Annotated in this window: 389 protein-coding genes, 8 tRNA genes, 2 pseudogenes and 1 riboswitch (2 of these 400 cut by a window edge); of the genes and pseudogenes, 95 read left to right on the forward strand and 304 right to left on the reverse strand. The window is 59.8% G+C overall.

Going from position 1 to position 461,373, the window contains the following annotated elements; all coding sequences use genetic code 11:
• The 12 genes from CSV91_RS03330 to pyrR all read right to left on the reverse strand — a co-directional run.
• Positions 1–1,084: the start of a DNA internalization-related competence protein ComEC/Rec2 gene (locus CSV91_RS03330; protein WP_099431803.1), read on the reverse strand. It extends 1,220 nt beyond the left edge of the window; the window shows 1,084 of its 2,304 coding nt (coding positions 1–1,084); its start codon is at positions 1,082–1,084; its stop codon lies off the left edge, out of view.
• Positions 1,081–1,794 (reverse strand): ComEA family DNA-binding protein, encoded by a 714-nt coding sequence (locus CSV91_RS03335; RefSeq protein ID WP_099431804.1) that lies wholly within the window; start codon positions 1,792–1,794, stop codon positions 1,081–1,083. Before CSV91_RS03335 ends, CSV91_RS03330 begins: the two co-directional genes overlap by 4 nt.
• 213 nt (positions 1,795–2,007) lie before the next feature.
• Positions 2,008–3,252 (reverse strand): tRNA uracil 4-sulfurtransferase ThiI, encoded by a 1,245-nt coding sequence (gene thiI / locus CSV91_RS03340; protein WP_099431805.1) that lies wholly within the window; start codon positions 3,250–3,252, stop codon positions 2,008–2,010.
• On the reverse strand, positions 3,253–3,534 hold the full coding sequence (locus CSV91_RS03345) for a DNA-directed RNA polymerase subunit omega (protein ID WP_035138532.1): 282 nt from the start codon (positions 3,532–3,534) through the stop codon (positions 3,253–3,255).
• 5 nt (positions 3,535–3,539) lie between these two features.
• Positions 3,540–4,109, reverse strand: a complete 570-nt coding sequence (gene gmk / locus CSV91_RS03350) for a guanylate kinase (RefSeq protein WP_099431806.1) — start codon at positions 4,107–4,109, stop codon at positions 3,540–3,542.
• Positions 4,110–4,418, reverse strand: coding sequence for an integration host factor, actinobacterial type (gene mihF / locus CSV91_RS03355; protein ID WP_006236130.1), 309 nt, complete (start codon positions 4,416–4,418; stop codon positions 4,110–4,112).
• 239 nt (positions 4,419–4,657) lie between these two features.
• The gene (gene pyrF / locus CSV91_RS03360) at positions 4,658–5,374 is read right to left on the reverse strand and encodes an orotidine-5'-phosphate decarboxylase (protein ID WP_099431807.1); all 717 of its coding nucleotides are present in this window, start codon (positions 5,372–5,374) and stop codon (positions 4,658–4,660) included.
• Positions 5,368–6,276 (reverse strand): dihydroorotate dehydrogenase, encoded by a 909-nt coding sequence (locus tag CSV91_RS03365; protein WP_172622490.1) that lies wholly within the window; start codon positions 6,274–6,276, stop codon positions 5,368–5,370. Before CSV91_RS03365 ends, pyrF begins: the two co-directional genes overlap by 7 nt.
• 14 nt (positions 6,277–6,290) lie before the next feature.
• On the reverse strand, positions 6,291–7,058 hold the full coding sequence (locus tag CSV91_RS03370; protein ID WP_099431809.1) for a dihydroorotate dehydrogenase electron transfer subunit: 768 nt from the start codon (positions 7,056–7,058) through the stop codon (positions 6,291–6,293).
• A 116-nt stretch (positions 7,059–7,174) separates the two neighbouring features.
• Complete coding sequence (locus tag CSV91_RS03375) at positions 7,175–8,464, reverse strand: dihydroorotase (RefSeq protein ID WP_099431810.1); 1,290 nt, start codon at positions 8,462–8,464, stop codon at positions 7,175–7,177.
• Positions 8,448–9,392 carry an aspartate carbamoyltransferase catalytic subunit gene (locus CSV91_RS03380; RefSeq protein WP_035138537.1) on the reverse strand — a complete coding sequence of 315 codons (945 nt, stop codon included), beginning with the start codon at positions 9,390–9,392 and terminating at the stop codon, positions 8,448–8,450. The genes CSV91_RS03375 and CSV91_RS03380 overlap by 17 nt, the downstream gene beginning before the upstream one ends.
• Positions 9,393–9,396: 4 nt before the next feature.
• Positions 9,397–9,981, reverse strand: coding sequence for a bifunctional pyr operon transcriptional regulator/uracil phosphoribosyltransferase PyrR (gene pyrR / locus CSV91_RS03385; RefSeq protein WP_006236123.1), 585 nt, complete (start codon positions 9,979–9,981; stop codon positions 9,397–9,399).
• Positions 9,982–10,432: 451 nt separating this feature from the next.
• On the opposite strand from pyrR, the gene rpmB reads away from it, so the two are divergent.
• The gene (gene rpmB / locus CSV91_RS03390; protein ID WP_022094725.1) at positions 10,433–10,621 is read left to right on the forward strand and encodes a 50S ribosomal protein L28; all 189 of its coding nucleotides are present in this window, start codon (positions 10,433–10,435) and stop codon (positions 10,619–10,621) included.
• Positions 10,622–10,840: 219 nt separating this feature from the next.
• On the opposite strand, the gene CSV91_RS03395 is transcribed toward rpmB, so the two are convergent.
• Positions 10,841–11,617 carry a transposase gene (locus CSV91_RS03395; protein WP_099431811.1) on the reverse strand — a complete coding sequence of 259 codons (777 nt, stop codon included), beginning with the start codon at positions 11,615–11,617 and terminating at the stop codon, positions 10,841–10,843.
• A 331-nt stretch (positions 11,618–11,948) separates the two neighbouring features.
• Between CSV91_RS03395 and adhE the strand changes: the two genes are divergently transcribed.
• Together adhE and CSV91_RS03405 are read left to right on the forward strand one after the other, a co-directional pair.
• Complete coding sequence (gene adhE, locus CSV91_RS03400; RefSeq protein WP_055250041.1) at positions 11,949–14,597, forward strand: bifunctional acetaldehyde-CoA/alcohol dehydrogenase; 2,649 nt, start codon at positions 11,949–11,951, stop codon at positions 14,595–14,597.
• Positions 14,598–14,685: 88 nt separating this feature from the next.
• Positions 14,686–15,450: an aminoglycoside phosphotransferase family protein gene (locus CSV91_RS03405; RefSeq protein ID WP_006236119.1), complete on the forward strand. Its 765-nt coding sequence runs from the start codon at positions 14,686–14,688 to the stop codon at positions 15,448–15,450.
• A 177-nt stretch (positions 15,451–15,627) separates the two neighbouring features.
• Here the strand turns inward: CSV91_RS03405 and CSV91_RS03410 are convergent, their stop codons facing one another.
• The 26 genes from CSV91_RS03410 to rpsP all read right to left on the reverse strand — a co-directional run bounded on the left by CSV91_RS03410 (position 15,628) and on the right by rpsP (position 42,347).
• Entirely contained in the window at positions 15,628–17,349 is a 1,722-nt protein-coding gene (locus CSV91_RS03410; protein WP_232049551.1) for a proline--tRNA ligase, read from the reverse strand.
• Positions 17,350–18,432, reverse strand: coding sequence for a flavodoxin-dependent (E)-4-hydroxy-3-methylbut-2-enyl-diphosphate synthase (ispG, locus tag CSV91_RS03415; RefSeq protein ID WP_099431812.1), 1,083 nt, complete (start codon positions 18,430–18,432; stop codon positions 17,350–17,352).
• A gap of 13 nt (positions 18,433–18,445) precedes the next feature.
• A complete protein-coding gene (locus CSV91_RS03420) occupies positions 18,446–19,807 on the reverse strand; it encodes a M50 family metallopeptidase (RefSeq protein ID WP_099431813.1) in 1,362 nt (453 codons plus the stop codon).
• A gap of 25 nt (positions 19,808–19,832) precedes the next feature.
• Entirely contained in the window at positions 19,833–21,020 is a 1,188-nt protein-coding gene (dxr, locus tag CSV91_RS03425) for a 1-deoxy-D-xylulose-5-phosphate reductoisomerase (RefSeq protein ID WP_099431814.1), read from the reverse strand.
• A complete protein-coding gene (locus tag CSV91_RS03430; RefSeq protein ID WP_232049552.1) occupies positions 21,020–21,919 on the reverse strand; it encodes a phosphatidate cytidylyltransferase in 900 nt (299 codons plus the stop codon). Before CSV91_RS03430 ends, dxr begins: the two co-directional genes overlap by 1 nt.
• Before the next feature lie 2 nt (positions 21,920–21,921).
• Positions 21,922–22,716 (reverse strand): isoprenyl transferase, encoded by a 795-nt coding sequence (locus CSV91_RS03435; protein WP_099431815.1) that lies wholly within the window; start codon positions 22,714–22,716, stop codon positions 21,922–21,924.
• 1 nt (position 22,717) lies between these two features.
• Positions 22,718–23,254: a ribosome recycling factor gene (gene frr / locus CSV91_RS03440; RefSeq protein WP_006236112.1), complete on the reverse strand. Its 537-nt coding sequence runs from the start codon at positions 23,252–23,254 to the stop codon at positions 22,718–22,720.
• 2 nt (positions 23,255–23,256) lie between these two features.
• Positions 23,257–23,979 (reverse strand): UMP kinase, encoded by a 723-nt coding sequence (pyrH, locus tag CSV91_RS03445; RefSeq protein WP_035138557.1) that lies wholly within the window; start codon positions 23,977–23,979, stop codon positions 23,257–23,259.
• A 117-nt stretch (positions 23,980–24,096) separates the two neighbouring features.
• The gene (gene tsf / locus CSV91_RS03450; protein WP_022094736.1) at positions 24,097–24,966 is read right to left on the reverse strand and encodes a translation elongation factor Ts; all 870 of its coding nucleotides are present in this window, start codon (positions 24,964–24,966) and stop codon (positions 24,097–24,099) included.
• Positions 24,967–25,011: 45 nt separating this feature from the next.
• Complete coding sequence (rpsB, locus tag CSV91_RS03455; protein ID WP_006236109.1) at positions 25,012–25,740, reverse strand: 30S ribosomal protein S2; 729 nt, start codon at positions 25,738–25,740, stop codon at positions 25,012–25,014.
• A 219-nt stretch (positions 25,741–25,959) separates the two neighbouring features.
• Complete coding sequence (locus CSV91_RS03460; protein ID WP_099431816.1) at positions 25,960–26,880, reverse strand: tyrosine recombinase; 921 nt, start codon at positions 26,878–26,880, stop codon at positions 25,960–25,962.
• Positions 26,877–28,214, reverse strand: coding sequence for a methylenetetrahydrofolate--tRNA-(uracil(54)-C(5))-methyltransferase (FADH(2)-oxidizing) TrmFO (gene trmFO, locus CSV91_RS03465; RefSeq protein ID WP_099431817.1), 1,338 nt, complete (start codon positions 28,212–28,214; stop codon positions 26,877–26,879). The genes CSV91_RS03460 and trmFO overlap by 4 nt, the downstream gene beginning before the upstream one ends.
• Positions 28,215–28,228: 14 nt before the next feature.
• Positions 28,229–29,164 (reverse strand): DNA-processing protein DprA, encoded by a 936-nt coding sequence (locus CSV91_RS03470; RefSeq protein WP_331219332.1) that lies wholly within the window; start codon positions 29,162–29,164, stop codon positions 28,229–28,231.
• Complete coding sequence (locus CSV91_RS03475; RefSeq protein WP_099431818.1) at positions 29,161–30,684, reverse strand: YifB family Mg chelatase-like AAA ATPase; 1,524 nt, start codon at positions 30,682–30,684, stop codon at positions 29,161–29,163. Before CSV91_RS03475 ends, CSV91_RS03470 begins: the two co-directional genes overlap by 4 nt.
• Positions 30,684–31,169, reverse strand: coding sequence for a YraN family protein (locus CSV91_RS03480; protein WP_099431819.1), 486 nt, complete (start codon positions 31,167–31,169; stop codon positions 30,684–30,686). Before CSV91_RS03480 ends, CSV91_RS03475 begins: the two co-directional genes overlap by 1 nt.
• A gap of 189 nt (positions 31,170–31,358) precedes the next feature.
• Positions 31,359–32,147, reverse strand: a complete 789-nt coding sequence (locus CSV91_RS03485; RefSeq protein WP_055250018.1) for a ribonuclease HII — start codon at positions 32,145–32,147, stop codon at positions 31,359–31,361.
• A 93-nt stretch (positions 32,148–32,240) separates the two neighbouring features.
• Positions 32,241–32,582, reverse strand: a complete 342-nt coding sequence (gene rplS, locus CSV91_RS03490) for a 50S ribosomal protein L19 (RefSeq protein WP_006236098.1) — start codon at positions 32,580–32,582, stop codon at positions 32,241–32,243.
• Between the two features lie 213 nt (positions 32,583–32,795).
• Positions 32,796–35,546 carry a pyruvate, phosphate dikinase gene (gene ppdK / locus CSV91_RS03495; protein WP_099431820.1) on the reverse strand — a complete coding sequence of 917 codons (2,751 nt, stop codon included), beginning with the start codon at positions 35,544–35,546 and terminating at the stop codon, positions 32,796–32,798.
• Between the two features lie 297 nt (positions 35,547–35,843).
• Entirely contained in the window at positions 35,844–36,719 is an 876-nt protein-coding gene (locus CSV91_RS03500) for a pyruvate, water dikinase regulatory protein (RefSeq protein ID WP_099431821.1), read from the reverse strand.
• A 34-nt stretch (positions 36,720–36,753) separates the two neighbouring features.
• Positions 36,754–38,850 carry a glycine--tRNA ligase subunit beta gene (gene glyS / locus CSV91_RS03505; protein ID WP_099431822.1) on the reverse strand — a complete coding sequence of 699 codons (2,097 nt, stop codon included), beginning with the start codon at positions 38,848–38,850 and terminating at the stop codon, positions 36,754–36,756.
• 3 nt (positions 38,851–38,853) lie between these two features.
• Positions 38,854–39,765: a glycine--tRNA ligase subunit alpha gene (locus CSV91_RS03510; RefSeq protein ID WP_006236091.1), complete on the reverse strand. Its 912-nt coding sequence runs from the start codon at positions 39,763–39,765 to the stop codon at positions 38,854–38,856.
• A 59-nt stretch (positions 39,766–39,824) separates the two neighbouring features.
• Positions 39,825–40,433 (reverse strand): signal peptidase I, encoded by a 609-nt coding sequence (lepB, locus tag CSV91_RS03515; protein WP_232049554.1) that lies wholly within the window; start codon positions 40,431–40,433, stop codon positions 39,825–39,827.
• 1 nt (position 40,434) lies between these two features.
• Complete coding sequence (gene trmD / locus CSV91_RS03520; protein WP_099431823.1) at positions 40,435–41,181, reverse strand: tRNA (guanosine(37)-N1)-methyltransferase TrmD; 747 nt, start codon at positions 41,179–41,181, stop codon at positions 40,435–40,437.
• Between the two features lie 10 nt (positions 41,182–41,191).
• Positions 41,192–41,713, reverse strand: a complete 522-nt coding sequence (gene rimM, locus CSV91_RS03525; protein ID WP_099431824.1) for a ribosome maturation factor RimM — start codon at positions 41,711–41,713, stop codon at positions 41,192–41,194.
• Between the two features lie 4 nt (positions 41,714–41,717).
• The gene (locus tag CSV91_RS03530; protein WP_171021534.1) at positions 41,718–41,963 is read right to left on the reverse strand and encodes a KH domain-containing protein; all 246 of its coding nucleotides are present in this window, start codon (positions 41,961–41,963) and stop codon (positions 41,718–41,720) included.
• A gap of 42 nt (positions 41,964–42,005) precedes the next feature.
• Positions 42,006–42,347, reverse strand: coding sequence for a 30S ribosomal protein S16 (rpsP, locus tag CSV91_RS03535; RefSeq protein ID WP_022094749.1), 342 nt, complete (start codon positions 42,345–42,347; stop codon positions 42,006–42,008).
• A 201-nt stretch (positions 42,348–42,548) separates the two neighbouring features.
• Here rpsP and dinB point away from each other — a divergent pair, with 201 nt between their 5' ends.
• The gene (dinB, locus tag CSV91_RS03540; RefSeq protein ID WP_099431825.1) at positions 42,549–43,802 is read left to right on the forward strand and encodes a DNA polymerase IV; all 1,254 of its coding nucleotides are present in this window, start codon (positions 42,549–42,551) and stop codon (positions 43,800–43,802) included.
• Positions 43,803–43,900: 98 nt separating this feature from the next.
• Here dinB and rsfS read toward each other — a convergent pair whose 3' ends face one another.
• From rsfS to CSV91_RS03635, 19 genes are all read right to left on the reverse strand, one after another.
• Positions 43,901–44,356: a ribosome silencing factor gene (gene rsfS, locus CSV91_RS03545; RefSeq protein WP_006236081.1), complete on the reverse strand. Its 456-nt coding sequence runs from the start codon at positions 44,354–44,356 to the stop codon at positions 43,901–43,903.
• 28 nt (positions 44,357–44,384) lie between these two features.
• A complete protein-coding gene (gene yqeK, locus CSV91_RS03550; RefSeq protein ID WP_197736885.1) occupies positions 44,385–44,918 on the reverse strand; it encodes a bis(5'-nucleosyl)-tetraphosphatase (symmetrical) YqeK in 534 nt (177 codons plus the stop codon).
• An 86-nt stretch (positions 44,919–45,004) separates the two neighbouring features.
• Positions 45,005–45,682 carry a nicotinate-nucleotide adenylyltransferase gene (nadD, locus tag CSV91_RS03555; protein WP_055249998.1) on the reverse strand — a complete coding sequence of 226 codons (678 nt, stop codon included), beginning with the start codon at positions 45,680–45,682 and terminating at the stop codon, positions 45,005–45,007.
• A 3-nt stretch (positions 45,683–45,685) separates the two neighbouring features.
• Entirely contained in the window at positions 45,686–47,152 is a 1,467-nt protein-coding gene (gene obgE / locus CSV91_RS03560) for a GTPase ObgE (protein ID WP_172622440.1), read from the reverse strand.
• Positions 47,153–47,236: 84 nt separating this feature from the next.
• Positions 47,237–47,494: a 50S ribosomal protein L27 gene (gene rpmA / locus CSV91_RS03565; RefSeq protein WP_006236075.1), complete on the reverse strand. Its 258-nt coding sequence runs from the start codon at positions 47,492–47,494 to the stop codon at positions 47,237–47,239.
• Positions 47,495–47,527: 33 nt separating this feature from the next.
• Positions 47,528–47,902 carry a 50S ribosomal protein L21 gene (gene rplU / locus CSV91_RS03570; RefSeq protein ID WP_035138585.1) on the reverse strand — a complete coding sequence of 125 codons (375 nt, stop codon included), beginning with the start codon at positions 47,900–47,902 and terminating at the stop codon, positions 47,528–47,530.
• Positions 47,903–47,969: 67 nt separating this feature from the next.
• Positions 47,970–48,782: a TIGR03936 family radical SAM-associated protein gene (locus CSV91_RS03575; RefSeq protein WP_099431827.1), complete on the reverse strand. Its 813-nt coding sequence runs from the start codon at positions 48,780–48,782 to the stop codon at positions 47,970–47,972.
• Positions 48,779–50,656, reverse strand: a complete 1,878-nt coding sequence (locus tag CSV91_RS03580) for a TIGR03960 family B12-binding radical SAM protein (protein ID WP_099431828.1) — start codon at positions 50,654–50,656, stop codon at positions 48,779–48,781. Before CSV91_RS03580 ends, CSV91_RS03575 begins: the two co-directional genes overlap by 4 nt.
• A 9-nt stretch (positions 50,657–50,665) precedes the next feature.
• A complete protein-coding gene (locus CSV91_RS03585; RefSeq protein ID WP_099431829.1) occupies positions 50,666–51,595 on the reverse strand; it encodes a YcjF family protein in 930 nt (309 codons plus the stop codon).
• Between the two features lie 18 nt (positions 51,596–51,613).
• Complete coding sequence (locus CSV91_RS03590; RefSeq protein ID WP_099431830.1) at positions 51,614–52,840, reverse strand: FtsW/RodA/SpoVE family cell cycle protein; 1,227 nt, start codon at positions 52,838–52,840, stop codon at positions 51,614–51,616.
• Between the two features lie 9 nt (positions 52,841–52,849).
• A complete protein-coding gene (mrdA, locus tag CSV91_RS03595; protein WP_099431831.1) occupies positions 52,850–54,919 on the reverse strand; it encodes a penicillin-binding protein 2 in 2,070 nt (689 codons plus the stop codon).
• A gap of 13 nt (positions 54,920–54,932) precedes the next feature.
• Positions 54,933–55,499, reverse strand: coding sequence for a rod shape-determining protein MreD (locus CSV91_RS03600; RefSeq protein ID WP_099431832.1), 567 nt, complete (start codon positions 55,497–55,499; stop codon positions 54,933–54,935).
• Between the two features lie 11 nt (positions 55,500–55,510).
• Positions 55,511–56,452, reverse strand: coding sequence for a rod shape-determining protein MreC (gene mreC, locus CSV91_RS03605; RefSeq protein WP_099431833.1), 942 nt, complete (start codon positions 56,450–56,452; stop codon positions 55,511–55,513).
• Positions 56,453–56,530: 78 nt separating this feature from the next.
• Positions 56,531–57,562, reverse strand: coding sequence for a rod shape-determining protein (gene mreB, locus CSV91_RS03610; RefSeq protein ID WP_006236061.1), 1,032 nt, complete (start codon positions 57,560–57,562; stop codon positions 56,531–56,533).
• 127 nt (positions 57,563–57,689) lie between these two features.
• The gene (locus tag CSV91_RS03615) at positions 57,690–58,994 is read right to left on the reverse strand and encodes a tetratricopeptide repeat protein (RefSeq protein ID WP_055309859.1); all 1,305 of its coding nucleotides are present in this window, start codon (positions 58,992–58,994) and stop codon (positions 57,690–57,692) included.
• Positions 58,995–59,005: 11 nt separating this feature from the next.
• Positions 59,006–59,548, reverse strand: a complete 543-nt coding sequence (locus CSV91_RS03620; RefSeq protein WP_055249980.1) for a peptidylprolyl isomerase — start codon at positions 59,546–59,548, stop codon at positions 59,006–59,008.
• 107 nt (positions 59,549–59,655) lie between these two features.
• Positions 59,656–60,798 carry a zinc ribbon domain-containing protein gene (locus tag CSV91_RS03625; RefSeq protein ID WP_157757980.1) on the reverse strand — a complete coding sequence of 381 codons (1,143 nt, stop codon included), beginning with the start codon at positions 60,796–60,798 and terminating at the stop codon, positions 59,656–59,658.
• Positions 60,799–60,901: 103 nt separating this feature from the next.
• Positions 60,902–63,625 (reverse strand): HAD-IC family P-type ATPase, encoded by a 2,724-nt coding sequence (locus CSV91_RS03630; protein WP_099431835.1) that lies wholly within the window; start codon positions 63,623–63,625, stop codon positions 60,902–60,904.
• A 76-nt stretch (positions 63,626–63,701) separates the two neighbouring features.
• Positions 63,702–63,778: transfer RNA gene (locus CSV91_RS03635), tRNA-Arg, on the reverse strand.
• Positions 63,779–63,982: 204 nt separating this feature from the next.
• Here CSV91_RS03635 and aroF point away from each other — a divergent pair.
• The 8 genes from aroF (at position 63,983) to aroQ (ending at position 72,421) form a co-directional block, all read left to right on the forward strand.
• On the forward strand, positions 63,983–65,005 hold the full coding sequence (gene aroF, locus CSV91_RS03640) for a 3-deoxy-7-phosphoheptulonate synthase (protein WP_035138595.1): 1,023 nt from the start codon (positions 63,983–63,985) through the stop codon (positions 65,003–65,005).
• A 3-nt stretch (positions 65,006–65,008) separates the two neighbouring features.
• Positions 65,009–65,923 (forward strand): prephenate dehydrogenase, encoded by a 915-nt coding sequence (locus tag CSV91_RS03645; protein WP_099431836.1) that lies wholly within the window; start codon positions 65,009–65,011, stop codon positions 65,921–65,923.
• A gap of 37 nt (positions 65,924–65,960) precedes the next feature.
• On the forward strand, positions 65,961–67,067 hold the full coding sequence (aroB, locus tag CSV91_RS03650; protein WP_099431837.1) for a 3-dehydroquinate synthase: 1,107 nt from the start codon (positions 65,961–65,963) through the stop codon (positions 67,065–67,067).
• On the forward strand, positions 67,061–68,380 hold the full coding sequence (gene aroA / locus CSV91_RS03655) for a 3-phosphoshikimate 1-carboxyvinyltransferase (RefSeq protein WP_099431838.1): 1,320 nt from the start codon (positions 67,061–67,063) through the stop codon (positions 68,378–68,380). Before aroB ends, aroA begins: the two co-directional genes overlap by 7 nt.
• 1 nt (position 68,381) lies before the next feature.
• Positions 68,382–69,479 (forward strand): chorismate synthase, encoded by a 1,098-nt coding sequence (aroC, locus tag CSV91_RS03660; protein ID WP_099431839.1) that lies wholly within the window; start codon positions 68,382–68,384, stop codon positions 69,477–69,479.
• Between the two features lie 43 nt (positions 69,480–69,522).
• The gene (pheA, locus tag CSV91_RS03665) at positions 69,523–70,668 is read left to right on the forward strand and encodes a prephenate dehydratase (RefSeq protein WP_099431840.1); all 1,146 of its coding nucleotides are present in this window, start codon (positions 69,523–69,525) and stop codon (positions 70,666–70,668) included.
• The gene (locus CSV91_RS03670) at positions 70,669–71,919 is read left to right on the forward strand and encodes a shikimate kinase (protein WP_172622441.1); all 1,251 of its coding nucleotides are present in this window, start codon (positions 70,669–70,671) and stop codon (positions 71,917–71,919) included.
• Between the two features lie 64 nt (positions 71,920–71,983).
• On the forward strand, positions 71,984–72,421 hold the full coding sequence (gene aroQ, locus CSV91_RS03675) for a type II 3-dehydroquinate dehydratase (protein ID WP_099431841.1): 438 nt from the start codon (positions 71,984–71,986) through the stop codon (positions 72,419–72,421).
• Between the two features lie 104 nt (positions 72,422–72,525).
• Here the strand turns inward: aroQ and CSV91_RS03680 are convergent.
• From CSV91_RS03680 to CSV91_RS03690, 3 genes are all read right to left on the reverse strand, one after another.
• Positions 72,526–72,602: transfer RNA gene (locus tag CSV91_RS03680), tRNA-Arg, on the reverse strand.
• Between the two features lie 54 nt (positions 72,603–72,656).
• Positions 72,657–73,424 carry an ABC transporter ATP-binding protein gene (locus CSV91_RS03685; protein ID WP_006236046.1) on the reverse strand — a complete coding sequence of 256 codons (768 nt, stop codon included), beginning with the start codon at positions 73,422–73,424 and terminating at the stop codon, positions 72,657–72,659.
• Between the two features lie 11 nt (positions 73,425–73,435).
• A complete protein-coding gene (locus CSV91_RS03690; protein WP_022094778.1) occupies positions 73,436–74,281 on the reverse strand; it encodes an ABC transporter permease in 846 nt (281 codons plus the stop codon).
• 160 nt (positions 74,282–74,441) lie between these two features.
• Between CSV91_RS03690 and CSV91_RS03695 the strand changes: the two genes are divergently transcribed.
• From CSV91_RS03695 to CSV91_RS03705, 3 genes are read left to right on the forward strand one after another with little or no spacing between them, the layout of a single operon-like run.
• A complete protein-coding gene (locus CSV91_RS03695) occupies positions 74,442–75,413 on the forward strand; it encodes a glycosyltransferase family 2 protein (protein WP_099431842.1) in 972 nt (323 codons plus the stop codon).
• A gap of 6 nt (positions 75,414–75,419) precedes the next feature.
• Entirely contained in the window at positions 75,420–76,388 is a 969-nt protein-coding gene (locus tag CSV91_RS03700) for a glycosyltransferase family 2 protein (protein ID WP_099431843.1), read from the forward strand.
• A gap of 16 nt (positions 76,389–76,404) precedes the next feature.
• Complete coding sequence (locus CSV91_RS03705; protein WP_172622442.1) at positions 76,405–78,783, forward strand: YfhO family protein; 2,379 nt, start codon at positions 76,405–76,407, stop codon at positions 78,781–78,783.
• A 37-nt stretch (positions 78,784–78,820) separates the two neighbouring features.
• On the opposite strand, the gene CSV91_RS03710 is transcribed toward CSV91_RS03705, so the two are convergent.
• The 5 genes from CSV91_RS03710 to rfbA all read right to left on the reverse strand — a co-directional run bounded on the left by CSV91_RS03710 (position 78,821) and on the right by rfbA (position 83,909).
• Positions 78,821–80,275, reverse strand: a complete 1,455-nt coding sequence (locus CSV91_RS03710; RefSeq protein ID WP_099431845.1) for a sugar nucleotide-binding protein — start codon at positions 80,273–80,275, stop codon at positions 78,821–78,823.
• 122 nt (positions 80,276–80,397) lie between these two features.
• Positions 80,398–81,417 carry a dTDP-glucose 4,6-dehydratase gene (rfbB, locus tag CSV91_RS03715; RefSeq protein WP_099431846.1) on the reverse strand — a complete coding sequence of 340 codons (1,020 nt, stop codon included), beginning with the start codon at positions 81,415–81,417 and terminating at the stop codon, positions 80,398–80,400.
• 75 nt (positions 81,418–81,492) lie between these two features.
• Entirely contained in the window at positions 81,493–82,467 is a 975-nt protein-coding gene (locus tag CSV91_RS03720; protein WP_099431847.1) for a hypothetical protein, read from the reverse strand.
• Between the two features lie 9 nt (positions 82,468–82,476).
• Complete coding sequence (locus tag CSV91_RS03725) at positions 82,477–82,914, reverse strand: DUF4869 domain-containing protein (RefSeq protein WP_099432785.1); 438 nt, start codon at positions 82,912–82,914, stop codon at positions 82,477–82,479.
• A 95-nt stretch (positions 82,915–83,009) separates the two neighbouring features.
• Entirely contained in the window at positions 83,010–83,909 is a 900-nt protein-coding gene (gene rfbA / locus CSV91_RS03730; protein WP_099431848.1) for a glucose-1-phosphate thymidylyltransferase RfbA, read from the reverse strand.
• A 156-nt stretch (positions 83,910–84,065) separates the two neighbouring features.
• On the opposite strand from rfbA, the gene CSV91_RS03735 reads away from it, so the two are divergent.
• A complete protein-coding gene (locus CSV91_RS03735; protein WP_099431849.1) occupies positions 84,066–86,537 on the forward strand; it encodes a glycosyltransferase family 2 protein in 2,472 nt (823 codons plus the stop codon).
• Between the two features lie 132 nt (positions 86,538–86,669).
• Here the strand turns inward: CSV91_RS03735 and CSV91_RS03740 are convergent, their stop codons facing one another.
• From CSV91_RS03740 to CSV91_RS03760, 5 genes are all read right to left on the reverse strand, one after another.
• Positions 86,670–88,499, reverse strand: coding sequence for a hypothetical protein (locus tag CSV91_RS03740; protein WP_172622443.1), 1,830 nt, complete (start codon positions 88,497–88,499; stop codon positions 86,670–86,672).
• 130 nt (positions 88,500–88,629) lie between these two features.
• The gene (locus CSV91_RS03745) at positions 88,630–90,171 is read right to left on the reverse strand and encodes a DUF2142 domain-containing protein (protein WP_099431851.1); all 1,542 of its coding nucleotides are present in this window, start codon (positions 90,169–90,171) and stop codon (positions 88,630–88,632) included.
• Between the two features lie 213 nt (positions 90,172–90,384).
• Positions 90,385–91,179 (reverse strand): glycosyltransferase family 2 protein, encoded by a 795-nt coding sequence (locus tag CSV91_RS03750; RefSeq protein WP_099431852.1) that lies wholly within the window; start codon positions 91,177–91,179, stop codon positions 90,385–90,387.
• Positions 91,180–91,183: 4 nt separating this feature from the next.
• Positions 91,184–91,537, reverse strand: a complete 354-nt coding sequence (locus tag CSV91_RS03755; protein ID WP_099431853.1) for a DUF2304 domain-containing protein — start codon at positions 91,535–91,537, stop codon at positions 91,184–91,186.
• A gap of 1 nt (position 91,538) precedes the next feature.
• Entirely contained in the window at positions 91,539–92,243 is a 705-nt protein-coding gene (locus CSV91_RS03760) for a glycosyltransferase family 2 protein (RefSeq protein WP_099431854.1), read from the reverse strand.
• Positions 92,244–92,425: 182 nt separating this feature from the next.
• Here CSV91_RS03760 and CSV91_RS03765 point away from each other — a divergent pair, with 182 nt between their 5' ends.
• Together CSV91_RS03765 and CSV91_RS03770 are read left to right on the forward strand one after the other, a co-directional pair.
• Positions 92,426–93,481, forward strand: a complete 1,056-nt coding sequence (locus CSV91_RS03765; protein WP_172622444.1) for an acyltransferase family protein — start codon at positions 92,426–92,428, stop codon at positions 93,479–93,481.
• A gap of 43 nt (positions 93,482–93,524) precedes the next feature.
• The gene (locus CSV91_RS03770) at positions 93,525–94,457 is read left to right on the forward strand and encodes a capsular polysaccharide synthesis protein (RefSeq protein WP_099431856.1); all 933 of its coding nucleotides are present in this window, start codon (positions 93,525–93,527) and stop codon (positions 94,455–94,457) included.
• A 73-nt stretch (positions 94,458–94,530) separates the two neighbouring features.
• Here CSV91_RS03770 and CSV91_RS10015 read toward each other — a convergent pair whose 3' ends face one another.
• The 3 genes from CSV91_RS10015 to CSV91_RS03780 are packed head-to-tail and all read right to left on the reverse strand — an operon-like array spanning position 94,531 to position 98,832.
• Positions 94,531–95,763 carry a lipopolysaccharide biosynthesis protein gene (locus CSV91_RS10015; RefSeq protein ID WP_147579375.1) on the reverse strand — a complete coding sequence of 411 codons (1,233 nt, stop codon included), beginning with the start codon at positions 95,761–95,763 and terminating at the stop codon, positions 94,531–94,533.
• Positions 95,763–96,617, reverse strand: coding sequence for a LicD family protein (locus tag CSV91_RS03775; protein WP_099431857.1), 855 nt, complete (start codon positions 96,615–96,617; stop codon positions 95,763–95,765). Before CSV91_RS03775 ends, CSV91_RS10015 begins: the two co-directional genes overlap by 1 nt.
• A 43-nt stretch (positions 96,618–96,660) precedes the next feature.
• On the reverse strand, positions 96,661–98,832 hold the full coding sequence (locus CSV91_RS03780; RefSeq protein WP_099431858.1) for an NlpC/P60 family protein: 2,172 nt from the start codon (positions 98,830–98,832) through the stop codon (positions 96,661–96,663).
• A gap of 165 nt (positions 98,833–98,997) precedes the next feature.
• Here CSV91_RS03780 and CSV91_RS03785 point away from each other — a divergent pair, with 165 nt between their 5' ends.
• Together CSV91_RS03785 and CSV91_RS03790 are read left to right on the forward strand one after the other, a co-directional pair.
• Positions 98,998–100,770 carry a phosphotransferase gene (locus CSV91_RS03785; protein ID WP_197736844.1) on the forward strand — a complete coding sequence of 591 codons (1,773 nt, stop codon included), beginning with the start codon at positions 98,998–99,000 and terminating at the stop codon, positions 100,768–100,770.
• A 2-nt stretch (positions 100,771–100,772) separates the two neighbouring features.
• On the forward strand, positions 100,773–101,714 hold the full coding sequence (locus CSV91_RS03790) for a DMT family transporter (protein ID WP_035138637.1): 942 nt from the start codon (positions 100,773–100,775) through the stop codon (positions 101,712–101,714).
• A gap of 64 nt (positions 101,715–101,778) precedes the next feature.
• Here CSV91_RS03790 and CSV91_RS03795 read toward each other — a convergent pair whose 3' ends face one another.
• From CSV91_RS03795 to CSV91_RS03850, 12 genes are all read right to left on the reverse strand, one after another.
• The gene (locus CSV91_RS03795; RefSeq protein ID WP_099431859.1) at positions 101,779–103,926 is read right to left on the reverse strand and encodes a C39 family peptidase; all 2,148 of its coding nucleotides are present in this window, start codon (positions 103,924–103,926) and stop codon (positions 101,779–101,781) included.
• Positions 103,927–104,026: 100 nt separating this feature from the next.
• A complete protein-coding gene (locus tag CSV91_RS03800) occupies positions 104,027–105,766 on the reverse strand; it encodes a GH25 family lysozyme (protein ID WP_099431860.1) in 1,740 nt (579 codons plus the stop codon).
• A 263-nt stretch (positions 105,767–106,029) separates the two neighbouring features.
• Entirely contained in the window at positions 106,030–108,261 is a 2,232-nt protein-coding gene (locus tag CSV91_RS03805; RefSeq protein ID WP_099431861.1) for an N-acetylmuramoyl-L-alanine amidase family protein, read from the reverse strand.
• Between the two features lie 59 nt (positions 108,262–108,320).
• Positions 108,321–109,796 (reverse strand): hypothetical protein, encoded by a 1,476-nt coding sequence (locus CSV91_RS03810; protein WP_099431862.1) that lies wholly within the window; start codon positions 109,794–109,796, stop codon positions 108,321–108,323.
• Positions 109,797–110,109: 313 nt separating this feature from the next.
• Entirely contained in the window at positions 110,110–110,298 is a 189-nt protein-coding gene (locus CSV91_RS03815; RefSeq protein ID WP_099431863.1) for a hypothetical protein, read from the reverse strand.
• A gap of 242 nt (positions 110,299–110,540) precedes the next feature.
• A complete protein-coding gene (locus tag CSV91_RS03820) occupies positions 110,541–111,554 on the reverse strand; it encodes an Abi family protein (protein ID WP_099431864.1) in 1,014 nt (337 codons plus the stop codon).
• 334 nt (positions 111,555–111,888) lie between these two features.
• Positions 111,889–112,362 carry a hypothetical protein gene (locus CSV91_RS03825; RefSeq protein ID WP_197736845.1) on the reverse strand — a complete coding sequence of 158 codons (474 nt, stop codon included), beginning with the start codon at positions 112,360–112,362 and terminating at the stop codon, positions 111,889–111,891.
• Between the two features lie 226 nt (positions 112,363–112,588).
• Complete coding sequence (locus CSV91_RS03830) at positions 112,589–115,075, reverse strand: glycosyltransferase family 2 protein (protein WP_099431865.1); 2,487 nt, start codon at positions 115,073–115,075, stop codon at positions 112,589–112,591.
• A complete protein-coding gene (locus CSV91_RS03835) occupies positions 115,076–116,143 on the reverse strand; it encodes a glycosyltransferase family 2 protein (RefSeq protein WP_099431866.1) in 1,068 nt (355 codons plus the stop codon). It lies immediately after the preceding gene.
• Positions 116,144–116,155: 12 nt separating this feature from the next.
• Entirely contained in the window at positions 116,156–117,274 is a 1,119-nt protein-coding gene (locus CSV91_RS03840) for a glycosyltransferase family 2 protein (protein ID WP_157757982.1), read from the reverse strand.
• Positions 117,275–117,348: 74 nt separating this feature from the next.
• The gene (locus CSV91_RS03845) at positions 117,349–118,389 is read right to left on the reverse strand and encodes a glycosyltransferase family 2 protein (protein WP_099431868.1); all 1,041 of its coding nucleotides are present in this window, start codon (positions 118,387–118,389) and stop codon (positions 117,349–117,351) included.
• A 6-nt stretch (positions 118,390–118,395) separates the two neighbouring features.
• Positions 118,396–119,499 (reverse strand): glycosyltransferase family 2 protein, encoded by a 1,104-nt coding sequence (locus CSV91_RS03850; protein ID WP_099431869.1) that lies wholly within the window; start codon positions 119,497–119,499, stop codon positions 118,396–118,398.
• Between the two features lie 101 nt (positions 119,500–119,600).
• Between CSV91_RS03850 and CSV91_RS03855 the strand changes: the two genes are divergently transcribed.
• Positions 119,601–120,731, forward strand: coding sequence for an acyltransferase family protein (locus CSV91_RS03855; protein ID WP_157757983.1), 1,131 nt, complete (start codon positions 119,601–119,603; stop codon positions 120,729–120,731).
• A 170-nt stretch (positions 120,732–120,901) separates the two neighbouring features.
• Positions 120,902–121,924: a glycosyltransferase gene (locus tag CSV91_RS03860; protein WP_099431871.1), complete on the forward strand. Its 1,023-nt coding sequence runs from the start codon at positions 120,902–120,904 to the stop codon at positions 121,922–121,924.
• A gap of 18 nt (positions 121,925–121,942) precedes the next feature.
• On the opposite strand, the gene CSV91_RS03865 is transcribed toward CSV91_RS03860, so the two are convergent.
• From CSV91_RS03865 to CSV91_RS03875, 3 genes are all read right to left on the reverse strand, one after another.
• A complete protein-coding gene (locus CSV91_RS03865) occupies positions 121,943–123,856 on the reverse strand; it encodes an AAA family ATPase (RefSeq protein WP_099431872.1) in 1,914 nt (637 codons plus the stop codon).
• 85 nt (positions 123,857–123,941) lie between these two features.
• Complete coding sequence (locus CSV91_RS10020; protein ID WP_157757985.1) at positions 123,942–125,756, reverse strand: VgrG-related protein; 1,815 nt, start codon at positions 125,754–125,756, stop codon at positions 123,942–123,944.
• A 139-nt stretch (positions 125,757–125,895) separates the two neighbouring features.
• Positions 125,896–126,327 (reverse strand): RrF2 family transcriptional regulator, encoded by a 432-nt coding sequence (locus CSV91_RS03875; protein ID WP_099431873.1) that lies wholly within the window; start codon positions 126,325–126,327, stop codon positions 125,896–125,898.
• A 224-nt stretch (positions 126,328–126,551) separates the two neighbouring features.
• On the opposite strand from CSV91_RS03875, the gene sufC reads away from it, so the two are divergent.
• Genes sufC through sufU form a run of 5 tightly spaced genes read left to right on the forward strand, consistent with a single transcriptional unit; the run spans position 126,552 to position 131,797 of the window.
• Positions 126,552–127,352, forward strand: a complete 801-nt coding sequence (gene sufC / locus CSV91_RS03880; RefSeq protein WP_099431874.1) for a Fe-S cluster assembly ATPase SufC — start codon at positions 126,552–126,554, stop codon at positions 127,350–127,352.
• Between the two features lie 12 nt (positions 127,353–127,364).
• Complete coding sequence (gene sufB / locus CSV91_RS03885) at positions 127,365–128,777, forward strand: Fe-S cluster assembly protein SufB (RefSeq protein ID WP_055252286.1); 1,413 nt, start codon at positions 127,365–127,367, stop codon at positions 128,775–128,777.
• Positions 128,777–130,048 carry a SufB/SufD family protein gene (locus tag CSV91_RS03890; protein ID WP_099431875.1) on the forward strand — a complete coding sequence of 424 codons (1,272 nt, stop codon included), beginning with the start codon at positions 128,777–128,779 and terminating at the stop codon, positions 130,046–130,048. The genes sufB and CSV91_RS03890 overlap by 1 nt, the downstream gene beginning before the upstream one ends.
• Entirely contained in the window at positions 130,045–131,370 is a 1,326-nt protein-coding gene (locus CSV91_RS03895) for an aminotransferase class V-fold PLP-dependent enzyme (RefSeq protein ID WP_197736846.1), read from the forward strand. Before CSV91_RS03890 ends, CSV91_RS03895 begins: the two co-directional genes overlap by 4 nt.
• Positions 131,363–131,797: a Fe-S cluster assembly sulfur transfer protein SufU gene (gene sufU / locus CSV91_RS03900; RefSeq protein ID WP_099431876.1), complete on the forward strand. Its 435-nt coding sequence runs from the start codon at positions 131,363–131,365 to the stop codon at positions 131,795–131,797. Before CSV91_RS03895 ends, sufU begins: the two co-directional genes overlap by 8 nt.
• 65 nt (positions 131,798–131,862) lie before the next feature.
• On the opposite strand, the gene CSV91_RS03905 is transcribed toward sufU, so the two are convergent.
• A complete protein-coding gene (locus CSV91_RS03905; RefSeq protein ID WP_099431877.1) occupies positions 131,863–132,663 on the reverse strand; it encodes a transposase in 801 nt (266 codons plus the stop codon).
• Positions 132,664–133,066: 403 nt separating this feature from the next.
• Here CSV91_RS03905 and CSV91_RS03910 point away from each other — a divergent pair, with 403 nt between their 5' ends.
• The 3 genes from CSV91_RS03910 (at position 133,067) to CSV91_RS03920 (ending at position 136,607) form a co-directional block, all read left to right on the forward strand.
• Complete coding sequence (locus CSV91_RS03910) at positions 133,067–133,801, forward strand: iron-sulfur cluster assembly scaffold protein (RefSeq protein WP_006235554.1); 735 nt, start codon at positions 133,067–133,069, stop codon at positions 133,799–133,801.
• A gap of 18 nt (positions 133,802–133,819) precedes the next feature.
• The gene (locus CSV91_RS03915) at positions 133,820–134,824 is read left to right on the forward strand and encodes a GGGtGRT protein (protein WP_055252290.1); all 1,005 of its coding nucleotides are present in this window, start codon (positions 133,820–133,822) and stop codon (positions 134,822–134,824) included.
• 256 nt (positions 134,825–135,080) lie between these two features.
• Positions 135,081–136,607, forward strand: coding sequence for an FAD-dependent oxidoreductase (locus tag CSV91_RS03920; protein WP_099431878.1), 1,527 nt, complete (start codon positions 135,081–135,083; stop codon positions 136,605–136,607).
• Positions 136,608–137,004: 397 nt separating this feature from the next.
• On the opposite strand, the gene CSV91_RS03925 is transcribed toward CSV91_RS03920, so the two are convergent.
• From CSV91_RS03925 to CSV91_RS03935, 3 genes are all read right to left on the reverse strand, one after another.
• A tRNA-Lys gene (locus CSV91_RS03925) sits at positions 137,005–137,077 on the reverse strand.
• Between the two features lie 43 nt (positions 137,078–137,120).
• A tRNA-Lys gene (locus CSV91_RS03930) sits at positions 137,121–137,196 on the reverse strand.
• 22 nt (positions 137,197–137,218) lie between these two features.
• Positions 137,219–137,295 (reverse strand) — tRNA-His (locus tag CSV91_RS03935).
• Between the two features lie 166 nt (positions 137,296–137,461).
• Between CSV91_RS03935 and CSV91_RS03940 the strand changes: the two genes are divergently transcribed.
• The gene (locus CSV91_RS03940) at positions 137,462–138,643 is read left to right on the forward strand and encodes a pyridoxal phosphate-dependent aminotransferase (protein ID WP_099431879.1); all 1,182 of its coding nucleotides are present in this window, start codon (positions 137,462–137,464) and stop codon (positions 138,641–138,643) included.
• 141 nt (positions 138,644–138,784) lie between these two features.
• Positions 138,785–139,675 (forward strand): ROK family protein, encoded by an 891-nt coding sequence (locus CSV91_RS03945; RefSeq protein ID WP_099431880.1) that lies wholly within the window; start codon positions 138,785–138,787, stop codon positions 139,673–139,675.
• Positions 139,676–139,789: 114 nt separating this feature from the next.
• Here the strand turns inward: CSV91_RS03945 and CSV91_RS03950 are convergent, their stop codons facing one another.
• From CSV91_RS03950 to argS, 4 genes are all read right to left on the reverse strand, one after another.
• A complete protein-coding gene (locus CSV91_RS03950; protein WP_099431881.1) occupies positions 139,790–140,239 on the reverse strand; it encodes a VanZ family protein in 450 nt (149 codons plus the stop codon).
• Positions 140,240–140,246: 7 nt separating this feature from the next.
• On the reverse strand, positions 140,247–141,647 hold the full coding sequence (locus CSV91_RS03955; RefSeq protein ID WP_147579376.1) for a hypothetical protein: 1,401 nt from the start codon (positions 141,645–141,647) through the stop codon (positions 140,247–140,249).
• A 313-nt stretch (positions 141,648–141,960) separates the two neighbouring features.
• Positions 141,961–144,516: a transcription termination factor Rho gene (rho, locus tag CSV91_RS03960; RefSeq protein ID WP_099431883.1), complete on the reverse strand. Its 2,556-nt coding sequence runs from the start codon at positions 144,514–144,516 to the stop codon at positions 141,961–141,963.
• A 529-nt stretch (positions 144,517–145,045) separates the two neighbouring features.
• Positions 145,046–146,899, reverse strand: a complete 1,854-nt coding sequence (gene argS, locus CSV91_RS03965) for an arginine--tRNA ligase (protein ID WP_099431884.1) — start codon at positions 146,897–146,899, stop codon at positions 145,046–145,048.
• 342 nt (positions 146,900–147,241) lie between these two features.
• Here argS and CSV91_RS03970 point away from each other — a divergent pair, with 342 nt between their 5' ends.
• Together CSV91_RS03970 and CSV91_RS03975 are read left to right on the forward strand one after the other, a co-directional pair.
• Positions 147,242–147,727 carry a CarD family transcriptional regulator gene (locus CSV91_RS03970; protein ID WP_022094807.1) on the forward strand — a complete coding sequence of 162 codons (486 nt, stop codon included), beginning with the start codon at positions 147,242–147,244 and terminating at the stop codon, positions 147,725–147,727.
• A gap of 117 nt (positions 147,728–147,844) precedes the next feature.
• Positions 147,845–148,444, forward strand: coding sequence for an HD domain-containing protein (locus CSV91_RS03975; RefSeq protein ID WP_099431885.1), 600 nt, complete (start codon positions 147,845–147,847; stop codon positions 148,442–148,444).
• Between the two features lie 59 nt (positions 148,445–148,503).
• Here CSV91_RS03975 and CSV91_RS03980 read toward each other — a convergent pair whose 3' ends face one another.
• A complete protein-coding gene (locus CSV91_RS03980) occupies positions 148,504–149,790 on the reverse strand; it encodes a glutamate-5-semialdehyde dehydrogenase (RefSeq protein WP_099431886.1) in 1,287 nt (428 codons plus the stop codon).
• A 112-nt stretch (positions 149,791–149,902) separates the two neighbouring features.
• Between CSV91_RS03980 and CSV91_RS03985 the strand changes: the two genes are divergently transcribed.
• Positions 149,903–151,321 carry an alpha/beta fold hydrolase gene (locus tag CSV91_RS03985; RefSeq protein WP_099431887.1) on the forward strand — a complete coding sequence of 473 codons (1,419 nt, stop codon included), beginning with the start codon at positions 149,903–149,905 and terminating at the stop codon, positions 151,319–151,321.
• 74 nt (positions 151,322–151,395) lie between these two features.
• Here the strand turns inward: CSV91_RS03985 and proB are convergent, their stop codons facing one another.
• The 5 genes from proB to CSV91_RS04010 all read right to left on the reverse strand — a co-directional run bounded on the left by proB (position 151,396) and on the right by CSV91_RS04010 (position 155,894).
• The gene (gene proB, locus CSV91_RS03990) at positions 151,396–152,523 is read right to left on the reverse strand and encodes a glutamate 5-kinase (protein ID WP_099431888.1); all 1,128 of its coding nucleotides are present in this window, start codon (positions 152,521–152,523) and stop codon (positions 151,396–151,398) included.
• A gap of 79 nt (positions 152,524–152,602) precedes the next feature.
• On the reverse strand, positions 152,603–154,108 hold the full coding sequence (locus CSV91_RS03995; protein ID WP_099431889.1) for a nicotinate phosphoribosyltransferase: 1,506 nt from the start codon (positions 154,106–154,108) through the stop codon (positions 152,603–152,605).
• 84 nt (positions 154,109–154,192) lie between these two features.
• A complete protein-coding gene (locus tag CSV91_RS04000) occupies positions 154,193–154,633 on the reverse strand; it encodes a hypothetical protein (protein ID WP_099431890.1) in 441 nt (146 codons plus the stop codon).
• A 64-nt stretch (positions 154,634–154,697) separates the two neighbouring features.
• Positions 154,698–154,770: transfer RNA gene (locus tag CSV91_RS04005), tRNA-Ala, on the reverse strand.
• Between the two features lie 179 nt (positions 154,771–154,949).
• Positions 154,950–155,894, reverse strand: a complete 945-nt coding sequence (locus CSV91_RS04010) for a radical SAM protein (RefSeq protein ID WP_099431891.1) — start codon at positions 155,892–155,894, stop codon at positions 154,950–154,952.
• A 523-nt stretch (positions 155,895–156,417) separates the two neighbouring features.
• Here CSV91_RS04010 and CSV91_RS04015 point away from each other — a divergent pair.
• Positions 156,418–157,617, forward strand: a complete 1,200-nt coding sequence (locus tag CSV91_RS04015; RefSeq protein ID WP_099431892.1) for an MraY family glycosyltransferase — start codon at positions 156,418–156,420, stop codon at positions 157,615–157,617.
• Positions 157,618–157,778: 161 nt separating this feature from the next.
• Positions 157,779–158,828, forward strand: coding sequence for a tryptophan--tRNA ligase (gene trpS / locus CSV91_RS04020; RefSeq protein WP_099431893.1), 1,050 nt, complete (start codon positions 157,779–157,781; stop codon positions 158,826–158,828).
• A 383-nt stretch (positions 158,829–159,211) separates the two neighbouring features.
• On the opposite strand, the gene CSV91_RS04025 is transcribed toward trpS, so the two are convergent.
• The 5 genes from CSV91_RS04025 to pckA form a co-directional block, all read right to left on the reverse strand.
• Entirely contained in the window at positions 159,212–159,532 is a 321-nt protein-coding gene (locus CSV91_RS04025) for an MGMT family protein (protein WP_099431894.1), read from the reverse strand.
• 79 nt (positions 159,533–159,611) lie between these two features.
• A complete protein-coding gene (locus tag CSV91_RS04030; RefSeq protein ID WP_099431895.1) occupies positions 159,612–160,466 on the reverse strand; it encodes a DegV family protein in 855 nt (284 codons plus the stop codon).
• A gap of 119 nt (positions 160,467–160,585) precedes the next feature.
• Positions 160,586–161,035 (reverse strand): MarR family winged helix-turn-helix transcriptional regulator, encoded by a 450-nt coding sequence (locus tag CSV91_RS04035; protein ID WP_022093866.1) that lies wholly within the window; start codon positions 161,033–161,035, stop codon positions 160,586–160,588.
• Between the two features lie 172 nt (positions 161,036–161,207).
• Positions 161,208–161,927, reverse strand: a complete 720-nt coding sequence (locus CSV91_RS04040; protein WP_099431896.1) for a B3/B4 domain-containing protein — start codon at positions 161,925–161,927, stop codon at positions 161,208–161,210.
• Between the two features lie 227 nt (positions 161,928–162,154).
• On the reverse strand, positions 162,155–163,825 hold the full coding sequence (gene pckA, locus CSV91_RS04045; protein ID WP_172622446.1) for a phosphoenolpyruvate carboxykinase (ATP): 1,671 nt from the start codon (positions 163,823–163,825) through the stop codon (positions 162,155–162,157).
• A 325-nt stretch (positions 163,826–164,150) separates the two neighbouring features.
• On the opposite strand from pckA, the gene CSV91_RS04050 reads away from it, so the two are divergent.
• Entirely contained in the window at positions 164,151–165,731 is a 1,581-nt protein-coding gene (locus tag CSV91_RS04050) for a lipopolysaccharide biosynthesis protein (RefSeq protein WP_232049555.1), read from the forward strand.
• A gap of 195 nt (positions 165,732–165,926) precedes the next feature.
• Here CSV91_RS04050 and CSV91_RS04055 read toward each other — a convergent pair whose 3' ends face one another.
• Positions 165,927–166,766 carry a metallophosphoesterase gene (locus CSV91_RS04055; protein ID WP_099431897.1) on the reverse strand — a complete coding sequence of 280 codons (840 nt, stop codon included), beginning with the start codon at positions 166,764–166,766 and terminating at the stop codon, positions 165,927–165,929.
• Positions 166,767–167,086: 320 nt separating this feature from the next.
• Between CSV91_RS04055 and CSV91_RS04060 the strand changes: the two genes are divergently transcribed.
• Positions 167,087–168,688, forward strand: coding sequence for a potassium/proton antiporter (locus tag CSV91_RS04060; RefSeq protein ID WP_099431898.1), 1,602 nt, complete (start codon positions 167,087–167,089; stop codon positions 168,686–168,688).
• Positions 168,689–168,803: 115 nt separating this feature from the next.
• Here CSV91_RS04060 and CSV91_RS04065 read toward each other — a convergent pair whose 3' ends face one another.
• The 10 genes from CSV91_RS04065 to CSV91_RS04110 all read right to left on the reverse strand — a co-directional run bounded on the left by CSV91_RS04065 (position 168,804) and on the right by CSV91_RS04110 (position 185,034).
• On the reverse strand, positions 168,804–169,025 hold the full coding sequence (locus tag CSV91_RS04065; RefSeq protein WP_099431899.1) for a hypothetical protein: 222 nt from the start codon (positions 169,023–169,025) through the stop codon (positions 168,804–168,806).
• Positions 169,026–169,052: 27 nt separating this feature from the next.
• On the reverse strand, positions 169,053–170,417 hold the full coding sequence (locus CSV91_RS04070; protein WP_099431900.1) for a hypothetical protein: 1,365 nt from the start codon (positions 170,415–170,417) through the stop codon (positions 169,053–169,055).
• 74 nt (positions 170,418–170,491) lie between these two features.
• Complete coding sequence (gene brxL, locus CSV91_RS04075; RefSeq protein ID WP_172622447.1) at positions 170,492–172,843, reverse strand: protease Lon-related BREX system protein BrxL; 2,352 nt, start codon at positions 172,841–172,843, stop codon at positions 170,492–170,494.
• Between the two features lie 11 nt (positions 172,844–172,854).
• The gene (pglZ, locus tag CSV91_RS04080; protein ID WP_099431901.1) at positions 172,855–175,563 is read right to left on the reverse strand and encodes a BREX-1 system phosphatase PglZ type A; all 2,709 of its coding nucleotides are present in this window, start codon (positions 175,561–175,563) and stop codon (positions 172,855–172,857) included.
• Positions 175,564–175,586: 23 nt separating this feature from the next.
• A complete protein-coding gene (locus CSV91_RS04085; protein WP_099431902.1) occupies positions 175,587–176,555 on the reverse strand; it encodes a BREX-1 system adenine-specific DNA-methyltransferase PglX in 969 nt (322 codons plus the stop codon).
• Positions 176,556–176,816: 261 nt separating this feature from the next.
• Entirely contained in the window at positions 176,817–177,416 is a 600-nt protein-coding gene (locus tag CSV91_RS04090) for a hypothetical protein (protein WP_147579377.1), read from the reverse strand.
• A gap of 9 nt (positions 177,417–177,425) precedes the next feature.
• Entirely contained in the window at positions 177,426–179,885 is a 2,460-nt protein-coding gene (pglX, locus tag CSV91_RS04095; protein WP_099431904.1) for a BREX-1 system adenine-specific DNA-methyltransferase PglX, read from the reverse strand.
• A 66-nt stretch (positions 179,886–179,951) separates the two neighbouring features.
• Positions 179,952–183,611 carry a BREX system P-loop protein BrxC gene (gene brxC, locus CSV91_RS04100; RefSeq protein ID WP_099431905.1) on the reverse strand — a complete coding sequence of 1,220 codons (3,660 nt, stop codon included), beginning with the start codon at positions 183,609–183,611 and terminating at the stop codon, positions 179,952–179,954.
• Positions 183,612–183,689: 78 nt separating this feature from the next.
• Entirely contained in the window at positions 183,690–184,382 is a 693-nt protein-coding gene (locus CSV91_RS04105; protein WP_099431906.1) for a DUF1788 domain-containing protein, read from the reverse strand.
• A gap of 1 nt (position 184,383) precedes the next feature.
• Entirely contained in the window at positions 184,384–185,034 is a 651-nt protein-coding gene (locus CSV91_RS04110) for a DUF1819 family protein (RefSeq protein WP_147579378.1), read from the reverse strand.
• A gap of 340 nt (positions 185,035–185,374) precedes the next feature.
• Here CSV91_RS04110 and CSV91_RS04115 point away from each other — a divergent pair, with 340 nt between their 5' ends.
• The 3 genes from CSV91_RS04115 to CSV91_RS04125 all read left to right on the forward strand — a co-directional run bounded on the left by CSV91_RS04115 (position 185,375) and on the right by CSV91_RS04125 (position 188,178).
• Complete coding sequence (locus CSV91_RS04115; protein WP_157757986.1) at positions 185,375–185,656, forward strand: type II toxin-antitoxin system prevent-host-death family antitoxin; 282 nt, start codon at positions 185,375–185,377, stop codon at positions 185,654–185,656.
• 164 nt (positions 185,657–185,820) lie between these two features.
• On the forward strand, positions 185,821–186,945 hold the full coding sequence (gene serC / locus CSV91_RS04120) for a 3-phosphoserine/phosphohydroxythreonine transaminase (RefSeq protein ID WP_099431908.1): 1,125 nt from the start codon (positions 185,821–185,823) through the stop codon (positions 186,943–186,945).
• Between the two features lie 69 nt (positions 186,946–187,014).
• Positions 187,015–188,178, forward strand: coding sequence for a phosphoglycerate dehydrogenase (locus tag CSV91_RS04125; protein WP_099431909.1), 1,164 nt, complete (start codon positions 187,015–187,017; stop codon positions 188,176–188,178).
• A 349-nt stretch (positions 188,179–188,527) separates the two neighbouring features.
• On the opposite strand, the gene CSV91_RS04130 is transcribed toward CSV91_RS04125, so the two are convergent.
• On the reverse strand, positions 188,528–189,508 hold the full coding sequence (locus CSV91_RS04130; RefSeq protein ID WP_147579379.1) for a hypothetical protein: 981 nt from the start codon (positions 189,506–189,508) through the stop codon (positions 188,528–188,530).
• A 211-nt stretch (positions 189,509–189,719) separates the two neighbouring features.
• Here CSV91_RS04130 and CSV91_RS04135 point away from each other — a divergent pair, with 211 nt between their 5' ends.
• Positions 189,720–190,952 (forward strand): M20 family metallopeptidase, encoded by a 1,233-nt coding sequence (locus CSV91_RS04135; RefSeq protein ID WP_232049556.1) that lies wholly within the window; start codon positions 189,720–189,722, stop codon positions 190,950–190,952.
• A 39-nt stretch (positions 190,953–190,991) separates the two neighbouring features.
• Positions 190,992–191,675, forward strand: a complete 684-nt coding sequence (locus CSV91_RS04140; protein WP_099431912.1) for a DUF1015 family protein — start codon at positions 190,992–190,994, stop codon at positions 191,673–191,675.
• Between the two features lie 129 nt (positions 191,676–191,804).
• On the opposite strand, the gene CSV91_RS04145 is transcribed toward CSV91_RS04140, so the two are convergent.
• The 3 genes from CSV91_RS04145 to CSV91_RS04155 form a co-directional block, all read right to left on the reverse strand.
• Entirely contained in the window at positions 191,805–192,440 is a 636-nt protein-coding gene (locus CSV91_RS04145) for a histidine phosphatase family protein (protein ID WP_099431913.1), read from the reverse strand.
• Positions 192,441–192,457: 17 nt separating this feature from the next.
• Positions 192,458–193,000 (reverse strand): histidine phosphatase family protein, encoded by a 543-nt coding sequence (locus tag CSV91_RS04150; RefSeq protein ID WP_055252053.1) that lies wholly within the window; start codon positions 192,998–193,000, stop codon positions 192,458–192,460.
• Between the two features lie 83 nt (positions 193,001–193,083).
• On the reverse strand, positions 193,084–193,755 hold the full coding sequence (locus tag CSV91_RS04155) for a nitroreductase family protein (RefSeq protein ID WP_157757988.1): 672 nt from the start codon (positions 193,753–193,755) through the stop codon (positions 193,084–193,086).
• 235 nt (positions 193,756–193,990) lie between these two features.
• On the opposite strand from CSV91_RS04155, the gene CSV91_RS04160 reads away from it, so the two are divergent.
• Both CSV91_RS04160 and CSV91_RS04165 read left to right on the forward strand, forming a co-directional pair.
• A complete protein-coding gene (locus CSV91_RS04160) occupies positions 193,991–194,593 on the forward strand; it encodes an HdeD family acid-resistance protein (protein ID WP_099431915.1) in 603 nt (200 codons plus the stop codon).
• Entirely contained in the window at positions 194,594–195,076 is a 483-nt protein-coding gene (locus tag CSV91_RS04165) for a YaiI/YqxD family protein (RefSeq protein WP_099431916.1), read from the forward strand.
• A gap of 133 nt (positions 195,077–195,209) precedes the next feature.
• Here CSV91_RS04165 and CSV91_RS04170 read toward each other — a convergent pair whose 3' ends face one another.
• Positions 195,210–196,304 (reverse strand): putative manganese transporter, encoded by a 1,095-nt coding sequence (locus tag CSV91_RS04170; RefSeq protein WP_099431917.1) that lies wholly within the window; start codon positions 196,302–196,304, stop codon positions 195,210–195,212.
• Between the two features lie 171 nt (positions 196,305–196,475).
• Between CSV91_RS04170 and CSV91_RS04175 the strand changes: the two genes are divergently transcribed.
• The 5 genes from CSV91_RS04175 to CSV91_RS04195 all read left to right on the forward strand — a co-directional run bounded on the left by CSV91_RS04175 (position 196,476) and on the right by CSV91_RS04195 (position 202,294).
• Positions 196,476–197,444: a 3'-5' exonuclease gene (locus CSV91_RS04175; protein ID WP_099431918.1), complete on the forward strand. Its 969-nt coding sequence runs from the start codon at positions 196,476–196,478 to the stop codon at positions 197,442–197,444.
• Positions 197,445–198,083: 639 nt separating this feature from the next.
• Positions 198,084–199,205, forward strand: a complete 1,122-nt coding sequence (locus CSV91_RS04180) for a hypothetical protein (RefSeq protein ID WP_099431919.1) — start codon at positions 198,084–198,086, stop codon at positions 199,203–199,205.
• Positions 199,206–199,594: 389 nt separating this feature from the next.
• Positions 199,595–199,960, forward strand: coding sequence for an ArsR/SmtB family transcription factor (locus CSV91_RS04185; RefSeq protein ID WP_055252065.1), 366 nt, complete (start codon positions 199,595–199,597; stop codon positions 199,958–199,960).
• A gap of 63 nt (positions 199,961–200,023) precedes the next feature.
• Complete coding sequence (locus CSV91_RS04190) at positions 200,024–200,242, forward strand: cation transporter (RefSeq protein WP_089572082.1); 219 nt, start codon at positions 200,024–200,026, stop codon at positions 200,240–200,242.
• A 99-nt stretch (positions 200,243–200,341) separates the two neighbouring features.
• The gene (locus CSV91_RS04195) at positions 200,342–202,294 is read left to right on the forward strand and encodes a heavy metal translocating P-type ATPase (protein ID WP_172622448.1); all 1,953 of its coding nucleotides are present in this window, start codon (positions 200,342–200,344) and stop codon (positions 202,292–202,294) included.
• Between the two features lie 283 nt (positions 202,295–202,577).
• Here the strand turns inward: CSV91_RS04195 and CSV91_RS04200 are convergent, their stop codons facing one another.
• The 9 genes from CSV91_RS04200 to CSV91_RS04240 form a co-directional block, all read right to left on the reverse strand.
• A complete protein-coding gene (locus CSV91_RS04200) occupies positions 202,578–202,967 on the reverse strand; it encodes a metal-dependent transcriptional regulator (RefSeq protein ID WP_099431920.1) in 390 nt (129 codons plus the stop codon).
• Positions 202,968–203,179: 212 nt separating this feature from the next.
• Positions 203,180–203,950 carry a Cof-type HAD-IIB family hydrolase gene (locus CSV91_RS04205; protein ID WP_099431921.1) on the reverse strand — a complete coding sequence of 257 codons (771 nt, stop codon included), beginning with the start codon at positions 203,948–203,950 and terminating at the stop codon, positions 203,180–203,182.
• A 6-nt stretch (positions 203,951–203,956) separates the two neighbouring features.
• Complete coding sequence (locus tag CSV91_RS04210; protein ID WP_099431922.1) at positions 203,957–205,816, reverse strand: ABC-F family ATP-binding cassette domain-containing protein; 1,860 nt, start codon at positions 205,814–205,816, stop codon at positions 203,957–203,959.
• Between the two features lie 205 nt (positions 205,817–206,021).
• Positions 206,022–206,894 carry a phosphate ABC transporter ATP-binding protein PstB gene (gene pstB, locus CSV91_RS04215; RefSeq protein ID WP_172622449.1) on the reverse strand — a complete coding sequence of 291 codons (873 nt, stop codon included), beginning with the start codon at positions 206,892–206,894 and terminating at the stop codon, positions 206,022–206,024.
• Complete coding sequence (gene pstA, locus CSV91_RS04220; RefSeq protein ID WP_099431923.1) at positions 206,891–207,817, reverse strand: phosphate ABC transporter permease PstA; 927 nt, start codon at positions 207,815–207,817, stop codon at positions 206,891–206,893. Before pstA ends, pstB begins: the two co-directional genes overlap by 4 nt.
• Positions 207,810–208,718, reverse strand: a complete 909-nt coding sequence (gene pstC / locus CSV91_RS04225; RefSeq protein WP_099431924.1) for a phosphate ABC transporter permease subunit PstC — start codon at positions 208,716–208,718, stop codon at positions 207,810–207,812. The genes pstA and pstC overlap by 8 nt, the downstream gene beginning before the upstream one ends.
• A 25-nt stretch (positions 208,719–208,743) precedes the next feature.
• On the reverse strand, positions 208,744–209,682 hold the full coding sequence (locus CSV91_RS04230; protein ID WP_099431925.1) for a phosphate ABC transporter substrate-binding protein: 939 nt from the start codon (positions 209,680–209,682) through the stop codon (positions 208,744–208,746).
• A gap of 297 nt (positions 209,683–209,979) precedes the next feature.
• On the reverse strand, positions 209,980–211,416 hold the full coding sequence (locus CSV91_RS04235; protein WP_099431926.1) for a M20 family metallopeptidase: 1,437 nt from the start codon (positions 211,414–211,416) through the stop codon (positions 209,980–209,982).
• A gap of 54 nt (positions 211,417–211,470) precedes the next feature.
• Positions 211,471–212,133: an HAD hydrolase-like protein gene (locus CSV91_RS04240; protein ID WP_099431927.1), complete on the reverse strand. Its 663-nt coding sequence runs from the start codon at positions 212,131–212,133 to the stop codon at positions 211,471–211,473.
• A gap of 156 nt (positions 212,134–212,289) precedes the next feature.
• On the opposite strand from CSV91_RS04240, the gene CSV91_RS04245 reads away from it, so the two are divergent.
• Positions 212,290–213,150, forward strand: a complete 861-nt coding sequence (locus CSV91_RS04245) for a DegV family protein (protein WP_099431928.1) — start codon at positions 212,290–212,292, stop codon at positions 213,148–213,150.
• Positions 213,151–213,318: 168 nt separating this feature from the next.
• Here the strand turns inward: CSV91_RS04245 and CSV91_RS04250 are convergent, their stop codons facing one another.
• The 3 genes from CSV91_RS04250 to CSV91_RS04260 all read right to left on the reverse strand — a co-directional run bounded on the left by CSV91_RS04250 (position 213,319) and on the right by CSV91_RS04260 (position 216,588).
• The gene (locus tag CSV91_RS04250) at positions 213,319–214,077 is read right to left on the reverse strand and encodes an LOG family protein (protein WP_099431929.1); all 759 of its coding nucleotides are present in this window, start codon (positions 214,075–214,077) and stop codon (positions 213,319–213,321) included.
• A gap of 207 nt (positions 214,078–214,284) precedes the next feature.
• Positions 214,285–215,424 carry a tRNA guanosine(34) transglycosylase Tgt gene (tgt, locus tag CSV91_RS04255; RefSeq protein WP_055250876.1) on the reverse strand — a complete coding sequence of 380 codons (1,140 nt, stop codon included), beginning with the start codon at positions 215,422–215,424 and terminating at the stop codon, positions 214,285–214,287.
• Between the two features lie 363 nt (positions 215,425–215,787).
• Entirely contained in the window at positions 215,788–216,588 is an 801-nt protein-coding gene (locus CSV91_RS04260; protein WP_099431930.1) for an SDR family NAD(P)-dependent oxidoreductase, read from the reverse strand.
• A 294-nt stretch (positions 216,589–216,882) separates the two neighbouring features.
• Here CSV91_RS04260 and CSV91_RS04265 point away from each other — a divergent pair, with 294 nt between their 5' ends.
• Complete coding sequence (locus tag CSV91_RS04265) at positions 216,883–218,646, forward strand: coiled-coil domain-containing protein (protein ID WP_099431931.1); 1,764 nt, start codon at positions 216,883–216,885, stop codon at positions 218,644–218,646.
• Positions 218,647–218,998: 352 nt separating this feature from the next.
• Here CSV91_RS04265 and queA read toward each other — a convergent pair whose 3' ends face one another.
• The 3 genes from queA to CSV91_RS04280 form a co-directional block, all read right to left on the reverse strand.
• Positions 218,999–220,210, reverse strand: coding sequence for a tRNA preQ1(34) S-adenosylmethionine ribosyltransferase-isomerase QueA (queA, locus tag CSV91_RS04270; RefSeq protein ID WP_099431932.1), 1,212 nt, complete (start codon positions 220,208–220,210; stop codon positions 218,999–219,001).
• Between the two features lie 70 nt (positions 220,211–220,280).
• Positions 220,281–220,856 carry an epoxyqueuosine reductase QueH gene (locus CSV91_RS04275; protein WP_099431933.1) on the reverse strand — a complete coding sequence of 192 codons (576 nt, stop codon included), beginning with the start codon at positions 220,854–220,856 and terminating at the stop codon, positions 220,281–220,283.
• A 10-nt stretch (positions 220,857–220,866) separates the two neighbouring features.
• Complete coding sequence (locus CSV91_RS04280; RefSeq protein ID WP_099431934.1) at positions 220,867–221,433, reverse strand: DUF3267 domain-containing protein; 567 nt, start codon at positions 221,431–221,433, stop codon at positions 220,867–220,869.
• 132 nt (positions 221,434–221,565) lie between these two features.
• Between CSV91_RS04280 and CSV91_RS04285 the strand changes: the two genes are divergently transcribed.
• Both CSV91_RS04285 and CSV91_RS04290 read left to right on the forward strand, forming a co-directional pair.
• Positions 221,566–223,716 carry a methionine--tRNA ligase gene (locus CSV91_RS04285; protein ID WP_099431935.1) on the forward strand — a complete coding sequence of 717 codons (2,151 nt, stop codon included), beginning with the start codon at positions 221,566–221,568 and terminating at the stop codon, positions 223,714–223,716.
• A gap of 36 nt (positions 223,717–223,752) precedes the next feature.
• Positions 223,753–224,856 carry an RsmB/NOP family class I SAM-dependent RNA methyltransferase gene (locus CSV91_RS04290; RefSeq protein WP_099431936.1) on the forward strand — a complete coding sequence of 368 codons (1,104 nt, stop codon included), beginning with the start codon at positions 223,753–223,755 and terminating at the stop codon, positions 224,854–224,856.
• 24 nt (positions 224,857–224,880) lie between these two features.
• Here CSV91_RS04290 and CSV91_RS10025 read toward each other — a convergent pair whose 3' ends face one another.
• The gene (locus tag CSV91_RS10025) at positions 224,881–225,051 is read right to left on the reverse strand and encodes a hypothetical protein (protein WP_157757989.1); all 171 of its coding nucleotides are present in this window, start codon (positions 225,049–225,051) and stop codon (positions 224,881–224,883) included.
• A 191-nt stretch (positions 225,052–225,242) separates the two neighbouring features.
• Between CSV91_RS10025 and CSV91_RS04295 the strand changes: the two genes are divergently transcribed.
• A complete protein-coding gene (locus CSV91_RS04295) occupies positions 225,243–226,334 on the forward strand; it encodes a beta/alpha barrel domain-containing protein (RefSeq protein ID WP_099431937.1) in 1,092 nt (363 codons plus the stop codon).
• 81 nt (positions 226,335–226,415) lie between these two features.
• On the opposite strand, the gene CSV91_RS04300 is transcribed toward CSV91_RS04295, so the two are convergent.
• Positions 226,416–227,306, reverse strand: coding sequence for a DegV family protein (locus CSV91_RS04300; RefSeq protein WP_099431938.1), 891 nt, complete (start codon positions 227,304–227,306; stop codon positions 226,416–226,418).
• A gap of 320 nt (positions 227,307–227,626) precedes the next feature.
• Here CSV91_RS04300 and CSV91_RS04305 point away from each other — a divergent pair, with 320 nt between their 5' ends.
• The 3 genes from CSV91_RS04305 to CSV91_RS04315 all read left to right on the forward strand — a co-directional run bounded on the left by CSV91_RS04305 (position 227,627) and on the right by CSV91_RS04315 (position 230,643).
• Positions 227,627–229,543 carry a fructose-1,6-bisphosphatase gene (locus tag CSV91_RS04305; protein ID WP_099431939.1) on the forward strand — a complete coding sequence of 639 codons (1,917 nt, stop codon included), beginning with the start codon at positions 227,627–227,629 and terminating at the stop codon, positions 229,541–229,543.
• 78 nt (positions 229,544–229,621) lie between these two features.
• A complete protein-coding gene (locus tag CSV91_RS04310; protein WP_006235398.1) occupies positions 229,622–230,017 on the forward strand; it encodes a GtrA family protein in 396 nt (131 codons plus the stop codon).
• 218 nt (positions 230,018–230,235) lie between these two features.
• Entirely contained in the window at positions 230,236–230,643 is a 408-nt protein-coding gene (locus tag CSV91_RS04315; RefSeq protein WP_022095123.1) for a GtrA family protein, read from the forward strand.
• A 159-nt stretch (positions 230,644–230,802) separates the two neighbouring features.
• Here CSV91_RS04315 and CSV91_RS04320 read toward each other — a convergent pair whose 3' ends face one another.
• From CSV91_RS04320 to CSV91_RS04350, 7 genes are all read right to left on the reverse strand, one after another.
• Positions 230,803–231,711 carry a DUF4430 domain-containing protein gene (locus CSV91_RS04320; RefSeq protein WP_232049557.1) on the reverse strand — a complete coding sequence of 303 codons (909 nt, stop codon included), beginning with the start codon at positions 231,709–231,711 and terminating at the stop codon, positions 230,803–230,805.
• A gap of 9 nt (positions 231,712–231,720) precedes the next feature.
• The gene (locus CSV91_RS04325; RefSeq protein WP_172622450.1) at positions 231,721–235,515 is read right to left on the reverse strand and encodes a DUF4430 domain-containing protein; all 3,795 of its coding nucleotides are present in this window, start codon (positions 235,513–235,515) and stop codon (positions 231,721–231,723) included.
• Positions 235,516–235,946: 431 nt separating this feature from the next.
• Positions 235,947–237,710 (reverse strand): ABC1 kinase family protein, encoded by a 1,764-nt coding sequence (locus tag CSV91_RS04330; RefSeq protein ID WP_099431941.1) that lies wholly within the window; start codon positions 237,708–237,710, stop codon positions 235,947–235,949.
• Between the two features lie 8 nt (positions 237,711–237,718).
• The gene (locus CSV91_RS04335) at positions 237,719–238,135 is read right to left on the reverse strand and encodes a hypothetical protein (protein ID WP_099431942.1); all 417 of its coding nucleotides are present in this window, start codon (positions 238,133–238,135) and stop codon (positions 237,719–237,721) included.
• A 99-nt stretch (positions 238,136–238,234) separates the two neighbouring features.
• A complete protein-coding gene (locus CSV91_RS04340; RefSeq protein WP_099431943.1) occupies positions 238,235–239,758 on the reverse strand; it encodes a C69 family dipeptidase in 1,524 nt (507 codons plus the stop codon).
• Between the two features lie 99 nt (positions 239,759–239,857).
• The gene (locus CSV91_RS04345; protein WP_099431944.1) at positions 239,858–240,712 is read right to left on the reverse strand and encodes a bifunctional 5,10-methylenetetrahydrofolate dehydrogenase/5,10-methenyltetrahydrofolate cyclohydrolase; all 855 of its coding nucleotides are present in this window, start codon (positions 240,710–240,712) and stop codon (positions 239,858–239,860) included.
• 2 nt (positions 240,713–240,714) lie between these two features.
• Complete coding sequence (locus CSV91_RS04350; protein ID WP_157757990.1) at positions 240,715–241,347, reverse strand: cyclodeaminase/cyclohydrolase family protein; 633 nt, start codon at positions 241,345–241,347, stop codon at positions 240,715–240,717.
• Between the two features lie 377 nt (positions 241,348–241,724).
• Between CSV91_RS04350 and CSV91_RS04355 the strand changes: the two genes are divergently transcribed.
• From CSV91_RS04355 to CSV91_RS04365, 3 genes are all read left to right on the forward strand, one after another.
• On the forward strand, positions 241,725–242,324 hold the full coding sequence (locus tag CSV91_RS04355) for a hypothetical protein (RefSeq protein ID WP_147579380.1): 600 nt from the start codon (positions 241,725–241,727) through the stop codon (positions 242,322–242,324).
• 242 nt (positions 242,325–242,566) lie between these two features.
• On the forward strand, positions 242,567–243,160 hold the full coding sequence (locus CSV91_RS04360; protein WP_099431947.1) for a hypothetical protein: 594 nt from the start codon (positions 242,567–242,569) through the stop codon (positions 243,158–243,160).
• A gap of 305 nt (positions 243,161–243,465) precedes the next feature.
• Positions 243,466–245,940, forward strand: a complete 2,475-nt coding sequence (locus tag CSV91_RS04365) for a phosphatidylinositol-specific phospholipase C (protein WP_099431948.1) — start codon at positions 243,466–243,468, stop codon at positions 245,938–245,940.
• Between the two features lie 179 nt (positions 245,941–246,119).
• On the opposite strand, the gene CSV91_RS04370 is transcribed toward CSV91_RS04365, so the two are convergent.
• The 3 genes from CSV91_RS04370 to CSV91_RS04380 all read right to left on the reverse strand — a co-directional run bounded on the left by CSV91_RS04370 (position 246,120) and on the right by CSV91_RS04380 (position 247,871).
• Complete coding sequence (locus tag CSV91_RS04370; protein WP_099431949.1) at positions 246,120–246,305, reverse strand: hypothetical protein; 186 nt, start codon at positions 246,303–246,305, stop codon at positions 246,120–246,122.
• Positions 246,306–246,533: 228 nt separating this feature from the next.
• Positions 246,534–247,004, reverse strand: coding sequence for a hypothetical protein (locus CSV91_RS04375; protein ID WP_099431950.1), 471 nt, complete (start codon positions 247,002–247,004; stop codon positions 246,534–246,536).
• Complete coding sequence (locus CSV91_RS04380) at positions 247,005–247,871, reverse strand: TFIIB-type zinc ribbon-containing protein (RefSeq protein WP_099431951.1); 867 nt, start codon at positions 247,869–247,871, stop codon at positions 247,005–247,007.
• A gap of 217 nt (positions 247,872–248,088) precedes the next feature.
• On the opposite strand from CSV91_RS04380, the gene CSV91_RS04385 reads away from it, so the two are divergent.
• Positions 248,089–249,270: a cation diffusion facilitator family transporter gene (locus tag CSV91_RS04385; RefSeq protein WP_099431952.1), complete on the forward strand. Its 1,182-nt coding sequence runs from the start codon at positions 248,089–248,091 to the stop codon at positions 249,268–249,270.
• A gap of 18 nt (positions 249,271–249,288) precedes the next feature.
• On the opposite strand, the gene CSV91_RS04390 is transcribed toward CSV91_RS04385, so the two are convergent.
• Positions 249,289–250,290, reverse strand: coding sequence for a hypothetical protein (locus tag CSV91_RS04390; RefSeq protein WP_099431953.1), 1,002 nt, complete (start codon positions 250,288–250,290; stop codon positions 249,289–249,291).
• A gap of 137 nt (positions 250,291–250,427) precedes the next feature.
• Here CSV91_RS04390 and CSV91_RS04395 point away from each other — a divergent pair, with 137 nt between their 5' ends.
• Positions 250,428–250,664, forward strand: a complete 237-nt coding sequence (locus CSV91_RS04395) for a hypothetical protein (protein ID WP_035137347.1) — start codon at positions 250,428–250,430, stop codon at positions 250,662–250,664.
• A 66-nt stretch (positions 250,665–250,730) separates the two neighbouring features.
• On the opposite strand, the gene CSV91_RS04400 is transcribed toward CSV91_RS04395, so the two are convergent.
• From CSV91_RS04400 to CSV91_RS04460, 13 genes are all read right to left on the reverse strand, one after another.
• A complete protein-coding gene (locus CSV91_RS04400) occupies positions 250,731–252,398 on the reverse strand; it encodes a formate--tetrahydrofolate ligase (protein WP_099431954.1) in 1,668 nt (555 codons plus the stop codon).
• 144 nt (positions 252,399–252,542) lie between these two features.
• Entirely contained in the window at positions 252,543–253,610 is a 1,068-nt protein-coding gene (gene ruvB / locus CSV91_RS04405) for a Holliday junction branch migration DNA helicase RuvB (protein ID WP_022095140.1), read from the reverse strand.
• On the reverse strand, positions 253,610–254,230 hold the full coding sequence (gene ruvA / locus CSV91_RS04410) for a Holliday junction branch migration protein RuvA (RefSeq protein WP_099431955.1): 621 nt from the start codon (positions 254,228–254,230) through the stop codon (positions 253,610–253,612). Before ruvA ends, ruvB begins: the two co-directional genes overlap by 1 nt.
• Positions 254,230–254,751, reverse strand: a complete 522-nt coding sequence (gene ruvC / locus CSV91_RS04415) for a crossover junction endodeoxyribonuclease RuvC (RefSeq protein WP_035137351.1) — start codon at positions 254,749–254,751, stop codon at positions 254,230–254,232. Before ruvC ends, ruvA begins: the two co-directional genes overlap by 1 nt.
• Positions 254,752–254,915: 164 nt before the next feature.
• A complete protein-coding gene (locus tag CSV91_RS04420) occupies positions 254,916–256,901 on the reverse strand; it encodes an NAD(+) synthetase (RefSeq protein ID WP_099431956.1) in 1,986 nt (661 codons plus the stop codon).
• A 117-nt stretch (positions 256,902–257,018) separates the two neighbouring features.
• Complete coding sequence (locus tag CSV91_RS04425; protein ID WP_099431957.1) at positions 257,019–257,381, reverse strand: desulfoferrodoxin family protein; 363 nt, start codon at positions 257,379–257,381, stop codon at positions 257,019–257,021.
• A gap of 150 nt (positions 257,382–257,531) precedes the next feature.
• Complete coding sequence (locus tag CSV91_RS04430) at positions 257,532–260,996, reverse strand: DEAD/DEAH box helicase (RefSeq protein ID WP_099431958.1); 3,465 nt, start codon at positions 260,994–260,996, stop codon at positions 257,532–257,534.
• 38 nt (positions 260,997–261,034) lie between these two features.
• Positions 261,035–264,838, reverse strand: a complete 3,804-nt coding sequence (gene dnaE, locus CSV91_RS04435; RefSeq protein ID WP_099431959.1) for a DNA polymerase III subunit alpha — start codon at positions 264,836–264,838, stop codon at positions 261,035–261,037.
• 240 nt (positions 264,839–265,078) lie between these two features.
• A complete protein-coding gene (locus CSV91_RS04440; RefSeq protein WP_099431960.1) occupies positions 265,079–266,278 on the reverse strand; it encodes an MFS transporter in 1,200 nt (399 codons plus the stop codon).
• A gap of 104 nt (positions 266,279–266,382) precedes the next feature.
• Positions 266,383–266,892, reverse strand: a complete 510-nt coding sequence (locus CSV91_RS04445; protein ID WP_099431961.1) for a DUF3284 domain-containing protein — start codon at positions 266,890–266,892, stop codon at positions 266,383–266,385.
• Positions 266,893–267,028: 136 nt separating this feature from the next.
• Complete coding sequence (locus CSV91_RS04450; protein WP_099431962.1) at positions 267,029–270,661, reverse strand: UvrD-helicase domain-containing protein; 3,633 nt, start codon at positions 270,659–270,661, stop codon at positions 267,029–267,031.
• A 3-nt stretch (positions 270,662–270,664) separates the two neighbouring features.
• Positions 270,665–273,853, reverse strand: coding sequence for a PD-(D/E)XK nuclease family protein (locus tag CSV91_RS04455; RefSeq protein ID WP_099431963.1), 3,189 nt, complete (start codon positions 273,851–273,853; stop codon positions 270,665–270,667).
• Positions 273,854–274,010: 157 nt separating this feature from the next.
• Positions 274,011–274,310 (reverse strand): YerC/YecD family TrpR-related protein, encoded by a 300-nt coding sequence (locus CSV91_RS04460; RefSeq protein WP_022094855.1) that lies wholly within the window; start codon positions 274,308–274,310, stop codon positions 274,011–274,013.
• A gap of 322 nt (positions 274,311–274,632) precedes the next feature.
• Here CSV91_RS04460 and CSV91_RS04465 point away from each other — a divergent pair, with 322 nt between their 5' ends.
• Positions 274,633–274,998, forward strand: coding sequence for a phage holin family protein (locus tag CSV91_RS04465; RefSeq protein ID WP_055250947.1), 366 nt, complete (start codon positions 274,633–274,635; stop codon positions 274,996–274,998).
• A gap of 143 nt (positions 274,999–275,141) precedes the next feature.
• Here the strand turns inward: CSV91_RS04465 and CSV91_RS04470 are convergent, their stop codons facing one another.
• Entirely contained in the window at positions 275,142–275,570 is a 429-nt protein-coding gene (locus CSV91_RS04470) for an RrF2 family transcriptional regulator (RefSeq protein ID WP_055250949.1), read from the reverse strand.
• 253 nt (positions 275,571–275,823) lie between these two features.
• Between CSV91_RS04470 and cysK the strand changes: the two genes are divergently transcribed.
• A complete protein-coding gene (gene cysK / locus CSV91_RS04475) occupies positions 275,824–276,762 on the forward strand; it encodes a cysteine synthase A (protein WP_055250951.1) in 939 nt (312 codons plus the stop codon).
• A gap of 58 nt (positions 276,763–276,820) precedes the next feature.
• Complete coding sequence (gene mnmA, locus CSV91_RS04480) at positions 276,821–278,044, forward strand: tRNA 2-thiouridine(34) synthase MnmA (RefSeq protein ID WP_269148501.1); 1,224 nt, start codon at positions 276,821–276,823, stop codon at positions 278,042–278,044.
• An 8-nt stretch (positions 278,045–278,052) separates the two neighbouring features.
• On the opposite strand, the gene CSV91_RS04485 is transcribed toward mnmA, so the two are convergent.
• The 4 genes from CSV91_RS04485 to CSV91_RS04500 all read right to left on the reverse strand — a co-directional run bounded on the left by CSV91_RS04485 (position 278,053) and on the right by CSV91_RS04500 (position 283,269).
• Positions 278,053–279,426, reverse strand: a complete 1,374-nt coding sequence (locus tag CSV91_RS04485; protein WP_099431964.1) for an excisionase — start codon at positions 279,424–279,426, stop codon at positions 278,053–278,055.
• A 140-nt stretch (positions 279,427–279,566) separates the two neighbouring features.
• Complete coding sequence (locus CSV91_RS04490; RefSeq protein ID WP_099431965.1) at positions 279,567–280,610, reverse strand: M42 family metallopeptidase; 1,044 nt, start codon at positions 280,608–280,610, stop codon at positions 279,567–279,569.
• A 610-nt stretch (positions 280,611–281,220) separates the two neighbouring features.
• Positions 281,221–282,387: a lactaldehyde reductase gene (fucO, locus tag CSV91_RS04495; RefSeq protein ID WP_022094861.1), complete on the reverse strand. Its 1,167-nt coding sequence runs from the start codon at positions 282,385–282,387 to the stop codon at positions 281,221–281,223.
• Between the two features lie 165 nt (positions 282,388–282,552).
• The gene (locus CSV91_RS04500; RefSeq protein ID WP_089572184.1) at positions 282,553–283,269 is read right to left on the reverse strand and encodes a YoaK family protein; all 717 of its coding nucleotides are present in this window, start codon (positions 283,267–283,269) and stop codon (positions 282,553–282,555) included.
• Positions 283,270–283,522: 253 nt separating this feature from the next.
• On the opposite strand from CSV91_RS04500, the gene CSV91_RS04505 reads away from it, so the two are divergent.
• Positions 283,523–285,658, forward strand: coding sequence for a YgiQ family radical SAM protein (locus CSV91_RS04505; RefSeq protein ID WP_232049558.1), 2,136 nt, complete (start codon positions 283,523–283,525; stop codon positions 285,656–285,658).
• On the opposite strand, the gene CSV91_RS04510 is transcribed toward CSV91_RS04505, so the two are convergent.
• The 13 genes from CSV91_RS04510 to CSV91_RS04570 all read right to left on the reverse strand — a co-directional run bounded on the left by CSV91_RS04510 (position 285,655) and on the right by CSV91_RS04570 (position 302,759).
• Positions 285,655–286,566 carry a CPBP family intramembrane glutamic endopeptidase gene (locus CSV91_RS04510; RefSeq protein WP_099431967.1) on the reverse strand — a complete coding sequence of 304 codons (912 nt, stop codon included), beginning with the start codon at positions 286,564–286,566 and terminating at the stop codon, positions 285,655–285,657. The genes CSV91_RS04505 and CSV91_RS04510 overlap by 4 nt on opposite strands.
• Before the next feature lie 34 nt (positions 286,567–286,600).
• On the reverse strand, positions 286,601–286,804 hold the full coding sequence (locus CSV91_RS04515) for a type II toxin-antitoxin system RelB/DinJ family antitoxin (protein ID WP_099431968.1): 204 nt from the start codon (positions 286,802–286,804) through the stop codon (positions 286,601–286,603).
• Between the two features lie 214 nt (positions 286,805–287,018).
• Positions 287,019–288,395 carry an ATP-binding cassette domain-containing protein gene (locus tag CSV91_RS04520; protein ID WP_147579382.1) on the reverse strand — a complete coding sequence of 459 codons (1,377 nt, stop codon included), beginning with the start codon at positions 288,393–288,395 and terminating at the stop codon, positions 287,019–287,021.
• Between the two features lie 3 nt (positions 288,396–288,398).
• Complete coding sequence (locus tag CSV91_RS04525) at positions 288,399–289,454, reverse strand: ABC transporter substrate-binding protein (protein ID WP_099431970.1); 1,056 nt, start codon at positions 289,452–289,454, stop codon at positions 288,399–288,401.
• Between the two features lie 2 nt (positions 289,455–289,456).
• Complete coding sequence (locus CSV91_RS04530; protein ID WP_232049559.1) at positions 289,457–291,268, reverse strand: [FeFe] hydrogenase, group A; 1,812 nt, start codon at positions 291,266–291,268, stop codon at positions 289,457–289,459.
• Positions 291,262–293,094 (reverse strand): NAD(P)-binding protein, encoded by a 1,833-nt coding sequence (locus CSV91_RS04535; protein WP_099431971.1) that lies wholly within the window; start codon positions 293,092–293,094, stop codon positions 291,262–291,264. Before CSV91_RS04535 ends, CSV91_RS04530 begins: the two co-directional genes overlap by 7 nt.
• A gap of 257 nt (positions 293,095–293,351) precedes the next feature.
• Complete coding sequence (locus tag CSV91_RS04540; protein WP_099431972.1) at positions 293,352–294,734, reverse strand: 6-phospho-alpha-glucosidase; 1,383 nt, start codon at positions 294,732–294,734, stop codon at positions 293,352–293,354.
• 3 nt (positions 294,735–294,737) lie between these two features.
• Entirely contained in the window at positions 294,738–296,354 is a 1,617-nt protein-coding gene (locus CSV91_RS04545) for a PTS transporter subunit EIIC (RefSeq protein WP_099431973.1), read from the reverse strand.
• A gap of 99 nt (positions 296,355–296,453) precedes the next feature.
• Entirely contained in the window at positions 296,454–297,308 is an 855-nt protein-coding gene (locus CSV91_RS04550) for a PRD domain-containing protein (RefSeq protein ID WP_232049560.1), read from the reverse strand.
• Positions 297,309–297,326: 18 nt separating this feature from the next.
• Positions 297,327–297,839, reverse strand: a complete 513-nt coding sequence (locus CSV91_RS04555) for a PTS sugar transporter subunit IIA (RefSeq protein ID WP_157757991.1) — start codon at positions 297,837–297,839, stop codon at positions 297,327–297,329.
• Positions 297,840–298,119: 280 nt separating this feature from the next.
• The gene (locus tag CSV91_RS04560; RefSeq protein ID WP_099431975.1) at positions 298,120–298,881 is read right to left on the reverse strand and encodes an EFR1 family ferrodoxin; all 762 of its coding nucleotides are present in this window, start codon (positions 298,879–298,881) and stop codon (positions 298,120–298,122) included.
• A 621-nt stretch (positions 298,882–299,502) separates the two neighbouring features.
• A complete protein-coding gene (locus CSV91_RS04565) occupies positions 299,503–301,752 on the reverse strand; it encodes a DEAD/DEAH box helicase (RefSeq protein ID WP_099431976.1) in 2,250 nt (749 codons plus the stop codon).
• Between the two features lie 440 nt (positions 301,753–302,192).
• On the reverse strand, positions 302,193–302,759 hold the full coding sequence (locus tag CSV91_RS04570) for a GNAT family N-acetyltransferase (protein WP_147579383.1): 567 nt from the start codon (positions 302,757–302,759) through the stop codon (positions 302,193–302,195).
• 221 nt (positions 302,760–302,980) lie between these two features.
• Between CSV91_RS04570 and CSV91_RS04575 the strand changes: the two genes are divergently transcribed.
• On the forward strand, positions 302,981–303,688 hold the full coding sequence (locus tag CSV91_RS04575) for a hypothetical protein (protein ID WP_099431978.1): 708 nt from the start codon (positions 302,981–302,983) through the stop codon (positions 303,686–303,688).
• Positions 303,689–303,789: 101 nt separating this feature from the next.
• On the opposite strand, the gene CSV91_RS04580 is transcribed toward CSV91_RS04575, so the two are convergent.
• The 3 genes from CSV91_RS04580 to CSV91_RS04590 form a co-directional block, all read right to left on the reverse strand.
• The gene (locus tag CSV91_RS04580) at positions 303,790–305,739 is read right to left on the reverse strand and encodes a zinc ribbon domain-containing protein (protein ID WP_099431979.1); all 1,950 of its coding nucleotides are present in this window, start codon (positions 305,737–305,739) and stop codon (positions 303,790–303,792) included.
• 104 nt (positions 305,740–305,843) lie between these two features.
• The gene (locus tag CSV91_RS04585) at positions 305,844–306,824 is read right to left on the reverse strand and encodes an FHA domain-containing protein (protein ID WP_099431980.1); all 981 of its coding nucleotides are present in this window, start codon (positions 306,822–306,824) and stop codon (positions 305,844–305,846) included.
• A complete protein-coding gene (locus tag CSV91_RS04590; RefSeq protein WP_099431981.1) occupies positions 306,812–308,689 on the reverse strand; it encodes a serine/threonine protein kinase in 1,878 nt (625 codons plus the stop codon). The genes CSV91_RS04585 and CSV91_RS04590 overlap by 13 nt, the downstream gene beginning before the upstream one ends.
• 143 nt (positions 308,690–308,832) lie before the next feature.
• On the opposite strand from CSV91_RS04590, the gene CSV91_RS04595 reads away from it, so the two are divergent.
• A complete protein-coding gene (locus tag CSV91_RS04595) occupies positions 308,833–309,258 on the forward strand; it encodes a hypothetical protein (RefSeq protein WP_099431982.1) in 426 nt (141 codons plus the stop codon).
• A 188-nt stretch (positions 309,259–309,446) separates the two neighbouring features.
• On the opposite strand, the gene CSV91_RS04600 is transcribed toward CSV91_RS04595, so the two are convergent.
• The 13 genes from CSV91_RS04600 to CSV91_RS04660 form a co-directional block, all read right to left on the reverse strand.
• Positions 309,447–310,271 (reverse strand): zinc ribbon domain-containing protein, encoded by an 825-nt coding sequence (locus tag CSV91_RS04600; RefSeq protein WP_099431983.1) that lies wholly within the window; start codon positions 310,269–310,271, stop codon positions 309,447–309,449.
• A gap of 58 nt (positions 310,272–310,329) precedes the next feature.
• The gene (locus CSV91_RS04605; RefSeq protein ID WP_099431984.1) at positions 310,330–310,527 is read right to left on the reverse strand and encodes a hypothetical protein; all 198 of its coding nucleotides are present in this window, start codon (positions 310,525–310,527) and stop codon (positions 310,330–310,332) included.
• 126 nt (positions 310,528–310,653) lie between these two features.
• Positions 310,654–311,055 (reverse strand): hypothetical protein, encoded by a 402-nt coding sequence (locus CSV91_RS04610; RefSeq protein WP_147579384.1) that lies wholly within the window; start codon positions 311,053–311,055, stop codon positions 310,654–310,656.
• Between the two features lie 27 nt (positions 311,056–311,082).
• Positions 311,083–313,725, reverse strand: coding sequence for a hypothetical protein (locus CSV91_RS04615; RefSeq protein ID WP_099431986.1), 2,643 nt, complete (start codon positions 313,723–313,725; stop codon positions 311,083–311,085).
• A gap of 3 nt (positions 313,726–313,728) precedes the next feature.
• The gene (locus CSV91_RS04620) at positions 313,729–315,024 is read right to left on the reverse strand and encodes a TRAFAC clade GTPase domain-containing protein (RefSeq protein ID WP_099431987.1); all 1,296 of its coding nucleotides are present in this window, start codon (positions 315,022–315,024) and stop codon (positions 313,729–313,731) included.
• Positions 315,025–315,036: 12 nt separating this feature from the next.
• Positions 315,037–318,060 carry a zinc ribbon domain-containing protein gene (locus tag CSV91_RS04625; protein WP_099431988.1) on the reverse strand — a complete coding sequence of 1,008 codons (3,024 nt, stop codon included), beginning with the start codon at positions 318,058–318,060 and terminating at the stop codon, positions 315,037–315,039.
• Between the two features lie 11 nt (positions 318,061–318,071).
• Positions 318,072–320,288, reverse strand: coding sequence for an Hsp70 family protein (locus CSV91_RS04630; RefSeq protein WP_099431989.1), 2,217 nt, complete (start codon positions 320,286–320,288; stop codon positions 318,072–318,074).
• Positions 320,289–320,323: 35 nt separating this feature from the next.
• Complete coding sequence (locus CSV91_RS04635; protein WP_099431990.1) at positions 320,324–322,015, reverse strand: Hsp70 family protein; 1,692 nt, start codon at positions 322,013–322,015, stop codon at positions 320,324–320,326.
• A gap of 56 nt (positions 322,016–322,071) precedes the next feature.
• Complete coding sequence (gene grpE, locus CSV91_RS04640) at positions 322,072–322,860, reverse strand: nucleotide exchange factor GrpE (protein ID WP_099431991.1); 789 nt, start codon at positions 322,858–322,860, stop codon at positions 322,072–322,074.
• Positions 322,861–322,866: 6 nt separating this feature from the next.
• Positions 322,867–324,405, reverse strand: coding sequence for a TRAFAC clade GTPase domain-containing protein (locus CSV91_RS04645; protein ID WP_099431992.1), 1,539 nt, complete (start codon positions 324,403–324,405; stop codon positions 322,867–322,869).
• Between the two features lie 5 nt (positions 324,406–324,410).
• Positions 324,411–324,605: a hypothetical protein gene (locus CSV91_RS04650; RefSeq protein ID WP_099431993.1), complete on the reverse strand. Its 195-nt coding sequence runs from the start codon at positions 324,603–324,605 to the stop codon at positions 324,411–324,413.
• 12 nt (positions 324,606–324,617) lie between these two features.
• On the reverse strand, positions 324,618–325,052 hold the full coding sequence (locus CSV91_RS10260; protein ID WP_099431994.1) for a zinc ribbon domain-containing protein: 435 nt from the start codon (positions 325,050–325,052) through the stop codon (positions 324,618–324,620).
• 23 nt (positions 325,053–325,075) lie between these two features.
• Positions 325,076–325,699, reverse strand: a complete 624-nt coding sequence (locus tag CSV91_RS04660; protein ID WP_099431995.1) for a hypothetical protein — start codon at positions 325,697–325,699, stop codon at positions 325,076–325,078.
• Between the two features lie 280 nt (positions 325,700–325,979).
• On the opposite strand from CSV91_RS04660, the gene CSV91_RS04665 reads away from it, so the two are divergent.
• The 7 genes from CSV91_RS04665 (at position 325,980) to CSV91_RS04695 (ending at position 333,147) form a co-directional block, all read left to right on the forward strand.
• Positions 325,980–326,561 (forward strand): hypothetical protein, encoded by a 582-nt coding sequence (locus CSV91_RS04665; protein WP_147579385.1) that lies wholly within the window; start codon positions 325,980–325,982, stop codon positions 326,559–326,561.
• 77 nt (positions 326,562–326,638) lie between these two features.
• Complete coding sequence (locus CSV91_RS10265; protein WP_414436975.1) at positions 326,639–326,917, forward strand: FHA domain-containing protein; 279 nt, start codon at positions 326,639–326,641, stop codon at positions 326,915–326,917.
• A 95-nt stretch (positions 326,918–327,012) separates the two neighbouring features.
• Positions 327,013–329,088: a protein kinase domain-containing protein gene (locus tag CSV91_RS04675; protein WP_099431998.1), complete on the forward strand. Its 2,076-nt coding sequence runs from the start codon at positions 327,013–327,015 to the stop codon at positions 329,086–329,088.
• 411 nt (positions 329,089–329,499) lie between these two features.
• Entirely contained in the window at positions 329,500–331,842 is a 2,343-nt protein-coding gene (locus CSV91_RS04680; protein WP_099431999.1) for a heavy metal translocating P-type ATPase, read from the forward strand.
• 152 nt (positions 331,843–331,994) lie between these two features.
• A complete protein-coding gene (locus tag CSV91_RS04685) occupies positions 331,995–332,216 on the forward strand; it encodes a heavy-metal-associated domain-containing protein (RefSeq protein WP_099432000.1) in 222 nt (73 codons plus the stop codon).
• Positions 332,217–332,254: 38 nt separating this feature from the next.
• A complete protein-coding gene (locus tag CSV91_RS04690) occupies positions 332,255–332,527 on the forward strand; it encodes a metal-sensing transcriptional repressor (protein WP_006235337.1) in 273 nt (90 codons plus the stop codon).
• A 146-nt stretch (positions 332,528–332,673) separates the two neighbouring features.
• Positions 332,674–333,147, forward strand: coding sequence for a hypothetical protein (locus CSV91_RS04695; protein WP_099432001.1), 474 nt, complete (start codon positions 332,674–332,676; stop codon positions 333,145–333,147).
• A 133-nt stretch (positions 333,148–333,280) separates the two neighbouring features.
• Here CSV91_RS04695 and CSV91_RS04700 read toward each other — a convergent pair whose 3' ends face one another.
• From CSV91_RS04700 to gltB, 5 genes are all read right to left on the reverse strand, one after another.
• A complete protein-coding gene (locus CSV91_RS04700) occupies positions 333,281–334,651 on the reverse strand; it encodes an amidohydrolase family protein (protein ID WP_232049562.1) in 1,371 nt (456 codons plus the stop codon).
• Positions 334,652–334,866: 215 nt separating this feature from the next.
• A complete protein-coding gene (locus CSV91_RS04705; protein ID WP_147579386.1) occupies positions 334,867–335,943 on the reverse strand; it encodes a hypothetical protein in 1,077 nt (358 codons plus the stop codon).
• A 354-nt stretch (positions 335,944–336,297) separates the two neighbouring features.
• The gene (locus CSV91_RS04710; RefSeq protein WP_099432004.1) at positions 336,298–337,005 is read right to left on the reverse strand and encodes a hypothetical protein; all 708 of its coding nucleotides are present in this window, start codon (positions 337,003–337,005) and stop codon (positions 336,298–336,300) included.
• A 370-nt stretch (positions 337,006–337,375) separates the two neighbouring features.
• On the reverse strand, positions 337,376–338,857 hold the full coding sequence (locus CSV91_RS04715) for a glutamate synthase subunit beta (RefSeq protein WP_099432005.1): 1,482 nt from the start codon (positions 338,855–338,857) through the stop codon (positions 337,376–337,378).
• 5 nt (positions 338,858–338,862) lie between these two features.
• Positions 338,863–343,560, reverse strand: a complete 4,698-nt coding sequence (gltB, locus tag CSV91_RS04720) for a glutamate synthase large subunit (RefSeq protein ID WP_099432006.1) — start codon at positions 343,558–343,560, stop codon at positions 338,863–338,865.
• Positions 343,561–344,085: 525 nt separating this feature from the next.
• Here gltB and CSV91_RS04725 point away from each other — a divergent pair.
• Complete coding sequence (locus tag CSV91_RS04725) at positions 344,086–345,342, forward strand: Nramp family divalent metal transporter (protein WP_099432799.1); 1,257 nt, start codon at positions 344,086–344,088, stop codon at positions 345,340–345,342.
• 153 nt (positions 345,343–345,495) lie between these two features.
• Here CSV91_RS04725 and CSV91_RS04730 read toward each other — a convergent pair whose 3' ends face one another.
• From CSV91_RS04730 to CSV91_RS04755, 6 genes are all read right to left on the reverse strand, one after another.
• Complete coding sequence (locus CSV91_RS04730; RefSeq protein WP_035137395.1) at positions 345,496–345,639, reverse strand: rubredoxin-like domain-containing protein; 144 nt, start codon at positions 345,637–345,639, stop codon at positions 345,496–345,498.
• Between the two features lie 88 nt (positions 345,640–345,727).
• Positions 345,728–346,231, reverse strand: a complete 504-nt coding sequence (locus CSV91_RS04735; protein ID WP_099432007.1) for a flavin reductase family protein — start codon at positions 346,229–346,231, stop codon at positions 345,728–345,730.
• A 206-nt stretch (positions 346,232–346,437) separates the two neighbouring features.
• Positions 346,438–346,908 carry an SsrA-binding protein SmpB gene (gene smpB, locus CSV91_RS04740; RefSeq protein WP_006235325.1) on the reverse strand — a complete coding sequence of 157 codons (471 nt, stop codon included), beginning with the start codon at positions 346,906–346,908 and terminating at the stop codon, positions 346,438–346,440.
• Positions 346,898–347,815 carry a tetratricopeptide repeat protein gene (locus tag CSV91_RS04745; protein WP_099432008.1) on the reverse strand — a complete coding sequence of 306 codons (918 nt, stop codon included), beginning with the start codon at positions 347,813–347,815 and terminating at the stop codon, positions 346,898–346,900. The genes smpB and CSV91_RS04745 overlap by 11 nt, the downstream gene beginning before the upstream one ends.
• Positions 347,816–347,909: 94 nt before the next feature.
• A tRNA-Glu gene (locus CSV91_RS04750) sits at positions 347,910–347,986 on the reverse strand.
• 17 nt (positions 347,987–348,003) lie between these two features.
• Positions 348,004–348,077, reverse strand: a tRNA-Gln gene (locus CSV91_RS04755).
• Positions 348,078–348,353: 276 nt separating this feature from the next.
• Here CSV91_RS04755 and CSV91_RS04760 point away from each other — a divergent pair.
• On the forward strand, positions 348,354–348,764 hold the full coding sequence (locus tag CSV91_RS04760) for a hypothetical protein (protein ID WP_099432009.1): 411 nt from the start codon (positions 348,354–348,356) through the stop codon (positions 348,762–348,764).
• A 72-nt stretch (positions 348,765–348,836) separates the two neighbouring features.
• On the opposite strand, the gene CSV91_RS04765 is transcribed toward CSV91_RS04760, so the two are convergent.
• From CSV91_RS04765 to CSV91_RS04860, 20 genes are all read right to left on the reverse strand, one after another.
• Positions 348,837–349,196, reverse strand: a complete 360-nt coding sequence (locus CSV91_RS04765) for an arsenate reductase family protein (protein WP_099432010.1) — start codon at positions 349,194–349,196, stop codon at positions 348,837–348,839.
• A 92-nt stretch (positions 349,197–349,288) separates the two neighbouring features.
• A complete protein-coding gene (locus tag CSV91_RS04770; RefSeq protein WP_099432011.1) occupies positions 349,289–350,341 on the reverse strand; it encodes a MupG family TIM beta-alpha barrel fold protein in 1,053 nt (350 codons plus the stop codon).
• Positions 350,342–350,458: 117 nt separating this feature from the next.
• Positions 350,459–351,889 (reverse strand): PTS transporter subunit EIIC, encoded by a 1,431-nt coding sequence (locus CSV91_RS04775; RefSeq protein WP_099432012.1) that lies wholly within the window; start codon positions 351,887–351,889, stop codon positions 350,459–350,461.
• 57 nt (positions 351,890–351,946) lie between these two features.
• Positions 351,947–352,870, reverse strand: a complete 924-nt coding sequence (gene murQ / locus CSV91_RS04780; protein ID WP_099432013.1) for an N-acetylmuramic acid 6-phosphate etherase — start codon at positions 352,868–352,870, stop codon at positions 351,947–351,949.
• A gap of 10 nt (positions 352,871–352,880) precedes the next feature.
• Positions 352,881–353,732 (reverse strand): MurR/RpiR family transcriptional regulator, encoded by an 852-nt coding sequence (locus CSV91_RS04785; RefSeq protein WP_099432014.1) that lies wholly within the window; start codon positions 353,730–353,732, stop codon positions 352,881–352,883.
• Positions 353,733–353,936: 204 nt separating this feature from the next.
• On the reverse strand, positions 353,937–354,518 hold the full coding sequence (locus CSV91_RS04790) for a VanZ family protein (RefSeq protein ID WP_157757992.1): 582 nt from the start codon (positions 354,516–354,518) through the stop codon (positions 353,937–353,939).
• A gap of 104 nt (positions 354,519–354,622) precedes the next feature.
• Positions 354,623–355,228, reverse strand: coding sequence for a recombinase family protein (locus tag CSV91_RS04795; RefSeq protein ID WP_099432016.1), 606 nt, complete (start codon positions 355,226–355,228; stop codon positions 354,623–354,625).
• Positions 355,229–355,405: 177 nt separating this feature from the next.
• The gene (locus CSV91_RS04800) at positions 355,406–357,541 is read right to left on the reverse strand and encodes a ribonuclease R family protein (RefSeq protein WP_099432017.1); all 2,136 of its coding nucleotides are present in this window, start codon (positions 357,539–357,541) and stop codon (positions 355,406–355,408) included.
• A gap of 135 nt (positions 357,542–357,676) precedes the next feature.
• A complete protein-coding gene (gene ftsX, locus CSV91_RS04805) occupies positions 357,677–358,597 on the reverse strand; it encodes a permease-like cell division protein FtsX (RefSeq protein WP_099432018.1) in 921 nt (306 codons plus the stop codon).
• The gene (gene ftsE, locus CSV91_RS04810) at positions 358,584–359,804 is read right to left on the reverse strand and encodes a cell division ATP-binding protein FtsE (protein WP_099432019.1); all 1,221 of its coding nucleotides are present in this window, start codon (positions 359,802–359,804) and stop codon (positions 358,584–358,586) included. The genes ftsX and ftsE overlap by 14 nt, the downstream gene beginning before the upstream one ends.
• 450 nt (positions 359,805–360,254) lie before the next feature.
• Positions 360,255–361,196 carry a transketolase family protein gene (locus CSV91_RS04815; RefSeq protein WP_089572234.1) on the reverse strand — a complete coding sequence of 314 codons (942 nt, stop codon included), beginning with the start codon at positions 361,194–361,196 and terminating at the stop codon, positions 360,255–360,257.
• Position 361,197: 1 nt separating this feature from the next.
• Positions 361,198–362,028 carry a transketolase gene (locus tag CSV91_RS04820; RefSeq protein ID WP_099432020.1) on the reverse strand — a complete coding sequence of 277 codons (831 nt, stop codon included), beginning with the start codon at positions 362,026–362,028 and terminating at the stop codon, positions 361,198–361,200.
• Between the two features lie 207 nt (positions 362,029–362,235).
• On the reverse strand, positions 362,236–363,126 hold the full coding sequence (locus CSV91_RS04825; RefSeq protein ID WP_172622451.1) for a YitT family protein: 891 nt from the start codon (positions 363,124–363,126) through the stop codon (positions 362,236–362,238).
• Between the two features lie 164 nt (positions 363,127–363,290).
• Entirely contained in the window at positions 363,291–364,439 is a 1,149-nt protein-coding gene (gene prfB, locus CSV91_RS04830; RefSeq protein ID WP_099432021.1) for a peptide chain release factor 2, read from the reverse strand.
• Positions 364,439–367,246, reverse strand: coding sequence for a preprotein translocase subunit SecA (secA, locus tag CSV91_RS04835; protein ID WP_099432022.1), 2,808 nt, complete (start codon positions 367,244–367,246; stop codon positions 364,439–364,441). Before secA ends, prfB begins: the two co-directional genes overlap by 1 nt.
• Before the next feature lie 341 nt (positions 367,247–367,587).
• Positions 367,588–368,013 (reverse strand): 50S ribosomal protein L31, encoded by a 426-nt coding sequence (gene rpmE / locus CSV91_RS04840; protein ID WP_006235303.1) that lies wholly within the window; start codon positions 368,011–368,013, stop codon positions 367,588–367,590.
• A 367-nt stretch (positions 368,014–368,380) separates the two neighbouring features.
• Positions 368,381–368,725, reverse strand: coding sequence for a hypothetical protein (locus CSV91_RS04845; protein WP_006235302.1), 345 nt, complete (start codon positions 368,723–368,725; stop codon positions 368,381–368,383).
• Position 368,726: 1 nt separating this feature from the next.
• Positions 368,727–370,415: an ABC transporter ATP-binding protein gene (locus CSV91_RS04850; RefSeq protein WP_157757993.1), complete on the reverse strand. Its 1,689-nt coding sequence runs from the start codon at positions 370,413–370,415 to the stop codon at positions 368,727–368,729.
• Positions 370,416–370,694: 279 nt separating this feature from the next.
• Positions 370,695–371,435: an ABC transporter ATP-binding protein gene (locus CSV91_RS04855; protein WP_157757994.1), complete on the reverse strand. Its 741-nt coding sequence runs from the start codon at positions 371,433–371,435 to the stop codon at positions 370,695–370,697.
• A gap of 5 nt (positions 371,436–371,440) precedes the next feature.
• The gene (locus CSV91_RS04860) at positions 371,441–373,333 is read right to left on the reverse strand and encodes a hypothetical protein (RefSeq protein WP_157757995.1); all 1,893 of its coding nucleotides are present in this window, start codon (positions 373,331–373,333) and stop codon (positions 371,441–371,443) included.
• 883 nt (positions 373,334–374,216) lie between these two features.
• Between CSV91_RS04860 and CSV91_RS10030 the strand changes: the two genes are divergently transcribed.
• From CSV91_RS10030 to CSV91_RS04910, 7 genes and pseudogenes are all read left to right on the forward strand, one after another.
• On the forward strand, positions 374,217–374,729 hold the full coding sequence (locus tag CSV91_RS10030) for a DUF2975 domain-containing protein (RefSeq protein ID WP_147579387.1): 513 nt from the start codon (positions 374,217–374,219) through the stop codon (positions 374,727–374,729).
• Between the two features lie 9 nt (positions 374,730–374,738).
• The gene (locus tag CSV91_RS04885; protein WP_006235292.1) at positions 374,739–374,990 is read left to right on the forward strand and encodes a helix-turn-helix domain-containing protein; all 252 of its coding nucleotides are present in this window, start codon (positions 374,739–374,741) and stop codon (positions 374,988–374,990) included.
• Between the two features lie 30 nt (positions 374,991–375,020).
• Positions 375,021–375,107 (forward strand): annotated as a pseudogene (locus CSV91_RS10270) (hypothetical protein); the annotation flags it as partial.
• Between the two features lie 40 nt (positions 375,108–375,147).
• Positions 375,148–375,717: a tyrosine-type recombinase/integrase gene (locus CSV91_RS04895; RefSeq protein WP_099432029.1), complete on the forward strand. Its 570-nt coding sequence runs from the start codon at positions 375,148–375,150 to the stop codon at positions 375,715–375,717.
• A gap of 396 nt (positions 375,718–376,113) precedes the next feature.
• Entirely contained in the window at positions 376,114–376,401 is a 288-nt protein-coding gene (locus tag CSV91_RS04900; protein ID WP_006235289.1) for an ACT domain-containing protein, read from the forward strand.
• 75 nt (positions 376,402–376,476) lie between these two features.
• Entirely contained in the window at positions 376,477–377,895 is a 1,419-nt protein-coding gene (locus CSV91_RS04905; protein WP_099432030.1) for a citrate synthase, read from the forward strand.
• Between the two features lie 87 nt (positions 377,896–377,982).
• Positions 377,983–378,825 (forward strand): Cof-type HAD-IIB family hydrolase, encoded by an 843-nt coding sequence (locus CSV91_RS04910; protein WP_099432031.1) that lies wholly within the window; start codon positions 377,983–377,985, stop codon positions 378,823–378,825.
• A gap of 118 nt (positions 378,826–378,943) precedes the next feature.
• On the opposite strand, the gene CSV91_RS04915 is transcribed toward CSV91_RS04910, so the two are convergent.
• The 4 genes from CSV91_RS04915 to CSV91_RS04930 all read right to left on the reverse strand — a co-directional run bounded on the left by CSV91_RS04915 (position 378,944) and on the right by CSV91_RS04930 (position 385,405).
• Positions 378,944–379,738, reverse strand: coding sequence for a Cof-type HAD-IIB family hydrolase (locus CSV91_RS04915; protein ID WP_099432032.1), 795 nt, complete (start codon positions 379,736–379,738; stop codon positions 378,944–378,946).
• 206 nt (positions 379,739–379,944) lie between these two features.
• The gene (locus CSV91_RS04920; protein ID WP_099432033.1) at positions 379,945–381,765 is read right to left on the reverse strand and encodes an adenine deaminase; all 1,821 of its coding nucleotides are present in this window, start codon (positions 381,763–381,765) and stop codon (positions 379,945–379,947) included.
• Positions 381,766–382,120: 355 nt separating this feature from the next.
• A complete protein-coding gene (gene tyrS, locus CSV91_RS04925) occupies positions 382,121–383,332 on the reverse strand; it encodes a tyrosine--tRNA ligase (RefSeq protein WP_035137437.1) in 1,212 nt (403 codons plus the stop codon).
• 96 nt (positions 383,333–383,428) lie between these two features.
• The gene (locus CSV91_RS04930) at positions 383,429–385,405 is read right to left on the reverse strand and encodes a peptidase U32 family protein (RefSeq protein ID WP_157757996.1); all 1,977 of its coding nucleotides are present in this window, start codon (positions 385,403–385,405) and stop codon (positions 383,429–383,431) included.
• A gap of 162 nt (positions 385,406–385,567) precedes the next feature.
• Between CSV91_RS04930 and CSV91_RS04935 the strand changes: the two genes are divergently transcribed.
• Entirely contained in the window at positions 385,568–387,772 is a 2,205-nt protein-coding gene (locus tag CSV91_RS04935; RefSeq protein ID WP_099432035.1) for a transglycosylase domain-containing protein, read from the forward strand.
• 184 nt (positions 387,773–387,956) lie between these two features.
• On the opposite strand, the gene CSV91_RS04940 is transcribed toward CSV91_RS04935, so the two are convergent.
• From CSV91_RS04940 to yqeB, 23 genes are all read right to left on the reverse strand, one after another.
• The gene (locus CSV91_RS04940; RefSeq protein ID WP_006235280.1) at positions 387,957–388,394 is read right to left on the reverse strand and encodes an arginine repressor; all 438 of its coding nucleotides are present in this window, start codon (positions 388,392–388,394) and stop codon (positions 387,957–387,959) included.
• Between the two features lie 132 nt (positions 388,395–388,526).
• On the reverse strand, positions 388,527–389,525 hold the full coding sequence (locus tag CSV91_RS04945; RefSeq protein ID WP_147579388.1) for a glycosyltransferase family 2 protein: 999 nt from the start codon (positions 389,523–389,525) through the stop codon (positions 388,527–388,529).
• Positions 389,526–389,728: 203 nt separating this feature from the next.
• Complete coding sequence (gene truA / locus CSV91_RS04950; protein ID WP_099432037.1) at positions 389,729–390,553, reverse strand: tRNA pseudouridine(38-40) synthase TruA; 825 nt, start codon at positions 390,551–390,553, stop codon at positions 389,729–389,731.
• Positions 390,554–390,645: 92 nt separating this feature from the next.
• Complete coding sequence (gene rplQ / locus CSV91_RS04955; RefSeq protein ID WP_099432038.1) at positions 390,646–391,113, reverse strand: 50S ribosomal protein L17; 468 nt, start codon at positions 391,111–391,113, stop codon at positions 390,646–390,648.
• A 30-nt stretch (positions 391,114–391,143) separates the two neighbouring features.
• A complete protein-coding gene (locus tag CSV91_RS04960; RefSeq protein WP_006235276.1) occupies positions 391,144–392,085 on the reverse strand; it encodes a DNA-directed RNA polymerase subunit alpha in 942 nt (313 codons plus the stop codon).
• 32 nt (positions 392,086–392,117) lie between these two features.
• Positions 392,118–392,714: a 30S ribosomal protein S4 gene (gene rpsD / locus CSV91_RS04965; protein WP_006235275.1), complete on the reverse strand. Its 597-nt coding sequence runs from the start codon at positions 392,712–392,714 to the stop codon at positions 392,118–392,120.
• Between the two features lie 19 nt (positions 392,715–392,733).
• Positions 392,734–393,138, reverse strand: a complete 405-nt coding sequence (gene rpsK / locus CSV91_RS04970; protein ID WP_006235274.1) for a 30S ribosomal protein S11 — start codon at positions 393,136–393,138, stop codon at positions 392,734–392,736.
• Positions 393,139–393,152: 14 nt separating this feature from the next.
• Positions 393,153–393,527, reverse strand: coding sequence for a 30S ribosomal protein S13 (gene rpsM / locus CSV91_RS04975; protein WP_022094275.1), 375 nt, complete (start codon positions 393,525–393,527; stop codon positions 393,153–393,155).
• 14 nt (positions 393,528–393,541) lie between these two features.
• Positions 393,542–393,655: a 50S ribosomal protein L36 gene (rpmJ, locus tag CSV91_RS04980; RefSeq protein WP_006363204.1), complete on the reverse strand. Its 114-nt coding sequence runs from the start codon at positions 393,653–393,655 to the stop codon at positions 393,542–393,544.
• 150 nt (positions 393,656–393,805) lie between these two features.
• On the reverse strand, positions 393,806–394,024 hold the full coding sequence (infA, locus tag CSV91_RS04985) for a translation initiation factor IF-1 (RefSeq protein ID WP_035137443.1): 219 nt from the start codon (positions 394,022–394,024) through the stop codon (positions 393,806–393,808).
• A 143-nt stretch (positions 394,025–394,167) separates the two neighbouring features.
• Positions 394,168–394,956 carry a type I methionyl aminopeptidase gene (map, locus tag CSV91_RS04990; protein ID WP_006235270.1) on the reverse strand — a complete coding sequence of 263 codons (789 nt, stop codon included), beginning with the start codon at positions 394,954–394,956 and terminating at the stop codon, positions 394,168–394,170.
• A complete protein-coding gene (locus tag CSV91_RS04995) occupies positions 394,953–395,579 on the reverse strand; it encodes an adenylate kinase (RefSeq protein WP_099432039.1) in 627 nt (208 codons plus the stop codon). Before CSV91_RS04995 ends, map begins: the two co-directional genes overlap by 4 nt.
• 18 nt (positions 395,580–395,597) lie before the next feature.
• Positions 395,598–396,884 (reverse strand): preprotein translocase subunit SecY, encoded by a 1,287-nt coding sequence (gene secY / locus CSV91_RS05000; protein WP_035137447.1) that lies wholly within the window; start codon positions 396,882–396,884, stop codon positions 395,598–395,600.
• Entirely contained in the window at positions 396,878–397,327 is a 450-nt protein-coding gene (gene rplO, locus CSV91_RS05005) for a 50S ribosomal protein L15 (RefSeq protein ID WP_006235267.1), read from the reverse strand. Before rplO ends, secY begins: the two co-directional genes overlap by 7 nt.
• Before the next feature lie 3 nt (positions 397,328–397,330).
• Positions 397,331–397,513 (reverse strand): 50S ribosomal protein L30, encoded by a 183-nt coding sequence (rpmD, locus tag CSV91_RS05010; protein ID WP_006235266.1) that lies wholly within the window; start codon positions 397,511–397,513, stop codon positions 397,331–397,333.
• A gap of 2 nt (positions 397,514–397,515) precedes the next feature.
• Positions 397,516–398,040 carry a 30S ribosomal protein S5 gene (rpsE, locus tag CSV91_RS05015; RefSeq protein WP_022094279.1) on the reverse strand — a complete coding sequence of 175 codons (525 nt, stop codon included), beginning with the start codon at positions 398,038–398,040 and terminating at the stop codon, positions 397,516–397,518.
• 14 nt (positions 398,041–398,054) lie between these two features.
• Complete coding sequence (rplR, locus tag CSV91_RS05020) at positions 398,055–398,423, reverse strand: 50S ribosomal protein L18 (RefSeq protein ID WP_055252235.1); 369 nt, start codon at positions 398,421–398,423, stop codon at positions 398,055–398,057.
• Positions 398,424–398,498: 75 nt separating this feature from the next.
• The gene (rplF, locus tag CSV91_RS05025) at positions 398,499–399,035 is read right to left on the reverse strand and encodes a 50S ribosomal protein L6 (RefSeq protein ID WP_099432040.1); all 537 of its coding nucleotides are present in this window, start codon (positions 399,033–399,035) and stop codon (positions 398,499–398,501) included.
• Positions 399,036–399,068: 33 nt separating this feature from the next.
• Positions 399,069–399,467: a 30S ribosomal protein S8 gene (gene rpsH / locus CSV91_RS05030; protein WP_006235262.1), complete on the reverse strand. Its 399-nt coding sequence runs from the start codon at positions 399,465–399,467 to the stop codon at positions 399,069–399,071.
• 119 nt (positions 399,468–399,586) lie between these two features.
• Complete coding sequence (locus tag CSV91_RS05035) at positions 399,587–399,772, reverse strand: type Z 30S ribosomal protein S14 (RefSeq protein WP_022094280.1); 186 nt, start codon at positions 399,770–399,772, stop codon at positions 399,587–399,589.
• A 79-nt stretch (positions 399,773–399,851) separates the two neighbouring features.
• On the reverse strand, positions 399,852–400,409 hold the full coding sequence (gene rplE, locus CSV91_RS05040) for a 50S ribosomal protein L5 (RefSeq protein WP_006235260.1): 558 nt from the start codon (positions 400,407–400,409) through the stop codon (positions 399,852–399,854).
• A gap of 311 nt (positions 400,410–400,720) precedes the next feature.
• Positions 400,721–401,764 (reverse strand): XdhC family protein, encoded by a 1,044-nt coding sequence (locus CSV91_RS05045; protein WP_099432041.1) that lies wholly within the window; start codon positions 401,762–401,764, stop codon positions 400,721–400,723.
• 9 nt (positions 401,765–401,773) lie between these two features.
• Entirely contained in the window at positions 401,774–402,568 is a 795-nt protein-coding gene (gene yqeB / locus CSV91_RS05050) for a selenium-dependent molybdenum cofactor biosynthesis protein YqeB (RefSeq protein ID WP_099432042.1), read from the reverse strand.
• A gap of 102 nt (positions 402,569–402,670) precedes the next feature.
• Between yqeB and yqeC the strand changes: the two genes are divergently transcribed.
• The gene (gene yqeC / locus CSV91_RS05055) at positions 402,671–403,408 is read left to right on the forward strand and encodes a selenium cofactor biosynthesis protein YqeC (protein WP_099432043.1); all 738 of its coding nucleotides are present in this window, start codon (positions 402,671–402,673) and stop codon (positions 403,406–403,408) included.
• A gap of 45 nt (positions 403,409–403,453) precedes the next feature.
• Here yqeC and hydA read toward each other — a convergent pair whose 3' ends face one another.
• The 5 genes from hydA to dpaL form a co-directional block, all read right to left on the reverse strand.
• A complete protein-coding gene (hydA, locus tag CSV91_RS05060) occupies positions 403,454–404,821 on the reverse strand; it encodes a dihydropyrimidinase (protein WP_099432044.1) in 1,368 nt (455 codons plus the stop codon).
• 9 nt (positions 404,822–404,830) lie between these two features.
• Positions 404,831–405,445 (reverse strand): nucleotidyltransferase family protein, encoded by a 615-nt coding sequence (locus CSV91_RS05065; protein ID WP_099432045.1) that lies wholly within the window; start codon positions 405,443–405,445, stop codon positions 404,831–404,833.
• Between the two features lie 150 nt (positions 405,446–405,595).
• Positions 405,596–406,798, reverse strand: a complete 1,203-nt coding sequence (gene ygeW, locus CSV91_RS05070) for a knotted carbamoyltransferase YgeW (RefSeq protein WP_055252229.1) — start codon at positions 406,796–406,798, stop codon at positions 405,596–405,598.
• 201 nt (positions 406,799–406,999) lie between these two features.
• Entirely contained in the window at positions 407,000–408,385 is a 1,386-nt protein-coding gene (locus CSV91_RS05075; RefSeq protein ID WP_099432046.1) for a YgeY family selenium metabolism-linked hydrolase, read from the reverse strand.
• 237 nt (positions 408,386–408,622) lie between these two features.
• Positions 408,623–409,837: a diaminopropionate ammonia-lyase gene (gene dpaL / locus CSV91_RS05080; RefSeq protein ID WP_055252227.1), complete on the reverse strand. Its 1,215-nt coding sequence runs from the start codon at positions 409,835–409,837 to the stop codon at positions 408,623–408,625.
• Positions 409,838–410,114: 277 nt separating this feature from the next.
• On the opposite strand from dpaL, the gene CSV91_RS05085 reads away from it, so the two are divergent.
• The 3 genes from CSV91_RS05085 to CSV91_RS05100 all read left to right on the forward strand — a co-directional run bounded on the left by CSV91_RS05085 (position 410,115) and on the right by CSV91_RS05100 (position 412,669).
• Complete coding sequence (locus CSV91_RS05085) at positions 410,115–410,768, forward strand: helix-turn-helix transcriptional regulator (protein ID WP_172622452.1); 654 nt, start codon at positions 410,115–410,117, stop codon at positions 410,766–410,768.
• Between the two features lie 123 nt (positions 410,769–410,891).
• A complete protein-coding gene (locus CSV91_RS10040) occupies positions 410,892–411,881 on the forward strand; it encodes a hypothetical protein (protein WP_157757997.1) in 990 nt (329 codons plus the stop codon).
• Between the two features lie 266 nt (positions 411,882–412,147).
• Positions 412,148–412,238: riboswitch (SAM riboswitch) on the forward strand.
• Positions 412,239–412,246: 8 nt separating this feature from the next.
• The gene (locus tag CSV91_RS05100; protein ID WP_099432050.1) at positions 412,247–412,669 is read left to right on the forward strand and encodes a hypothetical protein; all 423 of its coding nucleotides are present in this window, start codon (positions 412,247–412,249) and stop codon (positions 412,667–412,669) included.
• Here the strand turns inward: CSV91_RS05100 and CSV91_RS05105 are convergent.
• From CSV91_RS05105 to CSV91_RS05135, 7 genes are all read right to left on the reverse strand, one after another.
• Positions 412,666–412,995 carry a DUF4143 domain-containing protein gene (locus tag CSV91_RS05105; protein WP_232049563.1) on the reverse strand — a complete coding sequence of 110 codons (330 nt, stop codon included), beginning with the start codon at positions 412,993–412,995 and terminating at the stop codon, positions 412,666–412,668. The two genes, CSV91_RS05100 and CSV91_RS05105, sit on opposite strands and share 4 nt — an antisense overlap.
• 308 nt (positions 412,996–413,303) lie before the next feature.
• Complete coding sequence (locus tag CSV91_RS05110) at positions 413,304–414,695, reverse strand: AAA family ATPase (protein WP_099432051.1); 1,392 nt, start codon at positions 414,693–414,695, stop codon at positions 413,304–413,306.
• 343 nt (positions 414,696–415,038) lie between these two features.
• Positions 415,039–417,816 carry a selenium-dependent xanthine dehydrogenase gene (gene xdh / locus CSV91_RS05115; RefSeq protein ID WP_099432052.1) on the reverse strand — a complete coding sequence of 926 codons (2,778 nt, stop codon included), beginning with the start codon at positions 417,814–417,816 and terminating at the stop codon, positions 415,039–415,041.
• Between the two features lie 12 nt (positions 417,817–417,828).
• Positions 417,829–418,308 carry a 4Fe-4S binding protein gene (locus tag CSV91_RS05120; RefSeq protein WP_099432053.1) on the reverse strand — a complete coding sequence of 160 codons (480 nt, stop codon included), beginning with the start codon at positions 418,306–418,308 and terminating at the stop codon, positions 417,829–417,831.
• Positions 418,309–418,319: 11 nt separating this feature from the next.
• Positions 418,320–421,319, reverse strand: coding sequence for a putative selenate reductase subunit YgfK (ygfK, locus tag CSV91_RS05125; protein WP_099432054.1), 3,000 nt, complete (start codon positions 421,317–421,319; stop codon positions 418,320–418,322).
• Between the two features lie 148 nt (positions 421,320–421,467).
• Positions 421,468–422,823 carry a putative aminohydrolase SsnA gene (gene ssnA / locus CSV91_RS05130; protein WP_099432055.1) on the reverse strand — a complete coding sequence of 452 codons (1,356 nt, stop codon included), beginning with the start codon at positions 422,821–422,823 and terminating at the stop codon, positions 421,468–421,470.
• A gap of 195 nt (positions 422,824–423,018) precedes the next feature.
• A complete protein-coding gene (locus CSV91_RS05135) occupies positions 423,019–424,413 on the reverse strand; it encodes a uracil-xanthine permease family protein (RefSeq protein ID WP_089572468.1) in 1,395 nt (464 codons plus the stop codon).
• A 352-nt stretch (positions 424,414–424,765) separates the two neighbouring features.
• On the opposite strand from CSV91_RS05135, the gene CSV91_RS05140 reads away from it, so the two are divergent.
• Positions 424,766–425,422, forward strand: a complete 657-nt coding sequence (locus tag CSV91_RS05140; RefSeq protein ID WP_232049564.1) for a helix-turn-helix transcriptional regulator — start codon at positions 424,766–424,768, stop codon at positions 425,420–425,422.
• Between the two features lie 124 nt (positions 425,423–425,546).
• Here the strand turns inward: CSV91_RS05140 and CSV91_RS05145 are convergent, their stop codons facing one another.
• Positions 425,547–425,924, reverse strand: coding sequence for a RidA family protein (locus CSV91_RS05145; protein ID WP_035137477.1), 378 nt, complete (start codon positions 425,922–425,924; stop codon positions 425,547–425,549).
• A 300-nt stretch (positions 425,925–426,224) separates the two neighbouring features.
• Here CSV91_RS05145 and CSV91_RS05150 point away from each other — a divergent pair, with 300 nt between their 5' ends.
• Positions 426,225–428,720, forward strand: coding sequence for a U32 family peptidase (locus CSV91_RS05150; RefSeq protein ID WP_099432056.1), 2,496 nt, complete (start codon positions 426,225–426,227; stop codon positions 428,718–428,720).
• Between the two features lie 15 nt (positions 428,721–428,735).
• The gene (locus CSV91_RS05155) at positions 428,736–429,395 is read left to right on the forward strand and encodes an RluA family pseudouridine synthase (RefSeq protein ID WP_232049565.1); all 660 of its coding nucleotides are present in this window, start codon (positions 428,736–428,738) and stop codon (positions 429,393–429,395) included.
• A gap of 116 nt (positions 429,396–429,511) precedes the next feature.
• On the opposite strand, the gene CSV91_RS05160 is transcribed toward CSV91_RS05155, so the two are convergent.
• The 26 genes and pseudogenes from CSV91_RS05160 to CSV91_RS05285 all read right to left on the reverse strand — a co-directional run bounded on the left by CSV91_RS05160 (position 429,512) and on the right by CSV91_RS05285 (position 449,283).
• On the reverse strand, positions 429,512–430,258 hold the full coding sequence (locus CSV91_RS05160) for a DeoR/GlpR family DNA-binding transcription regulator (RefSeq protein WP_099432057.1): 747 nt from the start codon (positions 430,256–430,258) through the stop codon (positions 429,512–429,514).
• Between the two features lie 3 nt (positions 430,259–430,261).
• Entirely contained in the window at positions 430,262–431,341 is a 1,080-nt protein-coding gene (locus tag CSV91_RS05165) for a Gfo/Idh/MocA family protein (RefSeq protein ID WP_099432058.1), read from the reverse strand.
• Positions 431,342–431,901: 560 nt separating this feature from the next.
• The gene (gene rplX, locus CSV91_RS05170; protein ID WP_099432059.1) at positions 431,902–432,207 is read right to left on the reverse strand and encodes a 50S ribosomal protein L24; all 306 of its coding nucleotides are present in this window, start codon (positions 432,205–432,207) and stop codon (positions 431,902–431,904) included.
• A gap of 13 nt (positions 432,208–432,220) precedes the next feature.
• The gene (gene rplN / locus CSV91_RS05175; RefSeq protein ID WP_006235041.1) at positions 432,221–432,589 is read right to left on the reverse strand and encodes a 50S ribosomal protein L14; all 369 of its coding nucleotides are present in this window, start codon (positions 432,587–432,589) and stop codon (positions 432,221–432,223) included.
• A 118-nt stretch (positions 432,590–432,707) separates the two neighbouring features.
• The gene (gene rpsQ / locus CSV91_RS05180) at positions 432,708–432,968 is read right to left on the reverse strand and encodes a 30S ribosomal protein S17 (protein ID WP_006235040.1); all 261 of its coding nucleotides are present in this window, start codon (positions 432,966–432,968) and stop codon (positions 432,708–432,710) included.
• Between the two features lie 16 nt (positions 432,969–432,984).
• Positions 432,985–433,200: a 50S ribosomal protein L29 gene (rpmC, locus tag CSV91_RS05185; RefSeq protein WP_006235039.1), complete on the reverse strand. Its 216-nt coding sequence runs from the start codon at positions 433,198–433,200 to the stop codon at positions 432,985–432,987.
• An 86-nt stretch (positions 433,201–433,286) separates the two neighbouring features.
• Positions 433,287–433,703 (reverse strand): annotated as a pseudogene (gene rplP, locus CSV91_RS05190) (50S ribosomal protein L16); the annotation flags it as partial.
• Complete coding sequence (gene rpsC / locus CSV91_RS05195; RefSeq protein WP_006235037.1) at positions 433,703–434,413, reverse strand: 30S ribosomal protein S3; 711 nt, start codon at positions 434,411–434,413, stop codon at positions 433,703–433,705. The pseudogene rplP and the gene rpsC, both read right to left, overlap by 1 nt.
• Before the next feature lie 6 nt (positions 434,414–434,419).
• Positions 434,420–434,791, reverse strand: a complete 372-nt coding sequence (gene rplV / locus CSV91_RS05200) for a 50S ribosomal protein L22 (protein WP_006235036.1) — start codon at positions 434,789–434,791, stop codon at positions 434,420–434,422.
• Positions 434,792–434,805: 14 nt separating this feature from the next.
• Positions 434,806–435,066 carry a 30S ribosomal protein S19 gene (gene rpsS / locus CSV91_RS05205; protein ID WP_006235035.1) on the reverse strand — a complete coding sequence of 87 codons (261 nt, stop codon included), beginning with the start codon at positions 435,064–435,066 and terminating at the stop codon, positions 434,806–434,808.
• A 32-nt stretch (positions 435,067–435,098) separates the two neighbouring features.
• Positions 435,099–435,929, reverse strand: a complete 831-nt coding sequence (gene rplB, locus CSV91_RS05210; protein WP_055250219.1) for a 50S ribosomal protein L2 — start codon at positions 435,927–435,929, stop codon at positions 435,099–435,101.
• Positions 435,930–436,108: 179 nt separating this feature from the next.
• Entirely contained in the window at positions 436,109–436,396 is a 288-nt protein-coding gene (rplW, locus tag CSV91_RS05215; protein WP_006235033.1) for a 50S ribosomal protein L23, read from the reverse strand.
• A complete protein-coding gene (rplD, locus tag CSV91_RS05220) occupies positions 436,397–437,023 on the reverse strand; it encodes a 50S ribosomal protein L4 (protein WP_006235032.1) in 627 nt (208 codons plus the stop codon).
• Positions 437,024–437,069: 46 nt separating this feature from the next.
• Positions 437,070–437,690: a 50S ribosomal protein L3 gene (gene rplC, locus CSV91_RS05225; RefSeq protein ID WP_035137484.1), complete on the reverse strand. Its 621-nt coding sequence runs from the start codon at positions 437,688–437,690 to the stop codon at positions 437,070–437,072.
• A 459-nt stretch (positions 437,691–438,149) separates the two neighbouring features.
• Positions 438,150–438,770, reverse strand: coding sequence for a histidine phosphatase family protein (locus CSV91_RS05230; RefSeq protein ID WP_099432060.1), 621 nt, complete (start codon positions 438,768–438,770; stop codon positions 438,150–438,152).
• Between the two features lie 39 nt (positions 438,771–438,809).
• On the reverse strand, positions 438,810–439,964 hold the full coding sequence (locus tag CSV91_RS05235; RefSeq protein ID WP_232049566.1) for a cation diffusion facilitator family transporter: 1,155 nt from the start codon (positions 439,962–439,964) through the stop codon (positions 438,810–438,812).
• A 141-nt stretch (positions 439,965–440,105) separates the two neighbouring features.
• The gene (gene accD / locus CSV91_RS05240; protein ID WP_099432062.1) at positions 440,106–441,830 is read right to left on the reverse strand and encodes an acetyl-CoA carboxylase, carboxyltransferase subunit beta; all 1,725 of its coding nucleotides are present in this window, start codon (positions 441,828–441,830) and stop codon (positions 440,106–440,108) included.
• Positions 441,817–443,160, reverse strand: coding sequence for an acetyl-CoA carboxylase biotin carboxylase subunit (locus CSV91_RS05245; RefSeq protein WP_099432063.1), 1,344 nt, complete (start codon positions 443,158–443,160; stop codon positions 441,817–441,819). The genes accD and CSV91_RS05245 overlap by 14 nt, the downstream gene beginning before the upstream one ends.
• Positions 443,161–443,170: 10 nt before the next feature.
• The gene (gene fabZ, locus CSV91_RS05250) at positions 443,171–443,593 is read right to left on the reverse strand and encodes a 3-hydroxyacyl-ACP dehydratase FabZ (protein WP_099432064.1); all 423 of its coding nucleotides are present in this window, start codon (positions 443,591–443,593) and stop codon (positions 443,171–443,173) included.
• A 9-nt stretch (positions 443,594–443,602) separates the two neighbouring features.
• The gene (gene accB / locus CSV91_RS05255; protein ID WP_099432065.1) at positions 443,603–444,079 is read right to left on the reverse strand and encodes an acetyl-CoA carboxylase biotin carboxyl carrier protein; all 477 of its coding nucleotides are present in this window, start codon (positions 444,077–444,079) and stop codon (positions 443,603–443,605) included.
• A 3-nt stretch (positions 444,080–444,082) separates the two neighbouring features.
• A complete protein-coding gene (gene fabF / locus CSV91_RS05260) occupies positions 444,083–445,330 on the reverse strand; it encodes a beta-ketoacyl-ACP synthase II (protein ID WP_099432066.1) in 1,248 nt (415 codons plus the stop codon).
• Positions 445,331–445,369: 39 nt separating this feature from the next.
• Complete coding sequence (gene fabG, locus CSV91_RS05265; RefSeq protein WP_099432067.1) at positions 445,370–446,143, reverse strand: 3-oxoacyl-[acyl-carrier-protein] reductase; 774 nt, start codon at positions 446,141–446,143, stop codon at positions 445,370–445,372.
• Positions 446,144–446,173: 30 nt separating this feature from the next.
• Positions 446,174–447,100 carry an ACP S-malonyltransferase gene (locus CSV91_RS05270; RefSeq protein ID WP_099432068.1) on the reverse strand — a complete coding sequence of 309 codons (927 nt, stop codon included), beginning with the start codon at positions 447,098–447,100 and terminating at the stop codon, positions 446,174–446,176.
• The gene (fabK, locus tag CSV91_RS05275) at positions 447,088–448,032 is read right to left on the reverse strand and encodes an enoyl-[acyl-carrier-protein] reductase FabK (RefSeq protein ID WP_099432069.1); all 945 of its coding nucleotides are present in this window, start codon (positions 448,030–448,032) and stop codon (positions 447,088–447,090) included. Before fabK ends, CSV91_RS05270 begins: the two co-directional genes overlap by 13 nt.
• Positions 448,033–448,034: 2 nt before the next feature.
• Positions 448,035–448,271: an acyl carrier protein gene (locus tag CSV91_RS05280; RefSeq protein ID WP_006235019.1), complete on the reverse strand. Its 237-nt coding sequence runs from the start codon at positions 448,269–448,271 to the stop codon at positions 448,035–448,037.
• A gap of 52 nt (positions 448,272–448,323) precedes the next feature.
• Complete coding sequence (locus tag CSV91_RS05285; protein WP_099432070.1) at positions 448,324–449,283, reverse strand: 3-oxoacyl-ACP synthase III family protein; 960 nt, start codon at positions 449,281–449,283, stop codon at positions 448,324–448,326.
• Positions 449,284–449,459: 176 nt separating this feature from the next.
• Between CSV91_RS05285 and CSV91_RS05290 the strand changes: the two genes are divergently transcribed.
• On the forward strand, positions 449,460–450,236 hold the full coding sequence (locus tag CSV91_RS05290) for a biotin--[acetyl-CoA-carboxylase] ligase (protein WP_157757998.1): 777 nt from the start codon (positions 449,460–449,462) through the stop codon (positions 450,234–450,236).
• A 115-nt stretch (positions 450,237–450,351) separates the two neighbouring features.
• Here the strand turns inward: CSV91_RS05290 and rpsJ are convergent, their stop codons facing one another.
• The 8 genes from rpsJ to rpoB form a co-directional block, all read right to left on the reverse strand.
• Positions 450,352–450,660, reverse strand: coding sequence for a 30S ribosomal protein S10 (rpsJ, locus tag CSV91_RS05295; RefSeq protein WP_022094184.1), 309 nt, complete (start codon positions 450,658–450,660; stop codon positions 450,352–450,354).
• 60 nt (positions 450,661–450,720) lie between these two features.
• A complete protein-coding gene (fusA, locus tag CSV91_RS05300) occupies positions 450,721–452,820 on the reverse strand; it encodes an elongation factor G (protein WP_099432072.1) in 2,100 nt (699 codons plus the stop codon).
• A gap of 19 nt (positions 452,821–452,839) precedes the next feature.
• Positions 452,840–453,313 carry a 30S ribosomal protein S7 gene (gene rpsG / locus CSV91_RS05305; protein ID WP_006235013.1) on the reverse strand — a complete coding sequence of 158 codons (474 nt, stop codon included), beginning with the start codon at positions 453,311–453,313 and terminating at the stop codon, positions 452,840–452,842.
• A 73-nt stretch (positions 453,314–453,386) separates the two neighbouring features.
• Positions 453,387–453,764 carry a 30S ribosomal protein S12 gene (rpsL, locus tag CSV91_RS05310; RefSeq protein WP_006235012.1) on the reverse strand — a complete coding sequence of 126 codons (378 nt, stop codon included), beginning with the start codon at positions 453,762–453,764 and terminating at the stop codon, positions 453,387–453,389.
• 686 nt (positions 453,765–454,450) lie between these two features.
• Positions 454,451–455,527: a DUF4179 domain-containing protein gene (locus CSV91_RS05315; protein ID WP_099432073.1), complete on the reverse strand. Its 1,077-nt coding sequence runs from the start codon at positions 455,525–455,527 to the stop codon at positions 454,451–454,453.
• Positions 455,478–455,996 (reverse strand): RNA polymerase sigma factor, encoded by a 519-nt coding sequence (locus CSV91_RS05320; RefSeq protein WP_099432074.1) that lies wholly within the window; start codon positions 455,994–455,996, stop codon positions 455,478–455,480. Before CSV91_RS05320 ends, CSV91_RS05315 begins: the two co-directional genes overlap by 50 nt.
• Positions 455,997–456,307: 311 nt before the next feature.
• Positions 456,308–460,786 (reverse strand): DNA-directed RNA polymerase subunit beta', encoded by a 4,479-nt coding sequence (locus CSV91_RS05330; protein WP_172622453.1) that lies wholly within the window; start codon positions 460,784–460,786, stop codon positions 456,308–456,310.
• Positions 460,787–460,792: 6 nt separating this feature from the next.
• On the reverse strand, positions 460,793–461,373 hold the 3' end of the coding sequence (rpoB, locus tag CSV91_RS05335) for a DNA-directed RNA polymerase subunit beta (RefSeq protein ID WP_199411333.1). Its footprint extends 2,911 nt past the window's final position; the window shows 581 of its 3,492 coding nt (coding positions 2,912–3,492); the start codon falls outside the window, past its right edge; it ends in the stop codon at positions 460,793–460,795.

Below are 461,373 nucleotides of genomic sequence, written 5' to 3' on the forward strand. Positions count from 1 at the left end.
AGCACAGGATGGCAAAGACACTGGCGCATGAAAGCTGAAAGCCCATCTCGAACAGCACCGTCGGCCGCAGTAGCACAAAGATGGACATGGTTACGAAGAGTGCCGAAAGGCCGTGCCGACGACGCCCCGCGCCGTTTACGACAAGCGTCGCGAACACCATGCAGCAGGCACGCACGGCCGAGGGAGACGCGCCCGTAAAGGCAGCATAGCCCACAAGCGTTATCGCCAATATCGCCCGCTGAAGACCACGTGAGCACCGAGTCTTTTGCAATACACCCTCGATTACAAACCCCACGATAGCCAAATGGCTGCCCGAGACGGCGATAAGATGCGCCGTTCCCGTCACCGAAAACCAGTCGCCCGCCGGCTGGGCGCGCAGCTCGGCCGAACGACCGCAGACGACACCGGCTATGAGCGCACGCGCCGGGTCGGTCGCAGGCGCGATGGACGCAAGCAGCCCATTTCTCAGCCGAAGCAGCGGCACCGGAGAGCCCTCATCGACCGACACGACTCGAACGGCTTTAACCTTGCGCACCTCGCCTCGGAGCACACGCGATCGTCCATATGCATCGTTCTCAAAACGTGAAACGCGACCGATAACACGCACGTGTGCCCCGACCTTGAGCTCACGATCACACGATAGGCGAATCGTTGCCAAGTACTTGCCGCCCGCGCGTGCCTCGCAGGTATAGAAATACATGTCGTCGTTTATGGATGGGTCACCCTGCACGACAAACTCGAGACTGCTTGCCGCTCGACCGTCGAGCGTCTTCGCGGCACTGAGCACACCCACGGCCCACCACGCCGAGACGACCGCACCCGCTACGAGGCCGACGGACGCGGCATACAGCCACCGCTTCAAAGGGACAAGCCGCGCACAAGATTGAGCCAGCACAACGAATACCGCCGCCGCAACGGGAATGGCCCATAGCGGCCAGACCGCCGTCGCCCGCTCCGTCAGCAGCGCATCAGCGGCCATGTTGAGCACCAAGGCGCAGCTCATGCACAGGCCGGCACACAGGGCCATCGTCCACGGAATCAGGGGTCGCGGAGGCATCACGTGCTCGCGCTCGGTCGCACTCATACGCAGATGCAATCTTTGATTTTGGCAAGCTTCTTCTCGCCGATTCCCGACACACGCATCAGATCGTCAACCGAGGCAAAAGCACCGTTCTTTGTCCGCTCATCGATAATCGACTGTGCCATGGAGGGGCCGATGCCCGAGAGCGTCTGCAGCTCTGCCGCGCTTGCCGTATTGATGTTTACTAGGCCTGTGGCGCCACTCACGCCCGATGATGCGGAAGCCCCACCATCAACACCGGCTTCCGCAATGGACGCCTGCTGCTCCCCTACCGTTGGAACGTGAATTTTTTGTCCATCAGCGACCTTGGATGCACGATTAAGCCCCGTAACGTCTGCTTCGGGCGCCAGCCCGCCGGCAGCATCAATCGCCTGAGCCACTCGCGCGCCGTCCTTGAGACGATATACACCGGGCGACACAACGGCGCCATCAACATCGACATAGACCTCTGCCGCGGCAGACGCCTTAGGCGAAGAGCCTTCGGATGTCTTTCCGCTCGAAGCATCGCCGGATCCCGGCTCCACTAACGCGCCCGAACCATCAGTGCGCTCAAACGACACACCGCCGGCACCGCCGCCAAGGTTCGCCATCGCCAGCCCACTCGCCATCGCAATGACGACCAGTATCGCCATCACCACTGCCTTATGACCGAGCAGTTTGCCCGCCCAGCGGTCCATCTTTTTGACTCGTTCGTGTTGTTCGCGCTGCGCCATAGCAAAACCTCCCAACAACATCGTGTCAGGAAAAGAGCCGTCCGACTGCCAAGCCCCAAAACCGGTTTTTGCGGTCAAACCAAAAGCTGACCAAAACCTTGCGAAATAATGTCCAAATATTCAGGCACACGTCAGCAAATGAACACTTAGTCGCAAAATGCCCAGATAGCAAAAGACCGACGATGCAGGCGCATCGTCGGTCTATGCACAAATTTATTCGTGATCTTGGTAAATCTCACGCGGAGCAAGCTCCGAATGTTTGCGTTTTAAGGTCTTGGGGGCCTTGTACGTGTTGCTCTCGAAGTCGATGTACTCGGTCTGCTTGAGCAAGCGCTCGATCATCTCCTCGTGATCGAACAACTCCCAGGCCTCATGCACGGCATCGAGTTTAGCGTGCGTCTCGGGACGGCGCGGCATAAACAGCGTGCAGCAGTCGGGAGCGGCCTCAGTCGAGATATCGAACGTACCGATCTCCTGAGCGCGCGCAATGATCTCCTGCTTGTCCGAACCGATGAGAGGACGGAACACGGGGATCTTCACGGCCTCGTTAACGGCCATGATGTTCTCAAGCGTTTGGGAGGCAACCTGCCCAAGCGATTCGCCCGTAACGATGGCCTTGGCACCCTCGATGTGTGCAATGCGCTCGGCAACCGAATACATAATGCGGCGGTACATGATCACGCGCAGGTTGCTGGGGCAGGTAACCGAAATCTCACGCTGGCAGTCGCCAAACGGCACCACGTACAGACGACCGATCTGGACACCCGGCGCAAGCGCACGGATGATGTCCTGCACCAAATACTCGCTCGTATCGGGCGTCTGCGGACGACCGGAGAAATGCACCGGCACGCACACCGCGCCGCGACGCGCGAGCATCCAGGTCGCCACCGGAGAATCGATACCCGACGACAGCAGCGTCACGACCTTGCCGGCAGAACCCACCGGCAGACCGCCCACGCCGCGCTCAGAGCGCGCGTACACATAAACGCTGCCCTGGACCACCAGTACGTGCACCATCGCATCGGGGTCGTGCATTTGGACCTTTTTATCGGGGAAGGCCTCACACAGCACCTCGCCCACCTGACGATTGATATCGATCGAGGTGAGCTCATAGTCAGTATTGGAGCGCTTGGCGTGCACCTTAAACGAATCGAAGGAACCAAACTCGCGCAGCGCCTTCACGGCGGCGGCGCAGTACTCCTGCGGGTCGCGATTGGTGTGATACGCCAAAGACACACGGGCAACGCCGGGAACGGTGCGAATGACACGCGCCGCCTCGTCGGCCTGATGCTCGTTAAAGGTCACGAGGATATAACCGGAAATTCGAGACACGGCATTCACGGAAAAGGCGGCCAAGGCCGCCTTGATGTTATCCATGAGGATATGCTCAAAATGTGCGCGGTTCTTGCCCTTCAGCCCAACCTCGTGATAGTGGACCAGGCAGACGCGAGCCGCCATTTAGGCTTCAGCAACCTTGTGGCCGAGCGCCTTCTCGTAACGGGCCTCGTCGTAAGAGATGTCGCCGTCGACAATCTCGTCCATAGCCATCGAGATGGTATCGGCACCGGAAAGCCCGATGGTGATGTCATCGACATCCTGGACGGCAAGCACGCGGTTGTGCTGGCCACGCAGCATGCTATTGATGTCGCAGGCGCGCTTGGAGGCAAGCGAAGCGAGCAGGAAGCGGTTGTGATCGGTCTTCTCCAGAAGATCGTCAATGCAAGGCTTTACAACGGACACGGACCTCAGATCCTTTCATGCATATCGAGAACGCGAACGAGCTCATCGGTCGCGCGGTCGAGATCGTCATTCACCACGACGTCGTCGTAGCGGTCGGCAAGGGCAAGCTCATCGGCGGCGTTTGCCATACGCAGCTCAATCGTCTCGGGCGTCTCGGTACCGCGACCGACTAGACGCTCGCGAAGCACCTCAAGCGAAGGCGGCTTGATAAAGATCAGCACGGCCTCGGGGAAACGCTCCTTCACCTGCAGGGCGCCCTGGACATCGATCTCCAAAATCAGAGACGAGCCCGAGGCGAGCTTGGATGTGACCTCGCTCACCAACGTGCCGTAGCAGTTACCGTGGACCTCGGCCCACTCAACAAACTCACCGTTTGCCACGCGGCGGTCGAACTCCTCGCGCGTCAGAAAAAAGTAGTTGACGCCGTCGACCTCACCTTTGCGTGGTGCTCGCGTGGTAGCCGAAACCGTCAGACCCAGGTTCGAGCGGCGCTCGCGCACACGAGTGACGAGCGTACCCTTGCCTGCGCCTGACGGTCCAGAAATCACAAAGAGCTTGGAATCCTGAGCGCTCACTTATTTGGTCAGCTGCTCGAGGAGCTGCTCGCGCTGACGGACACCGAGGCCCTGGACGCGACGGGTAGCGGAGATACCGAGCTCCTCCATGATCTTGGCGGCCTTGGCCTTGCCGTAACCAGGGAGAGACTCGATGAGGGTGGAAACCTTCATGCGGGAAGCGATGGGGTCATCGGAGTTGAGCACGGACTCGAGGGACTTCTCGCCCTTCTTGATCTGCTCGCGAAGCTCAGCGCGGGCGTGACGTGCGGCAGCAGCCTTCTCAAGAGCCTGCTTGCGCTGCTCGTCGGTAAGCTGAGGGAGTGCCATTCGTACCTCCAAATAGTTGGGTTATATCTGATTCAATAATTGGCATTTTAGCACGTAGAACGTACAAAATGCCCAATCGCGGCTCCATAGGTTAGACGATACCCGCAAAAAGTGCAATATACTGCGCCCAAAGTTAAGCCCCTGACCTGCGATTCCACATAAAGGATGGGAAAGTTTACGCAGGCACAGGGGCTATTTTGTGCTAATGAGACCCAAAAGTGGTGACTTAGGGGAATCTTTTACGCGACGTTTTCGACCAGCTCGGCGACGATGGCGTCAAAGGCGGCAACCGGATCGTCGGCACCGGTGATGGGACGGCCCACCACAATGTGGCTTGCGCCACGCTCGATAGCCTGGGAAGGCGTCGCCACGCGGGACTGGTCACCAAGGGCGGCACCCACCGGACGCACACCCGGAGTCACGATCAGGGCATCGGGGCCCAGCAGCTCACGCATGTCATGAGCCTCCATCGGCGAACACACGATGCCATCGATGCCGTTGGCCTGAGCAAGCTTTGCCAAGCGGGCGGCCTCCTCGGCCACGGGCGACTCGACGCCGATCTCGCTCAAGGCATCCTGATTCATGCTCGTGAGCACGGTGATGGCGACGAGCTTGGCGCGGTCCTCACGCGCCTCCTCGGCACCCTCGCGGCAGGCAGCGAGCATAGCACCCGAGCCCAGGCCGTGGACCGAAAGCAGGTCGGCACCGGCAAGCGAGGCCGAGCGGGCAGCGCCGCGCACCTGATGCGGAATGTCATGGAACTTAAGGTCGAGGAAGACCTTAAAGCCAAGGTCCTTAAAGGTCTTGACGATCTGGGGACCCTCAGCGTAATAGAGCGTCATGCCGACCTTGAGCCAGGCGGCATGGCCCGAAAGCTGGTGGGCGAGCTCGAGCGCGCGCTCACGGTCGCAGTCGAGGGCGACGATAACACGGTCGCGGGCATCGGTCTCTAGCATTCGAAAGCACCTACCAGTTCGTTGATGTCATTCACGCCCTGGGACTCGGCCCAGGCCTCGAGCTCATGCGCGATTTTAAGCGAAGCACACGGATCGACGAAGTTGGCCATGCCGACCGACACGCAGGTGGCACCGGCCAAGATAAACTCAGCCGCATCCTCGCCGGTCATGACACCGCCGACACCGTTGATGGGGATATCGACGGCCTGGGCAACCTCCCAGACCATGCGCACGGCGATATGGTGGCACAGCGGGCCCGAAAGGCCGCCCTTGGGCTTGGCCACGCGGGACTTGCGGGTATGGACGTCGATGGCCATGCCCTGGATGGAGTTGATGACCGAAAGGCCGTCGGCACCGGCAGCCTCGAGGGCCTTGGCGATCTCGGCAACGTTGACCGGAGCCATCTTTACGAACAGCGGCTTATCGGTCACCTTGCGGCAGGCAGCCATAACGGAAGAGGCGCCCTCGGGCGTTGATCCCATGGCGGCACCGCCGGCGGCAATATTAGGGCAGCTCACGTTGATCTCGTAGCCGGCAGCCCAGGGGCACAGCTCGACATACATCTCGAGTGCGCGGACAAACTCGTCAACGGAGTGGCCGGCAACCTGACAGATGACCTGGCAGCCGTCCTTGGACAGCTGTTCGAGCCACGGACCGGACTCGCGGGCAAAGGCGGCCACGCCGGGGTTCTGAAGGCCCACGGAGTTGATCATACCGCCGGGAATCTCGGCCATGCGGGGTGCGGGATTGCCGGGCCAGGGCTCGGCAGCACAACCCTTGGTGGTGATGGCGCCCAGCTGGGAAACATCAAAGAAGTTCTGGAACTGCCAACCGTAGCCAAAGGTACCGGCTGCGGTGTTGATGGGGTTCTGCATCTTGACGCCGCCGAAATCGACGGCCATGTTCACGGTACCCACTAGAAGACCACCACCTTGGAAGCATCGAACACGGGGCCGCACATGCAGGCACCCTTCATACCGTCGACCGTCTCGACATTGCAGGTGTTGCAGGCGCCAAAACCGCAGCTCATCATGCGCTCGAGCGACACCTCGCAGTACGCACCGGCCTCGGCGGCAGCGGCGGCAACTTTCTTCATCATGACAGCGGGGCCGCAGCTGGCCACATAGTCGTAGCCGCCCTCTCCAAGCAGCTCGGCTGCCGGGTCGGTGCAAAAACCGTGCGTGCCGAGCGAGCCGTCGTCGGTGCACACGTTGACCGTGGCGCCCAGCGCGCGGAACTCATCGACGCCCACGGCCTTGGACGCGGTGCCAAAGCCCAGGCACACGTCGACGGCCACACCCTGCTCGACGAGCATGCCGGCAAGGCACAGCACGGGCGGAACACCGATGCCGCCCGCAACGAGCAGCGCCTTCCTGGTGCCCTCGGGCACAAGCCAGCCGCGGCCGCCAGGGCCCAGCAGATTAGAGGTGGAACCGGGGGCCATCTGCGACAGACGACGGGTGTCGTCGCCCACGACGGCGTACCACAGCTCGACGGTGCCGGCCTGGGCGTCGGCGCGATAGAAGCTCAGGGGCACGCGAAGCAGCGAGGACGCATCGCCGGGCACGGCAATGTTCACAAACTGACCGGGCTTGAGCGCACTTGCAAGCTTGGGGGCCGAGATAACGAGCGAGAAGATGCCGTCGGCGATCTCCTGGTTCGAGACGACCTCGAAGTCGTGCATGCGTGCAGTGGAAGGTGTGGGCATAGACGCTCCAATCCCCCATGCGGTTGCATGGTTCAGGCGAACAGAAAGCGCGGCACCGCAAGGGCGCCGCGCACAAAAGCGATAAGGCTATGCTAGCAGATGCAGCCGTCGGCAAGCGTCTGTTTACCGCCGACAAACACATCGGTGGCACGACCGGTGAGCGTGCGGCCGGCAAAACCGGAGTTCTCGGCACGCGACTCGTAGCCGTCCTCGCCGACCGTCCAGGTGGCGGACGCGTCGAAGACGGTCAGGTCGGCAACGGAGCCCGCCTTGACCTGAACCTGGTCGAGGCCCAGGATCTCACGCGGCTTGATGGCCATGAGCTCGACCATGCGGCCCATGCTCATCTTGCCCGTGTTGACCAGCTCGGTGAGTACGAGCGACAGCGAGGTCTCGAGGCCGATCATGCCGAAGGGCGCAAGCTCGAACTCACGGGCCTTCTCCCACGGGGTGTGGGGAGCGTGATCGGTGACGATAGCGTCGACGGTGCCGTCGATAACGCCCTGGCGGATGGCCTCGGCATCCTCCTCGGTACGCAGCGGCGGATTGACCTTGAGCGAGGTGTTGTAGGTCTCGTCCAGATCGTTCTCGGTCAGGAACATGTGGTGCGGGGTGGCCTCGCAGGTAACCTGAACGCCAGCGGCCTTACCGGCACGCACGATCTCCAGGCCATGGGCGGTGGAGATGTGCTGGATGTGCAGCTTGGCACCGGTCAGCTTGGCGATCTCGATGTCGCGGGCGATCTGGAGCTCCTCGCCGGCAGCCGGCCAGCCCTCGAGAGCCAGACGGGTCGAGACCTTGCCCTCGTTGATCTGGCCGTGACCGACCAGGTCCTCGTCCTGGCAGTGGCTCATAAAGACCTTGCCGAACATCTTGCCGTAGTCCATGCAGCGACGGAGCATGCCCGCGCCCTGCACGCCGCGACCGTCGTCAGTGAAGGCGACGGCGCCGTGGGCGACCATATCGCCCATCTCGGACATGGCCTCGCCCTTAAGACCGCGGGTCATGGCGCCCGACGGATAGACGCGGCAGTGACCGACCTCGGCAGCGCGGGACTTGACGAACTCCACGACGGTGCCGTTATCGGTGACGGGATCGGTGTTGGGCATGGCGCACACACCGGTGAAGCCGCCCTTGGCAGCAGCGCGGGTACCACTCTCGATGTCCTCTTTGACCTCGTAGCCGGGCTCGCGCAGATGCACGTGCATATCCACCAGGCCGGGGACGAGGTACTTGCCGGAAAGGTCGCGGACCTCGGCTCCCTCGGCGGCGAGGTTCTCACCGACCTCGGCGATCTTGTCGCCGTCGATAAGGACGTCAACGACACCGTCAAGCTCGACGGACGGGTCGACGACGTGGGCATTCTTAAGAAGCAAGGCCATTATCGGCACCTCCAAGCAGCAGATACAGGATAGCCATACGCACGCAGATACCGGCGTAGACCTGCTCCAGGATGACGGAGCGTTGCGGGTGGTCGGCCATATAGGAGTCGAACTCAACGCCGCGGTTGATGGGGCCCGGGTGGCAAATGATCGCGTCGGGCTTCATGAGCTTCTCGCGGTCCTTGGTCAGGCCGAAGAGCTTGTGGTACTCACGAATGGTCGGGAACGGAGCGCCCTCGAGGCGCTCCTGCTGCACGCGCAGCATGTAGACGACGTCCAGCTCGGGCAGGACGGAATCGAGGTCGCTCGTCACGTGGTCGCAGCCCAGGACCTCGGGCGCCGGCGGCAGCAGCGTGCCGGGGGCGACGGCGTAGGTCTCGCAGCCCATGATCTTAAGGGCGGGGATCAGCGAGCCGCAGACACGGGAGTGCGCAATATCGCCGACGACGGCGACCTTCAGACCGTGGAAGTCGCCCTTGTGCTCCCAGATGGTGTACAGGTCGAGCAGGGCCTGCGTGGGGTGGTTGTGCTTGCCGTCGCCGGCGCAGATGACGCTCGCGGGCGAGTTCTGCGTGACGATGTAGGGCGCGCCGGCGTGCTTGTCGCGCACGACGATGCAGTCGATCTTATAGGCGTTGAGGGTCTCGACGGTATCGACGAGGCTCTCGCCCTTGACCGTGGAGGTCGAGGAGCCGCCAAAGTTGAGGCTGTCGGCCGAAAGACGCTTCTCGGCAAGCTCGAAGGAGCTGCGCGTGCGCGTCGAGGGCTCGTTAAACATGTTGACGATGGTCTTGCCCTTGAGCGTGGGGACCTTTTTGATCGCACGCTCGTTGACCTCGGAGAACGCCTTGGCGGTCTCGAGGATGAGCTTGATGTCCTCTTCGGAGTACTCGGTAATGTCGATCAGGTGCTTATGGTTGAACGCCACGGTACTACTCACCTCCCAGCGGCGCGGAGCCCACATGGGAACCCGGCGCGACGTCGTTAATCTCGACAGCGGTGTGGCCGTCGACTTCCTTCATATATAGGTGCACGTTCTCCTCATGCGACGAGGGAACGTTCTTGCCGACAAAGTCCGGCGAGATGGGGAGCTCACGGTGGCCGCGGTCAACGAGGACCGCCAGCTCGATGCGGCTCGGACGGCCCAGGTCCATGACGGCGTCCAGAGCGGCGCGAATGGTACGACCCGTATACAGGATGTCGTCCACCAGCACGACGCGCTTGCCGTCGACGCTGAAGGGAATGTTGGTGGCGTGGATCGCGGGAGCGAAATTGGTCGCATAGTCATCGCGATAGAAGCTGATGTCGAGGCTGCCGAGCGGAACGTCGACGCCCTCGATCTCCTTGATCTCCTCGGCGAGCTTCTTTGCCAGAAGGTCGCCGCGCGTGACGATGCCGACCAGAGCGAGGTCTTCACAGCCCTCGTTGCGCTCGAGAATCTCGTGCGCGATGCGGGTCATCGCTCGATTGACGGCGGTCTCGTCCATGATGACCGCCTTGGGGGAAGTCGTGCCCATCGATCTCCTTCCTCACATGTCTTGACTGCTGACACAGTCAAAAAAATAGATGCCCGACCGCTCAAAGCGGACCAGACACCCACAGGAAGGGCTGCTCTTTGGCAGCTATGTAATTCCATGTGGGTATCTCGTACCCCTTTAATGGTCAAGGGATAGTGTAGCCAACCTTGAGCTTAATTGCGAGCATAAATACAGAGCAATCCGTAAACGGAGCCCTACGCTCAATAAACCTATATATATTTGTGGGACGAGCTTGAAAACGCACGCACGAGCTGGCATAATCCCCTCTGCTGCACGCAAATCGGATCTACGTCCAGGGCCGTGGCGTGAGCACTATCGCCAAAAGAGGAATATCTCTGTGTAGATTACGCACAGGGAGCTGCTTCTGTGCTATAGTTCAGGCTTGTTTGTTAACGCGACATGTTCGTTTGTCGCCCAAGGAGGGTCAGTTATGTCCAAAGTTTGCGAAGTTTGCGGTAAGCACCCCGTTGCCGGTCGCTCCATCAGCCACTCTCACCGCGTCACCAACCGTAAGTTCCGCCCCAACATCCAGCGCGTCTACGTCGTCGTCGATGGTCACCGTCGCAAGATGAACGTTTGCTCCACCTGCCTCAAGTCCGGCAAGGTTGCGCGCTCCTAAATAAGGTCTTACCAACAAGTACCTCGGACTCTCCGGGTCAAAGACCTCGCGTTCACATAGAACTTACCAAACGCGCCCTCCCCTACGGAGGGCGCGTTTTTTGCACTCATTGGGCACTCATTGGGGACAGACTAACATGAGTGCTTTCACGCATTGGGGACAGACTTAGATGAGTGCTTTCCTAAGCTAACAGTGCATCGAACGGTCCCAATCCATACCTCAGGCAGCCTCGTTCCAGCCAGTGGTGGCCTTGGTCACGCTTGTAGCGCCGATACCGGTGATGCGGGCAATTTGCTTGACCGTGAGATGCGCCCGCCTAAGCCTCAGCAGACAGGCATCGCGTTCGGGGCGTGGCAGGGCCTTGAGCAGCGCAGGATCTATGCTCGGCAGGACTTCGCGCGCAACGGAAAGGGCCTCCTCATCGGGGATCCGCCGGCGTGGAAGAACCTCCACTGACCAGATCCGCCCGGCAACTTCCTTAAGGTGCTCGCAATAGCGACGGGAACCCCCGACAATATCGAGCATGGGGGCCGCATCACAGATGTCAAAGGGATCGTAGCCCAGCTGGTATGCCCTGAAGCTTGACCAGCGGTAGGCATCGAGCGAGTCGAGCGCGCCTTTTACGGGATTGAGATGGATATAATCGAGCAGCTGCACTGCCTGCGTGTCTGACTCAACCGCAACCCGCGAATAGCGATTGTCAAACAGATGACCCGTTCTCCCCGTTTTCCCATTGAAATACTTAGCATATGCCGTCAGTGCGCACTGCATTGCCTTTGAAAGGTTGTCATACGGGTCATCAACCATCAAATGGAAGTGGTTGTCCATAAGGCACCAGGCCAAAACCGCCACGTCATGGCAGGCAAACCTGTCCGAGATGTCCGATAGAAAACGATAACGGTCGGAATCATCTTCAAAAATGATCTGTTTGGAGTTGCCGCGGTCAAAGACGTGATAATAGCCGGTGAGCGAAATTTCGCGGGCGCATCGGGGCATGATCTCTCCTTTCAAAACTGATCAGGCAACACCTAAAAGGAGAGAAGCAACGCAAAATGCTGAGCCTGTGACCTATTTATATACAATGAACGACAAAAACATGCCCAAAACGACAAAATGACAAATCGATGTCTGTCCCAAATGCGTGAAAGCACTCATGTAAGTCTGTCCCCAATGAGCGGGGCGATGCACTGGCAGATAGTTTTAGTTAAAACGCTTCAGTTTATTGAAGCGTTTTAGTGTGCCTTTTAGAGGAATCTGACCGTTCGCCGAATAATTTCTTGCTATCATGCAAGGCGTAGGGTAAATCTCCGATCGCAAGGAGACACAAATGGTGAAAAAGTCACCGGAAAACACTACTCCCGCAATTGTGGACAACGTAGAGGCGCTTGAGGCTAAGCTCGCTCAGATGCGAGAGGCCCAGGCGCTTTTTGCTACGTACACGCAGGAGCAGGTCGACAAGATCTTCTATGAGGCCGCCATGGCCGCCAACAAGGCTCGTATCCCGTTGGCGAAGATGGCCATCGAGGAGACCGGCCGCGGCGTTCTTGAGGACAAGGTCATCAAGAACCACTACGCCGCAGAGTACATCTACAACGCTTACAAGAACACCAAGACCTGTGGTGTCCTGGAGCGCGACGAGGCCTACGGCATCACCAAGATCGCCGAGCCCATCGGTATCGTGGGCGCCGTCATCCCGACGACCAACCCCACCTCCACCGCGATCTTCAAGACGCTGATCAGCCTGAAGACCCGCAACGCCATCATCATCTCCCCGCACCCGGCAGCCGCCAAGTGCACCATCGCCGCTGCCAAGCTCGTGCTTGACGCCGCCGTCAAGGCCGGCGCCCCCGAGGGCATCATCGGCTGGGTCGATGTCCCCTCCATCGAGCTGACCAACATGGTCATGCGCGACGTCGACATCATCCTCGCCACCGGTGGCCCGGGCATGGTCAAGGCCGCTTACTCCTCGGGCAAGCCCGCCCTGGGCGTTGGCGCCGGTAACACCCCGGTCGTCATCGACGACACCGCCGACGTGCTGCTCGCCGTCAACTCCATCATCCACTCCAAGACCTTCGACAACGGCATGATCTGCGCTTCCGAGCAGTCCGTGACCGTCATCGACACCATCTATGACCAGGTTAAGGCCGAGTTCCAGAAGCGCGGCTGCTACTTCGTCAAGCAGGGTGCCGAGATGGAGGCCCTGCGCGCCGCCATGTTCAAGAACGGCGCTCTCGATCACCGCATCCCCGGCATGGCTGCCGCCAAGATCGCCGAGCTCGCCGGCATCGAGGTTCCCGCCAAGACCAAGATCCTGATCGCCGAGGTCACCTCCACCGACCCCGCCAAGGAGGAGTTCTCCCACGAGAAGCTCTCCCCGGTCCTGGCCATGTACCACGCCAAGGACTTCCAGGAGGCCGTCGACAAGGCCGAGCACCTGGTGCTCGCCGGTGGCCCGGGCCACACCGCCTCTCTGTACGTGCACCCCGCCCAGGCCGAGAAGATCAGCCTGTTCGAGCACGTCATGAAGGCCTGCCGTATCGTCATCAACACCCCGTCTTCGCACGGCGGCATCGGTGACCTGTACAACTTTGGCATGAAGCCGTCTCTGACCCTGGGCTGCGGCTCCTGGGGCGGCAACTCCGTCTCCGAGAACGTTGGGGTGAAGCACTTGATCAACGTTAAGACTGTGGCCGAGCGCCGTGAGAACATGCTGTGGTTCCGCGCTCCCGAGAAGGTCTACTTCAAGAAGGGTTCCACGCCCGTCGCTCTCGACGAGCTCGGTACCGTCATGGGCAAGAAGCGCGCCTTCATCGTCACCGACCAGTTCCTCTTCAAGAATGGCAACACCCGCGCCATCGAGGCCAAGCTCGACGAGATGGGCATCGCCCACGACTGCTTCTACGACGTCGAGCCCGATCCGTCGCTGCAGTGCGCACGTCGCGGCGCCAAGCAGATGGCTCTCTTTGAGCCGGACGTCATCATCGCCGTCGGCGGTGGCTCCGCTATGGACGCCGGCAAGATCATGTGGATGATGTACGAGCACCCCGAGTGCAAGTTTGAGGACATGGCCATGGACTTCATGGACATCCGCAAGCGTATCTTCACCTTCCCCGAGATGGGCAAGAAGGCCTACTTCGTCGCCGTCCCGACCTCTTCGGGTACCGGCTCCGAGTGCACTCCGTTCGCCATCATCACCGACAAGGAGACCGGCATCAAGTGGCCGCTCGCCGACTACGCGCTGCTCCCCAACATGGCTATCGTCGACGCCGACAACTGCATGACCGCCCCGCGCGGCCTGACCGCTGCCTCCGGCATCGACGTCATGACCCACGCCATCGAGTCCTACGTCTCCATCATGGCTTCCGACTATACCAAGGGCCTCTCCGAGCGCGCTGCTAAGCTCGTCTTCGAGAACCTGCCCTCCAGCTTCACGAACGGCGCCAAGGACCCGCATGCCCGCGAGGAGATGCACAACGCCTCTTGCATGGCCGGTATGGCCTTCGCCAACGCCTTCCTGGGCCTCAACCACTCCATGGCCCACAAGCTCGGCGCCTTCCATCACCTGCCCCACGGCCTCGCCAACGCCGTCATCCTGACCCGCGTTATGCGCTACAACGCCGCCGAGGCTCCCGTCAAGATGGGTACCTTCTCCCAGTATCCTTACCCCAACGCGCTGCACAACTACGCCGAGATGGCCAAGTACTGCGGCATCGAGGGCAAGGACGACAAGGAGGTCTTCGAGAACTTCATCACGAAGCTCGAGGAGCTCAAGGACTTCATCGGCGTCAAGAAGACCATCGCCGACTACGGTGTTGACGAGCAGTACTTCCTCGACACCCTCGACGAGATGACCGAGCAGGCATTCAACGACCAGTGCACCGGCGCCAACCCGCGCTACCCGCTCATGAGCGAGATCAAGGAGCTCTACCTGGACGCCTACTACGGCCGCGAGCCTCAGGACTACGCCGTCTGCTAGTTTTAGCACGGTTTTTAACGGCGGGGGTGCACGGGTGTTTCACACACCCCCGCCGTCGCTTCTATCGCATCGTTGAAAGGATGCAACCATGCTGCTACCCGATTCCAAGACCGAGCTCGTCCGCCGTGGCAACAAGGTCGTTTACGACCTGGGCGACAAGATCGTCAAGGTCTTTAACGAGACCAAGCCTGTCTCCGACGTGTTCAACGAGGCTTTGAATCTTGCCCGCATCAATGAGTGCGGCATCCGCAGCCCCAAGGCTCTCGAGGTTTCCCAGCTCGAGAACGCCAACGGCTGGGCGCTCGTGACCGAGAAGGTTCCGGGCACCACCCTTGCCGAGAAGATGACTGCCGAGCCCCAGCGCTTTGGTGAGTATCTCGAGATGTTCGTCGACCTCCAGATCGAGATCCACGGCTACACCTCCCCGCTGCTCAACCGTCAGCGCGACAAGTTCGCCCGCATGATCGACAGCCTTGATCAGCTCAATGCCACCACGCGCTACAACCTACAGGAGCGTCTGGACGGCATGACCAAGGAGTTCAAGGTCTGCCACGGCGACTTCAACCCCTCCAACGTCATCGTCGGCGACGACGGCCAGCTCTATGTGTGCGACTGGGCACACGCCACCCAGGGCTCCCCTGCTGCCGACGTTGCCACCACCTACCTGCTCTTCGCCCTCAACAGCAAGGACCAGGCTGAGGCCTACCTGGAGCTCTACTGCGACCGCGCCGACATGCCCATGCAGGTCGTGCGTCAGTGGACGAGCATCGTCGCCGCTTCCGAGCTCGCTCGTAAGCGCAACGTGAACGATGAGTTCCTGAAGAACTGGATCGACGTCGTCGATTATCAGTAATATCTGAGCGATTTATTTCGCATCGGAGGCACAAGAAAACCCCGCAGCTCGAATGGGCTGTGGGGTTTTCCTTTTAGATATCGAGGATGCCATAAGATAAAAGGACGGCCCCACATCTCCCCGATCTGGAGAAATGCGAGGCCGTCCCGTATATCGAACTACAAGCGAAATCGTCGATTAACGGCGGGCCGCCTTAACAAGCTCGGCAACCTTGGCGACGACCTCGTCAATCGCCACGTCCTCGCGCTCGCCCGTGGCACGATCCTTGAGCTCAACGGTGCCATTCTTAAGGCCACGCTTGCCAAGCACCACCTGATACGGGAATCCCATAAGGTCGTTATCGGCAAACTTAAAGCCGGGACGCTCGTCACGGTCGTCGACGACGACCTCGATACCCTCGGCGCACAGGCCCTCGACGATTTGGTCGCAGACGGTTGCGCACTCCTCCTTCTTGGGATCGAGCGGAATCACCGCGACCTCGTACGGGGCAACGGAAACCGGCCAGACGATACCGTGCTCGTCGTTGTGCTGCTCCACGACGGCAGCAAGCGAGCGGGACACGCCCACGCCGTAGCAACCCATGATAAGCGGCTTCTCCTTGCCGTCCTCATCCATAAAGGTGGCACCCATGGCCTCGGAGTACTTGGTGCCCAGCTGGAAGACCTGGGAAACCTCGATGCCGCGAGCAGCAGAGAGCGGCTTGCCGCAGTGCGGACAGGGATCACCGGCGACGACGGTAACCAGATCGGCCCACTCGTCGACGGTAAAGTCACGCTCGGGGCAGGCACCGGTAAAGTGATAGTCGACCTCGTTGGCGCCACAGGCCCACTGCTTGGACTCGCGCAGGCTCTCGTCGCAGACCAGACGAATGCCCTCGGGCAGGTTGACCGGTCCGATAAAGCCCTTGTGCAGACCGTTCGCCTGAAGCTCCTCGTCGGTCATCATGCGATAGCCCTTGCCAAAGACATGCTCGGCCTTGCAGTCATTGAGCTCGTGGTCGCCCGGGACAATGGCCACGACTGGCTTGCCCTCGGCATCGATCAACGCCAGCGACTTGCGCGTACCGTTCTCGGGGAAGCCAAAGAACTTGGCAACGGCCTCGATGGTGCCCATGCCCGGAGTCTCGACCTTGGTGAGCGTACCGTCGCCGGGGCCCTCGGTCACGACGACCTTGGTGCTTGCCGCCTCGTCATCAGCAGCGAAGCCGCAATCGTCGCAGTAGACGAGCGAAGCCTCGCCAGCGTCGGCCAAAGCCATGTACTCGACGGAGGTATCGCCACCGATCTCGCCGGAGTCGGCGACAACGGGCAGAGCCTTGATGCAGCAGCGCTCGCAAATGTTGGCATAGGCCTGCTTCATCTTGTCGTACTCCTCCTGCAGGCTCTCCTGCGTAGCAGAGAAGCTGTAGGCGTCCTTCATGATGAACTCGCGACCGCGCATCAGGCCAAAGCGGGGACGGAACTCGTCGCGGAACTTGTCCTGAATGTGGTACAGGTTGACGGGCAGTTGCTTATAGGAGCGCAGCTCGTTGCGCACCAGGGCCGTGACGGTCTCCTCATGCGTGGGGCCTAACACAAACTCGCGACCATGACGGTCATCAAAGCGCACGAGCTCCTTGCCATAGGCATCGATACGGCCGGATTCACGCCACAGCTCGGCGTCGACCATAATGGGCATCATGAGCTCCTGGGCGCCCGCAGCGTCCATCTCGTCGCGGACGATGTTCTCGATCTTGCGGATCGAGCGCCAAGCAAGCGGCAGATAGGAATACAGACCGGCAGCCTCCTTGCGGATCATGCCGGCACGGAGCAGCAGGCGGTGGCTGGCGAGCTCAGCGTCCGCCGGATCCTCTTTAAGCGTCGGCGCATAGAGCTTAGACATATACATTGCTCGAGTCATTTACTTCTCCTCAATAAGTTTGTCGACCTCGGCCATCAGCGCGTCGACAATTTGATCCTCAGCTACTTTACCAATGATCTGGCCATGCGAAAAGAGCAGGCCCTGACCACGCCCGCAGGCAACACCCAGGTCGGCGTCAGATGCCTCTCCGGGGCCGTTGACCGCACATCCCATCACGGCGATCGAAAGCGGCGCGGAATAGTTCTTAAGCCGCTCGGTGACCTCCTCGGCGATGGGAATGAGGTTAACCTGGCAGCGGGCGCACGTGGGGCACGAGACAATCTCGGGACCACGGCGACGCAGGCCCAGCGACTGTAGAATTCCCCAGGCGACCGGCGGCTCCTCAACCGGATCGGCCGTGAGCGACACACGCATGGTGTCGCCGATGCCTTCGGAAAGCAAGATACCCAAGCCTACAGAGCTCTTGATGGTGCCCTGAAGCTTGGTCCCCGCCTCCGTCACGCCCAGGTGGAGCGGAACATGCGGTATCTCGCGCGACAGGGCTCGATAGGTATCAAGCGTCGTCTGTACGCTATGGGCCTTGGCGGATAGCACGATGTTGGTAAACCCACGGTCCTCAAAGTGCCGCACAAAGCGCTCGCTCGACATCACGAGCTTCTCGGGCTGCGTAAGCTCGTCGCGCTCGGCGATATCCTGCTCGAGCGAGCCGGCATTAACGCCGATGCGAATCGCACAGCCCGCAGCGCCGGCAGCGTCGATGACGGCATCGACCTTAGCCCAATCGCCGATATTACCGGGATTGATGCGCAGTTTGGCGGCACCAGCCTCGACGGCGCCGATGGCGAGCTTATGGTTAAAGTGAATATCGGCGACAATCGGCACCGGGGACTCAGCACAGATGGTACGGAAGCCCTCGAGAGCGGCCTCGGTGGGCACGCTCACGCGCACGATATCGCAGCCCGCGCGCGCCAACGCGCGAACCTGCCCAAGCGTTGCCTGAGCATCGGCGGTATCGGTGCAAGTCATGGACTGAACCACGACCGGCGCGCCGCCGCCGATCTGCACGCCGCCCACATGCACGGGGCGCGTCAGCTCGCGCGGCAAAGAATGGGATAGAGACAATCCAAACACTCCCCTACAGAATAAATCGAAGGATGTCGGAACGAAGCATATAGACAAACAGCAGTGCGAAGAGTGCGATGCCCACATAGCTCACAATCGTCTGGACCTTGAGAGGCAGCTCGCGGCCAGTAATCTTTTGAATGATCTCGATGACCAACTTGCCGCCGTCGAGCGGCGGGATAGGCAGCAAGTTCATAAAGCCCAGCGAGAACGAGATGAGCGCGGCAAACGACAAGAACGTGATGGGGCCGGCAGCAGCTGCCTGCGAAGACATGACGCTAATACCCACAATCGAGGAGGACTGATCGAGGATCTCCATCGTATGCTGCGGCTGGAGCAGGCGTAGCACGCCCTCCGCCGTCTGCGCAACATAGGAGAAGGAGAGGCGCGCCGAGGTGATGGGGTCCAAACGAACCACCTGCGTAGAGGCATAAACGCCCAGGCGTTCGTTCTCTTTGAGTGCGACCGAGGTCGAGCACTGCTTGCCATCGCGCTCATACTCAATAGCAATATCGTCCTTACCGGCGGCCTTGCCGATGGCGTCGTAGACATCCATCCAAGTGGAACATGAGACACCGTCAACCGAAAGGATCGCATCACCGGCCTCGATACCCGCTTTGGCGGCAATAGACCCCTCGTCAACCTGACCGATCACGTTGGTATCCATCGGCACGGTGACACCCGCAATGGAATAGATGCTCATAAGGAGCAAAAAGCCCGTCAAGATATTGACGATAATGCCCGCGAGCAGCATAAAGGCGCGCTTGAGAAAGCCTTGGCCAAGATAGGTGTGCGAGCGCTCTTGCGCAAGGAACTCGGCCTCGCCGCACGGCAGCTCCCACACATCGCCCTCGGCAGTCGCATGTTCGCGATCGAAACGGCGACCATCAAAGGTGGTATAGCCTGCCGTGTCTCGCGGCAACGTCTGATATTTGGTGGGATAGTAGCTCGGCGAGGGCTTCTCCCCTTCCTCATACCAGGGTGCGATGGAACCCCAGCCCAGCAAAAGGGCGCATGCCTCGAGCACATCCTCCTCGGAAAGCTCGAGCTCGACAGCAAGGCCGGCCACGGTCACGCGACCATGACGATAAATAGCCGCGAGCACGCGATCGGCGCACGAGACATCGGTCGGATCCATACCGCAGATGGCAGCGTAGCCACCCAGCAGCAGCGGGGTCACGCCAAACTTGGTTCCAATGCGACGCGACGTGTAATGGATGTCAAAGCGGCACGGCAGACCCAAAAAGAACTCGGTCACACGGACGCCGCAGGCACGCGCCGCCAAAAAGTGGCCGCCCTCGTGCAAAAACACGAGGACGGAAAGCATCAGCAGGCCCCAAAAGACCGATGAGAGAACGCTCAGAACAGTATCCATAAAACGAAAAAGCAATCCTTATGGGTTAGGAACGGGTTGCGGCGAGCACCTGCGCAGCTTTTTCACGCGCCCACGAATCGATGTCGCGAAGCTGCTCAAACGAATCGACCGCCTGCATATCGTGGGCGTCCATGCAGGATTCCACAATGCGATCGATATCGGTAAAGCTGCAGCCATCGTGCAGGAAGGCATCGACGGCGACCTCGTTGGCGGCATTGAGCACGCACGGCATGGTGCCACCCGTCTTGCCGGCACGCTCGGCCAGTGCCAGACAGCGGAAGGTATCCATGTCGGCAGCATCAAACGTGAGCTGCCCCAGCTCGCGGAAATCGATACGAGGCGCCGGGGTATCCCAACGCTCGGGATACGAGAACGCGAACTGGATGGGAATACGCATGTCGGATGCACCGAGATGCGCCATCACGGAGCCGTCGGCGAACTCGACCATAGAGTGAATCTTGGACTGACGCTGCACGACCACGTTAATGAAATCGAGGTCGCAGTTAAACAGATGCATGGCCTCAATGCGCTCCAGACCCTTGTTCATGAGGGTGGCAGAGTCAATGGTGATCTTGGCACCCATGGCCCACGTGGGATGCGCGAGGGCATCGGCACGCGTCACGCGATCGAGCTCGTCGCGCGTGCGGCCAAAGAACGGACCGCCCGAGCAGGTGAGCCAAATGCAGTGGGCCTCGCGCGGGTTCTCCCCCAGATAGCACTGGTAGATGGCGGAATGCTCAGAGTCGACCGGAATAAGCTGGCCCGGTTGCGCCAACGGCATAAGCAAGTCGCCACCGACGACGAGGGACTCCTTGTTGGCAAGGGCAAGGCGCTTATTCGAGGTCAAGGCCGCATGGCTCGCCTCGAGACCGGCGGCGCCCACAATAGCGACAAGCACGCAGTCGACATCGTCGCGACACGCGAGCTCGCAAACCGCCTGCGCGCCAACGCCGAGCTTCGTTCCCTCGGGCAACTCCTGCAGCACGGCGTCATCGCCATGATCGACATCGGCCACGGCAACCGCCGGAACCGAGAACTCGCGGGCAGCGGCAACGAGCTCGGAGGTACTGGAGTTAACGGACAGCGCCGTCACCTGCAGGCGATCGGCATGCTGGCGGCACACATCGAGCGCCTGTGTGCCGATAGAGCCCGTACAACCCAGGATGGCAACGCGAAGGCGTCCATCGGGGCCATACGTCGTCTGGAAGGACATTACAGCACGCCTCCGATCATCAGCAACAGCTGCGCGGTGATGCAGCCGAAGATAAGCGAGTCGCTACGATCGAGCATGCCGCCGTGGCCCGGGATAAGGTTGCCGGAATCCTTGACGCCCACACCGCGCTTGATGCGCGACTCGATAAGGTCGCCGATAACGCCCAGAATGGACACGACCACGCCGCACAGCAACGCATAGGGCAGGCTGAGCTTGTAGAAGTGCGTCGCCCACAGGATGAGCCAAATCAAAACCGAGCCCAGGATGCCGCCGGCAAACCCCTCCCAGCTCTTTTTGGGAGAGATCTTGGGAACCATCTTGTGCTTGCCGATACGGCTGCCCACGATGTAGGCAAACGAATCGGAGACCCAAAGGGACGCGCAAACGCCCACTGAAAGCAGGGCACCGGCAAAACCGGGCACGGCATCGCGCAGGAGCACGATAGCCGACAGCATAAAGCCAGTGTAGATGGGGCCCATGAGCGTCACGGCCACATCAGAGATACGGGTACGCGGCGACCAGACATACCAAATGCCCACAGCGAGCATCAAGGCAAAAAGCAGGGCATTCAGCAACATCGAATCGCCCAACGCCGACAGCGGAAAGAGTACGGCGGCAGCGATACCCATGCGCTCGTTAGCCATCTTGCCATCGAGCCTTGTCATACGGAAAAACTCAAAGCAGCACAGGCCGCTCATGACAGAAACAAAGATGGCAGTGGGCACGATACCCAAAACCAGGCACAGGATAAAGACAACGGCATAAACGATACCGGCGGCGGCACGGGTAATAAAGCCCGCAAGCCACGAACCGGTGCCATTCTTCGCTGCGGGCGCTCCCGCAGCGACAGCCTTGCGCTCAGATGTCTTGGGAGCAGTTGCCTTGGGACGATCGGACACGATTAAGCCTCCTCGGTCTTGCTCAGACCACCAAACCTACGGTCACGGCCCTGATAGGCCAAAATGGCGTCGACAAGGCCCCAACGATCAAAGTCGGGCCAATAGGTATCGGTGACATAGAACTCGGAATAAGCCACCTGCCACAGCAGATAGTTCGAAAGGCGCAGCTCACCAGAGGTGCGAATCACAAGCTCAGGATCGGGAAGGCCGGCGGTATAGAGGTGGGAAGCCACCATGTCGTCATCAATTGCGACAGGATCGATCTTACCGGCGGCAGCGTCGAGTGCAATCTGACGGACAGCGCGGGTAATCTCGGCACGCGCGCCGTAGTTGACGGCAAGCGCCAGCGTCATACCGGTGTGATCGGCGCACTCGGCAAGACCGCGTTCAAAAACGTCGCGGGTCTTCTTGGGCAGCGCGGAAATGTCACCCAAAAAGACAACACGCACGTTTTCGCGCTTCAGAAGCGGCAGCTCGTCGATAAACGTCTTGGCAAACAGATGCATCAAGACGTTGACCTCATGCTGCGGACGGTTCCAGTTTTCGGTAGAAAATGCATAGGCAGAAAGCACGTCGACGCCCAGGCGCACGCAGGCGGTAATGATCTCGCGCAGCGAGACGATACCTGCCTTATGACCCTCGGTGCGTGCAAGACCGCGCGACGTGGCCCAACGACCGTTGCCGTCCATGATGCACGAGATATGGTGCGGAATGTTATTGAGGTCAAGGTCGGAAAAACCGACGCCCGCAGGGGCGTCGGCAAAGTACTCGACCAGTTTATGCTCGTCGTATTGCACCTTAGATCTCCATGACCTCGGCTTCTTTTTCCTTCAGAAGCTCCTCGACCTTGGCGACATACTCATCGGTGTGCTTCTGGACCTTGGCCTGCTCGCGACGGACATCGTCCTCGGTGAGCTCCTCATCGCGCTCGAGCTTATTGTTGAAGTCGCGACGGATGTTACGGATAGACACCTTGGCCTGCTCGGCGTACTCGCGGCACTCCTTGACGAGCTCGCGACGGCGCTCCTCAGTGGGGGCCGGGAACGGCAGACGAACGACGGTGCCATCGGAGTTGGGGGTAATGCCCAGATCGGAAGCGCCGATGGCCTTGACGATAGCGTTGATGAGCGCCTTGTCCCACGGCTCGATGAGCAGCATGTGAGCCTCGGGGGTCTTGACGGCGGCAACCTGCGTGACCGGCGTGGGGACACCGTAATAATCAACGGTGATGTCGGACAGAATGTTGGCGTTGGCGCGGCCGGTACGAACCTTGGAGAAGTTATGCTTGAGGGACTCGAGCGACTTGTCCATATGGGCGGTGATGTTCTCTGCCATGCTTAATCCTCCTGATAGACGAGCGTGCCGACGGGCTCACCCGAAAGCGCGCGCTTGACGGTGTCCTCGCCATCGATGTTGAGGACCAAAATCGGCATACGGTTATCCTGACACAGTGCCGTAGCCGTGGAATCCATAACCTGCAGACCGCGGACGAGAACCTCGTGATAGGTAATCTTGTCAAAACGGACGGCATCGGCGCACTTGACGGGATCTTTGTCGTAGATGCCGTCAACCTTGGTGGCTTTAATCAGAATCTCGGCGCCAATCTCGCACGCACGAAGAGCCGCGGCGGTGTCGGTCGTAAAGTACGGATTGCCCGAACCGGCAGCGAAGATGACGACGTTGCCCTTGGACAGATGGTTGATAGCGCGGCGACGAATATAGGGCTCGCAGATCTCGTTCATCTGGATAGCGCTCATCACGCGGCAGGGAACATCGTTGTGCTCGAAGGCATCCTGCAGGGCGAGCGCGTTCATAACGGTTGCCAGCATGCCCATGTAGTCGGCCTGAGCACGCTCCATGCCACCGGCAGCGCCTGCCATGCCGCGGAAAATATTGCCACCGCCGACAACGACGCCGACCTCATGGCCAACGGCGAGCAGCTCCTTGACCTGCTTGGCAAGATGGTCGGTAACCTTGGGGTCGATGCCATATTGGCCGTCGCCCATCAGTGCTTCGCCGGAAAGCTTAAGAAGCACGCGTTTATATCGGATGTCGGACAAAGCGATCCTCCTTTAATTAGACTCTCAATATGATATCAAAGGCTCTGATAAGAGCCATGAAAAAGCAGGCTGTGAGTAAAACCCACAGCCTGCTCATTACCAGCTACAAGAGCTTATTTACTCGCCACGGACCAGACGGTCAAAGGCAACGACGGTAATGGTGTCGCCGAGCTCCTTGGAGACCTGCTCAGCGTACTTCTTGATGGTGAGGGAGCTGTCCTTGATGAACTCCTGCTCGGTGAGCACGGACTGCTTGTAGAACTTCTCCAGACGGCCAACAGCCATCTTCTCCTGGATAGCCTCGGGCTTGCCGGACTCGGCAGCCTGGGCCATGTAGATCTGCTTCTCGTGCTCGACGGTCTCGGCCGGAACCTGATCGCGGGTAGCGCAGATCGGTGCGACGGCGGCAACCTGAAGGGCAACGTCGTGAGCGAAGGTCTTGAAGGACTCAGCCTGAGCGGTCTCGGCCTTCTCGAAGGCGAACTCGACGAGGACGCCGATCTTACCACCCATGTGGATGTAAGAAGCGAGCGCGCCATTCTCGGCCTTGCGGGCAGCGAAGCGGGAGATCTTCATGTTCTCGCCCATGATGTGAATCATCTCGGTGAGCTCGGAGGAAACGGTCTCCTCGCCCATCGGCTTCTCGAGCAGAGCGTCGACGTCAGCAGGCTCGGTGGTAGCGACAACCTCAGCGACCTTAGAAGCAAAGCCGGTGAACTTGGCGTTGGAGCCAACGAAGTCGGTCTCGCAGGAGAGCTCGAGCAGAGCGCCGGTCTTGCCATCCTCGGAGACGAACGCGGCGACAGCGCCCTCGTTGGTCTCACGGCCAGCCTTCTTGGCAGCCTTGGCGAGGCCGTTCTTGCGCAGAACGTCGACAGCGGCGTCCATGTCGCCGTCAGCCTCGACGAGAGCCTTCTTGCACTCCATCATCGGGGAGTCGGTCATCTCGCGGAGCTGCTTGACCATAGCGGCGGTAATCTGGGCCATTGTGGTTCCTTTCAAAGAGATGAAAAAGAATTAACTAAGACTGATTTACTCGGCCTTGGGCTCAGCGGCCATCTCGGCCTCGGAGACCTGCTCCTTACCGGAGCCAGCGAGGCAGGCATCAGCCATGAGCTCGCACATAAGGGTGACAGCGGAGATAGCGTCATCGTTGCAGGGGATGCCGTACTCGACCTCGTCGGGATCGGAGTTGGTGTCAATCAGAGCGACGACGGGGATGTTCAGGCGCTGGGCCTCCTTGATGGCGTTCTCCTCGCGCTTGGTGTCGATGACGAAGAGAGCCTGGGGCAGACCCTTCATGTCGCGGGCGCCACCGAGGTTGGTCTGGAGCTTGGTGAGCTCCTTGCCGAGAACAGCCTGCTCCTTCTTGGGCAGAACAGCCATGCGGCCGTCCTCGACCATGGCCTCGAGCTCCTCCATGCGGTTGATGCGGGAGCGGATGGTGACGAAGTTGGTCAGCATACCGCCGAGCCAACGCTGGTTGATGTAAGGCATGTTGGCGCGCTCAGCAGCGTTCTTGACGGCCTCCTGAGCCTGCTTCTTGGTGCCGACGAACAGCACGTTGCCGCCCTTGGCGACGTTCTTGACGAAGGTGTAGGCCTGGTCGGCGTCGAGGATGGTCTGCTTGAGGTCGAGGATGTAGATGCCGTTGCGCTCACCGAAGATGAACGGCTTCATCTTGGGGTTCCAGCGACGGGTCTGGTGACCGAAGTGGCAGCCGGCCTCGAGCAGGGTGCGGATATTAATCTTGGTAGCCATGTTAAACCTCCTGTGGTTTGCCTCCGCGCGGGGTCATCCTCCAAAACCAACCCGGACATGTGCTACCAAAGCCCGGGCACCACGGTATGAAGTAGCCGCGCGTGCGTGATAAAAACATGTTGCCGTGAAGCAACCCGATGAATGATAGCAGGAATGCTTCTTCCTGCCAACCCGCAATCAAAACCACACACCTGAGTGCGGCGCGGGACGTCCCAGCCACTATTCGCCGCGGGGATGGGCTTGAGCCACAGCACGCTTAAGCCGATCGGGTGTGAGATGCGTGTAGATCTGCGTCGTGGACAGGCTCGCATGACCCAGCAGCTCTTGAACCGAGCGCAGGTCCGCGCCGCCCTCGAGCAAGTCGGTCGCAAAGGTATGGCGCATCGCATGCGGGGCGATGTCGGCCGGAATGCCGGCGAGCGTCGCCAGCATATGAAACCGCCGCCTGAGCATGGCGGCACTCATGCGATTACCGCGCGCCGATATAAGCAGCGGATGCGGCCCGGTAGCGAGGTCACGGCGCTTTGCCTGAGCGAGCAACTCCGGCCTTCCCTCCTCGATATAGAGGCGCGTCACCTCGAGCGCACGACGATACAGGGGGACGATACGTTCCTTGCCCCCCTTGCCCCACAGGCGCAACGTGCGTTCGGACCAAGCGATGGACTCCACATTGAGTGCTGCGAGCTCAGAGATACGGGCGCCAGATGCATAGAGCAGCTCGAGCATCGCCGCATCGCGCAGTCCCGCAGGCGTCGATGTATCAGGCGTCTTGAGCAGCGCCTCGACCTGCAGGGTCGTAAGGACGCCCGGCAGGTCACGCGGCAGCTTGGGCGATGCGATCGCCGAGACCGCATCGCCCTCGACAATCCCCTCGGCAGCCATCCAGCGATAGAGCGATCGGATAGCCGACAGGTGCGCCGCAAGCGTTCGGGGAGCCACCTGCTCACGCGAAAGCTCGGCAAGATAGCGACGAATGGTGCGCACGTCGGCAGCGAAGGCATCGATATCCTCGCGCTCGCACCAGGCAGCGAAGCGTTCCAGCCTCGAGCCATAGGCCGTCACCGTGTTGGGAGAAAGTCCCTCGACGCGTGCGATATAGGCGATAAACGAGTCGACGGTGTCGTACAGGTCAAAGGCTATGACCGGTCGCCTCCAAACAGATCGGGGCGAGTGGCCAGATAGGCATCAAGGGCCTCGAGCGCACGGTCCGCATAGGCCTGGTAGCGGTCGCGCTTGCTGCGGCGCTTACCATCCTCGAGTGGAGGCACCAGGCCAAAGTTGACATGCATGGGCTGATAGCCCACGGTGGCAGGATCGGTCGCATAACCCACGAGCGCACCCAGGGCGCCCACAGGCGGCAACTCGACGCCCGCGGCACCGATAGCCTCGGCATAGGTGTTGAGCGCCGCGAGCAGACCTGTCGCCACGGCTTCCATGTACCCCTCGGTGCCGGTGATCTGGCCGGCCAGGCGCACGCCGGTACCGGGCACGGCAAAGGTGCCATCGAGCACGTGCGGGGCATCGACAAAGGTATTGCGGTGCATGACACCGTAGCGGAAGAACTCAGCGTTCTCCAGGCCCGGCACCATATGGAAGACGCGCTTCTGCTCGCCAAAGGTCAGGTTGGTCTGGAAGCCCACCAGGTTATAGGCGGTCTTCTCCTTGTTCTCGGCACGCAGCTGAATCGCCGCCCAGGGGCGACGTCCGGTACGCGGGTCGGTGAGGCCGACGGGCTTCATGGCACCAAAGCGGATGGCATCCTTGCCCGTGCGCGCGACCTCCTCGGCGGGCTGGCAGGCCTGGAACAGATCGCCGCCCTCAAAGTCTTTGAGCACCACGCGGTCGGCCGTGGTAAGCGCCTCGATAAAGGCCTCGTACTCCTCCTTGTTGAGCGGAGCGTTGAGATAGTCGCCGCTCCCCTGCTCCTCGTAGCGCGACTGCGAGAACAGCACGTCCATATCGAGCGTGGAGGCATCGACGATCGGCGCCGCGGCATCGAAGAACGCAAGGGCGTCGCCACCGACGAGCTTCATGACCTCTTCGCTCAGCGCCGGCGAGCACAGGGGGCCCGCGGCAATGACCACGTGGCCCTCGGGAATCTGCGTGACCTCGCCGTGCACGACCTCGATATTGGGACGAGCGGCAACTTCGGCCTCGACAAGCTCGGAAAACTTGACGCGATCGACCGCTAAGGCGCCACCGGCGGGAACAGCCGCGCGATGGGCGCAATCGAGCAGAACTGAACCCATGCGCTCAAGCTCGGCCTTCAGCAAACCAGCCGCGGAATCCGGACGGGTCGACTTAAACGAATTGGAGCAGACGAGCTCTGCCAGGTGATCGGTATGGTGGGCCGGGGAGCTCACCTGGGGGCGCATCTCGCACAGCTTTACGGCAAACCCGCGATCTGCCAGCTGGATCGCGCACTCCGAACCCGCCAGACCGCCACCGATAACTGTCACCTGATCGAACTGCATCTGCAAACACCTTTCTAATTGACACGTTTTCCATTGTGACCGAAGGGTGTCTGGGCGTGAAGGGCAAACTTGGAGGGCGCATACCTTCCATCCATCATGCGCTCGATAAGACCCTCGAACTCAAGCGAGCCCAGGAGCTTAAGTACGCCGACGGCATCGAGCGAGACGAGCGCCGCGATGTCGTCGACCTTGAGCGGAGAGGCGATGAGCGCATGCATCACGGTCTGCTGCGTTTGATCCAGGTCGGCAATGCCGGGAGCATCGGGGCGCGAGTAGCGCAGGGTGCCGTAGATGCGTGAGATAGCCATCTCGATAGATTCCTCGTCGATGATGCAGCAGGCACCGTTCGCAATGAGGTAATTCGTGCCACGCGACTCGGGCGATAGGATCGACCCCGGCACGGCAAGAAGTTCACGCCCCAAATCCATAGCAGCCTCGGCTGTAGAAAACGTCCCGGAAGGCATACCCGCCTCGGATACAAAGAGGGCTTGCGACAGGGCCGCGATCACGCGATTGCGGCGCGGAAAGGCAAACTTGCGAGGACCCATGCCCCACGGGGAGATCGACACGACCGCGCCACCCGTATCGAGCGTGCGCGTAATAAGCCCCGCGCTCGAGCGCGGATAGACCACGTCGGCGCCCGTCCCCAGCACCACGACGTGTTTGCCGCCAGCGTTGACCGCAGCCCAACCCGAGGCTTGGTCGCAACCGACCGCGCCGCCCGAAACCACCGTCACTCCCGCCTCGACCGCCACCTTTGCCGCAAGCTCTGCCACGGCAAGACCATACGGCGAGGCCTTGCGCGCGCCGATGATGGAGAGCGCGGGCGTCGAAAGCACCTCGGGGTTGCCGCGCACATAGAGCGTCTGGGGAACATCAGAAAGCTCCAAAACAGTCTCGGGATACAACGCATCACCTGGATGCAGCTCAAAGGTCCCCTCGGCCATCATTGGTCCCTCCTTCCCTGATACATCGCCGCCTCGAGCACGTGGTCCTGCGTCACTTGCTCGCTCTCGGCGACATCTGCGATCGTACGCGCAATGCGAACCAGGCGCACGATGCCGCGGCCCGTGAGATGCGTGCGCTTCGACAGGCCGAGCACACACTTCTCCGCCGCATCATCGAGCTCAAAGGTCGAAACGACGCCGTCAATGGACCGCGTCTCATCATCCTCGGCCTCGGCATCCGCATCGTCCATACGGGATTCGCGCCAAGCGCGAAAAGCGCGACCGCGCACAACGTAGTCACGCAACTCGGCAGACGACATACCCTCCGCACCCTCGATAATCACTTGGGGGTCGGGACGGGTCACATCGATCATCATGTCGATACGGTCGGCCAAAGGACCGCGCAGTTTAGACCGATAACGCTCGACCATCGCCGCCGAGCAGCGACACGGCACCTCACGATCGCCCAAAAAGCCGCAGGGGCAGGGATTGCTCGCAGCCAGCAGCTGAAAGCGCGACGGGAAGGTAAAGGCCCCGTCGACGCGTACGATCCTCACATAACCGCGTTCGATAGGCTGACGCAGCGTCTGCAGCACACCCGTGGGAAACTCGGCAAGCTCGTCCAAAAAGAGCACGCCGCCATGAGCAAGGCTGATCTCACCCGGGTGCACCGGGCGCCCGCCGCCGATAAGGCCTGCGGTCGAAATACTGTGGTGGGGACTGCGGAAGGGCCGATGACCTGCCAATAAGCCATCGATGTTCTCGCCCAAGACCGAATGGATGCACAGCGCCTCCTGTTGATCCTCAACGGAAAGCTCGGGCAGGATGCCGGTCATACGACGGGCGAGCATCGTCTTGCCCGATCCCGGGGACCCGATCATTAGCAAACCGAGCTCACCTGCCGCCGCAAGCGCCATGCCGCGTTTAGCGACTTCCTGCCCTAGTACGTCGGCATAGTCGAGCTCGGGCTCAAAGGTCGCCTCGAGCACTTCAGAATCCAAGTAGTGCCGCGCGGCATCGCCCATACCATGAGCAAGCTGAGACAAATGATCGATGAATCCACAATCAACGCCCGCAAGCGGCACATGCTGATCGGACCTGCCGGCGATAAAGGACAGCCCCATGTCGCGAGCCAGCAGCTGAAACGCCACCTCGCCCTTGACAGGAAGCACCGTACCGTCCAAGCCAAGCTCACCAGCAATAAGACAACGATCGAGGTTGTCGCGGGGAATCTGACCATCGGCCGCCAATACCGCGATGGCGATGGGCAGATCAAAGCCGCTACCGGTCTTGCGAATATCGCCGGGCGCCAGATTGACCGTAATGCCCGAGCGCGGAATCTCGAACCCGGCGGAGCGCATCGCACAGCGAATACGACCGCGTGACTCCATCACCTCCATACTCGGAATGCCGAGCATCTGGATGCCCGGAACGCCACCGGCAAGCGAGACCTCGACCGTGACGGGAATCGCCTCGACGCCACGGATGCAGGCCGCGTGAACGGCAAACGTCTCGAACGCCATCACGACACCTGCCAATCGAACGCGTTGTACTGATGCTCGATCTCGGCGATATGCCCGCCGCGAATGGTGACACCCACGGCATCGAAGCGAATCGCCTTGAGCGGATAATGTTCCATGAGATAGCAACTTGCGATGCGGCGGTAGCGGCGTTGCTTTTGGGCGTCCACGGCCTCCTCGGGAAAGACCCGCGTGTTGCAATCCAGTGCGACGCGTCTGGTCTTGACCTCGGCCATCACCACGACATCGTCGAGCTCATCGAGCAGCACCAGATCGGCCTCGCCCTCGGTGCAACGATAACCCTGCTCCAGCAAGGTGTAGCCGCGCTCGTTAAAGTAGTCGATGGTGATCAGCTCGCCCAGCATGCCCAGCTCGCGGGGACTGAGTCCCTTGATAAACTCGGGCGTCATCACCCCGCAGTCGAGCTCGCCGTTTTCCCAACGCTCCTTGAGCTGCTGCGTCTTGCTCTTTTTGCTTGCGGCACTCATGGGGTCTCCTTTCCCGCACACTGCAGTGCCCCGATGATGAGGGCACCTTTCATGCGGGTAAGTACCGGAAGCAAACCAAAAGCTAACCAAATGCCGTCAAAAAACGGGCCGTACGCAGCAATGGTGTTGCATACGACCCGCTACCAGCAGGTTTATAAAACCCCAGAGGTCCCTGTCTCCACAATTGACCTAGAAAAGGCGCTCAGTCTGCAGAAAGTTTCCGCAAAAGCTCACGCGGTGCAGTGGGCAAAGTCCATGTTTGCGAATGGCCTCGATATGCTCGGGGCTTGCATAGCCCTTCGACTCGGCCAGATGGTACTCGGGATACTCGGCGTCGTACTCGACCATCATCTCGTCACGCGTGACCTTGGCCATGATAGACGCCGCGGCGATGCAGGCGATTTTGGCATCGCCCTTCACCACATCGCGCTCGTTAGGAACGGCGCCCAAGGGATTGCCATCCATGAGGACGCAGTCGGGCTCGAGTCCTGTATCGGCCACGGCGCCCGCGACGGCGGTACGGATAGCACGGGCCATGCCCATCTCATCGATATCCTTCGGCGCGATATGGCAAAAACCGATCGCCGTCGCCACCTCGGCAATCTTCACTGAGAGCAACTCGCGGCGCGCGGGCGTGAGCTTTTTGGAATCATTGATGCCCCAGACGCGCGGCTCCATAGGAAGACAGACGGCGCATACCGTCAAAGGGCCGGCCACCGATCCGCGACCCACCTCGTCGACACCAACGACCACCCCATCGCCGCCGAGCTCATGCATAAGCTCGTACATGTCATTGACGCGCTCGCGCTCGGCAAGCTCCTTGGCATGACGCTTAAGGGCACGCTCGCAAGCCTTGATCACCTGCTGGCGCGGATCCTCGCGATAATGCTCCACGAGGGCGGGAATCTCCTCAAACGTAGCGCTCGCCAACTCACCGGCAACCTGCGATGCCGAAACCGAGCTCGTCATGTTGGCCATACCAGGCCCTCCTTGCATGCAAATCAGATAAAAAGAAGGGCCACCCGAAGGTGACCCTTGTGTCCAAACGAGTGGACAGACGCTGCGATCTTCTTAGCGCTTCTCGGGGATGCGAGCAGCCTTGCCCACCTTGTCGCGGAGGTAGTACAGCTTGGCGCGACGGACGCGACCATGACGAACGACCTCGAGCTTGGCGATCTTGGGGCTGTGAAGCGGGAAGGTACGCTCAACACCGACACCGAAGGACATCTTGCGGACGGTGAAGGTCTCGCGGGCACCGGCGCCGGCCATGCGGATGACGTCGCCCTGGAAGACCTGGATGCGCTCGCGGTCGCCTTCCTTAATGCGGTAGTGAACCTTGACGTTGTCGGCGACGCGAACCTGAGGAATGTCCTCGCGGATCTGCTGACGCTCGATTGCGCGGATGTAATCCATGTGCAATTCCTTACTCTTCTAGAGGTGCCGTACCACCTTGGCCGGCACGTAGTTGAACAAACGTATTCGAGTATACACGCGCGGGTTTCTGCTGCAAGAACAATTTTTTACGCAGACAAAAAGACAAAACCCGCACATGATAACCGCCCGCCTCACGAATGAGACGGGCGGTATGAAGGGGGGGGGCTACGCTAGGCGTCTAAACGCTAAACGCTAGGCGGAACGCTTGGCCTCGAGCTTGGCCTGGGCGGCAGCCAGGCGCGCGAGGGGCACGCGATAGGGCGAGCAGGACACGTAGTCCACGTCGGCCACGTTAAACAGGCCCTTGATCGACTTGGGGTCGCCGCCGTGCTCGCCGCACACGCCAAAGTGCATGCCGGGGTTGGTGGCACGACCCTTTTCGACGGCCATGCGCACGAGCTCCAGCACCGCCGAGTCGACGGTCTCGAAGGGATTCTCCTTTAAGATCTTCTTGTGCAGGTACAGCGGAATGAACTTGGCCTCGGCATCGTCGCGCGAGAAGCCAAAGGTCGTCTGGGTGAGGTCGTTGGTGCCAAAGCAGAAGAAATCGGCGTGACGGGCGATCTCGTCGGCGACCATGCAGGCGCGCGGCAGCTCGAGCATCGTGCCCACGGGAATGTTGAGCTCGACACCTTCCTCGGAGGAAACCTCGGCGATGACACGCTCAATGACCTCGCGGGTCTGGACATGCTCTGCCGTGATGGAAACGAGCGGAACCATGATCTCGGGGCGTGGGTCGACGCCCTCCTTGATAAGGCGAGCAGCAGCCGTGGCGACGGCGCGAACCTGCATGAGCGGCAGATCGCTAAAGACGACGGAAAGGCGCACACCACGCAGGCCGAGCATCGGGTTGGACTCGACCATGCCGTCGATACGACGCAGGCGGGCACGCAGGGCGGCAAGCTCTTCCTCGCTGGCGCCAGCGGCTTCCTTCTTGGTGATGGCGACCTCGAGCTCGCGAGGATCATCCAGGAACTCATGCAGCGGCGGATCGAGCAGGCGAACGACCACATCGCGACCGGACATGGTCTTGAACATGGCCAGGAAGTCCTCGGTCTGAACCTTGAGCAGATCGGCCAGGGCCTGCTGCTTCACGGCCTCTTCGTCAGACAGGATAAAGCTCTGGATGATGTTCTTGCGATCGCCCAGGAACATGTGCTCGGTGCGGCACAGGCCGATGGCCTCGGCGCCAAACTCGAGCGCGAGCGCGGCATCCTCGGGGTTGTCGGCGTTGACGCGCACGTGGTTGGCGTGACCGTCGCTCTCGTCCAGACGGATCTCGTCGGCCCAGGACAGGATGGTGTCCAGATCGCCGGTGAGCTCGGCCGAAACCAGATCGACGGCGCCGTCGACGACGATACCCTGGGTGCCGTCGATGGAGATGACATCGCCCTCATGCAGCACGCGGTCACTGCCCTCGATGTGCACGACCTTCTCGGCGGCGTCGATATGGAAGCGCTCAACGCCGCAAACGCAGGGCGTACCCATGCCGCGGGCGATAACGGCGGCATGGCTCGTCTTGCCACCGTGGCTGGTCAGGATGCCCTCGGCGGCGACCATGCCCTTCAGGTCGTCGGGGTTGGTCTCCCAACGAACCAAAATGACTTTATGCCCCTCGACGGAACGTGCAACGGCGTCATCACTCGAGAACACGACCTCGCCCACGGCGGCACCAGGGCTGGCGTTAAGGCCGCTGGCCAGGGCCTCGTACTTCTTGGAGGCATCGAACTGCGGGTGCAGGAGCTGGTCGAGCTGTGCGGGGTCGATGCGGCTCACGGCCTCCTCGCGGGTGATGAGGCCCTCCTCGACCATCTCGATGGCGATGCGCAGGGCGGCGGTGGCGGTGCGCTTGCCCACTCGGGTCTGGAGCATCCAGAGCTTGCCCTGCTCGATGGTGAACTCGATATCGCACATATCGCGATAGTGATCCTCGAGCGTCAGGAACACGCGCTCGAGCTCCTCGCCTGCGGACTCGAGGCCCGGGGTGGTCTTGAGGTCGGCGATGGGCTCGGTGTTGCGGATACCGGCGACGACGTCCTCGCCCTGGGCGTTCACCAAGAAGTCGCCGTAGAACTCCTTGGTGCCATCGGCCGGGTTGCGCGTAAAGGCGACGCCGGTCGCGGAGGTCTCGCCCTTGTTACCAAAAGCCATAGCCTGAACGTTGACGGCGGTACCGAGCTCGTCGGAGATAGCATGCTGCTTGCGATAGATGCACGCACGCTCGTTCATCCAGCTGCCAAAGACGGCTTGGATGGCAAGGCGCAACTGGAGCTCCGGGTCGTGAGGGAAGACAGGCTTGCCATCGACAACCTCGAGCTCGGGGTACAGGGCGGCCTCGACGTTCTCGGAGAAGAGGCCCTTGAAGGTCTCGACGAGCTCCTGCAGGTCCTCGGCCGAAAGCTCGGAATCGACGCGAACGCCGGCGACCAGGCGTGCCTGGATCAGAGCGTTCTCGAACAGGTCGGCGTCGACGCCCATAACGACGTTGGAGAACATCTGGATAAAGCGGCGGTAGCTATCCCAGGCAAAACGCGGGTTTTGCGTCTGGGCAATGAGACCCTGAACGGAATCATCGTTGAGACCCAGGTTGAGAACCGTGTCCATCATGCCGGGCATGGAGAACGGAGCGCCCGAGCGAACCGATACGAGCAGCGGATCGGAGGCATCGCCGAGCTTTTTGCCGTAGCGGGCCTCGAGGTCGGCCTCGGCGGCAACGATCTCATCGAGTGCGCCTTCGGGCCAGACGTTGCCGGCACCGGAGTACTCGACACAGGTCTGGCAGGTAATGGTAAAGCCACCAGGAACCGGCAGACCGATGCGGCTCATCTCGGCAAGGTTTGCGCCTTTGCCGCCAAGCGCGAAGTTCATGGATTTGTCGCCCTCAGTGACACAGGTGCCCTGGGCGTCGGTTCCAAAACGGTAAACCCTCTTGCAATCGCTCACGATACTTCCCCTTCCATGCGCTTACGCGCACGACCGTGGTAACGAATCGACCCGCCGGATGCGGGCCGTGAGGGAACTATACGGCGGGTTTTGGACAGGCTTGAGCAGAGGGTGCGCGGTTTGGTAAACGTGCTAAAACCGGCGGTAAACGGTAGGTAAAGGTGGTTACCTTATGAAGATACCACTACAAGGAAAATGCAGGTAGGATGCGATGTTTTTGCTAAATCGCTTTACCAATATCGTGCATTATTTTTAGGTAGTCTTTTAGAGACGGGCATTTTTAGCTACCCCAATAAGCTAGCTTTGCTGGGCTCGGCGGGCGGCACGGCGGGCCCTGGCTTCCTGGATCTCCTCGAGGTGGGCAATGATCTCGGCAGCGCTTTCCTCGATGGCTTTACCGTCGGTGCGCACCACAAAGCAGCCCAGGCGCTTCATGAGGGCACGGGCCTCCTCGAGCTCGCTGCGTACGCTCTCGGGCTCAGCATAGGAGCCGGCAACGGCACGGGCGTAATCATCCCCCAAGCGGCTATCACGGATCTCAGAAATCACGTCAACGGTCGAAATCAGGCCGAACAGACGCATGGGGTCGACCTCGTAAATCGACTTCGGCGGCTCCATACCATGTGCCAACGGGACATTGGCAACCTTGTAACCCTGATAGGCCAAATACATCGAAAGGGGTGTCTTGGACGTGCGCGATACGCCCAGCAGCACGATATCGGCGCCCGACAGATCGTCGCAACCGCGCCCGTCATCGTGCTCAACGAAATACTCCATGGCATCGATGCGGTGGAAATAGCGGTCGTCGGTCTTATGAATCACGCCCGCAACGCCCTTGGGCGGCACACCGAGGAGCGACGACAGCACGGCAAGCGTCGGGCCGATCAGGTCGACCGAACGGATATGCAGCATGCCCAGGTAGTCGAGGACGCGGGCACGCAGCGCCGGGTCGACGATGGTGTGGAACACAGCGATATCGCGATGATCCGTATCGACGCGCGACCCCACAAACGACTTAACCTGCTCCACCGAGGTCACCTTAGGCAGGCGCAAAACACGAAAAGCCCCTTCATCAAATTGCCCGGACGCCGCAAGCACCACCTCACAAGCGGTATCACCGAGCGAGTCGGAGATAACGATAACGGTGGGACGAGCGGTGACCGGGCAATCCATGCGGGGCTCCTTTTGCGCTTATGCGCAGGCTGGCTTACTTTTTGCGGGCAAGCTCACCGATGTTGGCGATGCCGGAGAAAACGGCCTCGAAGCGGTTGAGCAGCTTAAGGCGATTATCGCGAAGCTGCTCGTCCTTGTCCATGACCATGACCTCATCGAAGAAACGGTCGATGGGCGCGCGCAGGGCGGCGAGGGCGGCAAATGCGGCCGGGTAGTCCTCGGCAGCAAGGGCGGCATCGACAGCGGTCTGAGCAGCCTCGGAGGCGTCGGCGAGCGCGAGCTCGACCTCGCCCATCAGGCTGCGGTCGTACTCCTCACCCAGCTCGGGCTTGGAGATATGCGCGGCGCGGGCATAGGCGGTCGCCAGGTTGTCGAACGTCTCAGCGTCGTTCTTGCGGGCCTCGTCGAGGGCGGCGCAGCGGGCGAAGAAGACGGACGGAGCGATGATGTGCACCGCGGAGACGGCGGCAACGGTATCGGCCGGGATCTTTTCGTCGCGGGCCATGCTCACCAGGCGGCCATGGAAGAAGTCACGAACCTGCTGGGCGACCTCGGCGGCGTCGAACTCAATGCCCTGCTCGCTATAGAGCTCGAGCGCAAAGTCGATGAGCGACGTGGGATCGATCGGCAGACGGTCGCGCAGGATGTTGATGATACCGATAGCGGCACGACGCAGCGCGTAGGGATCGGAGGAGCCAGTCGGGGGCTCGCCGATGGCAAAGATACCGGCGATGGTATCAAGCTTGTCGGCGCAGGCCACGATGCAGCCAGCGGTGCCCTCGGGCAGCTCGTCACCGGCAAAACGGGGACGATAGTGATCGCGAATGGCGTGGGCGACCTCGTCGTTCTCCCCCATCGCGGTGGCGTAGTAACCGCCCATCACGCCCTGCTGACTCGTGAATTCGACGACGGCGTTGGATACCAGGTCGGCCTTGCACAGGTGCGCGGCACGAGCAGCGTCGGCGGCAAGATGGGCGCCCAAATGAGCCTCGCGGGCAATAGCGAGCGCGAGCTGCTCAATACGCTCGGACTTGGCGAGCACGCTGCCGAGCTTCTCCTGGAAGGCAACCTTGGACAGACGCTCACGGAACTCGTCGAGGGAGATCTTCAGGTCCTCCTCGTAGAAGAACTTAGCGTCGTCCAGACGGGCGCGCACGACGCGCTCGTTGCCGTCGATCACGCGCTCGGCATTCTCGGGTTTGCTGTTGGAAACGACCACGAACTCACGCGTGAGCTTGCCCTCGCCGTCATAGATCGGGAAGTAGCGCTGGTTGGTGAGCATGGACTCGCAGATAATCTCGTGCGGGACCTTGAGGAACTCCTCGTCGAAAGTACCGACGAGCACCGTCGGCCACTCGCAGAGGTTGATAACCTCCTCAAAGACCTTCTTGGGCGTATCGACATGGCAGCCAGGACGGGCAGCCTCGACCTCGGCGATACCGGCAAGGATGGCCTCACGACGGCGCTCGGCAGAAAGCACGCCGGCGTCCTCGAGCACCTGCTCGTAGACGGCGGGGCTGGCAACCACATGGTCACCAGGGCCAAGTACGCGATGACCACGCGTGGTGTTGCCACTCGTCACGTCGGCAAACGACACGGGCACAACGTCCTCGCCCAGAAGGCAGCAGATCCAACGGACCGGGCGAACAAAGGTCGCATGCTCATGACCCCAGCGCTGACTACGGTAGTTGGGCCACTGCAGGCCGGCGATGGTCTTCTCGCACAGGGCCGTCAGGATCGGAGTAGCCGGAGCGGAAGGAATGTTCTTCTCGGCGAACACATACTCGCGACCGTCAGTGTCCTCGCGGCGGACCAGGTCCTCGGCAGCCACACCGCATTTGCGGGCAAAGCCCTGGGCGGCCTTGGTGGCGTTACCGTCGGCATCGAAGGCAATGTTGGCCGCGGGGCCACGCTTGACCTCGTGAACCTCATCGGTCGCGGTGGCGACGTCGGCCACGAGCGCAGCCAGACGACGCGGGCTCGAGATCACGCGGACCTCGCCATGGGCCAGACCGGCCTCGTCGAGGCCCTTGGCGATCATGGTGCCAAGCTGCTTGACGGCATTGTTCAACGGTGCGGAGGGCATTTCCTCCGTACCAATCTCAAACAGGAAATCCTTAGCGTCTGCCATGGCTTACGCCACCTCGCCTTCCTGGTCGGCATTCTCGTTGACTCCGGCGACTTCGGCCATATAGGCCTCGCAGCACGCCTTGGCGACGGCGCGGACGCGCAGGATGTAGTTGGCACGCTCGACCGCGGACAGGGCACCTCGGGCATCGAGCAGGTTGAAAGCGTGGCTGCACTTCATGACACAGTCATACGCTGGCAGCGGCAGCTTGCGCTCCAGGCAGGAATGGCACTCGGCCTCGTAGTCGTCAAACTTCTGACGCATCATCTCGACGTTGGCGACCTCAAAGTTATAGGCACTGAACTCGCGCTCGTTCTCGAGGAACACGTCGCCATAGGTCATGGGCGTGCCGTCGGGCAGATAGCTCCACACCAGGTCGTAGACGGAGTTGACGCCCTGGGCGTACATGGCGATACGCTCCAGGCCATAGGTGATCTCGACGGGCACGGGGTCGACCTCGATGCCGCCCACCTGCTGGAAGTACGTAAACTGCGTGACCTCCATGCCGTTGAGCCAGACCTCCCAGCCAAGGCCCCAGGCGCCCAGCGTCGGGCTCTCCCAGTCGTCCTCGACAAAGCGGACGTCATGGTCGTTGGGGTCCAGGCCAATGGCGGCCAGCGAACCCAGGTAGAGCTCCTGGGCGTTGACCGGCGAGGGCTTGATGAGCACCTGGAACTGATAGTAGTGCTGCATGCGGTTAGGGTTCTCGCCGTAGCGGCCATCGGCGGGACGGCGGCAGGGCTGCGCATAGCAGGTGCGCCATTCGGCGGGACCGAGCGAGCGCAGCGTGGTCGCGGTATGGAAGGTACCGGCACCGACCTCGGAGTCATAGGGCTGCATAATGACGCAGCCCTGCTCGCCCCAGTACTGCTGGAGGCGCAGGATGATGTCTTGGAAGGAAAGCGATGAAGCGTTCATGCCTCTAATATCCCCTCGTCGAAACGATTACACGGTTAGGTACTGTACTATAGCTGTTTTTAGTCGATAGCGCCGATGCGGTTGAGCGGCCAGTAACGCACAAGCGCCACAGCGATCAAATCAGAGCGATCGACGGGACCAAAGTAGCGTGAGTCGGCAGAGTTCTCTCGATTGTCGCCCATCACCCACACACAGTCATCGGGGACGGTGTAGGGATAGCTCACCTGGGCGGCGGGCGCCTGGACCGAAAGCGGCCAGCTCATGCCGGTCGTATAGTCCTCATCGAGCGCCTGGCCGTCAACGACCACGCGACCGTCCTGCAAATCGACCGTCTGGCCGGCCGTGGCGATAACGCGCTTGACAAGAACGTCGTGCTCGGAGGTGCCATCGGGGTTGTGAAACACCACGATATCGCCCTGTTTGACAGGCCGCCCGAGCTCCAGGCTCACCTTTTGCGCCAGGATCTGGTCGCCAATCTCGATCGTGTCCTCCATGGAGCCGGTGGGCACCACAAAGGGCTCGACCACAAAGGTGCGGATCAAGAAGGTGGCGGCGAGCGCGATAAGAATGACTAAAACCCACTCCAGAGCACCACGTAAAGTGAAAACGGACCTTTCGCCAAAATCATGTTCGAGGTGAACCCGCTGACGCCCTTTATCATCCACCATTCTATTCACCCCTTCCGGAAAGCAAATCTTGCGCGTATGCGCGCTCCTGGGGCGTAAGCCGCGCCGTCTCGATCAGGTCGGGACGCCAGCGGCAGGTGCGCTCGATGGCATTCTTACGGCGCCAGGCGTCAACCTTGGCATGGTCACCGCTCACGAGCACCGGCGGCACGCCCTCGCCGTTGAATTCGGCAGGGCGGGTGTACTGCGCATACTCGAGCAGGCCTCCGTCCTCAGCGGTCGAAAACGACTCGTCGACGTTGCTCATCTCGTCACCAAGGGCGCCGGGGATCAGGCGTACGACGGCATCGGCAACGACCATAGCGGGAAGTTCGCCGCCCGTGAGCACGTAATCGCCGATCGACAGGCGCTCGTCGGCATACGCATAGGCACGCTCGTCGACACCTTCGTAACGGCTGCACACAAACAGCAGGCGCTCGCTTTTGAGCAAGCGCTCGGCCACATGCTGCGTAAAGGGCTCGCCGCACGGGGTGAAGAACACCACCGTCGGCTTGGGGCCCTCCGCGCTAATGGCCTCGATGGCCTCGGCGATAGGCTCGACCTTCATGAGCATGCCCTGCCCGCCGCCGTACGGCTCGTCATCGACGGTACGATGGCGGTCGTGCGTCCAGTCGCGCAGGTTATACGCCTTAAAATCAAAAAGGCCGGCCTTGCGGGCGCGGCCCAAAATCGATGTGGACATGACGGGCTCAAACATCTCGGGAAAGACCGAAAGGGTCTCAATCAGCATGTTGTCCTCCCTACTTGTCCATATCGATCAGGCCGTCCATAACGTGGACGGAAATTGTTCCTGTGTCGGGAAGATCGAGCACAACCTGCTCGATCACGGGAATCAGTACCTCGCCGTACCGATCACCCTCGACAACCCAAACATCGTTAGCGGGCGTCGACATGATCTCGGCGATCGTGCCGAGTGAACCGAAGCGCTCGTCGACCACCTCGCGACCAATCAGGTCGGTATAGGCGGCGTCGAGTGAATCGAGCTCAAAATCGTCACGATTTGCCAACACATAGCATCCCGTGATGCCCTCGGCGGCCGTCAAGTCGTCAATGCCCTCAAACGAGACCAGATCGCCATCGCCCGTATCGGTGACGGACACGACCGTGCAAAAGCGGTCGCGCTTGAGCGCCGGCGGCGTCAGGGCGACGCGCATACCCGGCTCTAATACAGAAGGAAGCCCCCGCAGCGGCTGCGCGAGGACCTCCCCCTTCCTTCCGTGCGGCTTGACCACACGGGCGATGTTTTTGTACTGGGACCTCAAGGTCCTAGCCCAGAACCTCTACCTCGACAGCAGTGTCGAGGCGAGCGGCCAGCGCACGGGCGAGCGTGCGAATGGCCTTGATGGTACGGCCACGACGGCCGATGACCTTAGCGACGTCATCCTCGGCGACCGAAACCTCAATCGTAGAGGCGTCGTCACCATCGATGACCTCAAGGCTCACGGAATCCGGGTCGTCGACGATCTGAACAACGAGATATTCGACGAGATCGGCGATGCGATCTGAGAGCATTGCCTCACCCTCGAGCTGTGCAGCGTCAACCTCAGGCACGATTTACTCCTCGGCGCCCTCAGCGGCCTCAGCGGCAGCCTTAGCGGCCTCGGCCTCTTTGGCGAGCTGCTTCTTGGACTTCTTGACGACGGTCTCGGTCTTCTCGCCCTCGTTGGCGGCCTTGACCAGAGCGGCGACGGCGTCGGTGAGCTGAGCGCCCTTGGACTGCCAGTCGGCGATCTTCTCGAGGTCGAGGTTGATGGTCTTGGGGGCGGTCATCGGGTTGTAGCGGCCAACCTCCTCGATGATACGACCGTCACGCGGGGCGCGGGAATCGGCGACGACGACACGGTAGTACGGACGCTTCTTAGCGCCGTGACGAGCAAGGCGAATCTTGACTGCCAAAGGAAACTCCTCCAACCAAGCAGCTTTAGGCTGCAACTACAAACAAACAGTTGAACATAATACGCCATCGACGCGGGCAGGTGAAGTCCGTGAGACCAACTTCTTCGGTGTAGTCGAGGGCAAATCCATATCTTAGACAAGAATTCGGGATTTGCAAGCACATACACGCACCCCACATGAGCTGCGCGGTATACTCATGACATGGAAAGACGCGAACATACATACGGTTATGAGGATGCCATAGGCGTCACACCGCCTCCCTGGACGGGTCCGGCGGTGGGCCTGATGGACCTCGATGCGTTTTTTGCGAGCGTGGAGATGCTCGATCATCCCGAATGGCGCGGAAAGCCGCTCATCGTGGGCGGAGACGCCGATTCGCGTGGCGTCGTGTCCACGTGCTCGTATGAGGCGCGTCGCTTTGGCGTGCACTCTGCCATGGCCTCGGCCGAGGCGCGGCGCTTGTGCCCGCAAGCCATTTGGACGCACGGGCACTTTGATCGCTACCGCGAGGTGAGCGCGCAGGTCATGGCGATTCTCGCCGACGAGACCCCGCGCGTTGAGCGCGTATCCATCGACGAAGCCTTTATCGATATCACACCGGGTCGCTTTGCGCCCGAAGACCCGCTGCTAGTTGCGCGGCGTATAAGCGACCGCGTGGCAGCGCTGGGAGTGACGTGCTCCATTGGTATGGGCTGCAACAAGACGGTCGCAAAGATCGCAAGCGAGCGGGATAAGCCGTTTGGGTTGACCATCGTGCGCCCCGGAACCGAGCAGCGCTTTTTGGCCGCGCTGCCGGTATCTGCCATGAGCGGCATCGGGCGCTCGGCCGAGGAGCGACTGCGCCGCATGCGCATCTACACCCTCGGCGAGCTATCACGTGCACCGGAATCCACCTTGGCCTCTATTTTTGGCGTCAACGGCGAACGCATGCGCCAGCGTGCGCTGGGACTCGAAATATCCGAAGTCACGAGTCTCGATGAAGAGCGCGAGGTCAAGTCGGTGAGCAATGAACGCACCTTTGCGAAAGATTTGACTGAGCGCGGGGACATCGAAGCGGCGATTGCGCTGCTGGGCGAGTCAGTGGGACGCCGCCTGCGCCGTCAGGGACTAACGGGCGCCACGGTGACGCTCAAGCTCAAGTATTCGTATGGAAGCGGGCGAACGGCGCAGCGGCGGCTTCCCCACCCCACCGATGACGAGAACATCTTTGTTGCCGTGGCGCTCGAACTGCTCGACAACATCTGGCAGGAAGGCATGCATGTTCGCTTAGCAGGCATCGGCATGAGCGACTTTGACCATCAGGGCGGCATCCAGACCGACTTGTTCTGCGAAGTCGACGACCGCGGAGCCCAGTCGAGCGACCGACGCGACCTCTCGGTTGCTATCGACGCCGTCCGAGACAAGTTCGGCGACACCGCCCTATCCTTCGGCCGCCAATCCCGCTTCAACGATTAACCGCCTTTGGGCAAAAAGAAAGCCAGGCAGGTACGGAAAACCGCAACTGCCCGGCAAAATGCGCGAGGCTAACTAAAAGCCCCGTATCAAATGAGCCACTAGAGGAGGTCGAGGGGGAGCTGGGGGGCGTCACCCCAGAGCTTTTCTAGACGGTAGAAGTCGCGGGCTTCGGGAGTGAAGACGTGAACAACGACCGAACCGTAGTCCATGAGCATCCAGGTCTTCTGCTCGCGGCCCTCGATGGAGAACGGATGCTCGCCGCAAGCCTCGGCGACCTTCTCCTCAATCTCGTCGACGATAGAATCGACCTGGCGGTTGTTGGTACCGGTGGCAAGCACAAAGTAGTCGCACACGTCGGAAAGCTCGGTCAGGTCGAGCACCTGCACGTCCTCGCCCTTCTTGTCGTAGGCGGCCTGCGCGGCGGCGCGGGCGACATCCTCGGCGGCGACACCGCTCGCGGACAGCGAGGCGGCAGTGCGGTCGGACGTGGCAACGAAACTCTTGTGCTCCACACCTTCAAGAATCTGCTCGTCGGTCATGGTCTCGTCGGCCATGGAATACCTCTTTCTAGACACACCCGAGCTAGCGCAGCTGGGCGTAATGGTTGTAAATCGTAATAGCCGTGGGATAAAGATAGCGCCCGGACTGGATCACATAGACCAGACCCTGCGCAAAACAGGAGAAGAACAACTCATCGAGCGAGGACTTCCCCACCATCTTGCGCAGCGCATGGGCATAGTCGCCGTGACGGTTGGGCTCGATGGCATCGGCCACAAAGACCACCATATCGAGCGGCGTCATGTCGCAGGCACCCACGGTATGACGGTCGACAGCCTGGAAAACGGCCGGCGACAGCTCGGGGAAAAGTTGCGGAAGCTCATAGGCGGCAACAGGACCATGCAAAAGCGGCGTCGCGGCAGACGGAGAGCCGGCAACCTTGATGCCATAGTGAAGCGCGCGGGCCACGAGCTCGTCATCGGAAAGAACCTTGTCCCAGTCGTGAATTAAGCCGGCGGCAGCGGCATCAAAGCGGTCAACGCCGTAGACCTCGGCCAGATGAAGTGCGGTCTCGGCAACACCCAGCGAATGCACATAGCGCTTGCGCTTATCTTTCATGCGAACATCGAGCAGCTCTTGAATGCGCTTGAGCAGCGCGCGCTCATCGCCCTCAAACTGATCCTCTACCGACAACGTAGCCCCCATCACTCAAAATCTTCTTGACCCAGATCGACATACAAACTGCGCTTGCGAATGTAGCCGAGCACAGACTCGCTCGTAAGATAGCGTACGCTCATGCCGCGGGCAACTCGCTTACGAATGTTCGTCGAGCTGATCGCCAGCGCCGGAATCTGAATATAGCGCACGTCGAACGGCAGCCCCGATTCTTTGATTCGGGCACGCGCCGTATCGATATCAAAGCCCGGTCGCGTCGCCGCAATAAAGGTAGCAAGCTCAGCGATTCGTTCGGCATCATGCCAGGTCACAATATCGATAATCGCGTCCGCGCCCGTAATAAAGTAGAGCTTTACCTGTGGCGGGTAAAAGTCGCGAAGGGCATGAAGCGTATCGGCAGTATAGGTTACGCCCGGACGGTCAATCTCGAACCGGCTCGCCAAAAAGGCCGGGTTCGCAGCGGTGGCGAGGACCGTCATGGCATAACGGTCCTCAGCAGGCGTCACCGGCTTGTCAAGCTTAAAGGCGGGAGAGCCCGCCGGCATAAAGAGCACAGCGTCCAAGTCGAGCGACTCGCGCGCCTGCTCGGCAGTCACCAGGTGCCCGTAATGAATCGGGTCGAATGTGCCGCCCATAATGCCAAGCCGAAACTCTTTACCCTCTTTTATGGGCAGCTCGGGCAAACCGATTCCACCGCGCAGCGACATGGCTTACTCGCCCTCCGAGGTCTCGGCATCGTCCGCGGCATCCGCCGCATCGACAACCTCGACGCCCTCATCCGCAGCATCGGCCACGTCAATGGCCTCAACGGCAACGTCCTCGCCAGCGTCCTCGAGCTCCTCGTACTCCGAGAAGTCCTCAGCGCCCTCAAAGTCAAAGGCGCGCTGGCAAATGCGGACCTCGTCGCCCGCACGGCAACCGGCCTTCTCGAGCGCGTCGTCAACACCCATACGCGCAAACTTATGCTGCAGGTAGATGACAGCTTCCTCGTTTTCCCAGTCGGTCTGGATGACCATGCGCTCAATCGCGCGACCAACCACACGGAAGGCACCGGGCTCTTCCTGGACAATGCGGAACCGCTTCTCACGCTGCAGGCGACGGCGCTCCCACTCATCGTCGCGCAGATCGACCGGCTCATCGGAGACAGCCAACTCGGCGCGCAGCTTAGCCACCTGCTCGCCCACGGCAAGCATCAGCGTGTTGAGGCCGGCGCCCGTAACAGCAGACACGGCAAAGAACATATGTCCGTCGTCGAGCGCGGCGCGCTTGAGATCGGCAATCTTGTCGGCCGTGCCCGGCGCGTCGCACTTGTTGGCGACGACGATCTGCGGACGCTCCGAAAGCTCGGCGCCATACTGCTCGAGCTCACGGTTGATGATGCGGTAATCCTCAACCGGGTCGCGATCCTCAAAACCGCCCGTCATGTCGACGACATGCATGATGAGCGCCGTACGCTCAATGTGGCGCAGGAACTGGTGGCCCAGGCCCTTGCCCTCGCTCGCGCCCTCGATCAAACCAGGAACGTCGGCAACGACGTAAGAATACTCACCGGCACGCACCATGCCCAGATTGGGCACGAGCGTTGTAAACGGGTAGTCAGCGATCTTGGGGCGGGCGGCACTCATGCGCGCAATGAGCGATGACTTACCCACCGAGGGAAAGCCCACGAGTGCGGCATCAGCCATAAGCTTCATCTCGAGCTCGATCCAGTGCTCCTCGGCCGGTTCGCCCAGCTGTGCGAACGCGGGAGCGCGGCGCACCGACGTCACAAAGTGCGTGTTGCCCAGGCCACCGGCACCGCCGGGCGCCACGACAACGCGCTCGCCATCGTGCACCAGATCGGCAATCTCGAACATCGGGGTCTGCGTCTCGGGGTCGAGCTCGCGCACCACGGTGCCCATGGGAACCTTCAGGATCAGGTCCTCGCCGCTCTTACCGTTACGACGGGCACCCTGCCCGTGCGTGCCGCGCTCGGCGCGGAAGTGATGCTTAAAGCGGTAATCGATCAGCGAAGACAGCTGAGCATCGGCCTGGATGACGACGTTGCCGCCACGACCGCCGTCGCCGCCATCGGGGCCGCCCTTGGGGACAAATGCCTCGCGCCTAAACGACATGCATCCGGCTCCGCCGTCGCCGCCGCACACGTTAATGCGGCTGATATCGGTGAACTGTGACAACAGAATCGCCTCCTACAAAAAGAGGGAGACCCTTGAATCCTAAAACTCAAGTGCCTCCCACATATGTGCTCTATGAAGGGTGAATTACGCGTTCGCGAGCGGGCGTACGCTGACCCTGTGCTTGATACCCTTGTGGAACTCAACGGTACCGTCGACCAGCGCGAACAGCGTGTCGTCCTTGCCACGGCCAACGTTCTCACCCGGGTGGATGTGAGTGCCGTGCTGACGGACGAGAATCGTGCCCGTGGTTACCGTCTGGCCGGCATAGCGCTTCGTGCCAAGGCGCTGACCGCGGGAGTCACGGCCATTACGGGAGGAACCGAGTCCTTTTTTGTGTGCCATTGTGTATACCTACTCTTTCGTTACGAGTGTAATCTACTCGGCGACGGGAGCCTCGGCAACAGCCTCGGCCTCTGCCTTGACAGCCTTCTTGGCGCGGGACGTAGCCTGGACCTTCACGATCTTCAGCTTGGTGAGCTGCTGACGGTGACCCTTCAGACGACGATAGCGCTTACGCTTGTGGAACTTGAAGACCAGCTGCTTCTCGCCCTTGAACTGCTCAACGATCTGAGCGGTAACCTTGGCCTTGGCCAGCTTGTCGGGATCGGTGACGATCTTCTTACCATCGTTGAGGAAGATGACCGGCAGGGTGACCTTGTCGCCCTCATTGCCCTCGATCTTCTCGACGGTGATGACATCGTCGGTGGCGACCTTGTACTGCTTGCCGCCCGTGTTAACGATTGCGTACATGTTTACTTGCCCTTCATGCATCAGTTAGTGCAACAGCCGAATATAGTAGCAGGCGAAAATACCCCCGTCAACGAGTATGTGGAGCAAATCCACAAGTTCGCACAGGTATGGGGCTGACGAGTCGGCCCTCGTCGTCCTCGCATGCTTGATTCTGACGCTCGACATCGTAGGAGCAGATGGTCACGAGGTCTTGCATACCGGTGGAAACAATAGGTGCATCCACGCCCGGGGTCAAGCCCTGCAACAAAACATCAGCAGCGGAAAGCAAAATTTCCGGACGCATGGAGCCCTCGTTATCGGCATGGGTGTCGAGCATGAGCACTAAATGGTCCGGGCGCTCCCCCGCCGTGAGCTCATAGCCCACGAGCGTGTGATCCAAATCCAAGCGCTTGCTCTTTTTTCCGCGCGCGTAGTCGATGCCATGGTCCGCGCGCAGCGTGTCGATCGCACGACGCACCTCGTCGGCGCTTACGGGCGCCTCGGGATCCAAGTGCAAATCGATGCGATACGACAAGCGCGTGAGCTGCGCCGTCAACGCCGGCGTGCGCACGTCGATGTACGCCGCCTCGATGGGTGCCAGATCGGCCGGAGAGGCCGCAGCCAGGCGCCCAAACGCCTCGTCGAGCGCCACGAACTCGGTCATAAACAGGTCATACCACTCGCAGGTCGACGACGTACCCACCGGTAGCGCCGAAGAGAAGCCCACGCGCATGTGAGGAGAGAAACCCTGCGTGACGGCATAGGGAAGTCCCGCACGGCGCACGATGCGCTCAATGGTATGGATTACTTCGAGATGGCCCAGGTACTTAAGGCGATCGCGCTTGCCATAGCGAACACGAAGCCTAAAGAGCGTGGGGTTGTCGGTCAGGCGCTCACTCATGCGCGATCACCCATCAATACATTCTTGGCGTGGAGCGTGGGGCAGATTCCGCAGCCGGTGCACGACGTGCGGGTGCAGTCGGGAGTCGTGACACCCTCGAGCGAGCGACGGTACTCGCGCTCGAGGAAGCCGCGCGTGCAGCCGGGGCCCACGTGCTCCCACGGCAGACGCCAGTCCAACTCGTAGGGCAGGTGCACGAGCTCATTGAGGTCGATGCCGTTTTTGGCAGCAGCCTCCTTCCAGTTATCGAGCGAGAAATGCTCTACCCAGGCGTCAAAGCGAGAGCCCGCGCGCCAAGCATCGATGATGACGGGCGTCATGTCACGACCGGCGCGGGAAAGCGCGGCCTCGATGAGCGAGGTCTCGGCATCGTGGTAATGCACGCGGACGGCACGGTTGCGCACACTCGTGACAAGCAACTTCTGGCGACGTTTGACGTCGTCGTAGTCGAGCTGCGGGCACCACTGGAACGGCGTGGCAGCCTTGGGGATAAAGACCGAAACCGAGATAGACACCGAGATCGAGCCGCGACGAGCCTTGGGCACCACGGAACGACCGAGCTCCAGCACATGATCGGCCAGATTGGCGATGGCCACGATGTCCTCGTCGCGCTCGCCGGGAAGGCCCATCATAAAGTAGAGCTTCATGCGGTTCCAGCCGGCCTCGAAGGCCGCCTTGGCCGCACGGTCCAGGTCCTCCTCGGTCACGTTCTTGTTAATAATGTCGCGCATGCGCTGGCTGCCGGCCTCGGGCGCGAACGTCAGGCCGCCTTTCTTTTCGCCGGCGACCGACTCGGCCATATCCACGCCAAACGAATCCAGGCGCTGCGACGGAATAGACACTCGAATACCCGTATCCTCCAGGCGACGGTTGAGCCTGCCGAGCACGTCGCGAATGCAGGAGTGGTCGGTCGTGGAGAGCGAGGTCAGCGACACCTCGTCATAGCCAGTCTTTTCCAGACCCTGAATCACCGACGAGACGATCTGGTCGGCCGAGCGCTCGCGCACCGGGCGATACGTCATGCCGGCCTGACAAAAACGACAGCCGCGGGCGCAGCCGCGCAGGATCTCGATAGACAGGCGGTCGTGAACCAGCTGCGCATAAGGCACGCACGACTGCGACAGCGGATTCGTGGCGCCGAAATCCTCGACAACGCGCTTGTAGACCACGGTCGGCGCATCCTTGCCCTCACGCGGCACGGTGTAGCCATGCGGCGAGCAGGGCTCGTCGTGACGAACCTCATAGAGTGACGGCACGTAGTTGCCGGCAATGGATGCAAGCTGCTCAACAATCTGCGCGCGCGGGACTCCTTCGTCGCGCAGGCGCCGATGCAGCTGGCAGGTTTCGAGCAGCGATTCCTCACCCTCGCCGATGAGGATGACATCGAAGAAGGCCGCATACGGCTCGGGGTTGTACACCGAAGGACCACCGGCGATGATGATGGGGTCGTCTTCGCCTCGGTCGGCCGCTAACAGTGGAATGCCAGCGAGGTCGAGAGCCTCGAGGAAGTTCGTCACCGCCATCTCGTGCGGCACATGCAGACCGACGATATCAAACGATGCGACGGGGGCAGCACCTTCGAGCGACAGAAGCGGAATACCCGCCTCGCGCATGGCGTCACCCATATCGGGCCACGGCACATAGCCACGCTCGCAGGAGATGCCCTCGGCCTGGTTAAGGATGTTGTAGAGGATGGCGATACCCTGGTTGGGCAGACCGACCTCGTATACATCCGGATAAATCAGGCAGCAACGATAATCGGCATCGGCCTTGGAAAGCGTGCCCCACTCGTGATCGATATAGCGACTCGGCTTCTCGACCTTGGCGAGCAGCGGCTCAATTAAATGAAAACAGTCTTGGTACGGAACGCGCAAAAGAAACCCCTAAGCAGCGAGATCGGATGCATCCTCGAAAGGACTCATAGGACGGGTGGCAACGGCGACCGTGGTCACCAGGTCACGAACGCGCGAGAACGTGGCAGCAGCGACCTCGTTGGCACGGCTGTAGTCCACATCGCGCTCGTAGAGCGACACGAGCGCGCGGCCCATGCCATAGGTACCCGCGGCGGCGGTAAGTGCCTTAACGGCAAACCCAATATGCGGCGTCTGCTTGACGAGCGCACGGGTGACCGCGCGGATCACAAGGCCGCCAGCAAGCACGCCCGCGACCTCGTAGCCGCGCTCAGGCTTAATGCCGCGTCCAAAGACGGCAGCGAGCTCAAAGAGCATGCCCACCTGCGCCAACGCCATAACGGGATAATCGGCGCCCGGCAAAAACACCAGCGCACCGGTCGCCATATTGGTGAGCGCGCACGAGGTGATGATACGATTGGCCGCCGCGATGCGCATGAAGGTAAAGTTCGCCGCAAAAGCAGTTTCCTTGTCGGTGCGATCGAGAATCCAGCGGGCAAGCGTCTCGAGCAGATACGTTTTATCTGTTGCCGCTACCACGCCGAGCATGGGCGTGGACTCCTCGATAAACGGCACCTCCACAGCAGACTCAGCAAGCACGCACACGGGCGCGCCGGCGATCACGAGCTCCTGCACGGCACTCTCCAAGCGGTCGGAACCACACGAAAGTACCAGTACCACATCGGTATCGGTCTTTGGAGCAATTCGCTCCTCCCCCAGACGCTCGACGCGCACAATGCCCGAGGTCGTCTGCGGCACAAAGGCGTCACGCACCGTCTCGGCGAGAAAGCGCGAGGCGGACGAATCCAGATAGACCGAGACGCGCACCGGCGTATCGGAATCCTTCTTAACGGACGCGCCCATCTTAAAAGCGCGGGTCAGCTTATCTACGGGAATTTTCATAGCAAACCCCTCCAGCGGTTACGCGGCGCCCGAACGATGCCGCCATATGGATTGTACGATACCGACCGTCAGCAGCTGAATCATCATCGAAGACGAACCGAAGCTAATAAACGGTAGCGGAATACCGGTAATCGGCATCATGCCGATGCACATGCCGATGTTTTCGAAGGTCTGGAACGCCCACATGCCAACGATGCCCACACACGATAGGCGCAAGAACAGCGACTCGCACTTAAAGGCGACGCGAATCGTCGAAAAGATCAGCAGCACGTAGAGGCACAGGAGCAAAAAGGAACCGCAAAAGCCAAAGGTCTCGGACAGGAAGGCGAAGACGAAGTCGGTGTGGAACTCAGGCAGAAAGCCGCCGGCCGACTGCGTCGCATGGCCCAAGCCCTTACCAAAGAAGCCGCCCGAGCCAACGGCGATAAGCGACTGCTGCAGGTTGTAGGCATCGTCCGAATCGGCATTATCGGGGTCGATAAAGACCGTCAGACGGTTCATCTGATACTGCTTGATGAGCACATCGTGGCCGAGCAACGAATCAAAGACCGAATCGAGCGCCAGGACGAGGGCCACCAGGCCCACGAGCAGGGCCAAGGTCGACAGCACCCATTCGCGGCGTGCACCGCTCATGCAGATGACGATGGCACCCGAGACCAGCACGACCAGGCCCGAGCCCAGGTCACCCATGGCAACGACGGCCAAAAACGGAATGGACAGCATGCCGCAGAGCTTGACGTAGTCGCGAACGGTATCGATGCGACCGTTATACTGCGAGCCAAGCGTGGCAATAAAGAAGATGGTGATGAGCTTGGCAAGCTCAACCGGCTGGAATGTCAAGCCGATACCGGGAATCTTGATCCAGCCCGTCATGCCCAGACCGCCCGTATAGGACAGACCCGGAATCTTGGGCGAGAAGATCACGATCAGGTCGATGACGAGCAACGCCGTCGAGAAATTGGAAATACCGCGCAGGTCGGTACGCCAGACCAGCACCGCCAGCAACGCCCCGATACCAATTCCCAGCAGATGGCGTGAGAACGAAGCATCGGCCTTAAACTGCGAAGCCGACCAGATAATGATGGCACCGTAGGCGACGAGCGCCACTGTGGCCACGAGCACACCGATATGCACCTTTTGGCGAAACGTGCCGCGCGAGGCCGAAAGTTGCTTGTTGACGCGGTCCAGGCTGCTGCGAGAGCCGGTCTTGGTTGAACGGAACAGATCCGCCGGAGAAAAATCCATCGCAACCTCCTATCGAACCGAAGAATCGCCCGAGGCCGAAGAGGTATCGGGCTCGTCATAAATCACGCCGAGCACGTCGCGCACGACATGCATCGCGGTATCTGAGCCACCGCCGCCCTGCTCCAGGACAGTAGCGATGACATACTTGGGATCATCGGCCGGTGCATAGGCGCAGAACCACGCGTATTCGTCCTCGCCGCTTTTCTCGCCCGTGCCCGACTTGCCGTATACCTGCGGCGTCAGGGTGCCAAAGTGAGCCGCCAGGGACGTCGATGCCGTGTAAATCACGTCGTGCATGCCGTTGCGAACAAGAGTCAAATCCGAATCGCTGTTGATCTTGGCCTCCAGGCGCTTCTTCTTGCCCTTGCCGTTGTATTTATAGGCATCGCCGTCGCCATCGCGCGACACGGCAGACAAAAACACGTGAGGCACGTACTGTTTGCCGCCGTTGGCAAGACCCATATAGGCGCACGCCATCTGCAGGGGCGTCACCAAAATGTCGCCTTGGCCGATAGCGATGTTAGTCATATCGCCGGCGTTCCATTTGCGGTCCTCGGCAGAGGCGTCGGTAAAGTACGACTCTTTCCACTCGGCATCGGGAATACGGCCCGCGCCCTCACTCGGCAGATCGATACCGCAGGTCTTGCCTAGGCCCCAGCGACGAAAGACCTCCTGCAGCCCCTCGGAATGTTGCTCGTCATAAAAGAACGCCTTGCCCATGTCGTAGAAGACGGGGTCGCACGAGTTGGCGATACCCGACTGCAGCGTCATGGTGCCGTGGCCAGACGTCAACCAGCAGCGCTTGCCCCAAGCCTTGCCCAAGCCCGTCCAATAGCCCGTGCAGTTGGTTGTCTGTGTTGAAGTGTAGGTTCCAAACTCAAGACCGGCCAGTGCCGAAAGCGGCTTGATGGTCGAGGCCGACATGTACTGTCCGCTAATGGCGCGGTTGAGCAGCGGGTGCGAACCCTTGTCATCATTGAGCTCGGTCCACACGTCATTTGAGACGCCGCCGATAAAGACGGACGGATCGAACTTGGGCTCGCTCGCCATGCCCAGGATCTCGCCATTGTTGGGATCGAGGCACACCACAGCGCCGTTGCCGGCATTGCTGTAGCCAGTGGTCTTGGCAAGCTCGATGGCGCTCGCCAGCGCCGTCTCACAGGCCTGTTGGATCTTAAGGTCGAGCGTGAGCTTAATGTCGGAGCCGGCCTTGGCGGGAACGGCGCCGGCCTGACCGGTCACATTGCCCGAGGCATCGACCTTGACGGTCTGCTCGCCACGAATACCCTGCAGCAGGTTTTCGTAGTAGCTCTCAACACCCGCCTGGCCCACGATATCGCCCGACTGGTACGTAATCCGGCCAGCAGAAGCATCATCATCGCCAGAGGTTTTCTTATTCTGGGCCTCGAGCTGCTCGGAGGTAATGGTGCCGGTATAGCCCAAAATGTGGCATGCCGTCTCGCCGTACGGGTACTGGCGCTCGGTACGCTCGGCAATCTTGACGCCCGGGAACTCGCCGGCGTGCTCCTGAATATAGGCAACCGTGGAGCGACGGACGTCCGTCGCGATGGTATGCAGGCTCTGGGCGCCCTCAGAATTGTCCTGGATATTGCGCAGAACCGCCACGTAGGGCATGCCGAGCACGTTGGCAAGATGGCGAACCAGAACCTCATCCTCGGCAAGGTCGCGGTAGGCCACGACAGCAAGTGAGGGACGGTTCTGGACAAGTGCCACGCCATTGCGGTCGAGGATGCGGCCGCGCACAGCGGGTGTGGTAACGGTGCGCGTCTGATTGCTATTAGCCTGCTTTTCGTAATAGTCCGACGAGACCATCTGCATGCCCCACAGCTTGACGGCAAGCGCCGCAAACATCGCGCCTACGCCCGTGGTGAGGATGGAAAAACGGCCCTTAAAGGCAGTCGCCGCGGTATTGCCCTCGCCCTCGGTGGCGCGCGGGGCCGTTCCATGCTGCGTATCGTAGGTAAAACGGGAATCGCCGCGACGCATGATGACCAGCGCGACCACGATGGCCACAACCAGCACGATACCGGCAATAATAACCGTCAACTGGGAAGACATCTACGGGCCTCCCCTATTTGAGCTTGCGGGTCTTGGGCTTAAAGCGCATACCCGTCTGGCGTCCGCCACGCGCGGAGAATCCATAGCCGGACTGCGGCACGACGCCGGACATCAAAAACGGAATGGCAACCAGACCCGTCAGGATCGAAGACGGCAGCGCATGGCCGAAGATCGCCACGACAAAGCTCGTCTCCAAACCCATAAACAGCAAGATGATGCTGTAGATCACATTAATGACGAACGCGAAGGCGCCCACAGTGATGCCGCGCGCACTCGAGGTACCGCCCGTCTGACCGGCAGCGCTATGCACCAGGGCAAAAGAACCCACGGTCAGCAGGAGCGACATAACGCCCACCGGCACGGCAGCGGAAAGGTCATAGAACAAGCCGCTGCAAAAACCGCACACGACGGCACGGGTCGGGTCGCCCGAGAACACGCTTAGGCACACCAGGATAATCATAAAGTTGACGCGACCGCCCGCAATGGAGATCTGCGGTGCCAGGCCTGCCTGCAGCAGCACGCACACAATGGCGGCGATTACAAACGTGCGGGAGCTCATCCCCTGCTCGTGTAGATCCATGGACATGCCCCCTATTCGCTCGAGCCGGAATCGGTCGTCTCGGACGTGTCGGAACTGTCATCCGGGCTCTCGTCCTTCGTCTTGGTCGCAGCATCGCGCGACGTTCCCTGCGGCGTGCTGTTGGCCATGTTCACGTCCTCATCCGAGGCCGACTGTTCGTCGGTCAGCGAGGTAATGACCAGCACTTCCTCGTTGTTCTCGGCCGTGGTCTGAGCGCGCACCACAATGGTGTAGTACACGTCGTTTGCCGATTTCTCAACCGACGAGACGGTGCCGAGCGGAAGGCCCTTGGGGAACACACCGCCAATGCCCGAGGTCACGATGATGTCGCCAACCTTAACGTCGGAGTCGACGCTCACGTACTCAAGACGCAGCGTGCCGTCAGCCTGACCCTGCAGCATGCCCTGGGCGCGCGTGTCCTGCACCATAGCGGACACGCCCGAGTTCTCGTCGCCAATCAGGCGCACGGTGGACGTCTTGGCCGAGACCTCGATAATCTGGCCTATGACACCGGCAGAACTCGTCACAGGCATGTTGATGGTAAGACCGTCGGCAGAACCCTTATCGATGGTAACGGTCGAGGTCCAGGCATCGCCGGAGGCACCAACGATACGAGCAGCGGTCGATTTGAGGTTATAGGTCGACTGCAGGCCGACCAGACCCTCCAGTCGCTCGGCGGTCTTTTGAGCCTCGGAGAGCTCGGCGACCTTAGAGGTCAGTTCCTCGTTTTGCTTCTTAAGCTCGTCAAGCGTGTCCTGTGACGCCGTAAGGTTAGAGAACACGTTACCGATCGCATTGAAGGGAGCCGCCACAGCCGAGCCCAGAAAACGCACCGGCGAGGTAATCGTCGTCACGCCCGAACGAACGGCATGAATCGGCCCCGTCTCGCCCTCACGAATATAAAACGTGAGCAGCAACACCGAAATCAGGCTGAAAACAATCAACGGGCGCATACCCGTTGATTGTCGCTTGGTATTCAGATTTGTGGAGAAACCCGAAGATCGTGCCAAATGGAATCCACCTTTTGGAAATTAAGCATTGGTCTGGACGAAGCCGCCATCAAACGCATTGGCCTCGAGCACGCGGGCACAGCCGTTAACAACGTTATCGAGCGCCGTGGGGCTGACGTTGACCGAAACGCCGGTCTCATCGCGCAGGCGCACGTCGAGACCGCGCAGCAGCGCGCCGCCACCAGTCAGCAAAATGCCGTAGTACATAAGGTCCGAGGCAAGATCGGGAGGCGTAGCGTCGAGTGCGTCCTTGACGGCCTTGGCCATCTCGTCGAGCGGCTTGTTGAGCGCGCGACGAATCTCCTCGCTCTCGATGCGCACGGTCTTGGGCAGACCGGTGATCACGTCGCGGCCGTTGACCTCGACGTCGAGCTCGTCCTTGAGCGGCACGGCGGAGCCGACCTTGATCTTGATGTCCTCTGCCGTACGCTCGCCGATGGCCAGGTTGTAGGCATCACGAACGTGCGTAAGGATGGCCTGATCGAACTCGTCGCCGGCAATACGAATGGACTGCGAGACGACGATGCCGCCCATAGCGATAACGGCAACCTCGGTGGTACCGCCACCGATGTCGATGACCATGGAACCGGTGGGTTCCTCAACGGGCAGGTCGGCGCCGATAGCGGCGGCCATAGGCTCTTCGATCAGATAGGCCTGGCGGGCACCGGCCTGGATCGTGGCCTCAAAGACAGCGCGCTTCTCGACCGACGTGACACCGGAGGGAACGCAGACGACAACACGCGGACGCGGAGTCCACGGATAGCGCTTCTCGGACGCCTTGTCGATAAAGTAGCGAAGCATGGCCTCGGTAACATCGAAGTCGGCGATGACGCCGTCCTTCAGGGGACGAACGGCCACGATGTTGCCGGGCGTACGGCCGAGCATGCGCTTTGCCTCGATACCGACCGCCAGGATGCGCTCGTCGTTCTTGTCGATGGCGACAACGGAGGGCTCGCGAATGACGATGCCCTTGCCGCGCACGGAGACAAGCGTATTTGCGGTACCGAGGTCGATGGCAAGATCGCCCGCATAGCTACCGAAGAACATATCCATCAAAGAAAACAACGCAACTCCTGATGTGTTGGATGATTGCTGGAAAACTACTAGCTCATCATACTAGCGCAAGCCCGGCACCTCACTTGCGGTGAAGCGCCGGGCAAAGCTAAATCCCATAAGGTCACTACTGGTTGTCAGCAGCCGAGAAATCCATATCGAGCGAAGAAACGGCCCAGCCGATATGGTTGTCGGAGCGCACGAATTTGACGGTGTACTCCTGCTCGCCGCCCTTGGACAGCGATGCCTTCACCTTGGCGGTCGTCTCGGTCATGGACTGATCCATGCCCTCGACGGACACGGTGGCACCCTGCGGAATCGAGGAGATGATCATCGACTTAGCGTCCTCGGACAGGCTCGAGGCCAGGCAAGACTCGGCCTTTGCGGTGTCACCGTCGCCGGCAGCCTGGAACAGATCGGTAACAACAGACTCCTGAGACGGGAAGCCAAAGCCGCGCGTGTAGGCAAAGCCCAGACCGCCCGCGGCGATCAAAATAAGCAGAAGCAGCACGATGAAGACTTTGAGACCCGTGTGGCGATGGCGACGACGGACCTTGGCCTGCTTACGATCCTGACGGTCCTGCTGGACCATCTCGGACTCGGACAGCGTAAAGAAGCCGGTGTCCGAGGGATCGGGCATAAACTGACCGGTCGCGCCCGTAGGATCGAGAGGATCGACGGCAGGAGCGTCCATCGCGGGCGCCGGAGCCGTGGCCATAGCCGTCTGGGCAGACAGCGCGGCAAGCGAATCGTGCACGCGGGCAAGCTCATCGGCTTGCTCGGAGGTGAGCTGGTAGATGCCATCGGCAGTAGCGGCGTTAAAGGCGTCGAGTGCGTCGGAGGGACGGCCGGCGGCAGAAAGCGCCTGACCCATGCCGGCGTTGAGCGCACGCGTGTCGTCGCGGGGGCCGGCAAAGTCGATAGCCGTGCGGTAGGTCTCCACGGCATCCGCCGGGCGGCCGAGCTTAATGAAGCAACGACCGAGCTCGCCGAGTGCGGCGGCAGGAGCCGGATTGGCGCCGTCGATGGCAGCCTGACGGAAGGCGGTTCCTGCGTTGGCATAGTCGCCCGACTGGAACAGCGCATTGCCCAGGCCCAGATAGGCCTTGAACGGCGTGGCATAGGAAGCATCCTGCGTAGCAGCAGAGAACGCCTGAGCGGCCGTCGTGTAGTCGCCCACGGCGGCAAGCGCCTTGCCGCGGTTGGTGAGCAGCGCGCCGCGCTTGCCGTAGGTGCCGTCGTTGAGGGCGGCGGCATAGGCCTCGGCGGCCTCGGCATACATGCCCAGGTGCATCAAGGCGTTGCCGCGAAGGTGATCTGCCTCGCCCATAATCTCATCGGGAGTCTTTGCCGCCCCAAGCATCTGGGCTGCAGCGGAAAAATCACCCGCGCGGTAAGCGGCGCGGCCCTGTTGGATCAGCTGGCTATTCAAGGAAGTCCCCTTTACTCGTGAACGATCTCGACATGGACGATCTCGTCGCCGGCACGCAGCTGCGAAATCACATCGAGACCCTCGACCGTGGTACCAAAGACGGTGTAACCGGAATCGAGGTTATGCTGGGCGCCCAGGCAGAAGTAGAACTGCGAACCCGCGGAATCGGGGTCCATGGAGCGCGCCATGGCAAGGGCGCCATCGACATGGCTGTTGCGCGGATTGGTGGCGAACTCGCCCTTGATGCAGTAGCCGGGGCCACCGGTACCGGGCATGCCGTCGGGGCCCTCAAGACCGGCGGCGACGTCGGCGCCGGACATGTCGCGGGTATTGGGGTCCCCGCCCTGAATGACAAAACCGGGCACATAGCGATGGAACTTAAGGCCATCATAGAAGCCCATCGTGGAAAGCTCGCAGAAGTTCGCGACATGAATGGGAGCGCCCTCGCCGTCAAACTTGACCTTGATGGTACCCTTCGACGTCTCGATTACGGCGCACTCGTCGCCGACAAGCTGATACTCGGGCGTGTAGAGCTCTTTCTTAAAACCAAACATGTGGTTCCTTCCTCGTGCGTTTAAAGCATATTTGTACGAATTGTAGCAATAAGCACGGGCTTACATCAATTGCGCACGTAGGTTATGCCGACTATGGCGAACTAATTTTAGAAACGCTGCTGCGGCTTCCAGGAACCCACATTGGCGTCGTACTGGTTCAGCGCGCTGTTGCCACCCTGCGCGATGGGCGCCAGGATCTCGCTTTGGTGGGAACTCATCGACTCGCCATCGGGAATGGCCAGCGAGATGTCCCAGCTCTGGCAGATCACGTCGACGCGCTCATACATCCACTCGGCAAGCTGCTTTAAGTGGGCGATGTCGTCCGCATAGACCGTATCGTCCTGTACTTTCAGGTTGTTGAGCTCATCTTGCGTCTTTTTAATCTGGTCGCGCAGGGCGTAGGCACTCTGCGACAGCTCCTGACGGGTGGACAGCGGCGTTCGGAGATAGCCGTTGTTAAAGGAATCGATGACCTCGCCGATCTGGTCCTCGTCAGCGTAGGACACGATGGACTGATACAGACCGTCGAGCCTGGTATAGAGTTGATCATCGGTGAGCACGGTTTCTTCCTGGACCACCTCGGCGGAATCGTCCTGCTTGGTATCGTCCTCAGTGGCCTCGCCCTTTTGGCGCGTGGGGAAGGTCGTCTGCGCGGCCTGGCCAAACTGGTCGTAGAAGCCAGGCATGACACCCATGGGATCGGCCGTCACGAACCAATAGGCACCGCCGCAAACGACGGCAAGGACCGCGATGATAATGAGCGGCTTGGGGATATGACGCTTGTGCTTGTGATAGGCGTCCTCGTCGGGATGCACCTTGCGCTTGGGTTTTTGAGCATCGTCATGCAGGGAAACGGGCGTGGGAATATCGACCTTGGGGATACCGAAATCCTTATCGAAAGCTGGCAGCACGCAGGTCTCATTGGGGTCGGCGGCGTCCGAAAGCACCGCAGCGGCAGAGGCCGGCGCATGCGGCACCTCGGTATCGATCTGCTCTTGCGTTAGGCGCGGAAAGCCCGCCGTGCGGCCCGCTGCCAGATCGGATGCGGCCGCGTCCTCGGAGAGGATACCCGGAGCCGGGCGTCCGCATTTGGGGCACGTACGATCATGCGGAGAAAGACGGGCACCGCAGCCCTCACAGAACACGAACTCGGTGTGCTCGGGACCATCGCCCGGACCCACATAGGCGTTGCAGTAGGGGCAGAACGAGGCGCCGTCCTCGATAGTCTTAAGGCAATGCGGGCAGATCACGGCATCCTCTTTTCGAAGCAATTCAAATAATCGAGGTTAGAGCATAACATCGCCACGGCCCCACAGGAGCAAGGCACCAATTCAACATCGCCAGGGCGCGTAGTTACTTCTTCTTTTTGCTCGGCATCGAGACTTTGATGCCTTGGGCGGACTTGGTTACGCGAGAGCGCTTGGCTCCGCTACCCTTCTTTTTCTTGGGCTGGGCCTGGGCCACGCCCTCGAGTGCGCGGACCTCGGCCTCGCGAACGGTGCGAGCTTCGCGGCGCTGTGCCATGTCGGCGGCGACGCGCTTGGCAAAACGCTCGGCCGTCGAACCCGTCGAGCTCACCTTACCGCCACCGCGACCCAAGCGGACGCGCACACCGCGGCCAAAACCAGTTGCGGCATGACGACGACGCGGCTTAACCGAATCCATCATCGTGGCGAGCTTAAAGAACACCGAGCAGGTAAAGGCCACGATGACAGCCAAGATAACCATCTGGCCCATCGTCAGGTTGGCAATAGACAGCAACTTCGGGAATCCGATAACGCCCGTCAGGATGCCGGCGACTACAAACACAAAGAGCACCACACGTAGGGGCGTAAGAGGCTGCGAGATGCGCCAGATCAGGCTGACGCTCGCCGCGCACGACGTAAGCAGGCACATCGTAGACAGCGTGAGCTGGCTAAAGCCAAACACGCGCGCCACAAAGATATCGAGCGCCGCGGCCAAAATGACCGCAATCGACGCCGGCAGTGCCCGCTTGAGCACGTTCGTCAGGAACGACCCCTTCACGCGAGCATTGTTGGGCTCCAGGCCCAACACAAAGCCCGGCGCGCCGATACAGAAGAAGTTAATGAGCGTCATCTGAATCGGCTCGAAAGGGTACGGCGGCAACGCGATGCACAGCGCCGCCAGGCCCATCGAGAACAGCGTCTTGGTCAGGAACAGCGAGGCCGAACGCTGCAGGTTGTTGATGGAGCGACGGCCCTCGGCAACCACAGCAGGCATCGAGGCAAAGTCGTTGTCGACCAGCACAATTTCGGCCACGTTACGCGCGGCATCGGAGCCGGCCGCCATGGCCACGGAGCAGTCGGCCTCCTTGAGCGCCAGCACGTCGTTGACGCCGTCGCCCGTCATGGCCACGGTGTGCTCGCGGCGCTTGAGCGCCTGCACGAGCTCGCGCTTCTGCTGCGGGGTCACACGACCAAAGACATGGTAGCGGTCCACTGCGGCATCGAGCTTGGCCGGCGTATCGAGCGTCGTGGCGTCCACATAAGCGTCCGCCCCCGGCACGCCCACCACGCGAGCGATTGACGACACCGTACGCGGGTCGTCGCCACTGATCACGTTGAGGGTCACGCCCTGCTCGTTAAAGTAGCCGATGGTCTCGGCCGCCGAGGTACGAATCTCGTCGCGGATGGTCACAAAGCCCACGGGCTCGGCCTCGCCCGCCATATCGCCATCGGGCGTAAAGCCGTCCACGCGCGCCACCACGAGCACGCGGCAGGTATCGGCAAGCTCGGCGACACGGTTCTCGACCTGGGCAAACGCACGATCAGAGAGCACAAACTGCGCCGCACCCATCACATAGGAGCCCTGCGCAAACGACGCGCCGCTCCACTTTTTGGAGGACGAGAACGGAATGACCGACAGCGGCTCAGACACCTCGACCTGTCGATCGGCGTAATAGTTGAGCAGCGCCTGGCAGGTCTCGTTGGCATCGGCCGAAGTCGCACGCGCGACGTTAGCCAGCGCAAAATCGAGCACCGTGGAATCGACGGGAACAGCCGCCTCGTCCGAGCCGGCGCCTAGGCTCACGCCCTCAACCGGCAGCGGATACGTGCCCTCGACCTCCATGCGGCCCGATGTGATGGTGCCCGTCTTGTCCAGGCACAGTACATCGACGCGAGCGAGCGTCTCGATGCAGTAGAGCTGCTGCGCCAGCACCTTGCGGCGGGCCAGGCGCACCGTGGCGATGGCGAGCACCGACGAGGTCAGCAGCACCAGGCCTTGCGGGATCATGCCCAGCAGGGCGCCCACCGTGGACAGCAGCGCCGACGAAGGCACATGACCAGCCAACAGCTCGGAGAAGCACCATGAAAGCGCACTATCGCCCGGGGTTCCCGCGGCATCCCACAGCTCGCTCACACTCGAGGCAAACAACGCCAAACCGAGCGGGATCATGATGATGCTCGCAAAGCGCACGATGGCGTTAAGCGCGTTCATGATCTCGGAATTGACCTTTTTGACGTACTTGGCCTCGTTATTAATTTTGGCCACGTAGTTGTCGGCGCCGACATGGATCACGCGAGCGCGCAGCAGGCCCGAGTCGATAAAGCTGCCGCTCATGAGCTCGGAACCGGGCTGTTTCTTAATAAGGTCGCTCTCGCCCGTCAGCAAGCTCTCGTTCACGAGCGCCTCGCCCGAAACCACCACGGCATCAGCGGGAATCTGGTCGCCGCGCCCCAGGCGGATGATGTCGTCGAGCACGATCTGGTCCAGGTCGAGCTCCACCTCGGCGCCGTCGCGCACCGCGATGGCCTTCTTGGAGGTCAGCAGCGTGAGCTTATCGACCATCTTCTTGGAACGCATGGACTGGATGACGCCGATGGCGGTATTGAGGAACACCACGAACAGGAACGTCAGATTCTTAAACGAACCGGTCAAAATGACCAGGAACGCCAAGATCACGTTGATCAAATTGAACAGCGTGCAGAGGTTCTCGATGATGAGCTCTTTGACCGACTTGGTCTTAAGCTCCATGTTGCGGTTGATTTTACCGGCGGCGATGCGCTCCTCGACCTCGGCGGTCGAGAGTCCGCGCTCGATATCCGTTGCTGCCATACCACGTCCCATCACGTCGCGTCGGTATAAGAAAAACCGCCCGGACCATGCGAGGTTCGGACGGTCTTACGTTCGATGGTGCCCCATGTTGGATTCGAACCAACGGCCTTCTGCTCCGGAGGCAGACGCTCTAATCCCCTGAGCTAATAGGGCCAACGTTTGGCATTATACCCAAGTGCACCACGGGCTATCAAAATAAAAGAAAAAGCTTTGCAATTCCGAGGAAGACGCAACGCAACGGCCCACTTTAGAAGGCAAAAGCGAGTCAGATAGTATAAACTCTCATGCACCATATATACACGGCTCGCGATGCGGGCCGTTTTTGCAAGGGTTATCCATCGAGGTGAGAGGCACACCATGATTGCTATTTTAAAGCAGAGCGCCAGCGACGAGGCCGTCGGCCATATCGTCAGCTGGATTGAGAAAAAGGGCCTGAAGACCGACGTATCGCGCGGCGAGAATGAGACCATCATCGGCCTGGTGGGCGATACGACCAAGATCGACCCGTTCCTGCTCGAGTCCATGGATGTCGTCGAGCGCGTGCAGCGCGTCTCCGAGCCGTTCAAGCGCGCCAACCGCAAGTTCCACCCCGAGGACTCCGTCATCGACTGCGGCCACGGCGTCAAGATCGGCGGCGATCAGTTCCAGGTCATCGCCGGCCCGTGCTCCGTCGAGGGCGAGAACCTCATCCGCATCGCACGCCGCGTGAAGGCCGCCGGTGCCACGATGCTGCGCGGCGGTGCCTACAAGCCCCGCACCTCCCCCTACGCCTATCAGGGTATGGGCCCCGCCGGCCTCGACCTGCTGTGCGAGGCGTCTGCCGAGCTCGACATGCCGATCGTCACCGAGATCATGGACCCGCGCGACGTGCAGGTCTTCCTGGACAAGAAGATTGACGTCATGCAGATCGGCGCCCGCAACGCCCAGAACTTCCCCCTGCTCAAGGAGGTCGGCAAGACCCAGACACCGATTCTGCTCAAGCGCGGCATGTCCGGCACGATCGACGAGCTGCTTATGGCAGCCGAGTACATCATGAGCGAGGGTAACGACAACGTCATCCTGTGTGAGCGCGGCATCCGCACCTTCGAGACCCGCACCCGCAACACATTCGACCTCAACGCCGTGCCGGTGCTGCACCACCTGTCGCACCTGCCCGTCGTCGCCGACCCCAGCCACGCCACCGGCTACACCCGCTACGTTGAGCCCATGGCGCTCGCCGCGACCGCCTGCGGTGCCAACGGCCTGGAGATCGAGGTCCACGACGAGCCGAGCCGCGCCTGGTCCGACGGCGCCCAGGCCCTCACCCCCGATCAGTTCGACGACACCATGCGCCGCATCCGAGCCATCCGCGAGGTTGTCTGCCAAGAGACCATGGAGTAGCCCATGGGTACGGTGAGAAACGCGCGCGTTAACCAAGGCGGCCCTAAGTGCGCCGGCATCGTCGGCCTTGGCCTCATCGGCGGCAGCTTTGCCCGCGGCTATGCGCAGGCGGGCGTCCGCGTGCTGGCCTGGGACCCCGATGACGATGTCATGACGGCCGCCAGCATGGGCACTGTCGCCGGAGAGCTCAACGACAAGACACTCGGCGAATGCGACATCATCGTCCTGGCTTGCTACCCCGAGGCCTGCATCGAGTGGCTCGAGGCGCATGCTCAGGCACTCGCCGACGCCACGGACACCGAGGCCATCATGGGCCCCGTTGTGATCGACACGGTGGGCGTCAAGGGCATCGTGTGCGAGCGCGCCTTTGAGCTTGCCCGCGAGCACGGCTTTTACTTTGTAGGCGCGCACCCCATGGCGGGCACGCAGTACTCGGGCTATGCGCACTCCCGCGCCGACATGTTCCAGGGCGCGCCACTCGTGCTCGTGCCGCCCGCGGTGGACGATGCGCTCAAGCTCGAGCTTTTGGGCCAGGTGCGCGAGATGGTGCGCCCCTTGGGCTTTGGCAAGTTCAGCGTGACCAGCGCCGCCGAGCACGACCGCGTCATCGCCTTCACGAGCCAGCTTGCGCACGTGGTATCCAACGCCTACGTCAAAAGCCCCACTGCCCAGGTCCACCACGGCTTTTCGGCCGGTAGCTACCGCGATCTCACCCGCGTGGCGCACCTCAACCCGCAAATGTGGTCCGAGCTCATGATCGACGACGCCGACGCGCTCGCCTTCGAGATCGATCATCTGATCGAGTCGCTTGGCGCCTACAGCCGTGCGCTCAAAGACCGCGACCAGCGCTATCTGGAGAATCTCCTTGCCGAAGGTGACCGCATTAAGCGCGCACTCGACGACGAGGCCTCCCACTAGACCAACCTATCACGCCAGGTCGAAAGGACCGAAGCTTATGGCGATTACCATCGATATCGACACTGCACGCCCCTACCAGGTGCATGTTGGCACGTTTTTGCTGGAGCAGGCGGGACCGCTCGTGCGCGCCACTGCTGGCGGCACCAAGGCCGTCATCGTGACGGACACCAACGTGGGCCCGCTCTACCAGATGCCCGTTAAGCAGAGCCTGGAGGCGTCAGGCTACGAGGTGAGCGTCTGCACCTTCGAAGCAGGCGAGGCCCATAAGCGCGCCGAAACCTATGTTGCCATTTTGGAGTTTGTGGCCGAGCACGAGCTTTCGCGCTCCGACGTGATCGTGGCACTCGGCGGCGGCGTCGTGGGCGACGTGGCGGGCTTTGTGGCCGCCACCTACATGCGCGGCTGCAAGTTTGTGCAGATTCCGACGAGCCTGCTCGCCATGGTGGATTCGTCGGTGGGCGGCAAGACCGCCATCGACCTGGCTGCAGGCAAGAACTTGGCCGGCGCCTTTTGGCAGCCGAGCGTGGTTATCGCCGACGTGGGGTGCCTGGCCACCCTCACGCCCGAGCAGTTCGCCGACGGCTGCGGCGAGGTCGTCAAGCACGCCGTGATCGCCGACCCGGAGCTTTTCGCCGAGCTGGAGAAGACCCCGCTCACGCTGGAGCTGCTCAACCGCGATGTGGCCCGCGTAGCGCTCATCATCGCCCGCAACATCGACATCAAGCGCGCCGTGGTCGTCGCCGACGAGCGCGAGACCAACCAGCGCAAGCTCCTCAACTTTGGACACAGCGCCGGACACGCCGTCGAGGCCTGCGAGCACTTTGAGCTCGGACACGGCAACTGCGTGTCGATCGGCATGGGCATCATCACGCGCGCCGCGGCCCTGCACGGCGTCTGCGATGCTGCACTGCCGGGGCGCATCGAAGAGCTCTGTGCACGTCACGGTCTCAAGACCCGCTGCGACCTCGATGTCGATGCCGTCTTTGCCGAGGCGCTCCACGACAAGAAGCGCGCGGGCGACACCATCGACCTGGTGATTCCGCACGGCATTGGCCGCTGCAGCATCGACCGCACGCCGCTTTCCACTTTCCACGAACTCATTGCCGAAGGCCTCGGCCAGAAGGGAGACGCATCCGCATGCTAGCCCGCATCACCCCGTCCCCACTTAAGGGCACCGTTCCCGCCATCGCGTCCAAGTCGATGGCGCATCGCCTGATCATCTGCGCCGCGCTTGCCAACGGCGAGACGCACGTTACCTGCAACACTACCTGCGCCGATATCGAGGCCACGGTGCGTTGTCTCACGGCGCTCGGCGCCCGCATCGAGACCGTCGAGGACGGCTTTCAGGTCCACCCCACCATGAAGAGTGTTGAGTTTGGCCTGCTCAAGGCCCTTGCCGGCGGCACGCTCGACTGCGGCGAAAGCGGCTCCACGCTCCGCTTTATGTTGCCCGTCGCCTGCGCGCTGGGCGCAGAGGCCACGTTTGTGGGTCAGGGACGCTTGGGCGCCCGTCCGCTGTCCCCGCTCTCGGACGAGATCATCGCCGCCGGCTGCGACCTACAGGGTCTGGGCGGTTTTCCGCTCAAGACGAGCGGACGCATGCGCCCGGGCACCTTTGTGCTGCCGGGCAACGTGAGCTCGCAGTACATCTCGGGCCTGCTGCTGGCAGCCCCGCTGCTGGCCCAGCCCTCCTGCGTGCAGGTGACCGGCCTCATTGAGAGCCGCCCCTACATCAACCTGACGATCCAGGCCATGAAGGCCTTTGGCGTCGAGGTCAACGTCGAGCGTATTCCCGCCCGGGACGGCCAGCCCGAGGTCACGAACTTCCGCGTGAGCAGTGGCTCGTATCGCACGCCCGGCAGCGTGGCCGTCGAAGGTGACTGGTCCAACGCTGCCTTTTGGCTGTGTGCCGGCGCTATCGGCACCGACCCCATCACCGTCGAGGGTGTGTCCCTGAGCTCCGCACAGGGCGACCGCAACGTGCTTGCCGCGCTTTCGCGCTTTGGCGCCCGCATCGTGCGCTCCACCAACGCCGCCACCGTGCAGTCCGACAAGCTCGCTGGCTTTGAGATGAGTGCCCACGACATTCCAGACCTGGTGCCCGTCATCTCGGCCGTGGCATCGCTGGCTCAGGGCCGCACGTTCATCCGTGACTGCGCACGCCTGCGCATCAAGGAATCTGACCGTCTGGTCACCACCACCCGCGAGCTCACCGCGCTGGGAGCGCAGGTGCGCATTGCCGGTGACGACCTCATCATCAAGGGCGTCGATGCCTTCACCGGCGGCGAGGTCGATTCGCACAACGACCACCGCATCGCCATGATGGCCGCCATCGCCGCGAGCCGCGCCACCGGCGAGGTCGTGATCCACGGCGCCGAGGCCGTCAACAAGTCCTATCCCGATTTCTTCGACCACTACCGCCTACTGGGCGGCAAGGTCACGCTCGAGGAGGAATAGCATGTCCTCGACCTTTGGCAACGTCTTGCACTTAAGCATCTTCGGCCAGTCGCACTCTCCCGCTATCGGCTGCTCGCTCGATGGCATCCCGGCGGGCATCGCCGTGGACCAGGAGAAGCTGCAGGCCTTCCTCGACCGTCGCGCCCCCGGTCGCGACGAGACCGCGACCAAACGTCGCGAGGCCGACGCCGCGCACATCATCGCTGGTGTTGTCGATGGACATACCACCGGCGCGCCCATTGCCGCAATTATCGAGAACACCAACACACGCTCCAATGATTACTCCGAGCTGCGCCGCAAGCCCCGTCCCGGACATGCGGACTTCCCTGCGCGTTTGAAGTACCACAACATGCACGACGTCGCGGGCGGTGGGCACTTCTCCGGCCGCCTAACGGCACCCTTGTGCATCGCCGGCGGCATTGCGCTGCAGGCACTTGAGGCCCGCGGCATTCAGGTCATGGCGCACGTCGCGCAGATCGGCGGCATCTCCGACCTGCCCATGGACGACATGGTCTATCGCGAGGCCGACCGTAAGGCGATCCTTACCAACGATCTGCCCTGCATTGACGCCGCTGCTGCCGTTCGCATGCGCGAGGAGATCCTGGCCGCGCGCGACGAGCTCGACAGCATTGGCGGCATCGTGGAGTGCGGCATCTACGGCCTGCCCGCGGGCATCGGCGACCCCATGTTCGACGGTATCGAGAACCGCATCGCGCGAATCGCCTTTGGTATTCCCGCCGTAAAGGGCGTGGAGTTTGGCATGGGCTTTGCTGTGGCCGCCATGCGCGGCAGCGAGAACAACGACCCGTATCGCATCGATGCCGAGAACGGCAAAATTGAAGTCGAGTCCAATAACGCCGGCGGTATCTTGGGCGGCATCTCAACCGGCGCGCCTGTCATGTGGCGCATGGCCGTAAAGCCGACACCTTCCATCGGCCGCGAACAGCAGACCGTAGACATGGACACCATGGAAAATGCCGAGCTCTCGGTCCACGGCCGCCACGACCCCTGCATCGTCCCACGAGCCGTCCCCGTAGCCGAAGCAGCCGCGGCACTCGCCATCTGGGACGCCCTCCTCGAGGACGCCGGCCAGCGCTAACTACCCACCCCTCAACATCCCCCGACTCGTGAAAGGGGTCTCCATGGACCTTGCCGATATTCGTCAGGCCATCGACGGCATCGATACCACGCTCCTCAATAGCTTTGTCGAGCGCATGGATATTGCCACCGAGGTCGCCAAGTCAAAAATCGAGATGGGCAAGGCCGTCTTCGACCCCGCCCGCGAGCGCTCCAAGCTCAACAACCTTGCCGGCCGCGCGCCCGAGCGCTACGAGGCGCAGACCATCACCCTGTTCCGTCTTCTCATGAGCATGAGCAAGGCCGAGCAGCAGCGCTACATCAACGAGCTCATGGGCATCACAGTGTCGCAAAAGGCCCACGCCACGGCCGCAGCCTTTGACACGCCCTTCCCCCAAACGGCCACCGTCGCCTGCCAGGGCGTGGAAGGCGCCTACAGCCAGATAGCCGCGTGCAAGCTCTTCGACGTACCCGACATCGCGTTCTTCGAGACCTTCGAGGGCGTCATGCGCGCCGTGCGCGACGGCTTCTGCGAGTTTGGCGTGCTGCCCATCGAAAACTCCACCGCCGGCTCGGTCAACGCCGTCTACGACTTGCTCGCCCAGTTCGACTTCCACATCGTGCGTTCGCTGCGCCTTAAGATCGACCACAACCTGCTCGTCAAGCCCGGCACCAAGCTCGCGGACATACGCGAGGTCTACAGCCATGGCCAAGCCATTGCCCAGTGCGCCGGCTATATCGAGGCCCACGGCCTGCACGCCACCAAGTACCCCAACACGGCCATGTCGGCCGAGATGGTCGCCAGCTCCGAGCGCACCGATGTCGCCGCCATCGCCTCGCGCAGCTGTGCGGCGCTCTACGGCCTGGAGGTGCTGGAGCCCAACATCCAGGACTCGGACAACAACTACACGCGCTTTGTCGTCATCAGCCGCGAGCCGCGCGTCTACCCCGGCGCCAACCGCACCTCGCTCATGATCACCACGGCCAACGAGCCGGGCGCCCTCTACCGCGTGCTCGAGCGCTTCTATGCGTTCAACATCAACCTCATCAAGCTCGAGAGCCGTCCCATCCCCGGGCACGACTTTGAGTTTATGTTCTACTTTGACCTGGACTGCCCCTTTGGCAGCAAGGCCCTCGACGACCTGCTCGATTCCATCGACGACGTGTGCGAGAACTTCACCTACTTTGGCAGCTACACGGAGGTACTCTAGATGATCGATTCCGCTGCAACCCGTCCCTACGGCGTGCTGGGCCGCGTGCTGGGCCACAGCTACACCCCGACCATCTACAAAGAGCTCGCGGGGCTCGAGTACGTGCGCTTTGAGCGCGAGCCCGAGGACCTCCAGGCCTTTATGACCGGCGACGAATGGGAGGGCACCAACGTGACCATCCCCTACAAGCGCGCCGTCATGGAATACCTGGACGAGCTGAGTCCGCTGGCCGAGCGCATGGGCAACGTCAACACGATCACGCGTCTGCCCGATGGCCGTCTGCGCGGCGACAACACTGACTACTTTGGCTTCCAATGCCTGGTCGAAGAGCTGGGCGTAAAGGTTGCCGGTAAGAAGGTCCTCGTGCTCGGTGCCACCGGCGGCGCCGGCACCACGGCAAGTATGGTGCTGGGAGACATGGGCGCCATCGTCGTACCCGTGGGTCGCACGAGCGAGGTCAACTACGACAATATCGCGCAGCAGTCCGACGCCTCCCTACTCGTCAACTGCACGCCCGCCGGCATGTTCCCCCATTGCCCCGACGCGCCTTGCACGCTCGAAGGCCTCGATGCGCTCGAGGGCGTCATCGACATTGTCTACAACCCCGCCCGCACGGGCCTGATGCTCGAGGCCGAGCGCCGCGGCATCCCCTGCATCGGCGGCCTGCTTATGCTTGTTGCCCAGGCGGCACAAGCTGTCGAGCGCTATACCGGCAAAGCCACCCCGCGCGAGAGGATCCTGGACGTAACGGAGCGCCTGTCGCGCCATGAGCAGAACATCGCCCTGATCGGCATGCCGGGCTCGGGCAAGACCCGCGTGGGCGAGCAGATCGCTCAGCTCACGGGCCGCGAGCACATCGACCTCGATCGCGCCCTCGAGGAGCGCCTGGGCATGCCCTGCGCCGACTTTATCATCAAGTGCGGCGAGGCGGCCTTCCGCGAGCAGGAGACGGCAGCGCTGGCCGACATCTCCAAGCGCAGCGGCTTGGTGCTCTCCACCGGCGGCGGCGTGGTTACGCGCGACGAGAACTACCCTCTGCTGCACCAAAACAGCCAAATCGTGATGCTCAACCGCAAGCTCGACGAGCTCGCCCACAAGGGCCGCCCCATCACCGCGCGCGACGGCATCGACAAGCTGGCCGAGCAGCGTATGCCGCGCTACCGCGCCTGGGCCGACTACATCATCGACTCACGCGACTGCGCCGCCAACACCGCCCATGCCCTCCTCGACACCCTCCCACCCGCTCTCTAACCAAAACCACCACAAAGGGGGCAGGCACCTTTGTGGTGGTTTTTCAACTGCAAAGGAAGCAACCATGAAAGCACTCGTCATTAACGGCCCCAACCTCAACATGCTCGGCATTCGCGAGCCAGGCATCTACGGCAGCGACAACTACGATCGCTTAGTGCAGATCTGCCAGGAAGCGGGTGCCGCACAGGGCTTCGACGAGGTCGAGGTCTTCCAGTCTAACCACGAGGGCAGCATCGTCGACAAGATCCAGGAGGCTTACGGAAAGGTCGACGGCATCGTCATCAACCCGGCCGCCTACACGCACACAAGCGTGGCCATCCTGGACGCGCTCAAAGCCGTCGCCATCCCGGCTGTGGAGGTCCACATTAGCGCAGTCGAGACCCGCGAAGACTTCCGCCAGGTGAGCTACGCCCGTCTGGCCTGCTTCGCCACCATCACCGGAGAGGGCCTGAAGGGCTACGCCCACGCGTTGGAGCTGCTGAAAGAGCATCTCGAAAAGTAAAATGCCAACCCCAACAAACAGCAGCGGCTTGCTCGCGCTCGGCTCCAGCAACACACAAGATGAAAAAAGCCCAGACCACCAAGCGGTCTGGGCTTAATAAACGATGGTGCTCCATGGCGGATTCGAACCGTCGACCTTGGGATTAGAAGTCCCCTGCTCTATCCAACTGAGCTAATGGAGCAAATAACCGCACGCCCAAGCAAGCACAAGCCTGTCAGGCGCAAGTAATTATAACCTAGTTGAACTGCTCGCGGTACGCCTTGCAGACCTCATCGACCGGGCCGTCCATGCGAAGGTCACCCTTCTCAATCCAAACGGCACGCTGGCAGATGCGCTCAACCTGCTCCATAGAGTGCGAAACGAACAGAACCGTCACGTCGCCGCTCTGGATAAAGTGCTGGATGCGGGCCTCACACTTTTGCTGGAAGAACACATCACCGACGGACAGCGTCTCGTCAACGATCAGAATATCGGGCTCGGTAATCGTCGCGATTGCAAAGGCGATACGCGCCACCATGCCCGAAGAGAAGTTCTTAAGCGGCATATCGACAAAGTTCTGCAGCTCAGCGAACTCGATAATGCCGTCAAAGTTGGCGTCGATGAACTCCTTGGTATAGCCGAGCAGGGCGCCGTTCAGATAGATGTTCTCGCGGGCGGTCAGCTCGGGGTCAAAGCCGGCGCCAAGCTCAATCAGCGGCGCGATGTTACCGTGCACCTTAACGCTGCCCTCGCTAGGCTCAAGAACGCCAGCGATAATCTTGAGCATCGTAGACTTGCCGGAGCCATTGGTGCCGACCAGACCCACAACCTCGCCGCGATGAATATCAAACGAGATGTGCTTAAGCGCCCTAAACTCCTCAAAGAACAGCTCGTGCTTGGCAAGCTTAATGAAGTACTCCTTGAGGTTGGTCAGCGACTCGGACGCCATGTTAAAGATCATGGTGACGTCGTCGACCTCGACAGCCAGAGGCTGCTCGCTGTAATCAACAACAGATTCAGTCATCACAGCACTCCTTAGATGTAGAGGATAAATTTGCGCTCGGACTTATGGAACACGGTATAGCCAATAATAAGCGCAAGAACCGCCCAAGCGACGCACATACCAAACGTCATAAGCGAGGGCGTAGTCTGGAACAGGAAGATATCGCGCATAAACTGCAGGTAGTTGAACATGGGGTTCGCATACATCAAGATACGCACGAGATGCGGCATTTGCGCAATATAGTCAGTCGTCCAGAAGATGGGCGTAATGTAAGTCCACGCCGTAATGACGACGCTCCACAGATGCATAACGTCGCGGAAGAAGACCGTAAGGGCAGAGAGCATCATGCCCAGGCCCATGCAGAAGCACATAAGCAGCAGCAGGCAAACCGGCAACAGAATCAGGTGCCAAGAAGGCATAACGCGGAACCACAGCATGACGATGGCGACGGCGACCAGCGAGAAGGCAAAGTTGACCAGCGAGAAGAGCACCTTCTGCACCGGGAAAACCCAGCGGTGCACCTTAACCTTCTTGAGCAGAGGGGCAGCGCCCACGATCGACGTCAGGGCCTGGTTAGTAGACTCAGACATGACGGCAAAGGTGATGTTACCCACGATCAAGTACAGCGGGTACATCTCGGGCGTCATTGAGCCATTGCGGCCCTGGCCAAAAATCGTCGAGAACACAATGGCCATGACGATCATCATCAGCAGCGGGTTGAGCACCGACCATGCGACGCCCAGAACGCTACGGCGATACTTGATCTTAAAATCCTTGGTAACCAGCTGACGAAGGATAAACGCGTCCTTCTCAAATTCGTTCTTAGCAAACGTCGCAGGCAGACTGCGAGTTTCTTGTTGCTTTGTCTGATCCGACACGGATGCAACTCCTTTACTCGTAATCGTTGACAAACGAACAGTATAGACCCGACGGCCATGCAAACGATTCGCGCAACAAAACTGGAGAACTAACCCACATCTTAGGATGCCAGGCCCAAACGGCTATACTTTCTAGGATTGAATGTATAAGGAGCATTAAGTGAATTCTGAATCCATCGCCGTCATCATCCCTTGCTACAACGAAGCGCTCACGATCGGCAAAGTCATCGACGACTTTCACCGCGAGCTTCCGCAGGCGACGGTCTATGTCTATGACAACAACTCGTCGGACGATACCTCACGCATTGCCACCGAGCACGGCGCCACAGTCCGCTTTGAGCCCCGTCAGGGAAAGGGCAACGTGTGCCGCCAGATGTTTCGCGATATCGACGCCGATTGCTACCTGATGGTCGACGGAGACGACACCTACCCCGCCGAGGCGGCCAAGGCCCTCTGCGAGCCCATCCTTAACGGCACGGCCGACATGACCGTAGGCGATCGCCTTTCCAACGGCACCTACGCCGAGGAGAACAAGCGTGCCTTCCACGGCTTTGGCAATAATCTGGTCCGCGCCATGATCAAGTGGATCTATGGCTACAGCTTCGATGACGTCATGACAGGCTACCGCGCCATGAGCCGCCCGTTCGTTAAAACCTTCCCAGTGCTTTCCGAGGGCTTTCAGATCGAAACCGAGCTCTCGATCCACGCCGTCGACCACCGCTGGCGCATCAAAGATGTGCCCATCGAGTACCGCGACCGTCCCGAGGGTTCCGAGTCCAAACTCAACACCGTGAGCGACGGCATTAAAGTCGTTACGATGATCGGCACGCTGTTCAAGGACTACCGCCCGCTGAAGTTCTTCAGCCTCGTCGCGCTTCTGTTTGCGGTGATCGGCCTCGTCCTGGGCATGCCCATCGTTGTCGAGTATTTCCACACCGGCCTTGTTCCGCGCTTTCCCACCGCCATGCTCGCCGCGTCGTTTATGTTCCTGTGCGGTCTGAGCCTTGCAACCGGATTCATCCTTGATTCCGTGGCAAAGGTCGAAAAAAAGCAGTGGGAGGTCAACGTGTACAGCAAGTACGCCTACGATGATCAGCCTGGCCACCCCGCTTCCAAGCCAAACGAGAGGTAAACCACCATGCCGCTCATCTCCATCGTCGTGCCGTGTTACAACGAGCAGGAATCACTTCCGATCTTTCTCAAAGAGCTCGATGACGTCGTTCGCATCATGACCCAGCAAGACCCCGGCATCTCCTTTGAGGCAGTCCTCATCGACGATGGCTCGGCAGACAAAACGCTCGCCGTCATGAAGGCAGAAGCCGCGGCGGCGCATCCATACGCCATCCGCTGGCACTCTTTCTCGCGCAACTTTGGCAAGGAGGCGGCACTACTCGCCGGACTCCAGCACGCAAAGGGCGACTATGTCGCCACCATGGATGCCGACATGCAGGACCCGCCCTCGCTCCTGCCGCAGATGTACGAGATCTTGCAGACCGAAGACTACGACAACGTCGCCACGCGTAGGACCACCCGCGAAGGCGAGCCTCCCATCAGGTCGTTCTGTGCCCGTATGTTCTACAAGATCATCAACCGCATTTCCAAGGCCGACATCGTCGACGGAGCACGCGATTTTAGGCTCATGAAGCGGCCTATGGTCAACGCCATCATCTCCATGGGCGAATACAACCGATTCTCCAAGGGCATTTACGGCTGGGTCGGCTTCAAGACCAAATGGCTCCCCTACGTAAACGTCAACCGCGTGGCCGGCGAGACCAAATGGAGCTTTTGGTCGCTGCTCCTCTATTCCATCGACGGCATCGTCGCGTTTTCCACGGCGCCGCTCTCCCTCGCCGCCCTCACAGGCATCGTCTTCTGTCTCATCGCCATCCTAGGATTTATCGTCATCCTGGTCAAAACGCTTGTCTGGGGCGACCCCGTCGGCGGATGGCCGTCGCTCGCCTGCCTCATAACGCTGTTTGGCGGCATGCAGCTTCTGTGCTTAGGAATCATAGGTGAATACTTGGCAAAAGCCTACTTGGAAACCAAGCGACGTCCCATCTATATCATTCGAGAATCCAACGAGGAATCTGATGACACGGCCCAATAACAGCACGCTCAAGAATGTGGCGTTCTACGCCGCCTGCTTCGCATTTTCCGTCGCACTCTTTGTCGCACTTGCAGCGGCAGGGCATGTCTACCCCTTTGGCGACAACTCGTTTCTCACCAACGATCTCAAATACCAATACATCGACTTCTTTGCTTGGTTCCGGCGCGTCCTTTTAGGTGAGGCAAACCTTCGCTATTCCTTCTCGCAAGGACTCGGCATGAACACATGGGGGCTCTATAGCTACTACCTCGCCAGCCCCTTCAACCTGCTCTGCGCGCTGTTTCCCGCAGACAAGCTGACGCTCTTCGTGTTTGTTATCTCCGCGCTCAAACTGGGCTGCATCCACATCAGCAGCGCTTGGTATGTGCAAAAGCGCTTTGACCTGTCTAAGCCCGCCATATTCCTGCTTTCCCTCTCGTTCACGTTTTGCAGCTGGACCATCAGCAACCTACGCAACCCGCTCTGGATCGATTGCCTCATCCTGCTGCCCATCTGCGCCTACGGATGCTACGAGCTCATCCGCAAGCAGCGCATGATCTGCCTCGTCATCGCAACGGCGCTCAATGTCATGTTCTGCTGGTATACGGCCTACATCAGCATCCTGTTCCTCTGCATCTTCGTATTGGTTGAGTTTGTCGATTACGTCGCTGCAGAAGGATTTAGCTGGATGCTCACGCTCGACCGGGCCCTACGATTTGCAGGGGCTATGATGCTTGGGCTGCTCCTGTCCGCCTGGACCTTTTTGCCGACCATCCTTGCCATGGCAAAAGGCGGCCCCGTGCTGGCACTTGGCCCCTTGCTTAAAACAGGCTTCAAATCGCTCATCAGGGGCTTCATCCCCGGCATGTGGGTGAATAACGGGAACACGCCGCAGTTCTATTGCGGCGTAATCATGATGTTACTTGCAATAAGCCTACTGTTTAACCGCAAGGTTTCGGCCAAGATACGCATCGCAACGTTCGTCGTCACAGCCGTCCTGATCGCTAGCTCCGTTTTGAGCCCGCTCGAGTACATCTGGTGCGGCATGCGCGTTCCCAACGGGTTCTATTCGCGCACAGCCTTTTTGCTGGGCTTCTTTACGATGTGGGCCGCAGGCTATTCGTTGCAGGTATTCGAGGGCCAGCCCAAATTTCGTCATGTCTATCGACCCGCCGTCGTATTACCAATCCTGACAATCACCGCAATTGAGTTGTTTATCAACGCCCATGTGATGTGGAACCAACTGTACGCAGGCTATTCCGAAGATGCCAACTGTACCTATGTGACTACCGCAACCAACACGATCACAGCCATTCAAGACCAGGATTCTGCGTCATTCTACCGCATCGATCGAACGACCACGCGCACCGATAGCGCCGCCCTCAACGAGGGCTTAGCGCTTGGGTACAACCAGCTGTCGTCCTACTCATCCGCAAATAACCCGCAGGCAATTGCATTGCTCAACTCCCTTGGATACAGCAGCGCCGGCGAGTTTTCGACCCGTTATGCCGAACCCATTCTTGCCGTCGATGCCCTGCTGGGAGTTAAGTACGCCATTGCCGAACACAGCCCCGCAGGATACGTTACGGCAAAGGCAAATCAAACCGACTCCGCAAGCACGGTCTACGAGAATCCCAATGCGCTCAGCGCTGGCATCGTAGCTTCGAGCGGCGTTCAAAACAGCACGTTAGAGGGCAAGAACCCCTTCGAAAAGCAAAATGACCTATACAGCAAAATCCTGGGCCGCGAGGTAGAGCTCTATACCAAAATCGAGGCTACGAACACGGAAAATGGTGAGAACCAAAAGCAATGGAGCGTTACCGTTCCGGCGGAGTCCATCGGATACCTCTACATTAACAAAGATGCGACCGCCGGCAGTTATTGGCCAGTCACCCTTACCATCGACCAGCGAACGATCACAAACGAGGCCTGGAGATTCGACAATAATATCCGCCAGATTGCGGATGCATCGGACGCCCCGAGCCAGCATACGGTGTCAATCGGAGTCGCAGAGGGTTATACGGACATGCCCCAAGACAATGAGCCGGTCTTTTACGCCCTCAATCTGGACGTTTTCGAGCAGATTATTAACGAGCTTAAGACGAACGAATTTGTTCCGACGGTTTTTAAGGACGGAAGGATCGAAGGCGAGTATACCGCCAAGTATGACGGCAACCTGCTGCTGAGCGTTCCGTACGATGAGGGCTGGAACATAACGGTAAACGGAACCGCCGCAGAACTAACGCCCGCCGCCGATAAGGGCCTGTCGTCCCTGAACGTGCAGAAAGGCGCGAATAGGATCGTGATGACCTACAAGACTCCGGGTGCCCTTGCGGGGCTTGCAGTGAGTCTGGCGACCACCGTCGCCCTTGTTGCAGCGGGGCTATACGCCAGGCATAAGAAAAGCCGCCGTTAACAAGCGGCGGCTTTTACTCTCGAAAAGTTAATAGCGGCTAGAGCGTCTTGAGGTACTCCCCCAGCTCTTCCTCCCAGTCGGGCATGTTGAACCCGACCGACTCGAGCCTGGAAAGGTCGAGCGCGGAGTGGACCGGGCGCGGGGCGACGGGACCGGCGGCGCTCGCGTAGTAGTCGGCGGTCGATACCGGCAAGACCTTGTCCCCGTTGCCGTTGGCGGCCTCAAAGACGGCACGGGCGATGTCGGCCCAGCTCTTCACGGCGCCGGAGCCGGTGCAATCGTAGGTGCCGTAGGGGGCCTTCGCGTCCAGCACATGGAAGATGGCCTGCGCCATGTCGCGCGTGAAGGTCAGGCGTCCCAGCTGGTCGTCCACGACGGTGACCTGCGCGAGCCCGTCCTCCGGGTCGGCGACGCGGTCGGACAGCCCCTTCATGGTCTTGACGAAGTTGTGGCCCTCGCCGATGACCCAGGAGCTGCGCATGATGTAGTGGCGCGGGCACCCCGCCACGGCGATGTCGCCGGCGGCCTTGGTCTGGCCGTAGACGGACAGCGGGCTGAGGGGCTCCTCCTCGTCATGCACCTCCGCGGTGCCGTCGAAGACGTAGTCGGAGGAGACGTGGACCAGGGTGATGCCGTGCCCGGCGCAGGTGCGTGCGAGAAGCGCCGGCCCGGTCGCGTTGGCCTTCCAGGCGGTCACGCGGCCCTCGGGGGTCTCCGCTTTATCCACGGCCGTGTAGGCGCCGCAGTTGATCACGGTGCCGTAGAGCGACCAGTCGTACTTGGAGTAGGCGTCCGGGTCTGACATGTCGAAGGTGTCGATGTCGCAGAAGTCGAAGTCCTTGGCCACGCCGCGCTCCTCCGCCAGCGCGCGGACCGCATGGCCCAGCTGGCCGTTGCAGCCGGTGACGAGGGTGCGCCTGGGAGCCATGGGGACGACGTCCTTCAGCATCGGGTGGTTGAGGTCGGCCTCGGAGACGGTGGCCTCGGCCAGCGGGATCGGCCACTCGATGGCGAGCTCGGGGTCGGCGAGGTTCACGAAGGTGTAGGTCCTCTTCAACTCGAGGGACCAGTGGGCGTCGACCAGGTAGGTGTAGGCGGTGCCGTCCTCCAGGGCCTGGAAGGAGTTGCCCACGCCGCGCGGGACGTAGATGGCCTTGGACGGGTCGAGCGTGCAGGTGTAGACCTTGCCGAAGGTCTCGCTGCCCTCGCGCAGGTCCACCCAGGCGCCGAAGACCGAGCCGCGGGCCACGGAGATGAACTTGTCCCAGGGCTCCGCGTGGATGCCGCGGGTGACGCCGCGGCTGTCGTTATAGGAGATGTTGTTCTGGACGACCCTGAGATCGGGAATGCCCAGGGCGGTCATCTTGGCGCGCTGCCAGTTCTCCTTGAACCAGCCGCGCGAGTCGCCGTGGACGGCCAGGTCGACGACCTTGAGGCCCTCGATGCCGGTCTCGGCGACGGAGAGGTCCTTCTCGAATGCGATATCTGCCATGTGGAAAAAGCTCCTATCGAAGAGGTTGGATAACCGGGGGTGCCCGCGCGGGGACGCAGGATCATCCCCATGCCCTGCGGCCCCGCGCGGGCGCCCCGCGGTGCGCTTCGCCGGGGTGTGGCCTACTGGCCCTGTGCGCGGTAACGGGCCTCGGTGGCCTCCTTGGCCGGGCGCCACCAGGACTCGTTCTCGACGTACCAGTCGATCGTCTGCTTGAGCCCCTCCGCGAAGTCGGTGTGCGCCGGCCTCCAGCCCAGCTCGCGCTGGAGCTTGGTCGAGTCGATGGCGTAGCGGCGGTCGTGGCCGGGGCGGTCGGCGACCCAGTCGAAGTCCTCGGGGTCGCGGCCCATGGCCTCCAGGATCATGCGGAGCACGGTGATGTTGTTCTTCTCGCCATTTGCGCCGATGAGGTAGGTCTCCCCCATGCGGCCCTTCGTGAGGATGTCCCAGACGGCCGAGGAGTGGTCCTCGGTGTGGATCCAGTCGCGGACGTTCTCGCCCTTCCCGTAGAGCTTGGGGCGCACGCCGTCGATGATGTTCGTGATTTGCCTGGGGATGAACTTCTCCACGTGCTGGTAGGGGCCGTAGTTGTTGGAGCAGTTGGAGATCGTGGTGCGAAGCCCGTAGGTGCGGGTCCATGCGCGCACGAGCATGTCGGAGCTGGCCTTGGTCGAGCTGTACGGCGAGGACGGGTGGTAAGGCGTCTCCTCGGTGAACTTCGCCGGGTCGTCGAGAGCCAGGTCGCCGTAGACCTCGTCGGTGGAGACGTGGTGGTAGCGGACGCCGTGCTTGCGGACGGCCTCCAGCAGGCGGAAGGTTCCCTCGACGTTGGTGCGCAGGAACGGCTCGGGGTCGGCGATGGAGTTGTCGTTGTGGCTCTCGGCGGCGTAGTGCACGATGGCGTCGTGGCCCGGGACGATCCTATCGAGCAGCTCCGCGTCGCAGATGTCGCCCACGACGAGCTCAACGCGGTCCGCTGGCAGCCCGGCGATGTTCTCGGGGTTGCCGGCGTAGGTCAGCTTGTCCAGGACGGTGACGTGCACCCCGGGGTGGTTGTTGACCACGTAGTGCACGAAGTTGCTGCCGATGAAGCCGCAGCCGCCCGTGACGATGATGTTCTTGGGTTCGAAGATCTCAGACATGAAAATCCAATCTGAAGCATGTACAGCTTCTTTAGTATGCCGCAGGAAGTGACGACGCGACACTATTCAACAAAACTATCGGACATTTCGGCATGCGATAAGAGCCATAACCTTCGCAGAATTACCTCCCGTACAAAACGCCTCCGGAATGCAGTCTTTGTCGTAGTGAAAAACCGAATCCCCAGTTATTTCACGTAAGTACTTATAGAAGAAATCCTCCCAGCTTTTAAACTTCTCACTGTTTACAAAGGCTTCTGGGGTTTCCAAAACCGTCTTAACATCTAGCCCTGAAATTACGCCGGAGCTCAGCAGAAGCCATTCGAACGACTCGGGAAGACAAACCGTAACAGTATCGCGGTGAATGTCTTGCAGCTTAAGGACGCGGTCCGCATAGCACCCAAATGCCGCTCCGTCCGCAACAACAAACACGCGATCGTCGAGATGCTGATCCAACCAGCGCAAAATCGCGCTGTTCGTCATGGCCGAAGTACAGGTAAGCTCACTGTCAGCGAAATGCCGTTCAAAGAACTGGAAACCAGACTTACTGTCCTCGCATAGAAGGATAGAAAAGTCCTGTTTTGGCGCCGACCGGGAAATAGCATAACGATGATTCCCGCGATCTTGATAAACAGGGACGAAAGAATGGTATTTTCCGCTCGTCTTAATCTTGTAAATCTCATCCACACTATACGGAAGATTGGGGAAATCAGCCCTTGAGATCAGCACGAAATAATTCGAGGAATACAGCACATGATGGGCAAACTCATCAGAATGGATCTCTTTTAAGCCCTCATCGACAAATACAATCGAGTCATGAACGGACGAAAGCTGGTTTCGCCAATCATAATCGGTCAAGGCGACACAGGGACAATCACATTGCAAGGAAACACCCGACTGCTCGCCCGTTCGCATGTAGTCTGCGACCATGTCAAACAGTGTCGTCTTACCCGTGCCGCTATCGCCACGCACAATAGTGATGTTCCGCTTGATGGTAAATGTGTACTTAGTTCCCCTGCGGCGGGAAATCTTAACGAGATGCGAACCGTTCATAAGCAGTACCTACAGATACGGAATCGACTCGTGAATCAATTCGGCCATGTTGTGAACGATTCGGCCGCTATTCACGACTTTAATTTTAAAATCCTCGCGACCAAAGTCCATCACATGATAGAGATTCACAACGAGTTTGCGGTCTTTCGCCATGTCGAGAATCCACTTGGCACAGTTGTCACCACAGGTAGAGGCGTTAAAAATATGCTTACGATCAAATCTCATAAGCAGCAGCGTTTTCACGCCGCCAGAAAGCTGGAGTGGGGAGATGGATCCAAGCACAGGGCTTTCGATAACGTTTTCGGAGACAACTTCCGATCGATCGACATCTTTAATTATCGAGACTGCATAGGGATCCGTAATCCAAGAAGACCGGTAAGAGTTTTTGAAATATGTCGCTGTGTTGTAAATCGCTTCCGGCATATCGCCAAAGTAGACGCTTAACACATCCACTCCCAATCATATTGTCTTTATGGTCAACGTAATCATAACGAAAGGGGCCACCAGATAAACGGTGACCCCTAAAAGAAAACAAGCTGGCGCTAGTACTCGCGCGGGCTGTTGACGATCTCGCCGGCGGCGACCTTCTTCAGGTGCTGGCCGTAGACCGACTTGCCGTAGGCCTCGGCGGCCTCCTTGAGCCCCTCGGTGGTGATCCAGCCGTTCTCCCAGGCGATCTCCTCGGGCACGGACACGGGCAGGTCCTGGGAGTGCTCCACGGCGCGGACGAACTCCGCGGCCTCGTGTAGGCTCTCCATGGTGCCGGTGTCGAGCCACGCGTAGCCGCGGCCCAGGGTCACGACGGACAGCGTTCCCTCCTCCAGGTACATCTGGTTGAGCGTGGTGATCTCGAGCTCGCCGCGCGCGGAGGGCCTCACCTCGTGGGCCTTGGCTGCCACGTCGCCCGGGTAGAAGTACAGGCCGGTGACGGCGTAGGAGCTCTTGGGGCACTCGGGCTTCTCCTCGATGGAGACGGCACGGCCCTCGCCGTCGAACTCGACGACGCCGAAGCGCTCGGGGTCGTCGACGTGGTAGCCGAAGACCGTGGCCCTCCCCGACTCAGCGTTATGGACGGCGCGCGTCAGATGACGGCTGAGGCCGTTGCCGTAGAAGATGTTGTCGCCCAGCACCAGCGCGCACGGCTCGCCGTCGATGAACTCCTCGCCGATGGTGAATGCCTGCGCCAGGCCGTCGGGGCTCGGCTGCTCGGCGTAGGACAGGTTCACGCCGTAGCGCGAGCCGTCCCCGAGCAGGCGCTCGAAGTTGGGCAGGTCCGTCGGCGTGGAGATGACCAGGATGTCCCGGATGCCCGCAAGCATGAGGGTGGACAGCGGGTAGTAGATCATGGGCTTGTCGTAGACCGGCAGCAGCTGCTTGGAGGTCACGAGCGTGAGCGGGTACAGGCGCGTGCCGGACCCGCCGGCGAGGATGATGCCTTTCATAAAAATCCTCTCGATTGACAATCGTTGAGCAAAAGCCGCTGATTACAGATGCATAGTTAATTAAATTATACGCACCGGCAGCAACCTCCCCGTCTTCTTATTTAAATCGGACAGCAGAAACACGCAACTCTTTCTGCATTTCTAGCGAGGCAACAAATGAAAAAGTACAATGAGCAGTGTCCAACAAACGAAAGGCAAACAATGCGAGTCGAAACAACCGGAGTATGCAGAGGAAACTGGAAAATCTACCAGCAGCTTAAGATTGAAGGCATCCATAAAGGCTCCAGCGTAACAGCCCAGGCGGCTACAGACGATAACCGCTGCTTGCCTTTATCCCTCCTAAAATTCCGGGACAATAGCTGTGATTCGAACTCATATGTCCTTGTAATCCCCGATCCCGATGCTCGCGCCATCAAAATTGAGTTTAGCGAAATCGGCCAAGACGGTCGCACCCTGAGCAGCGACTCCCTTTCGCTAAATTGCAAGAACATCAAATGGGAGTCGCGCCTTAACTACAAAATTAAACCTGACATGTGCAGCAAACTCCGAAACTACGATGACGTTTCAGAGTTTGACATGGCAACGATTGATTTTTGGCAGTGCATCGAAGATTCAAGCGACTATATCCTTAGGTGCACGGTGAGAACTCCTTATCGTAGCGACTCCCAAATCAAACTTCGCTGCCTCGATCGAGCCCTCAATGAAGTTAATTTGAGCATCGTCAATTTCGGTTCGAATGTAACAAGCGTTGGATTTACGTCCGAGAAAAAGCAACTTGAAACGCAGCTCTCAATTCGCATGCCAAAGGCGTTCGATCGTTACTACTTTATTATTGACGATCAAAATCACCCATCATTCAGTGCATTTGACTGCTTAACGCCCGATAAATTAGGCTTGCTTCTTGAGGAGACCAACTTCCTCTTTACCCATGCGCAGTTCGATCCTGAATACCCCGAATGGTTCACGGAGCATAAGGCAACCATCGGCGCTCTGGAAAAGCAGAGAAAAATTGTCTTCAACAGCGCCCCGAAGTTCAGTATCATTGTCCCTCTTTACAACACGCCCATTCCGTTTTTTAACGATATGGCCGAATCCGTAAAAAACCAGTCTTATGCAAACTGGGAGCTCATCCTAGTTAATGCAAGTCCTGACAATCAGGAATTAAAGGCTCGCGTTGAGCAGGAGACAGCCCACGACAACAGAATTAAATCAATTAACCTTACCGAGAATAAGGGTATTTCCGAAAACACAAACGCTGGCACAGCCGTCGCTTTGGGTAATTTCGTCTGTTTCTTTGACCATGACGACATTCTTGAACCGGACTTGCTGTTCTCATATGCCGAGGCAATTGAAAACAATAGTGGCATCGATCTTCTTTATTGTGATGAAGATAAACTCATGCCCGACGGAAAACTGGCACAGCCGTTCTTTAAGCCGGATTTCAATATCGATCTGCTCAGAAACAATAACTATATCTGCCATATGCTTACCATCCGTAAGTCTCTGCTTGACACTCTAGAACCGAACACGAAAGAGTTCGATGGAGCACAGGATCATAATCTGACTCTCCGCGCCGTGGAAAAGGCAAGGAAAGTTCATCATGTTGCAAAGGTTCTATATCACTGGCGCCTAAGCGAGACCTCCACCGCAGCAAATGCCGATAGCAAGCCGTATGCCACTATCGCAGGTATCAAAGCGGTCCAGAGTCATTTGGACAGGCTTGGGCTCAATGCGAAGGTCGAACAAGCGCGTCGTCCCTTTACATATAAAGTAACCTACGCTGTGCCAGATTCCCATCCACTCGTGTCGATTATCATTCCGACTAAAGACCACACCGACATTCTGGACAACTGTATTAAGTCAATTGTTGAGAAATCAACGTACGACAATTACGAGCTTGTCATAATCGAAAACAACAGCACAGAAAAGGCGACGTTCGATTATTACGATAAGTTGCAAGCAAAATATCCCGACATCGTTCGTCTTGTAACTTGGGAACACGAATTCAATTTCTCCAAGCTCATGAACTTTGGCGTTGCTCACGCCAAGGGCGACTATCTCTTGCTGTTGAATAACGATACTGAGGTAATTACGCCCAATTGGATTGAGATAATGCTTGGCATCTGCGCACGTGAGGATGTTGGCGCAGTTGGCGCAAAACTCTACTATCCCGACAACACCATTCAGCACGCGGGCCTATGCGTCACTGGTGGCGTGGCAGGACATCTTTGCCAAAGCATGCCAAAGGATAACTGGGGCTACTTTGCACTCAACGATGCGCAACAAGACTTCAGCGCCGTCACTGCAGCTTGCATAATGACCAAGCGTAGCGAATATGAGAAAGTCGGAGGTTTCACGGAAGAGCTTCAAGTTGCATTTAATGATGTTGACTTTTGCTTAAAGCTTCGCGAGATCAATGACCTGATCGTATACACACCCGAAGTCGAGCTCTATCACTACGAGTCGATTTCTAGAGGCGTTGAAAACAATACGGAGAAGCAGATTCGCTTCCACAAAGAGGTCGCGTACATGAATTATCGCTGGGCTAAGCATTACGTCGAAGGCGATCCCTATATGAATCCAAACTTTACCGTTGGGGAACCTGCGAATCGTTATTATCATTTATAAGAAGTTGACGTTTCTTCTCTTATACAATCACGGCAAATTAGCGTGTGTCTAAGCTAGATAGGGGAATCGAGGATTAACCCTCGATTCCCCTATTGTGATAAGTTGTCCTCTACCCGACAGTCAGAAAGCATCTTATTCTAATGGCGTATTTAAAACCCAGCCCCACTGAGGCGTAGCGGTAGTGTGGTAGTAGTTCAGCCACCAGGCCAGTGACGTCGTCCTAATGTAGCCGATGTTATCCATAACCATACCGTTACCGACGTAAATAGCAATGTGTCCCCAGCGAGCCCCCGCATTAGTATGCGTATGAGTAGGGACCGCAACTATCATTCCAACCTTAAGCTGCGATATATCTCGGCTATGACACCAATTCCAAAACATGTCGCATGCGTCACCGTTGGGATAAGACCCCAGCACGGGATAAAAAACCTCGCTAACCCACTCCGAGCACAATCCCACTCCAGGAGAAGGAACGTTGTAGCAGCGACTAACAATTTGAGACTGAAAGGAAGTACGGGCAGAACGCTCGGGCTCTACCCAAGCACCAGCAGCATTAAAGAAATACTCGCCATTCTCGATACTGTTCCAGCCAGTTGCCATTTGACCTGACGACATAAGGTAATACCATAGCCCGTCATCATCGCGGAACCAGCCTGTATTCATAACGCCAGATTCGTTATCGAGGTGATACCACTTCCCGCCAATTAATTGCCAACCGCGCTGTAGCACCCCGTCTGGATCCGTGTAAAACCACGTCTGAGCAGCGGAGGACCAATACCAGCCTACCATGGGCTTTCCTTCGGCGTCGTTGAGCTTAATTGCGCCCACGTTGTCCTTGACACCCTTTAACGCAATTGCACCACTGCTGCACGCATAATATGCGTTTCCATCTTGCGAGAAGACCCAGGCGTTGCACTCTAATGCGCCGCCACTATCCGAATCCAAATAGTACCAATTACCATTTATAGACTGAAATCCTTCGAGCATGGCGCCATTATTATTGGAATCAAGCAAATACCAGCTAGAATCAAAGTAATACCATCCTGTGCGAATCGCTCCAGAGCCATTGGCGCAATACCATGTCCCATCGTCAACAAACCAACCAGTGTTCATGGATCCAGATTGAGAAAAATGATACAAACTGCCGTTTACAAGTTTAAAGCCCGTAGCCATTGATCCGGAAGGCTCAAGCCAATACCAAGTATTGCCAAGGAGCAGCCAGCCAGTATGCATAGCACCCGAACCGTCCAAATAGTACCAGTTATGATTGTCTAAAACCCAACCGGTCTTCATTGAACCTGATGTTTCGTCAAGGAAGAACCAATGACCGCCGATGGCAGCCCATCCCTTCAAATGCGCACAGGATTCAGAGAATAAGTGCCATCCATCACTCAGGTATCTCCAGCCAGTAGCTGCGTAGCCTTCGGAATCAAAATAATATTCGGCTCCCCCAATAATCAGAAAACAGTTTGACGGCCAACCACCGGCCTCATATCTCCACCACCATTTACCGTTTTCGCAGACCCAAGAACCAGGAAGGGCGATTTTGTTATCAGAAGAGCGAACAATCTGGAACGACAACCGGGTGGTAGCGCCAGCGTAGTCCCCTAGCCCATTTACAGCTATATCAGCACAACCAGGTGCAACATTATTCGCATAAAAGACTTCATAATCGGTCCCACATGTAAGCTTTAAACCGCTATCAGCAAAAACCGACACACTCGGAGTAATCGCATCACCAGTGTATTCATATGTCGACAAATCGATAGACGCTGTGAAGTTAACCGAATCAGAAGGTAACCGATCACCATCCGATGGCCCAACTGGGCCCTGTACCGATTGATCTGTAGAATCATCAGCGCCTAGAACCGCACAATCTTCGGGTAATGAAAAAGCAATCGTGGGGCATAAAAGAGGCGTGAAACAAATTGATGCAAGGCAGACCACACCGATAAAACTCAAATAACAATTTCTCATCATTACACTTTTCCCATTAAATCAATTTAGCCTTTGATAGACCAGGCCTGCTCAACCCCGAGACGAAGTCCCCCAACTACAAGAAATTACCAAAGCAACTGCACGCGAGATGAATCTACAAACAGGAGGCGACGCTAATAAAGCGAATAAGATATAGGCAGTTCATAGCACAGACGCCAAGAGTAACAACGGAAATGGAAGAAGAGTTGAACCTAAATAATCGAGTTCTTAGTCCAAACAACAAAGCTGGTAAAGCCGGAAGAAAATAGCGCCCCTGAACACCCTGTATTACATTTTCATAGTTGAAAGTCCATGCCAACCACATCGATGCAATGGAACCGAGTGCAGCCAAAAGGAAAGCAAAAATGAAAAGAAAGGATACTGGAGCAGCAAGAAACGAAGGCTCATCACTAGAGTCAAGGCAGCAAATAAACCCGAAAAACAAATAAGGAATCATATAGAATGCAGGGAAACGCAAGTTCTCTTGAAGCCATCCAAGAGAATAGCCCAAGGTCGTTTCCCAATAGAAATCACCTAGGGAGTCGAAAGTTCTACATAAAACAAGGAAACTATTCTTTGGATGCAGCAGAATATCGCCGAGCGAATATAACTGCCCCGCTTCGTGGCCCCGAGAGGAATCTGAAGGCTGAGAAACCAAGCTGCTCATCGACGCCAAACGTAAGGCCAATACAGAAACAACAACGCAAAAGATCAACAAGAACTTGCTAAAACGCCCGGTCTTCTCATCAAGGAACTGAGAAAGAGGGACGAACAATCCAAGTAAAATCAACCCTGAATAGATAACCTTGCACGGAGCCAAAAGAACCGAAATGATTAAATAAATAATGATTTCTCTATTGCCTATCGACCGCTGTTCGCCAAAATAACCGCGCATCAAACATGCGAATAACAAAAGTGAATAAGCAATGATTCCAGAATCATAGGAATATGAGGCGGCCAAATGAAGCGTCATGGGCAACAATGAAACGAATACAATGACCGATTTGCCTTTAGGTGCAATTCGATAGGCTTGGAAAGCGCAGAAGCAAAAAAAGAGAGCCGAACCAATTCGACCCATATAGAACGCGGGGTAAGCTCCAAGCCCAAAGAACAACCCTATCTGCAAGCCAATAATAGAGCCTAGTTTTGCAGTAACATTCTCGCTGCCGACACTAAAAGAAAATTCACTAAAAGGAATCAGCTGTCCATTTCCAAATAGTGAAAAACCATCAATAGCAGAATCAAATGAAGCTGAATTAATTGCATCGCCCGGTTGGCGGCTATTGTACAGCGCGTAATCAATATCTCGCACCAGAAAAGCACCGTCTTTAGTCACATGAGCATTAAATGGAAGGCTATCAACCAACCAATAAGTCGAAAAATAATGATGACCCTCATCGGGCGCGGTGAACGGAGGGAAAATTAAGCAAAAAATGATTAAGAATGATATAAGCAGTGCCAAGAATACCCACTCATTTTTAAGGCAATCCTTTTCACTGGCAAATACGCTGCCGAGTGCGAGAATTATAATTAACGAAATCGCAATTGTAAGCAGAACAAGCAATCTGGGATTATTTAAGTACCAGAATACTGAATAGACTGCAAATAAACCGGCAAAAGCAAGAAAAGCAGGTTTACATCTTACAAAACTCATCATGCTGGAATCCTTAAATTTCAAAACTCACATGAGCGCAACTAAATGTAATGGTCGTTAGTATATCAACAAGCTAATTAATATCTCAGAGGCTAAGTCGATAATATCAGTGCAAGCATAGCGCCGTAGAATCCGACTTCAAAGACTAATAGCCGAATTCAGTCATGCACGATGCGCTCGTCAATTGACTCAGAGGAAACGTTCAACACAGAAACGTTAAAGAGTGTTGCTATTCATGCTGACTGAATATAGTCGATGAATTACTTTCGCAACCTTTTTAGGCCAAAATTTTTCAAGCATAGCAAGGTCTTCGGAGCTCCGTGTATTATCTTGGATCAAGGAAGTCGTCTCAGATTCTTCGTGAATTCGATGATGCATGAGAATCTCGGGAGAATAAACAAAAGAACCATCAAGTCGCGAAAATCTCTCCCACGCTTCCCAGTCCAAGTCACACTTCATCTCACCCGAAAACAAAGGTGTCTCGAGATTAGGCATAACATACGTGACCGAAGGGCAACAAATCGCAGATCCAAACCGCAAAGCCCGACGCTTATCTTTGACTATAGATGAATTACCGACTCGAGCGAATTTTCTTAGGAGCATTCTTTTCACTTTAAGGATCGAGATGTCATCGGCATACTCCCCATTACGAATCTCCCCATAATTAGAAAAAAAGATCAAGGGATGTTTGGAGGCGTTCACAGAGCGAAGCATTTCAATAGAATAATTAGGTGAATACAGGTCATCTTGATGAGCAATGGTGACCAATGGAGTTTGCGCATGGGAAATTGCACAATTCCAGTCATGACCAATCCCTGGCATCCCATTGTTAATAAATACAGGCAAGTTATAGCTAGAAGCAATCTGCTCAATATGCTTATTCGGAGTAGAAGTAGAGATAAGAATCCTACTGGCTTGTTTCTGGTTCATTAAAGACGATATACAGTCGCTCAAATACGGTGATTGGCCATAGGCGCAAACTACGAATGTATGATCATTACACGTAAACATAGAACTATTTATCCCTCAGAATGCTCTCAATATCCTTTTCAAGCAATGCAACTCGTTGAGTTAAGTTCTTAATCGCATTAGCCTGTTTGCTGGCAATTAAACTAAGCGAAAGCATAATTAAGATTACAAAGACAAACCCCAAAACAAATATAAAGTTCGAAGGAGTTGCAAAACCCATCGCCGACGATAAGAAGCAAAGAGGCTGTGGAAACAATGCAGACAAGAGCAGCACCAGCACCAACGCCAGCCACAGAAGAGAGTATTTAAGTTGAAGCCTACCGCTCACGATAAGTCTAACTACGTATGCAACGAGTAAAATGCATGCAGCTGCAACGGAAACTCGAAGAGTTAGTGGCACTTTAACACCTCGTTTTTGAACAGGCAGAAATAATAATTGCAAGAGTAACCTTAATCATATAATAGGCACTCGAAAAGCCCGAAATTGATGAAGCGCCTCCCTGACGCTCTTTCATGACAACGGGAACCTCAGACACAGACATGCCCTGAGTAAGCACTGAAACAATCGAATCAGGCTCGGGGTAATCAACCGGATAGTTCTTGCAGAAATAATCGATGGCCTTCGGCCCACAGGCTCTAAACCCAGATGTTGGGTCAGCTATGTACTTCCCCGTACATATTTTAATCACCTTGGTAAGCCACGTAATGCCCACTCGACGCATAAAAGTAGATTGAAATCCGCCGGTCCGTTCGAGAAACCTAGAGCCGATCACCAAGTCATAGCCAGCGTCAATCTGTTCAACCATTTGAGAAATATAAGATGGGTCATGCTGCCCATCGCCATCGACCTGGACATCAATGTCGTACCCATATTTTTTTGCGTACTTATGACCGGCTTGAACAGCTCCACCGATACCAAGATTCTGAGGAAGATCAAGTACATTGAGGTGGTTGACGCGACAAACCTCAAGCGTGTTATCGGTTGAACCATCATTGACCACGACATAATCATATCCTGCATCGATTACAGCTTCAACTGATGCCCGAATAGATTCTGCCTCATTATATGCAGGTACAATAACTAGTACCCTATTGGGATTATTCATGAACCACCTTTCAATGATAGCCCGGTGTCCTTAGCTAAAACTAAAAATAGCACCAACAAGATGAGCTACACATTAGGCAGATAACCAACACCAGAGGCAACACAGTATCCACAACGGTTTTCAGAACCATATAAACAGTAGTACCATTATTATTCAATTCATCAGAGATGCTTAGGACAATAATGCAAAAAGGGTTAACGTCAGCTCCATTATCAACCATAGCCGTCGGGCATGAGAATAATCTAGCGCTTATCCGACTCATCTGTGCTTTTGGAGTCATTGTGAGTCATTCCTATGCCTTGATTGGGGGCATCAATCATAGCGAGAAGGATTTATTAAGTACCATAACGTCGGATAGCTTAGGCTACGGCGCATTCGCTGTTGGAGTTTTCTTTTTATTTGGTGGCTACCTCATTGCAGGAAGTGCCGAAAGAAGCAAGACTTTTACGTCATTTATAAAGAAGCGTATTTTGCGAATCATTCCTGAGCTTACTTTCCTAGTTCTGATGCTTGCATTTGTGATTGGACCGTTGGCTTCTTCCCTGCCACCCGCACAGTATTTCACAAACCCATCCTTACCAGTTTTTTTATTAAATATCGCATTAATTCCCGTACACTGTCTTCCTGGACTATTTAATTCCAACCCTTATCCCAATGTTGTTGACGGATCTCTATGGACCCTTCCAGTGGAATTCTCTTGCTATTTGCTTGTGTTCTTATCCTTTAAATTAACCCACTTTGATAGAAACAAATACCTCAAACTGAGTGCGCCGATTGCATTACTTGTCTTAATCTATTTCATTATTTTATATCCGTATCAGATTAGCGTGGTTAGACCGGTGCTTTTGTACTGGATAGGCACGACCGCTTATGTTTTTAAGGATTCCATTCACATACCGAAACCGCTCGCGTTGGGCTCATTTTTCGTCTTTTGCATTTCGCTGCCAATAGGATGGTCTGATGCGACAATGCTAGCCTGTTTCCCAATCTTTATGGCATGGCTCGCTTTTTCAGTGAAAGCATCAAAAGCCTCCCTACTGCTAAACAAACTCGAATTGTCTTATGGCGTATATCTCTGGGGCTGGCCAGTAGGGCAATTAGCAGTGCTCTTACATCCAAACATCAGCGTTGAAGTTCTTGCATTAACTACAATAATCTTTTCATTAATCATGGGATTCATGGGACAAATACTGGCGAGCAACCTTGTTAATACAATTCAAAGAAAGCAAGCCAACTAATCGCCCGTTTGAATGCCAGTCAATCAACACTGGAAGAGGACAGATGAAAGCCATTGCCGATGCTGAAAAACAGCGACTTATAAAGCAAATCATTCGCGAAGGTTTGCTGCCCAACATCGCCCTTTCCCTCATAGCAACGGGACTGAGCGATAAAGGATTGGAGATCGCCCAGCTAACCCTCTACAACCGAATGATTCATAAATTTCGGAGACAAATTTCGCCTAACATTGAACAAGTTAAAGCAAACGTGGAGAAACGTTTTGCAATGTCTACCGTTAAACAGTCAGATACGATATGGGTTTTGTGGTTCCAAGGAATTGAAAATGCGCCTGAAGTCGTAAAAAAATGTTACGAATCTCTATTGAAATATTGCCCCCAGAAAAAGATTGTTCTCTTATCTGAAGAAAATCTAAATAATTACATTTCATTGCCAAAATACGTAGAAGATAAATATCAACAGGGCATTATCTCAAGGACGCACTATTCGGATATTGTTCGCACAAATCTCCTTACAACCCATGGCGGAACGTGGATTGATTCGACCGTATTACTTACTGCACAACCAGATTCATTTTATTTTGATTCAGACCTCTTTTTGTTTCAGACACTGTCGCCGGGAAGCAGCGGGCAAGCAATTCCTTTTTCAAGCTGGTTTATTACGGCACAAAAACCCAACCGTATTCTTTTAATGACAGAGGAGCTTCTCTATCAATACTGGAAAAACAATAACCGACTCATGGACTACTTCACTTATCACTATTTTTTGAAAATCGCATCCGAATACTACCCTGACGAGTATTCATTGATTCCACCGGTATCCAACGAGACACCGCAATTGCTCCTTAATAGGCTTGAAACTCCTTATTCGAAACCGCAATGGGAGTTCATTAAATCCCAATCCCCTATCCATAAGGTGACTTATAAAAACACTTCGCAAAATAAAGGCACCTATTATCAAGCCATTTTTAAGAACTAAACAGTGCCAGATAATTAGTTCACGGCATGCCCAGTTTGAATGGACATGCCGTGAACTTCAGACTCGGAGCAACCTAATTTGATTTATTACTAAAAAGGGAATAACAAAGTAATAGACACAGGAAGGCCATTGTAAGCAAGTAGGACATTCCAGCACCCAAAACACCTAATGCGGAGACAATCGGAACAGAAACTAGCAGGGCAAGTAGACCGGCAGCAACATAAGAGATCAGAATAGCCCTTTGGCACCTCATAGTTACAAGTCCATAATACAAAACAGTGCAGACAACGTTAAACGCACCAGCAATCAGCAAAACAATCAGGGAGTCGAGATACGGACTCAGGTCAACGAGATAAATAGCTGACAATATAGGCAGTCCTATAAAACCAGCAACAATTACTATCGGAACTGATACTAATGCTGACCCAACAACACCTTTCTTTATTAATGATATAAAACCATTCCATCCTTGCTCGGCAAAGGTATCAGCGAGTGTTGATAACATCGGCTGGAATACAAAACCACCAATTAAATTAATGACCATTGAAGGCATTACGAGAATCGAATAAATCGTAAGTGCTTCCATAGAAAGCGCCCGTTCAACGGCAAACTTTGAAGCATTTGCCAAATAACTCGACAAGAATGCAGAAATGAACAGCGGAAAACAAATGGAAAACAGCTTAAGAATTTGTTGTTTTGAAAAGCGCAGCTCAACATTGAATACCGATTTTGAGATAGGGATGTTTAACAGCAGCACTGAAACGAACGTGATTGCACTAGTAACTATCGCCGTTAGCAACAGATTGCCGGTTCCCGCAAACACCACACAGAATACGACTGTGGTAATGCAGACACGAATGCAATACGAACGTGCCCCCAAATCAAGTCTGCCCAAACGCTGAAGCTGCCCCTGGTATACATCCTCATATGCATCAGCCAGTCGTAATCCAGCAATTAGAAATAAAGCCAAAGTATCACCGGAAAGGCCAGAAGAGCCCACGCATTGAATTAGTATTGCCACGACCATTGCAAGACAGGTAATTAAGCGGGCTGAATGATATGTTTGAAATGAAAACTGCCCTTTAGTGTCGGTTACCTGAAATACTCGCGTTTCGAAAGCCCCTAGTGGGCGGTACTGCTGCCCTATCGCGTAGGCAAGCGAAAAGAGACCACCAACATAGGCATTTGATAAGCGTGTAATTATCGCAAGTAATAAAACCCCCTGAAGTGCGTTAATGATGCTTCCGAGCGTATTCCAAAAAAAACCGCTCAAGATTAAGCTGCGTTCTTCCTTATTGACCTGCATTAATATGATCCAAAATCTAACGCTACAGGGTAGTGATTCTTTCTTTGTTCCATAGGAGGCAGCTCCATATACGCACCGTATTGACGCGTAAGCAAGCCATCCCAATCATGAGGAATCTTGACGGTAAAGTCATCAAAGGGAGATTCCAATAACGGATAGATCTCATCGGAAGTGGCTGACCACTTCATAGGATGCCTATCGGAAAAATCTGTGACGAGCTGACAGTCTTCATTTTTTGCCAACATTGCACAGCGCTCCCAATTCTTCTGAATCCATCGTGGTGAAACGTGAAATAACTTGAGTCCCTTATGTGCTACACCGCATACAAAATAGATAGCATCCTTCTTAAGTCCATCAAAAGGCAAATATGGTTTTGGAGTTGCCGAAAGAAACCCTAAACGGCCCCAAAACCAAGTTCCAACCAGCTGATGCATCCTTCGAATTGGATTATTGGAAACTTTATCCAACGGGAAAATATCAATACCTATAGAACGAGTCCATTTACAGTGCTCAAAGAAATCAGGCACATTCACTGTGCCCACAAGGGCAAGGTATGAAAACGGCGAAGGGTAGAATTCCTGAGTTCGCGCGTTATCGATTCTGTACTTATCTCCTAGAATCGAAAGACCTTTAGATAGGAACTTCTCGTAATCATCGCGCGGCATAGCAACATCCACGTCGTCGTCCCATGGAATAAAGCCCTGATGGCGTACGGCGCCGATGCAAGTACCGCCGTACGCATAATAATCAAGATCGAGTTCGTCACATGCATGGATAAAATCCTTCAGAACATGCTCGATAGTTCGTTGAAGCCGCTTGAGCTCATTTATATCTTCATATTCCCTAAATGCCATAAAGCACTTTACCTTTCCTGTTACAAATCTTGCAACGAAGTAATTACACAAATGGACGGGCTGCGCCGATCACATTACCCCTTGCGCTAATGGGATGAATTCCGACGCCCTGATGAGGCCAGGAGTCAATCATCATACCGCCGCCAAGTGCAATTGCGATATGCCCGCGATAATAAATCACATCGCCACGCTGAATTGAGTTCGTACTCACGGGCATAAAGATATTACTTCGATACCAATTCATGGAATTGTAGGTTTGGCTTGGATCCCAGCGATGGTTATAAGGGTTGTAAACACCCATATCCATGCCAGTAGCATAAAGGCACTGCAAGACAAAACCAGAGCAATCAACAGCTCCACCGGGAGCGGTAGACCAAGGCTCAATATATTGCGTACCGATATACTCATAGGCGCGCTGGATAAAGGCGTTCACGCAATCTTCCCGCGTTGCTTCGACAGAAATGCGAGAAGGGGTCACATAGGTAAAGTATCCGGTGCAATAGCTAGGCAGCTGAACAGTCCAAGAGCTGACCTGAGGATACTGCGGAGGATTTTGCCAGCCAACTTTGTCACACTGGCCATCGCTCCAGAAAATTCGGCGAACGCCATCGATGGTCCTTGCGCCCGTTGCCATAGCGCCGCTGCCGTCTAACCAATACCACTTACCCGAATCTTTAAGCCAGCCAACATGCATGCTTCCATTGGACTCAAGGTAATACCATGTTCCATTCAGGCATTTCCAACCAGTTGCCATTTTTCCGTCGGCGTTTAGGTAATACCATGCACCGCCAGTAAAAACCCATCCGGTCTTCATCACGCCAGAATCGGCATCAAGCCAATACCAATCGCCGTCAATCTTCAGCCATCCAAGATGAATGGCACCCGTTCCGGGCTCAGCGTAAAACCTAAGATTTGCGACATTAACCCAGCCGGACGCAACTTGCCAACCATCAGCTCCAGCGATTTTTAGGATAGTGCCGTTTTCGCGAATCACATCCTTGCAAAGATATCCATTATCATCGGCGTATCTTTGAACGCCGTCATTAACGGTAACCCAGCTTGAAACCACAAGCCTACCGCTCTGGTTTGCAAAACAATCGTTGCCGCTCACCTCAAATAAGCCCGTTTTCATGAGATGGCTAACAGGGTCCAGGTAATACCAGCTCGCACCTTCTTTATACCAGCCAGAAATAAGTGCACCAGATTGGGAGGCGAAATACCAGCCGTCCTCGACCTGGGCCCAACCAACAGCCATGGCCCCATTAGACCTTAAATAATAAGTTGCATTGCCAAGATCTAAATACCCAACGAACATTTTACCGTCGGAAGCTGGGTCGAGATAATACCAAGCGCCGTTAACGAGTTTCCAGCCAGTAGCCGCAATACCGTTAGAGCAATAATACCAATCTGATCCATCCTTGTACCATCCATTTGCAAGGCCATAGTCACCAAAAATGTAGGTACATCCATTGATCTTTTGACGACCCTTGAACATGATGAACGTCTGTGAGTCAAAATAATAGCGAGCCCCACCTATCGTCTGCCATGACGAAGCAAGGGCACCCGATGAATAAGCCCAGTACCAATTCCCGTCAACGAGAATCCAGCCGGTTTTCATAGCACCAGAGGCATCTAAATAGTATTTCCCGCTCCCGAGGTCGACAAAACCAACCTGCATTACATGGGTGGCAGGATCCAGGTAATACCATGTGCCGTTTTGGTAAAACCAACCAGCAGCTAAATCGCCTCCAGCATTGGCATAAAAACATTTTCCATCTGAGTTGCGTAGCCAGCAGTTCTGATATAGCGCGCCAAAAGGCGTTGCGGCATTACCGTCGTTCGCATAAAACGAAGTAGTTGATCCGCCAGCATCGGTCACATTGAAATAACCTGTCTGCATTGCACCATCATTGGCTGGATCAAGCCAATACCAATAGCCCCCGCTTTGCAGCCAGCCGGTTTGGTGTTTACCGTTTTTTCCGTAATACCAAACTCCAGACGACTCGTCTCGTTGCCAGCCATCTTTTATGACGGAAGAAATCTCAGGTTGCAAATCATCGGAAACCACAGAAGAAAAATCCGCTTTTGACTCAATACTCTGAGCCTCAACGGAATCCTGTGCAAACGCGACATTCGCACTCAGGGGCAAGCAGCAAGCAGTGATTAATGACGCGGCAGCACAAACAAGCGCGGCCTTCTTTTCGAATCGATACATAAGCGACCCTCCCAGATATCTCGTTTATCTATTTTAATCCACATTCCAAAATTGATTTTCGTTACTGTCTGTTCAGTCTGTGTAGATAAATATATTAAATTGAACAAATCGTTCAATCATTCTATTCTCTTCCTAAGTAATGAACATCTTAATTGGAGGCCTGTAGTGGAACTGACCAAGCGTAACTTTACAGTTCTGTACGAATACCTAAAGAACCCATATGCCAGCCAGCGAGAAGTTGCCGAGCGGACTGGCCTTTCACTTGGATCAGTAAACGCAGCAAATAAAGAGCTCACGAATGAGGGCCTTCTCGAATCGGACAGCCTAACCGACAGCGGTTACGAAGCGCTTCATCCCTATAAGGTTGAAAACGCAGTGATATTGGCTGCGGGGCTTTCGAGCCGCTTTGCTCCCATTTCGTATGAAAAGCCCAAAGGCCTTTTAAAAGTACGTGGTGAGATTCTCATTGAGCGTCAGATTAGGCAGCTGCAAGACGCGGGTATCAGCAATATCACCGTCGTTGTCGGCTATAAAAAAGAGTATTTCTTCTATCTTGAAAGCAAGTTCGGCGTTTCGATTGTCGTCAACAACGAATACGCATCCAAAAATAACCACGCATCGCTTATGTGCGTAAAAGAGCGGCTTGGCAACACCTACATTTGCTCAAGCGATGATTACCTTCTAAACAATCCGTTTGAAGCATATGTTTGGAAAGCATTTTATTCTGCTCAATATGCTGAAGGCGCCACCAAAGAATGGTGCATTCAAACGGGAGCAATGGATAGAATCACCAATGTTACGATTGGCGGTTCCGATGCATGGTATATGCTCGGACATGTTTACTTTGATAAAGCGTTCTCGCTTGCGTTTAAGCAGATTCTTGAAACGGAATATAACAAGCCCGAAACAACGGACAAGCTTTGGGAAGATCTGTATATCGAGCACATCAAGGAGCTCGATATGGCGATCAAGAAGTATCCTGAGGGCGAGATCAACGAATTCGATTCTCTTGATGAGCTGCGTGCCTTTGATCCGCATTTTATCGAAAACGTTGACTCCGATATTTTCAATAACATCGAGCAAGTGCTCGGCTGTTCCAAATCAGAGATTCACGACGTTTATCCCCTTAAACAAGGCCTTACGAACCTGTCGTGCCACTTTAGAACCAATGATGGAGAGTACGTTTACCGCCATCCGGGAGTCGGAACCGAACTGCTTATTAACAGAAATGGAGAAGTAGCCGCACTTAAAAAGGCCAAGGAACTCGGCCTTGACGATACGTTTATTCATGAGGACCCAAAGCGCGGTTGGAAAATTTCGAAGTTTGTACCCAACGCAAAGCAGCCTGATCCACATGATGCTGCCCAAATGAATCGAATGATGCAGATGTGTCGTTCGCTTCACGAGAGCGGTGCAAATGTCGAAACCGAATTTGACTTCTACCTCGAAGCGAAGCGCTACGAATCACTTCTTCTGGAAAAAGGCCCCATCGACATTCCAGGCTACAGGGAAATGGCCGCCGAAATCGATGAATTGGAGCACTTTGTTCAGGCCGACAATGCACCAAAATGCCTTTGTCACAATGACTTCTTCTACCTCAATTTTCTTATCGATGAAAACGACAAGTACTATCTCATTGACTGGGAATATGCTGGCATGAGCGATTACGCGAACGATTTTGGAACGTGCAGTGTCTGCTGCGAGCTTTCCGAAGATGAAGTCGACCGCGCGCTTGATGCATATTTTGGGCGCAAGGCAACTAACAACGAAGTTGCGCATAACTATGCGCATATTGCCCTTGCAGGATGGTGCTGGTACCTCTGGTCTCTTCTGAAAGAAGCCGAAGGTGACTTCGTGGGCGAGTGGCTCTATATCTACTTTAATTACGGTGCCAAATACCTCAAAAAAGCACTGGAGATCTATCGGAAAGGTGAGTAACGATGCAATTCGGCTTTTTTAGCGGCCTTCTTTGGGGCCTTGATACAGTAATTCTTGGAATCGGCTTGGCACTCGCGCCCTATATTGGATCGGCGGAAGCGCTTGCATGCGCCTCCATTGCGGGATCTTTTCTCCATGATGCCTTCTGTGCAATCTGGCTCTTTGGATACATGGGAGTTCGAGGCAGATTAAAAGACACGCTCGCTGCACTTAAAACTCGTTCTGGCAAGGTCGTCATCGCCGGCGCGCTGCTCGGTGGACCCATCGGAATGACCGGATACGTATTGGCGATTAATAATATCGGAGCAGCCTACACGGCAATTATCTCCGCCTTCTATCCCGCAGTCGGAGCATTCCTTTCATTCGTGCTGCTGAAGGAGAAAATGGGCAAAGGTCAGATTCTTTCCCTTCTTGTTGCCCTTTGCGGCGTAATGACGATGGGCTATCTATCGGCCGGATCGAGCGAGATTGCAAATGCCCCTCTCGGCTTACTCGGCGCGGTGCTTGCCGTTATTGGATGGGGATCCGAAGCGGTGCTGTGCGCATGGGGAATGAAAGATGATGCCGTTGATGACGAAACGGCTTTGCAAATCCGCGAAACTACAAGTGCGCTTGTTTATGGAGTGCTTGTACTTCCCCTCTTCGGAGCATGGCATTTCACGCTGGGCGCAATCCCGAGCATGCCCACATTGATTATTGCACTCGCCGGGCTCGCAGGAACTGCATCCTATCTGTTCTATTACAAGGGCATTGCGGCAATCGGAGCAGCGCGTGCGATGGCTCTGAATATCTCCTATTCGGCATGGTCGGTGGTCTTTGGCCTGATCTTGCTTGGAACAATTCCCGACGTGGCATCCGTAATCTGCTGCGTTGTAATTGTGTGCGGAACAGTTTTGGCAGCTAGTAACTGGGACGAACTATTTGGACGTAATAGGACAGCGTAGCTTGATTAAAAATGTAGTAAAAAGGGGAGAGCTCGTCGAGCTCTCCCCTTTTTTAACATCATGGCTATTCAATTACCACGGCCTGGCTATCCATCTGTTGCCACGTACCGAAGAACACCTGGGCATTTCGCGTAACATTGCCGTTAATCGAATCCGAAAGATAGACAATTCCCTGCTCATCATCATAGCCTTTAAGGACTACGGCATGATTACCGCCCCACAGGCCATAGGAATGCCCGTTATACCAGCGCGCAGCATAACGGCCTCCTGGCCAACTTCCCCACTCGGTATTCCACATCTCAACAGGTTGGCCACAGGTCAGTCTGTTCTTAATGGAAGAAATTGACGAGAAAGAGACGTCTTTTGCCTGCTTGCCACTTCCAGCAGCACGCAGAAAGTTATTACCAGCAATAGTAATCGCAGGGGCAACGCATCCCATGAGACCCCCGCTACTACGCCTTGGGTTGCCATCAAAGGCGGTAACAAAGTTGCCGTTGCTTCCCTTGGGCAAGTAATAATCCGCAACAATCGTCTTACCTAAACCGAAACCATAGTAGTTAAGCAAGTTTGTAAGGGCAACCGACTCACAGCCAGTAGGAAGTTCCGGGTACTGCGAATAGCACGGGACATCGACCCAAGCGCCAACCATTGCGCCGGATGGACTGAACTTGTAGTCAGTAGAGCCGATCCAATACCAACCGTTGCTCAACATTACTCCCCCACGTGCGGCATCAAGGTAATACCATGTGCCCCCAAGGGAAAGCCATCCCGTTTTCATTGTGCCAGAAGAGAAATCTAGCCAGAACCAGTTACCGCCATCGTTAAGCCAGCCGGTCGCCATTCGACCATCCGAGTTAAAGTAGTACCAAGACCCAGCTATTTGCTGCCATCCAGTCAGAATTACCCCATTAGCAGAACAATAATATCGAGAACCCTGACTCTCAATCCAGCCCGTTCTAACATTCCCGCCATCGTCAATCAGCTGAATTCCTGAATCGGTCATGATGCCTTTAAGGTCAATTGCACCGCTGGATGAAGAATGATACATCCAGGACCCATCACCGTTTGACCAGCAATTAGCCATCATCTTGCCGGAACTGTTAAATATGTATTCACATGATCCAATAGTTTGGACACCCGTAGCCATGACGTACGTCGAGGGATCGAGCCAGTACCACGTACCGTTTAGGTTGAGCCAGCCGGAGGCGAGGGCGCCGGAGCCAGTCGCGTAGTACCAGGTCCCGCCATCGAGCACCCAGCCGGTCGCCATGGCGCCGGAGGCGTTGAACCAGTACGCTGCGCCGTTACACACATGGAGGCCCGTCGCCATGGCGCCGCCCGCTTCGGGATCGAGCCAATACCAGGAACCGCCGGTGCGAATCCAGCCGGTCGAGGCGATACCGTCAGCGAACCAGTACCAAGAGCCGTCGACGAGGCCCCAGCCGTTAAGGGGGCCGCAGCTGCCGAAGTAGCGGCGGACGCCCTGCGCGTCCGTCTGGTAGCCCGTCAGCATGGCCCCGGTCTCAATGTCGAAGCAATAGGGCACGCCACCAACAGAAATAGGACCGCGTGCGAGCGCGCCGCCCTCCCCGGCGTAGTACCAGCTGCCGCCGTCGCGGACCCAGCCGAGCGCCATGGCGCCGCCGTTTGATGGGTCGAGCCAGAAGGCGTTGTCGCCCAGCCCGAGCATGCCAGTGGCCATGGCGTGGGTCTCAGGGTCGAGCCAGAACCAGTTCGAGCCGAGGTGGAGCCAGCCCGACGCGAGCGCGCCGCCCTCCCCGGCGTAGTACCAGCTGCCGCCGTCGCGGACCCAGCCGGTCGCCATGGCGCCGGAGGAGTTGAACCAGTATGCGGAGCCGTTGAACTCGTGGAGCCCGGTGGCCATGGCATGCGTCGAGGGGTCGAGCCAGTACCAGGTCCCACTGGTATAGAGCCAGCCAGAATGCAGCGAGACCGGATTAACTGAATCCACATAGAACCAGTTGCCGTCAAACGAATTCCAACCCAGATTCCATTCAACGGATTCTTGAGCAGGACCATCATCGATTGAATCGGAAGAAGAAAGAGTCGAGGGGACGGATTGCCGCTCAATATCAGTAGGGATAGAGGAGCTTATGGGTTCTGCATTCGCGATATCAACCGCACCGGGCCCAGCGAGCAGTAGAGTAGAAAAAATGATTAGGATTAATGTTATTCGCTTTTTCCTTGCCATGTGCAGCCCCCAGTAGTAACCAATTTTTACATAAACATAGTCTACAAATGGATAGCTAAGAGCAATATGTAATTAGAAAAAAGCAATTAAAGAAGAGTTGCTAGCCAAGCCAAGCGCCATTACTAGCAAAAGAGTATTGCACCCCATCGATTTCTTGAACACCCGTAATCATTGCGTGCGTCGACGGATCGAGCCAGTACCAAACGCCGCCGAGGTAGGCCCAGCCGGAGGCGAGGGCGCCGGAGCCCGTCGCGTAGTACCAGGTGCCGCCGTCGCGGACCCAGTCGGTCGCCATCGCGCCGCCGTTTGAGGGGTCGAGCCAGAAGGCGTTGTCGCCCAGCCTGAGCATGCCGGTCGCCATGGCGCGGGTCTCCGGGTCGAGCCAGAACCAGTTCGAGCCGAGGTGGAGCCAGCCCGACGCGAGTGCACCGCCCTCCCCGGCGTAGTACCAGCTGCCGCCGTCGAGCACCCAACCGGTCGCCATCGCGCCGGAGCCGTTGAACCAGTACATGGAGCCGTTGCACTCGTGGAGCCCGGTGGCCATTGCACCGCCCGCGTCGGGGTCGAGCCAGTACCAGGAACCGCCGGTGCGAATCCAGCCGGTCGAGGCGATACCGTCAGCGAACCAGTACCAGGAGCCGTCGACGAGGCCCCAGCCGTTAAGGGGGCCGCAGCTGCCGAAGTAGCGGCGGACGCCCTGCGCGTCCGTCTGGTAGCCCGTCAGCATGGCCCCCGTCCGGGCGTCGAAGCAGTAGAGCACGCCGCCGACGGAAACGGGGCCGCGCGCCAGCGCGCCGGAGCCCGTCGCGTAGTACCAGGTGCCGCCGTCGAGGACCCATCCGGTCGCCATCGCGCCGGAGGCGTTGAACCAGTACGCAGAGCCGTTGCACTCGTGGAGCCCGGTGGCCATGGCGCCGCCCGCGTCGGGCTCGAGCCAGTACCACGTGCCGCCCTGACGCAACCATCCGGTATACGCTTTGCCGTCAGAGGTTGCGTAATACCAAGTGCCCTCTTTTAACTGCCAGTAATAAAGAGAGACATCAACATACGCGTAATTCATATCAACGTTTCCGCTAATACCAGAAACTTTTCCGCGGCTTGTATACTGCCAAAAGCTGTAACTGCCGGTATAGTGACATTGGGAGTTGTATTGAGCAATCCAATGATCCCAAGAACCGCTCTTAAATACAGGGTCGGTCAATATATTGTTAAACCAATTTAGGTTTGCATAAATGCCTGGCTTATATCCAGCACTAGAAATCTTATTACAGAATGTCTGAGCTCTAGATGCAATTCCGGATTGACGACCATCTGCAATAATTGTCTTGTCCTCAAGATCGTAATACACCGGTAGCCTAGGATTGTGCCCCGATAGGCAGTCAATCACCATGGACGCCTCATCGGCTGCCTGTTGATTATCAAAAGCATATGAATAGATATAGACGCCGTAGGGAATTCCGAGTCGCTCGCACTCAGAAATATTTCGATTAAATTGATAGTCAACTCGACCGCCGAAAGACGGAGCGCCAAACCCAACGCGCAGAATAGCGAAATCGATGCCAGAAGCTTTAACTGCGTCCCAATCAATACGCCCTTGGTGCTCGCTGACGTCAATGCCCTGAGCTGTAACCCCATCGGGAAGAGCGTCCATAGACAATAAAGCTATTCCGTTTTCTTCGGAAGAAGCATCATCTGAAACTAATTGTCCACCCTCATAACGCCAAGAATTCTCAACCAGAGTCTGAGCAGCCCCTGCATCCGCAGGGCATACAAACACAGAAATGGGCGCAAGGACCATCAGCACCAACAATGCCGAAAATAACTTAAGATGTTTGCTCATGTAAACCTCGTCATTCGTTCTTGTTTGCGTTTAGCTTACAGCATGGCTGTGAAAGATTTCCGAACATCCAGCTGGACAAGATGCCATCTAGGACGACAAATAACTGCACGCAATACCGCAATGTAAACAAGAACTTCCCAGCAGGGTGAAACCAAGGACTCCTAGTCCCTACTCTTAGCCCCAAAGAATGCCGACATCAGTTAGCTTTCAAACCAGATGTCAAAAAGGTAGGGGGCCCAGAGAGTCCCCTACAACTCGGAATTCTAACGAATCAATATTACTTTCGATGGACTCAAAGCAGTCAAACCAGAAATACGGTTTCCATAACCGTCACTATGCCAAAACAAGTTTTCACTAGGCGTATTGCCCCAGAAAAAGCCAATGTGGCTATCGTCCGCATATGGGTTGTAAGGATTGAAGAACACAATGTCCCCCTTACGAGCCAAACCACTACGTAACAACTCATCAATAGAGTTGAAATAAGTCACGTTCGCGCACGTATCGATAGCGTAGCCGTACCAACGATACGCGTTTACGCAGCCGCCCCTTCCGGGACCTCCACTCCAAGGGGAATGGCTCTGCTCGGCGGCAATGGGAGCTAAATTACCGCCCGCTCTCATATACGCATGCGAAACAAATCCACCACAATTCATGCCCGTATAACCGTCCCAACGCGGATCGCCCTTTGGATACATGCACGTTTCCTGGCTGAGATGTGTGTCGTAGCGTGTTCCACGGTAATAGCCATCGTTTTCGTGGCTCATAAGCCAATTGACCAGGCTGGACCTATTGACCCCCAAAACAGAACCAGACGTATTCAACCATGCACCGCTTGCATTGAAGTAGTAGTCGACGCCATCGATTTTCAGCCACCCGTTAGCAAACATAGCGCCCGAAGGCTGAAGCCAGTACCACGTGCCGCGGTCATTGAGCCATCCGGTCTTCATCTTGTACGTGGAAGGATCCATCCAATACCACGCACCGTTAACATATTGCCAACCAGACTTAAGGACACCATTGGAAGATGCGTAATACCAAGTATTGCCGCTTTCGTCAGAAGCGTCTTTCGACATAATCCAACCAGATGCTACATTGACGGCGCCGTTTGCATCCGCATAGAAAACCGCGTCTCCAATATGAATTGTACCTGGCAATGAAGACAAGTCGGCACGATCAACGATTACGGGAGATCCATCAGATGAAGTAGGCAACGGCTCGCTCAGTGCTCCAGACGAATTCGCCCATGAAATACCGTCGCTCAAGTTGATCCAGCACGACGATGCCATCGCACCGGAATCATAAGAATAATAGCGCGTGTCGCCTACCGTATATTCACCAGTACGCATTGCGCCGGATACATCATCAAGGTAATACCAGGCGCTTCCGGACTTTATCCATCGCCCTCGTTGAATAGCTCCGTTTGATGCGGCGTAGTACCAAGTATCATCAGCAAGTGCCCAGCCTGTTGCCATGGCACCTGAACTCGTAAGGAAATAGGAGGATGTACCCACTTGCACAAAGCCCGTGAGCATAATATGGCTTCCTGGATCCAGGTAATACCAAGAATTCCCTAGAAGTAACCAGCCTCCATGCAGCAAGCCGTTGGAGTCAGCGTAATACCAGTTGTTGTCAATAAGCGCCCACTGGGAGGAGAGCATGGCCCCCGATCCGTTAAAGATATAAGGGGTTCCATTGCATGCATTCAACCCGGTGGCCATAGAACCGTCCGCAGGATCAAGCCAATACCAACGGCCCCCATCCGAGAGCCAGCCCTTTACCAGGGCGCCAGAGCCGGAGAAATAATGCCAGACGGAAGCATCAAGATGCCATCCGATAAGCATTGCGCCAGAAGTGGAGAATCCATACGTGGCTCCCCCGATCTGCAGCATCGAGTCGTGGACCATCTTGCCTTCATCATCCAGCCAATACCAGTTGTTGCCGTCTGAAAGCCAGCCTTTTACCATGGCGCCAGAACTGGAGAAATAACGCCAAGCAGAAGTGGAACCCGTAGAATCTAGGTACCAGCCGACACGCATTGCGCCCGAAGAGGAGAAGGCATACGTCGCACCCCCGACTTGGACCAATCCATCCTGAGCCATTCGACCTTCGTCGTCGAACCAGTACCAGCTACCGTTTATATGTCTCCAAGAAGAAACAGCGATCGTTCCGTCGGACAAGCCCCAACGCCAAAAACCAGCCCCTTCTTCGGGTGATATCCACCCCTGATGCCAAACAATTTGATTCGAAACCTCAGAAGGGGTCTCATTATCCACCTGAGAGCTCTGCTCGACAGCGAAGGTCGAATCGCGCTGAGCATCAATGGCTGACTCACCAGAAGCAATAGCAACGTTAGATGCGGAACCTTCGTCAGTGTTATTCGAATCAAGGGCGTATAACATCGAGGGCGAACTCAAAAGGAGCCCCAAAGAAACAAGGCCGGCAAAGACCAGCACCCCGAATGAGCATTTCTTCATAGCAGCACGGTATCCAATCACGCAGCGACCCCGTCACCTCAGGGCAACGGGGTCTCAATCAAAACTAACTCAGTAATGTGCTAGCCAATTTGCTGGCAGTTTTTGCACTCTCGTGAAGCACCACGCCTCTGGGCCTCCTGAATAGAGATCTGCGAATAGCCCTTTGCGTCCTTACCAACGGTACGACACTTATGCGTATGGTAAACATTGCTACCGTTCTTATACCAAACTAGGCCGTAGCCCGGAATCCACTTACCGTCCTCGCCGACATAATAGGAGCCGATCCAGGTATTCGTAGCCATGGCACCGGAAGACTGGAGGTAGTAGTCGCCGACCCAGGAGTCGTGGGCCATAGCGCCGGAACCGCTAAAGTAGTACCAGGCGCCGTCAATCTGACGCCAGCCGGTGGCCATGGCACCGGCGTTGTCGAACCAGTACCAGACTCCGCGAATGTTGACCCAAGAGTTAGAGGCCATAGCGCCAGAACCTCCGAGCCAATACCACGTGCCGCCATTGCTGAGCCAGCCGGTTGCCATGGCGCCCGAACCACTCGCATAGTACCAAGAGCCACCTGCCAAGAACCAGCCGGTAGCCATCGCGCCGGAATCGCCGAACCAGTACCAGGAGCCGCCCAAGCTGCGCCAGCCGTTAGCAACCATGGCGCCTGAGCCATCGAGGTAGAACCAAGTACCGCCGATATTGAGCCAGCCAGTGACCATCGCACCGGAAGCGTTGGCGTAGTACCACGTCCCCGAAACGTTGATCCAGCCGGTCAGCATGACACCATACTCGTCGAAATAATACCAAGTTCCACCGATATTATGCCAACCGGTCAGCAGTTCGCCACTGGAGGTCGCATAGAACCACTTTCCATAGATGGAGTCATAGAGCCAGCCGCTATGCTGCATGCGGCCATCGGCGTTGGCACCAGGGGTGTTCAGGAAGTAGTTCTTGCCGTCAATCTGAACTCGGCCGTATGCCATATCATGGCTTTCGGGGTAGAAGTAATACTTGTCCCCACCGATAGACTGCCAGCCCGACACCGCGATCCCGTCAGCGCCAAAATAATACCAGACAGCTTCGTATTCGTTATGCCACTGGTTCGTGACCATGGCGCCAGTTTCGGGATCGAAATAGCGAAGGTTGCCGTCCTCGCACCAGACGAGTCCGGTCTTCATGAAACCATCTTTGTTGAAATAGTATGTACCTGCGGGACGTGACGTAACTACAGAAGAATCGGTCCTCGAGGCGCTCTGATCAATTGAGTTTAAGCCTACTAGAAAATCCCTGTGAGCAGTCCCCCCAGCATTGCACTCAACGCTATACCGCGTAAGAGGGTCAGACGTCTGTTCATTTTGAGTGCCGTTCCAACCGTCATAGCCCCAGTAAGAAATCGGACGACCGTCGGAACACCATTCCGTAATCGGTCCACCGCCTCCGCCACCGCCAGCAATATCAGCAAATGAGGGCGCCGGGGCAACCGTCATGCAGGCAGCAGCAAATGCAACAACCCCCAGCACTGTTAGTCCGTGCCATCTTTCTCGAAGGTTTTTCATACGACATCCTTTCTCCGAGATTTAAGGCTCTCTAAAGTTATTTTTAAACTATCAATTCAGTTTTTCAACAGGAAATCGATAAAACGTATCTTTACAGCTGCAATTTAAATATGAGTCACCACACCTCAACCGTTACGCCAAATAGCCTCTGAGTCAAACCGAGCACATAAGCGGACCAATTTAATACAACCACCTGTAAAAATCCTGACGCACGTTTTCGATATGACAAGAGCCACTTGGACGAGGAGTACTTGAACCCCACCGCTCTTGCAGCCCTTGAGGATACTTTGCCGGAACTTGGCATTACTTCGCACTAAAGCGAGAAGTACTCGCTCTCGGAAGATAGGTTTGGTCCGAGCCACGAATCGCCCGTCACGAAGAACTCCGGCCAGCGCTGCATGAACAGGGCTTGCTCGCGCTTCCAGCGGCGCAGCTTTTCCTCGTTGGCCTCTTCCCTGCCGCGCGAGGTGAACTCGTAGTGGTACAGCTCGGCATAGGGCATTTGTCCTCCTCCAACAAAACACTGTCACTAACTTAGCCCACCAACCTCGCCATTTGTTAAGCAACAAGTGCGAGCGGTAGGTATTGATCTACAACCGTTGGGGATTGAAAAAAATGCAGTAGCCGAAAACGTAATTTCTTCCGATTTGCGCGGCATAAAAATAGAGGGCGTCCCATAAAGAGAAGCCCCCTTGCAAAACGGCCGAACCGCTTTTCGAAGTGAAAATATTTTGCACCAGATGCCTAGGAATCGCAAGAAGGCATATCTTCAGCGTCACACAAATACCATGCGCCGATCACTTTCGACAAAAACGAGAAGGAGGAAGTTATGACCTCCGCACCTTTATAGTAGTTGATGTTGCGATTTGCCCTAGAAATAAACTTTGAAAGCGATTGTGCTTTGTGCTTAATAACGCCTTTAGACGACACCTCTTTGTGCAGATATAGCGTTGTGACAATCTGGCGTATTCGCTCATTGCTCATCCTTGCCTTACGCTGATAAGAGCCAACCCTATCTATTTTGCTCAATGCCTTCATAACACCGTTATTTGCCCTTCGGGCATTCTCACCCGAAGCAAGACCGTTAAGAATGCAACTATTGTGAGCACACGCGTTGCGGAGATCTTTTGCCGCGCGAAGCAAATAAAACCTATCGCGAAGCTCATCATCGTCAAACCGTTTGGCGCAAAACAAAATGAATGAATTAAAGGCGCCAAAGGTAATAACTTCCAGAAAGGCCCAGACAGGCATATTAAAACCACTGTATTTTGCAAGAATGCCTGCAGAATAGGCACTCGACTCACAACGTGAAATCTCTTTTTTAACCCAGTTGGTCACATTCCCCTTGCTATCAAATGTATCCTGCTCGCTTAAATAGTCTTGAACGATTTCGTAACCGTCCTCGGCATGCTGTTCTATCCTGCCCAGCAAGTCAACTTTGCAGAAGTGCTCAATATCAAGAGTGAGCGAAATCATCTCGTTTCGAAGCAACATATCAATAATCGAAAGGTCAACAAGCATCTTGAAATCTAAGTTGACATATTCACCCTTGCGTTTTCCATCAGAAACCTTTGGAAATCCGGTGCGGTACGAGCGCAAGCGAAAGTAATTGTTGTTCTTCGTCAGATACTCGACCGCCTCTGCCTCGCTCATATAGCGGAAACGGACACCCTTGCTCTTAAGATGGGAGACTTGTTCCCAAGGAGTAAGCCAAGGCTTTTGATCGCACATATCTTGTTGACGAATAGGACTATTCATTGCGCTCTCCAGCGTATTTGATGAAATAACAAATCTAATTTTATCCTAACTGTAAATACCTATTAAACAGCCGGACGCTCATGCAAATACATCATGGCACGCCGCCGCCCATCTCGCCTTGAGCTCGTGACAGCGATAGCCCTTGCGCTTTGCGAATGGTATCTTTGTTGCTACAAATTAAAACACGCAATGCTATAGATAGACGAAATCTGATTAGCGGGCGACGAAGAGTGCCACATCTCTATTATCACGGGGATTGACGGCCCAGAAAAACCCGATATGGCAATCGACGCTGAGAGCAGTCTTAAAGAATATGACGTCGCCCTCACTCGATTTAGAACCGTTCGGGAATCTCCTCGGCGTTCTCTCGCAGATAGATATCTAGGTCCGGCACGGCAAACTGCACGTAGCCCCTCTGTGGTGCCTGAATAACCTCTCTTTGTAGCAATTTTGCCCTAATAGAGCTGACCTCATTGGTCTTTTTACCCATGCGCCTAGCAATCTCGGATGATTTGGACTGCTGCTTGTCCTCGCACATCGCCAAAAGGTATTTGATTTCGTTAAGTCCCAGTCCAGAAATCGCGAGCTCGTGAACAACATCGTGAAAACGAGCCTCTGCCAGCGCAATGCCTTCGGTGACGTCGCGCTCGCTCACAATGGCACTTTTGTCACGATGCAAGTTGGCGCGCTGCCAAATGGAATAACCGACCAGTTGCACCAGATAGGCATAGCCCTTAGTAGCCTTAGCGGCTCTCGACAGAAGGTTGTCCTCTATGGTCAAACCAGTCGCGACAAAACCATCGCCCATAGAGAGCGACGCCTCTACTTGTTTACCTTTCTAGGGAATCGATTAACAGTCAATCATCGTTAAAATAATTATCGCAGACTATATCGAATAATATCGAGCTGTATAAGCTTGTATAAACTTATCGCGAAAGTATCGAGTTTTCGTAATTTATCTTAGTAAGTTGTCTACGTTGCTTTCTTCCAAGCTCATAGCGAAAGAAAGTTTAGGACTTCCTAAAACCATTGCCTTAATACGAGAAGTACTCACTTTCAGCGGATAAGTTCGGCCCCAACCACGGGTCGCCATCGAGGAAGAACTCCGGCCAGCGTTGCATGAACAGTGCCTGTTCGCGCTTCCAGCGACGCAGTTTTTCCTCGTTGGCCTCTTCCCTGCCGCGCGAGGTGAACTCGTAGTGATACAGCTCGGCATAGGGCGTAAAGATGGTGCGGTAGCCCGCCTCCCACACGCGAAGGCAAAAGTCTGCGTCGTTAAAACCGACGGCGAATTCCTCGTTATAGCCTCCGATCTGCTCAAATACGTCGCGTCGCACCATCTGGCAGGCACCCGTCACGGCGCTAAAGTTGCCCGGGCGCACGGCACGGGCAAGATAGCCCTCGCGCTTTGCCGAGAAGTCCTGGTTGGCATGGGCAAGTGCGCCGCGCACGCCAACCACAATGCCAGCGTGCTGCACCAGATGATCGGCAAAGTAGAGTTTGGCACCCACCACGCCCGCATCGGGACGCTGCAGATAGCCCATCATCTCTTCGATAAAGTCCGGGCTTATGACCTCGGTATCGTTGTTGAGCAGCAGCAGGTAGTCGCCCTTGGCGTGCTCAACGCCAAAGTTGATGATCTGGGAGTAATTGAACTCACCCGGCCAGCACACAACGCGCGCGATGCCCTTGCCTTCGGATGCTGCAGCCACGCGCTCTGGCAGGGTTTCGTAATACGCAAACGTCTCCGGAGCTTCGCTGTTGTTCTCCACCAAGACGATCTCGTAGTTGGCATACGTTGCCTTCTGGGCGATCGACATCACACAGGCGTCGAGCGTCTCAATGTGATCCTTGGTGGGAATCACAATGCTTACCAGCGGCGCAGGCTCCGGCAGCGCATAGCGCATGCGGTAGACAAACGGCGTCTCGGTCTCCTCGACCGTTCCGCAAATGCCCAGCGCGTTAAAGTGGCGCTGAAGCGCAAGGCGCCCGGCTTCAATGGCATACGGTTTGCTATCTGCAGAGCCATCGGCGGTGGAACCGGGATGCACACGCCAGTGATACAGCACATGCGCAACATGCTCAAACCGCGCGCCCGCCGCAAGGCAGCGGAGCGTCAGGTCGTAGTCCTGGGCACCCGCAACGTCTTCTGGGGACGTGCCAATGTGATCGATGAGCGCCTTCTCCACCATCAGAAAATGCGTCACGCAGTTATGGCTATAGAGCAGGTCGACGTTGAGCCGCGTCTTAAAGACCGGCTGGCCCCACTCCCCCGTTTTCTGGAACATGTCCTCGTCGCAGAACAGGACCTGGGGACGCTCGCCCTCGGCCGCCTTATTCAGCGCGGCAACATAGTGGAATAACGCGTCCGGTTCCAGAATGTCGTCATGGTCCAAGAACGCGATGTAGTCGCCCGTCGTTTGCTCGATACCCGCGTTGGTGTTGACCACAATGCCGCCGTTGCCGGGAAGCTCGATGCGACGGATGCGCTCGTCGTTGGCACCTGCCGCAAGGGCGGCCACCGCATCCCATTCAGGCGAGGCATCCATAAGGAGCAGTTCCCAGTTGTCATAGCTCTGGGCTAGCACCGAGTCCAGCAGCTCGCGCAGGTATTCCCGATCAGTCTTGTAGCACGGCACCACAATACTCACGAGCGGCCTATAGGCAAAGGCCGCCGAAGCGACACGCTGGCACACCAAATCGCCCGGCTTTGCACGATGCTGTTCAAACCAACGTCGATAAGCTGCGTCGTCTGCACGCGCGTCCTTCATGCGGTTCCAACTGTCATCGACCATGCCGTTGTACAGGCGACCATCCATGGCGCAAAACCCGCTCTGGATCTGCTCCGTGGGATCGCTCACAATCGCGACAAAATCTCGTATATCCTGAGGCATCTCAACGCTCAGATACGTTTTATTGACGCGGCAACCGTTGCGCTGCGGCACATCGACCTGCGACTCAAACACATGCACGGTAGCATCGATGGCATTCATATGCGTATCGAAGATCTGGAGCTCAGGTGCGCACTGGGGTTCTCCCGCCCAGGTAACCTCATAGCGCCACACCGCGCCGGCGTCTGCCGGTAAATAGCGAATGGCATCGATCTCGTAGCGACCGCAGCATTCGCCACGCTGCGCATCGCGGATAAGCGCGCACAGCGCAGGCTTTGCTTTGTAGTTAATCTTGGATTCCAGCTTGGCCACGCGGCTATCGAGGCGAATGGAGCCCAACCTTTGGCCACCGGATGCAAATGTGACGTCAATCGTAGAGCCGTCCAAAAAGGGAAGCACCAAGACGGCGAGCTCGCGCTCGTAATCGGAAACGGAAGGGCAAAGCGCCAGCACGCGGCCGTGATCGACCGGGAGCACCAGTGACAGCACACAAGAGCCGCTCGTCGTCGCATGGGCAAACGCTTGAGAACCCTCCCGCTCAATAAGCGCGGCGACATCCTGACCGGCAAAACGAAGCAGCACAAACAGACGGCCCTGGCTGCGGCAAAGTGCCAAACGCTTGATACTCATCTACACTTCTCGCTTTCCCAGGGCGTTCGCTGCCATACGCTTGCAGGCACCCAGGCGCCCAAACCTCAAGACGTCGTAATCGAACATGAGCTTTTTACATGCACGGGCATTGGGGGCCTTGCTGGTAAGCGCCGCACGCACCATAGCAGCAACAGAAGGAGCGCATTGTGCGAGCGCAGCAACGCTGCCCACGGCAGAACCGGAAAGCGCCGTGGCAACGGCAGCAAACACCTTGCCACAGTCCGAACCCAGTAACCTGAGCGCATCGTACAGCACCAGATCGCAGAGGAAGTACGCCAGATCATCGGCATGCTGGGCATCGAGACCGTCGCGCTGCCAATCAGCCAGCACCGCGGAATAAATCTTCACGTGCTCCAGCAGACGCGTCTCGTCGTCATAGCGCATGGTATCCATGAGCGAGCCTTTGCGCGCCACGCGGTAGTCATACAGCTTGTTCGAGATAAGCGCGGTCTTGTGCGAACGACCGTACACGGCAAAATCGAAGACCTGGTCCTCGCCATACTTAACGGTTTCGTCGAACACGATCCCGTTGCCCAGCAAAAACTCACGCCCGCAGGCGGTGCGCCAGGCAAAGGGGCGAGATGCTTCCTTAAACAGCAGGTCGGAGCTATAGCCTTCAAACGACACATCGCGCGGGCTCAGCACATAGTTAAGCCACGGATACCCCGCCTCGAGCGGATACGGATTCGCGCCAAAGGTCAAAACGTCGCAGTCCTCGCGCTCAAAGGCATCGACGATCACGCGGCATGCATCGGGCGTAAATCGGTCGTCGGAATCCAAAAACGCGACGATAGGCGCCGTGGACGCAGCGATGCCTGCATTACGTGCACTCGACAGGCCACCGTTCTCCTTATCGACCAGCGTAAAGCGCGCATCCTTTTCGCAATAGGCAGCCGCAATATCGCGCGAACCGTCCGGCGAGCCATCGTTGACCAGCACGCCTTCCCAATCGGGCATGTCCTGCGCAAGCAGGGAGTCCAGGCACCAGGCCAGGCACTCCTCCACTTTATAGATGGGAACAACAACGGAAATCTTGGGGGTAGCCATAGTCACTCGCTCCTACTGTGCGGTCGGAACGTCATCAGGGTGCGGGTTGTCGCCGTAGGTGCGCTGATACGTCAGCACACGCCAGACCAGCGGCAGGCCGCCAATCTTAAAGTAATGCTTAAACGTATTGAGCTTGCCCGGCTTCTTAAAGTCAAAGCGCGAATCGATATAGGCGCGGGGCGACTTGACCATCAGGCGCAAGTCGGTCTCGCCACGCGGATCAAACAGCGACAGGTCAAAGCGACCGGCATCCCAATCGGCCTTGAGCTCAGACGAGGCTTTCTTCCAAAACTGCTCACGCAGCTCATCGACCAGACGCTCATCATTCCAACGGTACGTATCGACCTTCATGCGCATTAAAATGCCCTGGAGCTGAGCCTTAAGCTCGGGACGCTCGTCCAAAAAACGTTGCATCTCGGCATATTCATCGCACACGCAAAACACCTTGTTTGGCGAATTAACGGAGCTCTTCTCGTTATCTTGGCGATAGCACAAAATGGGGTCCGCAATAAACGCGGCACGCTCGGCGCAAGCCCAAACCTTAAAGTTAAAGCCTGCGTCCTGATACGAGGCACCCGGCGTGGGAAGGAACCGAATCTGATTGTCGTTGAGGAACTCGCGCCGATAGATAGCCGACCAAATGGATGGTTTGCGGTAGAAGATGCCCGGGCGATCGACGGGGCGATACGCGGCGCCCGTCATATGCTCGTCGATAATCCCAAACAGTTCACGGCGTTCGCTGGGCGTGGACCAATACAGGTAAAAGTCGCCCTTTACCACATCGGCATGCTCGGCATCGGCCTTGGCGACCAGCTTTTGGAGCGAATCCTCAAACATAAAGTCGTCGGACTCAAGGATGCCCACGTACTCGCCGCGCGCCATCTCCAGGCCGCGGTTCATCGAGTCGCCGTAGCCGCTGTTGGCCTTGTCGATCATCTTTACACGGGGGTCGCGCTCCATGTACTCGCGGATGATATCTGGCGAGCTATCGGTGGAGCCGTCGTTAATGCAGATGATCTCGATGTCCTTGAGCGTCTGAGCCACGGCGGAATCGAGGCACTCGCGTAAGTAGCGTTCGACATTGCAAATGGGGACAAGCAGCGAAACTTTAGGGGTATCAGAGTTCTGCAAGAGAACCTCCTGTTGAGTAGCGTGTAACAGGGTTATTTTAGCAGCCGCGTTAAGGCGGGCGGCAGCGCTTGGAATTAGATAAAGCGCTCCAGGCAGGCTTTGAGACCGCGAGTCGAAAGATAGAACAGCGTGGCGTCTGCCATCGAAACGCCCGAGGTCGCCGCAACGAGCTTGTGGGCAACACGGCGAACGGCGCCCTTGGCAGGCATATCCGCCCACTCCGTTCCCAAAAACGTCGTGAGGTCTATGTTGACGCGAGCCGCCACGCGATGGAAGTCATCGGCATCCAAGCGCGCCAGGTCGAACACAATAAGGTCCAAAAACCAAGTTATCAGCTCGCCGGAACACAGGTCCAAAAGATCGTAGGCCGCCCAGTCCTCCAAGATCTCCTCGAGCATCCTCATGTGGGCGTCAAGCTTTTTGGCGCGAGCCACGGCACTGTTGAACTCGTGCGTCGCCGATTCGCTCTCCATCACGTAGTGGTAGAACTTGTCCGGCATGACGACGGTCTTGCGGGCAAGCGCATAAGCCGCAAATTGGAAGACGACGTCCTCGCCCAAAGCCAAACCGGGGGCGAAACGAATGCCTTCGCGATTAAGCAGCTCGCGCGAAAAAGCAGCACGGCAGGCATAGGGCTGCGCATTCGAACGGAACAGCAGTTGGGGATCACGGGCGCCGAAGGTACCAGCTTTGGGGCTCATGAGTTGCTGGACACGTTTGGGGGCAGCATTGGCAGGTTCACAGACGCCGCCAAAAACGGCGGCCTCGGCATCCGCAGACTCCATGGCATGCAGCACGCGCTCGACCGTCTGGGCATCGATGTAATCGTCGGCGTCCACAAAAAAGACGGTCTCGCCCTCGGCGACATCGATACCGGCATTTCGAGCACACGAGACACCCGCGTTTTCCTGGTCAATCACCAGTACGCGATTGTCGGCCTGCGCGATCTGGCGCAACACGTTCAGCGAATCATCAGTCGAACCGTCGTTGACGCAGACAACCTGAATCGAACACTCAGACTGGACCAACAGCGAATCGAGGCATCGCTGAATGGAGCGCGACGAATTGTAGACGGGAACGACAATGGTCGCTTTGGGGGTCAAAGTCTCTCCCATGTCGACCTACCCCCTCAGCGATTCGATGAGGAAGGCAGCAACCACACCTGGGCCTCCAACCGAGGCGTAATACTTAGCACGCCCCAAGGCACCATCCGTCGCAAAACTCGGATGCTCGTCAACCCAGCCCTCAGGATCTTTGAGGATGGCAGCGAGATTTGCGCGCTTCCACGGCTTGAGGTCGTCAAGCGAAAAGTCCCCGGCGTCCAAGGCCGCTTGGAACTCCTTGGCCATCTGAACCAGGAACTCCTTATAGAACTTAGGCGCCAGGCGCACGTAGTTCCACATGTACGAATCGTACTTAATGAGCTGATTGAACTTGAGCATGCGCGCGACATCGCCGTTTGCGTGGTCGCGGGCATAATCCTCTCGAATCCAACGCTCAATCTCGGCATACTCGGTATTGACGCAAAAGACCTTAGCCGAAGAATTGACCGAGGAATTCTCGTTGTCCTGACGATACGACAACACGGCATCATGCAGGTAAACAGCCTTATCGGCGCACGCGATCACCTTAAAGGCGAATGACGTGTCCTGAAAGGACGCCCCCGGAGTCGGCAGGAACGTAATGCCGTTGCGCTCAAGAAAATCGCGACGGTACACGGCCGACCAAATCGACGGCTTTTGCTTAAAGAACTGTGTCGTATCGCTCGGGTGCACCGGCTTGCCACAGTCCTTGGCTTTAAACATCTCGTGCAGTGAACGGCGCTCCTCGGGCTTAGACCAGTAGAAATCAAAGTTCGCCTTCGCAAAGTCGGCATTATTGGTATCGGCGGCCGAGACAAGTTTTTCGAGTGCGTCGGGCGCCATAAAGTCATCGGACTCCAAGATGCCAACGTACTTGCCACGCGCCATCTCCAGACCGTGGTTCATCGAGTCGCCGTAGCCGCTGTTGGCCTTGTCGATCATCTTAACGCGCCCATCGCGCTCCATATACTCGCGGATAATCGCGGGCGAGTTGTCGGTCGACCCGTCGTTAATGCAGATGATCTCAATATCCTTGAGCGTCTGCGCCAGGGCGGAATCGAGACACTCGCGCAGGTAGCGCTGAACATTGTAAATGGGAATAAGCAGCGACAGAACAGGGCTGCCAGAGGCGTTAGTAGACAAATGTGCTCCTTAGGAAATACCTGTCGTTTCATGGTATCAAAGGGTCAGCGCGCCAGCGGGCGTTTATATAATCTATGGAGCCCAACCTACGAAAGGACGCCATGCAGCCCAAAGCCGCACGCAACATATCCATTGAGGCCTTGCGCTTGGTCGCAGTCGCCGGTATCGCGGTGTTCCACACGTTTCAGTGGACCTTCCAAGCGACCTGCGCCGGCTTGCCGGAATACGCGCCGCTCGCCGCCTTCCCCTATTCCGGCGTGCTCGGTTTTATCAACTTGCTGGGCTGCTGGGCCAACGAGGTCTTCTTTATGATCTCGGGCTATTTTCTCATCGCTTCTGCCGCGCGTGCTTGGGACGGTGGAGCAACATGGAAGTCGCAAATGCAACGGACGGCGCAGCGCCTGGGCAAGGTCGTTATGCCCACTGCGTTTTATTGCCTCGTGGCGCTCGCGTGGTCCACGGTCGTCTCCCCCATTCCCGATGTAGCCCTCGACACGCACTACTGGTACACGCTAGGCCTTGAGTTTATCTGGGTCTATGCCGCCACGGTCTTCATGGCGCCATGGTTTGGGCTGGCTAAGAGTCGACTCCCCCAAAAGAGCTACACGACGACGGTCATCGCCGTTGGCATCCTCGCATTTGTTGTTAACGGGTATTTAGCCGCCATGAGCGCGACAAGCGGCGGTGAGTTTTCTTGGCTGCAGAAGCTCATGAGCGCTGCCACGTACGTAGTCGCATTTTTGATAGGCGGGCTGCTCCGCGACGTAACCGGCGCCATGGATTCGGAAAAGGCGGGCGCCTTAGGCACGCGGTCGCTCGCAGCGGTTTTGGCGATCGCCACCATCCTGGAAGGAGCACTCTCCTTCACCGACAACCTCACGGCCATGACAACCCTCTCCTACAAATCGACCTCGTTGATCTCGTTTGCCCTCGCTGCCGCCTTCTTGCTCTTTGCGGCAACCCGACGCAGCGTCTCAGGCAATCCGCGGACTGCAGGTGTCATCGTCACCTTATCGACCGCCACGCTCGGTTTCTATGTGATGCAGTCGCTCACCAGTAGCCTGTGGCGTCCCGTCTTCAATACGTTGCTCGCAAACATACTGGTCAGCCAAAACAGCCCGGCAGCTATATGTATCATCACGGGTACCGTCATTAGCATCGTCTTTGCTCTGTCGCTCCTCATCATCGATGCAGCTAGAAGCCTTATCGCTCGCAAGCTCAAGCGGCAATAGACACGCTGCCGTCAGACGCTAAAGCCGCTGCAGCCGTGGCAGGTTCCTGCGTTTTATTCAAAGCTTGCCGACAAGGTGCGCCGAGCCTTTACAATAGGACAGTCCCAAGGACGTATTCGATAGCTTCCGTGCAGCGCTCGCGCGCCGCGCGTGAAAGGATATATTGCCCCATGCCTTCAACCCTTCCCGCTCCCATCGATAAGCTCGCCATCGTCGTCGTTACGTACAAGCGCCAGGAACTCCTGGCCAACTTGTTCGACTCCATGACCGAGCTCACGGCAACGCCCTGGCGCATCGTGATTGTCGATAACGAGAATTCGCGCGAGACCGAGGCCATGTGCACTGCATTCAACGAGCGCCTGGCCAACCTGTGGGGCATCGACACCGAGCAGCCCGACGCGCAGGGCGGCACCGACCGTGTCATCTACGCCCCGCAGCTCGAAAACGGCGGCGGTGCGGGCGGCTTCTCCGCTGGCACTAAATGCGCATACGATCTGGGGGCCCAGTGGTTCTGGGTGATGGACGACGACGTGCTTGTCATCCCCGAAGGCATCGAGCGCCTGGCCAAGTGGACCGACCGCTACGATGTTATCCAGGGTTCGCGCCTGGACTTTGACGGCGGCGCTTTCTTTTGGCAGTACCAGCTTATCCTTTCGCTCGGCATCCCTAACCCCATCGCCAAGTGGGATCTGGGTCCCGAGGGCTATCGCGCCATGAACCAGCTGTGCTTTGAGGGCGGCATGTTCTCGCGCCGCGTGGTCGACAAGATCGGCCTGCCCGACGCGCGCTTCTTTATCTACGGCGACGATGCCTGTTATGGCTACGTAGCCAGCCAGCACTTCCCCGCCGCCGTTGTTGCCGACGTGGTGCTCAAGCGAGCCCGCGCCGTCTCTAACTGGGATATCGCCGGCAAGCGCCAGCTCAACTCCACGAGCGACACCAACCGTTACTACATCATGCGCAACCGAGGCTTCCTCGCTCGCTATATGCAGATCTACGGTGACTACCACCCCATGCTGTTCCGCTTGGGCAACGCCGCGACCTTCTGCAAGGAGTTCATTCGCCTGGCCGCCGTTGACAAGTGCTTTAAGACCGGTATTCCGGCGCTGCGCCGTGGCATGAAGGACGCCCGCAAGATCGTTAAGGATCCCAACTGGAAGCCCATGCCTCCCATGAAGGGCGCCGAGCAGTAAAAGGGCTTTCGCCCGCCGCTACAGTCGTTGGCACACCACGGATACACGCTGACCGTCAAAACCAAAGCCCCAACGCATGCGCCCGACGGCGGGGCGCGGCACGCGGATACCATCGATGCCGTCGCGCTCTATGTCGAGCAGTGCCTGAACCGCCAACAGTTCCAGGCCCAGGGCATCGACGCCAGGGTCGTACATCATGTTGATCGTTATCAGCGGTCGCTCATCGAGCATGCCGAGCGTGTCGGCCACGTCAAACACCCGACCGGTGGGAATCACCTGGATATCCCAGCGATCCGAGACGCCACTTCGCTTGGAGCTGGGATTGCAATAGCCGGGCAGTCCAAAGCAGAGCCCCTGAAGCGCCAGATGATAGGCTGTCGGCACATCTGACTGGCCCACATCGATGCCCAGATCGCCGATAGCACAGCTCAAAGCTTGCTTTACAGTGTCCTCGTCTCCTCGACACAGCCCGTCATGGAACGAGTCGATAACTCCAACGTCCTCAACGGCGCACTCAAACCATTCCAGAATTACAAGACGGAGCGCCTGACGCACTTCGTTGTTAGGCAGACGCAGGGAACGAAGGCACGCGCCGTCCCCCGAATGCCCCGTCATGTCCGTCGTAAGAAATCCAGACAGATACAGCGCAGTCCAGATATCATCGGACTTGGCGGCATCGGCCTCCTCGGCATGCACATGCACTGGCGCCTCAATAAACCCATGCGCCTCAAGTAAATCGAACAATGCGGACAGGCGCATGAGATTCCAGTCGCCGACGCATGCGCTCAGACGGTCGGCGTAACCATACAGATCTGCCCGAACAGGCGCGACGCAACCGCGATGTGCGTAGTCCACCACGCGCTCCGGGCTCGAGCAATAAAAACCACCAAGCAGATAGCCCTCGAGCCACTCGCGCGCGTCATCCAGACAGTCGTTGCGCCCGATGCGATCCAGCAGCACCCGGACTTCGTCGTCCGAAAAACCGAACCATCGATCACACCAACTCGACAGCGGTGTCGCCGACCGATAGGAAACCCCACGTTGGGACAACGCAAACTCGGCAGGACCGGGGCGCTCGCCCATAAGACACGTCAATCGCAACGAGTCGCCGGCATCGGCAATGGTGTCAAACAACGTTCGGCTGAGCGACTCTAGGGAATCCACGCTACCGTCGTCCTTAGCGTCCAAACGCTTTGGACATACCGCGTCGTAGTCGTCTATCAGAAGAACAACCCGAACATCGAAAGCTGTCTGGAGCAGTTTAATGAGCACGCCAAGTGCCGCATCGATCTCCTTATCGCTGGCCACCCCACGCGCCGCCCTCTCGATAAGACGAACCTCACGTCTTGACAGATCGGGCGCAGCAAGCAGCGGCAGCAATCGGGCGCACTCGTGCGCGACAGCGCTGCGAATAGCCGCCGCAGCATCGGCGTCGCGCCTCACAGTGGCAGTTGAAAAGTCGAGTGTGATGACCGGATAACACGCGTACTCATCACGATAGCGACCACCGCCCGCCTGCCAAATCTGGGTGCCGGCGAACGGGCTTCGATCCGGCCGCCGGTGATCAGGTCGTTCCAAATAGCATTTGAGCATCGATAGATTCATGCTCTTGCCAAAACCCTTGGGCCGACAACAAAGCGCAACAGGTGCTTCGCTGTCCAATATATCGGCAATAAACATAGTCTTATCGACGAGTAAACACCGATTGATTGCATCGGAAAAGTCATGTACATCAACCGGTAGAGCTGCGTTATCCGCATAACTGAGCAACCGTGCGCCAAACGCATGAGCAACACAATAATTCGCCTGTTCAGACACCGTAAACTCTCCTTCTAACGCAGCACGATGCCCATTGTAGCGAGCGGGTAGAGCGCAACAATATCGACATGCAAACGTTTCGGGCAACGGTAGCAACAGACCCCCGAGGGGCATAACAAATCGTTGCACAACAAAAACGGGGCCCGATGCCGCCGCACCGGACCCCGTCCCAAACTCTTATAGAAAACGATCTGGAAGATTACTCCTCCGAGCCGTCCTCCCCAGAAGCCTTCTTCTGCTGATCGAGCTTATGCTTACCACTTACGATAGACGTAGCGCCCAGCGTAGCCAAGCTTGCACTAGCAAGGCTCGCCATCACAATCAGATCGCCCGTCTTGGGCATGTTGCCGCCCGAGGACTTAGTCGTTGTAGTCGTCGTGGTCGTGGTGGTCACCGTCTTGGGGTCATTTTGCTCTTGGACCTGGTTGTCAGCACCGCTCTTGTCGTCGTCTTGGGACTGTTTCTTTTCGCCCTCGGCCTTGCTCTTGTCCTTCTCCTCAGATTCAGACTTCTTATACTCGTCCTTCTTCTGTTCGGACTTGTCGCTCTTCTCCTCAGAGCTAGAACCCTTATCGGATTCGGTCTTCTCGGAAGCCTTGTCCTTGGAGTCGCCCTTTGCGGCTTCGATCTTTTCCGTGGAAACCTGATCAGAGTTGCCCTTGTTCTGGGTCGAGCCGTTATTGACGCCAGCCATCAGCGAAGAGCCCAGCGTAGAACCAAGCTGCTCGGAGAAAGAAGGCTTCTTGTCCGGCGAAGCAACGGGAGCGTCCGGCGCCTTATTCGAGTCATCCTTGGAAGCATCGGAACCAGGGGTTACGTCAGAGCCGGAGCCGTTGTTAGAGCCGGTGCCAACGGACGAATCGCTCGAGCCGGTGGATGAGTTAGAGGTGCCAGCGCCGGTCGAACCAGAAGCGTCGCTGTCCGTATTGCCGGCAGAGCTTGAAGACGAATCGCCCGCAGCAGAGCCGTTTGAATCGGAGCCGTTCGAGGTAGAGCCGTTGTTGGTAGTGCCACCAGCAGAGCCATCACCGTCAGCATCGGTCGAGGGCGCATCCATCCTGTCATCGTTGGCATCGTCGCTCGAGTCGTCATTCGAATCAGGCGTCGGCGTGGGCGCCGGCGTGGGCTCGGGCTGCACGGGCGTCGCAGCGGCAGCGGCCTCGTCCTCGGCGATATAAATCAAGCAGTCCTTCAGCTCGTTGCGGTAGCGGTTCTTCCAGCCCTCATGATACTGGGGCTGGCTCGAATACTTGGTCGCCACGTTATTGACCACACTGTTGGAAAGCGCCGTCACAAACTCGCGGTCGGACATATCGTTGGAGAGATTCGCCCAACGGAAGAAGTCCCTGCAGCCACCGGTGCCGCACATGTTGGTGATGCTCCACACCATGCCCTTAACGCAATCGGCACGGCCCGAAATATCAATACCCAAGCCGCTCTTGAGCCACGCCTCGGTCACCGCATAGTACGAGTTGTACGCATACGCATCCTGCAGAGCCGAAAACTCAGCAGGGTCGGTGTTATAAGCGCCCTGGAAGGCCTCCTGCGCAATACGGCCCAACTCGGTGAGCTGGCCATTCTCGTACATGGCATTGCTCGTGTTGGAAATCTCGCTGCCGCGATCAATCGCATCCTTGAGCATGCTGTATTTTTCGGGGTTGTAGTTGTAGGCCTGCTTCATAAACGGAATGAGCGACCATCGACGGTCGAACTGGTAATAACCCAGCGCGTTATAGCCGTCGCCATACGAAAAGCCCTGGTTATAGTTGCCATGGCTCTCGTACTTGGTAAAGTACTTCATCTCGGGGGTCACGTTAACAAACGAAACGCCCTGGACCGACCTCAGCACGCCCGAGAAGGACTGCTGGGTGTAAAGGCCCTTATCGATATCGGTCGCATCCGAGGCAACGCCCGGTGTGGGCTCCTCGGCGGCAGCGGGTGCGGGTGCGGTAACGGCGCCAAACGAAAGCGCCAGCGTCAGGCCCGCGACAATCGCAGAATGCTTGGGCTGCATAAGATCCTCCCTGCATTGGTGTAGTTAAAGTGCAGTTTGCAAAGATAGAAATAAGTATTGCAGCTCGCCCGTTGTTGCACAACAACCCCTCGGTAAACGGCAACAACCCTCCGCGAAATCTTAAGGAATTGCGTTCAACCTACAGCTTAATGTCAAAGTTAATCTCGGGGACGGCAGCAAGGTCGGCTAACGTCACGCCGTCGACGTACTTTTCGATCACGTCGTCCAGACCGCGCCAGAATTTGACGGTCGAGCAGAGATCGCTGCGGGCGCAGCTGTTGTCGATACCATCGCACGCCACCGGAGCCGTGCTGCCCTCGACGGCGCGCAGGATGTCGCCGGCACGCACCTCGGCCGGGTCCTTGGCCATCATGTAGCCGCCGCCCTTGCCGCGCACGCTCTTAAGTAGGCCCGCCTTCATAAGCGGACGAACCAGCTGCTCCAGATACTTTTGCGAGATACGCTCGCGGTCGGCGACCTCGCGCAGGGCGATCTTGCCCTCGGCGTCACCAAGCGCCGCGATATAGATCATCAGTCGGAGGGCATAGCGGCCCTTGGAAGAAATGAGCATACCTACCCTCCCATCGCATCTGGGACAACATAACCAGGTTTGTTTGTCCCAAATCTTAAGTAAGTGGGACAAACACAACAGGTTATTTTGTCCCAGAATTTGAAAAGTCGAGTGGATTAGTCGGGTTTTCCCTTGACTAAAGCCGAACCCATAGTAACTTTATTCCGAGAAGATTCCTAGGGTTTCGCACACCCATGAGTACACCATATACAGAGAGGGACAGCATGAGCGCAAATCCGCTGCTTTCCATCGAAGGTCTGACCGCCTCCGTGGACGAGAAGACCATCCTCCACAACGTCAACCTCAACGTCGCCGCCGGCGAGACCCACGTGCTGATGGGACCCAACGGCGCCGGCAAGTCCACCCTTGGCCACCTGGTCATGGGCGATCCCGTCTACACGGTCAACGACGGCCACATCGTCTTTGACGGTCAGGACATCACCGAGCTCACCACCGACAAGCGCTCGCGCGCCGGCCTGTTCCTGAGCTTCCAGGCCCCGGTCGAGATCCCGGGCGTGCCGCTGTCGAGCTTTTTGCGCGCCAGCATCGCCGGCCGCCCCGGCCTGGAGATGAAGGGCAAGGAGTTCCGCCGTCGCGTCAAGGAGCTCGCGGCCGAGCTTAACATGGATACCGCCTATCTCAACCGCGAGCTGGGCGTAGGCTTCTCGGGCGGCGAGAAGAAGAAGGTCGAGATGCTCCAGCTCCTGCTGCTGCAACCCAAGCTCGCCATCCTCGACGAGACCGACTCAGGCTTGGACGTCGATGCGCTTTCCACCGTCAGCCACGGCATGGACGCGTACCGCAAGAGCTGCGACGGCTCCATGCTCATCATCACGCACAACACGCGCATCCTGGAGCACCTGGATGTCGACCGTGTCCACGTTATGGTCAAGGGTCACATCGTGCGCGAGGACGACGCCTCGCTCATTCCCTGGATCGACAAGAACGGCTTTGAGACCTTCGAGCGCGAGGCCGCCGAGCAGCGCGCCCAGGCCGAGGCCGACGCTGCCGAGCAGCAGGCGTAAAGGGGCGACGTAATGACCAAGAACCGCACCGAGGTCGCGGACATCGACCGCAGCCTCTACGACTTCACCTATGGCGAGGAGGGATTCGAGCGCCTCGACGCCGGCATCACGCCCGACATCGTGCGCGAGATCAGCGCCAAGAAGGACGAGCCGCAGTGGATGCTCGATCTGCGCCTTAAGTCCCTCGAGATTTTCAACCGCTTCCCCGACCCGACATGGGGTCCCTCCATCGAGGGCCTGGACATGGACAACATCGTCACCTACGTCAAGCCCAACACCGACCAAAAGCACGACTGGGAGTCGGTGCCCGACGACATCAAGAACACCTTTGAGCGCTTGGGCATCCCCGACGCCGAGCGCAGCTACCTGGCAGGCGTCGGCGCGCAGTACGACTCCGAGCTCGTCTACCACAACATGCAGGACACGGCGTCCAAGATGGGCATCGTCTACTCCGGTATTGAAGAAGCCCTGCACGATCCACAGTGGGAACCGCTCATCCACGAGAAGTTTATGACGCTCATCCCGCCCACCGACCACAAGTTTGCGGCCTTGCACGGCGCCGTATGGTCGGGCGGCTCGTTTGTCTACGTGCCCAAGGGCACCAAGTTGGACTTCCCGCTGCAGAGCTACTTCCGCCTTAACGCCAAGGGCGCCGGCCAGTTTGAGCACACGCTCATCATTGTCGAGGACGACGCCGACCTGCACTTCATCGAGGGTTGCTCCGCGCCCAAGTACAACGTGGCCAACCTCCACGCCGGCGCCGTCGAGCTCTTTGTGGGCAAGCGTGCGCACCTGCGCTATTCGACCATCGAGAACTGGTCCAAGAACATGTACAACCTCAACACCAAGCGTGCGCGCGTGGACGAGGATGGCGACATCGAGTGGATCAGTGGCTCCTTCGGCAGTCACGTGGGCTACCTCTACCCCATGAGCGTGCTCAACGGCCGCCGCGCCCGCTCGAGCTTTACCGGCATCACCTTTGCCGGTGCCGGCCAGAACCTCGACACCGGCTGCAAGGTCGTGCTCAACGCCCCCGAGACCTCGGCAACCGTCGAGACCAAGGGCATCTCCAAGAGCGGCGGCATTCAGACCTTCCGCAGCTCCATCGTGGCCACACCCAAGGCCGAGGGCTCCAAGGCAACCGTGAGCTGCCAGTCGCTCATGCTCGACGACCAGAGCCGCTCCGACACTATTCCGGCCATGGACATCCGCGCCAAGAATGTCGACATCGGCCACGAGGCCACCATCGGCCGCATCGGCGATGACAAGGTGTTCTACCTGATGAGCCGCGGTATCTCGGAGGAAGAGGCCCGTACCATGATCGTCAACGGCTTTGCCAACCCGGTCTCCAAGGAGTTGCCGCTGGAGTACGCCGTCGAAATGAACAACCTGATCAAGCTCGAGATGGAAGGAGCGATCGGATAATGAAACAGACCACGAACACCGCTGCTACCACGCTCGAGCAGGTTAATGCGATGCCTGCTGCCACTTGGGGTTGGCTCAAGATGAACCAGACCAAGCTTGAGCTTTCGGACGAGCTTGCCGTCGCTCCTGCCGAGGCCGTCGAGGTCGAGGGCTTGGACGAGCAGTTTATTGGCGTGACAGACGCGTTCGACGCCGCCATGGACGCCATGACTGAGCGCTTCCCCGAGCGCCGCGCCTCCGCCCCCGGTGATGCCGCCGACCGCGCCCGCATCACGCCCGAGACCGAGCTCGACGTGCCCTCCACATCCGTCTACCAGGCCGGCGCCATCAAGCTCGAGGAGGAGCTCTCCCCTGCTGAAGCCTTCGAAACCGGCATGGGCGAGGCTGCCTACGCCTACTTGGCCGAGCACGCTACCAAGCGCATCGTCATCGATGTGCCCGCATACAAGCATGCCACGGTTACCGTGCGCGTGAGCGGTGTCGATGCCGCCGCGGCCATCGCCGCCATCGACGTCGTTGCCCGTCCTCAGTCGACGCTCGATCTGCTTATTGCCCTAGACTCCCCCGTTACCGGCGAGGGTGTCGTGGGCTCCGTGCTACGCGTGTGTGCCCACGAGTACGCCACCGTCAACGTGGCCTGCACGCAGACGCTCGACGATAGCTGGATCGCACTCGACGACACCGGCCTGTTCCTGGACGAGGGCGCGCGCGTCAACGTGCAGCACACCGTCCTGGGTGCCGGCGCCAGCGCCACCGGCCTTGCCGGCGACCTGCTGGGCGATACCGCCAAGGTCACCATCGATACTGACTACCTTGGCGCCCGCGAGCAGGTGCGCGACTTTAACTACGAGCTGCGCCACCGCGGTCGCAAGACCGAGTGCGAGATCGACGCCAACGGCGTGCTGACCGGCACGTCCAAGAAGGTCTACCGTGGCACCATCGACCTCGTGCACGGCTGCAAGGGTGCAACCGGCACCGAGCGCGAGACGGTGCTTTTGGCCAACAAGGGCGTCGACAACAAGACCGTTCCCGTCATTCTCTGCGACGAGGACGACGTCGCCGGCAACCACGGCGCCACCATCGGTCACGTCCGCGACGAGCAGCTGTTCTACCTCGCCTGCCGCGGCCTTGACCAAAACGCCGCCGAGGACCTGTTCATCCGCGCCAAGTTGGAGGACGCCGCGCTTTCCGCCACCGACGAGCGCACCCGCGCAGCCGTCGTCCGCCTGGGCAACAACCTGATCGACAACTTTGAAGAGGAGCTCGCATGATCGACACCGAGCACGTTAAATGCGACACCTGTACCGCCCCCGAGCCCATGGAGCTCGACGCCAGCGACGAGGCCTCGCGCGGCTGGCCTACCGTAGACATCGAGACCAACCCCTACAAGGCACAGTTCCCGCTGTTCCAGCAGCATCCCGAGATCGCCTTCCTCGATAGCGCCGCCACCGCGCAGCGCCCTGCCTGCGTGCTCGACGCCGAGCGCGATTTCTACCAGCGCATGAACGCCAACCCCCTGCGCGGCCTGTACTCGCTGTCCGTCGAGGCCACCGAGGCCATCGCGAAGGTGCGCCAGCAGATCGCCGATGTCATCGGCGCCCCCCAGGCCAACGAAGTCGTCTTCACCCGCAACACGAGCGAGTCGCTCAACCTGGTCGCCAAGAGCTTTGCACCCACGGTACTCGAGCCCGGTGACGAGGTCGTCATCACCATCATGGAGCACCACTCCAACCTGATCCCGTGGCAGCAGGTCTGCCGCGAGACCGGCGCCAAGCTCGTCTACCTCTACCCCACCAAGACCGGCCAGCTCACCACCGAGGAGGTTCTGTCCAAGGTGGGCCCCAAGACCAAGATCTTGGCCGTGGGTCAGGTCTCTAACGTTCTGGGCGTTGAGAACCCGGTCAAGAATCTCGGCAAGCTCGTGCACAAGTACGGCGGCTATCTGGTCGTCGACGGCGCGCAGTCGCTGCCGCACATGCCCGTAAACGTGGCCGACCTGGGCGCCGACTTCTTCGCCTTTAGCGCACACAAGGCCATGGGCCCCATGGGCATCGGCGTGCTGTGGGGCAAGATGGACCTGCTCAACGCCATGCCGCCCATGCTTACCGGCGGCGAGATGATCGATTCGGTCACCGAGCAGGACGCCGTCTGGGCGCCCGTCCCCGAGAAGTTCGAGGCCGGCACGCAGGACGCCGCCGGCATCTTCGCCACGGGCGCCGCACTCGATTACTTGGTCAACACGGTGGGTTACGAGAACATCCAGGTACGCGAGCAGGCACTCGTCCATTATCTGATGGGCGAGCTCATGCAGCTCGACTTTGTCCAGATCATCGGCTCGATCTACTGGGACAACCACCACGGCGTCGTGAGCTTTAACGTCAAGGGCATCCACCCGCACGACGTCGCGAGCATCATGGACATGGACGACGTCTGCATCCGCGCCGGTCACCACTGCGCGCAGCCGCTGCTCACCTGGCTGGGCGTCGAGAACCTTGCCTGCTGCCGCGCCAGCGTAGCCTTCTACAACGACAAGGCCGACATCGACAAGTTCATCGCCGGCCTGCATCACGTTTGGAGCACGTTCAATGGGTAATCTGTACACCTCCACCACATTTATGGAGCACAACTCGCACCCCGACTATAAGTACGAGATGGATACTCCCACGCACGAGCACGACGGCATCAACCCCAGCTGCGGCGACGAACTCACCTTGCAGCTACGTGTCGAGAACAACGTGATCGAGGAGGCCTCCTTTACTGGCCACGGCTGCGCCATCAGCCAGGCAAGCGCCGACATCATGGCCGACCTCATCACCGGTGAGACGGTCGAGGAAGCTCGCCGCCTGGCGGAGCTCTTCCTCGCCATGATCCGCGGCGAGCAGCTCTCCGAGGAAGACCTGGAAGACCTAGACGAAGCCGCCCAGCTCCAGGACATCTCGCACATGCCCGCCCGCGTCAAATGCGCCGAACTCGCCTGGCGCACCCTCGACGGCATGCTCACGGGACAAAATAATCAGTAGTATTTGTCCCAAATCTTAAGAATTTTGTTGGCCGAATCGCTTGACAAGAGTGGTTCGGCCATTTTCTATTCCGAGCCCTCAGCCTGAGCCTTCACCCGCGCATAAGCGCGCACGATACGAGAGACGGTACTCTTGCTGATTCCCGTATACCGTTCAATCTCGCGCACCGTGTAGCCGCCATCGTGCAGGGCGAAAATGATTCCGTCTCGCCGCGAGGGCGCTACGGTCTTGAGTTCGTTGAGCGGCACGCCTAGGCGCTTCGCCAGCTTTTCGGCAAACGCACGCCGCTCCCATTCCGTCTCTTCCATGTCGTGAATCACCGGATCTGAACCATCGGGTGTCTTAAGTGAGTAGTCGATAAAGCCCTCTGCCGATCCAAAAAGTTCGAGCACCGTAGACGGATCCGAAAAATTCTTCTTCGCAACGCCGTCATACATCCGCAGATACTCGGCAAAGCTGCTCCACGGATAACGCTCGATCAGGGCGATACCCGCCTCCTGCGGATTAGCGTGAACATAGCGAATAGCAGCCATTAGATAACGGTCGGTATCGAGCGAGCGCCGGTCAAAACGGTTCTGGAACAGATGGCCTGTGCGCCCCGTGCGTTTATTGAACCGCCGCGCGTACGTCAAAAGCAGCCGGTGCATGGCTGCGCTCATCGCGTCCTCGTAATCTGCAAGCACCAGATGCACGTGATTGCCCATAAGGCACCAGGCGATAACCGTCACGCCCGCCTCGCGACAGCACTCGCGCATCAGCTCCAAAAACTCCCACCGGTCTTCATCGCCCTCAAAGATGAGCTGCTTGCCCGTACCGCGGGCACAGACATGGTAAAAGCCGGTAACCGTTCTCCAAACGCGCTGCATGGCGCTCCCTTCGCCGGGATCTGCTTGCCATCCAATACAGCACGATTGAAGCGCGCCATCAAATCATTCACGCAAAACAATACTCTCGAGCGGCCAAAGGCAGTAAACAAGCGGCGAACGGCACCGTTGCAACAGGTCAGCCCCCGCAACGCATACAAGAGCTGACCAAAAGCTTGCCCAAGACGAACCCCCTCTACGGAAGTTCGCGACCACAGAACATACAGTTAAACCGTTTCAATTAAAACTTCCGGACTTCCCGCTACGAAAACTGAGCCGTTCGCCGAATATTCCGTGCATTTCGCGGTATTATAGGGGCTGCATGTCATGTCCCTTTCGAAGGGTCGCCCGGCAATCGCCAGCCACGACCCCCAGACGGGACGCCAACACGATAGAGAGGAGAGGCATGCAGTACTCACAGGAAGTGGAGAACATGTGCCCCGTTGCCAAGGGTGCATACCACGGCCCCGCACCCATCCCCGAGGAGGGCAAGTGGGTCCAGGCTAAGGAGATTTCCGACATCTCCGGTCTTACGCACGGTGTGGGTTGGTGCGCACCTCAGCAGGGCGCCTGCAAGCTCACGCTGAACGTCAAGGATGGCATCATCGAGGAGGCCCTCGTTGAGACCATCGGCTGCTCGGGCATGACCCACTCTGCCGCCATGGCTTCCGAGATCCTTCCCGGTAAGACCATCCTCGAGGCCCTCAACACCGACCTCGTCTGCGACGCCATCAACGTTGCTATGCGCGAGATCTTCCTGCAGATCGTTTACGGCCGCAGCCAGACCGCGTTCTCCGAGGGCGGCCTGCCCGTGGGCGCCTCCCTCGACGACCTCGGCAAGGGCCTTCGCTCTCAGGTCGGCACCATGTTCGGCACCAAGGCCAAGGGCGCTCGTTACCTCGAGCTCGCTCAGGGCTACGTCACCCGCATGGCTCTCAACGACAAGAACGAGATCATCGCGTTCGAGTTCCTGAACCTCGGCAAGTTCACCGACGCCGTCAAGGCCGGCAAGACCCCCGAGGAGGCCATCGCTGGCGCTATGGGCCACTATGGTCAGTGGGAGAACGCTGCCAAGTACATCGACCCGCGCACCGACGAGGAGACTCACTCCGTCGCCAGCGTGTTCCCGGTTCACGAGTAGAAAGGGAGGGAAATAACTATGACTGTTACGTTCGAAGGTTACGAGCGCCGCGCTGACAAGATCAACAAGTGCCTCGCCGACAACGGCATCGCCTCCCTCGAGGAAGCTCTGCAGATCTGCACCGACAAGGGCTTCAACCCGCGTGAGATCGTCAACAACACCCAGTCCATCGCCTTCCAGAACGCCGAGTGGGCCTACACCCTCGGTTGCGCTCTCGCTGTCAAGCGTGGCGCCAAGACCGCTTCTGAGGCTGCCGCCATCATCGGCGAGGGCATCCAGGCCTTCACCGTTCCCGGCTCCGTCGCCGAGGACCGCAAGGTCGGTCTGGGCCACGGCAACCTGGGCGCCATGCTGCTCTCCGACGACACCGAGTGCTTCGCCTTCCTGGCCGGCCACGAGTCCTTCGCTGCCGCCGAGGGCGCTATCGGCCTGGCTCTGAACGCCAACAAGGCTCGCAAGAAGCCGCTGCGCGTTATCCTGAACGGTCTGGGCAAGGACGCCGCCCAGATCATCGCCCGCATCAACGGCTTCACCTATGTGAAGACCCAGTTCGACTACTACACGGGCGAGCTCAAGGTCGTCGAGACCATCCCCTACTCCGATGGTCCCCGCGCTGCCGTTAACTGCTACGGCTCCGACGACGTCCGCGAGGGCGTTGCCATCATGTGGCACGAGAACGTCGATATCTCGATCACCGGTAACTCCACCAACCCCACGCGCTTCCAGCATCCCGTCGCTGGCACCTACAAGAAGGAGCGCCTCGAGGCTGGCAAGAAGTACTTCTCCGTCGCTTCTGGTGGCGGCACTGGTCGTACCCTGCACCCGGACAACATGGGCGCCGGCCCTGCCTCTTACGGCATGACCGACACCATGGGCCGTATGCACTCCGACGCCCAGTTCGCCGGTTCTTCCTCCGTGCCTGCGCACGTTGACATGATGGGTCTCATCGGCATGGGCAACAACCCCATGGTCGGTGCCACCGTCGCCTGCGCTGTCGCCGTCGAGGAGGCCCTCAAGGCCTAATCGCGCCTGCGCGATGCTCAAATAGTTGAGCTTTGGAGCCGCTACCTTTCGGGGTAGCGGCTCTTTTTGTTTGCGCTGTCGCAGGGTAGCTAATGCCAATATATCAGTTGGGGCGAAATACGAGATGTGATGAGACAAAGCGTCAGAACGTCCATGACGCCCACCTGCCATATGTGCCCTTTACCGATTTGCCGAGTCTTTGCGGCCCCATTGCCGATCACCCGTGCGACAATGCGCCGAACGAGAAAGGAATCCGATGGAATCGACTGATGTACTGGTAATTGGATCTGGCATTGCGGGCCTTTGCGCCGCCATCGAAGCGGCACGCACGGGTGCAACCGTCACTGTGGCAAGCGCCGGCAAGACTATGAGTGGATCGAGCTTCTTCCCCGGAACCTGGGGCCTGGGGCTTATCGGACCCGTTAACGAAGACGACGAACAAGACCTCATCGACACTATTCAGACCGTTGGTGGCGGCGTCGCCGACCCCGAGCTTGTCCAGACGTTTGTCCACAGCATTCCCCAGGCAATTGAATGGCTTGAGCAAGACCTGGGCGTTGAGCTCCAGCGTCCGCAAAGCGCTGAGAGCGCTCAGCAAAAGCAATTTATCCCCTGCTTTGACCACAAGACGCGCATGTGGCGCGGCCTCACCCGCAAGCCCCTTGAGGACGCTCTGGCGACCCGGATCGAGTCACTCGGCATTCGCCTGCTCCCCCGCCATGAGCTTATCGACCTTGTTGAGGACACGGACGGAAAGATTGTCGGTGCCACGCTCTACGACCGGACAAACGCGCGTCTCGTGCCTATGGCCCCTAAGGCCACGATCATCGCAGCCGGTGGCACAGGCGGCCTGTTCGAGCGCAGCCTCACTTCCACCGACGTGCTCAGCTCATCACAGGCCATCGCGCTGGCGCACGGTGCGTCCCTTACTAATATAGAGTTCATGCAGATGATGCCCGGCTTTATCGAGCCCAAGCGAAACCTTGTCTTTAACGAAAAGACCTGGCGCTACGTACATGTAGACCAGCCGGCAGATATTGCCGACGATAAGCTCGACGATCTGCTCGAGCAACGCTCCGGATATGGTCCTTTCACCTCGCGCTTGGCCTCCCGCGCCATCGACCTCGTCATCGATCAGGCAGGTGCCGAAGGCTTGGCGCTCCACTACGACTTCCCCCGCGAGGACATCCCCGAGTTTGTGCAGACCTTTGCCACCTGGCTACAAGACGAGCACGGCATCGCGCCGACCGACGAGATGCGCGTGGCGATGTATGCCCACGCCGCCAACGGCGGTATCAAAATCGACAAGACCGCGTACACGGGCGTTGAGGGCCTCTACGCCTGCGGTGAGGCAACAGGCGGCATGCACGGCGCCGACCGCATCGGCGGCTTGTCGAGTGCCAATGGCATCGTATTCGGTCGCATCGCAGGCGCATCGGCAGCCCAGGCAGCACAGAATGCACCTGAGGTGGCCCCGAAGGCCGATATCGCCCTCCCCCAGTACGGCATTGCCACAACAGATGCCGAACGCCTGATACGCAGCCTTAAGCACACGATGAGTACCTATTGCATGATCAACAGGACCGAAGCAGGTCTATCCAAGGCTCTGCAACAGCTTGAAAGCCTGCAAGACGAGGCAACGGCGCTGAGCAAGCCACACGCCAATGACAGCGAAGTCGCAGCCCTCACCCGCCTGCAATCGCAGATTCAACTAGCACAGGAAATGGTCAAAGCCATGCGCAAACGAACCGAAAGTCTCGGATCGCACTATCGAGCGGACTAATTCGATTCTCACTTAGAGTTTGATCACAATTTCTCAACATGCATCGAGCCCCGTAAGCATGATTCCCCCAAGGAGAACACGCTTACGGGGCTTTAGCCGTGTTTTCCCTAAGGGAATCACGGTGCAGATAGCTCAGCTCCGCGCCCTTTCGGGTTCGACCCCATGAAAGGTCAACAAAAAAGACGGCCAACTTTCGCTGACCGTCTTAATAATCTTTGGTGGGCCGTCAGGGGGTCAGCCTGCTGTGCAGGCAGTCGCTGCGGCGCCAAGGCGCCTTGCGCGCTGCGCTGGTAAATGCTTACGCATTTCCTCAGCTCCGCGCCCTTTCGGGTTCGACCCCATGCGAGGTCAACAAAAAAGCGACCAGCCTAAGCTAGCCGCTTTAACATGCTTTGGGTGGGCCGTCAGGGGGTCGAACCCTGGACCTTGGGATTAAGAGTCCCCTGCTCTACCAACTGAGCTAACGACCCAAAGCTAAAGTCCGTTGTGGCGGACTTTAGAGGAGATATCGTGTGGTGGGCCGTCAGGGGGTCGAACCCTGGACCTTGGGATTAAGAGTCCCCTGCTCTACCAACTGAGCTAACGACCCGATATCAACACGAAGCAAGAACTGGGGTGGGTAAAGGGACTCGAACCCTCGACCTACGGGACCACAACCCGTCGCTCTAGCCAACTGAGCTACACCCACCGTGTCCTGTGCGCTTCGCGCTCGACTATTATTGCAAGGAACGCCACACGATGCAAGCCCCAATTTTCAAGAATTTTGAAAAGAGTTTTTCGAGCCCGTTTTGAGCATTTCCCACCGGTTTCATAGGAGTAAACTTGCCCCACTGCAAATGCTCGAAAGGACCGGCATGAAAGAACTCTCCAACCGCACGGCAACATTTACCGATTCCGTCATCCGCCGCATGACGCGCATCTCCGACAAGTATGGCGCCGTCAACCTGTCACAGGGCTTCCCCGACTTTGATCCCCCGGCGCAGCTGCTCAATAGCCTCAGCACCATCGCCACCGACCCCAAGCCGCTTTACCACCAGTACTCCATCACTTGGGGCTCCCAAGCCATGCGCGAGGCGCTTGCCGCCAAGCAGGAGCACTTTATGGGCATGCCGATCAACCCCAACGAGAACATCGTAGTCACCTGCGGCTCCACCGAGGCCATGATGGCCGCCATGATGACGGTTACGAACCCCGGAGACAAGGTCGTCATCTTCTCGCCGTTCTACGAGAACTACGGCGCCGACACGATCCTTTCGGGTGCCGAGCCCATCTACGTGCCGCTCAACCCGCCCACGTTCGACTTCGATCGCGAGGTCCTCGAGGCGGCCTTCCGCGACAACGACCCCAAGGCCATCGTCCTGTGCAACCCTTCCAACCCCTGCGGCAAGGTCTTTACGCGCGAGGAGCTCACCTTTATCGCCGACCTCTGCAAAAAGTACGACGCGTACTGCATCACCGACGAAGTTTACGAGCACATCGTCTATGCGCCCCACGAGCATGTCTATATGGCCACGCTGCCCGGCATGTTCGAGCGCACCATCAGCTGCAGTTCGCTGTCCAAGACCTACTCCATCACCGGTTGGCGCCTGGGCTACACCATCGCCCCGGCCGAGATTACCGAGCGCATCAAGAAGGTCCACGACTTCCTCACGGTGGGCGCCGCCGCTCCCCTGCAGGAGGCCGTCGTCACCGCCCTCAACTTCGACGACAGCTATTACGATGAGGTCCTCGACCTCTACACAGCTAAGCGCGACCTGTTCTGCCAGGGGCTCGATAGCATCGGTCTTAAGCATAACGTGCCGCAGGGCGCCTACTACGTCATGATGGACATCTCTGAGTTTGGCTACGACAGCGACCTCGACTTCTGCGAGGATCTCGCCTCCAAGGTTGGCGTGGGCGCCGTTCCGGGCTCGAGCTTCTTCCGCGAGCCCGTCAACCACCTGATCCGTTTCCACTTTGCCAAGCGTGACGAGACGCTCAACGCCGCACTCGAAAACCTCAAGTCCCTGCGAGATAAAATCAAGCCGCGCGGGTAAGGACGGCCCAACAACTAAAAGTACCAAAGAAACCTCGCACCGCCCGCCGCGTTGCGAGGCCTCTTTTTATAGCGCTTTCTTAAATGGTTTAGAGCGCTATACTTTAGTCACGGAACAACTCATCCCTGAGAGAGGAACACTATGGCAGAGCAGCAGCTTATCGGAGCGCTCGAGGCCGGCGGCACCAAGATGGTCTGCGCCACGGGCTATGCAGACGGCACGGTCCTGGAACGCGAGCAGATTGCGACCACGATCCCGCAGGAGACCGTTGAGGCCGTCAACGCATGGTTTGCCGACAAGGGCATCGCCGCGCTGGGCATCGGCGCCTTTGGCCCCACCGCAGTCAACCCTGCCTCGCCCCAATACGGCAAGATCCTGGAGACGCCCAAAACGGCATGGCGCTACTTTGACCTGCTGGGCACCATCCAAAACGAGCTCAATATTCCCTGCGGCTACGACACCGACGTCAACGTCGCTTGCCTGGGCGAGGTCACCTTTGGTTGCGCCCAGGGCCTCACTGACGTGGTGTATCTGACCATCGGTACCGGCGTGGGCGCCGGCGTGCTCTCGGGCGGTAAGCTCGTGCACGGCATGATGCATCCCGAGGCCGGCCACATCCTGGTCACGCGCGACCCGCGCGACACCATCGGCGAGCACAGCGGCTGCCCCTTCCACGACAACTGCCTCGAGGGCCTCATCGCCGGCCCCGGCGTCAAAAAGCGCTGGGGTGGCAAGAGCGCCGGAGAGATGGCCGATGACCCGGAGGCCATGGACCTGCTCGCCGGCTATCTGGCGCAGGCGCTCATGACCTACATCCTGTGCTACGCACCGCAGAAGATCGTCATCGGTGGCGGCGTGGCCGATCACACCCCCATCGTGCCGCTCGCGCGCAAGAAGTGCGCCGAGATGCTCAACGGCTACATCGTCACGTCCGAGATGGCCGACATCGATAGCTATATCGTCAACAACAGCCTCGAGGGCAAACAGGGCATTATGGGCTGCCTGGCCCTGGGCGCACAGGCACTTCAGTAACAGACGCACCCGCAGGGCGTGGCGCGCGCGGCAAATCCGACCTACGGAACAACGCCATCACGCCTCATATAAGCCCTCAAATAAAAAAGGCCGCCTAGGACCAAACAATACGTCCTAGGCGGCTTTTTTGGCGCACATCAGCGACCGTAAGAGATATCGGAGCACAACGCCCGTTGCCGCTCCACAACAGTCGATCATCACATCGGTGATCATGCCGGCACGTCCCGGCACAAAGAGCTGAATCGTCTCGTCGATGGAGGGAACGAGCAGCAGGAACACCGCCGTGGGCAGCAGCACGTCAAAGGTGCGCCGCCCCTCATAATCAAAGGCATGCGTTGCCAGGATGCCGAGCACCATATACTCGGTAAAATGCGCGCACTTGCGAACAACAAAGTTGGTCACCCATGCATATGGAAGTCCCACGCCGTGCAGGAAGCCGCGGATAGCTTCCATGACCGTTAGGCTCAGCGAGCCCGACCCCGAGCCGGGAACCAGCGAATTGCCCCAGATCAAGAGCGCCATCAGGCAGGTCACAACCGCCCATTTTCGATTGATCTTAACCATGCAGAAGTTATGCCTCCGCGCGGAGCGGGGCGAAGCTGGCGGTACCGCCCTCGATAACGCTCAGATAGGCACGGCCCGTACGCTTGGCGGTAGAGGACTGCAGGCGCTCGATCTCTTCCTCGAGGATCTGATTGACGCGCTCGTGACGACGATTTTCCATAATGCCGGCGGCAATAGCCTCGGCCCGCTCGATGCCCTCGCGCGAGATACGGGCGGTATCCTCGGGGAACACAGCGCTGTGACGGCCGACATAGGCGGGGGCAGCAGGCTGAGGGGCAGTGACGGGAGCGGGGGCTGCAACAGGAGCAGGCCCGTCAATCTCATCCAGAATCGCGGTGGCGGCGGCCCACATGTCCTCGTGGCCCGAGTAATCGGCCATGGGGACATCAACCTCGAGCGAAGCGTCCGGAAGGTCGCCGGTGTCGATGCGATCTTGGGCATCAATCGATGCGGTGATGGCTGCAGGCTCATCGAGGTCATCGAGATCGATGTCCGCGACACCGGAGATGATAGGCATGCTGGCGAGGTTTGCGTTGTACGGCGCAGCCTCAGCCGCCTGCTGCTGGGCAGGAGCGCCCCAAAGCGAGCTTTCGGCGGCGCGGCGGGCGGCAACGGCCTCCTCGTCCGCGGTCATGGCTTCATCAACGTACGAATTATCGGCAGAAGCGTTCGCGTCCGCCGAGGTAGCGCTGCAGGCGTTATTGGCTGCCGCGTTGGCAACGAGTGCCACGAAAGCCGCCGTGCTGCCCGCAGGGGCGGCCTGGGAGCCCGACACGGCGCGTGCCGCAGCGGCGATGTCATCGCGATTGAAGGAGCCGGTCTGCCCGCCGTTGGTGAGCTCGTCGATGGCGACTTGATAGACGTCGCGCGAGTGTGCAGGGTCGCAGCTCACCGGCGAATCGTCGTCGAGCATACTGTCGATCATGGACCAAGCCTCGTCCTCGTCCATAGCATCTGTGGCTCGAGCGATGGTAGGGACACCATCATCGGCATGACGGCGCTGGAACGCACCAGTCAGGCCGGAAAGGAATGCCGAGGTAGACTGCTCCAACTGAGCCTGAGAAGCAGAAGTCGCAGCGTAAGGAGTCGCATCCTGCTGCTGAGCTGGAATCGAGGCGGTCTTGAACTCGCTTTGATGCTGATTGAGATTGGCGGCACCGCCCATGGCATCGGGCTGGAACAGACGCTCTTCACGCTGCGCACGATACTCGGAGATGCCCAGCGAGGCGGCATAGATACCCACGCCCGCCACCGCGCCCACGGCGAAGGGAACCGCACCCGCCACGACCGTCTCGTTCACCGACGAAAACGGCAGCGTCGCGGCATACATAACCACGGGAGCGGCAAGGCCGATCCCGCACGAAAGTCCGGCAAGGACTGCTCGTTGTGTTGCATCAGAAGAAGCCATGAGCTCTCCCCATCTTCCAGCACCCAAATCGCATCATTCAGTTGGCTGCGCGAGAGAAGATGAAGCGGGGCTATGCCCCAAAGCAACGGTATATGGTTCGTTTCATCTGCGTTTTCCGTCGCGAAGCTTAAAAGCTATTATGCGAAACCGCCCTGCCGATTGCAAGCGACGATGTCGGATTGAAACGGGAAACCTGCTGCTCGTCGGTCTTACGGTCAAAAATAAGCGCGGAGCGGCGCTATGGAAAAGGGCCGAGGCTCAAAGCCCCGACCCTTTATCGCATTGATGACTATCGCTGCGCGTGGATGACAACCTAGAACGTCTGCTCGTAATCACTGTGTTTTTTGGCCGAACGCACCAGGAACTCCTGGTTGGTGTTGGTGCCCTTAAGACCCTTGATAAACGATGCGGCTGCGCGCTCGGTGTTGTTCATGCCGGCAAGAATGCGACGCAGACCAAAGACAAACGGGCGCATCTGCTCGTCGACCAACAGGTCCTCGTTACGTGTACCGGAGGCAACGGGGTCGATAGCCGGGAAGATGCGGCGGTCGGCCAGGTCGCGGTCGAGCTTAAGCTCCATGTTGCCGGTGCCCTTGAACTCCTCAAAAATGACCTCGTCCATCTTGGAACCGGTGTCGATGAGGGCAGAGGCCAGGATGGTGAGCGAGCCACCGTTCTCGATATTGCGGGCTGCACCCAGGAAGCGCTTGGGCGGATACAGTGCCGCCGAATCGACGCCGCCCGAAAGGATGCGGCCCGAGGCGGGCGCCGCCAAGTTGTAGGCGCGGGCGAGGCGCGTGATGGAGTCGAGCACCACCACGACGTCGCCACCCAGCTCTACGATGCGCTTGGCGCGCTCGATGACGAGCTCTGCCACGCGGGTGTGGTTGTCGGCAGGCATATCGAAGGTCGACGCCACAACCTCGCCCTTGATGGAACGCTGCATATCGGTGACCTCTTCGGGGCGCTCGTCGACGAGCAGGCAGATGAGGTGCACCTCGGGGTTGTTAATCGAGATAGACTGGCAGATCTTCTTGAGGATCGTGGTCTTGCCGGCCTTGGGCGGGGACACGATCAGGCCGCGCTGGCCCTTGCCGATCGGTGAAACGATGTCGATGGCGCGACCGGTAATAGAGTCCTTGCCGTGCTCCATGCGCAGCGGCTCGTTGGGATAGACCGGGGTGAGGTCGCCGAACTTGGGGCGGTTGCGAATCTGCTCGGGGTCCAGACCGTTGACGGTCGTGATTTTGGCGAGGCCGGCGCGCTTGTCGCCACCGCGCGAAGGACGCAGCGAGCCCTCGATGACGTCACCCGTGCGCAGGCGCGCGGAGCGGATGAGGTAGGCGGGCACGAAGGCGTCGTCGTTGGACTTCATGTAGCCATGGGCATGGATGATGCCGGAGCTGTCCGGGCGAATCTGCAGAATGCCCTTGATATCGCGGAAGCCCTCGGCTTTCGCGGCGGTGACGTAGATCTCCTCGACGAGCTCGGCTTTCTTCTTGCCGGTCGTCTCGATCTCGAACTCCTTGGCCTTCTCGCGAAGTTCGGCGACCTTCATGGCAGCGAGCTCCTCGCGCGAAAGCGTGGGCTCGGTGGGAGCGGCATTACGCTCCTTGTTGCGTTGCTTGCGATCGCGCTGGCGGTTGCGACGGTCGTTGTTGCGCTCGTCCTTGCGCTCGTTGCGCTCCTCGTTGCGCTTGTGCTGGCGACGGTTGGGGCGAGCGCCGTCTTCGCCCTCGGCGTGGGCGGCACCATCGGTTGCGGCGGTGTCAACATTGGCCGCAGCGGCGTCATTGGCCTCGGCGCCAGAATCAACCTGCGCTTCGACATCAGCCTGCTGCTCGGCGGCCTTGGCCTTAACGGACTTCTTGCGACCGCGCTTGGGCTTCTCGGATGCAGGCTGTTCGACGTCCTGGGGCTCGGCGGCATCAGTCGATGCATCGGCGTTCGTCTCGGCGGAATCCTCGGACACACCCTTCTTGGCAGCCTTAGCCTTGGACGTGCGCTTAGCAGCAGTGCGACGGCTGCGACTGGGACGGACGTCGGCGGGCTCGACATCGGCGGGAGCGGCCTCGGAAGTCGTAGCATCCTGGACGGGCGCGTCGGCGGCGGTTGCAGACTCGGCGGTCGCCGCAGCATCCCGAGCGGCTGCAGCTGCGGCTGCGGCCTTCTCTGCCTCGACGAAGGCCTTGGGCTTGCGACCGCGACGATGCGGGCGCAAAGCCGGATCGACAACGGGAACTTCGCTGGCCTCGACAGGCGCAGCGGGCTCAACAGGCGATGTGCCCTCCCCTGCCGCGGAACGGACCGAAGCCTCAGTGAGCTCGGGGGCTACCTGTTCCGCAACCTGCTCGGCCTTAGCAGCCGTGCGGCGGCGTGTGCGCGGTGCCGGCTTCTCGGTCGGCAGGTCGGCGGCAGGGGTCTCGATGGCGGCAGGCGTCTCGGGCACAGACGGAGCTGCAAGCTCGGTCAGAGCCGCGGCCTCGCGCTCGGCAGCACGACGGCGGGCGCGCACCACCTGAGCCTCGCTAATCTGCGCCAACGCACGTGCCTGCGCGACCTCATCGGAAATCGGCGCCGAGGAGTCAGCTGCAACGGTGCGCTTGGCGCGCGTCGTGCGCGTGGTACGGCGCTTGGGCTTGGTGACCTCCTCGCCGTCAGCAGCAGGCTTGGCCGTGCGGCGCGTACGCTTGGGCTTTGCCGGAGCAGCCTCCTCAACAGTTGCAGGCACGGCCTTCTCAGCCGTTGCAGCCTTAGGCGTCTCAGGAGTCGAGGTTTGCGCGGGCGCCGCGACCTGGTCCGACACAACCGGTGCAGCGGGAGCGGCTTGCGTCGTCGTTATTTCGTTTTCTTGCTGTTGATCAGACACAGTGTTTGCTCAACTTTCTTTTCAAGCCCTGTGATCACATGCTCCCTGCATAAACCTTCAGGGCGGCTAAACAGTCTAGTTCCGTTCAAAACGACGGACATCATTGATCTGTATCGAGATGATTGCGTCAACTACGCAGCGTTAGTTTAACACAACCGCCGTCACCTGCAACTTAGTCATCGGGGACGTTCATAAACGACTAGTCAAAAGGGACACTCTTTGGTTTACCACTCACAAATCTGACTGCCTCCGCCAAAACTATGGCGGTTTACTACGATGAATCGCTCAACCGCGACCACTCCGAAACTTGTTGAACTAAAACCGCAGGTAGATGCCTTGCACTTTTTAGCGAAAAGCCGGCGTGGTTGGAATTCCTCAATTCATCGTAGTAAACCGGCATAGTTTCGTATTTCCAGCAGTTCAAAATTTGTCAATACGTCGGCATATGCGAAAAAAGCCCGACCTCCGTGGGAGATCGGGCTTATAGGGCTCAGTTAAACCAAGTCTGTACGGTCAAATGACCCGCAGATTACATCTGCTCGGGCGCGGAAACGCCAACGAGGGTGAGCACCAGGGCGAGCGTCACGCGGACAGCGTCGCAAGCGGCCAGACGGGCACGCGAAAGCTCGGGGTCGACGGGACGACCCTCACTCGGCAGCACCTGGCAGGCAGCGTAGAAGCTGTGGAAGTCACCGGCGAGTTCCTCGGCAAAGTGGGTCAGACGGAACGGAGCGCGATCGCGAGCGCAGCTGGCGATCAGGTCGGTGAGCTCGTTGAGCTTGCGCGAAAGGGCGAGCTCGGTCGGGTCGGTCAGCAGCGAGTAATCGACGTTCTCACCGATGGCCTTGGCGGCAACGGCCTTCATGCCCATCTCGTCGGCCTGCTCAGGCGTTACGTCGGCGGCACGGCGCAGGATGGAGCACACGCGGGCGTGAGCATACTGCACGTAATAGACCGGGTTGGAGTTGTCGCGCTTCTTAACGGCCTCGATGTCGAAGTCGACCATCTGGTTGGAGCTCTTGGAGATGAGCGTGTAGCGAGCGGCATCGGAGCCGACCTCGTCGACGAGCTCCTGCAGGGTCACCATGGTGCCCTTGCGCTTGGACATACGAACGGGCTTGCCATTACGCAGCAGGTTGACGAGCTGGCCCAGCAGAACCTCAAACTTGCCGGGATAGCCGAGAGCGTCGCAGACGCAGCGGACGCGCTCGATGTAGCCGTGGTGGTCGGCACCCCAAATGTCGATGACGTGGTCGACGCGCTGGAACTTGTCCCAATGATAGGCAACGTCGGAGGCGAAGTAGGTGTACTCGCCATCGGACTTGATCAGGACGCGGTCCTTGTCGTCGCCTAGGTCGGTGGAGCGGAACCACAGGGCGCCGTCCTTGGTGTAGAGGTAGCCCATCTTGTCGAGCTTCTCAAAAGCGCGGTCGACGGCGGAGGTGCCGGCGGTCTCGCCCTCGGTGTCCTTCACGTACAGCGAACGCTCGGAGTACCAACGATCGAAGTCGCAATTGACGGCGTGGCAGAGGTCGCGCATGTTGTCGACCATCTTCACATAGCCGCGCTCGCGGAAGCTCTCCATGCGCTCCTGCGGATCGGCGTCGACCCACTTGTCGCCGTCGGTGCGCCAGAACTCGGCGGCCTCGTCGATGATGTAATCGCCGCCGTAGGAGTCCTTACCCAGGGTCTCGGCAAAGTTGTCCTGGTACGGATGGGTCTCGGGATGCTCGTCGTTCTCATCGGCAACGAAGGCATCGCGGTCGGCGATCAGCAGCTTGTGAGCCTCGTCGATATCCACGCCCTGCTTGGCAATGATGTCGGCAAGCTGCATATAGCGCGTGCTGATGGAGTTGCCGAAGGTGTTCATCTGAGAGCCGTGGTCGTTGATGTAGAACTCACGCTGGATGTCGTAACCGGCGTGGTCCATAACACGGCAGAGGGAGTCGCCCAGAGCTGCCCAGCGGCCGTGGCCAATGTGCATGGGGCCGACGGGGTTGGCGGAGACGAACTCGACCTGGGTCTTCAGGCCGCCGCCGACGTTGGACTTAGCGAAGTCCATGCCCTTCTCGCGGGCCTCGCCAAAGATGGCGTTCTTGACGGCGACGGAGAGGTAGAAGTTGATGAAGCCAGGGCCGGCGATCTCGACCTTCTCGATCGCGGGGTCCTCGGGCATATGGGCAACGACGGCCTCGGCGATCTTGCGCGGGGCGCAGTGAGCCAGCTTGGCGGACTTCAGGGCCATGGTGGAGGTCCACTCGCCATGAGAAGTGTCAGCCGGTCGCTCGATAGCGCAATCGTCAAGTTCAAATGCGGAAAGGTCGCCGGCCTCCTGGGCCGCAGCAAGCGCAGCGCGTACCAGCTCTTCAATCTTCTCGGGCATAGATCCTCCTTGTGTTAAAGCCCCCGAGCTCTTGGTCACTCGTAGGGCAAAAGCCAGAGTTTGTAGCACTCTATCACAAGCGACGGGCACTATCGCAGGGTAAAGCCAATCGAAATTGCATATGCACAAAATTGACTACAGCTTGTATGGAGTCACTCAAAGATGCCGGTCTGCCTGCAGATTATGCACGCGTTGAAAATGCATAAAGGCGTGAATGAGCTGTGTCTTTTATCGAATACTCTTACCTATCAGAGTTGTGTGCTTTTCCTGCATAAAGTAAGGATTTGCGCACGTCAGCGTGGTATTTTAGACATACGCAAATTCGTATAAGTTGGAGGTAGCATGTTCTCAATCGGTCAACACGTCATTCATCCGGGTCAGGGAGTCTGCACCGTCGTCGGTTTTAGGGACGACACGCCGCAGCCCATGCTGTTGCTCGAGACCAAGCAGGGACATGCGCAGACGATCCTCATGTACCCCGTGGCGCAGGCCGATCGTTTGCATGCCGCCATCTCCCAGCAAGATGCCGAGCACCTGCTGAGCCACTACGACGAGCTGGAGTGCGACACCTTTACCGAGCGCAACAGCTCGCTTGAGGAGACGCACTTTAAGCAGCAGCTCAAGCTGGGCGCGCCCGAGACGGTCCGCGTGGCAAAAACCATGATGCACCGTATCCGCCAGGCCGAGGAAGCAGATAAAAAGCCCAGCTCCTACTACATGCGCGTACTCAAGGAGGCCAAGCGCCGCTCCATCGAGGAATTCGCTGTGGCCCTGGGCGTCACCGAAGAGGACGCCGAAGCCCGCCTAGCCCAAGCTGCCCTCAACTAACCCATCCGCGCCAAAAACCACCACAAAGGGGACAGGCACCTTTGTGGTGGTTTTTTCGTTCTAGTCGTTCTAGTAGTATTCATTCTTAGCGATACCTACGAGCACAAGGAGTCTCTTATGGCAGAGCCACTTACCGCCGGAATCACCCGCGACCGCGCATTCGAACTGCTCAACGAGCACAACAAGGACCCGTTCCACATCACCCATGGCGAGACGGTCGAGGGCACCATGCGCTACTTTGCGCGCGATTTCGACCCCGAGAACGAGGAGTTCTGGGGCATCGTCGGCCTGCTGCACGACCTGGATTGGGAGGAGCATGAGAACGATCCCATGAACCACACCATCTATGCGGCCGAGATCCTCGAGGGCGAGGGCGCATCGCCCGAGCTCATTCGCGCCATCCAGACGCACACGTCCGATTTCAACACCTCTCTGCCCAAGCCCGAGCTGCAGATGGAAAAGATACTGTTTGCCTGCGACGAGCTCACCGGCTTGATCGGCGCTGCCGTCATCATGCGTCCGAGTAAGAGCGTCATGGACTTTACGACCAAGTCGCTCAAGAAAAAGTTCAAGGACAAGCGCTTTGCCGCCGGCTGCTCGCGCGACGTGATTGCGCAGGGTGCCGAGATGCTGGGCTGGGAGCTCCCCGAGCTCTTCGACCGTACCATCGCGGCCATGCAATCCTTCGCCCCCGACCGCGACACCTTCCAGGCTTAATTCCAAAACCACCACAAAGGGGACAGGCACCTTTGTGGTGGTTTTTGTTTGCGCAGGCGTTAGGGGCGGACCTGGCCAGTGCCTCGAAGCTTGTATTTGTAGGTGGTGAGAGCCTCGGCGGCAAAGGGGCCACGGGCGTGGAGCTTTTGGGTCGAGATGCCGATCTCGGCGCCCAGGCCAAACTCGCCGCCATCGGTAAAGCGCGTGCTGGCGTTAGCGTACACGGCCGAGGCATCGACCGCATCGAGGAAGCGCTCGCAAGCATCCGTGTCCTCGGCAACGATGGCCTCGGAGTGCATCGTGCCGTAACGATTGATGTGCGCAATGGCCTCGTCCTCGTTTGCCACGACCTTCACGCTCATCTCGAGCGCCAGATACTCGCGACCCCAGTCCTCCTCAGTCGCGGCAACGTAGTCATCACCCTCCACAAAGCCGGCGTCGGCGCATGCGGCGCACGTGGCCTCGTCGCCGTGAATGAGTACGCCGTGGTCATGCAGCACGGCCACGACCGCGGGCAAAAACGCATCGGACACGGCACGGTCGACCAGCAGCGACTCGGCGGCATTGCACACGCCCACGCGCTGCGTCTTAGCGTTGACGATAATATTGAGCGCTTTATCGAAGTCGGCGGATTCATGCACGTAGATGTGGCAGTTACCCGTGCCCGTCTCGATCACCGGAACGAGTGACTCGCGCACGCAGCGCTGGATCAGGCCCGCACCGCCACGCGGAATGAGCACATCGACGACGCCGCGGAGCTTCATGAGCTCGCCGGTGGCCTCGCGGTCGGTAGACTCGATCATCGACACGGCCTCGCGCGGGAAGCCCTTGGTCTCGAGCGCATCGGCCAGCAGCTCAGAAATCATGGCGCACGAGTGATAGGCTAGCGAGCCGCCGCGCAGAATGCAGGCGTTGCCGGTACGGATGCAGATGCCTGCGGCGTCGGCCGTCACGTTGGGGCGCGCCTCGTAGACCATAGCGACCAGGCCCAGCGGCACACTCACACGGGTCAGGTCCACGCCACTTGCAAGCACGCGGTGGTCGAGCACGCGGCCCACGGGATCGGGCAGCTCGGCGAGCTTTTCCAGGCCGGCGGCCATGCCCTCGACGCGCTCGGGCGTCAGCAGCAGACGATCGAGCAGTCCGGCCGAGGTACCCGCATCGCGCGCGGCGGACATATCGAGCTCGTTGGCGGCAACGATGGAGTCGATACCGTTGCGCAGCGCTGCAGCCATGGCGCGCACGGCCTCCTGGCGCTGTTCATCGCTCGCCGTGGCAAGCGAGGCCGACGCCGCCTTGGCGACAACGGCAAGATCGTGGGCATACGTGGCTATATCGACCGACATGGGCGGCCCTTTCTCCTAGAAGTTTGCAACCATGGTAGCCGATTTGCGCATGGCCTCGCCCACGGCGGTAGAATTGGTCAACCCGAAACACCGCAACGAACGGAAGACTCACATGGCCCTCATCACTTCGTACCACGTCCCCGGCCTTTACGTCGAGGACCACAGCATCGACGTCCCCCTTGACTGGCGCGGCCTGGAGCCGATGCTCCTGGCCGTCGGCAGCACCATGCGCCGCGGCGCTATACCGACACCCATCGCCGGCGCGCCCGAGAGCATCAAGCTCTTCTACCGCGTGGTTTGCGCACCCGACCGCATCAACGACGACCTGCCGCTCCTTCTCTTTTTGCAGGGTGGCCCCGGTGGCGAGAGCCCGCGTCCGCTGTCGCCCACAAGCGATGGCTGGATCGAAGAGGCCGTCAAGCACTTCCGCGTGGTCCTTCCCGACCAGCGCGGCACCGGACGCAGCAGCTGTGTTGACGGACGCACGATCGCGGCCTTGGGCGAGCGCGCCGAGGCGGCAGGCTCCGATGCGGCCCGCTCGCAGGCGGACTTCCTCAAGCGTCACCTCGCCAGCTCCATCGTGCGCGATTTTGAGTACCTGCGCCTGGTGGGCTTTGGCGGCAAGCCCTGGGTCACGCTCGGACAGAGCTACGGCGGTTTTTTGACGCTGAGCTATCTGTCGCTCTTCCCCGAGGGCGCGGCGGCGAGCTTTACCTGCGGCGGAATCCCCCACGTGCCGGCGAGCGCAAGCGAGGTCTACGCGCACACCTTCCCGCGCATGGTCGCCAAGACGCAGCAGTATTATGACCGCTACCCCGCTGACGTCGAGCGCGTGGCAGCCCTGGCCGATGCACTCGAGGCTCAGAAGCCCGTGCTGCCCGACGGCTCGCCGATGACGGTCGAGCGCCTACAGCTCATGGGCAGCGACTTTGGCATGAAGCCGAGCTTTGAGCGCATGCATTGGATTATCGATCATGCTTTTGTTGACGGCGACGGCACGCTGGCCTGCGGCGCCTCGGTATCTGACAGCTTTTTGATGCGCGCCTTCGAGCGCACCAACACGCGCACGAATCCGCTGTACTGGACGCTTCAGGAGTTCATCTACGCCGACGGCGACACCATGCCCATTCGCTGGGCCGCGGCAGAAGAGAAGGCCCATCGTGCCGAGTTCGACACGCTCACGCGACCGCTCATGTTTACCGGCGAGGCCATGTTCCCGTGGATGTTTGAGCAGATGCCCGAACTTAAGCCCTTCAAGCCGGCGATGGATCTGCTTATGGAAGACACAAGCTGGGACAAGATCTACGACCCGCAGCGCCTGGCGTGCAACGAGGTGCCCCTGCAGGCCGCAGTGTATTTCGATGACATGTACGTGGACTCGGGCATGCAGCTCGATACGCTCAGCCGCGTGGGCAACTCGCATGCCTGGGTGACGAACGAGTTCGAGCACGACGGCTTGCACGGCAGCGTGGTGTTCAAGCACCTCTTCGACGAAGCCCTCAACCGCGGAGACCTGCGCCAGATCTTCTAGCAAAGGAGTGTCCCCAAGTGCCGGAAAAGGAGAGGCAGCACTGCTGGCAAAACGAGCCGCAGCGCTGCCTCTCTTTATGCAAACACTATCAAGTTGTCCCTATGGATCGCGGGCTTCTCGACCAGGTCTGCGAGCAGGCGGTTGCTGGCAATCTGGTCCTGGCGGCGGCCGGCTGCAAGCTCCAGCACGTCCGAATCGGCCTCGGCGATACCACGGGCGACAACCATGCCGCTCGGGTCGCACACGTCGAGCACATCGCCCTCGGCAAACTGGCCATCGACCTCGCGAATACCCACCGCGAGCAGCGACGATCCGCGGCTGACCAGCGCCTTCGCGGCGCCATCATCGACCGTCACCGAGCCATGCGCCTTGTCACCCAGTGCGATCCACAACTTGCGCGGCGCAATGTCCAGGCGCTCCGCCGGCGGATCGAACAGCGTACCCACGCTCTCGCCGCGGGCCAGACGCACGAGCGCATCGGGCTCCTCGCCCGAGCAAATCACGCTTTGAATGCCCGCCGTCATGAGAATGCGGCTCGCGCGAATCTTGGTGATCATGCCGCCCGTACCCACCGATGTGGAAGAATCGCCCGCCGAGGCGATAATCTTGGCATCGATCTTATGCACGACCGGGATAAACTCGGCCGTCGGATCCTCATGCGGATTGGCGGTGTAGAGGCCATCGATGTCCGAGAGCGTCACGCACAGATCGGCAGAAACCAGGCAGCTCACAAGCGCCGCCAGCGTGTCGTTGTCGCCGAACTTGATCTCATCGACGGTAACGGTGTCGTTCTCGTTGACGACCGGCACCACGCCAAGCTCCACAAGGCGAAGCAGGGCGTCGCGCGCGTGCAGGTAGGACGTGCGGCGCGCCGTGTCGTGACGCGTGAGCAGCACGAGCGAGGTGAGCAGGTCGCGCGCATGGAACTCCTCGTCGTAGGCCGACGAGATGATGCACTGACCGGCCGAGGCGCAGGCCTGCAGGCTCGGCAGGTCGCCGACCGGCTTACGGTCGAAGCCCAGCACGGGATAGCCGCAGGCAATGGCACCCGAGCTCACCACGACCAGGCGCCAGCCAAGCTCGCGCAGCGCTGCGGCCTGGTCGGCAAGCCCGCCGATAAAGGCGCGGTTGACCTTGCCGTCGGCGCCCACCACCGTGGACGAACCGATCTTTACCACCATCGTTTTATAAGAAGTCGTCATACGTCAAACCAATCAACTGTTCAGCGAACGGCCGAGCCGGCGGCCAGGGAAGCGTGACTCGCCCCTACCGCCCAAGGAATTAGTGAGCCCAGGGAAAGGCAGAGGCCGCGGCCATGTTCTTGCGCACGAGCTCGTCGCGCACCTGAGCCAGGCCCTGCTCCATACCCACCACATAGGTCTGCGGGTACAGGAAGCGCTTGAAAGCTGCGTCCAGATGGTCGAGCGCCCAAGCACAGCGCTCGCGCGCGTCCTGGATGCTCTCACGCGGAGCCACCGCACTGCCATCGCGCACGATCGGCACCAGCAGCTCGCGATACTCAAGTTCGGACACGTCGGTCACCAGGGCGGCATCGTTCACGGCCACAAGGGTATTGCCGCGCGCGGCGCCCTCCCCTGCCAGATGGTCCTCGTCATAAATCATGTCGCAAACCGGGCCGCCAAAGCCGTCGTAATAGCGTCGTACGCGCTGCACGCCGGGGATCGTGCGCTTGTAGGGCTGCTCGGAAAGCTTCACCACCGGCGTCCACGGCTCCGCGTCGCTCGCACGACGGGCCGAAAGCTTGTACACGCCGCCCAGCGCAGGCTGATCGTAGCAGGTCGCGAGTTTGGTGCCCACGCCAAAGCTGTCGATGGGCGCGCCCTGGTCGAGCAGGGACTGAATCGTGTACTCATCCAAATCGTTAGAAACCGAGATCCCCACATAGGGCAGGCCCTCGGCATCAAAACGGCCGCGCACATACTTTGAGAGCTTGGCGAGGTCGCCGGAGTCGATGCGAATGGCCGACAGGCGCTCGCCCACCGCTTCCATCTCCTTGGCAACCGTAATGGCATGTTCGCAGCCCTCGCGCACGTCATAGGTGTCGATGAGCAGCGTACAGTTCTTGGGGCTCGACTTGGCAAAGGCGCGGAAGGCCTCGAGCTCGGAGTCGAAGCTCATGACCCAGCTGTGCGCATGCGTGCCAAAGACGGGAATACCGTAGCGGCGGCCGGCGAGCACATTGGACGTAGAGGAGCAGCCGGCAACGTAGCTCGCGCGCGCGACGGCCAGCCCGCCATCGGGGCCCTGGGCGCGGCGCAGGCCAAACTCGGCAACGGGACGGCCGTCCGCCGCCAGCACCACGCGCGCCGTCTTGGTGGCGACAAGCGTCTGGAAGCCGACGATGTTGAGCAGCGCCGTTTCGAGCAGCTGGCACTCCAGCGCGGGACCGGTGACGCGAACCATGGGTTCGCGCGGAAAGACGAGCTCGCCCTCGGGGACGGCGTCGATGTTTACATGTGCACGAAAATCGCGCAGGTAGTCGAGGAATGCAGGCTTGAACATCGCGCCGCCGGCCGGGGCCTGGAGCGAGGCGAGGTAGTCGATGTCCTCGGGCGTAAAGCGCAGATTCTCGACCAGCTCGGGCAGTTCGGCGGTGCCGCACATGACGGCATAGGCGCTGCCAAAAGGATGGTCGCGGTAAAACGCGGTAAAACAACCCTGCTCATTGGCCTTGCCGCTCTCCCACAGGCCCTGGGCCATAGTGAGCTCGTACAGATCGGTGAGCATTGCAATGTCGGTGGGATGCGAGATGTCGGTCAAAGCCATGGGGCGACCTTTCGGATGCGTTGTGCAGAGGTTGAGGGTTGGAAAAGGGCAGAGTGTTCGGGCATGGCACCCAGCGCGAATGGGCTAGAGCAGGCCCATGCTGGTCAGGATCGTGTAGCCCATAAAGATGACAAACGCGATGAGGGCAAGGACAATGATGATTTTTTGAGCCGGCGCCATGCCAGGGATCTCGTTCTCGCCCGTAGGCTCCTTGGAGGTAACCATGCGCTGGGCAAAGGTCATCTCGTCACGGCTCGGCTTGGGCTCGACGGACTTGGAACGAGCGACCTTTTTAGGCTGAGGTTTAGGTGCGGTGGGCGCGGGCTTCGCGGCGGCGGGCTTGGGCGCGGGGGCGACGTTCGCGGCGGCCTCCTCGGCCTTCTCGCGCTCGGCACGCAGGGCGGCCAGCTCCTCACGCTCGCGGCGTGCCTCTTCCTGGGCCTCGCGACGAGCTTTCTCGGCGCGGAGCTCTTCCAACTCGGCGCGTTCCTCGGCAGACAGTGGTTGGGACTCAAGCTTGGCCATGGTACAGCCCTTTCTTTTAAAAAAAGCCGCCGACACAATGTCAGCGGCTTATCAAATCCAAGGGTGGAGACGAAGGGAGTCGAACCCTCGGCCTCTGCCATGCGACGGCAGCGCTCTCCCAACTGAGCTACGTCCCCAGGACAAGTTGATATTTTACCTACGGCTCGCCAACTGTCAACGCCCAATACCCAGTCTTTTTGGGACGCGGCTGTTTTAGCTACCCCGACAGACAACGCGAACGGTTTGGTCGAACAGCGGCAGGGGTAGCTAAAACAGCCCCGTCCCAAAAAGACTACTCAAAGAGCCTCGTCCCAGATTAGCTGGTTTGAGCACTAGTAAGAACACCGGTGGTGTCGAACGCCGGGGTGAAGCTCTCGTCTACCGCTCCGCCTTCTTGCCAAAACATCGTCGTAAAGCCCAGGTCGTCGGCATGGTCGAGCACCTGCTCGTACTCCTCGCGCGTCACGGCGCGCGCCAGGTCGCCGCCTTGTTCGCGCATGAGGGCATTGGGCGTGTACTGGTTCATGACCGAGATCGGCACGTCGCCCACCGTCTGCCACACCAGGTCCAACACGCGGCACGAATCGTCCGCATGCCCCGGCAGCACCAGATGACGCACGATTATGCCGCGCTTCATGAGCCCGTCCCCGTCTACCAGCTCTCCCCCGCGGCGCTCAATTTCGCGCGCCATCTGGGCCAGACCCGACACAGCCACGCGCGGGTAGTCCTTAATATGAGAGAGTGACTGCGCAAGCGCCGCATTGGCATACTTAAAGTCGGTAAGCCACACGTCGACCAAATCACCGAGCGCCGCCACGGCACTCGCACGCTCATAACCGCTCGTGTTGTAGACGATTGGAATGACCAGTCCGCGCTCCCGAGCTGCGGCAATCGCGGCCGGCAGCAGGTGAGCATAATGCGTCGCCGTCACCAGATTGATGTTATTGGCACCTTGGTCCTGCAGCTCCAGCATAATCTCGACCAGGCGCTCGGGCGAAATCTCAAGCCCGAAATTGCCCGTCGAGATCTCGTGGTTCTGGCAATAGATACATTTGAGCGAGCAGCCGCTAAAGAAGATCGTGCCCGAACCGGCCTCGCCCGAGATAGGCGGCTCCTCCCACATATGAAGCGCTGCGCGGGCCACCTTGAGCGTGTCATCGGCACCGCATACGCCGTGCGCACCCTCGTCGCGCACCGCACCGCAACGGCGCGGACACAAATGGCAGGCGGGCGAAAAAAGTTCGGTCAACGGCGTCGGCATAAAAACATGCTCCAAAACAACGATTCAGCAGCTCAAACGTAAAGGGACCAACCGCACAGACGGCTCGAGCCCAAGGCGCCGTAATCGTCCGACACGATTTTTGTAATGTCAAGACTGGAATCGATAAAGTGCCGCTTTATGATGTAGGTATTCCGCCCCCCGCGGAGCAACTGGGTGAACCGTCGCGTTTATTTAGGGAGCCCACACAGTCGTACCTAGTACAGGTATCCTTCGTTGTTAAGGACGCTGGAACAGTCGATGAGGGCACCCACCTGTTTTAGGTGGGTTCATTTTCGTAACGTGGGGGGTGGTTTTCTTTTGCCGAAAATCGCCATTACAGTCCATATGGATCCCCACCGGCATCCCAACAGTCCATCGACAACATCCCAATATCTGGTAAGCGCGTGATTATCGCTGCGTGCAATTCCATGCACCCCCCTTGGTCGAGTATCATGGTTCGGCTATGCCCTTTGCGCTTAGCAACCTTTGACCTTTTCCTTCGACGCTTGGCGGTTTTTGATTCATGGCTTCATCCCCGAGCTACATACCGTATCTATGCGTGGCAGCGGCGGCCTTTATCACGACCTTCCTCACGGTGCCCCTGGTCAAGCGCCTGGCAATTAAGCTCGACGCCGTCGACTATCCTTCTAAGCGCCGCATCAACACCAAGCCCATCCCGCGTTTGGGCGGAACGGCGGTGTTTTTGGGCCTGGTCGTTGCCTGTATTGTGCAAATCCTAGGCACCTGGTACCTGGGTTGGCCGCCCGTTTTGGTGCCCCACCCCCGTCTGCACATCAGCTACCCCATACTTGCGCTTTCTTTTACCGTCATCTTTGCGACCGGCGCTATCGACGACGTCTTCCAGCTCAAGCCCAAGCAAAAGCTGGCCGGACAGGTCCTCGCTGCGCTCATCGCCTGCGTGGGCGGCCTGCGCATCGGCGTCATCGTCAACCCGTTTGCCCCCGGCGAGATCATGCTCGGATGGCTCGCCTACCCCATCACCGTGATCTATCTGGTGGCATTCACCAACATCATTAACCTCATCGACGGCCTCGACGGCTTGGCCACGGGCATCTGCGGCATCGCGTCGTTCACCATGTTTTCGATGGCCGTTCTCTCGGGCCGCATCGACGCCGCCGCGCTCTCCATTGCGCTCTTTGGCGCCTGTCTGGCCTTTTTGCGCTACAACTTCAACCCCGCAAGCATCTTCTTGGGCGACTCGGGGTCGCTGCTTCTGGGCTTTGCGCTGGGCTCCATCTCGCTACTCAACGTGAGCCGTACCGCCGCGCTCACCTCGCTTATCATCCCGCTCATCGTTGCCGGCGTGCCCATCATCGACACGTTTAGCGCCATCGTGCGCCGCAAGCGCGCCCACATTAGCATCGGGCAGGCCGACAAGGGCCACATCCACCACCGCCTGATCCAAGAGGGCTACAACCAAAAGCAGGCAGTGCTCCTCATCTACGCCTGGTGCATCATGCTTTCGGCCGGCGCCGCCGCGATTAACCAGGTCGAGGTTCCCATGCGCGTGCTCATCTTTACCGTGCTCGCCATTGGCTCGGCGGCCTTTGCCAAGCACCTGCACCTGTTTGAGCCCGTGCTGCGCCACCATTACAACAAGCGCACGCACGAGGACGAGCTCGTCACCCCCGACGATCCCGCCTTTAAGCAGGAGGAGCAGGCGGCAGAAGAACGCAAGGAGGAGCGCCACCACAGGCGCTAGGGTAAGCTGCCGAGGATGCGCCCAGGCGCCGCCGGCCAAACGCGCAGCTACGCCGCGCCCATCGCACATGCCGCCGCTCTCCCGCCCCTCGCCTACTTACGACCCGCCCCTCCAATAAACGCGTTATCATCTTGACCCATGAACATACGTTAGGAGCAATCATGCCAAACGAGAACAGCTACGAAGTCGCGCTGCAAAAGAGCAACGCCATTCGCGAGGGCCTGGCCAAAACGCCCGAGAAGTTCACCATGCTCACCGGCGACCGCCCCACCGGCCGTCTGCACCTGGGCCACTACTTTGGCACTCTCAAGGGCCGTGTTGAGCTGCAGAACATGGGCGCCAAGACCAACGTGCTCATCGCCGACTACCAGGTCATCACCGACCGCGACACGACCGAGCACATCCAGGACAACGTGTACAACATGGTCATGGACTACCTCGCCTGCGGCATCGACCCCGACAAGACCATGATCTACGCGCACTCCGCCGTGCCCGCCGCCAACCAGCTCATGCTGCCGTTCCTGTCGCTAGTCTCCGAGGCCGAGCTGGCGCGCAACCCCACGGTAAAGGCCGAGATGGAGGCCTCGGGCCACGAGCTCACCGGCCTTCTGCTCACCTACCCGGTGCATCAGGCCTGCGACATCCTGTTCTGCAAGGGCAATGTGGTGCCCGTCGGTCGCGACCAGCTGCCGCACATAGAGCTCACCCGCACCATCGCCCGCCGCTTTAACAACCGCTACGGCAAGGTGTTCCCCGAGGTCGACGCACTGCTGTCCGAGACCCCGCTGCTGCCGGGCCTGGACGGTCGCAAGATGAGCAAGAGCTACGGTAACGCCATCAACATCTCGATGACCGCCGAGGAGACGGCCAAGCGCATCAAGAAGAGCCAGACCGACTCCGAGCGCATGATCACGTTCGATCCCGAGAACCGCCCCGGCGTGTCCGGTCTGCTTTCGACGGCCGCCATCTGCACCGGCCGTTCCGAAGTCGAGATTGCCGAGGAGATTGGCATGGGCGGCTCCGGCCAGCTCAAGAAGTACGTGACCGAGGCCGTCAACGAGTACTTCGCGCCGATCCGTGAGCGTCGCCAGCGCTACGAGAACGACCTGGATTACGTAAAGGACGTCCTGCACGAGGGCAACCGTCGCGCCAATGAGATCGCCGAGCAGACCCTGGGCGAGGTTCAGGACGCCATGGGCATGGTGTACTAGATCGATCTGCTGGCTAGAACTTTCGATTGCTTTAGGGCGGGCGCTACGGCGTCCGCCTTTTTGGTGCCCGACTGGTTCGGCTCTGCCCATTGCGCTCCCCCGACAAACAGGAACAGGCCCGCTGGCAGTTAGTTGCCAGCGGGCCTGTTCCCGAAGTACACCGTTGAATCGCACAGAGGGGAGGAATGCGAATCAAACTCAACAGGGCAGGCTTTTTCATCGCCTATGGCCTGCTCCGTTGCTGAATACAATATAGTTCACCGTGGTTTACTTTCTGATGGCAAAGTACGCCATCACACCTTCTCCATAAGTTAGCTCAGGTAAACTAGAACTACCACAAAGGGGACAGGCACCTTTGTGGTAGTTTTGGCGCGAGCAAGCCGTTAAAGCCCGGCCGGCCAACGACAGGCGCCTAAGTCGACGTGCATGGAATCGGCAAATGTCACGCCCTCCCCCAGCAGAAGTTCGCGTTGAGCATCGGGGCCACCAAAGGCGAAGCCCTCGCAAATGCGGCCATCGGCAAACACCACGCGATGACAGGGAATCTGACCAGGGCGCGGATTGTCGTGAAGCGCGTAGCCCACGTACCGCGCACTCCGCGGACGACCGGCGAGCAGCGCCACCTGACCGTAGGTGGCGACCATCCCCTCGGGAATCTGCTCGACCACCTCGTACACCCGTTCAAAAAAGCCCTCAGACGCCATTGCTCGCTCCCTTCCATCCGGAATAGCATAAACCACCACAAAGGTGCCCGTCCCCTTTGTGGTGGTTTTGGCAGGTGAGCTAGTTGACGGGCTGGAAGAAGGCTACGGCTACGGCGCCGGGGCCTACATGGGTGCCGATGGTGGCGCCGATGGTGTGAACGGGCAGTTCGCTCTCGGCATGGCCGGCCCACAGCGCGGCGCTGTCCTCGATATACTTCTTGAGCACGGCGTCCGAAAGGCCCGTATAGCCCAGCGCCAGCGGCATGGAAAAGTCGATGCCGCCTGCCTTTTCGACCTTCTGATTGAGCAGGTTACGTCCGTTCTTGGAACCGCGCGCCTTGCCCAGCTGCACGATCAGACCGTCCTCGGCAGCTACAACGGGCTTTACGTTGAGCAGCGTGCCCACGGCGCCGGCAGCAGCAGACAGGCGACCGCCGCGCACCAGGTACTCCAGCGTCTCGAGCAGACCAATAACCACCACGCGGTCACGGACGGCCTCGACAGCCGCCGCGATCTGGGCCGCGCCCTGGCCCTCGTCCACTAGGCGCAGGGCATACTCGACCAGCACGCGCTCACCCAGGGTAACGTTATTGCTATCAACCACATACACGTCGCCGCCCGGCGCCTCGGCAAGTGCGGTACGGGCGCTCTGATTGGTCCCCGAAAGTTTGGCACCCACGGTAATAATCACCGCCTCGTCGCCGGCCTCACGCGCCTCGGCAATCGCCTGCGAAAACGCGTACGGGTTGACTTGGCCGGTCTTGGGCAGCTCATCGCGCTCCACGAGCATCTCGTAAAAGCGCTGGTGATCGATGTCGACGCCATCCATATACACATCGGTGCCAAAGGTAACGGACAGCGGCAAGACGGACAGCGCCGGGTGCTCAGCCGGCGACATATCGCTTGCGGAATCGGTAATAATGCGGACGGACATAGCGAATCCTTTCTTGCGCAGGTCTCGCGCAGGGAATTTTGACAACAATGTCCCGGCACGGCGTACGCGCTCAAACGGGACGATGCAGTTGTTGGCTGAAAGCTAGCGCCAGCGCGGCTCTAGATCTCGCGCAGGGTGTTGAGAATCGTGCGCAGCGACGCATACATCTGCTCGCGCTGCTCCACACCCATAGCCTTACCGGTGGTATCGAGCACCTCGCGAATGATGCGGTCCGCCTCGCTCATGCTCTCGCCGCCTAGAGCGGTCAGGCGCACCGGAGCACGATACTTAACGGCGGCATCGCCCGAATCATCGACCTCGACGTAGCCGCCCTCCTCCAGATGCGCGAGCGTGCGCGAGACGGCGGCACGGGTCACGCCTGCCATGCGAGCCAGGTCAGCACCAGTCAGGCCGTCCTTGCTGCGCTCAAGATAGTACAGGCACATGACATCGGAGCCCTTGAGGCCCAGCCTTGCGCCCTCGGATGTCTTAATGCGCTGGATCTCCTTGTAGAGCCCGCTGATCAGTCCGACAAAGTCCTCGAAACGTGTCTCGTCGTTCTGCTGCATGGGAGACGACCGCCTTTCGCTTGCGCATGATGCTAACGGGTAAACATCTTAGCCGCACAAGGCAACACCCATACCCAAATATCCCATTTGTTAACCCATCAACATAAAAACCACCACAAAGGGGACAGGCACCTTTGTGGTGGTTTGGGGCATCAATAGGTTCTAGGCGTCGCTACAGCTCCGCGCAAGGATTGTCGCGGGTCACAAGCGTCTTAACGACAACCGTCGCTCCCAGATAGCGCTCGAGCAGCTCGGCTAAGCGATCGATCGCGGCCTGGCAATCCCCCATCCGCTCGGGCTCCACGCACTCAATCGCCAGGAACGCATCGGCCGAATCATCGGACAGGGCCGTTCGAACGCCGTCGCGCCAGTTCCAGCAGCGGCATACGGCGCCCGCATCATCGATGTAGGCGAGCTCGCCGGGCAGCGTCGGGTCATCCGCCTCCTCGCCAAGCGGCAGAAACGCATCGCCACCGTCGGTCACCGCTAACCGCAGATCGCCCTCGATAGCATGTAGGTCCTCGCCGCCAACGGGCAGCGCGTAGGTCAGCGACACCGTGTTGTAGATGTCCACCGCGGGCGTAATGTGGCCCACCGGTTTGCCCTTGAGCACGCGCTTGAGCAAGTTCTCGATCGAGCAGCGGGCGCCCTTTTTGGTCTTGAACAGCCGATAAGCCTCGCGCCATGCCTTGACCGGTGCGTTCTCGCTGATAGTATCGCTGGTCAGATGACGCTCCGCGTCGATATTGGCGCGGTCGAGCAACGCCGCAATCGCATCCACGTCCTCTTGAGGAATCTGAGCCGCGGGCTTCATGCCCTTTACGACCACAACACCGACAGCCGCCTGCGGAAATAGCTCCCAAAACGAATCCTCGGCAACGAAACTCTTCATGTGCTCTCCCTTCATAGCATGCGCCCGAGCCCGGGTGCCTAAACAAAAAGCGCCCTTACGACGGCCACCTTCAAAGTCCTACGGTGCCGCCACAAGAGCGCTTACGCTGCCCCCATCCGGAGAAGGGAGCGATATGTCAGGCGTATTGTAACCCGAGTCATCCGCGCGAGTAAAACCACCACAAAGGCGCCTGTCCCCTTTATGGTGGTTTTGGGTCTGAAGCAACGTTAGTGTCGGAGTCCCAACAAGCCGCGGCCGCGATGGCGGGCGTCAGCGTGCACCTGAGCGTGCGGACCGGCGGCCTTGACGGACTCGGGCAGGTGCGAGTACTTCTTCTCGAAGTTCTCCTCGAACATGACGGCCAGGTTGTGCGCGGCCTCGTCGTAGCGAGCGGTGCTCTGCCAGTACTGGCGCGGCACCAGGATGCCGTCGGGCACACCGTGGCACGTGGTGGGAATGTCGACGTTAAAGATATCGTCGTGGACGAACTCGCTGTCCTCGATGGTGCCGTCGAGGGCGCGCGCGACCAGGGCGCGCGTGTAGGCCAGCTCAATGCGATGGCCCACGCCGTAGCCGCCGCCGATCCAGCCGGTGTTGACCAGATAGACGCGGGTGCGACCGTCGGCGATGCGCTCGCCGAGCATCTTAGCGTAGACCATGGGGTCGAGCGGCATAAACGGCTCGCCAAACAGCGAAGAGAACGTGGGCGTGGGCTCGGTGACGCCGACCTCGGTGCCGGGGATCTTGGCCGTAAAGCCCGTCACAAAGTGATACATGGCGGCGTCGGCCGTCAGGCGTGAGATGGGCGGCAGCACGCCAAAGGCATCGCAGGTCAGGAAGAGCACGACGCTTGGGGTGGTGCCCATGCCCTTGGTCCACGCGTTGGGAATGTGCTCCACAGGGTATGCCACGCGCGTGTTGTGCGTGATCGAGATGTCGTCGTAGTTGGGCTTGCGGTTCTCGTCGAGCACCACGTTTTCGCATATGGCACCAAAGCGGACGGCGTTGAAGATTTCGGGCTCGTGGAACGCGTCCAGGCCCTCGCATTTGGCGTAGCAGCCACCCTCGATGTTGAAGATGCCCATGTCGGACCAACCGTGCTCGTCGTCGCCGATCAGTAGGCGCGTGGGGTTGGCCGAAAGCGTGGTCTTGCCGGTGCCGGACAGGCCAAAGAACACGGCGGTCTCGTGCGTGACAGGATCCATGCTGGCCGAGCAGTGCATGGGCAGCACGTCGTCCTCGACGGGCAGCAGGTAGTTCATGACGCTGAAGATCGACTTTTTGATCTCACCGGAGTAGCCGGTGCCGGCGACCAGAATCACGCGTTCCTGGAAGTTGATGACCACGGCGGCGCTGGAGTTGAGGCCCTTAATGGCGGGATCGCACTGGTAGCCGGGAGCGGCGAGCACGCAAAAGTCCGGCTCGCCGGTGCGCGCGATTTCGCGGGCGAGCGGGCGGGCGAGCATCTGCTTAATGAAGAGCGCCTGGCTGGCACGCTCGCAGGCGACGAGCAGGCGACGCGTGTGGTTGCGGTCAGCGCCCGCCATGCCGCGCGTGACGAACACGTCGCGCTCGTTGAGGTAGTCGACGATACCGGCCTTGATGGCTTCGTAGCTCTCGGTCGAAAGCGGGCGGTTGACGGCGCCCCAGGCAATCTTATCGTGAACATCGGGGGTGTCAACGATAAAGCGGTCGTTGGGAGAACGGCCGGTGCGCTCCCCCGTCTCGATTACCAACGCGCCGTTGGAGGCCATGCGGCCTTCTTCGCGGCGGATGGCGTGCTCGACGAGCTCCGCGGCGGGTAGATCGACCAGCAGACGGGGCTGATTCTCGGCGGGATCTTCGACCAGCGTAATACCAAAGTTGGACAGAACTTCTGCAGGGGTAACACCAGGCATAGGGCCTCCTTTAAAAACGCGACACGTGGACGCGGCGCGCACTTTACTCACGTAAAGCCCGTTGTACCCGATATGCAAAAACGTTTTTGCGGCAACGGCGAAGCGCCCGCCCAACGGTCAAAAATCGCAGGCAAGCGGCCTAGTCATTGGGGACACTCTTGAACAGGCAACAACCAAGGAGTGTCCCCGGATGCCAGCACATAAGGAACGTCCCTAAGTGACGACTACTGAATAGCGCCGCCGAAAATATTGAACAACTTGTTCAAAAACACGGGCAAACGCCGTCGCGTCTATACTAGAGCGCAGCAATAGAAAGGACTCCGCTTTGAGCATCACGCCCCTCGATAGCATCCGCCGCGCCATCGCCCGCCGCAATGGCGTCGCCGGCCCCGCCGTGTCGAGAGACGGCACCGCGAAGTCCCAGGGCGGACGCATCGAAAACGGTCTCTTCCCCGCCTCCCACACCGCCGAGGAGCTCGCACGTATCCAGGAGTTGAGTCAGCGCAACGCCGGCGGGCCCGATAGCGGCCAAGCCACGCGCCGTCACCGCGAGCGCGATCGCGAGCCCGGCCCCATCCGCCGCATGGTGAACGCCTGGTGGAACCGCCTGCTCGGCGCTGTCTACGGCGGCGGCTTCTCCACGCAGGAAGCCGAATACGAGGAGCACGCCACCCGGCGCGACTATCTTTGGAACACCCTCGGCACCGCCGTGTGGGGCATGGCGTTTCCGCTGCTCACCATCGTGTCAACGCAGCTTGTGGGCGCCGAGGAAGCCGGTAAGTTCTCCATCGCCTTTGTCACCGGCACGCTCATCATGATCGCGTGCAACTACGGCGTGCGCAATTTCCAGGTCTCGGACATCGACGAAACGACGTCATTCGCCTCCTACCAGCTCAATCGCTGGCTTTGCGGAGCACTCGCCCTGGGCTGCGGCCTCATGTACAGCAGCGCCCGCGGCTATGACGCGCAAATGGCGACGATTGGCCTGGGCGTCTACCTGTATAAGGCGATCGACGGTGTGGCGGACGTGTACGAGGGCCGCCTGCAGCAGGCCGATAAACTCTACCTGGCCGGCATGAGCCAAACGCTGCGCTCCGCCGGCGTCATCGCGGTCTTTAGCGTGGCGCTGTTCCTTACGCGCAGCATGCCCATCGCGGCCATGGCCATGGGTGTCACCGCCATCGCCTCGCTCGTGCTGGTCACCGCGCCGCTCGCCCTGCTCGAGACCGAAAAATCGCACCGCGTGAGCCTGCGCGAGGTCGGCCACCTGTTTGTCCAGTGCGCTCCGCTCTTTGGTGCACTATTCCTGTTCAACCTCATCGAGAGCATGCCCAAGTTTGTGATGGAAGGCATGCTGGCCTACAAATATCAGCTGTACTTTAATGCCCTGTTCTTTCCGGCGCAGGCTATTTTACTGAGCATTGGATTTGTCTATAAACCGCAGCTTTTGCGTCTGTCGAGCATTTGGGCGAACCCGCGTCAACGTAGGCGCTTTGACCTTATTATTGTCGCCGTTATGGCACTGATCGTGGCCATCACCGGCGTGTGTGCCGCATTTATGGCAGGCCCCGGCATTCCCCTCATGAGCTTTATGTACGGCCTCAATTTTGAGCGCTACCGCACATTGGCGCTGCTGATGGTTGTCGCCGGCGGTGTAACCGCAGCCATCGACTTCATCTACGCCATCATCACGGTGTTGCGCCACGCTGGAGACGTCACCAAGATCTACCTGATCTGCTTCGCCGTGAGCGTGGTGCTCCCGGTGATCCTGATCAACCTGCTTGGCCTGATGGGCGCCGTGGTGAGCTACCTGGCCATCATGGCCCTATTGCTGGTGCTGCTGATTATCGAGTACGCCCACATCCGCCAGCGCATAGAACGAGCCCGCAACCCGTACGGGGCCTAATTCGAATCAATTTGAAGAAAAGAAACGTCGATGTTTTGGCACCGACAGCGAGCAGTCTCGAAGTGCCCCAGGTTGGCGCGAAAGAGGAGCGACGCGTACTTCCATACGCGAGCGACGGTTTGAGCGACAAGATGGGGTGCTTCGGGGCTGCACAGCGTCAACGTGGCCGCCGTTCGGTAGAACGGCGGAACAAGGTTATTCGCCCGGGTTGATGTTCGCGTAGAACTCCGCCCCGTCATCCAAGCGCAGGATACCCACGCGGCCGAACTCGGAGCCGGTGGCGGCGGCGCAGTCGATATCGATGCGATCGGGCACGCCGGCGGTATCCTCGCCACCCAGGAGCACCATCTGCCCGCGGCCCGACTCCTCATCAAGTCCCGCCAGGCCGCCAACCTCGCAATAGCGCCCCAGCGATACCGTGGGCGTGTGGCCGCTCACCACGACCGGGCCCTTGCCCTCGGCAGAAAGCAGCCCCGTCGGAGCATCCCAATAGCCGTGACGAATCCAGAGCAAGTCATCGGACGACTGCACGGCGAGCATTTGCTGCAGCAACTCGCGATCGGCATCGACCGCTCCCCTGCCGTCGCCGCAATCGACACCATGCTCAAGCAAAAACGCACGCGCCGCCTCGGCCTGAATACCGGCGTGCACCAGCAGGTACGGCCGCTCGGCAGTCTCGACCACCGCATAGAGCGGCAGGGCGGCAGCCCATCGCACAAGCTCCTCGTACGCCTCAAATTCCATGTCGTTAAGCTGCTCGCGCGTCGTCCAGCCACCGTTGATATCCCAAGTCTCGGCATCGAGCGGGTCCTGCCCAATAATCGCGTCGAGCATAATCTGCTCGTGGTTGCCCTTAAGCACGCGAGTGTTGGGCAGCGACCGCACCAAGTTGATGACGCCGACCGGATCGGGGCCGCGGTCGATCATGTCGCCCAGCACATACAGCGTGTCGTCGGACGTCAGCGAGATCTTGGAAAGGGCCTCGTCCAGCGCGCGCACGTGCCCGTGAGCATCAGATGTCACATAGATCGCCATGGAACGCCTTTCCCTGCATTACGGCCGAAGCCCGATGTCACGACTAAAACTTCAAGTTGAACTTAAACGTTACCCATTGTACTCCGATGCAATAACGCTGGAAAGTGCCGCCGCAGCCAACGGTCACAAGCAGCCGCCCGCACGCCCCGGAAACACCACGCCGCCAGCATCAACGCCCCAGCCGGCGCCGCCCGCGCCCCAGCCTCGTGTCGATAATGCGAACGCCCGCGGCCCAACCCCATAAACCCACCATCTTTGGGTACAAATAACCGCAGACAACTGACCGTGCCACGCAAACCACCCAGGAGCGGACACTATTCATGAATCAGATCCTTCTCTTTATCGGCTTCGTCATCATTTTGTGCCTGACCATCAAACCCGTCGGCAAAAAGCTCCCCTTCCCCACCCTGCTCATCTTTATCGCGCTCGGCATGCTGCTGGGCGTCAACGGCCCGGCGCACATCGACTTTAGCGACTACGCGCTCACCGAAACCGTCTGCAGCACGGCGCTGCTGTTCATCATGTTCTACGGCGGCTTTAACACCAACATCGACCGTGCCAAGCCCGTCGCCGCGCCGGCGGTGCTGCTGAGCACGCTCGGCGTTGTCATCACCGCTGGCATCACCGGCGCGTTTGCGCACTTCGCGCTGGGCTTCGACTGGATCGGCGGCCTGCTGCTGGGCTCGGTCGTGGCATCGACCGACGCGGCGAGCGTCTTTAGCGTGCTGCGCGAGCACAACCTGTCGCTGAGGAGCGGCACCGACTCGCTGCTCGAGGTCGAATCGGGCTCCAACGACCCCGTCGCCTACATGCTCACCGCGGTGCTCGCGACCCTTGCGGCGGGCGGCAATATCGACATTCCCGTGCTGCTGGCCAAGCAGATCATCCTGGGCGTGGGGCTGGGCCTTGTCATCGGCTGGACATCCAGCCGCCTGATTGAACGCGCACACGCAACGGCCGAGGGCGCGCAGACTATCTTTTTGTTCGCCGTGGCGATCGTCGCCTACGCGCTGCCAAGCTACCTGGGCGGCAACGGCTTTTTGGCTGTATACCTGGCGGGCATCGTGCTGGGTGCGAGCGACATCACCGGCAAGGTCGAGATGGCGCACTTCTTCGATACCCTCACCGAGATGGCCGAGATGACCATCTTCTTCTTGCTGGGCCTGCTTGTCACACCCGCACGTCTGCCGCAAATGCTGCTACCGGGCCTGGCACTCATGGCGTTTATGCTCTTTGTGAGCCGCCCCATCGCCGTCGGCATGTTGTTGGCGCCCTTTAAGACGAACCCTCGCCAGGTCGCGCTCGTAAGCTGGGCGGGCCTGCGCGGCGCGGCTTCGGTCGTGTTTAGCCTCTTTGCCGTGGTGGTCGGTGTTCCCGGTGGGCACGACCTGTTTGACCTGGTGTTTGTGATCGCCGTGTCGAGCATTGTGGTGCAGGGCTCGCTGCTACCGGCGGTGGCGAAAAAGCTCGATATGATCGATGCAGAAGGCGACGTGCGCCGCACGTTTAACGACTACCGCGACGAGGACGGCATGTCGTTTGTCAAACTCAAGGTAGGCGCCGGACATCCGTTTGTGGGGCGCTCACTCGCAGATATTGGCAGCGCCACGGACATGCTGGTGGTCTTGGTGCTGCGCGACGGTGCGCACCCGGTGCTGCCCAACGGCGATACCGTCATCGAGGAAGGCGACCTTCTGGTTATGGCCGCGCCAACGTTTGAAGAGCGTGCCGAGGTTACGCTGCGCGAGGTCACCGTGACGCCCCACGGTCGCTTGGCAGGACAGCGCCTGCGCGATGTGCCGCAAGGCAAGCACCCGTTTATCGTGGTGATGCTCAAACGCGACGGCCAAACGATCATCCCCGACGGCAACACCCTCATATACGCCGGCGACGAAGCCGTCATTGCCACGCTGGCGTCGTAGCCATCCCCACCCATAAGTTGCGGTGAAATAGGGACTGAATAGGCCTTCTAGCAGTCTAAACAGTCCCTATTTCACCGCCACTTATTGAAGGAAAGGGGTTGAAGTTCAATCGCGGCTACCAGTCCTCGTCCGTATCATAGCCGTCGCCCTCATCGTCGACGGCAAAGTCGCGGAGGTCGAGGCCTTCGCGTTCGGCTCGGGCCAGGAGCTCTTGGGGCGACTCATCCTCGATATCCACTGCGTCGAGCATGGCAGCGGGAAAGCCCACGCCGGCTGCGCTCCCAGCGCGATCGAGCAGGCTCTCGCGTAGCTGGTCTACATCAACGTCGATCTTCATGGTGAAGCCTCCTACCAGACCAGGGCCCTACTCAGCAGCGCCAAGCACATCCACAGTAGCAACAAAAGCCGCCGCCTGTTTGTCGTCCATCTGCGTGGCCAAACGGCCCACGGGCTCATCGTAGGCGAACTGCACCTTATCGATAAAGCAATCCCAAGCACGCTCATCCACACGCACGGCGGCCTCGCAATACTGGCTGAGCTTTTTGAGTCCATACCAAAACGCATTCACATGGCGCGCAGGATCCTCATCCAGCACACCATCGTAGCGACGCCCGTTAAACTCACGCATGCGCGCTACAGCAACCTCGAGCGAGTCGCCGCCCTCGGCCGAAGCCTCATCCACCAGCTCGGGAATCGCAACCTCACGCCGAACAGTATGCCTGGTTGCACCATCGTACTCGCCCACCAGCACGTCTTCGTCAAGCCGAGAATCGTAGTCGAAATAGCTCGAGCCCGTGCAAATCCCATGCGGCGAGCCCGTGCCAAACGCACAGAACAACCCGCCGTCGGCAACAACACGACGGTAGGTCTCAAATGACTTCGCAACCTGAGCGAGCAACTCGGAAAGCTCCCCGGCATCGCACGTCGTCTCGCACGCAACGCAAGCAGGCTCGGGCAACGATACCGGCTCCACCGTGCTTCCCGCAACGCGGGCGGCGCGCTCGGCCCGATACGCCTGCGCCGCCAAGCGCGCTCGCTGCGCTGCGCCGCGCACGTTCGTAAGCTCGCGCTCCAACGCCACGTCACCAGCTACATCGCCAGCCAAATCGCCCGTAAACCCGTCAGCGCGCTGCGGGCCTGTCGCACTCAGCTCAGACTCAAACGTCGCTGTGATCATGCCCGCAAGGTCCGTCGCATCGGCGGCACAACGCAACTGCTCCAGCTGCGTACATAGCAGATCGGCATCCAGGGGCACAGCATCCACTACGCGCACGTCACTCAAGCGCGCCACGCCCTGCAACACCATAGCCCCCGCGGCATCGTACGCCGCACGAACCCTGGTCGCTGTATTCGCGCGCAGCTTTACCTCGACAAACGCAAGCGTCTGCTCCAAACGGGCCAGCAGCTCGGCCTTGTCCTCCATGCGCAAAAAAGCAGCATAGCGACGCTCCATCCGCAGTGGACCAACAATGCCCGCCTGCTTGCGAGCGCGCGCAAGTGCAGCATCCTCAACACGGCGAACATACCCGTCAACTGCCCGAACGGCAGACTCGCGCGCAGTGTGCTCGGCAGCCTCGACGCCTCTAAGCACACCTAACAGCTCGCGGGAGCGCGCCTTGCGCACCAGCTCCCCGCGATCGTACTGCTCAAGCGCCGTCTGACGCTTGGCTACCGATTCAAAGCCAAACAGCTCGTCGAGCAGCTCGCCAACGCAACGCTCGTCCGCCATGGCAAGGCCTCCTTACCCGAACACGCCAACACGCCCGAGGGCCCACGTGCACGCAAGCCCGCTCGCCTGCACCCCTACAGATCTAGCGCCTTCTTCGCGGCGTCAACCGGGTCGCCATCCATATAGAACACCGGGCTCAGGCCCGAGATAATCTCGGACGAAACGCTCTGCAGGCCCGCAATGGCACTCAGCGGCAAAATCACGCGCTTGGCGCCGGCGTTTTTGGCTACGCGCATAATGTCCTCGAGCCCGCGGATCTCGTCCATAGAGCCCGACATGCGCAAGATTCCCGGAATCGCCAGCGCGGGCATCACCGGGCGGTTGCATGCCGCAGAGCAAAGTCCCACAAACTCGGCGAGCGAAACTTCCTCGGACAGGCCCTTGCTCTGCAGGTCGTTGTAGAACAGCAGATAATCCTTGGAGCCAATGTGCATGCCCGGCGCCACGCGGTTCGCCAGGTTTACAAAGTTGTCAAACGCCGCTTCCAACGTATCGCGCACCGGCTTGTTAAATGCCACGCCCTCGTGCTTAAACTTGCACTCGCCGGCAACCGCCTTGTTCTCCAGCTTGTACACGGCAACCTCGCCGCCCTGCGACCTGCCCACGCCAAACACGTGGCCGGACAGCAGCGGCCCGTCGGGAATCAGCGTGTCCTCGGACTGCTCGGGCACGCGCACCACGTGCACGTCCTGCGGGTTGTCGGCATCCATATAGCCCAGGTTGACGTCGATAAACTCGACGCCCGCCATAATCTTGAGCTGCTCCTTTACGCGGCGACGGCCCTCGATGGCGTAATCCAACAGCCAGCGCACGTCGTCCTTGTCCATGGCCTCGTCGGGGAACAGCAGCTTGGCCAGGCCGCTAAAGGTCTTGCGCACGGCGATCTCATCGCGCTTGTTAAAGTCGCTGTTAAAGCGGAAGTAGCGGTCGATATGGTGTGTAAAGTCCTTGCGGCGCATCTCCTTGCAAAACTCCGACAGGCAGTCGGTGATCAGGCCATAATGCCCGGTCAGCAGGCTCGAACGCATCTTGGGAATTTCCCAGCCCGGCAGGTAATAGTGGATACGGTCGAAGAAGGCCGAATCGTTGTTAAACTCCGGCGGGAACGGGTCAAACAGGTGCGTGGTCTTAAGGACATTTTGCACGGTGTCGTTGATGTTGCCCTCAAAGACCATGGAGGCATCGGCGTTGATCTGGTCGCGGCCGCGCGCGTAGCTGCCACTCGCCATGTAGTCCTTCATGATCTGCACGGCATTGGTGTCCTTAAAGCGCATGCCGGCGACCTCGTCGAACGTCACGCAATCCCAATGGCCCACCAAGCCCACGCGATCGGCGCGCATGGAGTTCATGCGGCCGAACAGGTTGGCCGTGGTGGTCTGGCCGCCCGAAAGCAAGATGGCGTATGGCGAGACCTCTTTGTAGATATGGCTCTTGCCGGTGCCGCGGGGACCCAACTCGCACAGGTTGTAGTTGCGCTCGATGAGCGGCACCATACGCTCGATAAAGTGCAGGCGCTCTTTCTCCGAAAGCTCGCTGGACTCATAGCCGGCAGAGCGCAGCAGCATATTGAGCCACTCGTCGCGCGTAAAGTACTGGCGCTCGTCAATCATGGCATCCAGGTCCAGATTGGGCATCTGAATGGGCGTGAGCGACGCCACGCTAAACGGAGAGTCCTCGGGTCCACGCTTTTTGCGCTTGGCCTTGGAGCGGCGCGGCGCATCGTCGCCAAAGACCTCCATGCCAAACTCGTCTTCCTCATCCACGGGATGACGATACTCGATGCTCATAATGCACCAAATGCCACCCTGCAGAATCTTAGAATAGTCGCGCACGTACTCGGCCGGCATCACAAACGGCTCGATGGTCAGGTTGGCAAACGACGCCACGTAGATATCTTTGTACTCGTCGAGCTTGGCCGTCACCTTGTCGATGATGGTAAAACGACCCAACTCGCGGATCTTGGACTTAATGCGCTCGGACTCGTCGGGACGCACGTAGTTATCAGTGAGGATCCTGCGAATGCGGTCCAAACCCTCTGCCACGGCATCCTCGTCGTCGGTTGAGCAGTACATGCCCAGCAGGTACTCCAGCACAAAGGTGGGCACGTTGGCGCCGCGCTTCATAAGGGCCGTCAGGTCCTTACGCACGATCTTGCCAGCAAAGTGCTCAAGCAGCTTGCCGTCAAGGCCATCCATGTCGTAGCCGTCGTCCTCGGGGGCCTCGGCCGCGGCCTGGTCATAGCCATCGGTCGAGGATTCGTCCTTGGTGGTCGCCGCAGACTCAACGGGCACAGCACCAAACGGCTCCGGGGCAGGCACGGCCTCCTCCGCAGGCACGGCTTCCTCCACGGGCACGGCCTCCTCCACAGGCACATCCACATCAATCGAGGGAACTTCCCACAGATCGTCATCATGGCTATCAAACATAGGGCACACTCCTAAAAACCAAAGTCAGCAACAGGGGCAAACGAAACAGCAATGGTGTACGTCTCGCGCCAAACGATCTTGCCCGTTTCGCGCTCGCGGCAGACCAGATAGTACGGACCCTTGGCCGAGAATCCATCCGCTGCACGCAGCGCAAACTTGGCATGCACCACGCGCTCCTGCGAGTTAGCAGAAGTCTTGTTGGCATGCGCCTTGACTGTATCGCTCACCTCGTTGCCGCTTGCGTCGGTAAACACCAGCTCATACTCGCACGGCAAGACCTTGCCTTGGGCGGGTTCTTCCTGGATCAAGTTGACCGAGAAGAGCGAGTTGGTCACTCGGCGTCCCTCGCTTAGCACGCGCAGCGTCGCCACGCGCGTATCGACAAAGCCCTTGGAACCCGAGCGCGCACGCCAAAATCCGATAACGGGCACGCAGAGCTCCTGCAGGCTCATGCCGCCGTGGACGTAGTTGTTAGTGCCGCCGGGACGCTTGAAGTGCACGTTCTCGCGCGGGGCAAATCCCTCAAAACCGGCACCTAAACGTCCCATGCCAACATTAACAAACACCCCGCATGCTTCTTCCGAAAGCTTGGCCACGGCCTCGTTGGGCACCACCAGATGACGCTTGCCGTGCATGACAGGAGCGTCAAGGAAGGGAAGGTCTGGCTTGCCGAGCATCTGGCACTCGTTGAGCTCACGACGCGTGTAGATGAAGCCATGATCCGCCGTCATAACAACACGCGCGCCCGGGGCGTCGGTGCACACGCGGCGCGCCAACGCGGCAAGTTCCTCCACGGTGTCCACGCAGGCATCGAAAACGTCATCCTGCGTAGCTGCCTTCTCGCCCGTGGCATCGATCTTGTTGTGGTAGAGATAAACGAGCCTGGAGTCTTTGAGCAGCGCTTTGCGCTCGGTTCCCGCCATGTTGAGGTATGCGCTCGAGCGCAAAGCGCGGGCCGTGGGCTCAACGTGGGTAAGTACGGCCTCGCGCTGCGGAGTCGTCGCAGTGGGCATGCCGTCAGCCAACACAAACGCGCCATCCTCTGCAAGCTCAAGCACCTGGTGCGGCAGCAGCGCAGGCATGCCCACCTCGGTAATGGAGGGAAAGACCGCCTGCATGCTAGAGACCTTGACGTTGCCGCCGCGTTCGCGCTCGAGCAGCGCCGCAACGTCGCGGGCAACCTCATAACGCAGCGCATCGCTCACGATAACGACCGTTGTTTTGGCAGAACCCACAAAGGCGGGCAGCACATGCCAGTAAAACTCATCCTGCCGTGCGGGACCATCGATGTAGCCGCAATCGGCCCACTCCCCTTGCGCAGCAGCCGCCCAGCAGGCATTGGCATCCGCCAAGAACCAGTTGCTGTAGAGATTCTCCGCCCAGTCCGCCACGGCGCGGGCAGGTTCCTCGAGCGCATCGCACTCGACGGAGCGTGCCCGCAGATACGCGGTGCACATATGGCGATAGGCAGCGTCCATGGCATACCAATCGGACGTATAGGCATCCCACACCTGCTGGGACTGCGCCAGATGGAACCCACCCGCGTGCGTCTGCCTAAACGCGCACATATCGGCCACAGCGACAAGCAGGTCAAAGTAGCTCTCGACACGACGGTACCAGCTTAGGTCGCAACGGCGCGCAGCAAAGGCACGCGCATCCTCAACACGGTCTGCACCTTGCGCAAACGAGCAGAACAGCTGCGAGAGCACAGCCTCGTTGACGCACGGGAACACATCAAGCGAAGCCAGCGCATCGATCGGCAGGGTCTCGAACCGTGCAAAGAGCCCGCGGGCATCCTCAACTAAACGACAAATCTCAAATAGGTCCTCGCTCGATGCCCGGGCATCGGCGGCCTGGTCCCACGTACGTACCGCCTCAAGGCAATAGGGGCCGTAGGCGGGAGCCATATAGTTTTCGAGCCCCTTGAGCGCTCCCTCGGGAAGTGCGGTGGATGCCGCCGTAAGAAGCACATGGGATGCAAGCATAAGAAGTGAATCACGCTCGTGCAGCGGTCCATCAAACCCATAACAGCGCAGCATAAAGGCAGCGAGAACATCGCGCACACAGTACTTATCCACCAGCGCGGCCAGCGCCTCGGGACCCTCGTGCAGCAGCGTGGCCATGCAGCCGCGCAATACAAACGCGGGCCGCGCGTCGCCCGGCTCCTTGCCGCCAAAGATCACCGTAAGGATTCCGCGCTCGATATCGGATGCACTCGCGGCATGCGGAACGCATGCGACAAACTTAGCGCAGCGGGACTTGGCGATAAAGAACGCCTTGTGCGCTCGCAAGCTCTCGCGCACGGCATCGATATTCTCGATACCCAGCTGATCGGCCAAAAGCGAAAGATAATCAGCTTGAAACCGGTCAGCATACAGCTCAACATCGGCAAGCCAATCGCCCTCAAGCCTGCCGCGCGGGCAACGGCGATACAGCAAGATATCGCTCACAAGGTCATCGCGGTTGACGAGCTTCTTGACGGCAAACATGCGGCCCTCGCAGGCTTCAACAAACCGCACTGGGCGCTCAAAGTTACCGTGAGCGGGCATAACGCCGTCATCAGTCCCCGCACCGTCGAAGCCCTCGGCGGCCAAACGTTCAAACTCAGGAGCAAACTCGCCGTCTGCATCGTGCCAAACCACCACACGGCGGGGCATGTATGCGGGCAACGGTTGCAAAAACCGCAGCTTGAGCTGTTCTTCTACATCGATCTTGGGCATGAATATCCTTACCGTATCTGCAGTTACTTAATCTTCGCCAGCACATCCTGAAACTTGGCGTAGTTGACCTTGACGCCGTCATCCAGGTCGATCTTAATCATCTGGTCTGCCAAGTGGTGCAGTTTCTCCTCGTAGGCAATGGTCTCTTTGAGCTGGTCGTTGAGCTTTTTGATGCGCTTATCCAAGCGCACGCGCTCGCCGCGCTCGGCACTGACAAGGGCATCGTTGGCATACCCGATCTGGGCACGATAGCGCTCCTGCTGCTCATGCACATAGTCGGTGCGGATGCGAGCCAACAGGTCAGGCTGGTAGCGATGCATGTAAACAAGGCACTTGAAGCCGTTCTTCTTGCCGCTGTCGAACAGCCAGTAGATGGGGCGCTTCTTATAGGTCTGGCAGTGGTCCTTAAAGAAGTCCTTCAAAAAGTAGGTGCGGATTACCTCGCGCGAGGTACCCTTGCCGCCGAGCGCCTCGGCAATAAAGGCCAGGTTCTGCTCGAGCGTTTCCTCGCCGTACGCGGTGCGCACAAAGTCGATAAAGTAACGCACGATGTCGTCGTCAAAGTACTCATCGTCGGTAATGGGCAGCACGTTGTCGCCATCGGGCATAAAGGTCACGTTCTCGGGATCGGGCATCTTGGCCAGATAGTCAGAGACCGTGGCACCCTGGTCGGCCAGAACCAGACCGTCCACGTCCAGCGAATAGCGGCCGAACATGCAGCCCACGGCATAGCTTATGAGCGAGGTGATCTCGTCGCGCTTGGTACGCACGTATTTGTTGCCCTTATAGCTCTCGGGAATCTCGTCGGCGGTATCGAAGATGCGAGCCACCGAAACGTACTTATCCTCGACCTCTATGGGCACCTCACCCTCCATGTTGTAGATCTTGGCAAAGATTCGGTTGAGCTCTTCCTCGTTAGCGCGAAGCTGCTCAAAGCGAGCATTAACCTCGGCCTTGCGAGCCTCGTATTTATCTTGAAGTAAAGTGGCCATGAGGCCATCCTTTCATTGTTGATGAGTTGTCAAGAGGCTTAAACTAAGGGACCGAAATCTCCAAAAATACCCCGACCTTACCGATCGACTTCTGGAAAAGCTATTCACCGCATCGGGCATTTGCAAAAACGCACTAGTGACTCATGAAGTCGCAAGCCAAACCCTGCGAACTGCATCAAGCGTAAAGGAAAGACAACTTGATATCATTTCTCAGCTCACTAGTTAAAGCCAACTAAATACCCGGACACGAGCTGAAACCCATTAACGAATATCAGGCCCAGCCTTTATCAGCTTCATCCATTTACATAGAGTCGAATTCTTGATTAGAATTCTTGCAGTGAGTCTTTTGATGTCACCTGCCGGGTCATCCTTTCGTTTTCCCGCAACATCCTCGATAGCGAACCATATATCGCCCTTTGACTTAAATGCACAGAATCTGCCGTGAGCAAATCCATTTCGTAAGTGATAAAACAAACTGATCGTTTGATTGCTTTTGGCATCATAAAAGACAGCAGACTCGAAGGGCTTTGACTCGATGCCAGCGCAATCAAACAAATCAGCATTACGCAAAGCCTGTTCCATATCACCAACAGCCGCGGCAGACCAATATAAAGACTTATTTGAGCTTGCTGCCTTTAGCTTTTTATTCAAATATTGAGGCTTTCTCCAAGGAGCATCCCATCCGTATTCAGAGACCGAAACGCTTCTGTTGGACAATCCCGGAGCGGGAGTTTCGACAACAAAGAACCTTAGAAGCGGCGAAAGTATAGGGCCCAAAGACTTGCACGTCATACCGTTTTTGACCCATGCAGGATTCGTCTCAACAAAGACAACTTCATTTGCTGAAATATATTCAAACATGAACCCCACCTAAACCAAAGGGTTACGTTTGAAATCCCAAGAGGTTTCAAACGAGTCCCAATCATTTTTTGAAATGGACACATTGCTATCGACCAGACTATTAATTGCCGGTTTATACTCAGCGGAAATAAGCATGGGAAGTGCTTTGATGTCTCTCGCCTGCATGTTAAGAGTAGGGTTAAGCATGCTGAGGGCATCGGCGGCAATAGAGCAATTAAGGAAACCTAGGGTCCAGTTCTCGCTTGAGCCCAGGCCACAAATGCATGGGCCGGCCATGTCAAATCCGCCCGTCGGCGGCAACAGCCTGAAACTCGGCTTGCCTGATGTCAGCATTGTGTAACAAACGCCTTCACTGAACCAATATTTTGACGCCAGTAAATTGGAGGTCGGATTACTCTGGTAAAACTCAATTGCGTCCTTTTTGATCGAAACCAACCAATGAAGATTGCCAAACCATCGACGAAAGTCGCCGCCCTTTGAGTAAGTAGCCCATGAGCCTTTTCGCCCAACCGAACGCGCGCCGACCTCCCAAAACAAGCGCAAATATAAATTGTTGTCGCCTGTTTTATTTTGAGACCCTGTATAGTCCGAATAATCGCCAACGGAGTGGCCCAAAGAGAAAGCAGAGAGTAACCCGTCACTGGCCCAGTAGGCTATGGGGGTGCCGGGGATTTGCTTGAAGGTATCGGCATCGCGGCGGTAGAACCAGCCGCAGTCGGGGTTTTGGATTGCCTCGAGGGCCTTGGGGGCCTGGGCAGCAGCTCCAACGAAGTCAGAAAGGCGAACATAGCCGCCCTTGTAGCCCTTAATGAATGAGTTGTGGAACGTATAGGTACAGATGGGCACAGTAGCGCCAGCAAAGCCCGAGTACTCAAGCTGGATGAGAGAAGTCAGCGTTCTGTCGTTGATAATCTCGTTGCGGAGCTTCTCGTAACTTCCGATAAACATCCAGACGAAAGGCGACATTACGCCGCACTCACCATGATCTTTAGCAAATTTGAACATGCGAACGACAAAACTGGAGAACAGGTCGCTCTTCACGTCGGGGTAGTTCTTCTTGATCCACTTGCTCATGAATGGATTAAAGCTGCTGCTGCCCATATACGGAGGATTCGCAACGGTGCAGGTAAAACGACGGGACAGCTTCTCGCAGATGGCGGCAGCGCTTTCGAGCTTAGTTTTGGCCGTAGCGGCAAAAAGGTCATCGGAACAACTCGCGGCGGCAGCCTTGAGCTCGTCGATCTCGTCCTCTGAAGGATTGAGCAGCGAACCAATCTCGCCCAAATGACTCAGCTCCTCGGCGAGCTTCTTGTTACCCGGCAGCTCGTCCTCCCCTAGCGGGATGCTCGAGAGCACGGTAACGTCGGCGCGAACGCCACGCCTAAAGAAGCGACGGTCGTGCTCGCGGGCGCACATGGCAAGCGCCAGCTCCGCGATCTGTGCCGCGCGGGAATCGATTTCCATGCCTGCGAGGTTTTTAGTAAGAATGAGCTCGGGAATCTCGCGCTCACGATAGCCGCGCTCCTCGTACATATGGAAGAGCAGCTCAAACGCATAGACCAAGATATGGCCCGAGCCGCATGCGGGGTCGCAGAGGGTTATCTCCTCGGGACTCGAAATGCGAATGAAGTCCTCGTGCTCAGCATCGGGCTCGATGTAATACTCCATGCGCTCGCGTAGCGAACTCCCCGGATTGTTGAGCATCCACAGACGGCCGAGCGAGTTCTCGACCATATAGCGCACGATCCACTCGGGGGTGAAGAGCTGCGTGGCGGGCGCGATGTCCGCCGCCGCTGCCTTGCGCTTGGACTTGAAGAACTCGTCTTTAACGTCGGCGTTGTAGTACTGATACATCCAGCCCAGAACGGTTACGCCCTCGCGCCAGTCCTCGTCAGTGAGGACGGCATTGAGTTTGCCCACCACACTGTCAGCCATCATGAGGCCCTGGGGCAACAGCAGCTCCATGGCTCCGCCCACGCGTTCAAAGACGCCCGGCAGGCAATCGGCAAGCTCCTCGCACTGAGCAACAAACAGGTAGCGCCACAACGGTTCATCCAAGCCCGCCATCTTGAGCTCGGCTATGCGATCAGTATCGGCCGTCGTTATTTCCACGTCCAGTGCGTTCTCCACGGCCTCGCTGCCATGGCTGCCGTCCGCGCGACTTAGCATGCGCATACGGCTGGGAAGCCATCCGCATGCATCCATGAAGCGAATGGCCACGATGCGGTTGAACCAGGTGTAGGCCGCACGGTCGCGCAGCGCCTCGTGACCCACCTCTGCCTGCATGCGCAGCAGTTCGTCGCGTTGCTCAATCTCAGCCGGACTTAGGGGTAGGCAGTTGACGGTCTCGGACCCAACGGGCGCGGGTGCAGGTTCGGTGATGCCGTAACGCACCATCTGCGCCTCCACGCCTTTGATGAGCTCCGTACGGGCCCAGGTGCAGAAGCTCTTAAGAGCAGAATCGTTCATGGTTGATGAGCCTTTCTAAACGCCATAAGCCACCGGTGCGCGCTTTGGCACCGGTGGCTCCGCGGGTTAGTTGATACGGATCTCGTCGTTTGCAGCGAGCGCCTGCATAAGGCGGGAGCGCAGGTCGTCCACGTAGCGCTCCACGTCCTCTGCGGACAAGAGACGACTCGGCTTGGCCAGATCGGCGCGGCGCACAGTCTTGATCTTGCGCTGGGGCTTGGGCGCGGGCACGGGAGCAGACGATGCGGCGCCCTTGTTGGAGACCTTCTTGACCACCTCGCCCGTACTCATGACCTCGGTGGTGCGGCGCTCGTTGTTCATACGCACGCGGGCCTCATCCACAGCGTCGTACATCTCGTTGGCCGCCGCACTGAGCCAGTCGCCCCAGTTAGTTGCAACAACGCTCAGTTCGTTGAGACTTTGAGCGCTGTGGACACGGTTTTTGAACGACTCGTATTTGGTGCCGGCGTCTGCTATGGCATCCTTGGCCTGATTGACAAAGCCCTTTTGACTCTCGGCCTGCGCCCGCAGGTCTTGCAGATCGCTCTCGATGCGACACAAAAACTCATTGCGGCGGATGCCCAACAGCTTTTTCATGTCATCCTCGACGGGGTCCATAAGCGGCTGCAGGTCTTTAATACGGCCGTAGGGCTTGGGATCTTTGAGGATCTCACGAACCGTTGCCACGTTCTCCACCGCACCGGGAATGTCATCGGAGGCATACTCGATACCCTCGGTGCGGTTCAAGAAATCCCTGGCGTGGTCAAACGCTGTTCGTTGATTGGACTCGAAGAACTCAACCACCTTGTCAAAGTCTTCCTTGGCATCGAGCAAACGCTCCTCATGCTTGGTGAACGTGGTCAAGAACGCCTCGGCCTCGTTCTGGTCCTTAAGGACGTCGGCCACCTCCGAGCGCATCTTCTCGCACTCGTCCTCACCGGGATACGGGTAGGCCGGTTTGATGCCCGTGTAGTAGTCGCGTGCCATGGCGAGGCACGCCTCGCGCAAGCCCTCAAGGCGCTCTTTGAGCTCGGCCACGAGCTTATCCTCGTTGGAGGGCACGGTCTTGAGATCAAACAGGTCACACATGAGTTCGCCCGTGGCGCGTAGCAACCGGTCGCTCATGCGCATGCGCAAGCGCACCTGGGCCTTATCGGCATCCTTGCGCAGGAGCGCCACCATGCGGCTGTCGTCAGCTTGAACCGTCTGACCGCCAAACAGCACCTGCGCGCGCTGCTCCACCACAAGCTGCGCCACCACATTTGCGATATTGATCTCGCGCCAGCCATAGGGCTTTTGCTGGTACTTGCGCTGAATATCGCCCATAGCGGTATCCAAGTGACGCTGATGCTGAACTCGGAGGTAATCTTCAACCTCCTTAAGGGCGCGCGCATTCCCAGCGTCCATGCCATCGAGCCCAGTTTGAATGTTGCCCGCCAGCGTGGAGCGGATATCGGAATCGTCCTTGACCGGCGCGCCGATATAGCCAGCCTTACTAAAGATTACGTCGCACAGCTGCGCCAGCACCTGCTCAAAGACCTGGGCGGGCTTGGCCGCGCGGACCTCAACCATGCGGCCATCGACCGCACAACGTGCATGGAGCACGGCCTCGCTCAAAAGGATGTCAGCCTCTTTCTCGTTAAAGTCCTTCTCGCGCATTTTGGCCTCGACAATCTGGCGGGTACTCGGCGGTAGCTCCTGCAGGTTGCGCGTCTGGGCGTACATGCAAATCTTAGCGGCGTTGACGAGTGGGGCCCAATAATCCACCTCGTCGCTCAAGGCCACGATGGCCTTATCCACGGATTTCAATGCCAGCTCGGCATCGTCCGCACGGCCCAGATCGCTGGCCATAGTCACCACGGATAGTTCCATGCCGCCCATGTTGGATCCATGAATCGAGCCATCCACGTAGCGGTCAAAGGGGAAGTCGTTGGTCCCGCGATTGAGCTTGCGCGCAGTGTAGATGCTATCGAACAGGCGCTTCTTGATAGACTCGATCACCTTAGCGTTGTCAATCGGAGTCTGCGCAATCTCCTGCGCAATTTCCTGCTCCTCGTCGGTAAGGAAGCTGTAGGTATCACCCTGGCGCGCAACGTAGTTTTCGCGCTCCAAGCGGGCGAGAGATTCCTTGACGCGGTCCTTGAGGGCGCGCTTGTCCACGTCCAGGCTATCAATCATGAAGATGGAGATGTTCTCGACCGAGGCCTTAACGTAGCCGATGTAGCGGATCAAGTACAGGAGCTTAAGCACCCGGACATCGTAGCTCTCAAGACCTTCTGCGTTTTCAGACGCGCGCTCCGCACAGACAACGACCTGAATGATGCCGTGCTCCAGATCCTTGGAGATTGTGTCGAAGAAACGCCAGAACGGCACGAGCGCGCCGGTCTGCTCATGCTGGATAGCCTGAGCACTCTCCTGGAAAGCGCTCAGCATGGAACGCTCGCCCGTGGACATGTGCTTGGCCTTGACACCGTGCTTGCGCACCTCGGTCATGACGTCGGGCAGGAGCTTAAACTGATAGCCCACAAACGGGTAGCTGGCGACAAACTCCTTGGCGTTGGCATAGCCCGCAAGATCGGCGCGCGACTCTTCAAAGGTGAAGTTATTTTTGAGGACGGCGGAGTCCTGCTTATAGAGTTGGGCAAGTGTATCGGCCGCCGGTGCGGTCTTCTCGAGCACACGGCGCTGGATAACCTCGTCCACGCTGGAGCTGGAGAGCGAAAGGCGGGTATTGAAGCGGCCTTGGATCTTTGAAAAGTCGTTGCCCACGGGCAGACTCAGGTTGTCGATGGCCTCCTGGCTCGTGACCATCACCCACACGCGGCCACCGCAGGCGGCACCCAGCTCCTCGACGATGGTCTGAAGACTCAACATAAGGCTTGGATCCCGGTCGTTTGTAATAAACTGACCCACCTCGTCGACCATAAAGAGCAAACGGTAGTTGCCGCCGTGGGCCGCTGCCTGAGCGTCTACGTAGTCCTTGACCTTTTTGGCAAAGACATCGGGAGCCAAAACCTCGTCCTCAGAACCCTCAAGCCAGTTCCATGCGGCCTTTTCGCTCATGCCGAGCACGCTCTGCAGCACCTCGACGACGTCGTCCTCAAAGTAGCTGTAGGTGTCGCGGGTCTGGAGCCAGGACTCGCCGTTGACGCGCTCAAAGGCCTCGCGGAACTCCTGGGTCTTGCCCAGGGAATCGATGTGTTCCTCGAGCTTTGCAAGCTTTAGGTCCTCGCCGTAGAAGCCGCGCGCCTCGTAGAACATGCGCTCAAAGCCGCGAAGCAGCGCCGTGGGAGCCGTATCGCCCTGCTTCCACTGGCCCGCCTTGCTATCGATGTTAAAGAGGATGGCCTGCGTGGACACCGAGCAGGCGCGCTCCATGGCAGCCTCGACCATGGGGTCGACGATCTTGCCGTCAAAGTAGCGGATGGCGCTCTTGCCGCCGATCTGGCGATTCTCGAGCAGGTAGCTAAGCATCTTGAGGAAGTGCGATTTACCGGAACCGAAGAAACCACTGATCCACACACCGATCTTGTCGGTGGGCACATCGATGGCATCGCCGTAGGCCTTGAAGAACGTGGCAAAGTGCCTCTGCAACTCGCGCGTCACCACGTACTCGTCAAGCTCCTGGCGGATGGACCCATCTTTTGAATCCTGGACCTTGACCACGCCGTTGATGGAGCGGTTGATGTCTTTAGCAAAGAGGTCGCGAATGATCGTGTTGTCCATGGGTGCTCCTTTGGGTTTGGGAACGTTATGGCAAAGGGTTGTTACCGGCGGCAGGGACTTGCCTGCGAGGAGCCGTGCTTACGAGATATCGATGGCGCGGTAGTAGTTGTCGGCCGGCAGACGGTTAAAGAGCTGGAAAGAAGAGCCGTTGAAACTGCCCGGATAGGCGGCGACCACAGGCACCTCATCAAAATCCGCAAGCATGCAGTGGAGAAGCGTGTGTATGCGAAAGAACGGGAAAACCTCGCCCGCGCCGGTGAGGAGAACGACGTCTCCAGGCGCGTGCGGCTCGGTCTGCTCAAGGATGTACGCGGCGACTTTCTCGGGCGAGGCGAACTTGGCCACGTCCTCGAGCACGCGCTGGGTACCGCGGCGCTCCTCTTGGTGCGGGATAGCCTTGAGGACACGGCGCTTTTCGAGAATGGCCAGCACGGCGTCGTAAAGGTTCACGACCTTGAGCGTGCACGGAAGCTTGTCGGCCTCGGCATCGCGTGAAAGGGTGTCAAATAATGCACGCGCCTCAAACTCCAGCGCGGGGTCATAGCAAAAAGTGTGGAAGCCGATCTCATTGCCTATGCCCTTGTTGGCCAAAAAGTCCTCGCTGCACAGGCACTCGCGCAGAAGCTGCGCACGGCGCTCAAATTCCTGACAGGCGTGCTCGGAGCGGGCATGCGCCGCCACGACGCTCTTGCGGGAATGGATGCCGATATTGGTAGTGAGATCGGTCGCCGGGGTGATAACAGGGCCGACGGCACTTTCGACGGGAGCCACGCTACATCACTGCCCTGCCGGTAAGGGCCGCGATAAGCGACTGCTCGCCCAGCTGAACCAAGGCTCGCTCGACATCGGAATCGAGGAAGAGTGGTGACAGGCGCTCGGACTCCGGGCCCTGGCCCTCGCCGATAAGGCCGGCATGGCGGAGCGTCTGGCGGAGCGAGCCCTTAATGCGCTTGACCGTGGCCTCAGTCCAGCGGGCCGCGTCCGGATACTCCGTGGTAAAGCGTGTCATAAAGGCGTTGAGGTCAACCGCCGTAAAGGCACAATCGAAGTTTTGTAGGCGCTCCCCTACCTCGACGAGCACGAGCTCGCGCACGATATCGTAGCGGCAGATCATGCTGTAGAAGATGGCCTGGTCCGCCTGCGTGGGAGTGCCGGATGCCATGAGCCTGGTTAGGGATGACGCAGCCTCGACGGCGGTTTTGGGGTCGATGCCGCGCGCGGCGCATACGGCGTCCGTGGGCACCATGGTGTCAAGGCGGCGAAGGCACACGGTTGCGCGGTTGGCGACCATGCGCTCCGTGGGATATTGAAAGAGGTTCTCGCTCTTTACGCGTACAATGACCTGCTCGTCGCTTGCGCCCTGCATACGAAGGGCAGCGACGATGCGCATCTCATGCGGGAGGAATTGCTCGCGGGTGAGCACCCCCCCCCGAACGCTTTTTGTGGTTACATCCACAGTACACGCTCCAAGGGTGTCAAAGGCTGTCACAAGTGCGCCGCAACCCGGCAGGCAGGCGCGGCGCACATGACAATAATCATACCTGTTGGTAAAAAAGTTACCACGCCCAGAGTTTCAAATGTTGAGCAACAAAATTTAATCCGGTTAACGGTCATTTTCGCAGCTTAGAAACTTTAACGAGGTCGCCCCAAATCACACTTGCCAGACAACCGCGCTTACGAATGCAGGCACGCACACGCCCAACGCCACCCTCCGCTATATTCAACATAGAGTTCTACATATGATTCTATGTAAGGAGTTTCGTATGCCTGTCGTAAAGCCTATTTCCGATCTGCAGCGCAACTCTGGCGCTATTGCAGAGAGCTGCCGCAAGACCAAAGAGCCCGTCTGCCTAACCAAAAACGGGTCGGCGTCGCTTGTCGTCATGGATGCCGAGGCCTATGGCGATCAGACGCGCGCACTAACCACCATTCAGGAACGCGAAGATCACATTCAACGTACCATCGCTCGTGGTTACGACGACCTCACCAACGGTCGTGTGCGCCCCTGGAAACAAGCAAAAGCTGAGGCAGATCGCAAAAGCTGAGGCAGATCGGATGCGAGCCATCAGGTAAGGTCGCCCCTCCCCCATGTAACCATCCTGTAAATCATAGCGGCACACTCGAGTTTTACCGTGATGCGGTCGCGCCCGGCGCTCCACTGTGCTAAAGTATCCCGAACGTTCAAACGACTACGAGGGGGAACTAGAAGATGGCACGTGTGCACAACTTCTCAGCTGGCCCGGCCGCGCTGCCTACAAGCGTGCTCGCCGAGATCGCCGACGAGATGATGGACTACCGCGGTTGCGGCATGTCCGTGCTCGAGATGAGCCATCGATCTAGCATGTACCAGCAGATCATCGACGACGCCGAGGCAACCCTGCGCCGTCTGCTGAGCATCCCCGACAACTACCGTGTCCTGTTTTTGCAGGGCGGTGCCACGCTACAGTTTGCGGGCATCCCCATGAACCTCATGCGCCGCGGCCGCGCCGGCTACGTCGTGACCGGCAACTTCGCCAACAAGGCGTACAAAGAGGCTGCCAAGTACGGCGAGGCCGTGCTGCTCGCGAGCTCAGAGGACACCAATTTCGACCGCATTCCCACCATGGCCAATATCAACGCGCGCATTGCCGCCGAGGCCGAGGGCGATGGGCTCGACTACGTCTACATCTGCCAGAACAACACCATCTTTGGCACCATGTACCACGAGCTGCCCAGCTGCGGCGATGTGCCGCTGGTCGCCGATGTCTCGAGCTGCTTTCTGTCGCAGCCGCTCGACGTCGAGCGCTACGGGCTCATTTACGCCGGCGCGCAGAAAAACGCCGGCGCCGCGGGCGTGACCGTGGTCATCGTGCGCGACGACCTCATCGCAGATGGCCCCGCCTTTGCGCAGACGCCGCAGTACCTGGACCTCAAGACCCAGGCCGCCAAGGGATCCATGCTCAATACGCCTAACACCTTTGGTATCTACGTATGCGGCAAGGTGTTCCATTGGGTGGAGCAGACCGGTGGACTTGTCGCCATGGCCGAGCGCAACTGGGCCAAAGCCAACCTGCTCTACGACCTGCTCGAGCACAGCGAGCTGTTCCATGGCACCACACAGGCCGACAGCCGCTCCATCGCCAACGTCACCTTCCGCACCGGCGACGCCGAGCTCGATGCGGCCTTTGTTGCAGGCGCCGCCGAGCACCAGATTCAAAACGTCAAGGGCCATCGCCTGGTGGGCGGCATGCGCGCCAGCGTCTACAACGCCGTAACCATGGAAGACGTGCAGGCACTGGCCTCGTACATGAAGAACTTCGAAGCGCAGCATAGTTTGAGTCCGCGATCTAACTAGCCCGCAACGCGCGGGCCGACCAGCCACTTCAAACCACTTGTTTTAAACAAACCTGCTAAGGAGTTTTCCATGCGCAAAATTAAAACCATCGACGACATCACCAAGGACGGCAAGGTCGAGTTTGGCGAGGGCTACGAGTTTGTGGGCACCGCCGAGGAGGCAGACGCCATCCTGATGCGCTCCACCGACCTGCACGGCTACGAGCTGCCCGAAGGCACCCGCGCCATCGCCCGCTGCGGCGCCGGCGTCAACAACATCCCCGTCGAGGAGTATGCCAAGAAGGGCGTCGTCGTCTTTAACTCCCCCGGCGCCAACAGCAACGCCGTCAAGGAGCTCGTCCTGGGCATGCTGGTGCTTTCGAGCCGTGGCGTGGTGCAGTCGATGAACTGGGTGCGCGACAACGCCGACGACCCCGAGATCCAGGTCGACGCCGAAAAGGCCAAGAAGGCCTTTGTGGGCCGCGAGCTCAAGGGCAAGCGCATCGGTGTCATCGGTCTGGGCAACGTAGGCTCCAAGGTCGCCAACGCCTGCGTCGACCTGGGCATGGACGTATACGGCTACGATCCGTTCATTTCCGTCGAGCATGCGTGGGTGCTGAGCCGCGAGGTGCAGCGCGTGGGTACGCTCGAGGACCTCTGCCGCGGCTGCGACTACCTCACCGTGCACGTACCCAGCAAGGCCGACACCATCGGCATGATCAGCACCGAGCAGATTAACCTGCTGGCACCCGACGCTGTGCTCATCAACTACGCACGCGAGACCATCATTGACGAGGACGCCGTTGACGCCGCTCTGCGCGAGGGCAAGCTCAGCTGGTTTAGCTGCGACTTCGCCACGCCCAAGACCGTCAGGATGCCCAATACGTTTATCACCACGCACTCGGGCGCCGGCACCGGCGAGGCCGAGGCCAACTGTGCCGACATGGCCATCAGCGAGCTCAAGGATTACCTGGAGAACGGTAACATCGCGCACAGCGTCAACTACCCCGCCTGCAGCATGGGCAAGGCGCGCGCTGCGAGCCGCATCGCCTGCCTGCACGCCAACGTGCCCAACATGATCGGCCAGATCACGGCAATCCTGGCCAAGGACAATGCCAACGTGCAGCGAATGACCAACGAGTCCGCCGGCGAGAACGCCTACACCATGTTCGACACGGACGAGCACCTGGACGGCAGCACCATCGAGGCTCTCAAGCAGATTCCGTCGATGTATCGCGTGCGTGTGATCAAATAGCGCCGGTGCCAAGCCTGCCAGGCAGGCCATGAAGCCCATTCGGCCCCCGTTTTCACGAAACGGGGGCCGATTTTGTTGCTCCGGCTGGTTTTGAAAATGCTATCCATAATAAGTTTTTTCGGATAATCGACAGTCCCACCCAAATCACTGAGCACACCTGCTTTGATAAACAGCTTTATCAGGGGCTTTAGTAGGTAAAAATCGATCTCTATATATCACATTCAAGTTGACTGTCGATTTTCCGAAACAACTTGTTTTGGATAGTATTTTTAAAGCCCTTCCAAGGCGAAACTGAAGCCTTTTTCGCGCCCAAAACTCTAGTTCACGCGACCGTTTTCCACCCGCGCGACTACATTTCCGCCCAATTGATAAAAATCTCCTCACGAAGCCGCCGTTCGAGCTCCTGCTGCCGCGGTGTCTTGTCTTTCAGCGGCACATCGAGATAGGACATGATGAGCTCCATCACCACGCGGAAGGCATCGGAGTCGGCCAGCTGACCATAGGTCATCAAAACGACGGGATATCCCATGGCTTGCAGCGCCGTCGTTCGATCGGAGTCCGAGATCTTGGATTCTATGGATCCGTGAATGGCTTTACCTTGGCATTCAACCAGGCACTCTCGGCTGCCGTCCTTATTTGCCAGCAGAATATCCGCATAGCGCCTATCAAGCCCCGAAATCAGGCGAGCACTGCGCGTCATGCGAATCTCAACGTTATTGGTAAGGCGCAGCCCTTCGCCGCCGCGCAACCTCGTAAGGCCAAACAGCATCGAAGCCTGGACCTCGAGCGGCGATGCCGCCACCCCCGTAATGCATTTCGCGGCACGCGTGAACGATTTAGCGCCGCAGAGCCCCCGGATCTTATTGACGTACTCTGCAAGCTCAGAGAGCTCAATCAAGGGAGGTCGTTTCCACAAGTCCGTTGGATTCCCCGAGGCATCCTTTACGTTTTCCCAGCCCAACCGTGCGTCACCCCACCGGCCCCCATATGCCTGCACAAGTGCCGACTTTACCTGAGGCGCAATCTTGCACACGGCAAAGGTGCCGCACATCTCATACATGCACATAATCAGACGCTCGTTTGAGACCGAGGAAGCCAGGGACAGCAGGGTAAAGAGTGGGGACGCGACATCGAGGCCAAACTCTGTCTGCCGCACGGAATCAAACGGCCTCTCCCCGTTCCAAACATGCCTGACAATGCGATCGCCCTTACGCCCGCAGCCGCCCTGCGCCAACACGTGTAACGGGGTGCCCAGGAAATGCTTGACGAGCGGGTGCTCACAAAGATGCTCCCTGCGCGGATCGTCTACAGAATCGGGCAGGTCCGGCATTATCGCCAAGACCTGTGGAGGTATCCGGTGATACCGAAAGGCAGATATGTCGCACAGCATGTCATCCATAAAGGCTACGTACCCACCGCGCCGTTTGTGAACCCGCTCGGACGGCAAACGCGCTGGCTCGGCCTGCGAACGGTAAATACTGCTGCGCGCACGTCACGAATCTCTCGGGAGGCTTACAATCGGTTTGGAAAGCAGACTGATTGTGAGGTTGCATATGGTTGATGAGGACTTTGCCTGGCGGCTTGCGCAGGAGCTTGTGCGGATTGACAGCTCAGACCCGGGCGCGTATGAGGATGAAATTGAGCGGTATATCAAAGCGCTGGTTGAGGAACGGCTGGCACGGTTGAACCACCCGACACTCGATGCCATACGGGTTGAGGAGCTTGAGGTGCTCCCCGGACGCCGCAACCTTATGATCACCGTGCCCGGTTTGAGCGACGAGCCACGGCTCGTCTACATCTGCCACATGGATACCGTTACCTTGGGCAATGGCTGGGACGCGGACATCGCACCGCTTGGGGCGGTTGTGCGCAACGACAAACTCTATGGCCGCGGTGCCTGCGACATGAAGGGCGGCCTGGCTTGCGCCATTACCGCGCTTGCCCACACACTCGAGCGCGTGGCGGCGGATGGCGCGCTGCCACGCCGCGGCTTTTCGCTCATCTGCTCGGTCGACGAGGAAGACTTCATGCGCGGCTCAGAAGCCGCGATCGATGCTGGCTGGGTCGGCTCGCGCGAATGGGTGCTGGACACCGAACCCACCGACGGACAGATCCAGGTGGCGCACAAGGGGCGTACGTGGTTCGAGATTGAAATGGCCGGCATCACGGCTCATGCAAGCCAGCCTTGGAAGGGCGCAGACGCCGTCGCCGCCATGGCCGAGGTCGTGTGTTCGCTCCGTCGCGCGTTTGCGGCGCTGCCCGCGCACGATAAGCTGGGGCCATCGACCATCACGTTTGGCCAAATCGAGGGCGGATATCGCCCCTATGTCGTGCCCGACCGCGCCAAAGTCTGGGTCGACATGCGTCTGACCCCGCCGACCGATACGGCCGCCGCGACGCGCATGGTAGAGCAGGCCATCGCCGTCGCCGAAGCCGCCGTTCCCGGTTGCCATGGCAGCTACACCGTGACGGGCGACCGCCCCGCCATCGAGCGCGACCCGAGCTCTCCCCTTCTAGCAGCGCTCAAGCGTGCCGCCGATGGCGTGACGGACGCGGACACGACCGTCGGCTTCTTTACCGGCTACACCGATACCGCCGTCATTGCCGGCAAGACAGGCAACCGCAATTGTATGAGCTACGGCCCCGGCTCGTTGGCGCTCGCACACAAGCCCGACGAGTATGTGCCCCATGCCGATATCGTTCGCTGCCAAAACGTGCTCATCGCGCTCGCCGATAACGTGCTCTGGGACGCGAATGGACAAGTTGGGGCATAATAAGCCGCGAACAAACCGACTCGCGCGTTAGGACCGCCCATGAAAGCACTTCCGTTTCCCTGCATCCGCCCGGCTCAGGACCGTGTGCTCGAGGCGCTGCCTGCGATGGGCGGTATCCTGAGCGGCAACGACGCCCTGCGCGGAGCCCTTGCCGATGGCCTGATGCTCAAGGACCCGGGTGCGGCGTATTACGTGTACGAATGCTCGGGCGAGCCGGGACGCGTGACGGGTGTCGTGGCGATCTGCCCGACGAGTGTACTTGCGGGCGACAAGGGCGATGTCAGCGCTGACGTGGCCGCCGCTGCGCTCGCGATCGCCGAGCTCAAGGTGCAGCCGCGCCCCGTGTCGCTCGCCTACGAGGCCTCGCCCGTCATGGATATCATCCTGGGCGCCGCCAAAGAGGGCGCGTCGCTCTACGCCGTCACCGACCCCGCGGGCATTACGCACCGCGCGTGGGAGGTCAAGCGCGAGGACGCCGTCGGGGCCATCCGCGCTATGCTCGACCAAGCACCGGAGCCGGCACTGGCCGACGACCCCGCCTACGCCGCCGCTCTGACCGGGGCGTCGCAGCTGCTGGCCGATGAGGCCCGTGCTGCCGGAACGTACACCGGCAAGGAGCCGTTCAACTTTACCGTTGCCGTGCTCTTCCCCGCCGCGCAGGTCAGCGGCGCCGCGCCGCAGGTTCCGACGGGTCTGCTCACGCACCAGGTCGCACGGTTCTAGCAAGACTAAAGCGCCCGGCACAAAAATCGGCAGCTCAACAAACAGGGGGCGGAGATGCAGCAGGTACATGCATCTCCGCCCCTTTTGCGTCGAGAAGTTATGCCGGCGACCCGTGCCGCCACGCTCGCGTTATCCCCGCTGCGGGCCTGCTGCCGCCACAAGTGGTTCAAGCCCCAGCTCGCGCGCGTAATCCTCCTGCGTAAAGACTTCGACCAGCTCAAACGTGTCGGATTCGTCGTCAAACGCAAAGTGCAGCACCGAGCAGTTGCCCGGCACGCGCTCGTGCTCGTCGGCCGCCGCTCCCCTCACGTGATCCAAAAACTCCTTGATGGCCGATCCGTGGCTCACCGCAAGGACGCACTCGTGGTCCGGGCGCCGCATGAGTTCGGTCAGCGTCGCCACCATGCGCTCGCGCACCTGGATCTGGCCCTCGCCGCCAAATTGACGATAGAAATCGCGCCACGGGCGCTCGGGCATAAGCATCACGCGCTCGGCCTCAAAGTCGCCAAAGAACCACTCGCGCAGACCGTCCAGGCGCTCGTACGCCAAGCCCGGCCACAAGTTGGCGATAGTCTGCTCGGTGCGATGAAGCGTGGAGGTGTAGGCATGATCGGGCTCAATGCCGCGCGCACGTAAAAACATGCCGGCGCGCGCCGCCTGGTCGCAACCCAACTGCGTAAGCGGCGAGTCACTCCAGCCCTGAATAATGCGCTTAAGGTTGAATATCGTCTGTCCATGACGGACCAGATACAGATCTTTATTCATAGGGGTCCTTTCGTTCGTTACCAACCCAAGAGCGAAAACGCCCCGTCGCAATAGCCAAAATGAAGCACGGCACCGTTGTCGGGTAGCTCTCCCCCGCCAGTCACATACTCAAGAAACTCCTGGCAGGCTGAGCCGTGGGAAACCGCCAGCACGCAGTCGTGCTGCGGCCTGGCCATGATGCGGGACAGCGCCGCGACCATGCGCGACTGAAGCTGCACTTCCGACTCACCGCCAAAGGCCACCGGATAATCGCCCCAGGGCTGCGGCGGCATCTCGCGATTTGATGTGCCCTCCAGCGAGCCAAAATGCCACTCACGCAGGTCATCGACCAGCTCAATGGAACGGCCCTCGCCAACGATAAGCTCGGCCGTATGCCGCGCCCGGCCCAACGGCGAGGAATACACATGATCAAAGGCCACGCCACGCGCCGCAAACGCCGTACGCGCCGTCAGCGCCTGCTCGCGCCCGCGCGCCGTAAGCGGCGAATCGTGCCAGCCCTGCAAAATGCTCTGCACATTGAGCTCAGTCTGCCCATGCCGCACCAAATACAGATCCGCCACACGCCCTCCCCTCGTACCACCACAAAGGGGACAGGAGCCTTTGTGGTGATTTTGCCGCCGGATTGCACCGCAACGACGCACAACTACAGCAGCACGTCGGCAAGCGGACGCTTGGGTACGTGGTGCACCCGCGCCTCGTCGCGCCAATAATTGATGGAGCCGTCGGGGTTGGAATCGATCGCATCGATCACCTGCGTCTCGGCCGGAACGCCAAACGCCATGATCAGCTTGAGCTCATACTTGTCGTTATCGAGCCCCATGGCATCGATCGCGTGGGGCGTAAAGGCCTTGAACATGCAGGCTGCCACCTCGGGCGTGGCGCTGCGGGCGGCGAGCATCATCGTCTGTGCGGCAATGCCCGTGTCGACCTCGGTAATGGGAGCGGCGGGCTTGCCCGGAACGGCGCGCTCGGCAAGAATCGCGATGTAGCCGGTCGGGCGCTCACCCTCGGCAGGACCCGGCCAGTCCTTAAGTGCGCCGGCCCATGCGAGCTCGTCAAATACACGCGCGCAATCCTCGGCACCGCTCACCACATGAAAACGAAGACGCTGAGCATTGGCACCACACGGGGTCAGGCGCGCCAGCTCCGCCAGCTCAAGCAAAAACTCGCGTGGCACGCGCATGGACTCGTCAAAGCGACGGCACGTGCGGGAGCGGCGAACCAACGCATCAAACGCGTCCAAGCCGAGCTTTTCGCAACCCTGCTTTGCCATCGACTCGGCGCTTACCGGCGCCGCGGGAACTGTTTCGTTCATAGGGACCCCCAATTTCGGGCAATTGTTCTTAGGAGAATCTAACCTAAAACGTAGGCAATAACGAACAGGGCTGCAATGTTCTACACCTGTTGAATAGAAAATCGCGACGTGGGGAACAACGGAAACAATTCGGGGCCTTTGGGTTACGTTTCGCCCTCCCCGACCCATACGCCAGCGCCTTTAGGCGATACTAGTTGTAACGATCAAGGCTTACGCCGCACGGAAAGGAGACATTATGGGCATCTTTAAGAACGATGACCAAAAATCGAGCCAGTTTGGATTTGACGAGAAAAGCATGGCGGGCAAAGCCGTCAAGGCCGTACGCTGGATCTACGCCATCACGGGCGTCCTAGCGCTCATTGCTGGTATCGCGCTGCTTTTTGCACCCGCCAAGTCCCTCGTCTTTTTGACGACCGTCCTGGGCTTCTACTTTGTGATTACGGCAGCCATCAGGCTGTTCACTGCCATTTTTGAGCCGCTGCTGCCCACCGGCTGGCGCGTGACGAGCATCATCTCCAACCTACTCATTATCTTGGGCGGCGTCATAATCCTGCGCAACCAGGCCTTCTCGACCGCGACGCTTACCACGATGGTGGTTATCGTGGCCGGCTTTGGCTGGATTGTCGAAGGTGTCATGTCCATTCTGGAGTCCGAGCTTTCGTCCAACCGTGCCCTCGCCATCCTGAGCGGCGTACTCTCCATCATCGCCGGCATGTTCGTGTTTATCTATCCGCTGTGGTCGGCCAAGATGCTCGTCATCTTTAGCGGCGCCGCGCTGCTGGTGTTTGGCGTAACGCTGATTGTTCGCGCTATTCAATTTGGCAAACTGGTGCACTAGATGCCGCGAACGCTCTTTATTGATGCCGACGCCTGCCCGGTCACGCGCGAGTCGATTGACTGCGCGCGGCGGGCGGGCGTCGCCGTTGTTATCGCCGGCAACAGCACGCAAAACCTGGAACGACGCATTCGCCGCGACGACCCGCGCGATGCCGAGCACGCGCGACGCGGCTTTTGGGTTACGACGCTCGACGTGAGTGTGGGCGCCGATAGCGCCGACTTTGCCATTGTCGAACGCCTGCAGGCGGGCGACGTGGTCGTGACGCAGGACATTGGCTTGGCGAGCATGGTGCTCGGGCGCGATGCCGCCGCCATCGGTGTGCGCGGGCGCGTCTACGACAAAGCGACCATCGACATGCAGCTGTTTATTCGCCACGAGGAAAAGAAGGTGCGCCGCGCCGGCGGACGCACTTGCGGACCGGCGCCATTTACCAGCGAAGACCGCATCCGCTTTAAACGCAACCTCACCGAGCTGCTACGCTAACCAAGGTAGATTTTTGGGACATGCCTAAAAATCTACCTTTTTGTTTTGGCGATTGACGCGCATCCAATGCCCAAGTCATGGCGGTAGATTTTACGGCATGCCCCAGTTTTTACGGCATATCCCAATAATCTACTTAGAGACCAACGGCGGAAAGGATGAGACCCCAGCCCGCGCCGATAACGTACATCATAATCAGGAACACGACGTTTTCGCGGGCGCTGCGGTTGGTGCGGAACAGGACCAGGTAGCCCACCCCGGCGGAAATGAGCGTGCCGGCGAGCATCGGCGCCAGCTGTAGCACGCCCTCCAGGTACAGCTGCGTAATGACCACGCTCGCCGAGCAGTTGGGGATCAGGCCGACAAGCGCCGAGCCCAGGACCGCAAGCGTCTCGTTGCCGCGCAGGAACTGCTCGATTGCGGACTCGCCGAACGTCTCGAGCACGGCGACCAGGACCAGCGTCACCAGGAAAATAAAAACCGAAACCTGCACAGTGTGCGAGATCGCACTGCGGATAATCGACAGAACGGGCGCGCCCTCGTGGGAGTGGTCGTGGCTGTGGCCGTGGTGGTGCTCATGCTCGCCCGTGTGACCGTGATCATGGCTGTGTCCGTGGTCGCGCTCATGTTCATCTTCATCATCATCGCAACCGCAATGGTCGCGCTCGCATAACTCGTGGATGTGGTCGGCGCTCACGCCCGCCTCGGCCACCTCGTCGATGATGTCACCGCCAGTGTGGTCGTCGTGCGCGCAGTTCACGTGGGCCGGGTTGGCCGCGGTTCCCAGCACGGTACGGCGAATCGCCGCATGCGCGCGGGCGTTACGACGCAGGCCGCGAATGGCGGCGTCCACGATAAAGCCCGTAACCAACGCAATCAGTGCCTTCGAAGCCAAAAGCATCACCATGGTTTGCACGGGCACCTGCTCGGCGAGCAACAGCGGCAGCATCTCGTCGGAGGTCGAAAGGAACACCGCAACCAGCGTGCCCAGCGTCACGACGCGGCCGGCGTACAGCGTTGCTGCCATGGCCGAAAAGCCGCACTGCGGCACCATGCCCAGCAACGAGCCAACCACGGGGCCCGCGGCACCGGCGCGCTTGATGGCGCCGTTAACGCTGTCGCCCGCGACGTGCTCCAGGGTCTCGAGGGCCAGATACGTCACCAACAAAAACGGCACCAGTGACAGCGTGTCCTTGCCGGCGTCGAGCAGAATATCAATCAACAAATCCATGACGGATGGAACCTTTCGTGTCTTTCGGCAGCATTGTAAAAGTCCTAGCGGTCAACTAGGGTATTGTAGTTGTCCCGGGCGCGGTGCCAATAGTTGCCCATGGTAAACTATCATCTCGCCACAACTCAGTAACCCCGAGCCGCGCGACGCGGCCCGTCCAAGGAGCAGCCTATGAACGTTTCGCAAGCACTCGAATACGAACGCCAACCGTTTATCCCCATGTTTATCTATGGCGATCACGGTGCCATGGAGTCCGAGCGCCAGAAGGGCGAAGAGGCCCTCAAGGTGCTCGAGACCGAGTATTTTACTGCCGAGGACGACCCCGGCTTCGACTTTGCCACCGTGCGCGACCTGGCCGACCGCAACCGCGACCTTTGCGACCAGATTGGCGAGGCACGCCTGCGCAACGTGACGCCCGCGACGCTCTCGCGCGGCCTGTCCGACGCCGACACCTGCGCCGCCATCGGCAAAATGCAAAAGCGCACCGCCGCGTCCGTTATGCGCGAGATCCGCGGTGACCGCGACGCGCTCGGCGTGGCCTACGCCCGCAAGCCCATCCAGGGCACCGTGCTCGGTATCGACATCGAGACCACCGGCCGTGCACCCGAACGCGGTTATATCATCAACGTCGGCTGGGAGATCATGGAACTCACCAGCGACGCCATCCCGCACGACGCCGAGGCGCACTACTGTGGCCTGCCCGACATCTACCGCGGCGAAGATGTGCCGCTGTCGAATATCCACCACATTACCTGGGACGACATCGACGGCAAAACGCCCTTCCGCGAGAACAAGGAGCTGCAAAAGCAGCTGCTCAAGCTTATGAAGAAGTACCCGTACATGGCGCATAACGCCGCCTTTGAGGACAGCTGGTTCAAGATTCACCTGGACGGTTACGCCGAGGCACGCCGCGCGGGTAAGATCATCGTCATCGACTCGCGCCAGATCTGCCGCAGCCTGGATGCCGACGTCCGCTCGCTCCCCCGCGAGTCCGCCCCCGCCGCACTCGAGAACTGGGCACGCCGTCGCGGCACCCTCGCGCCCGACGCCAACGAGCAGCATCTGGGTCTGGACGACACCGACCTCATGCTCCGCACGGTACAGGCCGAGTTCAACCTCAAGAACCTATTCGCGAAATAACCGATCCATCTGCGGGAGCGCCTGCCAGGCACAGTGCAATCCGTCTGGACGCACCGGCACGCAGTAAACTAGGGCGCAGTCTTATGGCTGCACCCTAGTTTTCATCAAAACGAGCAAATACGCGTGCTTCACATAGTCGGCAGGTTGGCCCACCTACTTTTTTCGAGTTGTTCGGCCAGCTAAACCACTAGTCGAGGCCCCTTGAACCGCAATCGAGCGCTATAGTCGCCCCAATTTCGCAACCAAGCCCCATAAATCTACCTGAATCAATTCGAATAGGACGTTGCGATCGCACCATTCGTATAGGATAAGGCCGAATAACTCAAATTATGTTGGTGAGGCATCTGAGCGGTCGGCAAAAACGCTTAGAAGCTACGAATCCGCAACTAAAGTTCACCAAAATGGGGCAGCCGACAGAAACCTCCCCAGCCGAAGCTGCCCCCCTCAATACGACAGCTCAAAAACCCACCGTTCGCAGAAGATAAGCCGCGCCCCAATACCGTTGCCCGAAGTTTCGGGCGTATATGGCGTCCGCTATGCCATCATGCGCGTATGGGAATCGTTCTGTCACATACCACGGCACGCGCTGTATACCAAACAGTCAACTCGCTCGCAAGCTACGCGACCGATCCCATACCTATGGAAAAGATCAAGGTGTCTGCGCCAACCACGTCCGACCTGGAAGCGGCGCGAGCATGGCTCAACAGAAAGAATGTCGATTCTGAAAGCATCCATGTGCTGACGTTTTCCAATAATGCCAAAAGGCACCGCAAGGGCTGCATCTGCCACTGCACGCGCTATACGTTTGATGCAGAAAGCTACCTAGAACTCGAGCCGAACGTCTACATCGTCGATATCAAGCTGTGCGCGTTAGAAGCAGCAGCCGACCTCAACCTTTCGGAGCTCGTTGAGTATTACTTTGAAATCTGCGGCTCCTACGCGCTTGGAACGTCCGACGAAACTCAATATCGCGAGCGCCCAGCCCTAACCAGCGTTGAAGAGCTCAGAGCCTTCTTTTCAGAGGCATCGGGGTATCGTGGATCTAATAAAGCACTTAAGGCACTTTCTTATGTACGCGAAGGCTGTCGCTCCCCACTCGAAACGGCGTTTGTCATGATGCTGACAATGCCCAAGTCAATGGGTGGCTTAGCCATACGCGCTATCAAAACGGACTATCCGATCCCAGTCCCCAAAAGATACGCCGCCCTAACGCGACGGACGGTTTTCTACCTCGACGCGCTGCTCGAAAATTCGATGACCGATATCGAATACAACGGCTTTTACCACGACGAGCCCGAACAGCAATCAATTGACGAGGAACGCCGAAACACGCTGCGAAACATGGGATATGCCGTTATCACAGTTAGTCGTCATTCATTTTTCAAGCAGTCCGCTTTTAGGCGGGTCATGGAAGCGATTCGCATTCGCGAGAAGATATGGCCCGGTCGACTCCCGGATAACTTCGCCATCCTGCAAGAAACTCTTCGTCAATTTGTCTTGCGGCGCTACTTCGAATACGGTCGCCGCGTCCTGGAGGCACTCAAAGAAGAAGAGGCCGCCAAGCGCGAAATTGCAAGCCAATATCCGCAAGCTGATGACCCGAGCATCAACGATGTGCCAGAACCCGACGACATGCAACACGTCGGGGCCCTTGCTGAGGAAATCAATGGGCCTTGGGAATGCGACATGTTCGCAAAAATCGATGAAAACCGCACGGAAGACGACACGATTATTGATCTAATTGAGAATTCGCTCTTCTAAAGGCGATCTCTGCGGATGTCCACCTACATTTTTCGACTTATTCGGCCACCGATGTGCCAGATTGGCTGCAGCAATGCTCAATATAACTTTAGATAAAACTGATTCTGCAGGAACTCCCGTAGAGGAAGAACTGATTCTCGCGGTATTTAACACGATAAAGTACAAATATGAACAGTTCTAATGCTTCTCAAGGTGGCTTTCTTAGCATGCTGGCCGAACATCTCGAAATATGTTGGCGAGCATTGCGTCGATGTCTCCCAACCCGCAGAAAATCGCAGAGGCGGCAAGCAGTCATCGAAATTATCGCAAATTGTATTGACATATGAACATGCGCTCATATAATCGGAAGTAAGTTATATGAGCGCATGTTCATATGAAAGGATATTGCAATGAGCAGCCACGCTGATGAAACAAAGACTGGCATCGAGGCCACCGAGCCGATCGTCCCCACCACCTGCTCGCCCGAGGACCTTCCCGACGAGGAGCTTCTCTACGACCTTGCCGACCTGTTCAAGGTCTTCAGCGACACCACGCGCATCAAGATTCTCTATGCCCTCATGGGTCGCGAGCTCTGCGTGGCTGACATCGCCGAAGCGACCGCGACCTCGCAGTCTGCGGTGTCGCACCAGCTGCGCACGCTTAAGCAGTCGCACCTGGTCAAGTTCCGCCGCGACGGCCGCAACATTCTCTACTCGCTCGCCGACGATCATGTCTATACCATGCTCAACCAGGGCATGAGCCATATCTGCGAATAGTAATCACCCACGGTATCAGCGCGGCCGGCACCCAGACCGCTAGCACAGGGAAAGGAACCCACCATGAAAAAGCAGTTTAAGCTCGACGAGATCGATTGCGCCAACTGCGCGCGTGAACTTCAGGACGAGCTGGCTAAGCTCGAGGGCGTCAAGTCCGTTTCGGTCAACTTTATGACCCAGAAGCTGACGCTCGAGGCCGACGACGCCAAGTTCGACGAGGTCCTGGACCGCGTCGTTGAGTTCACCGCCGACGCCGAGCCGGACTGCGAGATCATTCTCTAACCCGCGCATACGTTGACCTGCGAGGCCGCGCTTGCCGCGGCCTTTGCTCGCGAAATTATATGAGCGAGTGTTCATACACTCAAATGAGAGGTTTGAATCATGACAGCCGCCGATCCCAAAAAGAAAAAGAAGAAGCGCAAGAAGAAAGAGTCCCTTGAGCATAAGCGCAACCGCATCTTGGTAGCACTGGGCATTTTTGCCGTGGTGTACGCCCTCGATGAGCTCGGCACCCTCACCGCCGCATTCGGCACCCCGGGCGACATCTACGCCAGCTTTGTGCTGTTCCTCGTGCCGTTTTTGATTGCCGGCTACGACGTACTGCAAAAGGCATTCAATAACATCCGCCGCGGCAAGGCCTTCGACGAGAGCTTCCTCATGGCCGTCGCGACCATCGGCGCGTTTGCCATGGTGCTCTTCCCCGATACCGACCCGCACATGGCCGAAGGCGCCGCCGTCATGCTGTTCTACCAGGTCGGCGAGCTGTTCCAGACATACGCCGTGGGCAAGAGCCGCAAGTCGATCAGTGCCATGATGGACATCGCGCCCGACTACGCTAACGTCGAGCAGCCCGACGGCACGCTCGAGCAAGTCTTCCCCGATGACATCGCCGTCGGCACCGTCATCGTCGTCAAGCCCGGCGAGCGCGTGCCTATCGACGGCGTCATCGTCGAGGGCGAAACCCAGCTCGACACCGCCGCGCTCACGGGCGAGTCAGTTCCCCGCCCCGCCAAGTCCGGCGACGATATCATCAGCGGCTGCATCAACATGACGGGCCTCATCCACGTGCGCACCACCAAGCCCTTTGGCGAGTCCACCGTCGCGCGCGTCCTGGAACTCGTGGAGAATGCCAGCGAGAAGAAGGCGCGCACCGAGAACTTCATCACGCGCTTTGCCCGCGTCTACACGCCCGCCGTCACCGGCGCGGCCGCGGTGCTCGCACTTGGCGGCGGCCTGATCACCGGTGCCTGGTCCGACTGGATTCTGCGCGGTCTGACCTTCCTGGTCGTCAGCTGCCCGTGCGCCCTCGTGATCAGCGTACCGTTGAGCTTCTTTGGCGGCATCGGCGGCGCGTCCAAGCTGGGCGTTCTCATCAAGGGTTCCAACTACCTCGAGACGCTCGCCGATGTGGACACCGTCGTCTTCGACAAGACGGGCACCCTCACCAACGGCATGTTCTCGGTCGTCGCGGTGCACCCCGAGGCAGGCTATACCGAGCAGTCGCTGCTCGAGGTCGCGGCCCTTGCGGAGTCGTTCTCCGACCATCCCATCGCGCAGTCCGTGCGTTTCGCCTACCAGGGCGAGGTCGACTCCAAGCGCGTTAGCGACTCCGCCAACGACGCGGGCCACGGCGTGACGGCAACCATCGACGGTAAGCACGTCGCCGTTGGCAATGCAAAGATGCTCGCCGCGGCCGGAGCCAAAGCGCCCGATTGCGAGATCGTCGGAACGATTCTGCATGTGCTCGTTGACGGCACCTATGCCGGCCACATCGTAATTGCCGACACCGTCAAGGTCGATGCGGAGCAAACGATTCGCGACCTGCACGCCGCCGGCGTCAAGTGCACCGTCATGCTCACGGGCGACCGCGAGGAGGTTGCGGCGTCTGTGGCCAAGCAACTCGGTCTCGACGAGTTCCACGCGCAGCTCCTGCCGGGCGACAAGGTCGAGCGCGTTGAGGCGCTGCTCGCGGCCGAAAGTGGCAAGGGCAAGCTCGCCTTTGTCGGCGACGGTATCAACGACGCACCCGTGCTTACCCGCGCAGACGTTGGCATCGCCATGGGCGCTATGGGCTCGGACGCCGCAATCGAGGCGGCGGACGTCGTGCTGATGGACGACAAGCCGTCCAACATCTCCCGCGCGATCCGCGTGGCGCGCAAGACCATGTCGATTGTTTGGCAGAACATCATCTTTGCGCTGGGCATTAAGTTGCTGATTCTGGTGCTTGCGGCACTGGGCATCGCCAACATGTGGCTTGCCGTGTTCGGCGACGTAGGCGTGGCGATCATCGCCATCCTGAACGCCATGCGCGCGATGGGTGTCAAGAACCTGTAGCGCCTGTGGTCCCTCCGGCCGGGGCCGGGCTTGGTTTTGAAAACGTCCTCGACCAATGAAGCGCCCCCGTTCTGCTCCTTCGGAGCTACGAACGGGGGCGCTTCTGGTCTGCGGAATGTTTTCAAAACCAAGCCCGGCCCCGGCCTGCGGTAACGTTGCTGGTGGTTCTTGGGCATCGCTTGCTGGCGGGGTTCCTTATCTGAGTTGGGCTTAGCTGATGGGACCACTAGTCCCAATCGCTGTCCCGCGCCTTTGGCGCGGGAGGCGCGCCGCTGCGGAAGTGCTAGTCGGTCATTGTTGGCGCCGAAGCACCATCCCGTCCCAACATCGACCTTAGCTTCTCAAAGCTTTCCTCGCTCAGGCAATGCTCCATGTGGCAGCCCTCTTGCGACGCGACCTCAGCCGAAACACCCGCATCCTCCAGCAGCCCCACGAAAAAGCAGTGACGCTCCCACATTTGACGAGCGACCTCCAGACCACGCTCCGTCAGATGAACGTCGCGCTTGCCCATTTCGACATAGCCGTTGCTCTCCAAGGTCGCCATGGCCTTGGAAACGCTCGCCTTGGTTACGCCGAGGTACTCCGCAACGTCGATCGAGCGCACGATGCCCTGACGTTCCGATAGGACGTAGATCGATTCGAGATAGTCTTCTCCGGATTCACGTAGGGCCATGGGCCGCCTTTCGCGATGATTGCTAGTTAGCCTTTGGATACTTTCCACGGCTTACTTTACCGCAAAAGTTGCCCATGTCTTACTGCATTGACCAAAAAGTTAGCCGCGTTTCACAAAACACGCGGGGCAAGCAAGGCGACACGGCACGCAGCGCGCAAGGAGTGTCCCTAGCTGCCGGCAGATAAGGAACGTCCCCAAGTGCCGGGTCGTAGCTACACGAGGCCAAAGTGCTTCGCGGCGTTGTAGATGCCATCGTCGTCCACGGCTGTCGTCACATAGGTCGCTGCAGCTTTCACCGTGTCCTGCGCATTACCCATGGCCACGCTTGTGCCCACGGCAGAAAACATTGACAGGTCGTTCTCACCGTCGCCAAAGGCGATCGCCTCGCTCGCGTCGATGCCCAGCCGCTCCAGCGTCGCCGCCACGCCCAGGTCCTTGCCGCCGTTGGCAGGGATAATGTCACAGAACAAATCACACCAGCGCGTGGTGAGTGAATGCGACACCGCATCGGTCACGATATGCTCGTCGGCCGGGTCCACAAAGGCGCAGAACTGGTAGACCGGCGCGTCAAAGGCGTGCTCAAACGGCTCCTCGTGGTAGACAATCCCCGCGTTGCTCCCGGCCGTCACCACGCGCTCGGACAGGCGGTTCACAAACGAGTTCTCGCCCTGCATACACAGCGAGTCATAGCGCCCCTGCGCCACCTGGTCCACAATCGCCGCGACGTCGTCCGAATCGATCGGGCAGCTGCGGTAAACGCCCTTGGCATCAAAACAGTGCTGACCCGAAAGCGTGATGTACGCATCCCAACCAAGATCGAACAGCCAATCGGGCATCTGATAGGTCGGACGGCCCGTGGCGATCACGCACGCGATCCCCTGCTCGCGAAAACTGTCGAGCACCTGCTGCGCCGACGCCGGAATCCGATGGGTCTTAAAGCTCAGCAACGTGCCGTCGATATCGAAAAACGCGGCCTTGATCATCCTCGCCTACTCCTCGCCCTCGAGCTTCTCGCTCGCCTCGAGCCACGCCATCTCCAACTCGTCCATGGCGGCGTGGGCCTCGTCGATCTTTGCCTGCTGCTCGCCCAGCGCCGTGTAGTTGGTGGGGTCGACCTGAGCCATCGCGGCCTCGGCCTCCTCCACGCGGGCGCGCTGCGTCTCCATTTTGCGCTCGAGCGAGCTCACCTCGCGGCGAAGCTTCTGGCGTTCGGCGTTGGAAAGGCCATTGGGCTGGCCGCTCGACTTGGGCTTTTCGGCCGCAGCCGCCGCGGCACCGGTGTCAAACGTGCCGGTCTTGGCGCTCGGCGCACCCACGGGCTCGCCCTCGGCGGTAGCGTTGCACAGGCGCAGGTACTGGTCCACACCGCCGGGCATATGCGTCAGATGGCCATCGAGCAGTGCCCACTGCTGGTCGGTCACGCGCTCCATGAGGAAACGGTCGTGCGTCACCAGGATCAGCGTGCCCGGCCAGCCGTCGAGCAGGTCCTCGACAATCGCCAGCATGTCGGTATCCAGGTCGTTGCCGGGCTCGTCCAGGATGAGCACGTTGGGCTCGTCCAGGATCGTCAGCAGCAGCGACAGGCGACGGCGCTGGCCGCCCGAAAGATCGCCGATGCGACTCCAGAGCTGCTGCGTCGTAAAGCCCAGACGCTCGCAGAGCTTCTCGGGCGAAGTCTCCTTGCCGTCGATGACGTAGTACTTCTTATAGTGGCTGAGCACCTCGCGGATCGTGTCGCCCATGTAGGGCTCGAGCTCCTCGAGCTGCTGCGACAGCACGCCAAAGCGCACCGTCTGGCCGATCTTCACGCGACCGCGCAGGGGCGCGATCTTGCCCTGGATCACGTCGAGCAGTGTGGACTTGCCGGCGCCGTTCTCGCCCAAAAGACCATAGCGATCGCCCGCACCAATGAGCCAGGTCACATCGGTGAGCACCTGTTTGGACGCGCCATCGGCATCCGCATAGCCGGCGTCCACGTCGACCACATCGATAACCTGCTTGCCCAGGCGGCTCACGGCCAGGCGCTTGAGCTCCAGCTCGTCGCGCACGGGCGGCACGTCGGCGATCAGCTCGCGAGCGGCATCCACGCGAAACTTGGGCTTAGTGGAACGGGCCTGGGCGCCGCGGCTCAGCCACGCGAGCTCCTTGCGCGCCATGTTGCGGCGGCGCTCCTCGGTGACGGCGGCCATGCGGTCGCGCTCCACGCGCTGCAGGATGTATGCCGAGTAGCCGCCCTCGAAGGGATCGACCTGGCCGTCGTGGACCTCCCACATGCTGGTGCAGACCTCGTCCAAGAACCAGCGGTCGTGCGTGACCACGAGCATGGCGCCCTGACCGCGCTGCCAACGAGCCTTAAGATGGCGTGCAAGCCAGTTGATGGTACGCATGTCCAGGTGGTTGGTAGGCTCGTCGAGCATGAGCACGTCGTAGTCGCCGATCAGCAGGCGCGCGAGGTCCACGCGACGGCGCTGGCCACCCGAAAGCTCGCCCACTGTGCCTTCCCAGGGCACATCGCTGATGAGGCCGGCCAGGATCTGTCGCGTACGCGGGCTCGAGGCCCACTCGTATTCGGGCGTGTCACCCACGACGGCATGGTGCACGGTGTCGGTGTCGACAAGCTGGTCCTTTTGGCCGAGCAGGCCGATCGTGGTGCCGCGGCGATGCGTCACGCGGCCGTCATCGGGCTCCAGCGTGCCGGCGAGCACGCTCAGCAGCGTCGACTTGCCGTCGCCGTTTTTACCGACAATACCAATGCGGTCACCCTCGCCCACGCCGAGCGTCACGCTATCGAAAATATGCTTGGTGGGAAACTCTAGGCTGATGGAATCGCATCCCAAAAGAATCGCCATATGCCCTGCTCCTTCGTAGAAATTCAACGTTGTCCATGATAGCAGCGAGCCCCACCCCAAACCACCACGAAGGTGCCTGTCCCCTTTGTGGTGGTCGTTTCGGTCACAGAGCAAAAAGGCGGACCATCCCCCGCAAGAGATGACCCGCCTCTCCAATCAGTCCCGCGGCAACCGTGGCCGCCGCAGGCCTCAAGCATGTCCCGGACTAGGAGAACATGCCGGTGAGGTAATCGTTCAGCCGCTTATCCTTGGGCCGTTGGAAAATCTCGTCGGTCTCGTCGTACTCGACCATATCGCCCATGTAGAAGAACGCCGTGCGGTTGGATACGCGCGACGCCTGCTCCATGTTGTGCGTCACGATGACGATGGCGCGCTCGGCAACGATCGACGACATCAGGTCCTCGATCGCCAGCGTCGAGATGGGGTCGAGCGCCGAGCAGGGCTCGTCGAACAGAATCACGTCGGGGTTGAGCGCGAGCGTGCGCGCGATGCACAAACGCTGCTGCTGGCCGCCCGAAAGCGCGTAGGCGCTCTTGTCCAGCTTGTCCTTGACCTCGTCCCACAGCGCGGCACCACGCAAGCTCTCCTCGACCATGCGGTCGAGCTCGTCGCGGTCGGTGATGCCGTGACGCTTGGGCGCAAACGTGATGTTGTCGCGAATGGACTTGCGAAACGGATTGGGCTGCTGGAACACCATGCCAATGGAACGACGCAGCTCGTAGGTGTTCTCGGTCTTGGTGTTCACGTTGCGGCCGCGGTAGTTGATCTCGCCCTCCACGCGGCAGCCGCGAATCTCGCGATTCATCAGGTTGAGGCTACGCAAGAAGGTCGACTTGCCGCAGCCCGAAGGCCCGATGAGCGCCGTGATCTCACCCTTGTGGAAGTCGAGCGACGTGTTGTGCAGCGCATGGTGGTCGCCATAGTACACGTTGACGTCCTTGGTGGAGAGCACGACCTCGTCGCTCACGGCCTTGCCGCTCACGCGCACGCGCCTCTCGCTCTCCCCCACGCTCGACAAAAAGTCCTGGGTGTCGGACGTGGCCGCCTCGGTTGCGGGCGTTGCATTCATATCGCTCATTCGGCCGTCATCTTCCTTGCCAGTTGCTTGCCCACGATACGGGCGACTACGTTAAACAGCAGCACGCAGGTCATCAGCAGTGCGGCGGTGCCCCAAACGATCTGCTGGGCCTCGGGGCTGCCCTCGCCATAGATCTTGTAGATGTGCACGGCGAGCGACTCACCGGGACGGAACACGTTCCAGGCGCAAGTGGGGCTCGACAGGTTAAAGCTCAAGAAGTTCAGACGCACCGGCGAGCTCATGCCCGAGGTAAAGAGTAGCGCCGCGGCCTCGCCAAACACGCGGCCGGCCGAAAGCACGATGCCGGTCACGATGGCGGGCATGGCCTCGGGGATTAGGATGTGCAGCGTGGCCTCCCAGCGGGTGAGGCCCATGGCTAGGCACGCATCGCGCTGGGCCTGCGGCACGTCCTCGAGCGCCTGCTGAATCACGCGCACCAGGATGGGGATGTTGAACATGGTGAGCGCGACGGCGCCGGAGATGATGGAGTACTTCCAGCCCAGCTGCACCGAGAACACCAGAAAGCCGAACATGCCGACGACGATGGAAGGCAGCGAGGACAGCGTCTCGATGGCGGTGGAGGCGATGTCGCGGATGGGACCGTCGGGTGCGTACTCAACCAAAAAGACCGCGCCGCCCAGACTGATGGGCACCGAGATGATCAAGGTGATCAGCAGCAGATAGAACGAGTCGAACAGCTGGTAGAGCACGCCGCCCTGCGTTCCGTTGGCGCGTGCGGGTTGCGTGAGAAAGCCCGGCTGGAACAGCGTCGAGATGCCCTCGAACAGGATGTAGGCCACCATGGAGACGACGATGAGCATGACGATGGCGACAATCACCGTCAGCACGCCTGTGGCGATGCGGTCCTGCTTTTGGACACGCCCGAGTCTCGCCTCGTCAATATGGATGCGCGTGCTAGCCACGAGCCTTCGCCCCCTTGCGGCCGATAAGGTGGATGATCAGGATGAAGATGAGGCTCATGCCCATCAGCAGCAGACCGAGCGCCCACAGGACGTCGTCTTGAGCCGAGCCCTCGGCATAGACCGCCATAGATGTGGTGAGCGTAGTGGTGATGGTGGACGCCGGCGACAGCAGCGACGTCGGCATGGCCTCGATACCGCCGATAACCATGCGCACGGCGAGCGTCTCGCCAAAGGCGCGGGTCATGCCAAGGATGACCGCGGTCATGAGCGAGGGCATGGCGGACTTCAGCACCACGTGCCAGATGGTCTGCCAGCGGGTGTAGCCCAGCGCGAGCGAACCCTGACGGTAGCTGTCGGGCACGGCGCGCAGACCATCGACCGAAAGCGTGGTCATCGTCGGCAGAATCATGACGGCCAGCACGATGGCGCCGGGCAAGATGCCCAGACCCGTGCTCGCATGGAAAACGCTCTTCATAAGGCCGACGACTACGTGAAAGCCAATCAGGCCAAAAACGACCGAGGGAATACCGGTCAAAAGCTCAATGAGCGGCTGAAAGACCTTGGAGCCAAACTTAGGCTGGATCTCAACCGCAAAGATGGCAGAGCCGATGGCGATGGGCAGCGCGATGAGCGTGGAGAGCACCATGACCGCAAACGAGGTGACGATCAGGGGCAGGGCGCCAGTGTAGGGCAGGCCGTTTTCGGCCGTGTTGGCCAGGTCCCACTTGGTACCGGTAAAAAACTCGACGATCGAGACGCCGTCCTTGAGAAAAGCCGAGAGGCCCTTTTGGGCGACCATAAAGATGAGCGCGGCAACGACAAGCGTCACGAGCGCTACGCACGCACCCGTGACGCCCAGGCCCACGTTCTCAAGCTCGCGCTTTGGCAGCTGTTTTGCCATTGCAAACCTTTCCGGGGGCGATTACTTATTTAGCGGAGACCTTGCCACTGGCGTCCTTGACGACCTTCATGGCAGAGACGGGAATAAAGCCCTGCTCCTCGACGAGCTTGCCCTGGACGTCGTCGGAAAGCATGAACTCCAGGAAGGCCTTGGTGGCCTCGTCGGCGTCCTTAGCGCAGTACATGTGCTCGGTCGCCCAGATCTTGAAGGAGTCGTCAGTGACGTTTGCGCTCTTGGGCTCCACGCCCTCGACCTTGATGGCATTGAACTTGGAGTTGTCGAAGTGCGAGAAGTCGAGGTAGGAGATGGCGTTGTCGGTGCTGCCCATCTGAGTCTGGACATCGCCGGACTTGTCGAGCTCGGCGTCGCCCTTAAAGTCGACGGCCTCGTCGCCAAAGACGGCGGCCTCGAAGGTGGCGCGGGTGCCGGAGCCGGCCTTGCGGTTGAGGACAACGATCTTGGCGTCGTCGCCGCCGACCTCCTTCCAGTTGGTGATCTGGCCGGAGAAGATGCCCTTGAGCTGCTCGAGGGACAGGTCGTCGACCGTCACGTTCTTGGAGACGACGGGACCCATGCCCACGACGGCGACCTCGTGGTCGACGAGGTTCTTGACCTGATCGGCCTCGAGCTTGGTCTCGGCGAAGACGTCGGAGTTGCCGATGGTGACGGTGCCGGCGGCGACAGCGGTCAGGCCCTTGCCCGAACCGTTACCCGAACCAGAGACGGAGACGTCCGGGTTGGCATCCATGAACTTCTCGGCAGCGGCCTCGACGAGAGCCTGGAACGAGGAGGCGCCGTCGTAGGTCACCTCACCGGAGACGGACTCGGCAGCAGCAGCGCTACCCTTGTCGGCGGCGTCGGATGCGCCGGAGCCGCCGCAACCAACGAGACCGAGACCGACGATGCTGGCAAGACCGCCAGCGAGGCCGAGGAACTGACGACGAGAATAAGTCTGATCGAGCATGATCTTCCTTTCATACATGCGACTCGCGGGCACCCTGCCCGCTTTGCTGTTTGGAAAGATACGGCCCCGACCGGGCTGCGCCCGCGCCAACTGCGGTTTCTTACGGGCTATTGATAGACCCTTACCGCAAGCTCTGCCCAGCCTTTACAAACGGATAACAATCCAGCGCCGAACATGGCCAGCCTTTTACACCAGAGGAACGTCCCCATGGACTGCCCCACCGCAACAGAAAAAGCCCGGGCAAAAGCACCGGGCTCGTAATGCAAGTTTGTATCCAAGCAGGATATAGGGGAAGCCCTACAGCTCCAACTCGTTGAGCTTTAAGATTGCCACGATGTAAATCTTGAGCGCTTGCTTGAGCTGCTCTTCGTTTGCGCACTCGTTGGGACCGTGCATCTGGCCGCCCCATGCGGGCAGCTCCAGGCCGGTCTCCTCGGGGCCAAACGAGACGGCGCGGGCAAAGTTGCGCGCATACGTGCCGCCACCCATGGCAAAAGGCTCGGCATGCTTGTCCGTAAACTCGTTATAGGTATCGACAAGCGCCTTCACGGCAGGATCGTCGGCAGACACCGAGAACGGCACCTTTGCACGACCCACACGGCACGTCACGCCAAAGCGGCCCACGAGCGGCTCGAGCTGCTCGCGGATGGTATCGGCACTGGTGCTATCGGGGAAGCGCACGTCGATGACCTGCTCAATATGGCCATCCGCCACACGGATGACGCCGGGGTTGCAGGTGAGCGGACCAAACGCCGGGCTCGTCGCATCGATACCCAGGCCGCGGCCATAGGCGTCCGCATGCACAAAGGCCAAAAACTTGACAAACTCGTGCTCGGCAGGCGTCAGCAGGCGCTCGTCACGGGCACCAAACGCGTCCTCGGCCTCGCGCAGATACGCCACGATCAGGCCGACGGCGTTGATGGTGCCCTCAGGCATCGAAGCGTGGCCGCCAATACCGTGGGCGAAAATCTGCACATGGCCATTGTCGAGCGCCGTAATCTCCAGGCGGTCGGCGTTCTCGACCGGCGCCGGCAGCTCATCGGCGGCAATCGCGAGCTCGCAGATGGACTGCGACGGAATGGCATTGCTCGCCTCGGCGCCGCTCCACGACACGATGCGCCCGCCGTCGATCTTAGGGCTCACGAACGTCGCCCCAAACTGGCCCTTCTCGGCATTGCAGACCGGGAACTCGGCATCGGGCGTAAACAGAAAGTCGGGGTCTGCGTAGTTCTCCAGATAATGGTGAACGTCGGACATACCTACTTCCTCATCGCAGCCCAGCAGCGCGCGGAAGGTGTAGCGCGGGGTGATACCGTGCTTGAGCAGATAGGCGCCGGCGTAGAGCGACAGCACGGCAGGACCCTTGTCGTCGATAACGCCGCGGCCGAGCAGCCAGCCCTCGCGACGCTCCATCGCAAACGGGTCGGTGTTCCAGCCAGGGCCGGCGGGCACCACGTCCACATGGCAAATGGTCGCGAGCTGCTTGTCGCCGCGGCCCGGGATATCAGCAATGCCCACATAGCCCTCGTCGTCGCTCGTCTGGTAGCCGAGCTTTTGCGCAATGCCGAGCGCGCAATCGAGCGCGTCACGGACCGGGCGGCCAAACGGCGCGTCGGGCTCCGCATCGGCAGCAACGGCCACGGACGGATAACTCACCAGCTGCTCGATATCGGCGACGACATCTTCCCAGACCTCGTCGACATACTCAGCGACGCTCTGCTCCACCTGATTCATGGACGACCTCCTTACCAATGAGCGGCGAGCGTGCCCGCCCCTCACATTACGTCATTAGATAGCGAAAAGTTTAGCAAGCTCGGCCACCGAGTGCACCACCGCATCGGCACCCGCGGCCTCGTGCTCCCCCGGCGCCGCCACGCCCGAATAGATGCCGATGCACGGCACGCCCATCGCGTGCGCGCCCTCGACGTCGTTAAAGCGGTCGCCGATCATCACGGCATCGTCGGCCGTCGCGCCGAGCGCCGCCAGGGCATCGCGGACCGAATCGGCCTTGGTCTCGCGTCCCTGCGGCGGATTCATGCCAATCACCGCCTCAAACTGAGAGAGCCCGAGCTCATGCACCATGTCGATGCACTTGGCCTCCATGCGCGACGTCGCCACGGCCATACGTTTGCCTTGGGCGACCAACCCATCCAGCAGCTCGGGGACCCCATTGAACACGGGATACTCCTCCGGTCCCAGTTCATCAAAAAAGGCGCGGTACTCATCGGCCACCTCAAGCGACTCCTCGCGGGAAAAGCCGTAAAAGTCGTGAAAGCTCTTCCACAGGGGCGGCCCGATCATGCGGCGCAGATCACCCATCTGCGTCTCCGAAAACCCGCGCGCAGCCAGCGTCTTGCGCGTCGAGGTCATCACTGCCCGACCCGTATCGGCCACCGTGCCGTCAAAATCGAACAGCACAACCGGCCGCTCGCAAAGTTGCAATGCCGCCATCGGCACCCTTCTTCCCCAGTTGATGATTTCCACACCACCGCTTCAAACTGTTGACTATTCAACAATTGAACCTAGCAATGTAGAGCAACTCCACTATACTTGTCGCACTTTGCTTTCAGAAGGCGGCGCTGCCGCGCCCCAACGAAAGGTGCAATTATGTCTTTTGCCATCATAACCGACTCCACGTCGGACATCTCCCCCGCCCGTGCTCAAGAGCTTGGCATTTACGTGATTCCGCTGCATGTGATTATCGAGGGCGAGGACCTGCTCGACCAGGTGCAGATTACTGCCGAGGAATACGTCGCGCGCATGGCCGGCTCCGAGCAGCTGCCGCACACCTCGCAGCCGAGCGCCGGCGAGTTCAAGGCGCTGTTTGACCGCGTGCGCGCCGATGGCCACGACAGCGCGATCTTTATCTCGCTGTGCAGCGAGTGGTCCGCCTGCTATTCCAACGCATGCCTGGTCGCCGAGACCCACGAGCTCGACGTGCGCTGCATCGATTCGCGCACCGGCTCGGGTGCCGAGGGTCTGCTGGTGGAGTACGCGCTTGCCATGCGCGAGGACGGCCGCAGCTTGGACGAGACCGAGGCGCAGATCCGCGCGACGTTGCCCGACGCCCACCTGCTGCTGATTCCCCGAACGCTCGAGAACCTGGTCAAAAACGGCCGCGCCCCCAAGCTCGCCGGCCAGCTGACGCAGATGCTCAACATTCGCCTGGCCGTTTCGCCGGAGTGGCAGTCGGGCGAGATCAAGGCTATCAAAAAGGGCCGCGGCGCCAAGCGCATCGTCGCCAACACCATGGCAGACTGCCTCGCGTTTTTGGACGAGCACCCGGGCTCAAGCGTGCGCGTGCTCACGACCGGCGCCGCCGAGGAGCAGGAACTTGTCAACGAGGCGCTCGCGGGCCAGGACTACGTAGACGCCGGCGCCGGCACCATCGGCTGCACCATCGCCACCCATGTAGGCGTCGACGCCATCGCCATCAGCTACTGCCCCCGCTACCAGCCAACTCGCTAGGGACGCCCACATCAGTTGCGGTGAAATAGGGACTGTTTTTGGCTTATTAGCCGCCAATCAATCCCTATTCCACCGCAACTTAGAAGCAGTTCATTTGGGACGGGGCTAAAAAGACTGGCATGTAACGTTACGCACCGGTCTTTTTAGCCCCGTCCCATTTTAGCTACTCTACATCAGCCCGCTCAGGGCAATGTCGACGGCCTCGTTGAGGTCGTCGGTGATGTACACCAGCTCCGGATCGAGCGGGCTAATCATACCGGCGTCCATCACCGGGCCGTTGAGCCAGTCGAACAGGCCCTGCCAGTACTCGGTGCCCACCAGCACGAGCGGCATGCGCTTGACCTTGTGCGTCTGCACCAGCGTGAGAACCTCGAACATCTCGTCGAGCGTACCAAAGCCGCCGGGAAATACGATGGCGCCCGAGCTGTACTTAACGAACATGGTTTTACGCACAAAGAAGTAGCGGAAGTCCATGCCGAGGTTCACGTATTTGTTGAGCCCCTGCTCGTGCGGCAATTCAATGCCTAGGCCAACTGACTTGCCGTTGACACTCGCCGCTCCCCTGTTGGCCGCTTCCATGATGCCGGGGCCGCCACCGGTGATGACCGCCACGCCACGTTGCGCGATCTTGCGCCCGACGGTACGCGCCGCCTTGTAGAGTGGATCGGTCTTGGGCGTGCGGGCGCTACCAAAGATGGTCACCGCAGGTCCAAGCTCGGCAAGTGCGCCAAAGCCATCGACAAACTCTGCCTGAATTCGCAGCACGCGCCAGGGGTCGGCGTGCAGCCAGTCAGTCGACTCCTCGGGCGCCAGCAGGTTGGCGTAGGTGTTGTCCTTAGGAATCATGGGGCCGCGCATGACCACGGGGCCGCGGCGGTACGTCTCGTCGTAGGCGGGCTCGCCCTCGACATTCTCATTCTTAATCATGGGTACTCCTATCGAGAAAAACGGGCAGGGTCGACGCTATGCGTCAAACACCCGCCCGAGCATCAACTATTCGGTATGGTACCCACGATGCATCAAGCACTTGCAAGCTATCGGTCAGCGGTCGCGCAGCCGGTGTCAACGAATGTGACGACCGGCTGGCGCCCGACCATTGCCGTTGCCCACGCTCTGCAAGCGTGTCTGTCGCCCTTAGTAATCCACCGCGGCAGGACTATTCATCCAGTCGCTCACGAATGCGCCGTAGCGGCCCTCGATAATGGCCTGGCGGGCACGCTGCATAAGGTTGAGCAGGTAGTAGATATTGTGCATCGAAAGCAAAATGCCGCCGAGCATCTCCTTCTGCGTGACCATGTGGCGAATGAGCGCGCGGCTGTAGCCGCCCGTGCACACCGGGCAGGTGCAGGTGGGGTCGATGGGGCCGTCGTCGTGCGCAAAGCGCGCGTTACGGAAGTTAAGGCGACCTTCACTGGAGAACGCCGTACCCATGCGACCGGTGCGCGTCGGCAGCACACAGTCGAACATGTCGATGCCCACGCCCACGCCGCGTACGAGCGTGGTGGGGTTGCCGACACCCATCAGGTAGCGCGGCTTATGCTTGGGCATGTACTCGCTCACGAGCGGCGCCAGGGTCTCGAACATGGTCTCGTGATCCTCGCCCACCGAATAGCCACCGATACCATAGCCCGGGAAGTCGCCGCACTCCTCCAGATGGCGCAGCGAACGCAGGCGCAGATCCAGGTGCATGCCGCCCTGAACGATGCCAAAGAGCGCCTGGTCATCGCGGGTATGCGCCTTATAGCAGCGCTCGGCCCACATGCTCGACAGCTCAACGGCGCGCTCAACGTAGGCGCGCGTGGCGGGATAGCCCGGGCACTGGTCGAGCTGCATGCAGATATCGGAGCCGAGTTTCATGGCGATTTCCATGTTGTCCTCGGGCGTCCAAAACACGTGGCGGCCGTCGTAATCGTTGACAATAAAGCGCACGCCCTCATCGGTGAGCTTGACGGCATCGTTGTGGCTGAAGACCTGGAAACCGCCCGAGTCGGTGAGGATGGGGCCGTGCCAGTTCATGAACTTGTGCAGGCCGCCCAGCTCGGCGATGGTATCCTCGCCGGGACGCATGGACAGATGATAGGTATTGGCGAGCACGATCTGGGCGCCGAGCTTCTTGACAGTCTCGGTGGGAATACCCTTGACGTTTGCCTTGGTGCCCACGGGCATAAAGATCGGCGTCTCGATGTCGCCGTGCGGGGTATGCAGCACGCCGGCGCGCGCGTGCGTGGTCGGGTCCTCGGCGATCAGGTCGAATTTAAAAAGGTTCTGGTCCATAAACTGGAACTCCTTGGTTGCGGTTCATACGCAAACCATTATACGGGCAACCCGCAAGAAGCACCGACTCGACAGAAACTGGTGCATTAAACGACTAGCCATGAGAGGCCTTCTGCCAGCAACGCAAACGCCGATGTTATGGCACCGACAGCGAAAACCTGCCAGAACGAGCAAGGTGCCTTCAAACAAAATGGCGCCGCAGGTTGAGCATAAGTCAGCGAGCGGGCCGCATTTGAGACAAGGTGACGTGAAACGAAAGGGCGCTGACCTTTCGGTCGCGCCCTTGAAGTTGAACGTCAGATTGTCCAAATGCGGCCCGCGCAGCGTCGGCCCGTTACGGCGTTTGGTAAAACGCCGTAACCCCTAAGGACGCTGGCCCATGCCACCCTCGAGGGTGACGGTCTCGCCGTTCATATACTTAAAGTCGGGACCGCAGAGCTGAACGACAACGCGGCCAATTTCCTTCTCGACGTCGCCGTAGTGGCCTGCCGGCGGCATGTGGACGTTGGCCTTGAACGCCTCGGGATAGGCATCCTGGAAGTTCTCGAGCGCAGCGGTCCAAGCAAGCGGGCAAACGATATTGACGTTGATGCCGTCCTTGCCCCACTCGTTGGCAGCGACGCGGGTCAGACCGCGGATGCCTTCCTTGGCGGCGGCATAGCTGCACTGGCCGTAGTTGCCAAACAGGCCGGCGCCCGAAGCAAAGTTGACCACGGAGCCCTTGGTCTCCTTCAGGTGCGGATAGGCCTTCTGCATGTACAGATAGGTGGCATACAGACCGGAATAAATGGCCAGGTTAAACTGATCCATGGTGTGGTCGGCGATGGTCACACCCGAGGCGCTGGCCTGAGCATTGTTGACGACGGCGTCGATGCGGCCGAACTCCTCAATGGCCTTGTCGATGACGTTCTGGACGACAGCTTCGTTGTCCTGACCAGCCGAAACATCGGCCTGAACGGGCAGAACCTTGACGCCGTACTCGGCCTCGAGAGAGTCCTTGGCGGCCTCGAGCTTGGCAACGTTGCGGCCGGTAATGACGAGGTTTGCGCCCTCCTTGGCAAAAGCGATATCGATGCCGTAGCCGATGGAGCCAGCGGAGCCGTCCTTAAGCGTGGCCTTGCCGCCGCCGGTGACGATCACGGTCTTACCAGTGAAAAGTCCCATATAAAGTCCTTTCAAATCGCGGCGGGCGCACCCGCCGACTGCGCGCATCCAAATAAACGCGCCAAAAGCTGAAATGCAACTTTAACGGGTTCAAGTGAAAAATAAAGCCCATGGCAGGCGAACGGCGCAACGTCTTTCGGCGAAGGGAATGTCAAGTACAAACTGGATAAAGTGGCCGAGTTTTTGCTATCGACGCGAGCCATCGAACACGTTTTGAAACTTTGCTGCAGCGCGCGGGATGTCGGCGCGAGACTTTATCATAGGGTGACAAACAACGATGAGGAGCACATGCCTATGACAGACGAGCTGGACCCCCAGACTCAACAGCATATTGATGATTCCGCAGACGTCACTGCAGATGCCGACGCTGTGACCTGCGATGATATTGACCTCGACGACCCCATCTTAGACGAAAGCGCTACGGCGGAAACCCCCGGCGCCGAAGATGCAGGCGAGCAAAACGACGATGCGCCCGCTCAGGACGACGACCCCGTACAGGATGCCGCTCCGCAAGCTGCGGGCCCCATCGAGGTTTCTTCGGAAGAAGAGCTCGACGCCGTCATGGACTCCATGATGGATGCCGTCAAAGCGATGAAAGACGCCGTGGCCGACGCTGACGTTGACGCCGAGGAAGAGGAGGCCGCCGAGGCAGCCTCGACCTTCGTACCCGGCGAGACTCCGGTTGCCGACCAGGGCAGCACCATGCCCTCGTTTCTGCAGCTCGAGCATCCCACGATTGGCGCCGATGCGGTCGACCCGCACGCAGCAGGCTTTTCTGTGATCGAAGGCGGTACCGGCAATATCGCCGTGCCGCAGGCTGCCGATGCGGACACTGCCGACACCGCTCGCCCGACTGCCCCGCACTCCCCCGCCGCGAGCCGCGATCTGGGGACCGCTGTCTCGAACACTGCGAACGCCGTGGGCACCTTTATCGCCCAGGGCGCCTCGGCCATGCGCGAGATGAACGCCGCGAAAAAGGCACTTGCCGATGCCCGCGCCCACCTGGCCGAACTTGAGCAGCGCATTGCTGACCAGACCGAGGAACTCGAGACGCGCCAGGATATCGCAGGCCGCTACGACCAGATCGTCGCCGACCAGCGCCAAGCGATTGCCACGGCCCAAAAGACTGCAGCGGCCGCCGAGATTGACCGTGATGCCCACGCCTCCAAAGCGACAGAGCTCAAGGGTCAGCTCGAACAAATGAAGACAGAGGATGACGCGGCTGAGCTCCGTCTGAAGGCCGCGCTCGATGCCGTGGAGGCCCGCGAGACGAGCTCGCGCGAGACCGGCAACCGCCTCGTTCGGCGTCTTGAGGATTCCAAGCGCATCCGCGACAAGGTGAAGGCAGAGCGAGACGCCGGCATTGCCGCCGCACAACAAACCGTCGACGCCACGCGCGCCCAGCTCGAGACGCTGCGTCATGAGTATGCCGAGCTGCAACGCAATCCCTCGGCAAATCCCGCCAACTATACGGTGCGCACCAGCGAGCTCTCGATGCTGATTTCCGACACGGCAGATGCCCTGCGTAAAGCCGAAGAAGATGTCCCGCGCATCACCGCCGACCTTGAGCATTCACTTGCCGCAGCCGAGCAGGCCGTCGAGCAGGCTCAAGCCCCTATCGCCGACGCAAAACGCGCGCACCAAGCCGTGACGACCGAAGCCGATGCCGCGCGCGACGAGTTGCAGACGGCGAAGACTGCCGCCGCGACTCGTCAGCGCGAACTGCGCGAGAAGATCGCCGCGGAGGACAAGGCACGCCGCGAGCAGGAGCAGACCATCGCCAACGCCCAAGCAGATGCCGCGCATGCGCAGTCGATTATCGAACAGGCGACCGAGGTGCACGACCACCCAGAGATCACTGAGTCGCTTGCAGGATCCTTGGCCCGAGACAAAGCCGAACACGCCGAGACCGAGCGAGAAGTCGCCCAGCTCGAGGCCACCGAGGACGCGGTGCGCGAGCGTACCCGCGACTCACGCATCAAATTCACCGGCGCCATCGTCTGCATCGTCGCCGCAATCCTGGTGATCATCCTAGTCTGGCTGTTCGCAAGCAAGTAAACCAGCCGCCAAGCAAGTAGTCATTGGGGACGTTCTTAAACGACTAATCAAACAAGAACGTCCCCAAAGACTAGTCCAATGACGAGAGTGGATAATCTCCCACTTTGAGCCCCCAAGCAGGCCAAAAACGGGAGATTATCCACTCTCATTCTGCAGGCACTCATTTAAGTACGTCCCCAATGAGTACCTGCCGATGCATTGGCGAAGTCAGCGAAAACGCCCCTAAGCGAGCAAGGTGACGTGAAAGAGGAGGGCATTGACCTTCTGGTCATGCCCGACGATTGAACGTCAGATTGTCCAAATGCGGCCCGCGCAGCGTCGGCCGGTTACGGCGTTTGTAAAACGCCGTAACCTACAAAATGAGCATCGCGTCGCCGAAGCTGAAGAAGCGGTAGCGCTCCTCGATGGCGGCGGCATAGGCATCCATGATCTGGTCGCGGGTGGCAAGCGCGCTTACGAGCATCATGAGCGTGGAGCGCGGCACGTGGAAGTTCGTGATCAGCGCGTCGACCACGTGATAGGTCGAGCCGGGCATGAGGTAGAGCTGCGTCGTGGCGTTCTCGCGCACCACGATGTCACCGCGGCCGAGCGTATCGGCCCCGTCCTCGCGGCCTTCAAAATAGCGCGCTGTCACGGCCGGATCGGACACCGGCGCCTCAGCGTCAAACGCGCTTTCGAGCGAGCGTACTGCGGTAGTGCCGACGGCGATCACGCGGTGCCCCTCGGCCTTCGCCTTATGCACGGCGTCGACAACCTCCTGCGACACGTGGTAACGCTCGGTGTGCATAACGTGCTGCGTGGGGTCGTCCTCCTCCACCAGACGGAAGGTATCAATACCCACCTCGAGCTCGACGGCGGCAAACTTCGCGCCCTTGGCCTCGATAGCGGCCATGAGCTCGGGAGTAAAGTGCAGACCCGCCGTAGGAGCGGCAGCCGAGTGCTCCTCCTTCATGGCGTAGACGGTCTGGTACTTCTCGGGATCGCCCTCGTAATCGGTAATGTAGGGCGGCAGCGGCACGTGGCCGGCGGCGTGAATGGCCTCGTCGAGCGTGCGCGGCTCTCCAGCGGCATTGCAACCGGCCGGCTCAAAGCGCACCAGTCGGCCACCGCGGCTATCGGTGACAAAGTCGACGACCTCGGCCGTCAGCACCACGGGAGCCCCCTCGGGCGCATGGGCGCCACCGGCGCGATACTCAATCTGGGCACCGGGCTTCAGGCGCTTGCCCGGCTTGACCAAGCACTCCCAAACATGGCCCAGCGGGTCAACATCCTCGCGGCGCTTGAGCAGCAGCGTCTCGACCACGCCACCCGAGCCCGATTTGCGACCGATCAGGCGGGCCGGCATCACGCGCGTCTTGTTGATGACGAGCACGTCGCCCGGCTCGATATAGTCGATGATGTCGCGGAAGATGCGGTGCTCAACGGTGCCGCCATGCTCCAGCGGCGTTCCCGCCTGGGAGCCCTTGCGATCCACCACCAGCAGGCGGCAGGAGTCGCGCGGCTCGGCGGGAGCCTGGGCGATCAGTTCCTCGGGAAGGTTGTAGTCAAAATCATCGGTACGCATAGACACGTCGGATTCTCCTTATATAGCTAAAGTCCGCCCTACATCCTAGCAGGCTGACGTCCCAAATGAACTACTTTTTGGCAGCCTTGCGCTCGTCGCGAATGCGAGCGCGGTCCATGGCCGCCTCGACGGCAGAAAAGCGGCAGCCGCAGTAGTTCTGTCGATACATGCCCAGTTCGCGCGAACGGCGCGTAGCCTCGGGATAATACGGGCGAAAATCGCGGATCACCGGGGTGAGCCCACGTGCCGCCGCCAGGCGCTCGAGTACGTCATTGCAGGTGTCGAACAGCTGGTACGGCGAGACGGCGAGCGTCGTACCCACATATTCAAACCTGCGCTCCTGGGCAACGCGGCATGCCTCGGCCAAGCGCAAGGCATAGCACACGCGACAGCGACGGGGACGATCGGCACCCAACGGGGCCACGCCGGTCTCCCAGCGTTCGCGGTCCTCCCCGGCCTCGATGAGCTCGATGTCGCCGTCGGCACACCACCGGCGCAGCTCGTCCAAACGGCGCCGCCATTCATCGCGCGGTTGAATATTGGGGTTGGTCCAGCAGATTGTGGGTTCAAACCCTTCCTCGCGCAGCAGGCGGACCGGCTCAAGCGAGCACGGCGCACAGCAGGCGTGCAACAACAACGGCTTCATCGACATCTCCTCACCCAAAAAAGCGCACGCCAAAGGACGTGTCCTCGCAGGCGACGATACGGCGATCGCGCAGAATGGTTCGCACGTAGTACCAGTCGCCCACGCACCCCGACAAATGCAAGCCGGCCGCTAGGTAGCACAGCAGCGGATAGCCCGAAAACGCAAACCCCAGGGCAAACGCTGCCGTCAAAAAGACCGTGGGCGCCAGGCAAATGGTCATGTAACGCCGATGCGAATACACAACGCCCTCGGCGCAGGCATAAATCATCGCAGTCTCGCGATTCGCCCCAAAGGTCACACGCACGCCCGCAGGCGCCAGCAGCTTAAAAAACACCGCATGCACCAGCTCGTGTACGGCAAACGACGCCGCACAAACAACAGCCACGCCGACTATCCAGCCCACGACCGCCGTCCAGCCGCCTACCTCAGCCGCATCCAAGTCCGCAGGCCTGCCCAGCAGCATAAGCACCGGCACCAGGCACACGGCAAACACGCCGACTACGACCATCCCCCACACAAAGCAGGCGTGCAGAAAATCCTCGTCCTCAAACGCATGTATGTTGGAAATCTCATTCATAACATCTTAGGATAGCGCCCCTGCCACGCACCCGCCCGCATGTGCGATAATGTCGAACGATATGCACGAATTGACCACCGCGCCGCCGAGCCCCGCGCCCGGCTGCGCCCTCACCATATGCGAAGGAGTCCCATGGCATCCAAATACTCCATGAACGACCGTCCCAGCTGGCCGCGCCGCGCCATCGTTACCGCCGGCGAGCCCTACGGCAACAAGGGCCTGCACTTTGGCCACGTCGGCGGCGTCTTTGTCCCGGCCGACTTCTTCGCCCGCTTCCTGCGCGACCGCCTGGGCCGCGAAAACGTCATCTTCACCTCGGGCACCGACTGCTACGGTTCGCCCATCATGGAGAGCTACCGCAAGCTCAAGGAGAACGAGGGCTACGACAAGTCCATCGGCGAGTATGTCGAGTCCAATCACTCCCGCCAGGCCGCGACCCTCAACAACTACAACATCAGCTGCGACATCTACGGCGGCTCGGGCCTTGAGCCGGCTGCGCAGATTCACAACGAGGTAACCGCCGAGATTATCAAGCGCCTGCACGAGCAGGGCACCATCTCCAAGCGCTCCACGCTGCAGTTCTACGATGCCAAGGCCGGCACGTTCCTCAACGGCCGTCAGGTCATCGGCCGCTGCCCCATCCAGGGCTGCAAGTCCGAGAAGGCTTATGCCGACGAGTGCGATCTGGGCCACCAGTTTGAGCCCGAGGAGCTCATCGCGCCCAAGAGCCAGCTCACCGGCGAGGTGCCCGAGTTGCGTCCGGTCGACAACCTCTACTTCGACCTGCCGGCCTACCTCGACTTCATGAAAACCTACACCGCCAAGCTCGCCCAGAACCCGCAGGTTCGCTCCGTGGTCTCCAAGACTATGGAGGAGTGGCTGCTGCCGGCCCAGCTCTACATCCAGAACAAGTTCCGCGAGGCCTTCGATGCCGTCGAGGATCAGCTGCCCGAGCACACCGTGCTGGAGCCCGAGGGCAACAAGAGCAGCTTTACCGTCACCTTCCCCAGCTGGAAGGAGCGCGACGATGCCCACGCAGTGCTCGCCAACGGTGGCGTGCGCTTCCGCAGCGGCAAGGCGCTCGTGCCCTTCCGCATCACCGGCAACATCGACTGGGGCGTTCCGGTGCCCGAGGTCGATGGCGTCTCCGACGTCACCTGCTGGTGCTGGCCCGAGAGCCTGTGGGCGCCCATCAGCTATACGCGCACCGTGCTCGCGCGCGATGCCAAGGCCGCCGGCGTGACCGAGGGCGTCGCCGCCCAGGATGCCGCCCTCATGGGCGAGCCCGCCGCCGACTCCACGCAGGTGCCCGCACCCACCTACCAGCACAGCTCGCTCGACTGGCGCGACTGGTGGTGCTCTGACGACGCACAGATCTACCAGTTCATCGGTCAGGACAACATCTATTTCTACTGTATCGCGCAGACCGCCATGTGGGAGGCCCTGGGCTGGGACCTCACGCAGAGCACCGTCAGCGCCTGCTACCACCTGCTCTACATGGGCAAAAAGGCCAGCTCGTCCTCGCAGACGCCTCCCCCGCCGGCAGACGACCTGCTCAACCACTACACCTGCGAGCAGATGCGCGCGCACTGGCTGTCGCTCGGCCTGTCCGAGAAGCCGGTAAGCTTTAGCCCTAAGGCATACGACACGCGGGTGACCGGCAAGGACAAGGACGGCAACGAGGTGCGCGCCTGCGACGACAAGCGCGTCATCGATCCGGCCCTTAAGGAGAGCGCCCTTTTGACCGGCGTGTTCAACCGCCTGGCCCGCAGCTGCTTCTACGGCGTCGCCGTCAAGGAGGGCGACGAGAGCCCCTACCGCAACGGCTGCATCCCCGCCGGCGCAGCTTCTGACACCGTGGTCGAGGCCGCCGAGCAGGCTGCCCTTGCCTTTGAGCAGGCCATGTACAAGTTCGAGACGCACCGCGCGCTCGCCGTGTGCGACGACTACCTGCGTGCCGCCAACAAGCGCTGGAGCGATGCCTCCAAGGCCGCTAACAAGCTCGAGGGCGAGCCGGCCAATGCCGCAATGACGCAGGCCCTCGTCGACGCCTTTACCGAGCTGCGCGTGGCGACCGTGCTCATGCACGGCATCGTCCCTGCCGGCTGCGAGCTCATCTGCGAGTACTTCGACGTCGATCCGGTCGCCTTCTTTAGCTGGGATAACATCTTCGCCTCCACGGATGAGTTTGTGGAGAGCTTGGGCGAGAAGCCCGGCGAGCACCGCGTAAAGCCGCTGCCCCCGCGCTTCGACTTCTTCAGCAAGCACGAGAGCCAGTACTAAACACTCGACATGTAATGGAATGGGAAGGAAAGACGGATGTCCAAGCCGCGTCGTCGTAAGCAGAAAAAGCAGGTTAAGCCCGAGCTCAACCTCAGGCAGTTTGCCGCTACCGAGCTTTCCGACCAGCTTGCCGCCCAACACTCCGCCGCCGACCTGCCGCGCTTTATGGTCGACACGGTCGCCGGCGCCTATGCGCCCGCCGATGCCGAGCTCATGATCGAGGGTTTCGGCGCCGCGGCCACACGCCCGGTCACGCTGCGCGCCAACACGCTCAAGGCAACCGCCGAGGACATCGCTGCGGCGCTCGATGCCGCCGGCATCGCCCACAACCCCGTCACCTGGTACCCAGACGCCTTCATCCTGCCCGAGGCCCAGGTTTCCGATCTGTGGGATCTCGACATCTACCGCGACGGCAAGATCTACCTGCAGAGCCTGTCGTCCATGATGCCGCCGCTGGTCCTGGGCACTCAGGCAGGCGAGGACATCCTGGACATGTGCGCAGCCCCTGGCGGCAAGACGACGCAGATCGCCGCCCTCTCGCAGGGGCAGGCGCACCTTACCGCCTGCGAGATGAGCATTCCCCGCGCCGAGAAACTCGAAGCCAACCTCCACCGCCAAGGTGCCAAAAACGTGCCCGTCATGCGCACCGACGCACGCGAGCTCGACGAGTTCTTCCGCTTTGACCGCATCCTGCTCGACGCTCCCTGCACCGGCACGGGCACCGTCATCAGCGGCAACGAGAAAAGCCTGCGCGGCCTGACCGAGCAGCTGCTCGTCAAATGCGCCCGCTCGCAGCGTGCGCTTCTGGACCGCGCCATGGGAGCCCTAAAACCGGGTGGCACGCTCGTCTATTCGACTTGTTCGATCTTGCCGCAGGAAAACGAGGACGCCCTGCAAGAGGCCCTCGACAAGCATATGGACTGCGAGCTCATCCCCCTCGACGGCACGCCAAGCGAAAGTGAGGCACGCCGCGCCCAGGAAGCTGGCGAGGAGCCGCGCATCGAGTCCAACGCCCTGACCGAGGCCATTGCCACGGGTCAGGTATCGGCCATCGCCAACGGCCTGCCCGGCACGCTCACCATTCCGCCCAGCCGCGAATTTGAGGGCTTCTACATTGCCCTGATCCGAAAACGCAGCTAGCGCACGGATCCAAAACTCAACAAGCTATCTCCGTGCGCGTTTGCCCTGCTGGTCGCGATGCTGTTTAAGCATCGCGCGCTCCTTGCGTTCGGCCCTTTTGCCCTTAATGGCCGTGACCACAAAGTAGATGACCGCGGCGGCAACGATTGCGCCCACACACAGGCCAATCGAGCCAAACATTGCTGTCAATTCCATACCGCGTCACCTCTCTTTTAAACGGGACATTCAAGATAGCACCTCAATACCCGCCACCACAGCTCCTTCACGTTCGCCGGCCCTTCGGTCTAACGGATGGCGCGGCGGGGAAAAATCAACTCGTCAAACGATTTAGCATTCGCAATTCCGGCTGCATCGCGCCGGCCGTCATCACATAGAATCGAGCTTCCATGGATACCCTCAACGATCTAAATGAGCGCGTCGACGCCTTCGTCGGCACCAGCTCCTTCGACACGCCTGCCGCGGCAAACGACCAAGCCCCCATCGATGTGCCCGCCGAGGTTCACGAGGACATCGTCGCCTCGGTCGATTTCTCCGAGGTCGAGCTCGCAGACGAGTTCACCGAACCCCAGGTAGCCGTGACCCCCAACGGACTGCTTCCCATGGAGCCGCTGCCCATCGACGGGCGCCTGCGCAAGGCGGCCCTTCGCATGCCTGACGAGATTGAGGAGGCCAGCGGCTTCACGCTCTTCGGCCGTCGTATCAAATCGCTCATCTACACCACCGACGTCGCGGTCATCCGCAACTCCAACGCCGATGCCGTCTTTGCCGTTTACCCCTTCACGCCGCAGCCCGCCATTACGCAGGCGCTGCTGACCGTCGCCGAGTGCCCGGTCTTCGTAGGCGTGGGCGGTGGCACCACCACCGGCAAGCGCTCCGTTCAGATGGCAGCCGTCTCCGAGATGCAGGGCGCGGCGGGCTGTGTGGTCAACTCCCCCGCCACCGCCGAGATGGTCGAGCACATCACCAACATCGCCGACATCCCCGTCATCGCTACGGTCGTTCGCTGCGACGACGATGCCCACGCCAAGGTGCGCGCTGGAGCCAAGATTCTCAACATCGCCGCCGGCAAGAACACGCCCCAGGTCCTACGCGAGCTGCGCAAGCACTATCCCAACCTGCCGCTCATCGCGCCGGGCGGCAAGACGCCCGAGAGCATCCGTGAAACCATCGCCGCCGGCGCCAACGCCATCATCTGGACGCCGCCTTCGGCCCAGCAGCTACAGACCGACATGATGCAGCGTTATCGCAAGATGAAGGAAGACGCCACACCTGTCATCTCGCACGACGATGTGCCCATTATCGACCAGGTCTCCGCCGCCGAGGTCAGCCAGGTCGAGAACATGAATCCCGACGTGCCGATTCCCGACGAAGTCATCGAGCGCGTCGCTTCGATCCACGAGCGCGTCGAGGAGCATCGCGCCAACCGCGGCCTCAAGCCGTCACTGCACGGCTTCTTCTTCCGCGGAAAGAAACGCTAACCCCAACAGCAAGGCCCGCCCCACAAACGTGAGGCGGGCCGTTTTCGTTTGAGCAATCATGCAGCGATGTGATGGGGCAAACTAATCCACGCGCTTGTCGCCCATAAAGAAGAGCGCCACCGTACCAGGTCCGGTATGCGAGCCAATCAGAGTACCGATGTTATTGATCTCAATCTTGCCTTTAAGCTGCGGAATCTGTTCCTCGATCAGCGCCGCAACTGCCTCGGCATCCTCGCGGCACGCCGAGTGCGACATGACGCACTTACCCGAATAATCCGCACCGTCCTGCACGTGTGCCATCATGGTCTTAGCCATCTCGGAAATCGCGCGCTTCTTAGTGCGAATCTTCTCACGTGGCGACAGCCCACCTTCGCAATCGACCGTCATAAGCGGGCAAATCTTAAGCGCCGTGCCGATGATCGCGCTCGCAGCCGAAATGCGACCGCCGCGCAGGTAGCTCGACAGATCGGTCGAGAAGAACCAGTGGTGCAGGTTGAGCTTGTGCTCCTCGATCCAGGCAGCCGTCTCGTCGAGTGAAGCCCCGCTATCGCGCACGTCGGCGGCACATTCCGCCAGCAGGCCAAAGCCCGAAGACGCCGCCAGCGAATCGATGACGCGCACCTTGCCGCCCTGGGGATAGCGATCCGCAAGCATCTGCGCCGCAACGCAAGCCGAGCCATACGTACCCGAAATACCCGACGACAACGTCAGGTGCAGCACGTCTTTACCCTCGGCAACAAGCGGCTCCCAAAACTCCTCGTACTCACCCACGCTCACCTGAGACGTCTTGGGCATGGCGCCTGCGGCAATCTGGGCAAAAAACTCGTCCGGCGTAATCGACTGATACAGATCGTCCGTATAGACAACATCGTCGATCTCGTAATGAAAACACACGACAGGGATATTGCGCGATTCAAAGAACTCCCGAGTTCGATCGGCGGCGGATTCACAGGTCAGGACAAAATCACTCATATGAGGCTCCTTACTCATTGCTGCGCAAATTATCGCACAGTGAGCCTACATACGGTACATATGTCCACTATTTACCAAATCGAACCAAAAATAGCGAACATCTTTACCACCATCGTTTCCACCGACCCCACGCATAAATATCTGAGAAAACACCTTCTATCGTCTCCACTCAACCGCCATATCTACCTCCACTAAATCGATTTACCAAACCGTTCGGCTAACAATTCGGCCGCCCATCCCCAATCGAAACAAAAGCGGCGCATACTGATAAACGTTTGACGCTGTTTATCAGTTTTACCAGCCCTATCGGAAGGTGTTTCATGGTCGCATTCGATCGCAATCCGCAAGACTTCAAGTATCTGCGCCTGCTGTCGAGACAGTTTCCCACCGAGCAATCCGCGTTTACCGAGATCATCAACCTCTCGGCCATCCTCAACCTGCCAAAGGGCACTGAGCATTTTATGAGCGACGTGCATGGCGAGTACGAAGCCTTTATGCACATCCTCAACAACTGCTCGGGCGTCGTGCGCGAGCATGTCGACGAAATCTTTGGCGAAACGCTCTCCTTTGACGAGAAGGGCGAGCTGTGCACGCTCATCTACTACCCGCGCGAGAAGATCGAGCTGGTCCGCAGCCGGCGCGAGGACTCGCCCACCTGGTACAAGACGATGCTTGACCAGCTCATCATGGTCGCTCGTTCGCTTTCAAGCCGCTACACGCGCTCCAAGGTGCGTAAGGCCATCCCGCGTGATTACGCCTATATCATCGACGAGTTGTTGCACACGCACCCGGACGAGAACAACTATCGTGTGCGCTATCACGAGCGCATCGTGGAGTCCATCCTGGAGACAGCAAGCGCCGACGATTTTATCGAGTCGCTCGCCTCGCTCATCAAGCGCCTGGCCGTCGACCACCTGCACCTGGTGGGCGACATCTTCGACCGCGGCGGCGGCGCGGCCAAGATTATGGACCGCCTGCTCACCTACCATTCACTCGACATCCAGTGGGGCAACCACGACCTGCTGTGGATGGGCGCTGCGGCCGGTGAGCCCGCCTGCATCGCCACGGTGCTGCGCAACAACCTACGCTACGACAATTACGAGATCCTCGAGAACGACTACGGCATCTCGCTGCGTGAGCTTGTCGCCTTTGCCGATGCCACCTACACCGACGGTGAGTCCATCACCCCGCTGATCAAGGCCATCAACGTGTTGCTCTTTAAGCTCGAGGGCCAGATTATCCAGCGCCATCCCGAGTTCGACATGACCGACCGCCTGTTACTCGACAAGATCGATCACGACACCGGCACGGTCACGCTCGCCGACGGCAGCGTGTGGCCGCTCACGACCAACGACTTCCCCACCGTCGACCCGGCGGACCCCTATACGCTCACGTCTCAGGAGCAGCACATCATCGACAAGCTCGTGTCCGAGTTTGTCACCGCCGATCACCTGCATCGCCATATCGATTTCCTCTATTCCCACGGCTCGATGTACAAAGTCGCCAACGGCAACCTGCTCTTCCACGGCTGCGTGCCACTCAACGAAGACGGCACCTTTAGCAGCATGAACTGCCTGGGCACCTGGCACGCTGGCCGCGATTATCTCGATTTTTGCGACCACATCGCCCGCCGCGCTTGGCGCGTGGGCGACCGCGACGCTCTCGACTGGATGTGGTACCTGTGGATTGGCTTTAACTCACCCGCCAGCGGACGCCTGGTGCGCACCTTTGAGCGCGCCTATATCGCCGATAAGAGCACCTGGGTCGAGCCGATGGACCCGTACTTTACGCTTACCAAGTCGCCCTCGGTCTGCGACGACATCATGCGCGAGTTTGGCGTCGCGCCCATGGCATGTTCGCCGACCGGCCACATCATCAACGGCCACACGCCCGTTAAAACCACCAAGGGCGAGCAGCCCATCCGCGCCGAGGGCAAGCTGCTGGTCATCGATGGCGGCTTCTGCCGCGCTTACCATCCCAAGACGGGTATCGCCGGCTATACGCTCATCTCGAGCTCGCGCGGCTGCCGTCTCAAGTCGCACCGGGCCTTTACGACGGTTGCCGAGGCACTCACGCGCAACGTGGATATCGAGAGTGAGACCAACCGTTTTGACCAAGCAGACCGTCGCCGTATGGTGAGCGACACCGATACCGGCGCCAAGATCCGCAGCCAGATCCAGGACCTGCGCCAGCTGCTCGATGCATATAGAAACGGTGCTATCGAACAGCGCGCCTAGCACCACCCGTGGGGATTGGCTAAACTTGCTGAGTTTGTCATCCCCGCGGCGCCCCGGCGCCACCCTAAGGCAGGTACCATGCAAAAGCTCCTTGCGCAGATCATGAAGTTTGGCGTCGTCGGCGTCATTGCCACGGTCATCGACTTTGGCATTATGAATCTGCTCCACTACGGTCTGGGCCTCAACATCCTAATCGCCAACACCAGCGGCTTTATCATCTCACTCATCTTTAACTACCTCGCCAGCATGAAGTACGTGTTTGCGCACAAGGAGGGCATGAGCCGCCGCCGCGAGTTCATTATCTTTGTCGTGCTGTCCGTGATCGGCCTGGCACTCAACGACGGTATCGTGTTGACACTCAACGCCGGCCTGGGACTCGAGGCCAATATCGCCAAGATCTGCGCCACCGCGCTTGTCATGGTCTACAACTTTGTGACCCGAAAGATCTTCCTGGAAGGCGATGAGACTAAGTAACTCGCAACCTTACAGCTTTACAATGCCCACGGATGACGCGCGTCGAGCGCCGTGTCGTTCGTGGGCATTGCTCGTTTACGGGCAAATTTTCAACGTTTGCGGATTAGCTCTTGAAAATTTGGCGAGTTCGTATAGTTCTTGGCAAGGACCTTACGTTTCCCTTGCAAAAGCTCTAAAGTATCCTCTGCTCGATTCATCAACGCATTGGATGTGATTACGTGCGCAAGGCACTGGCACAACCTCATACCAAGCAGTTCCTCAAGTTCGCTGTTGTGGGTCTTATCTCCTTTGGTATCGACTGGGGTATGCTCATTGCGCTCGTCGAGCTGTTTCACCTCGACTTTTTGATGAGCACCACGGTTTCGTTCATCACGTCCGTCGTGGTCAACTACTGGCTCAGCATGAAGTACGTGTTCGACCATCGCGAGGGCATGAGCCGCAAGCGCGAGTTCACGATCTTCACCATCCTGTCGGTGATCGGCCTGGGCCTCAACGACCTGTACATGTTTGTGGGCGTCACGTTTTTGAGCATCGGCTACCAGGCCATGAAGGCCATCGCCACGTTCCTGGTCACCTGGTACAACTACTTTAGCCGCCGCTTCTTCCTCGAGGGCGCACGGTCGTAGTTTGTTCGACATTTGCTTAAAGGTATAACCGGTTGGAATTCTCGTTCCAACCGGTTTTTTGTTTGCCGAGAGACCCGGCGACCCAATCCCATTCGCATGAAAAACGGGCGGCCCGGATGTTTGTCCGAACCGCCCGTCTGGCGCGCTATGTCGAGGCCTCTAGCCTGTAACGTAATACCAGACCACGTTGTCGCCGTTGGAGAGAACGTAGTTGCTGCAGGCCGTCATGGGCGTTGTGCCGTTGACGGAGTACATCCAGCCGCTCGTACCGCCGTACTGTTTCTCGGCCAAACCACCAATCGCGGAGACATACGTGCCGTACGACGAGCCATGTGCGTTGACAGAAAGGCCCAGCGCGCACAGGGCATCGTAGACGGTAGCGCCTTCGTTAAAGGTAAAGGTGCCACCAGAAGACACAGGATTGCCCACAGCGCTCGATGTGACCGAAACCGTCACTGTTACGTAGCTGGACTCCTGCGAGCCGCTCTGGCCGCCCGAGGAGGCGTTTCCTCCATTAGAGGATGAGGCTCCATCAGACGACTGGCCACCGCCCGAAGAAGCACCGCCAGACGCATTGGAAGTATCACCGGCTCCCGTATTTTGGGCAGCGGATTTGTCGCCAGACTTCTTGCCGTCCTGGTCCTCGGACTTCTTGCTATCCGAGTTCTTGTCCGATTCCTTGTTTGAAGACTCGGAATCGTCCTTGGACTTGGACTCATCAGAATGCTTGGACTCATCTTTTTCGTCATTCGATGACTTGGAATCCTTGGAACTGGCCTCGCCCGAAGTCGTAGTCGAGCCAGACACCTTGGTGTCCTTGGTGACGACGCTCTCCCCCGTCACGGTCTGAATGATCCAGTCGATGGACCAGGCACCGCTCTCGGAAGGATGGACGAAACCCAGCGAGACGACGATCAGAATGGTGCACGCGGCAGTCAGGACGCCGAGGAGCGTCTTGCGGCGAGGGGCGGACGCCGCCGAAGCGGCGCCCTGTTGCTTTGCATCGTCGAACTGAATGAACGAGGAATCTGGTTGCTTGGGGTCAGCGTCCTTGGATTTATTGGACACAGCCCTCACCTACCGACGTTTGGTGAACACGAACACGCCGACGATGGCGAGACCGATGACGCCGGCGGCAACGCCAACAATGGCGAGCGGGTTGGTGCCAGTCTCCTGCTCGGAAGCACTAGAGGACTTCTTAGCAGTGGTCGTGGAAGCAGCACCCGTATCGGACTTGGAATCGGACTTCTTGTCGGACTTGTTGTCCTTCTTGTCAGACTTCTTGTCAGACTTCTTCTCGTCCTTCTTATCGGACTTATCGGTGTCCTTCTTGTCGGACTTGTTGTCCTTGGTCTCGGTCTTGGTCGACACCGTCGTCTTGGTCACCGGCTTCTGACCCGGGGCGATAGCGCCGCCGGCCTGCTGGCCCATAGAGCCGGAGCCGGAACCCGTGCCAGTGCCGGCGCCAGCGCCGGAACCGTTGCCAGCGCCACCGTTGCCACCATTAGTGCCAGAACCGCCATTGCCGTCAGGGTTAACGGCATTCTTGGTCCACTTGGCATACAGCGTCAGATCGGCCGTCACCGGTGTACTGAAGTCATACGCCTGCGTGCAAGCCTCATCGGTGAACCAACCGCCGAAAGTGTAGCCATCGCGCGTCGGATCGGCCGGCTTGACCAGCTTGCCGTCGGCCGTAGCCACAAACTTAGTGTCGCAAGCAGACCCACCGTTGGAATTAAAGGCAACCGTCCAAGACTCAACAGCCCCGAGCTTGAACAGCGTGCCCGAATCATTGATGTAGTAGAGGTTGCCAGAAGCATCGGCAATGACCGGAGAGTCACAGTATTGGTAATGGCCAGCCGCATCATAAATGTGCGTCGCCTCTGCATCGCCGAGCGTATAGCGATACACACCACCACCAGCAGAGTAGTTGACGTAATCCTTGCTATCCGCGCTGTTAACGGTGAAGTACACATAGGTCTTGCCGCCCTGAACACTCACCAGCGGAGTAGCAGCAATACCGTTGAGACCAGCCGGCAGCGCCTTGCCGTCGGCAGCAGCGACCATCGTGGTCTTACCCGTCTTCAGGTTATAGAGAACCAGAGCAGAGCCAGTAGCCGTCTGTCCGCCGACAATCAGATTGTCACCAGACACCGCAGGGGCGCTCAGATTATTCGTAAGGCCCAGATCAACCGTCTTCTGTTCATTCAGCACGCCTTTCGCCGAAAGCGAAATCACATGGAGCTTTCCGTCGTGCGTCATCTGATAGAAGGTCGAACCATTGGACGGATCGGCAATGCAATCGGCATTTGCGACAGCGCCGAGCTTTATGGTCGAAACGACATTGCCCGTCGTCTTATCAATGCACTTAAGCGTGCCCGCGCTCGTAGGAACAATGGTGTACTTATCCGTCAGCGCAGCGCCAGTCCAATAATAGCCCTCGGAAGGGTCAATGTTCTGCCAAGAGACTTCGCCCGTGGCAATCTTGATACGCTTCAGGGAGCCGTTGCCGTAGGTCGCGTTGTAGTTCTCGTCATACGAAATATCGACCGTACCAACATAGACGTACTCGCCGTCCGAAACCACGGTGCAGGAGCTCTGCGTCAAGTCCGTCAAACCAGGCGTCAGCCACTTGCAGATCAGCTTGTCCGCAGTAATCGCCTGGACCGCACCGCCGTTGAGCGGAACAATGATAAGGCCATTGGTATAGATCGGACGAGAGGTATAGCTCACCTTGGAGGCAAGCGGCGCAGAGGCAACCTTTTTGCCCGTGGACGAATCGATCTTAATGAGCTCGTTCTCGGTCGCGATGTACACAAAACCGTTAGCAATGACAGGCTCGCTGCAGTTGGCATACTGCTGGCCAGACTCTGCCTTCCAATCGAAGGCCCACTTAAGACCGGCGGCCTGCGCAGGCGTCTTGGCATCCGTTACGGTCGAACCGTTGCCACTGTTGCCGTAGCCGGCCCACTCGGCATCCCAATCAGGAGTCGTCGCACTCGGGTCCACGACAATCTTGTCGGGATCGGGCGTGGCCGAATCGTCGGTGGTATAGGCAAGCGTAACCTTATCGCCGCTCTTGAGCGTAATCTGATTGGCACAGAGTAAGGAGGGCTCTCCATTGATATACAGGTGCCAATTTTTATTGGTCGCAGCATCCCAGACATACGGCTTGTGATCGAACGGCGAAGTAATGGAATTCAGGAACCAATATGCACCGCTCTGGGAGGCGTTGTACTTAACGCCCTTCGCCTTCAGAACCGTCTCAATAAGGTCCTGGGCCGTAGAGCCTTCGGGCAGGGAAACATTGCTTGCCGAGCCCCAGCGAGTATTGTTGCCGTTGACATCGGGACCGATAACATCGACGGACCCAAGAACCTGACCGGGGAGGGCATCGGCGTCAGCACCATACATAAAGGTGACGGCGTCGCCCTCTTGGAGTTCGTAGTTGCCGGCCCCGACCTGGGCGAACTTGCCATTTACATAGAACTGCCAATAACTTTTGGTCGCAGGATCATACTCATAGGTCTTACCGTCAAGCGGCGAGGTAATGCCGCTGAGGTACCAACCCCAAGACTCTTCTTTAGCATCGAGGGTAAGACCAGTCTGCTCCAGCAAATCCTTAGCAGTGGAACCAGCCTTGAGACTCGTCTGGCCCGTCGAGGCCCAAACCTGCTGCTTGCCGTCCTTGTCCTTACCGAGGACCTGAACGGAAGCATGGACGGAATCAGAGGGCAACTGGTCGCCCCAGCCACCGTAGAACCACGTAACGGTATCGCCAGCATGAATGGTGACATTGTCTGCCGTGTAGTCGCTCGACTTGCCGTTGATGAACAGCTGCCAATAGGTCGAATAATCGAGCGGCGTACCCAGCTCAACGCCGTTGTACTTAAGGCTCAGAATGAAGGAGCCCGCAGCAACGGCGTCGATGTCATTCGCCTCGAGCGCGACCTTCGTAAGGTCAAGTGCGCTCGAGCCGGACGTCACCACATACTGCGCGTTATCGACCCAAGTCTGAGTCTTGCCCTGGGCATCGCGACCAATGACGGTCACATTAGCGGCAACCTGGTCCTTAACGACAGGGGACGCGCTACCAGCCGTATAGGCAAACTCAATCTTCTGCCCCTGGGTGAGCTTGACGCTGCTCGCGCCAACCGAGGAAGACGCGCCATCGACGAACAGCTGCCAGAAGGCATAAGTCGTCGGATCGTAGGCAAGCGTGCGGCCATCGCTCGGGGATGTGATGCTTTTGAGGTAGAACCCGTATGCCGTGTTCGGATCGTAGTCCGCCTTGAAGCCCGTCTTCTCCTGCAGCTTAATAAAGGCATCCGCAGCCGTCGCGCCCTCGTCGAGCTTGAGCTGCGTAGGTGCCACCCAGGTCTGAGCCTTGCCGTCGGCATCGGTGCCGATAATCGAGAACGAGACCTCGACTTGCTTCTTGGCGACATCGCCGGTTTCTGTCGGGCTCTCCGTCTGGACGACAGCCGCGGCGGCAGATCCTGCTTGGTCAGCGACTACCGTCGAAGACTGCTCACTCGCGGCAGGGTTCTCCCCCGTCGCCGAGCCTTCGTCGCCAGCTGCCGCCCCTGTTGTGGCGGCACTAGCTGCGGGCGCGCTCCCAGAATCTGAAACCTCGGCGCCGCTCTGCTCGGCGGCACCGCCCGCAAGCGCTGCGTCCTCACTCGGCGTCGTAGCCTGAGCCACAGCCTCGGCAATGCCCTCGGCGCCCTCGGCCCACAGCTGAGCCGGCGTGGTGCCAAAGGCCATCGCGAAGGCCAGGAATGCCACCAGGCCGCGCTTGGCTACACCGCGTGCAATCGCGCCACGGCGATGCAACGAGGCGCGCTCGCGCTCGTCCTCAAACATATCCATTTGTCCCCCATTGTCTGTACTTGGAGCGTTGCCTTGAGGCTGCCCCACGTCATCGCGCATGTTGCGCTCGAGTTCCCCCATCGGGGTCCCCCTTCCCTCCAGAGCCCTATGCACACCGGCGGCATACGCCGCAGCCGCATACAAGATGGGAGGCGATCCGACTTAACCTTAACGACTCGGGCACGTCGTCCGATCTGCGACGCGAACATCCCGAGCCAAGAGGAATTACGGTTACTGGTACAGCCGGGGACTTGCACCCCGATTCTCCCAAACGCGCAGGAAAACCGCGCATTCGTGCGTCTCCACACCACCATCTAGGCCATCGATTGTTACCGTCGATATGGTAGCACGCAAAAGGGCCTCGCACGCAGGCGAAGCCCAAGGTAAAAGCTATTGTTTGCGATAGGAAAATGCGGTGACGGTCGCAGCCTCTAGTGCTTGCCGCCGTGGCTGTTGAGCCAGATATTGCGGCCCAGCATAAGCGCCAGCACCAGCGCGCTCACGTAGCCCATAAAGCCAATGACCGGGATACCAAACACAACCGGCTCGATGCGCGCGTAGTACACCACCGACGAACCGATAAACAGACCGGCGATCACAATTGCCATCGACATGCGGTCGATAATTCCGCCCAGCTGTCGCAGCGCCTTATCGCTGCTCATGATCTGCGTGTTCACCTTAAGCTGGCCGCGCGTGAGCATACGCGAAGCCAAGCCCAGATACTCGGCTGCCTCGAGCGAGCCTTTTGCCGCGCGATAGCTGCTCGCGGCAAGATCGTGTCCCATGTCGCGCACGCGCGCATAGGTGCTTTTCTCGTTTTTGATGTGCGTCTGGATGATCTGGATCATGTTGACGTTGGGCATATACTCAGTCAGCAAACCCTCAAGCGTCACCATGCCGCGCGCGAACATCGTCACCACGCTCGGCAGCTCAACGTCATTCTTACGCGCGAGGTTTAACAGCGAGGTCAAAAACTCGCCGATATCCAGATCCTTCAGGTCAAGGCCCGCAAAGTCAGCCACGATAAAGTCAAGATCGGACAAAAAGGCCGAATGATCGAGCTCGGCCGAATCGCCACGCGTCACGGCGAAGCGCATGAGCGAATCCTTGAGCTTGGGCACGTCGCCCTCGGCCACGGCGAAAATCATGTCCTTAACGATACCGCGATCGTGACTCGACATGCGTCCGACCATGCCCAAGTCGATAAAGTAAACGATGCCGTCCTTGAGAATAATGTTTCCCGCATGCGGGTCGGCATGGAAAAAGCCGTCATCGAGCACCTGCGTCGAATAGTCCTCGACGATTGCGGCACCGATCTTTTCCAAGTCATAGCCCTCGGCCACCAAGCGTTCAGGATCGGCGATCGAAATGCCGTCGACGTAGTCCATAACCACCACGTGCTCGGTGCACAGGTCCAGATAGGATTTAGGGCACGTCACGCCATGAACGCTCTTATGGAACTCGTAGAAGTCGTTGAGGTTTTTGGCCTCGGCCAAAAAGTTGGTCTCCTCGCGAAACGAGGTCCACAACTCCTCGACTACGCCGTGCAGGTCAACGAATTGATCAGTGTTGACGAACTTGGAAACGATACGCACCACCGAGCGGATGATATCGATGTCCTGTGCCATAACCTGCTGCGCACCGGGGCGCTGCACCTTGACGGCCACGTCCTCGCCCGTCACCAGACGAGCGCGGTGCACCTGCGCGAGCGATGCGCTACCAAGCGGATTGGGGTCGATCGCATCGAACATCTCCCCCAGGCGCAGGCCGTATTCTTCTTCCAGACAACTGAGTACGACCTCGTACGGCACCGGCTCCACGTCGGACCGCAGACGACGCAGCTCGTCGCAAAAGCGTTGCGGCAGAATCTCGGACCGGTTGGCCAGAATCTGCCCCATCTTGACGAACATGGGGCCGAGTTCCTCGAGCAGGCGGCGCAAACGAACCGGCGTGAGGTTATCCCACACGCGGTACTTTTTGACCAGGCGAACAATCTGCCCGATGCGTTCGCGACGACCCGCCGGCGTGAGCTGGTATTCCTCGTCCGGCGCCATCGCGTCGGGCTCCTCTGGCACCATATCGACAGCGCGCGGCTTCTTGCGAGCGCCCGAGACGGCGGCATCGACCTCATCGACAACCGCCGCCTCGTCACCCAAGGGATCTAGATTGTTGTAATCGGTGGTGGAATCTGCCATCTGCGCTGCTACTCGGCCTCTTCGGTATCCTTCGCATCGTCGGGCTCAACGGACTCGACGGGCACCGAGGTCACGTTGTCCTCGACCGAATCGACGATGTCGCGCACATGGGCCAGGAAGGCCGTGCGCTCGGGGGCGGTCATGACGCGGACGCGAGCCAGAATGAGCTCGTCGAGCACGCGCTGAGCCGCGGTCTCGCCCTGCGTGCCCAGACGCTCGGTCAGGTCGGAGATGGTGCCACCGGCTTGCTCGAACATGTCGGACACGCTGCGGGCGATATCGGGGGCGCCTGCGTCCTTGCGCACCTGCTCACCCTTGGTATTGAGGTCGTCGAGGACCTTCTTGCTACCCTCGACGGCAACAGCGGCGGCGCCGAAGCCCACGTTGATGGCGCCGTTAACAAGCTGATCGAGTTTCATAACCATGGTTGTCTCCAATCACAAACAACTGCATTGGCGTTCTTGTACCCAAGATTGAGCGAAAGCGACAAAGCGTTTTAGCGCTATTCAACCGATAGGGAATCCCTACCTCACGTTATCGTTCATTGCGAAGGAGTTCTTCATGGCGCAGCTCGTGGTGTAGAGCACCTTGCCCAGTAGAGCATCGGTCTCCACGCGAACACGCTCGGCAAAGGCCTCATTGGCGCGTGCAAGCTCGGCAGGTACCTCGGCCTCGGGCAGAGCGGCTACGGCAGCATCGACGTCATGGATCTGCTTGTGGCCCATGCCACCGACCTTCTCCTGATAATCCTCGACCGCGCGACCGCACTCATGGAAACGGACGTCGGCCAGGGCGCCGATCAGGCGGTTGGCCCAGTAGAAGTTTTCGGACGTTACGCGAGCCTGCGTGTCGGCATAGTACTCGGGCATGGTCTCGACGTTGGCGTACAGCGGAACCAGCGCGTTAAACGAGTTGGAGCCAAAGGCCATCCACTGCACGGCGCGGTAGGCCGGCTGCGCATAGGGACGCAGCTGCAGTACGGCGAGTTGGCTGTTGCGGTTGATCCCGATGGGACGATAGGCGCCGCGTGTGGCGGGCGTACCCTTGCTGCCGTAGCAGTCGTACTCCGTGCCCTGGTAGTGGCTCGAAAGCACGTACTTGATGTCCTCGATGGTCACCTTGCGCTCGGGCACGCGGCTCCAGGGAATATCGTCGCTCTCGGGCGTGTAGTCGGCGTCGAGGCCGTCCCACACATCGCTGGGGTTGAGGCAGCGCTGCATGTACCACGCGCGCGGCGTGTTGTAGACATGGTCGCTGTCGCTGTGCGAGCCAAAGGCCTCGCGCGGGTTGAAGACCGCAGCCGGGCCGTCGCCCTCAACGCCCAGCGTCAGGTCCAGATGCCACTCGGCCATCCAGGCGCGCAGGTCGGCGGAGCACATGTGGTCGGCTTGGGCGCCCTCGGCGTCATCCAGGTCAAAGCTGTCGATACCCAGCTGGTTGGGCATGGTCACATAGGCGTCATCGGGCACGCGCTTGGCGATCCAGTGGTGGCCGCCGATGGTCTCGAGCCACCAGATCTCGTCCACGTCGCTAAAGGCGATGCCGTTGTTCTCGTAGGTGCCATAGCGCTCGAGCAGGTCACCCAGGATGCGTACGCCGTCGCGGGCGGATTTGGCATATGGCAGCACCAGGGTCACCATGTCCTCCTCGCCCAGACCGCCGGGCTGCGCCGGAACATAGCCGTCCTCGCCCTCGTTGCCCTTGGCGGGCACGTAGTCGACGAGCGGGTCGGCGCCGCGAACGCGCTCGTTGGTGGTGAGCGTCTCGGTTGCGGACATGCCCACATTGAGCTCGTTGAAACCGGCCTCGGCCCAGATGCCGTGGCCCGGAACAACATCGGGGACGCTCGTGTAGCGCATGGGGTTATCGGGCAGTTCAACGGTCAGGTGACTCAGGATGCTCGTGTAGACGCGCGGCTGCTCGTCGGGATGCACCACGCGCATGCGCTTGGGCTCAAACACCCCGTTGGACGAGTCCTCGTTGCGGGCAACCAACGTCGACCCGTCGTAGCTCGCGTTCTTACCAACCAAAATCGTTGTGCACGGCATGCGCATCCTCCTTGGGCGAAGAAATCAAACGATAACAGTGTATCGCTTCGGCGCAGAAAGGGCGAAACCACGGCCTCGGCAGCTCTTGTGGTCAAAAACCTATTTTGATGCGCGCTCGGCCGCCTCGATCACGTGTTTGGCGAGGATCGCCGTCGTCACAGCGCCCACGCCGCCCGGCACGGGCGTGATGGCGTTAACAACCGGCTCCGCGGCATCATAATCGACGTCCCCGACCAGCTTGCCAGCGGCCTCGTCCCAATTAATGCCAACATCGATGATCGTCTGGCCCTCGCGAACCGCATCCACGCCAATCGTACGCGCGCGTCCAACGGCGGCAACCACAATGTCGGCAGCACGGCACTCGGCAGCAAGGTCGCGCGTATGCGTATGGCACGTCGTCACGGTCGCATTGCGCGCCGTAAGCATGGCGGCAACAGGACGCCCGATCACCAGCGAGCGCCCGACCACAGCAACCTTAGCTCCATCCAGCTCAACGCCGTAATGATCCAGCAGCGCCAACACGGCTTCGGCTGTGCAGGGGGCAAAACCCTCGCCGCGCCCCGAAAGCGTGGTGAGCAGCGAAACCGGCGTCATGGAGTCAACGTCCTTGGCAGGATCGAGTGCCGCGGCAACCGCGTCCTCGTCAAGGCCGGCGGGCAGCGGGCGGAACATCAGGCAGCCATGAACAGACGAATCGGTATTGATGTCCTCGATGGCCGCCAACAGCTCGTCCTGCGAAACATCGGCGGGAAGCAAAACGCGGCGAGCTTCAATGCCAACCTTCTCGCAGCGCTTGAGCGCACCGCGCTCGTAGGATAGGTCGTCCTCGCGTTCACCCACACGCACGATAGCCAACGTCGGAACAACGCCCCGCTCGCGCAGGACTGCGCAGCGAGCAGCAAGTTCCTCAGTCAAAGCGCGAGCAACGGGAGCACCCTTCAGCAGTTCAGCCATGGCTATCCTCTCTTCCTTGCAGCGTCGGCGGCGCGGCGCGCCAGCGCATCGGCGCGCGGCAACCACGTGTCGAGCAACTCATCACACGCCGTCTCGAGCTCCTCAGCACGAGCGCGATCCTTCATAGACGTGGTGTTCGCAAAGAGCGTCAAGCTCGCGCCCTGCATAGCGGAACGGCAGAACACGGCGCCGCACGCCACATCGGACAGCAGCTGACGCGAACCCTTGTCGGCCATGTCCTCGAGCAGCGCCAGTGCACGCCCGCAGGCATCCATAATGCGATATGGCGGCATAGCGGCCACATGCAGCGCATCCTGAATCGCGGTCGCTCGAGCCGGATCGCCACGCGGAATACCGTACGCCGCGGACACCTGCCCATATGCACGAACGTCCTCGGCAACCAACTCGACAAGCTCCTGGGCCAGCTCATCAGCCTGGGCAAACGCGCGCGTCAGGTCATCCGCGCGATCGGCAAGCGCGGGGTTGGTCGCGCCGTAGCGCGCGACCATCCCGCACAGCGAGGCGCCCAGCGCGCCCACAAAGGCGCTCGCGCTGCCACCACCGGGAACCGGCTCGCGCGCGGCCAGCGCCTCGGCAAACCCGCGGCAGGTCTTGTCCATCATCTCTTGGCTCATACGCATGCACCTTCAAGTCATATACATCGGTCGAGCGGCAACCGCCGACCGACCGCATCGATCACATAATGGTGCTAAGTCTAGCCCATAAGCACATGGGCGTCAGCGCACCTGGCCATCGCGGATTTCTATGGCACACGATAGGCGGCAGCGACACAAACATGGGACACATGGCCCACGTTTCGAGACTCCCGGGCAGCGGCAACTGGGGCATACATATAGGTAAGGAGCCCTATGTTGGGGCAACGCTCGCCACGGCACCGGACGACGAATGGAGGGATAACCGTACAGTAAACAAAGTCATCATGTGCACGCGCAACCGCTGCCCCAGCGATCCGCGGCGCACGATGTCCCTGGCAGACAAGGAGGACGCCACCATGAAGAAAAAGACCCTATCGATCCTTTCCCTTTGCATCGCCCTCTTTGCCGCGTTTGCCCTTGTCGGCTGCGGCGGGAGCGCATCGGGCGGCGGCAGCGCCCCCAAGAGCGAGAGCAAGGAAAAGGCCCCCGTCGCCAAGAAGACCGACTTCATCTGGTTTAAGGTGGAGATGCCCGAGGGCGTCGGCGTAAGCGACTCCGCCGGCAAGAATGCCGACAGGGCCCAGCTTACCTTCCCCGAGAACGAGAACACCACAGTCGACCGTTTCATCCCCGTTTGGCAAGAGAAGATGACTGCCGAAGAGTCCTTTGCAGAGCAGGCCGAAAGGCACACTGGAACGTTCCAGTGGGAGGATGGCGCCCCCGTCGAGTACAACGGCAGAACATGGCTCACCGGAACGTGCAAGGACAACGGCGGCACTTATACCTACCTCTTTACCGACGTCGACACGGGAAGCGTCTATATCATGATTAGGAACGTCGACCTTCACAAGAAAGAAGCCGAGACGCTCCTCAACTCCATCGAGTTCCCCGACGACATGAAGAAAGCAGTTGACGAGGCACGCGAAGTCGAGATTTCGAGCATCGAGATCAAGTAACGGGACACCTGCACGTGCCTATGCGAACCCGCATACACGCGCCCCATTAAAACAACGGGCACCCAACCCCGGGGAGGGCCGACAGCATCGGCCCTCCCCTCTTTTGCGTCCGAGCATATTGCCACTTAACGGCGCAAATCCTGCCCCCAGAATGGGACACATGGCCCACCCGAATGAGCTGCTCACGCGTACAGTAAAGACAGGTAATCCATGGGCGGTTACAGATCGAGGAGGACACGACCATGAAAAAGAAGGCCTTTGCGATTCTCACCCTCTGCATGAGTCTTTTTGCCGCGGTTGCCCTGGTGGGTTGCGGCGGAAGCGGCGGCGCTACCGGCAGTGGCGGTGGCGGCGGCGCAGAAAAGCCAGCCGTGGATATGAGGACCGACTTCATTTGGTTTAAGGTCGAGGTCCCCGAGGGCGTCGAGATCACCGACGTCGCAGGCGACACTGCCGACAGGGCCCAGTTTAAGTTCACCGAGAGCGAGCACGCCAGCGATCGCTTCATCCCCGTCTTCGATCCTGACAAGAACGCCGACGAGCTGTTCGACTACGAGGCAAAGTGGAATGCCAGCTTTGAGTGGACCGAGAATGACCCCGTCAAGTACAACGGCAAGACTTGGCGCAACGCTTCCTATACACACTCGGGCGGCGTAACGACCGAATACTTCACCGACGTTGACGGCGGCAGTGTGTATGTGCGTATCGACAACGTCGAGGAGCACAAGGACGCCGTCGAGACCATGATGAAGTCCCTGGAATTTGCCGACGACATCGCCGAGGCCAAGACCGAGGCCATGGACGTCAAGCTCGACGATATCAAGATCAAGCGCTAAGCGACTGGCGAGCGCAACGGGAAACACGGTCGCAGTGCAAACAAGCGACGGTACCCCAGCGCTTCGTACCCAGGGAGGGCCGGTAAACCGACCCTCCCTTTCTTATGTCTGTAGTCGACGAACGCGAGGATGCCGGACGCCGGAACCGCCCCAAATGTGGCAACAGTACGAAAACGACAAACACCCCAACACGTCCGCCCACCGATTTATTGCGCCGCGCAGACAATTAAACCAGCATCTTTAAACATCTGGGCAGTATAGTGACCAAAACTATCGCATAACCGCACTCTGCGAATGGAGAAGTTATGACCGAACACCATGCCATCAGCCGCCGAGCGTTTACGCTGGGCCTAGGGCTTGCGGCGTTGTCACCACTTGCAAGCCTGCCCGAAACCGCAGCGCCGGGCATTCCCCTGCGAGCGGCATTTGCAGACAACACACCCGCACCGTCGGACAGCCTCGACAATTTCGTCATTCGCCTTCGCCCCGCGGGCTATTTTCGCACCGCGAGCGTCAACGAAGACGGCAACGTCATCGGCAACGTCTGCCACCTGTTTAATGACGGCACGTCCAGCAAGCTCATCCTTGAGAACGTAACGACCAAGAATGACGATACAAACTGGTATGCTATCCGCACCTTGCTCAATTTCGAAGAGCATAAAAAGACGGGCTACAGCATTTGGTCGGTCGATGGCGACTCGGACAAAGACGGAAAGGTCATCCACGTATGGAGTGGCGAGTATGACAACAAGCCCAGCCGCGCTTTTGCGTTCGAGCGTCAATCAAACGGAACCTATATCATCCGAGACCGCACGGTCGAGAAAGAAACCGAGAAAAAAGACATTAAGTACCTGGCAATAGAATCGAACGGCAAAGACCAGGACAACAATAAGATCTGCCATAAGAGTGAGAGCATTCCGTGGGAGCTCGAACTTATCGGTTATGACATGAAAAAGAACGATGCCACGGTTAGCAGCATCGACTGGGTCACGTATAGCAGCTACGTCGATGGGCCATGTTGGATGAGCCACGTCGACGACGACAAGTACCTCGACGAACTGAGCATCCCGGGTACGCACGATTCGGGCACCTGCAGCGTGGACAACGACACTGAGCCCCAATCCTCGCAAGTAAAATGCCAGCAGGATTACATTCCCACGCAGTTGCTCGAGGGAATCCGCTATTTTGATATCCGGCTCGGAAAGGGCGATGACCCCGGCATCGACCACGGAATTTTCTATCTGCTTAAAAAAGACGGGCACTTTTTGCATCTTTCCGATGTCATCAGGTACTTCAAAAAGTTTTTGAACGAAAACCCGTCAGAAGCGCTTATCATGCTCGCATCGCGCGGCAACGATGAGGCTACCGACGAAAGCATAACGACGGCCTTCGCCAAGGTTATGGCCGATAACCCCAACCTGTTCTACACATCGGGCCACGTCCCCACGCTGGGCGAGGTGCGCGGAAAGATTGTCCTGCTGCGTCGATTTGGGCTCGCCGGCAACAGCGTAAGCGGCCACACGTGGGGCCTCGACCTCACCCAATGGGATGACAAAATCAAGGCGCATTCCGGGCAGTCGATGTGTCTCGTCCAAGACGCACGGGGATTTGAAGCCATAGGGGAAACGGGCAATGAAGAGCCCTATTGCACCAAGGTATATGCCCAGGACAAGTACAAACTCACGGGAACCGACAAGCTCAGTTGGGTCGATAATGCGCTGAAGGAAACGACCGGGCGCACGCGCAACAAGGTGGACGTCGTGGACGATGCCGGGGCCACGGTGCAAGTCCAGGAGCGTTGCTGGTCTATCAACTACACCAGCTGCACGGGCTTGTCGCATGGAGGCAATCCTTTTACCTCGGCACGAGTAGTCAATGAGCATCTGTATAAGAGCCCGTACATCAACCCCAGCGGCAACGAGAAAACAAAGTCAGATTACCTCAAGCACATTGGCATCATCGCATCCGACTTTGTTGATGCGGCGCTGGCCCGGAGCATCTACCAGCGCAATTACGATACGCAGCACAAGCAGACAGCTTCGTGCTACCTCCCAGCCCGCATGCACATGACATATGGCAACTCGCTGAGCGACGCCTCACTCCAGGACGGCAAGACCGTTGGCGAGGGTCATTTCCGCCTTGTCGACAGCAGCAACGTACTCAACGTGGCGGCTTCGGGCCATGCGTTTGCCATCGAATATGTGGATGTCGACGCCTTGGGCAACGAGACCGTTACGGAGCTGCGGGGCTCCGTGCCCATCGATATCGATCCACGCGCGCTGACGCCCCATTTTGAGGGACTCGAAGGCCTTAAGGCCGGCGAAGACGTGCGCGCCAAGATTGCGGCATCACTCGAGGGCAAACTCGAAACCGATGCCTGCACGGCCCAGCTCGAGTTTGTGCACGACGCGGACGGCGCTCCGGGCACGGCAATGGCCGAGGGCGAGGCATTTGCCGCGGGGACGTATTGGGTGCGTGCGAAAGGCCTGTTGGGCGACGCGGCGCAAAACTACACGCTTGCCACCGACGGAGCCGCAAGCTTTACCGTAGCGGCCTCGGGCAGTGCAGGCGGCACCGGCACCGGCAACGGCACCAACGCGAGCAGCACCGACAAGAACGGCAAGGACAACAAGGGCAAGGGCTCGGGCGGAAAACTCGCCGACACGGGCGACGGCTCCGGCATTGCCGCCGGGCTCGCCGCTGCCGCCGTGGCGACGACGGTCGCCGGCGCAGCAGTGCTTGCCAGTGACCGCGAAAACGCTGGGGACGGTAGCGAATAGGCAAGCCGGCCTTTTAGACACATCGACCCAATCGGGGGCGCAGGACACCGTTCTGTGCCCCCGATTTTTACCTTGGCCCAAACGCCGCCATAGGCTATATCACCATGTTCAGCGCGTTAACAAACTCCTGGGCCTTCGCACGGCTGCTCAGGCTAAAGACACAAGCAGTCAACAGCCTGTTACGTAGGAAAAACGTCGCGGCCCTTGATCCTGTTGACCCCCGTGATGTCCTTAAGGTAGACAATCTCGGTGTGCTTGCCGCCGAAAGTGCCCTTCTTGAGCACCTCGATGCGGTTAGGGTAGATCTTGACGTCTTTAAACCTGCCCGACCCTTTGTCCTGGAACAGCAGCGTGTTGTTGTCCATACGCGTCACTCCCGTGGGGTTCGTGAAAACTGTCTCTATTGCCACATTTTAGGCACTTCGGGAATCCTGCACGAAGGCGCTAGGCGACATTGGAATTCGAGTCCGCGCGAGGACTTTTAATGAAATGCCCGGCACTTCCCCGCAACACAAAAACGGGGCAGTCCGCAGGAGTGCGGACTGCCCCGTTCCTCTAACTATCGCATCACAGCGCCAACCGGCTGCGCTTCCCTACTTCCCAAATATCGCAGCGAACAATCCCTTGCGTTTGGGCTTCTCCTCTCGGTAGGAACCCTCGACGGCGGCTGCCACCTGGCGCGGTTGCTCGCCGCCTCCACGGCGCACGATCTGGTATAGGAACGGCGATTTAACGTATTTGACCTCGATGGGCGTGGCATGCACGGTACTTTCGCCGGACAGATGCAGGCTCGGGTTGAGCGGCGCCACAATATGCGTTTCGCGCTTGTCGCTAAACACCACCGCGGCCGCGCGGCCCGTCTGGCCGTTCACGGCGATGCGCACTTGCTCGCCATCGCGGCTATCCGACGCCGGACGATCGACAAAGTAGACCGGCACCATAACCAGACCGTCCTTGTGCTTGCGGGCCTTGCGCGCCCAGGTGCGGATGCTCTTTTTATTGAGCCCCAGCACCGCCTCGGCATCGTTGCCGGCAACGTCGAACGCCAGCTTATCAATGACCACCTAGTCCTTGGTGGACGCATCGACGGAGACAACGCGGAAGTCACCCTCCTGCATGGCCGGATCAAACGGCCCAACCTTGGCAAAGTCCCACGGCTCCAGAATGCCCATAAGGCGAACATCCAGATAGTTTGCCCTCGGATACGCCCAGTCGAGCACCTCGTAGTACACCAGGGTCTCCTTGCTCAGGCCCTTGCCCGGGAAGCTCGCCATCATGCGCAAATCCGCGAGCGCCATGGGGAAGTAGAAGAGCATCATGTCGTTTTGGATCGCATCTTCCACGTCGTGCCCGGCAAAGGCGTCGGGGTACTGGCGCACCAGCTGCAGCGCGTTGGCACGCGCCTGCTGCGGCGAGATTTCGCAGGAAACACCCTGCTCAGGTACATACTCCGCACCAACGCCCATGGTCAGGCGCTTGCTGAAGGTACCGGGCTTGAGCAGGTCGGCGACGCCGATCTTATTGCCGCAGGACGGGCACTCAAACACGCGCTGGGTCGACTCGCCCTCAAAGGACGCTCCGCAGAAGGGGCAAGGAATGCTCACATGCGTGGCTTCTTGGAACTCCTGCGCCGTGCCGCGATCCTCCCACAGCAGATGTTCCAGGACCGACTGATTGCGCCAGTGCGAATTGAAGAAATACCAGTCCGGATCCTCCGGGCGCTCGAGTTGCGACACATGCGTGAGCTTGAGCAGTCCATCCACCACCGTCAACGGCGCATGGCGAATGCCCAAAGCGCTCTTGGGCTCCCCTGTATCGGCCTGCCACGGAACGACCGCGCCGCAATAGGCGCACTCAAAGCTGCGCTTAGCCTGGTGCGAGTACATAGGGCCGCCGCAGTTTTGACATTTAATGGCAAACATCTCGTCCATGGAAACATCCTCCTTAAGCACGGGCTGTCGACATTAAGTATGTCGAGCAAACAGGCACATGCCCATACCCATGTGGCCCAAAATGGACCACTCAGGCAGACGAGAAGGCTCGCTCGTTAGCACCGGCAGACCATTGCTGCATTTTCTGAGCATCGGCGCACAGCGCCCCCGCGCGAGCTACACTATCCCCTTAATCATGATTGTGAGGACGACCGCTATGCTATTTGTAAATCGGCTGGTGCATATGCTTGTTCCCGGCAGCGAAAGCGAGCCGGTCGATACCTCCCGCCGCACCAACGCGGGTTTTGCCGCAAGCCTCATCTGCATCGGCCTCAACATCACCCTGTGCCTGGCCAAGGGCATCGCGGGCCTGCTCGCTGGCTCTGTCTCGCTTATCGCCGATGCCTTCAACAACCTTTCCGACGCCTCGAGCAACATCGTGAGCCTGCTCGGGTTCCGCCTTGCCAGCCGCCCGGCAGACGAGGGCCACCCCTATGGCCACGGCCGCTATGAGTACCTAGCCGGCCTGTTCGTCGCCGTCCTGGTTTGCGCCGTCGGCATCAACCTGATCCTCGAGTCGGTCACCAAGATCATCAAGCCCTCGCCCACCGTGTATTCGGCGCTCTCCATGGCTGCCCTTGTTCTGTCCATGCTCGTCAAATTCTGGATGGCCGCGTTCAACCGCGCACTGGGTAACCGCATCGATTCCGAGACGCTCATCGCCACGGCGCAGGACTCCAAAAACGACGTCATCACCTCGAGCTCGGTCTTGGTGGCGGCGCTTATTTCGCAGACGACCGGCTTCGACCTCGATGGCTGGGCAGGCCTGGGTGTGGGCATCTTCATCTGCATCAGCGGTATGGGTCTAGTGCGCGACGCCATCAGCCCGTTGCTGGGGCAAGCGCCCGACCCCAAGCTCGTCCAGGCAATCCGCGACAAGATCATGTCCTATCCGCAGGTCTTGGGCACACACGACCTGATGGTGCACGACTACGGCCCCGGTCGTCAGTTTGCCAGCGCCCACGTGGAGATGCCCGGCGAGGGCGACGCGTTTGAGCACCACGAGATCCTGGACACCATCGAGCACGACATCAAGCGCCAGATGGGCATTGGCATCACGCTGCACTGCGACCCCATCGCCACCACCGGCGACGACCTGCGCGGCTGGGTCAAGCGCGGCGTCATGCGGATCGATCCCACGCTCTCCATCCACGACCTGCACGAGCACGACGGGCTCGTTTCGTTTGACCTGGTGCGTCCCGACGGCTTTGACATATCCGACGAGGAGCTGCTGGAGCTCGTCACGCGCATCGTGCACGAGCGCAGGCCCGATGCCTCGTGCGTCGTCACGTTTGATTCGGGCTTTAGCTCGCCCGAGCGTCCGGCCGAGCAGCTGTAGCCCCGCTCCGCTCGGCCGCTAGTTTCCCTGCGCGCCCGAAATGCCGTTTTGCAGGGCATCCCAGGCGTTCGTTGCCATATCGCCCAGGTTCTGTGCGGTATCGCCGAGATTCTGAGCCGTGTCACCCAGCTCTTGGGCCTTATCCCCAAGCTCCTGCGCCTTGTTGCTCAGGTCCTCCAGCGTGTTGGAGCTCGAGCTGTCGGTACCGCTTTGGCCGCCGGACGAGTTGCCCGAGCTGTTCTTGTGCGTGAGTTGAATTTCGAGGTTGCCGTTGTCGTTATAGTAGGCAGAAGTAACGACCCAGTTGGCATCGACGACGGGCGTTGAGCCATCATCAGTCAGGACCAAGGCATTCGAAAGATCGGCGCCGCGCGACTTGAGAAGCTTCTTGGCGTTGGACCAGTACTGCCCCGGGATATCGCTCAGATCGACGGTGCTAGACGAGGCGGACTCGGTTTGCTCGGCAGTGGTATCGGCCGTTGAACTCCCTCGCTTGTTGAGCATGCCCGACACGATGGCAAACACAACCGACAGCGCAAAGAAGATCGCCAGCACGATGAGGATCTTCTTGATCACGCTCGACGAACGCGACGGCTTCTTCTCCTCGTCCTCGCCATATTGCGGAATCGACTTGGGGTACTCGCGATACGGCTCGCGCGACTCGTAGCGAGGCTGCGCCGTGCGAGGCATATACGTCGTCTGCTGAGGCTGCGGAATGGGATTCTGCGGCAGGTCATCATAGGGATTCGGCGTCGAGGCGGCATAAGAATCCTGCGGCGCGTAATCAAACGGGTCCGAAGCTGCGTTCGAAGCTGCGTTGCCATAGGGGCCTTGCGAAGATGCAGCGTAAGAATCCTGCGCCGTGTCGCCATAGCCCATAACCCGGGTGGGCTCGGCAGAAGGCTGCGTCGCGGCGGGGTCGGTATAACCGGGGTTGGGAACAACGCGGGTCACATCGGCGCTATCGCCAGCCTGCGCGGAACCGTAGCCGCCCATTACGGTCGTCTTATCCTGGTCCATGCAACGATTCCTTTCCGTCGCCCTTAAGCATCAAGTTATCCATGCATTCTACCCGCGCAAAAGCCTATGATGGGCAGAGCCCGTCGGTATCTACAAGACATGCGCGACAGGTGGCAACAAGCGAATCGAGGAACGTCATGGCAAAAAGCAAGCTCATCAAAGACACGACGCGTGCCGAGCGCGAGGAAATCATCAAGCTGGCACTCGCCGGCTGCGGCAACGGCAGCTGCGATAACTGCGGAAGCTGCAGCTTGGGAGCCGGCGATCCATATGGCACCTACCAGCCCTACATTGACGGCGAGATGGAAATCGCCGATATCAACATGATGGTCGCCGAGCGCAACGCCAAACTCTTCGGCCTCCAGCGCGGCTAGAAAACAAAAGCCCCGCCGGGCCTTGGTAGGCGCGACGGGGCGGGCAAGCAGCTATGGGCAACAGGCTTAGAACAGACCGGTGATGTTGCCGTCGTTATCGACGTCGATGTTCTCGGCCGCGGGAACTTTGGGCAGGCCCGGCATGGTCAGAACGCTACCGGTCAGCGCGACCACAAAGTGGGCACCGGCGGAAACCTTGAGCTCGCGCACCGTGATGCGGAAGTTCTCGGGAGCGCCCAGGGCCTTGGCGTTGTCGCTAAAGCTGTACTGTGTCTTGGCGATGCACACCGGCAGGTTGCCAAAGCCGTTCTCGCGCAGCTCGGCAAGCTGACGCTTGGCAGCCGGCGTAAAGTCAACGCCGTCGGCGCGGTAGACCTTGGTGGCAACGGCCTCGAGGGCGTCAGCAACATCGGCGCCGTCCTCATAGGCAAACTTGAGCTCGCTCGGCTGCTCAATCAGACGCATGACCTCATCGGCCAGCTCGAGCGCGCCCTCGCCACCCTTGGCCCAGACCTCGGAAAGCTTAACGTTGACGCCGAGCTTCTGGCACTCGGACTCGATGAGAGCAAGCTCAGCCTCTGTGTCCGTCGGGAAACGGTTGATGGCGACCACGCAGGGCAGACCATAAACGTTCTGGATGTTGTCGACGTGACGCAGCAGGTTGGGCATGCCAGCCTTGAGTGCCTCGAGGTTCTCCTCATTGAGGTCGGCCTTGGCAACACCGCCGTTGTACTTAAGCGCGCGGGCAGTGGCGACGACCACAACAGCGCTGGGGCGAACGCCCGTCATGCGGCACTTAATGTCGAGGAACTTCTCGGCACCCAGATCGGCACCGAAGCCGGCCTCGGTAATGGCGACATCGCCAAAACGCATAGCCATACGCGTGGCCATGATGGAGTTGCAGCCGTGGGCGATGTTGGCGAAGGGACCGCCGTGGACAAACGCGGGCGTACCCTCGAGCGTCTGCACCAGATTGGGCTTGAGCGCATCCTTGAGCAGTGCGGCCATAGCTCCCTGGGCCTTAAGGTCGCGTGCGCGGACGGGCTCGCCGGCATAGCTGTAGCCGACAACGATCTCGCCCAAGCGCTCCTTAAGATCGTTGATGCTCGTGGACAGGCACAAGATCGCCATGACCTCGGAGGCAACGGTGATATCGAAGCCGTCCTCACGCGGCACGCCCTGGGCCTTGCCGCCAATACCGTCGATGACATGGCGCAGCTGACGGTCGTTCATATCGACAACGCGCTTCCAGGTGATGCGCTTAACATCGATACCGAGCTGGTTGCCCTGCTGAATATGGTTGTCGAGCATGGCGGCCAGCAGGTTGTTGGCGGCACCGATAGCATGGAAGTCGCCGGTAAAGTGCAGGTTGATGTCCTCCATGGGGATGACCTGCGCCCAGCCGCCGCCAGCGGCACCGCCCTTGACGCCAAAGACGGGACCGAGCGAAGGCTCGCGAAGGGCCACGGCGCTCTTGACACCGCGACGGCGCAGGCCATCGGCCAGACCGATGGTCGTGGTGGTCTTGCCCTCGCCGGCGGGCGTGGGGTTGATGGCGGTCACGAGGACGAGCTTGGCCTGGTGATCAGTTGGCTCATTGAGCAGAGAGTAGTCGACCTTAGCCTTGTCGAAGCCGTACGGAATCAGGTGCTTTACGTCGACACCAGCGTTCTTGGCCACCTCGGTAATGGGCAGCGGTGTGACGGAACGTGCGATTTCGATGTCAGTAGGCATGGACGGTCCTTTCGTTACCGGATGAGAAAAAGACCAATTCAGCATAGCACGGGCGCGCAATAGTAAAGCACCCGCAACCGATGAACGGCGATATGTTTACCCGATGCCCAGCGATAGCCCAACAGCCCGCCAAAATAAAGCGCCCTAAACGGTAGGTTCAATCCCCAGGTGCTCAAAGGTGCGAAGGGTTGCCTGACGGCCCTGCGGCGTACGAATCATCAACCCGCACTGCAGCAAATAGGGCTCATAGACATCCTCGAGCGTGCCCGGGTCCTCGCCCACCGCGCTGGCAAGGGTCGTAAGTCCCACGGCACGACCGGAGAACGTCTTGGCGAGCGTCTCCAAAATGCGAATATCCATCCAGTCCAGGCCGAGCTCGTCGATCTCAAAGAACTCGAGTGCCTGACGGCAGATATCGAGCTCAATGGGACCGTTGCCGCGCACCTGCGCATAGTCGCGCACGCGCTTGAGCAGGCGGTTGGCAAGACGTGGCGTGCCGCGCGAACGCGAGCCGATCTCGAGTGCACTGGGGTGGTCGATCGTCACGCCCAGGATGGTTGCCGAACGCGTCACAATCTGGGCGAGCTCCTCGACCGTGTAGTAATCCAGGCGATATGAAATGCCAAAGCGGTCGCGCAACGGGCCGGTCAACATGCCCGAGCGGGTCGTTGCCGCTACCAGCGTAAACTTGGGGATATCCAGGCGAATCGAGCGCGCCGCCGGACCCTTGCCAATCACGATATCGAGGGCAAAGTCCTCCATCGCGGGGTACAGGACCTCCTCGACCGAACGGTTAAGGCGGTGGATCTCGTCGATAAACAGTACATCACCCGGCTGCAAGTTAGTAAGGATGGCCGCCAGGTCGCCGGTGCGCGCGATGGCCGGACCACTCGTTGTCTTGATCTGAGCGCCCAGCTCGTTGGCGATAACCGTAGCCAGCGTGGTCTTGCCCAGACCCGGAGGGCCCGAGAAGATCACGTGGTCGAGCGTCTCGCCACGGCTCTGCGCCGCTTCGATCAACACGCGCAGGCTCTGCTTGATATGCTCCTGGCCGCAGTAATCGTCCAGGCGCTGGGGGCGCAAAGTGCGATCGACATCGAGGTCCTCGGCCGTCAGCTCCGAGCCCACCATGCGCTCGCCGTGCGCCATGGATGCCGCCGGCGAGTTGCCGGGCGTCGCCCACAGGTCCTGAGAGTCATCGGCTTCCCACATCACGCATCCATTCCGAGTCGCTTAAGCGCCGCGCCGAGCAGATCCTCGACACGCATATTCTGCCCATCATACCCGCTCAGGGCAACATCGGTCTCCTGCGGGCTAAAGCCCATGGAAAGGAGTGCCGCGCGGGCATCATCGATGGCCGAGGGAGCAGCAGCGGGCACGGGCATCGCAACCTGGCCGGGAATCACGTCGACCGGGACAAAGCCCTTGTCCTTGGCAAAGGTGCTCTTGAGCTCTAGGATCAGACGCTGAGCTGTCTTTTTGCCCACACCGGGCACCTTGGCCATGCCCTTGTCGTCCTCGGCCATCACCAGCGAATACAGCTGCCCCACGGTATAGGTGGAAAGCACGGCGAGCGCCAGGCGCGGGCCAACGCCCGAAACGGACACGAGCCGGTCGAACATCGTGCGCTCATCCTTTGAGGAAAAACCGAAAAGTGTCATGGCGTCCTCGCGCACCTGCATACGCGTGTAGAGGCGGACCTCGCCGCCGGGCGTCGGCAACGTGGCCGCAGTGCTGCCCGAGATGCCGAGCTCAAAGCCAACGCCCGACACATCGACGACAGCAGAGCTCATCGTGGACTCGACAAGCGTTCCGTGGAGCTGGGAAATCATCAGTATCCGGTTCCTCTCTGTTGATAGAACTCGCCACCGGTGAGGGCGCGGGTACGGCTGAGGTTTACGTGGCAGATGGCGCAGGCCAGGGCATCGGCGGCATGGTCGGGATGCGGGTCGTGGTCGAGCTGCGTGAGCGTGCGTACCATGTAGGCGACCTGCCGCTTGTCCGCGGCGCCGGTGCCCACCACAGCCTGTTTGATCTGCATAGGCGTGTACTCGCCAATCTCGAGCGCGCACTCCGAAAGCGCCACAAGCGCAGCGCCGCGGGCATGCGCCGTAGGGATGGCCGAGCGAACGTTGGCGCCAAAGTAAATGCTCTCGATGGCAGCGGTATCGGGTCGATAGCGTTCGACAACGCCCTTGAGGTCGCGGGCGATATGCGACAGGCGCACCGCGAGCGGACTTCCCGCGCTGGTCTCGATACAACCGTAGGCACGGCAGCGAACCTCACCGCGCCGCTCCTCGATAATCCCCCAACCCGTATGGGCCAAACCGGGGTCAATGCCCAAGATAACCAAGCCAACCTCCCCTCGCCACAAGCGCAGCGCAAGACAAGGCCCCGCGCATCATTCACGAACGTCTGTTCTAGAATAACACAACGGGGCCAAAGTGCTTAAAGCAAGATAGATTCGGCAGAAGCAATGTGTGTAAGCGAATCTCTCCCGCAATGTTTCCGTCTGCCCTAGTTCTGGCTAAAGAACGGGAACTGCCTCGGATCCACCGGCGGATGCGGCATCGGCGTGCCCTGGGGTCCACCCTGCGGGCCACCCTGGCCGCCCATCATCTTATCGATGGCGTCCTGGACCTCGCCCTCAAACTTCTTCATGCCCTCGTGCAGGCGGCGCTGGCCGTCCTCGGAGCGCAGCTCCTCCATCTGCTCGGGCGAAATACCCAGCAGCTCACCCAAAATGCCCATCATCTCACCGCGCATACGGTCACTCGTATCGTCGTCGGCAAAGCGACGCACCTCGGCGCACGCCAGCGAATCGACCGTCATACGCTCCTTGCCGTTAAGCCCCAGGTCGGACCACGCGAGCATGTACGGCCAGGAGCGCTCGGCAAACGAACGGGACGAAACGATCGGCGCCGTCGGCAACATACGGCGGGCAGCCTCGCCCTGTCGAACGAGCATCAGCAGCAGCGAGCAGGCCTCAGGCTTGCCAGCGGCCATCGGGATATCGTCGAAAGATCGATTGCGATCCACGTGCGCCTCGAGCGCGCCATCGACCTCACCCGGCTCAAGCCCGCCGAGCAGCTGCGCCGCGCGGTCGAGCATATCGACCGGGCCGTCGAGCGTCGAGAGCGCCTGCGCCAGCACTCGCTCCATACAATCTTCCACCGCGTTGAGCGTCACGAGCTCTTGGGGCACCACGGCAGACGTGCGGTTGCGCACGCGCGCCACAAACTCAAGCGTCGACAGGTACACATCGCCAAAGGGCGCATAATCGCCCTGGTAGCCGCCGCAAAGCGCCGGCGCCGCCAGCGCGTACTCGGTTTTGGACAGCGGGCTCAGCGCCATCGCACCCAACTCGAGCGCCGTGTCCTCCAGCATGAGGCCCAGCGTACGCGAGCGCAGACGCTCGGCATCGCCCGCCGACACGTCGCGATCGAGCACACGCGCCGCATCCGGCGCATCGCGCTCGACGGTGCGAATGTGCAGACGCTCAGCGATGGTGCGGACGGCGGCACAGCGGGCAGCCTCGGCCTCTTCCTGCGCCGGCGTAAAGATACGGTTACGCCCCAGCACCAGGCCAATCACATTACGCGGGCCCAGAGCGTCGACGGCCAGCGCCGCCAGCAGGGACGACGGCAAGTCGCCCTCGAGTGCCACCACAGCACGCGACGCACCGTGGGCCCGGGCGTTGTCGCGCACGGCGAGCACCAGCGCCTGCCACAGCCACTCCTCGGAACGGAACTCGGGCAGTTCGTGATCTTCCAGGGCATCGAGCATCACGCCGCGCTGGATCTCCTGAACCAGCAGGCTCTCCTCAAAACACGGCGCCTGGGCCACCACGCGACCACAGTCGTCGAGCACAAACGAACCGCCGGTATACACCGACTCGTCATAGGCACCGATCGGCGCCATGCAGGCAAACCACACGCTGCGCTTGGATGCAATCTTGCGGTAGGCGCCGCTGCGAACGGCGGCGATCGCGGCAGTCTCGCGGTCGGTCATGTCAAACGCGTTGAATTGGAAATACGCAATGAGGTCAACACCGGTCGGCAACATCTCGAGTTCGCGGTCCAAGTCAAAAATCACGGCGATGCGCACGCCGTCCACGTCGAACACCGGCGGCGCCCAACGCGAGTCGTTGTTCTCGCCACGCTGCAGGGCAATGCTCGAACGCGCCGGCACCACATGACCGTCCTTGAGCATCATATAGTCGAGCAGCGGCTGGCCCTCAAACGAAACCGCCGCGGGCACGATGCAGATCATGTCAAGCTCCTGGATACGCTCGGCGACACCAGTCAAGCCGGCAAGCATGTCGTGCTCAAAGTCGGCAGAGCCCACCAGGCCCCCGGGTATGGCACCCATAAAGAGCGGAGCCGGAACGCACAGCACGCGCGCCCCGCGCTCGTGGGCCAGACGAGCCTGGTCCTCGATGCGGCCGCAAATGCCCTCAATATCACCCAGGCGCATATCGATCTGTGCAAGCGCGAGCTTCATGGCTCAGCCCTTTCCGTCGTAAACCATCGAAATCGTAGTAAAAGCGCCGGCCGCATAATGCAGTCGGCGCTTGCATGTGCATATGCTAGCTATGATACCCCGAGCGGGGGCGCGCTCCTAGAATGTCGCGGACCACAGCCCGTGCAGGTTGCAGTAGGCATAGACGGTACCGGTCTTGGAACCGCCGGCAAAAAACGTCGCGGGCTTCATGCCGGGCTCAAGGTAATGGACCTCTAAGCGGCCCTCGGCCTCAAGGGCGATCCACTCAATATAGTGCTCGGGCAGGCTGGGGTGCTCGACCGAGCCCACGCGTGCGCGGATCACGTGACCGTCACGCTCGCTCTCGACGACCGGCACGTGCTTCTCGTGCGCCGCATCCTCGGTGTTCGCGGTCAGCTCCGTGCAGCCGGCAGGGGTTGCAACGTCGTTGCCAAGGGCGGCAATGAGCTTGCCATTGGGGTCCTTAAAGAATTTCGCCATGATGTTCTCCTTTGCTGATGTGCCAATGTTCTTGATGGTTCTTATGCCCAAAGGCAGACAAACCATCCACGGCATTGCAAATGAACACATAACGGGCGGGGACGATGGGGCAGCGTGTGCCATCCGCCCTGGCGGCCCCACCCGAGCGGGTTAGCGCCCGTCGCCGCCCAGCAGTGCCAGAACATCTTCGCGGGTAAACAGCGCCGACGAGATGCCGTCGCCGCCGAGCACGCTGTTGACCAGGTCGCGCTTGGACTCCTGCATCTGCATAATGCGTTCCTCGATCGTATCCTTGGCGATGAGCTTGTACACGGTCACGGTATGTTGCTGGCCAATACGATGCGCGCGGTCGGTCGCTTGGTCCTGCGCCGCCACGTTCCACCACGGGTCATAGTGGATGACCACGTCGGCCGCCGTCAGGTTGAGGCCCACGCCGCCCGCCTTGAGCGAGATCAGAAACACCGGCACCTCGCCCGCCTGGAACTGCGCGACCATCTTGGCGCGGCTCTCCTTGGACGAAGCGCCCGTGAGCTTAAGAAAGCCGATGTCCTCCTTGGCCAAGCGCTTACCGATGATGTCGAGCATGCCCGTGAACTGGCTGAACAACAGGATGCGATGCCCGCCGTCGAGTGCGCCGCGCACGAGCTCCATGCACGTATCGAGCTTGGCGCTCCCCGCCTTGTAATCCTCGTAGTGTAGACGCGGGTCGCAGCAGATCTGGCGCAGCTTGGTGAGCTCGGCGAGCACCTTGAGCTTGTCTTTCTTAAACTCCCCAGCCTCGCGGTGCTGCACCTGCTGGGCGATGCGGTCCTGGTTGGCCAGGTAGAGCTTGCGCTGCTCGCCGGTGAGCTGTGCCATGACGGTGTCCTCGATCTTTTCGGGCAGATCGGCCACCACGTCTTCCTTAACACGGCGCAGCACAAACGGCGACACGAGCGCCTGCAGGCGAGCGGCGCTGTCGCCCTCGGCGTGCTCGACCGGGCTTTCGAAGCGTTTTGCAAACGACTCGCGCGTGCCCAGCAGGCCCGGCATCAAAAAGTCGAAGATGCTCCAGAGCTCGGACAAGCGGTTTTCGATGGGCGTGCCCGTCAGGGCAAAGCGCACGCCGGCAGGCAGACGTTTGGCAGCCCGCGCCACCTGCGTGAGCGGGTTTTTAATGTACTGGGCCTCGTCGAGCACCACGCGGGCAAAGTCCTGCTCGACGTACTCGTCGATATCGCGCCGCATAAGGTCATACGACGTCACGACCACGTTATGCTCGGCCACGCCGGCAATCTGCACGCGGCGTTGAGCCTTGGTGCCCACGATGGCGCACACATCGAGCGACGGCGCAAAGCGCTCCAGCTCGGCAGTCCAGTTGTACACGAGTGAGGCCGGGCATACCACGAGCGTGGGCTTGGTGTCCCCCGCCTCCACGCGCGCCAGAATATGCGCAATCATCTGGAGCGTTTTGCCCAGGCCCATGTCGTCGGCCAAGATGCCGCCAAGGCCCAGGTGTTCGAGCGAGCCAAGCCACTGGTAGCCGTCGACCTGATAGCCGCGCAGTGTGGCCTTGAGCGAGACCGGCACCGTAAAGTCCATCTTGCCGAGCGTATCCAAGCGTTCGACGGTGCGACGGAATGCAGCGTCACGATCGGCTTCGAGCGCGCGCGTACGCGCGAGCATGCTATCGACAAACAGGGTACTCGATGCGGGAAGCGACACGCCGTCGAGCAGGTCGACGGCATCGACACCCAGATCTTCGGCAAGGCCAAACGCGGCGCGGGCACCCTCGTCCAGGCGAATGATGTCGCCCGACGTGAGACGCGCAAACGTCTGATGACGCTTGTAGGAGTCGAGGTAGATGGCAAGGTCTGCCGCCGAAAGGCCGCTCGCGCCCAGCTCGACGTCGAGCAGGTTGCTCTTGACGGTCGCGCGCACCGAAAGCTTGGGCGCAGGGCGCACCGAGATCTGGCGCAGACGATCGCTGAGCATGACTTCGCCCAGCTCGGACAGGGCAGACAGGCCCTCGGTGAGCAGGCAGAACAAGCTCTCGTCATCGCGTTCCTCAAACGCCAGGCCGCCCTCTTGGAAATCGAAGTACATGGCAGCCGTGTCCATAACGCGAAACTCTGCCACCTCGTCGCGCGGCGGCACGCCAGGACGCTGGTCTTCGAAGGGGCTTCCCGGAGCGCCCAGACTAAAGAGATCTGCCGACCAGTCGCCGTAGGTAACCGTAATTTTGCAGGTCACGAACCCATCATCGACGCCGATCACCATGGCAAAGCTCGGCTCGGGCGCCACGGTGTCGAGCGCGGCGGGAGCGGTGAGGTCAGTGTATTCGCGCAGCACGGGCAGCGCCATGCGGCAGAATTCGCCCACCTGCTCGGCGGCGATATGGATCGGCGTGCGACAGGGCAGCAGACGCGACAAAAACGGTGCGGCATGCTGGGCAAACGCCGCATCGGCGCGGCGCGCGCGGTGCGTGTCAACCAGATAGGCAACGTCGCCCGAGGCAAAGCAGTACATATCGGCAGGCAGGCGCAGGTCGTAGCTGCCACCGGCCGCCGGCGCGATCTTGGCGGCAAGGAGCGGCGGTTGTTTTGCCGAGGCCTCGTCCTCCCCCACCGGCGACAACTCAACCGCTACCTCGTAGGAACGATGCGTCGTCGTTCCCCGCGACCAAGCGGGCTCGAAGGAAATGGTCCGGCCACGCAGCAAGTCCAGCATGTATACGATGTCATGCTCGGACAGCGGCAGCTGGCGCTCGGCGACAAAGCCGCTGCGTGCAAAATCGTACGACGCCGAACGCGAACTCGTGATGTCGCTCAGATACACAACCGTTGCCACAACAAGGTCGAGCAGGCGCACCGAAACCTCGTCAAAGGCTTCGGGCGTATGGACAAACGTGAGCTTCTTGCCGTACGAGAAGGTGCCGCCTCGGACATAGGCGTCGGCCATGCCGTCGATGTCCTTGACCACGTAGGAGACCGATCCACAGCGAATGCGGAACTCGAGCGCCCAGCTAAAGCGGTCAGCGAACAGCGGATTGTAGTACGGCACCAGCGAGGGCTCCAATACCGCCTTGGGGGCATCGGGGTCGACTGTGCCGGCGAGCTTGCGGCGCATGCCCGCCAACTCATCCATGCGCGCGTCCGAAAGATCGGAGAGTGCCGCCATGAGGCTGGGGCTCGTGGGGACGGGCGCAGGAAAGGGAAAGTTGGGGTTGACGGCCGGCGCTTTGGGCGCGGTACGCGCGGGCTGTTTCGGCTGCGCCGTAAACGTGCGAACCGGCGTGCGCAGTCCCTCAACAGGCTCAATACCGCTGGCGTCCAGATACGCAAGCGCCGTGGCGATGGCGTGCTTGCACATGCCAGGGTAGCGATAGGCAGCGGGGCAATCGCAGTCGTAGTCGATCACCTCGTGCTCGTCCATGTCGAGCGCCACGTGCGTCTTGTACAGGTCACCGCGCGAGCCGCGCACCGAGCCCTCAACCGTCACGTTTTTGGAGAAGCGCGAGCCGCTGTCCTCGATCGACAGCACGGCGCCGTTGAGCATGAGCGAACGCCCCTTCATAAAGGTGCCGCTCAGCGCCGCCTCTTTCCGGAGCGCCTGCACAAACGTCCCCTGTGCCATCACTTCCTCCAATCTCGCGCGGACCAGCAACTCCGTCCCTAGATAACCGTCACGCGGCCTTGGTTACCCACGATGGCCTTGGCCTCGGCCAGCAGCGGAATCGAGCGCGCGTTGACCTTGGCAGGCACCTCGGCGCGCAGCACGCGCCCGTCCACCTGCTCGATAAAGATCTCCACGCGATCGCCGCCCGGGTTAGCGGTGAGCACCGTGGCAAGACGCGCCATATTGCCCTGGCTAAAGCGGCTGTTGGGCACCATGACCTCAAACACCTTGGGCTTGTTGTTCTCCTCGTTGAGCTCAAGAGGCACGATCTCCTGCGCGATGATCTGGTCGCCGCGGTCCGAGCGCTCGAGCTTGCCCTTAATGCGCACAAAGGCGTCGGACAGCTGTGCGCCGGTCTCGGGATCGACCTCGCCGTACAGGTAACCCTCGGCCTCCTTATAGGTCTTGGGGAACACCACGACGGTGGCCTCGCCTTCCATGTCCTCGAGCTGCACGATGCCCATGGGGTCGCCGTTTTTGGTCACGCGCTTGGACACGCTCGAGACCATGCCGGCCCACCACAGCGCCTTGCCCTCGGGAATCTCTTGGTTGATGGTGCCGCCCGTAGGATTCTGGACTTCGTAGCCGGTATCGATCTGCGAGAACGAAAAGTCGCGCGCCTTGGCGAGCGCATACTCAAACGGGCGCAGCGGGTGGTCCGAGACATAGATGCCCAGAACCTCTTTCTCCTGGCTCAGCTTGAGGTGGCGGTCCCATTCCTGGCCGTCCGGATCTGGCACGCTCACCTCAAAGCCCGAGCCCTCAACGTCGCCAAACATATCGAAGAACGAGGTCTGGCCGCTCGCGCGGTCCTTCTGGCGCTTTATCGCGGCATCGATGATGTTCTCGGGGTTGTTCTTATCCACAAAGTGCATCATCTGGCGACGCGGATACCCCGTGGAGTCGAAGGCACCTGCCTTGATGAGCGACTCAATCACGCGACGGTTTGCCTGGCTCGAGTCCACGCGCTCGACAAAGTCGTGCAGCGTCTTAAACGGACCGCCCGCCTCGCGCTCGGCGATAATCGCCTGCGCCACGCCGGTGCCCACGCCGCGGATGCCGGCCAGACCAAAGCGCACGCCTTCCTTGGTAGCCGTGAACTCGGTGCCGGACTCGTTGACATCTGGCGAAAGCACGGGGATGCCGTCGTGACGGCATGCCGAGACGTAGTGCACGATTTTGTCGGTCTTACCCGTATAGGACGTCAGAACGGCCGCCATGTACTCGTGCGGATAGTGCGCCTTGAGCCACGCCGTCTGCATAACCAAGATGGCGTAGCCGGCAGAGTGCGACTTGTTGAAGGCGTAAGATGCGAACTCGAGAACATCGTCCCAAATCTTCTGGGCGACCTCGCGCGTGTAGTTGTTCTTGATAGCGCCGTTCATCCAGTGATCGTAGGTGGTCTCGTCGGAGCCATCCTCCCAGTGGAGCACCGTCGACGTGAGCAGCTTGATCTTCTTTTTAGCCACGGGTTTACGGATACGCGAGTCCGATTCGCCCTTGGAGAAGCCGCACATCTCGACGGAGATGAGCATAACCTGCTCCTGGTAGACCATGGTGCCGTAGGTTTCGCCCAGGATGTCGTCCAGGCGGTCGTCGTAGGAGACGGCCGGCTCCTTGCCGTTCATACGGTTGATGTAGGACGAGACCATGCCGGCGCCCAGCGGGCCCGGGCGGTACAGAGCGATCAATGCCACGACGTGCTTGTACTCGGTGGGCTTCATGTTCTTGATCGTGGCCGTCATGCCGGCGGACTCGACCTGGAAGACGCCGGCGGTGTGGCCGGAGCCCATGAGCTTAAAGATCTCGGGGTCGTCAAAGGGAATCTCTTCCTCTTTGATGTCGATGCCGAAGTTCTTTTTGATGTTTGCCTTGGCCTTGGAGATAACTGTCAGCGTGCGCAGGCCCAGGAAGTCCATCTTGAGCAGGCCCATGTCGGCGACGGTATGGCCCTCGTACTGGGTAATCTCGACGCCGCCCTTGGTGTCGAGCTTGGTGGGCACGTGCTCGTTGACGGGGTCGCGGCAGATCAGAACGGCGCACGCGTGCACGCCCTCGCCACGGGTGAGGCCCTCGATCGAGAGCGCCGTGTCGATGATGCGGCGGGCGTCGTCGTCCTTTTTATAGGCCTCGGCAAAATCGGGGTTAAACAGATCCTCTTTGCCGGGCTGCTTTTCGAGCACCTGCTTGAGCTTGACCTTGGGGTCGCTCGAGACCATCTTGGACAGGCGCTGGCCCATGTAGACCGGGTAGTCTAGGACGCGCGCGGCGTCGTTGATGGCCTGCTTGGCCTTAATGGTCGAGTAGGTGATGACGTGGGTGACCTTCTCGGGGCCGTAGAGCTGGCGAACGTGCTCCACGACCTCGAGGCGCCGCTCATCGTCGAAGTCCATATCGATATCGGGCATCTCGGTACGCTGCGGGGACAGGAACCTCTCGAACATCAGACCGTTCTCGAGCGGGTCGAACGCGGTGATGTTCATGGCGTAGGCGACGATAGCGCCGGCGGCCGAGCCACGGCCGGGGCCGACGCCGATGCCGTTGTCCTTGGCCCATTGCACGTACTCGGCAACGATCAAAAAGTAGGCGGCAAAGCCCTTGTCGCAGATGACCTTGTATTCGTACTCAAAGCGCTCTTTGATGTTGACGCCGCCGATCTCGCGCGTGGCCCAGTCGTCGCCGTAGTGCTGGCGCAGGCCCTTCTCGCACTCGCGGCGGAACTGGCTCTCGTGCGTCTCGCCGGGATCGAGCAGCGGGAAGCGCGGCAGGATGATGGAGTCCCAGTCCAGCTCAACGTAGCACTTGTCGGCGATCTCGAGCGTGTTGTCGCAGGCCTCGGGGCAATACGGGAACATCGCCCGCATCTCCTCCTCGGTCTTCATGTAAAACTCAGAGCCGGTCATGCGCATGCGGTTGGGGTCGTCGACCTTGGCGTTCATACCAATACACATGATGACGTCCTGCACGGGCGCGTCTTCGCGGCGCAGGTAGTGGAAGTCGTTGGTGGCGATGACCTTGACACCCACCTGTTTGGCAATGTCGATGAGCGTGCGGTCCATCTGCTCGTCGGTCAGGCCGTTGTCGGTGGTAATGCCGTGTTCCTGGATCTCGATATAGAAGTCGCCGGGATCGAAGGTGTCGCGGAAGGTCTCGGCCCACTTGATGGCGCCCTCCATGTCACCGCGGTCGATGTACTTGGGAATGATGCCCGCAATGCAGGCGCTCGTGCAGATCATGCCCTTGGCATGGCGGCGCAGGTTGTCGAGCGTCACACGCGGCTTGTAGTAAAAGCCCTGCACAGCGGCCTCGGAGACCGTCTGCATCAGGTTGACGTAGCCCTCCTGGTCCTTGGCCAGAAGGATCATGTGGTAGAGCTCGGGCTTATGGTCGCGGGCGAGCGTCTCGTCCGGCGTAAAGTAGACCTCGCAGCCAAAGATGGGCTTGATGACCAGGGGCGGCTTGAGCTCGTCGATGTTGCCCTTTTCGTCCCACATGGCCATGTCCTTCACATACTGGGCATGCTCGCGCGGGTTTTCCTCGGGATCGGGCTCCACCAGCTCGTCGCGGCGGTCCTTTTCCAAGAAGGCCTTGTCGTGGCTCCAAGTTTTGTACTCGGGCGTATTGTGGTTGACGGCGTCGCAGGCCAGCGCCAGATCGGGCACGCCATACATGTAGCCGTGGTCGGTAATGGCCACGGCGGGCATGCCCAGCTCTACGGCGCGATTGACCATATCCTGGATACGGGTTGCGCCGTCGAGCATGGAGAAAACAGTGTGATTGTGCAGATGGACGAATGCCATGTGATGAGCTCCGATGCGGGTTCGTGTTCTGACTGAACGATTTTACCGCACGGCGCGGACGGCACCCGAACCTAGCCAAACCCACACGGGCAGTCTTTTTGGGACCGTCAAAAAGGGGAATGAGTGCATCCAGATATATCGAGTATTACTGGAACCCCGGCGATACGCTGAATGATTTGTGACGAATAGTCATGTCCATCAAGAAGGCTCGACGCTTCGGGCAGCTCGTCAATCGATATATCAATTCTTGGAGACATGTATTCCTACCATTTTTAAAGAAACAACGGCGGTAATTGCTATCGCGATTGCGCCAATAACACCGAGCGCTATCTGAATGGGATATAACCCCAACACATATCCAAATATGGAGAAAAACATTGCGGAAAAGAGAGCCCTTACCAGAGACGCGACGGAAAGGATCGTCGCGCGGAGATCGTCCGCTATCGCGTCTTGGATTAAGTTTTCCGAAGTGATGTACACCACTTCTGGGAGAAAACAAAGCACCATGCTAAGGCCAAACAAACACAGCGGATTTGAAGCGAACCACGGAAGAATCATGAAAAGTCCGGCTTCGATTAGCATCGAGCCGAGCATGGTATTTCTTTTCCCGAAACGCGATGAGAAGAAATCTGCTGCAATGTAGGCCGTCGCATTTACTGCATAGGATGCACCGAAAAAGATTCCTATTATGGAGACGGGAGCATCAAATGCGTCGAATACCAACTGATTCAAGTTGTAATAACTCCCATAGAATCCATCGAGCATGCTTGTGCCGATTAGAAGAAGCAACACCGCAAAAGCGGATTCTCCAATGCACCAGGTTTCGCGTCTGAAGATCTTGGCTACGTCAAACCTTTCCTCCCCAGAGTTTTTGGAATGGGTCGTTTCCATCCTCTCAATGGGATACAGAAGGAAAAGCTGCAGGAGATAGAAAACGGAAACGCATACGTAGAGGGCACTCCAAGATACTTGGGCAATGAATGATCCAAGTACGATTGCCACTCCCGTCGCGATTGATTGCGCGGCAAGCAGCCGAGCGTTGATGGTGAGGAAGCGCTCTCCTTGACCGGCATTTCGGGCAATTTCATATAAAAGTGCCTGTTCGGATCCCGATTGAAGGGAGTAGGCGAGTGCCTCAACAAGGGAAAGCGCGACGAGAAAGGGGCCTGAGAGCAACAGCATGCCAGCCGTATGGAAGAAAAGAAGCAGAACACCCACTTGAATCGAGAACTTCTTTCCAAAGAAATCGCCCACCAGCCCTGTTGGCAGCTCGAGGACGACCGCTGCAATGTTGTACAGGGCTTGATAAAGCGCGATTTCCGTGACAGACATTCCTTTATCCGCAAGGAAAAGTAGAAACACTCCCCGATTTAAAACAAATCCCGCGAGAACGAAAAAGGCGGAATAGATGTGCAGCTGCGCAGTGGCATTCTTATTCATTTGGCACTTCCGTCAACTAATTTTGTCGGGCCGCTCGCTACTGACTCGAAGCCTGAAGTGTTTACAGTTGATACGAAGAGCGGTAAAGCTTTTGCACAGGGGTATCAATGGAATACATCCGAAGCGTTTTCGGCAGTATCATCGGCGAAGGCGGGATTAGCCTTTACGCGGCGCTCACCCTCGATGTATTTGACGATTTGATCAATCGTCTGGTTGGCGTGGCTCTTGAGCTTGCGCTCATAGAAGAAGAGGCCGAGCTTGCCGCGCGTACCAGACGTGTTACCACCCACACCCTGAAAATCCTCGGTATAGGTGAGCTCGCAGGCACCATCGCCAGCAGGTGCAGCCTCATAGCGCATGGTATTGATGCCCGCCGCATACTGAAAACGGACCTCATAGAGACACGGGTAGTCAAAGTGCTTGATCTTAACCTTGATCGCCGTGCCCTTGGCCTTGCCTTTTGCGGACTGGGCGCGCTTCTCGTACTTATAGCCGTTGAGCTTGTTGCGGCTGGGACGCTTGCCCGTGGCGTTCTCGATATCCTGCATGATGGACCCCGCCAGAGCGTCAAAAAGCTCCTCCGGCGTCACCTTAAGCGTTTTGGTGAACTGCATGATGGCTCCTTATTCGTTTGAACCGTTCGAGCCATTGTACCGCCCCAGGCTCTCCCATGCGTTGCGGTGAAATACGGACTGTTTGGCGGCTTTTTTGGCCAAAACAGTCCGTATTCCACCGCAAGTTATTTGAGGGCTAGAGGTTGTAGGTGACTACTTGAGGTTCGGCGGGTTCGACGAAGATGGCTGGATTCGCCTGCTCCACGCGGACGAACTTAACGGTCACGGCCTCAAAGCCCGCCTTGTGCAGAACATCAGCGTAGACGCGCGCCTGCAGGGCGTGCTTCTCCTGCAGCTGTTCCGGCGTCTCGTCCGGTGTGCCGCCCGTCTTGTAGTCGATGACCAGCGCGCGTGACGAATCCGCCGGGTTCGTCGCCAAAGCGTCGATGGCGCCTTCGGCATATGCACCGTAGCGAGCGATGTCCTCGTCCTCGCAGCCCAGCGAAAAGAACGGCACCTCGGCGCGAACGCACGGCCAGGCAAGCAGCTCGGCACGGACCGCCGACTTGAGCCAGCGGTCCAGGGCAACGTCGAAGCGCTCGCGCTGCTCCGGCGTCAGGCGCCACAGACGCGCCAGTGCATCGGCACGCGCGGCGGGCAGCTCATCGGCACCCATCTCGATCAGCCACTGGCAGGCGGCATGGAACGCCGAGCCCAGCGCCATGGGGTTGCCGGCGGGCTCAACGGCGGCCACGTCCGCATCGGCCATCTCGGAACCATCCGACTCCGCATCATCGCCGGCCTCGTCCATGGGCATGTGTGCCTCGGCGGCACGGTCCTCGGACTCGGCATGCAGCGCCGCGGCAATTGACGAGTAGCTGTACGAATCGCGCGCCGGATACGGGCAGGTGCCCATGCGCACGCCCACCGCCTGGGGATACACGAGCTCAAACGCATCGGGCTCGGGGTCGGCAGGACCGGGAACGGCGGCGCGGGCATCCGCACCGGCACCCTCCGGCTCCGCATCGCCGCGGACAAGCCTGCCCTCGACATCCAGCGAAGCGTTGACCTCAAACGCCTGCTCGCCAAACGTAAAGTCCGCCAGCGAGATGAGCTCGTAGTCGCCCGGCTGGGAGTTGTCGAACACCAAACGGTCGCTATCGAGCTGCGGCATGTCCAGACTGTCGGTCGGCAGGATGCGGCGCAGCACGTCGTAGGTCAGATCCGTCTCGACATCGAAGGTCGGCGCCGTCACCTTGCCGCGGCTCACGCCGGCGTCCATCGCTAAAATGACCAACTCGCGCGCTCGCGTCATGGCGACATAGAGCAGACGAGCCCGCTCCTCGAGCGAAAGCTGCAGGTCGGCGTTGCGCAGGCGGGCAAACGCCTCGGCGGGAGAGCCCGTCGCGCAGACGTCCTCCATAAGCTCTGGCGGCAACCACAGTGACGTGCCCTTGCCCTTAAACGAGTGTTCAAACTGCTTTTTGACGTCATCGCCCTTTACGAACGTGCCGTCGGCGAGCTTAACGCCGTCGAAGCGTGCCGGCAGTGCCACGACCTGCGCTCCGCCCTCGACGCGACCCATCTGTGCCGCACCCGAGGACTTACGCACGCCAAAGCACTCGGCGACCGCCACGACCGGATATTCCAGACCCTTGGAGGCATGCACCGTCATGATGCGCACCGCGCCGTCACCTTCCTCGTTGAGGGCGCCCGGGGCCTCCTTGCCCGCCAAGAAGCGGTCGAAGGCGAGCGCAATGGAGCGCGGCGAGTTGCCGAACTCGGCCTCTGCCTCGGCCACGGCGTCGAGCGCCTTGAGCACGTTGGCGGCAATGGCCTTGCCCTCGGGGCCGCGCTGCGCCAGACGCACGAACCAGCCGGAGGCGTTGACCACGTCGCGCGCGATGGCGGCGAACGAGTCGCGTCCCACGCGACGAAGCGCGTAGCGCAGCACCTCGCGGGCACGCGTCACGAGCGGCAGGTTCTGCAAACCCGGCACATCGGAATCGCTCATGATGCCCACATCGATATTGCGGCGCGACGTCTCGCCCGTCTGCTCGTCGAGCTTGGTCGCCAGCGCCAGGAACTCCTGGGCGCCGAGTGCAAACATCGGCGAGGCCAGCAACGGCATAAGGCCTTGGACCGTATCAGCCGGATTGGCGAGCGCGCAGACCAGGGCACGCACCGTCTGCACCTCGGCTGCCTGGGCAAAGACCGAGCCGCCTGCGATCACACAGTCGAGCCCTTGGTCACGGAAAGCTTGCGCATAGACATCGGCGTTGGTCATGCGACCCAGCAGCAACACCATATCGCCCTGGGGCTGCCCCGCTTTGACGAGCGCTTGGAACCGCTCCGCAATCGCACGAGCTTTCGCCTGCGTTCGCTCCTGCGTGCTGCCACCGGCAACGAACAGCGCCTGGCGGCGCGACGCCTTTGCCTTGAGCTTGTCCTCGCGTTTGTCGCTCGGTTCAAGATCCAAGAACCCCTGCATCAAACCACCGGTGTCGCCGTCAAAGACGCGTGCTACGTAGCGCAGCACCTCGTCGTGGCTACGGAAGTTGCGCACGAGTTTGACGAGCTCGCCGGCGGGGGCATCGGATGCGGCAGCCGTCTCGGGCGCAGCAGAGGAGCCCACCTTGCGCTCCTGGCGACGGAATACCTCGACCTCGGCGCCACGGAAGCGGTAGATCGACTGCTGCGCATCGCCCACGGTGCACAGCGCGCGCTCCCCCGCGCCCGTCAGATAGCGAATCAAATCGACCTGCATCTGGTCGGTATCCTGGAACTCATCGATCATGACCATCTTAAAGCGGCCCTCATAGGCAGCTCGGATGGCGGGATAATCGCGCAGCGCCTCGTATGCCATGCGCAACAGGTCGTTATTGTCGAGCGCGGACTGGTCGGCCTTAAGCGCACGGTACTCCGCCTCTACGGCACGGGCTAGCCCCACCAGCGCATCGAGCGCCGGGCCGCCGCAGGCAAGCACGATATTGATAAACGCATCGGCTGCTTCGGCCTTGAGCAGCTCCACCTGCTCCTTAGGAAACGCCTTGCTCGCCCGAGGCATGCTGCACGACATCATGAGTCGCGCCGCATCCTCCATGGTTTTGCCGCTCGCCTCGAACGCGTCAATGGCGTCGAGTGCCACCTGTGCTTTCTCGGTCGTGGCCTTGCTCGCACCCAGCGCCGCACGATAGGCATCGGCAAGCGCCGAGGTGTCGGCCTGGCCGCGTGCCACGCGCACATCGTCCATGCCGCCCGGCAGCTGGCTCGATAGCTCCAACAGGTCGCGCACCAGGCCTTTGATGGTGGTACCGGCGCCAAACGGCCCGCCCTCGCCCGCCATGGGATACCAAGCGTAGAGGGCCTTAAGCGAGGCGGCGAGCTCAGGCGCGGCATCGGGCGCCGTCGCGCGCCCCAGCACATGCTCGACAGCCTGATCCATAAGCTCATCGGTATCGGTAAGCACCGTGAACTCGGGGTCGATGCCCAACTCCAACGCGTGCGCGCGCAGGATACGCGAGCACATGCCGTGAATGGTCGAAATCCACGCGTCGTCGACGGTCAGCGCTTCCTCGTCCATGCCCTCGTCGATAAGCGCACGGCGCACGCGGTCGCGAATCTCGGCCGCAGCATCCTTGGTAAAGGTGATGGCGAGCACCTGGTCCAGATGCTCGACGAACGGACCGGATTCGGGCGAGAGCGCATAGACGATGCGGCGCGTGAGGGTAAAGGTCTTGCCCGAGCCGGCGCCCGCCGAGACAAACAGCGGACGGTCGAGCGTCTTGACGATCTGCAGCTGTTGCGGCATCAAGGTCGAAAGATCCATGGTCTACACGTCCCTCCTTACAAACGTTCCTTCGTGGTTATACGAGCAGCGCGCATGCGCGGCCTGCGCCGACGTCGGGTCGACGGCGGCAACGTCGCCCGCCTCGAGCTCGCGCAGGCGCTCGGCAATGCCGGTCTCCACGCGGTCGAGCAGCGCATCGAAGTCCATGCTGCCGCCCTCGCCCGGAAAGCCCTTCTTAAGGCCCGGGATGCGACCGTCGCCGCGCTCTTCCTCGAGCAGCTCGGCACTTGCGGCGCCACGCAGCGCGGGCTTGCCGCCCTTGGTGGAAAAGTAGAGCGCTGCGCGGGTATCTAGGCCCAGCGCCCGACGCATGGCCTGCGCGTAGATGAGTGTCTGGGTATGGGGCGGCAGCCAGCGCGGGTCGTCGATGGGGGCCTCGCCCGACTCCTCGTCGCGCACCGTGGGGTCGGCGAGTTTAAACTCCTCGACACCCGAACGATGCTTGTAGTCGATCACCACGGCACGATTCTCGGCATCCACGTCAACGCGGTCGATGCGCCCGCCGAGCGGCCAACCGGCATACTCGACCTGGAGCTCGTTGAACGCAAACTCCAGATAGCGCGGCGCGAAGGGCGCGAGTGCCTCGGACTCGTAGGCGAGCACACCTTCCAGCTGCGGCAGAATCTCGGCCACCTGACGCTCCTCCACCGGGGAGAGCGGCACCAGCGGGCCCTCGGTACCGCGCTTGCCGGCATGCTCGGCCAAGGTCTCGGCAAAGACCTCGCGCAGCAGCTCCTGTGCACGCGGCAGGTTCTCGGGCGTCACACGCTCCATGCCCTCTTGGGGCAGACGGGCGTGCAGGTGTTCCAGCACGTCGTGGACGAAGTTACCCTTCTCCATGTTGCCAAAGCCCGCATCGATGGACTGGGGCTTAACGCGATACGACACGAACCAGCACAGCGGGCAGGTGGAATAGGCCTCAATCTGCGAGGCGGACGTCAGGCGCGGTACGAGCGGCGCGTCCTCGTCCTCGCCGTCACGACGGCGCAGGACCAAATACGGCACGGCCTCGGCACTCAGATGCTGCGGGGCTTCACAGGTCACGCGCTCGCGCTTGAGACCTTCGCCTGCCGCGGGATCGAAGTCCCTTACGATATCGCCCTCACCCACGCACTTCGCCTTGTCGGCGTCAGTGGCCTTAGCGTCGTCAGCTGCCTTGTCGGCGTCTGCGGCCTCAGCGTCGTCAGCTGCCTTGTCGGCGTCTGCGGCCTCAGCAGCTTCAGCGGCCTCGGCATGCGCCCGCAACTCGGTCCACACGGCAGCCGGATAGCACTCGCGCGCTTGACGATCGTGGGTCACACGGGCGAGCGCAACCGGACCACGCGACGCTTGCATCGCGCGGCCAAAGCGTGCGCGCAGCAAGGCCGCAGGCTCAAGCGTCACGCCCTCGCGACCAAGGCTCGCCGTCAGCGTGGCCAGCGGCCCCTCCTCGTGTGAGAGCGGATAACTGTCCAGGTCGACGTCGGCAAACAGCACGGCATCGTAGCTATCGGGGCGCAGGGCTGCCGCATCGGCAAGCGACGCAAAGCGCACTTGGGCGCGCGGCGCGCGGTCGACCTCGTAGGTCTCGTAATCGTATGCAGTGCTGCGCTTGTCCACCTTGGTACGAACGCCGTCGAGCACGGGCACGGTCGCGGCCTGCGACACGTCGAGCGTGTGGGCGTCGTTCATAAGGATGTCGATGGCATGTCGCAGCAGGGCGGTCTCCGCCTGACGACGAGCCTGACCGTCAAGGCCTCCAAGGGCGCGATCGGGCAGTGCCTCGGCGACGGCAAGCATGGCCTTGAGCGCCGTCACGGGCTTGTCGCGCCACAGCGCCTGGAACACGTCCGAGACCACGCACGGCACGTTCTTAAACCAGTTCTCGTCGCTCGCCGCTTTACGCGCGCCCCTCACCTGGCCTTGGACGCTCTGCAGCAGGCTCTTAACGCCCGCGGTAGTCTTGCTGCGCGAGAGACGCATGTTCTTATCGAAGGTACGGGCATTGACGGCATCAGCGCCCGAAAGCGGACTGTAGATCCAGTCGGTAAGCTCCGGCGCGGGCCACCATTCGGTCTTTGACGCCGTGAACTCATCGGCGGCCTTCATGCGCTCGATCAGGCCGGCAAGCGCCGCAAACTGCCTGCCCGCAATGGATTGGGAAAACGCCGTGAACTCAGTCGTCTCGGCCACAATGTGACGCGCCGCCAAACGGGCAGCGAGTTCGCCGAACAGCTGGGGTGCCCGGGCGGAAACAACGAACACGCGCGTGGGGTCGGAGTTTGTCGCGGCGCCGTCGCGCGACACGGACTCCTCACATGCCGCGACCAGGTTCTCAAGAGCATCCACATAAGCGCGGGCGCGGGCATGGGGGCCGGCCACCTCTATAAAAATAGGCTGAGTGGCAGGCGCAGAAGCGGTCTCGGACGCGCCGGCGTTCTCCCCCAACGGGGCGGCCTCAAACAGCACACCGCGGGCATCAAAGGCGGCAGCCAGGTCCTCGCGCATCGCCGCCTGCTCGCGGGCAAGCAGCACGACGACCTCTCCCCCATTGTTCGCCACGGCAGACAGTAACTCGAGCAGGCCGTGCGTAAACGACGTGATACCGCGCACGCATACGGCGCGGGTGCACGCCGGCAGGTTATCGGTCAGGACACCGGCCATAATGTCAGCCGCCTCGCAGGGCTCGACCATATCTCGACGGTCCAAACCGCCCGCATAGGCGCGCAAAAGCTCGAACACACGAGCCTCGGCATCGCTTTTTGACTCCGGCTGGCAGTTGTCGCCACGGCATCGTTCGGCACCTATCCCTGCCACACCCGGCAGCACATCGCGAGCCATACGCGCGAGCATACGCACCGTGCCCTGGCTGCGCGAAAGCGGCTGCAGGTCGGCGTCGTCGAGACGCGCTACCATGTCCGAAAACAGCATCTGGCGCTGCAGGTTGTCCACAAAGCTGCGGCCATCGCCCAAAAGCTCCCACAACGAACGGAGCCACGACGAAGGGGTCTTGTAGTCAACACCCAGGGAAGCGCCGGCTTCCGCCGCATCATGACGGCACAGGTCGAGCTCGGCAAACGTTGGCGCCAGCAGCACGGCACGCCCGTGGCGGGCAATAAGGTCGGCAAGCAGCGCCGACTCGGCATCGCTCATATCCGTGTCGGCATTGGTGGTATAGATTCGAACAGGCATGGTCCTCCGCTCAAACTGTTCGCAATAATCAATGCATCCATCCTACCCGCCCACGCGGACAGATTTGCCCCACGCCAACAGATTTCCTCCGTCCCCAAAGGATCAAAAAACCGCCCCTGAAGGGACGGTTCTGCGCAATTCGTTTGTTGCCGCTGGCCTACTCGCCATCCTCCAGTTTGATGAGGATTTTGCGATAGCCACCGTACTCGCCATTAAGTGCCTTGGACACACGGCTCACCGTGGTAGACGAAGCGCCCGTGCGGGCCTGAACCTCGACATAGGGCTCGCCCTCGTCCAGATAGCGCGCAACCTGCAGACGTTGCGAAAGATCGCAGATCTCGCGCGGCGTGCAGATATCGGTCAAAAACGCTTGGATATCCTTCTCGTCATCCAAAAGACTAAATGCGTGGACCAGCTGCTTGACATCAGGCTTGTCAAACATGTTCTCGATATTCATCGATCACCGCCAAACCCGCCAAAAGGCATCGAAGTTGATACTGACATCGGGCATCGTTCGCCCGTTCTATGCAATAGGGCAACGCCTGTGGCTTTTGCCCGTAGCAGTTTAGCACACCACCAAACTAAAGCGACAAAACTCTCTGCCAGCGGCGCGTTTTCTAGGACGAACGCCGTTTTGAAACCGAATGCGCACGCAAGCTCCACGAATATCTGAGACAATGGGCGCCCGAACAGGACCGTGCCCCGCACCCATCCAAGTTGCAAAGGCATGTGCCCCTTACGCTCCCTCACCACGCCATGCGCAAGAAAGGATTCACACCATGCGCTTTATGCTTAACTGGCTCTTTACCTCGATCGCCATCGCGATTGCCACGTTCCTCGTTCCCGGCATCCAGCCCTTCGGTTTTGCCGAGGCCTGGGTCTGTTTCGCCTTCGTGGGACTGTTCCTCAACATCGTCGACTCGCTCGTCAAACCGTTCCTGACGGTCATCTCGCTGCCACTCACTATTATTACGCTTGGTATTTTTCAGCTCGTAGTCAACAGCTTTATGCTCGAGCTGGCCAGCTACCTGTCAGTCAATCTGCTGGGCGCGGGTATCTCCATCGCCAGCTTTGGATCGGCCTTTATGGGCAGCATCCTGGTGTCCATCATGCGCAGCATCCTCGACAGCATCGCTGAGGGCTAAAACGACCATTCCGGCCGCGCCCGTCTCAACAGCCCAAAACGAAGGCCGCCCATCGCAAAAAATGGGCGGCCTTCTTATTTGCCAAGTCTCAGAGGGCGAGAGAATCTGCCATTTCCACCCTGTCCCCACATGGCAGGTGCGGGTTAGATGACGTAGTCGTAGCCCTCGTTGGGGGCGACGAGCGCATCGAGCGTCACGCCGTCGAGGTAGTCGTTGATGAGCTTGTCCAGGTTCTTCCACACGTCGAGCGTGGGGCACTCATCAGATCGCGAGCAACCCTTGCAGTCGCCATCCAGACAGGCGACCGGCGCCAGGCTGCCCTCGGTCAGGCGCAAGATCTCGCCCACCGTGTACTGCTCGGGCGGGCGTGTGAGCACATAGCCGCCGCCCTTGCCGCGCATGCCCGAGAGCATATTGGCGCGCACGAGCGTCGCCAGAATATTCTCGAGGTACTTCTCCGAAATACCCTGACGTGCCGCAATCTCTTTAAGCGGGATGCGACCGGCCGCTTGGTGCTCGGCCAGATCGACCATAACGCGCAGGGCATATCTGCCCTTAGTAGAAACCAACATATATAGTGCTGCCTTTCGGTCTTTTAGTTCGTTGAAATTCTAGCCGAAAAATTGGCTTTGAAAATACCCGTTCCGGTCAAGATGGTTAATCAACTTGCAATAAACTCCTATTTCCTATTGCATTACTAGGCTTTAGTGTCTAGTATGCTTCCCAACAGCAAAACGAACAACCTATAAGGTTTGTGGGTTTCGCTGCTACACACACCGTAAAACCACACGGTATCCAGTCATTTGAACACTTTGGAGGTTCACCATGAGCAATGTTTACACGTCCATCGATCAGCTTATCGGCCACACCCCGCTTCTGGAGCTCACCCACTTTGAGGCCGACGAGGACCTCAAGGCCCGCGTGCTCGTCAAACTGGAATACTTCAACCCCGCCGGGTCCGTTAAAGACCGCGTCGCCAAGAACATGATTGACGAGGCCGAGAAGGCCGGCAAGCTCGTGCGTGGCGGCGACTACACCATCATCGAGCCCACGAGCGGCAACACCGGCGTCGGCATCGCCTCGGTGGCGGCGGCCCGCGGCTACAAGGTGATCATCACCATGCCCGAGACCATGTCCGTCGAGCGCCGCAAGCTGATGCAGGCATACGGTGCGCAGCTTGTGCTCACCGACGGCTCCAAGGGCATGAAGGGCGCTATCGCCAAGGCGGAGGAGCTGCAGAAGGAGACTCCCAACAGCATCATTGCCGGCCAGTTTGTGAACCCCGCGAACCCGGCCATTCACAAGGCCACGACCGGCCCCGAGATCTGGGACGACACCGACGGCAAGGTCGACATCTTCGTCGCCGGCGTCGGCACCGGCGGCACCGTGACCGGCGTGGGCGAGTTCCTCAAGGAGCAAAACCCCGAGATTCAGGTCGTCGCCGTCGAGCCCGCCACCTCCCCGGTGCTCTCCAAGGGCCAGGCCGGCCCGCACAAGATCCAGGGTATCGGTGCCGGCTTTGTGCCCGACGTCCTCGACACCCAGGTCTACGACGAGATCATCCCCGTCGAGAACGACGACGCCTTTGCCACCGGCCGCGCCGTGGGCCACAAGGAGGGCGTGCTCGTGGGCATTTCGTCCGGCGCCGCCGTGTGGGCCGCACTGCAGCTGGCCAAGCGCCCCGAGAACGAGGGCAAGACCATCGTGGCGCTGCTCGCCGACACCGGCGAGCGCTACCTGTCCACGGCGCTCTTCCAGGACTAAAGCTTCTCGTTCTTAGAACGAGTCCAAGGCACGCCGGTCTCCCCTCTCTTCTGGCAGCCTGAGCTCATCCCAACAGGGTGTCCCACAGGACGCCCGAACTTGCTACAATGTCTGCGGCGCGGAACCAGCCTCCCGCGCCGCTTTTCTTTTTTGGCCACATGCCACCAAGGAGAACCTCCCCATGCACAACAAGCGCGTGCTCGTCGCCATGAGCGGCGGCGTCGATTCCAGCGTGACCGCGTATCTGCTCAAAAGTCAGGGTTACGAATGTGTCGGTGCCACCATGCGCCTCACCTGCCCCGCGCCCGATCCCGCCACGGGCATGAGTAAGGTCGACCGCGACATCGCCGATGCAAAGGCCGTCGCCGAGCGCCTGGGGATACCCCATCACGTGCTCGACTTGCAGCAAACCTTCGACCGCAACGTTGTCGAGCGCTTTGTGAACGCCTATCAGGAGGGGCTGACGCCCAATCCGTGCATCATCTGCAACCGCCATATTAAGTTTGGCGCGTTGCTGGATGCGGCGCTGGATATGGGCTGCGACTACATCGCCACAGGCCACTATGCCAAAACGAGCCAGGCGCCCGACGGCACCTGGCAGCTGCATCGCGGCGAGGACCCCAAAAAGGACCAGAGTTACTTTTTGTATTCGCTCACGCAGGAGCGCCTGGCGCACACGATCTTTCCGCTGGCAGGCCTAGACAAAGAGCGCGACGTGCGCCGCATAGCCACCGAGCAGGGCTTTGTTAACGCCAAGAAGGCCGAAAGCGAGGACATCTGCTTTATTCCAGACGGCGACTACGCGGGCTATATCGAGCGCCGCTGCGGACATGCCGCTGCACCGGGCAACATCGTATGGCGCGACGGCAGCGTGGTTGGGCGCCACAACGGCGCGCTGCGCTACACCATCGGCCAGCGTAAGGGCTTGGGCGTCGCGATGGCGCATCCCGTGTACGTAACGGGTGTCGACGCCGTCAACAACACCGTGCATCTGGGCGAGGCAGAGGACCTGACGGCCACGGCGCTCACGGCCAACGACTGGATTTGGAGCGCCCCGGCCGACCGCATGGAGGCAGAGCTCGATGCCGGCGACATTCGCGTGGGCGCCAAGTACCGCTACCGTCAGAAAGACCAGGCAGCGACCCTTACGCGCGGCGAAGACGGGCAAATGTTGCTGACCTTTGACGAGCCGCAACGAGCCATCGCCCCCGGCCAAGCCGTCGTCGTCTATCGCGGCGACGTCGTCCTCGGCGGCGGCACCGTTACGGCAGCCATCAGGTAGCCGCGGGATTATCGCCGCACGTGTCGAAGTACCTCAACAGCGGCACTAACCTCGATTACGCGACGCTCGAGGCCGCGGCGAATGGCCTCGAGTCGACCCTCCGCCGTCGCCCATTCGCTCTGCGAAAGAATCTCGATCGCCTCATCAACAAATCCGTTGAGCCGCGATGAATCGAACCAATCGAGCGAGTCCGCAAGCGACAGCTGGACGAAAGGGTCGGCCCCAAACGGCTTAGCGGAAAACCCAAACTCCCCAGCTGCGAGCACGGCAGTTGGTACGTTGTACCACAGGCAGTTGCCGCTATCGAACAGCGGAGCAGGTTTTATCTCCAGGGTGTCGACATTGCGGATGATGCCGAAGTTTCGCCAATGGCGGTCGCTGTTGGCCAAAAGGGCATCGCAGACAATCATCTGCGACATAGACCTTCTCACAGCGGCCTCATCGACACCATGCTTGCCGAGGTAGCAACAGTATCGATCGTATGTCGAGTTTCCCCGCTGGCTACCAAGTGCGCCCTTAACGTAAACAGCCGGAACGTATTCCTCGCGGCCGTCAAGAAAATCCTCGCACAGGCACACGGGACCATTGAACATCCGCTCAACCGTATAAGGAACAAACTCCCCCTTGGAAAGCAAGCGGCGATGCAGAGCCGTTGCAACCGCCTCGTTAAAGGGCCGTTGGTCGTCCACGCCGCATCCCTTGACCAGAACGCGAACGCCGTTGCGAATCATCCACGATTTAGGAAGCTCGCCCTCGGATGTGTTGTCGGGATTTTTAAGACCGATGCCTTCCAGCCAACCCGAACGCTCTTCGGGCGCCGATCGCTCAAAATCATTCTCGAAGTAATTGAGGTTTCGCCATTCGAGCCCGTCGCATTCTGCCGGCCGCAGCCAATAGCAATCCGAAAGCGAGAGGCCCAGGCACTGAACCGGCACCTCAACGCCGTTGACAATCCCCAGCTCGCGGTAGCGCGAGACGAGTCCGGGGCGGACGTCAGGCACCGACCGATGCCCCCACCACGCGTTGAGCTCCCGCTTATTCACCGTTGGAGAAGAGCTCGAGCATGTGCCAAACGGCATTCGTTGCGCATCGAGGACCTCGGCGATTTCGAAGGAAAACTCTCGCGTCGGATCAAACGAAACACGCGCAACCTCGTAATCGGCGGACATCAGCGTAAACTTGCGCCCCACATCGGCCGCAGGACGGCGTCCACGTTTGCGGACCTTTTGATAGGCGATCGCAGAATTGTACTCGACCAACTTCCGGCCGCCCACAATATCGCACACAAGCGTCCCCGATGCGGCAAGTTGCGATATGCGGGCTTTCGTAACGCCCAACAGGCGGGCAGCATCACCCATAGACAAGTACTCAGATGTATTCATATGCCGCATCACCTCGTTAAGTAATTTACGCGTTTAGTTAATAGATTGCATATATCATAATACTAAACGACCTAAAGCGAAAAAAGGCCCGAGCAATCGGGCCTTAGAGCAATTGGTCAGCCGAGTCGCAAACTGCTTCCCTAGCGCTGTACGTAGGCGCGAACCAGCTCGTAGGTGTTGCGCACGCCGTCGATGTGGCTGCGCTCGTAGTTGTGGCTCGCGTACACGCCGGGGCCGATCAGACCATGGCGAATGTCGTAGCCGGCCGAGAGCGTGGCCTCGACGTCGGAGCCGTAGTGCGGGTACACATCGATGGCGTAATCGAGCTCCAGCTCGCGCGCGATGTTGGACAGTGTGGTTACCAGGTCGTAGTTGTACGGACCGCCCGAATCCTTGGCGCAAATCGAAACCATGCGCTCGGTGCAGCCCAGGTCGTCGCCCACGCAGCCCATGTCCACGCTGATCATCTCGCGCGTGTCGGCCGGCACAAAGGCACCGCCGTGGCCGACCTCCTCGTACACCGTAAAGAGCAGCGATACCTTGCGCGAAAGCGTCACCTCGCCGCCAGCAACGGCGCGGGCCAAACCCAGCAGAATCGACGCCGACAGCTTGTCGTCAAGGAAGCGGCTCTTAATGTAGCCGCTCTCCGTCACCGTGGTACGCGGATCCATAGCGATAATATCGCCGGTCTGAATACCCAGCTCGAGCACATCGTCCTTGCTGTCAACGTTCTCGTCGAGCAGGATTTCCATATTCTTCTCGATGGTCTTGACCGGCTCATCGGCCACATGCGCCGAAGGCTCGGTATTGAGGACCACGCCCGTGTAGACATTGCCATCGCGTGTGTAGACGGTACAGTTCTCGCCATCGGCCGTAGACCACTGGTGCCCGCCGAGCGTCGTGGGGCGCAGGCGACCATTGTCCTTAATGGAGCGTACCATGGCGCCCAGGGTATCGACATGGCTCGCCAGTACGAGCGGCTCACCCTCGCCACCAAGCTCAACGAGCACGTTGCCCTTATTAGAACGCTCGGGCCCAAACCCCATATCGCGCAGGGTCTCCATCAGATAATCAGTCGCCGCACGGGTATAGCCCGTAGGCGAAGCGATCGAGGTAAGCGCCTTCAACTGATCAGTAATATAGGAGAGCGTCTCCTCTAGAGAAGCATCAACATTAGAAGCCATATGCATCCTTCCAAGTAAAACTAAGACCGAGTCCCGATTTTAACCGTTCTGCACGTGCAATGCCCCAGGAGTCGAACCGCCTCCAGACGTCCCCGCACCGGTTTTCTGCACGCGCACGGTTTACAATCCCAATCTTGCATAAATCCTATCGGTATCTGCATAGAAATGAGGCATCTTTTTGCTTCGTCTCAGGGTACCCCACCTTAGACCGTGCAAAAAACGGAGTATTCAGCACCGTGGGCCCCAACGGCCCCATCACAACCGACATAACGACGTGGTTACAGCAGTGTTGCAGGCCGGCGCAAACCAAAAACGCGGCGACAGCCATCTCCGCCCATCGATAGCCCGCCCACAAGGACTGTCGATGGGCGCCGCGGGCCACTACGGCCCATTCACAACGTTATGCATTTTTCAGAGCTTGCTGAATACTCCCAAAAATGCACGCTGGGAAGTGCACCACCTATCCGCAGCGGGCAGCATGCCTTGGTTTTGCCCATATCGGGGTATCGGCGCGGCACAAAAGCCCCCGCCGCACGAAGAGCGCAGCGGGGGCTTCCGACATGTCCGAGGACGATTGTGGGGCTAACGGGCAGGGGCCCGCCGAACCAAGTTAGGCAGCCGGGCAGATCTTCTTGAAGAGCTCGATAACGTCGTCGAGCGTCGCCTCGCGCGGGTTGCCCGGGAAGCAGGCGTCGGCCATGGCGTCCTTGGCCAAGACCTCGATCTCGTCGGCCTTCATGGCCTCGCAGACGTGCGGGATGTTCACATCGGCAGAGAGCTGCTTGACGGCGGCGATAGCGGCGTCGGCAGCCTCGTCGGTGCTCATACCCGTGGTGTCAACGCCCATGGCAACGGCAACCTTGGCCAGGCGCTCGGCGCAAACCGGCTTGTTGAACTCCATGGCGATCGGCAGCAGCATGGCGCAAGCGACGCCGTGCGGGGTGTCGTAGTGAGCGGACAGGGTGTGAGCCATGGCGTGGTCGATGCCCAGGCCAACGTTAGAGAAGCCCATGCCGGCGACATACTGGCCAAGAGCCATGCCCTCGCGGCCGGAGCCGGGCTGGCCGGACTTGGCCTCGGCGACGGAGTCGCGCAGGTTCTCGCTGATCAGCTTAATAGCCTCAAAGTGGAACATGTCGGAGAGCTCCCAAGCACCCTTGGTGGTGTAACCCTCGATGGCGTGGGTCAGAGCGTCCATGCCAGTGGAGGCGGTCAGGCCGGCGGGCATGGAGGCCATCATGTCGGGGTCGACGACGGCGACCTCGGGGGCGTCGTTGGTGTCGACGCACACGAACTTGCGAACCTTCTCGGGGTCGGTAATGACGTAGTTGATGGTCACCTCGGCGGCGGTACCGGCGGTCGTCGGCACGGCGATGGTGAACACGGCGTGGTTCTTAGTGGGAGCAACGCCCTCGAGGCTGCGGACATCGGCGAACTCGGGGTTGTTGATGATGATGCCGATAGCCTTGGCGGTGTCCATGGAGGAGCCGCCACCGATGGTCACGATAGCGTCAGCCTCGGCGGCCTTGAAGGCCTCGACGCCGTCCTTGACGTTCTGGATGGTGGGATTGGGCTTAATCTCGGAGTAGAGGCTCCAAGCGATGCCAGCGGCGTCGAGCTCGTCGGTCACCTTAGCGGTAACGCCAAACTTGACCAGGTCGGGGTCGGAGCAGACGAAGATCTTCTTGTAGCCGCGACGCTGGAGCTCGCCGGGGATCTCCTTGATGGCGCCGGAACCATGATAAGAGATGGTATTGAGAACGAAACGATTAGCCATTGATAGCCTCCCATCGTGTGCGGGGCACCCATTACGCCCCACGCTATGAGTCCCATCCTAACGCTTTTGAAACAAAAAACACGTGAGAACGTCAAAATTGTTAAAGCGTTTCAACAGGAGATGAAAAATACTGCGGCAAAGGGACAACCCCTCTGCCGCATTCCTCTACTTTCGACAGCCCTCTTTCCAAGCCTCGGCCGCAACCTTCCAGCGAAAACGCAAGTCGCGCTCGCGGTCGATGAACATGATGGCAAACGCGACAAACAACAGCACGCTCGCCACGACGATGGCGTGCAGGCCCATGCGCTCAATACACCAGTTGCCCAACACGGCGCCAAACACAAAGGTGAAAATCACGCCAAAGTACAGCAGGCCATTTTCCAAAAAGCCGCGCTTGTGGGTGATGATGTAATCGTCCACGTTTTGCAGCGCGTTGCGCAAGTTGCCGATACACATGGTCGTGGCGATGCCGTGACCGTGGATCTTGCGGAAGCTCTCGACTTGCATACCGCAGGCAAACGAAGTGAGGCAGTTGGCGAGCAGGTTGAAATCGCCGCCGGGAATAAAGCTCACGCCCAGCAAGATGACGGCTTCAAAAAACACCGTCACCTGACGCCAGTGGATCACGCTGCCAAACCGCTCGTGTACCAAGTCGGCAAGCATAATGCCCACGGCAAATGACACCACGGGAAAGAAGTAGCGTCCCGCCAGCGCCCAGTTGCCCTCCGAGATGCTCACGCCCACGAGCAGGATGTTGCCCGTCTGCGCGTTGGCGAAAACATGGTCGCGCCCAATGTACGAATAAACGTCCATAAAGCCACCGGCGAGCGCCAAGATGATGCCCAGCTCAATAGACTCCGATATCTGCTTGGCACGCTGCATCGTCGTGCATCCTCCTTGTTGACGACTCTCTCGTGCGTTGGCGGAAACATAGCCGCCGTTCATACTGTAACCCATTGACAACATGGCGTGCGCGCGAGACGACCCCTTCGACACGGGGATACACAGTCTGGAAACAAACGACTGGCTCAGCGACGCTCTCACTCACCAGCTCATGTACTCCACCAGTCTTTTTAGCCCCGTCCCAAAAAGACTGGTTACAATTACGTGCAGCATACAAACACCGGGAGGGATCGTGGCAAAAAAGCCTCAGCACGCTCAGAACAACCAGCGCAGTCAGCAGGGCAAACAGGGCCAGCAGCAAAAGCGCGGCGGCAAGGCCCAGGGCTCGCGCCCCGCGCATGCCCCAGCAGCGCCCGCCCGCCCCTGGCGCCCGGGCCGCGACAAGTTCCTCCCCGTCAGCCGCGCCGACATGGATGCACGCGGCTGGGACCAGTGCGACTTTGTCTACATCTGCGGCGATGCCTACGTGGACCATCCGAGCTTTGGCATGGCCATCATCAGCCGCGTGCTCGATGCGCATGGCTACAAGGTGGGTATCATCTGCCAGCCCGACTGGACCGACCCCGCCAGTATCACCGTGCTCGGCGAGCCGCGCCTGGGCTTTCTCGTCAGCGCCGGCAACATGGACTCCATGGTCAACCACTATTCGGTGACCAAGCACCGCCGCCACACCGATGCCTATACCCCCGGCGGCGAGGAGGGGCGCCGTCCCAACCGAGCCGTCACGGTCTACGGCAACCTCATCCGCCAGACGTTCAAGGACGCTCCCATCATCATCGGCGGCATCGAGGCAAGCCTGCGCCGCCTGGCCCACTACGACTACTGGCAGGACAAGCTCAAGCGCTCGGTACTGCTCGACTCGGGCGCCGACATCCTCATCTACGGCATGGGCGAGCATGCGATCGTCGAGATCGCCGACGCGCTCGATGCCGGACTGCCTGTCGATCAGATCACCTACGTCAACGGTACCGTCTACCGCACGGGTTCGCTCGACGAGGTCTACGACTACGACCTGCTGCCCAGCTGGGACGACCTTGCCGCTGACAAGCTCAACTACGCGCGCAGTTTTAATGTGCAGCAGCAGAACATGGACCCCATCACCGGGCATCGTCTGGTAGAGCCTTACCCCAACAGCGTCTATGTGGTGCAGAACCCGCCGTCGGCAACGTTGACGACCGACGAGATGGACGAGGTGGCCGAGCTCCCCTACGCACGCGATTGGCATCCCGACTACGACGCAGCGGGCGGCGTGCCGGCCTTTGCCGAGATCAAGTTTTCCATTAGCTCCAACCGCGGCTGTTTTGGCGAGTGCTCGTTTTGCGCCCTCACCTTCCACCAGGGCCGCGTGTTGCAGATGCGCAGCCACGACTCGATCATGCGCGAGGCCGAGCTGCTCACGCGCGATCCCGAGTTTAAGGGCTACATCAACGACGTGGGCGGACCGACGGCTAACTTTAGCCGCCCGGCCTGCGACAAGCAGCTCAAGCACGGCGTGTGCAGGAACAAGCGCTGCCTGTGGCCGAGCGTGTGCAAAAACATGGTGGTCGACGAGAGCGGCTACACGCAGCTGCTGCGCGACCTGCGCCAGCTGCCGGGCGTCAAGAAGGTCTTCGTGCGCAGCGGCATCCGCTTTGACTACACCATGGCCGATGCCTCGGACGAGTTTTTACGCGAGCTGCTGGAGCACCATGTCTCGGGCCAGCTACGCGTAGCGCCCGAGCATGTGAGCGATGCGGTGCTATTCGTGATGGGCAAACCGAGCCGCGCCGTCTACGATGCGTTCTGCCGTAAATTTGAACGCCTGAACCGCGAATACGGACTCAAGCAGTACGTGGTGCCGTACCTGATCTCGAGCCATCCTGGCTCGACGATGAAGGAAGCCGTGGACCTTGCCGAGGCCGTGCGCGACATGGGCTATATGCCCGAGCAAGTGCAGGACTTCTACCCCACCCCGTCCACTATGTCGACCTGCATGTACTACACCGGCGTGGATCCGCGTACTATGCAGCCGATCTACGTGGCACGCGACCCGCACGAAAAGGCCATGCAGCGCGCGCTGATTCAGTATCGCAAACCCGAGAACTACAAGCTGGTGCGCGAGGCACTGGAGAAGGCCGGGCGTCGTGACCTGATCGGCTACACCAAGCATTGCCTGATCCGTCCCGTGCCGCCGCGCCCGGGCGAGACGTCTGCTGGCGGTGGCCATGGCACCGGCAAGAAGGGCGGCAAACCGCATGGCGGCGGCGCTGGCAAGGGACCCAAAGGCAGCAAGGGCCACGGCGGCATGTCGCGCGCGCAGAACACTGCCGGGCGCAACCGTGCAGCTCAGGGGCGTCAGGGCGCCAACGGAGGCGGGCGTCACAACTAGGGCAGCGGCGCGCTCACTGCGTCCATCCCACACGCTTGGCGCAGTGAGCGCATTGCCTCAACGAGGATGACGCCGGCAATAGCGACCGTAATTGCCACGTCGAACGGCGTGTTCACAAACCAGAGCAACGTCATGAGATACGACCCGGCATTAAAGGCAAAATGCAGCAGGATCGTGTAGCGGAGCTTTCCGGTGGTCACGAGCACCCAGCCAAAGACCAGACCGGCGGCGCCGGCGTAGCAGCCCTGCACCCAGTTCATATGCATAAAGCCAAAGATGGCCGCCTGCAGCACAATCGCCGCGGCGATACCTCGCTTGTCCGGCGCCGCCCAGGGCACCATGGCGACGTATTGCGCCCGCGCGCGACGCCGACGCTTCCAGAGCGGACGGCACTGCGGGTTAAATGCTCGGAGCGAAAACTCAAAAATGATACCGCGCACCAGCAGCTCTTCACAAAATGGGGCGCCGAGCACCGTAGTCAGGACGGCCAGATAGCTCGTGTCGCCCATGCCCGTCTCCTCGACAAGTTCGCTGTAATCGGCCGCGGTCTCGGGCAACAGCGACAGCACAGCGTCGGTCACGTAGCCAACGACCACCTGCAAGGCAAGGCCGATCACGATAACGCAGGCGATGCGTTTCCACGCCTTGCCTGCTCCCCCGCCAAGCGGGCGCTCGCCCTGCCGGCGCGCCATGAAGGAGCGGGGCCACAGATAGCGCCACCACAGCAGCGCCATCAAAAACGACGCCGTCTGAGCGGCGGCCTGAAACCATTGGATATCGAGATTGTCGATCGGGAAACCCGTCAGTGCCGACACGATGTCCAGCGCGGAGAACAAAACAATGCTCAGGGCAATATCGGCAGCGACGACACCAAAACAGGCAAGCGCCCAAACCAGCGCATTGAGCATGCCAACCTCCTCAAAACCCGGCACTTGGGGACAGTCATTGTTGATGAGAATCGGGCGCAATGCCAAAAGCCCCGTTGGGCGAGATGTCGAACGGGAAGGTGCCGCAGCGATTGAACGCAGCGATAAACATGCGGATGGCGTTGGACGGCGTGGTGCCCACGAGCTGGGTTGCCGCCGCGAAGGCTGCCTTCTCCTCGGGCATGACCTTCGCGACTACAGGGGTCATGTGTTCTGCCATGGCGCTTCCTTTTTGAAACGACGGTAGTGCGGATAGATGCGGGCCACGCGGCTGGGCGACGGGCTGTGAAGGCAACCCGATTGGCCCGCATCCGGAGTTTGTTTCTGCGGCGTTGGTATTACTTGGTATTCCTAAGTATTACCCCGCAGATAGAATACCACACCCGCCCCATGGGGACGGAGAAAAACGGATTATTTTGTTGCTGGGTAAGTATTTAGAGCGTGATGATGTCCGAGATATTGAGGGCCCGAGCGTCAGCGGCGTCGTGCGTGGCAAGCAGGAGCGTGCGACCATTGAGGAGGTCGAGCACGACCTCGGCCGTCATATCGCGCGCAGCGGCTTCCAGGCCGGTAAAGGGCTCGTCCAGAATCACCGCGCCGCCGGGGCACAGCAGGGCTCGAGCGATCTCGACGCGACGGCGCTGCCCGCCCGAAAGCTTGGCTACGTACGCATGCACGTCGATTCCCGGCACCAACCGGCGCAGCAAGGCCGCGGCGCTCGAAGCATCCACGCATGCATCGGCGCACACCAGCACGTTATCCAGGGCAGAAGCGTCCTCGACCAGGCGCGCATCCTGAAACACCATCGGGCACGGTGCGCACTCCCCCGCCGCCAGCGCCAGCAGCGTCGACTTGCCCACGCCCGAGGCGCCCATCGCGCAGGCGCGCCCACCCGCGGGCACGTTGAGCACCAGACCATCCAGCGCCGGCGCCCAGGGCGCGCGATCGCCCACGACGAGCGCAAGCTCCGCCGCAGCGCCATCGCTCGCAGCCCCTGCACGCCCGCGACTACCACGCCCATGCGCCTGCACGGCCGCGCGCCACGCCACGGGCCCCGAAACCCGCAGCAGCCACACCAGCACGCGCTCACACGCCCACGAGGCGGCAACGACCAGCACGGTCCACGCCAGCAGATCAGCCGTCTCAATCAAAAGCTTTGCCTGATAGATGCGCTCACCCACGGTGCCCGTCGCTATGCCGATGAGCTCCGCCGCCACACCGGCCTTCCAGCTCATGCCGATGACCGCCTTCGCGCACGAAAGCACAAACGGCAGGACTTCGCGCCAGGTATGGGCGCAAAACAGTCGCCAGCCCCGCACGCCATGCAGGCGGAACATCTGCTTCAGCGGTTTATTCACCTGTGCCAAGCCCTCGGCCAGCGAAAAATACACGCCCGGCAGCGCCATCAAAAAGACTGCCGCGATGCTCACGCGCGCCGACCCCAGCCTGATAAGCAACAGGACCACCACGCAGGCGACCGGCGTCGCCTTTACAAACGACAACGCCGGAGCCACCAGGTGCGCAAACGCACGCGAACGTGACGAAATCCCGGCAAGTACGCCACCACACACCGCGGCAAGCGCCAACCCGCCCAGTATCCGCGCGCCCGAGCCCGCCAAAATCGCCCAGGTGCCGCCATCGCGCATCAGGCGCAGCAGCGCCAAGGCAACAGCGCCCGGCCCCGGCAAGATCAGCGGCTGCGCCACCAGCGCCGCCACCAGCATCCACACGGCAAGCCAAAAGGCGGCGACGGCACCTGCTGCCGCCACCGCCTTCATACGCTCTGTCATTTGTCGAGCAAACGCACGCACGGGCTACTCCATGTAGTAGAAATCGTCAGCCGGGAGCTTGCCGCCCACGGCGCTCGCATCCGCATCGGCCAGCACCTGCAGGTACCCACCGAGCGTCGCCTTCATATCTTTCCCCGTCTGACAGACAAGCATGCACCCGGGAATCGCCTTCTCGGCGATCTTGGCGTTGTCCACGATGCCGGCATCGACCACAGCCTGCGCCCAGTCTGTCGGCGCAGCGTTGACGGCCTTCACACTCGCCGCATGGCAGCTCAAGAACTCCGCCACGGCCTCGGGATGTCCCTCGGCAAACGCGCGGCGCACCACGGTCACACCCGTCAGCAAGCGCGAGCCCGTGTCACCCGCCAGCTCGTCCCACACGTCGGTCAGGCTCACCGGTGCCGACAGCTTGCCCTCGCTCTTGGTGATGGCGGCGGTCTTGAAGGGCTCGGGCAACACGCCCACGACAGTCGGGTCGGCAAGCAGGGCCGAGAGTACCTCGGTGGGCTCACTCTTAAACTCAAGCGCCACCTGGTCGGTCAGGCCCGCGCGCTCCAGCAGGTAGTTCATGACGTACTCCGGCGTAGTGCCCTTGCCCGTCATGTAGACGGTACGACCCGCCAGATCGCCAAACGAGGTAACGTCCGCGTCGCCCGTCACAACGTTCAGCACGCCCAGCGTGTTGATGTCGATGACCTGCACCGCACCCTCAGTCTTGTTGTAGAGCACGCTCGCCACGTTGGCGGGCACCAGGGCAATGTCGATATCACCCTGAATGACCTTGGGAACGATCTCGTCGGCGGCAGTGTTGATCGCAAAGTCGAACTCGTTGTCCGTCTCGCCGTTTGCGGCCTGGTCCATAAACTGCACCAGGCCAATCGAGGTCGGCCCCTTGAGCGAGGCGACGTGCACCTCAACCGACTCTGCAGCAGCACCGGCGCCGTCCGTGGCAGCCGAGCCCGCGGTGGACCCGGCACCGGCAGCCCCGCCGCCACAGCCCGCGAGCGCAAGCGACAACACGCCCGCGGCGAGCGCCGAGGCAAATCCTCGGCGCGTCATCTCAAAATCAAACGCGCGCATCGCTAGCACGTCCCCTCGTTAGGCATCGACCAGGCGTGATGGTCGGTATGCAGCAACTCCTCGGCCAGTGGCGAGAGCGGCTTGCCCAAGAACTCGCGGTAGCATGCCTGGACATCGGGATTCTCGTGCGAGAAGCGAATATCCGCAGCGGCATCCAGGCCCCACAGCACCTGGCCGCGCTCGGCTGCCAGCTCGCAGCCGTCGTGAATGGGCTGACCGCCGCCACCGACACAGCCGCCCGGGCACGCCATGACCTCAACGAAGTCATAGCTCACGCGGCCGTCGCGAATCGCGTCGAGCAGACGGGCGGCATTGCCCAGCCCGTGTGCCACGGCGACGCGCACCTTGGTGCCATCGATATCGGCGACGGCTTCCTTCCAGCCATCCAGGCCACGCACGTCGGTAAAGAAATCGGCATCCGGGTTCTTACCCGTCACCAGGTAATATGCCGAGCGTACGGCGGCCTCCATCACGCCGCCCGTGGCGCCAAAGATCACGCCCGCACCCGTGCCAAAGCCCAGCGGCGTGTCGAGCGGCTCCTCGGTAAGTGTGTCGACGCTCACGTGGCTCGCGCGGATCATGCGCACCATCTCGCGCACCGTCAGCGCAACGTCCACGTCGGGCGCGCCGCCCTCGCCCATCATGCTCGGCAGCGCACACTCGGCCTTCTTGGCCGTGCACGGCATAACGGACACCACGAACAGATGCTCGGGCTCCACGCCCAGCACCTTGGCGTAGTACGTCTTGGCAATAGCGCCGAACATCTGCTGCGGCGACTTGGACGTGGATAGGCTGTCGACAAACTCCGGGTAACGTGCCTTCACAAAGCGCACCCAGCCCGGGCAGCAGCTCGTGAACATGGGCCAGCCGTGGCTGTCGCCCTCGCCCTTGACGGCCCTCCCTAGGCGCTCGAGCAGTTCGGAGCCCTCCTCCATAATGGTGAGGTCGGCCGAAAAATCGGTGTCGAACACGTACTCAAAGCCAACGCGGCGCAGCGCGCAAGCCAGGCGCTCGACGGTAGCCTCCTCGCGCGGAATGCCGAGTTCCTCGCCCCAGGCGCTGCGCACGGCAGGTGCGATCTGCACCAGCACGATCTTGTCGGGATTAGCGAGCGCGTCAAACACGGTCTCGGTATCGTCGCGCTCGCGCAGTGCGCCCGTCGGACAATGCGTAATGCACTGGCCGCACGCGACGCAATCGGTCTTGCCGATCGGTGCGCGCCCGCGGGTACCCACGGCGGTATGCGTGGCGCGGTTGGTCAGGTCCCAAATCCCTAGGCCCTGCACACTCTCGCACACCTTGATGCAGCGCATGCATTTAATGCACTTGTCGTTTTCGCGGATGATGGGAAAATCGAAATCCCAGCCCTCGCCCGCCAAATGCCTCTGATACGGCAGATAGAAAATGCCCAGGTCGTTGGCGATGGCCTGCAGGTTGCAGTTGCCGCTGCGCACGCAGCTCGTGCACTGCGAATCGTGCTGGGACAGCAGCAGCTGCACATTGGTGCGGCGCGCCTCGCGGGCCTTGGGGCTGTTGGTGTGCACCACCATGCCGTCGAGCACGTAGTTGTTGCAGGCGGCGACCAGCTGATCGCAGCCCTCGACCTCGACCACGCACACGCGGCAGCCGCCGATCTCGTTCAGATCGCGCAGATAGCACAGGGTGGGAATCTGAATGCCGACGGACTTGGCCGCATCCAGGATCGTGGTGTGCTCGGGAACCACAACCTCGCAGTTATCGATAATGAGCCTGACCATGTTATGCGCTCCGTTTTCGCTGTTGTCGCCGACAGTGGTTTTGTTGAGCTCTACCATTCCAGGTTCCTCCCTCCGCGGAACGCGCCAAAGCCAAAGTGATCGCAACGCAGGCAGCGGCTCGCTTCCTGGCGTGCCTCCTCCTCGGTGAGGCCCTGCTCGACCAGATTCCAATCGTGAATACGTTCGCCGGCCTCGCGCTCACCCAGCTCGCAGCGGCCGCACTCGTGCTTGCCCTTAAACTGGACGGTCGGCAGCTCCACGTCGAGCTTGATCTTGTGGTCGAAGCCCAGGTAGCGGTCGATATTTGCCGAAGCCACGCGGCCGGCGTTGATGGCGCGGATAACGGTGGCGGGGCCGGTCTGGCAGTCGCCGCCGCTAAAGAGGCCGTCGAAGTTGGGCACGGCACCGTCCGAGTCGGTGACCACGCAGCCCCACTTGCAGGCAACGCCCATCTCCTCAAACGGCTTGGAATCGATGTCCTGGCCAATGGCCACAAACACGCGCTCGCAGGGAATGACGCGCTCGGGCGTGGCGGCGGCACGCGGGGCCGGACGCCCACGACGGGGCTCGCCGATAATCTGCGGCTGCACGCGCAGACCGCTCACGCGACCGTCCTCGCCCGTCTCGATGGCGAGCGGGGCCGTGAGCTCCAGAACCTCGCAACCCTCGGCCTGGGCACCGGCGATCTCGGCGTCCTGGGCCGTCATATCGCAGATGCGACGGCGGTAGACGATGCTCACCTTTTCGGCACCGCAGCGCACGGCGGAGCGCGCCACGTCCATGGCCACGTTGCCGCCGCCGATGACGCACACGCGCTGCCCGCTCAGGTCGGGCAGCGCGTCGTCGCCAATGGCACGCAGCATCTTGACGGCCGACTCCACGCCGGGAGCCTCTTCGCCCGGAAGACCGAGCTTCTTGTCACTGTGGGCACCAATGGCCAGGTAGACGGCATCGAACTCGTCTCGCAGGCGGGCAAGCTCCTCGCCGTTGACGGAGTGGTCGAGCTCAACGTCGATACCGGCGCTCAAGATCCAGTCGATCTCGGCCTGCAGGCGCTCGCGCGGCAGGCGGTAACTGGGGATGCCGTAGCGCAGCATGCCGCCCAGGTGGTGGCGCTGCTCAAAGATGGTCACCTTGTGGCCCATCACGGCCAGGTAGTAGGCACAGGAAAGGCCGGCCGGGCCGCCGCCGATCACGGCGACGCGCTTGCCGGTGTTGTCGGCCACGCTGGGCTTGTAATCGTTGAGGTCACTGTGCTCGACGGCAAAACGCTTGAGAGCCAGGATGTTCATGGGGTCGTCGACCATGCCACGGCGGCAGTGCATCTCACAGGGATGCTCGCACACCAGGCCGCAGACGAGCGGCAGCGGATTGTTCTTGCGGATGACCTTGACGGCGTCGGCATAGCGGCCGGCCTCGACCAGCGAAATGTACCCGGGAATGTCGACGTGCGCCGGGCAGCCCGAGACGCACGGGACGCGGGCCTCGCGGTCAAAGCCACAGGAGTGCTCGCGGATGTGGTGCTCAAAATCGTCGCGGAAACCGCGGATAGCAGTGAGCGCCATGGCGCCGGCCTCGTAACCGATGGCGCAGTCGCTCGAAAGATAGATGGTACGGGCGGTGCGCTCGATCAGATTGAGCGTGGACTCGTCGGCGCGGCCCTCGAGCACATCGGCGAGCAGGTCGCTCAGCGCGCTCAGGCCCACGCGGCAGGGCGTACACTTGCCGCAGCTCTGGGTGGAGCACAGGTTGACGAGCGCCGCCGTAAACTCAACGGGGCACGGGGCGAGCGAACTCACCGCCAGACGGCGCCCAAGCGCATCGTGCAGGTCGTCCATGACGGCCTGAGCGTGGCTGCGTTCCATTACATGCAGTCGAGCCATAAGATCCCCTCTCACATGGCAGCCCGGAGGCGAGGCCGGGCGAAAATGCTACATGCAACACACTGACCTAAAAAGTTGTTTGGCAACAACACGGTTCGGCAGGCGGTATGAAATGTCATCCTTAGCGGTGAAAACGAACATTTCCGCAGATAAATGCCATATTTGATAAAACGCGTTACCAAATGACAATGCCCCGCCCGCGCACAACACGCGGACGGGGCATTGTTCAAGTTATGCGGCCAGCGGCACTGTCATCTTTACTTAAGCTCGGGCCAGTAACCCTTGTTGGCCTCGATCATGTCGTCGAGAACCTCCTTGGCGACCTTCATCGACGGCACGGTCTTGTTCAGTGTAAAGGCCTTGAGCGCCTTCTCGTACGAACCCTCGATCGTAGCCTCGACCACGAGCTTCTCGGAGTTCAGCTGCTGCATCATGAGGCCCTGCTGGAACAGCGGAATGTTGTCGCGGCTGATGACCTCGGGGCCGTTCTTGCCAATGTAGGCAGGCAGCTCGACCATGGCGTCGTAGGGCATGTTGGGGATAGCGCCCTTGTTCTCGCAAATGACCAGGAAGCGCTGCTTGGTGTCGTTCTTCAGAGCGATAGCCAGGTCGGCAATCCAGTCGCCGTGGCTGCCCGCATAGAACGTGCTCTCGTCGATCTCGCCGGTCTTCTCGTAATGGTCGATGCCGTCGAAGAGGTTCTTCTCGCGCGTCTCCTCAACCTCGTTAGCACGGGTGCGCTCGGGGTTGGAATGCTCGACGAACTCCTTCTGCTGCAGGTAGTAGTTCAGATACGTGTTAGGCAGGTACTCCGGGAAGCACTCCATAATCTCGTACTCGCCCTTCCAGACGTAGTACCAGCTGCCCTTGGTGTGGCGGTTCTGCTCGGGATGCTCGTCGGTGGTCTCCTCGGGCTTCTTTGCCATGAGCGAGCCCATGCCCTTGAGGTAGGAGTCGGGCAGCAGGATCTGGTGTTCCTTGATGTACTCGCGCAGCTGCGGGAGCACCTCCTCGCCCTTGTGGCGAATCGAGGTGAACCAACCAAAGTGGTTAAGGCCAAAGTAATCGTACTCGACATCCTTCTTGTCGATATCGAGCGCGGCGCAAACCACGTCGATGATCGCGATCGGCATGTCGCAGATGTTGATGATGCGAGCGTTGGGGCGCAGCACACGGCAGCCCTCGGAGACGATGGCGGCAGGGTTGGAGTAGTTGAGAATCCAGTAGTCCTTCTTGGCGTACTTCTCAACGTCATCGATCAGCTCGACCATGGGGAAGATGGTGCGCATGCCGTAGGCAAGGCCACCGCAACCGCAAGTCTCCTGACCCACGCAGCCGTGGCGCAGCGGAATCTTCTCGTCCTGCTCGCGCATGGCGTAGCCGCCCACGCGCATCTGGGCAAACACGAAGCTCGCGTCGGTAAAAGCCGTCTTCTTGTCGGTGGTCACCGTGAGCTTGATGTCCAGGCCGAGGTCCTCGTGCAAAATCCAGTCCACGAGCACGCCGATCTTGCGCTGGCGCTCCTCGTTGATGTCGTACAGACGAATCTCGTCAACGTCGAGCTCGTCCTTGCGCAGGGCAATGGACTTGACGATGCCGGGGGTAAAGGTGGATCCGCCACCACACAGAGTAATGATCATTGTTTACTGCTCCTTCTCAATTGCGTTTTCGACCTTGTCGCGCATCTCGGCGACCTTCATGCCAAAGATGATCTGGATATTGTTGCCGTTGCGGTTGATGCCGCTGTTGGGCACGTGGTTGATGAGGTTCTCATCGATGAGGTCCGGGTTCTTAACGTTCACGCGAAGACGCGTAAAGCAGTTCTCGAGCTCCTCGATGTTGTCCTTGCCGCCAAGACCTGCGACCAGGTCGGCAATACCTGCATCGACGCCCTCTGCGGGAGCTGCGGCAACAGCGCCCTGCTTCACCGCGACAGACGCGGCGGCCTCGCCCTCGGCAACGGACTCGGCGAGCTCGGACTCTTCCTCGCGACCAGGGGTGTGGAGGTTGAGCTTCTTAATAAGGAAGGTGAAGAGGAAGAAGTACAGAGCGGCGTTGACGACTCCAAGCACCAGCATAACCGGCCAGTTGGTCTTGTCGACACCGAGGACCAGGTTGGAAACCACGATGTTGATGATACCGCCTGCAGTCGAAGCGGGCACGGAGAGGACCTTGAGCAGAACCAGGAAGATGCCGGAAAGAACCGAGTGAACGACAAAGAGCACGGGAGCGGCAAAGACAAAGAGGAAGTCCATGGGCTCGGTGACACAGGAGAGCACGGCGGTGATGATCAGCGGGATGATAACGGCCTTGGTCTTATCCTTGTTCCCCTTGTAAGCGGTGAAGATAAAGGCGAGACCGATACCGATGTAGGGCCACAGGTTGTTGAAGGTGTAGCTGTTGAAGTAGGTGCTATCGGAGAAGGGCTGGCCCGTCATTGCCATCTCGGCGACACGGATGGGATAGGCGCCGGCGATAACCTGATCGCCCAGCGTCAGGGTGCCACCCACATCGGAGAACTGGAACGGAGTGTAGATGAGATGGTGCAGACCGGTGGGAACGAGCAGCTTGTTGAGCATGCCGTAGATAAACAGACCGATGTTGCCCGACTCTTTAATGATGCCGGCAACGGAGGAGATGGCACCCTGGACCGGAGGCCAAACGATGCAGAAGCCAGCACCCATGATCCAGGAAATGATGATCATGATCAGGAACGGGAAGCGAACGCCCGAGAACATCGAAAGGGCAATGGGGAACTGCTTGTTCGAGTACTTGTTGAACACGGCACCAGTGATGCAGCCCAGGATGATGCCGCCAAACACGCCGGTATCGAGCACCTGAATGCCCATAACGGTGCTCTGGCCGGTTCCGGTAAGGCCGAGCATGCCGCTCGCTTCGGCAAGAGAGCCGGTGGCGTTGAGCACGATGTTATTGGCCTGAAGGAACAGGAAGAACGACATCAGGGCGATCAGCGAAGCATGGCCCTTGTTCTTCTTTGCCATGGCGCCGGCGATGCCCACGCAGAACAGAATCGAGAGGTTGTTGATGATAAACATCAGCGACTGATAGACAACGGCGCCCACAAGCTGGAACGGACCGGAGCCCAGCACGGGAATCATGGCGCAGATGGTCTTGTTGGTTAGAATGATGCCCACGATGAGCAGAATGCCGGCAACCGAGAGATACATCATCGGCTGGACGATTGACTTCGCGAACACCTCCAACGGCGCTTTGAAATTGAACTTCTTTTTTGCGGTCATAGCGGTACTCCCCTTCCTTTTCCGCAAATTAAGACAGATGTGCCCTGGACAAGACCGTGAGCCTTGCCTTATATCAATCGATGTATGGGCACGTTATGCCTAGAGACCAGGTTCTCCAAGCAGGTTAACAATGTGATATGCGAGATAACTCTTCTCGGCATCGGTAACGACAACGTTATAGGTAGACGACAAGTGGGCGGCTATGGCGTCCGCGCACGAGAACGCGCACGGATACGCCGTTTCATCGATTCGGAACAGCGCGTCGCCATTGATTTGCCCTGACGTGGGATCGAGCGCTCGCTGCGCGAAAAACTGCAGGTGACGAACGAAACGCTCATAGGGCAGCGAGGTGTCATCGAGGGTCGTAGCATAGCGCTCGGAAACAATCGCAAGCACGTCGCGAACAAGCTGGACCGAGATGATGAGACGGTCGGAGCGTTGCGGCATGGTGGCGTTGACGATATGCAGCGTAATAAAACCCTGCTCTTCTTCGCTCATCTGGATGCCCATATACTCCTTGATAATCTGCAGCGCACGGCCCGCAAGCGCATACTCCTTGCGATAGAACTGCTGGATCTCGAGCAGCAACGGATTCTCACAGGAGACGCCCTTGCGCTCGCGCTCCAAAGCAAGGCCGATATGGTCTGCGAGAGCAATGAGGATCTTGTCGTTGATATCAACATTGAGCTCTCGACGGAGCATCTGAACAATGTCTTCGGCAATCACGAGGTTGACGGTGGAGATGGACTCCAAAAGATGTGCCAAGCGGTCAATCGTACGCGAATCCTGAGAAGTGCCCTCCTGCAGCGCATAGGTCTTTTCGACCGATGCTTCATCGATAGCATCGCCGGCATGACGGCCAAAGCAGAGGCCTCGGCCGATGACGATGAGCTCGGAGCCATCGTCCGAAGTGACCATTGCGACGTTATTGTTGAAAACTCGCTTGATAACCACGGTACCCACCACAAGAATTTACTCGGAAAGCCAGACGACAGGCTCTTTAACAGCAACAGGGCCGGAAGCATGCTCACGAAGAGTCGAGTTCTCCGAACGCTCGCACACGATAACGAAGACCGTGGGATCGAAGCCGGCGGCGCGGACCGCGTCGAAATCGACCTCGACGAGGGGCTGGCCCGCGTCGACATGGTCACCCTGGGCAACGAGCGCATGGAAGCCCTTGCCCTCAAGTTTAACAGTGTCGATTCCGATATGCAGCATCACCTGAGCAGAGCTGTCGTCGGACATGATGCCCAGCGCGTGCTCAGTCGGAAACAGCGCCGCGACAGTACCGGAGACAGGAGCGCACACCGTTCCCTCTTGGGGAACCACGGCAACGCCATCGCCCACGGCACGGCTGCTAAAAGCGGGATCATTGGTTTTTTCTAGGTGAACAAGCTCGCCGGAAACGGGAGCGAGGATTTCGAACTCGAAGGTTGCAGTCTTCTGCTCATCCGAACCGCCCATCAGGCGAGAAAAGAAACCCATGGTGGCATGTCCCTTCATAAATATAGCCCAACCAAAATCAAGCGAATGCATCCATAGAGACACACCCGTTCAAAGACTTTGGTTAGGCCCACGTCCGAGGGACTCGGTAACCTTCCGCATTTCTTTTTACGGGGGTTATTGTAGGCAACAGCAAAGCCAGAATAGTCATTATGACCGGTGAGCGGTATTTATTCTTCGATAAACGGTATTTAAGCGACACTTAGGGACGTTCCTTTACTGCCAGTACCCAGGGACACTCCTTGCAGCAATTTCGCATGCGTTAGATGAAGAGCTCGCATTCCTTCCGCACGACGCAAACCTTGCTCAGCATCTGGGAAACAGCGGATAGCTTGTTGGGATCAAGCTTGCGAGCGCCTCGCGGACATACGGCGATGCAGCGCATGCAGGAGATGCACGCCTCGCCAGCTGTTCGCTTGGGGTCGCCCTTTTCGATAGCACAAACGGGGCACGCCGCGGCGCATGCACCGCAGAAGACGCAATCCTCTGTTGCCTCGGGTGCCATACGGTGACTTCCAGCTTGTTTATAAGGACGATTGCCGGGAATAGAGGGCTCGGACGCATCCTCAGCCAACAGCTTTTGCTGAATTTGCTGCGCAAACTCTGCGAGCTGCGCCGCATCCTGCGCATCCGGTCGCCCAGCAGCAAACTGACGAGCAACGGAATGCTCGGCAATAGCAGAAACCGCTGCAACCACCCTAAATCCGGCGCGCTTCGCAACGTCCTCCAGCTCTACGAGCGTGTCCTCAAACGCGCGGTTTCCGTATACACAAACCAAAACAGTCCGAGCCCCGTTGCCGCGCACCATGCCCAACCGGTCAGCCACCACAGCCGGGATTCTACCGGCATACGCCGGCACAGAGATTACGGCCACGTCGTCCTCAGTCATCGAGACAGCGCTGAAATCTAGCCCGCTATCGGTCAGATCGACGGTAACGGTCTTTTTGTCCAGCGCCCCGGCCACAAGGCCAGACACCTTCCGCGTTCCACCCGTCGGACTAAACACAATTTCGAATACGCTCATCGAGGCACCCTCCCCCTACGCCAGGCAACGCGTCAAGCCGTTTTCACATTCAGACAGAGTATACGGCGCATGGGATCCCCGTTTTGGTGCACCAAGCACCCCAATGCACCCACCCTACGCTGTCTGCCTCTTCGTTTTGTATAAATTACGGTACAGATTGTATATATTTACGGGATACCGCCGTGTTCTCCTGAGGTACCCCATCCTGGCCCGTGCAAAAAACGGAGTATTCTGCAACGTGACTGCGCCAGCACCGCCGCGGGCGAGCAAAACTGTAGGGCGCTGCGTCATTTAGGGTTCCGACATAGCGAGAATGACGTACCTTTGCTTCGAAAAACGGCGAAATCTAACTCAAAACGCTCATAGGGGGTATCTGAAGGCCACCGTTGGCAATACCGAATCGTATGCAGCCAGCTAGAGCTGCTGAATACTCCAAAAAATGCACGGCACACCCCATGGGACCCATTGCCGCATGGCAGGAAACAGGCCCACGGCATCTTCTAGATGCATTCCCGAGGAAATCACATTTGAACTAGCGATCGGATACGGCAAACAAAAAGGGCCCCGAGCGTAGTTGCTCGGGGCCCTTGGTTCACCTCGCTCTAGTGGGCGATGCGTATGCTATTTGCGCTTGCCGCCGCCGTCACCGGGGCGACGGGAGCTGCCGCCGCGCTTGCCACCACGGCTGTTGCCATAGCTGCCACGGTTATCGCGACCGCCGGCACGACCGCCGCGGGAGCCGGCCTGGTTGCCGCCACGCCCGCCACGATAGCCGCCACGACGCTCCTCGCGGGTGTCGTCGTAGTTGCGCCAGTCATCGCGACGATCGCGGCTGGCACGCGGATCACGACGATCGCGCGACTCACCAGAGCGGCCAGCGCCGCCGCGGCCGCCATTGCCGCGAGCACCCTCGCGACGCTCGCCGCCACGGACGCCGCGCTCTTCAAAGCGCTTGCCGCCACGGGACTCACCGCCGCGGGCACCTCGCTCACCGCGACCCTCGCCGCCGCGGCGCTCATCACGGCCACTGCGCTCGTCATCACGACCGGAACGACGACGGTCACCCGAGCCGCGCTTGCCGCCGCGCGAACCACGGCCCTCGTCCTCGCGCTCGACACGACGACGGCCACCGCGATCCTCGTCCTCACGACGGCGGCGGTGTGCCTCGCCCTGGAACTGCTTGGCACGACGCTCGGCACGGTTACCGCGCGCAGGCTGCTCAGCGGCACCAGCACCAGCGCGCTCCTCGGCAGCCACCTCGCGGGCCACGCTCTCCACGGCCTCGTCCACGCGAGCCTGAACGCCCTCGCGCACGCGGGTCTTGCCGCCGCGCTTGGGACGGCTCGGACGCTCGCCGTCGCCGCGGCGCTCATCGCGACCGCGGTTGGAACGACCGGCCACATCGCCGTAGTCATCGCCGTTACGCTTGCCGTCACGACGTGCCTGCTCAAGCTTCTTCTTGCTCTTGGACTTGCCGCGCTTGGTCTTCTTCTTCACCTTAAAGGCTGCAGGGTCGCGTTCGGGGTCAACCGCGGGCGGATTGGGACCCACATGCAGGTCGCCGGCCTCGTAGATGTCGGCGGTCTTGTCCATGAGCTTCTCAATCTCGTAGAACTCATCGACGTCCTGCTCGGTCACAAACGTAATGGCCCAGCCCAGCTCGCCGGCGCGGCCCGTACGGCCAATACGGTGGATGTAGTCGGTCGGCTCGGCCGGCACGTCAAAGTTCACGACGTAGCGCACATCGCTGATGTCGATGCCGCGGGCAAGCACGTCGGTCGCCACCAGCACGTCGACGGTACCGTCGCGGAAGGCCGAAAGGGCACGCTCGCGCTGGGCCTGGCTGCGGTTGCCGTGAATCGCGGCGGCCTTGATGCCCTTACGCTCCAGACGACGGCAGCAGCTGTCGGCGCGGTGCTTGGTGCGCATAAAGACGATAGTGCGCTCCGGGCCTTCCTTTTTGAGGAACTCGGGCAGCAGGTTGTTCTTTGCCTCGATGGACACCGGGAACACAAACTGGTCGACGGTGTCGGCGGTCGACGTGGCGGGCGCGATCTCCACGCGGGCCGGATCGCTCACCAGGTCGGTGATCTCGCCCACGGCCTCCTCGTCGAGCGTGGCCGAGAACAGCAGCGTCTGGCGCTCGGCCGGCGTCTCGCGCACAATGCGGCGGACGGCGGGCAAAAAGCCCATGTCGAGCATGCGGTCGGCCTCGTCGAGCACCAGCACCTTGACCTCGTCCAGGTGGCAGGCGCCCTGCTCGATCAAATCGACCAAACGGCCCGGCGTGGCGACCAGGATGTCGCAGCCGTACTTGAGGGCAGCGGTCTGCGGCTTGTAGCTCACGCCGCCCACGACGGTCACGGCGACATGACCGGTGACGTCGGCGATCTTGCTCGCGACCTCGTCGATCTGCTGGGCAAGCTCGCGCGTGGGGGTGATGACGAGCATCACGGGGCCGCGGCCGTTGCCCTCGGGCTTTTTAGCGCCGCGACGGCGGTTGCGGCCGCTGCGCTCGCGCACAGGCTTGGGCGGAGCGATGTGCTCCAGGTTGTTCATGGTCGGCAGCAAGAAAGCGGCCGTCTTGCCGGTGCCAGTCTGAGCGGCGGCAAGCAGGTCGCGGCCTTCGAGCACCACAGGAATCGAGCCGGCCTGAACAGGCGTCGGCGCCGTGTAGCCCAGGTTCTCGATAGCACGAAGCATCTCGTCCGAAAGCCCCAGCTCGTCAAAGGCGGGCAGGCTCTCGGTAGCGGACTCGACGGCCTGGGCAGCATTGGCCTCATCGGCCGCATCGAAGGCAGCCTGGGTCATGGCCTCGCGGGTCTCGTCCAGAATCTCGGCGTCCGTGACGTCGGATACAGAATTACGCATATGTTGTTGTTCCTTATCTGCACGCGCAATGGGCACGGCATGCGGCCGCGCGGGCGTGCTTGGTAGTGCGCTAATACATACAAAAACGGGTGCGCACAGAGAGGACGTTGCTCAGCACGCTGGCGATCGCTTTGGCAGCCCTATCACGCGCCGTCCAGACGCAGCAGCTCTAAGCGATGGAGCAGATTCGCCGCGGGTTAGTATACCCGTGCTTCGCATGCCCCCACGTAAACCACAGATGACGAGGCGGGTCTGGGCCAATTGTCTCAATCTGTAACATCTGCAGGGCAAATCTTCCTCTACGTGTTACAGATCGAGACAAACGCACCAACCACCAACCCCGACAGGCCAAAAAAGGACCGGACGTCCAGCCATCACAACTGAAACGTCCGGCCCCGTCAAACATCAACTAGGGAAGCTAAACCAACAGACCGCAGCCTCTACTCCGCGTCCGGGTCCTTAAAGTTCTTGGGATCCAAGACCATGCAGGTGTAGGTGATGTCGTGTTCATCGTCGGGAATGGGCTCAAACCCGTTCTTGCCAAAGAAGTCGATGAGCAGATGCGCGAGCTTCATCGGATCCGCATCAGGATCGTCAAAGAGATATTCGCTCAGATCCAGGAATGCAGGCTGCTGTTCGCCCTCGCTCTCCCAGTATCCCAACAGGGCGTCGTGCACTAGGCGCGCGCCATAGCCGTTACCGCGGTAGTCGGGGTCAACATACACATGGCTCAAAAACGTCGACATGTCCTCGTTGAGCGGGTGCTCCGTAACGGCATCCGGCAGGTCGGGGTCGTCCGCACCGCCCGTCACACAAAAACCGACCAGCTCATCATCGGCAAAGACGCCCCAGAGGTAATTGTTCTCTTCGCCTCCATCGCCGTCCTCGTCCTCCTCCTCAATGTAATCCGCATATGCCTCATAGACCTCGTAACCAGACTGCTCATCAAGATCGACCATCGCATCGACGTCATCGGGACCCAAGGCCCTTACTTCAACTTCAGCCAATGTCCTGTCCTTCCTCTTATATCTTTAGGACGAGTTGAGCATACGGCGTTGTTCCAGAAATCCGTTGCGCAACAAAGAGCGCTGCTTCGAGCAACCGGCCAACTCGCCAACAACACCACATTCCAAAAAATCCTTGATGTAGCGCAACAGAATCATATTTCGCGGCTCCAGAAAACGAATTGTCGAAAGACAGACGGAACCATTAATGGAAAGGAATCAAAATGGCACTTAAGCTCTCCAACCTCGAGTACAGCAACAATCTTGGAAATCCGATTGTCACCTCGGTCGGAAAGCGTTCGATCGAGGACCGCACCACCGTTGTCAACGATGCTCTCGACAGCCTCACGGATAATTCTCTCTACAGCTATAAGATCAGGGTCGGCAAGATCAAGGTAGTCGATGGCGGTCTCTTCAAAAAGACCCAGCTTCCCACATTCCAGGTTTTCGCAGCAGGAATGCAATCCCAGGTTTGGGCAACGTGCGTCTGCGTCCTCCAGGGCTCTGACCTCAAGACTTACCGCTGCCCGAGCACGCGTGCCGAGCAGGCCGAGCAGGCTGCAAAGGCAGCCGAGGAGCAGGCAAACCAGATGGACGAAGACGGTCCCGCCCTCAACAACATGCTGAACCGCGGACTCGGAAAGGGCTTCCTCAAGAAGGTCGACAGCCTGCTCGACGACACCGACATTGCAGCAGAAGCCGACTTCTGCAATTCCGTCCAGACCGTACTTGAGCACTTCGAGGACGCGGCGGCAGGTAAGGATCTGTCCAGCTTTGCCCAGACCGCTGGCAATGCAGGCGGCTTCTGCCCCAACTGCGGTGCCCCCCCGTGGAAGCCGGCGCTGCATTTTGCCCTAGCTGCGGCAACAAGCACGCATAGTAAACAAGCAAATAGAACCCCTTATCGCCCTTCTAGAAGATCAATCTTCTAGAAGGGCGCTTTGTTTTGGAATATCGCAGCAAGAAAACCCCGCCGGCACAGCAAACTCGCCAGCGGGGTTTTCTTAAATATCAATCTCAAACACGAAGGCGTCTAATCCTGCGATTGGGACTTCTCCTTCAGCCATTCGTTATTGAGCAAGCGAATAACATGTGCAATCCCAGCGGGAGGCTTAAGAGACGCGCGCATCTTTTGTATGCGATCAAGATGTGCCTCGCAGTCATCAGCGAGCGCTTTAACATCCGGGGGCAAGACCGCTCCGCTGTTCTTCATGGCAATGGCTTTGTCCATCTCGCAGGAAGAAAGAAACACGTAGAGCAGCGCCATTTCATTCTGCAACTCCCTGCGAACAATATACCAATGACACCCTTTCTGCCAGAGCTGGCCCGCTTCTTCGCCGGCAAAAGTCAGCTCGATAAGCTGCTTGCCTTTACGCCCATCAGGACGATCGACCACACGGGCAAGGAGGGGCTCAACAGAAGAGGCCTTTTCGATTGTATCCGCAAGCGCCTCCAAATCTTGCATACCGAGAGGGACCAGATATGTCGCGCAGAATCGACTGTCAGCAAGAGGGTCGTCGAAAACACGACATTCGCGAGCTGATAGTCTCTCATCAAGCTCTCGGGCTTTGTCATATTCACCCGCGCTACACGCTTCGCGGAATTCGTCGAAACTTCCTTTTGGTAGGTGGCGACCCGCGGCGGTCGAAATGCCCCATTTGGCAGCAGCCTTTTCGTTGAGCTGCGCAACTGCGTAAATTAAAGTGTGCTCTGCCGATTTAATATAATTGTCCATTTGCTCAACATACGGACTCACGGCTTGATATGCCATCTCCATGTCTGGGCGCAGCATCTTGCCCTCTTCATGCAGCCTATATGCCTGTTCGAAGAGACCAGACCAATAAAACAAATACAAAACATGACCCCTGGCCGTCATTTCGACCTGAACAAAGAAGGAGTTCCACCATTGCTGGCCCATGCCTGCTCCAGAAGCATTTAAAGCAATCAATTTGCCTTTATATGCCCAGCTCTCAGGCGCTTGGATAACTTTCCAGCCCACCTGGCCCATCTGATGGCCAAGTTCAACTATTGCTCGATACGGATCAATAGAATCGTCCAGGATCGTATAGGATTTAACACCTTCAATCAAAGCTCCATCACAAGGAGAAGGGACTGTTTTCCTCATTAATCCAGCCGCCCGCGCAAGTAACTCTTCCGAGTTATTGTTAACGGCTTCTGTTAGCGACGCCCCAACCTTTCCGCACTTTGGCTCTGTCTCAACAATCCAAGGAACGGGGCGCAATTCCTCGTCGCCCTTAGAATTCAGCCGAGCGAACGTCATCGCGACAACATTATCCGTCCATGCTGTAAAAGCTGGACCGACAAATACGCGATAGGTAGTTTCGCTAATGAAGTAATAATAGAAGATAGCATCGTCACCATATGTTTCTTGCACTATCAGACCAAAGGGATTGGCCTCCAGTGAATTCTCGGGGTCAGGAACATTTGCGGTAATGACGATGCCGCCCCCACGAGTAATCTCTCGATCAATTTTTATTTTTAGGATTAGCCTGTAATAGTCACTGGCAATGTCAATGAGTTCGAGCGCCAAGTCATCAAGCGTAAGAGAGCCACCGCCCTTGACATAATATGACTCGCACTTCGAAACGTTGCAAAAGCCAATCACATCGAAGATTTGAATCTCATGCTGCGTATACATGCAGCCAGCGGCGTCCCAAAGATCATCGGAATAAAAGCCGCGCTGCGAAATAATTTTGTCGACGGCATCATTCCATGAGCCTTTGGGGGCAGCATGGTCTGGCAATGGCTTTGAAATCGGAGCGGATTCAACGGTCTCCGCTTGCGACGCTCCGCATTTTCCACAGAAGGTCGCGCCGGGCAGCAGCGGCGCTCCACACTGTTTGCAGACCGCGCCCCCCTCCTGAGGAACGGTCGCCGCACTCGCATCGCCAGGCGATGCCTTGATATCCAGAGCGCTTCCCGCGGATGACAGCCCAGACTTTAAGTTATCGAACAGGCCCATAGCATGTCCTTTCTCGTTGGAACGATTCCTTCATCTTTTTGTAAACCCAAAAGGACAAAAAACGTTGCGCAACACCGCCGAACGGTCGAGAGTCGAATCTGCAGCTATCCGATTTTGCCTCGCGCAACGATATACGTCACTTTGCCGCCAAGGCAAAGCTCATCGCCCACTTTGATTTCCACCGGCGGGTACTCACGCCCCGGCCCGGCCTCAGAGCTCGGGGGTTCAACGACCGTCAAGTCTTCTACACCGCGCTTGAGTACTGTTCCCGCTGTTGAACCAAGACCCTGCGCATACCAACGACCGCCCTCGCACCAAATACGAAGGTGACGGGCGCTTACACAGCCATCGGGCGCACCGATCACGTTTGTACCAGTTGGCAAATAGCCAATGACGGTACCTTCTGGATCTTGGGACAGCTCATATGCCGGCAGGCGCACGACGCTGCCTTCCCGCAAGATAAGGCCTAGCGTTGTAGAAGCGCTATCGACAGGGCTCGTTACGAAGGCGCAATCATTCTTGCCGTTATCGAGCCTAAGCGTCGTTGAGCTAAAGTGTCCGCCCATGCATCGCTCCAGAAAGTCCTCGACTAGTTCTGCCGCACGCGTCGGATCTTGGAGGCAGCCTGCCACCACAAACAGCATGACAAACAGAGCGACTCTGTCCTTGCCGGCAGGAAGCACTGCCATGTCGATACACCTGACCGCATTAAGATACGTCTGCCCGCTCAATCCCCACGCATCGAACGCATCGGCCATAGCGTGGGCAGCCGGTCCGCGGTAGTGATCGGCAATTTTAACGCGCGATGCCGCGCCAGAGCCCTGCCGCGCCGCCAGTCGCGCCATAACGTTGAGCGAGGCGTTTTGGAGATCGCCAAAATGCGAGGGATTTGTCTTGGATGGGACAATATCAACGTAGTTGCGCATAATGCTCGAGCGATGCATGACCTCGAGCGACTCACGAGGAGACATGCCGCCGGCAACAGGTCGAACAGAAAGCAATAGGCAGCAGGCATCATGATAGTCGAGGCCCGCAAACCCTCTTAAATCCTCGAACATAATACGGCGCGGTGTTATCTCTGCCATAAAACATCCTCCTCAGCAGGGGCTACGCCCTGGCTATCATCGTTAACGCCATTCGCTTCTTGAACCTCAGAAATCTCCTGGGGGCCGGGGAGTTCCGACCCAAACGCATTCCGCGCGGCACACGACACTACGCTAAGCGCAAACATGGTTGCCAAAATTATTAGCAATCGCCAACCGAGTTTTCGCACGGGACGCGAATGACGAACGTCCCTAAACCCAATAGATGTGCCACTGCTCGAAACGGCCCCTCGTTTCTTTTTTCTCGAACTCGAAAAGCCCGAGGGAACAGGGGGCGCCGGTGCAGAAGTCGCCGGCGGAGGGGGCGGCGGCACGGGGCTCGAAGAAGAGGCAGCACGTGGCTTCGGGGCGCGGGCGGCGCTTGATCCTCCAGCCCTTTTCGGTCGCGGCGATGTAGCCCCCGCGGCAGCGGCCCCAGCGGCAGCCGAACCCGCGGCAGCACCAGCAGCGGCAGCGGCGGGTGCAGCACCGGCCCCCGCCGCCGCGGCGCCTGCCGCACTCCGTGCAGCGCCAGGCGTAGGCACGGGCACCGGCGTGGGAACCGGAACATGTTCCGCACCGGAAGCATCAAAACGAACATCAGGCTCAGACCAGGTGTTCTCCGTTGGTTCCGGTGCTGACGCCGGAGTTTTACGGGACGATTCAAAGCGCTCCTCGGCACGCGGCATAGGCACAGTTGCCGGTTCTACCACCGGAGCCGCAAAAGCGTTCTCAAAGGGACTGGATTCCGTAAAGGGCACGACTACCGCATTGCCAACGGGCATCGTCTCATCCCAGTTTGATTCCGCATCGTGTTTATTGGGCAGTTCAACTGGCTTGGGAGCTGCAACCGTTCCATTTCGTTGACGCCCCTCGTACCAGCATTCAAGCTCATGCAAAAGACCATCCACCGTTGGTCTGGCCTCCTGGGAGGGCCTGATACCGCTCATAATCGCATTGAGCAACGGCTCCTCGTATGTGCGCCGCGCCACAAGCGGTTTTGGATCCACACTCATTTTGGTACGATAATCTGACCCCCCAAGAGAGTGGGTAAGGTCGAATGGTGTATGCCCCGCATAAAGTTCGTACAGCACGCTGCAGAGTGCATAGATATCAATCGCAGGATTGCTTCTAAGCTCTTCCACGCCCTCCACGTCTGCCGTCAGCATCTCGGGAGGAGCGTAATCTCGCGTGGCGCCACGCATCATGCCCACACGCTGCGTAAAGGCCATGGGAATATCTTGGCATTCTGTGGTCGAATTGCCAAAATCGATCAGGCACGTATCGAAGGCGCCGGCAGCAACCTGCTGAGACAGGCTCATATCCTTGGTGCGAAACATAATGTTATTCGGGGAAATATCGCGATGCACAAGGCGGCTGTTCAGGCGTTCGACACCCTGCAAGATCTCCAAGACCGAAATGCCCACTTGCGCCACGACTTCACCCTGAACACCGTCGCCTTCATGGGGCAGATCGGGTACAGCATGCGCCAGCGTAGTGCCCTCGATCCATTCCATAAGGATAAGCGGCTCGCCCTTCCACGACCCATAGCCATAGACCTGTGGAAATCCTTTTAGCCTAGATACTGCGAGCTGGTTTTTATATTCTTCGAACAGCATCTCCCTCAGCTCAGAAGGCGAGCAATCGCTGTTGGAATCGGGTGCGTTTAACCGCTTGAGGGCAAAAACCTCTTCGTAAAGGTTCACCACCTTGGCAACCGCACCAAAACCACCATGAAGCGTGCTCCCCGGTTGAAGAAAGAGCATATTAAAACGCGATGCGAGCTCCTGTTCACGCCCGGGCTCCGCAGGAATGCTGGGCGTAAAACCATCAAGCTGCACAACCTCGAGCTGTTCCAAATTATCCATGGCTCCCCCATTGCAATCGTCTGAGCAAAAGTATCACGCAGGCATGCCCGAATATGTTGCGCAACAGGCACGAAAAGGGCTGTCGGATAATTTGCACTGAGAGTACGCCTGCCCTATGCAGGCAAATTGTGAGAGGAGGCCACATGACCGCATCAGATATCACTGTCGAACAACTACAGAAACGATGCGCGCCCGGATACCCCATGGGGCCCATAGTGGTGTCCGGAGCTCAGCGCTTTGCAGACACGACATGGTCCGATTTTGCATTTCGGGCCGCAAAGCAAGAGGAGTTGCGCATAACCGTGCGTACGGGACTCGAGGCAATCCAGGGAGGTGTCTTTTTTGGAAAGCGCCTGCGAGCCTTAGAACTGAATCTGCTTCGTCCCGAAGGACCGGCACGCATCTACATAACGGTAGAAGCATGCTCTAGCAACGCAAAGCTCATGGCGTGGCGCTGTGATCTCTCCGGAAACAATGCGACGACCAACAAACAAGTCGAAAGTCTTATGAAGGCCATCGGCAACATTGCAACTGAAAGCACAACAATGGGAGCGACGACACTCCCCTAGCATAATATGTAAATGGGGCGGCTTTGACCGCCCCTTTCTTATAACAAGATGAACATCTGGCCCTAACAACAAATCCGCCCTCATCTCCTTAAACAAGAAATGAGGGCGGATTATATAGCTTGCGCGCGTACAGTTGATCAACACAAAATTGGCAAATCGCTTTACGACTTGGAACCCTCCAAGTTAGCTTAGCCATTCATTTGGTAGTTGTTCATGATACCGAAAGCGGTAAGAGCCACCAGCTTTGCAGTCGATCCAAAATCACCAAAGATATCAGCACGACTGTTAAATTCATCAAGCCTCTTATTCTCATCGCGGGTTCGAGCATCACGCTTGGCGACCAACTCGAGGGCGTCGCCGCTCATATACAGATAATAAACAGCACCGTCCATCACGTTTTTTTGCACAAGCGTGAGGTATAGCATATCTTCAAAGCGCGCTTCCACATTAGCAGATTTAATGCGAATGACCTGTCGGTAATCCTCGGCCAACGTGCCTACATTAATGTGGAGTTGGTCGTTGAAGAACTGTTCTGATACTTCTCGGAGAGTTCTAGCAACCTCTTGAATAGCCACCCTGTCACCGCGAAGCAGGAAGTAAGAATTAACCTCTTCGGTTCCAAAAACAGGATCGGCATGCGTGACCCTTTGGAAAGCTGCAACTCCTTCGAGTAAGGATAGCTGGTTGAGCCCCGTATCCAAATACGCTTGCCATGTATTGGTCGGCATAAGATGCGGAGGCTCCGCCGGAGCGGCCTGACCCTCCGGCGCAACGCCCATCACCGGCTTGCCACACTTGGGACAGAACTTGGTGCCTGGCTCAAGGGAGGCGCCGCACGCACCGCAGAACTTTGGCTCCTCGGAGGCAGCCTGCTTTTGAGCAGGGGCAGTCTCCTTTGCGGGTACGGGTTTTTGAGCAGTATTCTCCTTAGTGGAAGGCGCAGTGTCCTGCTCTTCGTCTACGCCGTTGTATCCGTCTTTAAATGCTTGAACGAAAGAGCCAAACAGTCCCATGGTATTCTCCTATTTTGATTAGTAGTTGCATACAGGGAAACTAAATCCCATCGCTCCCCTACGAGCGCTTATGGAAAAACAGCTTGTAGCAAATAAACGCTGCCACCAGGGCAAACAGAAAGCCTTCCCAGTTGCCTCGGATGAGCGCCGTAAGGCCGATGAGCAGCATTGCCAAAGCCCCCACGACGCCAATGAGCACCCAGTTGGCGGCAAAGTAAACAGAAGGCCCACGCCTCCTGTGCTCAGAAAAGGACATCTTGCTCGGCGAGTACGCGCCATGTCCACCCTTTTGCCTCCTCGAATCATATTGAGGACGCCAAGAACCGCTTCCAGCCATTCTTCTTACCTTCTTCCTATCAGAACGAGCAACCCGCCGTCCTCGTTACATCCAATGACTCATCACGTAGTTCTCAAAGCGCTGGCCATCAGCCGGAACCAAGCGAATGCGAACAAGCTTTCTGGTGCCCATAATCTTGAGCGTATAGCAACGCTTGCCAAACTCGGTCCAACGCTCAAAATCTCGAACGTGGCTGCCCACGCGTATGATGCGTTCGACCTCTTGAGCCGGTCCAACCAACGCAGAAATAGGATCTTCCATGGCGCGCTTAATCTGCTCGGTGCGCGGCTCCCTAGTGCGGAGCTTAATGTAGTTGGGATAAAGACCCATATGGCAAATCATGCCATCGACATCGGCACCGATAAACGACTCATCGGCATCGGAATAGCCCGCCGCCTTACCGTAAGCGCCCTGCGCCAGCCCAGAAACCTTATTAAACAACCCCATGGTCATCACCCGTCTGCTTAAACTTACCTACTTTCTAAAGAACGGCAACCCGCCCTTTTTGACATTGTCAGCGAGAATCGCGTCAATCTGTTGCGCAACATCGGCAGGAGCCGCAATTCCCAGTGCCTCGAGCGCGCGAGGCCCGCAGTAACGGGCGCATTCGTGTTTAAGGGCGCCATGGTTTTCGAGCTTAACTTTGGGAAGGACCTTGCCCATAGCGGCGTGCATGTCTTCGCGATTCACTCCGTAAACCGCTAGGTACGAAAGAACTAGTGCCAAGCGATCGAACGATCCCTGTCTGCCGCGCGAATACTTTAAAGCAAGCTGAGCGCAGGCCTCGAAGGCAGGCAGCCAGCAAGTGGCCGACATTGCAGCCATGGCAAAGGCAAAATCGCCAAGGTCTTTGCAACATCCCAAAACACCCTGGGCGAAAGCGTCGCAGATCCTATCTCGATCACGGCCCTCAACGTCAGAAAAATCGACAGCCCCACGGTAGCTTTTTAGGATATCGGGGATTCCCTGATATACCCTGAAATCCGCGCTCGCCTGAGAAGCCCTCCCCAACTCCGCAAGTGACAGTGCGAGCATGCCCTGGCGACCAAGCACCGCCGCATTCGCAGCCCGGGAATAGCCATAAAGAGCGCGCAACGTCCTAAGATCTTCTTTTGAGGGATTCAAAGGATCGATTCCATCCGTAAGGCCATGCGAAGCAGTGCCCATCGTTTTTACCATGGGCGGGCAACACACCAACTTGTTACTGGGAGCCGCCTTGGCAAGCGATTCAACAAGCTCACGAAGTATTGAGGTCGCTTTTTCGCTGCGACAGCTCAACAGGTAAGCAACATATAGGGACGTAGCATCGGTATAACCTATGGCAAGCGCCTTATGAGTAGGGAATCCTTCCCTACAGCAGATTTTATACAGATCCGACGCAGCCTCTACGCCCTCGACGTGACCCAAGCCAAACGAGAACATGGTTCCCATGTCTTGTTCGCGTCCATGGTCGCTCAGCCACACAAGACCACGCGGAAGTTCTCCAACCTTGGCATACGGAGCGCGAGCAGCGATGACCCCCCAAATGCCGTCAATCACCTTCGGGGCAACAGCGCACACCGCCGTCACCGCCGCCTCGACGGCAGATTCGTAAACATCGAGCGAATGGGTGAACCCGTTGACATAGGCAATCACAGCCGTCGATAGCTTCACGCGATCAAGAGCAAAGGCTGCTTGCAAGGCCCCAGCGGCAAAGCGTCCAAGCTCGCCGTCGGGACCAGCTTCCTCCAGCGTACACTTGCGAGCCGCAGCAGATTTAGAGAACAGATCCAGCAAATCGATAATCTTTTGAACGTCCGATACCTCGCCCGGCGCAAACAGCCACGAAGAATCGCCGCCGCGCTGAAGAATTGCCAAAAGGTCGAGGCCGGCACGTGAGCAAGATTCGCATAGCGAGCTCATCTGTTTGGGGAAGTCCCGCGGCGCCACCGAGGCATCGGAAAGCAGACGCGATACCGTAGCGGCCGCGACGGCGCACACGCCCTCGCGCCTCTCGGCATCCATTCCGCCTACACGCCGCAGCAGATAGCTCAAAACAGGGATAAGCACGCCAAGACCCATATCCGCCAGCGTATCAAGCGAATCTACGAGCTGATTGGTGAGTTGCGCGTTTGTTGCCTCGTCGGACGAAGCCTCTGCAAAGGAGAGTGCACGTAGAAGCCTGCCCGCGTCCGCATCCGGCTCGCTCTTTCCAAGCAGTGCCCACAAATCATGGGCATCGTCCAGTGCGCCCAACATGAATTTGGCCGTCGTGTGCTCCTGGACAAAGCTGCAGAAATCCGCGAGGCGCTTGGGGTTCAGCGAATAGGAAAGCTCGACAAATCCCAGATATCCGTCAACACCTGCGTAGGATCCATTGCTGTCCGGGTTATGGGGATCAAAGACGATCCAACCACTTGTCACGTAATCCGGAGCCGCCGCGATGGCCTCGGCAGAAGCGTTGATGATATCGCCCGATGCCTCGGTTGCATCATCGGCACCCAGCACAAAGGAAATTTGGCGTGACAAACGCAGCGGCAAGGCATAAGAAATAGCTCCGATAATCTGAGTCGCCTCCTCCGCCGTGGCAACGACAACAAGCTGTTTGCCGCCCATCTTTGCCGCAAAGAGCTTTGCCAGCAGCTCACCCATGGAGTCTGCCATGTCCTCGTCCTCGAGCCATTCGCAGACTTCATCAAAAGTAACATTGCCAGCGGGGGCCAAATCTACGCACGGCAGATAGTCGGGCTTCTCCGCGCTCTGAACTTCGGGCCCCATCTGCGAACGCAGCACAGACGAACCCATGAGTTCAATGGGTGCAAACGACATATCAGCCCAGGGAACAAGAAACGACTGGCGCAACATATTGCCCGAACGCCCCTGCGGCCCCATGTAGTCGTGGGGCAGCCGGGTGTTGTTGCAGTATAGACAGTAGTCCCCGTCGAGCGGATGATAGCCAAAGATAGAGAAGCCCAAATCGTGCGGAACAGGGTCGACAAACAGAGCGTTGTAGCCCTGAGATGAACCGGCTGCGGGAATAGACGGAAGCTTCTCGTCGTACGAGAAGACCTGGAAGCCATCGGAGGTCCCCTCTATGCCGCGGCGGCACGAGGTATAGATAATCTGGTGAGCAGCCATGTTCTACTCCTTGGTAATAAGGTGATTCTTGGCCATAATCCATAGCAGGGGGTCCTCCACGCGCAGCGGACGAGGACGCTTAACCGAGCCGCTCTCGTCCGGAGCATTATGCAGGCCCAAGGCGGACACACCAAAGAAGGCAACATCGCGGAAATTACTCTGAACACTCGAGACGATGGCGCCCTCATCCCAGTTTTCGAGCAGCGCACGCAGTTCGGCATCGACGGCCTGCTGATCCGCCTCGACGAAGGCACCATGCTTAGCATGCGGGCTTGGCTGCTGAACGGTAACCGCCGCACCGCAAATGGGCGTCAGCTGGTCAAACTTAGAAAAAGCGATGGCCACGGGAACGTCGATGGCGTCCCCCTCGCGAATGCCACGCGCCGTGCGGATAAGCGTCGTGATGGCGCTGAGCACGCCTTCGAAACCCGTCGTGCCCTGAACGCCGCGAAGGCTGCTCGTAAGGTCCGTCTCGCCCGCTGCCTCGAGCTGTTCCCGAATGCCCGCAATCTGGAGCGGGTCGACAAGGAAGATGATGCCGCGCGCATGCTGCAGGTAACGGTTGACCGTGGCAACGGCCTGCGGGTCCTCCAGGTCTTCGCCGGCGGCGTCGAAGAACGAAAGCGTAAATGCCTTTTTGCGGCCACGAGACGCCTCGGTATAGTTCCACGTGTAGATGAGCGGCATCTTGTCCTTGCGGTCGCCACCGCCCAACGCGCGTGACGTTGCCTCGAGCGTATGCTGCTCCTCGAACAGCGGCTTGTACTTTGTCTCTTGGTACAGCTCGCGGCAGTTATAAAGACCGTCCATGGTAAGGAACGGGTTTACACCGGCATCCATGACATGCCCAACGCGGCGCGTGAGCTGGTCGATAAGAACGGTAATGTAATGGCTCTTGCCCGAGCCGCGCGTGCCCACGATAGCGATGATCTCGTTGTTGCCGTCAATCGAAGACTGCGGCAGCGGACTGTGACACGAAGGACAAATGGGCACGGGCGTGTTGGAGTGACATACGTCGCAGCACACGGAGCCGCCACCAAAGTGGCCCTGTTTTTGGGGCTTAAAGACGTGTCCCACGGGTCTGGGCCGCGGCCATCCGCGAAACGTCGAGTACTTCTCGTCCACCTCGGCAGCAGACCCCGAAGGGCCGGCGTCGCACTGGCGATTTGTGCAGCGATACTCTACGGCATCGGCCCCAAACTGCTCAAAGCAAAACGGACACACAATGCCGTTCGACGAGAAGGACGGCATGCCAGAAGGCGTAGCAGCCGATCCGAATAATGACGAAAAGAAGCCCATAATGAAAACCCTTTACTGAACGAGATAACCGGAAGAGGTAATGTAGGCATCCTCTACAGACTTAATGCCCGCAGCAGGAAACGCCTGGATAGATATCTTCTTGGCCTTGGGTAACGTAACCGTGATGCTGTAGGTTCCATCGACCTCGACGGGACCAAACTCCTCAAGCGTTACGGAATCGACCGATAACGCAGGCGACAGGTTGCCGATGCAATAGGCAACCTTTGTCTTGGGCAACGTGAAGGAGCCGCCCTCTTGGGCCGAAAACGTAAACGTAGACTCCCTGGGACCAAAAAGCTTCTTGCTATCCGTGCGCTCGTAACATACATGCGCATGGCGACGTTCAAAAATCTGCTGCGCAGGATCCGAGAACTCAAAGCTGCCCACACTGCCCTTACGCGAAAAGACCGAGACGTAAAGCCTCTGTCCGTCAGGTGCCGGCACGGTCAGACAGCCATCGCGCTCCCAGTTTTTCTTGGAAACGGGTCGTGGCTGGCACGAGGAGTCTGAAAGGTCGTCCACAAAACCTGTCTCACTCACGGCAACACTAAACCCCGTCACCGCTCGGTCTTTTACCGAGACATAGATAAGCAGCTTGCCGTTTGCCTCCTCGATGGAGTCGATACTTACCTTGCCGCCATTTGACACACGAGCCTTGGCGCCCACGATAGCGGAGCTACCGCAAACCGTGGCCGCAAAGAAGTAAAGGACCTCATCGCTCTTCCAGGTGAGCGTGCCTTTGCCCGGCCCGGCAACGTTCACGCTCACAACTTCAAAGTCTCGCTCGAGCGAGGCCACATCGGACGTCGACCCCGGCTGGGGAATGGATTTGGCGTCCACGGAGCCAAAGAAACGCACCTCGGCGCCAACATCCTCCCACTCAAGATCAAAGACGCCTTCCGCGCCCTTATGAGCACGCGAGACAAGGCCGTCTACATAGCGTGTAGCATCGAGCGGGGTCGCCTCGAATGTCTGCGGATGCGTCTGGCGACGGCCCAAGCCAACGATATCGAAGGAAGCACTCATCTCGTAGTGATACGTCACGCCGTCCGTAAGGCCGCCGATAACGTAGTGACCACCAGATGGGACGGTAATGGGGTCCCCGCCATCGAGCGGCGTAATCTGAACGGTCGCACTCGATGGCAGCGGCTTCCAAGACACCTCGATCTGTTCATGCGCCGGCATAAAACGCACGTCCGTAAGGTCGGGCGCAAGAGCGATAACCTCGCTCGTAGCAGGCTGGGAACGCACACCGACGCGTACGACAACCACCTTGTATGCAAGCGCGCACCCTTGGGGAGCATGCTCGTGGGTATATGAGGGCTGATCAGTCGTGCCAAGGAGCTGATCGCCGGAAGAACCGTCACCCTCGACAACGTAGACCTCGTACACAAGTGCGCCGCGCGAACGGCTCGGCTGCCAAACAAGGCTTACGGTCGAAGTCTCGGCATTGCCGCGAGCCTCCAAGTTGGAAACCGACTGCGGGGCGTGCGACGCAAGGAACGAACGGGCGGCGGCGTGGTCGGCGCAGCGAGCGAGCGCTTGCTCACAGAGCTCGGCAGCCTCCTCCGCATCTGCCGTCCCCTGAGCTTGACGCACAAGATCGTCCGCCTCGGCTACGCCCGAAGAAACTTCCGCCTCACGCGCCTTTAGATAGGCAGCATCGACGCCCGGTACGAGCAAGGCGCGCCTTAAGAGTCCGTCTGCCTCCGCAAAGCGACGCTCCGCAATGGCGGACGTGAGCTTGGCGCCCAAATCGCCCGCGGCAGCCTGGAGCTGAGCGACTTTTGTGTCGACCTCGGCAACGCGGGGCAAGGACGGCCACGCCGAGCGCGCCTGAGCGAGGTTTGCCTTCGCACCCTCAAAGTTGAGCCAGCCCGCAAGCTTATCGGCAGCGTCGCACAAGCGCTCCGCATCCTCGATGGCCGCACCCAAAGGCGCACCGCAACCGGGGCAGCGATCGTTGGTGTTGGGGTATTTCTTGTGGCACGAGGGGCACTCGAGCATAAGCGGCAAACCGCAGCGACCGCACGTGGCAGCAGACTTGTCGTTCATATGACCGCAGCGGCACTGAACGAGCGAGTCGAGCTCTGCATCTCGCTCAAGCGAAATGCCCTTCTTTTTGCAGTGGCCTACGAGCAGGGAACGCGCCTCGGTCTTGTCCGCCACAAAGGGAGCAAGGGTCTCAACGGCAGCACGCTGCTGCTCGACCCTTAAGCTGTTGTCCGAGAACGATGCGAGCTCGTCGAGCTCATCAAAGACACGGTTGAGCTTAAGGCGATTGAGACATGCGTCGTACTCTTTACGAGCGTCGTCTGTGCCAAAGGCCTTGCGGCACAGGGCCTCAAGGCTCGCCGCGGCAGCCTGCTCGGGCGTGTTAGCACGGAACGATCCCGCCACCTGTTTTGCCTTCGCAAGCAGGTCTGCGCTCGGGGCGCGATAGGGGTCGGCGCAGCCGTCGGGGCAGGCAAAGTCGTACAGATCGCTTTTGCCCAGGGCAATAAGATCCGTCTCCTTTTTATAGCCCGCCCAACCAGGAAGTTTATCTTCCATGTAGCGTTTGTAGACATCGTTTGATCCGTCGTTGGTAGATGCGGTGGCACCGCCCTCGGCAACCGTGTACTTAAGCTCGGCAGCACGCTTGCGCACAAGGGCCTCATCCACCTGATACTCAACGCCAAAGTGGGTTTTCTTAATGCGCTTCTTGGTCTTGTTGCAGATAAGATCCAGCTGACCGGCAGAAATCTGATTGTTTTCCGCCGCCGCCTCGAGCACCGGATCGAGCGCGCCGTTCACAACCTTGAGAGCATTCGCCGCGATGGCAGAGACCTGGGCCTCGTTACCATCGGCAAACGCTTTCTCCATGTTGGGGACCTCGCCCAAGAAGCGCTTGTAGATAATCTGGTCCGTACCGCGCGAAGCCTTGGGGCCCCACACCACACGTGCATCCGTAAGCAGCTGCCGGAGCTTTTCCTGTGAAGGAACGGGGTCAAGCGGCGCGCCGACGACGAGTAGCAAGTTGAGTTCTTGTTCCATAAATAGGCTCCCTAAATGCTGATGCCAGATCCGCTCGAGATGGAGCGGCCGATGCTCGAGAACGCGGTGCCGAGTTCGGAGAAGTCGAAGAGGCCCGCGTAACTATCCGAGGTGGAAATCTCTTTTAGAAACTCAAGATCAGCGCCAGGAGTTCCGATACCGATGATGGTGACGCCGTCGCGCTTAAGGGTCTTGGCGTTGCGACGCGCTGACTTACACGCACCATCATCCCAATAACCATCCGTTAGGATTAGGGCGACGTCAGAGTATCCATCAGTTTGGACATCCCGCCTTTCACGCCACATAAAGAATTCATCCAGTGGATCGGCTTCATTGCCGCCTCCACATCCGTAGGCCTTGGAACAATAAAAGCCTTTGCCACCGCCGTTAATGAAGGCGGATTTACTGTACTCGAGGGCGGTATCAAAGTCGGTAAAACCAAGCCCTCGCGTCCCCCCAATAACATCAGAATAATTGCAGCTCGGCCAAGAGGCGATCATCGATCTGTCCGCAAAGTACATAAGACCGACCTCAACGCCGAAGCCGTCTACAGAATTCAAGAATGAATCGACGGCTTCCTCCGCGGCAGCAAAACCCTTGCCGAACATAGAGCCTGAGACATCGACGCAGATCATCACTCGGGCGTCGACGGGACCATGATCCCCGCCCTTAACATCGTTATCCGTCGGCGCGTTCAGGAAGCGCGAGAGGTCGGACTCGACCTCAGCGCGCTGAACCTCGAGTGACTTGCCCGAGGACGCAAGCGTTGCGCCCACCTCGATGGTGGCGTTCTCCGTATAGGAATACGAGACCTTGACGTGCGCCTCACGTCCGCGCTCGCCCGGAATCTCGGGAACCACGTACTTACCCACCACCGTGTTATTGAGGGGCGCAGGATCGTCTCCCTGTAGAAGGTAAATCTCGAGCGAGCCCGGACGGCTCGGCGTGGCGCGCACGGCGTATTCGCGGCTATTGGTGGCAGGAATGGGCGTGTTCTTGCCGATAATGGTTGAGTTGACGTAGCGCGAACGATCTTCGCTCTCCGCAATCATGCCCATAGAGTGCGCCGTGCAGTCCACCAGTTTGGGAAGAGCGCCCAATGAGAAACGCGGGGCGGCAGCAGAAGCGCCGGGAAGCGAGAACGTGGTGCCGCACTTTTGGGCCGCATACACAGCGGCGCCCAGGGCCACGGCCTCGTCGGGGTTAACGTTGCCGCCGATAGGACCGCTGCCCACCTTGCCGGTAAGGTACTCGCGCACCTGCGGCATCTTGGTGGAACCGCCAACGAGAATGTAGCCGTCAACCTGCGCCCACGTAAGCCCCGCCTCGCGCAGCGCCTCTTCGCAGCAATCCGTTGTAAGCATCAGCAGATGGCGCGTGGCCTCCTCGAAGTCCTCGCGCGTGACCTCGATGGTTCCGGAAACCGATTCCGCCATAACGCGGGCACGCGTGCGGGCACGGTTCGTAAGGTCGCGCTTGACCTGCTCGGATACAACGGCAAGCGTATTGATGTCGGAAGGCGTGAGGTCCGACTCGACATCGTCGCGGTCTAGTCCCTTGGCATCGCAAAGCTGATCCAGAATAAAGTCCGAGAGGGCGCTGTCCCACTGGCGACCGCCCAGCTGGTGATTGCCCGTGGAGGACAGAACGCGGATCTCGCGCCCCGAGAGCCTGGCCACCGTGACGTCGAACGTGCCACCGCCCAGATCGTAGATGAGAATCGTGCGATCGCCGGCGGCATCCGCACTCATGAGTCCGTAGGCGTAGGCGGCGGCCGAGGGCTCGTTCAGCGTGCCCAGGGCGCGCACGCCCGTACGCCGCAGGGCCTCGAGCGTCGCCTCGCGCTGAGGCGCCTCAAAGTACGCGGGCACCGTCACCACGGCAGAGTCGATCTGGACACCGTTGGCGCGGGAGACGTCCGCGATCAGATGGCGCAGAAACGTGGACGAAAGCGTGGTGGCGTCGAACTCGCAGCCGCGCAGGTACTCCACGTAACCGGCATTACCCATATTCGTCTTGTAAAAGGAGGCCACATTGGCATCGCCCATGAGCTGGGCCTCCTTGGCGGCGTCGCCGCAAACCACCGAGCCGTCCTCGGCGACGGCGACCACGGATGGAGTCGTATGCTCGCCGGACGAATTGGGGAGAATCTTGGGCTCGCCATCCGCGCCCACGCACGCGACGGCGCTAAACGTCGTCCCCAGATCGATACCTACCGCGATACCCATATCGTCTCCCTCAACTCGTCTGTCTTCTTAGTGTCTTAAAGCACCATCTGCATGGCCGTGGCCTTGGAGCGCGCCTCGCGAATCTCGTCCTCGGTAAGGCCGCCCTTGACCTCGACCTCGACCTCGCAGGACTGACCAGACGTAGGCTCAACGGCGCGAACGTCGAGGATGCCTTGCTCGCTCAAAATAAACGTCACGTCAATAGGAGAGCCCTTAGGCAGGTTGGTGCCCGAAAGGTCGATGGAAGCGGACGCAAGGGCTTCGCGATCCTTCTCGACCTTCTCCTGCTCGGCATCGTTCTCATAGACCTGAACGAGAACGGACGTCTGCCCGGCCTCGGACGTACCAAAGCGCTGGGTGTTTTCGAAAGCGCCCTTCTCGGGATCAATCTTCTGGTTCTTAAGAATCAAGTTGAAAATACAGGGGGTACCCGAGTCATCCAGCGCCTCAACGCCATAGCTCTTCGACGTGACAACGGAGATCTTGATGGCAGAAGCCGCGTCCTCGGGATTGACGAACGTCATTGCCAGGTTGTTGGCACCGACGTTCTGCTGCTGCTTAACTTCCTGCGTCTGCTGGTCGACAACCTCAACCGTCTCCTCGGAAGTACCCTCCTGCTCGGCCTTGTGATACAGCATGCTGGCGAGCTGGGCGGCGTAGCGGGCAGCGCCCTTGGCAACGGCCTCATCGGGATCGTTAATAGCCTGCTCAAGCTCGGGGAATTCCTGCTTGAGGCGATCGGCAACCTGACGCATACGCGTGGAGCCGCCTACGAGCAGGATTTTGGTGGGGTTATGGCCCTTAGCCTTAGCACCATCCAAGCAGGTACGCATGATGTCGATGGTGCGGGAGAGCAAATCGGACGTCATGTCGTTAAAGTCATCGATGGTAAGGCTGATCTTTTGGGGGCGACCCGTAAAGTTCAGAACCGCGTTTGCGCTGTCCTTGGACGTAAGGGCAAACTTGAGCTTCTCGGCTTCGCCTTGGAGCTGCTGGTCGGCATACTCGTCAAACACGTCCTCGTCCGCACCCGTTTTATCGCAGAACTCATCCTTGAGGTATGCAACAATAGCAGCATCCCAGTCACCGCCGCCCAAGTTTTTATCGCCTTGGTTGCAGACGACCTCGATGTTCTTGGAGCCATCGTTATGACTGAACGAAACCGCGGAGACATCGAAAGTACCGCCGCCCAGGTCGTAGACGATAACGTCCTCGTCCTTATCGCTCTTGTCACAACCATAGTTGATGGCGGCAGCAACCGGCTCCTGCACCGTGCCGTACACGTTAAGGCCGGCAATCTTTGCCGCGGCAAGCGTAGCCTGCGTCTCGGCATCACCAAAATAAGCAGGAACGGTAATGACGCAACCATCGTAGCCCATGGGCATGTTCTGAGAAGCATCGAAGGTGAGCTTCTTTAGCACATAGGCAGAAATCTGCTCGGGGGAGTAGGTCTCACCGTCAACGGTGATGGCAACGGGGTTGTCGCCGATGATGCGCTTAACAAAGGACGCCGTGTAATCCGGGTCAATCAGAGCATTGTCCTTGGCAGGCTGACCCACGTCGTACTTGGAGGGGTCATCCGGATCAAAGTGCACCACAGAGGGCGTGGTGTTGGAGCCCTCGGAGTTCTTGACCACCACCGGGTTACCCGTCTCGTCGATGTAAGAGAGGCAAGAGTAGGTGGTACCCAGGTCGATGCCGATTACCGTTGTCTTCTCGTCACTCATGATTATTTCCTTCCTTTAATGGTGACTAGGTTGAATGAGACGATTAGGTTCCTTGCCTACTCGTCGTCTTTGTCTAATTGCTGCTCGGGCTCGACGTAGCCCTTTTTATACGTATACGCGCGGACAAATGCCGGATCGAGAACAGACCCCGAAAGCTCATAGCCCGGCGACAGGACCTCGATAATGACGCCGCGCTTTTCAGGATCGCCCGTTAAGGTGCGTGGCATAGCCAGCGTATGACGACCACTCTCAAACCGTTCTCCCGGTTCGGGTGTAAACGAGGTGGCGCCAAAATCGCAAAGAACCTCAACGAGCATGTCACGATAGACGGAGAGATCCTCCGCCTGCTGCTGAGCCGCATCCCCCTCAACGGTGCCAAGATAGGCCAGCGTCTTGTTCATGGCATCAACCACCGACGTCACGCGCTTAAGCAGGGGCATGGTGACTTTCTCGTACACACCGGAGCGATAGCGCTCAATTTCCGCACTGTTGTTCTTGAGCACTTCCTCCTCAAAGGTGGTGCGATCGATCTTCTGGCGAAAGAGCCCCGTTAGCTGAGTAATGCCCTCATCCAATGCATCGAGACGACGCGCCAGCTCCTCGGCGGGCATAACGGGAGTCGGTTCGTTAACTTCGACGTCGGCAGTGGCGTTCGCGTCGCAATCGCACTCCCCCTCCTCGACAGCTGTGTCGTCGGTGGTAGGCGTCTCAGTCTCAACGGGCTCGGCCGACTCCGCAGCAGGCTCGGCAGTCTCAACGGGCTCGCTTGCGCACCCCACCTCCTCGCATACAGGCTCTTCGGGCGCGACGTCCTCAAACGAGGGAACAAAAACATCGTCAGTCATGTGCGTCTACCTCTTCTTCCTTCGATCGATCTCGAGCTGCTGGGCATAAGAAACAGCGTTCTCAACGGGGAGGGAAAGCGCCGTGGCAAACGTCGGGTCTGCCTGGCCCGCAATCCACGCAAACGGCTCGACAACACCCTTGGGATCGTAAGCGCCGGCGAGACGCTCGTGGCCAACGGCAGAAGCTGCAAAGAAGCGGTACGAGCGGAAGCTCGCCTTAAGCGACGTCAAGAAGTTGCCCATGCCATATTCGAGCAGGAAATCGCGAAGTACGGCATCCTGCGCGTCGGCGGCAGGACACTCGGGATTTGCAGCAAGATACGCATTGCAGGCGGCCTGTCCGATTTTTTCATCCAAGCCTGGAAGATCCGCCTTGCTGAGCACCACGGCAAGGGGCATGGTGAATCTGCCCTGACGATCTGGCTTGGCAACGCTTTTGACTTTCTCAATCAAGGAAGCCAAGACGTCGTCGGGGTTCGAACGGCCAGAAACGGCGGCATCCGTTGCCGAAAGTCCTTCCTCGAGCTCGCTTGCCAAATCCGGGATGCTCATGGGATCCACCAGCAGCACGGCACCCTCGGCGTATGCGTACTGAAGCTGGTCCTCGTGCTCGTCGTTATTAAGGAAGGTCTCACCGGCGACGTCGTAGAGATGGATTAGACGGTCGGGATCGAGCCCGTCCTTGCGGACAAAGACACTCAGCGAGAATGCAGAGGCGCGCTTGACGTCGGAGTCCTCACTCGTCATGCTCGCATCGCCCGATTGATAAATCTTCTCGAGCTCGGAGAAGAGCCCTCGCTTGTCATCATCGAGAAAATCGGTGTCATAACCCTGCTGGGCAGCGCGGTCGAGCACAAGATCGTGAGCAAGTGCCGCAATGTAGGAGGTCTTTCCTACCGAACGGCCGCCAACAACGGGAATAGACATCGTCCTGGCCTCACCCGAAGCGACCGAATGGGCGCAATTGGGATTAGGGCAGCACTGCTCTAAGTCAGAGCGATGGATGGTCGATCCATCAGGCCCCTTAGCAGACGCGAAGAAGGTGCACGGGAGCTTTTGGCCGCACTCGCACACATGCGTATAGAAGCCAAACGTGTTGGGACGAAGATAGGAATGAACCTTGCCGCATTTGGGGCAAACATACCCTGGGGTCGGCCAAACATGCTTGCACTGCTCGCAGACAAACTCCATTTTGCGCGTTTTGCGATACCAAGCATCCAATGCGCGCGAGAGACCAAAGAGGATGTAAACGAGCACCATTACGACCATGATGACGGCCGAATGGACGAATGCAAAGATTACCGTTCCCGCAACGCCCGCAACAAGAAACGAGAGGAAGCAGATGCCCCACAGGACCTTGTGGATAAAGCCGCCGTTGTAGAGCTCAGTAATTAATTCCCCGCGCGTAACCCTGTTAAGGACGATCGCCTCTCGAATCGTCGCTCCAAGATCAGAGAAACCCTTATCGAGCCAGTACTCAGCACGAGAAGGCTCGGGCGGCAAAAGAGCAGCCGTCTGGTTATAGCGCTCGTCAGTCAATGCCATAATCGCTAGCTCCTGTTCGAATCAATCGCATTTTTCTTAAATGCAGCCGCGTAATTCTTAAAAGCCTTAAAAACGCCATACGCGCAGAAGCTCAAAACAATAGCGCCAAGAACAAAGGTGATCTGGGCTTGAAAAGCCCTCACGATCGCGTAGACGACAATAAGAGCAAATCCGACGGCAATAATTCCAAATAACGCCATGTTTGTCTCCTCCTACTTCCTAAAAATGTTGATCAGCAAGTAAGCAGCGATGATTACGCCGAGACCGATGTATGCCTTCTGAAGGCCAGCGATTACGAGAACCAAAGCAACGGCAGAAAGGACGCAGGCTATTTGTCCCAGGCGCTTGTCTGACTCGTACTGCGTCGGTGCGACGGGTGCAGAAGCAGCGGCGCTTCCGCCTGCAGAGGAGCCCGAAGTCGTTCCAGCACCAGGCGTGGGGCTGGGCGCAGGGGTAGGAGTGGAACCGGAAGACGTTGCCCCGCCAGTCTGCGACGACGAGTCAGAACCGGAATTCGAAGATGGCCCACTTCCGGCATCCGTCGACGAGCTCGTTGAGCCAGACGCGCCTCCCGTCTGGGCGGCTCCGCAATAAGGGCAAAAAGCCATGCTATCGGGAATTGTTTTTCCGCAAGCTACGCATTGCATGTGAACTCCTTACGCGTTCGTAATTAGCTACGAAATCTTGGAAGAATGAACTTTGTAATGACAAACAACGCCGCGATGACGGCAACCACAATGCCCGCAGTCTTCAGGAAGCCAAAGATGATATCGCCGTAGGTATCGAGGATAAACTTGCCAATCATAAAGACGCCAAAGGGCAGCAGGATAACGGTGCCCCAGCCAACCTCGTCGATCAGGCCCTTCGAAGCCGCCGCGCCAACCTGAGCCGCGGCCTCGGCAGAGGGACCGGAACCATCCTGCGAGTCCGTTGAAGAGTCATCGCTAGGGCTTTCTCCCCTAGCAACCTTTCTCCAAAGCCTGCCGTCCATGCGGGTGGGCACATCGTCGTCCCCCATACAGCGGCTAATATAGACGCCATACCTATCGCAGTGATCGGCAAGCGCGTAAGCTACCTCACTGTAATAGGCCGATCCGCAATCGACCCAGCACAGTGCGCGCAAAAGCCAATCTTCCTCGCCGCCTCGGTCACCATTGCGGCTAGCAAACTTCGCGAGAGCGGCGGCCTGCATAAACTTGTCCCAGTCCGAGGACGCCCTATCGTACGCATCGCACTCCGCTTTATAGTCAAAGGTGTCATAAGGTATGGTCCGAGCTTCGTCGTAAAGCGCCACAACTCTTTCCTTTCAGCTGGTGAACTTTCGTATTATTTCTATCGCTGAAATTGCGAGAAGTGTTGCGCAACATCTAAAATGGTCGCAAAAGGTTACGCGAACGGCGGTCGGGACACCCTGCCCGTTGCTTTGCGTGACCATCATTCGATTCGTGCTACCCGTGCCATCGTGCCGAACGCCGAATGCGCCCACCAGCACATTCCTTACGAGTTGGCCTAAGCCCGGCAATCGGCGCGCACATTTTAAAGGCTCGTCAGGCTAACGACGGGAACGGAGGAGCATGCGTACACCAAGTTCAGAGATGTACGGAGATCTGCGAAGCTTCGGCGGCATCACCAACTGCGCCGCCGCCTCGATTCTCATTTCGAGCAAGTCTGATCTGTTCAGCCATGTCTCCAATCGTCCGTTTCTTTCGCGAAAGATTACAAACGCCGCGCCGGGTTCCATCGATCCCGCCGAGTTTTCTAACTTTGGCATTAGCACTCAGACGTTGTTTTCGAAAATCATCTCGAATTTGGGCGGATCAAATGCGCGCCGTCTCGTGTCCGCGCACTATGCGGGGCCAGCGGCACTCAACATGCAAGAAGCTCTGACCTGCATCGGCGAGGACGCAAGCGTCTATGCCAACGCACTGCACAGAATTAATAACGGGACGCTCAAATCAGAGCTGGACCGCGACATCTTATATCTGCATCTCTTTATCGCGTGCGGCTGTCTACAAAACGCCTCGGCCGCCGTTAAGAGCACCGAGATGTTTGCCAACGTGAGCCTTGCCGTCTCTTTAAAAACGCAGTTGACGAGCGTGAATAAACCGAAGCGATTCCCCCCCCTCACAAGCCCGATCACACCCAACTGGGGTTAATTCGCGTAATCGGCAGCTCAGTCGTTCCCCCGATTCATCCCCTGTCCATTGAGCCCGAAGGGACAGTCATCGGCTCCATCGGCTACACCCCCTCCGATATCACCGATGTTGGAAGCTCGGTATCACGCCGGCATCTTCATATCTGGCTCGAAAACGGCACCTGGTACGCAAGGGGGCTTCATTCTACAAACGGGACGATCCTCATCAGCGGATCGAACGGAAAAGAGCGGACGCTCGAAATGCCCCGAAGCAAACGAGGGATTTCAGAGGCCTCTCCCTCCGCAATCATTGCAAATGGGGACATTCTTCAGCTGGGAACGGATACTTCCTTCCTTGTTGTATCCTTGGCTAAATAGCCGCTGGCAATATCTATCATGACGGGTCAAATCACCTCCCTTCCGCTCTCCTGTCTTGATGACCCAGCTTTATTCGTATTGACGGGAGTATTCTCATGGATATCGTCGACGGCAATAAACTCATCCGTCTCGATACGTTCGATACCGCTGTGGCGGTCGACCCCAGCGCCGAGGACGACGCCAAGCGTCGGTTTATGACGCTTATTCTCCAGACGGCCCACCGCAACAACGGCAACATCGGGCACGTGCTGCGCGCGACCAACACGAGCGGCGAGGTCTTTGCCGTCAAGCTACTCAAGGACAACGCCATCCTTTCCGGCCAAGCCCCCGACCGCTCCGCCGAGCAATCGGCCGCTCACCTGGCCAACACCGCCGCGCTGTTCGAGGAGTACCGTCATCTGTGTACCGTCTCGCACCTGCGCGGATTTCCGCGCGTCTATGGCTACGGTTCATGCGAGGACGACCCGCTCATCCTCATGGAGTGGGTCGAGGGCACCTCACTCAAGCAGGCGCTGCCCCTGCTTCCGCACGACGCCTCGGGCGGGCTGACCACCCAGATGGTCGCCGCCGTCGGAAACGCCGTGCTTCGCGCGCTCTTGATGACCCAAGGCCTCGTGAACCCGGTCATCCATCGCGATCTGTCGCCCGCCAATATCATGTTCCGCACCACCAGCCGAACGCTCGAGCAGCAGATTGCCGATTGCTCCTTTGACCCCTGCCTCATCGACATGGGCTCCGCGACCATGGCTCTCGGCGACGACACGATCACCCGGCGCGCCGACATCTGGCGCTTTGCCACGCCCGCATATGCCGCGCCCGAAATGCTCACGCAGGATATCGAAGGCATCACGGCCCTTCGTCGCTCGCCCGCGATCGACGTCTATGCGCTTTCGAGCATTCTGTACCAGCTCTACAGCGGTCGTAAGCCGTTCGACGTCGAGTCGACGGGTGCCGCGGCGACCGGCTCGTTCTACCTCATAAAGACCAAGACCAAGCCGGCACCGCTCGAGCCGCGATGCGAGGGCGACAAAGCGCTTGTCCAGATCATCATGAAAGGCATCTCGGTTGAACAGGGCGATCGCCCTACCGAGCAGCAGATGCTCGAGGTGCTCTCGACATACCTCCCCGCTGCAGAATCTGAGGACCGCGAGGGTGCAGGAGACGAGGCCGCAATTGATATCGATTCTGGCACGCACCTTAAGGTCGACGTCGCCGACGAGCGCGCACGAGAGATCCTGGAGCAGGCCCGTCACGATGCCATGACCCGCCGCCGCTTTGTCATCGGCGGCGTCGTTGCAGCCGTTGCGGGGCTCGGCGTTATCGGGGCGGCAACCCATGGCTTTGGCATCCCCGACTACCTGGACGGCATCCGCGGTTCGCTTGACGACTACACCTGGGCTCAGCTGCAGGAGATTTCGCTCAAGATAAAGGCCGCCGAGACCCGTAGCGAGGCACGCGAGATTGCCAAGCGCTACCACCTGCTCGACGCTGATGGGCATATCCCCTATCCGTGCACCAAGCGTGTGAAACTCGCCAACGGGCTGCAGGTTGGCGCGCAGCTTGTGGGCATCCGCCACGATGAGCTTCTGGACGGGACGGGCAAGGCCGGACTGACGTTTATGTTCGATGCGGGTATTGCCGAGCGCAACGCTGCGGCTGAACCGCCGAGCGCCGGCTGGGCAGATTGCGAGCTGCGAGAATGGCTCGACGGCGACGGCCTTAAGCTGCTGCCCAACGAGTTGCGCGCGCTCATCAAATCTGTCAAAAAGGTCTCGAATAACGTTGGCGCCGCCAACAGTGCGTCGTGTCTGAGCGAGTTGCCCGCAACCCTTTGGCTGCCCGCCATGGTCGAGCTGTGCGGTACGCAACCGCCCGATTCGTTTGCCGAGGGCTTTCACTACCTGGCCGACATCTATAACGGCGAGGGCAAGGAGTACCAACTCTTCCGCGAGCTCAAGGTAAGTCCGTATACCACGAACGAGACGTTGGTTCGCCAGTGGAAGGGCAAGGACGCCTGTTGGTGGGAGCGCACGGTGAGCCCCGACACATCGGAGAGCGAAGGCACGCTCTATATGAACCGCGTGGGGCACGACGGCGACGTCTTTACGTACGCAACGCCTGCGGAAAAGCCAAACAAGCTAACCTGTGTGATCCCCGGGTTCTGTATCTAGGCGGCGGGCGTCTTGCCGTGACGGGACCCCTCCCCGGCAATTGTCTCGATCTGTAACACTAGCTCGGCAGATACAGGTCTAGATGTTACAGAACGAGACAAACCCCAACCCCGCGAGACAACATCTCAATCTGTAACAGTAAGGGGTCAAAAACCTCTCTAGATGTTACAGATCAAGACATTTGAGTTGACCGCGGACAGTCTGTCTCGATCTGTAACATCTAGCAGGCAAAACGGTCCCCAGATGTTACAGATTGAGATGTTTGGCAGAGACTGCCAACGATTGAGCAGCCGCCCTCATCCGTAACGAAATGTCATATATTTCTTTCTGTACTAGACACCCCCAGGGGGTATGGGTGTATAGTATCGACAGGATAACAATTCCAACACCGAACCACAGAAAGGAGAAGCCATGGCTCAAGATAAGTTCGACGTGGGTGGCATGACATGCGCCGCCTGCCAGGCGCACGTGGACCGCGCCGTGAGCAAACTCGACGGCGTCCAAAGCGTCGCGGTCAACCTGCTCGCCGGTTCCATGATGGTCGACTATGACCCCGCGCAGGTCTCCCCCGACGATATCTGCACCGCCGTCGACCGCGCGGGCTACTCGGCCACGCCCGTCGATGCGGGCTCCGGTGCCGCCGGCTCAAACGGCAGCGCGCAAGCCAGGTCCGGCGCCGCCCACATGGAGTCGCCAACCAAAAAGTTGGAGGCCGCCGCCTCTGCCATGCGCACTCGTCTCATCGTCTCGATCGCATTCCTCATCCCGCTGTTCTACATAGGCATGGGACACATGCTCGGCTGGCCGCTGCCCGCTGTCTTCACCGACCATACCCACAGCATGACGCTCGCCCTCACCGAGCTCGTCCTGCTCATCCCCATCGTCTATGTCAACGACGCGTACTTTATCAACGGGTTTAAATCGCTCGCGCACGGCGCGCCCACCATGGACGCCCTCATCGCCGTGGGCGCCACCGCCTCCATCGCCTGGTCGCTCTACGCTATGTTCATCATGGCCGACCATTTAGCCGCGGGTCAGGTCCACGAAGCCATGATGACGGGCATGGACAATCTGTATTTTGAGAGCGCCGGCACGATTCTGTCGCTCGTCACCGTGGGCAAATACCTCGAGACGCGCAGCAAGTCCAAAACCGGCGGCGCCATCGAGGCGCTGATCGACCTGGCGCCCAAGGCCGCGACCGTCGTGGCGGTGGACGGCAGCGAGACCACCGTCGACGTCGACAGCATCCTACCCGGCCAAGTCCTGCGCGTGCGCCCCGGCGAGTCCATCCCCGTCGACGGCGTGGTGCTCGAAGGCAGCTCGGCCGTGGACGAGAGTGCGCTCACCGGCGAGTCCATCCCCGTGGAAAAGACCGCCGGCGACACCGTCAACGCCGCCACGGTCAACCGCACCGGATCGTTTACCTTCCGTGCCACGCGCGTGGGCGCAGACACGTCGCTCGCCAAAATTATCCAGCTCGTCGAGGACGCCAACGCCACCAAGGCGCCCATCGCCCGCATGGCCGACAAGGTCGCCGGTGTGTTTGTGCCCGTGGTGTTTGTGATCTCGGCCGTGACCTTTGCGGTGTGGATGGCACTGACCGGCAGCATAAACGAAGCACTCACCTCCGCCGTGGCCGTGCTGGTGATCAGCTGTCCGTGCGCATTGGGCCTGGCCACGCCCGTCGCCATTATGGTGGGCACCGGCAAGGGCGCCGAGATGGGCATTCTGTTCAAGAGCGCCGAGGCGCTGGAGAACCTGCGCAGCGTGGGCACCGTGGTGCTCGATAAGACGGGCACGGTCACCCGCGGCAAGCCTGCCGTGACCGATATCGTGGTAGCCACGCGCTCCGACGGCTCGCCCGCCATGAGCGAAAAGGCGCTGCTCAAGCTGGCCGCCGCATTGGAGCGCTCAAGCGAGCACCCGCTGGCCGAGGCGATTATGGCCGAGTGCGAGACGCGCGGAATTGTCGCGCGCATGGTCGAGGACTTTGCCGCTGTGCCCGGGCGAGGCGTTACGGCGCGCGAGGGGCAAAACGCCATTGCCGCCGGCAATATGCGCTTAATGGGCGAGCTGGGCGCGAAGGTGCCCGCGGGCCTTGCCGAGCAATTTGCCGCCGAGGGCAAGACGCCGCTGTTCTTTGCCAAGAACGGCGAGCTTGCCGGCACCGTTGCCGTGGCTGACGAGGTCAAGGAGACGAGTGCCGGGGCCATCGCCGCGCTGCGTTCGCTCGGCGTCGATGTGCGCATGCTCACCGGCGACAACCGCGTGACGGCCGAGGCCATCGCCCGCCGCGTGGGGCTGAGCAGCGAACAGGTCATCGCCGACGTCCTCCCCGCCGACAAGGAGCGCCACGTGCGCGAACTGCAGGATGCGGGCAGCAAGGTCGCCATGGTGGGCGACGGCATCAACGACTCCCCCGCCCTGGCGCGCGCCGACGTGGGCCTTGCTATCGGCACCGGCGCCGACATCGCCAAGGAGGGCGCCGACGTGGTACTCATGCGCAGCGATCTCATGGACGTCGCCCGTGCCATCGAGCTGTCACGTACCACAATCCGCAACATCAAGCAGGACCTGTTCTGGGCGCTGTTCTACAACGGCATCGGCATTCCGCTGGCGGCGGGCGTGTTCTTCCCCCTCACCGGTTGGCAGCTCTCGCCGATGTTCGGCGCCGCGGCCATGAGCCTGTCGAGCGTGTGCGTCGTAAGCAATGCTCTGCGCCTGAAATCCTTTAAGCCCAAGACGGCGCACTGATGCACCCGACCTTGCCCCTCAAACCGTCGCTCGCGTACCCAAGTACGCTTCGCTCCTCTTTCGGGGCAATCTCGGGCACCTCAGCGCACCTTTAAGATGACGCTGTTCACGACTAAACTGTCAGATAATCTCAATCGATAAGGAGTACACCCATGCGATACACAATCAAGACTTCCGGCCTCATGTGCGGCCACTGCGACGCCACCGTCGAGACGGCGTTGCTCAACGTGGCCGGCGTGACCGACGCCGACGCCGATCACGAGACTCAGACCGTCCAGGTGGAGTGCGCCGACACCGTGACCGCCGAGCAGCTCGCTGCCACCGTCGAGGGCGCCGGCGAGAAGTTCCACGCCCTGTCCGTAACCGCCGCGTAACGACCCACGCGCACCCCGACCAGAAACGAGGACCCGCCATGATGGCAGACCACAAATCGGTGACCCGCATGCTCAAGACGGCACGTGGTCAGATCGACGGCATCCTGCGGATGGTCGAGGAGGACCGCTACTGCGTCGATATTTCCACGCAGCTCATGGCAACGCAGGCGCTCATTGCGCGCATCAACGCCGACGTGCTCAAGGCGCATATCGAGGGTTGCGTGACCTCGGCAATCGAATCGGGCGACGAAGACCTCAAGGCCGCCAAGCTCGCCGAGATCGAACGCGTCGTCGACAAGCTCTCCAAGTGATTGGGGCATTGGGGACGGACTGCTTTGCACCATCTTGGTGTATCGGGGACAGGCACGTTTACACCACATTGGTGCAGAATAACCTGTCCCCCTTGCTCTAAATCGGGTATAAAGGCGTGCGGCATATCGAATGAAAGGCAATTTGCATGAATGACTTTATGAAGGGTCGCAATGGTGCCGATGAACTCACCATCGTGATGGGTTTTGCCGGCATTGTCATCGCGATGATCGGATCGATAGCCCGCATCCAGTGGCTCAGCTGGATCGCCATCGCCGTCATCGTGATTGGCGTGCTGCGCGGCCTGTCCAAAAACATCGACGCACGTCGCAAGGAGAACGAGGCCTTTGTCGCCGCGACCGCGAACGTCCCCGGCTTGGGCAAGTTCGTCGCCAGCTTGGGCGGTGGAACTGCAGCGGCCGGCACCTCGCGCGCGGCTGGAACGAGCAAGGAAGACTTTGAGCGTGCCAAGCGCACGGCCAAGAAGATGTGGAAGGGCCGCAAGACCACGGCATACCTCAAGTGCCCCAACTGCGGCCAGATGCTCTCCGTCCCCAAGGGCAAAGGCAAGATCCGCGTCACCTGCCCCAAGTGCCACGCCAAGATGGAAACCCGCTCCTAGCGCCCGCACGCGGGACAAATTAATCAGGTTTGTTTGTCCCAAATCTTAAGTATTTGTTCGATAAAAAAGCCGAGGCCTCGTGTTGAGACCTCGGCTTTTTGTATGCGGCAACGGAGCTGCACCTTTGTCACACCTACGCCACGCCGTCGCGGGCCAGCTCCTCAGCCAGCGCTTCGGCAGGCATGGCCATAATCGCGTCGAGCTCGGCGTCCACCTCGGGAATACGCTTCACCTTGAGCTTGCGTACCAGATCACCGCGACACATCACATGCGTCGGCTCACGCAGAGTGCACAGGTCATCGAGCGGATTCTTGCGCGTCACCAGGATATCGGCGGCCTTGCCGCACTCGATCGTACCGGTCTCGCCGCCCAGCCCCAGGAGCTCGGCATTGACCTGCGTGGCCGTATGCAGCGCAAAGGCGTTGCTCACGCCCACGTACTTGGCAAAATAGGCCACCTCGCGCCACATGTCGTACTGCGTCACGAACGGGCAGCTTGAGTCCGTGCCCAAGCCCACCTTAACGCCGGCATCCAGCGCCGCACGAGCACTCTCGATAATGCCCGAGCACACGATGTCGCCGTTCTTCTTTTGCGTGTCAGTCGAATGGGTCTTCTCCGGATCGAGCAACACAAACGGCAGCGCCGGGCTGATAGTGCAGGTAACGCTGGGCGCACGTCCCTCGAGCTGCGTGCCCGCGGCGCCACGGTACAGCTCCAGGATCTCGGGCGTCATCGGGGCACCGTGCTCGATCGTGTCGACCCCGGCCTCAAGCGCGGCCTTCACGCCCTCGGTGCTCTCGACATGAGCCATAACCGGCAGGCCCACCTCGTGCGCCGCCTTGCACGCCGCCGCGGCAACCTCCACCGGCATACGCAGCACGCCCGGCTCGCCCACCTCGGTCGCATCGAACACACCGCCCGTTACGAACAGCTTAATGACGTCGGCGCCGCGCGCATACAGGTCTCTCACCTGCTCGGCTGCCTCGACGGGGCTGTTGGCCACCTGGGCGAACAAGCCCGCGCCATGGCCGCCCGGCACCGTGACGCCCGTTCCCGGCGCTACCAGGCGCGGACCCTGATACTTGCCGGCGTCGATAGCGTCGCGCACGGCAATGTCGGCAAACAGCGGGTCGCCCGCGCCGCGCACCGTGGTCACGCCGCTTGCCAGCTGCTGCTGGGCACTGCCCTTGAGGATGCGGCACACGATGGCGCGCCCCACGGGATTATCGAGTTTCTTCATCAGCGCTCCCGCATCGCCGGCCGAGACAGGCTTGCCCGAGCCGCACAGGTGCACGTGCATATTGATGAGACCGGGCATGAGATACGCGCCACCCAGGTCGATAACCTCGGCACCTGCAGGCGCCTGCGCCACAGCACTCGGCCCCATCCAGGTGATGACGCCGCGCTCAACAGTCACGGCCATATCGGGTTGCGGCTCCATATGCTCCGAACCATCCAGAATGGTCGCATTGATAAACAACGTGGAACGATCGGCAGATGCCATATCGAGCTCCTCCCTCACGATTAACTTGAACATTTGTCCATTATCACCTAGTCCCGCTGGATTGCTGCAGACGCATCGGTTAACGGAAGGAAGAGGGGATGTGGGGAGACGGAACACGTTGCAGTCCCACCCCAGCGACACCAGGGAAATGTCTCGATCTGTAGCAATTACGAGCTCAAACAGCCTCTAAACGTTACAGATCGAGACAAAACCTCTCAGCGCCCATACCACTGGCATCTCCACTCCTCAGCCAATTCAACCTGCCGAGGAATACCCGCCAGCCTCATTTTCTCGACCAGCTTCCCCGGATCTTTGAGTTCGTTAAACGTAAACCGAAGCACCCTATGCCCGAGCATTGCCAGATGAGATTCCCGCTGACGCTCTGCCACGAATGGGTCGACCGACTCCCGGCTCTCGCCGCTCTGCAAGGTGTACTTCCCCTTTCCGTCGAGCTCGCCGATGACACACGTCCCGTCCTCGAGCCGCCAAAAATAGTCGACGCGAAACACCTGGCTCGAATCGAGCGGGTCGCGAAACTCCACCTGCAGCTCCGGAACCGGAAAGCCGTACGCAATAAAGAATGCTCGGAACCGAGACTCGCCGCCGTTTTCAGACAGCCCGTCCGCATACGACGCAATCACCTGTGCCCTGCGATACCCTCGCCTGCCCTCGCAATCGGCGCGGAGGCGCTCGCACAAATCCCCACGTGATACGCCTTTCGCCCGCAGTGCAGAATCGGCAATCGCCAACCCGTAGGAGAACGGCGCACGCAGTAGGCAATCCTCCACCGTGCGCCAAAACGACGTCACCCGCACTCCATCAACATGCTCGAGTGCGCCCGCCATCTGCGGACGCAACAACCTGCACCCGCCGCTCAACGTCACCGAACAACCCGTCTTAACAAGAAAACGCGACCCAAGCAGATCATTCGGCACCTCCAGACCCCACAAAAGCGCCGCGTCATAGCCCCAAAACGCCCAATCGGGATGAAATTCCGCAAGCCCTTTGATAGTCCTCAGCGCTCGCTCCGCCGGCGTCAATGCATCCCAATCATGCTGAAAACAGAACAGGTACGGCTCGGGCTCCGCGATATCGTCGGTTCCAACATGGCGTCGCAGCCACATGAGCTCGGTATTGTCATGCGTTGCGAGCAGCGCACCTTGCTTGGCCGTCTCCGTGAGCCGCGCGAGCATCCTATTCCGCGCCAACGTGTTGCGAGTCGCATGTTTGTGTTTGAGAACGGTATTAGGCACTTTCATCACCACCACGTCAGACAAATGGACCATCGTCACCGTTGCCTCCGCTGACAAATGTCTTGATCTGTAACAGGAAGACAGTCTTTGAGCCTCTAGTTGTTACAGAACAAGATCTTTCGGCAGCCGCCAACCTTCCGTCTCAATCTGTAACAGGTAGGTCGAATTTGGGTCTGTAGATGTTACAGATTGAGACATTCCCCCAACCAGGTGCCAAACGTCTCGTTCTGTAACAGTTAGACGTTCTCCAGCCCCCCCAAACGTTACAGATTTAGACAAACCAGCGGCGCCCAAGCGTTCGTCTCGATCTGTAACAGGTAGACCGGTTTTTTGTCCCTAAACGTTACAGATTGAGACAAAGTCAGGGCAGCAAGGCGACACCAGTCACACCCCCTACTCCCACTCCTGCTCGTAGATATTGAGCGACTTTACGTACCGCCCCTGGGCGCCCATGATGTCGCGGACCAGACGCAAGAAGAAGCTGATGCACGAGGTGTCAAAGCCGTCCTGCAGGTCCTCCGGATGCACCGCACCCGGCCCATCGACCGCCGTATCGCTCAGCCGCGCGATGTCATACAGGTAGAGCTGTCCCGCCGTAAGCCAGACATCGTCGACGCAGGCGAGGCGCACCGCAATCGCGCCATCGTTCCAATGCTCCTTTTGCACGATATGCGGGTCGTAGACATCAAAGCGACGGTCGGTGCGCGTGTCCTTCAGCGCGACCATGCCGGACGCAGGATTCTTGTCCAAAATGCCAAAGCGCGAGAAATACTGCGTGTCGCGTACCTGCTCGAGCCGCTTGAGCGAGGCAGGCGAAAGCGATGCCGGCGGCTCGTCAACATATAGCTCGAGCAGCGTTTTGCCATGGCGATAGGGGCGCTCGAAAAGCAGCCAATCGGTAAATGCCATGTTGTAGGCTATGATTTCGTTTTGCGAAGGCTCGGTGCAATAGCTGAGCCACGGGTCGACGATAATCTCGAACTGCTCGCGCGCCGGCTCCAGGAATTGAAACTTCCGCAGCATCCAAAAATGGGCCATGTCGGCAATATCGTTGCCGACGGCTTCAGCCAGCTCTGCTCGGTCAAGAACTTGGTCAGTCATGGCATCCTCCTCAAACTGATGGACCTCAATTTGAGCTTACGAGGAGGGTGGGCAGCCACGACCAGCGCGGGCAAAATAGGCCTCCGGCTGCAAACCAAATGCTGACCAAACACTTGACGAAAAGCTAGACCGAAAATGCGCACCGCAACAAAATCGCAGGTAGACATAGACAGCCAACCAACCCTTTTGAGCCAGATGCCCGCAACCACCACAGAAACAACAGGTGACCACAGCCCAAGAAATCGACAAATGAACATCCGTACGTCGACAAACGAGCAAACTGCTCGCAAATCCGCAAGGAGTGTCCCCGAATGCCGGCAGTTAGGGACAGCCCTTGCCGATTCGATTGTTGAATAACTCCGTGATTACCTTACAGCGCCAACGCGTCGGCGACTTCGGCAGCGCAGGCCAGGGCATCGGCCATGGCGCTCACCACGAGCGAGCTGCCGTTGCGGGCATCACCCGCCACATACACCGGCGCGGCATCCGCGGCGACACCCTCCGTGCGAGCCGCAAGATGCGAGCCCTCAGCAGCCATCACCGGCAGCGGACGACCAGCGGTGGCAACAGGCACGCTCACCGCATCGAACACGCCGTGCTCCGGACCCGTAAAGCCGCAGGCGATGAGCACCAGCTGCGCCGGCACCTCGTGCTCGGAGCCCGCGATGCGCTCGGGCTTTCCCGCCGACCAGTCCAGATCGACCACGCGCAGACCCGCAGCCGCACCCTTCTTGTCCAGCAGCACCTCGAGGGTATCCACACCCCAGGCACGTATCTCGCCACCCATCGCAGCGATAGCCTCCTGCTGGCCGTAGTCGGTCTTCTTAACGTTGGGCCACTGCGGCCAGGGGTTGCTCGCCGCGCGCTTATCGGGCGCAGCCGGCAAGAACTCAAACTGGCGCACGCTGCGCGCGCCCTGACGCACCGCGGTACCCACGCAGTCGTTGCCGGTATCGCCACCGCCAATGACCACGACGTCCAGGCCGCGCGCGTCAATAGCAGGCTCACCGCCATCGAGCACCGAGACGGTCGAAGCCGTCAGGTAGTCCACGGCATACACCACGCCCGGGGCATCAATGTTCGCAGCCGAAAGCCCACGCGGAGCACGGGCGCCGGCAGCCACCACGACGGCGTCAAAGTCGTCGAGCCTGGCGGTAACCTTGGGATCGCTCACGTCGGCGCCCAGCTCGAACACAATACCCAGCTCGCGCATGAGCGCCACGCGACGCTCGACCACAGACTTCTCGAGCTTCATGTTGGGAATGCCGTACATGAGCAGACCGCCCGGGCGGTCGTCGCGCTCAAACACCGTCACGCGGGCGCCGCGACGCGCAAGCTCCCATGCAGCCACCAGACCAGCAGGACCGGAGCCCACCACGGCAACCGTGGGTGCGCCCTCCCCCGCCGGCTCAAAGCGGCGCGGGCCACCGTTTGCCCACTCATGGTCGCTGATCGCACGCTCGTTGTCATGGATCGTCGTGGGCTGGCCATCGACCGAACCCAGGTTGCACGCGGCCTCGCACAGCGCCGGGCACACACGGCTCGTAAACTCGGGCATGGGCGAGGTGAGCGACAGACGCTCGGCAGCCTCGTCCCAGCGGCCGCGGTACACCAGCTCATTCCACTCGGGAATCAGGTTGTGCAGCGGACAGCCGCTCGGGCGTGCCTTGCCAAAGCTCGCGCCCATCTGGCAAAACGCCACGCCGCACATCATGCAGCGGCTCGCCTGGGCGCGACGTGCGTCGTCGTCGAGCTCCACGTACAGCGGATCGAAATCACGGCTGCGCTCCTCCACGGGGCGAAGCTCGTGGGTCACGCGATCGATATCAAGAAAAGCACCGGGCTTACCCATGGCACTTACGCCTCCTTCTTGGTCGAAGCAACAGAGCTGGCAGCCACGGACGCAGCGCCCGCAGCACCGCCCGCGGCATCGAAGCGAGCGACATCCGCGGCGCTCGCGCGACCGGTCACAATGTCAAACGCCAGCTCCTCAGCCTGCGCATGCGTCTTGCCGGCAGCCTCACCCGCGGCGACAATCGCCAGCACGCGCTCGTACTCGGTCGGAATGACCTTCACAAAGTGCTTGCTCATCGTCTCAAAGCTGTAGAGCAGCTTAATGCCGCGCGGGCTCTGGGTCGCATCCACGTGCTCCTGGATGAGCGCGCGAATCTGCGCCAGCTCGCCGGCCGTCGGGGCCTTGAGCTCAACGCTCTCGTGGTTCACACGGGTATCGAGCGTGCCGTACTGGTCAAAGACATAGGCCACGCCGCCCGTCATGCCGGCGGCAAAATTCTGCCCGACCTCGCCCAGAATGAGCGCCAGGCCGCCCGTCATGTACTCGCAGCCATGGTTGCCGCAGCCCTCGACCACCACGGTGGCACCGGAGTTGCGCACGGCAAAACGCTGGCCAGCAAGACCGTTAATGAAGCCGCGGCCGCTCGTGGCACCAAAGAACGCAACGTTGCCCACGATGATGTTCTCGTCGAACTTGTAGGTCGCATGCGGGTTGGGGCGCACCGACACCTCGCCGCCCGAAAGGCCCTTGCCAAAGTAGTCGTTGGCGTCGCCGCACACGTTGAGCGTAATGCCGCGCGGCAGGAAGGCGCCAAAGCTCTGACCGGCCGAACCATCGCAATCGATGGTGATGGAGCCGGCGGGCAGGCCCTCGGGATGTGCCTTGGTCACCGCGTTACCCAGGATGGTGCCCACGCAGCGGTTGACGTTGGCGATATCGGCGCGGAAGCGAATCGGGCGCAGGTGCGCGCGAGCGTCGGCCGTGTAGGGCACAAACAGCGTGGAGTCGAGTGTCTTGTCGAGCTCGCTGTCCGCAGCCATCTGGGGCAGGAAGTGACGGCCGTCGGCACCCGGGATGTGGGCACCAAACTCACAGGTCGCGCTTGCCAGCACGGGCGACAGATCCAGCAGGTTAGCTTTGCGATTGCCCGGGACCTCGATCTGGCGCAAGCACTCGGGATGGCCGACCATCTCATCGACGGTGCGGAAGCCCAGGCTCGCCATGACCTCGCGCAGCTGCTCGGCAACAAAGAGCATAAAGTGCTCGACGTGCTCGGGCTTGCCGCGGAAGCCGCGACGCAGGCGGCAGTTTTGCGTGGCGATGCCGGCCGGGCAGGTATCCTGCTGGCAGTCGCGCTGCATGAGGCAACCCATGGAGATGAGCGGCATAGTCGCAAAGCCAAACTCCTCGGCACCCAGCAGGCAGGCGACAGCGACGTCGGTGCCGTCCATGAGTTTGCCGTCGGCCTCGAGCACCACGCGTGAGCGCAGGCCGTTTTGCAGCAGCGTCTGTTGAGCCTCGGCAAGACCGAGCTCCAGCGGCAGACCGGCGTGCCAGATAGAGTCGCGCGCAGCGGCACCCGAGCCGCCGTTGTGGCCGCTGATCAAGATCTTGTCGGCAGCACCCTTGGCCACACCGGTGGCGATGGTGCCGACGCCCGCCTCACTGACCAGCTTGACCGACACGCGCGCGCCGGGGTTGGCGTTCTTAAGGTCGAAGATGAGCTCGGCCAGGTCTTCGATAGAGTAGATGTCGTGATGCGGCGGAGGCGAGATCAGGCCGATGCCGGGCGTGGACTGACGGACCTCGGCAATCCAGGGGTAGACCTTCTTGCCGGGCAGGTGACCGCCCTCGCCGGGCTTGGCGCCCTGGGCCATCTTGATCTGAATCTCGAAGGCGCTGCACAGGTAGCGGCTCGTCACGCCAAAGCGCGCGCTTGCCACCTGCTTGATCGCGGAGTTCTTGGAGTCACCGTTAGCCAGCGGGGTCTCGCGACGCGGGTCCTCGCCGCCCTCGCCCGAGTTGGAGCGTCCGTGCAGGCGATTCATGGCGATGGCCATGCACTCGTGCGCCTCTTTGCTGATGGAGCCGTACGACATGGCGCCGGTGTTAAAGCGGCGGACGATGTTGAGCGCGGGCTCCACCTCGTCGAGCGAAACCGGCGTGCGGCCGCTGGCATTAAAGTCGAGCAAGTCGCGCAGGCGCACGGCACGGCCGGTGCGGTGCAGACGAGCGCTGTACTCCTTAAAGGTGTCGTAGCTGCCCCCACGGCAGGCGGTCTGGAGCAGGTAGACGGTCTGAGGGTCGATCAGGTGATCCTCGCCGCCGAGCGGGCGCCACTTGGTCAGACCCAGCGTGGGCAGCTGATCGGGAGCCGGGCTCTTAAGGATAGCGAGCGCGGCGTCGTAGCGCTCGTTTTGCTCGCGCTCAACGTCCTCGACACCCATACCGCCCACACGGCTCACCGTGCCGGCGAAGTACGCGTTGACGAACTCCGGCGTAAAGCCCACGGCCTCGAAGATCTGCGCCGAATGGTAGCTCTGCACCGTGGAGATGCCCATCTTGGACATGATGGAGACGATGCCGGCAGTCGCAGCCTTGTTGTAGTTGGCGATGCCCTGCTCGGCCGTCACGTCCAGGTCGCCGCGTGCCGCCAGATCGCGGATGCACGCATGTGCGTTGTACGGATAGATGCCGCTCGCGGAGTAGCCCACCAGTGCCGCAAAGTCGTGCGGGGACACGGCGTCGCCGCACTCCACCACAATATCGGCAAAGGTACGCACACCGGCGCGGATCAGGTGGTTGTGCACGCAGCCCACGGCAAGCAGCGACGGCACGGGCACCTCGCCTGCTCCGGCACGATCGCTCAGCACCACAATGTTCACGCCGTCGCGGACCGCAGCCTCGACGTCCTCGGCAAGCTGTTTGAGCGCAGCCTGCAGCGCGCCCTCGCCGGCATCGCGGCGGTAGACGGCACGGAAACGACGGGTCTTAAAGCCAACACGGTCGATGGCACAGATATGCTCGAACTCTTCATCGTTGAGCAATGGGCGCTCCAAGCGCACCAGCTGACAGGCCGTGCGGGAATCCTCGAGCAGGTTGCCGTGGTTGCCCAGGTAGAGCGTGGTCGAAGTCACCATGTGCTCGCGCAGGGCATCGATCGGAGGATTCGTGACCTGAGCGAACAGCTGATAGAAGTAGTCAAAGAACGAACGCGTCTTCTTGGACAGGCAAGCCAGCGGCGCGTCGATGCCCATCGAGGCGAGCGGGGCCTTGCCCTGCTGGGCCATAGGACGCACGACCTCGTCGACGTCATCCCAGTGGTAGCCGAGCTTGGCCATGCGCACAGCGGCGGGCACCTCGGCATCCTCGGCGGACGCGGGCGCGGCGGGTTCATCGAGCGCGTCGACGGTCAGCGTCTCCTCGGCAATCCAATCACGGTAGGGCTTTTCCTTGGCGTAACGGGCGCGCAGCTCGTCGTTGTAGATCACGCGGCCGCGGGCAAAGTCGACCTCGAGCATCTGACCCGGTCCCAAGCAGCCGCTCGTCAGGATGTTCTCGGGGCGCACCTCGATGGTGCCCACCTCGCTCGCCAGCATAAAGCGGCCGTCGCGCGTCACGTAGTAGCGAGCCGGGCGCAGGCCGTTACGGTCGAGGGCGGCGCCCAGGGTACGGCCGTCGGTAAAGGCGATAGCGGCAGGACCGTCCCACGGCTCCATGAGCATGGACTGGTAAGCGTCGTAGGCGCGGCGCTCCTCACTCAGGCTATCGTTGTGGTCCCACGGCTCGGGCAGCAACATGGACGCGGCACGCGTGAGCGGGCGACCGTTCATGACCAAGAATTCGAGCACGTTGTCCAGAATCGCGGAGTCGGAACCCTCGCGGTTGATGATGGGCATCACGCGCTCAAGGTCGTGCTGCAGCACGGGGCTGTACAGGTTGGGTTCGCGGGCGCGAATCCAGTTGACGTTGCCCTTGAGGGTATTGATCTCGCCGTTGTGAATGATAAAGCGGTTGGGGTGCGCACGCTCCCAGCTGGGCGTGGTGTTGGTGGAGTAGCGCGAGTGGACGAGCGCCACGGCCGTCTTGACGGCGGCGTCGTTGAGGTCGATGAAGAAGCGGCGCATCTGCGTGGCGACGAGCATGCCCTTGTACACGATAGTGCGCGAGCTCATGGAGCAGACGTAGAAGATCTTGTCGCGCAGGGCAAACTCGGCATCGGCCTTCTTCTCGATAGTGCGACGGCACACGTACAGGCGACGCTCGAAGGCATCGCCGGCGGGCGTGTCGTCGGGGCGGCCCAGAAAGGCTTGCAGAATGGTGGGCATGCAGGCGCGTGCCGTCTCGCCCAAGTCGTGCGGGTCGACGGGCACCTCGCGCCAAAAGAGCAGCGGCACGCCGGCCTCGGCGCAGCCCTCCTCAAACACGCGACGGGCATCCTCTACGCCCTTGTCGTCCTGCGGAAAGAACAGCATGGCCACGCCATAGTCGCCCTCTGCCGGCAGAATCTGGCCGCACTTTTGAGCCTCTTTGCGGAAAAAGTGATGCGGAACCTGGAACAGGATACCGGCACCGTCGCCGGTGTTCTTCTCGAGTCCCGTACCGCCGCGGTGCTCCAAGTTGACCAGAATGGACAGTGCATCGTCCAGAATCTGGTGATGGCGCTCACCGTTGATATCGGCAAGCGCGCCGATGCCACATGCATCGTGGTCGAATTCGGGGCGATAAAGGCCCTGCTGCTGAGCGGAATCTGCCTGCATCGCGATCCTCCCCTAGATATTTAGACAGTCAGTTGAATAGGCATACTAGGAGCATCGCCGACCCGTTGTGTTTCCCACCCGTTTCGAAACAATCGCGTAACGCACGCCCCACGAGTGGACACCGCCGACCTCAAGGGCGACAACATAGGCCCCAAGTTCGGCCTGTTAGCTCACCACTTCAAACATCTCAATCTGTAACAGGAAGGCCCAATTACGACGACTAACTGTTACAGATTGAGATGTTTTCGAGAGACAGTTCCGAATGTCTCGATCTGTAACACGAAGGGCCGGTTTTGGCGGCAAACTGTTACAGATCGAGAGATTACATAGGACCATTTCTTCCTGTCTCGATCTGTAACACCTAGGCCCAATTTCCATCCCTAGTTGTTACAGATCGAGACATTTCGGCAGCCCCCCCTTTCACCATCCTATTCAAATACGGCAGTTTTGTTTGTCTTAGTTAACTTTTGAGCCTAAAACGGGTATCCTTTGCGGCGTCAAACAAACGGCACGCAGGAGCTCACCATGCTCAACCATCTCAAACAACACTTTGGCTCCCGACGCACCGGTGGTCACGGAGGCCTAGACATTGCGCGGCATATCGGCCCCGGGCTGCTCGTGACCGTCGGCTTTATCGACCCGGGCAACTGGGCCTCCAATATGGCCGCGGGCTCGCAGTTTGGCTACGCGCTGCTGTGGATTGTCACGCTGTCCACGATTATGCTCATCGTGCTGCAGCACAACGCGGCGCACCTGGGTATCGCCACGGGCGCCTGCCTTGCCGAGGCCACGACACGTTACCTCCCCCGCTTCGTCGGGCGCACGGTACTCGCCAGTGCCTATCTCGCGACCGTCGCCACCGCCATGGCCGAAGTCCTGGGTGGCGCGATTGCCCTTCAAATGCTCTTTGGGCTGCCCGTGCGTGCGGGCTGCGTCATCGTGGCGGCAGTATCGATGGCGATGCTCATGACGAGCTCCTACAAGCATGCCGAACGCTGGATCATCGCCTTCGTAGGCGTGGTAGGACTCTCGTTTTTGGCCGAGCTTGCACTAGTCAAGGTCGACTGGCCGCAAACCGCCGCAAGCTGGATCACGCCCAGTATGCCCACTGGCTCTGCCGCGATTATCGTGAGTGTCCTGGGTGCGGTCGTTATGCCCCACAACCTTTTCCTGCACTCCGAGGTCATCCAATCCATGCACTTCGAAGGCCAAGGCGAGCAGGTTATCGAAGAGCGTCTGCGCTATGAGCTCTTCGACACGCTCTTTTCGATGGGCGTGGGCTGGGCAATCAACTCGGCCATGGTCATCCTGGCCGCAACGACCTTCTTTGCGCACGGCATTGTCGTAGACGACCTCGCCGTCGCAGCGGCCACGCTCTCCCCCATCTTGGGCCCGGCGAGCTCGACCATCTTTGCGGTAGCGCTGCTGTTCGCGGGTCTCTCGAGTAGCGTGACGGCGGGCATGGCGGCAGGCACCATCACTGCGGGCATGTTCGACGAGGAATACGACATCCACGACCGACATTCCTCGATCGGGGTGGCGGCCTGTTTCGTCGGCGCAGTGGCGGCGTGCCTAGTCGTCCCAAATCCTTTTGAAGGTCTCATCTGGAGTCAGGCACTGCTGTCGCTTCAACTGCCGATTACGGTCTTTGTGCTCATACGGCTCACCAGTTCACCCCGCGTCATGGGCAAATACGCCAACTCGCGTCCACTCAACGCGCTGCTTGTAGGGATCGGCGTCATCGTGACGATTCTCGACATCGTGCTGCTAACGGGGATGTAATTGGGATGGCGTGGCTGTCCAGATATAACGTCTCAATCTGTAACACGTAAGGCCGTTTTAAACCGTCAGATAAATCAAAAGGGTCCCAGCCGGAATATCCAGCCGGGACCCTTGGACAGAGCTATGTGTTGCCGTGAGCCGCGTGCCGACAAGCTACTCCTCGACGAGCTCAAACTGATCGGGACCGACGCCGCAGACCGGGCACACGTAATCCTCGGGCAGCTCGGGCGTGTCGACCTCAACCTCGTAACCGCAAACGGTGCACACGAACTTATACGTCTTCTTCTCCTCAGCCATGATGTTCTCCTCTCGAACGTGACTGCTGGTGTACTTACTTATTAGTATATATTCTCAATAATATAATGCAAGTATTTTTAGAACATTTCTAGCCTTGATACGAGGACGCCTTCGGAGGCGTCTTGCCCTTCAGGACCTTATGGTAGTAATCGTAGGTGAGTGGCGTCTCGTCGCTCAGGCGCTCGGCATCCTCGACCTCGCCGATAAACAGCAGATGCGTGCCCACATCCACAGTGTCGATCAAACGGCAGCTAAACAGGGCCGCCGCGTGCTCGGGCACATAGGGCATGCCCAGAGCCGTCTCGCGGGTCTCGTATTTGGCAAACTTGTCGTAATCGCTGCTGGTGCGGAAGCCAAAGTTACCGATGTAGAGCATGTCGGCGGTCTGATCGATCACGGTCAGCGCGAACGCTTTGGCCGATGCGATGACGCCCGAGGTGACGTTGTCCTTGTTCACGGCAACCGAAATGCGCGGCGGCATGGATGTCACCTGCACCGCCGTGTTGATAACGCAGCCGGCACGCAGCCCGTCTGCAGCGGAGCTCACCACGTACAGGCCGCTCGGCATGGTAAAGAACGCAGTTTTGTCCATAACGATCACTCCCCTAACTCGGGTTGGAACCTCATGGATGTATGTACCCACAAAAAAGGCAGCGCCCATAACGGACGCCGCCTTTGCAACATATGTGTCAGAACAGTAAGAAAGATGAGACGCCCGCAGTTGCGGTGAAATAGGGACTGAATAGCCCCTCAAACAGGCAAAACAGTCCGTATTCCACCGCAACTTATGAAGGACGGTCAGCGGTTGCGTTCCTTGAGGGCGCGGTCGATCTCGCGTTGGACATCACGCTTGGCCATGTCCTCGCGCTTGTCGTAGAGCTTCTTGCCGCGACCCAGGCCCAGCAGCAGTTTTACGCGACCGTCGGTATTAAAGTAGAGCTCCAACGGAACCAGCGCATAACCACGGTTGCGAAGTTTGCCGTCAAGAAAGTCGATCTCTTTGCGGTGCAGCAGCAGACGGCGCCGACGGTCGGGATCGCGATTCCACACGCCACCATGGCTATAAGGGTGGATATGCAGGCCGACGAGCCAGCACTCCCCGCCACGAATCAGTGCAAAGGTATCGGTAATCTGGCACGCGCGCTCGCGAATCGACTTGACCTCGGTACCGCTCAGCTCAATACCGCACTCAAAGGTCTCATCGATAAAGTACTCGTGGTGTGCCGAGCGATTCTTGGAAATGAGCTTGCGCTCGCGCTTACTGGGCATCGCCGGCCTCCTTGGCACCATCGGCGTTTGAGCCCGCAGCCTCGCGCTTTGCCTTGCGCTCGGCATTGAGCTCGGCATCGCTCTCGCGCACCAGCTTGATAATCGCCGCGCATGCCTCCTCGCCCACTAGGTCGCGGGCACGGACCGTCAGGCGCGTAGCTTCCTGCTTGTCGCCGTCACTCGCAGCGTCGGTCGCACACATGATCAGACAGATGGCGATCTCGGCCGAAGGCGAGGTCGGCACGCCCTGCAGGGCGAGCTCACCCATCACATGGTCGTCACTCTCGTCCGCGGCATCCGGATAGGTGGTATGGATCTTGTTGAGCAGGCGCGTCGTATGCGCATCGTTGGGCGCCAGGCGCAGCGCCAGACGCGCGCAGCCCACGGCAGCCGAAATGTTCTCGGTCTCGGGCTCCAAGAAGTACTGACCCAAGTTGGTGTAGGCGCGTGCGGCGCACTTACCATCGCTCGCGCGCTCCAGCACCGAGAACGAGAGCGATGCCCACTCCTGCTTGTCCTCGAGAGCGCGGAACAGCTCGGCCAAATCCAAGCGATAGTTGCAGTTCATAGGGTCCCAACGCACAGCCTGCATCAGGGCATTACGAGCGCTTACATAATCCTGCTGGCGAATGTAGGCAAACGCCATGTCAGAGTACAGGCGGTCAAACGGCACCTCGACCTGCACGAGCTCGCGCGGATCCTTCTCCACGCGGCGATAGGCCAAGCGCTCAAACTTGCTATCGAAGCTAAAGTATTGACGCTTCTCCTCCGTCTTGCACTCAGCGTCGATATACTCCTCGGCGAGCTCCACCAGACGCTCCAGCAGCGGCGTCGCCGTAGCCAGGTCGCCCTGCGCCAGATAGTTCTCGGCATACGTGATGTCTTGCAAGCTGATGGGCAGATCCATGGCTACTCCTCGATCTGAGCGAAACACGGCAGGCGCCGTATATACGGTCAATACACAAAACCCGGGTCTCTTACGAGGCCCGGGCGTTCAAGTTTGGTAGCCCGTACCAGATTCGAACTGGTGATCTCCGCCTTGAGAGGGCGGCGTCCTAAACCGCTAGACGAACGGGCCATATGTAGCAAATGCAATGGCTGGGATGGAGGGAGTCGAACCCCCATTGACGGAACCAGAATCCGCTGTCCTGCCATTAGACGACATCCCAATGACTGCATCGCTGCGCTCGGCTGTGCCTTTGCGCAAGAAAGAAATATACGGGAAGTCACGCCGTGACGCAAGCCCCAATTTTGACTTTTTTGAAATTCAGTCAAATTGGCCTAATTTAGTCCAACCCGTGAAGGACCTGTGAAGTCGACCGCTGCACACGAAGGGCAAAACGCCGCGAGCGGTAGCCGTCAACCGTTGGCAGATTCTACCGTGAAAACGATAGCACCAGGCAACACAATCGAAGTATCAATGATCACGTAGATATCGAGGCGCCATGGACGAAGAGCTTGATTACCTATGGGAGACCCTGGGCCTCGAGATCACTGCTGACCTTTGGCCCGAACGGGACAAAATCCATCCCACCCTGCGCCCCGCCATCACGGTGATGCTGGCAAAATACCGCCGTGCATCCTTTTTGATCATGCGGATGTCATGGCACGCGGGACTCCCCGACCTTAAACGAATCCAGGCAAGCCTCGTCGAGCTGTCCGGTATGCCGACCGTCATATCCGAGGCGCACCTGGAACAGCGCCAGCGCGAGCGACTGCAACAGCAGCGGATTCCCTTTATCTGCCCCGGCGTTCAGGCATATCTGCCCTTTATGGACGAGGAGTACTGGAGCGGCAAGCCCAACAAGCACGTAAAGGTCTACGATCCGCACGAATGGGCACAGCTCGAGGATTGAGCCGAGCGAGCCCGCCAGTGGAAAACACGTCCCACCCTGAGCACTCAAAACGGATCGCACTTTCCGCAGCCGCTACAGCAATGCCTCGGTCCAAGCCGCTTCCCTAAAGCCGGGGATCGCAAAGTCGTCGCCCACCAGCAGCGGACGCTTGACCAGCATGCCGTCAGTCGCCAACAGCTCGCAGCATTCCTGGTCCGTCATACCCGCATCCAGGCGCGCCTTCAGGCCCAGCTCTCGATATTTCATGCCCGACGAATTAAAGAAGCGCCGCACCGGCAGCCCCGAACGAGCAATCCAGGTCGCAAGCTCATCAGCCGTGGGATTGTCCAAAACGATATCGCGGTCGATATACTCTACCCCATGTTCGTCCAGCCATGCCTTGGCCTTCTTACAGGTCGAGCACTTGGGATATTCAACAAACAGTACGGTCATGGGAATCCTCCGAATATAGATCGGCCAACGCGGACACACGCCACACGAGGTGCCTTCGTATGATGGGCCAATTGTAGCCCACGGGTCGCACGCTAAACGAACCGTACCCCGAATCCGCGTTTGATGAACGGCAGCAGCTCCATTGCCTCGGGCGTGATATGACCCGCAACGTTCATGCGCTCGTCACCGGGAAGATCGACCCGCGCAATCTCAAGCTCGCCTTCGTAGCGCCCGTAGCCGCTATTGCTCACAGCGATCGACCCCGTCTTTCGCGACAGGCCGGCACCGGCATCCATCGGCACGGAATCCGGTTTAAGCGTCGTGCGCGACTCCTGAGACCTAAAGATGAGGGTGCTCGAATCGGGCCGGTCGTGATGAATCTGCCCACGTACATAGGCATAACCGGACTCAAGCTCGCATTGCAGGTCCACGTATCCGGCGGAAACTTGAGCAAACTGCGCCCAGCCCGCATCGGAAAGATCGGGGTCGCCGACCAACACAATGTCGCAATCGGCGCCATGTGCGAGCTCAAGCATGTTGAGGGCAACCTTTGACGCGCGACCGCGCTGTGCCTCGACCGTCGGCAGCCCCTCGAATACCGGCCCGCGAACGTTGGCATCACCCGGCACAAAAGCCATGATTTCGAATCCAAGCGCCGCAAGACGAAGATTCACCCGAGCAATGTCCTCCAGAGCTAAACCGGTATAAGGCTTGGGGTAAAAATTGTGGCAGGCAGCAAAACGAGTCACATCGGCACCGGCCTCACGCCACGATGCGATTTCATCAGAACTCACCGTCGATGCATTGACCACAATGCGAAATACACCGGACAGCTCCGCGACCCGCCGGGCGCTAAAGCCATAGTCCAAACGAAGGTATTCCAACCCCAGATCGCGCAGGTCCTCGATGCGCTCAAGCCCGAGCAAATCGCACGTGCGCGGCCCCACATCGGCGATGAGCGCAATGCCGCGGGCGGAAAGCAGCGACAGCACATGACGGACCTTATCGGCATACGCCGCTCCCCCATCCTCGGGAATATGCAGCGAGGTGAACGCATAGCGCGCACCCGCCGCGGCACCGTGCTCAATCGTCCGCTCAATATCCTGCAGAGGGCTGGAAAGATAAATCGAAATACCCGTTTTCACGTTTCAACGCTCCTTTAAAAAAGGCCGGCGGAGCAGTTAGCCCCGCCGGCACAACCATAGCATCAAGAAATCTGCCGCGCGCCGCGAGCCCTGAGCAACACGGCTCGCGATATCAAACTATTCGCCAAAGAACTCGTTGATCTTCTGCTCGTCGACGCCAAAGAACCACGTCAGGACAAAGCCGGCGGCATAGGCAAACAGCATAGCGGCAACGTAGCCGAGCTGCTGGCCAGGAACGACGATCAGCAGGCCAAACAGACCGGAAACGCCCTGAGAAACCGTGCCGATGTGAAGCAGCGCCGCGAGCGCGCCGCCAAATCCGGCACCCAGACAGGCCGTCACAAACGGACGAACGAGCGGCAGCGTAACAGCATACATCAGAGGCTCGCCCACACCCAGGATTCCAACGGGAATGGACTCTGCGACGTACTTCTTGAGCTTGGCGTTCTTGGTCTTAAAGTACAGCGCCAGACCGGCACCGACCTGACCGCCGCCAGCCATCATAAGGATGGGGAGCAGGTAATTGATGCCCTTGGTAGCGCCGTCGGGATCGTTGAGCATAGCGTGGATCGGCGTGAGCGCCTGATGCAGGCCGACGGAAACCAGCGGCAAGAAGCCTGCCGACAGGATATAGCCGCCCAGGACGCCCAGCTTCTCGAAGATAAAGGTCAAAACGCTAAAGATGGCAGTCGTCAGCCATGCGCCAACCGGCTGGATGACGAGCATCAGAGCAAAGGCGCCGATGATGAGCACCAGCAGCGGGGACAAGAACGTGTCGAGTGCGTTGGGCATAACCTTGCGAATCTGACGCTCCATCCAGGCAAAAAATGCGCCAGCGATAAGAGCCGCGATCATGCCGCCCGCTGCGGGGTTGTACTGCGCATTGGTGAGCGGCAGCAGAATGGCAGTGGCAGGATCGGCCGCGCCAGGCGCAAGCAGGGGCATGGCACTGTTGGCGATACACATCATGCCGGCGATACCGCCCAGCGCAGCGGAGCCACCAAACTCACGTGCCGCGTTATAGCCCACCAAGATGGGCAGATAGGCAAACAGGGCCCAGCCCATGGAACGAATGCCCTGGTACCACCACTCGCCCGCAAGCGCGCCTGCCGTCGAGACGTTAATGACGTTGCAGATACCGTTGATGAGGCCAGCCGCAATGATGCCGGGAAGCAGGGCGACGAAGACATTGGAAATCTTCTTGAGGAAGGCCTGAACCGGCTTGGACTCGTACTTGGCCTTCTGCGCGGCCTTGTTTGTGGCCGCAGCGTCGACCACGCTCTCGTCAGCAACGCCTTTCGCAAGGCCGGTGAGCTTGGAGAACTCCTCGAGCACCTTATTCACCTTGCCCGGCCCCAGTACGATCTGCATCGTGTCGTCCTCGACCAGGCCCATCACGCCGTCGAGCGCCTTAATGCCCTCCGTGTCGACGTTGCCCGCGTCTTTGACGGTCACGCGCAGGCGCGTCATGCACGCCGCGTTTGCGAGCACGTTGTCTTTACCGCCCAAAAGGTCCAGCAGCTTTTGAGCCAGCTCTTTGTTCGTCATAACTCCTCCTTGTATTGGGTATCTTGTCTGGATGCCATATCAGCTCACGCCGCGCACCTATTGGGCATCGGCATCGCTCTTCTCATGGCCACTCACCGCAGCACGGACATGGCCTCGCGCTCGCTCAAGAGCTACCGCAGCCTGCTCGGCATCGCAGTCCAGCAGTACCGAGACAATAGCGGTTTTTACGTGGCCGCCGGCATCTGCAAGCGCCTGAATAGCGCGCTCGCGCGTGCAGCCGGTCGCCTCCATCACGATGTTCTGGCCGCGCACCACCAACTTCTCGTTCGTCTGCTGCACATCGACCATCAGGTTTTGGTATACCTTGCCGATCTTGACCATGGCACCGGTCGAAATCATGTTGAGAATGAGCTTTTGAACCGTTCCCGCCTTGAGCCTCGTTGAGCCGGTCAGTACCTCGGGACCGGGCACGGGTTCAATGGCAAGATCTGCGCTCTCCCCGATCTTCGACCCTTGGTTGCAGGCAATTGCGATCGTCTTGCACCCAGTTGCCTTGGCGTACACAAGGCCGCCCACCACATAGGGAGTACGACCGCTTGCCGCCAGGCCAACGACAAGATCCTTGTCCGAGAGCCCACGCCCCCGCAGGTCGCTCGCGCCAAGCTCCTCACTGTCTTCGGCACCTTCGACAGCCTTGATAAACGCCGTCTCGCCTCCGGCAATGAGCCCGACAATCAGATCGGGTGACACGCCAAACGTGGGCGGACACTCCGAAGCGTCGAGTACGCCCAGACGGCCGCTGGTGCCTGCGCCCATGTAAAAGACGCGCCCGCCGCGCTCGAGTGCCTCAGCAGCCCAGTCGATTGCTGTGGCAACCCGGGGCAACACTTTCGTGACCGACTGGACGGCACGAAGATCCTCATCGTTCATCATCGTGACGATTTGCAGCGATGTCATCGTATCGAGGTCCATAGACCTTTGATTACGCTGTTCGGTCGTGAATTTTGTTAAATCGAGCATTTCATTCACCTCATCTTTCCTGTTTCTCGATGTAGTTTTGCTTAATGACATGCGTCGCCCGTTCGTAGTCGCTGGCAACGTAAGCAGCGTACAGGGCATCGACAACCATAAGCTGGGCCATACGCGAAGCCATGGCACCGCTGCGGACCAAGGGCTCACTCGCAGCGACGCCGAGCACGGCATCGGCCATGGTGGCAAGCTTGGATGATCCATCTACTTTGGTAACGGCCACAACGGGACAGTTGTGACGTTGAGCCTCGGCGGTGCAGTCCAGCACCTCTTGCGTCAAGCCCGAGTAGCTAAAGGCGATCGCCATATCGCCCTCATGCATGTTCTTGGCACACAAGAGCTGATCATGCCAGTCGTCGTACAGATGGCACTCTTTGTCGACACGCATGAGCTTTTGCGCCAGATCGTGCGCGACCAAACGAGAGGCACCGATACCGAACAGATTGACCGCGCGTGCCCGCTTAAGATAGGCCGCACATCGCTCCAAGACGGTGTAATCGAGCGTTCGCGCCGTCGCTTCGATCGTGCGCACGTTGCTTTTCATCACCTTCCCCACGATACGTTCGACGCTGTCATCCATGGAGATGTCCTCGAGGGCAACGTCTTTCTTGTCACCCAAGAGCGCCAGCTCGGCAATCAGTTCGCGCTGGAACTCCTTGTAGCCCGCAAAACCCAAGCGCTTGCAAAAGCGCAAAATGCTCGAGGGCGAGGAGAACGTGGCATCGGCAAGACCGCGGACGGACAGCCCGACCACCTCGTGCGGATGAGCGCTTACATATGCGATGACATTGCGTTCCGCCGGGCTCGCGCTGAGCTCACGCTCGCGAAGCCGCAAAAGCAATCCGTTTGCCATCTCAAACACCTCCGTTGAGAAGAATTAAAGACCAACGAACGATTCGTACCGGATACAAACAGCTTTTACGGTACATTGTGCCGCATCGTGGCGCACAAAGGGCGAGCGTTCTACCGCTCGCCCCTCAAATCCGACCGCTCGGAAATACGCGCGACACAAAATAATTCAACAAGGTCGCATTATCAGAAACGGGTTTGTTACCGGCTAGCGCCTCGCATGGGCGCCGATCGGCCGAGTCGCATAGCGCACCAACGCCGCTGCCAGCAATACCAACAGCATGGCGGTGACATAGCCCGCAGCATCGAATCCTAAATCGATAACGTCGAAATGCCTGCCGGGAACAAAGATCTTATGCACCTGATCGCCAATGGAGCAGGCGGCGCAAAATAGCAATACGGGCAGGCAACGGGAGCATACGCTCCACGGACGCCTGGAAAGGCAAACCACGACCACCGAGGCGAACAATCCGACGAAGAAAAACTCTACGGTATGGGCAACGCGACGGACGTTCGTGCCCACCCACATGCGAATGGAAGCAAGTCGGCCAGACCGTACATTCGAGGCAGCCGAATCGGTGCCCCCGGTCATTCCGTTCTCCGTCTGAGCTTCACCCGTGGCATCGGCAGCCTGTACGCCCGTAGCCTGACCCTCCACCACACGCGCGGTGGACTCGCTCAGCAACGACGTCTCCACCGCATTTTGCTCCGTCAGCACCCAGATGCCCGCCAGCGTTGCAGCGAACAGAACGATCGCGGTCCATCCGATTATTTGTTTTACGCGCGCCAAGGGCCTACCTCCTTTTTTGAATATCAGCGAGTGTAGCCCCGAATGACATCGTCACCGTATCAAAATTTGAATCGCAACAGGAAGCGACAAAGCGACGCAAACCCCTACCCCGCCTCGCGCATCCAGCGATCGAATGTCCCCACGCACACGCCCAGGCACTTTGCCGCCTGGCTGCGGGTAATATCGCCCGCCTCATAGCTATCGCGTACCAGCTCAAACTGAGGAGGGCACGGCTTGCGAGGTCGACCGAAACGAACCCCTCGCGCCCGCGCCGCTGCAATTCCCTCCGCCTGGCGCCGATGGATATTCTCGCGCTCCACCTGCGCCACGTAGCTCAGCAGTTGCAGCACAATATCGGCAATCAGGGTGTTGGTCACATCCGGCGTGCCGCTGGCCCTGGCGCGCGTGTCAAGCAATGGCATGTCCAACACCACAATGGCAACCCCGAGCTCCTTGGTAATGCGTCGCCATTCCTCAAGAATCTCGGAGTAATTACGGCCAAGTCGGTCGATAGAAAGCACCACCAGCACGTCCCCGTCTCCCAGGATGTGCAGCAGCTCGCGATACCGCGGGCGATCGAAGTCCTTGCCGCTCGCATGGTCGGCATAAATATTCGCCGAGCCCACGCCATAGGCGCCCAGCGCATCCAGCTGCCGATTCAGATTCTGATCGCGCGAACTCACCCGCGCATAACCGTACACCGTCGCCATCTCATCCCCGCTTTCTTGTAAACCTGCCAAAAAGGGACAGGTTTATTTTGGTAGGTTTTACCTCTCGAATAGCAGGTAAGCGGGCGGCCGAGCAAACGGCAAGGTAGCCATGATCCAAATGCGGAGGGCGGCCCCGAAAGACCGCCCTCCGCTCTCCCGCCATGAGTCGGGATTTGGCTAATGGATAAGCTTAAAGTCCAAGTGCCCACGCGTGGTATTGACGCGCGAGACCTCGATGATCACACGCTGCCCCAGTTCATAGCGGGTCCCCGTGTCGGCACCTGTGAGCGTGAGCGCGTCCTCGTCAAACTCGAACCACTCGTTGCCCAGGCTCTTGATCGAAACCAAGCCTTCGACCTGTGTCAGGTCCAAGCGTACGAACAGGCCCATACTGCTGACCCATGAGACCGTTCCGGCATAGCGCTCGCCCAGACGGTCCTCATAGTACTGGGCAATCTTGATCTTTTGCGTCGCATGGCTGGCGGCATCGGCCGCGCGCTCGGCGTCGCTGCATGCGCGGCAGATCTGCGGCAGAATGCGCGGCAGCGACTCGCGCCCCTTGCCGATCAGCCGCGGCGTACGGACCAGGGCGTCCTTGCCGCCGAGCTGCTCATAGGCCAACTGCAGTTTGAGCACGCGGTGCACCACCAGATCGGGATAGCGACGGATGGGACTCGTAAAGTGACAGTAGCACGGCGCGGCGAGTGCAAAATGGCCCTCGTTGCGCGGCTTGTACAGCGCACGCTGCATGCTGCGCAGAAGCAACGTGTTGACGAGCGGTGCGTTTGCCGTACCGGCGGCAGCATCAACTGCAGCCTGCAGCTCATCGGGACTCCCCAGGGCAATACCGGCAGCACGGCGATCGTCGATGATGCCCAGCTGCGCCAGCGCAACGGCGGCACCGTGCAGGCTATCGGGGCTCGGATCCTCATGCACGCGATAGCAGGCCTCGATATCACGGTCTGCCAGCCACTCGGCCACGCACTCGTTGGCGAGCAGCATGGCTTCCTCGATAAGCGACGTGGCACACGAACGCTCACGCGCCACAATCTGCACGGGCACTCCGTCCTCATCCAATAGAGCGCGAATCTCGGCCGTGTCAAAATCGACTGAGCCGCGGACGCGACGAATACGACGGCGAAGTTCGGCGAGTTCGTTGGCGGCGACAAGGAAATTGCCGAGGTCGACGTTGCAGCCGCGGGCGGCCTTCTCGCACGCAAGACCGCGCTCAAGCGCCTCCTCGCGCGAGACCTCAGCAGCCGCAACATCCTCGGCCGCACCCTCCAGCACCGAATACTCAACCGCGCCGGCACGCACCAGCAGTGCCTCGGCGCCGTCATAGTCCATACGCACACGCGAGCGAATCACGCTGGGGTACGGATCGTAATGCCGCACGCGACCCTGCGCATCGAGCTCAATGTCAACGGTAAACGCAAGACGGTCCTCGTCAGGGCGAAGCGAACACAGGTCACAGGACAGGCGTTCGGGCAGCATGGGAAGCACGTGATCGGCCAGATACACCGATGTCGTACGATGGCGAGCCTCAAGATCGATATGCCCGTCCCAAGCCACATAGTGAGAAACGTCAGCGATATGCACACCCAGCTTGTAGCCACCCTCGGGCGTGCGCTCAAGCGAAATGGCATCGTCAAAGTCGCGCGCGTCGACCGGGTCGATCGTGATGACAAAGCGGTCGCGCAGATCGCGGCGGAGCGGGTCCTTAAGCGCCGCGGACACATCGAGCGAAAGCCCCTCGGCCTCGTCCAGCGCGGCCTCGGGATAGCTATCGGTATAGCCATAACGCGCCATCACATATTGAACGCCCAAATCGGGCGCGTCATCTCCGCCAATGCGGCGTTCGATCGTCACGGTGCCCGATTCCAGGCGCGTCGGGTAGGTCAAAATGCGCGCGACAACGGCATCACCCGGGTGGACGCCCAGACGATCCGCCGAGGTATCCTCGGGCAGAATGAAGAAGTCGGCCTTCAGGCGCGAATCGAGCGGCTCGATCACGCCGAGCGGACCGGCGGTCTGGTACGTACCCACCACGCTTATGGCTGCGCGCTCAACCACGCCCTCGATCACGGCGCGCCGCTCACCGTGCGGGCTGTTCTTAATGCTCACGGCAACGGTATCGCCGTCCATGATCTCGCGCTTACCGCGGCCCATGACCTTGTAGTCGCCATTCTCGGTTATGACATAGGCGCCATGCTCATGGAGCTGCACGCGCCCGGTCAGGCTCGGACGGCGTTCGCTGCGCACCGGCCCGCGCTTATTGCGGGCACCGCGCTTATGCTTGTTATTGCGCCCCATGGCGCCTCCTAACTATCGATTGCGAACTCCAAAGAGTCTACCCAAATGATTCGCTTTCCTGCCGTCCCCTAGGGATCAAAAAACGGGCCGCCCCATAAGAGACGACCCGTTGGAAGGGGTGAATTCCAGGCATGCCTACACGCGCAGGTAGCGGCGCATGGCGATGGCAGAACCAAAGAGACCGATAATCACACCGACCAGGATCAGCGCAGCATAGGTCACCAGGTAGTACTGCATCGGCAGGGCAAACGACATCCAGCCGATGCTCTCCTGCAGACGCGGAATCATCAGATTGCGCAGCAGCTCCAGAACGCCGATGGAAAGCAGCGAGCCCAAAATGGCCTGCAGTACGCCCTCGGTGATAAACGGGCCGCGAATGAAGCCGTTGCTGGCGCCGACCAGACGCATAATCGCAATCTCACGACGACGCGCCGTGATGGACAGGCGAATCGTGTTGTTGATGAAGATGAATGCGATAAAGGTCAGAAGGCCAACGAGCACCACGGCGGCGATGCGGATGTAGTTGGTCACCTGGAACAGGCGGCTCACTTCCTCTTGGCCGTACAGCACGCTCGCGTTGACGTCGCCATCATCCGCGATCTTCTGGAAGTCGGCGTTCTTCTTGAGCTTCTGGGCCGTGCTCTCGACCTTGGACGGATCGTCCATCTCAATTGCAAACGAAGCCGGCAGCGGGTTCTGGCCGTCGAGCGCGCTCATGGTGGCATCGGCGTTACCCGACATCTTGCTCGTGTACTCGGCCAGCGCGTCGTCCTTGTCCTTATAGGTCACGGACTTCACGTTACTCCACGTTTTGAGCTCGGCCTCAAAAGCCTGAACATCGGCCTGATCGGCGTCATCACTAATGAACGCGTTGATGACAACCTGATCCTCGACGGTGCCGATCACGGAGTTCAGCATCGCGGAGCCCATGATGAACAGGCCGATGATAAACAGCGAAAGGAAGATCGTGATGACGGCGCCGAGCGAGGTAGTCCAGTTACGGAAGAAGTGGCTGATTGCCTCTTTGAAGGAGTAGCCCACGTTAGTTGGTGCCATAGTTGCCGTAACCTCCCCTCTCCTGGTCGCGGATAACGTGGCCGCCCTCGAGGGCGATCACGCGACGGTGCATGCTATCGACCATCTCGCGGTCGTGCGTGGCGACGATCACGGTGGTGCCCGTGCGGTTAATACGCTCGAGCAGCTTCATGATGCCCAGCGAGATCGCCGGGTCGAGGTTGCCCGTCGGCTCGTCGCAGATCAGCAACGGCGGACGGTTGACCATAGCGCGGGCGACGGCAACGCGCTGCTGCTCGCCACCGGAAAGCTGGTCGGGTAGCGAGTCCATCTGATCGGCCAGACCGACCAGACGCAGCACCTCGGGCACCTGGCTGCGAATGACGCCCTTGGGCTTGCCGATGCACTGCAGGGCAAACGCCACGTTTTCGTAGGCGCTCTTTTGCGGCAGAAGCTTAAAGTCCTGGAACACGGCGCCAATCTGGCGGCGCAGGAACGGAACCTTGCGGTTCTTGATCTTCATGAGGTCCTGACCGGCAACCAGGATGCGACCGCTCGTCGGCTTGACGTCGCGGTTGAGCGTAGACAGCAGCGTGGTCTTACCCGAGCCGGAGTGACCGACCAGGAAGACGAACTCGCCCGGATAGATCTCGATGTTGATGTCGTCGAGTGCAGGCTTGTTGGGCTGTGCCGGATAGATCTTGGTGACATGCTCCATAAGGATGACGGGCTCGACACCGGCCTGCTTGGCCATCTTCTTGCGGCTGGCCTGCGGATCGATGGGCGCAAACACCGACGTAAAATCGGGGTTGTTGAGCGCGTTATCGAGGCTTGCGACCTCGGCTGCCTGATCGCTCTCGACCACCGGGGCAGCAGGCTGCGTGGGATCGGGAATAGCGGCAAAGAGGCCAGACTGCGCAGGCTGAGGAGCCGGTGTCGCAGGAGCCATGGGGTCGGGAATGCCGGCCATGCTAGGCTGCGGCGCGGCGGCGCCAGCCTGAGGCTGCTCCACGCGAGCGGTCACAGCCTGAACGGGCTCAAAACCCGCCGTGCCGGAAAGCGCAACATCGCTGGTGGGATTGTAGGCAAAGGGATCGGATGCCGGCTGTGCCTGATCTGCCGGCTGAGCGGGGGCCTGAGCAACAGGCTGGCCCTCTGAATCCGGAGTGGCGAAACGACTGCCCTGGACGCCTGCCTGCGTCTTGGGGGCATCATCGCCCGCACCGGAGGTACGGAAGTGGTTACCCACTGGTGCTCCTTATCGTCGTGCGTTTAAACTACATGAGCGCTTTGTATTTTAGCAGCATTAGCTTTACTGCACATAAGAAGCATGGCGGGGTTTGGGTCTCACCGGCCGGGCGCAGGGTTACTCTCCAAATCGTCCTCGGACATGTCGGAGCCCCCGCTGCGCGCTTCGCGCGGCAGGGGCTCCTCCGTCCTGCGGAAAGATTTGGAGAGTAACCCTGTGCCCGGTCTGCGACTACTAGGGGGCCGACGCACCAGCTTGAGATGCCGTGCACACAAAGTTGGGAGGGTCTGAATTGCACTTTGCTGGTCTGGGCCCGTTTCCCGAAGAAAACCCTTGCTTGGTGCGGGCCTAATTTGTTTGTTGCCGACAAAAACAGGGGCGTCCTCTTTGAGGACGCCCCTGTTTTGGATTGCATACGGTTGCTGAGGCGATACTTTGCCTCGTCTTGCCTTATGCCAAGAACTCCTTGGTGGTCGCCACGATGTTGGCGGCGTCCAGGCCATACTTGTGCAAGAGCTCGGCACCCGGGCCAGACTCACCAAAGGTGTCGTTGACGCCAATCTTCTTGAGCGGCGTCGGGCACTGCTCGCACAGGACATCGGCAACGGCGCTGCCCAGGCCACCGATCACGGAGTGCTCCTCGACGGTCACGACGTGGCCGGTCTTGGTGGCGCTCTTGACGATCAGGTCGGCGTCGATGGGCTTGATGGTGTGCATGTTGATGACCTCGGCATCGATGCCCTCGGCAGCGAGCTGCTCGGCGGCCTCGAGGGCCTCGCCGACCATCAGGCCGCAGGCGATGATGGTCACGTCGGTGCCCTCGCGCATGACGATGCCCTTGCCTACCTCGAACTTGTAGGTCTCGGGGTCGTTGATGACCGGCGAGGCCAGACGGGCAAAGCGCATGTACACGGGGCCGTCGCACTCGTAGGCGGCGCGCGTCACGGCACGGGCCTCCACGTCGTCGGCGGGAACGATAACGGTCATGCCGGGGATGACGCGCATCAGGGCGATATCCTCGCAGCACTGATGCGTAGCGCCGTCCTCGCCCACCGAAATACCGGCGTGCGTGGCGCCGATCTTGACGTTGAGGTGCGGGTAGCCGATGGAGTTGCGGACCTGCTCAAAGGCGCGACCAGCGGCGAACATGGCAAAGGTGCTCGCAAAGGCAACGCGACCGGTGGTTGCGATACCGGCGGCAACACCCATCAGGTTGCTCTCGGCAATGCCCACATCGAAGAAGCGATCGGGGCAAGCGGCCTTAAACTTGCCGGTCTGCGTGGCGGCGGCCAGGTCGGCGTCGAGGACCACAAAGTCATCGTGCTCGTTGGCGAGCTCGACGAGGGCCTCGCCGTAGCTTACGCGCGTGGCGATTTTCTTGACGTCTGCCATCCTAGAGCTCCTCTCCGGCGGCCGTGAGCTCTGCCATGGCCTGCTCAAACTGTTCATCGTTGGGGGCCTTGCCGTGCCAACCCACCTGGTTCTCCATAAAGGACACGCCCTTGCCCTTTGTGGTCTCCGCGATAATGGCAGTCGGCTGCCCCTTGGTGGCGCGAGCCTCGGCAAAGGCGGCGCGAATCTGGTCGAAATCGTTGCCGTCGGCGAGCTCCACCACATGGAACTTGAAGGCGCGGAACTTGTCGGCGAGCGGCATGGGGTCGTTGACTTCCTCGACGGGTCCATCGATCTGCAGACCGTTGTGGTCGACGATCACGCAGAGGTTATCGAGCTGCTGGTTGCCGGCAAACATGGCGGCCTCCCAGACCTGGCCCTCCTCGCTCTCGCCATCGCCCAGCAGGGCGTAGGTGCGATAGTCGTCGCCCCAGTGCTTGGCGGCAACGGCCATGCCCACGGCGGCGGAAATGCCCTGGCCGAGCGAACCGGTGGACATGTCAACGCCCGGAGTGTCGTTCATGTTGGGATGACCCTGCAGGTGGCTGCCGATGTGGCGCAGCGTCTCAAGATCCTCCTTGGGGAAGAACCCACGCTCGGCGAGCACGGCGTACAGACCCGGAGCGCAATGGCCCTTGGAGAGCACAAAACGGTCGCGATCGGCCTTGCGGGGATCGGCCGGGTCGACGTTCATTTCCTCAAAGTACAGATAGGTCATGATGTCGGCAGCGCCGAGCGAACCGCCCGGATGGCCGGACTTGGCAGCGTGCACGCCGGTGACGATGCCCTTCCTTACCTCGTTGGCAACCTTTTTGAGCTCTTCGTCGCTCATTGTGCCTTCCTTTCATCCTCATTAGACAAAATGCGCACGGCACAGAAGGTCGTCCCAACCCAGCCGCGATGCACGTACGTCCTTCATTATGCTGGAAACTGATGGCTTTACCAGACTTTTTATCATTATTTGAGCAATTGAGCAGGCAGAACCGCTGATGAAACGGTTTATCAATGTGAACGTCTTTTGGATGGAACGCGGTCGACCCTACGCGTTAATGTCCTTAAAGCCCTCACCGAAGGTTTCCGTAACGTCGGCAACCGTCACGATGGCATGAGGATCGCGCTCGCACACAATGGTCTTGAGCGTATTGAGCTCGCGACGGCTCACGATGACCATGATCACCGGCTTCTCGGCGCCCGAATACATGCCGGTCGCCTTTAATTTGGTGCAGCCGCGGCCCAGACCATACATGATGTCGGCCGCGATATCGGGGAAGTTGTCCGAGATGATGAGTACCATACGACGCTTGTTGCCGCCATCGACCACCGCATCGATCACATAGCCGCTAATCACCATCGAAAGTCCTGCGTACAGGGCATTTTCGAGCGAGAAGACCGGAGCCGATGCCGCGCATACGGCAACATCGATTGCCATAACGGTCGAGCCCACCGGCAGCGAGGTGTTACGCGAGATGATCTGGCCAATCGTGTCCGAGCCGCCGGTGTTGGCGCCGGCACGCAGCACCATGCCGTAACCGATACCCGTAATAATGCCGCCCCACATAGCGGGAAGCATCAGGTCCGCATGCGCCAGAGGTGCTACAAACGGGGCGAACAGGTCGGTAAAGAAGCCCAGCAGCACAAAGCCCGTCGCCGTCTGCACCACGTAGAACATGCCGCCCTCGCGCATAACGACCAACAACAGCAAGGCGTTCATCACGATCGTCTGAATACCAACTGGAAGCGATAGGCCGCGCGATGCACCGACCGCCTGGATAATGGTGGCAAGGCCCGTAACGCCACCGGCAGCAAGGCCGTTGGGAATCAAAAACAGGTCGGTCGCAATAGCGGCCAGAGCGCACCCCAACATAATCTGGGGCAGGTCGTGAAAGAAGTTCATCGAAAGAATGCGCTTGATGTCCAGACGGTATGCCACGCTGCCTCCCTCAAAAAAGCGCACCCCATCGGATGCGCTTTGAACTTTTGTATTCGATTCTACCGATTCGCCGGACAAAAACCACCCCTGCGCAGGGTCTACTCTGGATACAAAACCACACCGCTCGGAGGGTTTTAATCCATTTCCACATAAACCCGGGCGGTTTATGCAGATGGGGTCTCCGCGTCAGCGTTGCCAGTGGCCCAGCGATGGTAGCCAATAACAAACGGGTCCAGGTCGCCATCGTCAAGAACGGCCTCGACATTGCTGGTCTCCACGCCCGAGCGCAGATCCTTGACCATCTGGTACGGGTAGAGCACGTAGCTGCGAATCTGGTTGCCAAAACCAATCGTGGTCTTGGGCCCGCGGATCTCGTCGAGCGCCTCGGCACGCTTTTCGAGCTCAATCTCGTACAGGCGAGCCTTGAGGATCTGCATGCACGCGGCCTTGTTCTGGATCTGGCTGCGCTCGTTTTGGCAGGTAACCACAATGCCGCTGGGAAAATGCGTCACGCGCACGGCGGAGTCGGTGGTGTTGACACCCTGACCGCCCGGGCCGCTTGCATGGTACACGTCGACGCGAATGTCGTCGGGACTAATCTCGATGTCGATATCATCGGGTAGCACGGGGATGACCTCGACGCCAGCGAACGTGGTCTGGCGGCGCTTCTTGTCGTCGGTGGGGCTAATGCGCACCAAGCGGTGGACGCCGGCCTCGGCGCGCAGCATGCCAAATGCGTCCTTGCCCTCGACGGTAAAGGTCGCGCGGTCGATGCCGATGACCTCGGCCGCGGGACAGTCGTTGATGGTGACCTTCCAGCCGCGACGCTGGCAGTACTTCATGTACATCTTAAAGAGCATGAAGGTCCAGTCCTGGGCCTCCAGGCCACCCTGTCCGGGCTTGATGGTCACAATGGCATCGCCGTGATCGAACTCACCGGTAAACCAGCTCGAAAGCTCGAGCTGGTCGATAGCGCGGGCCAGGCGTTCTGCCGTAGCGGCAGCCTCCTCGCGCAATGCGGCGGCATCGGGGTCATCCCCCATCTCCTCGGCAAGCTCCAGCGCCGCGCGGGCGTCAGATAGCTCGCCGCGTGCGGTGTCCACGGAAGCGATATCTTCCTTGGTGCGCGCAATCTTCTCCATGGTGGCACGGGCGGCGTCGGCGTCATCCCAAAAGCCAGGGGCGACACTTTTGGCCTCGAGCTCGGTCACGCGCGTGCGCTTTTCGTCCAAATGGAGATACGATTCGACCTCACCGAGCCGGTCCGCAAACGCGTCCAGCTCGGCGGGCGTTACCTCTAAAGCCTCAGCCATTAACGATTCCTGCCGTGGCAGTACTTAAACTTCTTGCCGCTACCGCAGGGGCACGGGTCGTTGCGGCCCACGTTGACGTACGGATCGTCGCTCTCGGACTTGCGATAGGTGGTCACCTTGCCGCCGTTGTTGACGGCAGCCGGACCACCTTGGACAGCCGTGCGGGCCTGCACTTGCGCCTGCTTGCGCAGCACCGAGTCGCCGTTGTCGCCATCGACCTCGGCAGGACCGGAGAAGTGCGCGCCCTCGAGCGCGGGCTCCTCCTTGTGCTCCACGGCACGCGGGGCAGCCTTGATCTCGATGCGCAGAACTGTGCGCAGGTAATCCTCATACATGGTATCGACGAGTATCTGGAACGCGCCGTAGGCCTCGGTCTTGTACTCAACCAGCGGGTCGCGCTGGCCAAAGCCGCGCAGGCCGATGCCGGTCTTGAGGTAGTCCATCTCCTGCAGGTAGTTCATCCAGCGGGTATCAATGACGCGCAGCATGACCTGGGTGTTGAGTTCGCGCATCAGGTCCTCGCCCAAGCGCTCGGCCTTCATGTTGTAGCACTTCTCTACGTAAGCCAGGACATCGGCAGCCAGGGCCTCATAATCCTCGTCGGGGAACTTCGGTGTATCGATGTGGCCGGTGAGCTCCACAACCCACTTGCGCAGGCCCTCCAGGTCGCGCTCGCCATCGTGACTGTCCTTGGTGCAGAACTCCTGTACGCAGCGGTACACGGTGTCGTGCATGACCTCGGTGATGTGGTCGGTCAGGTCCTTGCCGTCCAGAATCTTATTGCGCTCGGCGTAGATGACCTGGCGCTGCTTGTTCATGACGTCGTCGTACTCAAGGACGCTCTTACGCATGGAGAAGTTGATGCTCTCGACCTTGTGCTGGGCGCTCTCGACGGCCTTGGAGATGATCTTGTGCTGGATGGGCATGTCGTCGCCCATGTCGGCCGTGACCATCATCTTGGAGACGCGGTCCATCTTGTCGCCGCCGAACAGGCGCATGAGGTCGTCCTCGAGCGACAGGTAGAACTGGGTCTCGCCCGGATCGCCCTGACGGCCGGAGCGGCCGCGCAGCTGGTTGTCGATACGGCGGGACTCGTGGCGCTCGGTGCCGATAACGGTCAGGCCACCGGCGGCAAGCACGCGCTCGCGCTCGGCCTTGCAAGTCTCCTTGGCCTCGGCGTTAAACTGCTCGAGCTGCTCGGGCGTCACGTCCTCCATGGTCAGGCCCTCGTACTCCAGGCGCTCGCGCACCAACTCGTCGGGGTTGCCGCCCAGCAGGATGTCGGTACCACGACCGGCCATGTTGGTGGCGATGGTCACGGCGCCATAGCGACCAGCCTGGGCCACGATATGGGCCTCGCGCTCGTGGTGTTTGGCGTTAAGGACCTCATGCGCGATGCCGCGCTTGGTAAGGGCGGCCGACAGCTTCTCGGAGCTCTCGATGGAGACGGTGCCCACCAGGACCGGCTGTCCCTTGGCGTGGCGACGCTCCACATCGTCGGCGACGGCGTTGTACTTGGCCTGAATGGTGCGGTACACCAGGTCCTCGTGGTCCACGCGCTGCACGGGCTTGTTGGAGGGGATGACCTCGACGGGCAGCTTGTAGATCTCGCGGAACTCGGCATCCTCGGTAAGTGCCGTGCCGGTCATGCCGGAGAGCTTGTCATACAGACGGAAGTAGTTCTGCAGGGTGATGGTGGCCAGGGTCTGGTTCTCCTCGCGTACGAGCACGCCCTCTTTGGCCTCGATGGCCTGGTGCAGGCCCTCAGAATAGCGGCGGCCTTCCATAATGCGGCCGGTGAACTCGTCGACGATCTTGACCTCACCGTTGGTGACCACATACTGCTTGTCGCGGTGGAACATGTACTGGGCCTTCAGCGCTTGCTGCAGGTGGTTGACCAACTGGCCGGAGAGATCGGCATAGATGTCATCGATACCCAGGCGGCGCTCGATCTTCTTAAGACCGCGCTCGGTAGCGGCAATGGTGTGCTTGGCCTCGTCCATGACGTAGTCGCCCGTGGGTTCAACGTCCTCGGTGGCGGTAAGCATGTCGTGCGACACGTCCTCGCCGCGCTCAAGGCCACGCACGGCACGCGCGAAGTCCTTGTAGGTACTGGCGGACTTGGTGCCAGCGCCCGAGATGATCAGCGGAGTGCGGGCCTCATCGATCAGGATGGAGTCGACCTCGTCGACGATGGCGTAGTTGTGACCGCGCTGCACGCGCTGCTCGGGACGGGTAACCATGTTGTCGCGCAGGTAATCAAAGCCGAACTCGGAGTTGGTGCCGTAGGTGACGTCGGCCTGGTAGGCCGGGCGCTTGAGCTCGAGCGGCATGTTGTTCTGGAGCAGACCGACGGTCATGCCCAGGTACTTATAGATGCGGCCCATCCACTCGGAGTCGCGCTTGGCAAGGTAATCGTTGACAGTAACGACGTGCACGCCCTTGCCGGCAATAGCGTTGAGATAGCCGGCCAACGTGGAGACGAGGGTCTTACCTTCGCCGGTCTTCATCTCGGCGATGTGGCCCTCGTGCAGCGCCATGGCGCCAATGAGCTGCACGTCAAAGTGGCGCATACCCATGGTGCGCTTGGAAGCCTCACGCACGGTGGCAAAGGCCTCGGGAAGCATGTCGTCGAGCGACTCGCCGTTGGCGTAACGCTCGCGGAACTTATCGGTCTGGCCGCGGAGTTCCTCCTCGGTCATCTTCTCAAACTGGGGCTCAAGACCGTTGATCTGGTCGACGATCTTGTAGTAGCGCTTAAGGTCCTTATCGGATCCAAAGGACAGCAGCTTTGACATGAATCCCATGTGGTTTTCCTTTTTGGCCATCGCCCACGCCGTGCAGCTGCGGGCGAGTTAAACACAGATAATTGTACTTTAGCCAAACAAGGCGCTGCCTATGCGGTCGACCTCAACCGCCACGTAATAACTACGACCAACCTGCCAAATAGGGACTGGTTTATTTTGGCAGCTTTTATCTGGGAAAACGCTGTCTCTCTGCCATTTGGTGCAAACCAACCTGTCCCCTTCGCACCAATCTGGTGCAATGGGGACAGGTTGGTTTGCACCAATAAAATGAAAAGGGCCGCGCACCCAAATGGGTGCGCGGCCCTCATGCCATGAATGCGAGTGTTTCCGCGGCGAGCTATTTACTCAGCAGCCTCGGTGGTCTCGGCCTCGGCAGCGGCCTCCTCGACGGGAGCCTCTGCGGGAGCCTCGGCGGCCTGCTTGGCAGCCTCCTCGGCAAACTTAGCAGCACGCTTGGCCTTCTCGGCAGCCTTAGCCTCAGCGGCGGCCTTGCGAGCGGCCTCGGCCTCAGCAGCCTTGGCGGCCTTGGCAGCCTTGGCCTCCTCGGCCTTCTTGAGCTGGGCGGCAGCGGCGCCACCGAACTTGTCGGCGAAGCGCTGGACGCGTCCACCGGTGTCGACGAACTTCTGCTGGCCGGTGTAGAACGGGTGGCACTCGTTGCAAAGCTCGACCTTCATCTCGGACACGGTAGCGTGCGTCTTGAAGGTGTTGCCGCAGGAGCACGTCACCGTGCACTCGACATACTGGGGATGGATACCCTGCTTCATGGTAGGACTCCTTATTGGTCAGGCGCTGGTTACCGATCAGCGCATAAGGCGTCTTGGTTTCCGACCAAGACAACAAACTCGGCTATGGTACCACGGCGCCGCGTGTCCCACAAAAGGTTCACGGTCTTTTCGGAACGACACGAATCTGACCCATCGAAACACATCTCCACCGTTCCTTCAACTGGGAAAATGCCGTCCCCGGGGCCTGAGAAGGGCCCCGGGGACGTTCGACTGACTGCGGGAACGGCCTTTCCGCTCAATGTGTTCGGCTGAGATCGGAAATCAACCAAACTGAACTAGGTTCAGTTGACATGGTTAAAAACGAGGGGCGACGCTTTTGCGTCACCCCTCGTCCCGGCCGGTTGCTTTAGTTGTACACACGGTAGTTACACTTGAACTGGGTTATGTGTCCATAGTTGGAGCGGTACCAACCCGACGTATAGCTGATTGCCTCTGCGCCTAGATAGTCGTAGCCCTTGTTGTAGCGAAGCTGACGGTAGGTCGTGTCGTACTCTGCTACGTAAAACGTGTCTCCAGAGAAGGCTTTGTACCGGTCCTTAACCGTCGAAGCCATGTACGCGGGTTCGACATCGCCTTTCTCCCCGTTGAGCGCATAGACGGGTGCCGCGATTCCGCATAAAGCCGTTGCCACGAGGATGGCGTAGACAGCCATGCGCGACGCATTGGACTTCAGCTGTTCAAATAGTTTCATGTCATTCACCTCGCTCGTATGTATCGAGGTATTCCTGCTTGAGCGTCTGCGAGGACGACTTGATCTTTTCCACGAGCGTGCCGGCCTCGATGAAGTAGAACGAGTTGGTGAGGTCTGCCAGGTCGTCGAGTAGATGGCTTGAAATGAGCACGCTGCGTCCCCGCGCCACCTCGCTGCGCATCGCGTCGCAGGAGGTTTTCCGTTTTCCCGGATCGAGGCCGTTCAGCGGTTCATCGAGGATAAGGTACGGGCAATCGGTCGCTATCGCCATGGCAAGCTTTACCTGCTGCTTCATTCCTGTCGAGAGTTTACGGGTCGGCTTGTCGAGATATGGGGAGATTCCGAGGGAGTCGCAGAGCGAGTCGATGTCGGCGGCCGATTTCCACGCCTCCCTAACGAAAGCAAGGTGCTCAATGGCCGATAGCGTGGGATAGAGATCCGCGCCGCCCGAAGAGCTCAGGTAGACGAGTTCTGCAAATTCGGCTGATCGACGTTGGCAGATTCCGTCTGCCGCCAGGCTTCCCGAGCGGATGCGGGTGGGAAATTGGCCCGACAGCGCTTCAAGAAGGGTGGTTTTCCCCGAGCCGTTGGGAGCAACGAGGCCCGCCGCCGTTCCCGGGCTCAGGAAAAGCGACCCGATTGAAAGTATCGTCGTGCTTCCGTATCCCACGCTCGCGTCTAGAAGCTCGAGCCCATGGTGCTTTTTCGCGGGTCCAGGCTGTTTGGGGGAACGTGTCGCAACGGCGCCGACCGTAAAAAAGACCGCGACGTATGCCAGGGCCACGGCAAGCATCGATGCGCTGCCTGAACCGGAGCCAATGAATTCTGTCGGGAAGCATCCTACGTAACCCGTTGCCTCGATAGGCGAGAACACGGCCAGCGGCAGGAGATTGAGCGCGGCGTTATGCTCCAGCGCCGAATCGGACAATAACGGGAATGCCGGGGCCGCGACAAGCAGCGCGGAGGCAAGGGGGCCTGCGAAGACGCGCCTCGTTGCGGTCGATAGGACGACGGAGCAAACGGATATCAAGGTTCCGCCCGCAAGCAGCGCGAGAAGCAGGGTCGTGAAGACGTCTCCCGCGGTCGTGGTGGCAAGCACGCCGTTATGGAAGAAGGCGATCGGGTACCCAGTTTGCCCGAAGCCGTTTAGGGCCAAGGCGTAAATGCTCCCGGGTGCAAGGCCGGCGAGGAGCATCGCGGTCCCCGCGCCAATTATCGAAAACACGGTTTGGATAAGGCGCCGGAATTTGGGCACGGGCGCCTTTGCCGCCAGGGTCCCGGGCCTTGTGGCGCCGAGCACGAGTATCGACGAGAGAAGGAAGGGGATGAAGGGAAGGAAAGACGGCGCCTGGGCAATGGCGTAAGGCAGGAAGGAAAGGAATGGCAGGTCGTTTGCGGAGGCCGGGATATCCGTGATGCCGGAGCTGCTCAGAGCGCGGCAATACGCGAGGTCTGCGTCATTGGTCTCTCGGTCTCCCACGATGGACCCGGATTGGAAGCCTTCGTCCATGAGCGCGTAGTAGCTCTCGGCAGAGTCGAGAAAGGCGGCGTCGGTTTGAGCGGCGAGGGCGGCGTTCGCGTATCTTGCAAGCTCAGCGTCATCTTGCTGCTCTGGCGATAGGTCTGTGCCGCTGGCCTGGGGCGCGCGCGTATTGAATGCGTCGACGAAGCCCTGCATGCCCTGCTTCATGAAGAAGGGCCCGTAGATGGGTGAATTGAACGCAATGGGGATGGAGAAGGCTGCAGCGAGAACGAGCGTACAAATCCATACGGCCTTGTCTCTTAGGATTAGTTTGAGAAGAAGTCGACAGTACATTTAGAAGCACCTACGTTCCTCAAAGAATTGTTAGATTAAAAGTAACAGACCGGATGAAGATACGTGCGACGGGGGCGAGGCGAATGGCTGAGCGGTATCGATATGCGGGTTCAACGGTATCACATTGGCCACATAGATTTTTAACTTGCATTTCTACCCGCCCTTTTCGTAGAGTCGCCGATACGTGCTTAGCGCACCCTCGGCGCGTCCGGCAGGCTTTGCGAAATGGGATCCAGGAGACTTCGGCGCAGCATCATCTTGCGGAATGCTTCTAATGAGCCTCCCATCCTTCAAAAACAGAATCTCATCGCACAGCCTATCGACCGAATCCAAGATGTGGGATGACATGATGATGCACGTACCAGAATCGGCCAGCTTCCTGAGAATCTCGGAATGCAAGTCCACCCTGCTGGGGTCGAGCGCGTTCATGGGCTCATCTAATAGAAGGTACCGCGCGCCCGTCGCATACGCAATCGCCAGGGTAAGCTGCTGCTTCATGCCCTGGCTCAGAGTGCGGATCCTCATCTTCGCGAACTCGCCTATCTGCGTTTGTTCCACTATCTCTTCGATATCGCGAGCATGCGGCCACATATCGCAAACCATCTTGAGGTGATCTTCCGCACGCAATCCGGGATACAGCAGCGTCCCCTCACCAGGTGCATAGAAGATCATAGAACGGACCTCTCTCGCACCCGTACCCTGCACCTCATTCAGAACGATGCTCCCGTCCACGCGAGGACCCGGCAAACCTGCCATCGCACGCAGCAACGTCGTCTTTCCATGCCCGTTCGGAGCGACGAGACCGTAGACCGTACCCGGGGCAAACTCAGCGTTCACCGAATCTACGAGCACCTTCTTTCCATAAGAGATCGTCAGCGTTTGAAGGTCAATCATCGAGATCATCCCCTTTCGATCTTTGGAACACTCAGGCGCACCATCAACGGAGATACGGCGCCCAAGACCACCAGCAGAGCGCCCGATGCGCCGACGACCTCTCCAAAAGGCATCGCGTTCGTCCCTCGCCCAAGGAACCCAATCGTCCCCACCTGGGAAGCGGGATCAAACGAGGCGAATGGAGCCAGCAGCGCGACGCCCATGCCCACGCTTTCAACATGAGCGCTCAACGAACCCAACACCAAGAGAACCGCGCAAACCATTCCGGTGACAACGGGGTTGCGGCTAATCGCTGCTGTCAACGCAGCGACGACGGAAATCACGCCGTATGCCATGACCAGCAACGGAATACTGCACAACACCGCCTCCCCCACCATGGACGTTGTCGAAGCTCCCGCCCGAATGAGAGCGACGGGATACTCCGATCCACCCGCACCGTTCTTAATCACGGACACAACGACAGCGGGAACCATCGACACCAAAAGCAGCACCAAGCCAAGCAGGAGAGCCAGCGCAACAGCCGTCAGAAAACGCACATGCGCTGTTGCGGGGATCTGGAGAACCAGAAGGGAACGACACTGCAGGTGGGTGCACGCGAGCGATGTGACAACCACGGGCAACAGCAAAAATAAGGAGGGAAGCGCTGCCTGGAGATACGAAAGGAGGATTAATGGGGGCATCTTCGTACTTAACTCGTAAACCTTGGGGTCCGGCAAGCTCGCGATCGACTCAAGCAGAAGGGCGCGCGCCTCCGCACGAGAAGGAGTCTCCGGCTCGATTCCGATCGATTGCAGGAGAGTCGCATCTGCCGCGCCCAGCTCACCTCGAGCGCGCTCGTACGTCGCAAGGCTTCGAAACCCCTCCGCAGGCATAGGCGCGTACACGAAACCCGAAAGAGCATCCCGCATGTCTTCCAGGGCCGCTTTGCCCTCGACGTCCATATTCGCAGCGTTCTGCTCTAGATACCGATCTATTGAACGGAGCTCCCCATCCCTATACCGAACAGCGGAAACGTTATCAGCGTCAGGAAACATCTCGACCAGAGCCGGGGCCAGCATCGTCGTCGACATTGCAATCGCGCATACGGCGAGGGTAGGAGAACGCAGGAGCAGTTTCCCCATCGTTCTTACGTATGCAACGGCGGAGGCACAAGCGCTCGAACGAGTTGCCGTTCTCGATGCAGTGAAGGAACCTCTCTCAAGACAAATCGGGGATATCGGGCACGCGCAGCCGCTCTTTCCAGCAACGCAAAGCAGGCTAATTGCCAGCACCTCGATCCCGATTGCGCATACGAGGGCAATCGCGCCACGCTCGAAGCAAAGTCCAGGCAGATTCACTATCTGCGTTGTCGGGTACGGGCTATAGGCGCCGACGGTCAACTCAGCGTTCGCATACGTAAGGGGATTCAACAGGGCGAACTCACGTAAAGCGATGGATCTTCCGTAATACCCGGGAACCATCGTCACCCCCATCAGGGCACATACGAACACGATTCCAAGCGTAGGGTTATTGGCAATCTTCACGGCAAGGTGAACGACAAGCAAGATGAACGCTGCCACCAAGAATTGCAAGATGGCCGTCTGCGCGAACACCAGCCAAGCCGGTTTGATAACCGGAGTCGCATATTGAATGTAGCCTATCGGATAGAACGGCGAGCCCGGGCCATTCTTCACAAGCGCGGCGATTATCCCTGGAAGATTGATGGCGAGGACGGCAAGCATTGCAAAAACACTCGCCCATACGCTCGATGCAACAAGTCTACCCAGCTCGCCCATCGGTGCCTGGATGATGAGCTTTTCACGTTTGTTAAGACGCGCGGCAAGGAACGAGACGGCAACGGCCGTTGCGACCCATAGCAAGTACTCCTTCGATCCGTCATAGATAGGTGTACTCTCCATCCGATATCTGCAGAAACGGAAGTAGGGGAGAGAGCGGTGCCAAGATAAGACGTCCCGCGGCAAGAGGGTACAGAAGCGCGGGCATGCTTGATGAAGAGGTATAGACACCGTCCTCCCCCGCATTCACAAGCGCATCCGCATAGGATGCTGACAATTCCTGCTCAACACGGGTTATTCCCGACTCGAGGTATTCGACCCGTCCGTCGATGCCAGCCGCGCTCCTGAAGACGGGCAGAGCACAAAGAACCATCAACGCAACAACGACAACACAGAGCGACCTGGAGGAGAGAAGCGACCTAAAGATCGCCTTCGAGATTTTGAGCATATTCATCGCCAACCTTAACCTCATCCAGTCGGAACAGAGGGGCCGAACAAAATGCTCGGCCCTTCCTCGCATCTAGTAGGTGCTATAGACAAATTGCCATTTATCAGTTGTGCCAAGAACACCACAGGAGCACATTGCAGCGAGGCGGGATTCCCTATGATGCGCGGATCGGCGATAGCCATTTCGGTAGGAGATCGTCTTGTAAGAGATGTTGAACATCGAGATGCTGTGCCCGCTTACGCCGCGAGGACAGCTGTAGCTCCAGTAGGTATCGATGACGTCGTCCGTATACCCGAGGGGCTCAACGAGGGCACACTGGCTGCTCTCCTGGGAAGGAGGCATCGGGGTATCCGCAAAAGCGGGGGCTCCCGGCAGCAACAGACAAAGAGCGAGGCCGAGGAAAACCAAGAGCTTACACGACTTAACAGTACTGAACATAATCCTCTCCAATCTAGAGGGGTTTCGGTTGCAGTATGCTGTGATTACTTGCCGGCAAAGTCAATTTAACATAAACTGTTAAAAAGTAACCTGAGTTTTTTAAATTCTTCGGAGGTTATTATGAGTTCCGACAATCGCACTCCCCGGCTTCATTCCTTCCGCATCGCATGTGCGATAGCCTCTGCGACCCTTTGCGCCACCGCCATCGCACAAGTGGCGTTCTCCTTAAAGCCAGCAATCGAAGTGCTCGACAACCCTGTAATTGCAGACTCCCCCGCGTATCCAGCCCTTGCGATCTCGACATTGGTCCCTGCCGTCATCGGTATCGCTACGACCATCCTCAGCGCCGTTCTCGTGTGGACGATCAAGAGCGGAGACCCCTTCAAGAAAGGGTCTGCGACATGCTTGAAGGTGCTCGGCATTCTCTTCGTTGCTCAAGCTGCCACCAGCCTCTACGCCGGCTCACTCAAAACCTCCGTTTCGATGTTTGGCGGCGAGGGGGCCGTCGGCGCCCAAGAGATCGCTTCATCATTCGATTGGACCTCTCTGGTTCTCGGCATCGTCCTGTTCATGCTTTCCCAGCTCTTCTTGTACGCCCGAGAGCTGTACCTCGACTCCGACGAGATTGCGTAAGGAAACGCCATGCCCGTAATTGTTCGCCTCGACAAGATCATGGCCGAGCGAAAGATTTCCTCGAACGAACTTGCCGAAAGGATTGGAACCACGCCCGTGAACCTGTCCCGTATTAAAAAAGGGCATATTCGCGGCATTCGCTTCAACACACTCGAGCAGCTATGCCTCGCCCTTCGTTGCCAACCCGGAGACCTTCTCGAAGTCATGAGCGAAGAGGATGCCCGAAAGGAGTTCGGACTCGATTGGTCCGCCGAGGATTAGAGGGCGGTCGTACTCGCCTTGCACACGGGGATGCGAATCGGCGAGGTCTGCGGCCTTCGGTGGTGCGATGTGGATTTCGAGACGGGTCTGATCTCGATCAGACACTCGGTGGCGTACGCGAAGGGAATGGGTTCGTTCATCAAGGACACCAAGACCCATGACGCCAGGGGTATCCCCATCGACCCGGTCGGCCTACTCCCCCTTCCTGAAGGAGACCCACGAGATCGACTGCGGAAAGCTGCGCTTGCGCGGCCTTACCGGGGCGGTCGAGATCGGGGACTGCTACATCCTGTCGGAGCCGGGCGCGACCTTCGCGACGACAAGCTATATCCGCAGGGCGTTCAAGACGTTCTCGGAGACCAACGGCCTCATGGGCACCAACGACGAGCTGATCACGTTCCACGGCCTTCGCCACACGTTCGCAACGCAGTGGATCCGCCAAGGCGGCGACATCAAGGCGCTCCAATCGATCCTCGGCCACAAGGACGCCATGGCGACGCTCAACGTCTACGCCGACATCGAGCCCATCTCCAAAATCCATAACATGCTGCGCGCCACGCCGTGCCTTTGGCGCGGGCACCTCGGGCCGAGGGTCGATCCGGGTCCCATGTTCCAACAGAGGATCCAGGAGTCCATCGAGACGCTCCAGGCGTTCGGCTACGGCATCACCGAGCCGGACGACCGAAATATCGCCATACGCGACGTGAAGACGAACAGTTGGCTCTAGCTCACCGAGTACGCGGCAGTGCTGGGCCCATCCCAACTGAGGTCACGGTGGTCCGATAGGGGCGCCGCCCGCGGCATGCGCCGCGGAGCGGTATCCCCTACCGAAGGGCGGGGATGCCCTCCGCTTCCAGTTCGGAATCAGCCGTCGGAGGCGTTCGGCTGACTGCGGGAACGGCCTGTCCGCTCAATGTGTTCGGCTGAGATCGGAAATCAACCCAACACGAGCCGGACACGCGCCAGACGGCTCTTCCCCGTGCGGCCTTCCCCCTTACGCTCATGTTGCAGGCATGTAACGCCGCAGCGAGCGCGCCTTTTTTGCGCCAGACAGGTACAATGATGAACACTGTACCGTAGCGGAGCGCCCCGCGCGCGCCGCAACCACGCGAAAGGGTTTCCCATGGCCGAGATCTCGTCCTCCCGTATCGTCATCACCGTCCTTGGCAAGAACCGCCCCGGCATCGTCGCCGGCGTCACCCGTGTCCTAGGCGAGGCCAACGTCGACATCCGCGACATCACGCAGTCCATTATCGAGGACATCTTCACCATGACCATGCTGGCCGATACCGCCGAGTCCAAGCTCGACTTCGCCGAGCTGCAGAAGGCCCTGGCCGAGGCCGGCGAGCTTTCGGGCGTCAACGTGTCCATCCAGCGCGAGGACGTCTTTAACTTTATGTACCGCCTGTAGCGAACAGGCCGCTGGGGATAGCCTGACGCGCGTATGCCCGCAAGCCACCCCGATGCGGCCCGGAGAGGAGCGCGCATGGCCTACGACGCCAAGAAAATCTATTACCGCTTCGATGACCACTTGAGCCGCCTGGTTCTGGATTACGAAGCAAGCCGCCAGATTTCGTCTGAGAGCGAAAGTCTCTACCACGGCCTGCCGACCGACCCTTATGACGAGGGCCTGTTTGTCGAGCACAATGTCAAGCGCGGCCTGCGCAATGCCGACGGCTCGGGCGTGGTCGCGGGCCTCACTCGTATCTCGGATGTGCACGGCTACAACAAGGTCGACGGAAAGGTCGTGCCCGATCAGGGCAAGCTCACGCTTCGCGGCTACAGCATCGAGGATCTGGTCAACAATGCCCAGGCCGAGAATCGCTACGGCTACGAGGAAGTCGCCTATCTGCTTATCACGGGTTCGCTGCCCAACAAGGAAGAGCTCGACGGCTTTTGCGAGCGCCTGGGCGCCTTTAGACATCTGAGTGACGAGTACGTTAAAGAGTTCCCTATGACCACGGTGTCGTCGAGCATCATGAACGTGCTCCAGCGCGCCGTACTGCTGCTCTACGCCTTCGATGCCGAACCAGACGTGATCACGCCCGAGCACGAAATCGACGTCGCCATTTCCATGCTCGCACGTCTCCCGCGCATCGCCGCCTTCGCACACATGGCCTCGGTCGCCAAGCTTCGCGGCTCCGAGGTTCACGTGCCGCACCCCACGCCCGGTCTCTCCACCGCCGAGACCATCCTACAGGTCCTGCGCGGCGGCATGGCGTTCACCCGCGATGAGGCGATGCTGCTCGACGTTATGCTCATGCTGCATGCCGAGCACGGCGGCGGCAACAACTCCACGTTTGCCTGCCGCGTGCTGTCCTCCTCGGCCACCGACCCGTATTCCGCTTATGCCGCGGCCATCGGCTCGCTCAAGGGCCCGCGCCACGGCGGTGCCAATGCCAAGGTCGTGTCTATGCACGAGGACATCCGCGCGCATGTCTCCAACTGGGAGGACGAGGACGAGGTCGCAGCCTACCTGGGCAAGATCCTCGACAAGCAGGCCTTCGACGGCACGGGTCTCATCTACGGCATGGGCCACGCCGTCTACACGCTGAGCGACCCGCGCGCCGAGGTGTGCCGCCGTTACGCGCGCACACTTGCCGCCAAGAAGGACCTGGGCGATGAATTCGCACTCATCGAGCGCATCGAGCGCCTGGCACCGCAGGTGATGCGCGACCACGGCATGACCAAGCCCATCTGCGCCAACATCGACCTGTACACGGGCTTTATCTACAAGATGCTCGGCGTGCCCGAGACGCTCTTTACGCCGCTGTTCGCCGTCGCCCGCATGGCCGGCTGGTCGGCACACCGCATGGAAGAGCTCTTCTGCGCGCATCGCATCATCCGCCCGGCATACCGTCCGGTGATCGAGCCGCTGGAGTACAAACCGCTCGCCGACCGCTAGGACGCGAACCGTTATAGAACTCAAGCGTGGCCAGGGCATCGCCGCCCTCGGCCACGCTTTTTATGCCAGCAGAAAGGGCTGCATCAAATGATTGTGTTTTCCGATATGGACGGAACGCTGCTGACGAGCGATAAGCAAATGAGCGATGCCACCTGGTCGATGCTCGACGAACTCGCTCGACGCGGAATTGAATTTGTGCCCTGCACGGGACGTCCGCTGTCGGGCATCTTTGAGCCCATCCTCGCCCATCCCGCCGTGCACTATGCCGTCTGCGCCAATGGCGCCAGCGTCTGGCAGCTCGACGACGATGTGTCCAACGATGCCTCGCGCGCCACGCGCATTTTGAGTCGTCCGCTCGATCGCGGCATTGCCCATCGCGTCCGTCGCATCGCCGCCGGCCACGATGTGACCTTCGATATCTTCGCGGATGGGCAGTGCTTCCTCCCCCGCTCGCTCTACACGCGCCTGGACGAATTCTGCGGCGGCGACCCCCACATCGCGGCTTCGCTCAAGCGCACACGAACACCGATCGACATGGATATCGACAGCAAGATCGACGGGGTCGAGACGCTCGAACGCATCGCCATGTACTGGCACGACCCGGCCGATCGCGACGCCATCGCGGCTGAGCTCGACACGCTCGGAGGCATTGAGGTCACGCGTTCTTATGCCATGAATATCGAGGTCATGGGTGAGGGTGCCACCAAGGGAACGGCCCTCACGTGGCTATGCGAGCACCTGGGCGAGCGTCTCGCCGACGCTTGGGCGTTCGGCGACAACATCAACGACATCCCCATGCTGCAGGCAGCGGGCCACGGCATGGCCATGATCAGCGCCGAGCCCGAGGACCGCGACGCCGCCGACGCCGTCACCGAATACGACAACGACCACGACGGCGTCGCCCGCACCATCATGGCCGCCCTCGCCTAGTCATGGGTCAGTCATTGGGGACGTTCTTAAACGACTAGTCACTGGGGACACTCTTCGCAAAAAGCTGCAAGGACTGTCCCCCACTGTCGGCAGAAAAGGAACGTCCCCATCTGCCGGATTAGGAGAGACTCTCCAGCACGCGACGGAGCTCCTGCTGGACGGCGTGGTCGCGGTTACAACCCACCACGCGATCGGCCACCGCCTTGAGCGCGGGGCGCGCGTTTTCCATCGCGCAGCCCGTGCCGACGAAGCGAATGATCTCGTAGTCGTTCATCGAGTCGCCAAACGCCATGACCTCGTCGCGTCCAATGCCGTAATGCTCCGCGAGCTGCGCGATACCCGAGGCCTTCGACACACCAGGCTGCATGGCATCGATCCACGCGTTGCCCGAAGGCGCAAAAGTAAAGAGCTGACCAAGTTCGCGCTGTAGCACGTACGCACTGTCCATAACCGCACTGTCGTCGCAAAAGATACTCGCTTTGATGATATTTACGCTGGGATCGGGCAGCTCCCAAATGCGCTCGGCATTGGGAAGGTCCTTATCGACCTCGCGCACGAACTTGCACTCATCATCGAGCAAAAAGGACTTGGTTCGGTCAAAGAGCGCAAGATGCAGATTGGGAAACGTCGCGACGGCCTGGGCGAGCTTTCGAATCGCCAGGTGCGAATACACCTCGCGGTCTACCATTTTGCCGTCGGCAAAGACCTGGGCACCGTTAGCTGCGACAAAGTCCATCTTGTCGCGAACGGGCGCAAAGAACTCGCACAGGCGATCGTAGCGGCGACCTGACGATGCGGCAAAATGCACGCCATGCTCGCGTAGTGCCAGAATCAGTTCGTAGGTCTCAGGCGGCACCTGGCCATTTTCGTCAAGCAGCGTGCCGTCCATATCGGATGCAATCAGTTTAAACATAGAAAAGCTCCCTTCGGGCTTGTTGGAATCGAACGCGTATCCGATTCCAACGTACCCAAAGGGAGCTCAAATAAGACTCCGCGGGCGTAAACGTTACAAGGACCTGGCAAATAGCTCACACATGCCAGAGGTCCTACGGTCGCGGCGTCAGGCAGCCCGCCAAAGAGTGTCCCCGATGACTAGTCGTTTAAGAACGTCCCCGATGACTAGTCGGCGTAGGTGAAGGTTGTGACGTCGAACATGCCCTCGGGGCGGATGCGGAGCGTCGGGATGACCGGCAGGGGCAGGAAAATGATGCCCATGATGGGGTCGAGCGGCGGCTCAATACCCATGGCGCGCGCCTTGACCATAAAGTCATCGTGCTGCGCGGCAACGTCCTCGGCCGTACCCTCGCTCATAAGGCCACCGAGCGCCAGCGGAATGCGCGCCACGACCTCGCCGTTGCGCACCAGCACGTGACCGCCCTGGCCCACGGCCTCGACAGCAGCCATCATATCGGCGGCGTTGTCGCCCACCACGCACACGTTGTGCGAGTCATGGCCGATCGTGGAGGCGATAGCGCCGCCCGTGATGGTAAAGCCGCGCACCCAGCCGCGACCGATGTGCTTGCCAACAAGACCCAGGCCCGCAGGACCATCGCCGTCGGCGCCCTCGGCCTGCAGTGACACGCCGCGGCCGTGGCGCTCAATCAGCATAATGCGGCGCAGGCCCTCGGCGTTCTCGGGGCGAGCCATACCCGTGATGGCCTTACCCGGCACCACGTCGATCACGGCCTCGCCCGGCTTAAAGGCATAGTCGAACACGTCGAGCGAAAGCTTCGGCAGCTTAACGGAAGCACGCAGCTCATCGGCAAGGGCCGCAACCTCGGCCATCTCGGGTGCAATCTCGCCCACAAAGGTGCCGTCCTGCGCCACCAGGGCACCGGCGGCATATACGCGATGCGGAGCCGTGGCAAACGTCAGGTCGTTGAGTACCAGCAGGTCGGCACGCTTGCCCGGGGCGATGGCGCCACGCAGCTCGTGCGGGTCGCGGCAGCCGTGATCCAGGCCAAACGCCTCGGCCGTGGAGAGGGACGCCATAGAGATAGCGACCACGGGGTCGATACCGGCCTCGATAGCCACGCGGCAGGCATTGTCGATCATACCGGTCGAAAGCGCATCGGAGGGAGCGCGGTCGTCGGTCGCAAAGCAGCAGCGGCGGGCACGGGAAGGATTCTCCAACAGCATCGGAGACAGGTTGGCCAGGTCGTGACTGCACGTGCCCTCACGCAGCATCACATACATGCCGCGGGACAGCTTGTCGAGTGCCTCCTCGGGAATCGTCGACTCGTGGTCGGCGATAATGCCCGCTGCGGCATAGGCGTTGAGGTCCTTACCGGCAACGAGCGGCGCGTGGCCGTCAACCTGCTTGGACGGCGTCTGGTTGGCAGCATCGATGCGAGCACAGGTCTCGGGGTCGGCCATAAAGACGCCCGGCAGGTTCATCATTTCGCCCAGACCAAAGACATCGCCTGGATGCTCGGCAAAAAACGCCTGCATATCGGCAGCCGAAATAACGGCACCGGCCTGCTCGTCGGGCAGCGCGGGCACGCACGAAGGCATCATGTACTTGATGGAGATGGGTGCGCGGCGGCCGTCCTCGATCATAAAGCGCAAGCCGTCGAGACCGGCAACATTGGCAATCTCGTGGCTGTCGGCAATGGCGGTGGTAGTACCGCGCGTCGCGGCCATGCGAGCATACTCGGCGGGACGGATGTTCGAAGACTCGATATGCAGATGCCCGTCAATAAAACCGGGAGCGAGATAGCGACCCTGGCAGTCGATGACCTCAATTGCCTCGTAGGTGCCAGCGGCATCGTCGCGACCATCGTAGAGCACGCCGACGATCACACCGTCCTTGACGGCAACGCTACCGGGCGCCACACGCTGGCCATACACGTCGACGATCTGCGCATTGGTAAACAGCGTGTCGACGGGCACGCGGCCCTCGGCGGCCTCGATCACAGTCCTCATGACCTCAACGGACATACATACTCCTTTAACCGTAGAAAACAGCCGCGGAGCGGACAGACCTTCACCGCAGCAAGCCAATAGCCATTGTATGCCCAAACGATGGGTCGGGAATACACCCCCCTCCGCTTAACGGCACACGCCACCCCGCGCAATGAGAAGGAGTGTCCCCCTACGACTACTCATTTATGTCTGTCCCCAATGAGTACCCCGATGTTCTGGCAACGACAGCGAAAACCCGCCAGAGCGAGCAAGGTGCCTTGAAACGAGGCGGCATTGATCTTTTGATCATGCCGCCGAAGTTGAAAGGCAGATTGCCGCTCTGGCGGGTTTGCAGCGTCAACCGGTTACGCGGTTTGGTAAAACCGCGTAACTAAACCAACTTAAAGCCCTTGCGCTTGCCCACGGAGAGGGTGTCGCCCAGCTTGAGGGCGCTCGGGTCGATGTTGTAGCTCTTGGGAGCCACGGCCTTGCCGTTGATCTTGACACCGCCGCCGTCGATATCGCGACGAGCCTGGCCGGCGCTCGCCGAAAGACCCAAGTCCTTGAGCAGGCCGGCGAGGTAGATCTGGCCCTCGTCGTTGACGGTCAGCTCAACGTGCTTCTCGGGGAAGTCGGCGAGCTGGCCCTCCTTGAACACGCGGTCGAACTCGGCCTGAGCCTCGTCGCCGGCACCGGCGCCGTGGTAGGTGTCGCACAGGTCGCGACCCAGAGCGCGCTTGAGTTCATAGGGATCGGCGGAGCCATCGGCCAGGGCGGCGTCGATCTTGTCGACCTCGGCCGGGGTGAGCGAGCTGGCCAGACGATAGTACTTGCCGATCATCTCGTCGGGGATGGACATGGTCTTGCCGAACATATCCTTGGGAGCGTCGGTCAGGCCGATGTAGTTACCGTAGGACTTGGACATCTTACGAACACCATCGGTGCCCTCGAGCAGCGGCATGGTGAGCGCGATCTGGGGCTCCATGCCCATCTTCTCCATGAGCTCACGGCCGGCGAGCAGGTTGAAGAGCTGATCGGTGCCACCCATCTCCACGTCGGCCTTGATCTGCACGGAGTCGAAAGCCTGCATCACGGGATACAGGAACTCATGCAGGGCGATCGGCGTCTGAGACTGGTAGCGCTTGGTAAAGTCATCGCGCTCAAGAATGCGGGCGACGGTGAACTTGGAGCACACCTGCAGCAGACCGGCCAGATCCATCGACAAGATCCAGTCACCGTTGTGCACGATGGTGGTCTTCTCGGGATCAAGAATCTTCATGGCCTGGCTCACATAGGTCTCGGCATTGGCCTCGATCTGCTCCTGCGAAAGCTGCGGACGGGTGGAATTCTTGCCCGAAGGGTCGCCAATCAACGCGGTACCGTTGCCGATGATGAGGGTGACGTTGTGGCCCAGGTCCTGGAACTGACGCATCTTGCGCAGGGGCACGGCGTGGCCCAGGTGCAGGTCGGGGCTGGTGGGATCGACGCCGAGCTTGATGTTGAGGGGCTCGCCCTTCTCAAGCTTCTTGCGAAGGTCGGCCTCGGGGACGATTTGGGCAGCGCCCGAGGTGATGATACGCATTTGCTCGTCAACAGACAGCATTGGGTATCCTCCTTTTGCTATAGCACCCTCGCCGAAAACGGCGGTGCTGGAAGTCCATAAACTCTCATATGATAACAAACTGACGCGACGCGGCACCTACGACAGGAAAATCCTCGTCCTGCCGCACACGTCGATAACGACCGGCAAACGTGTGCCGTCACGTTCGACCAAAAAGCGCGCCTGCTGACGGCGCGGGCAGTCACGACAATGGACCTGCCCCGTCGCATCCGTAGCGCAGACGCCCTCGGCGATCAGCAAGCAGTGCTCGCACACCATGAGCTCGGGACGGTCGGCATCGACAGGCCCCAAGACACCGGGACAAGCGGCAAGCTCGGCAACACGCTCCGCGTCGTCGGCGACAAGCTCGGCCGACAAGTACACCCGCCCCGCCCCGAGTCCGCGCAGCCAGGTAAGCGTGACCCGGTTCGCGCAGAACACCGGCGCCGCCACGTCAAACGTCGCGCCCAGCTCGCGGGCCATCGCCACCTGTCCCAGATTGCGGCAGACGACGCGCCCGGCACGCTGCATAAGCGACCGAGTCCGCTCGGTATCGCCCGCGCGGCACACTTCGTCGAGCACCACCGTCGCATCGGACAGATCTCGCTCATCGCGCGGATCCACATCCATCAGTTCCCAGGCAAAGACCATACGAGCAAAATCCTCGCGCTTTGCCGGCTCCGCCGGCCCCGCCAACTCCGTCGGCACGTCGCCATCTGTCAGAACGCCCTCAAACGGCAGCACCTCAACGGACTGCTCAACAGGCGCGACCGTATCCGCCTCGGCCCGCATGCGCTCCAACACCGTTGCCGTTTGCCCCAGCACGCCGGCGCTGCGAATCAGATAGACCTCGCAGCCCGCGTCCACCTTACGTTTGCAATGCACGACGATGTGCTCTCCCGCAGCGGCATCCACGGGGCAAGGCACCTGCGGCCAGCGCTTGGGTACATCGGGACGCGCGTCGACGCCCGGATAGAACCGAATCTCGAGCGTGTCACCCGCCGCCACGGCGGCATCGAGCTCAACGGTCACCTCTTCGTGGCCCACAGCGACCAAGCGCCCCACGCGCACGCCCTGGTTAATTGCGCGCTCAAAGCTCATCAGCTCGGCACCCGAACGCCCTCGCAGGTACGCATCGGTAAACCCACGGTTAAACGACCTTCCCAGCTCGCGCTCAAGCTCTTCCACGGCACCGGGGTCCCACGCGCCGTCGCACAGCATATCGAGCGCCCGGCGCCACACCCGCACCACGTTGAATACGTAATCGGGGTTCTTCATGCGCCCCTCGATCTTGAGCGACGCAACGCCAGCATCTACAAGCTCGGGCAGATGCGCAATACCCAGATAGTCATGCGGACACAGCAGGCGATCTCCCTCGACGGCAACAACGCTCTGTCCCGCCTCGTCCACTAGGTCGTACGCCAGACGGCACGGCTGCGTGCAGTCGCCGCGCATCGCCGAGCGCCCACGCCGCAGGGCCGAGAACTCGCACGCCCCCGAATAGCCGATGCAAATCGCACCGTGGCAGAATACCTCGATGGGCACGCCCGTGGCACATAGCGCCGCAATCTCGTCGACCGTCAGCTCGCGTGCCGTCGTCACGCGCTCGACCCCCAGCTCATCGGCGGCAAGCCGCACGGCGCCTTCGCTATGAACGCCCGCCTGCGTGGACAGGTGAATCTCGACCCCGGGAATCGCCGCGCGCAGTGCACAAGCCAGCCCGGCATCGGCGACAATCAGAGCATCGGCGCCCAGCTCCAGTGCATGAGCCCCCAACGCCACCGCGTCGGCAAGCTCATCGTCAAACACGAACACGTTGAGCGTCACGTACACACGCACGCCATGGGTATGCGCCACGGCGCAGCCGCGCGCAAACTCGTCATCCGTAAAGCCATGGGCACTCACACGGGCGTTAAAGCCGCCCAACCCCGCATAGATGGCATCGGCACCCGCGGCGATGGCCGCAAGCATCTGGTCGAGTCCGCCCGCCGGCGCCAGCAGCTCGGGCAGCGCCGCACCGGCAGCATCCAATCCAGTCTCGTATTGTCCGCTCGGCCCCATCGTCCGAATCGCCATCGACAAACTCCTTACCAAGGTATGCATTCACTCTGAAAAATGCCGTCTTCCAGCATACACGAGGCCTCGCGCGCCCCGTTTGGTTTATCGTGTAATAACTTATGTCCATCCTGCCCCGACGGCACATCCACCGTCCGGCACGACATACCTGGAGGTCAATATATGGGTCCTCGCCAACGACAGGGACACAGCCGTTCAAAGACGCACGCCCTGCCCATAATCCTGCTCTCGTTTTTGGGCTTTCTGCTGATTGCGGGCGTGGCGTTTGGCATCGGCATGGTCGGCAACGTCAACCGCTGGCTGTCCGATCTGCCCGACTACACCGACGCCAACGCGTATCTGGTGAGCGAGCCCACCGAGATCGTCGACTGCAACGGCAACAAGATCGCGAGCTTCTACACGCAAAACCGCAAGTCCATCACCAAGGACGAGGTCTCCCCCTACGTGCTGCAGGGCACCGTTGACGTCGAGGACGAGCGCTTCTACGAGCACGGCGGTATCGACCTGTGGGGTATCGCGCGTGCTGCGGTGGCAACCCTCGGCGGCGGGCACGAAGGCGCCTCGACTATCACCCAGCAGCTGGTGCGCAACACCATCCTGCAGGAGGAGCAGTTCGACTCGACCATTGAGCGTAAGGTGCGCGAGGCCTACATCGCCATCAAGATGGAGGACATGTACTCCAAAGACGAGATCCTCATGATGTACCTCAACACCATCTATTACGGCCACGGCGCCTACGGTATTGAGGCCGCGGCCGAAACCTATCTGTCCAAGAGCGCCGCCGACCTCACCCTGAGCGAAGCCGCACTGCTGATCGGCCTTCCCAACTCGCCCTCGCAGTACGACCCCACGGTCAACCCCGACCTGGCGCTGTCCCGTCGCAACAAGGTCCTCGACAACATGTTGCGCCTGGGCCACATCACCCAGGAGGAGCACGATGCCGCACAGGCCGAGCCCATCACCCTCAATGTGACCGAAATCTCGGGCAGCGGCGTCGACGTATACTCGCAGCCCTACTTTGTCTCCTACGTCAAGCAGCTGCTGGAGCAGGAGTTCTCGACCGACGTGCTCTTTAAGGGTGGACTGACCGTCAAGACCACCATCGACCCCACGATGCAGCAGGTGGCAGAGAATGCCGTCCGCGAGCAGCTCGACACGCTCTCGCTTGACGGCCTGGACATGGGCATGGTCGTCGTCGACCCCAAGACCGGCTACATCAAGTGCATGGTGGGCGGCTACGACTACAACGCCGACGAGAACCACGTAAACCATGCCACGGCCAAGCGTCCCGTCGGCTCCACCTTTAAGGCCTTTACGCTGGCAACTGCCATCCAAAACGGCATGAACCCCAACGTCACCCTCAACTGCAACTCACCGCTCAAGGCCAAGGGCACCACGACCGAGGTCCAAAATTACGCCAACCAGAGCTATGGCAACATCACGCTTAAGCAGGCGACGGCATACTCCTCCAATACCGGCTACATCCAGGTGGCGGAAGCCGTCGGCAACAGCAAGATCATCTCGCTCGTCAAAAAGCTCGGCATCGACCCCGCCAAGGACAACATCGAGGACGTTCCCGTCATGACGCTCGGCACTGGCTCGATCTCGCCGCTCGAGATGGCCGCCGCCTACGCGACGTTTGCCAACGGCGGCTACTATCGCCAGCCGATTGCCATCACCGAGATTGACTCTCGTACCGGTTCGGTGCTGTACCAGCACACCGACAATCCCTCACAGGTGCTTACCGAGGGCGAGGCCGCCGCGGTCACCGATGTTCTGTCCGGCGTCATGAAGGGAAGCGGTACGGGTGCTGCCGGCGCCCTGAGTGTCAACCAGCCCTATGCCGGCAAGACGGGCACCACCGACAACACCACCAACCTGTGGTTCTGCGGCTATACCCCGCAGCTGGCGTGCGCCCTGTGGACCGGCTATTCCGCGGGCGAGATCCCCATCCAAAAGTACGGCACGGACCTGCTGGGCGACAGCACCAACCTGCCTGTCTTTAAGCGGTTTATGAACACCGTTCTGACCGGTACCGAGCGCGAGGAGTTTGCGACCGGAACGGCGCCCACCTACAAGAACAACAGCGTCTGGAAGTTCTACGGCACCAACAACACCAAGAAGACAGAGAACGACGACAAGGACGAGAACGAAGAGGAAGAGGAAACCGCCACCACAACGACTACCACGACGACCACGACCACCGAGACCACGGGCGGCGACACCACCGACACCACCGGCGGCACCGGTACGACCGGTGGCTCGACGGGCGGCTCCACTGGTGGTTCGACCGGCGGCGATGGCGGCACCCCTACGCCCACACCCACTCCCGACCCCTCGCCCACGCCTGACGATACGGTCGGCTAAGAAATACGCGGCTAAAGCCAACAAGGCCCCGAGCAGCTTATTGAGCTGTTCGGGGCCTTTTAGTTTGAAGCGACCTGGTGGGCGGTCTTTATACCGGCAAACAAAAAGGGGTACCGACCAGCGTCGATACCCCTTACAAGCTGCTATGTAAGCACACGCAGTGCCGAGCGCACGACCCGCACGCCTACTTGCGAGAATTGCTCAGCTTATTGATCAGCGCCTCGAGACGCTCGCCGTCCTCGGCCGTCTGGGCAATAACCAAAATCGTATCGTTGCCGGCAAGCGAGCCAAGCACATCGGGCAACTCTGCCGCATCAACGGCGGCGGCGATGCCGGAAGCCGTGCCAGGCTGAGCCTTGATCATAACCAGATTGTCGGTACGCAGAACGCCCGTTACGAGCTCGGAAACCATACGCTGCAGGTGCAAGTCCTCTGCCAGAACATAGATGCCCTCAGGGAGCTTACGCAGCCCCATGTCGGCAATATCGCGAGAGACAGTCGCCTGCGTGCAATCAAAGCCCATAGCACGGAGCTCATCGACCAGCACGCGCTGCGTGCGGACATCCTTATTGCGCACAATATCTCTAATGGCATCCTGGCGCCCATTGCGTTTTTTAGCCATACAAACCCTCACTCCAAAAGATGGCGGAGACAATCAATCAGTGATTGAATAGTTTAACGCTATTTGAAGGCTTTTGTGTATAAGAACGCATTTCGAAACAATTCTATGCAAGTTTGTTTCGTAATGAGCCGTTTAGGCGGTTTTTGCGCCCGTCCGGTTAAGAAAAGCTGCCAGATGCGTACACATCACGCAACGCGCGGGCTTGGCGCTAGCGATCGGCCCAAACAACAGACCGAGCCCCCGATGGTTGTCCTTGAGCGCGGCGACCATCTGACGGGTTCGAGGCGCCTCGAGCATATCACGCATGCGGGCGGAACGCTCGATTGACGACACCCCATGCGGGCTCAGACACAAATTCTCGATGCAGGCGACCAGTCCGACAAAGTAGAACTTTTGGCTTGCCAGCTTGAGCCGACCACCGCTATCTGCTTCCGAGAGTGAGTCCGCAAGCTCGTCGAGCGCTCGGGTGTCATCGGATACCCTGGCATACATGGTGGGATCAAAGGCATCTGTAAGCTTAGGCGCTACCGCGTGGAAACAAGCGTCGCCGCATCCGGAGACACGCTGCGCCTGCGAGAGCGCGCATGCCATAAACCCAACTGTGCGAAACGCCTTGTCGCACAAAAGGCATGCCTCAAACAGCGGACGGCTATACATCACGCCAGAGACTTGAGCAACCAAGCCGCCTAAAATCAACTGAGGCAGCCCGGCCACCATCGAAGATTTGCTATCAATGGAAATATGAGTAGCATCCAAGACGCGCGAATGGCGCTCTCGATGTGCATCATAGCGGTCGAGCGACACCGTGGGGAACACTATGTCTGCCGCAGTATCGCACGCGATATCGACCATCTTGGAAAGGGATTGCGGAGCAAACCACTCATCGGCGTTCATGGCGATGATTTGAGAGCCGCGCGAGACAGCAAAACCGGCACGAAGACACGCGCCGCGCGTCGCGTCCTCGACGTCAATCAAATCAATATGGATGTCCCTGTCGGCAGCAACTTGAAGCGAATGGCGCACACCGGACGCAGCATCGCGGCAGACAACGACAATCTGCAAATCGTAGAGGTCTTGGTTCTGGATACTCTCGAGCGCACGCATCGCATAGCTGGGCGAACCTTCTACCACAAGGATCACCGAAAGTCGCGGATGCGAGCCACGTCGAACCAAATTATCCGTCCTCTCGACAGCAATGAATCAAACCGTGGTTCATGGTACACCCCGGCAATAAAAGCAATGAGACACCAGTTGCATTGCACGCCAAGAACAGATGTTGCACACGCGCAGCCCACAGATGACAGGTGTCGACGCACGACACGTCGAGCCCTCCCCTAGTCGAGCACGACAAGCTCGGCGGGATCGTAATCCACGCCCATAAACGTAAGGCCGCAGGCAGGAGCCGTTGGGCCCGCGGCGGTGCGGTCGCAAGCATAGATAACCTCGCGCATCCACTCGGGTTCACGGCGATGCATGCCAATCTCGACAAGCGTGCCCACAATCGTACGGACCATCGAATGCAGAAACGCATTGCCCTCGATGGTAAACGTCAGGATGTCCTCGCCAAACGCAACCTCATGGCCAAATTCGGCACGCATCACGCAGCGATGCGTGGGCTTGCCAACGGCCGAAGCAACCTTGCAAAAGCTTTTAAAGTCCTGCTCGCCCAGCAGTGCGGGGCAGGCAGCAGACATAGCCTCAACATCCAAGGGATAGCGATGCCACCACACGGCACCGCGGGACAGCACGGGGCGCGCATCTCGATCGGCAATGCGGTATGTATACGTACGGGAACGCGCGTCAAAACGCGCAGAAAAGCCTTTACGGGCCTTGTAGACCTCGTTAATGGCGATATCTTTGGGCAGCAGGGCATCCATAGCCCGCAGCCACCTACGGCGCGTACAAGCGAGCTCAGCGTCCGTTACGGGCACGCTGATGTACTGAGCCACGGCATGCACGCCGGCATCGGTACGCCCCGCGCACGTCAGATCGATCGGGCGGCGAAGCAGCGTCTCAATGGCTCGACGTAGCTCACCCGCAACCGTCGTCTGTCCCGGCTGCTCGGCAAATCCGCTATACGACGAGCCATCATAGGCCACGCGAAATACGAGTGTGGCGTCAAGCTCGGAAATCGAATTGAAATCAGACGGCGCAGTCATGGGCGCTCCCAACAAACAAGCAACGGTATCGCGACAAAAAAAGAGGGGTACGCGAACGTACCCCTCGAATATAGCCTATGCAGACGGAATGTCTACTCAGCGCTCTCCTCGGCAGCAGTCTCCTCGACAGCCTCGACCTTCTTGGGAGCAGCGGCCTTCTTGGGGGCCGGAGCGGCCTTCTTGGCCTTAGGCGTGCAAGGCTCGGTGACGAGCTCCATGATAACGATGGGAGCGTTGTCGCCCTTACGGTTACCGAGCTTCATGATGCGGGTATAACCGCCGTTGCGGTCCTGCCACATGCCCTGGGCAGCCTTGTCGAAGATCTCGGCAACGAGCTGCTTATCGCCGAGCTTGGCGATAGCCAGACGACGAGAATGCAGGTCGCCCTTCTTGGCCCAAGTGATGATCGGATCGACGACCGAACGCAGCGCCTTAGCGCGGGTCTCGGTGGTCTTGATGCGGTCGTTCTCGAAGAGGGCCTTAGCAAGGCTCTTCTTCATGGCCTTGGTGTGGCTCGCATCGGTGCCGAGCTTCAGGCCCTTCTTAACGTTGTGACGCATGGTCTAGTTTCTCCTCAAATATGCGAAGCATTAAGCCTTCAGGCTCAGGCCCATGGACTCAAGCTTGTCCTTCACTTCCTCGATCGACTTAACACCGAAGTTACGGATGTTGAGCAGATCGTTCTCCGAGAACTCAACGAGCTGACGGACCGAGTGAATGCTGGCGCGCTTAAGGCAGTTGTAGGAACGGACGGAAAGGTCCAGATCCTCGATCTGCTTGTCCAGCTCGGCGTTGTCGTTGGTGACCTCGGGAGCGAAGATCGAAGCCTCCTCCTCGACCTCGGGGGTCTCGGCAAGGTTCATAAAGGCGGCCATATGCTGGTTGATGATATTGGCAGCCTGGACCACGGCGTCGCGCGGGGCGATGGAGCCGTTGGTCTCGATCTCGAGGACAAGGCGGTCGTAGTCGGTGTGCTGACCGACACGGCAAGCCTCAACGAGCTTGGCGCAACGGGAAACCGGCGAGTACAGCGAGTCGACGTGGATCACACCGATGGGATCGTTATCGCGCTTGTTAGCCTCGCCAGAGACATAGCCGCGGCCATAGCCGATGCGCATGCTCATGGTGAGATGGCCACCCTCGGTGAGCGTAGCAATGTGCTGCTCGGGGTTGACCAGCTCAAACTCGGACGGAATAAAGAAGTCCGCACCGGTGACCTCGCAGGGGCCGTCAACCGAGATGGTGGCGGTCGCCTCGTCGGTCGTGCCGAGAGCCCTGAAGACAAGACCCTTGACATTCAGGACGATGTCGGTGACATCCTCGACCATGTTAGGGATGGTCATGAACTCGTGCTGCGCACCATCGATCTGAATAGCCTCGACGGCGGCACCCTCGAGCGAGGACAGAAGAACGCGACGAAGGGAGTTACCCAGCGTATCGCCGTAACCACGCTCGAGCGGCTCGACGGAGACACGAGCAGACGTCTCGTTGATCTCTTCGACCTGAACCTGAGGCCTAATGAATTCTGACATGTATTACCTCCAGCCTCAGCAGCCCGGATGGACTACTTAGAGTAGAGCTCGACGATGAGCTGCTCGTTGATATCACCGCTGATCTGCTCACGCGTCGGCAGAGCGAGCACGTTACCAGACAGCTTCTCGATATCGACCTCGAGCCAGCCAGGGACCTCAAAGCGCTCGGAGGAAATCAGGGCCTCCTTGATGGGGAGGAGGTCACGGAACTTCTCGCCGACAGCGACGACGTCGCCGGCCTTGACGCGGTAGGACGGGATGTCCACGCGCTTGCCGTTCACGGTGAAGTGACCGTGACGGACGGACTGACGAGCCTCTTTGCGGGTACGGGCGAAGCCAAGACGGAAGACGACGTTGTCGAGGCGAGACTCAAGGATGATCATGAGGTTCTCACCGGTGACGCCGTTCATCTTGCGGGCCTTGTTGAAGTAGCCGTGGAACTGCTTCTCCAGAACGCCATAGATAAACTTGACCTTCTGCTTCTCGCGCAGCTGCATGCCGTACTCAGATTCCTTGCGACGGCGCTTGGGCTGACGGATAGATTCCTTCTTGCTGCTGTAACCGAGCTCAGCGGGATCGATCCCGAGCTGACGGCAGCGCTTAAGAACAGGAGTCCTGTCGATTGCCATATTGATACGATCCTTTCAGTTACACGCGGCGACGCTTCTTGGGGCGGCAGCCGTTGTGCGGAATGGGGGTCTTGTCCTGGATGCTCGAGACCTCGAGGCCAGCAGCCTGGAGGGAGCGGATGGCGGTCTCACGACCGGAGCCGGGGCCCTTGACGAAGACGGAAACCTTCTTCATACCGTGCTCCATGGCCTGCTTGGCAGCAGCCTCGGCAGCCATCTGGGCAGCGAACGGCGTGGACTTACGGGAGCCCTTGAAGCCCACCTGGCCAGCCGACTTCCAGGAAATGACGTTGCCCTGGGGATCGGTGATCGAAACGATCGTGTTGTTGAACGTAGAACGAATGTGAGCCTGGCCCACGGAAATGTTCTTACGGTCCGCGCGCTTCAGACGGGCAGCGCGAACGTTCTTCTTAGCAGTAGCCATCTATCTAGCGCTCCTTATTTCTTCTTCTTAGCACCGATCTGACGCTTCGGGCCCTTGCGGGTACGAGCGTTAGTGTGGGTGCGCTGGCCGCGGACCGGGAGGCCCTTGCGGTGACGAAGGCCGCGGTTGCAGCCGATGTCCATAAGGCGCTTGACGTTCTGGTTGCGCTCACGGCGGAGGTCGCCCTCAACCATGATCTGGTTCTTATCGATATAATCGCGGATGGCGTTAACCTCATCCTCGGTGAGGTCCTTAACGCGCGTATCCACGTTAACGTTGCACTCGACGCAGATCTTCGTCGCAGTGGTGCGGCCGATGCCGTAAATGTAGGTCAGACCGATCTCAACGCGCTTCTCACGCGGGAGGTCGACACCATTAATACGGGCCAACGTAGTCTCCTCTCTTAACCCTGACGCTGCTTATGACGGGGGTTCTCGCAAATGACGAGGACCTTGCCATGGCGCCTAATGATTTTGCACTTATCGCACATCTTCTTGACCGAAGGACGTACCTTCATCGTTCTTCCTTTCGGTAGCGCTCAAACTACTTCCCTACTATCTACTCGCCCAGCCGCAGGCGTTTAAAACTATGGCTGGTCTTCACACACAATCCGACCGTAGGTTGAGCTAAGCCTGCAGTCGGAAATGGAGTGCGTGTATGCGTGCCGCTATTTGTAGCGATAGGTGATGCGGCCGCGGGTCAGGTCATACGGGGAAAGCTCCACGACAACCCTGTCACCGGGGAGAATACGGATGTAATTCATTCGGATCTTGCCAGAAATGTTGCACAGAACCGAATGACCGTTCTCGAGCTCGACCTTAAACATGGCGTTGGGCAGCGGTTCCTTTACCGTACCCTCGAGCTCAATTGCGTCTTCCTTCTTCACAAGCAATCATCTTTCTCTAGAAAACGACAGCGATTGAGTATTCTACAATACGCATGCACGTATCGTAATATCTTCGTAATGGCTCCACAACTAAGCGGAACTTGTTACATTTGAAATGTTAAGGCGTGCATTTGACGCAAGCCCTACATTTCACCGCCCTGCAAGGAACACCAAGCACCTTGGGCATCCGTGGTGAGAATCACCGGACCGTCATTGGTAATGGCGACGGTGTTCTCGTAGTGCGCGGCGGGCAGGTGGTCGTTGGTCGTAACAATCCAACCGTCGGAGCCCGTGCTCACATGGTTGGAACCCATCGTAACCATCGGCTCGATGGCAATGACCATGCCGGCCTGGAGGCGAACGCCCCTCCCCTTCTTTCCATAGTTAGGCACGTTGGGGTCCTCGTGCATCACGCGGCCAATGCCATGGCCCACATAATCACGAAGCACGCCGTAACCGTGAGACTCGGCGAGAGACTGAACGGCATAACCGACGTCCCCGATATGGTTACCGGGAACAGCCTGCTCGATGGCAGCCTTAAGGCAATCGCGCGTGACCTCGCACAAAGCCTTGGCCTCGGGCGTGGGGGTACCGACGAAAAACGTCCAAGCGTTATCGCCGACCCAACCGTCAACAACGGCTCCGGTATCGATGGAGATGATATCGCCATCGCGCAGGATCATGTCGGGGTTGGGAATACCGTGGACCACGGCATCGTTGATCGATGCGCAAATGGTCCCCGGGAACCCGCCGTAACCCTTAAAGGCCGGGGTGCCACCATGCATGCGGATAATCTGCTCCGCGAGCTGATCGAGCTCAAAAGTCGAAACGCCGGGGCGCACCATGGCTCCAACGTGGCGGAGCGCCATCTTAGATAGCGCTCCTGCCTTCTTCATCTGCTCGATTTGCGTTGCAGACTTAATCTTGATCATAGACCGAGAGCCTCTTTGACATCCCCGTACACGGTCTCGCGAGCCTGGTTACCGTTGACCGACTTGAGCAGACCCTGGCCACGATAGTAGTCGACGAGCGGGCTCGTGGACTTCTCGTAGACGTCGAGACGGTTCTTGATGGTCTCGGGCTTGTCGTCGTCGCGCTGATACATCTCGCCGGCGCACTTGGGGCAGGTAGCATCGGCAGCGGTGCCGGTGTAACCGCAGGCGCGGCAGGTGCGACGCGAAGACAGACGATCGATAATGACCTCGGGGGCCACGTCGACCAGAAGGGCGCAGTCGATCTCGCGACCCATGGCGGAGAGCTCGGAATCGAGCGTCACGGCCTGGGCGGTGTTGCGCGGGAAGCCGTCGAGGATGAAGCCCTGCTGGGCGTCATCGGCGGCAAGGCGCTCCTTGACAAGGTCGATCACGAGCTGGTCGGGAACGAGCTCGCCAGCGTCCATGTACTTCTTAGCCTGAATACCAAGCTCGGTGCCACCCTTGACGGCAGCACGCAGCAGGTCGCCCGTGGAAATGTGGGCGACGCCAAACTCGGCGACGAGCTCCTGTGCAACGGTGCCCTTACCGGCACCCGGAGCTCCGAGCAATACGAGGTTCATGAGCAATCCTCCTCTAGCCTATTTAAAGAATCCATCGTAATCATACATCTTGATCTGGCCTTCGAGCTTATCGACCGTGTCGAGCACGACGCCGACCATGATGAGGATGGACGTGCCGCCAAACGCCTGGATCAGATGGTTACCCGTGAAGGAGAAGATGATCGAAGGCACGATGGCGATGAGCGCCAAAAAGACAGCGCTGGGAAGCGTGATCTTGTTGAGGGCGTTCTTGATGTAGGCCGCGGTAGCCCTACCCGGACGCACGCCCGGAATAAAGCCGCCCTGCTTCTTAAGGTTGTCGGCCGTGTCATCGGGGTTGAACACCATGGAGGTGTAGAAGTACGCGAAGAACACGATGAGGACAACGTTAAGCACCCAGTTGAGCCAACCGGTCGAAAGCGCGGAGGCAACTGCCTGAATCCAGCCGATGCCGGGGAAGAACACGGCAATCTGAGCCGGGAAGTACAGCAGCGCCGAAGCGAAGATGATCGGTACGACACCCGCGGTGTTGACCTTGATGGGCAGGTAGGTGGTCTGGCCACCCATCATGCGACGGCCCACGACGCGCTTAGCGTAGGAGACCGGGATGCGGCGCTGGCCGCGCTCAAGGAAAACAATCAGGGGGATAACCAGCAAGATGATGGCGCAGATGATCACCATGGTGATGATGCCACCGGCATTGCCCTCGGTGCTGGAGAAGATCGCTTGCGGCAGACCGGCCATGATGTTCGCAAAGATGATCAGCGACATGCCATTGCCGATACCGCGCTGGGTGATGAGCTCACCAATCCACATGATCAGCATCGCGCCCGCGGTGAGCGTACCGACGATCATGAGGTCGAAGATGATCTCGGGAGCGCCGGCGCCATTGAAGCTGATGCCGAAGCTCTTAAAGAGGAAGAGGTAACCCACGGAGTTGAGGATTGCCAGAGCCAGGGTGAGGTAACGCGAATACTGCGTAATCTTGGTCTGACCGACCTCGCCCTCGCGGGCAAGCTCATGCAGGGAAGGCACAACGGCCTGGAGCATCTGGAGGATGATCGAGCTGGTGATGTAAGGCATGATGCCCAGCGAAAACACCGACACATAGCTCAACGCGCCGCCAGAGAAAAGATTCAGGAGGGCCATAGCACCTGCGGCGACCGAATTGTTATCGGTCGAGAAAAGGCCCAGCATCCCCTGGAAGGGAATGCCGGGCACAGGAACGTGCGCACCAATGCGGTACACGACGAGCATAGCTATGGTAAAAAGAATCTTTTCGCGCAATTCTTTGATGCGGAAAGCATTCTTAAGACCATTTAGCACGGCAGCTCGACCTTTCCGCCGGCGGCCTCGATCTTGGCCTGCGCAGAAGCGCTGACCTTGTCGACCTTGACCGTGAACTTCTTGGTGAGCTCACCATTGCCGAGCACCTTGACGGGCTCGAACTCGCTCTTGGTGATGCGAGCGGCCTTAAGAGCGGCACCGTCGATCACAGCGCCGTCCTCGAACTTACGCTCGAGACGCTCAACGTTAACAGCGGTGTACTCGATACGACGGGGGTTGCGGAAGCCCGGAAGCTTGGGCAGGCGCATAGCCAGCGGAGTCTGGCCACCCTCGAAGCCGGCACCCTTGGTGCCGCCAGAGCGAGAACCCTGGCCCTTCTGACCGCGGCCAGAAGTGGTGCCGTGACCCGAAGAATTGCCACGGCCGACGCGCTTGCGGTTCTTGGTGGAACCGGGCGCGGGAGTAAGATCGTGAAGCTGCATTTGCTACTCCTCTACAATCTCGACAAGGTGCTTGACCTTGAAGATCATGCCGCGGACGGACTCGTTGTCAGCAATCTCGCGAACCTCGCGGATCCTGTGGAGACCGAGGGCACGGACAGTACGGACCTGGTCCTGCTTGCAACCGTTGGTGCTGCGGACCTGCTTGATCTTGATGGTGTCAGCCATGCTTAGTTCTCCTTACCGACGAACATCTCGGAGACCGTCAGGCCACGGCGAGCCGCGACGTCCTCAGGGCTGGAGAGCTCCTTGAGGCCCTCGACGGCAGCCTTGATGATGTTGAGGCCGTTGTCGGTACCGAGGGACTTGGACAGGACGTTCTTGATGCCAGCAAGCTCAAAGAGGGGACGCACAGCGCCGCCGGCGATAACGCCGGTACCCTCGACAGCGGGCTTGATGATGATGCGGCCGGCACCAAAGTGACCGAGAACCTCGTGCGGAATGGTGCCCTGATCGGTCACCGGCACGTGGAACATGTTCTTCTTGGCATCGAGAGACGCCTTGGAGATGGCCATGGGCACCTCAGCGGACTTGCCCATGCCAACGCCGACGTTGCCCTTGCCGTCGCCAACGACGACGAGAGCGACGAGGCTCATGCGACGACCGCCCTTGACGGTCTTCGACACTCGGTTGATGTAAACGACGCGCTCCTCGAACTCGGAGGCCTCGCGCTGCTGCTTCTGATTACGAGCCATGTGCTACATACCTCCTAGAACTCGAGACCGGCGGCACGAGCACCGTCGGCGAGGGCCTTGACGCGGCCATGGTAGATACGGCCACCGCGATCGAAGGCGACCTTGGTGATGCCGGCCTCGATGGCGCGCTTGCCAACGAGCTGACCGACCTTCTCCGCAGCCTCCTTGTTCGAGGTGTGGGTGCCCTTGAACTCCGCCTCGAGGGTCGAGGCGGAGACGAGCGTCAGGCTGGAGCCCTTGCTGTCGTCGATGATCTGGGCATAGATGTTGGCGTTAGTACGGGTCACGCGAAGACGCGGACGCTCGGCGGTACCCGAGACCTTGCCGCGAACACGACGCTGACGACGCTTGAGGCCTTCCAGCTTCGCCTTATGCTTGTTCATACGTAAACTCCTAAAAAGGTTGATCTTGCCAGCACCTGACGGGGTGCTGGTCTTATGCGAGTGAGTCGGTTACGACTACTTGGCGGCCTTACCCAGCTTGCGGCGGATGTGCTCGCCAACGTAGTGGATACCCTTGCCCTTGTAAGGCTCGGGAGGACGATAGCCGCGGATCTCAGCGGCGATCTGACCGACCTGCTGCTTGTTGATACCCTTGACGTTCACGTGGGTGTTGTCGGGAACCTCGAAGGTGATGCCCTCGGGAGCCTCGACGATCACGGGGTGCGAGAAGCCCAGGGAGAACTCGAGGTTCTTGCCCTTCTGCTGCACGCGGTAACCGACGCCGGCGAGCTCGAGCTTCTTCTCGAAGCCCTCGGAAACGCCAACAACCATGTTGTGGATGAGGGCGCGGGTGAGGCCGTGGCGGGCACGGGTCTCACGCTCGTCGTCGGGACGGGAAACGGTGAGGACGTTGTCCTCGACGTTGATAGCGAGCTTCTCAAAGACATCGAGCTCGAGCTGGCCCTTGGGGCCCTTGACGACAACGTTGTTGCCGTTGACTGCCACTTCGACTCCGGCGGGAATCTGGACAGGCTTATTACCGATACGAGACACGGTGATCTCCTTTCCTTCTACCTACCGAGCGAATTACCAGACGTAAGCGATGATCTCGCCGCCGACGTTGTGCTTGCGAGCATCGCGGTCGGTCATGACGCCATGGCTGGTGGAAATAATGGCGGTACCAAGGCCACCGCGGACGCGGGGCATGTCGGCAACGCCGGTGTACTTACGCAGGCCCGGCTTGGAAATGCGGCGGATGCCGTTGATGACCTTAGCCTTCTTGGGACCATACTTAAGCGTGATGTGCAGAGTCTTCTGGGGAACGGTGTCCTCGACATCGTAGCCCTCGATGTAGCCCTCCTCGTGCAGAACACGAGCGATCTCGACGAGCTTCTTGCTGCTCGGCATGGAGACCGTGGCCTTGTTCACAGAGTTAGCGTTACGGATGCGCGTAAGCATATCTGCGATCGGGTCTGTAAGGTTCATACAGATTCTCCTTCGTTCTTGATGAACACGTGCTCTTGGTTCTTCGCCGCCCTTAACGGCAAAGCCTTTTTAGCGCGTTTTCCCTGTTCCAAACTGATGCTTGAAACGCTGGTAGTGACTTACCAGCTGGCCTTCTTAACGCCGGGAAGCTCGCCCTTGAGTGCAAGCTCGCGGAAGCAGACACGGCACAGGCCGAACTTGCGGTACACAGAGTGCGGACGGCCGCAGCGCTGGCAGCGCGTGTACTCACGAGTAGAGAACTTCTGCTTGCGATTGCACTTGACGATCATCGATGTCTTAGCCACTTATATCCTCCTCACATAGAGTATTGTTCGCCCCAAGCGCCGCCCCCTTGTGGGAACGGCGCTTATAGGGCAGGTGAACCTATTTCTTGAACGGGAAACCGAAGGCGTCCAGAAGGGCCTTGGCCTCCTCATCGGTGTTGGCGGTGGTCACGAAAGTGATGTCCATACCACGCTGGTGATCGACGGAGTCGAAGTCGATCTCGGGGAAGATGAGCTGCTCGGTGACGCCCATGGAGAAGTTACCACGGCCGTCGAAGCTCTTGGCGGAGATACCGCGGAAGTCGCGGATACGGGGGATCGCGACGGAGGTCAGACGATCGAAGAACTCCCACATACGGTCGCCACGCAGGGTAACCTTGCAGCCGATCGGCATACCAGCGCGCAGGCGGAAGGTAGCGATGGACTTGCGGGCACGGGTGATCATCGGCTGCTGGCCGGTGATGGCGCGCAGGTCGCGCACGGCACCGTCGATGGCCTTGGAATCGGTAGCGGCCTCGCCGACACCCATGTTCACGACGATCTTCTCAAACTTAGGGATCATCATGACGTTCTCGTACTGGAACTTGTCCTGAAGCTGCTGCTTGACCTCGTTGTTGTACTTGGTCTTCAGACGCGGCACATACTTCTCTTCTGCCATTGTTCACTCCTTCTTGGGGTTTTAAGCACGGGGCGTGGCCACGATGGGTTGTCCTCGTGCCTCCTGGCTGCATCCGCGCCGCTCATGGCATTTCGCGGTTTGGACTCGACGCAGCAGGAGCCGACAAAACAATCGGTACTATACGCGCATCGGGAGCGTATTTCCAGAAAAACCTCGTCTGCCTGCACAACTCCACAACTCCCCCGCACAAATGGGTCCCAACAAGCAGTTGCGGTGAAATAGGGACCGTTTGACGGCTTAACAGGCTTAAACAGTCCGTATTTCACCGCAACTCATATATGGGGATGCGATTAGCGCTTGCGGGGGACGAGCTTGGTGCGGCGCAGGTGAATCATCTCGGCAGCGATGGAGATGGCGATCTCCTCGGGGTCCTCGGCCTCGATGGCGACACCGATCGGCAGGTGCAGCTCGTCGATTTGCTCCTGCGTAAAGCCCTCCTGCTCCAGACGGGCGCGCACAAAGGCCGTCTTGCGGCGCGAGCCCAAACAGCCCAGATAGGCGGGCTTGGCGCGCATGGCCTGAATCACCACGTCGATATCGGACTTGTGACCCGCCGTGGCGACGACCACTAGGTCGCGCGGGCCGATGGGGCACTGCTTGCTCAGGTTCTTGTAGTCGACCAGACGACGGTCGTAGACACCGGGCACCCATTCGGGGGTCAGCGTGCCGGGACGGTCGTCGCAAGCCACGACGGCAAAGCCCGCCGCCGTGAGCACCCGCGCCGTCGCAGCACCCACGTGGCCGCAGCCAAAGATATAGGTCAGGCCCTCGGGGCAGAGCGTCTCGATGTGCGCCGCGGGAATCTCGGAGGCCGCGTTGGTGTAGGTGACCTTACTCCCCTCCTCCACCAGCGAAAGCCCGGGGCAGCCGTCAATGGTATGGCGCGATGCCTCGCCATGGCACTCGGCCACATCGCCCTCGAGCGCGCTCGCGATAAACGGCTCAAAGTCGATGACGAAGTCGCCGATGCGTCGATACGCCAGCACATTGGCAATCTCCTGGAACAACGGTGCCTTGGTCGCGTCCAGGTGCAGATAGCACAGGCAGATAGCTCCGCCGCAAATCATGCCGGTATCGGAGTTCTCGCCGCCCATGGTGTAGCGGACCAGACGCGATTTACCCCCGGCCAGCAGCTCGCGCGCCTCATCCAGCGCAAAGAGCTCAATCTTGCCGCCGCCGATAGTGCCCGCCTGGCTGCCATCGGCAAAGACAGTCATCCATGCGCCCACACCGCGCGGGGACGACCCCGCCGTACCGGCCACTACCACCAGCTCGCACGTCTCGCCAGCACGCAGGGCGGCAAGCGCCGCATTCACCACATCGAGCTTTTCCATTGCCGCCTTCTATCCTCTAAAGACATCGGTGAGCATAGCAAGCGCCTCGAGCACGCCGCCGCCGACCGATGTCGCCTTGTCCGAAATATAGTTGATATAGCTGGCGTCGCCGCGCGGATCGACATCGGCGCATTTAAAGCCCTCAGTCACCTGAACACCGTTCGCCAAAAGCCCGCGCAGACAGCCATCGATCTGCGTGCACATGGGCGTATCGCCCGCGTAGCCAATCACGTCTCCGGCGCTCACGATGTCGCCGATTGCGCGGTCGGACCGAAACACGCCGGCGGCGGGGCTGTGGATAACACGTTCCTTGCCATAGCCGGCGATAATGCCCGGCACGCCCGTGTTGGGCTGGGGCGAACCTTGGGTAATGACACGGCCGAGAAAATGCCCGCGCATGGTCTCGACCACGGCGTCGCAGTCAACCGGCGCGGTAAAGCCCGGCCCCACAGCGATGACGGCAGGCGCCATGTCGCGCGTGGTGCCCAAGTTGCGCTTAGCCAAAATCGCGTCGACCACAGCCGCGGGTTTAAGCTCATCGAGCATCTTGGCCTGAGGGTCCACCACAACGGCGACGTCTCCAGCCTCGGTAATCTCAAGCGCCTCAGCCGGCGTCTGTGCCAAGCGAGCGCGAATGCCTTCGACCTCGACCTCGCCCAGGCGAATGGCCTCGCAAAAACAGATCGTGCGGCGGATGCACGTGGGAACCGCGATATCGGCCATAACGACCGAAACGCCGGCGCGCACCAAGCGAGCGGCGACGCCCGTGGCGATATCGCCGGCGCCGCGAACATAAACGAGCATTCCCGGGGCACCTCCCTGTGCTACGGTTTGAGCAGAGCAAAAGCGGTCCGGCCGCTACTCTGATGATTATTTATTATCACAGTATTATACGGCGGTGAACAGATGGAAACGACGAGCGGAAACCTTGCCTCCGCGCTCAAGATCGAGCCGGGGATTACCGCGATTATCGGCAGCGGCGGCAAGTCGACCCTGCTGAAGACGCTGGGTCTCGAGCTCATGCGCGGCGGCGGCAGGGCGCTCCTCTGCACCACCACGCACATGTTTCCCGTCGCCGGCGTGCCGTGGGACGGGTCGAGCCGTCGCCTGGACGCCGCGCCTTGGAAGCCGGGGGCCCTGCATGTTCCCGGCTGTACCTGCGAGGTATGCGCTGGCATGAGCCGCGGAAGCATCTGCCAAGCGGGTGTCTTGGACCCGGAGACAGGCAAGCTCTCCTCCCCTGCCGAGCCGCTCGACCAGCTGGCGCAGCGCTTTGACTACGTCCTGGCCGAGGCAGATGGCAGCAAGCGACTCCCGCTCAAGGCGCATGCCGCCTGGGAGCCGGTAATTCCCGCCGCCACGGCAAACGTTGTCTGGGTCGTCGGCGCCTCGGGGCTGGGCAAGCCCGTCGCCGAGATTGTCCACCGCCCCGAGATCTTCTGCGAGCGCTGCGGCTGCGAGCCCACCGACGCTGCCACCCCAGAGCGCGTCGCCATGGTGCTCAATGCCGAGCTGCAGATGCTGAACCTCAACAATGCCCGCATCATGCTCAACCAAGTCGACACGCTTGCCGATCCAACGATGGCAGATCGCTTCGAGGCAGCCCTCGGCCGCTCCGTCGTCGCCACCAGCCTCAAGGGGTAGCTAAAAGAGCCCCGTCCCAAATTAGCTACCCTGGCGGCCTTCCTGTTAGCGGGGCACGTAGCGGCCGGGTTGGGCTCCGGTGGGCTCGCCGTCGCGTGCCGCCAGCACGCCGTTCACAAACACGGCCTTGGCGCGGCCATGTGCCTCAAAGCCCTCGAGCGGCGTGTAGTCCACGGCCTGATGCTGCGTCGCGGCGCTGATCGTCCAACGCGCGCACGGATCCCACACGCACACGTCGGCATCGGCGCCCTCGGCAAGACAGCCCTTGCGCGGATACATGCCAAAAACGCGCGCCGGATTCTCGCTCATCAAGCGGCACAGATCCTCGGGACCCAGCTGTCCCTCAAAGCTCGTGGCAATCGCAACGGGACGATGCTCCACGCCGGGCCCGCCGTTGGGAATCGCGCGGAAATCATCGCGTCCTCGGTCCTTTTGCCCGTGCAGGTTAAAGCTGCAATGATCGGTCGCAATAGTATCGATCTCGCCAGCCACAAGCGCCTCGCGCAGCGCGGCACGGTCACCGGCATGGCGCAGCGGCGGGCTCATCACGTACTTGGCGCCCGCAAAGCCGTCCTCGCCCTGCTCCAGATAGCAGGTGTCGTCGAGCATCAGATACTGAGGGCATGTCTCGACATAGATGTTCTTCTGCCCGCGCGCTTTGGCAGCGCGAATGGCCTCGAGCCCCAGCTTGGTCGAAAGGTGCACCACGTTGACCGGAGCGTCCCCGGCCAAGTGCGCCAGATACAGCAGGCGGCTCACGGCCTCGGCCTCGCACACGTCCGGACGGCTGAGCGCATGGCCCTCGGGCCCGTGGATACCCTGCTCAAACACGCGCTTCTGCAGCGCGTTGACCAACGTGCCGTTCTCGCAATGCACGCACAGGATACCGCCCACGCGCTTGAGCTCCTCCAGCACCTCGAGCGTCTCGGCATCGTCCAGGCGCAGATGGTCGTAGGCAAAGTAGGTCTTAAACGACGACACGCCCGCCTCGCGCATGGCCGAAAGATCGGCGCGGTTGCGCTCATTCCACTCGGCAAGCGCCATATGGAAGGCATAGTTGGCGGTGCAGGTGCCGTCGGCGCGATGATGCCACTCGACCAAGGCATCGGGCATGGTCACGCCGCGATCGGCCGTCGCGTAGTCCACAATGGTCGTCGTGCCGCCGCAGGCAGCCGCGCGCGTGCCGGTCTCAAAGCTATCGGCTGTCCAATCCATGCCGGTCCAGCACTGCATGTGCGTGTGCCCATCGATAAAGCCCGGGAACACCCAGCAGCCCGCAGCATCCTCGACGGTATCGCCCTCGGCCGGCTCAATCGCCGCGGCAATCCGCACGATCTTATCGCCATCCATGGCAAGATCGGCGCGGCGAAGCCCCTGGGGCGTCACGAGTGCGCCGTTTTTGATGATGATCATAATTGCTCCTTATTGATTGATGCACTTGGCCACGCGATCAAAATACGAGCAGGCGGCGATATGCTCCGCTATGCGTCGCTGCCCCTTGGCGGTATCGACGTCCCACAGCTCGTAGGCACGCGCCTCGACCAACACCACGTCGGTACGGCCCTTTAGAATCGAACCGCCGCCGTCCTTGCCCTCAAGACATATGAGTGCATCGAACAGTTCCGCCGGAAAGAGCACCGGGCTTGAAGGCTCACCGTTGCACGCAAGACGCACCGGATGCTTGCGGCTACGCTCATCAAACGCGCGAACCATAGCCTCAAAAGAATCCGAACTCACGAGCGGCTGGTCGCCCGGCAAAAAGAGGCAACCTTTCCAGTTGCGTTCGACTCCCCACGAAAGGCCCGCACGGACGCTTTCGCTGCGCAGCTCGCCATCGTGCAGCACACACGGGCAATGCTTGTCCTCGCAAATCTGAGCGACCCCGGGCCAACGCGTCGAAACCACGACGTCAAAGCCCCAGGGAACCGAATCGATGGTCCGGGCAATCAGCGGCTCGCCATAGATATCGGCAAGCATCTTGTTAGAGCCAAACCGCTTGCCCTCGCCCGAAGCCATAATGACGCATCCAAGTTTCATGGTGATACCTCCCCTGAAACCATCGTACCCATAACTCGCGCCGCGGGCATCCACATCGAAAGCGCTTATCCCGCACGCCCGCGATGCAAAAAAGGGGCACCCCGCCGGTTGGCAGAGCGCCCCCTTTACATGGCTTACCTCAGCCCGGCTTTAGGCCTGGAACCAACGGGCGGTGTTGCGCTCGTCGAGGGCCTTGAGGGTAGCGGCGGGATCGGCAACCTTCTGCAGGAACATCATGGCTGCGATGGCGTACGGCTTGTAGCTGGCCTCCTTGTACATGCCCACGCGGTGCATGTCGAAGACGTCGGCGTTGACCTCGCCGTGCTCGCAGGAGACACCGGAGATGTCGGCGGGCAGCGGGTGCATAAAGATGGTGTCCTGGCCGTTGGCAGTCTTCTCCATAAGCTCGGTCGTGGAGCACCAGTCCTGATGGGTGGCGTTCTGAGCGAGCAGCTCCTTCTCGAGCGCAGCGATGCCGGCGTCGTCGCCCTCGGCGTACAGGTTCGTGCGCTTCTCCATGGCGGCAAACGGAGCCCAGCTCTTGGGGATCACGATGTCGGCGCCCTCGAAGGCCTCGGCCATGGTGTTGACCTGCTTAAAGGTGGTGCCGGACTCGGCGGCGTAGCCCTTGGCGCGCTCGACGACCTCGGGCATGAGGTCGTAGCCCTCGGGGTGGGCCAGGGTGACGTCCATGCCAAAGCGGGGCAGCAGGCTGATCAGCGACTGCGGGCAGGACAGCGGCTTGCCGTAAGAGGGCGAGTAGGCCCAGGTAACGGCAACCTTCTTGCCCTTGAGGTTCTCAAGACCGCCAAACTCGTTGATGAGGTAGAGCATGTCGGCAGAGGACTGCGTGGGGTGATCGGAGTCGGACTGCAGGGAGATGAGCGTGGGACGGTGATCCAGAACGCCGTCCTCGTAGGCCTGCTGAACAGACTCGGAGACCTCGGCCATGTAGGCGTCGCCCTTGCCGATGTACATGTCGTCGCGGATGCCGATGACGTCGGCCATGAAGGAGATCATGGTAGCGGTCTCGCGGACGGTCTCGCCGTGAGCGATCTGGGACTTCTTCTCGTCCAGGTCCTGCAGCTCAAGACCGAGCAGGTTGGCTGCCTTAGAGAAGGAGAAGCGCGTACGGGTGGAGTTGTCACGGAACAGGGAGACGGCCAGACCCGAATCGAAAATCTTGGACGAAACGTTGTTCTCGCGTAGCTCGCGCAGGGCGTCGGCGACGATGTAGAGCGCCTTGAGCTCATCGGTGGTCTTATCCCAGGTGTGCAGGAAGTCGCTGCCGTACATGCCCTTAAAATCGAGGCCGTTCAGCTGCTCGACGAGCTCGGTAAACTTGGCGTCCATGTAAATATCCTTTCCAAAGATGAAACGATTGTAATGAGTAGATGTGCTCCGGCATGCGCGTGTGGCTAGAACATGCAGAGCACTATGACGAGGACCCGCTACCGTTGAGGAAGCATGGGAGATAACGACCGCGGGCCCCGAGTCAACAGGGGGTGCCGGGGACACAAGCGGCCCCCGGCTCAACAAGATCAAGGAATGGGACTAGTCGATCTTGTTGTTGGTCAGACCGGCGCGGAACACGGTGGCGTCGCCATCGGCCTGGCTCGGATCGTAGAGGTTCAGGGCAGCCACGTACATGGCGGCAGCGGTGACCAGGTCGTCCTTGTAGGTGACCTCGTTGGGAGCGTGAGCCTGAGACTCGGCACCCGGGCCAAAGCCGACGCAGGGGATGCCGTAGCGGCCCTGGATGGAAACGCAGTTCGTGGAGAAGGTCCACTTGTCGCACAGCGGACGACCGGTGCGCTTGTCCATGCTGGGCTCGCAGCCGATGCGCTCGTCACCAAACATGGCCTTGTGGGCGTCGACGAGGGCCTTGACGTGCGGAGCGGTCTCCTTGTTGATCCACGTGGGGAAGTAAGCCTCGGTCTCGTAGACCTCGCCGGTCCAGGACGGACGGTCGTACATGTACATGGAGACCTTCACGTCGTCGCCGTACTTCTTGGCGGCCGGCAGGTTGCGGATCTCGTCCAGGCAGGACTCCCAGGTCTCGCCGGCGGTCATGCGGCGGTCGATGGAGATGGCGCAGGAATCAGCCACGGCGCAACGGCTGGGGCTGGTGTAGAAGATCTGGCTGACGGTGCAGGTGCCGCGGCCCAGGAAGCGGGCGTCCTCGAAGTGCTCGGGGTTGTACTTGGGGTCGAGCATCTTGACGAGGCCCTTGATGTCGGTCGACTCGTCGCAGCCGTTGTTGTTGAGGGCGCGGACGTCGGCGATGATGTCGGCCATCTTGTAGATGGCGTTGTCGCCGCGGTCGGGAGCGGAGCCGTGGCAGGAGGTGCCGTGAACGTCGACGCGGATCTCCATGCGGCCGCGGTGACCGCGATAGATGCCGCCGTCGGTGGGCTCGGTGGAAATGACGAACTCAGGCTTAATGCCGTCCTTGTTGTAGATGTACTGCCAGCACATGCCGTCGCAGTCCTCTTCCTGGACGGTGCCGACGACCATGATCTTGTAGCCCTCGGGGATGAGGCCCATGTCCTTCATCATCTTGGCAGCGTAGGTAGCAGAAGCCATGCCACCCTCCTGGTCGGAGCCGCCGCGGCCGTAGATGATCTCGTCGGTCTCGTAGCCCTCGTAGGGATCGGCATCCCAGTTCTCGATGTTGCCGATGCCGACGGTGTCGATGTGGGAGTCGATGGCGATGATCTTGTCGCCCTCGCCCATAAAGCCCATGACGTTGCCCAGGCCGTCGACCTTGACCTCGTCATAGCCAAGGCTCTCCATCTCGGCCTTGATGCAGGCAACAACCTCACCCTCTTCGCAGGACTCAGAGGGGTGGGAGATCATAGCGCGCAGGAAGCGAGTCATATCAGCACGGTGGGACTCCGCAGCAGCCTTAATGGCATCAAAATCGAGTTCTTTAGTCATAACAGTCAACCTTTCTACAAGGGTTTACCTACAGGTAGATATTTCAGATAGATCACTTGTGCCAAGCAGCGTGAGGTCGAGTACCCGGCAAGCAAGTAAACGTAGGGTGGCGGAGCATATGTTTGCTCCGTCGCGAGTTCCGCACGAGCCGGAGAGCACTTAATGTGCTCTCCGTGCGAGCAGGACTGTTCGAGCAGGGAGCAAAGTCCTCCGGCTGCCTCCGGACAGGTCAGTCTGCTAGCAAGTCGGATACTCGCCCTCCCAGACGATGCGACGGTACTGATCCGGATCGGTGTCGCCCTCGGTGGAGAAGCAGAGTACGGAGCTCGTCTTATCCAGGCCGATGAGCTCCTTGAGCTCGGCGTACTCGGGATCGAGCATGAGGGTCTCGACCAGGCCGGTGGTCACAGCGCCGGACTCGCCGGAGATGACGCGCGGGTCGCCCTTCTCGGGAGCGCCCAGGGTGCGCATGCCGCGAGCGGTGACCCAGTCGGGGCAGGACACGAAGGCGGTGGTGTGGTTGCGCAGGATATCCCAGCCCAGAATGTTGGGCTCGCCGCAGCACAGACCGGCCATGATGGAGGGCATGTCGCCGTCCACGATGCGCGGATCGCCGTCGCCGGCGGCAGCGCCCTTGTACAGACAGGCGGCAGGCGCGCACTCAACCACGACGAAGGTGGGCGGGTTATCGGGATACAGGTTGGTGAAGTAGCCCACCACGGCGCCGGCGAGCGAACCCACGCCAGCCTGGACAAACACGTGCGTCGGGCGGTTGATGGCCATCTCGCGCAGCTGCTCGGCAGCCTCGGAAGCCATGGTGCCGTAACCCTCCATGATCCAGGACGGGATCTTCTCGTAGCCCTCCCAGGCGGTGTCCTGAACGATGACGCCGCGCTCGCAGGCGTCGGCCTCGGCGGCGGCCATGCGCACGCACTCGTCGTAGTTGACCTCTTCGATGGTCACCGTGGCGCCCTCGGCGGCAATGTTATCAAAGCGGGGCTTGGTGGAACCCTTGGGCATGTGCACGACAGCCTTCTGGCCCAGCTTGTTGGCAGCCCATGCCACGCCGCGGCCATGGTTGCCGTCGGTGGCGGTAAAGAAGGTGGCCTGGCCAAAGTCCTTGGCAAGCTGATCGGAGGTCAGGTAATCGAAGGTGCACTCGGCAACGTCCTTGCCGGTCTCGTCGGCAATGTAGTTGGCCATGGCAAACGAGCCGCCCAGGACCTTAAAGGCGTTGAGGCCAAAGCGATAGCTCTCGTCCTTAACGCACAGGTTGGACAGGCCCAGGCGCGCGGCCTGGCCGTCCAGGCGGGCAAGCGGAGTGACGGTGTACTGGGGGAACGACTGGTGGAAGGCGCGGGCCTTCTTCACGTGGTCGAGACTCATGATTCCCAAGTGCTTGTCATCGCTCTTGGGCATCGTGTTGCCCGCCCACTGGATCTTATCGGCCATACGGTGAACTCCTTAAGTCCTCTCTTGCCGGCCCCCGCATACGCGTTTCAGCCCGATCCCATTCACACGGCTGAACTTTTATGTGGATGCCAAACAAAAAGTTTGTTAGTAATGTTCTATCACACTTTTTGATTGGCATACCTAACGAATTGTTTGTTGCCGTAATCGGTACTTTTTCGCCGCCGAACGGTCATGAATTGCCTTGTTGATGGATTTGTTTGCGGTCAAGTGGGGTTTATGGCACAGTGAGCCCAAACTAATTTTTAGGAAGGCACCCATGACCCCCGCACAGATTGAGTTCTACAAGCGCCTTGCACATGGCCTGGCGCTCCAATTTGGCCCCAACTGCGAAATCGTCGTCCACGATCTGGAGACCGATGACGTGGACCACTCCATCGTAGTGATCGAAAACGGCCACGTCAGCGGGCGCAAACTGGGTGACGGCCCCAGCCATATTGTGCTTGAATCCATGCACGAGGGCACCGCCGACGTGCACGACCGCGAGCCGTACCTCACCAAAACCGCCGATGGCAAGCTGCTCAAGTCCTCGACCATCTTTATCCGCAACGACGAGGGCAAGCCCGTCGGCATTTTGGGTATTAACTTTGACATTACGCTTATGAAGGCTTTTGAGCGTTCGCTCGACGCCTTTACCGGCACCGGCGGCACGGGCTACACCGAGCCCGAGCCCATTACCAAGAACATCGGCGACCTGCTCGAGGACCTGCTGCACGAGTGCGAGCAGTTTGTGGGCAAGCCCGCGGCGCTCATGACCAAAGACGAGCGCATTCGTGCCATTGGCTACCTCGACCGTCGCGGCGCCTTCCTCATTTCCAAGTCGAGCGAACGCGCCTGCGAGTTCTTTGGCATCTCCAAGTACAGCTTCTATAGCTACCTCAATGAGGCCAAGGCGGCGGCCGGCGACAAGTAGGCACTCGCCTAGATTGCCCCTCCCCTTTTGGGCGCGAGTTCTGGAAAGCGCGAATCCAAGACCGAGCCGCTTGGAAAGTTCCATATAATCGATGTCATTAGTATTTCGAAAGGATGGAACAGAATGGCGTTGAGCAAGGCATCATGCACCGGTCGCGGATTGATTCCGGCAATTGGTGGACATGTGCACCGCATGTTCGATGAGGGTGAAGACGACCTGTTTTCGCTGAGCCTTGACGACGTGATGGATGATCGCCCGTGGACCGCCGACGAACTCATGGGCGGCGGCGGGGCTCGCCCGTCAAGCCCCAATCCCGCACTTGCGCCTAAGTCCGCACCTGCGCCGACTCCTGCGCAGTCACCTGTTTCGACGCCTGCGCCTACGCCCGCACCCACTTCGGCGCCCGCGCCCACTCCCCGCCCCGCAAGCGACCCGTCCGAGACGGCGGCATTTCTCGCTGCGGCGACGCGGAGCAAATCGGCCGACAGCACCGTTATGTACAACGCCCAGCAGTTGCCCGTTCCTGCGGCACGCAAGCCTCCGGTCACAAGGCTCGATGAGCCCGTTGCCCATCAGGTTGTCCACGATTCCTGGGCTGCAGCCGATCTGGATGAGACCTCTACCGGCATGCCGGCGCTCGATGTTCCAGTTAACCCGCTTTTTGCCGCCAACACGAGCGCCGCGGGCTATGAGGGCGGTGCGGCATATTCCGATTATTCCGATGGCTATGCTGGCACCGGTCGCATCGAGACCGAGGATTATGGCACCGCATCGAGCGATTATCTCAACGATCCGTACGCCGCCACGCCTGCACCGGAATATGACCCGGAGGCCGCGTCCGCGCCGGTGTATACCAAAAGCACAGGCGAAGAACGCTTCGCCGATTATTACGCCGAGGAAAAGGCACTGCGTTTCTCGGAATTTCCGCAGGCAGTCAAGGTTGCCTTTATCGCCATTATCATTGCCCTGCTCGGCGTCATTGCGTTTGAGGGATTCCAGCTGTTCCGCGGCCCCACCCAAGCGGAGTCGGAGACCCAGCAAAAAGAGGACGATAACCAGTACCTGGACATCAACACCCTCAAGGGCGACCCCAACGACGGAGACGACGAGTAGCGAGGGCTGAAGGCGGCCGCAGGATCCCGCATCCAGCACCGACTTCTAAGTGCCGTTTTGTCATCCAGCTACACTTTTCCGGATAATTTGCCTATCGAATTTGACACTTTTCCGAAGTTTTAAAGTGCCCATTTCGACACTTTTCCGGATGAAAGCCGAATAATCACTTGGGAAACTAACGCCGTTCACGCGTCATTTCGCAGGCGGCGTTTGATTTCCGTCCGTACACGCTGATAGACTTCCTCTTGCCCGCAAGGAGTGGGCGCGTTTTATCCAGAGTCGGGGTAGAGAGTTGGCTCCACGATCCCGACGCCAACCGGCCAAGAGGCACGGTGGCCCTGCCAACATCGATGAAAGGAGTCCGTATGGACAATTTCTCCGTGCGCAGCGAGCGCAACTTCCACAACCTGACAGCCAAGCCAAAACGAATGCATCTTCTGGACAAGCCGAACGGCTACGCCTCGGCCATGGTCAAGAGCAGGCTCTCCCACCAGATGCGCTTTACGGTGCAGAAACTCGAGGAAGTGCTTTGCGCTACCGGCAATCCGCACGTACTGCAGATTCAGCTGCTCGGAGACGACTCGCGCGAGCCGTCTAGCTGGAAGCTCTTTGCCGACGGCGCGTGTGTCGCAAGCGGGTCCGGAGCCTTTGCCCGTGAGTACTTCTGTGAGGGAGCCGAGGTGTTCCTGGACCTGTGCCGCGATGCCGTCGAGGCTGTCGAGCTGCGCCAGTGGAGTCAAAGGGAGTACGAGCTGCTGAGTGCCGTGCGCGGGATTGCAATGATTTAGAAACAGAGCGGTGGCGTTATCGAACTGTCGACGCCGCCGCCTCCCCAATGCCCGTCGTGCTCAACGATCAGATCGACCTCAAGGCCCTTCTCATCTCGGAAATAATGAACACTGTTGTCGACACCGCCGTAGGTGGAAAGGAACACGCGCACGTCGCGCAGGATGAGATTCTCAAAGAGCATCCCCAGCGTTTGCATATCGCCAAGCAGCCGCTCAGGGGTAGCCCCCAGCAACGCCGCCGCAAGTGACGGGTCACAGAAGTAGCGCTTGGGGCGCACGCGAACGCGGGCCTTCGAGCGCACATACTGGCCTGCTCTCTCGCGCAAGCTCGTCCGAAAACCCAAGGTTTGCAGGTCACCGCTCCTGCAGCACCAGCGGGCGACGTCATCCTGCGAAATTACGCCATTCTCAATGCAGTTTTTACGCCGTTTTCATTGTAGGTTTTACGCTCGGCATCCTTGGCGCGGCGCTTGCTCAACCACCGGACCAGCGAATTGCCCGGATTCTGGGACGTGCTTTCCGCTCCAGGCCTCTACCGGAAAATGCGTCCCACTCTGAGGCCGAAATCTGGGATGCGCTTTCCGCCAAAGGGAAAGCGCGTCCCATTCCGAGCATCACATCAGAGCGCGCTTGGTTATCTCCGCTCGCACATCTCGGCAAACGAGATCAGCTTGACGTCTCCCCTGCTATCCGCGGCATCCCGACATCCCTGCGTAAAGCCGCTTTTTGAGAATAGTGCATAGCTTTTTCGTTGCCGTCTAAAGAGCTCGCTTCGGTGCACGAGCTTTTGCAGCACGTCTTCGCCCACCGGTTCATTGCGCCATTTGCACTCCGCAAACAGAGCAGTGCCCTCGCCATCGTCAACAATTAAGTCGATTTCTTCCTGCGTATGCGTGCGATTATCCGTCCCCCACCAGCGCCCGACGCTCGCCGGAACCACATCGAGCCGGCCTGCGCGCGCGAGTTCGTACACATATTGCCTGCATATAAGCTCAAAGACCGTACCCATGTAATCCGATACGTGCGACTCAATGCGTTTATACGCCATCTCGGCCATATCGTTTTGAATCAGCCCGATGTTCTGCGGAACAAACTTGTACCAGAACCTAAACATCTGGTCGCTCAGTAGATACACGGCCCGCTTATTGCTCGTCTCGTTTAGGGGCAGCTCGCGCTCGACAATCCCAAGCGACGCCAGCTTATCCACATAGCTCTTTACGTTGCTCGCAGGGATTCCCGTAGAGCTCGCAATCTCCGAGATCTTCGAGCGCCCCTGAGCAATTGCTTGCACGATCGCATCATATTGCTCGGGGTTGCGGCACTCTTGCATTAGCAGGTTACTCGGCTCCTCAAAGAGATAGCCCGTAGGAGTAAGAAAAAGACGTTTGATGTTGTCCTTGAGCGATACGGTAGGATCGACTTTCTCGATATATGCGGGAATGCCGCCCGTCATGCCATAGCAAACCGCAGCGTCTTCGCGACTCATGCTCTGCCACAGGCCGAGGGTCGTCGTAAAATCGAGCGGCATGATCTTAAACTGGGCCGTACGCCTACCGTATAGTGGGCTCTCGTAGCCCAACACCTGTTCCTCCATAAACGAAAGAGACGAGCCGCATAGAATCAGCATGAGCCTGGTCTCTTTGTACAGGTGATCGATCTTGTCTTGCAGCAACGAGCTGATCTCGGGATTCGATTGGGCGAGATAGGGGTACTCGTCAATCACGACAATCAAACGTTCCGTGCGAGCCATGGTGGCCAATGCATCGAACGCCTCGTCAAAACTACGAAACGACACGCCTGCAGCACCAACCGAACCCGCAAGTATCGCCTGGCTAAAGCCGTGCAGATTTGCCTCTGCATTGGTACGACGAGCTTGAAAGTAAATAGCCTTCTTGCCTTGGATGAACTCTGTGATAAGACGCGTTTTACCCACACGACGGCGGCCGTAAATCACAGGCATCTCAAAGGAGCCCGTGCCATACAGTCGATTGAGCTCGGATATTTCCGCTGTTCTTCCGATAAACATAGGGCCATCCTTCCTTTACGTTATAGCTAGCTATATTATATCTTCCTATAATATAGCTAGCTATAACGTAATTCGATAAGCGGAGCACGAAAAGGGGCGGTACACCCCCGCACGTGGACCGTTCCGGAAAATGTATCCCGTTCTGGAACCAAAAACTGGGCCGTAGTTTCCGCCAAGCATGCCATCCGGAAAGCGCGTCCCATTCCGAGTGGCAATTCCGGGTCACAGTTTCCGCTCCAAACAAAAGGCCCCGGCTCGCGATGGAGCCGGGGCCAAAGGCGCAGCATATGCAGTTGATGTTGAGCGCGAACAGCTCGTCAGTAATGGCTGTCCGCGCCCTACCCTACCCGCGGTTGCGGACGCGGCTGTAGGGCGTATCCACCATGGGCAGATTTGGACGCAGCTTGCCGTCAAATGCGCGATAGGCGTTCTGTACGGCGGGCGCCGTGGGGATCGTTGAGATCTCGCCGATGCCCTTGCCGCCGTATGCCACGGACAGCAGCTCGTCCTTCTCCACGTAAATGGCGTGGATATCCGGAATCTCGGGCGCACGGAACAGTCCGAGCGTGCCGTACCTTGCCTGGGGCACGCAGTCCTTGAGCGGCCAATCCTCGGTAAGCGCATAGCCCATACCCATGAGCACGCCGCCTTCGATCTGACCCTGGATGGAGATGGGGTTGACCACCTTGCCGGAATCGTGCGCGGCATAGACCTCGCTCACGCGACCGTCATCGTCCAAAATGACCACATGCGTGGCAAAGCCGTAGCAGATGTGGCTCTTGGGGTTGGGAACGTCGGCGCCCAGTTTGTCGGTCGGCTCCAGGTACACGTAGCCAAACTCGCATCCCTCGAGCGCCTTGATGGCGGCCGTGGGATCCTGAGGATGCATGCCCTGGCCGGCGACGAGCTCCTGCGTGCGCAGCTGATAAGCGCGGCCGTCATCGTACTCGATCTTGACGCCGTCGCCATGCGCGCTCACGGGAGTATCAGGTGCAGGCTTGCCGGCCTCGATGTCAAGCATGGCATCGCGCAGCAGGAAGGCGGCACCGCGCACGGCCTCGCCGGTCACGACCGTCTGACGCGAGCCAGACGTAGTGCCGGAGTCGGGAGCGTTCTCGGTAGAGCACTCGCCGTTGGCGATGCAGCGAAGCGGCAGACCGCATGCCTCAGCAACGTCCTGCAAAAAGACGGTGTTGCAGCCCTGGCCGATGTCGGACGTGGCGGCATAGACCACGGCCACGCCGTTCTCGACGCGAATCTTGCAGCGACCGGCATCGGGCAGGCCCACGCCCACGCCGGCATTCTTCATGGCGCAGGCGATACCGGCGTGTCCGGGATGCGCATAGTAGGCATCCTTGACCTCGAGCAGCGTCTCCTTAAGCGCCGTGGAGCAGTCGGCAATCTGGCCGTTGGGCAAAACCTCGCCCGGCTCGATGGCGTTTCTGTAACGAATCTCCCACGGATCCAGGCCGACCTTCTCGGCCAGCAGGTCGATCAGGCTCTCGAGTGCAAACTCGGACTGGCAAACGCCAAAGCCACGGTACGCGCCGGCAGGCGGGTTGTTGGTGTAGTAGCCGAAGCCGCGGATGTCGGTGTTCTGGTACTTGTAGGGGCCGACGGCATGCGTGCAGGCGCGCTCGAGCACCGGGCCGCACAGCGACGCGTAGGCGCCGGTGTCAAAGTTGATCTCGCAGTCCAGACCGGTAAAGATGCCCTCGGCGTCACAGCCCAGCGTAAAGGTGCCGTCCATGGCATGACGCTTGGGATGGAAAGCGAGCGACTCGGCACGCGTGAGCTTGCACTTCACAGGACGCTGGAACTTATATGCGGCGAGCGCGGCCAGGTGCTGGACCGAAACGTCCTCCTTACCGCCAAAGCCGCCACCCACGAGCATGGTCTCGACGACCACACGCTCGGGTTCGCTATCCCAGCCAAACATGTGGGCACACTCTTTGCGCGTGTCGTAGGCACCCTGGTCGGTCGACTGCACCTTGACGCCGTTCTTGTACGGGAAGGCAACGGCACACTCGGGCTCCAAGAAGGCATGCTCGGTAAAGGGCGTGGTAAAGCGCTGCGTCACGGTAAACGCGCTCTCTGCCAGCGCCTTGGCGGCGTCGCCGCGCGTCACATGGCGGCTCTGACACACGTTGTCCTTGAGCTCCACCGTGTTGCCAAAGGCAAAGAAGCTGTCGTGCAGGCGCGGGGCGTCGGCAGCCTTGGCCTCGACAATGCTACGCACGGGCTCCAGCGGCTCGTAATCGATCTTTACGAGCTTCTTGGCCTTCTCGAGCGTCGCCTCGTCCTCGGCAACCACCAGCACGATGGCGTCACCCACGCAGCGGGTGATATCGCCCTGGGCGATCATGACGTCCCAGTCCTGGATAAGGTGGCCGACCTGGTTGACCGGCACGTCCTCGGCGCGCAGGATACCCACCACGCCGGGCAGGGCCTCGGCCTTGGAGGTATCGATGGAGAGCACACGGGCGCGCGGATACTTGGAGCGCACGGCGCTGGCGTAGGTCAGACCCGGTTGATCGAGCTCGTCGATGTCATCGGGGTATTTGCCCTCGCCGAGCACCTTCTTGCGCACGTCAATACGGAAGGCGCGCTTGCCCACGCCGTAGTCATCGCCGCGCTCCAGGTCCTTGTCGATCTGCTTTTCGCCACGGAGCACCGCAGCGGCCAGCGAGATGCCCTCGATAATCTTTTTGTAGCCGGTGCAGCGGCAGACGTTACCGCGAATGGCGTACTTGATCTGCTCCTCGGTGGGCTCGGGGTCCTCGGCGATGAGCGCTGCACCCGCCATGACCATGCCGGGAATGCAAAAACCGCACTGTACGGCGCCCACGGCGCCAAAGGCGTACACAAAGGCTTCGCGCACGTCTTGGGGCAGGCCCTCGACGGTCACGATGTTGCGACCGGCGGCAAGAGCGGTGGTCAGTACGCACGCCTTGACGGCCGCACCGTCCACATGGATGGTGCAGGTGCCGCAGGCGCCCTCGGAGCAGCCGTCCTTGGCGGAGTGGATGTGCAGGTCGTCGCGCAGATAGCGCAGCAACGGTTTGTTTTGGGTCGTCGTGCGCTCGACACCGTTAACGGTAAAAGTGAATTCCTGTGCCATGGTGATTCCCCTCTACACGCCGGCGGCGATGCCGGTACGGTCGTGGATGGCGCCATGCGGGCAGACGACGGCGCACATGCCGCACGACAGGCAGTCCACGCCATCGATATGAGCACAGTTGTCCTCGATGCGGATAGCGCCGGCGGGGCACTTTTTGGCGCACATGCCGCAACCGATGCAGCTCGTGTCGCAGATCCTGCGGGCGATGGCGCCCTTATCGGTGTTGTTGCAGCGCACCAGGATATTCTGGTAGCCGGGCACGAAGGCAATCACGCGCTGCGGGCACGCCATGCCGCACAGGCCACAGCCCGTGCACTTGGAGCGATCCACGCGGGCGATGCCATCGACCAGCGCAATAGCGCCGTGGGGGCAGGCCGTGACGCAGGCGCCACAGCCAATGCAGCCTTCGCTGCAGCGGGCGTCGCCGCCTGCGGAGGCGCAACCACTTCCGCAGGCAACGTAGGCCACGTTATGTTGAATGGATTTGGCCATAAAAGACTCGCCTATTTCTTAAGAAGGTACGGATAGTTGTCGCGCACGGCCCTGATGGTCAGGCGGACGGCCTCGGGAAGACCGGTGTTGACGGCATCGACCGAGACGGTGCGGACCGTGCCGGCGACGCGGACCTTAAAGTGGTCCTCGTCCACAGCCAGGAAGCCCTCGTTCTCGGAGTTCTCCATGTCCTGCTCGCTCCAGAACAGGGTGAGCTTGTCCTTGTAGGGACGACCCTCCTGGTAGGGGCAGAACACGGCGCAGTTACCGCACTCGTTGCACATGCCGTCGATGTGGACGACCTGATGCTTGGCCAGGCCCGGCACCTTAATTGCCACGTTGGCGCGGTTGGGGCACACGTCGCAGCAGACCTCGCACACCGAGCCGCAGCCCAGACAGCGGGTCTTGGTGCAGTTGCGCTTGTCGCGGCACAGCGACCCCTTGCGCTCGTAGCAGGTGTCCTCGCGACCGGCCTGAGCATTCTGGTCAGCGTACTTGTTAAAGTCCACACCGGCGATGGCACGGGCGACCTCGGCGGCGTCGGCGATAGCCTCGACAACGGTGGCAGGACCGCGGCGGCAGTCGCCCGCAGCCCAGACGCCCTCGACGCCGGTGGAGGTGGCGGCAAGGCGGCCGCGACGGTCGTGCTCGACGCCCGCGGCATCGTACAGGCTGGCATCGATGCCCTCGCCCACGGCGCAGATCACCGTGGTGGCGGAAAGCTCGACGGTCTCGCCCGTGGCGACGGGGCTGCGACGACCGCTTGCATCCGGCTCGCCAAGCTCCATAACGTCGCAGGTCAGCACGGCGCCGTTAAGCGCCTTGGGGGCCAGCAGCTCGCAGAACTCAACACCGTCGGCAAGAGCAAGATCAAGCTCTTCCTCGTCAGCGGGCATCTGCTTCTTGGTGCGGCGATACACCAGGCGCACGTTCTTCACGCCAGCCAGACGCTTGGCCACGCGGGCAGCGTCCATGGCGGTGTTGCCGGCGCCAATGACCACGACGTCCTCGCCCAGCTCGAGCTTCTCGCCCTTCTTGGCAGCCTCGAGGAACTCCAGCACGTCGAGCTCGGCACCCTCGCCCAAGCCCGCAGAGCCGGGCATCCAGGCACCGGTGGCCACGACCACGTCGGTAAAGCCCTGGGCCTTGAGCTCGTCGATGGACTCCACGCGGGCGTTGAGCTGCACCTTGGCACCAAAGGCCAGGCAGAGCTCTGCATCGTGGGAGATATCGTCGCTCGCGATGCGGAACTCGGGAATCACGTGACGGACCACGCCACCGAGCGAATCGCGGGCCTCGAAGATGGTGACGGGCACGCCGGCACGCGTCAGGAAGAACGCAGTCGCCAGGCCGGCCGGGCCGCCGCCGATAACGGCAACGTTGCGCTCGCCGTCGTTGGCAATAGCCTGGGCGCGCAGCTTGGGCAGCACGGCTGCCATGGCCTCGTGGGCGGCCTTGAGCTTGCTGGCGCGAATCTGGGCGCCCTCGGGCTCGTAAAATGCACGCTCGCAGGCACGGCCGCAGGGATGCGGGCAGATGGTGCCGGTAATGAACGGCAGGGCGTTGCGCTCGATGATAATGTTGAGCGCGTCCTCGTAGCGGCCCTCGTCAACAGCCGCCAGATAGGCAGGGATATCCTGCTGGATGGGGCAGCTCGTGCGGCACGGCGTGGTAAAGCAGTCGGAAAGCGGGCTCTTGCCGGCGACCTTGCGGTCGGGCAGCGGGCGCAGCGGCTTCTTGTAGAGCGGGTTGGTGAGCGAGTCGGTCTGGATCGCGGTCACGGCCTCGAGAGAGACGCCCGCGAACGGCTTGCCGTCCAGATCGCTAAACTCGCCGGCCATCTGGCTAAAGCGCTCGTAGCCACCGGGCTTGAGCACGTCAGTCGCCAGGGTGACGGGCCAAATGCCGGCATCGTACAGGGCGCGGATGTTGTAGACCGTGGCACCGCCGGAGTAGCTGATGCGCAGCTTGCCATCGAACTGCTCGGTAATGCGGCGGGCGGCCTCGATGGTCAGCGAGAACAGCGAACGGCCGGACATGTACATCTCGGTGGAGGGCAGCTCGTTCCTCGTCACGTCGACGGGGAACGTGTTGGTCAGCTTGACGCCAAACTCCAGGCCGTGCTCGGCGCACAGGGCAATCAGACGCTCGAACATGGGCACGGTGTCGACCCACTGCAAGTCCTCGCGGAAGTGCGTGTCATCAAAGACAATATAGTCAAAGCCCAGCTCGTTCAGACGCTGGCGGGCAAACTCATAGCCCAGCAGCGTGGGGTTGCACTTGATGTAGGTGTTGAGGCCCTTCTCGGTGATGAGGTAGGTCGCGATGCGCTCGATCTCCGCCGGCGGGCAGCCATGCAGCGTGGACTCGGTGATGGAGTTGGAGACGCGCGCCGGGATGGACTCGACAAACGCGGCGTCGACATGCTCAAACTTGTCCAGATTAGCGAGCGCCCACGTGCGGCACTCGTTCCAAACCTCGGAGCCGCTGGCGTCCTTCATGCCCTCGATGTAGGCGTCGACCTTGGAGCTCTTGATACCCTCCAGGTCATAGCCCACGGACATGTTAAAGACAAAGCCGTCCGAGCTGCCCAGACCGTACTCGCGAGCGATCAGGTGGCAGGCAAACCATGCCTTCACGTACTCGGCAAAGGCCTGCGGAACCTCGAGCTCGGTCGACCATTCGCAGTTGTAGCACTCGTCCTGCGCCACGATGCAGGGCTTGTTCACACACTTGGAAAGCTCCTCGCCGTCCATAACCTGGACGGTCTTGAGCTCAAAGAAGCGGGAACCGGCCACATAGGATGCCACGATGTTCTGGGCAAGCTGCGTGTTGGGACCGGCGGCCGGACCAAAAGGAGTCTCGATGCGCTCGTCAAAAATGGGAAGCGCGCCCTCCTGGTTGGTCGTGACCATCTTACGCACGCCAAAGACGGCGTCCTGGGTCTTGTGCTCCTCGATGATCCAGTTCATCAGCTGCGAAAACGGGATCGGCCTCATGATGTCGCTCATAATGAGCTCCTCTCTGTAACGCCCGGCGAGACCGCGCGGCGGGCGCAAATACGGCGTAGCGCTAGCACAGCGCCGGCGACCCCGCGGAGGCCGCCTATGCGCGCGTCGGATGCGGCGAAACATCCGACGCGCGTGAATCTACTTGTAATTAGTAGACGCGATCGTTGAGCGTGCTCCAGAGCTTCTTGGACTCAGCCATGGTCCACGCGTTGATCTTTTCCTCATCAATCCCAACGAACTCGCGATCCTTGTACAGGACGCGGCCGTTGATGATGGTGGTGCGGCAGTTTTTGCCCATCATGCCAAAGAGCATGTGGCCGTCGATATTCTCCTCGCTCAGCGGCGTAAAGGGCTTGTAGTCCATGACGATGACGTCGGCGGCAGCGCCGGCCTCGAGCACGCCGAGCTTGCGATCAAAGTACTTGCTCGCCATCTTGGCGTTGTTCTCGAACAGCATGGTCATGGCCTCGCACCAGCCCACGTTGGGCATGGCGGCGTTGTGGCGCTGAATGATCAGGAAGACCTTAAGGCTCTCGAGCATATCGTGGGTGTAGGCGTCGGTGCCCATGCACACGGGGATGCCGCGGCGGAAGAACTCGAGCACGGGGGCGCAGCCCACGGCGTTGCCCATATTGGATTCGGGGTTGTTGACGAGCCAGGTACCGGACTCCTTGACGATATCCATCTCGGCGGGCGTCACGTGGATGCAGTGGCCGAGCATGGTGTCGGGACCCAGCAGATTGTGCTGCAGCAGGCGCTCGACGGGGCTGATGCCGCCGCGGTTGAGGCGGGAGTCCCACACGTCATTCATGCCCTCGCACACATGGATGTGGAAGCCGGTCAGGCCGTTGTTGGCCTCGGCCATCTTATCCATGGTCTCGTCCGACAGCGTAAAGGTGGCGTGACCGCCAAACATGGCGGCGATCATGTGGTTGTCGTTATCGCGACGCTCCTTGGCGGCCCACTGGGCAAATTCGGCGTTCTCGGCAATGGCCTGGTCGCATTTTTCCTGGCCGCGGCGATCGGAGACCTCGTAGCACAGACACGAACGCATGCCCAGCTCCTGAGCTGCGTCCTTAATGGTAAAGAGGCTGCCCGGGATCTCGCAGAAGCTCGCGTGGTGATCGAAGATCGTGGTGACGCCATCGCGGATGGAGTCAAGAATCGTGGCATAGGCGCTGGCCTTGGTGCCGTCGAGCGTCAGGTTGTCATCGATCTTCCACCACTGCTGCTCAAGATTCTCCAGGAAGTTGGTGGGGTTGCAGCCCTTAATGGCAAGGCCGCGAGCCAGACCCGAGTAGATGTGGGTGTGGCAATTGATGAGTCCGGGCATGATGAGGTTGCCCTGGGCGTCGACGTACTCGGCATCCGGGTACTTGGCCTTGAGCTCGCACTCGGGGCCCACTTCGACGATCGTATCTCCGTCAATGGCGACCGCACCGTTTGGAATGAACGGGGTCTGAGAATTGCGGGTAAAAACGGAACCGTTAGCGACCAGAAGCATGAATGCTCCCTTCAACATCAGGGGCGGGGTTTGACACCTCTGACATGGCGGAGTGCGAAGCGCCGGCCTACACCGGAAACGGGCCCTCTCCCGTCAACGCTTCACCAAAGGGACAAACCCTTTGAAGTGCGGCTTGGCGCCGCATGACGTCGGCGGACGAGGCGATGCGCCCGCCGACGAATAGCACCGAATTGGTTACTTCTTGCTCTCGGGCAAGACCAGATCCACGGCAGCGTCCTTGGCAGCATCGATGTGCTGAGCCACGACCGGCGTCTGCGGAAGGATCAGGTTAAGGACAATGGCCATGATGGCGGTGGGGGTCACGGCATTGGAGCCGATGACGGTGGACACCCAGGCGGGCATACCCTCGCCGGCAAGGCAACCGCTGGCCATCCAGATACCCAGACCAAAGACGACGGAGGTGCCGACGATGGTGGTAGTGCGCTGCGTGAGGCCCTCGCGGGTGAACATGCGCACGCCGTTCATGGTGATGGTGCCAAAGACGCCGACGGTCGCGCCGCCGATAACGGGCTGCGGGATAGCGGAAAGGACAGCAGAGAGCTGCGGGAACAGACCGGCGATGGCAAAGACGGCCGCGATGATCACAAAGACCCACTTGTTGACGACCTTGTTGGAGCAGATGATGCCCACATTCTGGCCAAGGGCGCTGGTGGGAAGACCGCCCAGCAGGCCGCCGACCATAGAGGTGAGGCCCTGGGACACGATAGCGCCGGAGAGCTCGCGCTCGGTGGGCATACGGTCGATGGAGCCCAGGCAGGCGGCGGAGACGTCACCGATAACCTGGATGGCGACCATGGGGAACACGACGGCGAGGGTAATGCAGACTTCGGGATCAAACTCGAGCGCGTAGGGCATGAGCTTGGGAAGGGCGAAGACCTGAGCGGTGGCGACGCTGGAGAAGTCGATCATGCCAAAGGGGATGGAGACGATCATACCGACGATCATGCCAAAGAACACGGATCCCAGCTTGAGCGTGCCCTTGCCAAAGTTGGCGAGCGCAAAGACCACGGCGAAGGTGATAAGAGCGACGCACCAGGCCTGCGGAGTGCCCCACAGCGGCGTACCCATACCGCCGGCCATATACTTGACGGCCGTGGGATACAGCGAAACGCCGATGGAGAAGATGACCGTACCGGTCACGACGGGCGGGAACAGCCACTTGATCTTGCTGTAGGCCAGACCAAAGAGGACCGCGACGGCGCCGCCGACGATCTCGCCGCCCAGCAGCGCACCAAAGCTAAAGCCCGAGGCACCCATGGCCTGCAGAGCCGGCAGGAACGCGAACGAAACGCCCATGACGATGGGCAGGCCGCCGCCGATGCGACGGAAGGGAGCGAAGGCCTGAAGGGCCGTATCGATCGCCGAAAGAATGAGCGCGACCTGGATGATGTCGGTACTCTGCTGGCTATTAAAGCCGTAGACGCCGGCCATGATGACAGCCGGGGTAATGATGCCGGCAAACGATGCCAGTACGTGCTGAAGGGCACACGGGATCATTTCCTTAACGGGAGGCATGCCTTCGCGAGTGAACAGGGCTTCAGTGCCGTTCTTAACCGTCTCCTGGGTCATTTGACCACCAATCCTCGAAATAGTTGTTTTCGCATCTAACGCTCTATTGTGACGCAGTGCGGGGTTGAGGTTGTGCCTTCGTTGGATATCGTATTAAAGATGGTTCTCATTCTCAATAATAATTTTTTGTTATCAGACTATTCTTCAGCTGAAATAACTCGTTTCCGCAGGTCAGGAATGTGTCTGGTCTAAATAACATCTTACTTTTCTTTTGGTCGACCGTTTACCGCCAAAATCATACCGTTCGTCTGCATTACGCAATGTACCTGCGGATATACGAGATGATAAGCAGCGTGTTACCATGAGAAAAAATTGTTATGAACATTTCCGATTTCACCCAAAGGAGTTGCCCGTGAACGAGACCGTACGCCGCTTTTTGCCGATGGTCGATTTTCTGGAGCAGATACTCGGTAAGAACAGCGAGATCGTGCTGCACGATTTCTCGGATCCCGACCACGCCATCGTCGATATTCGCAACGGCATAGTGAGTGGCCGCAAGGTCGGCGGTCCCGCCACCGATCTGGCACTCAAGATCATGCACGACCCCAAGTATCGCGACCTGCCGTTTATTACGGGCTACGAGGGCCGCGGCGCCGGAGGCAAGACGCTGGAGTCCGCGACGTTCTTTATCCGCGAGGATGACGAGATCGTCGGTATGCTCTGCGTCAACACCGACCTCTCGACCGTACGCTCCATCAACGCCATGGCGCAGCAACTCATGGCGTGCTTCGACGCGGCGCCGACGCGCACGGAGCCCGCCCCTATCGAGGTCGAAAGCCTTTCGGAGTCCACACAGGAGCTCATCGACCGCAGCATTGCCGAGTTGCTGAGCGCGCGCGGGCTGGATGTAGCGTCGCTTGGTCAGAGCGACCGCGTGGACGTCATTCGCCACCTCAACGGCAACGGGGTGTTCATGCTCAAGGGCGCCGTGGCCTGCGCTGCCACCGCGTTGGGCATCTCGGAGCCCAGCGTGTACCGCTACCTGCAAAAAGTCCGCAAGGAGGGCTAACCCACCGATCCCTTGGGGACGGAGGAAAACGGATCATTTTTGTCGCATCGCTTGACAAAAGACCCTGCAGCTCGCACGCGCTGCAGGGTCTTTTTGCATGTCATGTTTTGTTTTCGCCAACGCCTTAGAGAGCGGCGACGACTTCGATCTCGACCAGACCGCCGGCCGGAAGGGCGGCAACCTGGAAAGCGCTGCGCGCGGGGAACGGAGCCTCGAACTTGGAGGCATAAATCTCGTTCACGGCAGCGAAGTCGGCGATGTCGGCCAGGTAGACCGTGGTCTTGACGACATCGGCAAAGGTGGCGCCGGCAGCAGTCAGCAGGGCCTCGACGTTAGCAAGGGACTGCTTAGCCTGGGCCTCGACGCCCTCGGGCATCTTGCCGGTCGCGGGATCGATGCCCAGCTGGCCGGACAGGAACACCATGTTGCCGGTCTGGATACCGGGGGAATACGGGCCGATGGCTGCGGGTGCGTTATCGGAAGACACGACGGTCTTGCTCATGTTTTTCTCCTTACGATCAGTTGAGAGAGCGTGAGCGCGGCGTTCACACCGGGAGGCACAATTCGGTCTGAACACCGCGCTTGATTGGGATAGTACTCAAGGTTTCCGCGCGATGCAAGATTATTATCACGTTGCGAGAATATTTTATCGCCCAACGGTTTCCCCGGACCGCTGAACGGTTCTCGTGTGGAGCAGCCAGTCCAAGCTGCTGAAGACTTTATCCCGCTTAGAGCGCGGGCATCGCCTGCCGCGACGGCACCACTATACTTTTGATTATCTGAGCATTTTGAAAGGCAGGATATGACCGCAACCGCCAGTCGAACCACCAACCGCAGACCCGAGCTTTTAGCGCCCGCCGGAGGGCCCGAGCCCTTTGCCGCCGCACTCGCCGCCGGGGCAGACGCCATCTACTGCGGCATGGGCAGCTTCAACGCCCGCCGCAAGGCAACGAACTTTACCGACGAGGCCTTTGAGCAGGCCTGCCGTGCTGCACACCTGGCCGGCTCGCGCGTCTACGTCACGGTCAACATCGTCATCAAGGAATCCGAGATGAGCGATGCGCTGCAGCTCATCCATCGCTGCTCCACGTTGGGCGCCGACGCCTTCATCATCCAGGACTGGGGCCTGTTCTTTGAGGTCAAGCGCACCATGCCCGGCATCGAGACGCATATATCGACCCAGGCGAACATCCATGACGACCGTGGAACCATCTGGTGCCGCGAGCAGGGCGCCGACCGCGTGACTCTCTCGCGCGAGCTCTCCATCGACGAGATCGCCGTCATTCACAACGCCGCGCCCGATGTCGACCTCGAGGTCTTTAGCCACGGCGCCATCTGTTTTTGCTACTCGGGCCTGTGCCTGCTTTCGAGCTTTGCCATGGCGGGCCGCTCGGCCAACCGCGGCATGTGCGCTCAACCCTGTCGCCTGCCCTACGAGCTAATTGACGAGAACGGCCGCTCGCTCTCCCCTGCCGGTCGCGAGCGCGCGCTGTGCCCGCGCGACACCAACACGTCGCAGCTCGTTCACCGTCTGTATGACGCCGGCGCCGCATCGCTCAAGCTCGAGGGCCGCATGAAGGCCCCTGATTACGTGTACTCCATCGTCGACGTGTATCGTCATCAGATTGATGACATGCTGGCCGGAGCCACCGTTGCCAAGGACGAGGAAGCCGCCCGCCAACGCCAGCTCAAGCGCTGCTTCAACCGCGACTTTACGCACGCCTATCAGGACGGCACCTCGGGCGACGAGATGATGAGCTATGAGCGTTCCAACAACCGCGGCCAGATCGTGGGCACGGTGCTGGGCAGCCGTCCGGCCAACCGCGATGTGCGCGGCCTCAAGCCCGACGACCGCCGTCGCCGCGCCGCCATCGCCCGCATTGAGCTGTTTGAGCCCGTGGGCAAGGGCGACCTGCTGGAGCTTCGCCACGATAACGAGTTTGACCAGTTCCTGACCACCATTGCCGCCGATGATGCCGCAGCCGGTGAAGTCATCGAATGTCGCGTACCCCGCAGCATGCCCGAGGGCTGCCGCGTCCGCGTGATTCGCAGTCAGCGTGCCATCGACGCCGCCGGCGCCGCGCTCAAGCGCGATGTGCTGCGCCGCCGAGCTGTTGATGTGTCCGTCGTGGCGCGTCTGGGCGAGCCGTTTACCGTTACGCTCACCTGCTGCGACGGCCCTTCGCTTACGGCCACGGCCACGGGCTTTACCGTCGAGGCCGCCAAGACCCGCGCTGTCGAGGCGGCAGACCTGGTTGAGCATGTGGGCCGCATGGGCTCCTCGCCCTTTGAGGCCGCAAGCTTTGACGTTTCGCTCGACGCCGGCTGCGGCATGGGCTTCTCCGCCGTGCACAAGGTGCGCGCCGCCGCTTGCAAGGCGCTGGAAGAGGCCATTCTGGCGCCGTACGCGGAGCGCGCGAAAACGCTCGAGCTGCCGGCGATTGTCACCAGTGATTCCCGCCCCGCGCCCGAGCACTACCGCGACGAGCCGCAGATCTGCGCCACCGTCACCTCGCTCGAGGCCGCCAAGGCAGCGCGGGCGGAGGGTGCAACGCGCATCTATATGACCACCGACGCGCTCGAGGCTGTCGGACTCTCCCCCGCCGATACATTTGAGCAGGGTATCGTGCCCGTACTCGACGAGGTCTGCCGCGCCGTTGACCACGCACGCGTCGACCCGTGGGTTGTTGACGGCGCCACGGTCGCTATTGGCAACATCTCTGAGCTTGCCCTGGCCGCCCAGGTTGGCGCCACAGCCGAGATTCGCTCTTGCCTGCCCGTGCACAACACGCCCTGCATGGAGGCACTTGCCGAGCGCGGAGCCGGTGCGTTTTGGCTCTCGCCCGAGATCACGCTCGACGAGATCGTCTCGCTTGCCACCGCCGCGCCCGCAGCCCTGGGCATCACTGTGTTCGGCCGCCCGCGCGTTATGACGAGTGAGCACTGCATCCTGCAGGTGGCCAATGGCTGCATCCACGATTGCGCTAACTGCCGCCTGCGCGCCCGCAAGCTGTCACTCAAGAATATCGACGGCAAGGTCATGCCCGTACGCACCGACATCCATGGCCGCTCTCGCCTGTACGACGCCTACCCCATCGACCTCACGCCGCAGGTTCCTCAGCTGCTCGATGCCGGCGTGCGTCGTCTCATGGTAGACGGAACGCTGCTCGAGACAGATGAGGTGGGCCGTGCCGTCGCCCGCGTCCGTCGTGCCGTCGAAGCAGCACAGGCCGGCCGCAAGCCCGCCGCCCGCCTGCGCGGCGCCACCTCGGGCTGCATGTTTGTGGGAATTAGCTAACCGAAAGGCTTACACGTGAACGAAGAACCTCAAGTCCTTTACTGCGACGCCTGGCTCATGGCCATCGACAAGCCCGCCGGCATGATCGTCCACGGCGACGGCACCGGCGAGCGCACGCTCACCGACTACGCCAGCGACCTGCTGCTGGCGATGGGTGACGGCTTTGCCGCGACCGACATGCAGCCGCTCAACCGCCTGGACCGCAACACCACCGGCGTGGTGTTGTTTTCGCTCGACAAACAGACGCAGCCCGCCTTTGACCAAATGGTCATCGACCACGCCTTCGAAAAGCACTATCTGGCGCTGGCCGAGGGCAAGATCGACTGGAACGAGAAGCTCATCGACAAGCCCATCGCCCGCGACCGTCACGACAGCCGAAAGATGCGCGTCGGCGCCAGCGGCAAGCCGTCTCAAACTCGCGTGAAGGTGCTCAAACGTCTTAAGAGCCGTCGTGGCCTGCCCGCGCGCTCGTATATCGATGTCGAGTTGCTCACCGGCCGCAAGCACCAAATCCGTGTGCACCTGGCAAGCGAGCATCATCCCCTGGTTGGCGACGACCTGTACGGAACGCCGCGCCCCTGCGGCCTGATGCTCCACGCCCACAGCGTGTCCTTCACGCATCCCGTAACCGGCGAGCACATCCACATCGAAGCTCCCTGCCCCTGGGAGCCCTAAAGCCTGCCGAAAAGGGACAGGCTTATTTTGGCAAGTTTTATCTGAGCAAATGTCAAAACCACCACAAATGTTCCTGCCCCTTCGCGGTGGTTTTGGCCTTAGCCCGTCCCCTGCTGTTAGACCGTGATGACGTTGTCCATTGCCCGGTACTTGGCGGGGACCTCGCCTGCGGTAATAATCGTTGCGTCGCGGAAGTCCGCGAACTTGACGGGCGCCACCATGCCAAATTTACTGGCGTCCGAGATTACGAAGCGCTTGGCCGTATGGCGCATCGAGATACGCTTTACTTGCGCCTCCTCGATATCGGGCGCCGTGAAGCCCTGCTCGGCGGCAATGCCGTTAGAGCCCCAAAAGCCACAGTTGAAGTTGTAGCGGTCTAAGGTTGCCAAGGCATCGGGGCCAACGAGCGCCTCGGTCTCGGGTTTGAGCTCGCCACCCAACACCACGGTGCGCATGCCGCGCAAAGCAAGGTGCTGAGCGTGAAGCACGGAATCAGTCACATAGGTGACACCTTCAAGGTGTGGAAGATGCTCGATGAGCTTGAGCGTCGTCGAGCCCGAGTCGATGTATACAAAGCTCTCGGGCTCCACAAGCGCCGCCGCATGGGCGCAGATACGCTCTTTATCGTCGTTATGGAGGTCGCTGCGCTCATTAAGCGTTAGGTCGCGCGTCACGTGCGCGCGCTCAAGACTCGTCGCTCCACCGTGGACCTTGGCGATGCGACGCGCTCGGTCGAGCGCCTGCAGGTCGCGCCGAATGGTAGACGCCGTCACGCCCAGGGCCTCAGCAAGCTCCGGCACGGTAACCGAGCCGGTCTGCTGCACCATCGACACGATTGCGTTGAGCCTATCTTCCGCAAGCATCGCTTACTCCTCCTCGGGGTACACGACTCCCCAATCGGCGCGAAGCTTGGTCATAAGCTCCATAACATCAGAAGCATAATCCAGAAGCTCGCGCTTGGAGTCGTCGCCGGCAACGGCCTTCTCAAGATCGGCCATCTCATAACACAGGGCGTAAGCCTCGGTGCCTGCGTGGACCTCCTCGCGGTGGCCGTCCGCAGTCCAAACGATGGTCGCGTGATCGGCACGCGGATATTCGTTGACCTCGATGTAGCACTTGTCAAAGCTGATGACCGAGCGCTTGGGCTGCTTGGAGTGGAGCGTAAGGCTCACGACGCCCAGCTGCTGCTCGGCATTGCGGCAGACGATGCCGCCCGCAACATCGACGCCAGTCTCGCAGGTGTTGCCTAGAGACACGACCTCGGCGGGCTGGCTCGCCATAAACAGGCGCATAACGGACAGTGCATACACGCCAATATCGAGCATGGCACCACCGGCGAGGTTGCGATTGTAGAAACGGTTGGTCAGGTCGCCGTACTCCTTGTAGCTACCAAAGTTGAGCTGAGCGAGGTTCATGCGGCCGAACTCGCCGGCATCCATGCGGCGGCGCAGCTCTTGATACAAGGGCATGTGGAGCACCGTGGTAGCGTCCATAAGGACCACGTTGTGCTCGGCGGCAATGGCACGGGCCTCATCGAGTTCAGCGGAATTGAGGGTAATGGCCTTCTCGCAGAGCACGTGCTTGCCGGCTGCAAGGGCAGCGCGCAGATAGGTGATATGAGTGTTGTGCGGGGTAGTGATGTAGACGGCGTCGATGTCAGGATCGGCGTAGAGGTCCTCAACCGATTCATAGACCTTCTCGATGCCATACTGCTCGGCAAAAGCCTGAGCCTTGGACAGCGTACGGTTGGCGACGCCCGCAAGCTTGCGGCCGGCAAGAGCGAGAGACTGGGCCATCTGGTTGGCGATAACGCCGCACCCGATCACAGCCCAACGAAGCTCGGGAGCCGTAAAGATATCCTCGGGGAATGGCTTGTCCTGGACCGAAGCGAACGCTGCTTTTGCGGCTGCCGCGGAGTCGAGTGGAGCCTGCTTGGAATCTACCATATGTGCCTCCTGAATCATGGAGCGTCTTGCAATTCTGCCGTTTTCATATTCGCACAAATACGCGCGTGCATGCTCGTATTTGCGTATTTATTTGCTTTACAGTCATTATTTAGCCATAGTTTACACATGTTTGCGCGAGTACACGCAGTATCGCGCAATATTATGCGCATAAATGCGCATGCAACGATCCGTCTTAAACATAAGGGAGCGGGACACCAAAACCCTAAAAGACAGAGTAGGCCGTAATACTCCACCCCTCTGGGGGGGGCATCAGACATCAAGGGACTGTCCCAAACTGCCGACAAAAAAGGAATGTCCCAGGCTGCCGGCACCTGAGGACGTTCCCCATGTAACGCTTTCTATGCAAGACTGTCCCCAACGACTAGTTGTTTAAGAACGCCCCCAACGACTAGTACGACCACTCATTTAAGTCTGTCCCCAATGAGTGCAAAGGGCACTCATTTAAGTCTGTCCCCAATGAGTGCAATGAGTAGGGATAGAAAAAGGCCCGGGCGCCGTGGCATCCGGGCCTTTGCTAGCAACTTGATGTTGCGGGCAGCTTAGAACTTGTGGCCGCACTTCTTGCAGACGCGCAGCTTGTTCTTGCCGTCCTTCTCGTGACCGACGCGGGTAACCTTACCGCACTCGGGGCAGACGAGATTGACGTTGGAGGCGTCGATGGGAGCCTCCTGCGAAACGATGCCGCCCTGCTGGTTGGCAGCGTTGGGCTTGACGGCCTTCTTGACGACCGAAACGCCCTCGACAACGACCTTGTTCTCGGCGGGGAGAGCACGCAGGATAACGCCCTGCTTGCCGCGATCCTTACCAGAGAGAACCTGGACCTTATCGCCCTTCTTGATATACATATATCTCCCCTAACTACAGGGTCTCGGGAGCGAGCGAGACGATCTTCATGTACTTCTTGTCACGAAGCTCGCGAGCGACGGGCCCGAAGATACGGGTGCCGACGGGCGAACCATCGTTGTTGATGACAACGCAGGCGTTCTCATCAAAGCGAATGTAGGAGCCATCCTTGCGGCGGATCTCCTTAACGGTGCGAACGACGACGCAACGGACAACGTCCTTCTTCTTGACGTTGGCGCCAGGGGTAGCCTCCTGGACAGCACCGATGAACACATCGCCGATGCCTGCATAACGACGCTTGGAACCGCCAAGCACCTTGATGCAGCGAATCTTGCGAGCGCCGGAGTTGTCGGCGACGTTCAGCATGGTTTGCATCTGAATCATGGTAGATGTTCCTCCGAACTAAGAACCGAAGAGAGGTGCGCAGCCTTTATACGGCCCGTGGTATGCAAGCCAGGCATACGCACATCTTCGGAAACGTACAAGTCGTAAGAGCGACTGCTTATTTAGCGCGCTCGACGACCTCGATGAGGCGCCAACGCTTCATCTTGGACATAGGACGGGTCTCCATAACGCGGACGGTATCGCCCACGCCAGCCGTGCACTCCTCGTCGTGAGCGTGCAGCTTCTTGGAGCTGGTCATCATCTTGCCGTACTTGGGGTGACGCTTGCGCTCGGTGATGGTGACAACAATGGTCTTGGCACCGGAGACGGAGGTAACGACACCCGTACGGACCTTACGCGAGTTACGCGAATCAGTCATGTTCTCTCCTTAGGTCCTACTCGGCGACAGCGGACTTCTCCGCTGCGATCTCGCGGGCGCGCTGCTCCGTGAGGACGCGAGCGATGTCCTTCTTCACGGTGTTGACGCGAGCGGTGTTGTCCAGCTGGCTGGTGGCCATCTGGAAACGAAGGTTAAAGAGCTCGGCGCGCATTTCCTTCAGCTTCTCAACGAGCTGAGCGTCCGAGAGCTCACGAATCTCTGCGGGCTTCATTAGTTCTCCTCCTTGGCGGCGGCGGCGTCCTCAGCAGCCCACTTGGCCTCGAGAGCGGCCTCCTCAGCCATCTCCTTCTCGATGCGCTGCTCAGCGTTCTTAGCAGCAACAATCTTGGTCTTGATGGGGAGCTTGTGCTGCGCAAGACGCAGAGCCTCGCGAGCGACCTCCTCGGGAACACCCTTGACCTCGAACATGATGCGGCCGGGCTTGACGACGGCCACCCACTCCTCGGGGTTACCCTTACCAGAACCCATGCGAGTCTCGGCAGGCTTCTTGGTGATGGGCTTATCGGGGAAGATCGTGATGTAGACACGACCGCCACGCTTCATGTAGCGGGTCATGGCAATACGAGCGGCCTCGATCTGACGGTTGGTGATCCAATGGGCCTCGAGAGCCTGGATACCAAACTCGCCGAAATGCAGCTCGGTATTACCCTTGGCCTGGCCCTTCATGGAGCCACGCTGCACCTTGCGGTGAAGAATACGCTTAGGGGCAAGCACTACTGACCCCTCCTCTCGGAGTTACGACGACGAGGACGGGAAGAGCCCTCGAGTGCAGGGTTGGGAACAGGCTGGCCCGGGAGCTTCTCGCCCAGGTAGATCCAGACCTTCACGCCGCAAGCGCCCATGGTGGTGCTGGCGACAGCCGTGCCGTAGTCGATCTTGGCACGGAGGGTGTGCAGAGGCACGCGACCCTCGCGGTACCACTCACGACGGCCCATCTCGGCACCGCCGAGACGACCGGAGCACTGGATACGGATGCCCTTAGCGCCGGCCTTGCGGGCAGACTGGACAGCCTTGCGCATAGCGCGACGGAAGGCAACGCGGCCCTCGAGCTGCTCGGCGATAGACTGAGCAACGAGGTTGGCGTCGAGCTCGGGGCGCTTGATCTCGACAACGTCGACGGAGAGCTGGCCCTTGGAGACGCCAGCGACCTTCTCGAGCTCGGTGCGGAGGGTATCGATCTCGGCACCCTTCTTACCGATGACAACGCCGGGGCGAGCGGTGAGGATGATGACCTTCACCTTGTCGCCAGCGCGCTCGATCTCGACGCGGGAGACAGCTGCGCGGGAAAGACGCTTCTCGAGGTACTTGCGGATCTCGAGATCGTTACCGAGGGTCTTAGCGTAATCCTTCTCTGCGAACCAGCGGGAGCGCCAGTTCTCGGTGATGCCAAGACGGAAGCCGGTGGGGTAGACTTTCTGACCCATACAGCTTTACGCCTCCTTTCGAGGAGCAACGACGACGGTGATGTGGGAAGTACGCTTCAGAATGCGAGAAGCGGAACCCTTGGCGCGGGGACGGATGCGCTTAAGCGTCGGACCCTCGTCAACATAGGCAGCGGCGACAACCAGGTTGTCGGCACGCAGACCGTTGTTGTTCTCGGCGTTCGCAACGGCGGAACGGAGAACTTTCTCGACATCCACGGCGACGGCGCGGTCGCAGAAGTGGAGGATGTCGAAGGCCTGAGCGACAGGCTTGCGGCGGATCAAATCGACCACCAGGCGGGCCTTGCTGGGGGAAACACGCACGTACTTAGCGACGGCGCGAACCTCGGTGGCCTCAGTTTCAATAGACTTAGTTGCCATTTACGGTTAACCCCCTATTTGGCCTTGTGGCCACGGAACGTACGAGTCGGCGCGAACTCGCCGAGCTTGTGACCAACCATGGACTCGGTAACATACACGGGCACATGCTTGCGGCCGTCGTGGACGGCGATGGTGTGACCAACCATCTCGGGGAAGATGGTGGACGCGCGGGACCAAGTCTTCACGACGTCCTTCTTGCCAGCCTCGTTCATCGCGGTGATACGCGAGAGAAGGCGAGTCTCCACGAACGGGCCCTTTTTGAGACTTCTGCTCATAAGTGCTTTCTCCTAAAACTCGGTATCCGAAATTACTTCTTACGGCGACGAATGATGTGCTGGTTCGAGACCTTCTTCTTCTTGCGCGTACGAAGGCCCTTCGTCGGCTTACCCCAGGGGGTAACAGAGGGACGACCAGAGGTGTGGTTCTTGCCCTCGCCACCGCCGTGCGGGTGGTCGACAGGGTTCATGACGGTACCGCGGACGGTCGGGCGCACGTTCATGTGACGCTTACGGCCGGCCTTGCCGATGACGATGTTAGCGTGATCGGCGTTGCCGACCTCACCGACGGTGGCGCGGCAGGTAACGAGGATGCGGCGCATCTCGGAGGAAGGCATACGGACGATAGCGTACTTGCCCTCCTTACCCATCAGCTGGCAGGAGTTACCGGCGGAACGGGCGATAGCAGCGCCCTTGCCCGGCTGGAACTCGACGGCGTGGATGAGCGTACCGACGGGGATGTCGGCGAGGGGCAGAGCGTTGCCCGGCTTGATGTCGGCGTCAGAACCGGACATGATGGTCTGGCCGACCTCGAGGCCCTTGGGGGCCAGGATGTAGCGCTTCTCACCGTCAGCGTAGTGCAGCAGAGCGATGCGAGCGGAACGGTTCGGATCGTACTCGATCGTGGCAACCTTGGCGGGCACGCCGTCCTTGTTGCGCTTGAAGTCGATCACGCGGTAACGACGCTTCACGCCGCCGCCCTGGTGGCGGGTGGTGATGCGGCCGTTGTTGTTACGACCGGCCTTCTTGGGCAGGGGCTCGAGAAGAGACTTCTCGGGCTTGGTGCAGGTGATCTCGGAGAAATCGGAGATCGTCTGCCAACGCCTACCAGCGGAGGTCGGCTTAAGGTGCTTTACAGCCATTACAATCCCTTTCAATAGGAATCCGTTAGCCATCGCAGACAGGGATTCGAGGTTCTGCCTCGGGTGCGATGACACCGGACGTATACACGGTTCCGGGCGTGTCCATTTTATACGCCCGAAACCTTGAGCTCCCGCCTCCCCTATTTGGGAGGCATGAGCTCACTCAACAGCAGCGAGTCTTAGGCCTGGTTGCCAAAGACCTCGATGGTGTCGCCCTCGGCCAGCGTAACGATGGCCTTCTTCCAAGAACGGGTCTTGCCGGCGACATAGCGCACGCGCTTGGTCTTGGGCTTGACCGTCAGGGTGTTCACGCGAACGACCTTGACGCCGAAGATCTCCTCGACAGCGTCCTTGATCTGATACTTGTTAGCATCCTTGGCGACCTCGAACGTGTACTTGTTCTGCTCCATGCCGGAGAAGGAACGCTCGGACACGATCGGACGGATGATGATCTCGTGGGCGGTCATTTATGCAAGCACCTCCCCGAAGTGAGCGGCGATGTCGGCGGGCATCAGCACAGCGTTGTTGTTGACGAGATCGTAGGTGTTGGCCTCGTCGGCAGTGATGATGAACGTCTTGGGAATGTTGCGGAACGACAGGTAGGCGTTGACGTCCTCATCGCGAACGATGATGGTCAGACGCTTGCCCTCAAGGCCGAGAGCCTTGAGCATGGCGACGGCAGCCTTGGTAGAAGGCTTCTCGAAGCCGTAGTCGTCGACGAGCACGAGCTCGCCATCGGCCAGCTTGGCGGACAGCGCGGAGCGCATAGCCAGCTTGACCTCCTTGTTGTTCATACGCTTAGCGTAGGAACGGGGCTTGGGGGCGAAGACAACGCCACCGTGACGCCACTGGGCAGCACGGATGGAACCCTGGCGGGCACGGCCGGTGCCCTTCTGACGCCAAGGCTTCTTGCCGCCACCGGAAACCTCAGAGCGACCCTTAGCAGACTGGGTGCCCTGACGCCAAGAGGCCATCTGGCACTTGACGATGTGGTGCATAACGTGGATGTTCGGCTCGATGCCGTACACCTCAGCGGCGAGCTCGGCCTCGGCGACCTTCTTGCCCTCGCTGTTCTTTACTTCAAACTTTGCCATTTAAGTGTTCTCCTTGGTATGACGCTGGGCTAAATGGGCTGGGCCCTTAGGCCATACGGATGGCGACGAGACCATTCTTGGCACCCGGGACAGCGCCCTTGACCAAGATGAGGTTCTGCTCGGCATCGATGCGGACAACGGAAAGGTTCTTGACGGTAACGCGCTCGTTACCCATGTGACCGGCCATCTTGACGCCCTTGAGGACGCGCGCAGGATAGGCGCACTGACCGATAGAACCGGGGTGACGCTGGAAGTGAGAACCATGCGTCATAGGACCGCGGCGCTGACCCCAGCGCTTGATGCGACCCTGGAAGCCCTTACCCTTGGAGGTACCGATGACGTCGACCTTCTCGACATCAGCGAAATCAGCGACGGTGACGACCTCGCCGACCTTGTGCTCCTCGCCGTTCTCGACGCGGACCTCACGAAGGAAGCGGACAGGCTCGACGCCAGCCTTGGCGAAGTGACCAGCCATGGGCTTGTTCACGTTCTTGGCCTTGATGTCGCCGAAACCGATCTGGACGGCGTCATAGCCGTCGGTTGCCTGAGTTTTAACCTGCGAGACAGCGCAGGGGCCAGCCTGGATGACCGTGACGGGAACGACGTTGTCGTCCTCGTCCCAAACCTGGGTCATGCCAATCTTGCGGCCGAGAATCATGCTGATCAAGATATGATCCCAACTCTCGCGTGGTCTTGGGACAATGCGTACACCACCGAGCGTACGCCCCTAGAGGACCACTACTTACACGACGTGCTCCCCAGCCTTGTATTTCGCCCGGACTACCTGACAACCCTATTAAGCAGGCATTTTGTCCAGCCAGAATACTCCCCTGGTTTCACACAGCTGTTTAGTATACACGGCTGCGGGCGTATCCATCGAGATTCATATTTCACTCACATTGTTTACGCAGGTAAAGTGCGTGGCACGTTCCCAGTGTGCGGCGGAGGGGGCGGGCCTGAGGCATATTAAGGTTGCTGCTCTACAGTCCTGCTCACGACGGAGAGCACATTAAGTGCTCTCCTGTTCGTGCGGAACTCGCGACAACCTTAATATGCCTCAGGCCCGCCCCCTCCGCCGCACACTGGGAACGCCACGTTGATGTCTGCTAAACCTTGCTCGCTCAGGCTAATGACTTTGCTGGGGATCCACAATTTGCTGCAAGGTGAACTTGCATTGGAGCGTATCGTCCTCTTCTCGTGCATCGTCAAAATCGAAGATCATGATGGCGCAGTTGGGGAGTTTTGTTGGGAGCTCGAAGCCCTCTGGGGCTGTAGCCTTGATGAATTGGCGGCTGGCGCTGCCGTGGCTTACTGCTAGGAGGGTTTCGATGCCATCGGCTCCCATGATATTGGTGAGGGTGCCTACCATGCGCTCCCGCAGGGCATGGCTTCCTTCTCCGCCAAATGGGACCAAATCCTCGCCGGGGTCCCAGACGTCGGTGGGTAGGGCGTCGTGCGGGCCCTCTTCGAAGGTGCCGTAGCTGCGCTCGATGATGCCTTCGCAGGGCTCGACTGCTGTGTCCGGGCCGAGGAGCTCGCATGCGACGAGCTGAGCCGTGTCCATAGCTCGGCCTAAGGGCGAAGAGACCACTTTGTCGGGGACGACGCCGTGGGCTTTGAGCCATGCGGCTGCCATTCCCGCTTGCTTGCGGCCCAGATCGGTCAACGGAGAATCGCAGCGGCCCTGGACGAGCTTTTTAACGTTGAATTCTGTCTGACCGTGGCGGAGTAGATATAGACGCTTCATGCTCTCCCCTTCTGTATAACTTGCTTTGCTGGCACAGCCCTACTCGTGGGTATGGCCTACGTAGTCTTCGTCGATCGTGATCTTGGCAATCGACTTGGGGTATTCGAATTCCACCTTTTTTGCCAACGTACGCTTTAGGTCCTCGGCGCTCATCTGCAGATCCGAGGGGCGCATGCAGTCAAAGATCACGTTGGTGTGCGTAGGACCCGGCACACAGCGTAGGTCGTGGATCGAGAGGCGGCTATCGACCTCTTGAGCCATAGCGTTGATGCGCAGACGCATGCTCGCCACCTTTGGATCGTCGGTCACGATGGGGTCGTAATGGAGCGTGACGATCATGCCGTCTTCGTTCCTAAACGACTGCTCGATGTTATCGAGCGTGTCGTGACTTTCCAGCGGGCTGGCCTCGGCCGCCATCTCGGCGTGCGCACTTGCAAACTTCCTGCCCGGACCGTAATCGTGAACCATAAGGTCGTGGACGCCCAAAACGCCGGGGTAGCTCATGATCTTGTCTCGGATATGTTTGACCAGCTTGGGATCGGGCGCCTGGCCCAAAAGCGGGCTCACCGTATCCTGGATGAGCTCAAAACCACTCCAGCCGATATAGGCGCCAACGGCAAGGCCGACCCATGCGTCAAGATTGATATGCGTCACCTGGGAAACAATCGCGCACGCCAGCACGGCGCCCGTGGCTAGGACATCGTTTTTGGAATCCTGAGCGGTCGCATGCAACGTCTCGGACTCAATGCGGTCACCGAGCTTTTGGTTGAGGGCCGCCATCCACAGCTTTACAACCATCGAAAGTGCCAGGACTGCCACCAGGGCAAGCGAGAACTCGACAGGCTCTGGGTTGACGATACGCTCCACCGAGGACTTCACCAGTTCGATGCCAATAAGCAGCACGAGCGCCGCCACAACCAGACCCGAGAGATACTCGTAGCGGCCATGGCCGTAAGGATGCTCGGGGTCGGCCGGCTTGCCCGCCAGCTTAAAGCCCAGCACGCTCACGATATTCGAGCTGGCATCGGACAGGTTGTTCATGGCATCCGCCACAATCGAAACCGATCCCGACAGCACGCCAATTGCACCCTTCGCAGCGCATAGTGCCACATTGGCGAGAATACACACCATGCCCGTCAACGTTCCCACGCGTGCACGGTCGCCCTGCGCACGACGAACAATCCACTCGACCATCTGCATCCGCCCCCACGGTACTACCTATATATCTATTGCTCAAACGGATTGTAGTGTAGCCACTTTGTCCCCCAGATACAAAAAGGCCGCAACCCACACGAGCCACGACCTTGGAATGTGCCATGCGGGACTGTCCCTTTGTCACATCGTGCGATACCGACCGATTGCGCGGTACTTTTCGTAGCGGAGGTTTGTGAGGGTCGCGTCGTCGAGCTGCCCAAGCGTATCGAAGGCATCAAATGCCGAGGATATGACGGCGCCGGCGATCTCCTCATGCGACAGGCCCCTATCGTCAACAATGCCGTCGATAATGCCGAGCGCCAACAGATCGGGGGCCGTGAGCTTAAGCGCCTCGGCGGCCTCATTCGCGCGCTCGGTATCCTTCCACAGGATCGATGCACAGGCCTCGGGGCTCACGACCGAATAGGCCGAGCTCGAGAGCATCAGGATGCGGTCGGCCACGGACAGCGCCAGCGCGCCACCAGAGCCACCCTCGCCTGTCACCACCGAGACAATCGGCGTCTTAAGGCCGCTCATCTCCATGAGATTCTGGGCAATCGCCTCGCCCTGGCCGCGCTCCTCGGCACCGATGCCGCAAAACGCGCCCGAAGTATCGACCAAGCACAGAACCGGTCGACCAAACTTTTCGGCCTGGCGCATCAGACGACGCGCTTTGCGGTAACCCTCGGGATGCGCCATGCCAAAGTTGCGGCGCATACGCTCTTTGGTCGTGGTGCCGCGCTCGATGGCGATGACCGTTACGGGGCGTCCGTCTTTCCAGCCAATGCCAGCCACCACGGCAGCATCGTCGCCAAAGTAGCGGTCGCCGTGCAGCTCTACGAATCCGTCGAGACCCAACGAGATCATCTCGCCTGCCGTGGCGCGGTTCGCCGAGCGAGTCTGTTTGACGATTTCGAGCGCGCTTTTTGGTGCGGCCGAGCGCTTAAACAAGTGTCCCAGCTTTTTGCCGCGACGACCCGTATGCACGATCTCATGCGGTGCCCCCAGGCCGGGCGCGTGCCCTTCGTGCAGCGCCAGCAGCTCGCCTACCGTGAGCGCAATCTCACCACGCGGAACAACGGCATCGCAAAAGCCGTGCTCCAGCAAAAACTCGGAACGCTGGAATCCCTTGGGCAGACGCTTGTGCATGTTCTGCTCGATCACACGCGGGCCGGCAAATGCCGTCAGGGCATCGGGCTCGGCCAGGATAATGTCGCCCTCCATGGCGAAGCTCGCGGTTACGCCTCCGGTCGTAGGATCGGTGAGCACCGTGATATACAGACCGCCCGCCTCGCTGTGGCGCCTAACCGCCGCAGAAATCTTGGCCATCTGCATAAGCGATGTCACGCCCTCTTGCATGCGCGCACCGCCCGAAACGGTAAAGCCGACAACTGGCAATCCCAGCTCGGTCGCACGCTCAAATGTGCGACAGATCTTCTCGCCCACCACGGAGCCCATCGAGCCCATCATAAAGTTGGCATCCATAAAGAAGAGTGCCGTATCGCAGGCGCGGATTTTGCCCCTGCCGCACACAACGGCATCGCGCTCGCCCGAACGCTCGCCCGCGCTCTTAAGCTTGTCGGCATAGCCGGGAAACGAAAGGAAGTCCTCCGACGCCAGACTGGCATCCCATTCCTCAAACGTGCCCTCGTCAACCGTCATGCGCACGCGCGCGCGACCGCTCACGCGAAAGTGTTTGCCGCAACGAGGGCAGACCTCGAGGTTGTCGTGCAGGCGTGCCTCATCGATCACACGGCGGCACTCCGGGCACTTGATAAACACGTGGCGCGCGGGAAACTCGGCGCACGACTCGGTCATCGGCCCCTCGAGGACGTTGACCGTCTTCGCTTTTCTATTCATCAGCATAGAGATGCCCCATCAGATCGGTGTGGTACATGCCCGACAAGAACTCGTCGTTTGCCAGCACGTCGAGCTGAAGCTCGCTGTTTTCGCTCACGCCCTCAATCACGAGCTCGCCCAGGGCCGAGCGCATCTTGCGAATGGCGCTGTCACGCGTGGGCGCACATACGATGAGCTTGCCGAGCATGGAGTCGTAGTACGGCGGAACTTTCGCTCCGGTAAACATGGCCGAATCCCAGCGCACGCGCGGACCACCCGGCACACGCAACGCGGTGACCGTTCCGCACGACGGCAGAAAGTCCGGCGTTTCGGCATTAATGCGGCACTCCATGGCGTGGTTGCGGACCGGCATATCCTCCTGCTCAAAGGGCAGAGGCTGGCCGGCTGCCACGCGCAGCTGCCACTTGACCAAGTCGGTATCGGTCACAAACTCCGTAACCGGATGCTCCACCTGTAAGCGCGTGTTCATTTCCATAAAGTAGAAATTGCCGTCGTCCGAATACAGGAACTCGATGGTACCGGCTCCTTCGTAGCCGACGGCACGAGCCAGGTCGCGCGCGGCCTTGTGCATGCGCGCGCGAATATCATCGCGTCCGTCGAGGCACGGCGCGGGGCTCTCCTCAATCAGCTTTTGGTTGCGGCGCTGCACCGAGCACTCGCGCTCGCCGAGCGAAAACACATGGCCCTGCTTATCGGCCATAATCTGCACCTCAACGTGGTGCGCCGGCGCGACGAACTTCTCCATGTAGCACTCGCCGTCACCAAAAACGGCCTCACCCTCGGCACGCGCCTCGATGAACGCCTTTGCCGCATCTTCCACGCGTTCGACCTTGCGAATGCCGCGACCGCCACCGCCGGCACGCGCCTTAATGAGCACGGGGCAGCCAATGCGCTCGGCCTCGGCCGTTGCCTCCTCGGGACTTTTGAGCAAATCGCAGCCCGGAACGATGGGCACGCCCGCCGCGGCAGCCGTTCGACGTGCGGCGTCCTTGTCGCCCATGCTGTCGATCACCTCGGCCGAAGGACCGACAAACGCCAAGCCATACTTGTCGCAGTCGCGCACGAAGCTCGCCTTCTCGGAAAAGAAGCCATAGCCGGGATGAATTGCCTTAGCTCCCGACTTTACGGCACAGGTGAGCACAGCATCGTCGTTGAGGTAGCTCTCGGCAAGACGCGGGCCGCCGATGCAATACGCCTCGTCGGCAAGCTGCACGTGCAGCGCGTCCGCATCGGCCGTGGAATAAACGGCGACGGTCTTGATGCCCATATCGCGGCACGCGCGGATAACACGGACCGCGACTTCGCCGCGGTTGGCGATGAGCACTTTGTCGAACATGGAGCCTTCCTTAACTTTCGTGCATGAGTGCAAAAGACATATCGGCGCGGCAGCAAACCTCACCGTTGACGCTCGCGGTGCCCGTCGCAAAGCGGAACGGCCCGCGCGCACGCGTGATGGAGCACACCAGATCCACCGTGTCGCCCGGGCGCACCGGACGCTTAAAGCGCACCTTGTCCAGACTCGTGTAGAACGGCGTCGCGCCGCGCGCCTCCTCATCGCCCATCAGCAACACGCAGCAGTTCTGGGCGAGCATCTCGCACTGAATCACGCCGGGAACGACCGGGTTTCCCGGAAAATGTCCCTGCAAAAAGTACTCGTCGCCCGTAATCGTGATCTTGCCGTGGGCCTCGTCGCCCACCAGCTCGGCTTCGTCGAGCAAAAGCATCGGCTCGCGATGCGGCAACAGCTTCTTGAGCTCTTCTTTGTTCATGGATATCACCTATCCGATCCTCATGAGGCAGCTGCCGAACTCCACGAGGTCGCCGTCGGCCACGCAGATCTCGAGCACCTCGCCATCCGCCTCTGCCGTCACCTCGTTGAGAACCTTCATGGCCTCGATGATGCAGAGGGTCTCGCCGGCCTTGACCTTGGAGCCCACGCGCACAAACGGCTCGTCGCCCGGCGCCGGGGCAGCATAGAAAACGCCGACCATGGGAGCGGTTACCTCGGTGCCCTTGATCTCCGGTGCGGCGGCAGGCGCTTGCGCGGCGGGCTCCGGTGCGGCGGCAGGCATGGCGACAGGAGCCACCGCCGGAGCGGTCACGGCACCCGGCATGGGCATGGGCAAGGCAACCGGCTGTGCGGCGCTCGCACGCTCGAGTTCGACCGCGGTGCCATCGGGCTCCTCAACGCGTACGCGCGTGAGGCCGCGGTCCTCCATAACATCGGCTATCTCGGCAAGTCTTTTGGAATCCATGCTCTAGCTCCTCGCATATCTACGCAGCGCGATGGCAGCGTTGTGGCCGCCAAAGCCCAGGTTGGTCGAAAGCGCCCAGGTAAGGTCGGCGCGAACCGCGCGATTGGGCGTGTAATCAAGATCGCAGGCGGGATCGGGAGTGTGGTAGTTAATGGTCGGAGGTACCACGCCCTGCTCGAGCGCCATGGCACAGGCCATGACCTCGATGGCACCCGTGGCACCGATCATGTGGCCGGTCATCGACTTGGTCGACGAGACGTGCGCGGCGCGTGCCGCGTCCTCGCCGAGCGCACGCTTAATGCCCGCCGTCTCGGACGAATCGTTGAGCCTGGTCGAGGTGCCGTGGGCATTGATGTAGAGACCCTCGGAAGGCTTGACGTCGCCCTCGGCAACCGCCAGCGATATCGCGCGGGCAATGCCGGCAGCCTCGGGATCGGGGCTCGTGATGTGATAGGCATCATCGGTGTTGCCGTAGCCCACGACCTCGGCATAAATGTGCGCACCGCGCGCCTGCGCATGTTCCATGCTCTCGAGTACCAACACGCAGGCGCCCTCGCCCATCACAAAGCCGTCACGGTCTGCATCGAACGGGCGGCAAGCCGTCGCGGGATCGGGGTTGGTGGTCAATGCGCGGCAGGACGTAAAGCCTGCAACGGCGTCGGGGATAATGGCCGCCTCGGCGCCGCCCGCGAGGATCGCGTCGGCATAGCCGTGCTTGATGGCGCGGAACGCCTCGCCCACCGCATGGGCAGACGTCGCGCAAGCGGTCACGACGGGCAGGGTCGGTCCCTTTGCCTTGTGACGGATTGCGATATTGCCCGATGCCATGTTGGGGATCATCATCGCGATCATGTAAGGCGATGCGCGGCGGGGCCCACGGTCGGCAATCGTATGGACGTTGTCGACGAGCGTCTGCATGCCGCCCACGCCCGACCCCACGTAAACGCCCAGGCGCTCGCGATCGATGGCGCCTTCGACATCAAAGCCCGCATCGTGCATTGCCTCGTCCGAAGCCGCCATCGCAAACTGAACGCAGGGGTCCAGATGCTTGGCGTCACGCTTGCCAAAGTACTCGTTGCCGTCAAAGCCCTTGACCTCGGCCGCCACCTTGACGGTAAACGCATCGGTATCGAAGTGCGTGATCGGGCCGATGCCGCACGTGCCGGCACACATGGCCGCCCAGGTGGCAAGCGCGGTGTTGCCGAGCGGCGATACGGCACCGATGCCGGTGATTGCAACTCTCTGTTCCATCATGGTCTCCTCATCCAAGCCGTTCTTCGGCCCTGGTTTCTACATCGCCATTCCACCGTCAATGCGTACGACCTCGCCCGTAATGTAGGCCGCCGCATCGCTCGCCAAAAAGCGCACCACGCCGGCCACTTCCTCGGGACACGCCATGCGCTTAAGGGGAATCTGTTCCTCGGTTGCCGCACGCACCTTCTCCGAGAGCTTTGCCGTCATATCTGTCTCGACAAACCCGGGGGCGACCGCGTTCACTCGTACGCCGCGGGGCGCAAGCTCGCGCGCCACCGCCTTGGTAAGCCCTATCACACCCGCCTTGGAGGCAGCGTAGTTGGCTTGCCCGGCATTGCCCATCAGGCCCACGACCGAGCTCATGTTGACGACGCAGCCGCCGCGCTGGTGCATAAAGGTCTTGGTGAGTGCGCGCGTCATATTGAATGTTCCCTTGAGATTGACATCGAGCACGCGATCGAATGCGTCATCGCCCATGCGCATGAGCAGGCCATCGCGGGTGATGCCGGCGTTGTTGACGAGCACCCAAATGGAGCCAAAGTCGCTCAGGACCGCCTCCACGCATGCGCTGACGGCATCGGGGTCGGCCACATCGCATTGATACGCGCGAGCTGTGGCACCAGCGGCCTCGCAGGCTTCGCACGTCTCGCGCACCGCATCGACGCTGCCGGCATAGACGACGGCGATATCGTAGCCATCCTCCGCCAAACCGATAGCGCAGGCGCGGCCGATACCCCGCGAGCCGCCCGTGACCAGTGCCACGCGACGTGAGTCATTGCGCTCGAGCGCGCCGTTGTTCAAGTTGCCCATGTCATTCCTTTCGGGTTACAGCCCCGTGGACTATGCGAGCTCGTCGGCAATAGCTGCGACCTGCTCGGCCGTTTCGCACGAATACACGCGAACGTCGCTCAGCGTACGCTTGACCAGGCCCGACAGCGTTTTTCCAGGGCCGACCTCAATAAACGTGTCGATGCCCTGATCCTGCAGAGTGTGCAGCGTGTCGACCCAGCGCACGGCATGGCTCACCTGGTTGGCTAAGACATCCGATGCTGCTCGCGGGTCCGCCGGATAGGGCGCCGCCGTCATGTTTGCCATGACCGGAATCAGCAGCGAAGACGGCGCGTGGCCGGCTTGGATATACGTCGCCAGCCCCTCAGTCGCCTCTGCCATATAGGGGCTATGGAATGCACCCGACACCGTGACCTTCATGGCGCGGCCGCCGGCCTCTTTTACTAGGACGTCGAGCTCCTGCAGCGCCTCGGACGCTCCGGCCACAACCGTCTGCTGCGGACTGTTGTAGTTGACCGGCCAGCAGTCCTCGCCGGCCTGTTTTGCCAGGTTCTCGACTTGCGCCGCATCGAGCTTGATGACGGCGCGCATGCCGCCCGGATGGCGCTCGGCAGCCGCGGCCATCAGCGCCGCGCGCTCGCACACGAGCTCAAAGCCCGCTCGCGTACTGAATGCCCCCGCAAAGCTAAGCGCGGCGACCTCGCCCAGCGAGAATCCCGCACAGGCGGCAGGCACCACGCCGCGCTCGCGCAGGGCGACGGCGACAGCTAAGTCGTGCACGAACACGCAAGGCTGCGTGTTCTCGGTCTGCGAGAGCTCCTCCTTGGAGGCGCTCCGGCACTGCTCACTGGTCCCCGGGCGCACCTCGTCGGCAATGGCGAACACCTCGGCGGCCGCCGGCGATGCCTCGATCAGGTCGACGCCCATCGCGGGGTGTTGGGCGCCCTGGCCGGCAAACAGAAACGCTACGCTACCCATGCGCACGCTCCCCTCAGGACGCGCTCGGCGCCATCGACCAGGTCATCGACGATTTCACGTGCGCTTTGGCGCTCGTTGACCATGCCGGCAATCTGTCCACACAAAAACGAGCCCTCTTCGTAATTGCCGTCCTTGGCGGCCTTGCGAAGGGCGCCCGTGCCCATGGCCCCGAGCTCCTCGACACTTACGCCCGCCGCCTCGCTCTTGGCGTAGGCGTTGGTAAAGGGGCTCTTGAGGGCACGCACTGGGTGTCCCGTCGAGCGGCCGGTCGCACGCGTCGAGGTGTCGTTGGCCTTCAGGACCATCTCCTTGTACTGCTCCGATACGGTGCACTCGTCTGCGATCAGAAAGCGCGTTCCCACCTGCACGCCGGCGGCGCCCAGCATAAAGGCGGCCGCCACGCCGCGGCCGTCGGCAATACCGCCGGCAGCCACGACGGGAATGTCGACCGCATCGACGACCTGCGGCACCAGTGCCATCGTCGAGGTCTCGCCAATATGGCCGCCCGATTCGGTGCCCTCGGCAACAACCGCCGTGGCTCCACGACGCTCCACGAGGCGCGCCAGCGCCACCGAGGCAACGACCGGGATGACCTTGATGCCCGCCTCGTTCCACGCCTTCATGTACTTGGTGGGATTGCCGGCACCCGTCACGACGACCGGCACCCGCTCGTCAATAACGACCCGCGCGACCTCGTCGGCAAACGGGCTCATGAGCATGACGTTGACACCAAAGGGCTTATCCGTCCTGGCGCGCAGCTTGTGAATCTGGTCGCGCAGCCAGTTGGCGTCGGCGTTCATGGCCGCGATGATCCCTAAGCCGCCCGCCTCGGACACTGCGGAAGCCAGCGAGGCGTCGGCAATCCAAGCCATACCGCCCTGGAACACGGGCTTTTCGATGCCGAGCAGATCGCAGAGAGGAGTCTTGAGCATCTCTACTTCTCCAATGCCGCCTCGACCGTATCGGCGAACTCGCCGACCGTCTTGGGGTTCTCCTCGGTATCGAGCTGGATGCCAAACTCGTCCTCGACGGCGACGAGGATCTCGACGGTGCCCAGACTGTCGAGACCAATCTCCTCAAGCGTGGACTCGGGCTTCATCTCGACATCGTCAAGGCCGGCGGTCTCGCGGATAACGTCGCAAACGCGCTCGAAGGTCTTCTGATCTGCCATGGTAGTTCTCCTTTGTTTGTGCCCCAGGGGCGTTTTCATTTCCTATGTGTAACTACTTCCAGCGAAGTAGATAGCCACCTACATCCAAGCCGGCGCCAAATCCGACCAGGGCGATGGTGTCGCCCGCGTGCAGCGCGCCGGTATTTGCCAGTCGATCGAGAGCAAGCGGAATGCAGGCGCTCGAGATGTTGCCGGTTTCACGCAACGTTCGGACCACACGGTCGTCCGGCACACCTAAGCGCTTGACCGCCTGGCTCAAGATTCGTTCGTTAGCCTGATGGAATACAAAGTGGTCGATGTCCTCGACCGCGATGCTCGCGTCGCAGACGAGCTTGTTGACCGTGTCGCAGATGGCATTGACGCCGAACTTGAACACACGACGACCGTTCATGGACAGCACGCTTTCGCGGTCCTGCGCCCTCTTATACGGCGAGGAGCCCGCCAATCCGGGGACGCGCAGTGTTTCGACGTCAGGCGACGTCGAAAGCTCAACGGCGAGGGGATTCTCTCCCCCGGCCTCTATGACCGCAGCACCCGCGCCATCGCCAAAGAGCACGCACGTGGCACGGTCGGTCCAATCGAGCGCGCGCGTCATCTGCTCGGCTGCAACGACCAGCACGTGTTTGGCGCGAGCTCGGGCGATATAGCCCTCGGCGACATCGAGCGCAAATACGAAGCCGGCACAGGCCGCCGAAACGTCGAAAGCTGGACATGTGGCACCCAGGCGCTCAGCAATGGCGCACGCTTCGGCAGGAACGAGATGATCGCCCGTCGTCGTCGAACAGACGATAAGATCCAGCTGGCTCGCATCGATTCCGGACGTCTGGAGCGCTTGCTCGCTCGCAGCCACGGCAAGGTCGTCGAGCGACTCGATGGTGCACACATGGCGGCTCTTGATCCCCGTGCGGGTAAAAATCCACTCATCCGAGGTGTCCAGGAACTCGGACAGCTCGTCATTGGAAACACTGCGCTTGGGAAGCGCCGAGCCTGTTCCAAGAATCGTAAAACCCATCACTAACCTCCTTTGAGTTGTTGACGTGTTTACATCGACCAAGAGAGGATAGCGCATTCTTCGCCTTGTTGACGTGTTAACATTAAATTGCCCAAATGCGACAAAGGCTTCACATTGTGTCTGTCTCACGACACCATTGCGTTATTCACTTATTCATTAAGGAGGTAGCAGCCGCTATGGATGCTCAATTAACGATAGTCGACGTAACCGGATCGACCAACGATGACCTGCTCGAGGCAGGAAAACAGGGCGCGCCGCACGGCACGGGACTTGCCGCCCGGGCTCAGACAGCAGGACGTGGCCGGCGCGGCCACAAGTGGGATTCAACCGCCGGCAACCTATTGCTTTCGATTGTCCTGCGTCCACGTGTTGATCCCGCCAAGTACTCTGGTCTTGCCGCCGTCAGCGGCCTAGCGGTGCTCGAGGCGCTCGAAAAGCAGGGTCTTGCTAACGAGATCGGACTCAAATGGCCCAACGACCTCGTCGCGCGAGGGCACAAGCTCGGCGGCATTCTGGTCGAAGCCGCACGCGATAACGAAGGCAAACCTTTCGCCGTCTGCGGCATTGGCGTCAACGTAAACTACACGCCCCATGAGATGCCCGATGGCGGTCTGGCAGCAATTGGCCTCTCAGACCTCAACGAGAATGTTCCCGCCGTCGATGTGCTACTCAAGGAGGTCCATCACGCGGTCGTGAACGCCGTAGGCACATGGGCAAATCTGCTCAACGCCATGGAAGAAGACGCCGGTCCGATCGCACCCGCCCACGATGATTATGTCGCTCATCTCAATTGGATTGGGGAGCACGTTATCGCCCGTTCCCCTGCCGGTGACGAGCTGGCGCGTGGCATCTTTCAAACGGTCGATGCCTTTGGTCGCGCGTGTATCGAAACGGAAGACGGCTTGCGTTCCTTCCATTTTGAAGAGGCATCGCTGCGCCCATTGAGCGAATAGAGCGCCGCAGCCACCTACTCTGCAGCATTACCCGGCAGTCCAAACCATCATTCAAAACAAAAGAGCCCCGCTACCGTAACGGCAGCGGGGCTCTGTAAGCTATGAGCGCTATCGCTTAGAGCTTGATGTCGATGTCGACGCCAGCGGGGAGGTCGAGACGCATAAGCGAATCAACGGTGCCCGAGGTGGGGTCGAGGATGTCGATGAGGCGCTTGTGGGTGCGCATCTCGAACTGCTCACGGGAGTCCTTGTTCACGTGCGGCGAGCGGATAACCGTGTACAGGTTGCGCTCGGTGGGCAGGGGGACAGGACCGGAAACGCGAGCACCGGTCTTCTGAGCGGTCTCGACGATGAGCTTCGCGGACTGATCGACGACCTCGTGATCATAGCCCTTGAGGCGAATGCGGATCTTCTGGGTAGCCAACTTAAACCTCCAAAGAGTGCGAGAGATGTTCTCGCGGATTACGTAACAGGGAGCTCGAACTTAGGCGTTCTTGCTCATGACCTCGTCCACGATGGACTTGGGCGCGGGCTCATAAGAGTCGAACTGCATCGTGTAGGATGCACGGCCCTGGGTCTGGGAGCGAAGGTCGGTAGCGTAACCGAACATCTCGCCCAGCGGCACCTTGGCACGGATGAGCTTGCTGTTCTTGCGATCCTCCATGCCCTCGATCTTGCCGCGGCGACCGGAGAGGTTGCCCATAACGTCGCCCATGTACTGCTCGGGGGTCTCGACCTCGACAGCCATGATCGGCTCGAGCAACTGCGGATCGGACTTCTTGAGGGCGTCCTTGATAGCCATGGAACCGGCGATCTTGAAGGCGGCCTCGGAGGAGTCGACCTCGTGGTAAGAACCGTCGAACAGGGTGACCTTAACGTCGAGGACCGGGAAGCCGGCGATAACACCGGTGTTCAGGGCCTCCTGGATGCCCTTGTCGATGGACGGGATGTACTCCTTGGGCACGACGCCGCCGACGATAGCGTTGACGAACTCGTAGCCGAAGCCCTCCTCCATCTTCTCGAGCTTGATGACGGCGTGGCCGTACTGACCGCGACCACCGGACTGACGGACGAACTTGCCCTCAGCCTTCTCGACGTCGTGACCAGCGGTCTCGCGGTAGGCAACCTGGGGCTTACCAACGTTAGCGTCAACCTTGAACTCACGGAGCAGACGGTCAACGATGATCTCGAGGTGCAGCTCGCCCATGCCGGCGATGATGGTCTGGCCGGTCTCGTGGTTGGTGGACACCTTGAAGGTCGGGTCCTCCTCGGCGAGCTTGGTCAGAGCCAGAGACATCTTGTCCTGCTCGGCCTTGGTCTTGGGCTCGATGGCAACGTCGATAACGGGGTTAGCGAACTCGATCTTCTCGAGGACGATCTCCTTGCCCTCGGTGCACAGGGTGTCACCGGTGGTGGAGTTCTTGAAGCCGACGCAAGCGACGATGTCGCCGGCGGCAGCGTCGTCGCGGTCGATACGCTCGGCGGCGTTCATTTCGAGGATGCGGCCGAGGCGCTCGCGCTGACCGTTGGAAGCGTTGACCACGTAGGAGCCGGACTCGGCACGACCGGAGTAAACGCGGACGTAGGTAAGCTTACCGACGAACGGGTCGGTCATGATCTTGAAGACCAGGCCGGAGAAGGGCTCGTCGAAGGAAGGATGACGCTGGATCTCCTCGCCGGTGTCCGGATCGGTACCGGTGACGGCCTCGACGTCGAGCGGGCTGGGCAGGTAGTCGACGACAGCGTCGAGCAGCTCCTGAACGCCCTTGTTCTTGTAGGCGGAGCCCACGAAGACGAGGTTGAGCTCGTTGGCAAGAACGCCCTTGCGCAGAGCAGCCTTGAGCTCCTCGACGGTGAAGTCCTCCTCCATGAGGATCTTCTCCATGAGCTCGTCGTCAAAGCTGGCAGCAGCGTCGAGGAGCTCCTCGCGCTTGGTGGCAGCGATGTCGGCGAACTCAGCCGGGATCTCGTCCATCGGCTCGGGGTAGGTCATGCCCTTCTCGTCGGCCTTGAAGTCCCATGCAGTCATGGTGACCAGGTCGATGACGCCCCAGAAGTTGTCCTCGGCGCCCATCGGGACCTGGGCGGCCACGGCGTTAGCGTCGAGACGATCCTTCATGGTCTCGATAGCGTTGAAGAAGTCAGCGCCCACGCGGTCATACTTGTTGATGAAGGCGATGCGGGGGACGTTGAAGGTAGAAGCCTGACGCCAAACGGTCTCAGACTGGGGCTGAACGCCGGCAACGGCGTCGAAGACGGCGACAGCGCCATCGAGGACGCGCAGGCAGCGCTCGACCTCGGCGGTGAAGTCAACGTGGCCCGGGGTGTCGATGATCTGGATGCGGTAGTCGGTACCGTCCTTCTTCCAGAAGCACGTGGTAGCAGCGGAGGTAATGGTTACGCCGCGCTCCTGCTCCTGAACCATCCAGTCCATGGTGGCAGCGCCCTCATGGACCTCACCGATCTTGTGGGTCTTACCGGTGTAGTAAAGAATACGCTCGGTCGTGGTGGTCTTACCGGCATCGATGTGAGCCATGATGCCGATGTTACGGGTATCGGAAAGCTTGTACTTAGGCTTAGCCATGTTAGTTCCTTACCTTAACTTACCAACGATAGTGAGAGAACGCGCGGTTGGCCTCGGCCATCTTGAAGACGTCCTCACGCTTCTTGACGGAAGCGCCAAGACCGTTGGAGGCGTCGAGGATCTCGTTAGCGAGACGCTCGGCCATGGTCTTCTCCTTGCGAGCGCGGGAGAAGTTGACGATCCAGCGGATGCCCAGAGCGGTGGAACGACGGGAGTTGACCTCCATCGGGACCTGATAGGTAGCGCCACCGACACGCTTGGGCTTAACCTCGAGCGTGGGCTTGACGTTGTCCATAGCCTTCTTGAAGGTAGCGAGAGCGTCGCCACCCTCGGACTTCTCGGCAACGATCTCGAAAGCGGTGTAAACGATGCGCTCAGCGGTGGCCTTCTTGCCGTCAAGAAGGACCTTGTTGATGAGCTGAGTCACCAGGCGGTTGTTGTAAACGGCGTCAGGCTGAACCTCACGACGATTAGCTGCTGCACGACGCGGCATGTGAAATCTCCTTAAGTGTCTACCGTGCGGCGCTTAGGCGGCACACGGCGAAAGTATCAAAACGTTATCTGGCTTATTTAGCCTTGGGGCGCTTAGCACCGTACTTAGAACGGGCCTGCATACGGTTCTGGACCGGAGCAGCGTCGTAGGCGCCACGGATGACGTGATAACGGACACCAGGGAGGTCACGGACACGACCGCCGCGGACGAGCACGATGGAGTGCTCCTGCAGGTTGTGGCCCTCACCCGGGATGTAAGCAGTAACTTCGATGCCGTTGACGAGGCGAACACGGGCAACCTTACGAAGAGCCGAGTTCGGCTTCTTGGGGCTCGTGGTGAAGACGCGGGTGCACACGCCGCGCTTCTGGGAGTTGTGCTGCAGAGCAGCGTTCTTGGACTTCTTGGGCACGGAACGACGGCCCTGGCGAACCAGCTGGTTAATAGTAGGCAAAGCGTACTCCTTCTCGAATGATTCCAGCTTTCTGTAAAGTGCAACGGCTTGAATCGAGGGGTCAGCATCCCCCTACGAAACACGCAGTTCGATAGGATACGTGGCGTTAGCTGTGCCGTCAACAGACCACGCCGCCGGGCGTATCCCAAAATTGGCACATTTCCGCAAAGCCTACACAAAAGGAATCCCCTCCTGTGCGCGGGGGGGGGCGGATTCCCGGGCCGGGCGGCGCAGGGGTTAAGTTTGCTGCTCTACAGTCCTGGCTCGCACGGAGGCCACATTAAGTGGCCTCCGGCTCGTGCGGAACTCGCGACAAACTTAACCCCTGTGCCGCCCGGCCCGGGAATCCGACGTGCTCGTCGGGGCAACGTTACCTGCCAAAAAGGGACAGGTTTATTTTGGTCAGTTTTATCTGGGGAAACGTCGCGCTCCAACGGTGATCTGCTCTCACCTGTCGCATGGAAATCGGCGGCGCTTTCGGAAGTATGCGGCAAATTCTGGACCCGCCGAGCGCACCGGGGTTTTGCGATAATAAACCCGCAGGTAGAGCGCTTGAGCATATACGGTGTGGTCGACCCATCAAGATTTTGCCGCATACTTCAGGAATGCAGGCGAATATCGTGCGGTCTAACCGCCCATTTACCGCAAAGAAGGCCGCTTCCCCTAGTAGAAAGCGGCCCCAAATCTTACGAATAGACGATGGTAAAGGGTTCCGACGTTTCGGCGCCCCCTGTTGAAGTGCAGCGTGTGCCTTCGAGCGTTACTGAAACCACTTGGTCGACATCAATCAACTTCGTTGGCACCCAAATGTTCTCTCCGCTATTGCGTCCCATCGAAACATAGAAATTGTACGCCCCTGCGTCGTCATCTTCGATAATCTGCTCTGACCCATCCTTGTAGGTGACGGTCAGTTTATGATCAACTGCTTCATAGCCCAGATCATCGATGTGCGTCTGGATGGAAAACGGACTGATCTCGAGAGGCAAGTCATCGGAGCGGAGTTCTTTTGTATCGACGTGCGCTCCGACGTTAAACTCTGGCGTCGATACCTCGATCACCTTCGCATCCTCACCTTTGCCCTCCGTCCAACTGATATTCCAGGTGACCGCATGTCGTAAATCTCGATCGCGATTCCAAGATGCAAAGTACATCGTGCCGTTAATGACCGTGTCGCTTGATGTGTCTTTATCAATGGTGCAGCGTGTATCAGCCCATTCCTCGCCGAAGTTCATGCTGGGTGTACTGACGCCCCCTTCTTCTTCACCATAGAGAACAAGTTCGCCAAGCTCTGCCGCCGGCTTGTAGTAGTTAACGCCATTCGGATTGGACAATGTAAACGTCACAGCACCGCAACCGTTCTCGTCGATTGTCATCTCATGAATGTCGAGCGTATAGCCGTTGCCCTCGACGGACAAATTGACCTTCTGGACTGCACCCTCCAGGCTTTGGGGCGCGATACCATCACCAAACTCTCTGGTGTAGGTATATTTCGTCCCCGACGAGCCGCCATTTGTCCAGGTAACGGACTCTCCGTTGCCATGGTTTCCCCAGGCAGAGGCAAAATAACTGGAATTGACAACAGCGTAGGCGACCCCTCCGGTCGCCAGCACTCCGGCAAGACATCCGATTACGGCAACATACAGAGGCTTCGCGTGACCCTTTCGGCGAAGCGGCTCACCAGCAGCGGCATAAAGAACACGGTCAGCAAGATCGCTATCGGCTTGGACGGACTCGAAGGCCTGCTTGATTTGGTTGGATTTCACGGTCGCCCTCCTCTAGGATGAACTTGAGTTTCGATCTACCGCGGGCTAAACGCGTTCGAACGGTCGCGGCTGGCACATGCAATAACTCGGCAATCTCTGAAGTCGAGAAGCCCAGATAGTAATAGAGCACGATGGGGATACGGAATCGTTCCGGAAGCCGCATGACGTCTGACAGGACCGCCTTGGTCTCCTCCTGCGCCGTCGAAAGCGAATCGGCCAGGTTCTCAATATCCTCCACGCGCCTCCATGGCTTTCGAAAGAGCGATTTGCATTCATTGATCGTGACCCGGATAAGCCAGCGGCGAAGATGCTCCCAACTTTCAAAGTTTCCATCGCCTTTGAGTAACTTCAGGAAGACGTCTTGAGCGACATCGTCGGCGTCAGCGCGATCGCGCAGGTACGTCAATGCGATTCGAAACACGACATCCCGGTGATCTTCGACCGCCTGTCTAAATGCTTGTTCTTCCATAATCACCTCCCGGTGACATTAATGGTTCTCGATGAGGCCCTCACCATAGATACGCTTTGACCGAACAGAATGTTTCAAATTCAAGCAGGAAAAACCTACCAAAAATTAATCCGTCCCATTTTGGCAAGGGATCAACGGAACGCAACAGGTTGAGCATACGCAAGCGAGCGGCCCCCAGAGCGTACAAGGTGGCATGAAAAAGGCAGGGCATTGACCTTTTGGTCATGCCCTGCCTTTTGAATGACAGATTGTAGCTCTGGGGGCCGCGCAGCGACGGAGATTGCCGCCGTTCGTTAGAACGGCGGAACTAGTTACTCCTCGTCGTTGTCCTTGGCCTCTTCGGCATCGTCGGTGTCCACGAGCTGGTTGAGCAGCTCGTCGAGGGAAGCCATGTCCTCGTTGATGGCACCGTTGGCGGGAGCCTTCTTGTCGTCGATCGGGGCGCCCAGGAGCTCCTCGTCGGCGTCGGCGTGATGCGTCGGCGTGGCAGAGGTGCCCAGCAGGATGTCGTCCGGACCGTCGGGGCTAAAGACCATCTGCAGCAGCTGCGAGAGGTCTTCCTCGTCGGCAACGTCGTCGTTGTTCTCGAGGATGTAGAGCAGGTCGTGGGCCTCGAGGCCGTCACGGAGCTCCTCGATCGCCTTGGCACCGATGCCATCGATGCGCAGCAGATCTTCCTCGGACTTGCCGACCAGGTCGCCGACCGTCTCGATGCCGACCTCGCTGAACTTGTTGGTCCAGCGCTGCGACACGCCCAGGTCGTCGAACAGGTACAGGCGAGCCTTCTCGGCGGAGATGGTGTGGCCGTTGCGGGTGAACGAACCGTCAGCACCGCCGAACTCGTCGTAGCCGGCCCAGTCGAGCTGCTGCGGGAGCTGCTCGTCCAGGTCCTTGAGCTCCACAGGAGCCCACTCGGGCAGTGACTTGGCGTTGGGCGAAGCCGGACCGTCGATGTCGACATAGCCGTCGGCCGTGCGATACGTCAGCTTGGCGTTGGCGTACGGCTTGAGGCCAGTACCAGCCGGGATCTTCTTACCGACGATGACGTTGGACTTAAGGTCGAGCAGGTGGTCGACCTTGCCCTCGATAGCAGCCTCGGTAAGGACGCCGGCAGTGCGGATGAACGAAGCGCTCGACAGCCAGGAGTCGATGTTGGACGCGACCTTGAGCGTACCCAGGATAACGGGCTCGGCCACGGGAGCCTGACCGCCCAGACGGGCAACGCGCTCGACCTCGTCGGCGAACTCGTAGCGGTCGACGTACTGACCAAGCAGGTACTTGGAGTCGCCGGGGTTGGTGATCTGAACGCGACGCAGCATCTGGCGTGCGAGCACCTCGATGTGCTTGTCGTTCAGGTCGACGCCCTGGCTGGTGTAGACGTCCTTGACGCTCTCGACGAAGGTGTGCATCGTCGACTCGATGTCAGTCAGCTTGCGCAGGTTGCGGAAGTTGACGAAGCCCTTGGTGATCTGGTCGCCGGCGCGAACCTCGCAGCCGTCCTCGATCTCGGGCATAAAGCGAACCGAAGCGGGGACGCGACGCTCGTCGAGGACACGGGTGTGGTCCTCGGAGTCGGTGAGCGTCAGCACGTACTCGGACTTCTCGGGCTTAATCGAGAGGTGGCCGGAGTACGGAGCCAGCTCGGCCTCGCGACCCAGAATCTTCTCGTTGACGTTGCCGACGATATCGAACATACGGCTGACCGTAGGCAGACCCTGCGTAATATCGTCGACGCCAGCGACGCCGCCGGAGTGAATGGTACGCATCGTAAGCTGCGTACCGGGCTCGCCGATGGACTGGGCGGCAATAATGCCGACCGCGGTACCGATGGCGACCGGACGACGGGTGGAAAGATCCCAGCCGTAGCACTTCTGGCACACGCCGTACTTGGAGCGGCAAGTGAGCAGCGCGCGGAGCTTGACCTTCTTAAGGCCGGCATCGACCATCTTCTGAATGTCGGCAACCTTCTCGATGTAGCCGTCCTGCTCAAAGAGCACGGTGCCATCGGGAGCCACGACGTCCTCGATGAAGCAACGGCCGACGAGGTCGGTGTTGAGGTCGGTGGTGCCGGGGATGATGAGGTTGTAGGTGACGCCCTCGTGCGTGCCGCAGTCCTCCTCGCGGACGATGACGTCCTGGGCCACGTCGACCAGACGACGGGTCAGGTAACCAGAGTCCGAGGTGTGGGATGCGGTATCGACCAGGCCCTTACGGGCGCCGTAGGTCGAAATGAAGTACTCGAGCGGCAGCAGGCCCTCGCGGAAGTTCGCCTTAATGGGAAGGTCGATCGTCTCGCCGGACATGTCTGCCATCAGGCCACGCATGCCGCCGAGCTGACGCAGCTGGGTCTTAGAACCACGGGCGCCGGAGTCGGCCATCATGTACAGCGGGTTCTCCTCGTCGAACATGTCGAGCATGAGCGCTGCGACCTTGTCGGTACAAGCGGTCCACTCGTTAACGACTTCGATGTGGCGCTCTGTCTCGTTGATGAAGCCCTCCTCGAAGTACTCGTTGATCTGGTCGACGTTGGCCTGGGCGCGGTCGAGCAGCTCCTGCTTCTCGGCAGGGATGAGAGCGTCCCACACCGAGATGGTGAGGCCGGCGCGGGTAGCGTAGTGGAAGCCGGAGTACTTGATGGCGTCGAGGATCGGGCCGACCTTGGCCTCGGGGTAACGATCACAGCAGTCCGCAACCAGCTTGGCCACATCGCCCTTGACCATCTTGTAGTTCATGAACTCGTAGTCTTCGGGCAGGCACTGGCGGTTGAAGATGATGCGGCCGATAGAGGTCTCGAAGCGCGCGGTCTTATTGCCGGTGACATCGTAGTCGACAAACTCGTTCTTGCCGTTCTTGACGCGGAAGATACGGGTGCCGTCCTCATTGATGACGTTGGCATCGGCAGCGGACACGCGGACCTGGATCTTGGCCTGCATGTCGACCTCGGAGCGGCAGTCATAGGCGTGCAGCGCGTCGTCGAAGCTCGAGAACACGTGGTTCTCGCCCGGCAGACCCTCGCGGACCTGGGTCAGGTAGTACACACCGATGATCATGTCCTGCGAAGGGATGTTGACCGGCTTGCCGGATGCCGGCGAGCGCAGGTTGTTCGCAGAGAGCATGAGCACGCGGGCCTCGGCCTGAGCCTGGCTGGACAGCGGCACGTGGACAGACATCTGGTCGCCGTCGAAGTCGGCGTTGAAGGGCGAGCAGACCAGCGGGTGCAGGTGGATAGCCTTGCCCTCGACCAGCACCGGCTCAAAGGCCTGGATGGACAGACGGTGCAGGGTCGGTGCACGGTTGAGCAGCACGACGCGGCCGTCGATGACCTCTTCGAGGATATCCCACACAAAGGTGGCACCGCGGTCGATAGCGCGCTTGGCGCCCTTGATGTTCTCGACCTTGCCGAGCTCGACCAGGCGCTTCATAACGAAGGGCTTGAAGAGCTCCAGCGCCATGGTCTTGGGCAGACCGCACTGGTGCAGCAGCAGCTTGGGGTCGGTAACGATAACCGAACGGCCGGAGTAGTCGACACGCTTACCCAGCAGGTTCTGACGGAAACGACCCTGCTTGCCCTTGAGGGCCTCGGCGAGCGACTTGAGCGGGCGACCGCCACGGCCAGAGACCGGGCGACCACGACGGCCGTTGTCGAACAGGGCGTCCACGGACTCCTGGAGCATGCGCTTCTCGTTGTTCACGATAATCGCAGGGGCGTCCAGGTCGAGCAGGCGCTTGAGTCGGTTGTTACGGTTGATCACGCGACGATACAGGTCGTTGAGGTCGGACGCGGCGAAGCGGCCGCCATCGAGCTGGACCATCGGGCGCAGATCGGGCGGAATGACCGGGATGACGTCCAGGATCATGTTTGCGGGGCTGTTGCCGCCCTTCAGGAAGGCGTCAACGACCTCGAGGCGCTTGACGGCCTTCTCGCGCTTCTGCTTCTGGGAATCCTCGTCGGCGATGATGGCCTTGAGCTTCTCGGCCTCGGAGGGGAGGTCGATAGCAGCGAGCAGGTCGCGGACAGCCTCGGCACCCATACCACCCTTGAAGTACATGGAGTAGTAACGGGTCATCTCACGGAACAGCGGCTCATCGGAGATGAGGTCGCGCTCGGTGAGCTTCATGAAGGCGTTGAAGGCGTCCGTGCGGAGCTGCTTCTCGTCCTTGCACTCTTCCTCGATGTCGACGATGCCAGAGGCGATCTCCTCGGGGGTCAGCGGCTCCTCGTCGGAGAACTCGTCAAAGTTCTCGGGGTCGCCCTGCTCCTTGAGGGACTCGATCTGACGGGCGCACTCGGCATCGATCTCTTCCAGATCGGCGGCGAGCTCCTCGCGCAGGTCGTCGGCGTCGGCCTCGCGGGCCTCATAGTCAACCTCGGTGATGATGTAGCTGGCAAAGTACAGAACCTTCTCGAGGTCCTTGGACTTGATGTCGAGCATACGGCTCATCGGGAAGCTCGTGGGGCTCTTGAAGTACCAGATGTGGGACACGGGAGCGGCGAGCTCGATATGGCCCATGCGGTCGCGACGCACCTTGGCCGAGGTAACCTCGACGCCGCAGCGCTCGCAGACGATACCCTTAAAGCGGATGCCCTTGTACTTGCCGCAGGAGCACTCCCAGTCCTTGGCGGGACCGAAGATCTTCTCGCAGAACAGGCCGTCCTTCTCGGGCTTGAGGGTACGGTAATTGATGGTCTCCGGCTTCTTGACCTCACCGTGCGACCAGGAACGGATCTGGTCGGCGGAGGCAAGGGAGATCTTTACCGAGTCAAAATCAGTAGCTTCGAAATCTGCCACAGTCAACTACTCCTTATCAGTGGTCGTGGCGGCGACAGCCTCGGGTGCCTCGACGGTCTCGGCATCCTCGGCCTCGACGTCGGCGTCAACGCCGGCGAGCGCAGCCAGGTCGTCGAGAGCAGAGGTCTCCTCGGCGGTCACAGGGGCGGAGGCGTCCTCGTCAGCATCGTGCATGGGCTCGATGTCCAGCGCGAGGGAACGGATCTCCTTGACGAGAACCTTGAAGGACTCGGGGATACCCGGAACAGGAACGTTCTCGCCCTTGACGATGGACTCGTAGGTCTTGACGCGGCCCACGGTATCGTCGGACTTGACGGTCAGAATCTCCTGCAGGACGTTGGAAGCACCGTATGCGTACAGTGCCCAAACTTCCATCTCGCCGAAGCGCTGGCCGCCGAACTGGGCCTTGCCGCCCAGAGGCTGCTGGGTAACCAAGCTGTAAGGGCCGGTCGAACGGGCGTGGATCTTGTCGTCGACCATGTGGCCGAGCTTGAGGATGTAGGACGTACCCACGGTAATGGGCTCGCGGAACTCCTCGCCGGTGCGGCCGTCGAACAGGCGGGTCTTGCCGCGCTCGTCAAGCTGGG

The organism is Collinsella aerofaciens, from assembly GCF_002736145.1.
GTDB classification, from domain to species: domain Bacteria; phylum Actinomycetota; class Coriobacteriia; order Coriobacteriales; family Coriobacteriaceae; genus Collinsella; species Collinsella aerofaciens_A.

Excerpts from the sequence above, each read along its gene's own strand:
- CSV91_RS03335 (WP_099431804.1), bottom strand. The coding sequence starts at position 1,794 with ATGGCGCAGCGCGAACAACACGAACGAGTCAAAAAGATGGACCGCTGG.
- thiI (WP_099431805.1), bottom strand. The coding sequence starts at position 3,252 with ATGGCGGCTCGCGTCTGCCTGGTCCACTATCACGAGGTTGGGCTGAAG.
- mihF (WP_006236130.1), bottom strand. The coding sequence starts at position 4,418 with ATGGCACTCCCTCAGCTTACCGACGAGCAGCGCAAGCAGGCTCTTGAG.
- pyrF (WP_099431807.1), bottom strand. The coding sequence starts at position 5,374 with ATGCTAGAGACCGATGCCCGCGACCGTGTTATCGTCGCCCTCGACTGC.
- CSV91_RS03365 (WP_172622490.1), bottom strand. The coding sequence starts at position 6,276 with ATGGCCGTCGATTTCGGCGGCGTCAAGATGCAGAACCCCATCAACACC.
- CSV91_RS03370 (WP_099431809.1), bottom strand. The coding sequence starts at position 7,058 with ATGCACGACTTCGAGGTCGTCTCGAACCAGGAGATCGCCGACGGCATC.
- CSV91_RS03375 (WP_099431810.1), bottom strand. The coding sequence starts at position 8,464 with ATGGCCTTGCTTCTTAAGAATGCCCACGTCGTCGACCCGTCCGTCGAG.
- pyrR (WP_006236123.1), bottom strand. The coding sequence starts at position 9,981 with ATGGGCACGACTTCCCCCAAGGCGGTCATCATGGACGAGACCGCCGTC.
- rpmB (WP_022094725.1), top strand. The coding sequence starts at position 10,433 with ATGTCCAAAGTTTGCGAAGTTTGCGGTAAGCACCCCGTTGCCGGTCGC.
- CSV91_RS03395 (WP_099431811.1), bottom strand. The coding sequence starts at position 11,617 with ATGCCCCGATGCGCCCGCGAAATTTCGCTCACCGGCTATTATCACGTC.
- adhE (WP_055250041.1), top strand. The coding sequence starts at position 11,949 with ATGGTGAAAAAGTCACCGGAAAACACTACTCCCGCAATTGTGGACAAC.
- CSV91_RS03405 (WP_006236119.1), top strand. The coding sequence starts at position 14,686 with ATGCTGCTACCCGATTCCAAGACCGAGCTCGTCCGCCGTGGCAACAAG.
- CSV91_RS03410 (WP_232049551.1), bottom strand. The coding sequence starts at position 17,349 with ATGACTCGAGCAATGTATATGTCTAAGCTCTATGCGCCGACGCTTAAA.
- CSV91_RS03420 (WP_099431813.1), bottom strand. The coding sequence starts at position 19,807 with ATGGATACTGTTCTGAGCGTTCTCTCATCGGTCTTTTGGGGCCTGCTG.
- dxr (WP_099431814.1), bottom strand. The coding sequence starts at position 21,020 with ATGTCCTTCCAGACGACGTATGGCCCCGATGGACGCCTTCGCGTTGCC.
- frr (WP_006236112.1), bottom strand. The coding sequence starts at position 23,254 with ATGGCAGAGAACATCACCGCCCATATGGACAAGTCGCTCGAGTCCCTC.
- tsf (WP_022094736.1), bottom strand. The coding sequence starts at position 24,966 with ATGGCCCAGATTACCGCCGCTATGGTCAAGCAGCTCCGCGAGATGACC.
- rpsB (WP_006236109.1), bottom strand. The coding sequence starts at position 25,740 with ATGGCTACCAAGATTAATATCCGCACCCTGCTCGAGGCCGGCTGCCAC.
- trmFO (WP_099431817.1), bottom strand. The coding sequence starts at position 28,214 with ATGCAGTTCGATCAGGTGACAGTTATCGGTGGCGGTCTGGCGGGTTCG.
- CSV91_RS03470 (WP_331219332.1), bottom strand. The coding sequence starts at position 29,164 with ATGATGGCCGAGGGGACCTTTGAGCTGCATCCAGGTGATGCGTTGTAT.
- CSV91_RS03475 (WP_099431818.1), bottom strand. The coding sequence starts at position 30,684 with ATGGCGTTCGAGACGTTTGCCGTTCACGCGGCCTGCATCCGTGGCGTC.
- CSV91_RS03480 (WP_099431819.1), bottom strand. The coding sequence starts at position 31,169 with ATGAGTGCCGCAAGCAAAAAGAGCAAGACGCAGCAGCTCAAGGAGCGT.
- CSV91_RS03485 (WP_055250018.1), bottom strand. The coding sequence starts at position 32,147 with ATGGCCAACATGACGAGCTCGGTTTCGGCATCGCAGGTTGCCGGTGAG.
- rplS (WP_006236098.1), bottom strand. The coding sequence starts at position 32,582 with ATGGATTACATCCGCGCAATCGAGCGTCAGCAGATCCGCGAGGACATT.
- CSV91_RS03500 (WP_099431821.1), bottom strand. The coding sequence starts at position 36,719 with ATGGATTGCCCGGTCACCGCTCGTCCCACCGTTATCGTTATCTCCGAC.
- glyS (WP_099431822.1), bottom strand. The coding sequence starts at position 38,850 with ATGGCAGACGCTAAGGATTTCCTGTTTGAGATTGGTACGGAGGAAATG.
- CSV91_RS03510 (WP_006236091.1), bottom strand. The coding sequence starts at position 39,765 with ATGAACGCTTCATCGCTTTCCTTCCAAGACATCATCCTGCGCCTCCAG.
- lepB (WP_232049554.1), bottom strand. The coding sequence starts at position 40,433 with ATGGTGGATGATAAAGGGCGTCAGCGGGTTCACCTCGAACATGATTTT.
- trmD (WP_099431823.1), bottom strand. The coding sequence starts at position 41,181 with ATGCTGATTGAGACCCTTTCGGTCTTTCCCGAGATGTTTGAGCCCGTC.
- CSV91_RS03530 (WP_171021534.1), bottom strand. The coding sequence starts at position 41,963 with ATGCTCTCAGATCGCATCGCCGATCTCGTCGAATATCTCGTTGTTCAG.
- dinB (WP_099431825.1), top strand. The coding sequence starts at position 42,549 with ATGGAAAGACGCGAACATACATACGGTTATGAGGATGCCATAGGCGTC.
- rsfS (WP_006236081.1), bottom strand. The coding sequence starts at position 44,356 with ATGGCCGACGAGACCATGACCGACGAGCAGATTCTTGAAGGTGTGGAG.
- yqeK (WP_197736885.1), bottom strand. The coding sequence starts at position 44,918 with ATGAAAGATAAGCGCAAGCGCTATGTGCATTCGCTGGGTGTTGCCGAG.
- nadD (WP_055249998.1), bottom strand. The coding sequence starts at position 45,682 with ATGTCGCTGCGCGGTGGAATCGGTTTGCCCGAGCTGCCCATAAAAGAG.
- rpmA (WP_006236075.1), bottom strand. The coding sequence starts at position 47,494 with ATGGCACACAAAAAAGGACTCGGTTCCTCCCGTAATGGCCGTGACTCC.
- rplU (WP_035138585.1), bottom strand. The coding sequence starts at position 47,902 with ATGTACGCAATCGTTAACACGGGCGGCAAGCAGTACAAGGTCGCCACC.
- CSV91_RS03575 (WP_099431827.1), bottom strand. The coding sequence starts at position 48,782 with ATGAGTGAGCGCCTGACCGACAACCCCACGCTCTTTAGGCTTCGTGTT.
- CSV91_RS03585 (WP_099431829.1), bottom strand. The coding sequence starts at position 51,595 with ATGAAAATTCCCGTAGATAAGCTGACCCGCGCTTTTAAGATGGGCGCG.
- CSV91_RS03590 (WP_099431830.1), bottom strand. The coding sequence starts at position 52,840 with ATGGATTTTTCTCCGGCGGATCTGTTCCGTTCAACCAAGACCGGCTCT.
- mrdA (WP_099431831.1), bottom strand. The coding sequence starts at position 54,919 with ATGTCTTCCCAGTTGACGGTTATTATTGCCGGTATCGTGCTGGTTGTG.
- CSV91_RS03600 (WP_099431832.1), bottom strand. The coding sequence starts at position 55,499 with ATGGATCTACACGAGCAGGGGATGAGCTCCCGCACGTTTGTAATCGCC.
- mreC (WP_099431833.1), bottom strand. The coding sequence starts at position 56,452 with ATGCGCCCGTTGATTGTTTTCAGCCTGATTTCGGTGTTGCTGCTCACG.
- mreB (WP_006236061.1), bottom strand. The coding sequence starts at position 57,562 with ATGGATATGTTCTTCGGTAGCTATGCGGGCGATCTTGCCATCGACCTC.
- CSV91_RS03620 (WP_055249980.1), bottom strand. The coding sequence starts at position 59,548 with ATGTTTGGTTTTAAGAAAGAGCTCTACACGCCCGAGTATCAGCTTGTC.
- CSV91_RS03630 (WP_099431835.1), bottom strand. The coding sequence starts at position 63,625 with ATGGCAGCAACGGATATCGAGCGCGGACTCTCGACCGCCGAGGTCGAG.
- aroF (WP_035138595.1), top strand. The coding sequence starts at position 63,983 with ATGATTGCTATTTTAAAGCAGAGCGCCAGCGACGAGGCCGTCGGCCAT.
- CSV91_RS03645 (WP_099431836.1), top strand. The coding sequence starts at position 65,009 with ATGGGTACGGTGAGAAACGCGCGCGTTAACCAAGGCGGCCCTAAGTGC.
- aroB (WP_099431837.1), top strand. The coding sequence starts at position 65,961 with ATGGCGATTACCATCGATATCGACACTGCACGCCCCTACCAGGTGCAT.
- aroA (WP_099431838.1), top strand. The coding sequence starts at position 67,061 with ATGCTAGCCCGCATCACCCCGTCCCCACTTAAGGGCACCGTTCCCGCC.
- aroC (WP_099431839.1), top strand. The coding sequence starts at position 68,382 with ATGTCCTCGACCTTTGGCAACGTCTTGCACTTAAGCATCTTCGGCCAG.
- pheA (WP_099431840.1), top strand. The coding sequence starts at position 69,523 with ATGGACCTTGCCGATATTCGTCAGGCCATCGACGGCATCGATACCACG.
- CSV91_RS03670 (WP_172622441.1), top strand. The coding sequence starts at position 70,669 with ATGATCGATTCCGCTGCAACCCGTCCCTACGGCGTGCTGGGCCGCGTG.
- aroQ (WP_099431841.1), top strand. The coding sequence starts at position 71,984 with ATGAAAGCACTCGTCATTAACGGCCCCAACCTCAACATGCTCGGCATT.
- CSV91_RS03685 (WP_006236046.1), bottom strand. The coding sequence starts at position 73,424 with ATGACTGAATCTGTTGTTGATTACAGCGAGCAGCCTCTGGCTGTCGAG.
- CSV91_RS03700 (WP_099431843.1), top strand. The coding sequence starts at position 75,420 with ATGCCGCTCATCTCCATCGTCGTGCCGTGTTACAACGAGCAGGAATCA.
- CSV91_RS03710 (WP_099431845.1), bottom strand. The coding sequence starts at position 80,275 with ATGGCAGATATCGCATTCGAGAAGGACCTCTCCGTCGCCGAGACCGGC.
- rfbB (WP_099431846.1), bottom strand. The coding sequence starts at position 81,417 with ATGTCTGAGATCTTCGAACCCAAGAACATCATCGTCACGGGCGGCTGC.
- CSV91_RS03720 (WP_099431847.1), bottom strand. The coding sequence starts at position 82,467 with ATGAACGGTTCGCATCTCGTTAAGATTTCCCGCCGCAGGGGAACTAAG.
- rfbA (WP_099431848.1), bottom strand. The coding sequence starts at position 83,909 with ATGAAAGGCATCATCCTCGCCGGCGGGTCCGGCACGCGCCTGTACCCG.
- CSV91_RS03735 (WP_099431849.1), top strand. The coding sequence starts at position 84,066 with ATGAAAAAGTACAATGAGCAGTGTCCAACAAACGAAAGGCAAACAATG.
- CSV91_RS03745 (WP_099431851.1), bottom strand. The coding sequence starts at position 90,171 with ATGATGAGTTTTGTAAGATGTAAACCTGCTTTTCTTGCTTTTGCCGGT.
- CSV91_RS03750 (WP_099431852.1), bottom strand. The coding sequence starts at position 91,179 with ATGTTTACGTGTAATGATCATACATTCGTAGTTTGCGCCTATGGCCAA.
- CSV91_RS03760 (WP_099431854.1), bottom strand. The coding sequence starts at position 92,243 with ATGAATAATCCCAATAGGGTACTAGTTATTGTACCTGCATATAATGAG.
- CSV91_RS03765 (WP_172622444.1), top strand. The coding sequence starts at position 92,426 with ATGCAAAAAGGGTTAACGTCAGCTCCATTATCAACCATAGCCGTCGGG.
- CSV91_RS03770 (WP_099431856.1), top strand. The coding sequence starts at position 93,525 with ATGAAAGCCATTGCCGATGCTGAAAAACAGCGACTTATAAAGCAAATC.
- CSV91_RS10015 (WP_147579375.1), bottom strand. The coding sequence starts at position 95,763 with ATGCAGGTCAATAAGGAAGAACGCAGCTTAATCTTGAGCGGTTTTTTT.
- CSV91_RS03775 (WP_099431857.1), bottom strand. The coding sequence starts at position 96,617 with ATGGCATTTAGGGAATATGAAGATATAAATGAGCTCAAGCGGCTTCAA.
- CSV91_RS03780 (WP_099431858.1), bottom strand. The coding sequence starts at position 98,832 with ATGTATCGATTCGAAAAGAAGGCCGCGCTTGTTTGTGCTGCCGCGTCA.
- CSV91_RS03790 (WP_035138637.1), top strand. The coding sequence starts at position 100,773 with ATGCAATTCGGCTTTTTTAGCGGCCTTCTTTGGGGCCTTGATACAGTA.
- CSV91_RS03795 (WP_099431859.1), bottom strand. The coding sequence starts at position 103,926 with ATGGCAAGGAAAAAGCGAATAACATTAATCCTAATCATTTTTTCTACT.
- CSV91_RS03800 (WP_099431860.1), bottom strand. The coding sequence starts at position 105,766 with ATGAGCAAACATCTTAAGTTATTTTCGGCATTGTTGGTGCTGATGGTC.
- CSV91_RS03810 (WP_099431862.1), bottom strand. The coding sequence starts at position 109,796 with ATGAAAAACCTTCGAGAAAGATGGCACGGACTAACAGTGCTGGGGGTT.
- CSV91_RS03815 (WP_099431863.1), bottom strand. The coding sequence starts at position 110,298 with ATGCCCTATGCCGAGCTGTACCACTACGAGTTCACCTCGCGCGGCAGG.
- CSV91_RS03820 (WP_099431864.1), bottom strand. The coding sequence starts at position 111,554 with ATGAATAGTCCTATTCGTCAACAAGATATGTGCGATCAAAAGCCTTGG.
- CSV91_RS03825 (WP_197736845.1), bottom strand. The coding sequence starts at position 112,362 with ATGGGCGATGGTTTTGTCGCGACTGGTTTGACCATAGAGGACAACCTT.
- CSV91_RS03830 (WP_099431865.1), bottom strand. The coding sequence starts at position 115,075 with ATGAGTATCAAGCGTTTGGCACTTTGCCGCAGCCAGGGCCGTCTGTTT.
- CSV91_RS03835 (WP_099431866.1), bottom strand. The coding sequence starts at position 116,143 with ATGGCTACCCCCAAGATTTCCGTTGTTGTTCCCATCTATAAAGTGGAG.
- CSV91_RS03845 (WP_099431868.1), bottom strand. The coding sequence starts at position 118,389 with ATGGGAGAGACTTTGACCCCCAAAGCGACCATTGTCGTTCCCGTCTAC.
- CSV91_RS03855 (WP_157757983.1), top strand. The coding sequence starts at position 119,601 with ATGCAGCCCAAAGCCGCACGCAACATATCCATTGAGGCCTTGCGCTTG.
- CSV91_RS03860 (WP_099431871.1), top strand. The coding sequence starts at position 120,902 with ATGCCTTCAACCCTTCCCGCTCCCATCGATAAGCTCGCCATCGTCGTC.
- CSV91_RS03865 (WP_099431872.1), bottom strand. The coding sequence starts at position 123,856 with ATGCCCCTCGGGGGTCTGTTGCTACCGTTGCCCGAAACGTTTGCATGT.
- CSV91_RS10020 (WP_157757985.1), bottom strand. The coding sequence starts at position 125,756 with ATGCAGCCCAAGCATTCTGCGATTGTCGCGGGCCTGACGCTGGCGCTT.
- CSV91_RS03875 (WP_099431873.1), bottom strand. The coding sequence starts at position 126,327 with ATGCTCATTTCTTCCAAGGGCCGCTATGCCCTCCGACTGATGATCTAT.
- sufC (WP_099431874.1), top strand. The coding sequence starts at position 126,552 with ATGAGCGCAAATCCGCTGCTTTCCATCGAAGGTCTGACCGCCTCCGTG.
- sufB (WP_055252286.1), top strand. The coding sequence starts at position 127,365 with ATGACCAAGAACCGCACCGAGGTCGCGGACATCGACCGCAGCCTCTAC.
- CSV91_RS03890 (WP_099431875.1), top strand. The coding sequence starts at position 128,777 with ATGAAACAGACCACGAACACCGCTGCTACCACGCTCGAGCAGGTTAAT.
- CSV91_RS03895 (WP_197736846.1), top strand. The coding sequence starts at position 130,045 with ATGATCGACACCGAGCACGTTAAATGCGACACCTGTACCGCCCCCGAG.
- sufU (WP_099431876.1), top strand. The coding sequence starts at position 131,363 with ATGGGTAATCTGTACACCTCCACCACATTTATGGAGCACAACTCGCAC.
- CSV91_RS03905 (WP_099431877.1), bottom strand. The coding sequence starts at position 132,663 with ATGCAGCGCGTTTGGAGAACGGTTACCGGCTTTTACCATGTCTGTGCC.
- CSV91_RS03910 (WP_006235554.1), top strand. The coding sequence starts at position 133,067 with ATGCAGTACTCACAGGAAGTGGAGAACATGTGCCCCGTTGCCAAGGGT.
- CSV91_RS03915 (WP_055252290.1), top strand. The coding sequence starts at position 133,820 with ATGACTGTTACGTTCGAAGGTTACGAGCGCCGCGCTGACAAGATCAAC.
- CSV91_RS03920 (WP_099431878.1), top strand. The coding sequence starts at position 135,081 with ATGGAATCGACTGATGTACTGGTAATTGGATCTGGCATTGCGGGCCTT.
- CSV91_RS03940 (WP_099431879.1), top strand. The coding sequence starts at position 137,462 with ATGAAAGAACTCTCCAACCGCACGGCAACATTTACCGATTCCGTCATC.
- CSV91_RS03945 (WP_099431880.1), top strand. The coding sequence starts at position 138,785 with ATGGCAGAGCAGCAGCTTATCGGAGCGCTCGAGGCCGGCGGCACCAAG.
- CSV91_RS03950 (WP_099431881.1), bottom strand. The coding sequence starts at position 140,239 with ATGGTTAAGATCAATCGAAAATGGGCGGTTGTGACCTGCCTGATGGCG.
- CSV91_RS03955 (WP_147579376.1), bottom strand. The coding sequence starts at position 141,647 with ATGGCTTCTTCTGATGCAACACAACGAGCAGTCCTTGCCGGACTTTCG.
- argS (WP_099431884.1), bottom strand. The coding sequence starts at position 146,899 with ATGCCCGAGAAGATTGAAGAGCTGGTACGCGCTGCGCTTGCTGCGGCC.
- CSV91_RS03970 (WP_022094807.1), top strand. The coding sequence starts at position 147,242 with ATGTTCTCAATCGGTCAACACGTCATTCATCCGGGTCAGGGAGTCTGC.
- CSV91_RS03975 (WP_099431885.1), top strand. The coding sequence starts at position 147,845 with ATGGCAGAGCCACTTACCGCCGGAATCACCCGCGACCGCGCATTCGAA.
- CSV91_RS03980 (WP_099431886.1), bottom strand. The coding sequence starts at position 149,790 with ATGTCGGTCGATATAGCCACGTATGCCCACGATCTTGCCGTTGTCGCC.
- CSV91_RS03985 (WP_099431887.1), top strand. The coding sequence starts at position 149,903 with ATGGCCCTCATCACTTCGTACCACGTCCCCGGCCTTTACGTCGAGGAC.
- proB (WP_099431888.1), bottom strand. The coding sequence starts at position 152,523 with ATGACGACTTCTTATAAAACGATGGTGGTAAAGATCGGTTCGTCCACG.
- CSV91_RS03995 (WP_099431889.1), bottom strand. The coding sequence starts at position 154,108 with ATGGCTTTGACCGACATCTCGCATCCCACCGACATTGCAATGCTCACC.
- CSV91_RS04000 (WP_099431890.1), bottom strand. The coding sequence starts at position 154,633 with ATGGCCAAGCTTGAGTCCCAACCACTGTCTGCCGAGGAACGCGCCGAG.
- CSV91_RS04010 (WP_099431891.1), bottom strand. The coding sequence starts at position 155,894 with ATGCCGACGCCGTTGACCGAACTTTTTTCGCCCGCCTGCCATTTGTGT.
- CSV91_RS04015 (WP_099431892.1), top strand. The coding sequence starts at position 156,418 with ATGGCTTCATCCCCGAGCTACATACCGTATCTATGCGTGGCAGCGGCG.
- trpS (WP_099431893.1), top strand. The coding sequence starts at position 157,779 with ATGCCAAACGAGAACAGCTACGAAGTCGCGCTGCAAAAGAGCAACGCC.
- CSV91_RS04025 (WP_099431894.1), bottom strand. The coding sequence starts at position 159,532 with ATGGCGTCTGAGGGCTTTTTTGAACGGGTGTACGAGGTGGTCGAGCAG.
- CSV91_RS04030 (WP_099431895.1), bottom strand. The coding sequence starts at position 160,466 with ATGTCCGTCCGCATTATTACCGATTCCGCAAGCGATATGTCGCCGGCT.
- CSV91_RS04035 (WP_022093866.1), bottom strand. The coding sequence starts at position 161,035 with ATGCAGCAGAACGACGAGACACGTTTCGAGGACTTTGTCGGACTGATC.
- CSV91_RS04040 (WP_099431896.1), bottom strand. The coding sequence starts at position 161,927 with ATGAAGAGTTTCGTTGCCGAGGATTCGTTTTGGGAGCTATTTCCGCAG.
- pckA (WP_172622446.1), bottom strand. The coding sequence starts at position 163,825 with ATGCCTGGTGTTACCCCTGCAGAAGTTCTGTCCAACTTTGGTATTACG.
- CSV91_RS04055 (WP_099431897.1), bottom strand. The coding sequence starts at position 166,766 with ATGGCGATCTATGTGACATCTGATGCTCACGGGCACGTGCGCGCGCTG.
- CSV91_RS04060 (WP_099431898.1), top strand. The coding sequence starts at position 167,087 with ATGAATCAGATCCTTCTCTTTATCGGCTTCGTCATCATTTTGTGCCTG.
- CSV91_RS04065 (WP_099431899.1), bottom strand. The coding sequence starts at position 169,025 with ATGAAGATCGACGTTGATGTAGACCAGCTACGCGAGAGCCTGCTCGAT.
- CSV91_RS04070 (WP_099431900.1), bottom strand. The coding sequence starts at position 170,417 with ATGGCGGACGAGCGTTGCGTTGGCGAGCTGCTCGACGAGCTGTTTGGC.
- brxL (WP_172622447.1), bottom strand. The coding sequence starts at position 172,843 with ATGTTTGATAGCCATGATGACGATCTGTGGGAAGTTCCCTCGATTGAT.
- pglZ (WP_099431901.1), bottom strand. The coding sequence starts at position 175,563 with ATGCCCAAGATCGATGTAGAAGAACAGCTCAAGCTGCGGTTTTTGCAA.
- CSV91_RS04085 (WP_099431902.1), bottom strand. The coding sequence starts at position 176,555 with ATGGCCACTTTACTTCAAGATAAATACGAGGCTCGCAAGGCCGAGGTT.
- CSV91_RS04090 (WP_147579377.1), bottom strand. The coding sequence starts at position 177,416 with ATGTTTGAATATATTTCAGCAAATGAAGTTGTCTTTGTTGAGACGAAT.
- pglX (WP_099431904.1), bottom strand. The coding sequence starts at position 179,885 with ATGAACGATTCTGCTCTTAAGAGCTTCTGCACCTGGGCCCGTACGGAG.
- brxC (WP_099431905.1), bottom strand. The coding sequence starts at position 183,611 with ATGGACAACACGATCATTCGCGACCTCTTTGCTAAAGACATCAACCGC.
- CSV91_RS04115 (WP_157757986.1), top strand. The coding sequence starts at position 185,375 with ATGCCTGTCGTAAAGCCTATTTCCGATCTGCAGCGCAACTCTGGCGCT.
- serC (WP_099431908.1), top strand. The coding sequence starts at position 185,821 with ATGGCACGTGTGCACAACTTCTCAGCTGGCCCGGCCGCGCTGCCTACA.
- CSV91_RS04125 (WP_099431909.1), top strand. The coding sequence starts at position 187,015 with ATGCGCAAAATTAAAACCATCGACGACATCACCAAGGACGGCAAGGTC.
- CSV91_RS04130 (WP_147579379.1), bottom strand. The coding sequence starts at position 189,508 with ATGCCGGACCTGCCCGATTCTGTAGACGATCCGCGCAGGGAGCATCTT.
- CSV91_RS04140 (WP_099431912.1), top strand. The coding sequence starts at position 190,992 with ATGAAAGCACTTCCGTTTCCCTGCATCCGCCCGGCTCAGGACCGTGTG.
- CSV91_RS04145 (WP_099431913.1), bottom strand. The coding sequence starts at position 192,440 with ATGAATAAAGATCTGTATCTGGTCCGTCATGGACAGACGATATTCAAC.
- CSV91_RS04155 (WP_157757988.1), bottom strand. The coding sequence starts at position 193,755 with ATGAACGAAACAGTTCCCGCGGCGCCGGTAAGCGCCGAGTCGATGGCA.
- CSV91_RS04160 (WP_099431915.1), top strand. The coding sequence starts at position 193,991 with ATGGGCATCTTTAAGAACGATGACCAAAAATCGAGCCAGTTTGGATTT.
- CSV91_RS04165 (WP_099431916.1), top strand. The coding sequence starts at position 194,594 with ATGCCGCGAACGCTCTTTATTGATGCCGACGCCTGCCCGGTCACGCGC.
- CSV91_RS04170 (WP_099431917.1), bottom strand. The coding sequence starts at position 196,304 with ATGGATTTGTTGATTGATATTCTGCTCGACGCCGGCAAGGACACGCTG.
- CSV91_RS04175 (WP_099431918.1), top strand. The coding sequence starts at position 196,476 with ATGAACGTTTCGCAAGCACTCGAATACGAACGCCAACCGTTTATCCCC.
- CSV91_RS04180 (WP_099431919.1), top strand. The coding sequence starts at position 198,084 with ATGGAAAAGATCAAGGTGTCTGCGCCAACCACGTCCGACCTGGAAGCG.
- CSV91_RS04185 (WP_055252065.1), top strand. The coding sequence starts at position 199,595 with ATGAGCAGCCACGCTGATGAAACAAAGACTGGCATCGAGGCCACCGAG.
- CSV91_RS04190 (WP_089572082.1), top strand. The coding sequence starts at position 200,024 with ATGAAAAAGCAGTTTAAGCTCGACGAGATCGATTGCGCCAACTGCGCG.
- CSV91_RS04195 (WP_172622448.1), top strand. The coding sequence starts at position 200,342 with ATGACAGCCGCCGATCCCAAAAAGAAAAAGAAGAAGCGCAAGAAGAAA.
- CSV91_RS04200 (WP_099431920.1), bottom strand. The coding sequence starts at position 202,967 with ATGGCCCTACGTGAATCCGGAGAAGACTATCTCGAATCGATCTACGTC.
- CSV91_RS04205 (WP_099431921.1), bottom strand. The coding sequence starts at position 203,950 with ATGATCAAGGCCGCGTTTTTCGATATCGACGGCACGTTGCTGAGCTTT.
- CSV91_RS04210 (WP_099431922.1), bottom strand. The coding sequence starts at position 205,816 with ATGGCGATTCTTTTGGGATGCGATTCCATCAGCCTAGAGTTTCCCACC.
- pstB (WP_172622449.1), bottom strand. The coding sequence starts at position 206,894 with ATGAGCGATATGAATGCAACGCCCGCAACCGAGGCGGCCACGTCCGAC.
- pstC (WP_099431924.1), bottom strand. The coding sequence starts at position 208,718 with ATGGCAAAACAGCTGCCAAAGCGCGAGCTTGAGAACGTGGGCCTGGGC.
- CSV91_RS04230 (WP_099431925.1), bottom strand. The coding sequence starts at position 209,682 with ATGCTCGATCAGACTTATTCTCGTCGTCAGTTCCTCGGCCTCGCTGGC.
- CSV91_RS04235 (WP_099431926.1), bottom strand. The coding sequence starts at position 211,416 with ATGAATCAGGTGGAGCAGAGCGTCGCTGAGTATGTCGACGAGGTCTGG.
- CSV91_RS04240 (WP_099431927.1), bottom strand. The coding sequence starts at position 212,133 with ATGGCGGCATTGCAACTTTGCGAGCGGCCGGTTGTGCTGTTCGATTTT.
- CSV91_RS04245 (WP_099431928.1), top strand. The coding sequence starts at position 212,290 with ATGTCTTTTGCCATCATAACCGACTCCACGTCGGACATCTCCCCCGCC.
- CSV91_RS04250 (WP_099431929.1), bottom strand. The coding sequence starts at position 214,077 with ATGATTAAGAATGAGAATGTCGAGGGCGAGCCCGCCTACGACGAGACG.
- tgt (WP_055250876.1), bottom strand. The coding sequence starts at position 215,424 with ATGGACCAGAACCTTTTTAAATTCGACCTGATCGCCGAGGACCCGACC.
- CSV91_RS04260 (WP_099431930.1), bottom strand. The coding sequence starts at position 216,588 with ATGGGACTTTTCACTGGTAAGACCGTGATCGTCACCGGCGGCGGCAAG.
- CSV91_RS04265 (WP_099431931.1), top strand. The coding sequence starts at position 216,883 with ATGACAGACGAGCTGGACCCCCAGACTCAACAGCATATTGATGATTCC.
- queA (WP_099431932.1), bottom strand. The coding sequence starts at position 220,210 with ATGCGTACCGATGATTTTGACTACAACCTTCCCGAGGAACTGATCGCC.
- CSV91_RS04275 (WP_099431933.1), bottom strand. The coding sequence starts at position 220,856 with ATGAAGCCGTTGTTGTTGCACGCCTGCTGTGCGCCGTGCTCGCTTGAG.
- CSV91_RS04280 (WP_099431934.1), bottom strand. The coding sequence starts at position 221,433 with ATGAATGAGATTTCCAACATACATGCGTTTGAGGACGAGGATTTTCTG.
- CSV91_RS04285 (WP_099431935.1), top strand. The coding sequence starts at position 221,566 with ATGGCATCCAAATACTCCATGAACGACCGTCCCAGCTGGCCGCGCCGC.
- CSV91_RS04290 (WP_099431936.1), top strand. The coding sequence starts at position 223,753 with ATGTCCAAGCCGCGTCGTCGTAAGCAGAAAAAGCAGGTTAAGCCCGAG.
- CSV91_RS10025 (WP_157757989.1), bottom strand. The coding sequence starts at position 225,051 with ATGGAATTGACAGCAATGTTTGGCTCGATTGGCCTGTGTGTGGGCGCA.
- CSV91_RS04295 (WP_099431937.1), top strand. The coding sequence starts at position 225,243 with ATGGATACCCTCAACGATCTAAATGAGCGCGTCGACGCCTTCGTCGGC.
- CSV91_RS04300 (WP_099431938.1), bottom strand. The coding sequence starts at position 227,306 with ATGAGTGATTTTGTCCTGACCTGTGAATCCGCCGCCGATCGAACTCGG.
- CSV91_RS04305 (WP_099431939.1), top strand. The coding sequence starts at position 227,627 with ATGGTCGCATTCGATCGCAATCCGCAAGACTTCAAGTATCTGCGCCTG.
- CSV91_RS04310 (WP_006235398.1), top strand. The coding sequence starts at position 229,622 with ATGCAAAAGCTCCTTGCGCAGATCATGAAGTTTGGCGTCGTCGGCGTC.
- CSV91_RS04325 (WP_172622450.1), bottom strand. The coding sequence starts at position 235,515 with ATGGATATGTTTGAGGACGAGCGCGAGCGCGCCTCGTTGCATCGCCGT.
- CSV91_RS04330 (WP_099431941.1), bottom strand. The coding sequence starts at position 237,710 with ATGGCAGATTCCACCACCGATTACAACAATCTAGATCCCTTGGGTGAC.
- CSV91_RS04335 (WP_099431942.1), bottom strand. The coding sequence starts at position 238,135 with ATGGTTATGAAACTCGATCAGCTTGTTAACGGCGCCATCAACGTGGGC.
- CSV91_RS04340 (WP_099431943.1), bottom strand. The coding sequence starts at position 239,758 with ATGCCGTGCACAACGATTTTGGTTGGTAAGAACGCGAGCTACGACGGG.
- CSV91_RS04345 (WP_099431944.1), bottom strand. The coding sequence starts at position 240,712 with ATGGCTGAACTGCTGAAGGGTGCTCCCGTTGCTCGCGCTTTGACTGAG.
- CSV91_RS04350 (WP_157757990.1), bottom strand. The coding sequence starts at position 241,347 with ATGAGCCAAGAGATGATGGACAAGACCTGCCGCGGGTTTGCCGAGGCG.
- CSV91_RS04355 (WP_147579380.1), top strand. The coding sequence starts at position 241,725 with ATGAAGAAAAAGACCCTATCGATCCTTTCCCTTTGCATCGCCCTCTTT.
- CSV91_RS04360 (WP_099431947.1), top strand. The coding sequence starts at position 242,567 with ATGAAAAAGAAGGCCTTTGCGATTCTCACCCTCTGCATGAGTCTTTTT.
- CSV91_RS04365 (WP_099431948.1), top strand. The coding sequence starts at position 243,466 with ATGACCGAACACCATGCCATCAGCCGCCGAGCGTTTACGCTGGGCCTA.
- CSV91_RS04370 (WP_099431949.1), bottom strand. The coding sequence starts at position 246,305 with ATGGACAACAACACGCTGCTGTTCCAGGACAAAGGGTCGGGCAGGTTT.
- CSV91_RS04380 (WP_099431951.1), bottom strand. The coding sequence starts at position 247,871 with ATGGACGAGATGTTTGCCATTAAATGTCAAAACTGCGGCGGCCCTATG.
- CSV91_RS04385 (WP_099431952.1), top strand. The coding sequence starts at position 248,089 with ATGCTATTTGTAAATCGGCTGGTGCATATGCTTGTTCCCGGCAGCGAA.
- CSV91_RS04390 (WP_099431953.1), bottom strand. The coding sequence starts at position 250,290 with ATGGACCAGGATAAGACGACCGTAATGGGCGGCTACGGTTCCGCGCAG.
- CSV91_RS04395 (WP_035137347.1), top strand. The coding sequence starts at position 250,428 with ATGGCAAAAAGCAAGCTCATCAAAGACACGACGCGTGCCGAGCGCGAG.
- CSV91_RS04400 (WP_099431954.1), bottom strand. The coding sequence starts at position 252,398 with ATGCCTACTGACATCGAAATCGCACGTTCCGTCACACCGCTGCCCATT.
- ruvB (WP_022095140.1), bottom strand. The coding sequence starts at position 253,610 with ATGTGGGAAGCCGATGACTCTCAGGACCTGTGGGCGACGCCCGGCAAC.
- ruvA (WP_099431955.1), bottom strand. The coding sequence starts at position 254,230 with ATGATTTCCCAGCTCCACGGAACGCTTGTCGAGTCCACGATGAGCTCT.
- CSV91_RS04420 (WP_099431956.1), bottom strand. The coding sequence starts at position 256,901 with ATGAAGCTCGCGCTTGCACAGATCGATATGCGCCTGGGTGATATTGAG.
- CSV91_RS04425 (WP_099431957.1), bottom strand. The coding sequence starts at position 257,381 with ATGGCGAAATTCTTTAAGGACCCCAATGGCAAGCTCATTGCCGCCCTT.
- CSV91_RS04430 (WP_099431958.1), bottom strand. The coding sequence starts at position 260,996 with ATGGCACAGGGGACGTTTGTGCAGGCGCTCCGGAAAGAGGCGGCGCTG.
- dnaE (WP_099431959.1), bottom strand. The coding sequence starts at position 264,838 with ATGGCATTCGTCCATCTGCACAATCACACTGTTTTCTCCATGCTCGAC.
- CSV91_RS04440 (WP_099431960.1), bottom strand. The coding sequence starts at position 266,278 with ATGAATAAGAATGCCACTGCGCAGCTGCACATCTATTCCGCCTTTTTC.
- CSV91_RS04445 (WP_099431961.1), bottom strand. The coding sequence starts at position 266,892 with ATGCAGTTCACCAAAACGCTTAAGGTGACGCCGGAGGAGCTTTTTGAC.
- CSV91_RS04450 (WP_099431962.1), bottom strand. The coding sequence starts at position 270,661 with ATGGATCTTTCGACCTTGATGCCGCAACAGCTGCAGATCGTCAAGACG.
- CSV91_RS04455 (WP_099431963.1), bottom strand. The coding sequence starts at position 273,853 with ATGCCTGTTCGAATCTATACCACCAATGCCGACACGGATATGAGCGAT.
- CSV91_RS04460 (WP_022094855.1), bottom strand. The coding sequence starts at position 274,310 with ATGAATATCGAGAACATGTTTGACAAGCCTGATGTCAAGCAGCTGGTC.
- CSV91_RS04465 (WP_055250947.1), top strand. The coding sequence starts at position 274,633 with ATGCGCTTTATGCTTAACTGGCTCTTTACCTCGATCGCCATCGCGATT.
- CSV91_RS04470 (WP_055250949.1), bottom strand. The coding sequence starts at position 275,570 with ATGTTGGTTTCTACTAAGGGCAGATATGCCCTGCGCGTTATGGTCGAT.
- cysK (WP_055250951.1), top strand. The coding sequence starts at position 275,824 with ATGAGCAATGTTTACACGTCCATCGATCAGCTTATCGGCCACACCCCG.
- CSV91_RS04485 (WP_099431964.1), bottom strand. The coding sequence starts at position 279,426 with ATGAATACATCTGAGTACTTGTCTATGGGTGATGCTGCCCGCCTGTTG.
- CSV91_RS04490 (WP_099431965.1), bottom strand. The coding sequence starts at position 280,610 with ATGGCTTCTAATGTTGATGCTTCTCTAGAGGAGACGCTCTCCTATATT.
- fucO (WP_022094861.1), bottom strand. The coding sequence starts at position 282,387 with ATGGCTAATCGTTTCGTTCTCAATACCATCTCTTATCATGGTTCCGGC.
- CSV91_RS04500 (WP_089572184.1), bottom strand. The coding sequence starts at position 283,269 with ATGCAGCGTGCCAAGCAGATATCGGAGTCTATTGAGCTGGGCATCATC.
- CSV91_RS04510 (WP_099431967.1), bottom strand. The coding sequence starts at position 286,566 with ATGCTCAATGCGCTGGTTTGGGCGCTTGCCTGTTTTGGTGTCGTCGCT.
- CSV91_RS04515 (WP_099431968.1), bottom strand. The coding sequence starts at position 286,804 with ATGGCAGAACACATGACCCCTGTAGTCGCGAAGGTCATGCCCGAGGAG.
- CSV91_RS04525 (WP_099431970.1), bottom strand. The coding sequence starts at position 289,454 with ATGCGCGCGTTTGATTTTGAGATGACGCGCCGAGGATTTGCCTCGGCG.
- CSV91_RS04530 (WP_232049559.1), bottom strand. The coding sequence starts at position 291,268 with ATGGTAGAGCTCAACAAAACCACTGTCGGCGACAACAGCGAAAACGGA.
- CSV91_RS04535 (WP_099431971.1), bottom strand. The coding sequence starts at position 293,094 with ATGGCTCGACTGCATGTAATGGAACGCAGCCACGCTCAGGCCGTCATG.
- CSV91_RS04540 (WP_099431972.1), bottom strand. The coding sequence starts at position 294,734 with ATGATCATTACTCTGTGTGGTGGCGGATCCACCTTTACCCCCGGCATC.
- CSV91_RS04545 (WP_099431973.1), bottom strand. The coding sequence starts at position 296,354 with ATGACCGCAAAAAAGAAGTTCAATTTCAAAGCGCCGTTGGAGGTGTTC.
- CSV91_RS04555 (WP_157757991.1), bottom strand. The coding sequence starts at position 297,839 with ATGGGTTTCTTTTCTCGCCTGATGGGCGGTTCGGATGAGCAGAAGACT.
- CSV91_RS04560 (WP_099431975.1), bottom strand. The coding sequence starts at position 298,881 with ATGAGCGTATTCGAAATTGTGTTTAGTCCGACGGGTGGAACGCGGAAG.
- CSV91_RS04565 (WP_099431976.1), bottom strand. The coding sequence starts at position 301,752 with ATGCGTAATTCTGTATCCGACGTCACGGACGCCGAGATTCTGGACGAG.
- CSV91_RS04575 (WP_099431978.1), top strand. The coding sequence starts at position 302,981 with ATGGCACTTAAGCTCTCCAACCTCGAGTACAGCAACAATCTTGGAAAT.
- CSV91_RS04580 (WP_099431979.1), bottom strand. The coding sequence starts at position 305,739 with ATGGGCCTGTTCGATAACTTAAAGTCTGGGCTGTCATCCGCGGGAAGC.
- CSV91_RS04585 (WP_099431980.1), bottom strand. The coding sequence starts at position 306,824 with ATGGCAGAGATAACACCGCGCCGTATTATGTTCGAGGATTTAAGAGGG.
- CSV91_RS04590 (WP_099431981.1), bottom strand. The coding sequence starts at position 308,689 with ATGGATAATTTGGAACAGCTCGAGGTTGTGCAGCTTGATGGTTTTACG.
- CSV91_RS04595 (WP_099431982.1), top strand. The coding sequence starts at position 308,833 with ATGACCGCATCAGATATCACTGTCGAACAACTACAGAAACGATGCGCG.
- CSV91_RS04600 (WP_099431983.1), bottom strand. The coding sequence starts at position 310,271 with ATGGGACTGTTTGGCTCTTTCGTTCAAGCATTTAAAGACGGATACAAC.
- CSV91_RS04605 (WP_099431984.1), bottom strand. The coding sequence starts at position 310,527 with ATGTCCTTTTCTGAGCACAGGAGGCGTGGGCCTTCTGTTTACTTTGCC.
- CSV91_RS04610 (WP_147579384.1), bottom strand. The coding sequence starts at position 311,055 with ATGGGGTTGTTTAATAAGGTTTCTGGGCTGGCGCAGGGCGCTTACGGT.
- CSV91_RS04615 (WP_099431986.1), bottom strand. The coding sequence starts at position 313,725 with ATGGCTGCTCACCAGATTATCTATACCTCGTGCCGCCGCGGCATAGAG.
- CSV91_RS04620 (WP_099431987.1), bottom strand. The coding sequence starts at position 315,024 with ATGGGCTTCTTTTCGTCATTATTCGGATCGGCTGCTACGCCTTCTGGC.
- CSV91_RS04625 (WP_099431988.1), bottom strand. The coding sequence starts at position 318,060 with ATGGAACAAGAACTCAACTTGCTACTCGTCGTCGGCGCGCCGCTTGAC.
- CSV91_RS04630 (WP_099431989.1), bottom strand. The coding sequence starts at position 320,288 with ATGGGTATCGCGGTAGGTATCGATCTGGGGACGACGTTTAGCGCCGTC.
- CSV91_RS04635 (WP_099431990.1), bottom strand. The coding sequence starts at position 322,015 with ATGAGTGACGAGAAGACAACGGTAATCGGCATCGACCTGGGTACCACC.
- grpE (WP_099431991.1), bottom strand. The coding sequence starts at position 322,860 with ATGACTGACGATGTTTTTGTTCCCTCGTTTGAGGACGTCGCGCCCGAA.
- CSV91_RS04645 (WP_099431992.1), bottom strand. The coding sequence starts at position 324,405 with ATGGCATTGACTGACGAGCGCTATAACCAGACGGCTGCTCTTTTGCCG.
- CSV91_RS04650 (WP_099431993.1), bottom strand. The coding sequence starts at position 324,605 with ATGGCGTTATTTGGAATTATTGCCGTCGGATTTGCTCTTATTGTCGTC.
- CSV91_RS10260 (WP_099431994.1), bottom strand. The coding sequence starts at position 325,052 with ATGCAATGCGTAGCTTGCGGAAAAACAATTCCCGATAGCATGGCTTTT.
- CSV91_RS04665 (WP_147579385.1), top strand. The coding sequence starts at position 325,980 with ATGCGTACACCAAGTTCAGAGATGTACGGAGATCTGCGAAGCTTCGGC.
- CSV91_RS04675 (WP_099431998.1), top strand. The coding sequence starts at position 327,013 with ATGGATATCGTCGACGGCAATAAACTCATCCGTCTCGATACGTTCGAT.
- CSV91_RS04680 (WP_099431999.1), top strand. The coding sequence starts at position 329,500 with ATGGCTCAAGATAAGTTCGACGTGGGTGGCATGACATGCGCCGCCTGC.
- CSV91_RS04685 (WP_099432000.1), top strand. The coding sequence starts at position 331,995 with ATGCGATACACAATCAAGACTTCCGGCCTCATGTGCGGCCACTGCGAC.
- CSV91_RS04690 (WP_006235337.1), top strand. The coding sequence starts at position 332,255 with ATGATGGCAGACCACAAATCGGTGACCCGCATGCTCAAGACGGCACGT.
- CSV91_RS04695 (WP_099432001.1), top strand. The coding sequence starts at position 332,674 with ATGAATGACTTTATGAAGGGTCGCAATGGTGCCGATGAACTCACCATC.
- CSV91_RS04700 (WP_232049562.1), bottom strand. The coding sequence starts at position 334,651 with ATGGCATCTGCCGATCGTTCCACGTTGTTTATCAATGCGACCATTCTG.
- CSV91_RS04710 (WP_099432004.1), bottom strand. The coding sequence starts at position 337,005 with ATGACTGACCAAGTTCTTGACCGAGCAGAGCTGGCTGAAGCCGTCGGC.
- CSV91_RS04715 (WP_099432005.1), bottom strand. The coding sequence starts at position 338,857 with ATGGGTAAGCCCGGTGCTTTTCTTGATATCGATCGCGTGACCCACGAG.
- gltB (WP_099432006.1), bottom strand. The coding sequence starts at position 343,560 with ATGCAGGCAGATTCCGCTCAGCAGCAGGGCCTTTATCGCCCCGAATTC.
- CSV91_RS04725 (WP_099432799.1), top strand. The coding sequence starts at position 344,086 with ATGCTCAACCATCTCAAACAACACTTTGGCTCCCGACGCACCGGTGGT.
- CSV91_RS04730 (WP_035137395.1), bottom strand. The coding sequence starts at position 345,639 with ATGGCTGAGGAGAAGAAGACGTATAAGTTCGTGTGCACCGTTTGCGGT.
- CSV91_RS04735 (WP_099432007.1), bottom strand. The coding sequence starts at position 346,231 with ATGGACAAAACTGCGTTCTTTACCATGCCGAGCGGCCTGTACGTGGTG.
- smpB (WP_006235325.1), bottom strand. The coding sequence starts at position 346,908 with ATGCCCAGTAAGCGCGAGCGCAAGCTCATTTCCAAGAATCGCTCGGCA.
- CSV91_RS04745 (WP_099432008.1), bottom strand. The coding sequence starts at position 347,815 with ATGGATCTGCCCATCAGCTTGCAAGACATCACGTATGCCGAGAACTAT.
- CSV91_RS04760 (WP_099432009.1), top strand. The coding sequence starts at position 348,354 with ATGGACGAAGAGCTTGATTACCTATGGGAGACCCTGGGCCTCGAGATC.
- CSV91_RS04765 (WP_099432010.1), bottom strand. The coding sequence starts at position 349,196 with ATGACCGTACTGTTTGTTGAATATCCCAAGTGCTCGACCTGTAAGAAG.
- CSV91_RS04775 (WP_099432012.1), bottom strand. The coding sequence starts at position 351,889 with ATGACGAACAAAGAGCTGGCTCAAAAGCTGCTGGACCTTTTGGGCGGT.
- murQ (WP_099432013.1), bottom strand. The coding sequence starts at position 352,870 with ATGCTCGATTTAACAAAATTCACGACCGAACAGCGTAATCAAAGGTCT.
- CSV91_RS04785 (WP_099432014.1), bottom strand. The coding sequence starts at position 353,732 with ATGGCAAACGGATTGCTTTTGCGGCTTCGCGAGCGTGAGCTCAGCGCG.
- CSV91_RS04795 (WP_099432016.1), bottom strand. The coding sequence starts at position 355,228 with ATGGCGACGGTGTACGGTTATGCGCGGGTGAGTTCGCGCGATCAGAAT.
- CSV91_RS04800 (WP_099432017.1), bottom strand. The coding sequence starts at position 357,541 with ATGGGGCGCAATAACAAGCATAAGCGCGGTGCCCGCAATAAGCGCGGG.
- ftsX (WP_099432018.1), bottom strand. The coding sequence starts at position 358,597 with ATGGCACCAACTAACGTGGGCTACTCCTTCAAAGAGGCAATCAGCCAC.
- CSV91_RS04815 (WP_089572234.1), bottom strand. The coding sequence starts at position 361,196 with ATGGCAGACGTCAAGAAAATCGCCACGCGCGTAAGCTACGGCGAGGCC.
- CSV91_RS04820 (WP_099432020.1), bottom strand. The coding sequence starts at position 362,028 with ATGAGCGACGAAGAGCTCAAAAAGGTTGCCAACGAGGTAAGGAAGGGC.
- prfB (WP_099432021.1), bottom strand. The coding sequence starts at position 364,439 with ATGGCTGAGGCTTTAGAGGTAACGCCCGCCGAGCTGGACGCGTTTGCG.
- secA (WP_099432022.1), bottom strand. The coding sequence starts at position 367,246 with ATGGGATTCATGTCAAAGCTGCTGTCCTTTGGATCCGATAAGGACCTT.
- rpmE (WP_006235303.1), bottom strand. The coding sequence starts at position 368,013 with ATGAAGCAGGGTATCCATCCCCAGTATGTCGAGTGCACGGTGACGTGC.
- CSV91_RS04845 (WP_006235302.1), bottom strand. The coding sequence starts at position 368,725 with ATGAAACTATTTGAACAGCTGAAGTCCAATGCGTCGCGCATGGCTGTC.
- CSV91_RS04850 (WP_157757993.1), bottom strand. The coding sequence starts at position 370,415 with ATGAAGCAGGGCATGCAGGGCTTCGTCGACGCATTCAATACGCGCGCG.
- CSV91_RS04855 (WP_157757994.1), bottom strand. The coding sequence starts at position 371,435 with ATGATTGACCTTCAAACGCTGACGATCTCTTATGGAAAGAAGGTGCTC.
- CSV91_RS04860 (WP_157757995.1), bottom strand. The coding sequence starts at position 373,333 with ATGGAGAGTACACCTATCTATGACGGATCGAAGGAGTACTTGCTATGG.
- CSV91_RS10030 (WP_147579387.1), top strand. The coding sequence starts at position 374,217 with ATGAGTTCCGACAATCGCACTCCCCGGCTTCATTCCTTCCGCATCGCA.
- CSV91_RS04885 (WP_006235292.1), top strand. The coding sequence starts at position 374,739 with ATGCCCGTAATTGTTCGCCTCGACAAGATCATGGCCGAGCGAAAGATT.
- CSV91_RS04895 (WP_099432029.1), top strand. The coding sequence starts at position 375,148 with ATGACGCCAGGGGTATCCCCATCGACCCGGTCGGCCTACTCCCCCTTC.
- CSV91_RS04900 (WP_006235289.1), top strand. The coding sequence starts at position 376,114 with ATGGCCGAGATCTCGTCCTCCCGTATCGTCATCACCGTCCTTGGCAAG.
- CSV91_RS04905 (WP_099432030.1), top strand. The coding sequence starts at position 376,477 with ATGGCCTACGACGCCAAGAAAATCTATTACCGCTTCGATGACCACTTG.
- CSV91_RS04910 (WP_099432031.1), top strand. The coding sequence starts at position 377,983 with ATGATTGTGTTTTCCGATATGGACGGAACGCTGCTGACGAGCGATAAG.
- CSV91_RS04915 (WP_099432032.1), bottom strand. The coding sequence starts at position 379,738 with ATGTTTAAACTGATTGCATCCGATATGGACGGCACGCTGCTTGACGAA.
- CSV91_RS04920 (WP_099432033.1), bottom strand. The coding sequence starts at position 381,765 with ATGTCCGTTGAGGTCATGAGGACTGTGATCGAGGCCGCCGAGGGCCGC.
- tyrS (WP_035137437.1), bottom strand. The coding sequence starts at position 383,332 with ATGCTGTCTGTTGACGAGCAAATGCGTATCATCACCTCGGGCGCTGCC.
- CSV91_RS04930 (WP_157757996.1), bottom strand. The coding sequence starts at position 385,405 with ATGGCGATTCGGACGATGGGGCCGAGCGGACAATACGAGACTGGATTG.
- CSV91_RS04935 (WP_099432035.1), top strand. The coding sequence starts at position 385,568 with ATGGGTCCTCGCCAACGACAGGGACACAGCCGTTCAAAGACGCACGCC.
- CSV91_RS04940 (WP_006235280.1), bottom strand. The coding sequence starts at position 388,394 with ATGGCTAAAAAACGCAATGGGCGCCAGGATGCCATTAGAGATATTGTG.
- truA (WP_099432037.1), bottom strand. The coding sequence starts at position 390,553 with ATGACTGCGCCGTCTGATTTCAATTCGATTTCCGAGCTTGACGCCACA.
- rplQ (WP_099432038.1), bottom strand. The coding sequence starts at position 391,113 with ATGCGTCACAACGTTAAGAAGGGCCTGAAGCTCGGCACCGATGCGAGC.
- CSV91_RS04960 (WP_006235276.1), bottom strand. The coding sequence starts at position 392,085 with ATGTCAGAATTCATTAGGCCTCAGGTTCAGGTCGAAGAGATCAACGAG.
- rpsD (WP_006235275.1), bottom strand. The coding sequence starts at position 392,714 with ATGGCAATCGACAGGACTCCTGTTCTTAAGCGCTGCCGTCAGCTCGGG.
- rpsK (WP_006235274.1), bottom strand. The coding sequence starts at position 393,138 with ATGGCTACTGCTAAGAAGAACGTTCGCGCTGCCCGTCTGAAGCGCGCG.
- rpmJ (WP_006363204.1), bottom strand. The coding sequence starts at position 393,655 with ATGAAGGTACGTCCTTCGGTCAAGAAGATGTGCGATAAGTGCAAAATC.
- map (WP_006235270.1), bottom strand. The coding sequence starts at position 394,956 with ATGATCAAGATTAAGTCTGCAACGCAAATCGAGCAGATGAAGAAGGCA.
- CSV91_RS04995 (WP_099432039.1), bottom strand. The coding sequence starts at position 395,579 with ATGAACCTCGTATTGCTCGGAGCTCCGGGTGCCGGTAAGGGCACCGTT.
- rplO (WP_006235267.1), bottom strand. The coding sequence starts at position 397,327 with ATGCAGCTTCACGATCTTACTCCCGCGCCCGGTTCCACCAAGAACCGC.
- rpmD (WP_006235266.1), bottom strand. The coding sequence starts at position 397,513 with ATGGCTGACACCATCAAGATCAAGCAGGTCCGCAGCACCAACGGTTGC.
- rpsE (WP_022094279.1), bottom strand. The coding sequence starts at position 398,040 with ATGGCTCGTAATCAGAAGCAGCAGCGCGAGGCCTCCGAGTTCGAGGAG.
- rplR (WP_055252235.1), bottom strand. The coding sequence starts at position 398,423 with ATGAACAAGCATAAGGCGAAGCTGGAAGGCCTCAAGCGTCGTCAGCGT.
- rpsH (WP_006235262.1), bottom strand. The coding sequence starts at position 399,467 with ATGAACCTTACAGACCCGATCGCAGATATGCTTACGCGCATCCGTAAC.
- rplE (WP_006235260.1), bottom strand. The coding sequence starts at position 400,409 with ATGGCAGAAGAGAAGTATGTGCCGCGTCTGAAGACCAAGTACAACAAC.
- CSV91_RS05045 (WP_099432041.1), bottom strand. The coding sequence starts at position 401,764 with ATGGAAAAGCTCGATGTGGTGAATGCGGCGCTTGCCGCCCTGCGTGCT.
- yqeB (WP_099432042.1), bottom strand. The coding sequence starts at position 402,568 with ATGCTCGTTTATGTTCGCGGCGCCGGCGATATCGCCACGGGCGTCGCC.
- yqeC (WP_099432043.1), top strand. The coding sequence starts at position 402,671 with ATGGAAACGACGAGCGGAAACCTTGCCTCCGCGCTCAAGATCGAGCCG.
- hydA (WP_099432044.1), bottom strand. The coding sequence starts at position 404,821 with ATGATCATCATCAAAAACGGCGCACTCGTGACGCCCCAGGGGCTTCGC.
- CSV91_RS05065 (WP_099432045.1), bottom strand. The coding sequence starts at position 405,445 with ATGAAACTTGGATGCGTCATTATGGCTTCGGGCGAGGGCAAGCGGTTT.
- ygeW (WP_055252229.1), bottom strand. The coding sequence starts at position 406,798 with ATGGACGCCAAGTTTACCGAGCTCGTCGAGCAGCTGAACGGCCTCGAT.
- CSV91_RS05075 (WP_099432046.1), bottom strand. The coding sequence starts at position 408,385 with ATGACTAAAGAACTCGATTTTGATGCCATTAAGGCTGCTGCGGAGTCC.
- dpaL (WP_055252227.1), bottom strand. The coding sequence starts at position 409,837 with ATGGCCGATAAGATCCAGTGGGCGGGCAACACGATGCCCAAGAGCGAT.
- CSV91_RS05085 (WP_172622452.1), top strand. The coding sequence starts at position 410,115 with ATGACCCCCGCACAGATTGAGTTCTACAAGCGCCTTGCACATGGCCTG.
- CSV91_RS10040 (WP_157757997.1), top strand. The coding sequence starts at position 410,892 with ATGGCGTTGAGCAAGGCATCATGCACCGGTCGCGGATTGATTCCGGCA.
- CSV91_RS05100 (WP_099432050.1), top strand. The coding sequence starts at position 412,247 with ATGGACAATTTCTCCGTGCGCAGCGAGCGCAACTTCCACAACCTGACA.
- CSV91_RS05110 (WP_099432051.1), bottom strand. The coding sequence starts at position 414,695 with ATGTTTATCGGAAGAACAGCGGAAATATCCGAGCTCAATCGACTGTAT.
- xdh (WP_099432052.1), bottom strand. The coding sequence starts at position 417,816 with ATGGCACAGGAATTCACTTTTACCGTTAACGGTGTCGAGCGCACGACG.
- CSV91_RS05120 (WP_099432053.1), bottom strand. The coding sequence starts at position 418,308 with ATGGCCAAATCCATTCAACATAACGTGGCCTACGTTGCCTGCGGAAGT.
- ygfK (WP_099432054.1), bottom strand. The coding sequence starts at position 421,319 with ATGAGCGACATCATGAGGCCGATCCCGTTTTCGCAGCTGATGAACTGG.
- ssnA (WP_099432055.1), bottom strand. The coding sequence starts at position 422,823 with ATGCTTCTGGTCGCTAACGGTTCCGTTTTTACCCGCAATTCTCAGACC.
- CSV91_RS05135 (WP_089572468.1), bottom strand. The coding sequence starts at position 424,413 with ATGACCCAGGAGACGGTTAAGAACGGCACTGAAGCCCTGTTCACTCGC.
- CSV91_RS05145 (WP_035137477.1), bottom strand. The coding sequence starts at position 425,924 with ATGAGCAAGACCGTCGTGTCTTCCGATAACGCACCCGCAGCCATCGGC.
- CSV91_RS05150 (WP_099432056.1), top strand. The coding sequence starts at position 426,225 with ATGACCGCAACCGCCAGTCGAACCACCAACCGCAGACCCGAGCTTTTA.
- CSV91_RS05160 (WP_099432057.1), bottom strand. The coding sequence starts at position 430,258 with ATGCTTGCGGAAGATAGGCTCAACGCAATCGTGTCGATGGTGCAGCAG.
- CSV91_RS05165 (WP_099432058.1), bottom strand. The coding sequence starts at position 431,341 with ATGGTAGATTCCAAGCAGGCTCCACTCGACTCCGCGGCAGCCGCAAAA.
- rplX (WP_099432059.1), bottom strand. The coding sequence starts at position 432,207 with ATGTATATCAAGAAGGGCGATAAGGTCCAGGTTCTCTCTGGTAAGGAT.
- rplN (WP_006235041.1), bottom strand. The coding sequence starts at position 432,589 with ATGATTCAGATGCAAACCATGCTGAACGTCGCCGACAACTCCGGCGCT.
- rpsQ (WP_006235040.1), bottom strand. The coding sequence starts at position 432,968 with ATGACTGATTCGCGTAACTCGCGTAAGGTCCGTACGGGTGTCGTTACC.
- rpmC (WP_006235039.1), bottom strand. The coding sequence starts at position 433,200 with ATGAAGCCCGCAGAGATTCGTGAGCTCTCGGACGCTCAGCTCGTTGAG.
- rpsC (WP_006235037.1), bottom strand. The coding sequence starts at position 434,413 with ATGGGTCAGAAAGTCTACCCCACCGGCTTCCGTCTTGGCATCACCGAG.
- rplV (WP_006235036.1), bottom strand. The coding sequence starts at position 434,791 with ATGGCAACTAAGTCTATTGAAACTGAGGCCACCGAGGTTCGCGCCGTC.
- rpsS (WP_006235035.1), bottom strand. The coding sequence starts at position 435,066 with ATGAGCAGAAGTCTCAAAAAGGGCCCGTTCGTGGAGACTCGCCTTCTC.
- rplB (WP_055250219.1), bottom strand. The coding sequence starts at position 435,929 with ATGGCTGTAAAGCACCTTAAGCCGACCTCCGCTGGTAGGCGTTGGCAG.
- rplW (WP_006235033.1), bottom strand. The coding sequence starts at position 436,396 with ATGACCGCCCACGAGATCATCATCCGTCCGATCGTGTCCGAGCGTTCC.
- rplD (WP_006235032.1), bottom strand. The coding sequence starts at position 437,023 with ATGGCAAAGTTTGAAGTAAAGAACAGCGAGGGCAAGAAGGTCGCCGAG.
- CSV91_RS05230 (WP_099432060.1), bottom strand. The coding sequence starts at position 438,770 with ATGAAGCGTCTATATCTACTCCGCCACGGTCAGACAGAATTCAACGTT.
- CSV91_RS05235 (WP_232049566.1), bottom strand. The coding sequence starts at position 439,964 with ATGGTCGAGTGGATTGTTCGTCGTGCGCAGGGCGACCGTGCACGCGTG.
- accD (WP_099432062.1), bottom strand. The coding sequence starts at position 441,830 with ATGCTGATGAATAGAAAAGCGAAGACGGTCAACGTCCTCGAGGGGCCG.
- CSV91_RS05245 (WP_099432063.1), bottom strand. The coding sequence starts at position 443,160 with ATGTTCGACAAAGTGCTCATCGCCAACCGCGGCGAAGTCGCGGTCCGT.
- fabZ (WP_099432064.1), bottom strand. The coding sequence starts at position 443,593 with ATGAACAAAGAAGAGCTCAAGAAGCTGTTGCCGCATCGCGAGCCGATG.
- accB (WP_099432065.1), bottom strand. The coding sequence starts at position 444,079 with ATGGATTCCAAAAGACTTGCCGAGATAGCCGATGTTATGGAGGACCGC.
- fabF (WP_099432066.1), bottom strand. The coding sequence starts at position 445,330 with ATGGAACAGAGAGTTGCAATCACCGGCATCGGTGCCGTATCGCCGCTC.
- fabG (WP_099432067.1), bottom strand. The coding sequence starts at position 446,143 with ATGGGCAACTTGAACAACGGCGCGCTCGAGCGCAATGACTCACGTCGC.
- CSV91_RS05270 (WP_099432068.1), bottom strand. The coding sequence starts at position 447,100 with ATGGGTAGCGTAGCGTTTCTGTTTGCCGGCCAGGGCGCCCAACACCCC.
- fabK (WP_099432069.1), bottom strand. The coding sequence starts at position 448,032 with ATGCTCAAGACTCCTCTCTGCGATCTGCTCGGCATCGAAAAGCCCGTG.
- CSV91_RS05280 (WP_006235019.1), bottom strand. The coding sequence starts at position 448,271 with ATGGCAGATCAGAAGACCTTCGAGCGCGTTTGCGACGTTATCCGCGAG.
- CSV91_RS05285 (WP_099432070.1), bottom strand. The coding sequence starts at position 449,283 with ATGGGTTTTACGATTCTTGGAACAGGCTCGGCGCTTCCCAAGCGCAGT.
- CSV91_RS05290 (WP_157757998.1), top strand. The coding sequence starts at position 449,460 with ATGGATGCTCAATTAACGATAGTCGACGTAACCGGATCGACCAACGAT.
- fusA (WP_099432072.1), bottom strand. The coding sequence starts at position 452,820 with ATGGCTAAGCCTAAGTACAAGCTTTCCGATACCCGTAACATCGGCATC.
- rpsG (WP_006235013.1), bottom strand. The coding sequence starts at position 453,313 with ATGCCGCGTCGTGCAGCAGCTAATCGTCGTGAGGTTCAGCCTGACGCC.
- CSV91_RS05320 (WP_099432074.1), bottom strand. The coding sequence starts at position 455,996 with ATGGAAGAACAAGCATTTAGACAGGCGGTCGAAGATCACCGGGATGTC.